Below are 338722 nucleotides of genomic sequence, written 5' to 3'. Positions count from 1 at the left end.
TTTTTCTTTTTGCTGATCATGCAAGTCAGATACTCAATCAGAAAAAATACTTTGTTATACTTAAACACTCGTTAATGAGTTTCTCTCTTTTCCACTTGTCAATTCTTTACTACAAAGAGTTTTACTCCACAGAGTGAAAGAACTTTACAATACTAGATTCCTAATCGAATCATCCAACATTGTCTCAAGACACATCAGTCGTAAGACACAAAGCATTGTCGCAAGACACAAAGCATTGTCGCAAGACACAAAGCATTGTTGGTGGTTATAGTGAAGGTGATCACCTCTTCCCATTCCGAACAGAGAAGTTAAGCCCTTTCACGCCCATGATACTGCCTTCACCGGTGGGAAAGTAGGTCGCCGCCACTTTACTATTATTAAGCCACTCTTAACGAGTGGCTTTTTTTGTTTAGCTACTTTTTGTTTATCTACCTCTCCAATATTTCTCTCTAATACCAACTCTTTTACACTCAGCTGCTAATTGATATAGGCTTGACTTTACTAAAAGGCAATAAAAAAGCGATCCTTTTTAAAGAATCGCTTACATCTATTATTTTCTTTTTTCTATAGTCGGGAGATAACTTTCTGAATAAGGTCATCTATTATTTTCTCTGGATTCTTGGCAAACTGATTATTAATCCGATTAGCCAAAATTGCATTTAAGGATAATACCTCGTGACCTAACATTCTTCCAAATGCATAGTATCCTGAGGTTTCCATCTCCATGTTGGTTAACCAGAAATTATTATGGTGGAAATAATTTAATTCCTGAAGAAACTTTGGGTTTGTACTGGGAATACGAAGTTGGCGGCCTTGAGGGGCATAAAATCCTGGTGCTGTCACTGTGTTACCTTCAATCATGTCGTGTGCAAATTGTTGTAGCAGTTCCTGCGAGCCACTGGCACAATAAGGCTCGAATCCTAATTGTAGCTTTTGTCGTAATAGCTTATTTATGGCTTGTTCTTCTGATGTCTGAGGAAACTGGTAAAAATACATCAACGAATCTAACCCTATTGCATTGACAGATGCTACCAAACTACCTACAGGTATATCTGCCTGTATACTGCCAGAGGTACCAATACGTATAATCTTTAATCTCCGTTGTTTATCTTTGATCTGACGGGTTTTCAGATCAATATTGACTAATGCATCCAACTCATTCATAACAATCTCTACATTGTCAGTTCCTATGCCTGTTGAGATCACTGTAACTCTTTTGTTATTACAGATCCCAGTCTGAGTAATAAACTCACGTTTATTCATCTCAAAATCTACCGAATCGAAGTATTGAGTAACCTTATGAACTCTACCCGGATCTCCCACTACGATAATAAGATCAGAGATATCTTCTGGAGAAAGGTTTAGGTGATAAACACTTCCATCAGGATTAAGAACCAATTCAGATTCGGCAAGAGATTTCATAAGGATGTATAGTATGGTTAAGTAAAACAAAAGATCAACCGAGGTTGTTTCGATTGATCTTTTAAAAAATGATAACTAGCTGGGACTACTTTATTTTAATACTTTGGCTCTTTGTAATCCTTTGTAAGGATTGTAGCCATTTGTTTGTTTCTGGTAATACCCGGTTCCATCATATGGACGTAGCTCAGGATGTGACTTACATTCTGCAGAGCATGCTCCTTCCATCTCCCATCCACATTTTTCACAGATAGGCACGTGATTATTACATTCAGGGTTCGCACAGTTTACCATACGGTCAGAATGGGTCCCACAAACGAAACAGTTTGAGATAACTACAGGATTGACTGTATTGACGTCTACGGCAATTCGGTTATCAAATACATAACATTTGCCTTCAAAGTCTTCTCCACCTGCTTCAAGGCCATATTTAATGATACCTCCATGCAGTTGATATACATTCTCAAATCCTTGTTCCAGCAAATACGCACTTGCTTTCTCACATTTAATACCACCCGTACAATATGTTACTATTTTCTTGTCCTTGTATTGTTCAATCTCATTAATCTTATCAGGGAAATCCCGAAAGTTTTCGATATCCAGTGTGACAGCATTTTTAAATTTACCCAATTTGTGCTCATAGTTTGAACGCACATCGAGAAGAACTACATCCGGATCATTTTTCAGCTTTCTAAATTCCTCAGGGTCTAAATGAATACCTGTCCGTTCACGAGGATTAATGTGATGCAGATCAGAATGGACGATTTCTGATTTGCTGCGTACATGAAGCTTGGTGAATCCTTGCGTGTCAGAATAATCGACTTTGAAGTCTATATCTGCAAAACGTGGATCTGACTTTACGATCTCCATGTATTTTTCACAATCTTCTACAAGACCTGAGACAGTGCCATTCAGTCCTTCATGGGCAATAATAATGCGTCCTAGCAGATTTAATTCAAGACAGAGTAAATGATGTTCCTCACGAAACTTTTCTACATCTTCAATGGAAGTGTAGCAATAATAAAGAAGAATACTGTATTTTTTCATGATGTATACGGCTTAGCTTCAGACTAAGTGTAAAAGGATAATAGGACAAAAATAATACAAATAAAAGGAATGTTTACCAATTGGATGTAAATAAATAAACAACCAGCTTTTTACACAATGACATAAATCATGTGTGGAAGATAACCAAAATCTAATAGAGGAAAGGACATAAGATATTGTGCAAATTGTATGCAAATAAAAAAGGGCTACGACTTTTTCAAATCGTAACCCTTTGATTCTTAAGTGGGCCAGCCTGGGCTCGAACCAGGGACCACCTGATTATGAGTCAGGTGCTCTAACCAACTGAGCTACAAGCCCGGACGAAACCGAAAAGATATTTTATTTTGGTTTCGGGGTGCAAATCTACATATTTGTATGACAAAGACAAATAACATTTAAAAAAAAGTAAAAAAAATGATTCAACATACTGCACCAAATCTGATCTTCGACATGGGAGGAGTGATTATTGATATTGATGTTCAACTGGCTATGGTAGCTTTTGCAAAACTGGTAGATTGTGATGCAGAGGAACTAAAGAGCCGTTTCTGGGGATCTGACTTCTTTCATGCTCACGAAACAGGACATTGTTCAGATGCTGAGTTCCGTAGTCATATATGTGCTTTGCTACAAAAAACATTTCCTGATACCGATCTTGACCAGGCATGGAATGCTTTGTTGCTGGAGATACCTGCAAAACGAATAGAGTTGTTGAAAGAACTACGCAAAACGCATAAATTATATTTGTTAAGCAATACCAATGCAATTCATGTAAAAGCCATAAACCAGTTGCTATTGGAACAATATGAATTAAATGGGATGGAAGATCTTTTTGATAAAGTATATTATTCTCATCAGATAGGAAAACGTAAGCCTGGCCAGGAAATTTATACACATGTATTAGCGGATGCCGGATTGAATGCACAGGATTGTATCTTTTTTGATGATTTACCTGCTAACTTGCAGGCCGCTGCTGAAACAGGAATACAAACGGTTCAGATTATTCCAGGCCACTTTACAATCAATGACTATTTTCAAGGTACTATTTGACATTTTTCTCTCTTTCCAATGATCAATCAACCTCCTAAGAATAACTATCTGCTTCATATATTTCTATTTGTAGTAACTTTATTCACAACCACACTGGCAGGTGCTGAGTGGATGACTGCCAAAACAATTTTTTATAATCTACCATGGAGTGAGATCTGGCAGGGATTACAGTATTCTATTCCTTTTCTGGGAATTTTGACTGTGCACGAATTTGGACATTATCTGACCTCCCGTTATTACAAAATCAGTGCATCTCTACCTTATTACATTCCTATGTACTTGCCTAGTTTGAGTATTGGTACAATGGGTGCATTTATTCGAATAAGGGAGATTCCACGAACTCGTCAACAGTTTTTCGATATAGGCATCGCCGGACCGTTGGCTGGATTTGTAGTGGCAGTAGGAGTACTCTGGTATGGATTTGCCAATCTGCCTGCCAAAGATGATATCTTTCGTATACATCCTGAATACAAACGTTATGGATTGACGTATGAAAAATATGTATACACAGAACAGTTTCTTCAGGAAGAGGATTCCTTAGCCTTTATAAAAAGCCAACAGGAGGGTGTTATTCCTAAAATGGATTCTGCCGGAAAGAAAATTACTTTTGTTGCAAGACCTGAGACTTATAAGGAGTGGCTGGCATCCAATATCTCACTGGGTGATAATCTCCTGATGCGTTTCTTTAAAAACTATGTTGCAGAAGATCCAAATCTCGTTCCCAATAAATACGAACTCTTTCATTACCCATTCCTCTTTGCCGGGTACCTGGCGTTATTCTTCACTGCACTCAATCTGATTCCTATAGGACAACTGGATGGTGGACATATCTTGTACGGGCTTATTGGGTATAAGAATCATCGGAAAGTGTCGCCAATTCTGTTTACCCTCTATATTTTTTATGGCGGGCTGGGAGTAATAGATCATACAGGAACGGTTAATTTTCTGGGAGAAGAGATGTCGCCCTGGTGGGGGATTCCTTTGTACTTGTTCTTCCTGTATCAGGTATTTGAACGGATGAACGAAGGCCGGTTTGAAGACACAGTATTGCTCAGCATTGGTGTACTTACAGCCCAATGGCTGGTAAACTACTATACAGGGCTTACAGGTTATCCGGGATGGTTTGTATTTGGATTTATATTAGGGCGAGTATTAGGTGTGTACCATCCACCTGCCTTGCAGGAAGAACCCTTGAGCATAGGGCGACAGGTGTTGGGATGGCTTACAATGGGTATTTTTGTAATCTGCTTTATTCCTGCTCCCTTCATATTCGGAGAGTAAAATATGAGTCATCCCGAATTTTGAAGGAAGAATGTCATTGAGAAAGTAATAAAAAATGCTACAAAGAGAGTAAAGACGACTTCAATCGTGTGTGGAAGTGTAGGTGCGTAGGGATAAAAATTCCGCGGGCCTAGCGTTAGTCCTGAGGGGCGAAGCTTTGGAATTTTTTGCCCTTTTTTGGTTACTTTTTTGGGCAAGCAAAAAAGTAACATGATAGGAAGAGTGATGATTAAGATAATAAATCAACATAGCAAGAGACAAGCAAAAAATGAAGAGGCCACAAGTAGAAGGATGATTGAGACAATAAACAAACTCAACTAAAGAGATATCTTAAAAATCAATCAGCGCGTATACTCTTTTCAAAAGCACAAGTGCTGATTTTGTAAAACAAACTCTTATCTAATATTCGGAATGACTCATGTTAAACAAAAGGACTGGCAGAGGCCAGTCCTTTTGTTTAATGTGCGATAATAACTTTCCGTTGTACCTGATAAGAATTAATCTGAAACGTTAGAATGTACATACCATTGGGAAGATCTGTAATGCTTAACTCATTGCTTGCACTTAGACTTCGGGTGGTTTGTTTTAATACCCTGCCCAACATATCCTGTACCTTTATCTGTTTTACCCCATTTTCATTCCAGTAGAGCTTATCGCTGGATGGATTAGGATACACCTTGAAGTTTCGTACATAGGGAGGAAGATTAGGTTCTGTACCTGTTACTGTACCTTTGCCTACAACAGGCCGAAGCATAATACTACCAGTCTCGGGCTCTGTATTATTTTGCCAGTTGGCTCCTCCTGCTATGTTGTAAAACTGCTCTGTATGTGAATCTGTATTTCTGTCATACCCTACAGCCAGAAGGTCATCAGTGGCCTGAATCCAGCCTATATAAATAGTATCTGATACACCGACAGGATACAGTACACTATCATCATCTGGATGGGTAAGCGTATAGGTATAAAACTTGTTGAGGGTATCCGGATACTGTATGGCAAAGGATTTCTGGTAGAGGATCGAACTGGTTTGTCCATCCAGTTTTTTCCAGATAGAAAGCCCAAAGGTTTGTCCGGTCAGATCGGTTTCTCCTACGCGTGCAAAATAGATTCTGACAGCTGTAATCGTATCAGGTTTATTCAAAATATAACGTACAGCTACACTGCCTTGTTGCTGTCGTACTCCTATACCATACTCAGCTGTTCCGTCATCGTAGGCATAGTAGTCTGATAAGATGGTGCTTCTGCCTATCGTATCATTGCGGAATACATCAATTCTTGGCGAAGGATTAGCATTTACCGCTTCAATCTGAAATTTGGATTGTAAAACTACTGGTGCACTGCCATTAATAGATATATTAGAAGGAAGAGTAACAGGCACAACAGCTCTGGTCCTTGAAGGGACCGATGGTAGATTAATTGATCCATCTACACGACTATTATAGTAATATAATTGAGTATTGGTTTGAGTATTAATAAGTGTATAGATAAACTCAAACAAACTAGCAGCCTCTCTTTGGTTATTAAATGTATAGGTGGTATCTACCAGTGCCATTTCTGTCTCTGGACTAGCCATAAACTGCTGTAATGGCATGGCTGAATATCGCTTTAAAAAGGATCTGGGCTGCTGAGTAACTGCCATATCTTTAATAGAACGAGGATCATAGGATGAATCGGCATCCAGAATAATATAATCCAGGTTCCAGACATCATACATACCTGTAGGACGACCATAGGCTATAAAGCGAAACTGAAAATCGCTATGAAGGAAACGAGTATTGGTAATGTTCAGTAAAGTATCCTTAAACCCTTGTTTAGTAGCTGATTTATCCGCCCATTGACTAATCCAGGCACCTGTGTTATCTTTAAACTGAAGTACCAGTGAATCTCCCGGATCTGGTGATTCTCCCAGACTTTGACCTGACCACCAGAAACTAAGTTTGACAGGATTAGGTGAGGTATTACTCAGATCAATAGGCTGAGAGGTAAGAATATCTGTGGTATCTGTAAGTGACTGGTTGGTAGAAGTAGGTGTAGTATAGGGTAAGCCATTGAACTGTAATCCATCAAATGTGGCTATACCTTTGGACGGTTGATCATCCGCATACGTATTGTTGATAACAACGCCATGATTCTCCCACTTAGCAGGGTCCGGCTGGCCAAAGTAGGTCGAAAAATCTTCAAAGAAAGGTAATCCCAATGCTTGGGTACGAGCCTGTGCTTTCTTTGTAATCGGATTGGGCGGGGTTTGTGTCAATGGGGCTACACGAAGCTGAGCCTGGCAGGTAATGACATAGAGAAAAGCAACCGCAACCAAAAAAATAGAGTGGAAATAATGTTTCATGCGAAAAATAGTTTCTTGACGTTTCTTAAAAAACGTCAAGAGGTTGTTTTTCAGTATCCTGATTGTTTTGATTCTATGATTATTGTACTGAATCTACAGGTGTTGGTATCGAGTCTACAGGTGCAGGCGCTACTTTTACAGGGCGTGGCTTAGGTGGGCTAAGCCATAAATTAATACGTTCACCTTTACGGATAGTACTTCCTCTCACATAGCCTGGTACCTGTTTGTTAATCGTTGCATTGGCCCCAAGTGTATCAGGTGTAATAGTTCCTTTTACCAGTCCAAGTCCCATAAGGATAGATTCTGCCTCACCCATAGTACGACCTATAAGGTTGGGTACTGCAAACGGTTTGTTGTCACCAAGGCTACCTAGTATAAGATCTACCTGAGTATGTTTTGCTATGCGGATTCCTGGTTCGACAGCCTTTCCGTTGATCTGCTGACCCAACACTGAATTAGGATGAAGGGAATCTGGCTGATAGATAACCTTACCCAGACTTAACTCAAAATTCTCCAGTGTTTCCTGCGCACTACGTAATGAAAAGTCTTTCAGATCTGGCATCTCTACCGTTGGAGGGTTCTGAGCTACAACAGTTATAAAGATTTTTCGGTCTTCTTTTACCTGAGAACCTGCTGCCGGATATTGGGTTATGACTGTAAGCGGAGGAAGCTTGGATACATAATCTGAATCCTGTACCTCGTAGCGAAGATCATGTTCTTCCAGAATATCAGCAATCTGATCCAGCTTCATTCCGGTAATTTTGGGAACTTCTACTATATCATTATGATTAGTACTGGAAGGCAGATAGATAAAGAAAAAAAACAATACCAATATAATTACCAATACTGCCATGATACCCAGATGTATTGCCAACTCTTTGGCAGATACAGAACGAGCTGGTTTTATGGCTGAGACAGCAGGTCTTGTTCCCGTTGGTTTGGGAGAAGAACTACCTTTGGAAAACCTGGAAATAATATCTTGAAGTAAGCTCAATGGTAATGAAGTATGTGTTACAAATTAGGTTCCTGTTGTTGATCCGGAGTAGTAGGAGGTGCATCTGAGGTAATCCAGATATCTATAATATCTCCTGTACGAATCGTTGTACCTGCAGCTGGATTTTGTTTTGTAATTGTACCAGGGGTACCTGGTGCCGGAAGCACACTTCCCAATATCAGACCTGACGCTGCAATTTCAAATTTAGCTTCCTCTTCTGTTTTACCAATTAAATCAGGTGCTGTAAACTCTTTGTTGTTAGCGCCATCTCCTGCTACTAAATTGATATGGGTTCCTTCAGGCACTTTCTGACCAGATGTTACGGATTGTTCCAGAACTACAGAGCCCAGATAAGGTTTTAGGGTAATAGAACCCATGATTAGTTTATAATTTTTTAATGTCATCTCTGCGCTTTTGAGTGACATATCTTTCAGATTGGGCATGGTTACCATTCGGGGATTCTTAGCCACTACTGTCAGATAGATTTTACGTCCTGCCTTTACTTTGGAATTTGCTTTGGGATATTGTTCTTTTACTGATAAAGGAGGCATATTGAGGTCAAAAGTAGAGTCCTGGACTTCGTACCGTAAATCCTTATCGTCCAGAAATTCTTCCAGTTCTTCCAGTTTCATTCCTCTCAGATCAGGAACTGTAATGCTTTCACCGTGATTGGTTGTCCAGGGGAGATATATGAAAAAGAAAATCAGTAAAATGATCAGTGACAACAACAGTACTATTCCTATCTGTATCCAAAGATCTCGTTTGTTGTTGGTTTTGATAATAAATTTTGTCTCTGCCATGAAAGGTGAATCTGATAATACGGATATTTTACGATTACAAAGATATTGTTTTTGACTAGGAATTATAATCTTCTTATCTGTATGGAATGGATTTAACGGAAAACAGGCGAAAAATAATACAAAATTATTTCACGCCTGTAAAACCGTATGCGTTCTATATTACTAAAAGTTTGTATCAGACAAAAGCTTTGGCTGTTTGTTTCGATGATCCCAATCCATCAATACCTAGTTCAACTACATCGCCAGGTTTCAGATAAATAGGAGGGTTAAAGCCCAATCCAACTCCGGCAGGAGTACCTGTAGAGATAACATCTCCCGGAAGAAGGGTCATAAACTGACTAATATAGCTTACTAAAAACGGAATTTTGAAAATAAGGTTGGAGGTATTTCCATCCTGAAATGTTTTTCCGTTGACTGTGAGCCATAAACGTAAGTTATGAACATCTGAGATTTCTTCTTTCGTAGCTAGGAATGGTCCCAGTGGAGCAAATGTATCACATCCTTTTCCTTTCATCCACTGACCACCTCGCTCAATCTGAAATTCTCTCTCACTGTAATCATTGTGAAGCACATACCCTGCTACGTAATCAAGTGCATTGGCTTCCTCTACATAGCTGGCCTTTTTCCCAATCACAACTCCCAATTCTACTTCCCAGTCAGTCTTTACACTATTTTTAGGAATTATCAGATCATCATTGGGACCGCACAGAGCTGTGGTCGATTTATAAAACAGAATAGGTTCTTCCGGAATTTTTGCTCCTGTCTCTTTTGCATGGTCAATGTAGTTTAACCCTACACATACAATTTTGCTTGGTCGGGCTATCGCTGAACCCAGGCGTACACCTGTTGGGATCTTTGGGGCTGTTGCCGCATTGGATGATGCCCAGGCTTTAAGTCTGGTTAATCCGTCTGTGGCAAAAAATTGTTCAGTATAATCTTCACCGAATCCAGATGCATCAATAGAAGTGCCGTCTGGTAGCAATAAGCCAGGTTTTTCCTGACCAATCTCTCCGAAACGAATAAGTTTCATAAATAGGAATTTAACAATTGAAACAATAGTGCTTGATGTCGCAACATGACTTGAAAGTGCAATGTTACATATTATTTTTGTTGAAATACCTGAAATTTTAGTAGAATCCAGCTACTCAACCCAATAAGCATACCATACCCAAACATAAGCCAGACTGTAGATGATGGTGCAAACTCAGGATACCATTCTACAAACTGTGTCCAGTATAAGCCTTGATCTGGAATAAACAAGTGCAGGTGCATGAGTGGTAATGAAAGTAGCAGGATGACAAATGAAAGTTTTGGGTTCGTATTCTTAAGCAAAACGAACAGATAGGTCATAATAAATGGATAGCCCAGGAACACAATACGTGTAAAGTCTCCACCTGCTAGTAAGCTAAGTCCCAGGTAGGTGACCGAAAAGAGGAATAGCAGATCTGTATGGAAATCTCTGAACAAGGGAAGTGAATACTTTCTTTGCCATACGGATTTCTGTATATAATGCCAGTTGCCATCTTTCCACCATTGCCATATCGCCAGCCATACTATACCTCCAAAAGCTACCCAAACACCTGTAAGCCAGCGAATAATTCTGAATGGATCAATCAGGCTTTGTTTGATGAAATAAAGTATTGTAATGACCGGATTTCCAGGTGTACTTGGTGGGAATGATTGTTCTATAACACACTTCAGGATCAGGCTGATAAAAAGGCTTCCTGCTATAATTGGTGTAGGGAAAGTTTTGGAATGAGTAGACTTGTTGTACAATATTCCATAAATTACCAAAACAATAAGCAAGGCAGGAAATGACTCTTTCTGAATGGTAGCCAGGGGAGCCAACCACCAGAGATGTATCCAGTTACGATTATAAAGTAATAACAAGAGTAAAGTCTGGAAAAAGTAGAGCGGTACATCCACTGTAATGGGGTCATACGCATTCAGACGAATCAAGCCTGTCCAGTGAAACAACAGCCAGAAAATACCCCATCTTATCAGATAAGGGCGGATAGTGATTTTTTGCCAATAGTATGTTAGTATACAAACAGATGACAGAGAAAAAATTAGATTAACAATCTGAAAAGCTATGACTGGTGTGGCTACAGGCAATAGGGATGCAAGCCAGGGAATTGCTATTCGTGAGTGAAAAGGGAAGGCAACTTCATAATTTTGGACCTTCCCTGTCAGATAGTAATAAATTTTTATATACTGATTACCATCCATCAAAGGTGCTTTAGTATAGGAAGCTATTGGCTGATGGAAATAATAGAATACAAATGTAGCAGATGTGATAAATAGAATAACCGGATAAATAAAACCTTTCTGTACTATCACTTCAATAGAAAATAGGTGAACGGCCAAATATAGTCAGAAATGATATTGTATCAGAGAAGGCTGTAAATTGCCTTATTTTGGAGTATGCTCTTTCTGGTAATGCTCCTTCAAAAAGTCTTCTCCAAAATCGTTCGTAAGGTCACGCACTGAGGTATGGATATGATTACCATTATTCTGTGTGTTGTCATACTCAATAAGAAGGGTAGGACCTTGAATACGATAATAATGTCCTGCTCCCCATTGCTGACTACCTGCCCAGGCAAAGCGAAGATTGTCTAATCCGGCAGTTTCAACTTTCTGCATTAGTTCATCTGCAAAGCCTATGTGGTATTTACGAACATAAATACCAATCAGTTGCATTAGCTGCTGTTGCTGAGGTTTCGTTAGTTCTTTGAATAAAATACCTTTGGTTTCATTGAGAATCGCTTTTCGACTGTTTCCTGTTACAATTTCAGGTAAAGCTGTTTCGGAGAATATGACTTGCTTCTTTTGTGACTCGGAGAGTGAGTGCAATAAGTCAAAGGCCAGTTGCACCTCTTCTTTTAGAATTTGTTTGCCTTTTTCAGCACCACTGGGCACAATACCTGGGTTAGAACCCATAAAAGTTGGAGTAGAGGAAATTAGTTTTCCATTGGCTGATAGAAAGTTCAGGGCTAGATGATGGCCTTCCAGTCGCCAGCCCCAGGTTTTTTGCAGATCAGGAGTTCCAAAAATGGAGATATAATATTTGCCAGGATCACGGTAATCATCCTGAGGACCCCGATTTTCCAGTTCTTTCAGAATAACTTCCAGCTGCATAATGGCAATCGCTTTTTGATAACCTTGTGCACTGAGAGTTGCTTTGAGAAGAGAGAGAGCTGCCTCTTTTTGTTTGGCAGACAATTCTTTCATAGGAAGGCCATTGCGTCTGGTAGGTACAAAATTCCAGTTGTATCGTTCCTCATCCTGAAAAGTAAAGGTGGTTTTCTCCACTTGTGCTGATTGTAAAGATTGCAGAAACGCCTGTGCTGAGGTGACAATCTCTTTGGATGAGGCTGTTTGTGCAATAGAAACGCTACACCCTGTCAGGATAAGAATTGAAAATAGTGCATATCTGAAGTAAAACATGAATGTAAAGGATAGGAAAGTGATAGAATAATCCAATCTAAAATACTTCATCACTTATTTGTATGGTAAGGTGCAAATAGCCTGCTTGTCAGCAGAAAGATACAGCATTTACAGATAATCCGGATAGAATGGGCTGTTTTTCTGTGATCAGGCGGTAAACCTCTGCGAAATTATGATAAGCGGTAAAAAAGGTAAGATGAAGTGATTACGAAAAGTAGAATACGTTCGTTTAAAAATCTATACTTACAAACTGATATAGCCTTTCTTCACTTTAAACCTTTCAAGCAAATCTACACATATACCTATGTACTCTTTCCGAAAAGTTAATAACCTGACAGGCTGGGTTGTTTTTGCAATAGCTGCGGTGACATATGTGCGCACAGTCGAACCAACAGTTTCTTTCTGGGACTGTGGAGAGTTTATCGCTGCTGCCCATAAACTGTTGATCGGACACCCACCCGGAGCACCTTTCTTTTTGTTGGTAGCCCATCTTTTTACAGATGCGCTGGCTTCTGATTCTTCACAGGTAGCTTACTGGATGAATGTGTTGTCTGCTTTAAGCAGTGCTTTTACGATTTTATTTTTATTCTGGACTATTACCTTGCTGGGCCGAAAACTTATCACAACCCCTGTGACAAACTATACTACTGGCCAAACCATTGGGTTGATGATGGCGGGAATGGTTGGCTCATTGGTCTACACTTTCTCCGATTCATTCTGGTTTTCTGCAGTAGAGTCAGAGGTATATGCTTTATCTTCCCTGTTTACAGCTTTTGTTGTATGGGCTATGCTGAAGTGGGAACTGATTGATGATTCTGCTGCCGCCAATCGTTGGTTGTTACTGATTGCGTATGTGATTGGTTTATCTATTGGTACACATTTGCTCAATTTAGTTACCTTACCTGCACTGGCATTAATTTTCTATTTCCGGAAATTTACACCCACTTGGAAAGGCGGAATACTCACCCTGATTATTTCGGGTATAGCCTTATTGTTTGTGATGAATGTAATGCGTACGGAATTGCCTGGAATAGCAGGGAAAATGGACATTTTCTTTGTAAATACTTTAGGGCTTCCATTTAATAGTGGAGCCATTGTGTTTACTATTTTGTGTGTCAGTGCTTTAGTATATGGTATCTGGTATTCTGTAAGAAAGCAGAAAGTAGTGCTGAATACTGTTTTGCTGGGTTTTACATTTATTCTTATTGGCTACTCTTCGTATGTAATGCTGGTAGTAAGAGCCAATTTTAATCCTACGTTTAATCTGAATAACCCCAAAGATCTTTCAGGCTTCATGTATTACATGAATATGGAACAGTATGGGGCTGCCCGTCCTTTGTTGTATGGACCTAACTTTACAGCGGGTGTGGTAGAGATAGAAAAAGGAAGTCCTATTTATATAAAGGGTGAGCACAAATATGAATCGTATAGTCAGCGTCTGGTCCCCAAATACGACCCTCGCAAGATGACACTTTTCCCTCGGTTGTATAGTGATGATGAAAGCCGTCGCCATCCTCAGTTATACCGGAATATAACAGGATTGCGTGAAGGTGAGAATCCGACACTGGCACATCAGTTTTCGTATTTCTTCAAGCAGCAGATTGGTTATTTCTATGTCCGGTATTTTCTCTGGAATTTTGTAGGACGTGATAGTGATGAGGTGGGAGCTGGCTGGCATACTACATTCCATGCCAAAGATACTTTACCTCCGGTTTTATCTGAAAATAAAGCGCATAACCGTTTTTATGGTCTACCGCTGTTTTTGGGACTAATTGGATTATTCTTTGTGATACAACGTAACCGTCAGGTTGGTGCATTTACAGGGCTGCTGTTTTTTATGACAGGCATTGCCCTGATTATTTACCTGAATCCACCTCCTGTAGAGCCACGTGAACGGGATTACATCTATGTAGGATCATTTTATGCATTTGCTATCTGGATCGGACTGGGGGTAATGGCCTTGTCTGAATGGATAAAGTCTATTGTAAAGCAGGAAGTTTTGAGACCTGTGTTGATCGGAAGTTTATGTCTGGCTGTACCTGTTCTGATGGTAAAAGAAAACTGGGATGATCATGATCGTACAGGCCGTTACATGGCACTTGATTCGGCTAAGAATATGTTGGAATCCTGCGCTCCCAATGCCATTCTCTTTACAACAGGTGACAATGATACCTATCCATTATTATATGCACAAGAGGTAGAAGGTATTCGTCCGGATGTACGGGTAGTGATTTCTCAGTTTATGGGAACTGACTGGTACATTGATTACCTAAAACAAAGCCTGGGGCGTACACCTGCTATGCCTATTTCTCTGGAAAAGAAGAACTATGTTTCGTATGTAAACAACCAGATCCTATTTTACGAAAATCCTACAGTGAAAGATGGGATTAATCTGAAAGAGTATATACGGCTGATTCGGGAAGACAACCCAGCACTGAAAGTGACATTGGATAGTGGTGAGACTATTAATACGCTTCCTACTCCTAAACTGTATTTGCCATTGGATAAAGAAGCTATTGCAAAATCTGGTCAGATACCAACTGCATTGACAAGTCTGCTATCTGATCAAATGTTGATAGAACTGCCTAAAAAACATATCTTTAAAGATGATCTGGTATTTCTGGATATCCTGGCACAAAATGACTGGAAGCGTCCGGTGTACTTTACTACTACACAACTACCTAACCAGTATAACTTGATGAAACATACTCAACTGGAAGGGGTAGTATGCCGATTGTTACCAGTAGAAGTGCCTCAGGCAGAAGATGGCTTTATGAATTCAGAGATAGCCTATAATAACCTGATGAATAAGTCTCAGTGGCGTGGACAAAATGATCCAAATGTATACCATGATGAAACATGTCGCGGAGAAAGACTGGTAGCAAGTCGATTAGCTTTCCTGACATTGGCACAACAACTAATGGCTGAAAACCAACCTAAAAAAGCTCGCGAGGTATTGATGCGTTCATTGGGAATAATGCCTAATGAGATTTTTCATGATGACCAGATCTGTTCGTTGTATGTGGCTCCTTTACTTCAGGTAGGAGAGAAGCAAAAAGCAGAACAACTGGCCAAACGCCTGACACATAACGCAGAACAGAATCTGGCTTATTATTGGGAGGAAAAGAGCAAAGATCAGCAGGCTATACGTACCAATCTGTATGTCCTTAATCAGGTGGCTGCTGCTTTCAAAGAAGCCAACCATCCTGATGCCACTCGTTATGAAGCTTTACTGGAAAAAGAGTTAAATGTCTGGCAGAACTAAATAAAGAGATATTTATAGTACTAATTGAATAGTGCTTTAATATAAATCATTCTAAAGTTTAAGGAAAAAAGCTACAAAGAGAGCGAATATACCTTTAAACGCGAATGGTTGTGTCTGTGCGCAGGCAATCTTTCTGCCGCGAGGAAAGCCCCGGCTTTGTGGGTTGGAGGTTCGGCAGAAAGTGCCCTTTTTTGCTCACGCACAAATCTGGCTCACCAAATTCTCATTTGGTGCCCTGTTTTTTGGGCAAGCAAAAAATGAAGGAGCCACAAGAAGAGTGAAGTAAGGAACAATAATAAAACTCTGGAAGAGAGCTTTCTGAAAAATAAACCCAAGCCTATTTTCAAAAACATAGGCTTGGGTTTTCCTTTCATCCAAATTTCGGGATGACTCATATATGTCTATTACTTACCACCACTTACACCAGCAGGATTCACTTGAGAGGAGACCGCATTAATAGCCTCTGTATAAGCCTGAATGGATTTAGCTGCAATTTCAATCTGTTCCTGTGCTTCTTCCCAGTTGCGTTGTTCAATCGCTTCTCGTACACCTGGAAGTGTCTTTACACCATATCCGGTATAGAAACCAGGAGCATAAATTGTATGTTTATACCAGGGACGGCGAGGTAAGCCTTTGTCTGATAATAATTTCTGTTCTGCGCGATACAACGAGGGATTTAGCTGAGTCCAGTTGGTACCTGCTTTGATACTAGCAGCTTGTACATCACTGTATTGGCTGGCTGCTTTTTCCAACCCAGCCACTGCATTCTGAAGACTGGCAAAATTCAGATAAGGTACTACCGACTTAGCTGTGGGAGGAATGTACTTTTCTGTTGGATCAGCAGCATATACATAGCGTTTCTCTGTGATCAACTGATTCTCAACATCTGTTGACTCCCGCAATGTTTCCAGCAATGTAGTCACCTCTCCCAGATAGGTATTTACTGTTTTATGGAAGGATTTAAAATCAAAAGGAAGAATGTCTGCATTGGCAAGTCGTAGTGTAGCCCTGCCACCCGCTTTAACAAGGGCGATGCCATAGTCAAACTTTGGATCTTTAAATCGTTTGTACATATCATACGAATCATAGATAGAATGATAGTCACCACTTTCGCTTTCCCCTCCAAAACCAAGGTTAAGTGACGGAATACCCAAATGTTGAATAAAAGGTGTATAGTCCGAACCTGATCCTAGTGCGCCTATGGTTAAGTTCTTTTTGGCTAACAGCTCTTTTTTGTTTTTTGTAGTAGCTGCGTGAGTAAGTTGAAGTGATTTGCTGCGTTCCAGAATACTGATTCCTGTTTGAGGATCTGTAACATCACGGGCAATTTCACTGACAAGCGTTTCCAGTGAATGTGATCCACCAGCAAACAGAAAGCCTCTGCCATTGCCATCTGAGTTGATATAGGCTACCGCTTTTTGCTGAAGCTCTGCTGCATGATGCTCTGCCCATTCAGTAGAACCAATTAGTGAGGGTTCTTCACCATCCCAGGCACAGTATACCAGTGTTCTTTTGGACTTCCAGCCAGCCTTTACCAGTTCGCCTACAGCCCGGGCTTCTTCAAGTACGGCTACCATGCCACTGATTGGGTCGTCTGCTCCATTCACCCACGCATCATGGTGATTACCTCTGATCACCCATTGATCAGGAAATTCGCTGCCTTTCAATTTCGCAATCACATTGTAGCAAGGAACAAGTTTCCAGTCGAACGAAAGTTTTAGATGTACTTTGGCAGGACCTGGACCTATATGATAGGTAATAGGCAATGCACCTCTCCATTTTTCAGGGGCTACAGGACCTGTTAAAGCTGCCAGCAACGGTTGGGCATCCCCATAGGAAATAGGGAGAACAGGGATCTTAAGCAGATTGGCTGCTTCGTTGCGATCAATTCGTTTGGCATCCGGAGTAGCGCCATACCCAGGAGTCAGAGGATCTCCCGGATAGATAGGCATATCTTCTACAGAACCCCGTTGTGCTCCTGCTGCACTACGGAATGGTCCTTTAGGATATACATCACCCTGAAAATAACCATCTTCTTTTGGATCAGAATAAATGATACATCCGATAGCTCCATGCTCCTGAGCAACTTTAGGTTTGATACCACGCCAGGAGCCTCCATATTTGGCAATAACAATTTTTCCTTTTACATCTATTCCCAGTCGTTCAAGTTGTTCATAGTCATCTGGTACACCATAGTTCACAAATACCAGTTCGGCCGTTACTTCACCATCCGGTGACCAGCAGTTGTATACAGGTAGCTGCTCGCTGGTTTGACTGGAAGTAGCATCCTCTTTCAAGGCAGGTTCAGATAGTTTGGCCTTGAATTTTTGCGGAGACGTCATTTCCAGTACCCGAATCTTGGGCGTTGGAAATAAGACCTGATAAGTTTCGATCTCAGCATCAAATCCCCAGCTTTTAAATAGGTCACGCATAAATTCTGCGTTTGCTTTTCCGTAAGCAGACCCCAGATGATGTGGACGGCCTGCCAGTCTTTTCATCCAGCTATCCAGATTAGATGCTTTAAGATAGCCGTCAAATTGTTCCTCCCATTTTAATTCTGCCGAGGCAGATTGTGGTGTGTAACCATAAATGCTTTTGCTTTGTGCAAATGACAGCATTGGGCCTAAAAGCAGGCAAAACAGATAAATCTTCTTCATATACATTGGATAAGGTTTGATTGTGGTAGGGAAGGAAGCAAAATAGAGAAAAATATACGGAAGCCCAACGTTTTGGAACAGGATTCTTTCTTCCTACTAACTAAAGTCTAGTTATTTAATAGAGTAAGCTAATTAACTGAAAACGAGTTTCTGATATGAGATAGTAAAATGTCTCTATACGGGCGTGTTTGAAAAAAATGGACGTTTCTTGTTAATATGGAAAATTAGTCCCTTTTTACCATTTAGTTTTTTGTATTCTGGCAACTACGGTTAAGAAAAATAGGTAATAGTAGCAAAATTCCTCTGATATCCTCAGAATGAATCCTGATATCGGGAAGATGAAGAAACTCTTTTTATACATAGTATGGCTTTTTGGTATTCTGCCTCTTATGGCACAGACTCGCCATGCTGCAAGTGCTCCTCAAAAGAAAATAGATAGTCTCAGAAGTGTCCTGGAAACTAGTAGAGCAGGTGATACAACCTATATCAAAGTGTTAAACAATATAGGTAAAGTCTATCTGAGTTTTGATGATGCAAAAGCCATGGAATATAGCCAGCAGGCATTGCTTATGTCTGAAGTGAATCAATACCCCAGAGGTAGTATGGTGAGCAATATGAATATTGGCCGTATACTGGAAAAACAACGTATGTTTGATAAGAGTATTGCTTGTTATCAGAAAGCAGCCAATCTCGCTCAGAAACTTAGTTATTTTAAAGAGTATGCCTATGCACTTCATAGTATGGGGGGCATTTACTTTAACAAAAAGGAATACCCTCAGGCTTTACATGCCTATCAGCAAGCTTTAGAAGTAAGTGAATCACTACATGATACAGAGGAGATAATACGGTTGCTTAACAACATAGGTTATTCTTATGTGTTGATCAATGAATCAGACAATGCACTTATCTATTTGGAAAAGGCGCTGGCAGAGAAAGAAAGGCTGAATAAAACAGAGTTGTTTCCTACAACACTCAATAATATCGCCATTTGTTATCAGAGAAAGAAAGAATACCACAAAGCAATAGCCCTTTCTTTACGAAGTTTGCAGATTGCCCAACAATACAAACAATGGATTCGAATCAAGGAAGCTTCTCTGACTCTTTCTGAATTATATGCGGCAATTGATGATTATAAGCAGGCTTTTTATTATCGTAGTTTGCAGGTAGAGGCCACTGATACTTTATTTTCAGATAACCAAACACAAACTATTGCCGACATTTCAACCCGATATGAGGTAGCACAAAAAGAAGAGCACATTGCACATTTAACTAAGGAACGTCATCTGCAACTTACCATTTTTGGGTTAATCAGCATCTTGCTTGCTTCGTTAGCTATTTTGTTTTATTATCAGAAACAACGACATCAGCGATTGATCCAATTGCTAGGCAAGAGAAATGAGGAGATTGAAGAGCAGAAGAAAGAGCTTAAACTGTTGAACGATACTCTTTATTCTGTAAATCAGAACCTGGAAGAACTGGTCATTCGCAGAACGCAGGATTTACAAAAACAGAATGAACAACTTCGGGAATATGCTTTTATCAATTCCCATAAATTGCGGTTGTATGTGAGTCGTCTTCAGGGCTTGCTGAATATTATGCCTTTCGAAGATGACTCAACCGGTTTTAATCAATTGATTGACCATCTGGTAACATCTACTGAAGAGTTGGATAAGCTGACTCGTGAAATATCCAGACTTTTAGAAGAAAAAGGCGGATTTGACCGCCATGATTTATCTGATGTAAAAGAGTAGTTACATGTTCTGTAGTTTCTCCCACATTTCTTCATTAACCAGTACCCCCTCCCGTTCACTTTGTATTCTTGTTTTCAGTGTATTTTCGCCCGGATAGGCAATTGGTTTTGTTGGGTCTGCGGGTGTACTACTTTTGACATATTTCAGGACTTCTTCTATAAGGCTCGCATGCAAATCCGGACGATGAATGGCAATAAAACATTGAGATACACCAAACTCTTTTCCATCTGCTGTAATTTTTGCGGTAGATCGTCCACCACTCAATGCTACCAGCAAAATGTCTAATATCATCGCCAGTCCACTTCCTTTCCAGAACCCAATCGGCAGACCCCGTTTGTTTTTGCGTATAACAGCCGGATCATAACTTAGTTTACCCTCATCATCATAGCCGCCCGGAAACGGAAGTTGCTTATTGTCCAGCTGATATTCTTGCATCTTGCCATACGAAAACTGAGACATCGCCATATCCAGTACAATATGACCTTCTTCACGAGGTACCGCAATAACCAATGGATTATTACCCAATGTCGGTTCAATGCCACCCCAGGCAGCCATACTAGCCAATGCATTGGTAAAGCAAATTCCAACACATCCGGCATCTGCTGCCTGCCATCCATACGTACCCCCACGCATCCAGTGGCTGGTATTTTGTAAAGCTACACAACCAATACCATATTCCTTAGCAAGTGCAATAGCCCTATCCATTGCCATTGAGGCATTGTACATACCTGGTGCCCGATGACCATTCCAGGTTTCCGTTACGCCAAATTGTTGAATCCTTTCTGGTTCTGCACTGGGGTTTACCAGACCTTCTTTCACAAATTCCACAAATGTGGGAAACCGGTTTAGTCCGTGAGAATACACGCCATCACGGCTGTTGGAAGCAAAGATATGTGCACAGAAAGCTGCTCGTTCTTCTGGAAAGTCTAGTTTGAGTAATACTCTTTTAAACTCTTTTTCCAGTTGGGTGAAAGGAATGCGCATGAATTGTGGGTTGAAGTGATAAGTCTGTAATCAGCAATACAAATAAACGATGATCTTTTAAAAACTCAAGTTTACTGTAAACTTATACATGACAATTATATGGGATGTCTAACGTTTTCGCTTCCAGAGTTGTCCTTTGTGTCTATTCGGAATGTCATCTCCCAGCAATTTACCCCAAGGCTTGAGATCTGGAATCCGGTCAAAAATGATTTTGAGAATCGCCACCAGAGGAATAGAAAGAAACATACCGGACACTCCCCATACTGCTCCACCTAACAAAACGACAATGATTGAAACTAGTGCATTAATTTCTACTTTGGAGGATACAATACGTGGAACCAGAATGTTATTGTCAATAAATTGAATCAATGCATAAGCTGCCAGTATACCCAGCTGGGTAGTATACCCATCTTTAGTTACAGTAGCCATCAGAACTGGCAACGCAATGGCAATAATACCACCGATGTATGGAATCAGATTGAGTATTGCACCTATTACACCTAGTAAAATAGCATAGTCGACACCTAACAGGAGCAGGGCAACGGAGTTCATGACAGCTACTATAACCATCTCCAGCATAAGGCCAACCATATAGCTTTGTATGGCTGTTTTGGTCTGATTCAGAATCTCTCCTACATGGTTGGAGTTTTCTTCTGCAAATACCTCATAAATAAAATTCAAGATCAGAGACTTGTAGTAGAGAAGCAGAAATACATACACAGGAATCAGAAAAAATATACCCAGCATACCGATTGCTGTTCCCAATGTATGTCCAACCATAGCAGTTCCACCCTCTACACCTTTGTTCAGGTATTCGGCCTGTTTTTTTGCAGAGATATTAAACCGTTCCTGTAGCCAGTGTTGAGATTCTGTAATGATCTGCATTAGTTTTTGTTTCAGCATAGGGAAGGTATCACTGAAGAGAGAGAGTTGAGTACCCAAAAAGAACAGAATACCTCCCAACACCAGTATGGCAAGGAGTAAAGTCAGGGTAATGGCTACAACAGGTGGTGTTTTCCATCGGCGAAACCGGATATATACCGGATTGAGCAAAATAGATATAACCACAGCAAATGCCAGTGGAATAAGTATATCCCGAATAGTAAACAGGATATAGGAAAAAAGGATGATTCCGAAAAGGATAACTGTCGTCTTCAGATAGAAGGGATATTCTTTAGTAGCTGGCATTTGAGTAGTGAGAATAGATTATGCTACCAGAATATGTAAAAAAAATATGCCTATAGGAAAAAAGTAAAATACATTTATTCCTATAGTTGTATGAATATAGGAGTGAGTATATAACAGTAAAGAAAATTGCTTTGATTAATTCTCCTGTGGGATCTCTGATTTTCGGAAGTATTGCAATAACAACAAACCAAACCCAATCATAATGGATACATCTGCCATGTTGAAGATACCTGTTTCAAACCAACCCAACTGAATATGCAGAAAGTCAGTGACAGAACCGTACTTGATACGATCAAATACATTGCCTATGCCACCACCAATGATAAAACAAAGACCGATTAAGGTACTGGTCTTAAGAGATTGATTAAAAAAAGCATAGCTTAAAGCTCCCGCCAGAACCAATGCCGGTACTAGTGATAGCAATACATTGCGGATGGGTTCGGGTAATGTACCACCTGCACTTAGAAATGCTCCTGTATTTTCAACTTTAGTAAGAATCAGATTATCATCGATCAGTTCAATATGTTCATACGCATCAATATTCTTTCTCACAATGGATTTGGAAACCTGATCACAGCCAACATTAATCACTACCAGCAATACAATGATGCAAATGCGCAAAAATTTGTTTGTTTTCATTCGAAGTTAATACTTTTCTCTCTGTACGGATTCTGAGCCTATAAATATATGTATTATAACGAGGTTTCCCTATCAATTTGTTTTATTGCGTCAACATAATTTATTCTACAGCTCTAAAAGAGTATGCCTTGCTGACAAGAAAGATTGATGATATAACGTTTTGCCATAACCAAAAGTAATAGTGGATAAGACATTGTGATTGGCCGGACGTCAGGTAATAAACTAGGTTTGTACAACAAATCAAGTCTATTACAATATGATTAGTCATCTTTTTGATCCTTATCGCAAGTTTCTGTTTTTTGTTCTTTTTGGATGTTGTCTATTACCTGTAGTCACCCCTCCGGTTGCTTTGTGTACAGGGTTTCTGTTAACTCATTTCTTTGGAAATCCTTTTGCTCGTTATACTCATTCCTGGTCACAGAGCTTGCTTAAACTCTCAGTTGTGGGACTGGGCTTAGGAGTAAATGTGTCTTCTGTTATTGAAAATACCCATGAAGGCTTGGGACTAACCCTATTCTCTATAATCTTGACACTTGTGCTGGGATTAGTACTTGGAACAGCTTTGCATCTGACCCGTAAGACATCCCATCTGGTTGCTTCAGGTACTGCTATCTGTGGTGGGAGTGCGATTGCAGCTATTGCACCTGTGGTCAATGCATCCGAGAGAGAAGTTTCAGTTGCTTTGGGTACTGTCTTTCTGCTTAATGCAGTAGCATTGGTGTTATTCCCGATAGTTGGTCATACGTTACATATGTCACAACACCAGTTTGGTTTATGGGCAGCTATTGCCATTCATGATACCAGTTCAGTGGTAGGTGCAGCCAGTAACTTCGGAACAGAAGCCTTACAGGTTGCCACAACTGTAAAACTAGCCAGAGCTTTGTGGATTGTACCTGTTGCCCTGATTAGTAGCTTGGTATTTCACAATAAAGAAAAGAAGATTACAATACCTTGGTTTATTGGAGGGTTTATAGGAATGATGTTACTAAATAGTTATTTGCCTCAAATACATTCATATAGTCATACTATAACCTCAACTGCCAAAGCTGGTTTAACTGCCGCCTTATTTCTGATTGGAGCAGGAATATCCTTACAGGATATGAAACAAATTGGTTGGAAGCCACTGACGCTAGGTATAATTCTATGGCTGGTAATCTCAGTTATATCTCTTTGGGTTATTCTAAGTGGAGGATAAAGTAGCTTATGCTTCTTTCAGGTGTTTTCCTCCCTTTGCTGTCCTTCTGAAAGAAACTTTTGACAAATAGAGCCATGCTTGTTTAGAAAAGAAAACACTCCAAAAGTAAAGGCCGCTAACCTTGCCACAAGATTCTTCCAGAAGGACAGAGGAGTGTTTCTTTCAATGAAGGTATTTCCGGGTATTTTCTTAAGTTGACAGCACCTAAAGTTCTTTGTGTTATTCTATTCCAAAGAGTATTAGGTGTCCTTTTATGCACTTTTTCTGACAAGCAAAACAATGCGAGGTCACAAGAAGAATAATGTTCTGGGCTATAAACTTATAACAGAAGATGGAAGAAGTAATCAAAAGCCATTAAAAGAAAAGGATAATAAACAAACACATTACAATCTGGATTATCGACTAAGCTACCTGCTTATCCTTCCCTGCTAATTGACCACAGGCCGCATCAATGTCTTTGCCACGACTCCGACGAATATTAACCACTACACCTTTATCTTCTAAGAACTTACCAAACTGAGCAATCTTATCACCTTCCGCATTCACATAGTTAGCTTCTGCAATAGGGTTATATTCAATGATATTTACCTTGCAAGGGGTGTGTTTGGTAAATTCGTATAATTCTCTGGCGTCCTGAAGTGAATCATTGAAGTTATGGAATACAATGTATTCATAGGTTACGCGGGTTCCCGTCTTTTTATAAAAGTACATCAGGGCTTCTTTTAGTGCCTCCAGTGTATTACTTTCATTGATAGGCATAATCTGGTCGCGCTTGACATCATTGGCTGCATGTAGTGACAATGCCAGACGGAATTTTACTTCGTCATCGCCCAGTTTCTTAATCATTTTCGCAATACCTGCTGTGGAAACAGTGATGCGCTTGGGTGACATGTTTAATCCATCCGGAGATGTGATTCTTTCAATAGATTCCATCACATTGGCATAATTGAGCAGCGGTTCACCCATACCCATATACACAATATTGGTCAGTGGAGTCTGGTAATGTTCTTCTGCCTGATTGCGTATGGCTACTACCTGATCATAAATTTCCGCTGCATCCAGATTTCGTTTGCGATCCATATAGCCAGTAGCGCAAAACTTGCAGGTCAGTGAACAACCCACCTGGCTGGACACACAGGCTGTCATACGATCATCTGCTGGGATCAGTACCCCTTCAACCAGATGACTATCATACAGGCGAAATGCTGATTTGATAGTCTGATCACTGCTAACCTGTTTTTTATCAACAGAAATAGAATTGATTACAAAATGCTCATTAAGCAAATTGCGCAAGGGTACAGACAAGTTTGTCATCTGATCAAAACGGGTAGCAGACTTCTTCCATAGCCATTCATAAATTTGTTTGGCACGAAATCCCTGCTCTCCCTGAGAAGTCAGAAAAGTTTTAATGTCTGACAAGGCCAGTTTCCGAATATCTTTTTTCACAACCTGTACCACAGGCTTTGCTGTTTCTATTTCCATACTTGCAAAATTACACCAAGATTTGCAGGAAGTAAATTCTTTTCTGTGTCTATACGCAGAATCTTTTACAAAGAATTTGTCCTTCCGTGAAGAGGATACTAATTTTAACTCCTTGTAAAGCAACAATAAACCCTATACATTAATTCATTCCCTTGTCATTTATCATAATTAAACAACTGATCCCTTTTCTGATCCATCTGCCATTGGTAGCCTATTTGCTCATTCAGTGGTATAAATATCAGGTAGATGCACCTTTGAAACAATGGTTCTGGCCTGCTGTATGTATAAAGTTACTAGCAGGATGTGGGTTAGGACTTCTTTATCTTTACTACTATCCTTATCAGGGAGATACGTGGGTGCTGTTTGAGGAATCAATTTTGCTAAATAAGCTTGCCTTTCAAAGCCCTTTGGACTATGTGCGTGTGTTGTTCCTCAAAAATACTGCATTTACACAACATTATGTGTTTCTGGATTTAGCCATAGAGCAGCCAAGAGCCTTTTTTATGTCGAAACTTATAAGTCTGATAATTCTTTTCACGTTTCGCAATTATTGGATTACCGGAATCTATTGTTCGCTGTTGAGCTTTTATGGATTATGGAAGCTGGCTAACCAATTGGTTCGTTATTTTCCGGATACCCGGCTGAGTGCCTGTATTGCTTTCTTTTTGTTTCCCTCTGTTGTATTCTGGAGTAGTGGGGTATTAAAAGAATTCCTTGCAGTAGTTTGTATCTGTTGTATCGTGGGAGTTGTCTTACATATTCTATACACATCAGATTCTGGAAATCTAAAATGGAAAGAACTACTAAAAAACCTTCGGATACAATATATATGTTGGTTTGGAATTTCATTCTTTGTTTTGTGGCAGATTAAGTTCTATTATGCAGCTATACTTCTGATTGCTCTTCTAGCCCTGGGTAGTACAGTGTGTATTTGTTCTGCTTTGAAAACAACCAGTTCCAGAATTCGAAAGAGCATTTACTTTCTGTGTTTTACAGGAATCTTTAATCTGGTGCCCTTAATCTATACTTTTTTGACAGGACAATCTCTATTGGAATCCATTGTGCAAAACCATGATGCCACAGTCCGAGCTTCCAGTCCAGGCACTTTTATTATTTTTTCAGGCTTGCAACCTGTTATTACAAGTTTTTTGCAGCATTTTCCGTTAGCTTTGTGGTCTGGTTTGTTTGCTCCTATGCCGTGGCAGGCACATACTGGTCTGGTTTTGAGTGTGAGTCTGGAAAATAGTGTATTATTGCTTGGCTGTATAGGGTACTTCTTAACCCTTTTCTGGACTTGGAAAAAAGAAAATAAAGAACCGGAATCGGTTCTCTATCAGTTAATCATACAAAGTATTTGGTGGTATAGTATAACGCTGGCTGTAATAATGGCTTTTGCTTCCCCCAACTTTGGAGCTTTGACCCGTTATAAAATAGGATTTCTACCTCTGCTGGTATATGTTGTGTTTAGTAAAATCGAAAAAATAAAACGTCAAAATAAAAGAAGTACGCATGCAAATACGTGATTGCTTTGAATTAGGATATGTTGCCAAAACCCATGGATTAAAAGGCGAACTGGTAATAATGTTGGATGTAGATGATCCGGATGAGTATGAAGAGATGGATTCGTTTTTTATTCAGATAAAAGGACAGTTGGTGCCGTATTTTATGGAGTCCTATAACCTGCAGGGAAACAGGGCTATTGTAAAACTGGAAGATGTAAATACGATAGATGCGGCAAAAGCTCTGATTGGAAATAAATTGTTTCTGCCTTTGGATAACCTGCCTGATCTGGAAGACGATCAGTTTTATTATCATCAGGTAATGGGATATACGATTGTAGATGAAACTAAAGGCGATTTAGGGCAAGTAGATGCTATCTATGATATGCCAGGCCATGATTTGCTGGCTATGAAGTATCAGGGAAAAGAGGTTCTGATTCCTGTGAACGATGAGATTGTGAAAAAGGCTGATCATGAACAGAAGATTGTCTATGTCTCTCTGCCGGAAGGACTACTGGAAGTCTTTTTGAGCGAAGGAGAAGAAAATCCAGATGATGAAGAGGAGTAAATAGAATGAGTGATACTAACTTCTGGTTTTGTTAATTAAGAATATATGCGTATTGATATTATTACCTGTTTGCCTCAATTGCTCGACAGCTTTTTTGCTGCTTCTATTCTGAAAAGGGCACAGGATAAAGAACTGGTTTCCGTAAACGTGCACGATCTGCGGGATTATACTACCTATAAACACAAACAGGTAGATGACTATGCCTTTGGTGGTGGAGCCGGAATGGTGTTAATGATTGAGCCTATCGCAAACTGTATCCGTTCGTTACAAAAAGATAGAACATATGACGAAATCATCTATGTAACTCCTGATGGAGAGCGTTTGAATCAGCGAATCGCCAATCGGTTGTCGCTGAAAGAGAACTTATTGATTTTGTGTGGACACTACAAAGGAGTAGACGAACGTGTACGGGAACATTTTGTAACTCAGGAAATCAGTATTGGGGACTATGTTTTATCGGGAGGAGAGCTGGCAGCAGCGGTGATCTCTGATTCTGTTATCCGGTTGATTCCTGGTGTGCTTTCTGATGAAACATCTGCACTGACAGATTCTTTTCAGGATGATATGTTGGCACCACCTATCTATACACGCCCGGCAGATTTTGAGGGATGGGTTGTTCCAGAAGTATTGCTTTCCGGTCATGAAGCCAAAATCAATGACTGGCGTTATGAACAAGCACTACAGCGCACTCGCACCCGGCGCCCTGATTTACTGAATGAATAGATTAAATGCAGACAACAAGAAAGACAGGCTCTCACCTGTCTTTCTTGTTAGAAACCATCATCACTAATAGACCGTTTCCCTTGGGCTGTGGTCTCGTCCATGGCATCGGTTTCGCGTTGAGCCACATTATCACCACTTTCCAAATCATCCTCTTTTCTATTAGGGTCTGATTCCGGTTTCTGCTTCTGATTCGTGATCTGTTGACTACTATGTTTCAAATGATCATCTCTTTCTGCTTCTGCAGGTTCTTGTTTTTTTTGATTTTCAGGATGTATCATATTAGTAAAGAGCTTACTCTCTGTTGGTTTTATAGTATTCTGTGACAATAGCATGCCTGTTGACAAAAACGCGTTAGATTAACAGATAGTGGCTATTTGAAGTATAGGCTCTGGGGAAAGTATTACTAGTCTTGTGGTGTTTTTTACGCGGTTAATTGAATATCTGAACTTCAGATAGATAAAAAAACACCAGGTAGTTTCATTACCTGGTGCAAAATATAACCTATATACTAGTAAACGCTTACAGCAGTTTCCGGATGATATCATCTACCGTTACGTTTTCAGCCTCAGCTTTGAAGTTACGTACCACACGGTGACGAAGAATTGGAATAGCAACTGCCTGAACGTCTTCGATATCCGGTGAATATTTACCCATAAATAGTGCATTACATTTGGCTCCCAGCACCAAAAACTGTGAAGCTCGAGGACCTGCGCCCCATTCCAGATACTGATTGGCTTCATTAGATGCCAGTTCTGTTTGTGGACGAGTTTTGTGCACCAGCTTTACGGCATATTCCACTACATTATCTGTTACAGGTACTTTACGTACCAATGTCTGAAAATACTTAATTTCCTCCCCACTGATTACATGAGAGATTGTTTGTGAACTGGATGAAGTAGTATTTTTTACAATCTCAACTTCTGACTGGTATTTAGGATAATCCAGCTTTACATTGAACATAAAGCGGTCCAACTGTGCTTCAGGTAGGGGATAGGTACCTTCCTGTTCAATCGGGTTCTGGGTTGCCAGTACAAAGAAAGGTTTTTCCAGCGGATATTTTTTTCCAGCTATGGTTACCGCATATTCCTGCATAGCTTCCAGTAAGGCTGATTGCGTTTTAGGAGGAGTCCGGTTAATCTCATCTGCCAGGATGATATTGGCAAAGATAGGTCCCTGAATAAATTTGAAGTGCCGTTCCTGATCCAGTGTTTCTGAACCCAGAATATCAGAAGGCATCAGGTCAGGGGTAAATTGAATACGATTAAAATTAAGGTCCAGAGCAGAGGATAAAGTTTGAATCAATAACGTTTTGGCCAGTCCCGGCACTCCTACCAGCAGACAGTGTCCCTGACAAAAAATGGCTGTGAGCAATAATCTCACTACTTCATCCTGACCAATAACTACTTTGGAAATTTCGGTTTTTAACCGGCTGTAGGCTTCTTGCAAAGCACGCGCCGCATCTACATCAGAAGTATATTGCACGATAGTTAAAAAGTTTGATTATAAAATCTATTATGTTTTACAAGAATGTCAGAAATATGATTACCTGTGTGAATAGTTTATTAAGTTCACAAAGTAGTAAAAATTGTTTCGGTCTAAAATAGATATTTTTCTTAAAAACAAAAAACTACAAAAGCTGAGAACACTTTTGTAGTTTTTTATTTTATACAAGGGTGCTAAATAGATATTCTGACTTTACTGTTTTCCTTTTAGCACATCACAGTCTTTCAAATCTTCATGGACATTAATAAATACCTCGTCCTTTGATTTCTTAAACCACTCATTCAGTGCTTTGGATTTCTTCTCATTCAGTGCTGCCGCAGCTATCTTATCCCAGTCATCTTCAATTGTTGCGGTATGTGGAGCTATCTTTTTCCGGAAATAAATGATACGCAGGGCATTTTTTCCATCATCTGTACGATACTGAAGTGGCTTGCTGATGTTGCCTACCTGCATAGTATCTATGGCAAAGTATAAACCTGGATCAAGAGCTTCCATGAAGATTTTAGAGCTACGGCTGTTCGGATCAGAAATTACACCTCCATTACCTTTTGTGCCTTTATCATCTGAATATTGTTTTGCTGCATATTCAAACTTCATACTGTCAGCCAATATCAGTGTGCGAAGGCTATCCAGATACTGAGCAGGTACATTCATATCTGCATCTGAATAGTTGGGACGTATCAGAATATGGCGTGCACGATACTCTTCTCCTTTTCTGTCAATCAACTGAATCAGGTGAAACCCAAATTCTGTTTCTACTACCTGAGATACTTCTCCTTTTTTGAGCTTCATAGCAGTTCCTTCAAATTCAGGTACCATCATACCCCGCTTAGCCCAACCCAGGTCTCCTCCATCAGCTGCTGAACCATCTACTGAGTTTGTGCGGGCCAGAGACGCAAAATCTTCACCACCATCTACAATTTTTTTACGGATCTGGTTCAGGCGTGTTTTGATTGTATTTTTCTCTTCCTTACTTACAGATGCCAGTTTAACAATCTGAGCTACTTCTACTTCAGTAGAAAAATAGGGGATACTATCCTGTGGCAGATTATTATAGAAACGCTTTACTTCACTAGGAGTTACTTTGATTTTTTCTGTGATTTTTTCCTGCATCTTCTGCACCATCAGTTGCTCCTTGATCTGTGGCCTTAATTCAGCCTTCAATGCTTCTGGCGTTTTTCCATAAGCCTCAATTAGCTTTTCTGCTGAACCAAACTGATTCCGGATCATATATTCCATTCTCCGGTCTAATGTAGATTCCACATCTTTATCTTCTACTTCTACAGAGTCAATTTCAGCTTTGGCTGCCAGTAACTTTTGCAGCAATAACTGCTGAAGGATCTGACATTCTTCCATATTTTTGCCAGCAGCAGAGGCTTCTGCCTTATATCCTTCGATTTCTGATTGTAATACAATGTAGTTATCAACCTTAGCTGCAATGCGGTCAACTGATTTACCCTGAGCATTGGCAGTTGTACTACAGATGCCTGCAAACAAAATTGCCAGCAAGCAACCAAGACAATATAAATACTTCATTTTTGAAAACATATACATATAAATAGGATCTTCGGAAATGGACCAGTCTACAAAAGAAAAGGAATTTCTGCTTTTATTGTATGATTTAACAATCTTTAACACCTATTGGATTTTTATTTCAAACTCCTTCTTATTCTTTGCTTCCTCATAAATCTTGTTTTCCAGTTCATGCAACATCTTTACCTTCCTGCGATTAATGAGTATTTCGTGGATTTGAGGGGTGATAAAAGCAAGAGGTGCAGGTTGGGATGAAAGCCGTACTTCTTTAATAGCCAACAAATATACATTTTGTTGATCGGAAGTTTCTGCAAAATGATTATTTTTTAACAAAGCCACATTGTTCTTGTCGTCTGCAAAAGGCGTGTTACGGATCAAATCGTTAAAAATAGTCCATTTGGTATCTTCCAGATGATAGAAATTAGCAAATCGATAGGCGAATGACTGTAGTTCTTTGCGGTCATTGGGTTTATTGGAACGTATCCAGCTCCTGGCACGATCCAGGCCAGGGGTAGTTTTTGGGGCTACTACCAGCCAGGCTTTGACAATACTTTGCTGCAAGGTAAAGTTCTCTGGATTATTTTTATAATAGTCCTGTATTTCGGCAGTACTAACAGTGGTGTCTATATGACGGTCAACATATTGCTTCTCAAAAGCCTGAAGTATCAGATAGTCTCTGTAATCGGCTACTTTCCTATCAATCTCTTCTGCATCTCCCTCTGTTTCGCGAGTGGCTTGATCCATTAGAAGGCGCTTCCTTACCCAACTTTCTGCATAGCGCTTTACAAATGCAGTACTATCTGGTTGTGAAAGCCCATCAGGAATGATGTCCGACAACTCCGATAAGTAGAGAATGTCGTTACCTGCTTTAGCAAGCACAGTTTCTGAGGTAGACTGACGATTGGATTTTTTGTCCGTATTACAGGCTGCAATCAGTAAAGTTCCGGTAACCAAAAGCAAAAAAAGAATGGAAAAGTTTCTCATAGAGTATAAAGCAAACGAGGCCCTTGCAGAAATAGTATTCAAAAAATAGTATTGTATTAAGAGTATGTTGGATAAAATAAAACCCCATTGGGAGGGGTTTACGGACAATAGCTCATAAAAGTTATTCTACCAAGGTGCTGTAATGGGTTTTACGGCACGTGTCATTTCCCTTTTTCCCATTGGTCCCGGCAATGATTCTACTTCCCAGCCAACTTCTTTCAGATCACGTTTGAATTGTCCCTTTGCACAGTAAGTAACCAACATACCACCCGGAACCGTAATATCATATATTTTTTGAAAGAGGGCTTTTTCCCACATTTCAGGTTGTTTGCTGGGGGCAAAGGCATCATAGTAAATCAGATCAAACAGCCAATAAGGTTTGAAATCTGCAAGTGTAACCGGAAATTTTCGTAAATGAAACTGATCTTTTAGTATTTTGGATTCTTTTTCCCAAGGCACTTCGTGCAACTGAGAGTACAAGGAATCCATTGAGGCAAAAGTGCTGGAAACATGTGTATAGTTTAACTGACTGATAATCTCAGCAGGAACGGGGTAGGGTTCCAGTGCAACATAACTCACCAGATGATCCGGAAAATAACGTTGTACATTGCAGATACTGAGCCATGCATTGAGTCCTGTGCCAAAGCCAATTTCCAGTAGATATATTCCCTTTTTCTCCTGTAAAACGGGTTTCAGCCCGGCTTCTATAAACACATGTATAGATTCATCCATAGCCCCATGAATAGAATGATAGTTTTCATTCAGCAGAGGACTATAGAGAGTATGAGACCCGTCGTGTGTAACTCGAATTTCCACTTTATATCAAATAGATAGTACTTTTACAAAATGCTTACAGCTGAATTGTTTTTACTGTAGAATTACGACAATATTTGTAAAATGTTATAAGCTATGCTACCTGAAGCAAATGATCAGGTAGATTCCCGGACTTATAGTAATGAACTAAGCAAAGCTTGCAAATTTATTATTTTTTTCATTTGTATGAATATTTATTTAATTGGTATGCCCGGTTCCGGGAAAACAACATTGGGTAAACGATTGGCAAAAACGCTGGGTTTCTCGTTTACAGATTTGGATATTGTATTAGCTGAGCAAGAGAAGATGCCTGTTACTGAAATATTTGCGCAGAAAGGTGAATTGTATTTTCGACAAGCTGAAAGTGAGTGCTTAAAGAAGACCATTCAATTACAAAGATCTGTGATAGCAACAGGAGGGGGAACTCCTTGTTTTTTTGATAACATGGAGTGGATGAATGCAAATGGCATCACAATTTTTCTGGATGTGTCTACTGAGGAATTAGTAAAACGCCTGACCATTAACGAAGATGCTACGCAAAAGCGTCCTTTGTTTGCAAATAAATCAGTACAAGAACTGCGGAGTAGTCTTGAAACGATGCAGACCAATCGTTTACCACATTATGAAAAGTCGCAATTTCGGTTTCTCCCACATGAGACAAAACCTTCTTTTGTTGCTTCACAGCTAAAAGAGAGATTACCAGAACTGTTTAAATAATTGGGTTGAAAAGAAAAATCCCTCTGGCAACAGAAGGATTTTTTGTTTTTTATTGAAGAAATACGGTTTTAGAAGCTAGAGCCTATTGTAATCACTGCAGATGTAAATTGGTTCTTTATTATGGCAGAGGGGGCATCTGTATAGGGAGTATATGCTTGTTTGGATGTTCGATAGGCCAATGCAAAGTCTGCAAAGAATTTGTTGACTTTAATTCCTAGCCCACCTGTATAAGCCATCTGTGTACGTTTCAGATCATCAGTTGATTGGGTAAAGGGATCATCCTGGAACATCAATCCTGCACGTACCCTGAATATAGATATTCGATATTCACCGCCAGCCCGGAAGTTGAATAGATTGCGGTATATACTACGAATCTCATTGTTGTATTCCACTGACTGGCTAATACCACTGGCCGCAGTACCAAAATCTCCATTCAGACGGGTAGCTCTATAAGGCTGATACTCAATGTCGCCAGATACGAATCCATGTTTACCAATAAAGATGGCTGCACCGATAGATGTCCGCAACGGTGTGGTAAGTCTGTAATCAAATTCATTATCAACGGACCGTTGAGAAGCACTAGATTGATCAAGATTATAGTCATTAGGTCTTTTGAAATTAGAAACCAGTGTAGTATAGGAAGTCTCATTCAGGTTGTAAATGGTTGGTGATGTAAACGACCAACCAATACGAATAATATCATTAGGGCGATAGATTAGTCCTAATGTTGCATTAAATCCTGTTCCTGATACCTTAAGATTATCACTCAAAGTATAGTTATCAATGAAATTATAAGTTGATTGTTCTACTACCTCTGTATAATCTATCCGGCTATTGTATTTTATGCTTGCTATACCAATATTGGCACCAATATATAGTTTATCATTGTAATTGCCACCATAGCTAAAACTCCACTGATTATTATTCCCGGAAGTAGAAATAGTACCATTGGGTCTCACCGAAGATGCATCTTCAGTCAATGTTCCATCGGAGTTTTCTGTCGCATTTGCACTTAGATTGCTACGCCAGCGCCAATACTGAAAATAATCTTGTTTGTCATCTCCATCACCATCATAGGGATCAATAAGATATCCACTATAGGCTAGTTGGGCCAACATTTCATTATAGCCAACGTTGAATCCAATCTGATCAGAATTAACTGCTAACTGATCACTGGATACATTCAGGTTATCTGTAAGCAAGCGTAAATAGCTGACAAGTGAGTTTGCTTCATTAGTATTACCCTGAAAAGAAATTTGATTATTATAGTTATTCAATTGATTGTAGCTAATACCCCAGCTTCCTCCACGCCAGGCTCCAGAGCTATTCTCAGGTTTGGCATTAGAGAATACTATACCAAAATTAGGAACACTGAAATACGTTTTGCCATCGGAAAGCCCTCTACCTAACATGGTAGCATCATTATTGGTAAACGTCAGAGAAGGGGTGATGCTCCATTCGGATTTGCGATAGAAACCCAAACCCGCAGGGTTATTAGATGCAGAAGTAATATCAGCTCCTAACGCTGTATTCACACCTCCCATGCTTTGAAAACGAGCCGAGCCGTTTAGAGTAGTCTGAGAAAAGCGAAGAGCATCGTTCACATATTGCGCTTTTACTGTTAGTATGGGAAAAAGTAAGCCCAGGCCAACAAAAATATGTCGGAATTTCACAGTTGTACTAGTTAAATGATTGAATGGTAAGGAGAAAAAAGAGACATTCATACTGAGTCTGGGATTAAATAGGCCTTAAAAATAGTATCTTTTGGAAGATAAAACCTATACTCACTATATGAATGTCTCTGAATGACTATATGTTATCTTGGTGATCTGCCGCCTGATGAGTGTCCGCCAGAAGAGCTTCCGCTACTACGGCTTCCACCTCCGCCACCCCAGCTACCTCCACCACCACCACTGTTGCCACCGCTACTGCTACGACCGCCACCCCAACTACCTCCGCCACTATTACCACCTCCCCAGCTACTGCCTGAGTTAGAAGAACGGTTGTTATTAGAATTATTCCAGCTTCCACTGTTGCTGCTTCCACTGCTGCTACGACCGCCCCAACTGCTTCCTGAATTAGAAGAGCGGTTACTATTAGAATTATTGGAGTATGAGCTGTTATTGGTACGACCTCCACCCCATTCACTACGATTAGAACGTGGAGTTACAGGTTGGCTACCAGAATTAGAATAACCATCATTTGAGTAATTGCTATTTGAATAACCACTGTTTCTGCCACCAACACTGCTGTAGTCACTACGGCGATAATTAAAATCGTTACCACTGTTGTTGCTGTAGTCAGTACCACGAGGTCTTATAGCACGAGTATCAGATGTAACACCATTACTTACAGTTCTTCCAGAAGAAAAACCATTGTTGGAATTTGAGCCCCAGTTGCCTCTAGGAGTTACAGCGGTATTATTATCTGCACTACCTCTGCTTATACGACCACCTGATGAAGAGCTTCCTGAGTTATCCGCAGAACCCATTCGACCACCTCTACCTCCTGAACCATTTACAAAGTTTTCGTTTACAGTCGCAGAGCTTCTGCTGCCTCTGGCTCCATAATTCTTATAGATAGTATTTTCTGAGCGACCTCCTGTATAACCAGTACCATTTGAACGACCCCATACTACATTAGTACGTGAACCATAGTAATTATAATAATTATTGTAATATCCACCATAGTAACCATATCCATAGTAGGCGTAAGGATTACCCCAGTAAGAATAATAAGGGCTATATCCATACCAGTAAGGGTCATATCCCCATCCACGAGAATAGTATCCACCCCATCCCCAGTAAGGTCTGCCCCATCCAATGCTTATACTCACACCAGGTCCCCACCAGGATGAAGCCCATGGACTATATCCCCACCCTGAGCTATAATAAGGATATCCCCAGTTAGAACCATAGTAAGGATCATACCAGGAATTACCATAATAGTTGTTAGCGTAATAGTTACTATAGCTAGGGTATACACTGTTATAACCATAACTGGTAGTGCGACGGCGACCTAATGTAGTATTATCTGCTGTGATCAGATCACTATCCTGGTAATTCGGATCGTAATAGGTATCTCCTGTTGTATCCTGAACTTGTCTTTGGTTATTGCCACTATATTGCTGTGACTGCTGGCTATATTGCGTCAGATAATCCGGATTAAGATTTTTTTGATTTTTTGAATTTCCGGATGTATTTGGGGCAACTTCAGTTGAAGAGGCGTATCGGGTAACAGGTTTATCCTTTGAAGAATAATATAGATCATCACTATCGCCTTTTTGGGCATATTGTGATTGTGTACACGACATGAACCCTCCCAAGCCTATCATAGCCGCAAAAACTACTGATTTAAATGGGTACGTCTTCATAAATTTATCTGTTGGATGTAAAACTAATTCATTTAGATCTCAAGCATTTCTCACAAAAACCTATCTTTGCCGTTTGCTTATCTATTTTGTAGAACATAGTATCCGGTAAAAAAAGTTTATGTCTTGAAATTTATAAGTTTTTCGGGATAAAAGTAAATTAAAATGTAATTAAATACGCATTTTCGTATTCTTATTACGAGTTATATAAGTATTAAAAATCGTGCCATAATTAACAATTTTTAACATTTTTTATAAAAAATACGATTTTAAAGAAAGACTATACAGAAACAAGCTATATGTATTCAAATAATCTAATTTAATAGATTTTGATTATCAGGGAATTATAAATGTGAGTGCTTTACAATATATATAACCTAACCTATATTATTCATTAACTTTTTTGTTGAATTCATGAGTAAAGGATTGCCAAAACGAAGCGAAGACTATTCAGCCTGGTACAATGAACTGGTTCAAAAGGCTGACCTTGCCGAAAACTCACCTGTGCGCGGATGTATGGTGATTAAGCCCTATGGATATACTATCTGGGAAAAAATGCAAAGGGCATTGGATGATATGTTTAAAGAAACAGGACATACCAATGCGTACTTTCCGTTATTTATACCCAAATCGTTCCTGAGTAAGGAAGCTAGCCACGTAGAAGGATTCGCAAAAGAATGTGCGGTGGTTACACACTATCGTTTAAAAAATGCACCAGACGGCAGTGGCGTAATTGTAGATCCGGAGGCAAAGTTGACAGAAGAACTGATTGTGCGTCCAACGTCAGAAACTGTAATCTGGAGTACCTACAAAAACTGGATACAAAGCTATCGTGACCTTCCTGTTCTGGTAAATCAGTGGGCTAACGTAGTTCGCTGGGAAATGCGTACCCGCTTGTTTTTGCGTACAACTGAATTTCTATGGCAGGAGGGACATACTGCACATGCTACTGCAGATGAGGCTGTTGCCGAAACCAAACAGATGCTGGAAGTATATGCTACATTTGCCGAAGAATGGATGGCTTTACCTGTGGTACGTGGTGTAAAAACAGCCAACGAACGTTTTGCAGGGGCAGAAGATACGTATTGTATTGAAGCACTGATGCAGGATGGAAAAGCCTTGCAGGCAGGTACTTCTCACTTCCTGGGACAAAACTTTGCCAAAGCATTTGATGTGCAGTATACGAGCAAAGAAGGAAAGCTGGATTATGTTTGGGGAACTTCCTGGGGTGTGAGTACACGTTTGATGGGTGCTTTGATTATGGCACACTCAGATGATGAAGGTCTGGTATTACCTCCAAAACTGGCTCCTATCCAGGTAGTGATTGTGCCTATATTTAAAGGGGCAGAACAACTAGCCACCATTACTGAAAAGATTCAGCCTCTATTAAAAGAGTTAAAATCCAAGGGAATCAGTGTGAAGTTTGATAACCGTGATGGAAATTCGCCTGGATGGAAATTTGCTGAGTATGAACTGAAAGGTGTACCTGTACGGGTTGCTATTGGTCCTCGTGATCTGGAAAATGGTACAGCTGAAGTGGCTCGTCGGGATACTAAGGAGAAGAAAGTCTATTCTATGGAAAATCTTGCCAGCCAGATTGAAGGATTGCTGACAGATATTCAGCAAAACATTTATCAGAAAGCACAATCTTTCCGGACTGCCAATACTACTAAGGTAGAAACATATGAAGAGTTTAAGCAAATATTGGACGAGAAACCAGGATTTGTTCTGGCTCACTGGGATGGCACTTCTGAAACGGAAGAACGTATCAAGGAAGAGACCAAAGCTACCATCCGTTGTATTCCATTGGATTCTCCCGCAGAAGAAGGCAAGTGTATCGTAACAGGAAAACCTTCTTCCAGACGTGTTTTGTTTGCACGGGCTTATTGATAGAAGTAAGTAGAAAGACATTTTTTACACTGTAAAAAATGCCTTTACTGTATATAGAGATAGTACAAATCGTCTTTTGTAAGTATGTTCAGGTATCTTAATGGGTTAGGAGCCACAATCCTTCTTACTTCCTATCAGGATATTGTTGAGTGGATAAGTCATCATTTGCTGACATGTCCTTTTAAGAAAGTATTTCTGATTGATTGTCCGGGTTGTGGATTACAGCGTTCTATTGTTGCTCTATTACGTGGTGATTTCAAAGAATCATGGCATATGTATCCAGCTACATTGCCTATGCTCTTATTGATCGGGTTTATTTTTGTAAACAGCCGGATTAATTTCCGGTATGGAATCTGGATTGTAAAGATTTTGTCTGGTATTGTTTTTCTGATTATTATTAGCAGTTACATCTTAAAAATAAAAAATCATCAATTATTTTAATTTATGCAACAAGACCCTACATTCAATCAAGGTGGTATGGGATTCCAACAACCCTTACCAAATGCTACTATCGTACTTGTATTAGGTATTCTCTCTATTGTTCTTTGTTGTTGTTATGGGATTTTTGGGCTAGGTTTGGGTATTACAACGCTTATATTAGCCAAGTCAGATATGGCTCGTTATAGAAGTAATCCTGACATGTATACTCTAAGTTCCTATAACAATCTAAATGCAGGGCGAATCTGCGCCATTATAGGTGTAGTTCTTTCTTCTTTATCGTTGTTGTATTTTATTTTTATTATCGTCATGGTTGGAATCGATGCATTAAGTGATCCAGGATTGATGCAGGAACGTATGAAAGATATATTTGGAAACTAAGTTCCTGATTTAGTTTTTGATAAAAGCCTGGATCTTCCAGGCTTTTGTTGTTTAATTACAATCTTTTATGTGGGTTTGGCTCAATTATCAAGGACAGAAAGACCTAACTCGTACTTTATATTATTTTTTACTTGTTGTATGAGAAGTTATCAGATTGTTGAAATACTTGCTTTTGACAAGATACTGGGCAAATGTATTGGAGTAGAACTGCAGATCCTTATTTTGAAGTGGGTAGCTTCTATTCTAAAGAAGGAAATAGTGCAGGAAGGTTTAGCTATAGAGGTAGATGTTATAAAAGTAACTTATGTCTCTACTTATGCTGCACTAGGCATATATTATCCCAATCCAGAAGATATACTTGTAGATTATGGAAAATATATAGAACAGAAAGGAGAAAGAATCTTGCGAAATTGTTCTTTTATCGAATTTATTGATGAAAGCTACTCTTTTCTTGCTCAAGATCTTATTTCATATGATGATAAAGGATATATAAGAACCTTTCCTGAAAACGAGAGTCAAATCTAAAAAGCTTTTAAATAAATAGTAGAATGACTATAGTTTTTAGAAAATTCCTTCTCTATGGCTCTGGAATTAATAAATCTTGACTTTGAATAAAACATAATTTGATTCCTATTTAAATAATCAAACAACATAACTCGTGGCGCTTTCTCAGGTATAAAGGGTTTGATACCCGCCACTGAAAGGGGTTTTTCGGAAGACTGATCTGATTGGGTGTTAGTTGTAGTCTGGGTAGCAGCTTGCTTTGATTGTTTTACAAAGTGTAAAGCCTTGAACAGTTCAAAATCCATAAACTCGTATTGTTCTTCCTGCTCAAGTTTTTTCCAAATATCATAAGCTGTTTTGATACGAATGCGTACTTCATCGCGCTTCAGTTCTTTGAGAACATATTTAGCTGCATTGTCCTTATCTTTTTTCTTGTCCAGCACAGCGAGGTGGTATTCATTGCGTTTGTATTTCGCATTGATCTCTTTATACTCTTTTTCCGCTTTTTTGAGTTGCTTGTCGCGGTCTTTGGAGGTAGGCTGAGCTTCCAGTTCTGCCTTTTGCTGTGTTGCGTGTGCCAGTAAGGTAGTTAGAAGGGTTTGATTAGCAAGAGAGTGTTCCTCATCTTCCTGAATGGCTAAGATGCGTTGCTCCATCCGGAATAGTTCATGATTCAGGCGGGCTTCATAGACCATCAGTCCATAATAGTCAGATTTGTATTTACGAATAGCGGTTGTATTGGTATGGTAATGAGGCATATAGATAATAAGTGTTTAAACGTTTGCTGATTGAATTATATACTTTAAAAATACAAAAAATAAGGCTATGTTTAACGATACCGAACAAGAATATTTTTCTGTTTTAAATGATTGATAATCAGTGATTTTTGTTATTTTTGTAAGGTCTGGTTATTTCTTGACTTTGTACTATTTATTGCCGAAAGGAGAGAAAGTCTTTCATGAGGAAAAGGGATCATTTCAGAAGGACAAAAAAGAAACAAGGGGAAACAAAACAAACTATCTTATATTGACAGCATTGAACAGATGTTTAAACTAGCTTTCTCTTCAAATCTGTACTCCTTTTTAAAACTATCAAAATTAAAAAATAAGATATAACACAGAGCAAGAAGAGACTTGAGATGCGACTACATATTGCAAAAATACCCTGTCGCCTACTGGTGACAGGGTATTTCTAAGACATAGAAAATATCGTATACAATCTTATTCAGCTAACTGGTTCCAGTCAGATAAACCTGCTGACCAGAGCAATTCTGCCCGTTCCTTTGCATATTTGGTTTTCAGCGAAAACAATTTGATCTGCTCATCGATATACTTGGTTTCCCGTGAATTGATGAGAAACAGAGAGCTTTCTCCATTTTCAAACTTCTGTACCTCTGCATCCCGTAACCGACGATAGTTGGCAATATTGATTTGTTGCAGCCGAATCAGAGAATCCAGGTTTCGCAGATCATTGTAGGTAGTTTGAATATTGTTCAGAATCTCCCTGGATGTTTGCTGGCGTTCCAGGTTATTTTGTTCAATCTTTACTTCATTGAGAGCCAGCTTTCCTCGTTCTTTTCGTAAAAACAAAGGATAACTAAACTCAAATCCCCACTTATAATTGTTTTGCAAATAAGCCATATCCACTGTTGAAGGTAAAATACGGCCGTCTGTATTATACGTAGGGCTACTCAATAAATTGTAATTAACCCGTAAGTTTGGTTTAAAACGGTCCCGTAAAAAGCGTCTTTCGATAGTAAGTTGTTCATTTTTAAAAGTCAATTTTTGCAATTCCGGATGGTTTGCTTGTGCCATATCCCGAAGACGTATCAGAGTAGCTTCCATTTCTACTCTATGGGTTACATCAAATTGCTCTGGTGCAATATCTGCAGGCATCTCTAATGGAGTATCATTTTCTCCCCACAGATAGTTAGACAACCGGATACGTGCATTCAATAAATCTACTTCTACCTGTGTCAGGCGAATCAGACGGTCTTGCAATATGGTTTGTGCTTCTACTGAGTCAATGCCTGCCAGATCACCTTCTACAACACGACCTTTTACTGCTTTATAACGTATATTGGCTAGTTCGTAATTTTCACGCAACATTGTGTATTCGTTGTGAGCCAGATACCATTCCCAGTATTCTTTAGTCGCGTTGAAAACCAGTTTGTTGATTTCCTTTACGCGATCTGCTTCGGCAATATTACGAAACACCTGTGCCTGCCGGAGAGTACTACGTCGCTGGTCTATCAGGAAATCCTGGCTGATGGGTAGCGGAATAGATACTCCAGCAAAGATTAAACCGCTGGTACTGGTATAATTCTCGTTGTTAATATAGTTGCCTACACCACGCTGAAATCCCCCTTTTATCTCTCCAATCCAGAAAGGAATCTTCAACTGGCTATCCCATCGATGATAGTAAGTAGATCCTTTCAATTCTTTATTCTCATAATTGGCTTCCAGTTTAGGATCGAAAGAACCTCGTGCATACCGAATCTCATTATGTGCCTGCTCACTCAACAAGGCTGCTTGCCGGGCTACAGGATGATACTTTAAAATTCGTTGAAGAAAATCCTGACTGCTCATGGTTTTAGACTCAACCGTTGCTGTTGGCTTTTTGTCTGATGCCAATTGAGCTGAAGCAGTAAAAGGCAATCCCTGAAACAGAACATACAAACAGAAAATAAGCATTCTTGTGATAGATAGAATGCGTGCTTTGACTGCAAAGCGCGATCGCCAGCCAAAGACCTTATGTGTCTGGCTATTTCTTCGCATCTTTCTCTCCCTCCTTCTTTTTATCAACTGAATCTTCTGCTCCCGCTGTTGGACTCTGCAAACTTGGTGGGAAGCCATTTAACTGCCGCCAGATTTCATACCATACAGGTACGTCATTCAACATCACAAAGCCACTTACGCCTGATCCCAAACGCAATTGTTCAGGCCACTCTTCTTCCTCGTTATCAGGAGTAACCAGAATCCTGTATTTGCCATCCTTACTATTGACATAGTCAATGACTGCCACACGGCCAGGAAATGTACCTACAGATACACTAGGCCATCCGGAAAACTGTAACGCAGGCCATCCATCAAACTCCAAACGTACCATACGGCCTTTCTCAAGCAGAGGCACATCCATTGCTTTTACATAGAGTTCTACCGCTTTGGCTGGTTTTGCTGGCTGAATTGTTGCAACAGGGTCTCCTTCTTTTAACGTTTCTCCAACCCCTGCCTTTAGTGCTTTTACTACATATCCATCCTGAGGAGCAATGACAGCCCGATTTTTGATCCGTACCTGTACACTGGAATATTTGTTTTGCTGTTTGGATAGTTCACCTTGTGCGTCTGCCAGATAGGAAACTGCCGAACTTTTATCAGATTGCGCTTTGGAGATCTCTTTTGCATAATCAGCACGAATAGAGCTCAGTTCAATCTGTGCATTGATAATCTCATTGCGGGCTACATCTACTTTATTCTGATAAGCAATCAGTTTGGCCTGGGTTTCTTGGAGTTTGGCTTTTCGTTTTTCAAAGTCTACCAGAGAGATTAACTGGCCATTGTACATATTTTCACCTGCCTGAAATTGGCGGCGGGCAATTTGCATATTTATTTTCTCTGCTTCATAATCGGCACTGTCCATCTGCAATTTAAAGCGAGCTTGTTGCAATTTGTTGGCCGCTTGTTGTAGTTTAAATTTCAAACCGTTTTGTAAGGCTTCAATATTATCTTCCAGTGCATTAATTTTAGTCTGAGTAGCTGCAATCCCTTCATTTTTGGCTTTAATCTGTTCCTGTAGACGCTCAGGTAGTTGTGGGTCAAAGTATTCATCTTTTACCTCTGAAATAACCAGGATGGTATCTCCGGCACTTACTTTCTGGCCTTCCTGTACATACCATTTTTCAATTCGTCCGGCAATAACAGAGGGAATTGTTTGTGGACGATCTTTTGGGGCAAACGCTGTAACATACCCATATCCCTGAACATTCTGTTGCCAGGGCAGGAAAAGGCATAAGAAAAAGAAAACGAATATTCCTATTAACCAATAGGCTATTACCCTGCCAGATCGGGGTGTCCCTAAGGTCTGCAGGGCATAGACCTTCTTTTCGATTTCATGAGAATCTATATTGTTATTTGATATATGTAACATACTGAGGCGGTTTATACTTGAATGTGTAAAATAAACTAAGGTTTAATCCTTCTAAACGAGAGTTGGTGAGCGGTTATAGTCCTCTCACCCGGATCCCTTAGAAAAGATCAGATTTTTGTTCATTATCTGTTTAACTTCATTTACGAGGTCAATGTTTTTACCTCGTCCTGGAAAGTGTTTTGCATCACCTATCAAAAATGATGCAAAACAGATTGCGTGAGAACAAAACTGGACTTAATCCTGCAAAATGGCTTCCCGCAATACAGGATGATCCTTCACTTGCTGATACGAACCCTGGGTAACCAGATGCCCGTCATCAAAAACAAGAACCTTATCACATTGTGACAGCAGCATAGCATCATTACTTACTACAACCAGCGTCCATGGCATTTCGCGACTGGTCATAAACTGAATCAGTTGAGTACGGTCTGTACGACACATTTCAGGTAGAGTATCCTTTACTACCAGTAGTTTGGGTTTGGAAACAATGGCTCTGGCAAAGAGTATTTTATGTGTAACCCCTTCTGAAGGATGTTGTCCATCTGCACCAATATGCGTATAGAGACCTTCCGGTAATTTGTTCATATAATGTTGCAGACCGACATTAGTCAGTGCCCAGCGGACATCTTCATAGCTGATACCTGGACGATTCATTGCTACATTCTCAAGAATAGAACCAGAAAAAACTGCATCTTCAAACAAATAGTTGGATACAATAGGTCGCAGGGAACTCGGATGAATATCCCGCAAGGAAATCTGATTGTAGGTAATGCTACCTGTGTAATCAGTCATAACACCTGCCAGTAACTTAGCTAATGTGTGTTTGCCTGCTGCATGCATCCCTGCAATCGCTACTTTTTCACCAGCTTTGATCGTGAAGCTAACACCTTCCAATGCTTTGTCGCCCATTGCATACTGATACCGGAGATCTTTGATGGCTACTTCCATGCCCTGGCTGTTTGTATTTAATTCAAGGGGTGCTCCTCTTTCATTTTCCAGTGGCATATCGGTTACTGTACCTATTTTCTCTACAGCTGTAAGCAAATCATAGACAGTGTCCATGTTGACAATAATCTTTTCTACCGCAGCCACTACCAGTACTATTACAATCTCAGAGGCTACAAACTGACCCAGTGTAATCTGGCGGTCTACCACCAGCAGGGTTCCCAGAATAAGTAAACCACCAATGATCAGTACCTTAAAAATAACAATATAGATTAATTGGGTACGTAACACACTGAAATGACTTTTCCGATAGTAAAGATAGTTACTTACATAGTCGTCCATCTTTTGCATATGCAGATTAGTATCGCCTGCCAGACGGAAACTGTTGACAGTGCGGGCAATCTCTTCAAGCCAGTATACAATCTTATATTTATATTTTGATTCAGTCAGGCTGGTTTTCAAACCATTTGGGCCTGTTATTTTAAAGATTAAGGCAATGATACCTACCAGTAATACGCTGAATGCAAGGAAGAAAGGATGGTAGAAAGACAACAGGATTAATCCAAACAAAATCTGAAGTACCGCTCCTGTCAGATCCACCAATAGCTTGGGTAAAGACTTCTGCACATTGATCACATCAAAGAAACGGTTCATTAATTCCGGAGGATAATATTTGGATAAAGCATCCAACCGGATTTTGGGAACACGGTATGTAAATTCGAATGCAGCTTTGGCAAAAATACGTTGCTGCAAGATCTCAACCAGGGAGATTTGCATGATCTGTAAGCCTCCAGATGCCAATAATCCAATGATAACAACAGTAATAATTACAACTACTGAACTAAAGATCATCCCACCGGATATAAGTCGGATCATTGCCTGAATCCCTAAAGGAAGCACCAGACTAATCAGACCTACTACAATAGCATAGACATATATATAGGAGATATCTTTTCGTTCGGAGCCTAATAAGTTGAGTAGCCTTTTGAGTGGAGTAGGAGGTGCAATAGTTTCTTTATTTTCATCTCCTGTTGGCTGGTCGGCGAGATAGTGAACCGGAAATGAAGTTACAAAGATGACGTGTCCATTTTGTCGGGGATCCGTTGCCTGTTGTTGAGTCAGGAATTGCCGGCTTAGATCACGTATCTGAGATTCTTTAAATACAGTTTCCGAATCGGGATATTCTCCAACCAGATCATCATTTTTATCTCTATAGATAAGCAATGGTTCTATTTTGTCAGGACTAACCTGTTGGAAAAAGATAACAGGAAAGGTTATATTTTCTAAAAAAGAGGCTACTTCTTCAGGGCGTAAATGATTTTGTAAGAATGTAAGGCCTGCTTTTTGTCCTTTATAGGTGAGCTCATCAATAAATTTATGAATGTCTTTAATTGTATATTCTCTATCAAGCTGATGATCGTTTCCGCTAAGTTGCATGGGCGTGACTTTTTGCCCCGACAGCTCTGCGATTTTTTGTAATAGTTTTGTGATTTTTCTTTTGTCCATTTTGATCTTTAAGTTAAATTTTACCTTGGCTAGAAGTTGTCATTAACAACCAAACTTACTTAAACGTTCTGTTGTTTTGTTTTTCTGTTTATCTTTACCGCCACAAAAGCAGATATCATTAATACAGAAAAACTACCCGAAAGGTAATCCGGCTTATGTCACAACGTATAAGGTTTTATCTTGTTGTGTAAATTTATGTAGAAGATATTGGACTTTCGGACATAACTATAAATTTTTATCAAACCGTCTGTTTGAAATCCGATACGATTTCCTCACATTTCTATTTTAACTTTTAACCTTGAACCTTATTTATGAACTTTCCAAGTGAATTGAAGTACACCAAAGAACACGAATGGATACGCATTGAAGGCGATGTTGCCTATGTAGGAATTACAGAATTTGCACAGCGTGAGCTTGGCGACATTGTCTATGTAGATATCAATACAGTAGGACAGGAAGTAGCTAAAGATGAGATATTTGGTACTGTAGAGGCTGTAAAAACTGTATCTGATCTGTATCTTCCGGTGTCTGGTACTGTACTGGAGTTTAACGCAGATCTGAACACTGCGCCTGAGTTGGTAAATTCTGATCCTTATGGAAAAGGATGGATGGTGAAGATCTCTATTTCTGAGGCATCCCAACTGGATGGACTTCTGTCTGCAGATGCATACAGTGCATTGGTAGGTTAATATCTGTTTCTTTGGTTGTTTATTTCAATGAACCATGCAGCTTTTTGCTCTAAAGAACCTATTGCTTCAGAAACGGCCCTCGATAACAGGGCTGTTTCTTTTTATTGCCCTCACAGCAGCAGGGCAGGATATGACCCGCGCCCGGGCTACTTTGAAAACGCTTACCTCTCCTGAATTTCACGGACGAGGATATGTGAATCAAGGGGATCGGATTGCTGCTGATTTTCTGAAAAGCCGGTTTTCAGATATGGGATTAAAGCCATTTGGAAACTCTTACTTTCAGCCCTTTACACTGGATGTGAATACCTATCCAGGAAAGGTGTCATTGAAGATCAATAAGACAGATCTTGCACCCGGAAAAGACTTTCTGGTAAATCCTATTTCCCAAAAAGGAAAGGGAAGTGCCCGGATCATGCAATTACCTCCTCGTTTATTTACGGATACTATAGTTCAGTCCGCCTTTCTCAAACAAAATCTGTCACGTAAGGCTATCGTTTACCTTTCTGCTGATTATGGAAAGTTTACAGATAATCCGGATCTATTGGAGAAGCTGCATACAGCTAAAGCTTTGATTGAACTGCAGAAAGAAAAGCTGACTGCCACTGTATCAACTGCCGCTTTGAGTCATCCCACTTTTGAGATAGTTCGTAAAGACTGGGATACGGCTGCTCAGAAAATCAAGTTTAGAGTAGACGCGAAGCTTATTAAGAATTATCAGACGCAGAATGTGGTTGGTTTTGTGGAAGGGAAAGCCCATCCGGAAGAATTTGTTGTGATCACGGCTCACTATGATCACTTAGGGCAGTTGGGCAAAGATGTCTACTTTCCGGGAGCCAACGATAATGCATCGGGTGTAACACTTTTGCTGGAACTGGCTCAGTATTATGCAAAGCCTGAAAATCAGCCTGAATACTCCATTGCTTTTATTGCCTTTGCAGCAGAAGAAGCGGGTCTGTTAGGTTCTAAGTATTATACAGACCATCCCTTATTTCCCCTGAATCAGATTCATTTTCTGATTAACCTGGATCTGATGGGAGCTGGAGATGAGGGGATTATGATGGTAAACGGATTACGTCTGGAACAAGAGTTCGGCTTGTTCAATAAGATCAATGAAGAGAAGCATTACTTTACCAAATTACAGAAGCGGGATAATGCTCCCAACTCTGATCATTTTTTCTTTGCACGCAAGGGTGTAAAGGCCTGTTTTTTCTATACACTGGGTAATCCCAAGTTTTACCATGATATTTATGATCGAGCAGAAACATTGCCTTTGGCTAAGTTTCCGGAAACGTTTGGGTTGCTTACAGATTTTATTAAACAATATCCGTAAGCTAGATGGAATGAAAGACTGATCTTTTGGATATGAATCTTACAGCCAACGTCTACATTTTGAAAGAGTGTAGGCGTTGGTTTTTAGTTTCGTTTTTGACGTTTTTGTTCCTCTTTTTTCTGCTTCTTCATTTTTTGTTTGCCGAAAATAGAACACATCCAACAATGCCTATTCATATGACCAAAGGCGAATTATTCTTTTGTTCTATGAATTCTCCGGAAATGTGGCCTGTGAATAAAGAAAACCACTTCTTATACCCTTCTGAAAGGATAGCTACCTGAAAGGAATATCTCCCCCTTCCTGTCCTCCTGTAAGGATCTTGTGGCAAGACCGGCGGCCTTTCCGAGTGGAGTGTGTTTTTTCTCTCAGAAAGTAAACACAACTCTATTTGTCAAAAGTTTCTTTCAGAAGGACAGGAAAGGGTGGTCAGGAGGACAAAAAAAGGTGTTATTTTCTGGAAATTTTTGGTAACTCAGTTATTGGATAAACTTTAGCTTAGGTATTGCAAAGGTGGGGAATAGTTTTTTATAGTTAATCTACAGTCCATCCCTCCTTATTATAAAGTAATGCTTGGCGAGATAACTTATACACTATTCATCTGTTATAGACACACCTTATGAAAACGTCTTTGGTAAGATTTTCATCCAGCCGAACCGGAAAAGTTCTGAAATGGGTAGGCGGCATTATTGCCGTTGTGATTGTGGGAATTTTTATATGGCTTAATGTGGGATTAGCACCTACTATCCGTAAGAAGCTGGAAGCACAAGTCTCTGAAGCAACCAAAGGTCGGTATAAGCTTAAGATCAACTGGATAAGTATTAACTTTATTACAAGCAACATTGTTTTTCATAATGTAAGTCTGCAACCTGGAAAACTCGCTGCCTATGCTAAGGGTGATAGTTCCAGGAAGAGTACACGTATAGGTATAGAGGCAAACGCTGTGCAGTTGCATAACGTGAAGTGGAGGACATATCTGGCCGATAAGAAGATTGAGCTTAAAGGCATCTATATTAATTCACCGGATATTACAATTACACAAACAAAACCAGATGATATAAAGCAGGTAGATTCTACAGAACAGAAAAAATCAGTGGAAGATTTGCTAAATGGACTGAAAAATGAGATCCAGATTGACGAGATTATCGTAAAGGATGGCAAACTGAAACATACAGTGGTAGCATCTAAAGGAAAATCAACACAATCAGCTGAACACATTCGCATTGCACTACACAATATACGTCTTGATTCCGCCACAAAGCAACAACGATCTTTTCCATTTCTTGATAAAATAGAAGCTTCGCTGGAAAATTACCAGTTTGTAGGTGCTGATAATCTGTATGCGTTGAAAGTAGAGAAGGTAGACTTAAAAGAAGACCACTCACTGGCTATTGAGAATATGAAGTTGCAACCTACAGTATCTGACAAAGAATTTGTTCGGCGTAAGAAAGTGCAGAATGACCGATTTATCATTACTGTACCTAAAATAGAATGCAAAGGCGTAGAGTTGAGACAGGCCCTGGATAAAAAGTTAATTGCACAAAGTGTTCGGATTAATAATCCGGTAGTGAATATATACCGAGATAAACGAATGCCTCCTAAACCAAATCATCATCCTTTAATGCCTAATGAAGCTATACGTAATATTAATTTTCAGGTACAGATTGATTCAACGTTTATTTCAGGTGCTTCCATCACCTACGCTGAACAAGTATTAAACGCACCCAAACCAGGAAAGGTAATGTTCGAAAAATCGAATATCCGGATTACCAATCTGAGCAATGATCCCAAACGGATGACAGACCGGAATCCAGTAAAGATTCATGCAACAACGATGCTGATGCAAGGGGGATTACTGACACTGAATGTTAGTATGAATCTGCTCTCCAAACAATTTAATTGTGCTTATCGTGGACATCTGGACCGAATGAGTGCTACTGCCTTTAATCTGATTAGTTTTCCAAATGAAAACATCCGGTTGACAGATGGATTGGTGAATGAGGTCACCTTTTCCTCTCATATTCGTCGTGGTATCGCAAGAGGTTCTGTCAAGGCATTGTACAGAGATCTGAAAATAGAAGTAATTGACCCGGAAAAGCACAAAACACATCAATTACTGACTCTGTTGGGAAATATTGCTATCAAGGCAGATAATACTTCGAAAGAAGAGAAGCCTGCCAGAGTAGGAACTATTTTTTACCAGCGAGAAAGAGATGACAGCTTTGTAACTTACCTGTGGCAATCTCTCAAGTCAGGTTTATTCTCATCCATTACAACAGTGAATATAAATAAGGTAAAAGAGATTAGGAAGAAGGCAAAGTCATTGCAGAAAAAGGGATCTCGTCCAACTGTGAAAGAGAAGAAAGATTCGGTAGACAAGGACTCTACAGATAAAGATTCTTCCAAGAAAGCAGCTCCTGAACCCAAAGATTCTGCAAATAAAGATCTAACGAAGAATTAATATATACGTTAAACTTTGGAAGGGGGTCTTATAACCAACAACTATACTTTTTAAAATAGTGTAGTGCTGGTTTCTTTTGACAAATCTCTTACCTGAATTTGTTTATAGTCCCTTACATTACTCTTCTTGTAGCTCCTTCATTTTTTGCTTGCCCAAAAAACAGGGCACCAAATGAGAATTTGGTGAGCCAGATTTGTGCGTGAGCAAAAAAGGGCACTTTTCTCCGATCCTCCTGCCCACAAGGCCAGAGGCCAACCTCGCGGGAAAAGATTCCCTACGTACCTACACGGCCACACACGATTGAAGTTATCACTATTCTCTTTGTGGCTTTTTTTTCTTACTTTCTCTAAAATTTGAGAGGTAGTGAGCTTTCGGGAGGGCCTAGGTAACTGGATTGTAACCCTCCTGTATCGACAACCAGCTTTTGCAATACTATGCCTGGGTCTACCATCCAGAATTTGATCACATGTTCGCCAGGTTTCGTGAGTTGATGGCTAGAAACCTGAATGTTAATATTGTTAGCTACCCATTGTTCCCATTTATGATTGGTTTCACCCATATGTATGTTTAGTATTTGTGGTGTTTCATCATCTATTGAGATGGCATAGCGAAGTCCCTGACCAGCAGTAAAGTTTAAGGTCGGAGACAGATAGGCGTGTATTTTTACTTCTCCAGCTGACTTTGTTTGTACCGTATACTCCAAATGAGGGCTATTTGCTTCTGGCGACTGACTGGAAGCTGTAACCGGAAATGGAGTGACTCCTGATAAGGTACGTCCAAGAGTTGGAATTTTTTTCCAGGTAATATCAGTGCCTACTGCTTTGCTGTAATGTTCTGCCTCTATAGAAATATACCCATTACTATCTGAAAAACCTTTGCCAACCTTAGGAGTATTATCAATTACAGCTTGCACAACAACTTTGCTATTAGCAGGACCTGTGACGGTGATAGGAATTCGTTGTAGCCCTGCTGGTACTTTGGACCAATTGACTTGTAGGTTTATTCGTTGTTGATCCGTTATTGTTCCTTTAGCAGATGAAAAGGATAACCAGGACACAGGCGAGCTTACGCTATACATAAAGGCTGACTGACCTCTGTTAAATACATCTATATAAGGTACCAAAGAACTATTTTGGGAATAGGTCGGTAAAACAGCTTCTTCCTTTGCCTGAGGCCACCATGAATCTGATCCATCTATGGCTATACCTATTTCAGATTTAACAGGTAGTTCTATTGTTTTCACAGCTGGCATAGAATCTCTGGGTGGCTGCTGCCAGTACGTATAACCAATATGTGTTTGGTCCATCATGTGGCTCCATTTGCCACCAGCCAGTGTTTTGTTGTAGTAGGCCGAGATTTCGGCATCTTTGGTAAACAACTCTTTGGCCTGATCTGCTAACTTATTAGTTATAGCTCTACCCTGAGATGCATACAGATGATTTTGAGCAACAGTTACATACAAATCATTCAGATTCGCACAGGCTTTTACAGGGTGCAGTACCAACTGATAATAGGCATCTTTGTATGGGGTAGGAAGAGAATTGTAAATTTTCTCAGCCTCAGCCGCAAGGGAATTATAGGCCGTTACTACATTTTCTGCTTCATGGTAATGTGTCAGACTATAGGTAGCAGGAGATAGAAGTTCCGGTTTGCGTCGACCATTGTATCTTGTATATCTGTCCAGTATTGATGCGATTTCTCGTGCGTATTTAGAACCGAACTGCTTCTCTGCCCATCTTTGTGTATACTGTTCCAACTGCTCTGCGGGCAACTGATCCGGATTCCATGCATAATCCAGGAAGAATGAAATCGGAAACTCCATTGGTTTGATATCTCCCACATTGACAATCCATATCTGGTTCGCTTTGTATTGATAGGCCAGATGCATTTGTTCCCATACGCGTGCAATAGGATTGGTATTGAGCCATTTGTAATTTCGTGGTCCACCAACATAATCAAAGTGGTAATAAATACCATAGCCGCCTGATCGTGGTTTGTCTGTTAGTTTAGGTAACTTACGGATATTGCCCCAGTTATCATCACAAAGCAGCAAGGTTACATCATCAGGTACTCGCATTCCTTTGTCATAGTAATCCTGTACTTCTTTGTATAAGGCCCAAAGCTGTGGGGTTGCAGCAGGTTGTTTACCCGTTACATCTTGTATAATTTGTCGCTGATCGGCTACAATTTTTTCCAGTAATGCAATGGCAGTTCCTTCTGTCATAGGTTCGTCTCCATCACCGCGCATTCCTATGGATACAATGCTTTCATTGGTTCCCATGCGTTGGATGCTACTCTTCCAGAAATCTTTTAGTTTGGCGTCATTGGTTTGATAGTTCCATTTGCCTGATCCGTATCTTCTCCATTCATCGTGTGCTCGCATCAATGGTTCGTGGTGAGAAGTTCCTATCACAACTCCATACTCATCTGCCAGCTTAGGATTGAGTGGATCATCATCATAAAAGGCATGTCCCCACATAGCAGGCCAGAGGTAATTGCCTTTTTGACGCAGGATAAGTTCGAATACTTTCTCATAGAAGGCATGATTGAAGTCTCCAAATTTTTCTTTTACCCAACCTGATAGTGCAGGTGCTTCGTCGTTGATAAAAATACCTCTATATTTTACTTTGGGCTCTCCTGCTGAGTGCACTCCCGGTAAGACATACAATTCTTTTTTTTGAGCAACAGGCACATCTGCCCACCAGTACCATGGAGAAACACCAATCTGTGCAGACAAATCATAGATGCCGTAGATGGTACCTCTTTTGTCGCTACCTACAATAACCAGAGCCTGCGTTACATTAGGAAATGGATTGTCGATAATCTGGGTCTGAAACATTTCCCACTTTCCTGTGAGTGCAGATACATCCAGTTTATGGGATTGTACTAACTGATCAACCAATGGGCTTTTGCCAAGTGTGCCTGCAATGACTATAGTTTTTTGGTTTGTAACTTTATCCGTAAAGAAAGAAGGCTCGGTTTGTGTGACGAGTTTTATATCAGCCTGTAGGTTTTTTGCTGCCCGTATTACACCCGGATAGTCTTGAGAACTCACCAGCAGAGAAGTGGATTTTCCTGATGCAGAAAGCAGGAAACGGTCTTTTCCTGCTTGAGTGGTCACATAGGGATTCTGAGAATAGGCAACAGATGCACTTCCTATAAACAAACTTGTTAATGCCAGCCAGAATCTGGTAGATAACAAAAGGACTTTCATTGGATAGCAATAAATAAGTAATAGTAAATCAGGTAACAAAGCGTATATAGCCAGAGAATCAGAATTTGATTACTTCCCAATACACTTTCTTGGGTTGCAGATTCTGATCAAAGAGTAATGGATAATTTTTGCGACCTCTGACTGGATAATTGTCCAGCCAGGTACTCTTGTCTGAAATATTCCAGAATGTGACACTTGTAATGGCTTTTTTATATTCTCGGAAGATGGAAAATACCTTCTTGTATTGTTCTAGTTGCTTCTGCTCTAATTCAGGCGTGAATGCATCTGATTCTCCTTCTTTTCGTTCGCGACGATTTTTTTCCCAGCGATAGACAGACATATCTACCTCTGTAAAATGGATCTGTAATCCCAGTGAAGAAAATTTTTCAATTGCATTGCGAAGTTCTTTCTCTGAAGGTTCGTAGATGGACCAGTGTGCCTGCAGACCAACCCCATGAACAGGTACCTTGGCTTCTTTCAGCTTTTTTAGTAACTGATATACCCGTTCGGTTTTTTCTGGTCTTTCGGTATTATAGTCATTGTAGAATAGCAAAGCATTTGGATCAGCCTGATGGGCGTATTCAAATGCTTTTACAATGAAATCTTCACCACATATCTGGTACCATAGGCTGTTGCGTAAAAACTTTGTACTGTCATCATCAATGGCCTCGTTTACCACATCCCATGCATAAATTTTTCCTTTGTAGCGGGAAACTACAGCATTAATATGGTCCTTGAGCCGTTTGAGCAGAACTTCTTTGGTTACATTTTTTCCCTGAGCATCTGTAAAAATCCATTTGGGTGTTTGTTCATGCCAGCATAAATTATGACCACGTATGCGTAGCTTATTGGTCTGGGCAAAGTTGACGATAGCATCTGCATCATCCCAGAAATAACGGTTTTCTTCCGGATGAATGGGACCCATCTTCATGGCATTTTCGGGAGTAATACTATTGAATTGCTGAAGAATTAATCCGGATTCCGGACCTTGCAGAGCACGTGGAGATACGGCAACCCCTATTGGAAAATAATTCTTATAATAATCCTTTAAACCTTTGGATGAGGTTTTTGGAGTACTGGACTGAGAGTAAAGGTTCTGTAAAGAACATGCTAATAATGCAGAGATTATCAGGATATTATAGGTTTTGTAGAGATACATATAGGTTGGGGGTTTTATTGATAACAATATAATTTCAAGTGTTTTCTACCATATGCACTAACTGAAAACGAAGATGCCGGCCCTGATGGCCTTGGCTCCATTAGGAGTATCTGTGGATTCTATGGAAAAAGAAGAAAATACCAGAGTAAAGTCAAATTTGCCTTCTTGTGGTTTCAGCAGCTCCCAATAGATTGGGATTACTATTGTATTGACATGCATGGCTGTTAGGTTAGGCCATATTGGCTGCATATAGTCAAGGTTTGAAGCACTGGAGTTGCCTGATTTTCCGCCAAGTATCAGGTAGGATTTGCCAGATACGATCAGTTGGGTGGTGTTTCCCTGTTGTTGTAAGTGCGGAATTTCCTGAAGGGACTTTTTCTGCCCAATAGCATACAGGAAGATAGAAAAAAATAGGAGATTGGTATAGATACAACGCATAAAATGCAGATAATAGATTGATAATCTGTTAATATACAAAAACTGAGGTTTTGTGGACCTCAGTTTTTGTTATTATGGCTAGTATCCGGGATTTTGAGGGAACTCATTTACAGTCAGGTTAATCTGACTTTGAGGAATAGGTCGTAATGTATGACGTTCCTGAATATTGGCAGCACCTTCCGGATTGTAAAGTTTTACCCTTTCAATCAGTTTACCAGTTCTGACCAGATCAAACCATCTGTGCTGTTCACCACACAGTTCACGGCTTCTTTCATCCAGGATAAAGTCTAGTGTGACTACGTTTGGATCTGTGATGGTCATAGCTGTGATGGCTGCACTGTTATCTTTACCAGGTCTGTACGCTGCACGTTGTCTCAACACGTTAAGGTATGTAACCGCATCCTCTTTATTTCCCATCATAAGTGCGGCTTCAGCTGCGATCAGGTATGTTTCAGAAAATTTATGAACCATAAATGCACGTGTGGAAGAGTAGTTAACTGCTGCACGTTTGGTATCGTCAAATTTTTTCATGTGAGGATACATTCCCTTTGTATAGTCGCTAGGCGCATAGATACGGTATTTTTTTGCTGCACGTTCTGCATCTGTTACCGCCCGGCCTGGCATGTAAAATGCTGTATCTCCCATACTCATGCCTGCTGGTAATCTGGATGCATCAGAGGTATTGGCAAACCATACAGTACGGAACGTGTTATCATAACGGGAATCATTGGTTTTATCTGCAAAGGCAGTATTTAGCAACCAACTGGTAGGGGCAAATCGTCTCCAGGGACGTTGGTAATTCATGTCTCTGATTACAGGCGATTTACCACCAACAGTTTGTATTTCGTAGTATGGTGTGAAAAGATACAAACTGCGATTTTCTTTCAGACCACTGGCAGGAGCATTGACATCACTCTCATTGAAAACCAGGTCACTGGTGTGTTCTACTGTAAAGATTGATTCAGAACTGTGTTCCTGACCTTGTTTGTTTACATCTCCAAAATCCTGCAGCAGATTAAGACCATATACAGATTTGTTGTCTATAAGTTCTTTAGCTGTTTCAAATGCTCTCTGATAATCATCAGATTGTTTGGCTACAGATCCTGCTCTTGTCAGGTATACTTTTGCCAACAGATGTTTGGCTGCAGCTTTGGATGCTCTACCCGTTTGAAAGGGTTTATCCGGCAAATTTGTAGCCGCAGCCGTCAGATCAGTGATAATAGCTGCATATACATCACCAACAGGACTCCGTTCAGACTGACTGATTGGATTGGTATTGAACTTCAGTACTCCGGAGCCCAGATCTAATGGAACCGCACCATACGTTTGTACCAGCAGAAAATAGTAGTGTGCACGCAGATATTGAGCTTCTGCAATCAGTCTGGTTCTGGTGGCTGCATCCAGATTCGCTTCCGGACCGAAGTCAATCACACCATTACAGGTATTGATATAGGTAAAGTTATTGTTCCAGGGAGTCAGAAACTGACCATTGTCTGCACTTAAACCCGCATTATATGCGTTGATACTTACCCCATCTGTATTGGCTCCATCACCCACTGAAAACTCATCTGTACCGGATACCGTAATGATCATAGAACCTTCCGGACCATATTGATACCGGAGACCTGAATACGCTGCGGTTACTCCTGCATCTATCCCTTGGGCTGTCTTGAAATAGGAGGGCACCAGAATAGATTTAGGTTCTTCGTCAAGTTTTCCATTGCATCCAGAAAGAATCAGGACTGTTGCAACATAGAATGCCGATAATGTTAGAAATGATTTCATAGAATATATAAATCTTATCTTTTTTAGTATTTGATATTTAAGCCAATCATAAACCAACGGGACGGAGGCGTATTCGCTCCTACAGTCAACTGACGGCTTGGAATATTGGAATTGGCTACAACTCCTTGAGCTCCTGTTCCCGTTGCTTCCGGATCAACACCACCTGCCTTGATATAAGGAGAGAATAAAGTAGCTACGTTATTAACAGTCGCATAAATGCGTATAGAGCTGGCTGATATTTTCTTTAGCCAGTTTTGTGGCAGGTTGTATCCTAAATTTATGCTGCGGATTTTTACAAAAGTTGCATCAAAATAACCAAGTGTAGAACCATACAATGGGTTATCTCCAATCGCAGCATCTGGTTTTGGATAGGCATTGGTAGGGTTTTGCTCTGTCCAGTAATCTACCTTAATACCATTGCGACGTCCCTGAAGCATGTTCAGATAACTCTGAGGCTGATGGATAGCACTGATTAATTTACCTCCAATGCTGGCAAACGTAACTACGGAAAGATCAAATCCTTTGTAACTGAAACGGTTAGTAAAGCCACCCTGAAACTTAGGCTGGAAGTTGCCTAGGATAACTTTGTCATCTTCCGGTGTGATCTTGCCATCATTGTTCTGATCCTTTACTTTGATCTGACCTGGTTTTTGACTGAACTTCGTTGCTGCATCTGCTTCATTGGTTTGCCAGATTCCTATTTTCTCATAATCAAAGATCACATTGATAGGCTGACCTACAAACCACAGGTTACCCAAGTCTTTGGTTACGCCAGAGTTTAATGCCAGGATTTTGTTTCTATTAAAGAATATATTCAGATCGGTAGACCAGTTAAAGCCGTTTTCTTTGATTATATTTTGAGTGGATACACTGAACTCTATCCCTTTATTTTCTGTCTTACCTACGTTTTTCAGATAAGCCCCTGGTACGCCACTGGTAGGAGGCAAGCTGGTATTCAACAGAATGTCTTCCGTTCTTTGGCGGTATACTTCAAATGATCCCGTGATACGGCCATTCAGGAAACCATAATCCAAGCCAATATTAACAGTTTTGGTATATTCCCAGCCTAAGTCAGGGTTAGGTAATGTAGACGTATAATATCCGTAAGCATTTGTACTACCAAAATTGTATTTATTCTGAGACAAACTTCCCAACGTTTGGAATGGATTAATTGCCTGATTGGATGTTTGTCCCAAACCTGCTCTCAGTTTTAACGTAGAGAGAAAACGAATATCTTTCATGAAAGACTCGTTAGTGATATTCCACCCTGCACTCACTGCCGGATAGGCATGCCATTTGTTACCTGCTGCCAACACAGAGGAGCCATCCAGACGTCCGGTAACTGTTAGTAAGTAGCGATCATCATAACTGTAATTGATACGACCCATGTAGGATAAAATTACCCTTTTGGAATATCCCTGGTTGTCTGAAGAAACAATAGCTGTTGAATTAGACAACCCCAGATTATAGTACTGAATGTAGTCAGCAACAAGATCCGTAGCACTGATACGTGTATTGTTTGATTCTGATTGCTGGATACTATAGAGTCCGGTTACTCCAAAGCGGTGTTTTTCTGCAATGGTTTTATCATACGTTAACAGGTTTTCTATCGTATAGTTATAGGCTGATCCATTATCTACTGTTGCTGTCGAGGTGGTTCCATTATTCATTGGAGTAAATTTGCCAGCATAAGAACCATACTGATCCTGTCTGTAATCCAAACCTATATTGAGACGGTATTTCAAGCCTTCCAGGATCTCTACTTCTCCATATAAGCTGTTAAACGTACGGATTCTTTTGCGTCTCTCTGCCCAACTATCTTTGTTGTTAAGCAAGAGTGGGCTATACTGATCTTCTCTTGGATATGATGGCTGATTGATAATTGCTCCATTTGCATCATATGCAGGAACCAATGGACTGGTAGAAAGGATAGAATACATGGCACCCACACTTTCACCGTCTGTAATACCAAAAGTGTTCATGGTATTAAATCCAATTTTTACTCGTTTTCCTATCTTTTGATCAATCGTCATCCGAAGAGAATAACGCTGAAAAGACTGGCCTGGTAAGACAGCTGTTTCTTTGTAATAACCTCCTCCAAAAGAATATTGAGTATTTTCAGTACCACCACCTACGGATAGTTCATGGTTCATGACCTTGCCGTTCTTGTACAATAAATCCTGCCAGTCAGTAGAGCGACCCATACTGATGGATTCTAACTCAACAGGCAAGTACGGAGCTCCTGCTGCTACACCATACCCAGATACATCCCGCATTTTCTGAAATTCTTCTGCATTGAATAGATGGTATTTACGGGCGACAGTGGTTACACCCTGATATCCATTATAGGATACTACAGGTTTCCCGGCTTGTCCACGTTGAGTGGTAATGATAATGACCCCATTAGCGCCCCGAGAACCGTAAATGGCAGTTGCTGAAGCATCCTTCAGGATTTCCAGCGATTTAATATCTGATGGGTTCAGGTCATTAATGCTACCGTCATACGGGATACCATCTACTACCAGCAGAGGATCATTTGAGCCACCTAGAGAGCGTTCTCCACGTACACGGATTTGTCCAACGCTGCCTGGTCGCGTTCCGGTTGGCTGGATTTGCAAACCAGCAGCTCTTCCCTGCAATGCCTGGCTCAGGTTAGCTGCAGGTACTTCACGTAATGTTTTCTCGTTTACCGAGACAATGGCACCTGTTACATCTGATTTTTTCTGGGTACCATACCCTACTACAACTACCTCTGTAAGAGAAGTAATATCTGGTAGCAACTGAACATCAATAGTTGATCTCCCATTTAATGAGGTTTCTTCGGAAATATATCCGATAAAGCTAAAGACTAGTACTGCATCGGGATTTGATACTGAAAGTGTGTAACGGCCTTCTGAATTGGTAACAGTACCATTGTTTGTACCCTTGATGAGCACACTAACCCCTGGTAGTTCGCCACCTTTGTCATCAGTGACTTTTCCAGTTATGGATTTTGCTTGTGCATTAGCCTGTGTTATACTAATAAGAAGCGTACAGGCTGCAATGAGTACATACTTCCATCCGAAGCCTATAGGTAAGATACGGATTTCGGGTAAAATTGATTGTTTCATAAATAAATGAGGATAGATGGGTGTCACTACATAAAATCGAATTTAAATTTCTCAATAATTTCGATAACTGCAATCGATTGCATAAAATCTTTTTTCACTTAAATATTACTTAATTGTATATTTTATAGTGGTATATTTCTATTTATTATAGAAAATTTATTTGTAATAGTATTTTTTATGGAAAAAATAAATTGTCATAAAGACGTATAATAATTGATTTTTATTGTTGTTTTGCAATCGGTTGCATTTAAATAACCCATTCTCTATCTTCGCTCACACTATTTTTGCTATAGCAATAGTATATTAGCTTCCTAATGCAATCAAGATGAGTGACTTATGGAAAAAGAAATAACAATATATGATATTGCCAAACAGTTAAATATCTCACCCGCCACAGTGAGTAGAGCCTTGAATGACCATCCGGCTATTAACAATGCTACTAAAAGCCTTATAGCAAGTACCGCCAGAGAAATGGGATACCGCATTAACCCATTTGCGAGTTCTCTTCGAAAAAAGCGTACAAATACATTGGGTGTGATTGTGCCCCGGTTAAACAGCTATTTTATGTCAACCGTATTGGCAGGAATGGAAAAAGAAGCCAATGAAGCATCCTACAATCTGATTATTAGCCAGTCAATGGAATCCTTTAAAAAAGAGATTACCAATGCCAGAACCATGTTTGACAGTAGAGTTGATGGTTTACTGGTATCTCTGGCATTTGATACCGAAGATCTGGAACATTTTGAACCCTTTCTAAAGCGAAATATACCCTTGTTGTTTTTTGATAGGGTTATGTCACATAATCAGTCTACCAGTATCATTATAGACAATGTAAGGGCAGGTTATGAGGTAACCAATCATCTGATTAGTCAAGGTAGTCAGCGGATTATGCATGTTACAGGAAGTCTGAAACGAAATGTATACGCCGACCGCCTCAAAGGTTATCAGTTGGCATTGACGGAGGCTGGAATAGCCTATGATGATTCTTTAGTAAAAGTGACTGACTTAGGTATGGATACTGGTCAATGGGTTGTGCAACAAATTCAGGAGATGCTTCTGCCACCTGATGGACTTTTTGTTGCCAATGATTTTTGTGCAGTCAGTTGCATGAGTGCTTTAAAGCGGGCAGGTTATTCTGTTCCTCAAGATGTAGCTGTAGCAGGATTCAATAATGATCCATTGTCACAGGTTGTAGAGCCTAACCTGACTACTATACACTATCCGGGATACGAAATGGGAGAAATAGCTGTCAAAAGCCTGATTAGTCATTTGAATGGTGTCTCTGCCAGTCATGCTACCAATACTATCATTTTACGATCCGAACTTATTGTTCGGGAATCTTCTCTACGGCTTTCATCAAAGTAAGTAATGCTTCTATCTCATTCATATACTATAAAATATCAGATTGTATGTTTTCGATGAATCAAAAAGTGATTGTTATTACAGGAGGAACAGGGATTTTGGGAGGTTCCTTTGTAAAGGGAGTCTGTGAAGCAGGTGGAACAGCAGTTATACTAGGCCGAAATCAGGCTGAGGGGGATGAACGAGTACGTCAGGTAAAGGAAGCAGGAGGTGAAGCCTTATTTATTCAGGCAGACGTGCTTAATGAGAGCGATCTGCAGAAAGCCTGTGATCAGGTTTTAAATACCTATGGTAAGGTCAATGGGTTGGTGAATGCCGCTGGCGGTAATATTCCCGAAGCCGTCATTGGACCAGATGCGGATATTTTTACAATAGATATACCCGCCCTACGAAAGGCATTTGATCTGAACCTGTTCGGTACCATCTTACCTACTACCATTTTTGGAAAAGCCATTGCTGCCGGAAATGAAAAAGGCAGCATTGTAAATATCTCCTCAATGGCTGCACAAACAGCTATTACCCGTGTATTGGGTTATTCTATGGCTAAAGCGGCTATCGACAATTTTACCCGCTGGATGGCTGTTGAGTTGGCCAACCGGTACGGTGACAAGATTCGTATGAATGCAATTGCACCAGGTTTCTTTATTACACACCAGAATCGTCGGTTACTGACTAACGAAGATGGTTCGTATACTAGTCGGGGAGAAGCAGTAATTCGGAGCACGCCTTATAAACGATTTGGAGAGCCAGACGAGTTAGTCGGAACATTATTATGGTTGCTTGGAGACGGAACCGGATTTGTAACGGGTGAGGTTATTTGTGTGGATGGTGGCTTCCATGTATTCTCAGGGGTGTAATACCTCACTATCTTTTCCAATCTATTCACACTAGTATATAACTGTTAAAATATGCGAATGAGACAAACATGGCGCTGGTTTGGGCCAAATGATCCTGTGAGTTTACAGGATGTATGCCAGACCGGAGCACAGGGAATCGTAACTGCATTGCACCATATTCCGCATGGAGAAGTGTGGACAGTGGATGAAATCAAAAAACGTCAGGAAGAAATACAGGCAGGGGGATTGAGCTGGGATGTGGTAGAAAGTGTAACTATACACGAATCCATTAAAACCCGGACAGGTAATTATCAGCAATACATTGATCTTTATAAACAGAGTCTGCGGAATCTGGGTGAATGTGGGTTAAAAATTGTGACCTACAATTTTATGCCTGTCAATGACTGGACCCGTACAGATCTGGACTACACAATGCCTGACAAATCAAAGGCATTGTATTTCAACTGGTTTGACTTGGCTGTCTTTGATATTCATTTATTAAAGCGTAAAAATGCTTCTGATTCATATCCTGAAGCTGTTGTACAGGAGGCTGAAAAACGTTTTAAACAATATACTTCTATGCAGCTTGAGCAACTGGCTGGTATTGTGATGTTTGGAATTCCGGGTGAAAAGAAACAAACCCTGGATCAGATGCGGGCTAAGCTGGATTGGTATAAGGATATAGATCATGCAGCGTTGCGGGAAAATCTGAAGTACTTTTTACAGGAAGTAGCTCCTGTGGCTGAAGAGGTAGGTATTAAGCTGGCCATTCACCCTGACGATCCTCCTTTTGATATTCTGGGATTACCTCGTATTGTAAGTAGAGCCGATGATCTGGAATACATTCTGTCTGCTGTTCCTGATAAAAGCAATGGAATCTGTTTCTGTACAGGATCACTGGGCGCGAATCCTGAGAATAACCTGCCAGAAATGGCCAAAAAAGTTGGGACGAGAATTCACTTTGTTCATTTACGCAATGTAACCAAAGATGAATATGGGAATTTTTATGAAGATGATCATTTAGGTGGAGATGTAGATATGTATGCTGTAATGAAAGAGATCTTGACTATTCAACAACAAGTGGCTGAACCTATTCCTTTCCGTCCGGATCATGGTCACCAGATGATGGATGATATGGCCAAAGTAACCAATCCGGGATATTCCTGTATTGGCCGTATGCGTGGACTAGCCGAATTACGTGGTTTGGAACTAGGCATTTGTCGTGCTGAAGGTTGGTAAGCCTGCGTCGTTTTATTATTTCTGAAACTGCTTTTTCAACATTGCCAGATATGAAATTATTCTCTATAAATACACTATTACTACTGTTTGTTCTTATATCCTTTTCTTCTTCGGGGTATGCAGAAGATGGTTATCGATTATGGCTACGATATGACAAGCTGGCTGATCCTGCAAAAGTAGCTGCTTATCGAAATGCTGTAAGTCAGATTGTACTGGATGGGCAGTCTGAAACCATACAGGTTGCCAGAGAAGAACTGACCCTTGGATTAAAAGGATTACTGGGAACAGATGTTTCATTTGTGAATCAGGCAACAAAGGAGGGAACATTAATTGTTGGTACTCCCTCTACTTCAAAACTGATTGCTTCTCTAAACCTGAAAAATCAGTTGGCAACAATAGGTAATGAAGGATTTATCATCCAACGTACAAAGGTAGGCACAACACAGAATATAGTCATTGCTGCCAACACAGATGTCGGAGTCTTGTATGGTGTTTTTCATTTTCTGCGACTGATACAAACCCATCAAGACATAAGTGCAGTGAATAGTGTCAATACTCCAAAAATCAATCACCGGATTCTGAATCACTGGGATAATCTGAACCGGACAGTTGAGAGAGGCTATGCAGGAGCTTCTTTATGGGACTGGCATAAACTGCCTGATTATACATCTCCGCGCTATAAGGATTATGCCAGAGCCAATGCATCTGTTGGAATCAATGGAACTGTATTGACGAATGTAAACGCCAATGCTTTAATTCTGACACCCCAATACCTGGAAAAAGTAGCTGCTTTAGCGAACATCTTTCGGCCATATGGCATTCGGGTTTATCTGACAGCCCGTTTCAGTGCACCGGTTGAAATGGGTGGTTTGAAAACAGCTGATCCATTAGATCCACAGGTAATTGCATGGTGGAAACAGAAGACAGAAGAAATCTATACTTATGTTCCTGACTTTGGAGGTTTTCTGGTAAAAGCGAATTCAGAAGGCCAGCCCGGACCACAGAATTATGGACGTACACATGCGGATGGTGCCAATATGCTGGCTGATGCTGTTGGTCCAAAAGGCGGAATTGTGATGTGGAGAGCTTTTGTATATGATAACAAAATTCCTGATGACAGAGCCAAGCAGGCTTATACAGAATTTAAACCATTGGATGGCACTTTCCGGAAAAATGTATTGGTACAGGTAAAAAATGGTGCGGTTGACTTTCAACCCCGTGAACCTTTTCATCCATTGTTTGGGGCCATGCCCAAAACTCCTATGATGATGGAGTTTCAGATCACTCAGGAATACTTGGGGTTTGCTACGCATATGGTGTTTCTGGCCTCGTTATTTAAAGAGACTTTGTATGCAGATACCTATGCAAAGGGCAAAGGGTCTGAAGTGGCAAAGGTGATTGATCGATCATTGGATAAGCATGAGTTAACAGGTATTGCCGGAGTGGCCAATATAGGTGATGAACGCAACTGGTGTGGACATCCCTTCGGACAAGCCAACTGGTATGCCTTTGGACGGTTAGCCTGGGACCATACATTGAGTGAAGACCAGATTGCAGACGAATGGTTACGAATGACATTTAGCAATGATAACCGCTTTCTCAAACCTGTAAAGGAAATGATGCTTGCCTCTCGGGAAACGTTGGTGAATTATATGACTCCTCTCGGTTTGCATCATATTATGGGGTACAATCATCATTATGGTCCTGGTCCCTGGGTAAATCAGGCTAGCCGTCCTGACTGGAACTCTGTATATTATCATAAAGCTGATTCTATTGGAGTAGGTTTTGATCGTACTACAAAAGGAAGTGATGCTGTAAGTCAGTATTTTCCTCCGGTTCGGGATATGTTTAACTCCACTCAAACCTGTCCGGAAAAGTTTCTGCTCTGGTTCCATCACGTGCCTTGGGATTACAAAACACAATCCGGACGAATACTTTGGGATGAACTCTGTTATCGGTATTACGGTGGCGCTAAATCGGTACAGCAAATGCAGCAAACCTGGAATACCATACAACCGATGATTGATGCCGAACGCTTTGTACATGTAAAAGACTTGCTTAAGGTACAGGAGAAAGAAGCCCGTTGGTGGAGAGATGCCTGTGTGTTGTATTTTCAAAGCTTTTCGAAACGACCTATTCCCTCAGATCTGGAGAAACCTCCTTATCCACTTGAACATTATGTAAAGATCAAACACCTATTTGTTCCTGGAATCTAATCTGAACTCAAAACAAAAGCGGTATCCATTTATCTTGGATACCGCTTTTGTTTTGAAATGTTTATATGTATCAGTAACTACTTATTTATTTGAGATCATTGGCATTGATCTCCTGTTTCCATTTCTCATTCCCTTTTACATCATGAATATGGATAATCATTTTACGATCAGTTTTGGGGCCTTTAAACTCAATGATAGCAAAGTTACGTTCTGCTACTAACGTATTAGGAACAGCTACTGTATTGGGTTCATTTTTTGGCTCGTGACTACTGGAAGTAAGAGGTGATACTGTAATATCATACAATGGATAACGACCTGGCCTATCCAGTTTAGACAATACCGTATGATGGCGGTCTCCATCCAGAAATACCACTCCCGGAATTTTTGCTTCACTGATCGCATTCAGTAGTTTCTCTCTTTCCGATCCGTAATCTGTATAGTTTTCTTCCAGTTCTGCTGTATTTAATACTTGTCCACCTATTACAATAACTTTAAAAGCAGCTTTACTATAAATTAAGGCATCTATCAACCATTGAAATTGCTCCTGACCTAACATGGTTCTGTCTCCTAGTCGATTGCGGTCTGGAGTACGGAAATATCGGTTGTCAAGCAGAAAAAACTGCACATCATTCCACTGAAATGTCCCTGTGATACCACCTTTGTTTCCCAGTACATAATTGGGATTAGCCCAGAAGTCCTTAAACGCCTCCAGTGTGATTTCTTTATTGGCAAAGCCACGGTCTGAGTTATCAGGTCCAAAATCATGATCATCCCAGATCGCATAGTTATGAGTTGATCCCAGCAGAGACTGAATCTCGGGTGTACTACGTGTATGTGTATAGCGATGATAAACACCTGTACGAGAGTTCCAGTCTACTTCCCGCAGATACACATTATCACCCAGCCATAACATGAAATCTGGCTTTTGTTTGGCTATGGATGTAAAGATTTCATATTCGCCACCATAGGGTTTTCCCGGACGATCTACTTCCGGTTCATTAATATACACACAGCTTCCTGTTGCGAATTTAAAATCCGGTGCATCTGTCCGCCATTGCCAGAGAAATTGTGATTGAAACTCTAGCGGATACGGACGATCTACCTTTTTGTTATTGATGTATAACTCATATTCATATCGTTTGCCTGGTTGAACTTTGTTGGCAATTAAATGTGTAGAAAAGGCTTTTTGAGATGTTGTGCGTACTTTATCTGTCTCAAACCGGGAACCGGGTTTCCCTTTTTCAAAGTAAACAATTTTGACTTCTGCCGTCTGTGTAGTTTGTACCCACAAGGCTACTTCCAGAAAGTCTGAATATCCTACCATAGGGCCTGACTGTAACAGGGAACTTTGGGCAAAAGCCTGGAGGCAGAAAAATGTAAATAAAGAAAGAATGTAGTATTTTTTCATGGTGTCTTGTAGTTTGTGGCGGGCAAATTACAGAAAAGACATGAAGGTGATTGGTTAAGTTTATATTAAATCTATAACCAACCCTTTATGGAATTAGCATCCAAAGATCAGCAGTTTCTTTATTTCTGCACTTTGGATGCTGCCCAGAATATTGCATTCCGTAACAAAGTTGTATACACCTGATTGGTAAACAAAGCAGGATCATGTCCCATAAATATATAGATATTTCTGGCCTTCACATGTTCATTTGTCCATACAACCGGATGATCACCCATTTTGATGGTTGAATTGGGATTGTAACTATTTTCATTTACACTTGCCAGTACCCGTACATTTTTTCGTGGACTTACAGTGTAGGTATACCACTCATCTTTGGCAATGTGAAAAGTTGTGGGAACATTTTTCATACAAGGGTGCCTGAGGTCTTCCACTTTAACATCTGCAGATGCAAAATCAGCGATATATCCTGTAAAACGGATGTCTCCCATAAACTGAGAAAACCATGGCCACATCGTATACCCATTAAAATCTCCCAGCAATGTAGCATGGTGTACTCCTACCCATCCGCCTCTTCCGGTAGTGATATATTTCTCAAAAGCAGCTTTGGCTCGGTCGCTCCACCCATAGGGAGGGAAATTCAATTGAATAAACAATTGGTATCTGGACAGAAATTGGTCTGTCACACTATCCGGATTTTCAATATAGTCAATAGCCAGATTGCTATCCGTAGACAGTTGATGCAGCCAGACTTTAGCTGCATCAACATAGGGCCGATGCTGTTCATGCAATTCTGCCAGAACAACAACCCGAAGTTTTGTTTCTTTCTGGCTCCAGGCTGTTATGTGACAGAGAAGGCAGATAGTCAATAGAGAACAATAGAACCTCATACTAGTTTAAGATAGAATAAAAAATGTTAAGGGATAGATACTGCCAGCAGATACCAGGCCGCATGAGGTAACCATTGTTCTGCCCAACGCCAGTCATAGTCCTTACCTGTTTTCGCATAAGAAAGGTTAAACTCAATATCATGTTCATCTTCCAGGCCAGAGGTAATTCCATTTACGATGCCACCAGGGGCATTGGTATACTCAAACGTACCGAAAAATCCGTAAGCAGGATTATTGTGACCTGTTCCTTGAAGCATACAGGCATCATAGGGATTCAGACCTAGTATCCAGTTCAACTGATCTACTGCAAACTGTTGCAACGTATTTTGAAATGGCTTGTCTTCTGTAAAAAGTGGAATCGCTAAGCGGGCTGCGGCTGCTATAGATCCCAATCGGGCGTTTTCGCCTTGCCACCACGGGGAGGCTTCACTACCATGTGGAAAGAAAAAAGTACTACGCCTGTTGCCCGCCGTATCCTGTACTAATTGACGACTGTAACCAAACGGATTCGTAACTTCTCGGGTAATGGCCAGTTCGAATGTGAGAGAACGTTTGATTGCTTGTTTGATCGTAGTTTGCACGGCTGGAGTTGCTATCTGAGAATAGTATATCAGACTAGCAATAGGTAACCCTGCATCAGAAGGATGAAAGAACGGACGATCTTTGGCATCGGCACGCCAGTAATCCTGGTAATTTTTCCAGCGACTGAGTCTGTTGATTAATTGTTGGGCTCTCTTTTCTGCCGCTTTTTTATAAACATCCTTTTTAGTAGTCTTGTAAAGTTCTGTAGCTGCACATAAGGCTGTATAGTCATCCACTATATTTTCTTTGCCATCATTAGTCATAAGCACATTATCTGTTTCCAGAAATGCAAATGCTTCTTCGGCTGCTTTCAGGTAATCTTTATTTGTGTAGTCGCCTGATGTATCGTATCGGGCTGCAATAGCTAACGCTGCAATGGAAAGTCCACTCCCTGACCGATAGCTGGTTTGGTAGGTGCGCCAGTCTCTTCCGGCTACACTGGTAGTAAATGATTGGTCTTTATTTTGTTTGATGCGATAGTTACTCTCTTCTGCACGAATCACTCTATCCTGAGGCAATTTACCTGGACCGGGAGCAGATACAGATCTGTAGAAAGATCCTTTCTGTGGATGCATACGGGTAAGATAGTCAGCGCCATACATAGCTTCATCCAGTAATCTCCTAGTGTATTGACGGAAATCTGTTCCTGTGCGCTGAACCAGCAGTTCATATGTTTTGAGTAGACTCCATACAGTGAGTGAAATCTGCTGAGGATTGAAATAGGAAGAGAATGACAGATGAGATAGATGCTTACCATAATCACCACTGGCATCATACCAGCCACCATGTGCATCAATGGTTCGTTCAGTGGCACCTGACAGTGCCAGATGATGATCAGCCTTATCCAACAGGCCTGAGGCTCGTTGTCCTTTAAAATAGTAGATCACATCTGATATAGTGGCTTGCTCAAGGATATTCTTACCAATCTTGAATGGATAGGAAATGACTGACTTACCAGGCAAAGATACCTGTAACAGATAGGTCCCATTGGTTGAATAGTCACTAAAGTCTATTGTCCAGAAAATCCAGTTTTTCCATTTGTCAACAGGTCCGCTGAATACTGGCTTACCAGAATACACTACACTGCCATTTGTCTGGTTTATTAATTGAAAGCTTTCTGGAGACAGCTGGGTATCAGCGAGTAATACGGCTCTTTTAGGTTTGTTTTCTTCGTATCCTACATGATTGGTTAATACTTTACTGGTTTGAGAATAAAGCAGACTTGGGATAAAAAGTACTAAGGTGCAAAGCAAAGCCTTGCTGATGTTCGGAATTTGCATACTGTGAAAGGTTGAATGGGGTTATAAAGTCAGCAAACTAAATAATAAAAAAAAATCGAAAGTTGGAGGAAATAAAAAAAAAATTGTGAAATGCCGTGAAGTCTAATCCAATTTTGCTAAACTTGTGATTAGATTATTGGAAGGATTTATAAGACTATAAGACGAAACAAGATGTAGATTAGGTTCACTTTCTGGTTATCTGACGAATAACATAACCCAATCCCAAAACGGAGATAAGTGTTAAACCTGCCAAACCTATACGCCAGGTAAGACCTTGATTGGGATGTTCAAGTAAGATACTGAGTTGATAAGCCTGAGTACCTGCCCAGATAGAAAGGATAGTACGGGGAAGCATTCCCCAGAGACTACCCCATAAGAAAGGACGAATAGGAATCTTTACCAGAGAAAAGACTGCATTCATTACAGCAAAAGGCAGAATAGGTGACAGGCGGGAAAAGATAATCACTTGAAGAGAACCTTGCTGGAGTTTGGATATAAAAGCGTTGACACCTGGCCGTTTGGCAAGAAATTGAAGCAGCGATCCATTATCAAGAAAGCCTATTGTCTGATAACCCATCCAGGAAGCTAACAGGTAGCTGAAACAGAGAGGAAGAAGAGCCGGCCAGCCAAGTAAATAACCACTCAGAAGCGCAATAAGAGTGGTTGGAGTCAACGCAAAGGCCATTGTAAAAGCTGTAACGAAGAAAAATAAAGCCCATTTTATATAATCAAACTGGCTGATACTAGTCAGATTCTTTATCACCAGATAAGTTGTTAAAGAGCTGCCAATCAGTGGTAATAAACCCAGTGTAACAGAATAACTAAGGGCCAGAATGCTTTGTTTGGATAAAAGAGGCATAAATTGATTTTACAGACAAAGCAAAGGTAGAATGGTTTACATATTATAAAATAGAATCTTTTAAAGATTTTATTCCATTAATTTCGGACTAAAATAGTATCTTTTCGGTGTAAAGATATTTTTATCCACTTAACACCTGTTACTGAATGCAAACCAAAGCAGCTACTGAAAGATCAAAGATCTGGAGTGTCATTACAGCCTCATCTGTAGGAACACTCATTGAGTGGTATGACTTCTATATTTTCGGAAGTCTTGCTACTATTCTTTCTGAGCAATTCTTTCCAAAAGACAATCCAACAGCAGCATTTCTTTCTACACTGGCAACTTTTGCAGCAGGTTTTGTTGTGAGACCTTTTGGTGCATTGGTTTTCGGACGGCTGGGTGACATTGTAGGACGAAAGTATACTTTTCTGCTTACACTGGTCCTTATGGGTGGTTCAACCTTTGCTATAGGATTAATACCAGGCTATGCCAGCATAGGTGTGTTTGCTCCTTTATTAGTTCTATTGCTTAGATTGATTCAGGGCTTAGCTTTGGGAGGTGAATATGGAGGAGCTGCTACCTATGTGGCAGAGCATTCTCCTGCTCATAGACGTGGCTATTTTACCAGCTTTATCCAGACGACAGCTACACTGGGACTCTTTGTTTCGTTAGGTGTGATTCTGGGTGTGAAAAACTCTATGGGGGCTGCTGATTTTGCCAGTTGGGGATGGCGTATTCCTTTTATTCTTTCCATTTTTCTGGTGGTTATTTCTATTTATATCCGAATGAAAATGGAAGAATCTCCTTTGTTTGCAAAAGCCAAAGCAGAAGGAAAAACTTCCTCCAATCCACTAAAGGAAAGCTTTACCAAAAAAGGGAATCTAAAAATGGTGTTACTGGCCTTGTTTGGCGCTACTGCCGGACAAGGTGTTATCTGGTACACAGGCCAGTTTTATGCCATGTCTTTCATTGAAAAAAATTGTGCAATTAGTTTTGATCAGACTCGGTACATTACAGCTATTGCGTTGATTATAGGAACTCCATTTTTTATTCTGTTTGGGGCTTGGTCTGATAAAATCGGGCGTAAGGCAATTATGATGGTAGGTATGTTCCTTGCTATTCTTGCTTATCAACCTATTTATCACAAAATGTATGAGTTGGCAGATATAAAAACAAAACAGGAAATACCATCACAGAAAGCCATAGAGACTCAAAATGATGTGAGTGCGGACATTGCTACTACAACTATTATTCATACCTATACAGATGGCACACTGTTAAAGGAGACAAAGAAAGAAAAGCTTAATCCTACCACAGCTGATAAACCTGAAATCAAGCAAGAGAAAGTGCTGGCAACAGGTGGTTTCTGGATGATGGTCTTTTTAGTGGCTGTGCAAGTGATTTTTGTAACCATGGTATATGGGCCTATTGCGGCCTTTCTGGTTGAGTTGTTTCCTACACGCATCCGATATACATCCATGTCACTGCCTTATCACATTGGGAACGGCATCTTTGGTGGATTAACTCCATTCATTGCTACGTTTTTATATGAAAGTTCAAAAACACAAACTAATCCTGCCGGAGACGCATTTGCCGGACTTTGGTATCCAATTGGTGTTGCTGCAGTATGTGTGGTGATTGGGACATTATATGTATCCGGAAAATTTCAGGACATGGAACATTAACTACTATAGATCTATAAAACTCTGATTATGAATATACTTAAAAAGTTATTGGGCTTTCTCTGGCTGGCAGGAGGTATTGCAGGCATTGGCTACCTGCCCTTTCATGCTGCACAGAAAATAGCAGAAGGAAAACAGGAAGACATTGTTTTCTGGAGTATTATGGTATTTATCTTTATCCCAATTCTTTTGGGACTCTCGTTGTTTGGCTGGTACGCCATCAAGGGTGAGTATGAAGAATTGTAACGGTTATGTAAAGTTCTCGGAAATATCAAATAAAATACATTAGATTGATTTGAAGATTTCTTGTGTATCAGTACCTGAATCAGAGATGAGACAGGCATTTAACTAAATGTATTGCTTACCTATTATTTTTAATCATGTTACCTAAAATTAACACTCTTAGTGGCTATCTGTATGAATATCAGAAAAGTGTAGCCAATCCTGAAGCGTTCTGGGAGAATATTGCAGAGAATTTTTACTGGCACAAGAAATGGGACAAAGTGCTGGAATGGGATCGGGACGGACATAATGTGCAATGGTTTGTCAATGGAAAACTGAATATTACTGAAAATATATTTGAGAAGAATCTGTTTATCCTGGGGGATAAACCTGCTATTATCTGGGAACCCAATAATCCGGATGAGCCAACCGTAACGTTGACATACAAACAATTACATGAGAAGGTTTGTCAGTTTGCCAATGTGTTATTGCAAAATGGTGTTAAAAAAGGAGATCGGGTATGTATCTATCTTCCAATGGTTCCGGAAGCCGCTATTGCTATGCTGGCATGTGCTCGTGTTGGAGCTATTCACTCTGTAGTGTTTGCAGGCTTTTCTGCCAGTTCACTAGCTGATCGGATCAATGACGCAGAGGTAAAGGTAGTATTGACTTCAGATGGAAACTTCAGAGGCGCAAAATCTATTCCAGTAAAAGCAGTAGTAGATGAAGCACTGGAATCTTGTCCATTGGTGGAAAAGGTGATCGTGTTGAAGCGGACCAGCATAGAAGTCACCATGAAGCCTGGACGTGATATCTGGTGGCATGATGCAATCCGTGGTGTGTCGATAGAGAATAAGGCACAGGAAATGGACTCAGAAGATATGCTGTTTATACTCTATACATCTGGTTCTACCGGAAAGCCTAAGGGTGTTGTACATACTACAGGCGGGTACATGGTGTATACAGCGTATAGTTTTGCTAACGTATTTCAATACAATATCAATGATATTTATTTCTGTACGGCTGATGTAGGCTGGATTACCGGACACTCTTATATTGTGTATGGGCCTTTGTTAAATGGAGCAACTGCTGTTATGTTTGAGGGCGTTCCTAATCACCCGGGTGTAGACCGTTTCTGGCAAATCATTGAAAAGCATAAAGTTACCCATTTCTATACTGCACCTACCGCGATTCGGTCATTGATGGGATATGGAACAGAGCCTATCGAACGCCATAACCTCAGTTCTCTGAAAGTACTGGGATCTGTGGGTGAGCCTATCAATGAAGAAGCATGGCACTGGTATCATACCCATGTTGGGAAAGGAAACTGTCCAATTGTAGATACCTGGTGGCAGACAGAAACTGGAGGTATCATGATATCGCCAATAGCAGGGGTCACACCTACCAAGCCTGCCTATGCCACATTACCGCTTCCGGGTGTGCAGGTGATAATTGTAGATAATGAAGGAAATGAATTGAAAGGAAACAATGTAGAAGGGAATCTATGTATTAAGTTTCCTTGGCCGTCAATGATCCGTACTACGTATGGAGATCATGAACGGTGCGTGAATACGTATTTTTCATCCTTTAAAGGCTTATATTTTACAGGAGACGGTGTAAAACGCGATGCAGACGGATATTACCGTATCCTGGGACGTGTAGATGATGTAATCAACGTATCCGGACACCGTTTGGGAACAGCTGAAGTAGAAAATGCCATTAACTCTCACCCGTTGGTAATTGAGTCAGCTGTTGTAGGGTTCCCACATGAAGTGAAAGGGCAAGGTATCTATGCCTATGTGGTGCTGGATGCTGCAAGTAAAAACCACGATCCTGAAAAGATCAAAGCAAGTTTACTGGCTGCCGCTACCAAAGTAATTGGGCCAATTGCCAAACCTGATAAAATTCAACTGGTAACAGGTCTTCCTAAAACACGTTCTGGTAAGATTATGCGTCGTATTCTTCGTAAGATTGCTGAAGGAGATGCTACCAGCCTGGGAGATACTTCTACACTGCTTGATCCGGGAGTTGTGAAAGAAATTATAGAAGGAGCATTGGTTCCTGTAAAAGTATAAGATTTTCTTACCTGATACTTCTATCGAGAGGCGCAACTCATGTTGCGCCTTTTTTGATTATTTATGTAGATTACTTATTGTTGAATACTCCCCTGTGTATCACTTTTTCATCTTTATAACTATATTTTCTATGGTTTCACTAGTAAGTATATTGGATCAGCAACTAAAGAATTCACGTACTGAATTTTACAGGAAATTAAATTTTCCACTTACCACAAAAGAAATTCATGAAATAGAGGAACAATATGGTATAGTCTTACCGGAAGATCTAAAAGCACTTTATCTCTGGAAGAATGGACAAGCAAATGATTGTTATGAATCGTTTGTTAATAATTCAGTATTTCTGTCTTTGCAGGATGCATTGGAGATTGCGACTGAAATGACATCACAGATTGGGACAGAGTTTGACATTGAGAACTGGTGGAATAAAGAGTGGATACCTGTTTTTCACAATGGAGGCGGAGATTATATCTGTTATGATCTAGGTGGGACCTTTACCGGCAGAAAAGGACAGTTGATAGAGTTCTGGCATGCTGATAATGACAGAAACGTAATTGCTCCTGATATGTTTAGTTTTATTGGCATGTTGAATCGGTATTATCAGACCCATGATCCCAATACACTGGATGAGTATATTGAGTTAGATAATGTGCCTGGCTATCCTGAAAACTTTATGGTATAGCTTTATTTTTTACTGCTATAATGGAACCTGTTTCTATTTTACGCTGTATCTTCCTGCATGAATGATTTCCTTTCCTTGCAAATTAAGGCTATCAGATTAGAAACTGCTGATACCAAAACTTTTATCTTTGAAACTCTGGATCAAACACCTGTTGTATATCAGGCTGGACAGTTTTTGACTTTTCTGATTCAACACAATGGTCATGAAGTGCGTCGATCCTATTCCCTAAGTTCATCGCCTGATGTAGATGAACCGTTGGCTGTGACTATTAAGCGTGTTGTAAATGGGGAGATCTCCCGGCATATACTGGATACCTGGAAAGTAGGAGATATTATACAGTCTTTGTACCCAGCAGGACGTTTTACTATAAAACCAGAAGAAAATCATTCCCGGGATATTATTCTGATAGGTGCTGGCAGTGGCATAACACCATTGTACTCTTTGATAAAGACTATACAAATACGCGAACCCCATAGTCGTATTACTTTGATCTATGCCAATCACAATGCAACATCTACTATTTTCAGAGATGAATTGGAACAGATGGCTTTATTTACTGCAAAACAATTCAGGTGCATTCATATTTGGGCATTACCTGAAGACGGCAAAATCTTGAGTACAGATTCAACTGCTATACAATATATCAAAGGGAGAAGACTTAACAATGCGTTGCTAGAAAAGCTGATTCAGGAAAACGTAACAGGTGATCCGTACAAAGCGTTGTTTTATCTTTGTGGACCTGTTCCTATTATGCGAATGGCACATATTACACTACGGTTTATGGGCTATGGTGTCCATCAGATCCGACAGGAACATTTTGTTATAACTCCCTTAACAACCAGAGAAGATAATGAGGTTACTGTTTCCGGTGCACCTGCATCTGTAAAGATAAAGTACCGCTCAAAGAATTTTGAACTTTTAGTACCTCTGGAAGAAAATATTTTGCATGCTGCTCTGAAACACGGCATCCAGTTACCTTACAGTTGTAGGGGAGGACGGTGCTCCACCTGTGTAGCTCGTTGCCTGAAAGGAAAAGTACATATGTCTATTAATGAAGTGCTTACTGATCACGATATGGAAGAGGGTTGGGTGCTAACTTGTACCGGTTATCCGGAAACAGACGAGGTCGAGCTATCATTTGAATAAATTCAGAGAAGGCCTGAAATAAAACCGCCCCGAAACTCAGGGCGGATTATAAAAAGACAGGAAAATCAAGCAATTTGTAATCGACTAAAACATTGGTCTAAGACTGCCGCATATACCTGGCCATATTTCTCATAGCACCAGGCCTTAAGTGTTTGTACTTCTTCTCTTAATAGGTTAGATACTGCTTTCCGAAGTTCTTTTTCGAATAAGCGCCGGTCAAAACTGACCTTGTCCAGAATCGTTTTTGCGTATTCCAACATAGCATTAAATAGTTAGTTTGAAACACCTGCAAACGACATACGCTCCACCAGAAACCAATCTCAGTCGTGCGGAAAGGATAGCTTTCTGTGCAATTATGGTACATATGGCAGAACGAACGTTCATGGGTGCATAGATGGATGAAGAAGTTAGAAAAAAATAATTAAATGAATGTAAGATGCGATTTAAATTTAAGAACTTTTATAATAGCTAAAGTACTAGTTCTTAAAAATTTAATCTTATTACACTATTAATAACTCTAAAGTTACATAACGTTTACTTCACCATATTATTGAGTGAACCGATTGCAAATATATATAACTTTTCAAGTTAAAAATATACATTAACTAATATTTTTTCTTTTTAAACCATACATTCCTGATAAATGCCTCAAACAGCGATTCTAATGGGGATTTACATTAGGCTTTATACATAACTATCGGATTATTAGTCTACTAACTTTTTGAAACTTCGGTTTTTCTCTACTATATAATGTAAGATTTCCGCACCATTCTGAACATTTCAGTATATATCCTTTTTTTCTTGCATAGACAGAAAATGACCTACTGTGTATCTTTAATTCATGAATAGATTTGCGAACTGTCTGCAAGAAATTCATACTCTCTATATCCAGTATTGCAAAAGACCTGTTACTTTTGCAGTATGCAAGATCGTTATATGCAGCGCGGTGTATCGGCATCCAAAGAAGATGTTCATGCCGCCATCAAAAACATTGATAAAGGACTTTTTCCGAAGGCTTTTTGTAAAATTATTCCCGATATGCTGGCTGGTGATTCCGACTGGTGTAACATTATGCATGCAGACGGTGCAGGAACCAAATCTTCACTAGCTTATCTTTACTGGAGAGAGACAGGTGATTTATCTGTATGGAAAGGTATCGCACAGGATGCTGTAGTTATGAATACGGATGATTTACTGTGTGTAGGAGTTACAGATAATATTTTATTATCATCTACTATTGGCCGGAACAAAAATCTGATTCCCGGAGAAGTCATTGCTGCTATTATTAATGGTACAGAAGAGATACTTCAGATGTTGCGTGATCAGGGAATGGGAATTTACAGCACTGGAGGAGAAACAGCCGATGTAGGTGATCTTGTACGAACAATTATTGTAGATAGTACCGTTACAGCTCGTATGCGCAGATCTGATGTAATCAGCAATGACCGGATTGTTGCAGGAGATGTAATAGTGGGACTTGCTTCTTCAGGCAAAGCTACTTATGAGACGGAATATAATGGAGGGATGGGTAGTAATGGACTAACCTCTGCACGTCATGACGTATTCTCCAAGTATGTTGCCAATAAGTATCCTGAGAGTTATGATATCAGTCTTAATGCAGATATTATATATTCAGGCAGCCAAATGTTAACAGATCCAATAGCTGTAAGCTATCATGAGACAACAGGGAAGATGGTAGAAACGAACATTGATGCTGGACGTCTGGTATTATCGCCAACACGTACGTATGCACCTGTTATCTATGCTATATTGAAACAAATGCGCCAACAGATACACGGTATGGTGCATTGTAGTGGTGGGGCACAAACCAAAATATTGCATTTTGTAGAAGGCCTGCATATTATCAAAGACAATTTGTTTGATACACCTCCATTGTTCCAGCTTATTCAACGGGAAAGTGGAACATCCTGGCAGGAGATGTATAAAGTATTTAATATGGGACACCGCATGGAATTATATCTGCCAGAAACCTATGCACAGGAGGTAATCGATATTTCACATAGTTTTAATATTAATGCACAAATTATTGGTAGGGTAGAGGCTGCACCACACAATAAACTTACCATTTCGGGTCCTTATGGTAATTTCTATTACAGCTGATAAGAGATCGTATCAACTTTCAATGGAGGTCAGTCTTTTTAGAGAATACACTCATCTGCTTTTTACTGTTATTTTTTCATATTGTTATGACTATTGAGGAGCTGAAGGAGCGCAAACTAATTTTATTTGAAACAATATCAGGCAGTCGTGCTTATGGCACTAACCTACCTACTTCAGATACAGATATCAAAGGGGTGTTTGTGTTATCTCAAGACGATTTCTACGGATTACATTATGTTGAACAGGTCAGTAATGAAACCAATGATATCGTCTATTATGAGCTGAAGCGGTTTGTTGAGTTGTTGCTGCGTAATAACCCAAATGTAATGGAGATGCTTAATTCTCCGGAAGATTGTGTTTTATACAAACACCCTTTATTTGAACAGATAGATCCTTCTCTATTTCTAAGTAAATTATGTAAACAGACATTTGCCGGATATGCGATGACTCAGGTTCAGAAAGCCAGAGGTTTGAATAAGAAGATTCTGAATCCTGTAGAAGAAGAACGTAAAGATGTAACCGACTTTTGTTATGTGACATATGAAGGTATTACTCTTCCGGTAAAAAAATGGCTTGAAGCAAAAGGCTTTTTGCAGGAACATTGTGGTCTGGTGAATTTGAATCATCTGCGTAATATGTATGCATTATATTATGATTCTACACAGGAACTTGGTTTTAAAGGTATTATCCGAAAAGATATTTCAAATGAGGTATCCTTAAGTAGTGTGCCAAAGGAAATGAAGCCTGAAGCCTATTTGTATTTTAACAAAGAAGGGTACTCCTCTTATTGTAGAGATTATCGTGAATACTGGGAATGGGTAGAAAAACGCAATGATGAACGCTATCAGAATACCTTACAGCATGGGAAGAATTACGATGCCAAAAATATGATGCACACAATCCGTTTATTAGAGATGGCGGAGGATATTGCGGTTCATAAAAAGATTATTGTGCGTAGACCGAACAGAGAATATTTGTTGCAAATACGAAGAGGTGAGTATAGTTATGAAGAACTGGTAGCTTTGGCTGAAGAAAAAATACAGTCTATTGAGATGTTATTTATGACATCAGATTTGCCAGAGCAACCAGACATGAGTCAGGTGAATGAATTACTTATTTTGTTGCGTAAACAACTATATCAATTGTAATTGCACTAAAAAAATTATTTTTTTTAGTATATGGTATGTTTCTACCAGGTTTTTTTCTAATTTTCAGTCGTGTATATTATTGGAAATGAAAGAGTTGTAGGCTAAATAATTAGCCTTTCCTATTTAATATTTACTTTTTCTATTTTGATTGACTAAGAGGTATGAATGCTGCTGATTTTGACCGTCAGGAAAAACAAGTGCGAAACCTGAGAGCTACTCTAGCTGTTGTTATTGCTAAACTCCGTTTGAATAAAACCTATGAAGAAGGAAACGAAAGTTACTTTGTCAGCAAAGAAGGTTTAATCCGATATATCCAGAGCCTTATTACACAGGCTATGGAAGGAAAAGATAACATCGAGATCCCTGAATTTTTTTATGATCGTGCATCATTAAATAACTATCCTCTCCTAAAACAGGTGTTATCTACTGCATTAACAGATTTGCAACGTCTTAACTATGATAAACATCTAACGCTTGATAGCATCTATCGGGATCTGATGAACAGTCTTAAAGATTTGGAACTCTGATTAAGTCTGTCTGATATAAGTAACTGGGTAAAATAGGATAGGACCTGTATAATAGCTCTATTTTATCTGAAGTTAAGTCCTAATAAAATAAAAAAGCCCTGTTGTGCAGGGCTTTTGAGTTGTCACTGTATACTATATTTATTTAGCTACTGTATCAACAATAGCTTTGAATGCTTCAGGGTGATTCATTGCCAGATCTGCAAGAACTTTACGGTTCAGTTCAATTCCTGACTGAGCCAGTTTACCCATAAATACAGAGTAAGAAAGACCATGCTCACGGGTAGCAGCATTAATACGCTGAATCCAAAGTGCACGATATTCTCTTTTCTTTTGTTTGCGGTCACGATATGCATAAGTAAGACCTTTTTCGATCTTGTTCTTAGCAACTGTCCATACATTTTTTCCGCGTCCCCAATAGCCCTTAGCGAGCTTCATCATCTTCTTGCGACGGGCGCGAGCCGCAACAACGTTGACTGATCTTGGCATAGTAAAATAAATTCGTTTTTTGATGGTAGGCGATCCCAGTTAAGAGATACTTATAGCCTGACATCGGGTGAAACATGAAACCGGTATTCCTTTAAACAGAAATACCAAATTAGATAACTAAAAGAGCTTTGATTCTAGGTAGATCGGCATCACTCACTAAAGCAGCATGACGTAGATTACGCTTGCGTTTAGTTTCCTTTTTAGTCAGGATGTGATTTTTGAAAGCGTGTTTACGCTTGATTTTGCCAGTACCTGTAACCTTAAATCTTTTTTTAGCTCCGGAAATGGGTTTAATCTTCGGCATTTTAGTAAAGAGTTAAGTTTTAATAAAGTGACAACTCAAATTAGCCTGCAAAATTAATAGATTTCTAAATATAAAAGCTTATTAATTTTGTTTTTTTTGATGAGCTACCAAAAAGAAAAACAGGATTTAGCTCTTACAGTCAATTAGTGTATAAAATACTGACTATAAGAAGTAAATCCTGTTCAGAGAATTATATGTCTTATGATTGCAACAAACTTGATGTTGTCACTATACCAATCCTATTTTTTAGGTTTGGGTGCCAGCACAACAATCATACGCTTTCCTTCTAATTTTAAAGGAGCTTCAGGTTTGCCTAGATCATCTAAGGCTGTAATAAAACGCTCCAATACATCCTGACCACGTTCTTTGAATACAATAGCACGGCCCACAAACTGTACATAAGCTTTTACTTTAGCACCTTCTTTCAAAAAAGTTTGGGCATGCTTTAATTTAAAATCAAAGTCATGATCATCTGTATTCGGGCCAAAACGAATTTCTTTGACTACTACTTTCTGAGCTTTTGACTTCAGTTCTTTCTGCTTCTTCTTTTGCTCATACTTGAATTTTGAGTAGTCTACTATACGACATACGGGTGGCTCGGCATTGGGAGAAATCTCAACCAGATCCAGACTAGCTGCCTTTGCCATTGCTAAGGCCTCCTGAATAGAATAAATGCCTTGCTCGACATTTTCGCCCACTACCCGTACTTTAGGGGCTTTGATATAGTTATTGATTTTGTAAGGTTCCTCGACTCTCCCCCGAGGAGCCATGGGTCTCTGCGGTCTATTGATGTGTACCTCCTGTTTTTAAAGTTAATAAAGAATAAAATTTATGCATCATAATGCCTTCAACAGATTTTCGTGTTTCTGGGTTTCATTTGCCGGGGTATTTCTTTTCTCCAGAATGAAACCTGAAAATACTCTCCTCTGTAAAATAGATGGAAACAAGATCTATTTATCTGGCACTCATTTTGTCTGCAAAAATGAATGGCGGAAAAATAAACAATTGTCTCTAAATAAGGAAATACCTCTTTCAATATTTTATGTAATATTTTACGGAATATCAATATTTGTTTTTAATGGTTTTTTCAAAACCTTGAATTATAATAATCTGTTACTCAGAAGTATATTTTTGTTGTTGTATGTCAGATGCCTCGTTGCTTAATTCATCTACCAGAAAATCAATGCATTGGCGGTTGATTGTATTACTATTAGTGTTGATTGTATCTGTGCAGGGAATTATTTACTTATTCATATTGGGTCCTGAACCGTTGTTTTCGAAGGAAACAGGCATAATAACAGATGTAGATACGATTCCTGTGGGAATACGAAAGTTGTTGAAAGCATATCCGGACTATTTGATTGGGGCTACATCCAATTCACTGATCTGGAAAGATAGTACTGTTATGCCATATGATGATGGAATACAAAATAAAGATTATGAGGCACTACTTTTGACTCCTGACCTCGAAGATCAGATGAGCAAGAAGTATGTTAAAGGCCGAGATTTCCCTGATCCTACCGAAAATGTAACAGATACGACAAAAATCCGTTACACTCCTTTCTTTGAAAAAATGTATGGTTCAACACATGCAGAGGTGCATGGAAAGCTGGCTCTGGTACGTTGGTTACCAAAGACTCAGAAGCTGAAGATGTATGTGACAACTGTCAATGATATCCATAAAAAGATACAGGCTATTTCAGATGAACTGGATAATCATCCGGAATGGTTAAAATATGTACGGAATCCGGGAGGAGCCTTTAACTGGCGGAGTATTCGGGGGACAGATCGTAAAAGTGCTCACAGCTTTGGTATTGCTGTAGATATTAATATTCGGTATGCGGATTATTGGCTATGGGATAAACAGATGGGCCGACCTCATAAATACAAAAATCGTTATCCTATTGAGATTATCGAATTATTTGAAAAATACGGCTTTATCTGGGGTGGAAAATGGTACTATTATGACACTATGCACTTTGAATATCGTCCGGAGATGCTTATTGATGAAGCGAGTCTATAAGTTTGTTTTAAAATAAAAAGAGCAGGACGGAATTGCCTGGCTCTTTTTATTGGGTAAAGGAAAGTTATTGTATAATAGTCTGGAGTGCCTGACCTGTAATAGCAACCAGACAGGATTTTGGAATGCTATCTCCTCCATCCGGAAAATGACTTGTCAACTCTTTCAGACTTTTTGAGTTTTCGCCTGGGTGTTGGACACATAAGAATAACGTTTCATAATCAGGGGAGAAACAAGGCCCTGTGAATTCTGCATCCATAGGGGCAGAGGCTACCTGATATACTTTTCCTGCATTTTCTCCAGACATAGGGACAAAGAAGAATCCATTATTTTTAAAAGGTATGTAATCTCCTTTGTTCATGTTATACATATCAGATGTAAACCAGAGATTGCCTTTGTTGTCAAAAACCATATTATCCGGACAGGCAAATCCAGTATCAGGTCCGCCAGCCATAAATACTTTCGACTCAAAACGGAGTCCGTCTTTTCCATCTTTCTCGGTAATTCGCATAATAGAGCCATAGACATCTCCTTTGCGAGCGTTATTGGTAAGGCAAACAAAAATATCCTTAGTGATAGGGTCTATCTCAATATCTTCAGGTCTGTTTAGGGGAGTTGCTCCAACAAGTTTGGCGGCTTCTCTGCAGCGTATCAGTACTTCTGTCTGACTGGCAAAATGCTGCTGTAAAATAGGCTGGTCCTGAATATCCAGTGAAATCCACTGCCCACGTTCTGTATTGGCCACGTAGAGTTTTCCTTTCTCGAGCGAGTTAGATTCAGAGGCGATGAATTTGTAAAGGTGCTCATCTTCTTTATCATCTCCTGTGTATACTACACAACGTTTATCAGGTAGTTGCCATACAGTTGCTGCTTCATGAGCAAATCTGCCAAGAGCTACCAGTTTTTTGGCTTGTCCGGTGAGTGGATTGATTTCTACTACCCATCCATAATGTTCAGGTGTATAATGAAACACGGTATCCCATCCATAGTCACCCATTCGTATTTTGGGCTTATCGGGTTTTGAAAGATCCAGTTCTCCCCAGAATGTATCGTAGTTTTCTTCACAAGATAATGCACTACCCCATGGAGTCTGACCGCCTGCACAATTGGCTAGTGTCCCAATGGCTGTTTTTGACCCTGCAATAGGCTCATGCCAGGCAAAAGGAATTTCAGTTAAGGCTGTAATGCGTTTGTTTACAGGATCCCCCTGCACTATTTTCCATTGAGAGTCTTTTGGATTTTTTCGGATCTTGACAATACTACCACCTACACTCTCCATCTCTGCCAGCACTTCTGCTTTTGTTCTGGTTTCTCCCTTTGTATAGGGTTTGCCGTTAATAAACAATGGATTTGTATACTCATGATTGACCCATAAGATTCCTTCATTTTTAGCTTGTTTAATAGATGAGATAAAGGTTACAAAGTCATTGTGAGTACCATACTTTTCTGTCTTGTTGAGTTTATCTCCCCATTTGGCAACCACATGGTATTGGAATCCTTCTGCCAGTATAAGCTTATCTGCATCTGAAGGTTCGATAGGAGTAAACGGTAAGGCATTCGATTGTAAAGAGGCTGCAAGAAGATTATCTGTTGGTAGAATAGATAATCCATAGGTAGTAATAGCTGCACGGCCCAAAAACTGAAGAAACTCTCTTCTGGATGAAGTACTCATGAAATTTGTTTGGTTGTGGATAAAAGAATTAAAATGACAAAGACTGACTAATCCAGGATATAAAATGCCTCTGTCGACATGACAAGAGGCATTTTGTATAAATGTATTTGTAATAGGATTAAAAATTGGTTGCAATGATTAAGGAACTGCGGCCAGAATCTGCAAAGTCCATTGGGATAATTCCGTATCTGCCACTTGTGTTAGTCGTAAAATAAGTGGTGATTTTTGGGTTAACAGAGTTGGATACAGTTGTAATACTAGGAATTCCAAAAATAAGAGCCTTGTAACCACTAGTATAATTCAGATACAAGGTATTGCTGCTTCCTGCTAAAGCTGCATTAAACTGATTGGTAATAGAAGTCCATTTTTGGTCAGCACTGCTCACATTATAATAATCTTGTACATTCAGTATACCTGATGTAAAGGTTGTATTGTCTGCCCAATTGGTAGCATCAATCCCTTTTGGAGTACTAGTAGCACTGAAACGTCTGAGAAGAACATTCTTTCCACGAACAGTTCCTAAGGCTGGAACAGATGATCCTAGGTACCACTGACTTGGATTTTTTTGTATATAGGAATCAAATGTTTGTTCAAAAGTGCGGCTAACATTCGAAGAGTTATACTCTTCTTTAATACTCATAATTATAGTCTCGGTAGGGTTACTCGCTAAGAAGCTCCAGCAGGCATTGAGAACATCATCAAAGTTCATGTTTTGATAGATCGAGCCATGGTGGATAGCAAATGCGTTATCAATGTGTCTGCAACGGACATCCAGGAAACGTATACCTGCTGTAAGCTGGTTGCTTATTGTAAGATTCTGACACTTGGCTGTTCCTGAAACAGGTTCATAAAGTGCACCAGAGTCGTGTGTACCTGGAATAGAAAGCTGTGAAAGTGTAAGACTGCTGCTTACTAAGCTCATCCAGTTGTTAAGTGAATAGGCAACCTTAGCCGATTTGCCAGAATGAGATGGCTTTGGTTGAACCGGACTTTCAGATTGACAGCCAACCAATAAAAATGCAACTGTAAAAATGCTTACTGACAGAGAAAAAAGGTGCTTTTTCATGCGAATAAGTGAAAAGATGAATAAAAGTGGATAAAAGAAAAGTATATAAACAAGAATCAGAATAGGTAAAGTAGCTCTTTACCTATTCTAAAAGAGGATTTAATAACCTTCATTCTGCCAAAGCGCACCTTTGCTTACTGCAATCTCATCCGGAGGAATTGGCCATACATGGTGTACAGTAGGTTTAAATGTGCGGCCTTCATAAATCACATGTCCATCTGCATGGTGAAGAGGTTTCGCATAGGTAGCTTCTGCATCTCCCCAACGTACAAGATCCCAGTGGCGATCTGTCCATTCTCCTGCAAATTCGCAACGTCTTTCACGTTTCAGATCTGTCATTGTTGCTCCGCTTAGGGGAGTAAGACCAGCACGTTCGCGAATCATGTTAATCTCTGTATCAGCATCTTTATTTTGCATAAGACGTGCCTCTGCTTTCATCAGAATGACATCCGCATATCTTAGCAGAGGTACATTTAATGTTGTAGAAGGTTTATCTCCATTGGGATTGACATAGGTTCCAACTGGATTAGCATATCCAAAAGGCTCCATATACTTTTTGAATTGGTAACCAGTACGGTTACTGGAACCTACAGTAAAGCTGCCTACATTATATGTGCGTTCTTCACCAAAGAACATAAATTTATCTCCTGTTTTCAGAATAGTAGCAGGCAGACGTTCATCACCTTCCTGATAGGTGTCAAATAACTCTTTGGTAGGATAGAAATTCCCCCAGCCATTGTAGAGTCCCCAGCCTTTATCTTCTAATAACACTCCTGGAAAAATGCATCCTTTGGATGTATTGCTTGCACTGGAAGATACAGACCAGATGTATTCCTTTGACCAGTTATTAGCAATCTTAAATACATCTTCAAATTCAGTGAGTAAGCCATGTTTACCACTATTGATAACCATGTCCGCATATTTCTCTGCATTAGCCCAATCTTTAGCATATAGGTAGGTACGTGCCATATAAGCCCATGCAGCTGTTTTATGTGCTCTGCCATAATCGGCTGGGACATACTCTGAAAAATAAGGAAGTAATTCTGCTGCTTTAGCCAGATCGGCTACTATATATGCATAGTTCTCTCCAACATTTTTAGTACGTGTCACATAGATATTTTCAGGGTTCTCTCTATCCTGAATTGGAATACCTGCCCGATCATCGCCATATCTGTAGGCCAGTTCAAGATGCATAACGGCATGGTTAAAATATGCTTCTCCAAGTATGCGATTCTTTAAAGCCTCATTTGTCATTGTAATATTGGGCACATTGCGGATTACATCATTGCTACGTTTCATTACCTGATAGTGCTTTGCCCAGATAGATTTAGTATCGGATTCGCTACCATCAACTAAAAAGTTTTTAATTTTTTCGGCATTGGCACGAGGTTTTGTGCCGATATCATCACTGGCGTTGTTCAGCCAGAAAAAACCACGACCATACATATCATCATCTGAATACAGATCATATACAGCATTAACACCTGCAATGGCATCTGCTTCGGTTTTCCAGAAAGAGCCTGAAGTTGGTGCTCCCTGGGGGTTAACATCCAACATGTTGCTACAAGAAGTAGCTATTAGTAAAGATGTCAGTAAGGTTATATTTTTTACTATATTATTCATAGGATATATCAATGGAAATACAAGTGCTTTATTAAGTAAGTACTGTCAGATTAGAAGTTTACATCAATGCCAAACATATACACACGCGATACAGGATATAACCCAAGGTCTATACCGTTATTATTCATCCCCACTTCCGGATCCATTCCTGAATAGTTTGTGATTGTAAACAGATTTTGTCCTGTGAAATAAATGCGAGGGCGTACGCCTTTCAGCCATGTAGAAGGAATTGTATAACCCAGTGTCAAACTTTTTAGACGCACGTATGAGGCATCTTCAACATAAAAATCAGATACTCTTCCAAAGTTATTGTTAGGATCAACCACACTTAACCGGGGAATATTGGTATTTGTATTTTCAGGAGTCCATGCATTTTTTATATCAGACAGAAAGTTATAGCTAAAGAAAGTAGCATTTAGTCCCGTATATTTTACTGCATTCAGTACCTTGTTACCACTAACACCCTGGAAGAAAAGATTTAAGTCAAAATTCTTATATCTGAAGTTACCATTCAAACTGTATGTCCATTTTGGGAAGATGCTACCCAGAATTACACGATCATTATCGTTAATAAGACCATCATTATTTGTATCAACAAATTTCAAATCTCCACCTTGGGCTTTAGGTAGTAATCTTTCACCTTTATTGTTTACATAATTAGCTGCTTCATCATCTGACTTAAATAATCCTTCTGTCCGATAACCATAGAATGCATTAAATGGATCTCCGATTCGTGCAATGTTTGACAGCGGCAACTGTCGTACTGTTGAACCCATTGGTTGGGATTTAACATCATCGTACAAGGCCTTCAAGGTATTTTTTACACGCGCTGCATTTGCAGTAATATCAAATTGAAAGTCTCCTTTGGATTTATGATAGGTAAGTCCAAACTCCACTCCTCGGTTTTCCATATTACCAGCATTGATAATCTGGCCTTTAGGTGCACCTGCTGTTCCTGGAAGTGTACGACGAAGAAGCATGTTCTTATTATTCTTAACAAAAAGATCTACAGTAGCTGTAAACTGACCATTTAATAGACCAACGTCTAAACCAATATTCTTCTGCTCAGAACTTTCCCATACCAAATTGGAGTTGGACAATTCATTTTCTGCAAAGCCTAACTGTAAGCTGGGACTTTGACCCATCATAGTCTGTGTTTTATCCAGAGGCAAGCTGAACGCATAAGGTCCTAATTGTCCCAGATTACCAATCATCCCCCAACTTGCCCGTAATTTTAGATTGCTGATCAAAGAGATGTTTTGCATAAAGGGCTCCTGTGAGATAACCCAGCCTGCTGAAACAGATGGATACCATTTCCAACGCTTATTACCTGCCAGTTTGGATGTACCATCACGACGTAAGATTCCTGTTAACAGATATTTATCAGCAAAGGAGTAATTAAGTCGACCTAAATAGGATTCCTGATTTACTTCATATATATCTGAGCTATAAGCAGAGATAGTTTTGGCATTGGTTAGATAACGTTGTGAAGGTGCTTCATTGTCAAATCCTGTTCCAGTTACTGAATAGGATTCGTTTTTCCAATGTTCATATGTATGTCCCAGCAATGCATTTAGTTTATGCTTTTCACCGAATGTATGATCCCACTGTATAGTTTGCTCATTCAGTAGACTTTGAAAAAGTCTATGATTCTGAATTAATTCGTTAAAATCAAAGATTTTACCAGTTTCCAGAACTTTACTATTGAATTGTTTGGAATCATCATTGATACGAGTGTATGCCCAGTTACTACGAAACTTTAAACCTGATATAATATCCCATTCCAGATAAGGGTTGATTAGGAGATTGGATATTGGATTCTTGCTGTCAAGACGCTTAAGGTAGGCTACAGGATTTATAACATCACCATAAGATGCCGGATATTGTTCAGGTACACCACCAAATAGTCCAGAACCATCTTCTCTGTATACCGTTGCATTAGTAGGATAGAAAATAGCACCTATTATTGGCCCTGTGTAAGAACTGAATGTATTGGCTCCTTGTCCGTTTGTAAGAGAGTAGGAAAGGTTCTCACCTATTTTTACCTTTTTATGAAGCTGATGGGAGGAATTTAAACGAGCTGTGAAACGATCGGAGAAAGTATTTAAGAGTATACCTTCATTTTTTCTATAACCACCTGACAGAAAAAATGTACTTTTTTCGTTTCCTCCACTGATAGATGCATTTACATTGTAAATCTTTCCTGTTTGGAAAATTTCATTCATCCAGTTGGTTTTAGTAATGCGGGCATCTGGAAAGGTAGTAAAGGCGGGATCTGCTGCCAGACCTTCATTGCTACGAATCTGATTTACAATGTCTGCACGTTCAGCTGAATTCAATGCACTTAGTGTTTTTCCAACCTGTTGAAATCCCTGCTGATAGTTTATACTTACATTGTATTTGTTAGAGAGTCCTTTTTTTGTTGTAATCAGTATTACACCTCCAGAAGCACGAGCCCCATAGATAGCGGCGGATGCATCTTTTAACACACTCAATGATTCTATATCATTAGGATTGATAGAATTGAAAGGACCCATAAATATTGACCCATCAACAATGATAAGTGGACTTTCACCATTAATAGACCCAATACCACGGATGTTGATAGAAGGTTGAGAGGTTGGGTCACCACCATTATTCATAATGGTTACACCAGGAACAGTTCCTTGTAATACTTCTGCTGCGGAGTTGTAATTGCGGCTGCTTATTTCTTTTGTTGAGATGGAAGATACTGCACCTGTAACCTCAGCTTTTTTCTGTGTACCATATCCAACTACAACTACTTCCATCAATGATTTTACATCATTCACTAGAGTTACGTCTACAGAGGTACGAGTACCAACAGCTACCTCTTCCGATACATAACCAATAAAACTAAAGACAAGAGTTGCATCCTGAGAGGGTACTGAAATAGTATACTTTCCATCTGCATCTGTGATAGAACCGATGTTAGTTCCTTTAACAATAACTGTTACTCCTGCTAATGGTTGATTCTGATCGTCTTTTACTGTTCCTGTTACGGTGATATCTTTTGTACTGGTTTCTGCGTAACTGGTATTTGGAAAAATAACAATGGTGTTATACTTTTCTTCAAATCGTAGTTGAGGAAATTTCTGAAGCATATTCGTTAGCACATCTCCTACTGTAGTTTCGTTGAAAGTTGCCTTTTGTACCTGATAAGAAAGAATAGCATTTTCATCATATGCCAGGTTAACTGCTGCCTTATCTTCAATAATATCCAGTGCATGGGCAAGAGTACCGTCTGGTATGACCATCTTTTTGATCTTCTTCTGTAACATCACCATTTTGGGTGTTGTTGCTGAAGAGATCTGTATGTAGCAGATAGTGAGAATAAAAGATAGACAAGCCAGGCATTGTCGGATTCGGAAAGGGTGTTTCATGATAGTTTGAAAAGGTAAGTAATTGATTTTAAATGAGTTATGTGTGTTTGATATTGGTTTTTGAAGGCAAAAAGATTCCCAGGACGCCTATTAGTGCCTTTTTTCTTAAATAGTATGTTTGTTAAGCTATTTGGTTTTGGTCCGGTATACGTGAATGGTTTTTTCTTTTATCTCAAACCGGATTTTTGGTTGATAACTGACTAGTTGGATAATATCTAATGCTTGATCAAGAGATAGTTTCTGATTTAGTTTTAATGTAAAGTTGCCTTCATTGGTATTAAAGTGGGTTTTAAAGTTTACGCCATAATATTGTTCCAATGTTTGAAGTACTTCTTTCAGAGAGGCATTCCGTAAGAATATTTCCCCGGATGTCCATCGCTTAATCGCTAACGGATCAATATGATCCAATTGGCTGGTATGATTACTTTTTTGTACGATGATACGGTCTGAGGGTGTGAGCAACGCGAATGCTTTGTGGGTATTACCCACTTTTACTTTTCCACTCACAACTGCTACCTGTACAGATGTATTTTGAGGATAAGCAGTGATGTTAAAAGAAGTTCCTAATACGGTGGTAATAATACCAAATGTATTCACTACAAATGGATGAAGTGTATCCCGTTTAACATCAAAAAATGCTTGTCCTTTTAATCTGACTACTCGCTCTTTTTGTACAAAGGGTTCATTATATTCTAGTGTTGTTCCTGCATATAACCAGATCTGTGAACCATCTGGCAACTGGATCTTTTTTATCTGCTGATTGCCTGTTGCTACTATTACCGTTTTTGCAGAGCCATATTGTTGAAAAAGGTATAGTGCAACGGAAGAAACAAGAATGAATGCAGCTGCTATCTTTCCAACAACAGGCCACAATTTGTGGGTTGGTATCTCCTGTCTGGTATGTGGCAGAATGTTTGCTAGTGATTGCTCCTTAAGCAACTCCAATTCTTCTGTATCTGGATCTGTCAGACGTGAATCTGCTTCCAGTATATCCAACCAGTGATGCAGAAGTTCAATCTCTTTCTCTGTACATTCACCTGCCTGAAATTTTTTTACTAACTCTTTAAATACTTTATCGTCCACGAATGAAAACTTATTTTACTTCAAAGACACAGCATTCCTGAGTTGTAACCATTACAAAAACGTGAATTAACAATTTGATAAAACAGGAAATACAGACATAATGTATACGTTGTGTAATGTGGAGACAATAACAAGTATAGGAGCTTTATCTGACAACCAGTTTTTCTCGAAGACGTTTTAATGCGATATTCAATTGATTTCGGATAGTTTGAGGAGCAGAACCTAGTTCGTCTGCGATATCAGTTACAGATAGTCCTTGCAGATAGTGCATTTGCAGTACTTGCTGCATACGGGGAGGGAGTATTTCCAGTAAGGGAAGGATTTTGTCTTTAAATGTGATATCATTAATGGGATCGTCTGGAATAGTATCTGTTTCATCCAGAACTTCATAAAATGCTGCAATCTGTTTTTCTTCAATCTGTTTATCCCGAATGGAATTCAGAATACGATTTTTCAGCCCTCTAAATAGGTAGTATCTTAAGTCTGTTACAAAAGGCAGAGTGGTTGATTTTTCCCAGAGGTCGCTAAAGAAAAGCTGAAGAATATCCTGAGCTTCTTGTTTGTTGTTGAGGGTACGGTAGGCATATAAGAAAAGCGGAGTCCAGTATTTGTCATACAGGATCTGGAATGCTTCCGGATCTGCTTTTCGTAGTTGAGACCAGATTATTGTTTCGTTTTCAACATTGCTCATACACCTCATCAAGAGGAGCAAAGATAAAACTTACAAATCTATCTGATGGGGCCAATAAGTTAACTTATTGTTAAATGAAAATGAATATAAGGCACTGAATAAGGTATGGGATTTAAAATTTGATTTTGAGTCCCATATTTTTCTTCATAGTTAGCAATGCTTCTGCGTTTCCTTTTGCATCATCTACCGGATGATGAGTGTGAGTAGTTTTACGGAGATGCTTAAAGTTCTTGAATGTGTCTTTCTCAAGGCCTTTGTATAAACTTCCCAAATTCTGAGAACTAAAACCAAAAGGGTTGTTGCCTAGAAAATGATGGAAATACCAGCAGATAAACATCCAGTCAAATCCATTGTTATCACTGATAAAGATGGCGCGGTCTGTTGTGTTTTCTTTAATCCAATGAGAAAAATCTGTCATCACTTGTTTGGCTTCCGGAAACGTCAGCGTTTCCTGACGGGTATGTCCGGATACAGTAAGAGCTTCTGGAATAAACTTATCTGAAATAGGACGTAATTGTCCATAAAAAGTTTTATTCAGTAATTCATCAACAACTACTGCTCCAAATGAAATCATAGAGTAATCACCCGGAATAGGGCCATCACTCTCTATGTCTACCATAATATAGGTCATCGCTTCTGCATTTAATGTTATATTCAAAGATAGTACTTTTATAAAAGAAAACGCCTGAGATTTTACCTCAGGCGTTTATCTGATATATTTATGTGTTAGAGTTTAACAAGTCTTAGCGTTTTGACTGTGGTTCCTGTCTGAACCTGTACTAGATATACCCCTTTGACCAGCTTCTGAATATCTACTTCGTTTTCAGATTGGGGATCAGTATATTTTTGCACTGAAAGAATTGCTCCCTTCATATCAATAATTGTAACAGTAAGTTTATCTGAATTGTCCGATAGGAGTAAAGTAACCTTATCTGAATTGACAGGATTCGGAGCCAGTACAAGTTGTTGGACAACTGATTGAATTGATACTGATACCACTTTACTATAGTAAGACTCAGTATTATCATAATCGACCTGTTTGATTCTATAATAATTCTGGCCATTTAAAGGATTCGAGTCTACTAATTCGTATGCTGATATCTGGTTAGTAGTACCGTTTCCTGCTACTTCTGCAATCGCTTCAAATGTTTTGCCATCTGATGAACGTTCAATGACAAAGGACTTATTATTTTCTTCTGAAACTGTTGACCATGTTAATACTACAGTACCATTGACTACTGTCCCTGAAAAACTAATGAAAGTTACAGGCAATGGATTGACAGAACATGTACATACAGTAGCATTAACGGTACCACTATTAGAGTTAAAGGAACTCGCTCCCCCACGGCAGATGTCAACAGTTGCACTGTTACTAGTCCCAAATGTACCTGTGTTTGTCGCATTGCCTGATGGTGCTACTTTAGAACAGGTGACAGGATTTGTATTTCTGACAGTGGCGGAATTGCTAAAATTACCACTTACTTTTACTAATGAGCCAGAGAGATTTAATGTTCCTTGATTAGTGTAGTTACCTGTTACATTAAGCTCTGCATTTGTAAGACTTATGGTATTATTATTTGTGAAGTTTCCGTTAATAGTTACTTTACTTCCTGTTGCTGTTAAGGGGCCATTTGCAGTGACATTGCCATTAAACGTAAGTGTACCTCCAGCTGTAGAGTTAATAGCCCCTGATATATCAATATTATTTGTTACAGTGGTAGTGCCTGCATTATTGTAAGTACCGCCATTGCTGTTGAGAGTTCCTGTGAAGGTACCTGAACTTGTATTATTAAATGTTCCACTATTTACTGTAACAGGAGTATTGGTGATTGAACTGTAATTATTGATTGTACTGGTTCCATCTATTTGGAGAGATGAAGGCCTGAATGTACTACCACTATTATTATTGAAGATAGCTGAACCTGATAGTATAAAGTTTTGATTGGGTTGAAATGTCGCTCCATTATTATTATTAAAGGTTCCTCCACTGAAGTTATCAATTCTGGCAGTAGAAGACCATGTCCCGTTATTGTTAACTACTACACCCGAACCATTTATTGATGTATTGTAAGCTCCGTTCCATGTTCCATTATTTGTAATAGAGGCGTTGCCCGATATATCTCCATTAGTAATGCCATTCCAGATATTATTGTTAGTGAGAGCACCTCCTGAACGTGGTTTACTCATTGTCCCTGTCCATGTACCATTATTGATTATAGCTCCACCTGTAATAGGATTAGTATCAAGATTACCACTCCATGTCGCTCCACTGCTATTCGTAATAGTACCTCCACTAATACCACCCGTAATAGTATTGGCCCAAGTACCATTATTTGTAATATTTCCTCCTGATATATCTCCACTAATACTACCAGTCCAGGTCTTTCCGCTATTGTTTGTAATAGTTCCTCCACTGATAGCACCAGTCATTGGGACATTCCAAGTACCATTATTCGTAATACTACCTCCTGATATAGCTCCACTAATTGTGTTCCAATTACTCCATGTACCATTATTGGTAATAGAGGCTGTACCTGATATCTGACCAGAAATAGCTCCATTCCAAGTACCATTGTTTGTAATAGCTCCTCCTGAATTATTGCCACTGATGGTACCATTCCAGGTTTTTCCGCTATTGTTGGTAATTGTTCCCCCACTAATATCGCCTATCGATCCTGACCAAGTACCATTATTCGTAATTGTTCCTCCTGTTACTCCACCAATAAGTCCACCACTCCACATATTATTATTTGTAATCGTACTCCCTGTGACAATTGGTGTATTGAAAGCTCCTGTCCACGTATTATTATTCGTGACAGCGATACCTCCACTTGGAATAGTTAAGTTTATTGGGCTGTTCCAAACACCTGTGTTGCTGATTCCGGAATTTGCTGGAAAAGTGCCTGTGGTTGGATTAGCTAGAGTAGCATTGATTGTACCTGTATTGTAATTAAAAAATACTAATAACCTTACTCCACTACCAAAATTTAATGTAGAACTATTGGCAAGTGTGCCATAGTTATTTATGATTGGGTTATTTATGTTATTGCCAAAATAGATAGTATTAGAACTGATCGTAACCCCAGAAGCTATACAAATGGTTGTATTATTACCTGTAATATATATATTACGAGAAGTGGAAGCAGTAATACATAAAGTTCCTGAATTTAGAATTATATCCCCATTTGAGGTAGCAGAATTACTTCCATTAATTGTGATTGTACAACCACTCGTACAGCTTTGTCCCTTGGCAACCCAACTGCTTGCTAATAATAGTATAATTAATACTGTATTGATTTTGAGGATACTAGTTGGAGAATAAGGCATAATGCTATACAATTACTGAATACGCAAAAAAAGAGATATAATCTAATGTGAGTGGTACAAGATAGCTGAAAACATAACGGATGTAAGAAATACAAAGAAAACTCTTTTTGATACTTTAATTTACATTTGGTTTTAATACGCTATCGACGTAACATTTTTATCTATATATACGAAGCACATGTAGAGTGTAACTCTATAATTTGAAGAAATACAAGGTCTAATCGACTATTGAAAGGGTTTTAGGTGATGAATGCAGGAAAACTGTCGATGATTTTTGAGTAAGGAAGAATGATTTTTGAAACTTGGAATTAAGTAATTTTTATTTCATTACTATGCATGAATAAAGCAGAAATAAAGAAAGTGTATTCAAAAAACATCTAAAAAATATCAAAGAAGTGAGAACAAAAAACTATCTATGTAACCCTGAAATTTGCACTTAAAGAAGACTGAATAGTATAAGAGCATAATGTCTAAGAAATGGAGCAAGTAGTGCGCCAAATGCGAGAACTCGCAGTGCTTATAGAGTTTAACCTATATTACTTACATAAAGACCTTATGGATGGCTATGTTTTATGGAATTGATAATCAAAGTAAATACTTTATCTATAACATAAAGCTAGGGTATGGTTATTTTAATAGGAATTCTGTTTTTGGGATGTTCAGTATTTTCTTCCAATGGTTCTGCTGCTATACTGTCTACCAGATTTAAGCCTTCTATTACTTCTCCAAAAACAGTATAGTGATAATCAAGATGGGGGACACCACCAATAGTTGTATAAGTCTTCAATTGTTTCAATAGCAATGGATAACCAGTATCTTTATTGATGCTGCGTACACTATCTTCCCGAAATACAGATCCTTGCACAATGTAAAAATCATATGGAGAAGATCCTTCTGATTCATCACGATGTGCCATTGCTAATGCTCCACGTTTGTGAAACCACCGAGGGTCTATTTCGTGAGGTATTTCATAGTTCTCAAGTCCCATACGTCTCTTATCCAGATGTCCTCCCTGAATAACCATAGCTGGAACTATACGATAAAAGTCCGCTGAGTCAAAATAGCCTTTGTTAATCAGACGTATGAAGCTTGCTCTGTGAAGTGGTGTTTTAGTATATAACGCTGCTTTAATAATGCCATAGGGAGTTTCAATACTAATGATGGAATCCTTATGTTCTTCACCATATTGCTTTAATACCTGCTTAACATTGTGTTTTGTAATACGAATTTTGGCAGGGTCTGTTTCTGTTTCCTGTACTTGCTTGGTTTCACAAGATAGCAGAACTCCAAAAAAGGATATCACCAATAATTGAATACAGAATGAAAGTTTCAAAGGACAATTCATATATCATTAGTAGTTAAGAGCAAAACAAATGTAAAAATGACAGATTATCAATCTTCAATAAAGAATATATTGAAAATCAGATTACATATTAACCTAATTACTGAATAGTTTTTCTGACTTCAACTGTAACTACTTCTCTTTGAGAGCTAGGGTAGTATTCGGTGGTGGCAAAAAATAATAAATACGATTTATATAAAAAGCCCATTTGATATAATTCAAATGGGCTTTTGTTTTGATGAATTTACTATACTCTCTTTATTCAAATACTTCGTCACCCAAGCCTTTGTTTAGTTCAATAGATGTTACTTTCAGATCTACAACCTGTGGGCCAAAGGATGTACTTAATAAATAAGGAAACTTCACACCAGAAACTTCTCTGTAATCACCAAAGTTTGTTGTCTGTGTAACTGTCTGACCATTGGATTCGCCAACAAGAATTTGTCTGACCTTTAAACCTGTGTTTATCTCAAAGTATTCCGTTGTTTTACTTCCTCCTGGTAAGGTAAGTTCGATAACGTAGGTATCTGATCCATTAACTTTTTCTATTCCTTTCAGTGTTCTTGTAACTCCAATCTGATCATAATATAACTCTGGGAAAAGAGTGTTCATGGCTTTGGTAGATTCCAGTTCTTTTCCTGTTAACTCCTGTGTATTGCCCATAGCAGAGAAGGTAGCTTTATTTCCATTGGAAACAATTTTTAGTACTTCCATTCCCATACTTGCTATTTTCATGCTCATCTTAAGTTTGTTGGGTGTTTTTTGTTGACGTATCCCTGTCACTTCCATTCCCTGGACTTTGGCACTCATACTAGTGCTAACATCACGTATTTTGATCAACTTTTCTTTACCTCCTATAGCATTTATATAATTTCCAATGACTTTATCTGCAGTTAGGTCTGCCGGAATACTGGAACTGGAGGATGATGCTTCTATCTTATTGCCTTCTGCATCATAATGTATAATCTCTCCAAACTGCTGTAGCTTTGCTTCGAACTCGCTTGTATTACCCACTACAATAATATAGGCATTATCTGGCAGAATATATTTCTTAGCCATTGTCTGTATGTCTGGGATTTTTACAGCTTCGATATTTTTTAGATAATTTGAATAATAGTCCGCTGGTAATTTGTAACGAGCTGTATTCAAAGCAAACCGGGCAATAGTTTGTGGATCCTCCAATGACTGCACAAAAATACCATTTCGGATATTCTTAGTTTGTTTCAGTTCTGCATCTGTTACTACAACATCTCTTATTTTGTGCATCTCACTCAATATCTCTGTGATTGCACTATCAATGACGTTGGTTTTTATGTTCCCACCTGCACTAAAGGAACCCACTAACCTATCATTCTGTAAGGAAGAATAAGCGCCATAGGTATACCCATGTTTTTCACGCAAGTTCTGAAAGAGCCGTCCTGAAAATCCACCATAACCTAAAATATCGTTAGTGATAGAAGCTCTGATTGCATCGGGTGGGCCTGGCTTAAAATCAATCGGATAGGCAATACTAAGAACGGTTTGTACAGCCTCAGGCTTATTAACTACTATTACTTTTGTTTTAGCAGGTACTTTGGGTTGTATATAAGTTGGAGTAGGTACAGTGCCTTGTTTCCAGGTTGAAAAGTATTTTTCAGTTAAGGCTTTAGCTTCTGCTAATGTAATATCTCCGACAAATGCCATATATCCAAGATTAGGTTTGAAATAGGTGGCGTAGTAAGTATTGATTTTGTCAAGTGTGATAGCATCAATACTTTTTTCTGTGGTGATTTCTCCATAAGGATGTTCTTTTCCATATAAGACTACACTTTGCACCTGTTGAAGAATAGACTCTGGCTCGTCTTTGGAAAGTGACAACTCATTTTTCTTTTCTGTTTTGATTTTATCCAACTCTTCTTGTTTAAAGGATGGATGAAGCAACAGGTCTGCCATAATCTCCATCAGTTTGTCCTGATGCTTTTTCAGGCTGCTGCCGTAAGCTCCTGATGAAGAAGTATATAAGGTGGCTCCTAGAAAATCGATCTGTTCATCAATCTGGTCTTTTGTACGGGATTGAGTGCCTGTACGTAACATCTGCCCTGTTATATCCCCCAATCCTGTTACTTCCTTTTCGAGAGGTGGGATATAATCAAGGATCAGATTGACTGCTATACGTGGTAGTTTCTTGTTGGTTACCACAAATATTTTTAAACCATTAGCTAACTGAAACGACTCATATTTACCCAAACGAATTACTGGCGCAGGGCCCGGTGCAGGCCGTTTACTGCGATCCAACTGGGCAAACGTAGTTAGACTGCTTAGGCATATATAGAAAAGAATGAATAACTTTTTCATATCTGAAGGTAGAGTGTAAACAATAATGATTGGTAGGTTGTGTAAGAGAACGAATGCACCCTTTAGTTTCCTTTTTTCTTTTTCTTCTTGGTTTCTTTGGCTGATTTTTCCGGTGTTTGTGCCTGAGAAGGGACAGGCGATTCTGTTTTTGGTTCTGGAGCTACCTGAGGAGCTGGCTTGGATGCGTTAGGTAGATAATACAAAGAAACCCGATTTTCTTTTGTCAGATATTTTTTGGCTACACGCTGGATATCCTCTTTTGTGACTTTGTTATATCGGTCTATTTCTGAGTTAATAAGATTGGCATCACCAAAATACATCTCATAGTTCGCCAGATTTTCAGCAATACCTGTTACAGATCCATTCCGGTTTACAAATTCAGACTCTATCTGATTTTTAAGTTTTTGAAATTCCAGATCACTAATAGGCTCATTTTGTACTTTTGTGATCTCTGTATTCATTGAGGTTTCCAGATCTTCTGGTTTAACTCCCATATTAGCAATACCAAATGCAATAAAGATCCCTGGATGTTCCAGTGCTAATGGAAATGAGCCTACATACAACGCTTTTTGCTGTTTGTCTTTAATTTCTTTGGTAAAACGCGAACTTTCACCACCTGATAATAGAGAAGTGAGTAAGTTAAGGGCATAATAATCTTCTGTTCCCTGAGCTGGAATGCGGTAAGCCTGAATAACAGCCGGTAGTGTCACATTATCGTAAAAGTTGTCACGAATCTCTGCTACCTGAGGTGGCTCATTAGCTTCCGGACGAAATATGGGTTGTGTACCTTTAGGGATTTCTGAAAAATACTTAGCAATAGACTGTTTGGTTTTTTCAATGTCAATATCTCCTGCAATGGACAAAATTGCGTTGTTAGGTACATAAAACTGTTTATAAAAAGCAATAAATTCATCCAGACTAGCTGCGTCCAGGTGTTCTGCTGTACCTATGACATCTGTCTTATAGGGATGTACCTTAAAGGCACGATTCATTGTTTCTGATAGTACTCTTCCATAAGGTCGGTTATCCCGTGTTTGCTTCATCTCTTCCTTGATCACATTTCGCTGTGTATTTACTCCTTCCTGATCAATGCGTGCATGGAGCATTCGTTCTGATTCCAGGTACAGACCCAAATCTAGTTGATTGGAAGGCAATACTTCATAGTAAAAAGTTCTGTCAAATGTTGTATTAGCGTTGAGTTCTCCACCTGCTCCTTCTACAATCTTGGCATATTCACCTCGTCCAATGTTTTGAGAGCCTTCAAATAGCAAATGCTCAAAGAAATGGGCAAAGCCAGTACGTTTGGTATCTTCATTCTTGCTACCCACATGATACATAACTGTTACCGCAATGATGGGTGTGGTATTGTCCTGATGAAGGATAACTTTTAATCCGTTAGGTAGTTCGTATTCTGTGAAATTGATTCGGGTTTGTTGTCCATGTACAAGGAAGGACAAACAGAAACTCACAAACAGCAGAAGTGTTTTTTGCATAGGAGTAAGTGATGTATGAATTTAAATTAGATCTGCAATTTTAACTAAAAAATAGAGTATTACTTTTTGGCAGATAAAATAAAAAGGCTATCCGGTTCATTGTTATCCGAATAGCCTTTATCTAAATTATAAAATGTTATACTTAGAATGCGTAACCGACAGTCAATCCTGTCCGGAACCAGACCGGAAAATTGATAGAAGCAGGAACATTATAATCATCTTCTGTCAGGTCTTGAGTCACAGATAAATGTCCTAAACTGAAGTAAGGTCCAATATAGGCATCAAGTGATATATGATCACTAAAAAGCCACTGTCCACCAATCACACAACCCAGACTAAAAGTTTGTTGTGTGAGTTTTCCATGAATAGTACGTTGTTCTCCATTGATCTCTTTCGTAATATCACCTTTAGCTGAGAAGTTTACATATCGTGCAAATGGGCCAACATAGAATCCGGTTGGAGCGGTTCCGCTAGGATAATAACGAAACTCAGGAGCTACGGCAAATCGATTTAGTTTACCGTTTTCGCCTAATATATCTGTTCCAAAAATGCTTGCTTTTCGGGGAAGAGTATATTGCAGGTTGAGGACCATACTGGTGTTTTCTGACAGTACATGTTCATAAAAAACAGAACCAGTTGTGGTGAACAAGCTAAGCGGATTTATTTTTATGAGATTTTGAGGGTTATCAGAACTTGCACTGCTGGAATATCCGCGACGTTGAGCAAATAGGTTCTGAGTGAAGGATAGCACAACAAGTGTGAATGCAAATACGAAAAGTTTTTTCATAGAGTTTAGAATGATGTAGTGTAATATTACTATAGACCAATGGGTTGACAAAGTTTGTGCCATATTTTCTTTTTTCAAAGTCAGCGGTTTTTAAATTTTTTTTGAAACTATTTTCCCATGATATAACTTTGCGCATGGAACAAATTCTTATTCTTGACTTCGGCTCGCAATATACCCAATTGATAGCCCGCCGGGTGCGCGAACTCAACGTTTACTGCGAAATCCACCCGTTTCATCACATACCTGCTCTTACTCCTGATATTAAAGGTGTTATCTTATCGGGGAGCCCCTGTTCTGTCCGCGATAGTGAAGCCCCTAATCCTGATCTGACATCTTTACTGGGACAGATTCCTGTATTAGGAGTGTGCTATGGTGCACAACTGATGGCCTGGCAGCAGGGTGGTAGTGTAGAACCTTCCCGTACACGTGAATATGGACGTGCCCATTTGGCAAGTCATACGGTATCTCCTCTCTTTAATGGAGTTTCTGAGCATTCTCAGGTATGGATGAGTCATGGTGATACAATTACACAAGTACCTTCCCATTTTAAACTAATTGCCAATACTGAAACCGTTACAGTAGCTGCGTTTCAGGTTGATGGACAACAAACTTATGGGATTCAGTTTCACCCGGAAGTAACTCACTCACTGGAAGGAAAAACTATTCTGAAAAACTTTGTTGTAGATATTTGTGGTTGTAAGCAAGACTGGACTTCTGCTGCTTTTGCCGAGAGTACAGTACAAAGTTTGAAAGAGAAGTTGGGAAATGATAAAGTTGTGATGGGACTTTCTGGTGGGGTAGATTCCAGTGTAGCAGCAACATTGATTCACAAGGCAATTGGTCAGAATCTATATTGTATTTTTGTGGATAATGGATTATTGAGAAAAAATGAGTTTGAAGAAGTATTACATTCCTATCAGGATCTGGGCCTGAATGTGATTGGTGTAGATGCTAAAAAAGAATTTTATGCAGCACTAAGCGGTTTGACAGATCCAGAAGCAAAACGCAAAGCAATTGGACGTACATTTATAGAGATATTTGATGCAGAAGCACATAAAATTCAGGATGTAAAATGGTTGGGACAGGGGACCATCTATCCAGATGTTATTGAGTCTGTATCGGTAAAAGGGCCATCTGTAACCATTAAGTCGCACCATAATGTAGGAGGCTTACCGGAAAAGATGAAGCTGAAGATTGTAGAGCCATTGAATGCCTTATTTAAAGATGAAGTGCGTGAAGTAGGGCGTCAAATAAATATTCCAACTAATATTTTGAACCGTCATCCATTCCCTGGTCCTGGGTTAGGTATCCGTATTCTGGGAGATATTACTGCCGAAAAAGTACAGGTATTACAGGATGTGGATTCTATATTTATCAATGGCCTGAAAAAACATAATCTGTACGATTCTGTATGGCAGGCTGGCGCTATCTTGTTGCCTGTGCAATCTGTGGGTGTGATGGGGGATGAACGTACCTATGAAAATGCAGTAGCATTACGTGCCGTAACGAGTGTGGATGGTATGACTGCAGACTGGGCGCATTTACCTTATGAGTTTCTGGCAGATGTTTCCAATGAAATCATTAATAAAGTAAAAGGTGTGAACCGGGTTGTATATGATATATCTTCCAAGCCACCTGCTACTATTGAATGGGAATAGGATTTACATAATATAATAAAAAATGCGCGTAGGGACCGCGCATTTTTTATTATGATATATGAATTTACTTATTGCTTCTGACAGAGGTAAATGATTTCGTCCTTTGGTAATGCATACCGGCCTACCTGATCTTTAGGCAAATCCATTACGAAACGATCTTCTTTTACAACAAAGCCTGCTTTTGTCAGCCGCTGTGCATAGTCAAGGCCATATAGGCGCTGATGATCATCCTGCCAGTAATATTTTTCACGATCTGCAGGTGTATTGATTGCTGGATCTTCCAGCGTAGTAGCACGTGTAGTATCCATAGGACTCTGAATAATAGCCCATCCGCCCGGTTTTAATACCCGATGCAATTCACTCATGGCCTGAATATCGTTATCAACATGTTCCATCACATGATTGCAAAAAGCTACATCAAATGTATTGGCATCAAAAGGAATCTGGTGTATATCCATTTTGACTTTTGCTAAAGGAGACTCAATATCGGCAGTAATGTAATCTAGATTTTTCATTGATTCAAACCGATTAATGAAGCAATGTTCTGGTGCTACATGCAATAATTTTTGGGGTGTCTTAAAGAAATTTGTTTGTCGTTGCAGATACAACCACATAAGTCTATGCCTTTCCAGAGCCAAACAACTGGGACATAAGGCATTCTCCCGTGGATTGGTCCGTCCATATGGTAAAAATTTTCGAAAATGACTCTCACACACAGGACATTCTACTTTATTGCCAATATAAAATATAGCTACAATTTTCATAGCAAAATGGCTAACCAACTGTAGATATTTACGGGGAATGTGACGAATTACGAAACTGATAATGTATTTCACTGAAGTGCTTTTTTGCGGAACGAAATAAAACTATTTGGCAAAGATAGTATTTTTTCAGATGTTTACCTTTTGTGAAGGTTCCGACTAATTTAGTGGAACATGTTTAATTATCCCATTTACTCAAACTTATGAAAAAAACATTTGTTTATTTGTCTACCTTTTTGGTGGTGTTGATTTGTAGTTTTTCCGCTCAGGCACAATACGCAAAAGGTGATTTGTTAATTAATCCAGGCATCTCTTTTGGAGGTTATTATTCCGGGTATGCGGGTACTTATACTGGTATTCCGGGACTTTCTGCAAATATTGAATATAACGTTACTGATAATATAGCGGTGGGTGGCTATCTAGGATTTGTTTCCCGCTCTTATAACTATACTGGTTATAAATATCGTTGGTCAAGTTTTGGTTTTGGAGGTAGAGGTGTATTCCATGCTACAGAAGTATTAAATGATGCTTTTAATGGAAGTATGAATTCCGAAAAACTGGATATTTATGGTGGACTGTCTTTAGGCTATGAAACGTACTCCTGGAGTGGTGATAACTCTGCTTATTACTCAGGATATTCAAGTGGTCAGGTAGTTTTGGGTGGTATTCTAGGTTGTCGGTATATGTTCAATCCTGCAATTGGTGTATTTGGAGAAGTTGGTAGAGGTGCATTTGGTGCTCTTACACTAGGGGTATCATTTAAATTGTAATTATTTTGTTTTATTGATAGTGAAAAGCCGGAAATTTTCCGGCTTTTATTTTTTTATAGCCTCCTCTGTATTGATTTTTAGGAAATGATCGTTGATCTATTTGTTCAATCTTTGCTACTTTGCTTTAGATTATCTACATCCTAATTTTCAAACAAACCATGAAGCAATCTTTTTCTTTACATGTAGTTCCAGCTGTAATTGCTTTAGTATTGGCTACAACCGCTTGCACCAGTTCCCACATCAGTCAGAAAACCTCTGCTAATCCAACTACTATCATCAAACAAGAACCTCAGGTAATGGGATCTGAGCAGATAGTTGTTGCAGGTGCTCAAACTTCACAGGAAGAAACAACTTTTAGTGCTTCTGAAATATATACGAAGGCTGCACAATCAAAGACTGAAAAGCAGGAAGAACTATTAGCTGATGTATCAATTGCAACTAAGCCAGTAGATGTACAGAGTTTGCGTGAACAGCTAAAGCATCAGAAAATGGGCTTTGCTAAAAAAGCAATGGTGAAGGCTGTCTTGAAAAAAGTTGAAAAGATGCAAGCCAAATCGCCTGAAAAACAGCTAAAAGGTAAGAAGATGGGTGGTGTACCGGAAGAGTATAAGCTTCCTTTTATTATAGGTGCTGTGGGATTGGGACTAATAATAATAGGTGCACTTGCCATCGCACCTGCTATATATACATTAGGCGCAATTGCATTAGTAGGTGCTATCGTTTGGGTTGTATTAATCCTGGCGGAAGTAATCTAACTCTGTTATTTAAGAAATTTTTTGAGCCGGATATAAAATGATCCGGCTTTTTATTTTTGCCTATGCAAGATCAGAGACAAGTTGCCGAGACAATTTTTAAGTATGCATTAAAGGCTGTTGAACCTGCTCAATTAATAAAGAGAGCTATCAGGATTGATAGACATAGATTACATTGCTTAGATGATATTGTTGAACTACAGGATTTCAACAATATATATGTAATAGGAGCAGGAAAGGCAAGTGCTCCAATGGCTGCTGCTATGGAAGAAATAATAGCTGCAAAAATCTCCAGAGGGGCCATAACTACTAAATATGGACATGCTACTCCCTTACAATATATAGTTACAACTGAAGCCGGGCATCCGGTTCCAGATGCAAATGGTTTGAAAGGAACTGAAACCATAAAATCCATTCTAGAAAGTGCAACAGAAAATGATTTGGTTATCATATTGTTGTCAGGCGGTGGGTCTGCTTTGCTCGCTGATATTCCTTTGGGTTGTACATTATCAGACATACAGCAATGCAATGAACTATTACTGCAGTCTGGAGCAGATATTGTAGAGATTAACACTGTGCGAAAGCACTTATCTACTGTGAAAGGCGGGCAGTTAACCCGAATAGCCTATCCTGCAAAGATGATTACACTGATTCTTTCAGATGTACTGGGTGATCCGCTGGATACCATTGCTTCCGGCCCCACTGTTCCTGATCCGACAACATTTGCCGATGCCTGGGAAGTATTGGAAAAATACAAGCTGCTAAACAAAGTTCCGGATTCTGTGTTAATATATCTGACAGAAGGGAAGGCTGGAACATATCAGGAAACTCCCAAAGCTGGCGACAGGATTTTTGAAAGGGTTTCAAACTATATTATTGGTAGTAATCATCTGGCTCTTGCTTTTGCCAGAGAGAAAGCAGAAGAGTTGGGTTATACTGTTGAAATCTATTCAGAGCAGTTGAAAGGAGAGGCTAAAGAGGTTGCAAAGACAATAGTTAGTTATGCGAAAGAAGCTTATAAAGATAAGAGTAAACCCAAACCCTATTGTATACTAGCGGGAGGTGAAACAACAGTGACTATTCTTGGCAATGGTTTAGGTGGCCGTAATCAGGAACTGGCACTAGCTGCTGCAATTGAACTAGAGCATCAGGCTGGAATTACATTGTTATCGGCAGGGACAGATGGGACAGATGGACCCACAGATGCAACAGGAGCAGTAGTGGATTCAACTACTTTATTTCAGGCCATCGAATTGGGAATTGATGGAAATGTTTATCTAAAGAATAATAATTCATATCATTTCTTTCGACAGGTTGGAGGGCATCTCATTACAGGACCTACCCAGACCAATGTAATGGATTTAATTATCGTGTTGATACATACCTGAATGAGAAAATAATGTCATAGGCATAACTATTTCTGTTTTGGATGGATAAAGAGATCTCAAAAAATATCAAATTTGCAGCGTAGATATTAGCTTACTTATGGAATCATCAGAAAAACCTGTCGATATAAATTCTATTCACATTGATAAAGATAAAATGGCTGAAAACCCTGGTTTGCTGCCATTCGCACATACAGTAGGTAGTGCAGTAATAAAACCTGAAGATACAGGTAAAATCAAAGGTCGTGCAGTGACTGCTATGCGTCAACAGACTGAGTTGCAGTTGGCACAAATTTATCAGCAGATGCAGCTGTTGGCAGAACAGGCAAACCGTATCAAACAGCGAGTAGATATATCCGAACGAATTTATACAGCAGCTGTAGGATTTGAGCCTCTGATAGGACAAACATATTATCTCTATCAGCGAAAAGATAACACAGATGTACTATCTTTAATAGCACCTGGAGAGTGGGGAAGAAGCAAGCCTTTTCAGAAATATATTGCTAGAGTGACTATGCTGGCTGATCATACATGGGATGTAGAGTATAATCCGGAAGAAGCAAGCTGATTTAATTTAATTAGCGATGTTCTTCATAAAAAATCGGTCTGACTGATTGTGCTAGCTGGTTATATTCTGACTCTGTCAGACTTGCTCCACTCTGAGCTTGTAAACAGGCTTTTAACTGGTCCATCGTCCGAATTCCTGTTACGGCGGTAGTAACAGCCGGATGATGTTTCGCAAATTGGAAGGCTACTGCTGTGGCTGTTCGGTTGTTCTGACTTAGTGAATGAATTGCTTCCGCTGCTTTTTTTACTTCATCTGCCTGATAACTTAAATAAGAAGTAGCAGGTTTGTTAATTAGTAACCCTTTAGCCAGGCTACCTCTGACCAATACACCAATTGAATGTTGGTGCAGTAAATCCAGGCAGGCCTCTTCTGGTCGTCGGTCAAGAAGACTATACTGCATCATGACACTAGTGATAGAAGACCGCTTTACATATTCCCGAATTACATTGGGACGTATAGAAGAGATGCCGTAGTGGCGTATTTTGCCTTGTTGTTTCAGTTGTTCGAATGCTTCAATAGTATCATCAATTGGATCTTCTATCATACCACCATGCAACTGATACAGATCTATATAGTCTGTTTGCAGACGTTTTAAACTTTCTTCTACTGCTTCCAGAATATAGTTTTTACTTGGATTCCAGTCCCAGGTACTGCCATCAGGTCTCCATTGATTGCCTACCTTTGTTGCAATGTATACCTGTGATCTTCTATCTTTTAACGATTTACCAACCAGGCGTTCATTTTCTCCCTTATCATACAAATCCGCAGTATCAAAGAAGTTGATCCCTTGTTCATGAGCATAATGCAGAATCTGATCTGCATCCGATTGACCAGGACTGAGTGACATACAGCCAAAGCTAAGTGTGCTTACTCGAAGATCCGATTTTCCAAGCTGTTGATAATGCATGGTATAAGGAAAAAAATGTTAGAGGATAGGTGAGCTAGCCATTTCGGTTTTAGCCAGATACTAAAAAACAGGGATCTTTAGAAAAAGATCCCTGTTACAATTATGGCTGACTTTGCGGTGCAGGTTGTATGGGTGTTAGGGTATGTTCTCTACGGTTTTTTACTATGTCACATGCTAAATAAATAGCTTCGCGCATAGACGTTTCGTCTGCTATATTCTTTCCCGCAATATTATAAGCTGTCCCATGATCCGGAGATGTGCGTACCATAGAGAGCCCGGCCGTGAAGTTTACTCCATTTTCAAATGCAATTGTTTTAAATGGAATCAGACCCTGATCATGATACATGGCTAAAATGCCATCATACTTGCGGTAATTGCCTGTACCAAAAAATCCATCAGCAGGCAGAGGACCATAGACCAAAGTTCCTTTGTGTTTTAATTCACTAATCACAGGTGCAATGATTTCCTTTTCTTCCATTCCCAGTAAGCCATCTTCTCCTGCATGCGGGTTCAAACCCAATACTGCAATTTTAGGCTTGGCAATACCAAAATCCTGGCGTAGGGAATGTTCAAGTAATTTTATTTTTTTTGTAATAAGATCTTTGGTAATAGCAGGTTTTACTTTTTCCAGAGGTATGTGTCCTGTTGCTACAGCTACACGCAGTTCCGGGCTAACCAGAAACATCAGGCTATCTGTACTTCCAAATTCATGAGCAAAATATTCTGTGTGTCCAGGAAATTTAAAAGCATCATTTTGAATCGTATGCTTATTAATAGGTGCTGTTACAATGGCATCCAGCATATTGTTCTTTAAATCTGCAACTGCTGTTTTCAATGCCAGATAAGCCGCGTTACCTGCTTCAGGAGTAGCCTTGCCTGGCTCAATTTCCAAATGTTCTTCCCAACAGTTGAATACATTAACCCGCTTGTGAATCAACTGATCCATAGTGCGAATGGAGTGAAGCTGAATTTCTTCCAGATTAAGTAATTTCCGGTAGCGTGACAAAACTTTGACAGACCCATACAATACGGGAGTACATACACGGCTGATTTGCCCTCCTGCCAGTGCCTTTAATGTAACTTCGGGTCCAACTCCATTAAAATCGCCCAGTGTGATTCCAATAACAGGTTTATGTTCAGACATGAATACAATAAGAAATGTGTAAATAATAACCTCTTTTAAGCGCCCGTGTTTGACCGTACAACTTAACACCTCAAAAATACGTGCCTTTTTGGTTTTTAGAAACGTATTTTATAGAAAGGAGGTTTCTCTGACAAAAAAGTATAGTATTTTTGGGATGATTTTATAGAACAGAACAAAATCCCCTATTGTATTTTGAACGTTAAACCTAAAAAACATCTTGGACAGCACTTTCTGCTGGATACCAACATTGCAAAAAACATCGTAGATGCCCTGACCGGACATAAAAACTATGAGGTAGTATTGGAGCTAGGACCTGGAACAGGCGTCTTGACTGATTTTCTGATAGAAAGGAAGGACATTGATTTTCACCTTTGTGAGATTGATAGAGAATCAGCAACTTTTTTGCGTAAAAAGTATCCTGCTCTTTCTTCAAAACTTATTGAAGGCGATTTTTTGCAACTTCGATTGGATAGCCTTTTTAATAAGCCTTTTGCCCTAATTGGTAACTTTCCCTATAATATCTCCTCACAGATATTTTTTAAGGTATTGGAATACAAAGATTCTGTACCTGAAATAGTCTGTATGCTGCAAAAAGAGGTAGCACAACGCATTGCTTCTCCTCCGGGAAACAAGGATTATGGAATACTTAGTGTGTTTTTGCAGGCGTATTATACTATTGAGTATCTCTTTACCGTTCCTCCTCATGTATTTGATCCCCCACCCAAAGTACAATCAGGTGTAATTCGTCTCAGACGAAACGAAGTAGCTGCTCTGGAATGCGATGAGGCACTGTTTTTTAAAGTGGTGAAACAAGGTTTTAATAATCGGCGCAAAACACTTCGAAACTCGCTGAAACCACTGGGGCTATCACCTGAATTACTGGAAAATCCTTTATTAGACAAACGTGCCGAACAACTTTCTGTAGCAGATTTTGTTTATCTGACACAGCAGTTTAGTGCTATGCAGTAAACCATCTTCAGATCAATACGAGTTATTTGCATTTTTTTAACACAAACTTAATTTTATAGACTTAAAAATTAGACAAAAAATAGTTTTTTTACCTGGAAAAAATTCTGTGTTACTATCATTTGTATGGATCTTCCTGTAATTTTGCAGCCGAAAAATAGTTGCTGAATGTGGCATGATTCATGAGGACCACTATGGTAAAACAGAATCAGAATACATTGGGTAATCTGTTGGTTTATTCATTTATCACCCTTATCTCTTTCTCTTTGCATGGCATTTGAACTGACGCAAGATTATCTGGACCTATTGATAGATGCAATAGAAACACATGATGATGATTTTTTGCGTCAGGCAATGGACGAGTTATATCCGGCAGATATGGCAGCTCTTCTGTATGAGTTTCCTACAGATGAATATGCACAATATATCATAGCCATTCTGGATGAAGAAACCGCTGCTCAGGTAATTAATAATCTGGCTCCAAACTGGCGGGAAGATTTTCTTAAAGCGTTTTCAACAGAAACCATTGCACAGTTCATCTCTTATCTGGATTCAGATGATGCAGCCGATATTCTGAATGAGCAGCCAACCCGTACCAAAGAAGAGGTACTGGCTTTGCTGGAAGATCGGGAAAAAGCAAGATATATTATTGACCTATTACATTATGAGGAGGACACAGCTGGTGGATTAATGGCAAAGGAGCTTGTAAAGGCCAATATCAAATGGACGGTAACACAGACGGTAGATGAAATCAGAAGGCAAGCAGAGAAAGTAGAGAAAGTGAACTCTGTTTATGTAGTAGACGATAACAATGTATTAAGAGGAAGGGTATCACTGAAAAAAATTGTATTGTCACGTGTATCGACAAAGGTGGCAGATATCTATGAGGATGATGTTGTATCCGTTGATTCTCACCAATCTGCTGAAGAAGTCGCTGATATTATGCAACGTTATGATCTGGAATCTGTACCGGTAGTGAATGTGAATGGTCGGTTATTAGGTCGGATTACCATCGATGATATTGTCGACGTAATTACCGAACAGGCAGAACAGGATCGGCAGGCAATGACGGGTTTGTCAGGTGGTATTGAGGAAGATGATACAGTATGGGCTTCTGTAAAGGCTCGCTTGCCCTGGCAGATTATAGGAATGGCAGGAGGATTGCTGGCCGCCTGGCTAACAGACATGATAGGTAAACCCGTGTTGGGGGCAGTAGGGGCATTGGCTTATTTTATGACACTAATTGCAGGCACAGGTGGAAATGTAGGTGTACAGTCTTCTTCTGTCATTTTGCAAAGTCTGGCAAGTCCATCTGTAGTTGAGCAGAGTGTGATTCGACGTTTGTTGAAGGTGTTTAGTATTGGGATGCTGAATGGCGCTTTGTTGTCTATGGTTTTATTTCTGGTCATTTATGGTGCTACCCGTGATCTGAAATTATCTATTGTAGTTTCAATTTCTATTTTAGCGGTTGTACTGCTGGCCTCATTTATGGGAACAGTAACTCCGTTGGTACTGGATAGATTTGGTGTGAATCCTGCTGTTGCTTCTGGGCCTTTTATTACAACAGCAAATGACTTGCTGGGGTTAACTGTATATTTCTTTACTGCAAAGTTGTTATATAGTTTGTAGAGAGTATTTCAATACAAGAGATGAAATCTTTATAACCCTCTACCTAGAGGGTTTTTTATTTTAAAAACCTATTATTTTTGCAGCTCACTAATTTATGACCATGCAAATACTTGTTATAGATAAGATGCATGCCTCTCTGCTTCCAATGTTGGGAGAAAAAGGATATGCTGTAAATTATCAACCAGATATCAGTCGTGCTGAAGTACTGGAGACTATAAGCAATTATGAAGGAATCATAGTCCGTAGTAAAATGCAACTGGATGAAGCATTTCTCGAACGGGCTACAAAGCTAAAATTTATTGCTAGAGCAGGAGCAGGGCTTGATCAGATTGATGTAGACGCTGTCTTAAAACGAGACATCCAACTATTCAATGCTCCGGAAGGCAATCGGGATGCTGTAGCTGAGCATGCAATGGGTATGTTACTTTCGCTGATGAATCACCTAAGCAGGGCTGACAGACAGGTCCGGAGTCTGGTATGGGATAGGGAAGGGAATCGGGGTACAGAACTAAAGGGAAAAACAGTCGGAATTATCGGATATGGGAATACAGGACATGAGTTTGCCAAACGTGTAAAAGCCTTTGGATGTAATGTGCTGGCTTATGATAAGTATCTGAAAGATTTTTCAGATGAATGGGCACAGGAGAGTACTCTGGAAGAAATCTGTGATCAGGCGCAGGTTGTTAGTTTGCATGTACCGTTGACTTCCGAAACTAATCGGTGGTTTAATGAGGTGATGTTTGATAACTTCCGTCATTCTGTTTTCTTCATCAATACATCTCGTGGTGAAGTAGCTCCTTTCGTTGCTTTGCAGGCTGCTATTGAGAAAGGCAAAATACTGGGGGCTTGTCTGGATGTATTGGAGAACGAAAAGTTGAAAACACTTACTTCTGAACAACAGTCTGCTTTTGCTTACCTGGCACAATCAGATAAAGTATTGTTTTCCCCCCATGTTGCTGGCTGGACGCATGAATCCTATGTAAAGATCAATGAGGTGCTGGTGCATAAGATTTCGGGTACATTTCCACTATCTGTCAGTTCAAACCTGAAAGAATAAGCCTGAACCGTTGTATCCCAAAAAAATATACTATTTTGCAGAGCAAAGGATATTGATACTCTTTGTTCTTATTATTTATTGTCCCCTATTTATGGATATTACATTTTCGCTTACTCTTGTTTTTATTATAATTACTGTACTGGCCTCTTTATATGCATGGCAGCGTCCTGATATAATGGAAAAGTGGATGATGAATCCGTATAGGGTAGCACATCGAAAAGAATATAGTCGTTTTATAACATCCGGATTTATCCACCAGGATGGTATGCACCTGTTGTTTAATATGATAGCATTGTTCTCATTTGGTGTACAGATGGAAGAAAAAGTCTTCTCTGTTTTATATCCAGGTGCGGGGCTTACATTGTTTGGAATACTATATATAGTTGGAATCATTGTTTCGGATATACCCACCTATCTGAAATATAAGAACTATTCCTATTATAACTCGCTGGGCGCGTCTGGAGGGGTATCTGCTGTAGTTTTTGCATTTATTTTATTTAACCCTCAAGCTAAGCTGGGATTCATGTTTATTCCAATTCCAATACCAGCATTTTTATTTGGTGCTTTATACATGCTTTATTCTGTATATATGTCAAAAAGAGGAGGCGACCATATTAACCATGATGCTCACTTATGGGGGGCTTTGTTTGGAATTGTGTTTAGTGTAATCGTTTATCCTCCTGTCGTAAATTTATTTATGAGTCAGATTTTAGGAGGAAGTATTTAGTGATTTTTAGGTAATATAATACAATCTTAACGTATTACATTACCTAAAATGTTGGCAATCTGCCTTTCGATTTCTTTGTATTGTTTCTGAACACGAAGCAATTGCAGTTGTTGATTTATATCTTTGGTAGCCTGAATGGCCTTGAAATTTTCTGCAATTTTATCCCGTACCACTTCCTGTTTCAGGCGCAATACCTGGTTATAGGTTTCTTCCAGCAGGTTATCACTTTCGTGTGCTACTCGAATATCAAATTTATTAAACCAGTTATCACTGATAGTATATTTTTCAGTTAGCATTGTAATCGTCATATCCTGTATCTGAGGATCTGGATGTCGTAGAAAATCTTCACTTTTCAAAATTCGACCATTCATCCACTCAGACCGAAATATATCCAGTACCTGTTGATAAAGAGGCGTTTGAAACGCAATATCCTCTAGCTCTCTCATTACAAAATCACATACAGTATCTTCAGTACCTTCCAATACCTGATCGCCATAATGAAGTATCAACCGAATCACCCCTTCTTCCCGATAACTCATAGATGAGCGACTATGATCCGTTACTTTACTTCCAGTTTCAACCGCATAGGTTTCTTCTGGTGCAAATGAAACACCTTCTGGTAACTGATCTTCAAATGAATGATACGATTCAGGAGGATAAGAGTCAGGGGGCGGTGTCTGCTGTTTTTCTGTACGCTTCTGATAATCTACTCTTTCCTTCTTGATCAGAAAGTTTTCTTCTGTGATCAGGGTTTGTTCGTCTACATCCAGCAAATGGGCAATTTGTCGGCGAAATACAGAACGTTGAATAGGATCTGGAATCTTAACATTGCTGGCTACCATCTCCTTAATAACCTCTGACTTCCGATATGGATCATTCTGAATTTCTTTGGAATAGAGTTTGACTTTAAACGTGATAAAGTCCTGACTGTTATTTTTGACAAACTCCTGAAACGCTACAGATCCCACTTTACGGACGTAGCTATCCGGATCATCATTATCCGGGAAGATAACAATCTTTACATTCAGCCCTTCTTCCAGTACCAGATCAGTTCCGCGTATAGAGGCTTTGATACCAGCTGCATCACCATCATACAGCATCGTAACATTTTTGGTGAATCGGCTGATTAACTGAATCTGTTCTTTTGTCAAGGATGTCCCTGATGATGCCACAACATTTTGGATACCTGCCTGGTGCAGGGAAATAACATCCATATATCCTTCAGCCAGATAGCAGTTATCAACCTGACGAATGGCATTTTTGGCCTGATAGATGCCATACAGGATGCGACTTTTGTGATAGACTTCTGTTTCGGGAGAGTTCAGGTATTTGGGCTGATTCTTATCATTGGTCATGATCCGGGCACCGAATGCGATTACTCGACCTGACAAATTATGAATTGGGAAAATTACCCGATCCCGGAATCTATCGTATTGTCTCCCTTTGTCATTGACAATAGTCAGACCTGCCTTTTGGAGGATATCCAGATTATAGTGTTTGCTTAACGCTTCTTTTGTAAAGGCATCCCAGGCAGATGAACTATAACCCAGATCAAATGCATCAATAGTTCCATCTCGCAGATCACGTTCTTTGAAATACGACAGACCAATAGCCTGCCCATCCGGTGTTTGTAGTTGCTGTTTAAAAAAGTCCTTGGCAAAATTTAATGCGATATACAAGCTATCTATTTCATTTTGTCGCTGGGTTTCTTCAGGAGTATACTCAACTTCAGGGATTTCGATGTTATATTTTCGAGCAAGATGTCGTAGGGCTTCTGCAAAACTTACCCCCTCAATGTCCATGACAAACTTGACAGGATCACCTGATTTGCCACAACCAAAACACTTATAGATACCTTTTGCAGGAGATACGGCAAATGAAGGGGTTTTCTCATTATGAAACGGGCAACAGGCAATCCAGTTGCTTCCTCTCTTTTTTAGCGAAACATAATCTCCTACTACATCCAGCACATCTGCTGCCTGCTGGATTTGCTGCACAAGTTCATTCGGTATCCGCATACAACTCCGAAATTCAGTAAATAAATGGATTATTCTCTTTTGTAAGTTGCAAGATACTGATTTTTTCAGTGTTTTGCGTTGAAAATTGATTTTTGGAATCGGGTCACAAAGTAGAAGGCAAAGACAAATCTGAGGTAATCTATTACTGCTTCTACTTACAAATTGCGATTTTATTGCAAGTTTCCTTACAATTTATTGCAAAAACATTCTTCCTGCACCTAACTTTGTCACGTGTTGAGGATTTTTTCTGGATAATTTTTGTTATCCTTCATGACAATGTCCGACATTCAATTGAGGCATACTAGCTTTTAAGATTTCCTATTAACCAAACATCATTACTATTTGTTGATTCTCCCATGGGAAGCATGACCATTACCAAAGAAATAATACTAGAGGCATTGAGTACAGTGCAGGAGCCTGACTTGAAACGCGACCTGGTGTCTCTAAACATGATTCAGGATGTTGAATTTGGAATCAATCAGGTTCGTTTTACAGTAGTATTGACAACACCTGCCTGTCCGCTAAAAGAAAAAATCCGGAAGGATTGTGAAGATGCTATCAAAAAGGCAGTAGGAGAGGATATTGATGTTCAAATCAAAATGATTGCAGATGTAACTTCTACACGATTGAATGGTCCTGTATTACCTGGGGTAAAAAACATTATTGCGATTGCATCTGGTAAAGGAGGTGTAGGTAAGTCTACAGTTACCTCTAATCTGGCTATTGCCTTGTATAAGCTTGGTGCCAAGGTAGGTCTAATTGATGCTGATATTTATGGCCCTTCTGTACCAACTATGTTTGATACAGAAGATATGAAACCGCAGGTTACTCAGAAAAATGGCAAAAACTATATTATGCCTGTTCATCAGTATGGTATAAAGCTGCTATCAATGGGTTTTTTAACTGGAAAAGCAGATGAAGCGGTTGTATGGCGTGGACCTATGGCAAGTTCTGCCCTGAAGCAGTTTATTACTGATGTAGAATGGGGTGAACTGGACTATCTGTTAATTGATCTTCCTCCCGGAACCAGTGATATACACCTGACACTAGTACAGACAGTACCAGTTACGGGAGCTATTATTGTAACTACTCCACAGAAAGTTGCTCTGGCTGATGCTCGTAGAGGATTGTCTATGTTCAAACAACCTGCTATCAATGTACCTGTATTAGGAGTTGTAGAGAATATGGCTTATTTTACGCCTGCTGAGCTACCTGATAATAAGTATTATATCTTTGGCAAGGATGGAGGCCGACAACTGGCTGAACAATATGATGTTCCATTACTGGGACAAATTCCGTTGGTGCAGAGCATCCGGGAATCCGGAGATGCTGGCAAACCAGTTGTTATGACAGACCAGGTGTCTGGACAGGCATTTCGGGATCTGGCAGAAACACTTGCACAGCAGGTATCTATCCGCAATGCAACGTTAGATAAAACAAAGCCTGTGGAAATCAGAGTGTAAGCCTGAGTAATGTGCTAAATTATTCCTTTTATGAAGTCGCAGGAATCATATATTGATACTCAGTGTCCTATATCTTTGGAAAATAGAGAAGTGTTAATAAATGGATACATTGCACAAAATAATTATATTATATATCTTTGCTAATATTACAAGACAACAATGATGCAAGATACATTAGACGCACGGGTAGAGCTGGCTTTAAACTCGATCCGACCTTATTTAGAAGCTGATGGTGGTAATGTTCGTATAATCGAAATTACTGACGAGAAAGTATTGCGGCTGGAAATGTTAGGTAATTGTGGGTCCTGTCCTATGTCAGCGATGACATTAAAAGCAGGAGTAGAAGAAGCAATTAAACGCGCTGTACCTGAAATTACAGGTGTAGAAGCAATAAATGTAACACTACTTGACTAATACTCATTTGACGACAAATAGAAAGACGTGTTGGGATACCTGACACGTTTTTTTGTTTGTTCTGTTTCCTACTGTAATTATATGGCGGACTTATTGCCTATTGTATGGCAGTCTCTGGCAGTTTATCTATTTATCATTCTGGCAATTCGTCTGTTTGGGAAAACAGAACTGGCACAATTATCTGTTGTCGATCTGGTATTTATTCTTCTGATCAGCAATGCAGTGCAAAATGCCATGGTTGGAAGCAATAATTCATTAAGTGGAGGGCTGGTTGCTGCGGGTACGCTGTTTATTGCTAATTTTGTTTTAAAGTTTGTTTTATTCCGGTTTCGGTCTGTAAGTAAATTTGTCGAAGGGGAGTCAATTATGCTGGTGTACAATGGTCAGGTTAAGAAGCAGAATTTACAAAAAGCGCATCTGACTTTAGACGAATTAGAGGCTGCTGCCCGAGAGCATGGAGTGTCAAGCCTGGCAGAAGTGAATCTGGCTGTTCTGGAAGTAGATGGCAACATCAGTATTTTGTCTGATAATTTCAAATATCAGTCCCGGCGTAAACGAAAACACAATACCTTTAACCAGATGTCGTAAGACTGTGTGATAAGGTTTGTTATTTGTATATTGTTCGTAATCAATAATTACTTATATAAATGCTTAAAGTAGGTATCATTTTTGGCGGACCATCTCGGGAAAGAGAGATCTCATTTGCTGGTGGACGTACTGTATATGACAATTTGAATAAAAGCTTGTTTGAGCCTGTTCCTATTTTTGTTGATAGCCTCGGCAACTTTATTCTGTTAAACTGGGAGTTTATCTATAAAGGTACAATCCGCGATTTTTATCCTCCTGTATCTGCATTACCTGCCTCTGCACATGGATTTCAGATCTACCTGGAGTCGTTTGGGAAGTTATCAGAAGAGGAACAGGATAGAATTATCTCACAGGTTGGAAAAAAGGTAGAGCCCAAAGATTTTGCGAACCTGTTTGAATTTGCCTTTCTGACACTACACGGACCTGCCGGCGAAGATGGAAGTATTCAGGGTTTGCTTGAATGGTACGGTATTCCGTATAGTGGGTCAGGTATTTTGTCTTCTGCTATTGGCGTAAGTAAGACTATACAGAAGGAATTGATGCGTGCCGCGGGATTTGCCACGCCTAAAACTACCACTATATCACGTGATCAATGGTTTGCAACAGATTACAAAGGTGATCTGATTAGTAAAGTAATTCATCAGATTGGTCTACCTTTTGTCGTGAAAGCTCCTAATCAAGGATCTTCCATTGGTGTCTCTGTCGTAACTGAAAATGATATGCAGCACATTGTGGGTGCAATCAACCGCAGTTTCTTTATTCAGGAGATAACAGGTGGAGAATGGCAGAAGTACACAGAAGAGCAAAAAGTTCGGTTTATTACATCACTGACAGATATCCGGGAAGGTATAGGATTGCCTTGTCTCCCTTTGTCTGAAGATGGACAAGCATCATTGAGTGATATCATCTATCATCCGGAAGAGTTATATATCTATCTGGAGAAGGTAGCTCAACAGGGAGGCAAAGCTATTCTGGCAAACCTGAATGGGGAGGAAGAAGTGTTGATTGAAGGATTCCTGCCTGGAAAAGAATTTTCCTGTATTGTGATTCAAGGTGAAGACGGACAACCTATTGCCTTACCACCGACACAAATCATCAAAGGCGGGAATGTATTTGATTACCGGAGTAAATACCTGCCTGGTATGAGCCGCAAAGTAACTCCGATTGATGTGCCAGATAACCATTTAGAAGTTATCCGTAAAGAATGTTGTCGGTTGTTTAAGGCATTACATTTCAATGTATATGCCCGTATTGATGGGTTTATCAATTCATTGGGTGAAGTATTCCTGAATGATCCGAATACAACATCCGGTATGTTGCCTTCCTCGTTTTTCTTTCACCAGGCTGCAGAGATTGGTATGAACCCTTCTCAGTTTCTGACATACATTATCCGTACTTCACTGGTTGAAAGAACCAAAGCCGGAAAAAACAGCACTTTCCTGAAAAGTAAACTGAAAAGTTTGGATAATGCTATTTCTGCTTTACATAGCAGTGAAATACAGAAAACCCGTGTAGGTGTAATTATGGGTGGTTTCTCTTCTGAACGTCATATTTCTGTGGAAAGTGGTCGTAATATTTATGAAAAGCTGGCTTCCTCCGGAAAATATGATCCACTTCCTGTTTTTCTTACAGGAACAGAGCAGCAGCATGAATTGTACGTAATGCCAATCAATATCATGTTGAAAGACAATGCGGATGATATTAAAGAGAAGATTTTGTCAGGTGGAAAGAAACATCCTATTATTCAGCAGATTGGACAGGAAGCAAAGTCTATTACTGAAAAATATGTAGGTAAAGCTATTGAGTATCCGTATTCGATCAGCTACCATGAGCTGGCAGATGCAGTGGATGAGGTCTTTATTGCATTACATGGTCGTCCGGGTGAAGATGGCGCTGTACAGGGTGAACTGGAAAAAGTAGGATTGCCTTACAATGGTTCGGGAGTTGAAAGCTCTCAGACAACCATTAATAAATATGAAACGAATAAGATTCTACGCTCTCATGGCATTTCGGTTGCCAATCATGATGTAGTATATCAAGCTGATTGGGAGAAAGATGCTGAGGGAGTGGTTAAACGTCTGGAGTCTCAGTTCAGTTATCCGATTATTGCAAAGCCCGCAGATGATGGTTGTAGTTCGGCAGTAAAGAAGATTGATTCTCGTGAAGAGTTGATTGCATTTGCTCAAATGATGTTTCGTCCGACACTGGCATTTCTACAAGGTCCATCTCAGATTCTGGAACTGAAAGCCAGTGAAGAATTCCCTCAGAAAAGCTGGTTCTTGGTTGAAGAGCTTATTTCAAGAAAAGGGGCGAAACACTTTCTGGAAATTACAGGCGGATTACTTACGAAATTGAATCAAGCAGGAGAGTTGGAATATGAAGTGTTTGAACCATCTGAGGCACTGGCATCAGGAGAGATTCTGAGTCTGGAAGAGAAATTTCTGGCTGGTGAAGGTCAGAATATCACCCCTGCCCGTTTTTCGAAAGATCAAGAAGCACAAAAGTATATTTCACAACAGGTTCGGGCTACTTTACAGAAAACAGCTGAGATTCTGCATGTCGAAGGATATGCACGTATCGATGCATTTGTACGTATCTTTGATGATAACCGGGCTGAGACTATCATTATTGAAGTCAACTCTCTGCCAGGCATGACTCCTGCTACCTGTATCTTCCACCAGACTGCTATCAATGGCTATAAGCCGTATCAGTTCATTGATGCTATTCTGGAATATGGCCGTCAGCGTAGTTCAGTGACACAATAAATTTACAAACATGATAATGACTAAAACAAAAGGCATCTTGGATAACAAGGTGCCTTTTGTTTTAGTCATTCATCAAGAGTAAGAAGACTCTTGTAATTCTTGCACATAACTTTTCATAATTGTTGATGTGACAATCATACAATAGAAGTTCTTATTAGAAACGATTTTAACCAAAATAATGATCATAGTCTGGAAATATCGAAATACTGATTGCTTTGGAAAAATATCAGAGTTTCGATATTTTCTGTAGATGACTAGAGCTCTGATATTATTCTCTGTAATACTGGATCTCTGATATTTCTGTACTGTATTCGTGACTTAGTGTGACTTTATGAAACAATAAAATCTTATCTTATACATAAGTTACCGATTGTAGAGAGTTGGTTATAATTCATAGTGAATTAAGCAGGTTATGTCTTCAATTTAGATGTGTTCAGCTAAAAGTTATTTACATTTGCTATCGGTTCGTTATTTATCTAAAAAAGCACCAGCCGATATGAAATCCTACGCCAAGACAATCCTTCTTAAAAATAATCCGGGTCTTATTGCCGAGTACATGATGTATCACGATGATATATGGCCAGAGGTAGTTAAATCGTTTCGTGCGGTGGGGGTGGTAGATATTCGGATATGGATCATTGGCAGACAGCTATTCATGGTAATGGATACTAAAGATAACTTTGACCCAAATCGTGATATGGAACGGTACCTTCAACTGAATCCTAAAAACAGAGAGTGGGAAGAGAAAATGAAAACCTATCAGGAGCCTATTACAGATTATGAACACTGGGCTGAACTCGAACTGATATTTAAACTCAGTGATCATGCACCCGACAGATATTAATCTGCCATTACATAGGCTGTTTGATTTGCAGGATGCAAGACATATTGCTTGTGTCCATTACCCGATTTGATTCTAAAAGGCAACATACCTTGCTTTTGTGCAGTGATAGCTTTATATACAGGCCACAATCTTGTGCGATTTGCCTCATAGTAGGCGAATCGCATTTTTGTAGGCAGGCAGTCCACATTGGCTTTGTTTTTTGACCGGACAATAAATGCCTGACAGCCATACATACATATTTTTTGAGCCGGACATTGGTCACAATCATACCAGCTTTCTGGAACCAGTGTATGAAACGAATCTACTTTTTCTTCAAGCTGCTGGAAAGTGGAGGCTGATCGCTTGGTATGAATGTCTCCCAGAAAATAGTCTGTATCATTCCACTGAAAACGGCCGCAGGGAAGTAGCTCACCTTTTGGAGTAACTCCCAAAACAGATTTACCTGCGCCACATTGCTTTTCATGACATAGTGTAGGTGGCAGAGTATGTTGATCTTCTGCTGATGTGAAGAACCGTTCAATCTCTGTGACAAGATTATGCTCAGTAAGTTTCTGACCTTTCGTTTCAATCATATATTCCAGAATGGCTCGCTGAGCTTCAAAAATCTGTTCTGCTTTTAAGCCTGCCAGATTATATCCTGCACCAACACTGGTCACTACATTGGCTTTAAAGTGATGAACCTGTGCCTGTTCTACCAGAAATTTGCATATTTGTTCAAACCGCTGGTAATTGGAATGGTTGATGGTGGTCAGTATACCACAGGATATACCTGCTTGCTTGAGCTTTAGGAAATTTTGAAATACCCGGCTTTCTCTACCTCGCATAGAATCTGGTGCATCTGCTGTCCCATCCAGACTCACACCTGGTTGAATGTTATAGGTTTTGAATAACTGGATCTTTTCATCAGGCAGATGAATCAAATTGGTTTGCATAGAGAAGCGAATCTCCTGTTGTTTTTGCTTTGCTTTTTTCAATACATAGTTGATCCCTTGCTCATACCAGCTATTGGCTATCAGGGTAGGTTCCCCTCCATGAAAAAGAAAAGTAATCACCTTCTGCTCTGAATTCTCCAATACCCGATCTGCTAGTTGCCTGAAGGTTTGCTCTGACATATCTTCTCCCTTCTGAGTGATAAACTCATAACAGTACTGACAATCCAGGTTGCAACGATGAGTAACCTTCACTACCAGTGTAGAAACTTGTTTGAAGCGATTATCTTTGGGAGCAGAAAAAAACATTGCTGAATAGTGAGCCAAAGTCTGTTAAGACTCTATTGGTAATTTCTTAATAAGAATAAAGGATAAATATACTAAAATGAAACAGTTAAATACACCCTATTTTTATATCCTATTTACCTATCCGAATAAGGAATCATTTACTAGTCTGCAACAAATCTTCGCGCAATTACAATATACCAAAAGTCTGACAGATAAAATTAATTTTCCGGAAGATGATGAAGATGAGAGTAAGGATAGAGAAATAATTATTCCATTTGTAGATTGGAATAACTATTTGGCTCCATCTGCCAAACAGTGGTTTACGAATACTTTTGATTTTCAGAGTGAAGAAGGAAAAGTATATTTGAGGTTAAGAGATTTGACATCTGTAGCTATTCGCAGCTATAATACATTCTTTATTCCTCCAGGAAACTGGAGCCTTGAGTCAGTTATTGAATCTATTCTGGCATGTGAGTATACATTGGTTGCCCTGGAACAGTTGGAAACTACCAAAGGTGTACTATACTATGATCCATGGGGCGCACCTTTTGGAGGTGTAGAAAGCTTATGGCAACTGATTTGGGCTTTTGATTGCCAGCTTGTTTATGATTTTTATTTAGGTGGAGTACCTTCTGCTAAAGAAAGTACTTGGAACTATGATCTTGCAAAACAATTGGTAGAACAAAATAGAGGTTTGTCTAATTGATGATTTTCGAATGGAAACGGAAGATATATTTTTTTATAGTGTTAGAGAAGCCTATGGAGAATTTTCCAACTTTGCCCTTTATCCCATTAAGCTAAAAGGAAAGCTATGGCCTACATCTGAACATTACTTTCAGGCGCAGAAGTTTGTGGATACTCCCTATGAAGAAACTATCCGTAAAGCCATAAGCCCTATGAAAGCGGCTGAATTAGGTAGAAGCCGGAAGGTGAAGCTTCGACGTGATTGGGATAGTGTGAAAGACAATATCATGTATGAGGCTATCAAAGCAAAGTTTACGCAACATACTGAACTTGCCGAACTTTTACTGAATACAGAAGATGCTAGGATCATAGAACATACAGAAAATGATTCCTATTGGGGAGATGGAGGTGATGGTAGTGGAAAAAATAAATTAGGGAAGCTATTGATGAAGTTACGGGAGGAGTTAAGGTGAAGCTTCAAAATAATACTCAATCCATTGCTCTCTTAATAACTCAGAGAGCAATGGATTGAGTATATCATTGCATGATAACTTTCTTATTTATCATTTTGCCTTTTGAGGTGATTCTAAGGATATACAATCCTGCTGGTACTGCTGTTTCGACCATATAGCCTGTAGTAGAAAACAAAATGTTAGCATTAATTTGTTTTCCCTGATAATTCAAAAGCGTTACATTACTTACTGGCAAATCCACTGGCATTTGAATGAAAAATTGATGATGGGCTGGATTGGGATATACTATAATTTGCTTTGAGAGTGGATCTTCAGAGGCTAGTACATTATGAACGGTAAAACTTCTTTCTACTGGTATTGCTTCTTTGTAATACTTATTTCCAGCCTGAGATGCCTTTATTATGACAATGCCTGCTTCTCCTGTTAATGTTAGCGTATCTTTGTTTATAGTTGCTGGACCCGAAACAACAGAAAAAGTGACTGGCAATTTTGAACTGGCAGTGGCTATTAGCCTAAAAGAGGAAGCAGACGTTTCTTTATCTGAAATTTCTGCAAATGTTATCGTTTGCTCCTGAGGTAAAGTATATCGTATAATTTTTCCTTGAAATGCAACTACTAATTTATTGTTAGATGTTGAGTAAAGATAACTGGCTCGTTCACTTTTATCTACATCCAGATTGAATTCTGTATCTATGCTCCCATCACTATGCAATTTTACATAACCTGGATGGGCTATTGCATCAATACCTGTGAATGCACCAAATACTAATATCTTATCATCTTTCTGGGTAAGAATCTTGTGGATATCGCCATTAAATTTCAGTGTACTACCAGCCTTGAAAGTGTTGTCAATACTTAAATCTGTTGTAAGACGAACAATAAGATCATAAGGAGAGCCTGCAAATTTCTGAAATGAGCCACCTACCAAAATTTTACCATCTCCTTGTAGTGCTAATGTATAATTGTAGTCAACCGTACTTACCGAAGTGACAAGTGAATCTTCTATCATTCCTGAATTATCAAGACGGTATATACCTGTAACAAGGGGACTCTTTCTTTCATCTATACCACATAGTATAATCTTTCCGTCTTCTTGTATAAGTATATCTCTAACAAACTTTGAAAAGTTTTCAAGTGTAAATGTATTGTCGATACTTCCATCTGTATGTAAGCGTATAATAGAACTGGTTGCAAAACCATACATGTTTGTTTTGCGTTGACAGACTAATATCTTCCCATCTTTCTGCGGAACTATATGTGTAATTGTCAGATTTGATTTTTGAGCTTTAAAAGTGCTATCAATGGTACCATCATTGAATAATCTTAGTACTTGCTGACTATTCTGAAGAACAATGATTTTACCATCTGACAGAGAAAATGCAGATAATTCTCCTGCCGGAGGGTTGAAGCTGGAATCAATACTTCCATTGGCGGTGATTTTTGCACAAGATTTAGCTGTAAATCCATTTAATTTCCATGAAGTAAAGTTACTTTCAATGAGAAATTGATCATTAGGTAGTGGAACTATCTTTTTAATAGCCAGATATTGAGTGGATTGAAATTTGAAGTTATCATCTGTTGATCCATTTATATTGAACCGAAATAGAGAAGATGTAATTTGGGTATAAGCTCCTGTAACTAATAATTGATTATCTGTAAAGGCAATTGTACGTGTTATGAAAGGTTTTACACCTGTAGAGGTATTAAAAATTTTATCAATAGTCCCATCTGTATTGATTCTTACTAGTTGTCCCTCATCATAGAGATTTTTAAAATAATCATAAAAGGCCCCCACTACAATCTTACCATCTGGTTGAATAGTTAAACCCTCCATAAAATCATAATGCCCTAATTCATTAACTGTAAAACTATAATCAATAGTGCCATCTATATTTAATCGCTCAATTGCTTGTTTTTGAGGATCACTTGTAAATGTTGACTGTAAATTCCCTACCACAATTACTTTTTGGTCGCTTTGTAAAGCTATGTAACGTGGTAGTAAGTTTGTGCGTGTTGCAGGGGTAAAGTTTTCGTCCAGACTACCATCTTTATCTAAGCGAGCTATATATTTTTTGGGAAGATTGTTAATCGATGTAAAGTCTCCTATAATTAGTATTTTGTTATCTGCTTGAACCATTGCTTTGCTGATTGATCCGGATATAGATGTAATAGGAGTAAAGGTATCATCAACACTGCCATCCATATTTAGCTTGGCAATCTTGCTAAAAGGTTTTCCGTTAAATGAGTTAAAAGATCCTGTTATAAGAATTTTGTCAGTTCCTTGTAATGTTACATATTGGATATAAAGACCATTTGCTCCAACTTTTTTGTTGAAAGTGTCATCTAAAGTACCATCCGTGTTAAAACGAGCGAGGCCTCTTGATGTGTTTTCAAATGGTAAGGTGAACCTGCCGACAACTAATATCTTTCCATCAGCTTGTATTGCTATGGATTCGAATGTTCCAAATGAAAGATGTGTAACTTTAAATGTTGTGTCAATACTTCCATCTGGAAGGAGACGAGCCAATTGCCTGGTCACTTTACTATTTACTTCATCAAATGTTCCAATAACAATAATCTTTTTATCTGACTGAACAGCAAATGTCTTGGCAAAACCACTTCCTGCTTCTGTTCTGATTGGAGTAAAAGTAGGGTCTTGTACATAAGTTTGCGAAAAAACTTTAGTTGCTACCGACAAGAGATTTAAAAAGAATAATAAAAATAGTAGTCTTTTTTGCATGGGGATAGGGGTTATATTTCTGGAATTAATAGATTTTTAATAATGTATGTAAACATTTTGCTTCGGGCGAATTTATAGTGTTTCAAGAAAAAGCTGGAATATTATTTGAGTATTATTTAGCTTTTCTTATAACTTGACTACGCCTTTCTTCTTTGGATATCTGCCTGGATTTGTTTTTAAGGGGGATATTGTATATAGTCTATTTTTGCTTAATCGATGTATAATTTATGAAGGAACTGAGACAAGTTATTGTTGATTATGAAAGTGATAGAGTCAGTTACAACTTTGCTAAAACAGCTATTTATAAGATAACAGGCAAATGGGTTGATAAATATGAACTGGATCACTACTGGCAATCTGAAAGCTTGGATTGCTTTATTGAAAGATTAATGATTGAACCTATTGCAGACTGGGCTCAAATTGATGATAATCGGGCAATTGGTCTACTTGATGAAATCTTCAGAAGTTTAGAAAGCAATGCCATTGTAGATAGAAATATAGAGGCTTTGGAAAAGCAATATGGAAAGTCTTCCGGAACAATTTTCGATCTTGTTTTTCATGAAAATCTACAACCTTATGAAATTCTGGAAAGGCTTAAAAAAGATACACACATTATATTGTAGGCTTTTTTGACCACATAAAGTTTACCAGTCACCGCTAGCTCCACCACCACCCGAACTGCCACCACTACTATCACTATAATCTGAATAATCACTGTAGCTACTCTTATCTGAGTAGTCTGAATAATCTGAATAGTCACTGTATTTTCGTTTGGTAGTATCTGTGCTATCTGAATAGGTACTGGTAGACCCCAGATTGTTCGAGTTCTTATTGACCCCTTTGCCTGTATAGGTCGTTCCTCCAGTTCTCTTGTTGATCGCCTTGACAATCCAGATGATGACTAAAATAACAAGTGTAAAAGGTAAGAGAATAAAGCAGACAATGACTATCAGATACCAATACCATTCCACAGGTTCCTCTGATTCTTTGGTGTAAGTCTCGCCACTGGCTAGTTTAATCATCTCATCAACAGCCTCGTCAACACCCTGATGGTAGTTGATTGCTTTGAAATTAGGCTTGATATGTTCTTCAATAATTCGCTTGGCGAGAGCATCCGGAATGACACCTTCCAAACCATAGCCTGTTTCAATATGAACTTTCCGATCATTGATAGCTGCCAGTAATAATACCCCATTGTTATTCTTGTTTTGGCCATATTGCCATTTTTTAAACCACTGGAAAGCATAACTTTCTACATCATATCCTTTTAAAGAAGACAGTAATACCACTCCAATCTGTGTGCCTGTGCTGTCCTCAAATCGCTTAATCTTTTGTGTCAGATCAGACTCCTGTTCGGGGGTGAGTACATTGACAGAGTCTACTACAGGGGTAAAATGTTCAGGACGAGGAGGAATAAACTGTTCCTGAGCAAAAGAAGTAATAGTTAGTAATAATACTCCAAAGAGTAGAAAAGTACTTTTCATGATGACTAGTGAGAGGGTAGTATAGTATTTAGATTGTCTGATAGATTAACTGGATGTTGAAATAGAATCATCTAATTCATTAGTATCATATCCCGAAGAAGGGAAATATTTTTTGAGATATTCTCCAGTTTGAGTAATGCCTTCCTCCAGGCCTTTCAGATATTGATGTTGTTTAAAACGGGTTCGCATAGTATCCTTTATTTCCTCCCAAAAGTTTTCAGGCACTACCCGATTGATTCCTGAATCTGCTACAATGGCAAATTTGTGAGTATCTGTGGCAATGTAAAACAACACGCCATTGCGTTGTTTGGTCTTATGCATTTCCAGTCTAGCAAATATTTCCAATGCTCGTTGAAACGGATCTGCATCTGGAGTCCCCGGTTCTATATGTACACGAATCTCTCCAGATGTTTGGCTTTCTGCCTTTTGAATGGTATTGATCAGCAGTCTTTCTTCTTTGGAACTTAGAAACGATAAAAGTGCCATGTATTTTACTTTTAGAGTAGAGAAGATTCCTGAAAGTAAAGAAAGATTTTGTGTTTGTATAGTTTTCTGAGAGAGATAAGAGTTTTACTAGGTAAAAGATGGTATTTTGGAACGGCCAAATACATCTTCTAACCATACAGCCTTATGCTTGAAAAATACTTCTCTCTACACACAAACCAAACCACTGTACGAACCGAAATTCTGGCTGGAATCTCAACGTTTCTAGCTACCATGTATATTATTGTAGTAAATCCAGCCATTCTGAGCCAGACAGGAATGTCCTTTTCGGGAGTGCTTACTGCTACTGTTCTATTATCATTCTTTTGCAGCCTCATGATGGGTTTGTATGCTAAAAACCCTATTGTAGTAGCACCAGGTATGGGCCTGAATGCCTTTTTCACGTTCACTGCTGTGAAGGGAATGGGTATTTCCTATCAGACTGCATTAGGGGCTGTATTCTGGGCTGGAATAATTTTTCTTTTACTCTCTATCTTTAATATCCGAACATATATTGTAGCTGCCATACCCAAGCAATTACGTTATGCTATCTCTGCAGGTATCGGATTGTTTATCACTTTTATTGGCTTTGTCAATGCAAAGTTTATTGTGGCTAATCCTGCTACGCTCGTAGGTATCGGGGATATCACTAAACCAGATCAGATTATTTTCATTGTTGGCCTTCTTATTACAGCCATTCTGGTGATTAAGCGGATGACTGGGGGCATTATTATAGGGATATTGTCAACTACTTTGCTAGCTATATCTATTGGTAGAATTTGGGGTAGCACACCTATTGTGAACTGGAATGGTGCTTTCTCTTCACCAGATTTTAGTTTGTTATTACAACTTGATATAGCAGGTTCAATGCAGTTAAGTTTACTACCTGTTATCTTTGCCTTTGTCTTTACAGACCTGTTTGATAGCCTATCTACCTTTGTGGGAGTTGCCGAGGCTGCCAACCTTCAGGATGAAGCAGGTGAACCCCGCAATGTAAAACAATCTCTATTAACGGATGCTGTGGCTACTACATTGGGTGGCTTATTGGGTACAAGTCCTGGAACTGCCTATATTGAGTCGGCGGTTGGAGTAGAGCAGGGAGGACGTACTGGTTTGACAGCTGTGACAGCTGGCCTTTTGTTTCTGCCTTTTATGTTCTTTTCGCCTTTACTCTCTGTTATTCCCGCTATTGCTACAGCACCCGCTTTGATTCTGGTTGGAGTGTTTATGATGAAGCCTGTTACTCAGATTCACTGGAGCGAGTTGGATGATGCTATTCCTGCTTTTCTGGCTATGGTGCTGGTGCCACTTACCTATTCCATTACACAGGGAATTATCTGGGGTTTTCTGAGCTGGACCATTATTAAGTTAGTTTTAGGTAAAACCAAAGAAGTATCCATTGCCTTGATTCTGATTGATATAGCTGCTATAGTGGCATTGGTGTTAGAACATTTGTAGCAGAAACAAAAGAAATTATGACAGGCGTCAATGACAGATTGAGGAAAGCCTGCTAAATTGGGCTTTTCTTTATCATACACTCATTTGTTCCTACAGATTTGTTATGCGTTACATCGGTTTGTTTTTTGGATTTATATTTTTACTATTTACCTACTGGCAATTTAATGATCCTGATCCTGTCTGGTGGGTGACTATCTATCTTATATCTGCCTATTGTTCTTTTCTTGTCTTTCGTGCACGGTATAACCTGGAGCTTTTTGCGGTTTTGGCAATACTGTATATTTCAGGAGCAGTTAATTCCTGGTTACAGATGACTGCCTGGGAAGGTTTTGTGACAGAAGGAGAAGGGCTATCCATGAAAAGTGTGAATCAAGAACTTGCCCGTGAAAGTGCAGGACTAGTAATCTGTGCGGTCGCTATGCTGATATTTTTACTAATAGGGTATATAAAAAGGTCTAATCGTACATAATTTTCTTTTCTGCTTCTTAATCCATACAACATTATGAAAAACATTTATCTGGTTTGTATTGCCTTTCTGCTTGTTGTACATAAACCTTTTGCACAAACTTCCCAAACCCAGAATATCACAGCTGTATTAGGAGCTTTTGATGAAGAAGTACGTATTCTTCAAGAGTCATTGAAAGACAAGAAAGAGCAGAAAGTAGAAGGAATCCGATTCGTAACTGGTATACTCAATGGCCGAAAAGTTGTAGTTGCAGAAACAGGTATTGGCAAGATCAATGCGGCTCTGACGACTTCTTTGCTAATACATACTTTTCATCCTAAAGAAATTGTATTCACAGGAATTGCAGGTGGCGTAAATCCCGATCTGATGCCAGGAGATATTGTTATTGCTCAGAGTATTGCTTATCATGACTTTAGTACAATCCTGCACAATCGGGAGCCTAGCCGTCAGACTCGTAATCCTATTACCAAAGAACTGAACCCAGAGTATTTTCCTGCTGATTCTGTATTGTTGCTAAAAGCGCAGAAAGCATCCCGGACAGCTCGTTTTGAAAAAATCGCGTTGACGAACAGAGCTCCACAGGTAGTAGTGGGTCGCATTGTGACAGGAGACATTTTTGTGTCTTCCTCGGAGAAAGTACAACAGCTACGTCGTGATTTTAATGCAGAAGCAACAGAGATGGAAGGGGCTGCTGTGGCACAGGTTTGCTGGCAGTTAAAAGTCCCTTGTCTGGTTATTCGCAGTCTGAGTGATAAAGCTGACGAAAATGCTCGCGGGGATATGATGACATTTTATAAAACCGCAGCTAAAAATTCAGCTGCTCTGGTAACAGAAATTGCCGGGTTGATAAAATAATAACTGTCTGGTACTGATTTTTAGATAGCTATATACTACACAGGAGTCTTACAAATTGTGGATTCTGTGTAGTATTTTTTTCTAAAATCATACAGCTATGACAGGAGAATCTAAGTTGCCTATTTACGGAGCTTTAGCTGCCAATGTAGGTATTGCCGGAGTAAAATTTGTGGCAGCCTACTTTAGTGGAAGTTCCGCCATGCTTTCTGAAGGAATTCACAGTTTGGTAGATTCCGGAAATGAGTTATTACTCTTATTAGGTATTAGTCGAAGTAAGAAACCTGCCGATCAGAACCATCCTTTTGGACATGGGAAAGAAATGTATTTCTGGACATTGATTGTATCCATATTGGTTTTTGCATTGGGTGGTGGAATGTCTTTCTATGAAGGAATTAGTCATCTGGAACATCCGGAACCACTTAGAGATCCTTTCTGGAATTATATAGTGTTGGGAGGAGCTATTGTGTTTGAAGGAGGTTCGCTCTGGATTGCTGTACATCGGTTTTTACAGATCAAAGGCAATGGACGATTCTGGCAAGAACTGCGTAAAAGTAAAGATCCATCATTATTTGCAGTGATTTATGAAGATACTGCTGCTATACTAGGCTTGCTTATTGCGTTTGCCGGAGTCTTTCTGGGACATTATTTTCAAAACCCAAAACTGGATGGTATGGCTTCTATTCTTATCGGTGTTGTACTGGCTATAGTAGCCATTGTAATGGTGATAGAAAGTCGTAAGTTATTGATTGGAGAAAGTGCTCAGACCTATATTGTAGAAGGAGTATACAAATTGGTTATAGAAGACAAAGATGTGGCTGCCTTGCGGTATCCGTTGACTATGCACATGGCTCCCAACGAAATCTTACTGGTATTAGATGCCGAATTCAGACATGATCTGAATGGAGAAGAACTACCCAAAGTTATTTCAAGGCTGGAACATACTATTCGGGAGAAGTTTCCTGACATCACAAAAATCTATGTTGAAGCGAAACTCTTTTCTGGAAAGGAAGCTCAAAAAGTTGCCAAAGATAAGGTTCTTAATGCCTGATGGTCTTACTTATGTATTTGTGGAAAGCGTACGTAAATCAAGAATCGCTCCATTCTCTATATCCGTATCCATTGCTACCTGATAAATCTGATTGGCAACATCAGCAGGTTCTGCCAGAGCATTAGTATTCTTTAATTCAATAAAACGATCTATATCTTTAAAGTCTTCTCTGGCTGATTCACGAATAGCGGATTGCATTCCTGTATCCACCACACCTGGACTGATCGATAGTATCTTTACTCCATTTTCTACTGTACTTTGTTCTATGGCTACAGTACGGGTTAACATATCAAGGGCAGCTTTGGTTGAGCAGTATATAGTCCATCCATAATAAGGCTTATGCGCTGCACCTGATGAAATGTTAATAATTTTCTTGTCACATTTCCAGCCTTGCGTGTGTTGAATAAACAGAGAAGTTAATAGTAAGGGGGCTGTTAAATTGACATGTGTTGCCTGCTGGATATGTTCTTGTGTCAGAGTATCAATTTTGCCAATAGGTAAGGCCGCTGCATTATTAATCAGGAGAATAGAAGCTGTTTGAGCCTCTTCAATCTCTCTAAATAAGTTTTTGAACAGTGTTCCAAACCCATGAGATGCACTCAGATCAAATGAGATCTGGTGTAACAGAGGATGTTTTTCGCTGGAATGACTTCTGGCAATTGAAAAAACTTTATATCCTTTCTGTAGGTAGGTTGTTACCAGTGCCTGCCCAATGCCACGACTGCCACCTGTGATAAGTAAGATATTGTCCATAATGAAGGTATTCAGATTGCCGCAAATATAAACATTTATTGCAGTATTGGTAGTCTTACCATAAAGGACGAGCCTTTGCCATATTCTGATCTGAGATGGATTGTTCCGCCGATTTTTTCTGTTGTTTCTTTCACAATATAAAGACCAAGACCTGATCCGGTAGTTTTGTCACTGGCTCTGTAAAACATCTCAAAGATCTTCTCCTGATGATCAGGGTGTATCCCTGGTCCATTATCTTCCACACAGATTTCCAGTTGATTTTGATGAATAGTACTGCTAACCCGTATAAATGGTTTAGACTGATCATATTTATGATACCGTATAGCATTAGACAAGAGATTGAGCAGAATAATTTTTAATCTTCTCCTATCTGAAATAATTTCTAGTGTCGGTGGTACCTCAATCTCTATACTGAGTTTTTGTGTTTTTTCATCCTGCAGGAAATTGGTGAGTATCTCTGTCAATAAGGCATGCAGATTAATGGCATCCTGCTGAATCCCTGTTTTCTGATTCCATGCATAATCCAGAATTTCACCAATCACATGATCTAATGCATGAACCCGATTCCTGATCAGATCTATATAATACCCCGCATTTTCTTTCTCTTTTTCCAGTTCCATCACTTGCAACAAGCCAAGAATAGTGCTTAGGGGTGATCGTAGGTCATGTGAAGTACTGTAGACAAATTGATCCAACTCCTGATTGATCTTTGTCAATTGCGTGTTTTTTTCAAGGAGTTGTTCTTCGTTTTGGATAAGCTCTTTGGTGTAATAGTAATTCTCCCTTATCAGAAAATTGATAAGCAGCATAGTCAAAAAACTAGCTGTAAAGAAGTTGACAATAAAACTCTCAAACATCTTTCGTGTCGAAAGAGTAACTTGAGGTACTAAATGAAGATCAATGAGATGGGCTAGTATGAAAAGAAATAATGTTAACAAAAAGAAAAAGATTGCTTTGATACGTTCTTCGTAGCCAAAAAGGACAAATGCAGCCAGAAAGATTGGAATAAAGTAGATAAAACTGCCAGTATAGTAAGATGCTGTTGATGAAAAAAGAAAAATTAAGAAATTAGTAGTGGTAAGAAAAAGGATTTTAGCTGCTAAATGATGTCCTTTTCTATTCAATACTACTACCAGTATCATAAGACTCAACAGAATGGCATGATAGTGATAAGAGACATTGAGTTGTAAGATAAGGTTTCGGATGATATAGAATAAACTGATAAACATTCCTACCATTGCCACCTGACCTGTAAGAAGTATTCTGGTATGTGCAATTCTGGACTCAACAACTGGATCTTTCCCAACAATAATCCTGCTAAGCAATTCTTTCATGAAGCCTGAAAGTGGATGTGTATTTAATACAAGTAACTAAATATGAATAATTTATAGAGAAGCAAAATACTAAAGTGTTTCTAAAGTCAAGGAGATTATAAAATTTTTATTTATATGGCTTCGTTCATGAATACACTTTCATTGATTATTGTAACATAGGATATTTTACTCCTGCATATTTACTTGAGGGCGTTTATAAAAACGGATCAACAACTTTGCTTACATACAAAGTCATTGATCCGTTAAGAGAATATAGGATAAACAGTTACAACTGTTCTACATAGTTTAGATCTTCATGGAATGTTTCCTTCAATCCACGTAACGCCAGGCCAGAAATCAGAATGATTACTCCTCCTACCAGGAGACCTGCATTGATACGGGCAGCATCCGGCCCCATATAAGACAGTTTATCTTTACAAAAGTTAAAGAAGATAATAATGAGGGGAAGTGCACCACGAACAAAGTTTGGAGTAGTTGTTGTCACCGTAGCCCGCAGATTGGTGCCAAACTGTTCGGCAGACATTGTTACAAAAATCACCCAGAAACCTGTTACAAATCCCAGTACGCCACACAATAAATAGAGTGTCGCAACAGAAACACCATAGGCATTCAGATAGAGAATGATAGTAATAGCACTGAGAGTAAGAAAGATATACATGACCCGTAGGCGACTTTTCAGTACCTGACTTAAAGCACCTGTAGCCAGATCTCCTAATACAATTCCTGTATAGGCATACATAATTGCATCACCACCTTTTACTTCACCTTCAATGCCAAGAGCTTTGGCAAATTCAGGAGAGAATGTCACCAACACACCAATAACAAACCAGGTAGGAAGACCTATCAAAATGCAACGGAGGTATTTGGAGAGTCGTTTTCTATTGCTGAAGAGAGCCAGGAAATTGCCTTTTGACACATTTTCCGTTTGTGCTGTTTTGAACATTCCGGATTCACTTACACCAATGCGAAGTAATAACAAGGCCAATCCTAATCCTCCTCCTATATAATAACACATTCTCCAGTCGCCAGAGAGTTTATAAATAAGATTAGCTACTACGGCACCTGTTAAACCTACTGAGGCCACAATCATCGTTCCGATACCCCGTTTTTCTTTGGGCATCACCTCTGCTACCAGTGTAATACCTGCTCCCAGTTCACCTGCCAGTCCGACACCTGCTATAAACCGCCAGGTTGCATAGGCTTCTACACTATTTACCATACCATTGGCAATATTAGCAATGGAATATAAAAAGATAGATCCAAACAATACAGATAATCTGCCTCGTTTATCACCTATTATTCCCCATAAAATACCGCCAATAAGCATTCCCAACATCTGCATATTGATCAGGAACTCTCCTTTTTCTGTGAGAAGGGGAGAACCTTTTTCATAACCGAGAGACAACAGGCTTGGTACTCTTACAATACCAAATAACAATAAATCATAAATATCTACGAAATAACCCAGTGCAGCAACCAGTACAACAGCATTGACGGAACGGGAGGAAAGAGCGGTTTCAGATGTTTTTATCATATTATTTTGTAATACATATTTAGAAGAGTACAAAGATTGCGCGACTAGTCAAAATGTCCAAATATTTATTGGAAAATTAAGGTTAGAGTGGATACCTATATAATCCCCCTTTATGGGTTGCCATTTTATACTATTCTATCTCGCTGGTTCAGATAATCTAAAACTAGTTGATAGGTTCCTAAATCACCTTTCTGGATATATTTTTCAATTCGTTCCAGTTCACCTGCAATTAATTGACTACGAGAACCTAGTACCTGTCCCTGAGAATGAGCTACATTTTGCTGCCAGTCTAATGGAGTGCCAGACATGCTATACAGCTTTACAGTTGGATACAGTTCAACTGCCAGTGTTACCGCTGTCATAAATGCCCGTAACTGATGAAACGGAGCTGCAAGAATATAGATGGTTTGAATATTCTGTTGTTTAGCATAACGTATGAGTGCTTCTGCTTCAATTCGTGTATGAATCATTGTCAGGTTATCAAAAGGAATTCCTGTGATCTGGGATTCAGATATACCTTTTGTGAGCAATATACCTTTCCAGCTTTCAAAACCCGGATATCCACTTAGTGCAGGCGATTGCAGGAAGCTTACTTGTTGGGTTTTGCGTTGTTTGAGTAATGATTCTGCTTGTTTGAGAACAGATTCCTGATTGTCTACTGTCTGGCCAAATAAAAAAGCAATTTCTGCTGGGTGTGTAGGCGTGGTGTCGCAAAGTGTTCGGGTTAATAATTCAATAGGTTGAAGCATAGTACTATAGTCTAATAAGAATTTCTGAAGGATAGTATGAATAGTTGTATGGATGACTGTATTTAGGGTAATTTATATATTTTACTTTTTCGTGTGCTATAGAAAAATATCTTTGCATTTCGTTTGAAAAATATAACACAGAAGCACGACTTCAAAGAAAAGGTTACATATTGGGTATAGTATACTCATACACAGATTTTTCTGGCTTACCTTTTGTTATTATACAGGTATTTATTGACGTATTTATCCATTACATTTTATATTCATGACTCCGGCACAATTAGGATATTATTTTCCTGCCGAATGGGCAAAACATGCTGCAACATGGCTTAGTTGGCCACACAAAGAGGCTTCCTGGCCTGGTAAGATCCAAAGTATTTACCCTATATATGCACAGTTTGTGAAAGCACTCACAGAAGGTGAGCAGGTGTGTATAAATGTCAGTACACCTTCTATGCAGGCTGAAGCAGAAGAATGGCTTTTACAGATAGGAACAGATTTATCAAAGGTGAGTTTCTTTTTACACCCTACCAATGATGCATGGTGTCGGGACCATGGTCCAGCATTTCTGCTTAGTCAGGATGCACAATGGAAAAAAGTGGTAGTGAAATGGAAATACAATGCCTGGGGAGAAAAATACCCTCCGCATGATCTGGATAACCTGATTCCCTATCGTATTGCTGAAGTCCGTAAATTACCTGTATTTCAGCCTGGCATTGTTATGGAAGGAGGTTCTGTAGAATTCAATGGAAAAGGGACTGTTCTGACAACAATAGCTTGTTTGTTGAACAAAAACAGGAATCCGCATCTGACACAGGCTGAGATTGAACAATATTTGCGTGATTATTATGGCGTCTCTAATATACTCTGGCTGGGAGACGGCATTGTTGGGGATGATACAGATGGACACATTGATGATATCACGCGATTTGTAAACGAAGATACTGTTGTGACAGTAGTAGAGCATGATAAAGCTGATGACAATTACGAACCGTTACAGGAAAATCTGAAAACACTTCAGACCATGCGGCTTGAAAATGGTAAGCCTTTGAATGTGATTGAGTTACCTATGCCATCAGCCGTTATTTATGAAGATCAACGGTTACCAGCTTCGTATGCCAATTTTTATATTGGGAACGCAGCTGTGGTTGTACCTACTTACCGTGATGCAAATGATGACAAGGCTTTGGATATTCTGACAAAATGTTTCCCTGACCGAAAAGTTATAGGTTTGGATTCTACAGATATTATTTGGGGGCTAGGAAGTTTTCATTGTTTAAGTCAGCAGGAGCCACTTTAGAAAACACTATTTGAGCAGTGATGATATTCTCGTGTTTGAACGATGATTTTGCAGACATTAATAGGAAGTCTGTATTGAATAAAATATATGTATACGCATGTGTCATAGGGGTTTTCGCTATGTATTCTTGTGTCAGTGCAAAAAAGTATGAGACACTAAATAACCGATATGAATACATAGTTCGTACCCGGGTAGCAGACACAACACGCTTATCGCTGGAAAGTGAACGTCATATACAGGAGCGTGATAGTATTGCTATTAAGTATAATAGACAGGTTAATTCCTATCTTCAGCTAAAGAATGATAGTGCGACACTTGCCCAGAATTATTATAAAAACAAAAGAATGCTGGATGATTTGTTTGAGAAATATGATCAGTTAGACAAATCATACAAACAGCTAAGTGCCAGTCTATCTTCTGAAGATGTTTCCATTGCTCAGAATGTATCCCAAAAAGAAAAAGATCTATTGATACAAGAGCAAAAAGTTTTGGCTCAACAGGCTAATAATGATAAACTGGCTGCTTCTTTACAGGAGAGAGAAATAAAAATGCTGGCTTTTGAAAGCAGTATGCGTAAAATGGAGAAAAGTGTTGGTGATCTGAAGAAGAAGCTGGAGAAATCAGTTTTGTCCTCAAAAGATACTGCTGTCACAATAGAGCAACGAATGACAAAACTTGCCATTGTATTTCCTGAATCCTATGGTTTTGCTTCAAATACTACAAATTTATCTCCACAGGGAGTTGATCTATTAAAGAAAATCGCTTCTATATTAAAAGTTCAACCTGAGTATACGATCACTCCAACATCATTACTGATACAGTCTGGAGGGAAAGATATGGTAGGAGAGGAGTTATCAAAGAGCCGTATCTGGTATGTGGCTGAGACTCTGAAAAAAGAGGGTGTTACTTTTAGTAGAATTTCTGTATCAATAAAGTACCAAACAGCTTTTGCTGAACAAACAAAGAAAACAGAAAAGCAGCCACGTACACCATTGATAGAAATTAGTATTCAACCCAAGCTGGATTCTGTTTTCCAAATGTTGCAAGCTGATTAGGATTGTGGATGTTGTAGCATTTTTGGAAGGTAACCGGGTAGTATCTTGCTTGGGATGTACTATTTGTGTAATATTTGGAATAATTTTATAATTATAGGTTCGAATTGACTGTCAAAAAAGTATCTTTTTTGAGTTGAATAAATGTGTGTAACTACATTGTTTGATCTTTAAATTGTTCACTGCGAGTTGTTTACATTTTTGGTTTCTTACCGACTAAAGATGTTTTTATACATTTTACAATTAAATATTTCTAAATGTATATTTTTGAAAAAAAAAAGTCAGTGGTTATTGATTTGCCAAATCGTTTCTCCTATTTTCGTAACGATAAATAATAAGATACATAATCAGTTATGTGCATGAATAAACAAATCATGCATGGGCCTATTAAAAAAATCTCAGCACATGAGCAAACTCAATACAGTATTGTTGATTGATGATGATGAAATTAACAATCTTATATGTACTAAGATTATTAAGAAAAATGACTTTGCTGAGAATATTATAACATGCCTGGGGGCAAAGCAAGCATTGAACTATTTACAGGAGGCATTGTTGGATGAAAATGACAAAGTGTTACCTGATCTGATTTTTCTGGATATCAATATGCCTGCTATGAATGGGTGGGATTTTTTGAATCAGTATGAACAGATTGAAGGATTAAAGAATAAAGACATCGTTTTGATCATGCTTTCTTCTTCTATGTATGTAGATGATATTAATAGAGCTAAAATGTATGATTCTGTTGCAGACTATATAACCAAGCCTCTAACAGCTGCTCATCTACAACAAATCAGAGAAAAATTTTTTGCTAATCATGAATAACAGTTACGAGATGCACTAACAATACTATTCTTCTCTATTATAATACAAATACTTTCCAGATTGTTTAGATTATACTGATGCACGCTGCCGATTATTGGATTCAGAAGCTTCATCTTCAGCCACACCCGGAAGGAGGCTATTTTTCGGAAACCTATCGTAGTGCCGAATCAATCAACCATAGTCATTTACCTGATAGATATAACGGTGCCCGTAGTTTCTCTACGGGTATTTATTTTCTGGTCGAAGGTGGGCAGTTTTCTTCTCTGCATCGAATTCAGTCAGATGAGATGTGGCATTTCTATGCAGGTACCACTTTGACTGTATATGCTATTGACCCTACAGGAAACCTGCATACAATTCGATTAGGGCCTGATCCTGAGAAAGGAGAAGTTTTTCAGGCTGTTGTACCTGCCGGATATTGGTTTGGTTCTGTTTCAGAAAATGCAGATGGCTTTGCTCTTGTTGGTTGTACTGTCGCACCAGGCTTTGATTTTGCAGACTTTGAACTGGCAAAGAGGCAGGACTTAATAGCTATGTTTCCTCAGCATCAGAAACTGATTGAAAGATTGACCCATGAATAGACCTATCATTAGGGGGCTACTCTGTAAAAACTTGTAATAAAGTTATTTTTATCACATGAAAGGTGTGATTCTTACTTAGGATCAGATAAAAAATATGAATTCATTGTATCTTTGTGTTGTTACATCAACAAACACAAAAGTAGCTCTTACTACATATATAATATGATTGATCCCAAACCGGTAGCTAGCACCCCGCAGCGTATTTCCTTTGATGATACAGAAATCGCTTTCTCCTCCAAGTCAAACTCCGAACTGCGAAAAATGTATGGATTGTTTGCTTCTATGAACAGCAACTTTCTCGTAAAAACAGGAACAGCCTTTCTGAAAGCTGCTTTTGCTATAAAATTTCCTTTTGTACGACAGATTATTAAAAATACCATATTTGAGCATTTCTGTGGTGGAGAAACAATAGAAGAATGCGAAAAGACAACCAGAGAGTTATGGAAGTTTCGTGTGGGAACTATTCTGGATTACTCTGTAGAAGGAGCTAAAACGGATGCTGGATTTGAAGCTACTACACAGGAGATTATACGTACTATTGAAAAGGCAGCTGGTAATCCTGCTATTCCTTTTTCTGTGTTTAAGATTACAGGATTGGCTTCTACTGAATTGTTGCAAAAAGTGCAAAACGGGAATGCACTTAACTCCGAAGAACAGAAAGATTTTGTCCATGTAAAAGAACGTGTGGAACGTATCTGCCACAAGGCATACGAGAAAAAGGTCCGAATCTTTATTGATGCAGAAGAAACCTGGATACAAGATACAATAGACAGGCTGGCCTATGAAATGATGGAAATGTTTAACCATGAAGAGCCAATTGTCTATAATACTTTTCAGATGTATCGTTGGGATATGCTGGATAATCTGAAAAAGGCGCATGAAGCAGCAGTAGAAGGTGGCTATTTTCTGGGAGTGAAGTTGGTACGTGGAGCCTATATGGAAAAAGAAGGAAGAGTTGCTAAAGCAGAAGGAAGACAAGATCCGATTCAGCCTAATAAACCTTCTACTGACAGAGATTTTAATGACGCTTTACGTTTCTGTATAGCAAACTACCCTAAAATAGCTATTTGTGCAGGAACCCATAATGAAGAAAGTACCTATTTTCTTATAGAGTTAATGAAGGAGGCTGGAATAGCTCCTGCTGATTCGCATATATTCTTTGCTCAGCTATATGGAATGAGTGACAACTTATCGTATAACCTCTCTCATGCAGGATATAATGTAGCCAAGTATGTGCCCTATGGCCCTGTGGCTGCGGTAATGCCTTATCTGTTTCGCAGAGCTTCGGAAAATACAGCAATAGCAGGACAGAGTAGCCGAGAGTTTCGATTAATCAAAAAAGAGATGCGTCGCCGGAAATTATAACTGTAAGAAATGAAAATACAAAAGGCATGAACCAATCGGTTCATGCCTTTTGTATTTTCAGACTATTGATTAATTGATAGATATCTTCCTGAGTATGTGAAGCATTGAGAATAATCCGTGTTATGTAGGGATGGTACGGAGATGGATATGGAAAACTGGAAATTAGTATCTGATGCTGATAGAGAGAGTCATATAGCGTATTGTGTTGGGTGTAAAACACCGGATAATTCGGAAATGACTGGAAGAGTTGTAAGGACAATGTTTCCTGTTGAAAAAGCTCAATATTTTCAAAAAGTTTTTTTCGTAGATCCTGATAAAGTCCCTTTGCCTGGAGAAAGGCATAGAGATAGGCAGGTGGGATAGGAGATCCTGCTGTAAAAAAAGGTGATTTTTTTAGCTGAGCGATTCGTTGCGTGTTACCTGCAACTACTCCTCCGGGTATACCCAATGCTTTCCCAATAGAACCTACAATAATGACTTCAACATGAGGAAGAGATGGTATTTGTTCTGCAATGCCATTACCATCATTACCTATTACTCCAATGCCATGCGAATCATCTACAACCAGTATAAAGCGTTTATGTGTAGATAAGTGCTGTAACCAGGAAAAGTCATAGCTTTCTCCATACAGGGGATCAAGGGAGTTTGTCAGAAAAACCAGCGGAGAAGATGTTGACTCTTCTGTTGTATTGCAAATGTGTTCTATCCATTCCTGATAAGAAGAGAGAAAAGAAGGATCTGAGTTGCTGGTCCATAATGCCGGATGCGTACGTGGTGCATAGAATAGCTCACCTTCTGTCTGTAGCATTCGCACGATGGCTTGTCCTGCCAGAAAGCCGGAAGAAAAAGTAAGTGCAGCCTCTGTCTTTACATAAGTAGCCAGATATTGTTCGGTTTCTTCAAAAATATCCAGTTGTATATTGGATATACGGGAACTTGAGTAATTAGTACCATACTGGGTAATACCTTCCTGTAAGTATCCTTGAAAATTAGGATTTCTGGAAATTCCGAGATACGATGTACCACTAAAATATAAGAATTCTTTTCCCTCCGTCTGAATGACTCTGTCAGGTAGATGTTGTATAATCTGTATCATGCTGAAATGGTCTATAGCAATGAATGCTATGGTCGTAGGTTGAATCGGTGCAACTAGGCATTTTCGATTAATTCGGCTCCTGTTCCATTCTGATTCGAAAAGGTTACTTTGCCATAGTCTATGGATACACCTGTTGCAATATCTTTACTGAGTAATAATGCCCCATCCATATCTACATAGTCCAATAGGGGGAGTAGTTGTCCAATTGCTGAAATTCCTATCGTAGATTCTGTCATGCAACCTACCATAACCTTCATACCCAGGGTACGGGCTTCGGCAATCATGCGTCGGGCAGGAGTGAGACCACCACATTTGACCAGCTTTATATTGATACCATGAAAATGTCCATGACATTTGGTAACATCATTTTCTGTTATGCAGCTCTCATCGGCAATCAGAGGGAGTGCTGAATGGGTATATACTTCTTTCATACCTGTCCAGTTATCAGCTTTCAGAGGTTGCTCTATAAATTCAACACCGAGCTTTTGCAGTTCATACGAGTTGCGAATAGTTTCTTCGGGAGTCCAGGCGCAATTGGCATCTACTCTGAATATAGCCTCTGTATGTTTGCGTAGCTCACGTACGATTGCTACATCATCAGCTGTGCCAAGTTTGATCTTATAAATAGGCCAGGGAAGTTCTTTGAGTTTGGCAACCATCTTTTCTACCGAATCAATGCCAATGGTATAATTAGTGAGGGGCAGGTTTTGTGTTGATAAGCCCCAATGTTTATAGAGTGGTTCTCCTATCGATTTACCATACCAGTCATGGGCAGCTATGTCCAGTGCACATTGCGCAAAGGAGTGATCTTTCAATACCGAATGCATCTCCAGCCAGAATGCTTCAGGTGAAAGAATAGGGGTATCCTGAATCTGATTTCGAAGACTTTCCAGTATGGCCGTCATACTTTCGATAGTTACCCCATAATATGGGTTGGATGTTGCTTCCCCATATCCGTGATGTATTCCATCGGTAAGTTCTACAATAAGAGTAGGTTGTACATCTCTGGAATCATAGGAGATGGTAAATGTGTGTTTTAATGGAAGGTCAAACGAACGGAGGATCAGATTCATATGTATGGCAGGCTAATGATAGGTTTGAATGTGCAAGTTAATTTTTTGACTAAACCTTTTTCAAGGAATGTTGATTTTTCCATTCATGTATCTGTCTCTGTTGTACATGCAGTTATGTATTTATTAGTTAACTGCTTCAAAAAAATGTAGTGAAGCTGTTGGGACCAGGAGGAAAAGCAAATACTTTAGCTATACAGCTTTTCTTATTACTTTAATGGAGGTGGCAATAACTTTTGAAAAGTAAAATTAACTACTCAATGCACATACCCGAAGCCAAATGCAAATGTTTTATCCCTCCATTTTATTTTAAAGACTATACTGAAACTTATCTTGGACAAGATAACACACATGGCAGGTATGCGGATGTTACTCTTTGTACCTGCATTCACTGTGGTACCAAGTGGCTGCATTACCTGGTAGAATATGAGGCCTTTTCCCAGTCAGGTAGGTGGTACAAAGGAATTATCACTGATAAAGAACTACCTCAGATAGACCCTGAAAATGCAGTTGTTTATCTGGAAAACCTGGAATGGTATATCTATGGTGGCTCCTGGTTTTCCTGTGCAGGACAGTATGGCAAGGGAAAAATGCAGGTTGATATGTAAACGGGTCGCTAACAATAATAACGAAGAGCTTTTACCTTTGACTAACAACTTTTTCCATAGATCAACCTTTTGGAAGCCGTTGGATAGTTAGTAAAAGAGTGTTTTTTTGACAATTATTATTACTCGTTATAGAAAAATTTTAACTTAGCATCATAAACCTTATTGTATTATTTATGAAAAAGCTTTTGTTTTCTGCTGTTTTATTTTTTGCTGTTTCATTTATTTTTGCTCAAACCAAATCACCCAAGAAAAACATGAACCATATAAAGAAAGGGTTTGTACACACTGTATATTTCTGGCTGAAAGAACCTAATAGCCAGGTTGCCAAAGATTCATTGTATCAGGGATTGCAGTTGCTGGCAACAGTGGGTGAAATTCAGGAAGGATATATTGGAGTACCTGCTGAGACTCGTCGTCCTGTAATTGATCATTCCTATGCTTACTCAATCACTTTTGTGTTTAAAAGCAAAGCGGATCAGGATATTTATCAGGAACACCCAATCCACAAAAAGTTTATTGAGTTATACTCTCATTTGTGGGAACGTGTACAGGTATATGATGCTACAAGTTTATAATAGCTATCTCAGAAAGAGTGTATAGATGATAAAAAAGAAGCTCCATTGAAAAATGGAGCTTCTTTTTTTATAGTGTTTGATTAAGACCACAGCTTTTCAGGATATTTGCCCTGAGCTACCAGTTCTTTGATTGCATTTACAACCATCTGACGGTCTTCACGATACGTTACTCCAAACCATTTGGCAGGTGTTGAAATAACTTTTGTATGTGCTTTTCCTTGCTTGGACATTTCTCCCATGAAGTTAGGAATAAAACATTCTGCCTTCAGGTCATTGCCATTTTTCTTTAGAAATTCTGTAAAATATTCTTTCATCAGTGGGAATGCAGATGGAGGGAAACCCATGAAGTTCATAGATACAGGCTCATCACCGGTTAGGTCTACCCAGCCATTTTCTGTTTCATAACGTGCTCCGGTAGCTGTTTTCTCTACTTTGGTACGTTCAACTAACTGAGTAAGGTTGCCATTGGCATCTGCCTCCAGAATACCGCGGGCTACAGAACCATGTTCAGAAAGTGTATTTTTAATTTTATAGCCAATATTGATATATTCAGTGCCATTTGGATCCAGTTTGGATAGTTCTTTGGCAATAAGATCAAATGATTCGAAGCCATAAAAATCATCCGCGTTGATCATACAAAAAGGCTCGTTAATAGCTTCTTCACCCATCAGAACTGCATGAACAGTTCCCCATGGCTTTGTTCTTCCTTCCGGAGGGGTGAAGCCTGCTGGTAGCTTTGTTAATTCCTGGAATACATATTCAACAGGAAAGCGGCTGCTGAAGCGTTCATGAAAAATCTCTTTAAAATCTGCTTCAATATCTTTACGAATTACGAAAACTACTTTGCCGAAACCGGCACGAATAGCATCATAAACAGAATAGTCTAGTAGAGTTTCGCCAGACGGGCCCATTCCGTCCATTTGTTTTAGTCCACCATATCGGCTTCCGACACCTGCGGCTAAAATGAGTAGTGTTGGTTTCAAAATGAAAAAGGTTAATGGTTAATATCTATAAAAATTACAAACAGGGATTTGCTGATGATCGTTGTTAAAAAAAATAATACCACACCCAATGCAAAAGCTTCAATATGACATTTCAGTGCTTTTACATTGGGTGAGTACTAAACGATTACTTTGTTTTGTCTACAATGGCAGTGACAGGAAGACGAGCTTTATTGCATATATCTATCACCTTTATAACTTCCCCATATACAATAGTTTCATCTGCACGCAGGGCAATGGTTGGATTGTCCAGTTTACTGGCTTCGGCTGTAAGTTCTGTCTGAAGATCTTCAAAGGCTACTGATCTATTTGATTTTTCAATATAATATTTCAATATCCCATTTTCTTCCCGAATATACAGATTGAGCTTTTGTTTGGGGATAGTTTGCCCCGTTGCTGCTCTGGGCAATGTAAGCTTGATAGCATTGGCACTGGCCAATGTACTCATAATCAAAAAGAACAGTAACAGGAAAAATAAAATATCTGACAGAGCAGAAGCTTCTACTGCGGATTCTTTTCTACGATGTCTGCGAAGATTCATAGGAGTTTAGTTTATCAGGATGCTGTGCCGGAAATATTATCTTCTTACAGTTTCTTTTACCTGAACAGGTTTATACAGAATATCCATAAAGTCTATGGCAGTTACCTCCATCTTGTTTACGTTCCGGTCGATCATATTGTTCAGATATGTATGTAACATATGAGCCAATACACCCACAATCAGACCTGATGCTGAGGTCACCATTTTGGTATAGATACCACTGGAAATAACCCCAATACTAATGTTATCAGAAATTGAAATATCAAAGAATGCCTTGATCATACCTACTACAGTTCCAAGAAAACCAAACATAGGAGCAATAGCTGCAATAGCTGCCAACAATCCCAGGTTCTTTTCCATTTGGTAGATCTCTACCCGAGCCGTGTTTTCGATAGCAGACTCCACATCGCGGATTGGAGAACCGATACGGGATAATCCTTTACCAATCATACGGGCAATAGGAGTTTTGGAATACTGACATACTTCCTGTGCTCCACGTATATCTTCATCACGCAGTCGATCACGTATTTTACTTAGAAAATCAGGATCCATTTTACTGGCAGACTTGATATACAGATAGCGCTCTATAAACATATAGATGGCGGCAAATAATAAAATACCGATAGGAAGCATGATCCAGCCCCCTTTCATTAACAAGTCCAGGAGAGAAAGTTCTTTGGTTGTAGCTGTAACTGAATCGGTGGCCACTGCTGTCGTATCGCCGGTCACTACTTGCAAAAGAATGGTTAGAAACATTGTTAGGATTTTGTGTTTAGATAAGATGATAAATTTTATCAGGAATTTAGGTGCAGAGGGCCAATGATATTACCCATATCCTATTTGTATTTGCGTATTCAACGAAAAATTGAGTCCAAAATTATTATAAACCGGATAATTTCCGCAAGTTTCCAACCTTTTCTTTTCAAACAATGTTGCTGTGAGTAATAGATTCTGAAAAAAGAAAGGCTTTGACTGAGATCAGATTTATTAACTCTTCTACTATTTCGGAGCTTCGGTTTGTGAATGATAATATGCTGAAATCTGAATTCAGAATCTGAAATTTAGCGTACTTCTCTATCTTTGCACAAAATTTCTGTATTGAAATGACTGACGAAAAAATAATTGTACCCTATAAAGGCCAGCAAGCTGGCAAAAAGGAGCAGGTCGCTTCCATGTTTAATACGATATCTCCTAAGTATGACCTGCTGAATCGCCTGCTTAGCTTTGGTATCGATATCTACTGGCGGAAACGTGCCATTAAACTATTGCAATCAGAAAAGCCAAAAACGATTCTGGATATAGCTACCGGAACAGCTGATTTTGCAATAGAGGCACTGAAACTCAATCCAGATAAAATAGTAGGGGTAGACATTTCAGAGGGAATGCTGGCTATTGGGAGAGAGAAGTTAAAGAAGAAAGGTCTGGACCAGAGAATAGAATTACGACTGGGGGATTCCGAAAAATTACCTTTTTCAGACAATTCTTTTGATGCTGTCATCGTTTCTTTTGGCGTAAGGAACTTTGAAAATCTGGAACGTGGTCTTGCCGATATGTTTCGGGTAATCAGACCAGGCGGTACATGTGTGATTCTGGAATTTTCCAAACCACGTAGTTTTCCTTTTAAACAATTCTATGATTTTTATTCATACCGGATTATGCCTCTGATTGGAAAAACTGTTTCCAAAGATGACAGCGCTTATCGGTATTTACCTGAATCTGTTCGTGCATTTCCTGATGGAAAAGATTTTACAGCTATTCTGGATAAGGTTGGCTTTCGCAAAACCCGGAGCCTCGCATTGACTTTTGGTATTTGTTCTATCTATACTGGAAAGAAAGAAAAATAGCTAAAGTCACAGATTGAAAATATGTATAATTTCACAAACACCTATCCACAACATACCAAATACATACCAGGCATCGTTACATTGTCTGAATAAATCATATAAGATAGTAATGTTGTTGGCTGCCAACTAGTAAGCCTGCATACGTACTTTTAATGTGCACCTCTGCACATAAGCACTGAGCACATTATCTTTAATCGCATGAAAAAAATACACTGGAATAAACTGATTATCCTTTTTATCTTATCTGGCAGCTGCCTTCTGACTTTTTCGACGCAAGCCCAAAATACGAAACGTCCAAGTATGTATAGCTTGCATCTGCCTGATTATGACGACAAGCCTGTACACTACGGTTTTTTTATCGCGGGTAATGTATCTACACTTACACGTCGGTATTCAAGCGGTTTTGTAAATGGTAATGATACCATTGCTGCTATCAATCCCAAGTGGTCACCTAGTTATGGGTTGGGATTTATTGTAGCCTATGGATTAGATCCGCAGTTTGATATATGTCTGGTGCCTGCCTTTTCCTATTATGAACGGAGAGTAGAATATACTTCTACTGCTGGGAATGTAAAGGAGTTGATTCTGGAATCAGGCTTTGTAGAGTTATCCATGCTGGCACGTTATAAATCTATCCGAAGAGGTAATATCCGGATGTATATGGTAGGTGGTATAAAACCAGCTATTGAGGTAGGTTCTAATGTAAAAAGCAGAGGTTCGAATACACTTCGTACACAAAATTTTGACCTCAATATCGAATATGGATTCGGTGCTGATCTATTTTACGAATTCTTTAAGTTTACTCCTGAGATCCGGTTTTCGCATGGCATAACCAATCTGCTGGTAAAGGATAAAAATATCTACAGCCGTGGACTTAGCCGGCTTGGTGGGCATAGTGTGACACTGTATCTGTATTTCTAATACAAAGGTTATCAGTTGGTTTGTCTTTGTAAGAACAATAATGAATATTGGATTTTTGCATTAGTTATATACTTTGGTTTGCATATATTGAAGCGAGATTAAAAGTCATTTTATTCAAAATGACTTTTATTTTTTATGGCATAGACTTTTGTCTGTTGCACTTTAACGTTCCTGACCGAATATATGGAAATTGCACTAGTACTATCTCTTTTAGTTGTAGCTATTATCCTTTTTGCTACTGAAAAACTTTCCGTTGATGTTGTTACAATTCTATTGCTAATTGTGCTAATTCTTTCCGGGATTCTTTCTCCTGAAGAAGCCTTTGTAGGATTTAGCAGTGACTTCATTATTATTCTGGCCTCTATTTTTGTTGTCAGTGGAGCCTTGCAGGAAACAGGTGTATTGGACAGGATTGGATCTTCGCTGGTGAAGATCTCATCAAAGGCTACTGCGGGTGTGGTGGCTACACTGGTGATGTTTATCGCAGGCAGTGTCTCAGCGTTTATGAACAATACTACAGTCACTGCCATTTTTGTGGGGCCAGTGATTGGAGTTGCCAAGAAACTGCGAATCAGTCCTTCAAAATTATTAATGCCCTTGGCTTTCTCTTCCATTCTGGGTGGCACCTGTACACTGATTGGTACTTCTACCAATGTGGCAGTCAGTGGCTATCTGGAGAAAAACAATCTGACTAGTATTGGAATGTTTGAAATTACCCCCATAGGTATTATACTCTTTCTGACAGGTATAGCATTTATGTTTCTGGTTGGCAATAAGATGTTACCTGATTACAAAGATTCTACCTATATGGAAGAATATTCTATGCGGGAATATTTAAGCGAAGTGGTTGTAACACCAGGATCTGCTTTGGCAGGACAGCGAATATTCAATACGGAGCTGAGCCGAATGGATATACGTATTTTAAAAATACTTAGAAATAATCAGGTATATTTTCCTCATCCGGATCTGGTTATTCAGGAAAATGACTTATTGCTGGTTGAAGCAAAACTAGACGATCTGATTCGTATCAAAGAAACCAATGGTATAGAAATCCGCGGTGATATGTTGAGTAATGCTTCGCTGGAATCACCAGAAATACAATTGGCAGAGGTATTAGTAACCCGTACAGACTCAGATCTGATAGGAAATAACATCAAGAATGCAAACTTTCGCCAGCGGTTCGGTTTGGTGGTCATTGCCATCCACCGATATGGGGAGACACTCAGAGAAAAGATTCACAACATTGATTTAAAACTAGGAGATCTGCTTCTGGTACAGGGAACTCCCGAACGATTGGCCTATCTGCGGGAGAATCATGATCTGACAGTAATGGGAGAGTTTAAACCTTTATTGTTTAAACAAAAACGAGGTATACTGGTTGTAGGACTTTTTGTATTGGCTGTATTAGTAGGTTCCTTAACGAATGTACCTCTTTCCGTTTGTTTTCTAACAGCGGCTGTAGGATCTGTCCTGACAAAGGCTATTTCATCACAGAAAGCCTATGAGATCATTGATTGGCGATTATTAATCCTGATAGGAGGTATGAGTGCTTTTGGTATGGCCATGCAGAAGACCGGAGCTTCGGAGTGGTTGGCTAATCTGATTGTGGATTTGTTTAAGCCGCTTGGTAATGTGGCTATCTTGGCTGGTTTTGTGATTCTTACTGTATTTCTAACACAACCTATGTCCAATGCCGCTGCGGCACTGGTTATTTTACCTATCGCCTTACAGACGGCTACTTCTCTTCAGGTAAACCCCAGAACGTTTGCTATTGGGGTAATGCTGGCTGCCTCCGTTTCTCTGGTTACTCCTTTCGAGCCTTCCTGCATTCTTGTATATGCACCAGGCAAATATAAGTTTGCTGATTTTTTTAAGATAGGCTCATTGCTTACGTTTATTCTGGTGTTAATTATTGTGGTATTAGTGCCTTATCTTTGGCCATTCTAGGCATGTGGTTTTATAGTATATTCTGAACATTTTGCCTATGCATATCGCGATTGCTGGAAATATTGGTGCCGGTAAAACAACACTGGCAGGATTATTAGCTTCTCATTATGGTTGGGAAGCGTTGAAAGAGATGCCTGACGAAAATCCGTATCTGGCCGATTTTTATGAGGACATGCCACGATGGGCTTTTCAGGTACAAGTCCATTTTTTAACCAGCCGGTTTGATCAGCTTATTCAGATTAGCCAGGCCAAACATCCTGTTATCCAGGATCGGACTATCTATGAGGATGCATTTGTATTTGCCAAAAATCTCCATGACTCTGAAATAATGAGTACACAGGATTATCAAACGTACCATCGGTTATTTGATATAATCATGCGGTTGGTGCGGCCACCTGATTTACTTATCTTTCTGGATGCTGGTTTACCTAAACTAACCTTGCAGGTAAAGAAACGAGGAAGGCTGTATGAACAAAGTGTAGATATTACCTATCTGGCAACGTTGCAGAAACACTACCAGAACTGGATCAGGTCTTATCAGGAAAGCCCAATGTTGTATATTGATGTAAACGAACTGGACTTCCTGAACAGACCTGAGGATTTTCAGATGATAGTAGAGAAGATTAATCACTACTTATCCCTCTGAAATGAGAAACACTATTTTTCAAACGTAATAGGTATCGTTACTTTGGTTTTATCCCAAAGCAAAGAAAGATCTGCTCCTGCCTTGGTTTCATCAAACTTGATGGTAAAGGCCTCATACGTTTCTTTGATGATGTCAGCTTTTGCATCTACTGTAAGGGTATTTTTGGATGGATCATAACTAAATGCACCCCATTGACCCAATTCTCCATTGAGAATAATTGTCCATTTTTCGGCATCAGGGATTGTAAACAAGGTATAGGTTCCTGCCCGTAAAGGTTTTCCACCAAACTTTACATCTTTTGTAAATGTAATCTCTGTTGCTTCGTTGGCGCCTGTACGCCATACTTGTCCAAAAGGTTGAAGTACTCCAAATACTTCTCTTCCTCTTTTTAAGGGCTGACCATACACTACCCGAATATACATATTGGTGGATTTGTATTGTGCCAGCGCCACCGGACTAGTTCTTGGGCGAGGAGTAATAATAGAATCCACACGAGATGACACTGGTAAAGAAGGTGTTTTTAATACTGGTTCTTTTGTTGGAGACTGAGCTGATACGAACTGATAGCTTAGAAGGAGAGAGGTTATAACTGGAATAAACGATTTCATTACAGAAACTATAGATTATGTAAAAGAGTGTGTTGCGAATTACTTGCAAATAAACGAAAGTAAAATAATTATTGTTGCCTGAATGTTCCAGTAAATAAAAGATAACAGGTTATACGACTTGTTGAATGTATAAAAAAAGAACCTCAATGTCATATAGTTTTTATCTGGATGACAGTGAGGTTCTGAACAGGCAGTCTTTAGTTGGCTTTCTGGATAGTTACATTGGTAATTTCTACACGGCGCTCTGCAGAGGCAGCAGGACTATATAGCGAACTTCGTACATCGTCCCGGTTATCACTAATGTTGCTACTGGCATTATCCTCACCTGAGGCTTGTTCTGTAATCAGAAGCAGCCCCTTATCCATATACTCTTTAAATTGACCGTCTTTATATGTTCGGAAATGATTTTCAATGCTGCTGACCCGGCGGCCTGTCAGCATTTTGTTATAGTCTCCTTCAGCAAGAGGGCTCGCAAATCCAGTGACTGTGATCTCAACTTTGTTTCCTTCTTTAAGTTTCGCTAATAATTTGTCGGAAAGTGCAGTAAGGTCATTGTAGCCTTTTTTTACTTTTGAGTCAAAGAATTGTTCTACCTCCTGTTTGAAGGCTTCTGCATTAGAACTGCCTTTACTATATTCCTTTGTAAATACTTCTTTCTGATTATAATAGCTGGCATATGTTTGGCCATAGGTCAGTTCCGTAGTACTGGTCTTTGTTTTAGGATTTGGGTAATCATTATTGAAATATAAGGCAATAGGTTGGAAATTTTCAATAGTGGTTGCTACTGTTGCCGAGGTTTGTTTCGGATCTTTTACTACAGGTTCTGCTTTATTTGCCTGTGCTGCAAAAAGAGTAGTGTCTGTAGTGTTGGATTGATAGCTCGTATACCATATAACACCACATATCAGTATGGCGGCTACTACACCCCCTATAACCCAACCGGAAGGGCCTGTAGATGTTATTTCCTGTGAGGCCATAGTGGCTACTGCGGGCTCTGTCAGTGGCGATGTAGATGCTACTGAAGTCAAAGGAAGCGCTTCCGTTTGAGGGTATACTTTAGGTTTGGGTGCCGGAATATCTCTGGGCATGATGGGGTCAACCAATACTGGCTCTGATTTGGTTATGCCATTGTAAGACAAATAGGTGCTATCCTGTATTGGGAGAGCCTCTACCTCTATACCAGATTCTGCAGTCTGGATTACTGCCAGATTAGCTAAAGCAAGTTCACGAGAGTTATAGAACGCACTACGTGCTATCTCCTGATTATTACCCGACCTGAGGCTATAAAAGTATTGTCCGTCTTCTTCCTGAACCCTCCAGCGTGATTCTATCGGTGCATTTCGTTTGACGGATTCGAGTCCGTTATCACGTGTTTGAGCTGTTGGGTAAGATTCGCTGAACAGGATGGGGGTACCCTGATCGTTATTATAGTGAAAATAATAGGCGTTATTTTTTATACTATAGAAAGGTTCAAATCCCTTGATGCCCACAGGTGACCGTTGGGTAAAGTCATACTGATCAATGGTGCGTTTGGACTTCTCTGATAGATTGGTCACAGGTTCAGGATGGTCAACATGCAGGCTGAGCCGTTGAGTCTCTACTGTATGAAGTTCTTCTGTGTATAAGTCTACCTGATATCTGGAAGCGTAGGTGACAGACTGATTTTTTAAAAAGAGGATAGCCGCCTCCATCGCCGCTGTTGTGTCAAACAATGGACTCCGGGCAATTTCCTGATTATTGCCTGCTTTCAGTATAAAATAATGTTTCCCTTCTTCTTCGTTTCTTACATATCGGGCATCCTGGTAGGCATTTTTGATAACGGAACGGATGCCGTTGTCGCGTCCTGCTATATTTCCATATCCCTGACTGTAAAGTATGGCCTGTCCATCGGTATCATTGAAATGAAAGTAATACTGTTTGGTGTCTGCCGATTGGAAACTTTCAAATCCCGCCTGTCCGGACTGAGATACCACTGTAAAGTTATATTTGTCTACAGGAGGATTTCCGTTGCGGGTACTTGTCTTTTCAGGCTTTCTATAATTATCAGCAAAGCTTTGAACCGTTTTTTGCAGCGACTGTATAGCTTCATCTCTTTCAGTTGTAGTAGTAAAGAAGTTACTTCTGGCTATTTCTCTGCCATTTATAGCTTTTAAAATAAAATAAGCTCCAGTATCGGTTTCTTTGCGTTCATATCGTTTTTCTTTATCTGCATTTTGTATCACAGACCATATACCGTTATTCCGGGTTGTTTCGCTGGCATAAGCCTGACTATAAAGGATAGGTTGCCCCTGTGAATTATTGAAATGAAAGTAGTACAGATTGTTCTTTGCACTTTGGAAAACCTCAAAACCTGCTTTTCCTGATCGGGATAACTGTGTAAAGTCATAGGCATCCAGATCTACCTGAAGGCCTGGCCTCTGGATTGATTGGGTCCGGGTTTCTATAACATTTACTTCATAGTCACTTGTTGTTGAGAGTTGCTCAATCAGCCTATTGATACTTACATTCACATTCTCCATACTATCATAGGGTATGCTTCTTGCAATCTCAGTATCCCCTGTCTGTATGGCAAACAGGTAGTTTCCGCTCTCTGTATGTGTTATATAATTAGCTGCTGTAGCGGCTAACTGTATAAAGTTACGAATGGCATCCATACAGGATGATGGATCTTGGTAAGTAGTGTTACCTGCCATTAGCAGATTGTTGTCCTCCAGTAACTGAAACACATACACATCGTTGGTGCGAATAATTTCAAAGTGCATAACAAATGAAGAGATTAGTGGCTAAAAAAGATATGAACAGGCGTTCAGTTATAGTCAATCTACAGGCTAAAAAATGTAGCCGTTATAGTTTGTGCAGTTTGAGTTGATACAGCAAATTATATTGAAAATCAGAGAAATAAAAAAGAATTAGCGATTTTTTTAACGAAAAAAAAGTTATTCGTTTCTTTTTGTTTGTACCTGTTACCGAGCTGTTGGGTATTCAGAATAGGTAATACCTATACTTTGAGACGAATGTAGAAAATGTAAATAATACAAAAGAATATTTTGGATATGGCCTTCTTTCGGAAGTAATACTTACCGTTTTTTCAGGAGTGTGGAAATGGTGCCTCAGTGAATATAAGTTGTAAACTATATGGGATGTAATTGTTTGTTTGTCAGTAGATTGTTTGTAATTGTGAATAGGTACGGGATTTTAATAGGAAGGAACTAAGAGACAAGGTATAATCGAAGATGTTGATTTCAGAAACCTCCTAGTCTGTCTGAAGGAACAAAAGAGATAGTGAGATGATGGAATTACATAGATAGGATAACTACTAATATGCCTTAGTAACTATTCTCCACAAATCTGATGAACTAATTTAATAAATAGATATGGTAAAGCATTCAAAGAAAGCAGAACAGCTGCTGTTAGATCCAACTGTTTCAGCTAAGCGGGCAGGCCTGATATATACTACAGATCAAACTCCGGGTATTACTCGTCGACTGAAAGGTGAGTCGTTTGAATATATATATCCCAACGGGAAACTTTGTAAAGACAAGGCTACACTGAAACGTATCCATAGTCTGGTGATCCCGCCTGCCTGGGAGAAAGTATGGATTTGCCCAGATGCAGATGGACACCTGCAGGCTACAGGCTTTGATCAGAAAGGACGGAAGCAATATCGTTATCATCCGGATTGGAATGCAGTCCGAAGCGAGACAAAGTTTCATCGCCTTCACTTGTTTGCAGAACATCTGCCTGCTATCCGGAAAAAGGTAAATGAAGATCTTGCCTCTCCCGGTATTACCTATCGTAAAGTCCTTGCTCTCATTGTACGGCTTTTGGAATATACCAATATTCGGATCGGAAACGATGAGTATCGGAAACTATATGGTTCTTTTGGACTTACTACCTTACGTGACAGGCATGTCAAGATTGAAGGAACAAAGACTACCTTCTCTTTTAAAGGCAAAAAAGGAGTAGAGCATCAAATTGCTTTGCAAAGCCGACGTCTTACTCAGTTAATAAAGCAGTGTCGTGACATACCTGGATACGAACTGTTTCAGTATTATGACGAAAAAGGACAAAGACAAAACATTGGCTCCAGTGATGTCAATAATTATCTGAAAGAGATTACACAGGATTCCTTCACTGCAAAAGATTTTCGTACCTGGGCAGGAACCTTGCAAGCCTTCAGGACCTGTTGTTCATTAGGTCAGTTTACCTCAGCTGCTGAAGCAAAAAAGAATGTAGTTCAGGTGATTGAGGAAGTAGCTCAAAAGCTGGGTAATACTCGTGCTGTATGTAAAAAGTATTATATACATCCTCATATTCTGGAAAGTTATGAGACAGGTGTACTTTGTGATTACTTTGGAAAAGTCTCAGAATCAGGTGAAATTACTGAAGAACTATCCGAAGTTGAGACACTGGTGAAGGACTTGTTGGTGAAGGGAATGAAAAAGAAATAAGAAACGCACTGTTTTGAATTATCTGAATACAGATGTAAAGAAACTACCCAGGTTTATGGACGAATACCCATTTTTACTCTGTGGCAATTAGTAATTCAGACCTCTGTAAGAATACTCCTGAAGTTTATTACACTGTGACAGACTGCTCTGGTTAGTAGTATGTGGCGAGGACAAACCTCCAATCTCAAATGAGTTACAGTTGGTTACACATGGTTACACTTGCGGTTACACTTTAACTAGTTGATAGTGAACGCAGTTACACTGGTTACACAGTTTTGCCATTTTTTGTAAAAGTTCCCAGAAAGAAAAGCAAGTATATACTCCCTTTATATATACTATATACTATATTAATATACGTATGTGAGAAATAAGTGTAACCAGTGTAACCGGCCTCATTTACAGGAGTTTAAAAGTGTAACCGCAAGTGTAACCATGTGTAACCTAATGTAACCGGCCTTATTATCAGGCATTTACTGTGTAAACTATAACTAGATTGAATTTATCCAATAATGTAGAAGCGATTGGCATATCACCATTATACGGATTCGAATTAATCCAGACATTCTTTGAAGATTAGGACTGAATTATTCATATGAAAACTTTTGCCGTGAATTCCGATCAACCATTCATCTTGCGGTTTATTCTATGCAAAAGCTATTTCTGCGGTTTATTCAACGCATCTGTATTTTTGCGGTGAATTCTAGGCAAAAATTATTTTTTTCCAACAAACCAAGTAAACTTCTCTGCTTGATGCTTGTGATGAAGTATACTCAACGATTAACCCTGTGTGTATTTCAGTTCAGTCGCCCTATATGAGCATAAATCAACACATGGAAACATCAATGGATTAGTGCTAAATAATCAAGGTGCTAAAAGAAATGTTCTGCTATTTTTTATGGGGTCAGATACGATCTTTTAGTGGTGGAGGGCCATGTAATACCAGTTCCCAGTCTTCAAATGGAGGCTCGACTTCAAAAGCAGAATCACAATAAGAGCGAATATATTGGGTAGCTCTCTTTTCTGCATACTTTGCATTTAAAACTGTTCCATTTTCATCTACCTCAATCACATTAGCATAAATCGCAAAGGCCTGTTCGATAGCACTGGGTTCTTCTCCATAGAGAGAAAGATACTCTATGCCTTCCAGCATATAATGTGTACCACTTGCCATAAAATAGGCGAAGGTCCGCAGGGCTCCACTAAAGGAATGGCTTAATTTCATTAATTTACTTATGTTATTTTAGTCTTTATATATTTTTTAAATTCTTCGCCATATTCCTGGATGCCAATAATTCGATTTTCGTTTACTTCTATTTCCCTAACCTTGTCGTTAAGATTACGTAAATCTGAATGGACAGAGTAGACAGGAATGTTTTTTTCTCTAAATAAATCCAACCATTTCAAATCATCCAAATGAATATAGTTAGGGCTTGCATCTGGATACTTTTGATATTTTACTAAATGATCTGCCTTCTGAAATCTTATATTACATTTGTATAAGAGGCTAATATAAAGCTCATATCTGAGATTGCCTGTAAGGGTTAACCGATCACTGTAAGATTCTGGCGCTCCGTCCCAACCATACAAAATGGGATTCTCTTCTTTGGAATTGATGAATGTAAAATAATAGTTTACATCAAAAAGATTGATAAAACAGATTTTATCAGTCTTTGTCAGATACTCTTTCCCGTCTAAAACATCTCTTATTTTGTCATTCATTTTTGCTTTAATAGTGTCCTCTTTTGCTGCTTTTTCTGCTTTCAAGATATCTTGCATGGTAAATAGCATTAAATCAAAATCCTTAATCCTAATTTTTCTGCCAAAGTGCTTGAGATATGTTTTCAAACTACTATCAAAATAGAAATCGATCTCATTTTCCAATGCAACTATTTCTTGCTCAGAAGCACCTTCAAAATCTTTAATAGACGCTGCATTGATCTGAATTGAGAGATCTTTTACTTCATTAAAGAATATATCGTATTTATTCATACTTAATTTGAACAGACACCTCTAATATCTTGGCTGAAGATATTCTTTGGTAAAAATTATATCATCTATTGTCTTTTTATTTTCTGAAATGTTGATGTAAACTTTTCTAATATGCTTGGATAATTATAGGAAGTGTGTCTTGATTAGTTATGTTTACTATTTGATCCGTTTAAACCCAGCTTTTAAAAATATTCTATGTCAGTTACTCTTTTTGAAGAAGAAAACATCTATCGATTATTTGCATCCGGACAGCCGGACAATATCCAGATTGGCTTACAAGTTGCTCAGGCGCTAACTATTACTATACAACCCTACCTTGACGAAATTGAAAAGATTTATCGGCTGGTCTATCCCCGGAAAAAAGCCCGGCCTGTTGCTCAGCTTCTATTTGTACAGGGTGCTACCCAATTGAAACTTTCTGATAAATCTCTGAGTAGTATACCAGAGGGAATCAGACACATGAAACTACTTACTGAGTTAAGTCTGGATACAAACAATCTTACCAGCCTCCCTGAAGCCATTGGTCAGTTAAATCAACTACGAGTAGTAAACCTGCAACGAAATCAGCTGAATTCTTTGCCTGATTCCTTTGGTAGATTAAACAATTTAATTGAGTTTGATCTTATTCAAAACCAATTTGAACAATGGCCTGAACCTATCAATTATCTTTCTGCACTTCAGGAACTCTACTTTTCAGATAATCTGCTGACAGCTATACCAACCGATATTGCTAAACTGACCCAACTGAAGAAATTGTTTTTAGTGAAAAATCAACTCAGAGAACTGCCCGAACAAGTGGGCTCTCTGACAGAGTTAGGGATGCTGGCGTTAGCAGACAATCAACTTATAAGCCTACCGGAAAGTATAGGTAATCTGAGCAAGCTTACCTATTTAAATCTGTCTTACAATCTCCTTTCAGAGCTTCCGAAATCTTTCAATCTGTTGAAACAGCTTGAAACACTATACTTGAAACACAATTACCTTACATCCTGGCCTAAGCATGCTGAACTAACTAACCTGAAGCGATTAGATCTGTCTGGAAACAAGCTCACTAAACTTCCTGAATCAATTACCCAACTTACTAATCTAAAGGAGTTAATACTTACCGATAATCCACTGAATGCAAAGGCTAAATCTTCTATAAAAAACTGGTTACCAAATTGCCGGATTACTTTCTGATCCAAGGCCTCGCAAGTAAATAGTTGAGCAGTGTAGAATAGATGCTGATAATCAATGCCTGACACGTTTAGTTAACGTATTTACATGATTACAAGCATCTGAAGGGCATACGTTTGTCTATCTTCGAGTCATCTATTCGGGAATTACTTTTACTATTTTTAAGTTATCAATAGGACATTCCTGTTATCCCGAAACAACTATAATTACTGAATCTGGCAATCTGTAAAGGGAAAACAAAAAACTGCAAAATGTGGGTTTTGACTAGTGGCTATTTTGCCTGGAAGCAGGTGCGTAGTGACTAAAACAGGAGTGTTGATAAAGGAAAAATTAATACAAAAATGCCTATTGTACTACATTACAGTGGAATCTTATGTAGATCACTGGTAATATTGTGTACATTATTTACATTTGCGGACTAGCACTAAAAAGAAAATTTATGAGCATTTATAGTGAATACCTAAAAGAAATTGAAGAAAGAAAAGTTCAGGATCTTCATCCAAAACCGATTGATGGTGCTGAATTGCTAAGTGAGATCATTGCACAAATAAAAGATCGCAATAATGCGCACAGAAAAGATTCTCTCCGCTTTTTTATCTATAATGTATTGCCGGGAACTACCAGTGCGGCAGGTGTGAAAGCTAAGTTCTTAAAAGAAATTATTCTGGGTACATCCATAGTTGAAGAGATTTCACCTGCTTTTGCTTTTGAATTATTAGGACACATGAAAGGTGGTCCTTCCATTGAAGTGTTGCTGGATCTGGCTTTGGGTGATGATACTACTATAGCGAAACAAGCTGCCGAAGTCCTTAAAACACAGGTATTCCTGTATGATGCCGACACGGATCGTTTGAAAGAAGCATTCAAAAACGACAATCCAATAGCTAGAGAGATACTTGAAAGTTACGCACAGGCTGAATTCTTTACAAAGTTACCTGAAGTACCTGAAGAAATTCATATAGTGACTTTTATTGCTGGTGAAGGTGACATCTCAACCGATCTGCTGTCTCCGGGTAACCAGGCGCATTCCCGCTCAGACCGTGAACTACACGGTAAATGCATGATCACCCCTCAGGCACAAGCCGAAATCAAAGCATTACAGGCACAACATCCTGACAAGAGTATAATGCTGATCGCTGAGAAAGGCACTATGGGTGTAGGTTCATCCAGAATGTCTGGTGTAAATAACGTGGCGCTATGGACAGGTAAACAAGCAAGTCCCTATGTCCCGTTTGTGAATATTGCCCCTATTGTAGGTGGCACAAATGGAATTTCTCCTATCTTCCTTACTACTGTTGATGTTACTGGCGGAATTGGTATTGACCTCAAAAACTGGGTAAAGAAGGTAGATGAGAATGGCAAAGTTATTCGCAATGAAAATGGGGAGCCTATTCTTGAGCAAGTATACTCTGTTGCTACAGGTACTGTTCTTACAATCAATACGAAGACAAAGAAATTATATAATGGTGAAAAGGAGCTGATTGACATCTCTAAGGCACTTACGCCTCAGAAAAAAGAGTTTATCAGAGCAGGTGGATCATATGCCATCGTATTTGGTAAAAAAATCCAGACAGTTGCTGCAAAAATTTTAGGTATAGAACCAACTCCTGTATTTGCTCCGTCAAAAGAGATTTCCAATGAGGGACAAGGTCTGACAGCAGTAGAGAAGATATTTAATAAAAACGCTGTTGGTATTACTCCAGGTAAAGTATTACACGCTGGTTCGGATGTTCGTGTAGAAGTGAATATTGTAGGTTCTCAGGATACAACCGGACTAATGACCGCTCAGGAACTCGAGTCTATGGCAGCTACCGTGATTTCTCCAATTGTAGATGGTGCTTATCAATCTGGTTGTCATACTGCCTCTGTATGGGATAAGAAGGCACAGGCAAACATTCCAAAGCTTATGAAGTTCATGAATGAGTTTGGATTGATTACTGCCCGTGATCCGAAAGGCGAATATCATTCCATGACGGATGTAATTCACAAGGTGCTTAACGATATCACAGTCGATGAGTGGGCCATCATCATTGGTGGTGACTCTCACACAAGAATGTCGAAAGGGGTTGCCTTTGGGGCTGACTCAGGTACCGTTGCGTTAGCACTAGCTACTGGTGAAGCATCCATGCCAATTCCGGAATCTGTAAAAGTAACCTTCAAAGGCGAAATGAAGGATCATATGGATTTTCGTGATGTAGTACATGCTACCCAAGCACAGATGCTTCAGAAATTTGGCGGGGAGAACGTTTTCCAAGGTAGAGTTATTGAAGTACACATTGGAACCCTTCCTGCTGACCAGGCTTTCACATTCACAGACTGGACAGCAGAGATGAAGGCAAAAGCTTCTATCTGTATTTCTGAAGATGACACGCTGATTCAATCACTGGAAATTGCAAAAGGCCGAATCCAGATCATGATCGACAAAGGTATGGATAACAGCAGACAGGTTCTTCAGGGATTGATCAACAGAGCAGATAAGAGAATTGCAGAGATTAAATCAGGCGAAAAACCTGCTTTAACTCCAGATGCGAATGCCAAATATTATGCGGAAGTAGTAATTGATCTGGACGCAATTGCTGAACCAATGATTGCCGACCCAGATGTGAATAATGACGACGTTTCCAAGCGATATACTCACGATACCATTCGTGCACTATCTTACTATAGCGGCGAGAAAAAAGTGGATCTAGGTTTTGTTGGATCTTGTATGGTGCATAAAGGAGATTTGAAAATTGTCTCTCAAATGCTCAAGAATCTGGAAGAACAACAAGGTAAAGTTGAGTTTCATGCACCGCTTGTAGTGGCAGCTCCAACATACAACATTATTGATGAACTTCAGGCTGAGGGAGATTGGGAGATATTGCAAAAGTATTCTGGTTTTGAATTCAATGATAATGCACCAAAAAACACAGCACGTACCGAATATGAAAATATGATGTATCTCGAACGTCCGGGCTGTAATCTTTGTATGGGTAACCAGGAAAAAGCAGCAAAAGGAGATACTGTAATGGCAACCTCGACTCGTCTTTTCCAGGGAAGAGTTGTAGAAGATTCAGATCGTAAAAAAGGAGAGTCTCTTCTTGCCTCTACACCAGTAGTTGTCCTTTCTTCAATCCTTGGACGAATCCCTACTATAGAGGAATACAAAGCGGCAGTTGTTGGTATCAATCTGACTAAGTTCGCACCTCCTCTGAAGAATTTAACTTCAACTGCAAAAGACACGCTGTCTTATTAATAAAGGTTTTTGACATAAAAAAGGCTTCACTAATTAGTGAAGCCTTTTTTATGTGGTATGAACAATTAAACTGTAGTCAGCTAATTGAATGTTAGCTATTTTTTGCCAGTTTGCGGTCTGGTGTTGTCCGAATTTGACAATAGTTTATTCGCTTTTACTTTGCACAAGTATTTATTTCTAGTGTGTATATCCGATTCTATTAATGAACAATACAGAGTTAGTCACCAAGCCACACTACCCCATATTAGACGGCCTTCGTGGTGTCGCAGCCATAATCGTTGTAACCTTTCACCTGGCTGAGCCTTTAGCCACTGGCCATTTGGATAATCTGGTCAATCATGGTTACCTGGCTGTCGATTTTTTCTTTTTATTATCAGGTTTTGTGATGGGCTATGCATATGGCGACCGCTGGAATAAGATGACCCTTGGCAGCTTTTTCAAACGCCGTATTGTCCGTCTTCAGCCTATGGTAGTTTTGGGGATGACCCTTGGCGCTATTGGATTCTATTTCACAGATTCCACCCTATGGCCTCTTATTCATACCGTTCCCATCTGGAAGATGCTGCTGGTGCTGGTGATCGGTTATACAATCCTGCCCGTGCCCTTATCACTTGATATACGTGGCTGGCAGGAGATGCACCCATTGAACAGCGTGGGATGGTCACTGTTCTTTGAATACATTGCCAACATTCTATATGCTATCGGGATTCGGAAATTTTCCAACACCGCATTGAGTATCTTAGTAGGCATCGCTGCTATCGCACTTGTCCATATGGCAATCACAAACGGCGACGTTAGTGGTGGCTGGACGCTGAATATGGAACAGGTACGAATTGGGTTAACCCGTACCATATATCCCTTCTTTGCTGGTCTGTTATTATCCCGGATAGCAAAGCCGATCCGAATTAAAAACGCCTTTTTATGGTGCAGTCTTTTAGTAGCTATAGTACTTTATATGCCCCGCATTGGCGGGGCTGAGCATCTCTGGATGAATGGAATTTATGACTCTATTTGTATTATCGTCATTTTCCCGCTTATCGTATACCTTGGTGCAAGTGGGGTAATTCAAAGTCAACGAGAAAACAGAATATGCAAATTCTTAGGTGATATATCTTATCCACTTTACCTGGTACATTACCCGCTAGTCTATTTTTATGTTGCCTGGATCAGCAATCATAAAGGCATAACAATTGTGCAGGTGTGGCCCTATGCTTTACTTATTTTAACAGGTAGTATCATTTTAGCCTATGCCGCTTTGAAATGGTACGATGAGCCGATTCGCAGGTGGTTACACAAAAAGCTTACGTAGGATTGGAATAGGGGGTATCAAGAGGTAACTATTGGTAAAATCAGGAGTACTAATTGTATATCAGATTTATCTTTATGGGTGGAGGAAAGTCTGGGAGTTAACTAATTCTTTTTTATAGTGTTGAATCGACTTCCTACTTGTCATCAAATTACTTTTGATACAGCATACTTATCTTAACGAAACAGTACCAACTTTGGCAGTTATTAAAGCAAAAACCCTCAAAACATACAAGATCTGAGGGTTTAGTGGAGCGTATCGGAGTCGAACCGATGACCTCTACAATGCCATTGTAGCGCTCTAGCCAGCTGAGCTAACACCCCAAACGGATTGCAAATATAGGCGCAGGAGTATAGCACGCAAGAAAAGTGTAGACAAAATATTTTATTCTTTGTATCACATACTTTTCCTAATATAAAATCCTATACCTTTGTGACCCCAAATAATCCCTTTGTCTGCAAGAACTCAAACACTAACGACTTCTACTGGTGATACTGTCACCAGCTCACTAGCTACAAATACAATGAATCCGTTTAGTAAAACATTTAAACTAGGCATTCTCGGAGGAGGACAGCTTGGTCGCATGCTTATACAAGCCTCTATCGACTTAAATACATATATCAAAATCATGGACCCGGATGCGGAAGCCCCCTGCAAATATCTGGCCCATGAGTTTGTGCAGGGTTCTCTGATGGATTTCGACGCCGTCTATGCTTTTGGAAAAAATGTAGATGTACTTACCATTGAAATTGAACACGTCAATGTAGACGCACTGGAAAAACTGGAAGCCGAAGGAGTGAAAGTATTTCCTCAGCCTAAGGTAATCCGAATCATTCAGGACAAACGTGTACAAAAACAATTCTACAAAGACCACGACATTCCAACACCTGATTTTGTGCTGACAGATACAGTTGAAGACGTAGCAAAACACGTTGACTTTCTTCCTGCATTTCAAAAATTGGGCAAAGCAGGATACGATGGGAGAGGAGTACAGCGCTTAAAATCGGCTGAGGATCTGGGGAAAGCCTTTACTGAACCTGGTCTGCTGGAAAAAGCTATCGATTTTGAGAAAGAAATTTCAGTTATTGTGGCACGTCGGAGTAATGGCGAAATGGAAACATTCCCAGTGGTGGAGTTAGTATTTCATCCGGTACACAATCTGGTAGAGTACCTGTTTGCTCCTGCACAGATTTCCGTAGAGGTAGAGGAACAGGCTCAGCAATTAGCCCGTAAAGTGGCTGATAAGTTGGAGATAGTAGGTTTACTTGCTGTTGAGATGTTCTTGACCAAAGAGGGAGAAGTCTTGGTAAATGAATCTGCTCCCCGTCCACACAACAGCGGACACCATACTATCAAAGCCAATTATACTTCCCAGTTTGAACAACATCTCAGAGCCGTTCTGGATTTGCCATTGGGAAGTACACACATAAAATCACTTGCCGCTATGGTAAATCTGCTTGGTGAGGCAGGATACACCGGAGATGCATATTATGAAGGGATGGAAACTGTTTTGCAAATAGCAGGTGTATATCCTCATTTATATGGCAAGCAGACTACCAAGCCATTCAGAAAGATGGGACATGTAACCATTCTGGACATCAACCTGAGTTCTCTACAGAATAAAGTTTCGGTAGTCCGTGACGGTCTGAAAGTAATAAGCAAGTAGAGTCAGTATTCATGATAGACTTATTTGGTTAATGTCAGATAGTAGGATAGTTGTTTTGTAACTATTTTATGTTTTTGAAATTTTATTTTGCTTTCTGTTTGTTAGTCAGATATTTATTTTGTCTTAGTTTCTTGTTTGATACGAAAAAAAAGCAGTACTTAGCAGGCGATTTTATCTTTGAAGCGAAACCTATACACACTCAAATTTCTTTATATTTTATTTTAATCTATAGCCAACTATGGTAGGTATTATTATGGGCAGTGAGTCTGATTATCGGGTAATGTCTGATGCTGCCAATATTCTTCAGGAATTATCCATCCCTTACGAAGTTTCTATTGTTTCAGCCCATCGTACACCTTTGCGTATGGTTGAATATGCTCAAGCGGCACGTGGCCGTGGAATAAAAGTAATCGTAGCAGGAGCCGGTGGTGCTGCTCATTTGCCAGGTATGGTTGCTTCTTTAACAACCCTTCCTGTAATCGGAGTGCCCGTAAAATCTTCTCATTCTACAGATGGATGGGATTCCATTTTATCCATTTTACAAATGCCAGGTGGAGTACCTGTTGCTACTGTTGCACTGGATGGTGCAAAAAACGCGGGTATACTTGCCGCTCAGATTCTGGGAGTTTCTGATGAGAAAATAGCCAATCGTTTAGCTGCGTATAAAGATGATTTAAAAAGAAAAGTTGAAAAGATGAATGAACGCTTAAATCAACCTCAGTTTTAAATATCTGTTTTAGTCTCTAATGCTCTGAAGGGTAGCACATGTGTGCTGCCTTTTTTATTTTATAGCTATCAGAGAAAATCCAAATCCCTTACAATGAGGTGAATGGCGTCTGCTCTGGCAAAAGTGCTTTATTATGAGAATAGAGTGTATGGTTGCTGTATATGAAAGCTTATTCTGTATAGTAGTCTGACGATAATCAAACCACAATTACAGGAGTATATAAGCAATTGTTTCTGTCTGAGACACAAAGGAAATAGACCCTTGAAAAAAATATAAAGAATTTTGCAATCTTGATTATTTACTTTACTTTTGCGTTCCCAAAATAAAAACGTATTAAGAAACGTAAAAAAATAATACATAAATGCCTACTATTCAACAGTTAGTACGTAAGGGAAGAACACAGTTGGAGTTTAAGTCAAAATCTCCTGCTTTGGATTCCTGTCCGCAGCGTCGCGGTGTGTGTACACGTGTGTATACAACGACGCCAAAAAAACCAAATTCTGCTTTGCGTAAAGTAGCTCGTGTGCGTTTGACAAATCAGAAAGAGGTTAACGCTTACATCCCTGGAGAAGGACATAACCTACAAGAGCACTCTATCGTTTTGATTCGTGGTGGTCGTGTGAAAGATCTTCCAGGTGTTCGTTATCACATCGTACGTGGTGCGTTGGATACTGCTGGTGTTCAGAACCGTAAACAAGGTCGTTCTAAGTACGGTGCTAAACGTCCGAAACCGGGTCAGCCAGCACAACCAGTAAAAGGAAAAGGTGGTAAAAAATAAGTAAAGTAGTGCTGTCTGTCTTTTAGATGGTAGTATAAGTATTTATTTGGCCTTGTCCGATTTAATAAAAAATCAATCTTTTATTTTAACTAAAAATCGTGAGTATTCGGCAATATGCCGGAGAAGCGTTGTGTAACACACACGAGAAATTATGAGAAAGTCTAAACCTCAAAAGCGCTACGTTTTACCTGATCCTAAATTTAAGGATGTATTGGTAACCAAATTTGTGAATTCATTGATGTATGAAGGAAAGAAGAGTATTGCTTACTCTATCTTCTATGATGCAGTTGATCTGGTTGCTAGTCGTACAAATGAAAATGGATTGGATGTATGGAGAAAGGCGTTGAATAATATTATGCCAACTGTAGAAGTTCGCAGTCGTCGGGTTGGTGGTGCTACATTCCAGGTTCCAACAGAAGTACGTCCTGAGCGTCGTCAGGCATTGGGTATCAAATGGATGATCGCCTATGCACGTAAACGTGGTGAGAAAACAATGACAGAAAGATTAGCAGGGGAGATTGTTGCTGCGTCTAAAGGCGAAGGTGCTGCTGTGAAAAAGAAAGATGATACTCATCGTATGGCGGATGCAAACAAAGCGTTCTCTCACTTTAAGTTTTAATTTCTTTCGATATATATGTCGTTTTACAGGGTTTTTCTTTAGGGAAGCTTCTGTAAAATGACATTCTTATTGATAGCGGGCAAGTGTCCGCTATTGACATAAATAATAACGTTTTTATATATCAAACCTGTAATTACCGCAAGGTAAAACTATGGCTGACTTAAAATATCTGCGCAATATTGGTATCATGGCGCACATTGATGCCGGAAAAACAACTACCAGTGAGCGTGTTCTGTACTACACAGGAAGAACTCACAAAATAGGTGAAGTACACGAAGGCGCTGCAACTATGGACTGGATGGTGCAGGAACAGGAACGTGGTATCACCATTACTTCTGCTGCTACTCACGCGCAATGGAATTATCCAACAGAGCAGGGCGAGGTTCTTGATGGTATAACAAAAACATATGAGATTAACCTGATTGATACTCCTGGTCACGTAGACTTTACTGTAGAAGTAGAGCGTTCTCTGCGTGTATTGGATGGTGCAGTTGCTTTGTTTGATGCCGTATCAGGTGTAGAACCTCAGTCTGAAACCGTATGGCGTCAGGCTAACAAGTACCATGTGCCACGTCTTTGTTTCGTAAACAAGATGGATCGTGCTGGTGCAGATTTCTTTAACTGTGTAAAAGAAATCAAAGAAAAACTGAATGCTAAACCTGTTCCGTTACAAGTTCCGATTGGTGCTGAAGATCAATTTAAAGGTGTTGTTGACCTGTTGATCATGAAAGGTATCATCTGGAATGAAGCAGATAAAGGTAAAACATATAAAATCATTGATATTCCTGAAGACCTGATTGAAACTGCTGATGAGTGGAGACAATATCTGGTTGAATCTGTAGCTGAATACGATGACCATCTGATGGAGAAGTTCTTTGATGATCCTAACTCTATCACACGTGAAGAAATGATGGTGGCTATTCGTAAAGCTACTATCGACATGACAATCACTCCTGTATTGTGTGGTTCTGCCTTCAAAAACAAAGGTGTACAAACTATGCTGGATGCGGTTATTGCCTATCTGCCTTCTCCATTAGATATGCCTGCAATTATGGGGGAAAATCCTGATTCAGGACAAGAAGAAGAAAGAAAGCCAGATGTAAATGGACCATTTGCCGCATTAGCATTCAAAATTGCAACAGATCCATATGTAGGTCGTCTTGCATTCTTCCGTGTATATTCAGGATATCTGGATGCTGGTTCTTATGTATTGAACATGCGTACTGGTAAAAAAGAGCGTATCTCTCGTCTGATGCAGATGCATGCTAACAAGCAGAATCCAATTGATAAGGTAGAAGCAGGTGATATCGCAGCAGGTGTTGGTTTCAAAGATATCAAAACTGGTGATACACTGGTTGATGAAAGCAAGCCTATCATTCTGGAGTCTATGAGCTTCCCAGAGCCTGTAATTGGATATGCTATTGAGCCTAAGAAACAAGCTGATGTTGATAAATTAAGTAACGCTATCACTAAACTGGTAGAAGAAGATCCAACACTTCGTGTAGAGACTGATCAGGAAACTGGACAGACTGTATTAAAGGGTATGGGTGAGTTGCACCTGGAAATCATCATTGACCGGATGAGACGTGAATTTAACGTTGAAATCAATCAGGGTGCTCCTCAGGTTGCTTACAAAGAAACTATCACCAAAACTATCGAACACCGTGAGGTATTTAAGAAACAAACGGGTGGTCGTGGTAAATTTGCGGATATTGTATTTGAAATCGGACCAATAGACGAAGATTTCAAAGCGGCTAACCCAACTGAAAGCTTCCAGTTTGTAAATGCAATCGTTGGTGGTGCTATTCCTCGCGAATTTATTCCTGCAGTTCAGAAAGGTTTTGCAGAAGCTATGAAAAACGGACCTATGGCAGGATATCCTGTTGATAGTATGAAAGTACGTTTGTTCCATGGTTCTTTCCACGCAGTTGACTCCGACTCACTGTCTTTCGAGATCGCTGCACGTGATGGTTTCCGCGAAGCTGCTAAACAAGCTGGTCCTAAATTACTTGAACCAATCATGAGTGTAGAAGTTACTACTCCTGACGAGTTTACAGGTCCTGTAACAGGTGACTTAAACCGTCGTCGTGGTTTGATGAAAGGTATGGACAGCAAAGGTGGTGCTCAAATTGTAAAAGCTGACGTTCCATTGTCTGAACTATTCGGATATGTAACTGATCTGCGTACTATTTCCTCTGGTCGCGCTTCTGCAACATTGACATTCTCTCATTATGAGATTTTGCCTCCTAACATGGCTGAAACAGTTATTGCAAAGCTTAAAGGAGCTAAAGTGTAAAGTAAAATTGGATAGACTACAGATTGTTTGAGAAAATAGTTTGTAGTCTATTTTATGTATATAAGTTTCTTTTCAAAGTCAAAACCTGCTGGTCAAACGTGTATCAGCGCCTGAACAAATAATAAAATGACTCAGAAAATTCGGATTAAATTAAAATCATTCGATCATAGCTTGGTAGACAAGTCATGTGAAAGAATCGTAAAAGCTGTAAAGTCTACAGGAGCAGTAGTGAGCGGTCCTATTCCGTTGCCTACTGAAAAAGAAAAATTTACAGTATTGCGTTCACCACATGTTAACAAAAAATCGCGTGAACAATTTCAACTTTGCACATACAAGCGTTTGATTGATATTCATTCTTCCAGTGCAAAGACAGTTGACGCATTAATGAAACTTGAATTACCTAGTGGTGTTGATGTAGAAATTAAAGTGTGACGAGCTTATTTGTCAGAAGCAGAACCTGCCTCTGTTGCTAACAGAAGCAGGTTTTTTATTTGATATATTAAAGTTTATCCTTCAATAGATAACCAAGAAAGAGGCAGGAAACGGCAAAAGTGAAAAAAAAGTGCCTAGCGCTTTATTTTTTTTGATCTATTGCTTGCTTTCTTAATATAAACCTCTACCTTTGCAGTCCGTTTTACAAAAGCTGACCGCTGGTTGTCAAAATCAAGTCATAAGCTTTAAAACATTCACGTAAGTTTTTAAGCAATCATGTCAGGTATCTTAGGAAAAAAAATTGGAATGACCAGCATCTTTACACCTGAGGGTGAAAGTGTTGCGTGTACAGTAATTGAGGCAGGACCTTGTGTGGTTACACAAGTAAAGTCGATTGAGGTTGATGGATATGAAGCAGTACAGTTGGCTTTCGGAGAAAAGAAAGAAAAAAACACTGCCAAGCCATTGTTAGGCCATTTTAAAAAGGCAAATACAACTCCTAAGCGCAAGCTTGTTGAGTTTAAAGACTTTGTAGTAAAAGTTTCTTTAGGCGATACTATCCAGGTTGGAGATGTATGTGAAGCAGGTGAGTTCGTTGATGTGGTTGGCACTTCTAAAGGTAAAGGTTTTCAAGGTGTTGTAAAGAGACATGGATTTAGTGGTGTGGGTGCGGGTACGCATGGTCAGCACAATCGCCAACGCCATCCAGGTTCTATCGGTGCGTGTTCTTTCCCTGCTCGGGTGTTTAAAGGATTGCGTATGGCTGGTCGGACAGGTGGTAATCGTGTAACTGTTCAAAATCTTCGTGTTTTGAGAGTTATTCCAGAGAAAAATCTGGTTTTGATCAGTGGTTCTGTTCCTGGAGCTAAAAATTCTATTGTCATCATTGATAATCACAGAGAAATCATCTAATACATACATCAAGTGTGTACTAAAAAGGTAAGTAACAATGGAAGTATCAATATATAATATTTCGGGTAAAGAGACAGGTAGAAAAATTGCCTTGGTTGATGAGATCTTCGGCATAACTCCAAATGATCATGCGATCTACCTGGATGTAAAGCAATATCTTGCTAATCAGCGTCAGGGAACCCATAAGGCAAAGCAAAGAAATGAGGTTCATGGTTCTACCCGTAAACTTCACAAGCAAAAAGGTACAGGTGGTTCTCGTAAAGGAAGTATTAAGAACCCTCTTTATCGTCATGGTGGTCGTGTTTTTGGACCTGTTCCTCGTGATTATAGCTTTAAGTTGAACAAGAAAGTTAAGGAGTTGGCTAGAAAGTCAGCATTAAGCTACAAAGCTGTTAATTCTGGAATTACAGTTGTTGAAGACTTTACGTTGAGTCAGCCAAAGACAAAAGAATATATTAAGATTCTGGAAAGTTTGTCTGCTCTAGATAAAAAAACATTGTTAGTTCTTCCTGAAGTAAATAAGAATGTTGTTTTATCAAGTCGCAATTTGCCAAAATCTAAAGTTATTCTGGCGAATCAACTTAATACATATGAACTGATGAATGCGGATCTTTTATTGATAAGCGAAGGTTCATTAGTGAAAATTGAAGAACTTCTTAAATAGCTCAAAAAATGAGTATCATTAAAAGACCTCTGATTACTGAAAAGGCGAATGCCTTGACTGAAAAAGGTATTTACACCTTTGTTGTTGATAAAAAGGCTAATAAGATAGAGATTAAAAAGGCGATTGAGCGTGCTTATGGCGTTAACGTTAATGGTGTAAGAACTATCCGTTATGCTGGTAAAGAAAAGACTCGCTTTACTCAATCTAAAGTTCTTGCTGGTCGTACAGTTTCTTATAAGAAAGCAATCGTAACGTTGGCTGCAGGAGAAGTGATTGACTTCTACGGAGATATTTAATAATTAACTTATGTGGCACGGCACGATAATCCGTGTTTAAAAGTAAATAAGTAAAATGGCTGTTAAGAAATTAAAACCAATTACTCCAGGACAACGGTTCAGAATGGCTCCTTCTTTTGAGGAGATTACTACTGACAAGCCTGAGAAGTCTTTGACTGAAACCCTGAAAAGGACAGGTGGTCGGAATGATAACGGACACCGTGCAATGCGATATATCGGTGGTGGACACAAGCGTAAATATCGGATTATCGATTTTAAACGTGATAAGTTTGATATTACTGCTACTGTTGAAACTGTAGAGTATGATCCAAATCGTTCCGCTCGTATTGCATTAGTAAACTATGCAGATGGTGAAAAAAGATATATACTGGCACCTGCTGGTATCGTTGTAGGACAAACCATCGTTTCAGGTAAAAGTGTTGCACCTGAAGTAGGTAATGCACTTCCTCTTTCTTCTATTCCTCTTGGTACTATTGTTCATAACATTGAGCTTCAGCCTGGTAAAGGTGGTTCTATGGCTAGAAGTGCCGGTACATATGCTCAGTTGGTTGCTCGCGAAGGAAAATATGCTACACTAAAATTGCCTTCCGGTGAGATGCGTCTGGTTTTAGCTACATGTATTGCTACTGTAGGTTCTGTATCCAATGCAGATCACATGAATGTAAGCTATGGAAAAGCTGGCCGTAAACGTTGGTTAGGACGTCGTCCTCGTGTACGTGGTGTTGCTATGAACCCTGTTGATCACCCAATGGGTGGTGGTGAAGGTCGGGCATCCGGTGGACACCCTCGCTCTCGTAAAGGTCTGTATACTAAAGGTAAAAAGACTCGTAGACCGAAAAAATATTCTAATGACTTGATTGTAAGTCGTCGGAAATAAAAGAAAAAAAGGTTAAAATCTGATACATATTATAATCCATTTTACATAGATGGGACGTTCGATAAAAAAAGGGCCATATATTGATTTCCGGGTGTTAGCCAAAATTGAAGGCATGACCAAGTCTGGCAAAAAAGCTGTTATTAAAACTTGGGCTCGCCGTTCAACAATCTCTCCGGATTTTGTAGGTCACACTTTTGCTGTACATAATGGGAATAAGTTTATTCCAGTATATGTGACTGAAAATATGGTTGGTCACAAGTTAGGTGAATTTGCACCTACTCGCAATTTCAGAGGTCACGCAGGTAATAAAGATAAAGGTAAAAAATAATAATGGAAGCGATAGCTAAACTTAAAAATGTACCTACCTCTCCTCGTAAGATGAGACTTGTGGCAGACATGGTAAGAGGAAGACGGGTTAATGATGCACTGAATATTCTTCGTTTTGATTCTAAATCAGGATCAAAGCGCATTGAGCAGTTACTTCTGTCTGCTATTGCTAACTGGGAGCAATCTCATGAAGGAGAAAGAATAGAAGATGCTGATTTGTATATCAAAACGATATTTGTAGATGGTGGACGTGTTCTTAAACGCTTACGTCCTGCTCCTCAAGGTCGGGGATATCGTGTTCGTAAACGGTCTAATCACATTACACTTGTGTTAGATTCTAAAACGAATCCAGCAGCTCTTAACGAAACTAAAATACAAGAAACTGAATAATAACACGCATGGGACAAAAAGTTAATCCAACAGGCTTTCGCCTAGGCATCGTTAAAGGATGGGATTCTAATTGGTACGGTGGAAAAAACTTTGCTGAGAAATTAGTAGAAGATGAGAAAATACGCAAATATGTATTGGCTCGTTTTCCTAAGGGAGGTATTGCAAGAGTAGTTATTGAACGTACACTCAAGCGTATTACATTAACTATCAATACTGCTCGTCCAGGTGTTGTTATTGGGAAGAATGGTATTGAGGTTGAAAGAGTAAAAGAAGAGCTGAAAAAACTGACTGGAAAAGACGTTCAGATCAATATTTTTGAAATAAAAAGACCTGAATTAGATGCAAAATTAGTGGGTGAATCAATCGCTCAACAATTGGAAGCTCGTATTTCTTATCGTCGTGCAATGAAACAAGCGATTGCATTGGCTATGAGAGTAGGCGCTCAAGGCATCAAAGTTCGTTTGTCTGGTCGTCTGGCAGGTGCAGAGATGGCTCGTACTGAAGAATACAAAGAAGGTCGTGTTCCTTTGCATACACTACGTGCTGATATTGATTATGCAATTTCTGAAGCTTTGACCGTATATGGAAAAATCGGTATCAAAGTATGGGTTTTCAAAGGTGAAGTTTTCGGAAAGCGTGATTTATCTCCTAATGCTACATATGGTAGTGCAGCTGCTGCATCTGGTAATACATCTGGCGGAGAGCGTGGAAATCGTCGTGGTGATTCTTCCGAACGCGGAGATCGCCGTGAAAGAGGTGGTGATAGAGATGCTAACAGACGTAAGAAGAAAAAGAAAAATAATAATTCTGGTAGATAAGCATTCGGTTAGTTTACTGAATCCTAATAAATAGAAAGAAAATGTTACAGCCGAAAAGAACCAAGTTTAGAAAAATGCAGAAGGGCCGGGTGCGTGGTCTTGCTACTCGTGGTCATGAGATTTCTTTTGGATCATTTGCCGTGAAGTCTCTTGAACCAGGTTGGATCACAGCTCGTCAGATTGAAGCAGCCCGTATCTCTATGTCCCGTACAATGAAACGGGAAGGTCAAGTTTGGATTCGCATATTCCCAGATAAACCTATTACCAAGAAGCCTGCTGAAGTTCGGATGGGTAAAGGTAAAGGAGCCCCAGAATATTGGGTAGCAGTAGTTAAGCCCGGTACTATCCTTTTTGAGATAACTGGTGTTAGCCGTGAAATAGGACAAGAGGCATTGAGATTAGCTGCACAAAAGTTGCCTATTAAAACTAAATTTATTGTACGTAGAGATTACGTTGAAGGACAATGAAAAATCAGGATATCAAATCATTAAGTATAGAAGAATTGCAAAGCCGTATCAGTTCTGAAGCTGCAACGCTGCAAAAATTAAAATTTGCACACGCAATTACTCCTATTGAAAATCCGGCGCGTATCCGCGCTTCACGCAGACTGATTGCTCAGCTGAATACAGAATTAAGAGCAAGACAAATTGCAAACTCTAAATAACCAAGAAAAGATGGAGCAACAGCAATTACAAAGAAATGCCAGAAAAGAAAGAATCGGGCGTGTCGTAAGTGATAAGATGGATAAGTCCATTACCGTAGCAATTGAGCGTAAGGTGAAACACCCTAAGTATGGTAAGTTCATGAAGAAAACTACCACACTGATGGCTCATGATGAAAAGAATGAGTGTGGCATTGGTGATACGGTTAAAATAATGGAGACTCGTCCATTAAGTAGAAATAAGCGTTGGAGACTTATAGAAATTATCGAAAAAGCAAAATAACATGGTACAACAAGAATCTCGGCTTACAGTAGCCGATAACAGTGGTGCTAAAGAAGTACTGGTAATCCGAGTTTTAGGCGGTACAGGTAAAAGATATGCTTCAGTTGGCGATAAAATTGTCGTGACTGTTAAAACAGCTTTATCTTCCAGTAACTTGAAGAAAGGCGCTATATCCAAAGCTGTTGTTGTTCGGACAAAAAAAGAAGTTCGTCGCAAAGATGGTTCTTATATTCGATTTGAAGATAATGCGGCTGTTTTGTTGAACAACAACGATGAACCACGCGGAACCCGTATCTTTGGACCTGTCGCTCGTGAATTAAGAGAGAAGCAATTTATGAAAATTGTTTCCTTAGCACCAGAAGTTTTATAGTTGACTCTGATACATTTATAATAAAATGAAAGCAAAAGCTAAAACAACAGTAAAACTGCATGTTCGCAAAGGAGATACTGTAATTGTAATTTCTGGAGATGAGAAGGGCAAGACTGGGAAGATTACTTCAGTAGACAGAGAAAAGCAAAAAGCAGTTATTGAAGGTTTAAATCTGGTTAAAAGAAGTGTTAAGCCTTCTGCAGAAAACCCTCAAGGTGGATTTATTGAGAAAGAAGCTCCTATCCATGTAAGTAACCTGATGGTTGTTGATCCTTCAACTGGCAAGCCTAGCCGTATTTCTCGTAAACTTGACGAGAAAGGTAAAAAGCAGAGATATGCCAAAAAGACAGGAACTCTTATTAAAGCGGAGTTTTAATATATCCTATTCTATAGATAAGCATTTATATTATTAAGTCTGCAAAAATGGCTAATATCAATTCTCAGAAAAATAATACTAACAACCCTAGGGTTAAAGATAAATACTTAAATGACGTAGTTTCTCTTTTAATGGAGAAGTTTAAGTATAAGTCTGTTATGCAGGTTCCTAAAATTACTAAGATCGTAATTAATAAAGGAATCGGCGCGGCTGTTGCGGATAAGAAACTGATTGACGTAGGTGTTGAAGAATTAACAATTATTTCAGGCCAAAAAGCAGTTGCAACATATTCCAAAAAAGCCATCTCTAACTTTAAGTTAAGAGAAAACATGCCGATTGGAGCTAAAGTTACACTGCGTGGAGAGCGTATGTTTGAATTTATGGATCGCCTGATCACTGTAGCTCTTCCTCGCGTTAGAGATTTTCGTGGCATCAGCGACAAAGGTTTCGATGGCCGTGGTAACTATACGTTAGGTGTGAAAGAACAAATTATCTTCCCGGAAATTAGTATCGATAAGATTAATAAGATCTCCGGTATGGATATTACATTTGTAACTACTGCTGAAACTGACGAAGAGTGCCTTGAGTTATTAAAAGCATTAGGAATGCCTTTTGCAAATCAGAAAAGATAACAATATAACGCTAAAAAGATGGCAAAAGAATCAATTAAAGCCCGCGAAGTAAAAAGAGGAAAATTAGTAGCTAAGTATGCCGCTAAGCGTGAAGCTTTAAAAGCCGCTGGTGATTACGAAGCATTAGATAAACTTCCAAGAAATGCATCCCCTGTACGTTTACGCAATCGTTGTAAATTAACGGGAAGACCAAGAGGTTATATGCGTAAATTCGGAATTTGCCGTAACGTGTTCCGTCAAATGGCATCCGATGGGAAAATTCCCGGTTTGACAAAAGCAAGTTGGTAAAATCTAATATTTCTTTTGTTTTTAAATTTTGTTTTTGTAGCTTTGCACTCCCGTTTTGAAGGCGGGATTTTTGCAAAAAAAACGTGTCAAAAATGACAGATCCTATATCAGATTATCTAACTCGATTGAGAAACGCTATCAAGGCACGGCACCGGATAGTTGAAATTCCTGCATCAAATATTAAGAAAGAAATTACTAAAGTATTATTTGAGAAGGGATATATTCAGAACTATAAATTTGAAGATAGTTCTGTGCAGGGTGTAATTAAGATTGCTTTGAAGTATGATCCGGTTAGCAAAGAGCCTGCAATAGTTAGTTTGCAGAGAGTTAGTAAGCCTGGCCTTCGGAAATATACTGGCGTGGAAGATATGCCTCGTGTTTTGAGTGGCTTAGGGATTGCTATTATTTCTACTCCAAAGGGAGTAATGACCGACAAAGAAGCTCGTTCGCTAAATGTTGGTGGTGAAATTTTGTGTTACGTATATTAATAGTGTGTCATGTCAAGAATAGGTAAGAAGCCCATCGACCTGCCAGGTAATGTTACAGTTTCTGTTGGATCTGGAAACGTAGTCCTTGTTAAAGGGCCTAAAGGCGAGCTTTCTCGCAAAATAGACGCTGATATTGCTGTGAAGCAAGAAGGTAGTCAGATCTTGGTTGAGAGACCTACTGATCAAAAACGTCATAAGGCATTGCATGGCTTATATAGAGCGCTGATAAACAACATGATTATTGGTGTTAGCGCCGGATTTAAACAGCAATTGGAGATCGTTGGTGTTGGTTATAAAGCTACTGTAAATAATAACGTTCTTGAATTAAGCTTGGGGTATTCTCACGGTCTTTATTTAGCTTTGCCAAAAGAAGTTGTAGCTTCTGCAGTTACTGAAAAAGGGAAAAATCCTGTAGTAACTTTAGAAGGGATTGATAAGGAGTTGGTTGGACAGATGGCTGCGAAAATTAAGTCTCTACGTAAAGTGGAACCTTACAAAGGCAAAGGTATTAGAAATTTAGGTCAAGCGATTAGAAGAAAAGCTGGTAAGACAGCAGCTAAGAAATAAATAATATGGCTACACAAAAAGAGCTTCGTAGATTACGTATTAGAAGAAATATACGTTCCAAAGTGGTGGGATCTCCTGAGAAACCTCGTCTTTCAGTGTTTCGTTCAAATACTACTATATATGCACAATTAATTGATGACGCTACTGGCAAAACTTTAGCAAGTGCTTCTTCGACAGAATTGGCAAAAGGAAAGAGCGCAAATATCACCACAGCAAAAGAAGTTGGAAAGAAAGTTGCTGAGATTGCACTGTCAAGTGGAATATCTGCAGTAGTATTTGATAGAGGTGGGTATTTGTATCATGGCAAAGTGAAAGCTTTAGCTGAAGGAGCTCGCGAAGGAGGACTTAAATTCTAAAATAAGACATTTATATGGCACAAATTAATAAACCTATTGTCAGAGCGGGCGAACAAGAATTGAAAGAGCGGGTCGTTGCTATTAAACGGGTTGCTAAAGTGGTGAAAGGTGGTCGTCGGTTTAGTTTTTCTGCTATTGTGGTTGTTGGCGATGGACATGGTATCGTTGGATATGGCTTAGGCAAAGCTAACGAAGTTACAGATGCTATCACGAAAGGAGTAGAGGATGCAAAGAAAAACCTAATTAAAATTCCCATCCTTAAATCTACCGTGCCTCATGAAATGCATGGTAAATATAGTGGAGGATATGTTTATCTTAAGCCAGCAGCAGCCGGAACAGGTGTAATTGCAGGTGGTGCGATGCGTGCGGTATTGGAAAGCGCAGGTATAAAAGACGTTTTGGCTAAATCAAAAGGTTCTTCTAATCCACATAATGTTGTGAAAGCAACTTTTGATGCCTTGTTGAGAATGCGTGCTCCTCATCAAGTTGCAGTACAACGTAGAGTATCTCTTTCTAAAGTATTTAATGGTTAATTGAAATATGGCAAAGGTTCAAGTTACCCAAATCAAGAGTGCTATCAAAAGACCACAGGATCAGCAACTAACAGTTAAAGCACTGGGTTTAGGGAAGATTAATCGTACTATTGAGGTAGAATATACTCCTCAAATTGCAGGTATGATCAAAAAAATTAGTCATTTGGTTACAATAAAAGAATTGTAGTTTATATGAAATTGCATACGCTTAAGCCTGCTGATAATTCAGTAAAAAGTAAGAAAAGAATAGGTCGTGGTACTGGCTCTGGTATGGGTGGGACCTCAACAAGAGGTCACAAAGGTGCTGGATCTCGTTCTGGTAATAGTACTAAGCGAGGCTTTGAAGGTGGTCAAATGCCTTTACAACGTCGCATTCCAAAGTTTGGATTCAAATCTATTAATAGAGTTGAATATAAACCAATAAATTTAGATACTATTCAGCAATTGCTGGAAACTCATAAAGTTTCTGTTATTGATATCGATTTTCTAAAACAACATGGTTTAGTTTCCGGTAAAGACTTGGTCAAAGTGCTAGGTAGAGGAGAAGTAAAAACTGCTGCTGAAATTAAAGTTCATGCATTTTCTTCTTCTGCTGTTGCTGCAATTGAAAAAGTTGGTGGTAAGGCTACTGTTCTATAGTATATGAAAAAAATTATCGAAACGATTAAGAATATCTTTTCAATTGAAGATCTAAGAACACGTATTTTAAATACGTTGTGGTTTTTGCTGATTTTTCGATTGGGGTCTTATATAGTATTGCCAGGAATTGATCCTACTCGTTTAGAGACTGGAACAGGTAAAGGTATTCTTGGATTGTTAGATACTTTTTTAGGGGGAGCCTTTAGTAATGCCTCTATTTTTGGTTTAGGAATTATGCCCTATATTACTGCTTCGATTATCGTGCAGTTATTAACAGTGGCAGTTCCTTACTTCCAGAAAATGCAAAAAGAAGGTGAATCCGGCAGACAAAGAATCAATAATATTACAAGAATACTTACAATCTTTGTTACATTACCTCAGTCTTATACTTATCTAATTGGAACAATTGCTGATGATGCAATTCTTCCAGGAGTTGGTAGAACCGGATTTACTATAACAGCGATGATAATTCTAACCACTGGTACAATGTTTTGTATGTGGTTAGGAGAGAGAATAACAGAGAAAGGTATTGGTAACGGAACTTCTATGCTGATTATGATCGGTATTATATCCCGCTTACCTAGTGCGTTGATTGGAGAATTTGCGAATAGAGGTACTTCTGGAATATTAATCTTTATCATTGAAATAATTGCTCTTTTCTTTATTGTTATGGGGGTAGTTCTTATACTACAGGCAACTCGAAGAATCCCTATACAATATGCGAAACAAGTTGTAGGGAATCGTGTTTATGGTGGACAAAGACAGTATTTGCCTTTGAAGTTAAATGCCGCAGGTGTAATGCCAATCATCTTTGCTCAATCATTGATGTTTTTACCTGGTCTTCTTGTTCCTTACTTAACAGATAAGAATGAAACAGCAGGGTCAGTAGCTCAAGCATTTGCTGATTTTACCCATCCTGCTTATAATATCTTATTTGCTCTTTTAATTATCTTATTTAGTTTCTTTTATACTGCAATTACTGTTAATCCTACACAAATTGCAGAAGAAATGAAACGTAATGGAGGCTTTATTCCAAGTGTAAAACCTGGTCTACAGACTTCTGAATATATTGATACTATTCTATCACGCATTACATTGCCAGGTGCAGTATTTTTAGCTCTACTAGCTATCCTGCCTGCAATTGCCAGTCTGTTTGGTATCACCTCCGAGTTATCCAGATTCTATGGAGGAACGTCTTTACTAATTATGGTAGGTGTAATTCTTGATACTCTTCAACAAATTGAAAGTTACTTGTTGATGAGACATTACGAAGGATTGATGAAATCTGGTAGAGTAAAAGGTCGTTCAGAAAGCGTTGCTACCGTTTAATGATGTAGAAGTTGAAAAAGAAAGCCTTTTTTCTGAAAACTAAAGAAGAAATTGAACTAATTCGGCAGAGTGGAGTTCTCTTAGGAAAAACACATGCTGAAGTAGCTAAATATATAAATCCTGGTGTCTCAACAGAGTTTTTAAACAAAATAGCTGAAGAATACATCCAGGACTATGGAGCTTGGCCTTCATTTAAGAATTATAATGGTTTTCCTGCTGGTTTGTGTGTGTCTGTAAATGAAAAAGTGGTACATGGAATCCCTAATAGTTATGAATTGAAGGATGGCGATATTGTTTCGGTTGACTGTGGAGTTTTTTTGAATGAGTTTCATAGTGATAGCGCTTACACTTATCCTGTTGGCGAAGTTGATCCGAAAGTTCTTGAACTATTACGAGTTACAAAAGAATCGCTTTACTTAGGTATTGAAGCTGTAGACATTGGATCAAGAGTTGGTGATATTGGATTTGCTATACAGCAACATGTTTCGAAAAGTGGTTATTCAATAGTAAGAGAGTTAGTGGGGCATGGAGTAGGTAAATATTTGCATGAAGAGCCTGAAGTCCCCAATTATGGGAAGAAGGGGCAAGGGGTAAAGCTACAAGAAGGAATGGTATTCGCAATTGAGCCAATGATTAATCTAGGTACACGCAATGTGGTGCAGGAAAGAGATAATTGGACAATTCGAACTGCAGATAGAAAGCCTTCTGCTCACTTTGAGCATACTGTAGCTGTGAATAATGGTAAAGCAGATATCTTGACAACGTTTGAGTTTATAGAAGAGGTTTTAAAACATAAGCATGGCAAAACAGTCATCAATTGAACAGGATGGAACTATAGTAGAAGCGCTTTCTAACGCAATGTTTAGAGTAGAGCTTCAGAATGGCCACCAACTGATTGCACATATATCCGGGAAAATGCGGATGAATTATATTAAGATTTTACCAGGAGATAAAGTTAAAATTGAAATGTCTCCTTATGATTTAACAAAAGGTAGAATCGTTTATCGTTATAAGTAATTTAGCAATCAATAAAAAATAGAATAAAATGAAAGTAAAAGCTTCCATTAAGAAACGTAGTGCTGATTGTAAAATTATCCGTCGCAAGGGTAAGCTTTATGTAATTAATAAGAAGAATCCTAAATTTAAACAAAGACAAGGTTAATTTACTATGGCACGTATTGCAGGAGTTGATATTCCAGATAAAAAACGCGGAGAAATTTCGCTGACGTACATTTTTGGTATTGGCCGTCGGTCTGCTCAGCAAATATTAACTAAAGCTGGAGTTAGCTTTGATAAGAAAGTTAGTCAGTGGTCTGATGACGAAGCGAATGCTATTCGTAACGTTATAGGAACTGAGTATAAGGTTGAAGGCGCATTGAAGTCTGAAGTCCAATTGAGCATTAAGCGTTTGATGGATATAGGTTGTTATCGTGGATTGCGTCATCGGAAAGGGCTACCTGTGCGTGGTCAAAGTACCAAAAATAACGCACGTACTCGCAAAGGTAAACGTAAGACTGTTGCGAATAAGAAGAAAGCAACTAAATAATTGATTCATATATTATCGTACAATCATTTTATTTGTACAGGTAACAAACAATCTATAAAAAGATGGCGCAAGCTACTAAAAGAAAAGACAAAGCCAAGAAACGAGTTGTTGTCGTAGATCCTGTTGGGCAAGTACATATAAAGGCTTCTTTTAACAATATCATCGTATCTATTACGAACGCGAGTGGCCAGGTTATTTCCTGGGCATCTGCAGGAAAGATGGGCTTTAAAGGATCTAAGAAAAATACACCTTATGCAGCGCAAATGGCAGCATCTAACTGTGCTCAAACTGCGTTTGAATTAGGAATGCGTAAAGCTGAGGTTTTTGTGAAAGGACCTGGAGCTGGTCGTGAGTCTGCAATCCGCACTATCCAAAATGCAGGTATTGAAGTTACATCTATCAAGGATGTAACCCCTCTTCCTCATAATGGTTGTCGTCCTCCTAAACGCAGAAGAGTTTAAGAATACTATAGTATCTAAATATCGGGCTGTGAAGTTCGGTATTTAGTGTTTTATAATCACTACTTCAGAATAGAATCTTTACTGAAAAATGGCAAGATACACTGGTCCTAAAGCTAAAATATCGCGTAAGTTCGGCGAACCTATTTTGGGCGGAAACAAAGCTTTAGCAAAAAAGAATTATGGTCCTGGTCAGCATGGCCGCGGACGCAAGCGTAAACAGTCTGAATACGCTGTTCAGTTACAGGAAAAGCAGAAAGCTAAATATACATATGGTGTATTAGAGAGACAATTTTCAAATACATTTCAAAAAGCAGCTCGTTTACATGGGATCACCGGTGAAAACTTGTTACGCTTATTGGAAGCAAGATTAGATAATACTGTTTATCGTCTAGGTATTGCTCCTACTCGTCGTGCTGCTCGCCAGTTAGTTGTTCACAAACACATCACTATCAATGGTGAGGTTGTTAATATTCCATCTTATTCGCTTCGTCCTGGTGATGTAATTGGTGTGCGTGAAAAATCTAAGTCGTTAGAAGCTATAACTGTCAGTTTGTCAGGAAGAAATGCTAAACGCTATAACTGGTTGGAATGGGATGGCGGTATTATGGCAGGGAAATTTGTTAGTTATCCTGAAAGAGATCAGATCCCTGAAAATATCCAGGAACAACTCATCGTCGAGCTCTATTCTAAATAATCTGCATGATTATTGCTGTAGAGTTGTTTTTCTAACAAAAAGTAAATTTCCAACATATGTCGATATTAGCTTTTCAAATGCCTGACAAGGTGGTGATGGAGAAAGCCGATGATTTTCACGGTCTTTTCGAATTCAAACCACTTGAAAAAGGATATGGCGTAACAATTGGTAATGCTCTACGCAGAATCTTATTATCTTCTTTAGAAGGGTATGCTGTTACAGCAGTTAAGATTCCCGGAGTGCTGCATGAGTTTTCGTCTATTGAAGGTGTTGTGGAGGATGTCAGTGAGATTATTCTGAACCTGAAAATGGTTCGCTTTAAAAAAGTTTCTGACGTTGTTGACAACAAAATTGTTGTAAATGTTAAAAATGCCAAACAACTGACAGCAGGGGATATTGGTAAGTTTACATCTGCTTTCCAAATTCTGAATCCTGAACTGGTCATCTGTAATATGGATGAATCAGTTAATATGGAAGTGGAATTGGTTATTGAGAAAGGAAGAGGATATGTTCCTGCTGAAGAGAATAAAGTGAACGAGCAAGCAATAGGATTTATATCTGTTGATGCTATCTTTACTCCTATCAAAAATGTTAAGTATAGCATTGAGAATACACGGGTAGAGCAGAAAACGGATTATGAGAGATTGTTGATAGATATTCAGACTGATGGCTCTATTCACCCTGAAGATGCATTAAAAGGCGCTGCAAAAATTCTGATTCAACACTTCATGTTATTCTCTGATCAGACTATGACGTTTGATACAATGAAGCCTGAGGAAGAGAATACTGTAGATGAAGAATATCTGCATATGCGTAAATTACTGAAAACTCCTTTGGCTGATCTGGATCTTTCCGTACGTGCTTATAACTGTTTGAAATCTGCTGATGTGCGTACCTTAGGTGATCTTGTAAAACTGGATATCTCAGAAATGATGAAATTCAGAAACTTTGGTAAGAAATCCTTGACTGAATTAGAGCAGTTGGTTTCTGACAAAGGACTGTCATTTGGGATGGATGTTTCAAAATATAAGTTAGACGAAGATTAATAATACGATTGATTGTCGGCAGTAGTTGACTAAATGTAATGTCAAAACCTGACCGCTTAAAGATTCAAATAAAATGAGACACGGAAAAACAGATAATCACTTAGGTAGAACAGTAGGCCACCGCCGGGCATTATTGTCTAACATGGCTTCTTCTTTAATTTTGCATAAGCGTATTAAAACAACAGTTGCAAAGGCTAAAGAACTACGTAAATACGTTGAGCCTCTTCTGACTAAGGCGAAAGATGATACAACTCACTCACGTCGTGTTGTTTTCTCATACTTACAAAACAAAGAATCTGTAAAAGTTCTGTTTGGCGACGTAGCTGAAAAAATCGCTAATCGTGAAGGTGGTTATACTCGTATTATCAAGTTAGGCAATCGCTTGGGTGATAATGCTGATATGTGTTTGATTGAATTAGTAGATTACAACGAAACATTGTTAAACGCTCGTACTGAAGCTAAAACAAAAACTCGTCGTAGCCGTCGTGGTTCTACTGGAAAAGCTAAAGTTGAAGAAGCTACCGTATTGGCTTCTGATGCATCAGCAGAAACTGAAAAGCCAGCAATCACAGAAGCAGATACTGAAGCAACTGAAACAAAAGAATGATAATACCATTCACAATATAAGAAAGGATTAGAACTTTATGTTCTAATCCTTTTTTTATGCATAAAGTGAATTATTTAGAATATAATCTGTTTATCAAATAGTATCTTTTCATATTAAAAAAACAATTCCAGACATGAAGTATCCGACCCGCACTGAAGCCTTACTTTTGTTACAAGATGGAACTTTGTACAGGGGCTATGCTCTTGGCAAGATTGGAACCAAGGGGGGCGAGCTGTGTTTTAATACGGGAATGACCGGTTATCAGGAGATCTATACCGACCCGTCTTACTATGGTCAAATCATTGTAAATACAAACTCGCATATTGGTAATTATGGTACACTGAGTGAAGAACAGGAATCTAGTTCTGTGAAAATCAGTGGTATGGTATGTAATGTGTTTTCATCAATACATTCCAGAAACATTGCTGATGCATCTCTGCAGGCGTATTTTGAAAAGGCAGGAATTGTTGGTATTTACGGTATCGATACCAGACAAATTGTGCGCCATATCCGGAATCAGGGAGCAATGAATGCGATTATATCTTCTGATATTCTGGATGAAGAAGTACTGCGTCAGAAGCTGGCTGAAATACCAGATATGAATGGGTTGGAACTATCCTCAGAAGTAAGTACAAAAGAAGCTTACTATGTTGGAAATCAAGATTCTCCTTTGAAAGTGGCTGTTCTGGATCTTGGAATAAAAAACAGCATAGTTCAGAATCTGGCTAATCGGGGAGTTTATTGTCAGGTATTTCCTGCGAAAACTTCTTTTGAAGAAATGCAAAGATGGAACCCTGATGGCTATTTTATCTCCAACGGCCCTGGTGATCCTTCAGCTATGCCATATGCTGTAGAAACGGTGAAGGATGTATTGAACGCAGAAAAACCTATGTTTGGTATTTGTCTGGGACATCAGATTCTGGCATTGGCAAGTGGAATTGAGACATACAAGATGCATCATGGACATCGTGGTTTGAATCATCCTGTAAAGAACCTGATTACTGGTAAGGGTGAAATTACCTCACAGAATCACGGTTTTGCTGTAAAAGGAGATACTGTAAGGGATATCGCTAATGTAGAGGTAACACACATCAATCTGAACGATAATACAATTGAAGGTATTCGCCGGAAAGATAAACCTGCTTTCTCTGTGCAATATCACCCTGAATCTTCTCCAGGACCACACGATTCACGTTATCTGTTCGATGATTTTGTGAAACTGATGCAAGACTAAAATCCAGATATATAGATTGAATACAAAAATACCTCCTTATAAAGGAGGTATTTTGCTTTTTAGGAAATTAGAAGCTAGATAAGATCTTATTTTTCAGATAAAGTAGAGGATGGTCGGCAACAACTCATGGTTTTTTCCTGTTTCCCTATTTTAGGACTTACATAGGCGATACCCAGGTTTAAGCCGCGTATTATAAATAAGATTCCAATACAAAGTGTAAAGACAGGAATTAACTTATTAATCTGAAAGCGGAACTGTGGTTTGATGATGGTTTTTGATAAGCTAACCAACAACATCATAGGTAGAGTGCCCAGACCAAAAAGAAACATATAAAGACTGCCTTCCATAACACCAGACATGGCAATAGCTCCCAGAATAGCCAGATATACCATACCGCAGGGAAGCAACCCATTCAGCACGCCAATCATAAACATACTGAAAGGGCTTTTTTGCTTAAAGAAGGGGATGAACCATTGTCTGACTTTACTTGTAAACTTATCTGTAAAAGAGAAATGTAGTTTTGGGAAGATAATGATAGCAATAATCGATATTCCCAATACTATAGAAAGGTTCTGTTGAATGCCTGCCAGATAGAGTCCTTTACCAAATATGCCAAAGATTGCTCCCAACACTGTATAAGTACTGATTCTACCAAAGTTATATAGAATTGCATTTTGAGGGCTTCTTACAGGCAAAGCCAGAGCTATGGGTCCACACATACCCATACAATGCAAACTACTAATCAGACCGGTTATAAACGCAATATACATAGCTTTGTTCATTTGATTTGTAGGAAGAGAGACTAAGTCTGCTTACCTATTTGATAAATTCCCAGGTTTGGCTCTGATAGGTCTTTCCGTCCATTGTCCAGTCAATATGGATACGCCATAAGCCAGAGGTAAGATGGGTTACTGGAATTACTTGCTGGTGATTGTCAGGATGCAAAGGGAGCTTACTATCCTGGCGAGCATCAGACGGGCGGCTAAAGACAATAGTGCCTTGCAAAGAAGGATTTTCTATAGGAAAGGCTATGACTACCTGTCCATTTGACTTCTGGTAAGAAAAGCTGACAGGCTTATTCAATTCAATCGCATTCTGGCGGGCTGTCATGATTTGTTGGTAGATAAGATCCTTTTCGTAATAGTTTTTCTCTTCTAGCTCAGGTGTCTGACTCATCATATAGATACTCAGGCCTAATATAAAAGCCATAAAGGATGCGACAGTGATGATAATTCCTTTTCCCCAGTTCATGATAGTTAAGATTTAACTCTGCTCAGAAATATAAAAGATGATTATGCTTATTCAACAGGTCCCAGAAAGGAAGTTTTCTGTTCACTAAGTAGCTTTCCGTTAGAATAAACTTCAATGGTAAGTTTGGTACTGTTGGTTTGAATCGTATTCTTGGGTATTTCGATAAAGAAAGCAGCTTTGGCAATTTCCTGTTTATGCAATACCTGAGATTGCTGATTACCTATCCAGCGGATTTTGCCCTGATTATTTTTTACCTTTAGTTCAAGTGACATATCCTGAAATGTCTTATTTACAAACTCCACATTGTAAAGATTACCAATGGTTTTGTCATCTATTTGCTGATAAAGCATACCTGGAGTACGAAGAATGGTCACATCCACATCTTTACGAATGCTGAACAGAATGGTCACAAGGGAGAGAAGGAATACCAAGACCAGTGAATAACCAATGATACGAGAGGTAATCTTGAATGGCAACTTATCCTGGATGCCTTTGATTGAGTCATAACGGATCAGACTTGTAGGACGGTTAATCTTTATCATTACCTCATCACAGGCATCAATACATGCTGTACAGTTTATACACTCCATTTGTGTACCATTGCGGATATCAATACCTGTAGGACATACATGTACACATAATCTGCAGTCAATACAGTCTCCATGACTTTGCACTTCATTCTTACGCATTTTACCCCGAGGTTCTCCCCGAATAAAATCATACGCCACTACAATGGAGTTGTTGTCAAGCATTACACCTTGCAAACGGCCATATGGACAGATAACAATGCAGACAATTTCACGAATAAATGCAAAGACAATATAAAAAACGCCTGTGAAGATAATCAGGGCTGTAAAAGTACCCAAATGTTTGGATGGAGTATCGATAATGAGTTTTTCGAGTTCTTCAATACCTATCAAATAGCCTAGGAAGGTATTGGCAATCAAAAAAGATACAGCAAAAAATAGAATGTGTTTAATTGTTTTCTTGGCAATTTTCAGAGTTGTCCAGGGGGCTGCATCTAGTTTGCGGCGTTGGTTGGCATCTCCTTCAATCCATTGCTCAATTTGCCGGAATACTATTTCCATAAATATGGTTTGTGGACATGCCCATCCGCAGAATACACGACCAAATACTACCGTAAACAGGGCAATGAATACAACGAAGGCAAGCATTCCCAGGGCAAATAGATAAAAATCCTGAGGGAAGAAAGCTACACCGAAGATAATAAATCGGCGTTCCAGTACATTGAGGAGGAGAACAGGCTGCCCGTTAATTTTTAGAAAAGGACCAGAGAACAGCAGAGCTAGCAACACTAATCCAACAATCAAACGGGCTTTGAAATAGTTGCCATTGACGGATTTAGGATATAACCATTCCCGATGTCCTTTTTTATCCAGTACTTCCAGTTTCTCACGAAAGGTGGGATTAAACTCTTTACCACTCTCTGCTATTGCACTCATAGTCTTACTGCATACAAGCAGTTATTAGTTTGTTGTTGAAATATTTTTCTCCACTCTCCTGTTACGTGAAATAACAGAGAGTGGAGAGGTAGGATTAATTCAGAGATAGTTGTTTGGTATCTACTTTGTCACCTTGAGGTTCTTTTGCATTGGGAGGATTGCTGCCCTGAAGACTTAATATGTAACTAGCAACCTGCTGCATCTGCAATGGATTAAGTTGCTTTTCCCATGCTATCATACCTTTGGCAGGTATACCATATTTGATGGTTTTAAAGACATCATTGATCTTTCCGCCATGTAACCAATATTCATCTGTCAGGTTAGGACCTACTATACCCTGTGCCTGTTGGCCATGACAGGCCGCACACTGAGCTATGAATACATCCTTACCTTTGGCAAGATCTTGTTCATTGGTAGATAGCTTTACACTGGTTTCGTCAATGTTGCTGGCTACTGTTTTCAGATAGGCTTCTTTCTTTACTTCTGCTATCTGCATTTCTTTGTCATATTCTCCATTTTGGAGGTCAGAAGTACGCCAAACGTGAAACACAAGCAGATACAGTATACCAAAGGATATAGTACCATAGAAGAAAGCGTTGAACCATCCTGGAACGGGATTGTCAAGTTCGGATATACCATCAAAATCTTCTTTCAATAGAAGGTCTTTTTCCTTTGAGATTGGTTTTAGACCTGCTATACGTTGCCATATAGTAGTTCTTTCTTCTGCTGGAACTTCTTCTTTGCCAGTTACTTTGTTGCTAACCACCAGGGTTAGTTGAAACAAAATCAGTACAACCAGGAAAAGCATGAAGATGATAAGTCCGAAAATAAGAACCAGAATGTATCGGAATAATTCCTCGTCACCAGCTTTAGGGACTTCTGCTGTCTGAGCCATGGATGGAAGCACTGCCAGACTGCTAAAGAATAATGTAATGAATATTTTTCGTAACATATAGGTATGTCTTTTATCGTTTGAGCGTTGGATTAGTCCTCAGTTTCTACTGGCAGATGCTTCATCTTCTGGATGTATTTCTTATCGGCAAAAACAAGCCAGATTGCCATTCCTATAAAGAAGAAAATGAATATGAGTAGAGAGATGGTTAAATACACATCTGCACCAGCTACTTTATCTAGAAATTGCTTAAACATAATCGTAGAAGATATTCTCCCTGAGCCCGAAGGGAGAATAGTTAATGTTCTACTCGGGTGTAGTTGCCTGTTTGCACAGGCGATAGAGGTTAGTTTACTTAGAAGGTGGTGTTATTATTTCATCGTCACCTCTTCTTTGTTTTTGATATCTGTACCCAAACGTTGCAGATAGGCAATCATGGCTACAATCTCTTTGTCCGGATCTATTTTTACGCCTTGTTTCTGAAGGTTGTCAACAATAACTTTTGCCTGTTCTTTCATACTTGTTTCAGCATTGGCAATTTCTTCCTCTGTATAAGGTACACCTAGTTTGCGTAATGTTGCCAGCTTATCTTTGGTAAGAGTAAAGCTCAGAGGGTTTTCCAGTAGCCATTCATACTTTGGCATAATAGAACCTGGTGACATGGATTCGGGATCACGCATGTGGTGATAATGCCAACTGTCAGGATATTTCTTACCTACACGTTGTAAATCAGGACCTGTGCGTTTAGAACCCCACAGGAATGGATGATCATATATATATTCTCCGGATTTTGAAAATTCTCCATAGCGTTCTGTTTCACTGCGGAACGGACGCACCAACTGAGTATGACAAGACACACAACCTTCACGAATATATAAATCGCGACCTTCCAGTTCCAGTGCTGTATAAGGTTTTACACTGGCGATAGTCGGGATATTTTCATCAACTGTAAGCATTGGGATAATCTGAATCATACCCCCTATGGCAACTACTACCAGTGATACTGCAGTCAACAACAATGGCTTACGTTCGAATATTTTATGCCAGTGATGATGACCTGCCACTGTAGTGTTAGTTTCTAGTGCAGGAGCAGATGCCGCTTCATTAGCTAGGAATGATCCCTGACGAGCAGTCATCCAAAGGTTATAGATCATAACCAAAGTTCCTAACAGATACATTGTTCCACCAATACCACGTAACGCATAGAAAGGAATCATTTTGGTTACGCTTTCCAGGAAGTTAGGATATTGCAGGGTACCATCCGGATTGAAGTCTTTCCACATCAAACCTGCTGTAAAACCAGCCCAGTACATAGGAATGGCATAGAACAGAATACCCAGTGTGCCGATCCAGAAGTGGAAGTTCATCAGCTTTTTAGAATATACTTCTGTCTGCCACATTTTTGGAACCAGGTAATATAACATTGCAAATACCATGAATCCATTCCAGCCTAGTCCACCTACGTGTACGTGTGCTACAATCCAGTCAGTAAAGTGTGCAATGGCATTGACGTTTTTCAGAGATAACAGAGGTCCTTCAAATGTTGCCATCAGATAGGCAGTAATGGCAACAACCATAAATTTCAAACGTGTATCTTCACGTACTTTGTCCCATGCTCCACGCAACGTCAGCAAACCATTAATGCCACCACCCCATGATGGTGCAATCAGCATGATTGAAAATACCACACCCAATGATTGTACCCAGTCAGGAAGAGAAGAATACAACAAATGGTGAGGCCCTGCCCAGATATAGATAAAGATCAGTGTCCAGAAGTGCAGGATCGATAACTTATAGGAATATACAGGACGATTAGACAACTTAGGCAAATAGTAATACATCAAACCCAGGAATGGAGTAGTCAGGAAGAATGCCACTGCATTATGTCCATACCACCACTGAACCAGTGCATCCTGTACACCTGCATACGCTGAATAACTTTTGAAGAAGTTGACAGGCATCTCAAAGGAATTGACAATATGCAGCATGGCAACTGTTACCCAGGTAGCAATATAAAACCAGATAGCTACATAGATGTGGCGTTCACGACGTTTCAGAATGGTACCCAGCATATTAATACCAAATACAACCCAAACCAGTGTAATCGCAATGTCAATTGGCCATTCCAGCTCGGCATATTCTTTAGAGGTTGTCATACCCAGAGGGAGAGTAATCGCAGCCGCAGCTATGATAGCTTGCCATCCCCAAAAGTGAATCTGGCTTAACAGATCGCTGAACATCCGTGCTTTACAGAGGCGTTGCAGAGAGTGATAAATTCCCATGAATATGGCATTGCCCACAAACGCAAAGATAATGGCATTGGTATGCAGTGGACGAAGACGTCCGAAGGAGGTATACGGAATGCCAAAGTTCAGCTGAGGAAACACTAACTGAAAAGCAACCGTTACACCAACGAGCATACCAACAACCCCGAAGATCATCGTGGCAATCCCGAAGTTTCGGACAATTTTGTTGTCATAATGAAAGTGTTCGATTTGCATGTATGTAATTGTTTGATTGGTAGATTTAACTGATTTTTAGTATGGAAATAGATCGGTGGTTAGCCTGATGTTTTTGTTTGTCGATCTTGTTTAGTGGATATATCTTCATCGTCAAACAACATCCGGACAGAAGGTGTATAGTCGTCGTCAAACTGTCCGTTGCGGAGATTCCAGAGAAAAATTCCCAGAAACACACTCGCCATAATCAGGCTGACTGTCAGAAGTATATATATGATACTCATATCGCTGAAAAGGTATATGTCTTAAGTTGGTGTCTGTTTTTCTCTAACCGCTTTCCAAAGTATCGTACAGAAAAGGTGGTGAAGAGAATCACATTAATGGAACTGACAGGCATTAGAATGGCTGCAATCAGTGGGGATAATGTTCCCTGTACAGCAAAGAAGATCCCGACCAGATTATAGATAGCGGCTAACACCAGTGCTGCCTTGATAACTTTTACACTTTGCTTGCAGAAATAAATGAAGCCTGGTAGAAACCATAAATTGGATGCATCCAGAATGACATCAGACGCTGGTGTGAAATAGGCTATATTGTCACTGACTGCTACACCTACATTGCTTTGCTGAAGAGCTCCTGCATCATTCAGTCCGTCACCAAGCATCATCACTTGTTTGTTTTCAGATTGAAGTGCTTTGATAAAGTTTAGCTTATCTGCCGGACTTTGATGAAAGTGCAGGTGTTGTTCATCTTTAAAGAAATACTTCAGATTAGGTGCTTCTCCTGCATTGTCACCTGAAAGCAGATGCAGATCATAGTTCATGGACAATTCCAGATTCATAGCATCCAATCCCTTACGGTAATGATTGTGGAACTGGAAATAACCGAGGTATTCACCTTCAATACCTGCCAGTACTCTTGTTGTCTGTGTATCAGGAAAATGAAAGGCTACAGATTCTGCTCCCAGTTTTTCATACATAAATTCGGCAGAACCTATCCATACCTGATGTCCATTCACTAGACCTGAAAGCCCCTTTCCGGATATTTCCTGAAACTGTTCAGTTGTATAGTCACTAGTTGTAGATTGTGAGAGGTGTTTGTATAAATGCTGAGATAAGGGATGTACAGAATTTTTTACCAGTGCCAGAATATATTTCTTCTGTGTATCTGTCAGAGGGTGTTCGTATCCTACGAATTCTACATCCGATGTATTGCTTTCAGTGATGGTTCCGGTTTTATCAAATACAATGGCATCCAGACGAGCAATGTTTTCTATAGCCTGCGTGTTTTTGGCAAAGAAGGAATATCTGCCCAGAATTCGGATGGCGTTACCCAATGCAAAGGAAGAACCTAATACCAGTGCACAAGGACATGCTACGATCAATACAGACGTGAATGCATTCAGTGCACGGCTATAGTCATGTTGTACGATCCAGAAACCACCAGAAACGGTAGCTATTAGAAGTAGCGCAACAGTAAAGTAACGGTTAAATAAATTTTGAATCGATTCTGAAATACTATTTACTGGAGTAGTTGCAGGATCTGACACACAGGTGCGACAAGAGGCAAACGCTTCGTCATTCCAGAGTTGAGTCAGATAGCTTTGAGATACTGGTTTTACCACTTCCATTTCAATCGCATTTCCAACTTGTCTTCCACCTGCATATAGGTTTTCGCCAGCTTGTTTGGGCATTGGCATAGATTCGCCTGTTACAAAGCTATAATCTATATGAGCTTTGGGGCTAATAAGTAGACTGTCTGCCGGAACCAGTTCCTGGTTGCGGATAATAATCCGGTTGCCGACCTGTAGCTCACTTACCGGAACTTGTCTTTCGGTTTCTCCTTCTTTTACAGTAACAGCTACTGGGAAATAAGATTTAAAATCACGGTCATACCGTAAAGTGTCATATGTTCTTTGCTGAAACCATTTGCCTATCAGTGAAAAGAACACAAACCCTGATAAGGTATCCAGATAGCCCGGACCATATCCCATGAAGATGTCTACCAGACTACGTGTAAACACTACAATCATTCCCAGAGCCAGAGGGGTATCTACGTTCAATATGCCACGACGCAGATTCTGGTAAGCAGATTTCAGATACCCCCAGCCGCTGAAGAAGAATACAGGGAGGGCAAGTAAAATATTCAGAAAGTTGAACAGGTAACGGAAGGAATGCTCTGAATGTGTATCAAAGCCAAAGTATTCCGGAAAGCTGATCAGCATGATATTACCGAATGCAAAACCTGCAACAGCCAGTTTGGCAACCAGTAATTTATGTGAGGTAAATGTTTTTGGGATTCCGGCATTATTGTTTCTTTCCGGATTCTCTACGTTGTCCAGAGAGAGTTGAGGTTCGTAACCCAGACTTGTCAGCAGTTCCACTATGGTCCTCAGGGAGGTCTCTTGTTCCAAAAACGTAATGGAGATACGCTTTTTCAGAAAGTCCGTTCTCGAAAAAGTGATAGCCGCATTGATGCGGTACAGGTTTTCTAATAGCCAGATACATGAGCTGCAATGGATAGTAGGTACAAAGAAACTAACCTTGGTGATATTGCCATCTGTAAAATCGATCAGACGGGATTTGATTTCAGGAACATCCAGATAGGCAAACTTTCCTTTATCAACGGCTTCTGTACGTATTCCTGCCTTTTTATCTATAGTATAAAATGCCTCCAGTTTATTTTCCTCCAGAATCTGATAGACAGTCTGGCAACCACTGCAGCAAAATACTTTATCATCAAGCTGATGACTATGGTCCTGACACTTGTCACCACAATGGTAGCAGGTCAGATTTTGTTGAGTAGAAGATAACTGGGAAGACATCCTTTAATTGTTTTGGTTAAGCTTTTCTCTGTGATCAGACTAGATTTTATATCACCTGAGAAACACTTCAAAACTACTAGGTAGCTACGGCAAGAATGATGAGCAACAGTGTATGTTTGAGTGATCTTTACTGGGCAAAACGATGATAAAAATCATGTTTTTTAAGATGGCGTAAGTAGAGACAATTAGAAAGGATTACTCAAAATAGTGTAGTATGGCTTAAAGGGAATAAACAAAAAAGCACAGGATCTAACCTGTGCTGAGGAAACTAGAATTAGGGATACAATTATCGGGCAAATTTATTGGCACTACGTAAATACTGATAGCGGCCAAAAATATGTGCATTGATCAGCATCGCCTGTTCCGGATGATACTGCTTTTTATTCTGCTCAAATGTTTCTTTTACCTGTAAAAAGGATTGTTCATCCTCTGCCTCGGAAACCTTTTGCAAAAACTCCTGTAGTGACAATGCATTCGTACTTTTACTTGTTCCACTGTATTCACCTTGTTCGGGATGAGAAGTTACACCTTCTCTCTGCATGCGACGAGCTGGCTTTTGTCTGGGAGGTAGATTTTTGATCTTGCTGGCTAGTGCTTCTATATGCTGAGGAGTGGTACCACAACAACCACCTACAATGTTAAGCCAGCCATTCTTCGCAAATTCGTAAACAAGCGACGCAAATTCCTCTGCGGATTGATCATAGCCACCAAACTGATTGGGAAGTCCGGCATTAGGATGGGTACTTACATAAAAAGGAGCTTCTTTGTCCAGTGTCTGTATATAAGGTCGTAATTCTTTAGCACCAAGAGCACAGTTTAAACCAACAGACAACAGAGGTGCATGCGAAATAGAAATAATAAATGCTTCAATAGTCTGACCTGACAAAATTCGTCCACTGGCATCGGCAATAGTGCCTGATACCATGATGGGATATTGCTTTCCGGTCTCATCAAAGAGTTGCATCAGCGCAAACAACGCCGCCTTGGCATTTAATGTATCTGTTATAGTTTCCAGCAAAAACAGATCTATACCACCATCGATAAGGGCTTTGGCCTGTTCCGTATACGCTGCAGCCAACTGATCGAAGGTTACAGAGCGAAAACCTGCATTGTTGACATCCGGCGACATAGATGCTAACTTGGTTGTTGGTCCCATTGCTCCTGCCACAAAAAGAGGCCGGGATCTATTCCTTTCCTGATAAACTTTGATAGTTTCTCGCGCAATTTTTGCTCCCTGATAATTGATGTCATACACCAGATCGGCAGTTTTATAGTCTTCCTGAGAAATCGCATTTGCTCCGAATGTGTTGGTCGATAGAATATCAGCACCTGCCTGCAGATATTGTAGGTGAATTTCTTTGATAACATCCGGACGGGTTACGTTAAGCAAATCGTTGTTCCCTTTGAGCTCTATAGCATGATGTTCCAGTGAAGCGTTTCTAAAGTCAGCTTCTGATAAACCATAGGGTTGTATCATAGTTCCCATCGCTCCATCCAGAATAAGTATTTGGTTGTCTAATTCCTGTTCGATTGGATGCATAGGTTGTTCTATTTAGAGGTGGATAGATTGTACAAGTTCAGGCGAGATGTTCTGTAAAATGTTAACCAATCCTGCATTCATTACGTTCCTAAATGCCAATGTATTGCTATACTGTTTTTATAACATTGTCCTGATGTCATTATCAGGTCTTTAGATTGGTATAATTTTTTCTAGGTGAGAAGGTGCAAATAATACCCCGGTTTAGTTTGTGGAATCCATTGTTTTATAGGTGGTTATAGGTTAGTATTATACTTTTTTGAGAAAAAAATATTTTATAAAATAGGAGTGGTGTGTCTGCTATTATTAAGAGTAAGAGTTATTTTTCCTCATACTACGGGAGTAGGCGCTATAAAGTATCCTATAACCTATTTTCGCTTGCCTCATATTTTTCTTTCTATGTCTTTTGATTGATTCAATCCCTGCATTTGGGGCATATTATTTATCATACATATTGTTTTTATATGTTTTGTTTATCCTGATACAAGAAACAATATGTCAATACTGTATTCGCCAACATCAATGCAGGGACACGAGGTAGAGGAGGGGAAGCTCCACACCATTTCCCTCACTATCAATGGAGTCCGGAAAGAAATCCAGGTACTGCCTTGGGTAAGTTTATTGGACGCATTGCGTGAGTATCTGCACCTGACAGGTACCAAGAAAGGATGTGATCACGGACAATGTGGTGCTTGTACTGTCCTTTGCGATGGCAAACGAATTAACAGTTGTCTGACCCTGGCTGTTATGAAAGAAGGTTCTGATATTACTACTATTGAAGGTATTGCTCCAGCGGACGGCGAACTTCATCCATTGCAGAAGGCATTTATTGAACACGATGCTTTTCAATGTGGATATTGTACTCCCGGACAGATCTGCAGCGCTATTGGTATGATGGAGGAAGGCAAAGCTCACACCCGCGATGATGTAAAAGAACTGATGAGTGGCAACTTATGTCGCTGTGGTGCCAACACAAACATTATTGATGCCATCATGGAAGTGAAGGAAGGAGGAAAAGATGAATAATTTCGCATATTCACGGGCACATACAGTAACAGATGCTATACAACAGATAAATTCTCATGGGCATTCACAATTTATCGCTGGTGGTACCAATGTGGTAGATTTGCTTAAGTACTTTATTACCTCTGCAGATGCGCTGGTTGATATCAATCCTATCGAAGAGCATCATTCTATCGAAGAAATGGAAGACGGAGGCGTACGCATAGGAGCACTGGTTACCAATGCGGATACTGCCTATCATCTACTCATTGAGCAACGATATCCTTTACTGACAAAAGCTATACTGGCAGGAGCTTCTCCTCAAATTCGTAATATGGCTACCAATGGAGGAAATCTGTTGCAACGGACACGTTGCTATTATTTTTATGATGCCAATGCTCCTTGCAATAAGCGAGAGCCGGGCTCCGGTTGTTCTGCTATTGATGGCTACAATCGTATTATGGCTATCCTAGGCACAAGTGAACAATGTATCGCTGTTTTTCCTTCTGATATGTGTGTGGCATTGGCTGCTCTGGATGCACAGATAAATATTTCAGGCCCCTATGCAGATCACACCATTCCTCTGGTTGACTTTCATCGCTTGCCAGGTGATACACCACATCTGGACAACAATCTGCAACCAGGTGAAATCATTACCAGCATAGATTTACCGGCTCAGGGATTTTCACGCAACTACTCCTATCTCAAACTGCGGGATCGTAATTCATATGCTTTTGCACTGGTATCTGTTGCCACAGGGCTGGAACTTGAGGGAGATGTCATTCGGGAGGCAAGAATTGCTTTGGGAGGAGTCGCCCATAAACCTTGGCGAGTACCAGAAGCAGAAGACTTTCTGCGGGGAAAAACTGCGTCACGAGAGAACTTTGGTGCAGCAGCAGATATAATCCTGCAGGGAGCTACCGGATTTATGCACAATAACTTTAAGATTGAGCTAGCCAAAAGAGCTATCATCCGTAACGGCATGATGGCACTCCATCCGGAAACACAACTACCCGGCGCCCAACCTTCTTTGTAAGAATGAAAAAAGCCATCCGCACAGAAGTAGGATGAACTAGTATGTGGACTGGCTTTGCTTAAGTATGTACCTGGTTTTATTTATGTGGCTGGTTTTATTAATGAGGAGGTATATCCTGTATTATACTCTTGAAAGAATCATTTTTTTCTCTTTGTCACCTGCTCTCCTTCTTGTCCTTCTGAAAGAATCTCGTGACAAGACCGGCGACCTTTCCGACTGGAGATACTATTTTCAGGAACCAAAGCTGACTCTATTTGTCAAAAGATTATTTCAGAAGGACAGAGGTAGGAGTGATCTTTTCGGGAGAATTAAGAAAAAGAGGAAATGGAAGAAGTTAATATGTTGATAAATAGAGTGAAAGATAGTCTTTTGATGCTATAAAGAGAGATGAGGTTCCTTTAAACGCGAAAGGTTGTGTAGGTGCGTAGGGAATCTTTTTCCCGCGAGGTTGGCCTTTGGCCTGCGGGTGGAAGGATCGGCAAAAAGTGCCCTTTTTGGGTTACTTTTTTGGGCAAGCAAAAATGAAGGACTAGTGGAAGAACAGTGATTGGGACAATAAGCAAACACAGGAAGAGACACATAAAAAAGTAACAGATCGTAGCCAGAAGGAAGTAAATGGTTTTAAGGCAATTTTGATTGAGAAACTCTCGTACTTCCTTTAAACAACTATTGAATTCTAAGCAGAAAAACTTTATTCACTTTTTTTAAAAAATATATGTCAACACAACCCTTAATTGGCCAGTCAGTAAGTCGTTTGGAAGGACATCTGAAGGTGACTGGCAAAGCAAAATATGCAGGTGATTACACCACATCCGGCTTGTTGTATGGCTATATCGTCAACAGCACTATTACCAAAGGAAAAATCACAGCTATTCATACAGAAGAAGCCAAAGCCCTGACAGGCGTAATTGAAGTCTTTTCACATGAGAACAAACCTTCACTCGCCTGGCTTGACCTCAAATATGCTGATATGGATGCGCCTCCCGGAACGGTATTTAAGCCTTTGCACGATGGTGATATTTTATGCAATGGGCAACCTATCGCATTGGTGGTGGCTGAGACGTTCGAACTGGCACGATATGCTGCCAGTCTGGTTCGCGTGGAATATGAAGAAGAACACTTTGAGACAAATCTTAAGAATAATCTGGATAAGGCACGTGCACCCAAAATTGGATTAGCAACTTTGCTGAAACCTCTCCCTCCAAAGCCTGTAGGAGATTTTGAGAAGGCATTCAATCAGTCCTATGCACAGGTTGAAGCTGAGTACTCTCATGGTACAGAGCACCATAATCCATTGGAGTTATTTGCTACTACAACTATTTATGAAAAAGACGGAAAACTTACCATCTATGACAAGACCCAGGGAACTGTAAACTGTCAGGTGTATGTAGCCAATGTGTTTGGCTTGTCTTTTAAAGATGTGCGGGTAATTTCTCCGTATGTCGGAGGGGCATTTGGTTCAGGATTACGTCCCCAATACCAGTTGTTTTTTTCCGTACTGGCTGCCTTACAACTGAAACGTTCGGTAAAAGTTATGCTGGATAGACACCAGATGTTTACATTTGGGCATCGTCCACCTACTATACAGCATACCCGTTTTGGTGCGGATAAAGATGGAAAAGTGAATGCACTGAACCATAGTGCGTTTGCAGAAACATCACAGTTTGAGGATTATACAGAGGTAGTGGTGAACTGGTCTCATATGTTGTATCCGGCAGAAAATACACTGATGGAATACAAACTAGTGCCATTGGATGTATATAGTCCGCTAGATATGCGGGCACCCGGAGGCAGTACTGGTATACATGCTATCGAAAGTTCGATGGATGAACTAGCCTATAAACTCAATATTGATCCATTGGAACTTCGGCTTATCAATTATGCAGATAGGGATGTCAGTGTAGATCGGCCGTATTCAAGTAAAGAGTTAAAGGAATGCTATTTGCAGGGAGCTGAGAAATTTGGCTGGGCTAACCGGAATCCTCAACCTCGTAGCATGAAACGGGGTAACAAGTTGGTAGGGTATGGTATGGCGACTGGGATATGGGAAGCAAACCGATTGCCTGCCCGTGCAGAAGTTGCTTTTACCAAACAGGGAAAGTTGCAGGTAAAGAGTGCTGTTACAGATATTGGCACAGGAACATTTACTGTCATAAGCCAGATTGCAGCCGACGAACTGGGATTGCTTTTAGGTGACGTGAACTTTTCGTATGGAGATAGTAAAATGCCATTTGCACCTATACAAGGTGGCTCATTCACAATAGCTTCTGTAGGTACTGCTGTCCGTGAAGCATGTAAGGCACTCCGCAAAAAACTTTTAAAGAAGGCTCAGAAAATGGAAGGCTCCGCTTTTGCAGATGCCAGCATTGATGATGTTGTTTTTAGAGAAGGGGCTATGTATCGTAAGGACGATCCATCCATTTTTGTAAAACTAACAACAGTCATTGATGCCAACAAAGGACGCCCTGTAAAAACAACCAACTTTGCTGTGCCCAACGTATTTAAACTGAAAAAGTATTCGCGGGCTACACATAGTGCTGCATTTGTAGAAGTAGAAGTAGATGAGGAGCTAGGGGTAGTAAATGTAACCAGAGCCTTAACTGTTGTAGCTGCCGGACGAATAATCAATCCGAAAACAGCCCGGAGCCAGGTTCTGGGCGGAATGGTCTGGAGTATCAGTAAGGCATTGCGTGAAGAGACTATCAGTGATTACAACCTGGGAAAATACATGAATCCCAATCTTGCAGAATACCATATCCCAGTACATGCGGATATACACGAGCTGGATGTGATGTTTGTAGAGGAGAAAGAAGAGATTCTGAATGACTTGGGTATTAAAGGAGTAGGAGAGATCGGTTTGGTAGCTATGCCTCCCGCCATTGCCAATGCGATCTATCATGCCACTGGCAAACGGATCAATCAATTCCCCATCCATCTGGAAGCCTTGTTGTAGAGTATATTTAGGTTAACATAGCCAAAATGAATGAATAATCCGGAGTTTTGATAAATTTGATTTGCAGGCAAGGGAATTAAAGAAAAAGAACTCAGAAACCCGCTTCCTGTTCTTCTGAAAAAATCTCCCTATTGTCCTTCTGAAAGAAACTCGTGACAACTAGAGTTGCGTCTACTTTCTGAGAGAAATAATATTCTCCAATCGGAAAAGTCGCCGGTCTTGCCACAAGATACTTCCAGAAGGACAAAAAGGAGAATGTTTCTTTTAGGAAAAGAGATTTTTTCTTAAACTCTCAAAAGGAGAAGGTTATAGAATAGGATAAAGGAAGCTCCTGACTTTGCGAGTGGGAGGTTTGGCAGAAAGTGCCTTTTTGCTCACGCAGAGATCTGGTTCATCAAACTCTCGTTTGGTGCCCTGTTTTTGGGCAAGCAAAAAATGAAGAAAGCCGCAAGTAGAATCATGTTTGGGATAATAAACCAACTTAGCTAGAGAGATTCCTTAAAAAATAACCAAGGCCTATACTCTTTTCAATAGAATATAGGCCCTGGTTATAAGACTCTCATCCCATATTAGGGATGGCTCAAGTTTGTTGTATAGATAGGTTACTTATTACCTACCGTACCTCCACCACTTAAAGTATTTAATACCTCTTTAGACACCTTAAGGTGTGTACGTACCAGTGGATGAGCTGCCGCAGCTACCTCTTTCAAATTACTATCCTTTGCTTTCGATTCTACAGAGCTCATTAGTTTATCCAGTTTTTCGTGCCCTTTTACCGCGCTTTCTGCTATATAGTAGCGGTCTACTTCGCCTCCTGAAATTTTATTGTACCGGGATAACATTTCTTCTGTTTGTGTAGAAACGCCGTTCGGTAACTGAATCCCTTTAGCTGTTGCAATTTCCTTGAGTTTCGTAGCCAGACCTGCCTGCTCTTCTACTTCGGCCTGGGCTAGCTCCTTTACCTGAGGATTTGTAGCTCGTTGAGCGGCAATCTGACTAATTAACATTTGCTGATTGCCTGCATTCGCTACTTCCAGAAACAACGCCTGGTCTTCTTCTGACAGCTTTTGTGATGTAGGCGAAATTGCCTTTACTTTTTCTGCTCCTTCTTTATTAATGCGCTCAAACTCAGCTTTACTGGTTTTACCTATCATAGAAGAGCTTTCTTTTGTGTTCCCAGACTGTTGGGCTACAAGTGCCAGTGGCGCCAATAAGGCTATGGCTAATGCCAGAATACTGGTTTTTATACTAGACTTTTTCATAACATATGAATTGATGATACAATAGTTGCACTAAAACTGTGCCTGTCTGTTTCAATACACATGGTATGTGGTTGGTAGGCAATGGCTTACACTATCGGATTTTGATCTTCATAGTTTCGCCGGCGAATTTGTGTCTGACGGAGTTCTTCCATTCTATTTTGCCAGGCTGCTTTTGTTTCTTCTCTGGTTAGTTGATTGAGTTCGGCTTGGGAATACTTGGGATCATAACAGTAATTGGACGTAATCTCCTCCATAAAATCTACTGCCTGCTTTAGAAAATCAGTCAGAATTTCGGGTGCCTGTTTAGGTAGGGTTTGATACATGGTTTTGATCTGATTATCAATTAATAACTCAAATCGTAACAGCAGGCGATTAAGATGATATAATGCGGTATCAATATCCTTGTGAACTAGCGCCATCCGTACCTGAATCATTCCCGGACCGCTATAATGACCATTACCTGCCTCTTCCACTTCTTCAGCCAGCGACAGGACTTCCTCTGCAGACGGTCTGTTAGGAAAATCATTTCGGTAATACAATTGTTCCATAAACTCCGCATAATGAAACAATGGAGAGAGGTTGATCTTCACAATCTCTTCATGCTCCCGATAGACAAGCCATGCTTTGGCAATATACTTCAGTCCTGACTCGCCTTGTTTGTCGAGGATGTCTGCATAGCTTTTCCAGACTTCTGCCAGATAGTATACCTCCATAGCATGGGCAGGTTCTTTCTGGATAAATTGTTCAAAACATTCAGCTGCCTTATCCAGGTAATCTACCTGTTGGTGTTTCTTACCCTGACCACTCAGAAGTAAACCTGCACTGCGTAATACAGAAGGTTTTGCCTGAGGGTTATACCAATCCAGAGACTGGTCGAGCCACATCGATACAGCCTCTTTCAGTTCTGGCATGTCTTTCCCTTCTAAAATGCGTATGCCTCCTTCCAATAACTGCCAGATCAGATCCGGATTCATCGTTAATTGATATTCAATCTTTACTTCAAACTGTTTCTGTGCAAGTTCTTGTGCCTTTAGTAAAGAGGGATTTGGTTTCTCCCAGGAATGATAAAGAATCCACAGTTTTAGTTCTATGGATTCTTCTAGCCTATTGATATCATCCAATGCGGACTTCCAGTATGTATACGCATTCTCTACATCCAACTGCGCCTGTTGATCGTATAACCGGGCTCTAAGGGATCTGGCTAATGAGTTATCTGGGTGAACTTGTAACTCATCTGTCAGTTCGGCAATAGCCTGCCGGAGGTATACCTGTGCGAGTGTTGTATCTGTAGATTTAAATTCCTCATAACGTTGGTATAACACTTGAGCCCGTTGAAATGTCAAAGGAGAGCCATAAAACTTCTCTGCCTCTTCAATAACTTCATCCATATAGTCGAGGCCTCCATCACTTAGCTTGCCACACATCTGATCGTACTCAAGATAGGAAAGCAGAACCAGAAAGCCTGATTCCAGTACATACAGCCTCCAGTCTTCAGGAGCATCTGCCGGAAGTTGCTGGGATATATGTACAATAGCAGACAAATCATAGGAATCGATAGCATCTGCAAGCTGACTTTCCAACGAATCAAAATCTTTTATCATGGGAATAGGTACTTAAACTGGCAAAAGATACTCCGTATCTTTCAGATTACCTATATGGAGTGCATACTCCACTAAAGAGTACTCCCTTATCCTACTCTAATAACTTTTCTGGAAAAGGCTACTGTAAATAAAGGAAAAATACCCTCTTAGAAGAGCAACTCCTTTTTTATCCTTCTGAAAGAATTGCTTTTCCTGTTCTTCTGAAAGAATTCTCCTTCCTCTGTCCTTCTGTAAGAATCTTCCCGCCGTTGTCGGGACACGTGTGACAAATAGAGTTGCGTTTACTTTCTGAGAGAAAAATACACTCTAAATCCAAATGCCGCTGGTTTTGTTATGAAATACTTACGAAGAAGAAAAGGAAAGTAAGAACGACGAGAAATAAGATTTTTTCTCTAAAACTTTATTTCTGAAAAGTTATAGGACAGCAGAGTGATTAGTCTTTTTGATAATGCTCTGGAAAGAGTTCAGGTTGAGCTGTTTTTAAATACTGATATTGCTCAGGTGTTAAAAAGATGAAATTTTTGTTGGAAGAATAGCCTATTGAATAAAAAGAGCCTTTTGCATCTTTTAATGCCTGATTGACTAACTGAATAAATTCTCCTTCCCAGAGGAAGGAATAGATATCACTCATTTTTTGAGTATAGGTTTTGCCATTTAGATTAACGTGAATTCTGGATTAGTTTAAGCAGCCATTGCGTATGGGTGTTGTGTGTTAGCGACAAAAATACAAGGTTTCTGTTCTAATGATTGATAGGCAATCAAAGAAGCCATCATATTGATGAAGGCATTTTCCACCTTCCGATGACGGGTATGTTCTACATTACAAATAGAGATTAACAACTCATTGACAGACTCGATTAAAGCTCTCTTTTTCAGATAGAGCTGATGAGCCAACAATGAGATAGCCTTTGGTATGGATTTCTTCTTTGGTTTGACCAGTAGTTGTAATCCTTGACTGTAAAAATAGTCAAATAAACGGGTGTGATAGCCTTTGTCCCCTACACAAAGACCTTCTAGGCCCTTTAACAATTTTTGCAGCAGTTGCCCATTGTTATCAGCCACATTGCCTGTAGTAAAGCTATAATTGACAATCTGTCCATAGGCATTAATGACTAAATGTAACTTAAATCCGTAAAACCAGCCTAACGAGGATTTCCCTTTTCGAGCTGTATGGGCAAAGACTTTATGAGAATGTTGACGTTTAATGTGACAAACAGGGATTCTCTTCGAATCAATAAAGTACAAACCACTTCGGCTAGCTTTCAGACAGGTATGTAATGACCACACATATACTAAAGGGTAGGCACGCTCAATCAAGGCTACAAAACGGGAATAGGAAGGTGCCTTAGGAAAATAAGAACGATACTGTGATAAAATCTGATGGCGATAAAAATACTCAAAACATTTATACCCGGATAGATAATAAGCGACCAGAATGGTACAAATTTCCGATCGAGTCAAAGCCGGAGTGCGAGTAGGTTTACGCATTTTACCTACCTGATGGTTATTTTGATAGGATTGGAAAGCAATAGCTAAATCATCCACCTCAATAAAGAGTTCGATTAGTTTATTTTCACTAATTTGGGCTTGCATAAAGGATTGAGTTAGTTAGGTTTTACATCTAGACAATGCAAAACTAGCTATTTTTCAATCCTTTAGCTTTTCCCTAATCCAGAACTCACGTTAGATTAAATCCGTATTCATAAGAGATTTTATTTCTTCCTTTTTTTGTCTGCTTTTCAACAATGTTTGTAGGGGTAAAGCTATTTTGAGAGATATGCTGTAAATGGTGTAGGAATTTTTGATATACATTTTTAGGTTCTTCTTCCATTCCATCATAAATGAATTCATGATAATCTGTATGTGCTACTATGTTGGGCAGATAGGTAAGTATATCTTCTTTGGTACTCACATTATCCCGAACCATTTTAGTTAATAAAATAGCTAACGAATCTTTAGTATATGTTGGAATAATACCAATCGATTCATATTCATGAATCATTTTGGTGAGACCTGTTCGGTTGTATGTATTATCAAAAATTGCAGATAACGCATGGTCTATTGGAAGCCCGATACTCATGGGAAATGCCTTGTCAAAAGCACGAACCTGAATACTATCCATAAGTATAAAACCAATGCGGGTACCAATCTTTAGTTGCAGTCGGTCTTTGTCATCAATGACAAATAATCTCAACGAGCTAATCTGGTCTTTCAAAAAGTCATTTACAATTTGAAAGCTACCACTTTGTAACCAATCCATTACAATATAGTCAACAGATCGATTCAAAGCCATCCTAGGTGTGAAAGATAGCCTTTGTTGATAAGATGTTTTATTGACAGTAAAGTCGAGGAATGTTTGGGTATAGTCTCCACCATATTCTTCATCCTTAAACGTTTCATCAAAGGTTTTCTGATAGGTAAAGCCAAACTCTGGTAACAGAGATTCTCGAATCATAGTATACACTTGTAGAAGTGCCCGTAAGTTATCCTTTGGTAGAGTCTTAAAGTCCAGTACAAATGCTCGCTTACAATGAGTTAAAATTTCAGAAGGTCCCAATAGTGTATAGGGCTTATAGGATTGCTTCAACGTTTGCAGACCTGATTCAGAAAGGATACCTGCCATCTGTAGTGTATCCATATAGGCAAGTTGTTCTTGTTTACTTTGTTCATAGTCTTCATAGAAACTGTTTTGCATGGCTGCTTTAACAAACAAAGAGTTAAAAATAGTGCTACGATCTATAAATTCGTTGGTTTCGATCCATGATTTGACATCCTGATAGACCTTTTGATCAAAGATATGGCATTTGTACAGGGTGTCATTTAATGCATGTGCGCTGAATCTTAGTTGTTTAATTGACAGATCTTTATCAATTGGAGCGGGAGTATTTTGAGGAAACAATGAATTATGCCAGACAGGGCCAACCAGATTTTTACACTTTCGTATAAATCGTTCAATTTCTGTTTTCTTCCCATTTACCAGATTGAAATCATCTTTTTGGGGATTTATTATCGTTGTAATAAAGCCAAAATGGAAGAGCAGGTCTGTAGAAGAAAGCTTAAATATAGTATCTTGTTTAATAGAATCACCTTCAAAACTAAAATACATTTTGGGTTTGTATACTTCCAGATACGCTTTTTGTAAATCATTCTCTCCAGAAAAAGACTTGTAAAAATAATCTATACCTTCCTTAGAGATCACTTCTGATTGGTGCAATTGATTTAATAACTGATAGGTCTCAGCTTTATTCCATTGCTGAGCAGATAGAGGTGTACTTAGAAAAATAAACAGGGTTAGGCAGGTAATAAATCGCATAGGTAGTTTCTTATTTTCCTGGCTAATATAAAATAAGATAACCACCCGATAAATAGGTATTTGCCGGGAACAAGAAAGTATTTCAGAACAGATTGATTATCTGAAGACCGCTATGTAAAGGAATTGTTAGGAATTAGTGTATTTCCTTTTTGTATAACCTCCCCTGAGTTTGGAGTCATTACAAAAGAATCACAGATTTGTTCCTGTTTATGGTGTTGATAGGCACAGGTTTGATAATGTTCAGCTACTAACCGCTGTGTTTTAGCTGGATAAACATATGCTATAAACCGGGCAGATGTCTGAACTTCAGATAGAGGAGTTTTCGGTAAATAAGGTACTTCCTGAGTCAAAGATTTCACCTCCATAGTCACTTGTGCTTGTTGCTGCAATACATACGCTTCAAAATCAGCATTTTCCTGTTGTTCGAGCTGCTCAAATTTTTGCCATGCCTCATAGGCTGCCTCAATACGGATTGTCACATCATCGCGTTTGGCTTCTTTGAGGATATATTTAGCTGCATTATCCTTGTCTTTCTTCTGGTCAATCACAGCCAGATGAAGATCAGTGCGTTTGTATTTGACACGAACATCCTTCAAGTCTTTTTCCGCTTTCTTGAGTTGCTTATCACGTTCTTTGGAGGCAGGTTGAGCTTCCAGTTCCGCCTTTTGTTGTTCGGCATGAGCTAACAACTTTGTGAGAAGAGTATGGTTGGCAATGGATTGCTTCTCATCTTCCGCTAAGTGCTTGATGCGGTTTTTCATACGAAACAGTTCATGATTCATACGGGCTTCCTGCTTTCTCAAACGATAATACTCAGATCTGTATTTGCGAATGGCTATTGTATTGCTGTGATAACGAGGCATATAGATAAGACGTGTAAAATGGTTTATTACATAGTTTTGTTACCTTAAATATACAAAAAATTACGTTGGCTAGCAATAGGTTTTTGGTATAATCAGAAGTGTGGTAGTGGCTGATTATCAGTGTTTTAGTGTTGTGTGTGACAAGCTGTTGAAAAGGCGTTTTACCATGCAATAATAGAATAACCGACATGTACTGGCTGCATTTTTGTTTTTCTCTGGGTTAAGTCGTTCCTTTGTACCCCTAAAGGATGTCTGACTTATTTTTTAAAAGAGACTCAATAACCATATTTTGTAGTCTTTATAAAATAGCTAAGACAACCTCTTAACTGTGAACTAAGAACTTTAAAACTGATTTTATTATGCCTGGAATAGAGTTTTTTGGCGAAGAAGAACGCCGCGAAGTAATGGATGTACTGGAAACTGGTGTAATGTTTCGCTACAACCATGATGCAGAGCGTAAAGGACACTGGAAAGCCCGTGATTTTGAAAAGTCAGTGGCTGATTTTGTGGGAGCAAAATATGCACATGCTGTAAGTAATGGAAGTGCTGCCGTTGTATGTGCACTGGCTGCATGCGGAGTGGGTTATAATGATGAAGTAATTGTGCCTCCTTTCACCTTTATTGCTACTGTTGAAGCTGTGTTGTGGTTAGGTGCTATCCCTGTATTTGCTGAGATTGACGAAACCTTAAACCTTTCACCAGAAGGTATTAAAGCCTGCATTACACCTAAGACCAAAGCTGTGCTATTGGTACAAATGTGTGGTGCTATGGCCAAAATGGATGAGATCGTGAAAGTGTGTCAGGATAACAATGTCATGCTGATTGAAGATACAGCGCAGGCATTGGGTGCAAGCTATAAAGGTAAATCAGCAGGATTGTGGGGACGTATGGGTTGTTACTCTTTTGACTTCTTCAAGATCACTACCTGTGGTGAAGGTGGTGTATTGGTTACCAACGACGAACAACTGTATAAAAACGCAGACGTATTCTCTGATCACGGACACGACCATATAGGAAACAACCGGGGTATGGAAAAACACCCTGCACTGGGTATCAACTTCCGTATTGGTGAGTTTAATGCCGCTGTAGGTCTAGCTCAGATGCGTAAGATCAAACAGTTCATCGAAATCCAGCGTAAAAACAAAGCAACCCTGGTTAATACACTGAGCAAATTTCCGTTCATCCAGTTCCGTGAGATGACAGACGAAGCAGGTGATTCTGCTACCTTCCTGTCCTTCTTTATGCCAGATGAAGCTGCTGCCCGTCTGGCTGTAGAGGAATTTAAAGCACAAAACCTGGATAGCTATGCTTACTGGTTTGACAATAACTATCACTACATCAAAAACTGGGATCACCTGATCAGTCTGACCAGTGTAAACCCTATGCCTATCCACCATCAGGAGAAGCCACAGGATTGGTCTAAAATCCGTAGCTATATCCCTAAAACTGACAATCTGATCAGCCGTTTGATCTCCTTGCAGGTAAAGGTGGGCTGGACTGACGAACAACTAACTGAACGTTGTCAGAAGCTTTCCAACGCATTTGAAGCTGTTGCTAAAAAATTGTCTGTAACAGCTTAAGTATAATCTGAATAATCGAAAGCCTCACAGATTCACAGAATCCGTGAGGCTTTGTTATTTTAGTATAAGTATATGTCTTTGTATCGAATGTTTTTCAACCACAAATCCTTCAATACCTAACATGGGAACCTGGTACTCTTTGTATCTTTTTGATGAAGAGAAATTTACTGAAACTGTAGTGCCTTCTTTGAAACGAGGTCTTGCAGATCGGCCAGATTTGTTTGATCTATATAAACAGACACGGCTTGATCATCATACTAATCTGACTACTGAAATTATTGCGTCCGTAGCCTCAAGTCTTGACACTGAGTTTAAATCGTATCCAGGGTATGATCCTTTTTCAAACGACCTGTCTGCTTTTGAAAAAGAAAATCCCTGGTATTATGAATGGTCTGCCTTATTTGAGCTTGTTGTCTTTCATGAATGTGCTTATTATAAGCCCGAACTGTATTGTGGCAAGTTTGGCATAAACTCACGCTTTACTGATACATCACAAGGTTCCGTAGCATACAGTATACTAGGGGATATCGCCAATGAAACCATTCATACGTACTATACTATAGGTATTGTTAACTGGATTACCAATGAAGATGTGAAGTTGCTACTGATAGATTTTGATAATCTAAAACGTAGAAACAACCCTGGAGACGACTCAGAGCATAAACTGTATGACGAAGACTTTTATAATCTGTTGCTATTGGCAGATAAACATTCTCTGGGATTGCTGTATGGGGCTGATCTGAAAGAATATACAATCTTTGAAAGGCAATTAAACTGATTAATATGATTGACTCAAACGGTTTCTAAGATATACGAATCAATAAAAATATAAATGGGACTTTTTTATACACTTCATCCGTTTGATAGTGATAAGTTTTATAGGGAGATTGTTCCTTCACTCAAAAAGGGACTGACTGATCGGCCAGATTTGTTCGAGGGATATAAACGAACTTGTATCAATGAGAAGACTGAGCTGACACTAGATTTGATTGCGTCTATTGCCAGTCAGTTTGATACTGAATTTAAATCGTATCCGGGCTACAATGCCTACTCTGCAGATGTATTTACTTTTCGTGATGAGCGTGGCTGGATAGAAGAATGGTCCAGTTTGTTTCAATTTATTATCTTCCAAGAGTGTGCTTTCTATGAGCCAGAATTTACTTTTGGGAAGAGTGGTATTGCGCTCATGTATGCTAATACGCCTGCCAACTCTGTTGCTAAGGATATTTTTACCACAATTGAAAGAGCAACGATCTTTTCTTGTTATTCAATGGGGATTGTTAACTGGGTTCCTAATGAAGATGTAAAATTGTTATTGCTGGATGCGAAAAGTATCCGGCTGGCAGATCGTTACAAAGAAGAGTTTCCGGATTTATATGATTATAAATTTGATAGATTTTTAACATTGGTAGATAGACATTCGCTGGGTTTGGTATATGGAGTAGATTTACTAGACTATCGGGTTCCCGGAAGAACTTTATCATAAAATATTCTCTGTACCTATACTGAATTTTTGTTGTGATTCCTTTTACTGTTATCTACGAAGACAATCACCTGATTGTCGTAAATAAAGCTTCTGGTGTGTTAGTGCAGCCTGATAAGAATGGAGATCCTGCATTGGAGCAACTGATCAAACAATACATCAAAGAAAAATATACTAAGTCAGGAGAAGTATTTCTAGGTGTGGTGCATCGACTAGACAGGCCGGTAAGTGGACTGGTGATATTTGCCAAAACGTCTAAAGCTCTGGTGCGTATGAATGAGTTGTTTAAACAGCGGGATATTGAGAAGGTATACTGGGCGGTAGTTGGTACTATGCCTGCTGAACCAGAAGGAAAGCTGGTGCACTGGATTACCCGGAGTGAAAAAAGCAATTTATCAAAAGCACATAAAACGGAAGTAAAGGGTAGTCTGCGTGCAGAATTACAGTATAAGTTGATTCAACGTTCGGACAGATACAGCTTGCTGGAAGTTCATTTGATGACAGGCCGGCACCATCAGATCAGAGCACAGCTATCAGCTATAGGATGCCCAATAGTAGGTGATCTTAAATATGGTTTTGCACGTAGCAGCCCGGACGGCAGTATTTTTCTGCATTCCCGTTATACCAAATTTATCCATCCAGTACAGAAAGAGGAGATTATACTGGAAGCTCCTATGCCTGAATTATGGCATAAGTATGGTATGAAGTAGCGATACTAATCTTTTACAGAGCTATTACGTATAAGTGTTGTATAGATTGCATTGAGGTACAATATTTTATATATATAAATGTATATTGTATGCTGTAAAATAACGCATGCATTTACAACACAGGTAACTAAAAACAATTATGGACAACAGCAAAGAAATTGCCGCTAAGTATCATGTTAGTGAAGAGACGGTTAAGGTTCTCTTATATGGCTTACGGCTTTCAGGTGGAACACAGGTACAGTTTAATATTCCGGAACTGGGAGGTATGGGGCAATGGCAATCCGGAATGGTGATGATTGGAGATATGTTTAACTCTAGTCTCAAAGATAAGGTAAATCAGATTTGTACAGAACTAGCTGTGTGGATAAGAAATTCAGATGCTCATGCTGAAACTCAGATCCTACCGGATCATCACAGAGCTACTGCTGATAAATCTACAACAAAAGCTACCCCAACCAGGAGTGCTTCGTTTCAAGGGAGTCAGAATGGCCTTCACTATGCCTACTATGCTTCTGAAAATGTACTTGAAATTGATGACAATGGAAAAAAAGCAAAATATGATACAACAGGATATCAGCTAACCGGTGTACAGCAATCGCAAGATAATAGTAGCCAAAGTGTTAGCTTTACCCATCCGGGCGGTACATTGCGGCTTAAGGATCTGAAAAAGATAAAGGATGTAAAAAAGAGCTAAGTCAATATATATAGCTTGGAAGTGCCCTGAAATATAGTCATGATGCAAACCCAACCAGGCGAGCGTGACTATGTATCAGGGCACTTTTGTATTTACATTCCTGCATGTACGATGATTTTCGTGTGTTGGTTTTTAAGATTTTATGAGTAGTAATGGTAGGAATTGCTTGTTTGAATATATGTCATATTATATAACATGTAAAAAATGAGAAATATTTTTGAAACTTACATTAACTGTTTTAATGGATTAGTCGTTTTGTATTAAATAAGAGGTGGTTTATTAAGAAATAGTATTACTGATTAGAAACCGAAAGAAGAGTTTTTATGTATTAAATGTTGGTTATTAGCTTATTTGCTGGTTTTTTAATTTTGTAATGGTAAAAATAAAGAAAGGGTCTCTGTAGAAGAAAAAAAGTTTGACAATTGTATTGGTTTAATAATATATAATGTGTGTTAATAGAAATTTTATTATTTATATATTTGTTTTATTGTGTATTAATGCTGCTTTTTTGTGAATTTAGTTAGTGTGTATTGATATATAGAAGTGTGTTTTATGTAGATTTTTTTTAGATTTTTACGAGCTTTAATGTAGTTGGTTTTAGTAGTGTTTGCCTCAAATAGAGATAAGGTAGCTTTTTTAGTTATTTGTTTTTACTATAATATAAATAAATTGCTGTTACCCGTCTACTGAATTTTTTGTATTTAACCTTTTTGTATAAATAAAGAGTAACAACATCACACGGTAATATTTTAGCTTTTTTCAATCGATAGAAGAATTGACTCTTCTTTATTTTTGAATGTTGTTTTATTCATCTTAAAAACAGTATTCAATAATGAAAGAAATCGCTGCACTAAAAAAAGAAGGTTTTGATATACCTTTTGTTAAATTTCTTTTGCGGAAAGATAACGTACTTATTATGGAGTGGAAGGGATTTGTTAAGGCTGATCTGATTAAAGAAGCTCATGAAAAAGCATTGTCTGTAATAAAGGAAAATAATGTGACTGGACTGGTAGAAGACGTAGTAAACTTTACAGGACCTTTTACAGAAGTTAATCAATGGTTTATTTCGTATTGGGTTCCTGCAGCATTAAAAGTAGGTCTTAAAAAAGCAGGTGTATTGATGAGTAGCAGTTATTTTACTCAGCTTTCTGTAGAGCAACTGAAAGAGAATCCGGAGTTCAAGAGACTTGGTTTAGGTTACCGGATTTTTGGAGAGATGAATAAGGCTACAGACTGGCTTCTTGAAGGAGTAACTGTAAGATAATACCAATACGAACATAGCAAAGAAAATAGTCTTAGTGCTTTTCAATGTGTCTTCTATAGTAGTATACATTGAAAAGCACCACTTAAATCCATACATAGGAATTTTACTCTATACATAGTCATCTGAAACTGTAATACTCTGAACCGGAGTTTATAGCAATATTCTACAAACAAACATCCTCTGTGAATGTATGAAGGGGTGATGCCAGTTTCCTGACTTGGAAGGAGCTGGAATTGGTTACTGCTCTGTCTCTTTTGGGTTGTTATCTGATAAGGATCTTCCTGTTTAAATCACATTTACTTTCTCGTAAAAGGTCTATCTGATTGTTTCTACTCAGAATGGTATGCTATTGTAACTTTTGTGCAGAAGCCGATGAATTATGGACAATCAGTAGTGTTAAATTGATGTTACTTGTTTTTGTAATTATATGTTTGAAAGTCTCTTTTATAGTTATTAGGTATTGTTTCATGTGATAGAAATATTTTTTATTGCATGATTGGATGATTCTGTATTTGATTTTCAAGTAATTGGCAATTGTAAAATAGTATTCTATATATAAGTTACATTTTGGGTATTGATTTGATTATATGTATTTTATAGATTTACATAAATGCTGATTGTTGGTGGTATTTGTGGAAATATAATAAGATAAACAGGTTGATTTTTTGATAAAAAAGCTTACAGCGCTAAACCATTCCTAATGGCCATCTAATAGTAGTTTATCTTCTGTTTTACAGTTTATCCAATAATCTGAGTATGAACCGAATTCGGGTAAATGCCATGGAAATTGAGCAACTGCTTGATTTAATGGAGCGGAATAACTTTTTGTATCCTGCCAAAAAGGAGAAACTTATTCCAGTACTGGGATCTATCAAACAAAATCTACAGCGTGCGTTTGGTCTCCCTGATTCAATGTATCGTACACTTACTTTCTATGATGGAACCGAGCAAATGTTTGCTTCTATTGCAGCCTGGAAGTATTCGCCTTCTTCCATGATCATTCTGCATCTGGTATCCAATCAACCCGTAAAAACCCGTGAGATCTTTTTCTACCACATTTTAAAGCTGGCTGCAATTGAGCAGGAGCCAGTACAGGCGATATTAACATATTATCAGCCAAAGACGCGTTTTGCACATCGCATGTTTACACATTTGTATGAAAGACGCGTAGATGAAGGAGTATTGATTGAGCCTTTTCACTTTTATGCCTTTCAACGTAACAGCACAGATACAACAAAAGGGCAGAGTTCACATACTACCTATAATCTAATAAAAGAGCTTGACAGTCAATTAGTATATGTCAACGGTTCTACCATACCTGGGTATGAATCTTCTGCTGCTGGTGCTAAGAAGATTATAAAACCTTTGGTAGAGAAATGGCTTAACAAGGGTATACATGATAAAGATACAAATACGACTTCTCCTGTTGACACTAAAAGTATAGGACGTTGGCAAATCCAATCTCTTCAGCAAGCGGATCATGCTGCTTTCTCTGATCTTTTGCAGGCTGAAAGAGGACAGTTGTATACTCAGGCATTGGATCTGGAAGGCCAGGATATGACTCTTGAAAAACTAGACAGTCATTACCAAAAGCAAGGGCTTACTCGTCGCCGGGCAATTTTGTTATGTTATGCCAAAGACTCTGGTCTTTTAGCTGGTGCGTTGGTTATTAACCGAGGGTCTGTAGGTCTGCACTTTTCGCAAATTGAAAATGCTGCTGAATTTATTGGCAATAGCCTGTTGTCTCCTACAGAATTATCCGAAGCTCTGAGTATCCTTATTCAGGCCAGCAAAGAAGCCTATGCAGATTGTGAACTGGATGTAGTACCTCTTTTGATTAAATCTTCACAGGCGGAACAAATGTCAGTGCCTGGACTGGTATTTCAGAGACAATATAATCTGATGATTTGTAACCGGGCCAATTTTATAAACTGGATTACGTATCTGATGCAGGAGTACGAGAAATCTCTGAATTATTCTGTCAATCAGTCTGATACGATGAGTGTTGAAGCTGCATAAGCTTTTCAGCTGATACATCTGTTGATAAATCTAAAGTTACTTAGCCTTTAGTAAGAAGCACACATATTTTCTATATTTTACTATTAGTTATTCATGTCTGAACTTATTCAATCTCTTTCTACGAATTCTGCTACGAAACAGAATTCCACTGTAAACTCCTCTGAGGCTTATAGTCGTTCCCGTTATCTGATGGATGATCCTCGCGAAGCAAAACGCCTGGATGCTAAAGTAAATCCGGATGAGTTTATTTCTACTTTTCTGTCACCTGTATTGATAGAAGGTGCACAAACTATTGCAGATTTGGGTTGTGGGGCTGGTGCTATTATTTCTGCATTGGCAGCGAAATTTCCTGAAAAGCAGTTTCTAGGCGTAGATGTCAGTGCTGCCCGTTTGGAACAGGCACAGCTGAAATGCTTTACAGAAGAAGGAAATGCACTTACCAATATTTCTTTCCGTGAAGGATCTATTTATGAAATTCCACTGGAATCAGACTCGGTAGATGTGGTATATACCCGCTTTCTGCTTGAATACCTGAAAGAACCAGTTGCCGCTATTCGTGAACTGAAGCGGATCATTCGTCCAGGAGGTAAAGTAGTATTACAGGATCTGGATGGTCAGCTATTGTTCCAATATCCATTCAGTGTGCCTGAAATGGAACAGGTGTTTGATTACCTGAATAAGAAGACTGGCTTTGATCCGTACATTGGACGTAAACTGTTTGCTTATTCCCGTCAGGCTGGATTAGTGTTAGACAAAATGGATGTGCGGGCATATCACTTATTCCCTGGCAAGATTGATGATTATAATCGCTGGTTATGGGAAATGAAGTTTGATATTTTTATGCCACAGGCTGCTGAAGCTTTGGGTAGTGAAGAAGCTGCACAACAGCTAAAAGCCAAATACATGGCTTTCCTGGATGACCCGGATACCTTGTTGTATTCAAGTTTATTTACATTATATCTGACTAAATAAACATTTTCTTTCCCCCTTCTGGAGGCAATGCCAATAGAAGGGGAAATCTTCCCTTTTAATGTTTCTCTTGTATTTTCTGTAAGAGGCAATTGTGGCTCTAATGCCAAGATGCTGGTTTGAACACTCTTTCAATAATGCCAACGTAAGAGATGTCCGCTTTTTTCTCCCTTTTATCTTTTTGATATTCCTACAGAACACTCTTGTCGCCTGTCTTCCTGAAAGAATCAACCTTCTTTTGTATCCGTTCCCTTTTTGTCCTCCTGAAAGGACCTCGTGACAAGACCGGCGGCATTTCTGACTGGAGAATATATTTTCTCTCAAAAACCAAGCGCCATTCTATTTGTCACAAGTTTCTTTCAGAAGGACAGGGAGAGGAGCATGATTATTACAGTAGGACAGGAAGAGAGAGTCTTTCAACAGAACAAAAAATGAAAGATATTTCTGTGCCTGCTTCATTGCTAATCTGCCAATAATGAATTATTTATTCAAATGGACTAAATTCTAATAACTAGTTACTACAAAGCGTTTAACTACTCTATTAATTGTGGGAAATATAGAAATATATTTATATTGATTTGATTTTTATCATAACACAGTCACAACCTGAATGTTATTTATGAACTTAACACCTGATAAAAACAATGCTAAGTGGAGATGGTCACTCACAGCCACTTGTGTACTACTGTTGCTTACCTCTTTTCGGAATTTGGACAACCAATTGGTTGCCATCCTGAATGCAAATCTGGTTAGTGTACCAACACTTCTTGGCAACGAGCCTCAGGATGATCTAAAGAAAATGCAAGCTGTTTTTACCAGCCTGGATAGTAAGGTCATTGCAATTGGTGAACAGTCGCATGGGACAAGCGAATTTTTTGAAGTCCGGAAAAAGCTAATCAAACTATTCTCCTTAGACCCACAATTCGCAAAGATTGGCCTGGAGGCACCTATGGCAGAAGTCGAAGATTTGAATAGTTATTTGTTAGAGGATCGGGGAGATCTGAAAAGTATTCTGAAAAGTTTTAGACTTTATAACTATGAATGTGCTGAGTTTGTTGATCTGGTTAGTCAAGTCAAAGAAATAAATAAGAATAGAAAAAACAAGATTTCTTTCTTTGGATTCGATATCCAAAGTCCATTTAAATCTTTGGAGAAAATCAGAGAGTTTGCCAAAGAGGATGAATCTATTCCTGTCGAGTCGATCAGCAAATTATTATCCGATTATACTTTATTGAATAATCAGGTATATTCTCATAATTTTTCCAGAGAGGATTTTGACTCCTTAAAATATATCAGTCAACCTGTTCTTTCAGATGTATTTACCTCAACAAAAAATGGTTTATCTATTCGTGATTATCAAACTAATTATCGGCAATTTCTATTGTTGAATGATCCTTCTGTAACCAACTATGAAATGAGTATAATGTCAGAGCTAAGAGATTCTTTAATGGCCGTAAATGTGCTCAACCAGGTCACCAATAATTCGAAGATGATTATTCTGGCACACAATGCACATGTTCAGAAAACGACAAGTGTCTACTCAAAATCAATGGGATATTTTTTGAAACGGAACCTCAAAAATGACTACAAAGTCATCGGGCAAACCACTTCATCAGGTACTGTTACAGCTTTTAAGCCATCGATTGGAAAGATTTCAGCTGATAATCTTCTCACATCTCCAGATCAGACTTCATTTGAGTACTACTTTTCGCTTACCCGAAAGCCTGTTTTTCTAATACAAACTGCACGTATCGCTGGTTTGATAAAGCCGGGCGCAAGACCAAAGAAATACAGATTGCTGCCATTTGGTATACCCAATGACCAGTATGTTACAGGTGATGCTATTGAGGATTTTGATTATATCATTCATATTGAGAAAACATCTGGTAATAAAAGCTTTTACTTGAATTGACATAAACTGTTTTTAGTTATTTCCTTTCTGTAAACTGTGAATAGGATTGAATAAAGGGAAGAACAAACAGAACTGGGGTTATTATACCTGCCTGAGGTAGTATTATTCCCTATTTTTATGTATGAATAATCTATAAATCAGTCTACCTTTGCGTCCCTATACAATTCCTTTTATTGATTTTCTTTTTTATTTAAGGATATGAATTACAAAAACTTTAAGAGTGTCGAAAAATGCGTATTCGGCAATGGAAGCTTTAACCAGTTGCGTGAAATTATAGATGCAAAGAAACAGAGTGCAGATGACTATTTTGTGTTTGTAGTAGATGATGTATTTGAGAACAAAGCATTTGCACAACGCATTCCTGTACTCGAAGATCAGGACAAACTGATTTGGGTAAACGTAGACAAAGAACCTACCACAGAACAGGTAGATGCATTGACTGCTAAAATTCATGGATTTGGCAAATTACCTGCTGGTTTGATTGGTATTGGTGGTGGAAGTACAATGGATATTGTAAAAGCCGTATCTATGTTGTTGACCAATCCCGGACCTGCTACACAGTATCAGGGACTGAATCTGATTAAAAACAGAGGAATTTACAAAGTAGGTGTACCTACACTGGCAGGTACAGGTGCTGAGGTATCGATGACAGCTGTATTGACAGGTCCTGTAAAGAAGTTGGGTATCAAGTGTGATTATACCATTTTTGACCAGATCATCCTGGACCCGGAAGTAGTAGCAGATGCTCCTATTGATCAACGTTTTTATACAGGTATGGATTCCTATATCCACTGTGTAGAGTCACTGACAGGTACAAAAAACAATGCATTTAGTACTGCGTTTGGCGAGAAGGCGTTGACTTTGTGTCAGGAAGTATTTTTACGGGAAGATATTTCTCGTCTGGAAGCAGATGAAAAACTAATGATTGCTTCGTACATGGGGGGATTGAGCCTTACCTATTCTGAAGTAGGTGCTTGCCATGCTTTGTCTTACGGTCTATCGTTTGTATTTGGCTATCGTCATGGTATTGCGAATTGTATTGCTTTTGATGTACTGGACGAAGTATACGGTGATTACGTAAATGAATTCCGTCAGATGCTGGCTTTACACAAAGTAACGCTGCCTAAAAATCTGGCTGCTACCTGGACTGAGGAAGAGATTTCTAAAATGGCAGATGTAGCTATCGCATTAGAACACATGTGGATACATGCCTATGGTCCAGACTGGCGCAATGTATTAACTAAGGAGAAAATTATGAACTGGTATCGCATGATGTAAGCGATTCTTGTTGTTTTTTCAATAATATCATGGAGGAGCAAGAAAATGATTGTAGTTTCGCTACTATCGTTCTTGCTCCTTTTTTATTGACAACTAGCATTATGAAAGTAACCGTAGAGATTAGTCTATATCCATTACATGAGCAATATGAAAGCTCTGTGCTTGCTTTTATTGAGAAATTAAGAAGGCATCCTGAAGTGGTTGTTGAGACCAATGGTCTGAGTACACAAATCTTTGGGGAGTATGACTTTGTGATGAAAGAGCTTTTACCTTTACATATTCAGGAAGTCTTTAGAAAGGAAAAGGCCGTTGTTGTTCTAAAGATAGTACAGGGGCATCTTCGGTATGAAGAATAAGCTGCTGGTTTAGCTATGTTTCTGGATGAACTGTATAGAAAGCTGATTGAAAATATCAGGCTGGTCTACATTGACTACATGACCTGAGTTGGAAACTACTTTCAGTATGGCAGATCGGTGTTGTTTGACAATAGCCCGTACCGGAGCCAGAAACATATAGTCTTCTTCCCCCATCAGATAAAGCGTTGGAATGAAAATCTCTTTTTCATGAAAGTATCTGAGCAATGGATTGATTTCTCCTGTAAGGCGTGTCCAGCGGAGAAATTCTTTTCGTGCCAGGCGTTTAGCTTCCTCAATAAATAATAGCCGGGATTGCTTGTGTCGTTTTTTAGGCATAATAATCCAAGCCAGTAACTTATATAGCCACATATAAGGCATAATCCGCTTCAGCACATTGCCTGCATGCATGAGTACTTTTGATCGTATGGTAAGCCGTGTAATGGCTCCACCCAGAATCATTGACTTGATACGTTCAGGCTGTAACTCTCCGAGTGTTCGGATAATGACGCAGCCCAGAGATATTCCTATAAAGTGAGCTGCTTTGATGTGCCTATAGTCCAATACTTCCAATACATCCTTTGTAACATCTGTAAAGGTGTACGTTTTCCGAAGGTGTTCCTGCAGCAGGTTTTTGGATTTTCCATGTCCTCTCAGATCAATCAGTAATACATTAAAATGCTGACGGAATTCCCGTAGTTGTTTGAACCAGATAGAGGAACTTCCTCCCGCACCATGAATAAATACGACCCATTCAGCAGCGGCGTTTTTAATGAACTGTTTAGAGTAAAGCATAGAGGCTGGAATCAGATAGGAAAGATAGTGAATTAATATAAAAGAATAAAACAGAGAACTTGTTCTACCTATGATAGCTTCATTTACCTAAACTCTAAAAAAGAAAAGGCTCTGAATCTTCAGAGCCTTTTCTTTTGAAAGTATATATTTTTACAGGCTAGTTGAAGATATATCTTACACCAAATTGCATTTGCCAGCGGGAAGCTACTCCAAATGAATCCTGGAAAGTTTTGGTTAACCTAGTTTGGCTAGCAGCATTCAGATATGGATATGTAAACTCAGGTAGCCCTGTAGTTGTATTATATCTTGAATAGCTAAGCAGAGACGCCCGGTTTGCAGATTGGTATACACCCCAATTAGAATTGATCATATTTCCAAAGTTGAATATATCTAAGCTAAATTGTAGTGTGTTACGTTTTGTCCCTGTTTTGATAAAGAAGTCTTGTAACAAGCGAATATCCAATTGGCCTCTCCAAGGCAACATAGCACCATTACGTTCTGCGTATTGACCACGACGGCTGCTTAAGTATTTATCTTGTTTAATATAAGCATCTAAATCAGCCCATTGTTGTGCCGCAGTATAATCAGGTGCTGTAGCGCCAGAGGGTTTTGTTGTACTTGTACCTGTGATAACACCATTGCTGTTTCTAGTAAGATATAGATCACGTAATACAATTTCACTTTGATCACGAGGAATATATATCAAATCATTAGTTTGACTATCTCCATTCATATCCCCAGTATAGATGTATGAGAAATATCCACTAGGTCCTGCTTCATAAAATAGCGAAAGAGTTGTTTTCATAAACCCTGCATATTCTTTAGCATAAGAAGCCGATAACACAATTCTATGTTTTTGCAGATATTGTGTATTTGCTAATACGTTTGCATTAGGATCACCTGAGACATAACGATCACGCCATATAGACTGAGCAATAGAACCACCATCATTAACAGATTTTGCATCAGAGTAAGTATAAGCTGCACTAGCATAGAAATTCTTTGTGAAGCTTTTCTGTAATTGAGCAGTGATAAAGTAGCTATAGCCCTTGTTTGTGTTCTTCATCAAAATAGCATCTGTGATATTGCTGTTGATGCGATTAGTAGCGGGATAACTTACTGCTCCAGTTGTGGAATTAACAGTTCTGTTATAAAAGACAGGTCGCTTATCAGCACCTGTTCCATCTACACCAGCAGCTGTTGAGGTGGCATTAGGCAGGTTAATGTTCTGATGATAAACGGCATTCAGATCTTTCGTATAGGCTGCTTCCAATGTTCCTACAATGCCCCATGGCAGTTGTTGATCTATTGCCAAATTGCTACGCCAAACTTGCGGAAACTTAAAGCTTTTATCTGTAACAGCTAAGTTATAGGTAGAGCTGGCTGTTGCGTTTGTAGGTCTATTGGCATCAACATTAGGACTGAATTTATATTCAGGACGAAGAGATACATTGCCTTCTGAATCTTTAGTAGTAAAACCGCCACTAGAAGCTAATAAGTCTATACTGCCAAACAGAACGCCATTGTTACTAGCTTGATTAGAAATCCATACATAAGGCACACGTCCTGTAAAGATTCCTGTTCCCCCACGAACTTGTGTAGTACGATCACCTTTTACATCCCAGTTGAATCCAAAGCGAGGAGACCAAAGTAATTGTGTTTTTTGTACTTGATCTGTGAAGATCTTTTGCCCATCGCGGAAATTATAACCAGCCGCTTGTTCGTTACGTGCAATTGGTGAACTAATTGTTGGTATATCTGCACGCAACCCAAGAGTCATATTCAACCGTGAATTAATTTCATACTTGTCCTGTACATAGAAACCTAGCTGATGCGCTTTTATTTCTGCCAGTGGAAAAGCACCATTAGGCAACGTTGAATAACGGAATTGATAGCGAGCTGGCAGAACAGCGCCTGTAGGGTTATTCTCACTTACCAGATCTTCACGAGTTACTCCGTTTATGTTATCATAAAAATCCTGTAAAGAAGCAAACTGATATGTTCCGTAGTAATTTGGTGCAAAACCGTTTTCAAATTTATAGAATTCGTTATATGTTCCTACTGTCAATGTATTTTTACCTAGATAAATGTCAAAATTATCTGATATCTGAAACACATTTGTGTTTAGAACGTTGAATGCCGAAAAAGGCTCATATCCAAATGCTGTTAATTGGCTACCCGCTCCATTTCCAATATCTACACCTGGGAATATAATACTTGATGTTGGAGTTTCTCTAAAATCGCGAAATGCTGTATACCCAACCTGAAACTTGTTAGAAAACTTAGTACCAAAAGAACTATTCAATTCAGCAATCACAGAATTTAAGTTGTTGTTGATTCTGTAAAATGCTCCTAAGAATGGCAGACCTGTGTTTGAAGGGCTACGACTGGTGATAGCACCACTATTGCTAGGGTTTACATCACGATAAGATTTAAGATAATTATACTTAATACTAAACTTGTGCTGGTTAGTAATATTCCAATCAATTTTTGCAGTAGCTTTATCGCTGTTGGAAGCTAGCTGATAATTTTCATATGGACCTGCATTGTAACCAAATTTACTTTGTAAGAATGTACTTAGTTCATCTAGTTCTGCTGCTGTAACTGATGATACGTTGCTACCAGTTACACCTGGTCTAGTGGCTATAAAGTTCGGGGTAGGAGGGTCATCACGTCTCTCGCTTTCCATATTAACAAAAAAGAATAATTTGTTTTTGATGATTGGCCCACCCAAGCGGAAACCATAATTGTGTAGTTTGAAGTTTGCCAGCTTGTTTTCAGTACCTGAAACTTTCTTTCCAATGAATCCTTGGTTTCTTGTGAAATAGTAAACAGAACCAGAGAAATCATTTGTACCACTACGAGTAACAACATTCACACCTGCACCGGTGAAGCTACCTTCCCGCACATCATAAGGAGCTATACTTACGGCAATCTGATCTACTGCATCCAAACTGATAGGTTGTGCATTGGTTTGACCACCTACAGTACCTGACAAACCAAACGCATTGTTAAATAATGCACCATCAATAGTGATATTATTGTAACCACCATTTCTTCCTGCAAAGCTGCTATTTGCACCTGCTTGAGGTGTTAAACGCACATAATCGTTGAAGCTACGGTTTAAGGTAGGTAATGCCTGAATTGTTTCACGAGAGATATTAGTAGCAGCTCCTGTGCGGTCTGAATTCAATACAGGGTTGCGAGTGGATGAAACGACAATTTCAGACAGTTCTACTCCCTGATCAGACATTTTAGGACTAAAATTGAAATTCTGTCCAATAGATAGGTTAATACCTTCTACTTTCTGCTCTTTGTAACCTACAAAAGTTATTGTGATTGTGTAAGGACCGCCAATACGAACATTTGGAAAGTTATAACGACCATCAGGACGAGTAAGTGATGAATACTGTGTACCTGAAGGAGTATGCACAGCAATTACAGTAGCTCCAGGTAAGGCTTCTCCTTTAGCATCTGTAATGATACCGCTGATAGCTGCTGTAGTAACTCCCTGTGCTACAACTTCCTTTCCAGCTAATAAAGCTAAGAACAGGATGGAAAGCGTGAGTAATCTTTTAAGCATAATTAAGGTTTAAGATAAATGAAGAAATTGGATTTAGATGATGAGAAAAGGTGTGAAACAATTTGTCTTTGATAGTTGGATTTTACAGGTAAGAGTAGTGAAACCTTACACCCCTTTTACCTTGCAAAACTACTTCCTGCAATTATCTTTCGATAATGATTAATATTAATTAATTGTTAATTGAATTGTCTGGAATTTGTATTATTTTTATTAATACTTAGATAAAATGAATTTGAGAAATCCGTTGTCTTTAACCCTTGCCTAGTAAATTGAAGGGTATTTTTTATAAATTTGAGCTGGTTTTATATAAAAGAAGACTTTTTTAGAGGCAGAAAGACGTATAAGTATAATGTTTGTTCAAAAATATGCTTATTTTCTGAAACCAAAAAATTTAATTTTTTATATGTCAGCCTCAGTTTATACAAAAAATAATGAGGCAGTAAAGAGTAAAAACAGGATAGAAAAAATAGATATATGTTGTTGTATAACTAACATCCTGAATTTTACCTTCTATATCAAAAATAAGAAAAGAAATTTAACTATTTTTTGCTTACATAATCTCTATATTTATTTTTCATGCAATTAAACTACAAAGTATTGGGAGAAGGAAAACCTCTCATCATCATGCATGGCATTTTTGGGCTAATGGATAACTGGATGGGACTATCAAAGGTTCTTTCTCAAAACTATAAAGTCTACCTGCTGGATTTGCGCAACCATGGACGTTCACCTCATTCAGATGAATTTGATTATGAGGCCATGAGTCAGGATTTGCGTAAGTTTATGGAAGAACATTCTATCGAAAATCCTCATATCATCGGACATTCGATGGGAGGGAAAGTAGCTATGTATTTTGCTGGTCGTTTTCAGCCCGAATTATTTGATAAAATGGTGATAGTGGATATTGCTCCAAAATATTATCCTGTACACCATCGTTCTATACTCGACGCTTTGCAAAGTATTGATTTACAGAGTTTACAAAGTCGTACTCAGGCAGATGAGGTATTGGCGCGTTCTATACCAGAGATGGATGTACGACAATTTTTGCTGAAAAACCTATATAGAAAAGATGAAGGAGGTTTTGGCTGGCGTTTTAATCTGAATATATTGAATCAGGAGATAGAAAATGTAGGGGAAGGACTACCTGAACATTTTTATTCAGAACGACCGTTTTTATTTATTCGTGGTGGGCTTTCTCATTATATTAAGGACGGTGATATGGATTTGATCTTAAAACATTTTCCCAATGCGCGTTTGGAAACAGTAGCAGGGGCAGGACATTGGGTTCATGCAGAGAAACCTGAAGAATTGCTTACCCTGGTACAGGATTTTATACGTTAAGTTTCTATCTAACTAACGACACCTATGCGCAAAATACTGCCTGTTTTTTTTGCTATATGGCTTGCATGTAGCTTTTCTATTGCTCAAACTAAAGTAGTATTTCCACTGAAAATCAGTCCTAACAAAAGGCATCTGGTAGATCAGAATAACAATCCGTTTCTCTATGTTTCAGATTCCGGATGGCGGCTTTTTATGGGGTTGACTGAGACTGAAGCCAGAGAATATTTGCTAAAGCGAAAAGAGCAGGGTTTCAATACAATACATGTGATGCTGACCTCTATTCCAGGCGATAAAAACAAGCAGGGACAGGAACCCTTTGTGGATTACGATTTTGTAAAGCCCAATGAAGCCTATTTCAAACATGTAGATCGGATTGTCAGCATGGCAGACTCTCTGAATATGATGCTGGCAATTGCACCACTCTGGTATAGTTGCTGTAATGATGGATGGGCTACAAGTCCACAAAAGTATATGCAGAAGAATGGGAAAGAGAAGTCATATCTGTTGGGGCAGTTTGTAGGTAATCGCTATAAAAAGTTTAACAATATACTCTGGATCATTGGTGGAGATAATGATCCGTATGATAATCTGGAGGAAGTGCGACAAATGGCACGTGGCCTGAAACAGGCCGACCCTCAACATTTGATTACATACCATGCGGCAGCCTCCCATTCCAGCACTGATGTATGGCCTGCCAACGAAAGCTGGCTGGACATATGTATGACATATACCTATTTCAGAGGATTTACCAAGGCATGGAACAAAGTACAGCCTGATGTATATGAGGTAGGGTACAACGAGTACAGAAAGAGTCCGGTACGGCCTTTTGTACTGGGTGAGTCTACCTATGAAGGAGAACATGGCGCAATGGGATCGGATCTGCAAGTTCGTAAACAGGCATACTGGGCTATGTTATCAGGTGCTGGTGGGCATTCCTACGGTTCTCCATTCTGGAAGGTAGATGCCAGCTGGAAATCGTATCTGGATTTGCCGGGAGCTAAGTCATTAAAACATCTGACAGAGTTATTTCAGACATTTGACTGGACAGCTCTGGAACCTGATATTGCTGGAGCACTGATTGCCAAAGGCAATGAAAAATACGCCACCAATGATTTTGCTACTGCGGCTATTACCAGAGACCATAAAGTAGCTGTTATTTATGTGCCTTCTGCACGGGGAATCACAGTAAATACGGGTATGCTGGATGGCCGCTTACTGATTCCAAGCTGGTATAACCCACGTACAGGAGAAAAACGAGGTTCTGACCCATATCCTATTGGCTACAAAATGTTGTTCGAATCTCCTGATAAAAATGACTGGGTGTTGGTGCTGAGGGTAGATGAGAATGTTAAAAAGAAATAAATTCCAGACTACAAAGGCCAGAGAAATCTGGCCTTTGGGTTTGTTTATTGTCCAAACTTACGAATCAGATATAACACCAGTGAAAATAGTATGCTTAACAGAATGCTGGTTGCTAGCGGAAAGTAGAATGTAAAGTTTTCTTTCTTTACCAAAATGTCTCCTGGCAGCTTCCCCAGAAAAGGCAAACGAGGGCCATAGGTAATTCCTATACCTACTATGACCAGAATAATGCCGAGAATAATAAGTGTCCTGCCCATATTTTTACAACAATAATCTACTTGAGAAATGCCTATCTAAAAGGCTGTTGAACGATGTATTTCGAATTTTAAGTCTTTGTGCTATCGTACTATCCAAATAAATCCGAACTTCGCCCTCCAGAATAAATCTTCATTGTTTTGAACAAAGGTAAACTATATTTGATTCCGACGGTACTGGCTCCAGATACGTCTACTCGTGTGTTATCTCCGCAAATTAAAGAGGTTATCACACAACTGGATTATTTCTTTGCAGAAGAATTGCGGACAGCCCGTCGATTTATAAGCGAACTGCAAACTGGACGTCGTATTGAGTCTATGATATTTTATGAACTCAATAAGAATACGCCTGAACCGGAGACTACCCAACAGTTAAAAATTGTACTGGAAGGAAAGGATGCTGGTATCTTATCGGAGGCGGGGTGCCCTGGAGTAGCTGACCCTGGTAATGTGGCAGTTCGATGGGCGCATCAGCAGGGTGTTCAGGTTGTACCGCTGATTGGTCCGTCATCTATACTGTTAGCATTAATGGCATCCGGTATGAATGGGCAGTCGTTTGTGTTTCATGGCTATTTGCCCATAGATCAGGTACAACGTGTTAAGTCATTAAAAAACATTGAGAAAGAGGCTATCCAGAAAAGACAGACGCAGATTTTTATGGAAACTCCCTATCGCAACAATTCTTTGCTGAAAGATATTTTGCAAAACTGTCAACCACAGACATTGCTTTGCATTGCTACTCAGGTAACTGCTCCTGACGAGATGATTGTCACCAAAACTATCAAACAGTGGAACGCCGGTAAACCCGATCTGCATAAAAAGCCAACAATTTTTTTGTTGTATGCATAAACACTCTTTTAACTCTATTTCTAAATACTTATTCCAAACCTACCAGAATCTACTAGTATGCTTCATATTCAAACTTTTACTTTCAATCCTCTTGCCGAAAATACCTATGTTCTTTATGATGATACGCTGGAGTGTGTAATTATTGATCCAGGTTGTTATGAACGGGATGAGCAGGAAACATTGGCAGCATTTATTGAAGAGAAAGGATTGAAAGTAATAAAGTTATTGAATACACATGGCCATTTTGATCACGTGTTTGGCAATGCCTATGTGAAGCGAACATTTGGTGTTTCTTTATTTATTCATCCATTGGACGAAGCTACTTTACGATCCGTCATAACCTATGCTTCTATCTATGGATTTGTGCGGTATGAGCCTGCTGAGCCGGATGGTTTTCTGGAAGAAGGAGACGTTGTATCTTTTGGAAGTACACAACTCAAAGTGCTTTTTCTACCCGGACATGCTCCTGGTCATATTGGTTTTTATTCTGAGAAAGACGGTGTTCTAATTGGAGGAGATGTATTGTTCAAGCATAGTATTGGACGTACTGATTTACCAGGAGGAGACCATCAGACATTGCTGAGAAGCATTCGGGAAAAAGTATTTCCATTGGGAGATACAGTAAAGGTTTATCCTGGTCACGGCCCAATGACTACAGTAGGAGAGGAGAAGCGGGCAAATCCATATCTTCACTAAAATACATTCTTGTATGAAAGTATTTAACTATCTGAAATCTCTTTTATCTAAACCCATAAGTTTTACCAGCAATCCAGTTGTTTCTAAAGGGCATTTTAAAGAATATTTTGATGAAAACTGGGTACAAATAAAAGAAATGGAAATGGCTATCTATTATCAGGAAGGTTTTCGTGATAATAGCGGAAAGATAACAGGCGATTTAAAGACATATTATCGTGATGGTACTTTAAAAGAACTGAAGCCCCATGTAAATGGAAAGCCGGAAGGGGTTACTGTTTCTTATTATGAAAATGGTATTCTTGAGAGTCAGGTAGAGTGGTTGAGTGGTTATCCAGTAGGAAAAGGGTGCTACTGGTATAGCAATGGTCAACTACAGAAAGAAACAGAATGGGCTGCACCAAGGGTAAAAGGAGTATTGATAAATTATTGGGATGTGTATGGTAGCCAAACCGTAACAGATGGAAATGGAGAAGTAATTGTGTATAAAGACAAAGAAGAAACTCAGTTACTTTATAAAGAACTATATAAGAATGGTCTACTTATAAAGGGCGTGCGATATGAAGAAGATGGACAAAAGAATGTATATGAAAGTACATTTGACTCTGGAGAAATCATGCCTGAGTTTCCCGGTGGTATAGCAGAGTTTGGAAAATTTATCAGTACAAATATTATTTATCCGGATCAGGCTCGCGCAAACCACATTTCAGGAAAAGTCTTTGTTGGGTTTGTAGTAGGAGCAGATGGGTTTGTCTCTGATATAACTATTACAAAAGGACTGGGCTATGGTTGTGACGAAGAAGTGATTCGTATGCTAAAACTGATGCCTCGCTGGCTTCCTGGTATTCAGAGTGGACGTGCTGTACCTGTCAAATACTCTTTGCCAATAACTTTTTCATTAAAATAAAGCATCACTAACAAATTAGTGATGCTTGGGAGATTTTCTAGCTACAACTTGTAAGCCTGGTGAGAGTTTGACACCTACATCCCGAATCACGATTTGGTTGTTATTGAGATTCCAGGTTAATAATTTCTTTTCTTTAATAACAGGTTCTCCAAAACGAACGGTAAAATAATTCGCTAGTTCTTTCATCAGAGAATCGGATTCCTCATATGTATCTATTGTCAGACTATCCGTCACACGTGTCTTTGGATTGAAGAAATAACGGATATCCAGTGCATTGGTGTCTGTATTGACTGTATTTCCCAACAGGTATCCTTTATAATCTGTACTGTCTTCTTCCAGTACTGCAGTTTCCTGATGCATTACAGAGTCCAGTGGTTGACCTGGTGTAAATCCACGTATAAGGCCGGATTCTGTATTAACTACCTGTTGAAGTCGGGGACTAAAGCGGCTGAGCAATGTTGGCTCAACAGGTGCAGAAACTGTGTCGGAAGATGAAGTTGTTTCGGTTGTGCTGCTATCACAAGCCATGCAAAGCCATAGGAATGCCAATGCAATTACTAAATACTTCATTGTCTTTTGTTTGCTTTAGAGTAGTAAAATTTAACAATAAGGTGGCTGGTTTGTTTGGGTATGATGCCAATTTAAAGAATCATGCCTGAATTATTTGATTATAAGTTCAAATCTAACAGATATTCGTTGATTTGCTCTGAAGATTTTGTTTTATTCTTGATAAATAGCAAAGGGATTCCTGTTCTCACTAACCTGAGCAGGAATCCCTTTGCTGTACTCTGGTATGTTAGGCCATTTGATGCATCTCTTCCCGTAATGCTTTAATTTCAGGGCTGAGAATATACTCATCAAAGGTCATTGATTTGTCAATAACGCCAGATGGGGTCAGTTCAATGATACGATTGGCAACCGTTTGTAAAAACTCATGGTCATGTGAAGCCACCAGAACGCCACCTTTGTAATCTTTAAGTCCATTGTTGAAGGCTGTGATAGATTCCAGATCCAGGTGGTTCGTTGGTTCATCCAATAATAGGAAGTTCGGATTTTGTAACATCATACGAGATATCATACAACGCACTTTCTCCCCTCCGGATAATACCGTACATTTTTTCAGCGTTTCTTCGCCTGTAAAAAGCATCCGACCCAGAAAACCCCGAATAAAGGTTTCGTCTTTTTCTACTGAGTACTGACGCAACCAGTCAATCAGATTCAGGTCTACATTAAAGTAATCAGAGTTGTCGTTAGGCAGATAAGATCTGTTTATGGTAACTCCCCACTTAAACTCCCCACTATCTGGTTTAATCTCCTCATTCAGTATACGGAAAAACGCACTGATTGTTAAACCATCTTTGGCAAGAATAGCTACTTTATCACCTTTATTTAACCGGAATGTTATATTTCCAAATAAAGGTGTTCCATCCAAAGAATAAGACAGGTTCTCTACATTCAGAATCTGATCGCCTACTTCCCGTTCCTGTTTAAACAAAATAGCAGGATACTTACGGGTAGAAGGTTGAATTTCGTCAATGGTCAGTTTTTCAAGCAATTTTTTACGGCTGGTAGCCTGACGTGATTTAGCCACGTTTGCAGAGAACCGACGGATGAATTCCTGTAACTCCTGGCGTTTTTCTTCCATCTTCTTGTTTTGGTCGGATCGTTGGCGGGCTGCTAACTGGCTGGACTCATACCAGAAAGTATAGTTACCTGTAAACAACTGAATTTTACCAAAATCAATATCTACCACATGTGTACAGACTGTATCCAGAAAGTGGCGGTCATGAGATACTACCAGAACGGTGTTTTTAAAATCTGCCAGGAAGTCTTCCAGCCACATGATGGTTTCCACATCCAGGTCGTTGGTAGGTTCGTCAAGCAGTAATATATCCGGATTACCAAATAAAGCCTGAGCCAGCAACACACGTACTTTCTCTGTGTTGGATAGTTCATTCATCAGTTTAACATGCAGGTCTTCTGAAATTCCAAGGTTACTGAGTAGCGTTGCTGCATCACTTTCCGCTTCCCATCCATTCATTTCCGCAAACTTTCCTTCCAGTTCAGCTGCTTTTTCTCCATCTGCATCTGAGAAATCTGGTTTCATATAGATCGCATCCTTTTCAAGCATGATATCATACAACTTCCGGTTTCCCATAATTACTGTCTGTAAAACAGGATATTCATCAAACTCAAAGTGGTTCTGCTTTAACACAGACATCCGTTCTCCTGGTGTGATACTTACAGAACCTGTCGTAGGATCTACTTCACCTGAGATTATTTTTAAAAAAGTAGATTTTCCGGCTCCATTTGCTCCGATTACACCATAACAATTGCCGGGTGTAAATTTTAGATTGACATCTTCGTATAAAACCCGCTTTCCGAATCGCAGCGAAAGATTAGAGACTGTTAACATGGATTTTTTGTAGGTATGATGTGTAAGGGTGCAAAGTTACCAAAAAAGCCCGTAGGAACTTACAGGAAGTAACAGAATTCCACTCTAAAAATAAAAATAAGAGCAGACAAAGCTTTCCTGTGGTACTTTGATAGGAAAAGGTTGCCTGCTCAACCTTTAATTAGATAACTAGTAAGTAATCCTTGTATGATCGAAATTTATTTTCTCCATCGAAACGAATGAGCATCTATTGCAAGTTGGGTTGCCAAAATTCCGTTCAGATGATCATATTCATGCTGGAGTAGTTCAGACAGGCTATCTGTTAAGGATAGGCTTTGCAGTTGCCAATGTTCATCCCGATATTCTATCGTACAACTTTTATGTCTTTGTAGCTTTACCAGCAGATTAGGGAAACACATACAATCATCCCATAGTTCTATCATTTCAGCACTTAAATTTGTTAGAACCGGATTGATGAAAACAACAGGCTTGTCAATATACATGTATATAAGGCGTTTCATAACTCCAATCTGTGGAGCTGCAATGGCTCTGAAGGCGCCATAATGAGCAAAACGGGCTTTAAATTCAAACAAGATGTCGTGCAAATCCTGAATGACAGGTGTTAAGCCCGCTAATTCTTCCTGAGCTACCAGAGTAGAAACTTCATGTAAACGGGGATCTCCCAATAACAAAACCTGATCTGATTTCATCGTATACTTTTACTTTTTATAACCAAAATTAACAGGTGCTTTCATTTCGCCTGTATCATACATGTTTAGATAAAGTATTACAGATTTGTTTAACCCTTCATACCGAACCTCATATTTATCTAAAAGACCTGTATTATTGATAATGCCATTGGGGGTTTTAAATGCACAACAACTTCCCAAACGTACATAGGTCACAGTTTCACCATTGGGACCTGTAAGTGCATTCAGGTATCGTCTTTCTCCTGCAGCTCCACCACCTGTTTGTATTGGATTCTTTTCTGTATACCCATACGAAGAATCTTCTGATACAGCTGTTAAACTGATTGTTGAGCTGTCAAGCAATACAGGGGGAGTATGAGTAGAAGAAACAGAACTTGTTCTACAACCAAAGAAAATGAATGAGCTAAAGACTAATGGTATTAGTAAACGCATCGTGGAAGTAATTAAGGTTTAAGATATTTCTTCCATAGATGCACCAAAGAGACAGAATCCATAAAAAAGCCATCTCTAAAAGATGGCTTGTCAATATATCAGGCTGTTTCCAGTAACTCTTTGGCATTTTTGATCGCACTTTCTGATGGGTTTTCACCTCCAATCATTTTGGCAATTTCATTGATTCGTTCCTGTTCGCTCAATTTCTTAATCTTACTAACAGTCTTTTCTGCAGAGTTATCTTTATATACAAAGTAGTGTACATTTCCTTTGGCTGCAATTTGATGAAGGTGGCTGATGGCCAGTACCTGGTGTTTTGCCTGAGCCATACGTTTAATCATACGTCCCACTTTGATAGCTACCTCTCCTGATATACCTGTATCAATCTCATCAAAGATGATGGTTGGAAGAGATGTTTTATCTGCCAGAAGATATTTAACACACAACATCAACCGGGAAAACTCACCACCTGAGGCAACACTTTTCAATTCCTGGGGCTTCATGCCTTTGTTTGCTGAAAAACGAAGGTTTACACTATCAATGCCATTGGCTATTGGTTTTACAACATCATGCTGAATAGATACAGTTGCATTAGGCATACCTACATCTTTTAACAGTTCCATCAGTTCTTTTTCGATGCTGGAAATTACCTTGGTACGAGTAGCAGATAACTTCTGAGCAATCTTCATGAGCGCTTCAAAGCTTTTATCCATCTGCTTTTTGGCCTCAGCTATTGCATCATCAAAATTGAGTACTTTCCCAACTTTGGCTTCGAGTACTTCCTGTATGCTAAGCAGTTCCTGTATACTCTCAACATTGTGCTTCTTCTGCAGGCGATAAATCATGGAGAGCCTTTCCTGAATCTGATTGATTCGTTCGGGATCAAACTCAATATTTACTTCTTCTGTTTCCAGTTCTGAAGCTACATCGCGCAATTCAATCAGACAACTCTCTACACGTTCTTTCAATCCCGTATATTTACTGGAGAGGTTACTGAGTTGGCCTAAAATGGCTCCTATCTGACGTAGATTGGTATTTACTGCATATTCAGAATTAGTAATTATCTCAATAGCAGTATTCAACTTAGTTTTTATTTCTTCCGCGTTCTCCAGCATTTTCAACTGATCTTCCAACATTTCCTGTTCCTCATTTGCTGTCAGATCTGCTTCTGCCAGTTCATCCAGAAGGAACTTATTGTAATCCAGTTCTTTTCTGAGTGTATCTGCATTGGCTACCAGATCTTCATAGCTATGCTCGTGTTTTTTGTAGAGTCGGTAGGCTTGTCGGTAATCATTCTGAATGGTCTGGTTTTGTGCATACGTATCAATGATATACAACTGATATTCATTGGAGCCTAATTGAAGCGTATCGTGCTGGGAGTGAACATCTACCAACAGATTGCCGATTTTTCGCAGAGTTTCAAGAGTAACAGGCGTGTCGTTGACAAATGCTCGGGATTTGCCGCTGGGACTGATTTCTCTGCGTATAATATTGGTAGCATCATAATCCAGTTCCTCTTCTTCAAAGATATGTATCAGACTGTCGTGATCAGGAACGTCAAAGGTGCCTTCTATTACACATTTTTCTCCCTCGTCATAGAGTACACGTGTGTCAGCACGATTGCCTAATAGCAAGCCAATAGCCCCTAGCATAATGGATTTTCCGGCACCTGTCTCACCTGTAATGATGCTTAGTTCAGGGTCGGGTTGCATTTCGAATTCCCGAATTAATGCATAGTTTTTTATAAAGAGATTTGTCAGCATTTCTGAAATAGAATATCTAAATAAAAGCCAATAGCTGTTTGTTTTTAACCTACTAAAATACACATTTTATCACAATGCTGCAATGTAATGGCTTTTTGTATCTTTGTAAACATCCGGACTATTACTTTTGGTTTAAGTTTATGATCTACCTACCCAATTTTCGCAAAGGTGCTCTGTATTAGGTTTTCACCTAATCAGATGCTTTATGAAAATAAACAAAAAGTTTAAAGATGCCTTTGGCTGTGATGAAACAGGATTTATTGCCTTACCCATTAAATTTTCTAATGTTCGTATTTCCAGAATAGAAAATTGTGATAATATGGGTGGTTGTTCATTCTGCTTTCCGCATGGATTCGAAGCAACTAATGCCAAAGTATCAAAGTATCAGCGCAACTGGAAGAAATTTCGGCGAACGCAATGGAAGCGAGAGTAAAGTATCCACCGATTGGCTCTGCCAATCGGTATTTTATCAAAGTTCATATAGTTCCAGTGGCAAATCATCCGGATCTGAAAAAAAGGTAAAACGTTTTCCTGTTAATTCATCTGTACGAATAGGCTCTGTGATCACTCCATACTGAGTGAGTCTTCCGATGCTTCCTTCCAGATCTGTTACAGCAAAAGCCAGGTGGCGTAATCCTCTTGCTTCGGGACGGGAAACCCGTACAGGCGGATTGGGAAAAGAGAATAGTTCGATCTGATAATGGTTCCCAACAGCCAGATCAAGTTTCCAGGAATCGCGTTCCATACGATAAGTTTCCTGTACAATTGTTAGACCCAGAACCTCTGTGTAAAATTTTTTAGATTTCTGATAATCAGAACAGATAATAGCAACGTGATGGAGAGAGTGGAGCATATGAGCTATATAAATAAAATCAGATTGTACACTACCATTGAGTAGTTGCATCAACGATTACTTCTGCTATATCCTTTATATATAAAAGGTGTTTTTTCAGACGCATATCCTGAAATTTCAGATTCTCGGGAGTTATTTCCAGTATATGGCCATGAAAAGTACTTTGATTGTGAAGAGTTACATTGGCTTCTTTACCTGTCAGTAAAGCAGACTGATGTATAAGATCCTGTTGAAATATACGTTTTTGTCGTTTTCCCATGCTCGTCTGAAGATTATCTGGTTAGCTTTCGGTATCTGTCAGCCTTGGTCGGATCCAGTTCTACCAGAAGGTTATATGCTTTTACTTTATCTTGAGGATTCCCTTCTGAGAATATATTGATCAACTCATTGGATTTTGTATCAAAGAATGTATTTGTCCAGATGGAGTTGGGACGAATCTGATTGATTTGTTTTACATTGTTTAGAAATGTTAGTATCTGACTTCGGGCCTGATCTCCATTCGCTGCATAGTTATCAATGGCTACACGATAATAAGTATATAATCCTTCCCGAAACGACTGCATTTGTGGGCTGTTCAGATTTTCTCCCAGCCAGTAGCGGCTTCGGGTATCACTGTTTGGTTTCCATGAATCATCATTACTTTCCTGACTGGCAAGTGTAGAAATTGCAGCTGCTTTTTGCAAGTAAGCGGTTCCGCCTACCTTGCTAAAGGTATCATAATCCAGACCAATGATAATATTGGCATAAAAAGACAACATGGATACCAGATTGGAGGTGAAGGCCGCCTCATTGTAATTCATTTGTTCGCCCGGATTGTAGGTGAATCGGAATGCTCTGTCCACAAAACTCATTACAACAGATTCATAATCTGTTCCATAAACAGGGCGAGAAGACTGAATAATTGCTTGGGCTTCGTATTGGCCCACACCTGGTATTGCTGTAATGGTAATAACAATATTACAGTTTATCTTTTCTGAATCTTTGAAATTGTCATTGGTCCAGCGGGTATTATTCATAAACTGAGTCATTGCCCGCTGCATTTCTGTAAAGATCTGCGTATCATTAATGGTACCAACATTAGATGCTATCTGGTTACTGCTTGCATTTATCTTTACATTGCAGCGTAATTCCTGGGCTACTACCTGAAGGTGATTTACTATTATGAACCCTAATACCAGGAAGTATGTATAAATAAATTTTCTCATTTTAATCATGCGATAAGAAGTTATGAAGTCTGAGCAGCTTTTTCAACAAGCAGATCTATAATCAGGTTGGTAATATCTTCTGCTGCTGCTGTTTTGGACTTCAGATCAAAGCGTTGAAGATTTCCATCTTTCTGAATAACGCTGATTTTGTTTGTATCGTGTCCAAACCCCGCACCTTTATCATTCAGACTATTTAGTACAATCATATCCAGGTTTTTCTTTCTTAGTTTTTCCTGTGCATTACTTTCTTCGTTTTCCGTTTCCAGAGCAAAGCCTACCATAATCTGTCCAGGCTGTTTTTGTTGCCCCAGAGTAGCCGCAATATCTACATTCTTAACTAAATTGAGTGTAAAGCTATCTTCCTTCTTCTTTATTTTCTGATCTGCAATTTCTGCCGGACGATAGTCTGCTACAGCTGCCGCTAACACAGTGATATCTGACTGAGGGAATATCCTGGCTGATGCCTCAAACATTTGTTGTGCACTAAGTACTCTGGTAATATGAATGTTGGAATTTGTCAATTGTAGGTGAGTTGGACCTGTTACCAGCTCAACCTGTGCACCATGTGCTGCCATCCGTTCCGCTATGGCAAAACCCATTTTTCCCGTCGAGTGATTTCCAATAAATCGCACCGGATCAAGTGGCTCATAGGTTGGACCTGCTGTAATAAGCACTTTCTTTCCTGCAAGAGATTTCTTATTAGAAATCTCAGACTGTGAAAAATATTTTTCCAGAAAAGAAACAATATGTTCAGGTTCTGCCAAACGACCTTCTCCTACCAATCCGCTAGCGAGCTCTCCATTTTCTGCTGGAATGATTTGATTACCAAATGAGGTTAGTTTCTGTAAGTTAGCTTGGGTTGCAGGATGTTTATACATATCCAGATCCATAGCTGGGGCAAAAAATACAGGACATCTAGCTGAGAAATATGTAGCAGTAAGCAGGTTGTCACAAAATCCATTAGCGCATTTGGCTATGCTATTGGCTGAGGCTGGAGCTATTATCATGGAATCTGCCCAGAGACCCAGTTCTACATGATTGTTCCATTCACCACTTTCATTCCTGACAAATTTATTCAGAACCGGATTTTTGGAGAGAGTGCTTAGTGTAAGTGGCGTAATAAACTCGGTTGCAGCATCTGTCATAATGATTCTGACTTCTGCATGGGATTTCACAAGCAATCGGGTCAGGAGAGCCGCTTTATAGGCTGAAATGCTTCCTGTAATACCTAAAATTATTTTTTTACCTGCAAGCATAGCATTTGTATTAGGCTCTCAAGCTAAAACAAAAGGTTGAGAAATTGAAAAGTATGCTTATAACTTTTCAGTCTCTCAACCTTTTAGCAATGTAATCTTATATCGTATTACTCTTGAGTCTTATCTCCTTCTTCATCACGAAAACGACGGAATAGCTTTCCTGCAAGAAACTCATCTATCGCTACAGAAGCAGGCTTTGGCAGACGCTCATAATAACGGGAAATTTCGATCTGCTCACGGTTTTCGAAAACTTCTTCCAGATTGTCAACTGTTGAAGCAAATTCTGCCAGCTTGTTATTTAACTCTTCTTTGTTGCGCATCGCAAGTTCACGAGCACGTCGTGCTATTACAGACACTGATTCGTATACATTTCCGGTTGGTTCTGCCAACTTATCGTTATCACGAGTTAAGATAGATGCTGAAACATTGGGCTTTATCATATCTAAATAGAATTAAATGACGAAAATACTTATTGTTCTTGAGCCTTTTGAGTCTGGAGATTTTTATTGGCTTCTCCTACTGTATTCAGGCTTTTTTCATAGTAAGTTTCTGCACGACGCAAAAACTTGCTTTGAGGATATCTGTCCAGAAAACTTTCATAAGATGAAATCGCTTCCTGATAACGTTCTACTTGTTTACTTTGAATACTTTGTTCTGCCAGAAGGTAAGCACTTTCTACTTTGCGAAAAGCTACTTCTTCATTATAGTCAGAATCGGGATAACCACGCTGAAAGTTATTAAATGCAACCAAGGCTGCTTTATGATTACCTGTTCTGGAGTACAACAATGCAGCTTCAAATGCTTTCTTTTCAAGTTTAACACGAAGTTCATTAATCAGGTTCGTGCTTTCCTCTACATATTTGCTATTGGGATATGTATTAATAAAATTCTGAAGTGCTCCAATAGCTTCAATTGTATTGGTTTGGTCTAAAGTATAGATAGGTGAGTCTGCATAAAGAGAAACTGCACTCATATACATCGCTTCTTCAGCAAACTGGCTACGTGCATAAGTTTCATAAAATTTCTGAAACTGATACTTGCTCAGAACATAGTCTCCCAGATAATATTTGCAGTAAGCATGATAAAATGTGCCTTTTTCTGCTTCTGGCGCTCCCTGAATCAGTGGCAATACTTCTTCAAATAAAATATCGGCGCGGTAATATCTTTTCTGATCGTAATATTCAAATGCTGCTTTTACTTTTTTTGGCAGGTCATTGCTTTTACGTAATCTTTCGAACTCACTGCATCCGGTAGTAAATAGAGAAAGCAGGATAATTGCTAAGATAATCCAATTTTTTTGCATAAGAGCGCAAATATAACGGTTGTGGGGCTAATTTACAATGTTTTGATGCTTAATCTTCTCATTGTAAAGCGTTTCATTTGTTTAAGGTTCTGAATATTCTTGTTCTCAGGATATAGTAACGCACAAACTGTAAGAAAACGTATTTTTCTGCACATAGCGAAATACCAAGAAGAGAGAGCTGGTAGAAATAATATATAGGATATAGATAGTTGAAGATGAGAGTAAAATAACAAATGTGTAGGCTATAGTTATCTAAGATGAATGTCGGATAATAAGCTTTCGGGTAAAAATACTTTTACCATCAACTGATAATGTATAGAAGTAGATACCAGGCGCAAATTCAGAAGTATCTAACTGCATTTTATGGCCATCCCGTGTTAGTTTATATTCTCCGATGCTACTGCCCAAAACATTGCTGATTAATATTTTTGCTTCCTTTAATTCTCCAGTGATATCATATTCCAATGCTGCTGTCGTGGTTGCTGGATTGGGATATATACCAGAAATGGTGATTTTATCATTAGAGAATGCTGGTATGCCTCCCTGAAATGTTGTATGCGTATATTTTACAGAAGGTGAATCAATCCGAATTTCTGTTGGCGTCACTGCCCAAACCCCCACTGAACAGGTTAAAAAATATGAGGATAAAAAAATAAGTAAAAGTTGTCTCATGTTATAGTAGCAGGTTGAATGTTTCTATCTAATGAAATAAAAGTATAGGTATTAATATCAGAAATTAATTTTAGGTAAATATAATAATAAAAAAGGCTATCCGTTACTACTTTTGGACAAACTGTTTTATTGTTTGTCTTAGTGGTTGTTTTTCCGCGACAAACTGTTGGTGGTCTTAACTTACTTTGCTTGTTGTTTTATTTGTGCTTTTGTCCTTCTCTATTGTCTTCTTAGGCTTTACAGGTTCCTTCTTGTTGTTTTTTTTAGATACAGGCAACGGCAACTCTTCCCGCACCAATACATCTTTTCTGGCAGGTTTCTCTTTTTCCCTCCATTTAAATCCTCTTAATCGTGTGTCTGGTTCAACTATCTCATGCGGAGGGATAAATACTGCATCTGGTTTATTTAAGAATGCAACCCGTTTCACTTTTCCATCTGTAAGATTGATAATCATGTTGCTGCATTCTACCTTATTTACACCTCGTATATTGGTATTTTGATCGTTGAGCACCCAGGTTACATTTTCTCCATTGCCATTGACTGTAACTCTGTATAGCTGACTGGTCGTATCAAAATAAGCAACCATCTGGCGTCCTTTCACCTGATTATAGTTTTTCAATGTATCCAGCGAAATAACAAACGAATTTGTCTTGAGATACATCTTATCAATGGCATTGTTTACAAGCTGAATCCGCATCGTATCTGCCATCAATTGACTTTTATCGTTCCATAACACAGGATCATGATAAAACTGAATAGTTGAGTCTGTTTGATTATATACCAGAGAATCGCACTTACCCTGCAGATCTTTTTTGAAGATGCGTACATTAAAATAGGCAAATATCTTTTTGGAATTAGAAGCTTTGTCTTCTATAGATACCAGTGTATCTCCGGTAATATATAGAGTATCTTTCTTCATTAGCTTCTTCATTAATGCCTTTCCATATACTTTGGAGATTCCTGCTTGTCCAAAATAACGGGCTGTATCTCCCTCTACTATGACACTGTCTTTTTTTGCAAACAAAATAACATTTCCTGTCGCTACACCCAATTGATTCAGCTTGTCATAATTGAGTCGATCTCCTGTTAGGATATAGGTATCATAGTCAATAGAACTGCGGGAACGAAAAACAGATTGGCCGGATACCGTATTATATTCTCCATCTGTAGAAACCAGTGTTCCATCTTTGCCTTCAATATGAGTTAAAGTAGTAAAGTAGGCTACTTTGGTATGGCTGTCGTAGATAACTCTGTCAGAGGTTAGCTTATATTTTGGGTTAGTCATTACAACATCTTTCTCAAAAGTAAACACTTTAGTTTGTGTATTGTAATAACCTTGCTTGCTAACTATGGTATTATCGTCCTCGACAATTGTACCGTTGTCCGGATAATATGCCTGATTGCTTCGCATATCATAGTCTAGTTGTTCGGTAGTCAGTGTTTTTTTACCATCATTCATGACTACATTCTCCCGCATTTTAGCAAACTTGGTCTGACCATCATAGGTACCATTATTACCTGTGATGACGATGGAATCATTTTGTACTATACGAACATGTCCGTATGCTTCTACAAAATTTTTGTAATTGTATAAGTAAGCCGAATCACAATTGATTGTAGTAGTGCCTTGACGTAACCGTACATTACCAATCAAACGGCGTGTTTCCTGTCCATTTTTTACTGCTCCAATCAGACTATCTGCAAATTCAAGTGTGATTTTTTCTTTCTGCTGTGCCAGAACAGGAACAGTCAAAAAGAATAAGAGTAAATAGCTTAAATATCCAAATAATTTTTGCATGAAAGTATACGATGAAGATTTGACTGCTGTGAATTAATTACCCTGTACGTAAAAATGTGACACACACTTTATTTACTTTTCTTTCTGACAGCTTTATGTAAGGATCAGGAAAGGTTAAAGACATTGGTAATTAATCTTATCTGCTATCAAAAATCTAACCAAAATTTTTCACAGTTTTGTATCCGATTTATGCGGACGTAAATTTCACATTTGTTCTCATGCTAAAAAAATTTTTAACATACATTAACGAAAAAACATTATTCCAGCCTGATGAAAAAGTGCTTCTGGCAGTTAGTGGAGGGATGGATTCTGTTGTAATGCTTCATTTATTCTACAAAGCCAAATTAAACTTTGCTGTAGCACATTGTAATTTTGGTTTGAGAGGTGAAGAATCTGATGCAGATGAACTGTTTGTGAAAAAGCTGGCGAAGAAATACAAGGTGCCTTTTTACTCGGAACAGTTTGATACAGAAGCTTTTGCTCTGCAAGAGAAAGTATCTGTTCAAATGGCTGCCAGAGTACTGAGATATGAGTGGTTTGAAGGAATTTGTAAGAATAATGGCTTTTCTGTGATTGCTACTGCCCATCATCTGAATGATACACTGGAAACCGTATTATTTAACCTGACAAAAGGAACAGGCATTGCTGGATTACATGGCATTCAATCTAAGAACGGACGTATTGCCAGACCTTTGTTATTTGCCAATAGAGAGGAAATATATGAATATGTGGTGGAGAACCAGTTGGCATGGCGTGAAGATTCTTCCAATCAATCGTCTCATTACCATCGTAATCTAATTCGGAATGAGGTGATTCCCTTATTAAAAAATATCAACCCCAATCTGGAACATACCATTGAGCATACAGTAGACAGAGTATTGGCAGTGGAAAAGATATTTCTGGCTGAGGTCGAAAAAACGCGTGCTGTTGTAATGCGTCAGGAGGGTGGAGTAACCTATATTAATTTTGAAAAACTACAGACAGAGATAGAACCTGTCATCAAGTTGCATGAGTTGTTGAAGCCATTTCACTTTACCTATACACAGGTGAATGATATCTGGCAAACATTAGGTGCCGAATCGGGCAGGCAATTTGATTCACCTTCTTATCGATTGATAAAAGATCGCACAGAGTTGGTGATTACTGCGAAGGGATTACAGTCCTATATTCCGGCTACTATTGATGCAGATACTACTCAGTTTCAGAATGAAGTGGTTTCACTTTCTATTCAGAAAGTATCTGCGTCAGGATTTAAAATTCCTTCTTCTCCTAAGATTGCAGCTTTAGACCTGGCAACCCTGAAATTTCCGTTAAAGATACGTTTATGGAAGCAGGGTGATAAATTTTGCCCATTGGGAATGAAGCAAAAGAAAAAAGTAAGTGATTTCCTGATAGATGAAAAAGTACCAGTAAATATAAAGGAGAGAACCTATGTTCTTTTATCAGGGGATGATATTGTATGGATTGCGGGTATGCGCATTGATGACCGATTTAAACTTACCAAAGAAACTACTGAAGTATATCAGATTTCACTGGAAAGATAAAGATGTTATAAAAGAAGAAGGTCTTAAATCCGGATTTAAGACCTTCTTCTTTTATCTGCCTATCGCAACTTTTTTCAAAATCGTATCTACAATCTTGGAAGGTGTTACTCCATCTACCTCTGCTTCATAATTGAGAATAAGTCGATGGTTCAGCACATCTGGAGCTACTTCTTTGATATCTTCAGGTAGTACATAATCACGTTCATTCAGATACGCCATTGCTTTGGCTGCCCGGTTCAGATTGATACTTGCCCGAGGGGATGCTCCAAACTGAACATAATGTGCCTCATCCTTTAATCCATAATCCTGTGGCTGACGGGTAGCAAAGATGAGTTCAATAATATACTTCTCCAAGGATTCAGAAATTGTCACTTTATTAATCTCATTTCTGATATTCGATATGTCGTCTTTTTCCAGAATAGGATTGACATGGCCTGAGAAGTTCATATTGGACATTCTACGCATTACTTCCAGTTCCTGATTTTTGTCCAGATAGCTTACAAATACCTTCATCATAAAACGGTCTACCTGAGCTTCTGGTAGGGGATAAGTACCTTCCTGTTCTACAGGGTTCTGAGTTGCCAGTACCAGAAAAGGCTTATCCAAAGGAAATGTGGTATCTCCAATAGTGACCTGGCGTTCCTGCATAGCTTCCAATAGGGCTGATTGCACCTTTGCCGGAGATCGGTTAATCTCATCTGCCAAAATGAGATTAGCAAAGATAGGTCCTTTCTTAACTTCAAAGTTTCCTGTTCGCTGATTGTAAATCATTGTTCCGATCAAATCGGCTGGTAGCAGATCCGGAGTGAATTGAATGCGCTGAAAGTTAAGGTATAAAACTTTGGATAATGTATTGACAATAAGTGTTTTGGCCAGACCTGGTACACCTTCCAGCAGAATATGACCACCTGTAAATAATCCAATTAGCAACCGATTGAGCAGATATTCGCGACCTACCACAACCTTGCTCATTTCGGCCATTACCTGCTTTATTTTTAGTTGGTGTAACTTAACGCGGTCTGTTTCTGTAATCTCCATAGAATATAAGTCGGTATCCAGTTTGTTCGTTTAATCAATAAATCTATTCAGGACTTAAAATTTACCATTTCTTGAATATGAAGAAAACAGCAAGGATGATAAGTGCAAAGCCTACCAGGTGATTCCATGCCGGTTTTTCTGTCCGAAAGACAAAAACAATCATAAGTGTAAAAACAATCAGTGAAACAGCTTCCTGAATAGTCTTTAATTCAAACATTGAGAAGGGACCCCCATTCTCCTTATAGCCGATTTTGTTGGCAGGCACCTGAAATATATACTCAAAGAAGGCCAGTCCCCAACTGATCAGAATCACACTAAAGATCCCTAACTTTTGCAGTTTTGTGAAATTTTTGAAATACAGATGCCCATACCAGGCCAAGGTCATAAAAATGTTGGAACAAACCAACAAGAGAATGGAGTAGATGCCTTTCATTATAGTTTTTCAGATTTGAGCTACAAAAGTAACCTTTTTTGTCAATATCATTTTTCAGTTCGGATTTCACATAAAAAAGATATTTTTGCTGATGCACAGATTTCCAGCTATAGAAGCGAAGTTGTATAGTATCAGAGACAAACACTAAACCAATTGTATCCTTAAAATGAGAAAACCGTTATTCCTACCCCTTGTTTTACTTATTTTACTTCTGTTTGCTACAGAAAAGTTGCTGGCTCAAAAGGCTCAGCTTACTATTGAAGACATTTTTGCTCGTCCGACCTTTAATCCGAAAGGTGTACAGGGAGTAAACTGGATGAAAAATGGAGGCTTTTATACTTCTCTTGTTCAGGGAGAAGATGGCAAAGCTACTGTTGTAAAATATGATGTAACAACAGGAACTCCTGTGGAAACTTTATTCCAGGCTAATGTATTGGGAAGTCAGGCTAACTCAGTAGATGGGTATGAGTTAAGCCCCAATGAAGACAAGTTACTGATTGCGACAGAAAGAGAATCTATTTATCGTCGCTCCAGCAAAGCTGTTTATTATATATATGATCTGAAAACCAAACAGGTGACAAAACTATCATCTGGTGGCAAACAGTCAAATGCGGCTTTTTCTCCGGATGGCAGCAAGGTGGCATTTACACGGGATAACAACTTGTTCATTGCAGATCTGAAAGCTGGTACAGAAAGCGCTGTGACAACAGATGGAAAGTTTAATCATATCATTAATGGAAGTACAGATTGGGTATATGAAGAAGAATTTGGATTTACTCAGGCGTTTGAGTGGAATGCAGATGGCACAAAGGTCGCTTACTATACATTCAATGAAACTGAAGTGCCTGAATATAACATGCAGGTGTGGGGGAAATTATATCCTGTAGACTATCGATACAAATACCCTAAAGCAGGAGAAAAAAACTCAGTTATTACAATCTCTGTTTTTGATCTGGCAAAAAAATCTGCTGCCAAAATAGATATAGGGACAGAAACTGATATCTATATTCCACGCATCAACTGGACACATAATCCCAATGTTCTTTCAGTGAGACGTATGAATCGTCTGCAGAACAAACTGGATATTCTGCATGCAGACGCTTCTACCGGAAAAACCACCACTATATTAACAGAAACCAGCAATGCTTATGTAGATCTGGAGTTTACAGATCACCTGACTTATCTGGCTGATGGGAAACACTTTATCCACGCCAGTGAACAAAGCGGATTTAAGCATCTGTACCTATATGATATAAATGGAAAACTAATTCGCCAGATCACCAACGGAAACTGGGAAGTATCTAATTTTCTGGGCCTGGATGAGAAGAAAAAGTTAGTATACTTTACTTCTACTGAAGTATCTCCTATGGAACGCCATCTGTATTCTATTTCATTAGATGGAAAAACTAAAAAGAAATTAAGTGTAGCTAAAGGAACACACCGTCCTAACTTTAGTGTAGACTTCTCTTATTATCTGGATTCTTTTTCAGATGCTAACACACCTGCTTCTGTCGGTTTGTATACAGCTCCTACAGGAAAGTTGGTAAAGATGCTGGAAACAAATGAAGTGTTGAAATCCAAATTGCAACAACAGGATTTAACAAAGAAAGAATTTTTTCAGTTTACTACGCCTGATAATGTAACCCTGAATGGTTGGATGATGAAACCTGTCTCATTTGATCCCAATAAGAAGTATCCTGTTTTTATGTTTGTATATGGTGGGCCTGGAAGCCAGCAGGTAACAGATGAGTGGTCATTACAATCTATGTGGTTTCAGTTACTTACGCAAAAAGGATATATTGTAGCGTGTGTAGATAACCGGGGAACTGGTGCCAGAGGAACTGCATTTCGGCAGGTGACATATGCCAATCTGGGAAAATATGAAGTTCAGGATCAGATTGAAGGTGCTAAATATCTGGGAAAACAATCTTATGTAGATGCTGGACGTATTGGTATTCATGGTTGGAGCTATGGGGGATATATGGCAGCTTTATGTATGACAGTAGGAGCAGATTATTTCAAGATGGGGATTAGTGGAGCACCAGTAACTACATGGCGGTTTTATGACAGTATCTATACTGAAAGATATCTGAAACGTCCTCAGGATAATGCTGCTGGTTATGATGATAATTCACCCGTAACACATGCTGGCAAACTAAAAGGAAAGTTTTTGCTGGTACATGGTACAGGTGATGATAATGTGCATTTTCAAAATTCTATCGCTTTGCAACAAGAGTTGATTAATAATGGCAAACAATTTGAAACGTTTGTCTATCCTAATCAGGCACATGGAGTGAGAGGAAAATCTCGTATTCATTTGTATAATTTAATGACAAACTTTATTCTGGAGAATTTGTGATGCTTTTAAAAAGCCATCTGTATCTTTGATTAGTTTGTTATAGAATCTTTTCAGGTATAGGTGGCTTTTATTATGTGTTATCTGAAGTGAATTTTTCCTGTCATATATTTTTAGGTTAGTTGCAACTTTGCTAACTGCAGGAATGTTACCTTTAAATATATGGTAATAATGTAATTCTCTGCTTTTATTTTCTGAAGCTTTCTCAGATATTCCTCTTTATAAGAATAGTTTTGACAAATTATCCGGTAAGGATTAGAAGTAGAAAAATTAATATCATGCTAGGAGTACTATTTCCGAACGTAGAAATCTCCTACCTTTGCCATCTCTACATTGATTGAATGAATCTACAACAATTTCTGAATCAACGCTTGTTTGATAATCGCGTTGAGAATATTCTCTGGTGTGCTGGTATTCTGATTTCATGGCTTTTGCTAAAGAGTATCTTTTCTTTATTATTGAGCCGTGTAATTTATCGTATTATAAAGAAACGTACAGAAAACCTGAGTGTTACAGAGTTTATTGATCTTTTGCGTGCTCCTTTTGAAGCGTTTCTGACACTGGTAGTATTGTATACTGCATTCTCTTTTTTACGTTTTCCATGGTGGTGGAATCTAGCTCCAATTACAAAGTTTGGATTGCGGTTTCTTATTTTAAAAGGATATCAGGTTGGAATTATCATTGTTGTGACCTGGATGGTCATGCGATTTGTGGATTTTTTTACATTGGTAACTTTACATCGTGCAGAACGTACTAAATCACCTATTAAATCACAACTTGCACCTTTTGCTAAGGAGGTTATAAAAGTATTTCTGTTTATTCTGGGGATATTTGTTATTTTGGGTGCCGTATTTAGCCTTGATGTTTCCAGCATTATTGCAGGTTTGGGAATTGGTGGTTTGGCGGTAGCACTAGCAGGAAAAGAAAGTCTGGAAAATTTATTTGCTTCCTTTACTATATTTTTGGACAAACCTTTTGTTGTAGGAGATACAGTGCAGGTAGGTGATATTCAAGGAACTGTTGAAAAAGTAGGTTTTCGTAGCACACGAATTCGAACGCTGGACAAAAGTTTTTTGACTTTGCCTAATAAAATGCTGACTGATCAACCTTTAGACAATTTGACTCAGCGGCGATTTCGTAGGGCACGGTATTTTATAGGATTACCTTATAATACTCCCCCTGAAAAAGTAAAGGCAATTTGCGAGGAGATTCTTCTGGCTATTCTGGAACATCCACTGACACGTACCGAACAAGGACAAGTACGATTTATAGATTTTGGAGAAAGTTCCTTGAATATTCTGATTCTGTATTTTGTAGAGGCTGTGGTTTGGGAGGATTTTAATGCGGTTAAAGAAGAAATTAATTACCGCATTGTAGAAATCGTAAACAAGCATGGGGTTTCTTTTGCTCATCCTACTCGTACCATATTTCTTGAAGTAGATGATAAAAGTAAAGATAGTGTATTTAGAATTATGGAGAAATAATTGGCTTGTTAAAAGTTTGGCATTTTACTTGTGTAGAATTGAATGGACTTCTTTGATTTTGACAACCAGAATGGATTTCCTGATAATAATTTCTCGAAACCTAGTTTAAAAATTAAGAGAATCTTCCTTTACTGGTAGGTTTTAACAAACAGGTCGATTTATACTCTATTATTTAAATAAAAAACTGTAATTTTTTTTTGATGAGTATAGAGTAGTAATAAACAAAATATTATATTTGCACCATCCAATCAAGAAAAAATCATCCCAGGTCTTGTTGTTTTCGTTGCGTTCTGTTCTCAACAAACAGGTAGCGCTGATTGATACGGATCATGTTGATATCTATAATGTAGGCTTCCGTGCCTCTTTTTACATCCATAGTCGCATTTCTTTTGCTATTATTCTAACTTAAATTTCATTTCAACTATCAGAGTCATCCACTTTTTATCCACATTCACAGGAACTACACTCCCCTGTAACTTATTCTTTTATGTACACCATTGATGATTTGAATCTTCGGCTCTTGTCTGAACTGCGTGATATTGCCGAACAATTAGGCGTTGCCAATTACAAAAAATTAGCGAAACAAGATCTTGTTTATAAGATTCTTGATCGTCAGGCTGTTATGCCTGAGATAGAATTTGTTGGTGCTAATCCGGTTATTGAGCCTAAAACAGAAGTAACGCCAGAACCTAAAGCTGCAGAACCTACTCCTGAAAAAGATAACACTCCTCATGAGAGGAAACGTTTGCGGATGAAACGTGAAAACGTAAAGCCTGCTGAAAAAGAACAACCTGTACAAACCAATGGTGTTGCTCATAAAGAGGAGACTTCTGAAGTGTTGATTGCTGAACCTGTAACAGCTACAGAGCTGCTTGAAAAAACTCCGGCCGTTATTGAGAAAAAAGAGCCAAAGCAAGAACCAAAAGAGATAAATGGCAATCGGGAGAACCGTAATCATGAACCTCGCCAGAACCAGAATCCCAATCAGAATCAAAATCAAAACCAGAATCAGAACAATAATAAGAAAAACAGCTTATACAATGTACGAGAGTTTGATGGGTTGATTGAAAATGAGGGGGTACTGGAAATTATGTCTGATGGATATGGATTTTTAAGATCTGCCGATTATAATTATCTGGCTAGTCCTGATGATATTTATGTATCTCCTTCCCAAATCAAACTATTTGGTTTAAAAACCGGTGATAGTATTCGTGGAGCAATTCGTCCTCCGAAAGATGGTGAAAAATATTTTGCCCTTTTACGGGTAGAAACCGTAAATGGAAAAACAACAGAAGAAATTCGTGATCGGATTCCGTTTGAGTATCTGACACCTCTGTTCCCTAATGAACGCCTCAAATTAAGTACTACTCCTACTGAATATTCAACCCGTATCCTTGATCTTTTTTCTCCAATTGGTAAAGGACAACGTGGAATGATTGTGGCACAGCCTAAAACTGGTAAAACTGTATTATTGAAGCAGATCGCCAATGCTATTGCGCAAAACCATCCGGAAGTATATCTGATTGTCTTGTTGATTGACGAACGTCCGGAAGAGGTTACCGATATGGCACGTAGTGTAAAAGGGGAAGTAATATCTTCTACTTTTGATGAACAGGCTGAACGCCACGTGAAAGTATCCAGTATCGTTTTGGAAAAAGCGAAACGTATGGTAGAGTGTGGACATGATGTAGTAATCCTGCTTGACTCTATTACTCGTCTGGCACGTGCATACAACACAGTAGTTCCTTCTTCTGGTAAAATCCTATCTGGTGGTGTGGATGCAAATGCTCTACATAAGCCTAAACGTTTCTTTGGTGCTGCCCGTAACGTTGAAAATGGTGGTTCACTGACTATTATTGCAACTGCCTTGATCGAAACAGGCTCTCGTATGGATGAGGTAATCTTCGAAGAATTCAAGGGTACGGGTAACATGGAGTTGCAACTGGACCGTAAATTGTCTAACAAACGTGTATTCCCTGCTATTGATGTTCCAGCTTCAGGTACTCGTCGTGAAGATCTATTAATGACAGAAGAAGAGTTGGGCAAAATTTGGATACTGCGGAAGCATATGTCAGATATGAACTCTAGTGAAGCAATGGAATTCCTGCTGGATCGAATGAAAGGTACCCGTAACAACGAAGAGTTCCTAATTTCAATGAATCGATAAGAATAAATATATTGATACCTTACAAAAACAAAGGCCTCGGAAACTTCCGAGGCCTTTGTTTTTGTAAGGTTGTAGATTCCTTCTTTTCTTAGTTCCTTTAATGCTGAGGCTTTTGGACCATCGACCAGATTATATTTCCTAAGAATAGGGCTTGTCCTACAAAAAATAACAAATAGCTTTCTTTATTAATCAGGAAAAGAAAATTGATAAGGGCATTTTCTTGAATAGAAGCTAGAGGTCCAACAACTAATAGCAAATAGACAGGGATAAAAGTGAAAATAGCATGACAAATAGTTAATAATCTGTTAACCTTTCTATTGGCTCTAAAAAACAACCAGTAAATCAATGCTATTAATACAAGAATACCCACGATGTTCAATGGAAACGTAGAAAATGCGGGTACAATCATAGTTCGCCAGCCAATAGATATAAGCCAGGTGAAGTTTGGAATGAACATCGAAATAATCAAGGGTATGATGCCCAGACCAAATAATAAATGACCTTTCATGTGTAAAGATTTTTCTATAGATATAATTATTGCAAGATAGTATATATCTGTATGCTGCAACTACTTTGTGTAGTTATCACCATGAGGATTTTTTACTTTCCATTGAATGCCTTCTTTCTTTCTCTTTACTACAGAATCAGGATAGACTTAGCATCCACAATTTGTTTTTAGATCTGTAGTAATAAGCTCCAACCTGATTAATGGAATATAGCTTTTTTATGAAAATGTATATATGTCTGATTTAAAGAAACTTGTATCTATATAGTGTGGCCTTAGTCTAAATTTATTCAGATGTGATATTGTATTGATAAAAAATATTTTTAAATATTGTGATATCAGAATAATATTTTACGCAAAATGATGTATTTAGAATAATATTTCTAAATTTACTTTTTAGAATGAGAGTAGATTCGGCGAAAGAGTAATATTGGATTTATACTAGATGCCACATGACATCTAGCAAGTAAATGGGAGATGAATTGGGAAGATAAAAACCGGATTAGTCTTCGTTTTTTAAAGAATATGTGATGTGTCTTTTATGCTTTTAATATTTCATTCATACTAGTCTGATAAAGTCATGCATCTTTTAAGCAACCATGATCTTAAACAGGAAGAGAGTTCGATTTCTGCAAGCTACTTACAGAATGGAAATACATCTGTGGAGTACAAATTGTGGAATGATTTTAGAGATGGTGATATGGAAGCCTATGCAATACTATATAGGCAAAACTTCTTCAGTATGTATCAGTATGGTAAAAAAATATGTGACAATTCGGAGTTGGTAAAGGATACCATACAGGATGTTTTTATCAAGATATGGAATAACCGGGAAAATTTATCTCAAACCACATCTATACGTTACTACTTACTTACAGCATTAAAGCGTAAATTGCTTGATACACTTAAATCAGCTCAGATGCGGACGGAAGTGAAAGGTGAGTGGTCTGAAAGTGAGTTACAGCTAGCAACAGATAGTGAAGATGAAAATGCTACTGAACAAAGAGAGAAGGTACTAAATGCTATAAATAGACTTTCGGATCATCAGCAACGATTACTCCAGCTAAAATTTTATAAAAATCTGTCTAATCAGGAGATTGCTGATGAGCTTGGAATAACTATTCAATCTGTCTATAATTCTGTTTTTAAAACATTAAAAAATCTTCGTCAGCAACTTTCTTTATCTGATATCATCTGGGTTATAGTAGTATCAATCCTTACTATAAAGTAATCGATTGTTTTGTGACTGAAAAAGTTCAAACGTAGCCTCCTCAAATATCCTTCTTTAAAAAAATATTTCTTTTTTTGCACAGTATAAAATCATCTTAGTAAAAAATGAGAAAATCAGGTTAGATAATTCATGATGACTCGTTTAGTAGAAAAGCCAGATAAGTGAAATATCTATACTATACCTCAGAAGATTTTGCCCTTGACGAACAATTCCAGCAATGGGTTCTGAATCCAGATGCTGATACAAATCAGTTCTGGGAAGAGTGGCTTGCTACAAATCCTCAGAAGCAAAAAGAAGTCAACGATGCGATAGAATTGATAAAATTGGCCGGGTTATCGGAAGATCATACGGCAAATACTTATTATCTGGAAGTCTGGCATCAGTTAAAGCGAAATAACGAACAAAATTCAAGACTAAGTCTGCCTGTATGGAAATATGCGGCTGCCTGTATAGGAATCGGTATGTTGATAGTAGCTGGTTTGTGGTGGAAATATTCAATATCACCTGAAAAAGATGAGCTAATAACATATAAAACAGGGTATGGACAAACAAAGAGTATTCAGTTGCCTGATGGTTCCAGAATTACTTTAAATACCAATTCGAAAGTGTATTTGTATGGTCATCATTGGAAGAGGCAATCAGAACGCATTGTGTATATTGATGGGGAGGCTTTTTTTGAAGTTGTGCATACTCCTGATCACAAACGTTTTATAGTAAATACTCCTCATAAATTAAATATAGAAGTACTAGGTACTAAATTCAATGTGAATGCCAGACGAAACCAGGCTGAAGTCTATTTACAATCTGGAAAAGTAAAACTCACTTCAAACACTGAAAATCTTTTGCTAGCACCAGGGCAGATGGCCGAATACAATTTGTCTGATAAGCAAATAACAGTACATTCTGTGGATGGCAAAGCGTGTACTGCCTGGCAAAACCACTTTTTTGTCTTTGATGATGAACCATTGAGTAAAGTTGCAGAAACCATAGAAGATTATTTTGGTGTGAAAGTAAGAATTGCAGACCAATCACTGGCTCAGCAAAAAATTACAGCAAGAATTCCTCAGGGAAACATTGAGGTTTTATTGGATGTACTTAGTGCAATGCTTAAAATAACAGTAACCAGGAAAAATACAGAGATCATATTGCATCAGAAACAGGTTTAAATCTCATCCTCAGAATTGAGAGGTATATAAGCAGAAACTCTTATAGAAAAGTTTATTGAGATTATTTTAATTAGTGTATTAAATGCGTATCTGTTGGATATCAGTGTGTACAATAAGTTTTCTAATGAAAGCTACTGTGGGTTCTAAGTAAATATAAAATCCAAACCATTCCGATCCTTATGAATAAAACTCCACCAAATAGGGTAAGAGTTTTTGTATTTCTATGGCTCTGTTTGTCATTACTTTCTAAAGTGACAGCCCGGGATCTAGCATTTTCAGATACGTTTGGCAAACAACAAAGTATACACAGGACTGTTCAACCACAATCTCTGATACGTATTCTACAGGATTTGGAAGAAATATATCATGTTAACTTTGCCTATCAGAAAAAGAATCTTGAAGGAAAATTTGCTGAAATAAATCTGGCTTCCTGTACAAATCTGGATCGTTGTCTCGATCAGCTTCTTCATCCTTTAAAACTGACATACAAAAAGGTCAACAATGTGTATGTAATCCAGGAGATGGAAAAGGCAACAGCATCATCACATAGCAGGGTTCAGAAAAAAGAAAATACAGCTATTGCTACAACGATTCAAGGTATAGTGAGAGATAATCAGAATGAATTACTTCCAGGAGTTAGTGTGATAGTTAAAGGTACTGATTTAGGTACCATAACAAGTATAGATGGTAAATATTCCATAGCTGTACCTGCTGAAGATAGTGTACTGGTATTTTCATTTGTTGGGTACACGACAGAAGAGATTATTGTAGGTTCCCGTACTACAGTTGATGTCAATCTTTTTGAAGATGTAAAGTCATTGGGAGAGGTGGTTGTGACCGCATTGGGTATTCCGCGTCAAAAACGTTCGTTAACATATGCTACACAGGAAGTAACGTTAGAGGAAATAAATGAAGTACGTGATCCTAACTTTGCCAATACATTACAGGGAAAGGTAGCAGGTTTGATGGTAACGTCTTCTGGTTCAGGTGTGGGTGGCGCGACACGCATTATATTGCGTGGAAATCGTTCTATCCAAGGTTCAAATGATGCGTTATATGTGATTGATGGAATACCTATTGATAATTCTACTCCCGGAGGAGCTGTTACCAGTGACTTTGGTGGAACAAATGGAATAAATGGAGCATCAACTATTAACCTGGATGATATTGAAACCATAACAGTTCTGAGGGGAGCTTCTGCGGCTGCATTGTATGGAAGCCGTGCTGCAAATGGTGTTATCCTGATTACAACTAAAAAAGGGAAGGATGGCAAGGTTGCTGTAGATCTTAATTCAGTAACTACTGTTGAGTCTGTTTTTACACTGCCTAAATTGCAGAATACATATGGACAAGGTACTGCTGGTACTTTTGTGGGAAACGGAGCTTCCAGCTGGGGGCCCACAATGAAAGGACAAATAGTAACCGACTGGACTGGAAATGAGGCTAGGTTAACACCACAAACAGATAATGTAAAAGACTTTTTTCGCAATGCCGTCTCATTAAGTAACTCAGTAGGTGTAACAGCAGGTTCAGAGAAGATAAATACCTATATTTCTTATTCTAATAACGCCGCTAGGGGAATTATTCCCAACAATAATCTGCAACGTCATATACTTAATTTACGATTGGGCTCACAGATTACAAAGAAATTATCTACAGATGCTAAGATCACTTACACTAACCAGAAAATAGATCATGTGGTAATAACCGGAGAACAGAATGCTCCGGTTATTGACATTTATAAAATACCCCGAAGCATTCTTCTGAATGATATAAAGAACTATTCTGTACTAAATGATAAAGGCATTGCAAAACCCCATTACTGGACAACTTCTTCTATTTATAGCAATCCTTACTGGATGACAAATGACTACAACCACAATGAGACACGAAATCGTATTAATGGATTTATTCTGGTAAAATATCAATTAACAGATTGGTTAACTATTCAGGGACGTGCTGGTCGGGATAATTATACAGATCGTATTGAAACCATTGGACCTGCCAATACAACAATATGGGCTACTTCTGATGGAGGTGCATATAGCCTTAACTATACATCCGTCTATGAAAACTGGTATGATCTGATGGTGACTGGGAATAATCGATTGAACGAAAATCTTAGATTAAATTATACACTAGGTGGTATTGTCAATACACAAGGGTATGAGATAAATAGCAACACCGCCAATGGCCTTAATATTCCAAACCGGTTTAATTTAGCTTTTGCAACAGCCATTGTAACAGATCAAGATTATTCTAAGCGACAAACACAATCTTTATTTGCTACAGGACAATTAGCATTTAAAGATTATTTATTCCTCGATTTCAGTGGACGTAACGATTGGCAATCCACTTTACCAGCTCCCTATTCCTTTTTTTATCCATCTGTTGGGTTAACAGGTGTAATTTCAGACATAGTAAAGTTACCAGACGTATTTTCGTTTCTGAAAGGACGTATTTCCTATGCTCAGGTTGGGAATGGGGCTAACCCATATATGTTAAAGAATATCTATGAATATAGTCAGGGTGGCGCTATTGGACAGGGATTCATCAGCCGTAGTACAACCAAAGCAATTCCTGATCTGAAACCTGAAATTACGGAAAATATTGAAATGGGCATTGAAGCTCAGTTTTGGAATAACAGAGTAGGAGTTAATGCAACCTATTACAAAACAAACTCAATCAATCAGTTGCTGACATTAAGTCTTCCAGTTCCCTCCGGTTATGAAAGTCAGTATATAAATGCAGGTAATATTCAAAATAAAGGGTTGGAAATAGTTCTAAATGCTACACCTGTTAAAAAATCAAATGGCTTTACCTGGGATATCGCATTGAATTATGCCCGAAATATAAACACTATTTTGTCACTATCTCAGAAAGTGAAAAAGTCATATCTGGGCGGAACTGTCATACGATCTGCTATTGCTGTTGCTGCTGAGGGTGGCCATTATGGTGATTTGGAGGGATATACCTGGCAAAGAACTACAGATGGACGGTTTGTAGTAGATGCATCCGGAAAACCTGTTGGAAATACCTCTGCTGGTCAGGTATTGGGTAATTATAATCCAAAGTTCATGGCTGGTTTAACAAATACCCTTACCTATAAAAATGTTTCTCTTCGGGTTCTTATTGATGGAAGATATGGCGGCATTATGGTTTCCGGCTCAGACCAAAACCTGGCCTATGATGGAAATAGTGACTATACCACCAAATATAGAGAGGGTGGCTTGGTATTGAATGCTGTTGTAGCAAATGCAGATGGTACCTACTCTGAAAATACAAAGGATATTAATGCTGAAATTTTCTGGACTACAGTTTCTACTGGTCGCTATGCCTGGGGAGAATTCTTTACCTATGATGCTACAAACTTTCGTGTAAGAGAGTTGGCTTTGGGATATGAGTTTAAAGTAGGTAAAGGTTTTCTGAAAGCTGCTAAACTTTCCTTCATAACCCGTAACTTGTTCTTTATCTATCGAGGTAGTTCTATTTTGGATATTCCTGGCATTGGCAAACGTAAAATGTGGTTTGATCCGGAGATGAATCTGGGGAACGGCAATTTGCAGGGGATAGAATATGGCAACCTGCCATCTACACGTAGCTTTGGTTTAAATCTGAAGTTGTCAATTTAAATTGAGAGAACTCTTCCAATTTGTCTTGTCTGAATTAGTATGAGAGATGTAATAACTAAGAGAATTCGCAAATGTGGAATATCACTTCTATCTAGACTTATCTTGTTCCTTGGGATGTTAAGCTGTACAGGTAATTTTGATAAAATGAATACAAGCAAGACAGGGTTGTCTGAAGTAGGAATACGTGAAATAGGCTTCTTGTTATCAAAAGCACAGTCTGCTGCATCATACACAGGTATAAATTATCAAACCGCACAAAATCTGTTTGCAGATTTATATGCTCAATATTTTGCTACTACCGCAACCTATTTTAATTCAGATAGATATGTTATACGCCAGGATTGGATTACTACACAATGGTCACAGGTATATGTGGGTACGGTTCCTCAATTGTTGTCTATTATGGCGAATACAGACTCTACTTCTGCCGAACATGCCATTGCAAAGATTTGGTGGGTGTGGACTTTTCATCGTACCACGGATTATTATGGACCAATCCCATATTTTAGCGCTGGACACGGTACAGAGTCTGTCCCTTATGACGCACAGGATAAGATATATAATGATTTCTTTAAGAAACTGGATGAGGCACTGGCCGTTTTAATAACCGTTACCAGTGAGGCTTCTACCTATGGGCCCTATGATCTGATTTATCATGGGGATATTAGCAAATGGATCAAGTTTGGTAATACGCTTAAGCTACGATTGGCTATGCGGGTTTCAAAGGTTGAACCAAAACTTGCCAGGCAAAAAGCAGAAGAAGCCGTAGCTGCAGGAGTAATGGAAACTGCAGGAACATACAGTGTTCCACAGGATGATGCCTATATGGATAAGCCCAACCTGAACGGAGATGCCAATGGATTAGCGTATATATCCAGTTGGGGAGAGTTTCGAATGAGTGCAGCTATGGAATCTGTGTTGAAAGGATATGATGATCCGCGTATAGGGAAGTATTATTCTCCATCTGTAAAAACAGGTACTTATGAAGGATTACGTAATGGGTATAGCAGCACGGAATTGTCTACTTTATCTGGTAACAGTGCTGATGACAATTCCAACTCCGGGCCTTTGTTGAACGGTGATAATTTTACCAATACTGCAGCTTTAACTCGTCCGCAGAATATCATGCATAGCGCTGAGGCATACTTCATTCGTGCAGAAGGTGCTTTACTTGGCTGGAATATGGGTGGAACTGCACAGGAGTTATATGGGAAAGGAATTCGTGCTTCATTAATTCAATGGGGTATCACAGATGAAAATTCCATAGCTTCATATATCAACAGTTCTAATACCCCTATCGCACCAGATGATGCTGTTCATTCTGCTGCACTATCCAATACACCTATTAAGTGGGCAAGTGACAAAACAACACAATTGATACAGATTGCCATCCAGAAATGGGTGGCTCTATATCCAGATGGGGTGGAGGCATGGGCTGATTTGCGTCGCTCAGATCAATTGAAGCTCTATGACCGTATAAATTCAGATAATGCCGATTTACCAGCAAATGTTTTGATTAAACGTCTGCCTTTCCTGACAAGTGATGCACAAAGTAATGGCGCCGCTGTAGAAGCAGCCAAAAGTTTACTGGATGGAAGTGACTCGCCTGGTACACCTCTTTGGTGGGATAAATAAATTAAGTGTACATACTTAATAAGACAGAGAGAATAATGTGTATATGCTCATTCTGTTCCTTATTTACTATCTATAAAGTCGAGATCTGTATATGTTTAAGGAAGATGAATAGTAGCCTAGAGTAGTCTTATGAAATACAGGTAAAAGATCTGGCATCTAAGCTTGTTAGGTGAAAATCATAAATAAGTAAGAAAAAATTTAAAGCAAAAGGTTAGATTCTGGCAGGAGTGTCGTTTTGTGAAGTGAAAGCCTTTTTGGAGTAAGTATTTATTTGAGCAATTATCATAACCACATATCAATTTAACATCTTTCACTTTATCTGCTTTTCCACCATGACAACACAAAGACGATCTATCCTGAAAAGAATCATTGGCTCAGTGGCCGGCATTGCAGGAGTTGGTCTAACGGCTAAGGCATCTGTAAAAGAAGTCTCACCAGAAAAAGAAGTAAACAATGTAACCATGTATGATGATGTGCCATTGTTCTCTGGTTCAACTAAATTTGGCAATCTGGTATTTATAGCAGGGAAAGGTGCTCACTTTGAAGGTGATATTAAAGCACATACTGATCACGTACTGAAAGAACTTGAGGCAGAATTGAAGAAAGCTGGCTCTTCTATGGAAAAAGTGTTGAAAGTAAGTGTGTTTCTGCATGATCTGAATGATTATAAAGCCATGAACGAAGTTTTCAAAGGCCGTTTTGGCAATAAGCCTCCAGTCCGTACTACTGTTGCAGTATATGGTGGCGTTCCGGGTGATTCATTGGTAGAAATGGATTGCATTGCCTATATCTAAACTGATAATACCCTCATTGAAAAATAAACTGTCTGCTTTACATCTAGCAAATGTAATTGCGGTGTCTATTGTGTAAGTAAACCGCATCCTATGGATGCGGCTTTTCTTCTCTTGTAGCCTTAACATCTCTCATTTTGTATATCTTTCTTATATCTGCCTGACAGCCATCTCCTGGCAAAAGGTACAAATCCGTCGTTTATGTTATCAAGAAGAAAACTTCTTCAGCGTTTGTCCAGCTTTCCATTATTAGGTGGAATGTTTGGGAGCACTATTCCATTTGTCTCTACACAAGCTGCTACAGCAGTCGTAAAGCGGGATCTATTTAAAGAGTTGGGTGTGCGTACCTTTATTAATGCAGCCGGAACACTGACATATATGACAGGCTCACTGATGCAGGAAGAGGTTTTACAAACTATTCAATATGCCGCTCAGGAGTTTTGTCTGTTGGATGAGTTACAGGATAAAGTAGGAGAACGCATTGCGAAACTGGTACATTCGGAAGCCGCTGTGGTTACATCTGGAGCTTTTTCAGCCCTCACATTAGGACTGGCAGGAGTGTTGACAGGAACAGATCAGAAAAAAGTAGAACAACTGCCTCATCTGGAGTATACAGGAATGAAGTCAGAGGTGATTGTTCAAAAAGGCCATGATATTGTGTATCTGCACTCGCTGATGAATACAGGTTGTAAGATTGTATTTGTGGAAACTGTTGAAGATGTAGAAAAAGCGATTAATGAACGTACGGCACTGATGTGGTTCCTGCATATTCAGTCTGATAAAGGGAAAATACAACACGAAGAATGGGTAGCACTTGGCAAAAAGCACAATATTCCTACTGCGATAGATATTGCTGCTGATGTACCTCCTGTTGAGAACTTATGGAAGTTCAATGATATGGGCTTCAGCTTTGTAGCTGTATCGGGTGGTAAGGCCATGCGTGGTCCTCAAAGTGCTGGTATTTTGATGGGCAAGAAAGAAATCATCGCTGCTGCCCGAATGCATATGCCTCCGCGTGGGTTTAATATAGGCCGGGGAATGAAGGTCAATAAAGAAGAGATTCTGGGAATGTATGTAGCACTGGAAAACTTTATTAAACAGGATTTTAGTAAGTTATGGAAAACCTGGGAGGATGGGGTTGCACATATCCAGAATACAGTAAAGCCTATTGCTGGAATTACTACTGAAGTAACTGTAAATCCTCTGGGTAACCATACGCCAAGTTTAAAAATAGAATGGGATACCAACAAGATAAAAATGGCTGGCAAAGATCTTCAGGAGAAACTACGTTTTGGCAATCCCTCTATCGAAATAGGAGGAAGTGGTCCTAGTCACATTAACCTGACCGTTTGGATGATGAAACCTGGACAGGAGAAAGTTGTCGCGACCCGGATTAAAGAAGAACTGACAAAAGCTTCTGCATAATACATATTCTGAAACTTAGTCACACAGAATAGATTCCATTAAAATTTACCTCACAATTCTGTTACATCAGCTACCTTTCTATAAAGTCTGATGTAACAGCCTTTGCCCTATTTCTGTCCATGCGGATACAATTACAGTTTTTGATTCTTCTGGCTTGCTTATGGGCTGGAAATGTTCATGCACAGACGTATAGTCTGCTGATCAAAGGAGGTCATGTTATAGATCCCAAAAATGGTATCAATGGGGTAATGGATGTTGCTATTAACGCTGATACTATCGCTAAGGTTGCTAAGAGCATACCAGAAAAGCAAGCCCGTCAAGTAGTACAAGCCAAAGGTATGTATGTGACGCCTGGGCTTATTGATATTCATACACACAATTTTTTTGGTACTGAGAAAGGACGGTATCTGAGCAATAGTTTTGATGCATTACCACCAGATGGATTTACGTTTCGGGTAGGTGTAACAACTATTGTCGATGCAGGATGTGCAGGTTGGAAGACATTTCCAACATTTAAAGATCAAACGATTGATCATTCACAGACGCGGGTACTTGCATTGCTGAATATAGTAGGAGAAGGCATGAGAGGCGGAGCTTATGAACAGAACACACAGGATATGGATGCCAAGATGACAGCAAGTGTGGCACGTCAGTATCGGCAATATGTAGTAGGTATAAAAGTAGCACATTATATAGGTGCAGAATGGACGCCGGTAGATCGTGCGGTAGAGGCAGGAAAAATAGCCAACATTCCTGTTATGGTTGATTTTGGTAGTAGCACACCTCCTTTGCCGATTGAAGAATTATTTATGAAACACTTACGTCCTGGTGATATCTTTACTCATTGCTTTGCACGTTTAGGGAGTCGTGAACCTATTGTGGATTTGACTACTAATCAGGTGAAGCCATTTGTATGGGAAGCACAGAAAAAAGGAATCATCTTCGATGTAGGGTATGGGGGGATCAGTTTTTCGTATGCACAGTCTATACCTGCTTTGAAAAGTGGTTTTTTCCCAAATACAATTAGCACAGATATTCACACAGCAAGTATGAATCATTCGATGAAAGATATGCTTAATGTGATGTCGAAGTTTTTGAATATGGGTATGGACCTGCCATCTGTGATCAAAGCTAGTACATGGGCGTCGGCTCAAGCGATCAAACGTGAAGAACTCGGACATCTTTCGCAGGGTGCTGTGGCTGATGTAGCTGTTTTTTCTATGAGAGAAGGTGATTTTGGTTTCTTTGATTATACAGGTTACAAAATAAATGGAAAATATAAAATGGAATGCGAGCTGACGGTTCGGGCAGGTAAAGTAGTCTATGACCTGAATGGGATTGCCGTTCAGGCAGAATCTGGTTCCGGACAATCTACAACTAAACACTAAAATTCAACTGAGAGATGCGCTTCTTTTTTCTCGCTTCGTTTTTTGGATTGTTACATGTGTTTTCCTCTGACGTTTTTGCTTTTGTAGATGATTCTACAAAGACTGTTATCCGAAAAACCAGTGATTTTACTATTACTGGAGATGGAAAATCTAAAAGCTGGGAAAAAACGGAATGGATAAAGATTCCTGTGCTGGAATCTGCAGGTGATTCTTCTTCCACATTGGTAAAACTCTTGTATTCAGATACAGGATTGTATTTTCTCTTTCAATGCCAGGATCAAAAGCTAACCGCAACCATAGAAAAGGATTTTGGAGCCTTGTTTAATGAGGATGTCGTTGAAGTTTTTCTGTGGCCAGATCCTTCTGTTCCTATCTATTTTGAATATGAACTTTCACCTCTTAATTATGAACTACCACTTCTTATACCCAATATAAACGGAAGACTGAATGGTTGGCTACCTGCGTTTTATGAGAGGAAACAAAGGACACAACATGCAACTACTATCCAAGGTGGTACACGAAAATCGCTGGCAAGTGTTACCGGATGGACTGCCGAATTCTTTATTCCTTATCGTTTATTGAGTCCTCTTGTTTCTGCTTCTCCAAAATCAGGAGATCACTGGAGGGGAAATCTTTATCGGATTGATTATGATAAGGTATATACAACATGGACCTGGTCAAAAGTGAGTGTTTACCCAAATAGAAAGGCTAGCTTTCATGAGTACCAGAAATTTGGTACATGGATCTTTGAATAAAACGAATTGCAATGCTTTAGCGCCCAATGTCCTTCAACCACTATCAGCGTACATTTCTGTAATGTAGACATTCTAAATATTTTCTTAATCAAACTCTCATCGATAGGTGTCATCCTATTGATCGTGAGAGGTATTGCTGTATATTTTATGAACTATAATAGAATATATAGGAGTCTAAGTGAATAAAATACAAAAAAAGATTAGAAATACAGAGTAGATCCTTCCTGGCAGGTCGTTTAGATAGTAAAGTCTGCCAGATTATCTTCTCCGAGATAAAGCAATCTGATGCATTCCTCTTATTGGAGAAATAACATAGTTGAATGGATTGTTGGAGTTGGCTTAGACTCATTGCATTGCCTCTACATCTGACTAAAATATAGAAATTCAATGAACCACTGTTCCATCTTACAACAGTTAATGGTATTCCTATGTTAAATCGAAGAAAACTACTGAAACAATTATCCTCCCTACCATTTGTAGGATACCTAATGGGGTGTTCCAACTTTATACTGGGTAAAGACACAATCCTGCTAATGCAGAAACTCTCCTCTATAGAGATTATTTTACAGAATCTGGTGTACATATACAACCAGAGGTATAGAAGTATCTTATTTTTTGATTCTTATCCTGTCATTTGTTAATCATGAGGAAAGTTCTATCTCTTTTTTTGTGTCTGTGTATAGGCATTGTTACACTTCATGCACAGACATATAGTCTGCTGATCAAAGGAGGTCATGTTATAGATCCCAAAAATGGTATCAATGGGGTAATGGATGTTGCTATTAACGCTGATACTATCGCTAAGGTTGCTAAGAGCATACCAGAAAAGCAAGCCCGTCAAGTAGTACAAGCCAAAGGTATGTATGTGACGCCCGGACTTATTGATATTCATGGACATGTGTTCTTTGGTACTGAGCCTGACCATTATCTGAGCAACGGATTTGTAGCTGTGCCGCCAGACGGATTTACGTTTCGGGTAGGTGTAACAACCATTGTCGATGCTGGCGGTGCAGGCTGGAAATCTTTTCCAACCTTTAAAAATAATGTTATCGATCATTCACAAACCCGGGTTTTGTCTCTATTAAACATAGTAGGGGAAGGTATGCGTGGTGGTCCCTATGAGCAGAATACACAGGATATGGATGCCAAGATGACGGCTTTGGTCGCACGAGGCAATAAAAATTATGTGGTAGGTATAAAAGTAGCCCATTTTAGTGGTCCGGAATGGACGCCGGTAGATCGTGCGGTAGAGGCAGGAAAAATAGCCAATATTCCTGTTATGATTGACTTTGGCGGGAGTGTACCTCCTTTGCCGATTGAGGAACTGTTTATGAAACACCTACGTCCTGGAGATATTTACACTCATACCTATGCTTTACTAAATGGTCGCGAATCGGTAGTAGACGAAACAACAAAAAAGGTAAAGCCATTTGTATGGGAAGCACAAAAGAGAGGGATTATTTTTGATGTAGGGTATGGTGGCACAAGTTTTAATTATTCTCAGGCTATACCTGCTTTGAAAAGCGGATTTTTCCCAAATACCATCAGCACCGATCTGCATACCGGAAGCATGAATGGCTCGATGAAAGACCAGCTTAGTGTAATGTCGAAGTTTTTGAATATGGGTATGGACCTGCCATCTGTGATCAAAGCTAGTACATGGGCATCAGCTCAAGCGATCAAACGTGAAGAACTCGGACATCTTTCGCAGGGTGCTGTGGCTGATGTAGCTGTTTTTTCTATGAGAGAAGGTGATTTTGGTTTCTTTGACAAAACAGGCTATAAAGTGACAGGTAAACAAAAGCTAGAGTGTGAACTGACCATCCGGGCAGGCAAAGTAGTCTATGACCTGAATGGGATTACAGATCCAATAGTTTTACCCTCGGCTCCTCCTGCTAAGCATTAGTGTCTCTTTACAAAATTCATATCTACTATACACAATCACCCTAACCTTTTAATTACCCTCTCATCCTGATATGAAATTCTTTACTATGAATAACTATTTATTCTGTTCCTGGCCATCTGTTTTTTTTCATAGATGGAGTGTGTGTGCACTTATTATTATGCTAAGCATAATCACGGCATGTACTGACAAACAATCCTTACCTGAAGGCGACCCTGATAATGGCGGGCTTTTTCTTCCACAAAACTTTGAAGCTGTGGTGGTGGTAGATAGTCTGGATGGTAAAGCCCGGCAACTGGCAGTAAGTGACAATGGCGATGTGTATGTAAAAGCCCGATATGGCGGAAAAGATAGTTCGGTTATCGCTTTACGGGATACCAATCAGGATGGAAAAGCAGATGTGATAAAACTCTTTGGTGGATCAGGGCGTGAGAGAGGATATGGAACAGCTATGCGTGTATACAATGGCTATTTATATTTTACCTCTGAACTGACTGTTTTCCGTTATAAGCTGACTCCCGGCAAACTCGTTCCGGAAGGTGCTCAGGAAGTCATTCTGGAAGATGATCATCCACATGGAATGCATGAGCACATTGCCAAACCAATAACGTTTGATAATAATGGACATATGTATGTGCCTTTTGGGGCGCCATCCAATTCCTGTCAGGAGAGTAATCGTACTCCAGGATCACCTGGTATTTATCCTTGTCCGTTGTTGGAAGATCATGGTGGTGTGTGGCAGTTTGATGCTAATAAGGTAGGACAAACCCAGAAAGATGGAGTGAAGTATGCAACAGGTTTACGCAGTGTTGTTGCCATGGATTGGAATACAGATGATAATAATTTGTATCTGGTACAACATGGACGAGATGATCTGTTGCGTTTGTGGTCTGAAAAATACTCACCTTGGGAAAGTGCTGTACTTCCGGCAGAAGAATTTTTCCGTGTCCAAAAGGGAATGGATGGTGGATGGCCTTATTTCTACTATGATCAGATAAAAAAGAAGAAAGTGATCAACCCTGAGTATGCAGGTCATCAGGATTTAGTAGCCAAAGGTGATAGTCTGGAACAACCACTTATAGGCTTTCCTGGACACTGGGCACCCAATGATTTGTTTTTCTATACCGGCAATCAATTTCCGGAACATTATAAGAAAGGCGCTTTCATTGCTTTTCATGGTTCTACTAACCGGGCTCCTTATCCTCAATCTGGTTATTTTATAGCTTTTGTTCCATTTGAAAATGGAAAGCCTAGTGGGGAGTGGGAAGTCTTTGCAGATGGCTTTGCCAAAGTTGATCCTATCGTTAATGTAAGTGATGCTATTTACCGGCCTATGGGTATAGCTATGGGACCAGATGGTTCCTTATATATATCAGAAACGGAAAAGGGTAAGGTATGGCGTATTATGTACAAAGGCGATAAACAAAATTTTGGCAAGGAACAGTTGGCCTCTATGGAAAAACGAAAACTTGTATCTTCTATCCGTACGCCTGATCAACAGAAAGATATTATAAAAGCAAGTGGGCTGATAGTGGCTGGTCAAAAAGTATTTGACACCTATTGTATTGCATGTCATCAGCAAAATGGACGTGGAGATTCACAACGTTTTCCTCCATTGGGTGGATCAGAATGGGTAGTTGGAGATAAGGAAAGATTGATCAAAGTATTGCTTAATGGACTGGAAGGCCCTATTGAAGTAAAGGGTAAACCCTATAATAATCTGATGCCTCAGCATAGTTTTCTAAGTAATGAGGATGCTGCCAATGTATTGACTTTTATCAGAAAGAATTTTGGAAATAAGGCTAGTGCCATTACCCCAGAAGAGGTAAATAAGGTGCGTAAGACAGCTGGCAAAGGAGCTGTTGCCACCAGTGAAAACTGATAAAATAATCTATACCTGCTGGATCTCTGTATATGTACTATACAGAGATCCATTTATTCACATAAAGAGACTAACACCAGACAGTTTCCATAAACGAATCAGAGGGAAATTGTTTTTTCCGGCTATTTTTGATTTTCTGATTCAAATTTTACTAGTTTTTATGAAAAGAATAGTATTTGTAACTCTTTGCCTGCTGGCAAACCTATGTAGCATTGCTCAATCTGCATCTTCTAAGGAGATTCTCTATATAGGCACTTTTGCCGATCGGGGGAGTAAGGGTATTTATGTCTTAAACTTTGACCGGGCGAATGGTAAAATATCCGAACTACAAACAGTGGGTGATGGAGCAGGTCCGTCTTTTCTGGCTATTCATCCTAACAAAAAGTTCTTGTATGCTATTTATGGGAAAGGTGTAGAGACTAAAAGCAAGAATGGAAGTGTAATTGCCTATCAGATCAATTCTGCTACTGGGAAACTGACAAAGTTAGGTAATGAACAACCATCAGAAGGCAGCGATCCCTGTCATGTTAGTATAGATCCTAAAGGTCGATTTATTTATGTTTCCAATTATGGCACAGGGAGCTTGTCTGTTTATCCTATCCAGAAAGATGGAAGTGTTGGTAAAGTTGCAGATGTTATACAACATCAGGGAAAAAGTGTGAATCCTGCCAGACAACAAGGGCCACATATGCATTCTATTATACCATCTCCCGATGGCAAATGGATTTATGCTACTGATCTGGGATTAGATAAGATTATGATTTATGCAGTGAATCCTACCACAGGTAAGTTATCCCCAGCATCAAAACCTTTTGCTGCAAGTGTACCTGGTGCAGGACCTCGTCACCTGGCTATTCATCCCAATGGTAATTTTGCCTATTCCGCTGAAGAATTGTCTTCAAAAGTCGCTGTATATAAGGTGGATAAAGCAACAGGTGGCCTTACTCCTGTAGAGCAGGTAACCATGTTACCTGAAAACTTTACAGAGAAAAGTTATGCAGCGGATATCCATTTCTCACCTGATGGCAAATTTTTATATGCTTCCAATCGTGGTCATAATAGTCTGGCAATTTACAAAGTAGATCCTCAAACCGGAAAGCTGACTGTAGTAGGTCATGAGGCTACACATGGAGGACATCCAAGAAATTTCTGTGTAGATGCAAAAGGCGAATTGGTATTTGTTACCAATCGTGATAATGATAATGTAGTTGTTTTCAAACGAGATAAAGCTACTGGCAAGCTTACCTATACAGGATGGGAAACCAAGGTTCCTATGGCTGTATGTGTACAACAACTGTTTTTGAAATAAAAAAACATTTTCAGAGTGATCTATAAAAATATCATTCTGCTTCTCAATATCTATACTTACCTGACTCTACCAATTAATCAGAACACATGTTACAAAAAGTCCTCGCCACAATACTTTTATTATACTGTGTATATGGCGCTTCTGCTCAGACAATCACACGTGATGAATTAATCTATCTGACTTCCGAATGGAAGGGTGAACGCTTTTCGGATGGTCGCCCCAAAATACCCGATGATCTGATAGAAAGGGCCAAAAAGGTTGGAATTGAAGAAGCCTGGCAGGTATTGAATAATGAAGGATACACATGTCAGTTTGAAAGAAACTGGAAGATGGTGCATGATGATGTCCCTGTAGTTGGGCGTGCATTAACAGCTATGTTTATGCCTAGTCGCCCAGATGTGGAGAAAAAAATCAAGGAGAGAGGACAGAAGCAGGGACGTGTTGGCAATACCAATGCCTGGCCTATTGACATGCTGACTCCAGGTGATGTGTATGTAGCAGATTGTTTTGGGAAAATCGCTGAAGGAACATTGATCGGAGACAACCTGGGAAACTCAATTTATGCCAAATCTCACAATGGTGTCATCTTTGATGGGGCTGCACGGGATTTACAAGGGTTAGCTCAGATTAAAGGATTCAATGCCTTTGTACGGGACTTTGATCCTTCCTATTTAAAAGATGTAGTATTGATGGGGCTTAATACTCCTATCCGAATTGGAGGCGCCATTGTACTACCTGGCGATCTGGTTATTTCAGAGCGGGAAGGGGTATTATTTATTCCTGCACATATGGCTGAGAAAGTAATCTCTACTGCTGAGTTCATTGGTCTGCGGGATAAATTTGGTCATGAGATGTTGAAGACAGGAAAATACAGTACAGGTCAGATTGATAATGAATGGACTGATAAAATTAAAGAGGATTTCCTAAAGTGGCTGGACCAACATCCTGGAGAACTGAAAATGACTCGAGCTCAACTCGATGAGTTTATGAAAAAACGTACTTGGTAACTTCACCTGAGAAAAACACACACCTGTTTATTTAAGAATTTTTAATCTATGGTTTCTACTGCTGGACAAAAGTATCGGAATATAATTGCTTGGAGTATAGCTGGAATCAGCTTTCTGACCACCTTGGTTATGATAGTAATGGGGAGGTTAGCAGAGGCTGGTCCTGTTGTTATTATACTCTTTGCTGCCTTGGGTATTGCCTTTCGGGGATATGATGTGTTGAAAGGGTTTGCCTATACCCTGATGATTTTTGCTGCTGTTACAACAGCTTTGTATTATCCGCAATACTTTATTAAAGTAAATAATTTTACGCTTACAGCTTTAATCACTCCATTGATTCAGATTATCATGTTTGGAATGGGAACGGAGATGGGAGTAAAGGATTTTGCCAGTGTTGCTAAGATGCCCAAAGCTGTAATCAGTGGTTTGTTGGGACACTTTACATTAATGCCTCTGCTGGGATTTACATTAGCAAAGGTTTTTGGCTTTCCGCCTGAAATTGCCGCGGGTGTGGTATTGATTGGAAGTATGCCTTGCGGTATGGCTTCCAATGTGATGTCGTATCTGGCAAAAGCAAACTTAGCCTTGTCCATTACATTAACAGCTATTGCAACGTTATTGGCTCCCTTTCTGACACCTATGTGGATGAAAATACTGGGTGGTGAATTCATTGAGGTTGATGCACTGGCTATGATGTGGGATATCATCAAGATGGTAATACTACCTATTGGTGCCGGATTGTTATTTAATAAACTGCTCAAAGGAAAGCTGGAGTGGCTGGATAAACTAATGCCACTGGTATCTATGCTGGGTATTGCCTTTATCATTGTGATCATCACCGCTTCTGGTAGAAACAACTTATTGCAGATTGGACCTGCACTGATCGCCTGTACATTGATTCACAATACGAGCGGATATTTTCTGGGATACTGGCTGGGACGCGCCTTCAAATTGAGTGAACGTGATTGCCGTACAATTGCCATTGAAGTAGGTATGCAAAATGGAGGGCTGGCTTCTGGGTTGGCGAAAGAAATGGGAAAGACTGCAACCTTGGGCTTAGCACCAGCTGTTTTTGGTCCGGTTATGAATATTACAGGTTCAATTCTGGCATCTTATTGGCATAGAAGGCCTCCGCAGGAGAAAGATACAGATGAGAAGGAGATTGTAACGGCTTGATTAACTATTCCATAACGACTACATGTTACTTGATAATGACTTGTAGTTGTTATGGAATGATTGAGTTTCATATAATCCATTTTGTTTCTTCTTGCAGAGTAAGTAGCTGTTTTCGAAGTTCAGAGGAATCTGTAAATACTAGTTGCTTACAGAATTCGTTTAATGAAGCTGCCTGATAGGTTAGTCCGTAATCCCAATCATAAATATAGATTTTTCCTCTATTATAAACATTCCAACCAATTCCTATTATACCAGGTCCTAAAAGACTAGCAAATGGGATAATTTTGCTTTCGCAAAAAGTTGAATCATCACTTAAATTGTTGAAGGTTGTTTCGATTTCTTCCACACTCATGATTGACTTAATACTACTGGTTTGAAAAGTGGTATTTCCTATAAGTCTGTAAAAGGAGTTAACTTCCAGGTCTCCTCCATTATGGAAAAGTAGAAGATTCTGTAATTCAATAGGTATTTCTGACCTAATAACAACTGCTAAACGTTGTAGGTCTGTTTGTGTAATACTTTTTCCTTTAGTGATTAATTCTAAGCCAAAATTCATTGCTATTTGTCGTGCTTTACATTGAGTGATTTAGTTTTTTGATTTTCATTTATAAACGAGAAGTAGTTATTATACAATTTATTACATTATTGAGCTATTATTATTGATGTGAAGAAACACGATTTGTTACTTCTGACAATATACTAACAGTTGCTAATGAGTGTAATAGGTAATAATACTCCTGGGAAGATATTAACGACTTGATTGATAGTATATTATTTGTTTTATGAGCTGTTATAGACCTGTTACTATTTTTATTTATGATACTTTATGGCTTCATATTAAGGTGGTAACTGTATATAGGCGAATTGGGTATTTGATAGCTAAAATTACATGTTATATTTTTAGTATTGATACAAGTGTTTTTTGTATATATGTTTACAAAGTGTTTGTTATAGAAAATTTTTAACTAATTAACTCATTTTGTAGATGTTTACTATGAAAAAAACAGTTATGTTTTTTGCTATGTTGTTTGTTGGCAGCATTAGCGTATTTGCTCAAGATAAAGGGGATGAGCCAGATAACTCAGTATTTCAGTTCCTTCCGGTTTATGACCGTTATGCTTCTAAGGAATGTATCGTTAAATTGAAAGATGGTACTACAGTTAAAGGAATTAACGATGATCTGGATAGAAAAAAAGGACAGATCACAGCTATAGAAATTAAAGATCCTGCTACAAAGAAAACAACAGAATACAAAGCTGAACAGATTGATGAGATGTATTTGTATCCTTCAGGATTTGACAAACTGTCAAAGAGATCGGCTGCAGTAACTGATCTGAAAGCATATACAAATAACAGCCTTGACAAAATCATGAGTCAGGGATATTGCTATTTTAAGAACCAATCAGTTTCATTAAAAAATAAAAAGAAAGAGAAGGAATTCCTGATGCAGTTGGTAAATCCTGATTTTTGTTCTGCAATCATGGTATTTGGTGATAATATGGCTAAAGAATCTGCATCTATCGGTGTAGGTCCTATGAAAGTAGCTGGTGGTATTGACAAATCTTTCTATGTTAGAAAAGGAGATGAAGTCTTTTGGCTGAAAAAAGCTGAATTTGAAGATAACTACGATAGACTCTTTGGTGATAGTCCTGAGTTTGTGGCTAAATTCCCTAAAAAGGACGTTGTATGGAGAAAGTTGAATCTCTATATCTATGAGTATACTAAGACAGTGACCAAATAATAAGGTTGATATTATAATCGATCTGAAGTTAAACACAGAACCCTATTCATCGCTATGGATAGGGTTCTGTGTTTTCTGATATAGGTTGAACTAAATCTACAATAAACCGTATTTCCTAAATTCATTGTACATATTCCATAATTCATCTATATGAATATAGGTAATGAAGTTTTCAAGATGGTACAATGTCGCCTTATGTAGGTATTTTGTTTTCTGTTATATCATGTGTCTGTAACTTTTCTCTAAAATATGTAGGGGTTTAATAGATAGTGGGTTGTAGCTTTAATTAGGGTAGAAAAACATAGACTAACTGGATAAGAGGGGTTTGAGATAATCTTAATAGTCTGAAATCCTACTGATTAAGTCCTGGGTTTGTACAAATTGTTGTGGTTCAGGATTTTATTTTTTTACTGAGATAATGCCTTTTTCAGACTAGTTATACAAGTGAATACGTAAGATTTTTGACTATAAGCATACCTCAACCGTAATCTTATACATTTTTTTTCATGCTACTACAAGTAACATGTTTATACCTGGGTATTAAAGTGCACTAATTAACCTGCTATGAAAAATGAAATACAAATCTTTACTCAAACTTTTAATACTGTTTGTCATACACAGTATACTATCAGGGCGACTATGCGCTCAAGTGCTTGTTTATGAAGGCTTTGATTATTTTAATACGACTAACGAAAGTCTTCATCAGATCCATAATGGTAAATTCACAGGTGGTACTACCACTAATCTTGCTACCAGTTTGGGATGGGGAGGTGACTGGCAAGAGTCTGGAGGAACAGGAACTTATTTGGTAAATCCTTCATCTTCTGTTGATTACACGGCAGGTGGATATGATCTGATTACTGCGGGACATTTTGGACAAACAGGGACTGCTTCTTCCATAGGGCGAAAACTTCAAAATAGTCCTGCCGGGCCATTTGGGAGAAATGGTACTAACTCCAATACGGGAAATACGAGTAATGGTACTAATTATCTGGTGATACCTGGCAACTTTACTTCTAACACTTATTCCTCTACCACTACTTCTGTTGGGGCAGATGGAACTACATTATGGCTTAGCTTTTTAGTGAATAAAACTGAGAATAACGATAATCCAACCTATATTTCTTTACATAGAAACTCAGATGATTGGGATGGTGATAGTGGAAATCATCTGGCTGTTGGTTATTTTGGTGCTTCATCTAATTCCGGAGGTAGTCGCTATTGGTCTATCCGGATTAATAATGTTGTGACTGTCAGCAATGATATCATTACACCCAATCAATGGACATTACTGGTTGCCAGAATTAATTTTAATTCAGCTACAGGTAATCAGGTAACATTATATGTGAATCCTACCAATATTGGGCAGTCTGGTGCTCCTGCCACTAGCAATGCTCCTGTTTCTGCTTCATCGGCAGCTGGAGTTGTTAATACATTTACAAGTCTTGCTTATTATGGTGGGGGAGTGGCATCAACTATACCTCAAAGTTATATAGACGAACTAAGAATTGCATCTGATTATAGTTTTGCCACAACAGCATCTAATCTGATTCGCATTGAAGGCTCTCTCTGTACAGGTACATTGGGAAATAATATCTTTACCAATGGTGACTTTGATAGCTATGCTTCTACGCCTACCTATAATATAGCTCAGACATCACCATGGACAGATCCTCCATCCAGAAGTTCCATAGATGATTCCGGGCCTTGGGTCGATGTGACAGGTGGTGGTTCTTATTGTTATGTAGATGTATTGAACTTTGGTGGTAACGGAGGGCCTAATGATGGATATTATACTCTTGTAAATGGTATAAGAAGTGCCTGGGATGTATGGACTACTAATACAGATTATAGTGGTACTGGGTACCTGATGTTAGCCAACGCTGCTTATCAACCCAATATTTTCTTTAAGCAGGTGCCAAGCAATAATTTTTGTGAGTTGACCAGATATGAGTTCAGTGTGCAGGTAATGAACGTCGATAAACAAACTTATCGGACTGCCTATGGAAGTTCAGGAACTGCAGATGGCGGATTTAAAAATTGTGATCCTACCCGAGAGCCTGGATGTCAGCAGTTATCGCAGCTTGACGGTGGGGTGAGTGCAACAGGTAATCGAAATCTGACTACGCATAGTAATTCAGGTGGTAGTGGATGTAACTTGTATGACTGGTACACTTCGGGTACTGTTAATGCAACTACATCTGATTCAAGAAGCTACCGGGTACTTCCTGATATTGAATTTATCATTGGTGATGGTAGTGGAAATGAGGTGGTTGCCTATAGTCCTCCCGCACCGATACCTAATGATGAACAATGGCACAAAGTAGGTTTTACCTTTACCACCAAAGCAGGGGTGACATCACTGGAACTAAAAGTACGGAATAAGGCTCCTGGTGGTGGAGGTAACGATATTGCGTTAGATGATTTCTCGTTTCGTGCCTGTGGGCCTTCTGTTTTATTGGGAAATAATTTTCCGGGTTGTACACCTACTCCATTGGTTTGGGTTGATTCTATTACAGATGAATATTCCAGTCCTAAATACCAGTGGGAAGTTAGTTCAAATAACGGTACTTCCTGGACAGATATTGTAGGGGCTACTGATAGTGTATATATACCTACTTTCCCAACAGTTAATCAAAATGATCTGGTGCGGTTGCGTATTGCCAGCAGTGTACCTAACCTGAGCTCCGCTAACTGTTACATCGTTTCTTCCAGTCTAAATGTGGTTTGTCTGGTACCTCTTCCTGCTACATTGCTTTCTTTTAATGCACAAAAGATCAGTACAGGTGTGCAGATAAACTGGCAGACTACCTATGAGTCTGAGACAGATTATTTTATAGTAGAACGTTCTTTAGATGGAAGTACTTTCACTCAACTATGTCAGGTAAGTGCCAAAGGAAACAGCAATCAACTGGAGAGTTATTATTGTTATGATTCAGCACCTGCAAATGGACGCAACTATTATCGTCTAAAGCAAGTAGATCAGGATGGTCAGTATTCATACTCCAAAGTAGTTTCTGTTACTTATGATCAGGCAACCAGTTCCCGTCAGATACAATTGGTGCCAAACCCGGCAAATGAAAGTGTAAAGGTTGTTTTTGTAGAGGATGTAACGAAAGCTCAGTCAGCACATGTAACTGTATCTACAATAATGGGACAAGTGATACAGGAACAAACTGTAAAACTAAACAGCAATGAACTAGTTCTTAATACTTCTTCCTTGTCGGATGGAATATATATCGTGGAAGTAATGGTGGGAGAACAAAAATTTGTACAAAAACTGGTAATTACAAAATAAGCAGAAATACCAATGGGGAAATTTGATACTGTTATAGAGAAGCATACTAATCTGGGTGTACATGCCAATAATATAGAATATGCAATTAGCGCTATAAAAGATGGAGTGAGGAGAGAATATATATTGGAAACATTAACTGCTGATTATCGAGGAATGACTTCACAACAGGCAACAGAATTACTTGAAGATTTATATGCTAAGGCTGGTGGGGAATTTAAACAAGAAAGTCGCGCAGGATATCTGTATGGAATCTTCCTTCTGTTAATAGGATTCGGTGCATCCTTCTATATTTTCTATGTGATGAGATATGGAGGTAAGTTATCTTTGGTAGTGATTGGCTGTGCTATAGGTGGAATTATTGGTGGAATAGGCTATATATTAAGTGCGATTCTAGGTACACATCGGGAAGAGGATTCTCCTTTTTAGCGCAATAGAAAATAATTAGTTGAAATTTGATACCCAGGCAATCAAGCCTGGGTATTTTTTTATCCTTAATCGACTGGATTTTCGTACAGCCTTCTGCTTCTGGAAGAATTTTACTCTGTACAGTGATCCTTCCTGCCCGCTTTTTAGGAAAAGCGATTCTTTCTTTCTCTTTTTTATAAAAAAGTTCAAATTTAACTACGTGTAATACTATGATTTTGTGTCTATATGGTATAATGCTGAGAAAAAGTTGATCTATGCAAATTTAACCACTGGCAAATGCAACTATCTTCTACCCCAGATGAGTCGTTCCAGCAAGGAACTAACATGACAGATTTATCTGAGCAGGTTTCCTCTGCAGAGAATCAGGTAGATACAGAGCTCTTTATTCGGAAAGCATTTGATACAGATGCCTGGGAAGGCTGTTCCTTGCTATTTCGAAGATACTATCCTGTACTTTGTAGTCATGCTATTCGCTATGTGTATTCGCGGGAAATCGCAGAAGATCTGGTTGCAGAGATTTTTCATGACTTCTGGAAAAACCGAATTTTTGAACAGGTGCATAGTTCGTACCGATCTTACTTGTTTAAAACAGTTCGGAACCGATCCTTTAATTATTTGCGACAAAAATTAACATCCTCAATTTCTGTGGAGGATTTCCCTGTTATATGTGAGGTTCAGTCTTCTGATCAGCAAATGTTCTATGATGAGCTCTATCAAATGATCCAAAGAACCGTAGATGAAATGTCGCCCAAGTGTCAAAAGGTATTTCTGATGAGCCGTTTTGATGGCAAGAAAAACCATGAGATCGCAGAAGAGATGCAGATTTCACAGCGTACGGTAGAAGTTCATATTAGTAATGCCTTAGCCTTGTTACGGAAAGTTCTGAAGGAAGGAGGAGTACTTTGCTTGTTTCTTCTGTCTTCTATCTTATAATTTTTAGTATATACTACGTGTCTGTGTCTGTAAATGTGTCTGAAGGAAAAATTGTAGTATCGTACTAACATTGTACTATTCTCTTTGTAGAAATATGAAAAAGCCTGTTACACAAGAAATCCTGTTTGAATACTTTGCTGGTCGTGCTACTCTTCTGCAAAAGAATATGATAGAAAAATGGTTACAGGACCCGGAGAATGAAGAAGCATTTTATGAATGTCTGGATAAATGGGAGATGACTTATCCTCAATATGTACCGGATCTGGAGCAAGCTCACACTAAGTATAGAAGTTTTGTGTTGGAGAACCAGGCTACTCATTCATTATCGAAATCTGTTTCTGGTCAGGATACTACTAAAACAAAGAACTTCTTTTGGGGATGGATCAGTGTTGCTGCATCTATACTACTGATAGTAAGTGTAATGTTCTGGACAATGAAAGATGTCTTTTTTTACCAGACATACCAGACTGCTTATGGAGAAACCCGAACCCTGATCCTGCCTGATCATAGTCAGATTGTGCTCAATGCGCATTCAACTTTACGAATACCAAGAGATTTTTTGAACAATACACAACGGGAAGCCTGGTTAGAAGGAGAAGCTTTTTTTAGCATTCGAAAAAATTCTAAATCCAAAAAGTTTATCGTACACACTGGTAACCTGAATGTAGAAGTACTGGGGACCAAATTCAATGTGTCAGATCGACGTGGAAGTACACGAGTAGTGCTGAAAGAAGGAAAGGTAAAGGTAAGTGCTTCTGCTAGTACTAGTAAGCAGGTATCGTCTGTATACATGAAGCCAGGCGATCTGGTGGCATTTTCGCCAAAAGATACTGTGTTAAAACGAATGAATGTAAAGCCGGAATTGTATACAGCCTGGCAGGAAAATAAACTTGTTTTTGATTCTATACCACTATCTGAAGTGCTTCAGACTGTAGAGGACTATTATGGTATCAAAATTATACTTCAGGACACTTCTTTCAACCAGCAATACTATACAGGTACGCTTCCCAATAATGATCTGGAAGTAATTCTAAACTCGCTTTCCAGTATCTATGGATTACATGTGACTCGTACCGAAAATCAAATCATTTTGCAATAGCCCCACTTTATCCTCCTAATTAGGTATGAAACGAATTCGTTACATCTGTCTTTTGTGTATCTTATTTCAAATAGTATTTTTTAGTCAAAAAAATGCATTTGCTCAAGAGCTTGCGTCAGGTATACGTGTAAGGCAAGACCGGAATAGCAACCAGAAATCACGTGCACTAAGAGTGGTATTGTCAGACATGGAGAAAAAATTTAAGGTTTACTTTAATTTTGACAATGCTGCTATTCAGGAAAAGTTTGTAGCACCAGATATTACGATAACAAATAATCTGGAAGAGTCTCTGGATCAGATCTTGGGTCCTCTTCAACTTAAATATGAAAAGATTGGGGAGAGATATTACGCTATTTTTAGTGCAAAGCAGGGTCGTAATCGTCGTAAAGATCATCAGAAAGCTGAGCAAAACTTTCTTAAAGAGGGTCGAAATGATTCCTATGATTCACTTTCATCGGCTTCCCTGGAAGTTCGAAAGGTAGAGAATCGTAGCATTTCTATAAGCGGAGTTGTGAGGGATGAAAATGGAAGTCCTATGGTAGGTGTGAGTGTTTCTGAAAAAGGAACTACCAATGGTACAACAACCAATGCACAGGGGCAGTATAAGTTAACTGTTGCTGATGAAAAGGCTGTACTGGTATTTAGTTTCATCGGGTATACCTTAGAAGAGTTACCTGTTGGTACCCAGTCACAGATTGATATAAAGTTGGTGCCAGACATTAAAGCATTGGGAGAGGTAGTAGTCATTGCCTATGGACAGGTACGCAAAACAGATCTGACAGGTTCTGTTTCAACTGTATCTGTCGATGAAATCAAGAAAGTGGCGGTAACCTCTCTGGATCAATCCCTGCAGGGTCGAGCAGCAGGTGTACAGATTACTCAAAATTCAGCAGCTCCTGGAGGAAGTACTACTATTCGTATACGGGGTGGTAACTCTATTCAGGGAGATAACGAACCGCTGTATGTAATTGATGGCATTCCATTCAAAAATGATGGTGCCAGCAGTGGTTCAAGTTTTAATGTATTGAGTACTCTTAATCCTTCAGATATTGAATCCCTCACTGTTTTAAAAGATGCTTCTTCAACAGCTATCTATGGTTCGCGGGGTGCCAATGGAGTGGTGATTATTACTACAAAACGTGGTAAAGCTGGAAAAGCGAATGTTTCATTTGAGGCGTATTACGGCATTCAGCAGGTACGACGTAAGTATCCTGTTCTTAATGCCAGTGAATATGCAGAGATGGTCAATGAAGCAAATACAAATGAAGGGCGTTCTCCTATCTATACACAGGAACAAATTAATGCGTTTGGTAAAGGAACTGACTGGCAGGACGAGATATTTCGTACCGCCCCAATCAGTAACTACCAGTTCTCCATGTCAGGAGGAGATGAGAAGACCCAGTATGCAGTTACTGCCGGATATTTTAATCAGCATGGAATTGTAATTAACTCCAACTTTGACCGATATTCCTTTCGGACCAATCTGGATCGAAAACTGAATAACAAAATTAAAATTGGAAACAGCTTAACGATAAACCGGACGCTAACCAATCAATCACGTACAGATGGTGATTTAGGCAGTGCCGGATTAGTGACAATAGCGGCTTTGCAATATCCACCCATTTTACCGGTACGTAATGAAGATGGTTCGTATGTAATTACAAATCCTGCCTTGAATTTTACTGCAGATAATCCAGTTGCCCTAGCCAGAGATGGGAAGAATCGTAATACAGCCTATCGTATTTTTGGAAACATCTTTGGCGAATATCAGATTCTGGAAGGATTAAATCTGAAAATTTCATTTGGATTGGATGGCATTCTGCAAAAGCAGGACCGTTATGATCCCAGAACAGTACAGAGCGGGCTGGCTCAGGGTGGATCAGCGGCTATCTTTAATGCTCAATCCATTACCTGGCTCAATGAAAACCTGCTTACCTATACCAAAACATTTAATTCTGTCCATAATCTGAATGTCCTACTTGGATATACACAACAGGCAAACCGTACAGAGAGCAGTCGGGCTGCTTCTCGTAACTTTGTCAACGACATTCTGGGAACCGGAGATCTGGGAACTGGTTCTGTCGCTTTGACACCTTCTTCCGGAATCGGAACATGGGGGCTGGTTTCTTATCTGGCTCGTGTCAACTATGGCCTGAAAGATAAATACTTGTTTACTACCTCCTTTCGCGCCGACGGCTCTTCGCGGTTTGGAGAAAATAATAGATTTGGTTATTTCCCCTCTGCTGCCTTTGCATGGCGAGTTTCTGAAGAATCTTTTCTAAAAAATAATAGAATCCTAAGTGATCTAAAACTACGTACTTCCTATGGACTAACAGGTAACCAGGATGGGATTGGAAACTACCCTGCCTATTCGTTGTTGAGTACACAAAATTATATCATTGGTAATGTTGTTTCTACTGGTATTGGCCCCAATCAGGCTGCCAATCCGGATTTATCCTGGGAAACGACAGCTCAGGCTGATGCAGGTATAGACATTGGATTTCTACAGGATCGGATCACACTTACTGCTGATGTATATCTCAAACGCACACGAGATCTATTATTAAGTGTAACCATACCAAGTACTTCCGGATATTCCAGTGCTATTAAGAATCTGGGGAAAGTAGAAAACAAAGGTATTGAGCTTAGTGTCTCATCTCGCAATCTGGTTGGTGATTTTAAATGGACTACTGACATTAACTTTGCCTCCAATCGGAATACGGTGTTGGATATTGGGGGAGCACCTCAGATTTTTGCTGGTAATGTAGCCAATATCGCACAAAATACGAATTCTGGTATTATTCGGGTAGGGGAGCCGTTAGGATCTTTTTATGGCTATGTGACGAATGGAGTGTATCAGACAGCAGATGAACTGACACAACTCGTAGATGCCAGTGCTAAGAAACCTGGAGACCGGAAGTATCTTGACCTGAATAACGATAAAAAGATCAATGATCAGGATCGTACTATTATCGGCAGAGCACAGCCTAAGTTTATTGCTGGTATGACTAATACATTTTCTTATAAAGGAATAGAACTGACTGTTTTTCTTCAGGGTGTATATGGAAACCATATCCTGAATGCCAATCGGTTTGAACTGGAGTATCTGAATGGAACAACCAATCAGGATCGGGATATGCTTAATCGCTGGACTCCAACGAATACCGATACAGATATCCCAAGAGCATCTACAACCCGCCCTGCCAACAGAATATCTTCCCGGCAGATTGAAGATGGGTCCTATCTCAGATTACGCAATGTTCAAATTGCCTATACTTTCTCAAATAGCTTATTAAAGGCAATTCGGCTACAATCGGTTAGGATCTATGCAACAGCCCAGAACCTGATGACTTGGACTAACTATTCTGGATTTGATCCGGAGGTAAATCGTTTTGGACAGGATAGCCGTAGTCAGGGATTCGATTATGGTGGATATCCTGCAGCTAAAACAATTCTATTTGGGTTAAATATTGGCTTCTGATTGTTGTGGAAGCATTCTTGACAACCTGTTCATTTTTATGCCACTGAAGATAAATCATTCAGATATGAAAATCCGAAACACTATTTATACACTAGTATTCATACTAGTATCAGGCTGTGGAGTATTGGATCAATCTCCTGAATCCAGTTTTACACCTGATAACTTTTATAAAAATGCGGATGATGCCAGATCTGCTGTAAGTGCTGTCTATGATCAGATGAATTATAATAACCTGTATAATCAATTGATGTGGATTTTACAGGATCAAGCTACTGATGATGCAGAGTGGGGTGGAGGCCGATCAACTGCCAATCAGGCAAAAAATGATCTGGACAAATATACCTTCACGCCTGCTACCAGTACCTTTCAGAGTGTATGGTCAGCTTGCTATAGAGGGATTAATCAGGCTAATACAGTTATTGGACGTGTGCCTGACATCAGCATGGATGAAGCCCTGAAAAAGCGATATGTGGCAGAAGCTACATTACTGCGTGGATTTTATTACTTTACGCTAGTAAGACTTTTTGGAGGAGTACCTATTGTATTAACCGAGACTACATCTCTCAATAATCTCACCATTGCCAGATCTTCTGTAGAAGAAGTATACACACAAATTATCAAAGATTTTACAGAAGCAGAATCTGTTTTGCCTGTCAACTATTCCGCTGCTGAAATAGGGCGAGTTACTCAGGGAGCAGCCAAGGCATTACTGGCAAAAGTGTATCTAACACGTCAGGAATGGGAGAAAGCCGCTACCAAAGCCAAAGAAGTAATAGATCTTGGAATCTATGATTTGTGGACTAACTATGCAGAAGCATTTCTAATTGCTAACAAGAATGGAAAAGAAGCTATTTTTGAGATTCAGGCTATGGGCGGGGGATTTAATGAAGGAAGTTTTATGCAGGGATATATGCGCCCTCCGTTTGACAAGGTGAATAACATCGCTGGCTTTGGGGATGATCCTGCTACACAGAATCTATATGAAGCTTACTCCGAAAATGATAAGAGACGCGACGTTACTCTGCGATTATATTCCGCAACTAGTACACCTGCTGCTCCTGCTAGTATTACCTTTCCTTGTTATGTAAATAAATACCTGGACCCTACAGCTACTGCCAATGGAGAAGGGAGTAACAATTTTCCGATTATCCGCTATGCAGATGTGCTGTTGATGTATGCTGAAGCATTAAACGAGTTAGGAGCTAATAATTCAGATGCCTATAAAGCTATAAATCGCATACGAAATCGGGCCGGACTGGATGATCTGGCTGAAGGATTGACACAGGATGAGTTTCGGAATAGTGTCTTATTGGAAAGGCGACTTGAACTGGCATTTGAGGGACATCGCTGGTATGACCTGGCCCGAACACGGCGGCTCATTTCAGCCTTAAAAGCACAGAATCCTGACATCGTTGTGGAAGAAAGACACTATCTGTTTCCTATTCCACAAACCGAAAGAGATGTTAATCCTCTGTTAGAGCAAAATCCTGATTATTGATAGCCTGTTAAACCTGTGAAACGAAGAGACTTTATAGAACGATCATTGGCCACAATTCCTTTTGTGGCCTCTTTGCCTGATATAGAACCAGAAATGCTTTCTATGGATCAGCCTTCTATGGTAATTAATGCCGGAATAGGAGGAAATAATACGCGTGACCTTCTGGCGCGAATAGAAAAGGATTGTCTACAGCATAATCCTGATTTAACCATTCTGATGGCAGGTACTAACGATATGAATAGTATGAAACATGTGCCGTTGGAAGAGTATAGTAGTAATTATCAGACTTTGGTTGAAAAGTTACTAAAGATCAGGAGTAAAGTACTTGTTATGAGTATTTTGCCTGTATATGAGCCATACTTATTTACCCGGCATCCTGTCCAGTTTTATGCTCCTGATGGACCAGCTTTGCGTAGGTCTAAGGTAAATGAGGTGATTCGTAAAATATCTGAGCAGAAAAAGCTTTCATTTCTGGATATGCATCATATTTTTGAAAAGACAGGAGAAATTGGACTTTCTGCAATGAGTCTGCTTAAAAATGAGGTCAATAGCGGAAAGACAGATGGTGTACATCCGACAGCAGAAGGATATCGAGTTATGGCAGTAGCTGTGTATCAGTATATAGTCTTGCAGGGCTTGCCTCATAGTAAAGTAGTTTGTTTTGGGGATAGTATTACTATGGGAGATACTGATGGGCAAAACTATCCTACTTATTTGCAGAAGTTACTCAATAGCTAATCATTTACACCTTGTTTTATACTTATGAGAAAATTGGTTCTTCTATTTCTTCTTTTGCCTGTGTTTTCACACTCTCTTTGGGCACAGCAGGCAACTACTTCAGTAGATATCTGTGTATATGGTGGATCATCGGCAGGTGTAATGGCAGCTTATACTGCTAAGAAAGCTGGGAAATCTGTGATTTTGATTGAGCCAGGCAAACACTTGGGTGGACTTACCACGGGAGGACTAGGCTATACAGACATTGGTAATAAGTATGCAATTACAGGGCTGGCACGTGACTATTATCGTCGTATTGGAAAGCATTATGGCAAATTTGAACAATGGATATTTGAACCTCATGTAGCTGAGAATCTCTTCAAAGAATATATCTCTAAGGGCAATGTGCAGGTGTTATATAGTTATCGTTTGTCTTCTGTTAAAAAGCAAGGGACCACTATCCAGGAAATTGTGATTGAAAACTCTGATAAACCATCGAGTACAACCAATCGAATCGTTAAAGCTAAAATGTTTCTGGATTGTACCTATGAGGGAGATTTGATGGCTAAAGCAGGCGTAAGTTATTTTGTAGGAAGAGAAGACAATAAACTATATAATGAAACTTATAATGGAGTTCAACTGCTCAACAAACATCAGTTTGTAGATGGGATTGACCCTTATAAAATACCCGGAAAGCCGGAAAGCGGATTACTTTGGGGGATTAGTTCTGCTGCTCTACCTCCAACCGGTTCAGGCGATAAAAAAGTACAGACTTATAATTTTCGGATTTGTCTGACCAGCGATCCTGCGAATCAAATCCCAATTACTAAACCAGAAGGATATGATCCTGAAAAGTATGAGCTATTGTTGCGGGTGATGGAGAAAGAGCCGACTCGGCCATTCAATCTGATTATGAAACCCGATCTTATGCCCAATTACAAAACAGATATCAACAACAATGGACCTTTCTCGACAGATATGATTGGGATGAATTATGACTATCCTGAGGCTGACTATGCTCGGAGAGCTCAGATTCAGAAAGAACATGAGTTGTACACAAAAGGGTTTCTGTACTTTGTAGGGAATGATCCTCGTGTACCTGAGCATCTACGCACAGAAATGAAACGATGGGGATACCCAAAAGATGAATACACAGATAATGGAAATTGGTCTCCTCAAATGTATGTACGAGAAGCCCGCCGGATGATTGGAGCTTATGTAATGACTCAGGCTAACTGCCAAGGTAAAGAAACTGTACAGGATGGAGTGGGTATGGCTGCCTATACTATGGACTCGCATAATTGTCAGCGTATCGTTATCGAAAAGGATGGCGTTAAAATGGTTAAGAATGAAGGGGATGTACAGATTGGTGGTTTTCCTCCCTATCCGATAGCCTATCGGTCATTGATTCCAAAAGAAAGTGAATGTGGCAATCTGTTAGTACCTGTCTGTTTATCTGCAAGCCATATTGCCTATGGATCTATCCGAATGGAGCCTGTATTTATGGTATTGGCTCAGTCATCTGCATTAGCTGCCAGTTTAGCAATAGATAGTAAGCGGACTGTACAAAATATTGATGTGCAGAAACTTCAGCAATGGTTGAAGGCAAATCCCCTGATGGATAATAGCCCTGCAGATATTTTAGTAGATGATCAGGATAAAGTACATATTGTATTGACTGGTGACTGGAAAAGCGAGCACAATCCTGGTGGAAGTTATGGCCCTTCATGGTTAGCAGATGATAGCCAGGGAAAAGAGAAAAAAGCTGTGCGATTTGTACCGGAAGTTGTTACTGCAGGGAAGTATGCTGTGTATATGTATTTTCCTAAAGTAAAAAATGCGGCTAGTGAAACTGCTATTACCATTACTAATGGCAAAGACGTGAAGGCATTGACAATAAAGGAGGCTGATATTCGTGTAGAAGGTCAGACTGCCGGAGAATGGGTCTTGCTTGGAGAGTATTCTTTTCCCAAAGGCAAAAGTAGTTATGTAGAAATCTCTAACACCAATGCCAATGGCTCTATTATTGCGGATGCAGTCCTTTTTGTCCCTAAGCAAGGATAAGCTGAAAGTTTTCAAACTCCTCCATCTATTTTGAGTAGTAAAAATAGATGGAGGAAATAATCAATGTATCACAATTCTTTTTTGTTCTATAGATCCAGAAGTTTCTATTCGTAAAATATATATTCCTGGTTCCCACTCTGGATGTATTGTAAACTGGCCCACATTGCCATTTAGAGGGATGATTTGTTCGCTTAAAGATCTGCCTTGCAGATCAGAGAAATAAACGGTTACATTCTCATACTGACTTTTGGTATCAGGTAACTGTAGCCTAATTGTAGATTGTTTTGAGGCTGGATTTGGAGATAATGAAATAGTGCTTTTCTGTTCAGAAGTCACTGTTACAGAGATCATCTTTGAAAAACTATACTTTTCATTATAATCTACTTGTTTGAGTTTGTAGTAATTCTTACCATTTAAGGGATTTTCATCTGTATATTCATAGTATAATGGGCTTTGTGAGTTACCACCACCATTCACAGTTCCAATTATTTGCCAACTGTTATCATCCGAACTTCGCATAATGTCAAAGTATTGATTGTTCTTTTCACTGGCAGTTGACCATGTTAGCTGAACCCTGTGATTATATGCAATTCCTGTAAATTGCATAAAGTTAACCGGTAGTGGAATATATCCACTGGCAGAAGCCACAGAATATACTCGCAATGTCTTATCAACAGATAATATACCAAAAAGGCTAATTCGAAGGGTATTAAAGGCTGAGGAAGCTGTTGTATAAAGCACTTTTTTGGTAGAAGATCCGTTATAGGGCATCATCCCCCATCCTGAATTACTAACAGTACTACCTCCATTTCGAAGGGTATAAGTAACACCACTCAAGAGATCTAATGTTGCAGTCGGATCTTCTACAATAAGAGCAATGGTAGTCCCTCCGGGTTGCGAAGGTGAAAATATCAGATCCAGATTGATAACCGAAATAACACTAATACCAACATGAACAGTTGCATAATCTGTCGGATTATTATTCAAGGCTTGGTTGGCAGAGGTAACAGAACATGCAATGCAGGTAATGGATTCTGTTACATTAGAAGAGGTTGGGTAGGATGTTTGCCCAAACGATATGTTAATACCCAGAAGTACCAGAAGATAAGCTAGTATATTTTTCATCATTTGGTATATACTTAAATGCTAATGTACATTTAATAGATCTTGACTGTTGAATGATGCTGTAAAAATAGTTTGTTGCGTATTGAATAAATAAGATCTAATGGCAGGCTTTATTGTAAGTGTAATATTTGTTTCTGGAACATTTAAATAATGTGAATATATGAATATCATCGAGTGTTTGGATTGGTAGTGAGTTTATTAATGAATGAATTAAGTAACAAAAATGCAGATTTTTGTTACTTAATTGGGGAGAGTCATGAAAAGTTGGAATGGTGTAAAGTGAAGAAGATTTTGTTTTACAAAAGAGTAAATAATAAATCGATGAATGTGAGTATGAAACTACCTCTGAAAGAAGGCAGGAAGGATAATCAGTAGAATATTTCTATGACAAAATGGATGTATAAGTGATGAATGATTTTTGCTCCAATACAACTTTTATCTTTTAAAAACAGGTTATTTTTTCAATCTTCCTCAAATCTGTACATGATATCGCTTCGTAGTACATATTTTATACCTTTGGTAACCTCACTACCTTCATGATATAAGCTATGTAGAAATATCAGTGCCATACCTTCTTTAGGTTGTATTTTCAGATTGGTAAATAGTGTATCTCCACCTGAGAAGTTGTCATTCAGGTAAATCATAAATGTAAAGTAGCTGGCTTCTGTTGCATTACGTATATAACTTTGATCCTGATGTCCTTTAAACCGATGACCAGGCTGATATTTATAAAAACGAAATAACTCATTCAGGCCAATTGCGTGACTATTTCCAATCTTGGCAGGAGCAAATGATTGTACTTTATGCCATAGAATCTCCGCCAGATCTTCACTTTTATAAAATGTACGATTATTGTTTCGGACCTCTTCCAAAACTCTTTCCCCTTTCTCTGTAATTACTTTGGCAGGTTCATAACCAAGATTTTCACTTAGTGTTATATACTTATGACATTCTTGTGGCAACAAAAAATCTTCAATTGTAAAGATTTTATCTGTTAGGTTAGTATATTTCATAGTGTGAGAGCCTTATTGTTTATGCACCATTCCATTGAGTAAATTATCCAGGCGATTTACTTCTTCTCTGAAATATACCAATGCTGCACGAGCACTTCGAAAATCACGGGTGATTCGGGCTTTAACCAACCAAACCTCAATGATGTCATTGGGTTCAAGAATCTGATCTTCATATTCTGTGTTATCTGACCGAAGTACCAAATGTCCTAACCTGTCTAGTCGATTAACAACACGTTTGCAGACAATATTGCCAGATGTTACAATTATATAGATTGCTCCATCACGCAACTGAGATGCCATCTCCAGCCTTTCTCCAATTACCCAATCCTGTGAATAGATTGTATGTTCCATAGAATCTCCCCAGATCTCAAAAGCCCGATAATTGCCACTACGAAAATCCGGTAAGCTGAATACACTTAGCTCTTCGAGATAGTCGCTTCGATGGCAGTACATAATATAACCTGCTGCCGCTTTAATAGGGACCATTGCAATAACACTATCGCCCTGCTTATCCACAGTGACTAGTTGCAATGTACTTTTACCTAATAATGGTGCTGATAAGGAGGTACTTGACATAGTAGATATGCCCTCCTGCTTAGAATTGTATTTTTGTAATGTGTCTTTTAAAAACATTTCTCCTTTGCCTGTATATATCCAGTTTAGATCTATCCCTTCTGAGGATAAATAGAGAAAATACTCTTCTGGTATATACTTTCGCTTGCCTGCTTCTATCAGACTTACATCTTTCTGATTTATATTTACCCTCTGAGAGAGTGATTGTTGATTTAGTCCAAGTTTAATCCTGCAATGCTTTAAGCGATTGTGTAAATTTTCCATAGTTATAGTAAATATAGTAACTGTTTTAATTGTTCATAAACATATAAATATTATATGCTGTATTATTGACTTTTAGGTTTTTAAAGTATATTTTTGTATTTATATGACTATTTTCCTTAAAAGGTATAAGAATCAAAAATAGCAAATTATGGAGAGACCAGCAAATAACCCAAAGAAAACAAAAATGATAACTATAGAACTGGATCTGGAGGATTATTGGCCAGTTCAGGATATTCAAAGAGACATTGAAAGTACTAGGGGCTTTAAGCGTTCAATTGCTGCTATATGTGTTCAATTGATTAAAGAAGCGACTGTTGCAAGACAAAAAGAGGCACCAGATGATAGGCAAATTGATAAATAAAAATATTTACAATTTTAGATAAACTGATTTTTATGAATAGGGTGCTCAGCAGAGCATAAAGAAATTATTTGTTCAACCTTATTATTACTACCACTATGTTAAACTGGCAATTAATAAAATCCGCTAATTCATTTGCCTATGAACAGTTTCAGGAATGGCTTATTGATTCCTATGAACATCATTCTGTTTCTCCTAAAAAGACAGAAGATCATCAATTAGCTTCTTTGTTATACAGCTTTTTCGAAAAACAAGGTGTTATTGTAAATGTCATGGGATGTATGTGGGGCAGTGTGGCCGAGTACGTGTATGAAATCCAACAGGATGGAAACCTGAATGGGATCATGGGATATGGATATGTGGCACGTTCTGATGCAGAGAGTGCTGCTTTTGCTCATGCATTTTCTTTACTTGCTACTCCCTATGCCGCCTGAAATCTATCCATTGTATTGGATGAGTAGTTTTATTTAAAAAAAGTACATTATGATTTTTTCTACTACAGCTATGAAACTGAAAACTATTGGCGGGCGTATCCGAATGGTACGGATCCGGATTGCAAAACAGTCACAGGAGAGTTTTGCTGCTTCTGTGTGTATGACACAGAGCAACTTATCAATGATTGAACAATGTCATTATCTGCCTAGTATTATGCTTTTGTATTGGATACATACTGTTTGGCATATCAATATCAATTGGTTGTTAACTGGTGAAGGAGAAATGGTAATGTAATTTAAAGCTTGTTGGTTTGTTTAACTTCGCCAACTATTAACAGATTAAAGACTAAAGTTCTGATAATGTTGGGATAAAGTAGAGAGCATTATTTGCTTATCTATTTTATCCATAACTTATTTTGTACAACTTGTTTTAGTACTTGTTCCCGATAAATGCGACTTATTGGAATACTATGTGATTGCAAACTGATTTCGTTACCTTCTATTGCATCTATTTTATCAATGGCAACAATATAAGATTTATGCACCCGAATAAATGAACGACTATCCAGGTTCTGTTCCAGATTCTTCAGATAGAGAAGAGTCATATATTTTCCTTTCAAGGTGTAAATGATAACATAGTTCTGCATTCCCTGGATATATAAAATATCATTGAAATAGATCTTCTCATACTTGTTTCCACATTTAATAAAGAAGTAATCTGTCTCTTTCTCTATTTTAGGAGAATTTTGACTAGCAGATTTGAGCAGTAGCTGATGATAATCTCGGGCTTTACTGGCTGCTTTTACAAAACGTTCAAATGTAATTGGTTTCAACAAATAGTCCATCACATTGAGCTGGAAGCTTTCTAAAGCATAGCTAGGGAACGCTGTGGTAACAATAACCATTGGTGGTTTCTGTACAATCTTCAAAAAGTCAATACCATTCATTTTAGGCATTTGTATATCAAGAAATATCAGATCTATTGGATGTTCATCCAATAGCTGAATGAGTGCCATGGGATTCTCACATGTATCGATCAGATTCAGAAAATCAATTTCCTGTACATAACTGGCGATACCTTCTCTTGCCAGTGGCTCATCATCTATAATAACACAGTTCATCATCATCTGTTAGTTTTATTAATGTATACTTTTTGCTCAAAATCCTGTAAGTACAGGTATATGAGTGGTTTGTTGAGTAAGTTCTGATAGATACAACTGCAGTTTTACTTTAAAACAATCCGTTTCATCCTGTATATCAAGTGTATATTGATCTGAATAGAGTAAATCCAGTCTTCTTTTTACATTTTCCAGACCAATACCTCCATAATGAACTACCTGTACAGATGTATCAGAAGATTTGCTATTGGCAATTGTAACATCTAACTCTTTCTGATGTAAATACAAGCCAATTTGTATCCAATTGGCTTTGTCTGTGTGTTTAGATACATGCTTAAATGCATTCTCTACAAATGTCATTAATACAAATGGTGCTATACCTAAATGCTGGGTATCAGAATTATCTGCCTGAATGGTAAGTTCTACCTGTGTACTTTGTCTAAGTTTTTCGAGTTCAATAAAGTTTTTGAGATATGAGATCTCTTTATCCAATGAAATTAGTTTGTCATTACTTTCATATAATTGATGTCTGAGCAATTCAGAAAACTTAGCCAGAGAATCTGATGCCATATGAGGATTTTTATGGATCAGAAAGAATATAGAATTAATCGTATTGAATAGAAAATGAGGATTGATCTGATATTTGAGAAATTTTAACTCTGTTTCCAGTTTTTCCTTTTCCAGTAAACGTTGTCTTCTTTCTGTTTGAATCCACTTTTTAGTGAGTTTGATACTCATACCTAACGTCATACTGGCTAGGGTGGATGGGAATGTATTGGTAATAAAGAAATAAAAGCAGTTTTTATCATTTCCAAATAGATCTGCAACTGTCTTATGAGACAAAAAGGCTGTTAAATAGTAACCAGGAACAATTAATAAAGAGGCACATATAATTGTGAGTGCCAGATAGATAATATATTCTGTAAGCTTGTTTTTTTCAAGATATCTGGGAATAAGAAAATAGAGATTGAAACAAACTGCCAGTGTTTGTACAATGACATAGAAGATATACTTTGGAAAAAAAGATGTCAGAAATATACTTTCGGCTGCTTTAATTGGATTGCCTATGGCAATTACCCACCAGACATATTGATAACCACACCAAAATAAGATATGGTGAACCTTGTATTTGAAAAACCAATGCTGGTTTGGTTTAGTATAGGCCAACTGTTTCATCCGAAAAGGGATATCCTGAGAGTAGTTCCAGGTAGTGGAGTTTGCTTGTATTTAAAAATACAGTGATTCGGCAAAATAGACAATTCTCCAGGGTTTTATTTCTGTCCTATATGAAGTGTGTCAAATACTTGACAAGTGGATGGTAGTATGAGATGAAGGGATGAACAAGGTAATCTATCAAAATTGTTATTGTTTGGAAAAGCGAAGGTGAAATTTATTACACAGACAAATGATAACTTGCAAATAAGTACTAAGCTATAGAATCACTTATAATTCCCTGCACCATGAACAATCTACATTCTTTACTTCAATCATCTGCTGTAAGTAGACGATCCTTTCTGTCTAATACGCTAAAATCTGCGGGTAGTCTGGCTTTGCTAGGAGTAAACCCCTCTTTTGCAGCAGGTAGTGCAAAGCAGCTTACAGTACAGGAAATCATGGATCTCATTTTGAAAGAAGGTGGATTGACACCTCTGTCAGATACGGTGGATACATTAAAAGCTGGCCGTGCTGATCAGGTAGTTACAGGAATTGTAACTACTATGTTTCCTACCATTACAATTATCGAAGAGGCGGCAAAGCGTAAGGCTAACTTTATCATTGCTCATGAACCCTCTTTTTATAATCATAAAGATGACCCAGCCTGGGTACCTAACAATATGGTGGTTAAACAAAAGCAACAGTTATTGGAAAAGCATAAGATTGCTATCTGGCGGTTTCATGATTATTGTCACTCTATGAAGCCTGATGCTGTGAGTTATGGAGTAGCTAAAAAAGCAAACTGGTTATCTTATTATAAGACAGGAGAAAGGATGTTAACTATTCCTGCACTTTCCTTAAAACAATTGGTGCAACATTTGAAAACTTCTCTTGGCATCGGACATGTACGTGTAATCGGAAACCTGGATCAGTCCTGCTCCCGTATTGCCTTGCTACCTGGTGCATGGGGTGGTCCAAGACAGGTGTCGACTGTTGAGTCAGAGAAACCGGATGTATTGATTGTAGGAGAGCTATCTGAGTGGGAAACTGCCGAATATATACGGGATAGTCGATTAATGGGATCTAAAATAGCTTTGATTGTGTTGGGCCATGCTGTAAGTGAGGAACCTGGGATGGAGTGGTTTGCTGAGTGGTTACAACCCAAATTGACAGGGATTAAAGTTACTCATCTGGCATCCGGAGATCCGTTTATCTGGATGTAAAATATAACATGAGTCATCCCGAATATTGGATGAGAGCAAAACCCGAGCCTATTACTTTTATAAGTGTGGGCTTGGGGTAATTTTTGAGAAACGTTTCTTTCTGAATTGGTTTCTTGTTCCTTACATCGTTCTTCTTGTAGCTTCTTCATTTTTTTCTTGTCCAAAAAATGAAGCAAAAAAGGACACTTTTCTCCGATCCTTCTGCCCGCAGGCCAAAAGCCAACCTCGCGGAGAAAAGAAGCCCTACGCACCTACACTGCCATTCGCTATTTAAGTCGTCTTTTCTCTCTTTGTGACATTTGTTATTACTTTCTCAATGACATCTTTTACTTAAAATTTGGGATGACTCATGTTGTGTCCCATGTCATTTCAGGTTTTTCAATGTTTCTTGTATCTCTTTTGTAGAACTCTTCTTTAGATTAATCTCATACGTTCCATTTTCTGATATAGTGATAGGTTTCATTCCCATATAGGGTTGTTTGTTTTGATAAGCTAATGCAATGATAGTTGCTTTCTCTCCTATTGGAAGTTTGGTATAGGGGGCAGATGATCCTGTAAAACGATAAAGAGAATCTTTGGTATTACTTCCAGAGAGGGCAATGTGTCGATCGTCAAGAATTAATACGGCAGACACCGATGAACCCAATGAATTCGGAGCATGTATGGATGCCAGAATATTGGCTTCTTTGGCTTTAGGGTCATTATAAAACTGATCACAATTAATCCAGCCAAGTTTAGCTACTACAAAAGAATTCTGTGTTATTTTTTGAGCCTCCTGTTTGTTTTTATGGTTTGTTATCAGTTGCTGTTGACGTGTATATGCATTCATAATTTCGTCAATCTCTTTTGGCGTTTTACCCTTTTTCTTTAGACGTTGCCGTGCATCTTTTTTGCTAGGGTCAACACCTGCAAAATCTATAACTTTTGTGAGGCGTTGTTTGTAAAAGTCTTCAAATTTTTTCTCTAAATCAGCAGACTGTATGTTCCAGTACCAGTACTTATGAGAATTAGTTTTTTTTGCCCAAGACTTTATTATAATATATGCTAATGAATCACAATACCAGAGATCTTTATCAAGATTATTTAGATAAGCATTTGCAATAGTTGGATCCCAAACTATTTTTTCTTCATGTTCATCTAGAGTGTTATGAATAGTACTTCTGTTGCCAATTGCTGTTATATACCAGAATCGTTCTTCAAATTCTCTTGTTGCAATGAATGTGTTTTGCAACTTAGAATTTAAAAATGTCGTAGAATCGGGTCCAGAATTATAATCGTATATAGAGTACCAACTGCTATCACGATTAGAACTTACAACAGTATAAGATGTCCAGTATGTATAGTCAAATACTTCAAGTGGCAGAGGAATGAGTTTATTATCTAGTTTGCCGGTTTCTTCCCAGTTCATATTCCCTCTTGTGTCATAAGTTCCTGAGAATATTTTTGTCTGTGAAGTACCAGATGCTTTGGCCAGAATGGGTAGTTCAATACGTAGTTGTTTATCTGGAGCTAATGTGACGGATTGGCCGTTGGCTTTTGCATCTATATAAAGCATCCCTTCAGATTGAAGAAGTTTACCATTGGAGATAGTTTGCAGGCGGGAACTAACAAAATCCCCCGCAGAAAAAACTTCTACCAGTTCAATGTCTACTTGTCCTATTACAGGGTGTCCGCTGGCATCTACAAAGCTGTTTTCAGGTATAAATACAAACGTACCGTACTTGCCTGTTATAGCCTGATCTGTATCTGCTTTAACCTGGAATGTTTGTTTGGCTGGACGTAGTTGAGTTAAAAGTGAATCAGCTGGTGACGGAGAAAAATCTACTCGTTTTTCAATAGCTACTGGTGGTTTTGAAATAGATTGTTCTTTCTTTTCATCAGATGAACACGCCCAAATCGCAAGTATTGTGATACAAAGTACAATCTGAATAACTTTCATAGAGGGTAAATATAGTTAAATAGGTGTCATTCAAATATATTCCTTTTACTCAAATGCAGGTTTTCTAGCAAGCTTTATATAAAAGGCTATAATGGCAATACAGGGTAACAAATCAATTAGCATTTGTATTTTTGTTCTATCGAATGTGGGACCTTGGATTGTATAGAAAGGTATTAAGAGAATAGATATTATATGGGATAAAAAGATGCTTAAACCAATGAATCGTATATTAATTTTTATCGATTTTTTCTGAATTCGAAAGGACTGTATAAGAAGATAGATAATAATACACATCATACTAATCCCGACAATTATCATAAAATATAGTCCCGTATTCTCTTCAAGTTCGGATATGATGGAATGTGTGAATGGAGTAAAAGACTGAATCAGAATATAGGCAAGAAAGCTGTTCCGAAGTTTATACTCCTTATAATTGTTCATTACAACTGCTAGGGAAAAAAGAAGGGCAATGAATAAAAACTCACTGCTGAATAATAATAGGTCTACGATAGTTTTGCTTAAGTCTATAACTCCTGTTTTGAAAAAAAATAATGAGAGTATATTAGTACAATATGCAATTGAGAGAAGGAGAAGAAAAATAAAATAGTCTTTGCGAAGTCTAGGAGGAGTGAACATGAATAGTGAAGATTTTGTCTTCAAGTATAAATAAAGAATACTGTATTTTGGAGACTGACTGCATTTTTGTCTATACTATTATCAGACATTCAGATTATCAGTTATTGAAATTGACTGAACCTTCCAAAATGCCGAAATTTGTTCTATTGAGTGCAATTGGTCTGAAAGAGTCAGCCAGGTCCGGAACTGTTTGATATTCTTTTTGACTGATGCTTTTTTCTCACACTAATGTACTACAGCTATGACCATTAACCGAAGAATAATGCGCAATTGGAAGTCGTTGCTTTTAGGGGTTTTTACCTTTAGCGGGTATTTACTTTGGATGCTTAATCGGATTGATACCCAGTCTTTTATAGCTTTGCTTGGATTTATGACTACCGCTGGTTTCTTTACTCTGCAAAAAAGCCGGAAGGTGGTAAAAGAACAAGAATCGGTGAATAGTTGATTTTTGATGTTGCAATAAAATTATTGATAATAGTATTAATATATACTAATCAAAGGATCTTATTCTTTAGATATAGAACAAAACAGCCCTGTTATTGCAGGGCTGTTGTATTTTAGTGTATTACTATTCTGATCGCAAAGACTTCACAGGATTAGCTATGGCCGCTTTGATAGATTGGAAACTGATTGTTAGTAAAGCGATGCATACAGCCAGGATGCCTGCCAGTGCAAAAATCCACCAATGCATATCTGTACGATACACAAAGTTTTGTAGCCACTGATTTAATGACCACCATGCCAGAGGAGTAGCAATTACAAATGCAAGTAGTACCAGCTTTAAAAAGTCCTGTGATAACATCGATACAATGTTGGCTACAGAAGCTCCCAATACTTTTCGGATACCAATCTCTTTGGTACGTTGCTCAGCTGTAAACATTACCAATCCAAATAAGCCCAGGCAAGAAATAAATACACCCAGAAAAGCAAAGCAATTAGCAAGCTTTCCAATTACCATTTCACTTTTATATTGTTTCTGAAAAGTAGCATCCGCAAACTCATAAGAGAATGGATATTCCGGATTATAGACCTTAGAGGCTTTTTCAATTTCTACCAATGCCTGTTGAGTTTTACCAGGTTGAGTACGAACAACAATCTGTCCCCAGGCAGGATGAGCGTCCAATCGGAAAATAAGTGGTTCAATGGCTACGTGCAGCGATTGTAAATGAAAGTTTTCCATTAGACCAACGATCTTTCCTTTGCGATCCCACATAGTTAGGTCTTGTCCTACAGGATTTTTCATTCCCATTCGTTTCGCAGCTTCTTCGTTGATAAGATAATTGGCAGTGTCGGTTCCAAATTCTTTAGAGAAATCTCTACCATCCTTTAGTTTAATTTTCATCGTTTTGATGAAGTCGTATGAGATATCTGTATTTGCAAATGGAATATTGTCTTTTGGATTTTTTCCTGCCCATTCTACTCCAGATGTAGAACTCCTCATCTCAGTTGGAATCTGGGTAGATGTTGATACAGACTGAATAGCGGAAGATTGAAGAAGAGTTGTCTTGAATGTTTCAAAGTTTTTGGCAATAGAACCTTCAATAGGCACATAAATTACATTTTCACGATCCAATCCCAGGTTCTTATTTTGAATGTATTGTATTTGCCTGTATACGATAATTGTTCCTGCAATAAGAATGATAGATAAGGTAAACTGAAAGACAACCAGTGCTTTACGGAAAAGCAATGCTTCTGGTTTAAACTTAAGAGATCCTTTCAGGATAGTTATCGGATTGAGAGATGACAGAAACAAAGCTGGATAGCTTCCTGAAATCAATCCTGTCACTAGTGCCAGGGTCAGTATAGTGAACCAGAATGAAGAACTTGCAATTTGTAGGGAGATGTGTTTTTCTGTAAGTGAATTAAAAGTAGGAAGAAAAAGTACAACCATCAGCAAAGCTACAGCCAGAGAGATAAAAGTAGTCATAATCGCCTCTCCCATAAATTGTCCAATCAGGAAGCGTTTGTCAGCTCCTACTACTTTACGAATACCTACTTCCTTGGAACGTTTGACTGAACGGGCAGTAGCCAGATTCATAAAGTTGACACAGGCAATTAGCAAGATAAAAATAGTAACAATGGAGAATAGGCGAATATATTCAATACGACCGCCTGTTGGCTTACCATTTTCAAAGTGGGAGTGAAGATACCGTTCAGAATAAGGTTGTAAAAAGAGTTCAATTTTGCTAGCTTCCTTTTCACGTTTGCTGATCAGGTAATTTCTAAGTTTTTGGTCTACTTTTTCCCATGACGCATCCGGATGAAGTAGAATCAGTGTATGAGGACCATTACTAGTCCATTCCTTAGTCCAAGCATTTTGCTGTTCAAAATCCTGATAGGGGAGCAGGTAATCGAATTTTAAGGAAGAATTATCTTGTATATTCTCAAATACACCACTGACTTTGAAATCTTTTTGGTTATCTATATGGATAATTTTATTAATGGGATTCTGCTGACCAAAATACTTTTCAGCCAACTTGCGTGAAATCACTACCTGATCCGGAGATGACAACACTGTCTTAGAATTACCCTGAATCAATGGAAAGCTTAGCATTTCAAATATATCCGAACTGGCATAACGACCCTTTTCTTTTCCGGATTTATCTCCTGTACGAAATAACAAATCGTGTTCCCAGGTAATAGCAAGCGAATGGGTAACTTCCGGAACCTCTTTTCTGATATATTCAGCCAGAATGCCAGGAGTAGAATAGGTATCCAATGTTTTATCATTATCGTAATACTGCACTTCACGTAACTGATACAGGCGTTCTCCATTTTTATGAAAAGCATCTGTACCTACTTCATCCTGTATCCAAAGAAAGATAAACAGACTGCAGGCCATCCCCAGCGAAAGACCCAGAATGTTAATAAATGAGAAACCCTTATTCTTTGACAGGTTTCTCCAGGCAATAGTAAGGTAGTTGGATAGCATAGTTTCAGGTATTAAAAAAAGTGTAGTAATGGTATGATGTTGAGATCGGCTTGCCTTTCGAAAAACATTCTAAAAAATATAATACTCTTATCAGTTGCTGGGGAGATTATAACTACATAGGTATAGATGCATTATATTGGAAGTTGTTGCATATATACGCTAAAATTTATTTGTGATAGAAGTAAAAGCCTGTGTATTTGTAAATGTTGGATAGCAGATCGAAAATGCTTTACCAAATAGTTTCTTGGTCGCTATATGAAATAAACGAGAGATCTAAGCAGGAGTTAAATGAAAGTCTGCTGTTGAGGAATTACCTCTTGTATATAAAAAAATAAAAAAGAAGAAACCTGTAAAGATGATAATAGTAGAGTAATTGGAGAATACTGTACTCTGGTGTTGGGTTGACTGAATGGATAACTCAACACCAGAGTATAAAGAGTGTAATTACTTTTCCTTATTCATTCCTAAGTGACTTAACTGGATTTAGTAAAGCAGCTTTGATGGATTGAAAACTTACTGTCAACAAGGTAATTAGTAAAGCACCTACCCCTGTGATTAGAAAAATCCACCACGATATTTCTGTGCGGTAGGTATAGCTTTGTAGCCAACTATTAAGAAAATACCAGGCTATTGGAGTAGCAATGACAAAGGCAGTAAGCACCAAATACACAAAGTCCTTGGAGAGTAGTGCCCATAAATTGAATATAGACGCCCCCAGTACTTTCCGAATACCAATTTCCTTGGTACGTTGTTCGGCTATGTATGAAGCCAGACCTGATAATCCCAGACAAGAAATAAAAATAGCGAGTACTGAAAAGAAAGTAATCAACTTACCCATTCGTTCTTCTTCTCCAAACTTCTGAGCATATTCGTTGCTTACAAATTTGTATGCGAAGGGAGTATCTGGATCATACTTTTTTAAGACTGTCTCTATTGTTTGTAGCGCATCCCGAGTACTTTGAGCTGGATTTATCCTTGCGTTAATAAAATTACCCTTTCCGTTGTTAATCTTATAAATTGTTTTTTTAACAGGCTCATAAGGAGACTCCATGATCATATCATTGATTACTCCAACAATATGGTATATAGATGTTTGACCAAAAGCAGTTTGTCGAATTGTTTTCCCGATAGGATCTTTTAAGCCTATAAAGTCAGCTGCTGTTTTGTTCAAAACAATACCCGTTGAATCTGTTGCGAATTTCCTTGAAAAATTCCGACCTGCCTTAAATTGCCAACCTACTGTCTGACCAAATTCATGATCTACATAAACAGTAGCAAAGCTTGCCTGTTGTTCTGTTTCTTTTCCTGTCCATTCATAGCCATTTGAAGTGAAACTAATTCCCGTCATAGGATTGAGTGATTCAGATAACTCCACTATGGTAGCCGTCTTCTTTAGCTCATACCGAATGGCGTCCAGATGCTTATGAATATCAGGAGTAGGGGTTTCAATCATAATCAACCCATCCCGACTATATCCTACAGGTCGGTCTTTTGAGAATTGAACCTGCTGGAAAATGATAATGGTGCTTATAATCAGTGCGATAGAGACGGTAAACTGACCTACTACGAGAACTTTACGTGGTATAGCTGAAAAACGTCCAGCTACGAAGGTGCCTTTGAGCACATTCACTGGCTGAAAGGAGGATAGATAAAGAGCCGGATAACTTCCTGCCAGTAAGCCGGTGAATAAACAAAAAGTAATGCTTACTAACCAAAATAAGGAGTTGTTCCAGGCTATGGATACATTCTTATCTGCAATATCATTAAAGAAAGGGAGTACAAGTTGAACTAGTAGTATACATAATGCAAATGAAAATGCCACTACCAGTAAGGACTCACTAAAGAACTGGCTAATTAACTGATGTTGCAATGATCCAATAGCTTTTCGAACACCTACTTCCTTTGCTCTTTTTTCAGAACGAGCTGTTGATAGGTTCATAAAGTTGATACAGGCCAGCACTAAGACAAAAATACCAATCATGGCATATATCCATACAAACTGAATGCGCCCACCTGTGCTCACACCATTTTTAAATTCAGAATACAACCGCCATTGGGACATTGGGAAAAGGAATAGTTCTGGTTTTGCCAATGCTTCTTCTTTATCACAATGCTTCAATTTAATATCTCTGATTTTCTTTGATACATCGGTCATATTTACATGATCTGCTACTTGTACATAGGCTTGAAAGCCATTCTGCCACCACGCATCTTTCTGTATCCATTTTCTACTGCTTACATATAAACTCCAGGGTGCTATAAACGCCATATCATTAAAATCTGAATTACGTGGTAAATCTTTGTATACTCCAGTTACTTTTACATCCAGTGTATTTTCGATCTTCATCAGTTTGCCTACTGGATTAATATCACCAAAAAAGGCTTTAGCCATTGATTCTGATAGCAAAACAGAATGCGGTTCGTTCAATCCCTCACGTGTACCATAGAGCATAGTAAGACTCAGCATCTCTGCAACTCCTGGTTCAAAATAGTATCCATTTTGTATTAACTTAGTTGATTCTGTTGATAGAATAACACGTGTTGGATTGGACGCCATTAAGATATGTTTGAAATTAGAACTGTACTGACTCCTCAATGCATCTCCCAATGGCGGTGATGCTGACCAAAGCGTGCCTATTTCCCCATCATAGTTTCTGTTTTCCATTACTCTGGCAATACGGTCATAGTTTTTATAATTTTGGTTAAAGGATAATTCATCATAGATCCATAAGCCAATGAGCATAGCCACAGCCATTCCTGCAGCCAATCCCGCAATGTTGATAAAGGAATATCCTTTATTACGGGTCAGATTCCGAAACGCGATGGTTAGATAATTTCGTAACATAGTGGAACTGAATGTAGATTGTGAGTATTCATTTTTCGTCTTTTTAAGAACAACTGGACGTATCAGACTTAGTACATCCATTATATATCGAATGCGTGCTTTTTTCTCTCCTAAAAGTTTGACTCGTTGTAGAAATAGTTCTTCTAAATCCCCTTCCATCTCTTCTATTAGATGATTCGTACAGAATAAATGCAACAGGCGGGTCGCCAAGCGAGGTGGTTGTGGAGTCTCCATACTTATTCGTTGCGTAGCGTATTAACCGGATTGGTTAAAGCTGCTCTGATAGATTGAAAACTTACTGTTAGTATAGCTATCAGCCATATAAGCAGTGCAGATCCTGCAAATACTTTCCAGTCAATGGCAATGTGATAGGCAAAGTTTTGAAGCCATTGGGTGGCTACCCACCATGCAAAAGGCCAGGCAATTAAAGTAGCTATCAATACAGGTTGTAAAAAGTTCTTTAAAAGAAGCATAATTACTTCCAGAACAGATGATCCAAGTATCTTACGAATGCCAATTTCCTTGGTACGTAACTCTACTGTATAGATAACCAGGCTAAACAATCCCAAACAGGATATTAGAATAGTAAGCCCGGAAAATAACTGGAAGACCTGACTCATTCGGTTTTCGGATGCATATAACATATTCAGCTTCTCATTAAGAAATGTATAACTGAATAAGGTTTCTGGTGAAAGTGAATGAAAGGTAGATTTCAGTAATTCCAATGTTTCAGGTAGGTGATTGCCTGCAACATTGATCAGCATATAATTTGTCTGAAATGGTTTATGTACAATAACCAGTGGTTCGATGGTAGAGTGTAGAGAAGCAAAATGAAAATCTTTTACAATCCCCATTATTTTTCCGGTATCACCACGAGAAACAAACTGCATTCCAAGAGGTGAATCCAGATTCATAGCTTTTATGGCTGCCTCATTAAGAATGTAAGCTGTTTGATGGAGTTGTAAATGATCAAAACCATTGCCTTCTTTTAATTCTATACCCAACGTAGATAGAAAGTTGGAATTAACCCAGATATGGCGTAATTGAAATTCTTTTTGAGGATCATTTACAGGAATAAACATATCTGTACTAAACCGGTCTCCAGGTAGTGTTGAGGTCATGGAAAAATCTGAAACAGCAGGATTTGTGCGTAAAGTCTGCATGATTGTTTCAATTTTATTATACATTTTGCCATACACTTTTACCGCAATTACCTGTTGTTTATCAAATCCAATGTCTTTACTGTGAAAGAAGCGAAGTTGTTGATAAATAATCAGTGTACTGAAGATCATAAATACAGATACTGCAAACTGAAACACAATCATTCCTTGCCGAACCCACCTGATAGATGATCGGGGTGTTTTCTTTCCTTTCAACGATTCAATAGAATTGAACCCGGCAATAAACCATGCAGGATAGCTACCTGCCAGCCAGCCTACTAGTACTACCAGTACTAATACAAAACCTATATTCTGAAGTGTAAATAGTTGATCTACCTCTATTGGTCGGATTGAGAGGGTATTGTAAAGAGGGATAATCAGTCTGAATAGAAACAACGCCAGACTTGTTGCTATAAAAGCCAAAAGGAAGGCTTCGCCTACAAATTGTCGGATCAACTGGCTTTTACTGGCCCCCATAGCTTTGCGTACACCTACTTCTTTCATTCGTTTGAAAGCTTGAGCTGTAGATATATTGATAAAATTCACTGCCGCAAGCAGTAGAATAAGAGCCGCAGCGACTGAGAATATATAAACATACATACTGTCACTATTAGGTGCTATCTCTTTCTCAAGCTTTGAATGCAGATGAATATCCTGAATAGGTTGCAAGTGTAATTTGCGTGTGGAAAAAATTTGTTGTGGGGTTTCACCTGTAGGAGCATAGAACTTCTTCATAAACTCTGGAAACTTTGCTTCTATGGTTGTTTTGGATTGAGATGGATCTAACAATACATAATTGTAAAAACTACTCCATCCTGGGTTATGCAGATCTTCTTTGCTTAATGTCTGATAACGGGTACTCATCGATATCAGATAGTCGAATTGCAGATGCGTGGGGAATGGAAATTCTTTTACAACTCCTGTAACTTTCATAGGAATATTGTCCATATCATCCTGAATTACCTTACCTATAGGGTCCTGATCTCCAAAATATTTCTTGGCCATTGCTGTGGTAAGTATAATCGTGTTCACTTCTTTCAGTGCGGTTGTGAGATCTCCTTTCACCAATTCCATATTGAACATATGTACTACAGCAGGATCTGCATAAAATCCACTCTTCTCTTCAAAGCGTTCGGAAGTGCCGTTTGTAGACGTATAACTGAATATTCGATCAGGATAAGGTCGGTGAAAACGTGCAACTTCTGTTATACCTGGTATTTCCTGAGCCATAGATTCACCTATCAAAGGTGCTGTTGCTGCCCAGTGACGTGTTTTTTCGCCTATATTTTCCAGTGTAATACGGTAAATACGGTCAGAGCCGATAAACTGTTTATCATAGTGAAGTTCATCTCTGACATATAAAAGAATAAAGAGGCTACAGGTAATGCCTGCTGCCAGTCCAATGATGTTTAAGGAACTGTTTAGCTTTTGTCGTAGCAGATTCCGCAAAGCAATAGTGAGATAATTGCGTATCATAGAAGAGTCAGGTAAAGGTTGTATATAATCACTGGATTTATTTTTGAAAACAAATGAACGCATTAGACTCATTACATCCAGTACATATCGGATACGAGCCTTTTTCTCTCCCAACAGTTGAATCCGCTGGAAGAATAATTCCTCTAAATCACCTTCTATTTCCTCCACCAGATGATCTGCACAGAATAAATGCAACAGGTAAGTTGCCCATCGGGGTGGTTCCGGATGCTTTTTTGATTTATTCATTCCGCAAGGACTTAACCGGATTCATCAATGCTACTTTGATCGATTGAAAACTCACGGTCAACAAGGTAATTACTAAAGCTCCCGCACCTGTCACAGCAAAGATCCACCAGTATATATGGGTTCGATATTCATATGTTTGTAACCAGTTGTTGAGAAAATACCAGGCTAGAGGGGTGGAGATGACAAAAGATAAGGTTATCAGCAGAACAAAGTCTTTGGATAATAACTGCCAGATGCTCATTATGGTTGCCCCTAACACTTTCCGAATGCCAATTTCTTTGGTGCGTTGTTCGGCAACAAATGACGCCAAACCAAATAAGCCTAAGCATGAAATGAATATGGCAAGTAGTGCAAACACAGAGGCTAACTTCCCGATTCGTTCTTCTTCTGCAAACTTTTTGGCATAATCCTGATCTACAAACTGATAATCAAAAGGTGCAGTAGGAATAAGCTTCTTAAATACTGCCTCGATCTTAGACAATGCTTGAGATGTACTTACTCTAGGATTAAGTCTGATATTGATCCAGCTTACAGATCCATTAAAACCCTGAATGTAAAATAGGGTGGGTTTTATAGGTTCATAGGGTGAGTCCATAACCATATCTTTGATTACACCGAGAATCCTGTACTGTTTGATTTTCTGACTTTGTGACCACGTCCAGGATACCGGTTCACCTACAGGATTTTTTAATCCCATATATCGGGCTGCTGCTTCGTTAATAACCATCCCCGATGAATCACTAGCTAGCTCTCTTGAAAAATCTCTTCCTGCTACAAACTGCCAGCCTACTGTTTTACCATGTTCAGGTGTTACAGTCAGGGTTCCAAAATCTTTATCCTGGTTTTGTGTCTGACCTTTCCAATTGAATCCACCATTGCCAGAGGTAACTTCTGTAACCTTACCCATTGATTCTGACATTTCTGTCACTACTCCTGTTTTCTGTAAAGCAGTTCGTAACAAATCGTATTTACCATAGAAATCGGCAGATTTCATTTCCATCGTTATCAACCCTTTTCTGTCATATCCTACTGGTCGGTTTTTGGCGAACTGAATTTGTTGATACACAACAATAGTGCAGATGATCAAAGTGACGGATACTGTAAACTGAAGTACTACCAATAGTTTGCGTGGAGTTGAGGCAGATCTTCCAATATGTAATGTGCCCTTTAGTACTTTAACAGGATGAAAGGAGGATAAATACAAAGCCGGATAGCTTCCTGCCAGTAAACCCGTAATTCCAATGAATCCAATACTTGTTAGCCAGAACCAGGAATTGCCCCAAAGCATATGCATATCTTTATTCGCTATCCCATTAAACCAGGGTAGTGAAAGTTGAGTAAACAAAAGCGAGAGGCAAAAGGCAAAAATGACAACCAGATAAGATTCTCCCAAAAACTGACTTATCAGTTGCTCTCGGAGAGAACCAAGGGTTTTACGAATACCCACTTCTCTGGCACGTTTTTCACTTCTTGCAGTTGAAAGATTCATAAAGTTGATACAAGCCAGTAAGAGTACAAAGCCACCAATAATACCTACAAGCCAAACCATTTGTACAGGGCCTTTTTCGGGTATACCTTTCTCAAAAGATCCGTAGAGGTGCCATTGACTCATAGGATGTAAGAAGATCTGTGGATGATGAGCTACTTGTTCTTGTAAACCTTCCAGATTTTTTATCTTATCAAGTTCTGTGTCTTTGATTGTATTGGAAATTGTTTCAAAGCTGGTGTTGGGTTTTATTTGGGCATAAATGCGCAGGAAATGATTATTCCAGTCATTTACAGCCCGTTTTTCAATCCATTCATTCATCGAAACCCACAGATCAAAAGGTGCAAAGAACTGTATTTCGTGAAACTCAGTATTTTGAGGCAAATCTTCATAGACACCTGTTACCTTAACATCTATGGATGCATTTATTTTTATGAATTGATTAAGCGGTTCTTTATCTCCAAATAGTGCTTTAGCAGTGGACTCAGATAATAGAATAGAGTGAGGATCTCTTAATCCAGCCCAAGTACCTCTGAGCATTTTTAATGTCAGCATTTCCGGAGCTCCATCTTCAATGTATATTCCTATTTTAGAAACCTTTGCATCTCCATGAGAAAGAATATAGGATTGTGTCCATGAAGCTTTTAACAAATGAGTAAACTGGTCTCCATAGGCGTTCTTCAGTTCTACAGCAAGTGGATATTGTAGACTATTACCAATGTGAAGTTCTTGTTCATCTGTAACCTGATTCATAACTCTTGCAATGTGATTGTAATTCTGATGGTACTGATTGAATGACAATTCATCATATACCCACAGGCCAATCAGCATAGCGACTGTCATACCTACAGCAAGCCCTGCAATGTTAATAAAAGCATAGCCCTTCTGGCGGACCAGGTTGCGAAAGGCGATCATTGCGTAGTTTCGGAGCATAATTGAGTTTGGTAAAAGTGAATACTCAGTAACTTTTTGCTTTAAAACAAAGAGGCGTATCAGACTTAAAACATCTAGTACATATCGAATACGGGCTTGCTTCTCACCCATAATCTGAACTCGTTGGTGAAACAATTCTTCTAGATCGCCCTCCATTTCTTCAACTAAATGATCTGCACAGAATCCATGCAACAACCTTGTTGCCCAATGGGGTGGCCTTGGTAGGTGAGGTGTCGCCATAATTTTAACTTTAAGACCAGGCTGTTTTAGGAATAGATTCCCACATCTGATTCCGTAGCTGGTGAATTTCTTCCAGTGCTCTTTTTCCTGCAATGGTTACAGAATAAAGTCGTTTGCGACGGCCACCACGTTCGGCAGTGGCTCCACCCATCTGAGAATTTACCAGACCCTTTTCTTCTAATCGATGCAGTGCTGAATGGACAGCCCCCAGATTCACAGACCGCCCCATCTGCTGTTCAATCTCACTGGTGACTGCTGCACCGTAAGCATCCCCTGACCGTATGGCAACTGCCAGTAAAACCACTTCCTCAAACTCTCCTAAATAGGTTCCTTTCATGGATAGTTAATGTAAAGAATGATTAGTTGTGTAAATGTATAACAAATGGTTTGCCAGAAGTGAAAAACGCTTCTGGTAAGCTTTAATGCAAGTTTTTGCTAATGAGAGTTGTATATAGTTTGTCCGTTAACGGACAAGAGGTGTCCGCTTTGATACAAGTGTTGGGATATGCTCAAACAATAAGAGCCTTGATATTCAAGGCTCTTATTGTTTGATGCAAATAGGGGTCTATATTGGGTAACACTAATTTTTGTATTCTTATTCGTTACGTAATGCTTTGACAGGATTTTTCAGAGCAGCTTTAATAGACTCATAGCTAACTGTGATGGCTGCAATACCTAATGCAGTGAAACAGGAAATTAGAAAGATAGTCCAGTCAACATTGATTCGATAGGCGAATCCTTCCAGCCAATTGTTTGCTGCATACCAAGCTAATGGAGTAGCAATAACCATAGCTAATAACAGTAGACGAGTAAAGTTTTGAGATAACAGATAAACGATGTTGCCAACAGAAGCACCTAATACTCTTCGCACCCCAATTTCTTTGGTACGCTGCTCGGCTATGAATGCGGATAGTCCATACAGACCTAAACAGGAAATGAAGATAGCCAATACGGCAAAAGCATTGAACAAATCTCCCATTCTGTTTTCTGTCTTGTAAAGGTTAGCCAGATCCTGATCTATAAAATGGTAAGTAAATGGATAGGCAGGATTAAGTTTCTTGTGAATAGACTCCAATGCCTGAATGGTTGCCTCTGTTTTATTGGGTTGAGTACGAATAATCACTTTGCCTCCCCAGGTATTGAGATGCATAAGCATTGGCTCTATAGATTGTTGAATGGGCTTAAAGTTAAAGTCCTGCACCACACCAATGATTGTTCCTTTTATGCCTCCAAAGGTGAGTGATTTCCCTACCGCATTCGAGATATTCATTCCCATAATCTGAAGTGCTTTTTCGTTGACAATATAACTTGCTGAATCAGCTTTTGAATCAGGATAAAAGCTTCGACCACTAAGTATTTTCATCTTGAAGATATCAATAAAGCCTGCATCAACAGCCATGGTTGGAAAGAGGGGTTGACTTTGAGGATTTTTCCCTTCCCAGAATACATCAACAACACCAGTTGCCAGATTGGTGGGTAGGTCCAGAGAGATGGCAAAGTTTTGTGTGAGCGGATTTTGCTTTAGTTCATTTTTAAAGGCTTGTTGCTTGCTCCATAACTCACCTGTCATCTGTACATACAGCAAATTCTCTTTATCAAATCCCAGATTTCGTTGCTTAATGAATTGTAGTTGATTATAAACCACTGTTGTCCCGACCAGCATAATAATAGATACTACAAATTGACAGACTACTAACCCATTACGAAGCCAACTGCCTCCGCCAGCTATGGTCAAATTTCCCTTGAGTACTTTTATAGGCTGGAATTTGGAAAGAAACAAAGCAGGGTAACTTCCTGACAGCAATCCAGTAGTGATGGCGATTGCTCCAATTATTAGAAGAAGGTTAGTATCCAGGAAATTGAGTGTAAGTTGTTTGTCTGAAAGTATGTTAAAGAATGGGATCAGCAGCCACACCAGAACAACTGCTACTAACAATGATATAAAGGATATCAGTGAGGACTCCGCTAGAAACTGTCCAATGAGTTGAATCCGGTCTGCTCCCACTACTTTACGTAATCCCACTTCTTTGGCCCGTTTAGCAGATCTGGCAGTAGCCAGGTTCATAAAGTTGATACAGGCAACAATCAAAATGAACACCGCCACGACTGAAAATATCCGCACATATTGGATATTACCATTGCCTGCTACATCTCTGAGTAAATGTGAATTCAAATGAATACTGAGTACAGGTTGTAATTTAAAATCTACACGAAGTGGTATATTTTTCTCGATAAGTTTACCAATGCGTTTCTCAAGGTTGGCTAAGGAAGTAGGGGATGTATTAGTCTTGTCTTCAAGCTGGATATAGGTATAGAAATCAAAGTTGTTCCAGTTATTGTTTTTCAAATCGTAATTAGTTCTTGCTAAGAAGGACATGGGTAGAATAAAGTCAAACTGTAAGTGAGAAGTACTAGGAATATCAGCCAGTACACCTATTACAACTAATTCATCCTGATTATCTTTTCGGATTGTCTTACCCAGTGCATCTTCCTGACCAAAATATTTTTGAGCCATTCTTTCTGTAATTATAATTCCATCCGGACGGTTTAAGGCTGTTCTTACATCCCCTTTAACCAATGGAAAAGAAAATACATCAAAGAAAGTTGAATCTGCATAATAAATCCCTTCCTCTTCAAATTTACGATCTCCTACCCCTAATATATGGGTATCACTATGCAAGCGTACTGTATTTTTGATCTCCGGTAATTTGTCTGCCAATAAAGCTGCTGTTGGTACAGGTGTTATGGCTGCATCAACACCAGAGGCATTGATTGTAAGGCGATACAACTGATCGGCGTGTGTATGAAAACGATCATAGCTGAGTTCATCCTGCACCCAAAGCAAAATCAGAATACTACAGGCCATACCAACAGATAAACCGAGAATGTTAATTACTGAAAATGCTTTCTGACGAGTCAGATTGCGAAAGGCGATAAGAAAGTAATTTCGTAACATATCGGTAAGGACAGGTTTGGGTGAATGTCGGCGTTTAAAAATGGATGGTCTCAGATAACTGAATATATCTCTGAAATAAAGCCAATCTGCTTTTGTCTTGCTTGTTCGTTTGATTCGTAATTGATAGCGTTCATGCAAGTCTCCCTGCACTTCTTCCCACAGGTTAGGTGTACAAAAACGTTCTAATAGTCGATCTAGCCAGCGAGGAGGTTGATCTTTTCTACTCATTATACGATATGACTTTGTTAGTTACTCATTACGTAATGCTTTAACAGGATTTTTCAGGGCAGCTTTGATAGATTCATAACTCACTGTAAGAGCGGCAATACCTAATGCAGTGAAACAGGAAATTAGAAAGATAGTCCAGTCAACATTGATTCGATAGGCGAATCCTTCCAGCCAATTGTTTGCTGCATACCAAGCTAATGGAGTAGCAATAACCATAGCTAATAACAGTAGACGAGTAAAGTTTTGAGATAACAGATAAACGATGTTGCCAACAGAAGCACCTAATACTCTTCGCACCCCAATTTCTTTGGTACGCTGCTCGGCTATGAATGCGGATAGTCCATACAGACCTAAACAGGAAATGAAGATAGCCAATACGGCAAAAGCATTGAACAAATCTCCCATTCTGTTTTCTGTCTTGTAAAGGTTAGCCAGATCCTGATCTATAAAATGGTAAGTAAATGGATAGGCAGGATTAAGTTTCTTGTGAATAGACTCCAATGCCTGAATGGTTGCCTCTGTTTTATTGGGTTGAGTACGAATAATCACTTTGCCTCCCCAGGTATTGAGATGCATAAGCATTGGCTCTATAGATTGTTGAATGGGCTTAAAGTTAAAGTCCTGCACCACACCAATGATTGTTCCTTTTATGCCTCCAAAGGTGAGTGATTTCCCTACCGCATTCGAGATATTCATTCCCATAATCTGAAGTGCTTTTTCGTTGACAATATAACTTGCTGAATCAGCTTTTGAATCCACGTAAAAGCTTCGACCAATGAGTAGCTTCATTTTGAATACATCAATAAAGCCTGCATCTACAGCCATGGTTGGAAAAATAGGTTGGCTTTGAGGATCTTTCCCTTCCCAGGATACATCAGCTGCTCCTGTACCCAAATTGGTTGGGAGGTCTTGTGCAATAGCAAAACTTTGTGTGAGTGGATTTTGCTTTAGTTCATTTTTGAGGGCTTGTTGCTTGCTCCATAACTCACCTGTCATCTGTACATATAGTAAATTTTCTTTGTCAAATCCCAGATTCCGTTGCTTAATGAATTGTAGTTGATTGTAAACTACTGCTGTTCCAACTAACATAATAATGGAAACTACAAATTGACAGACTACTAACCCATTGCGGAACCACACATTACCATTTTCGACTGCCAGATTTCCTTTTAATACTTTGATAGGTTGAAATCTGGAGAGAAACAGAGCCGGATAACTTCCTGAAAGCAATCCGGTAGTTAATGCTATGGCTCCAATGATTAAGAGTAGCCTTGTGTCTAAAAAATTGAGTGTAAGTTGCTTATCTGAAAGCATGTTAAAGAATGGGATTAGCAACCAGACCAGAACAATTGCTACTAACAATGAAAAAAAGGATATCAATGAAGATTCAGCCAGAAACTGCCCAATGAGTTGAAAACGATCAGCTCCCACTACTTTACGTAATCCTACTTCTTTGGCACGTTTAGCAGATCTGGCTGTAGCCAGGTTCATAAAGTTGATACAGGCGACAATCAAAATGAACACAGCTACTACTGAGAATATGCGTACATACTGAATATTTCCATTCCCTGCTACATCTCTGAGTAAATGTGAGTTCAAATGGATACTGAGTACAGGTTGTAACTGAAAATCTACACGAAGCTTTATGTTTTTTTGGACAATGTTATTGATCTGTTTATTCAGACGAGCTAAAGATGATGCATCTGCATTTTTATCAAGCAAAACATATGTATAAAAGTTGAAACTACCCCATCGGTTTTCCTTGAGATCTCTATCTGTTCTTGCTAAAAAGGACATTGGTAGAATAAAGTCAAACTGTAAGTGAGAGGTAGCAGGAATATCAGCCAGTACACCTGTCACTACAAAATCATCCTGATTATCTTTTCGGATGGTTTTGCCTAATGCGTCTTCTTGTCCGAAATATTTCTGGGCCATTCTTTCTGTGATCAGAATTCCATCCGGGCGATTTAATGCTGTTTTTATATCTCCTTTGACCAATGGAAAAGAAAATACATCAAAGAAAGTTGAATCTGCATAATAAATCCCTTCCTCTTCAAATTTACGTTCACCTACTTCTAATACGTGGGTATTATCAGATAGCCTTACTGCACTCTTTACTTCAGGTATTTTATCTACCATTGCTGCTGCAGTTGGAGCTGAGGTAACAGCTGCATGAATATCTGGTGTATGGGATGTAAGTCGATACAACTTGTCGGCGTGTGTATGAAAACGATCATAACTGAGTTCATCCTGCACCCAAAGCAAAATCAGAATGCTACAAGCCATCCCTACAGATAAGCCAAGAATGTTAATTACTGAAAATGCTTTCTGACGAGTCAGATTGCGAAAGGCGATAAGGAAGTAATTTCGTAACATATCTGTAAGGACAGGTCTAGGTGAATGTCTGCGTTTAAAAATTGATGGTCTCAGATAACTGAATATATCTCTGAAATAAAGCCAATCTGCTTTTGTCTTGCTTATTCGGTTGAATCGTAATTGATAACGTTCATGCAAGTCTCCCTGTACCTCTTCCCATAAGTGAGGCGCACAAAAACGTTCTAACAATCGATCTAACCACCGAGGGGGATGATTATTTGTATTCATCATAACATATCAACTGGCTATCTACTCGGTTCTTAGGCTTTTGACTGGATTTTGTAATGCTGCTTTGATGGATTGAAAACTAATAGTCAGAATGGTAATGACAAGTGTAACAATACCTGCCAGCACAAATATCCACCAACTGATTTCAGTCCGGTAAGCAAATCCCTGAAGCCACTCGTTAACGGCATACCATGCTACAGGTACTGCGATCAGCATGGCTACTACAATCAGTTTAAGAAAGTCAGCAGAGAAGAGTAGTACAATCTGACCAACAGATGCACCCACTATTTTTCGAATACCAATTTCTTTGGCCCGTTGTTCTGCAGAAAAAGAAGCTAATCCAAACAAACCCAGGCAGGCAATAAAAATAGCCAGTCCGGCAAAGTAATTAGACAAACGACTAATCACCTGCTCACTCTGATATTGCCGTGCATACTCCTGATCTGTGAAATAGTAGGTAAATGGATATTCAGGATTTAGCTTTTTACATACTGTTTCTATTTCAGAAAGAGTTCGTTGGGTATTACCTGTTTCTATTCGAACCATAATACTACCTTCCCGATGCTGATTACGTAGATAGGCAATCAGAGGACGTATAGGTGTATGTAGCGATTGAAAGTGAAAGTCTTTGATTACGCCGATAATCTTGCCTTGATGATTCCCCCAGTTCAGAAATTTGCCAACAGGATTTTTATATCCTATGGCTTTTAGTGCTGATTCATTAATCAGAAAACCTGTTGAATCTGTGGCAAATTTCTTTGAAAAGTCCCGGCCTTCTTTCATTTTCAGATTCATAGTCTCCACAAAGTCATAACCTACACCAACAGGAGTAAAGCGAACTCTATTCGTAGGATCACTGCCTGGCCAGGAAATTCCATCTGTTCCCCAATTAAGGCTGGCTGGAGATTCGGTAATATGTGATACTTGTTTCACACCTGAAATCTGAGAGAGTTGTTCTTTCAGAATCCCATAATCTTTATCCAGATTTCCCTCTAGTGGAAAATAAATCAGGTTTTCGCGAGAGTAGCCCAGGTTTTTGGTTTGTACATATTCTATCTGACGATAGATAATAATCATACCAATAATTAGAATAGTTGATAGGGCAAACTGAAATACTACCAGACCCTTGCGAAACCAGAGTGAACCAGAAGTAAACTTAAGTGTGCCTTTGAGTACATTTACGGGATTAAGAGAGGATAAGAAGAATGCTGGATAACTACCTGCCAGTAAACCTGTTATGAACGTCATGCCTGCAACTATCCCCCAAAAGGAGATGTTGGTTATAGGTATAGTCATATGTTTGTTTGTGAGGCTATTGAAAAATGGCAATAAGACAAATACCAATAAAAGTGATAATCCAACTGCAAGGATTGTAAGAAGCATTGCCTCACTGAGAAACTGTCTGGTTAGAGCTGAGCGTATAGCTCCAATAGCTTTTCGTACCCCTACTTCTTTAGCTCGCTTGGCAGATCTGGCAGTAGCCAGGTTCATAAAGTTAATACAGGCAATCAGCAGAATAAAGACAGCTACAATGGTGAACAGATGTATATATTTAATGCGTCCACCTGCAACTTGAGCATTTTCAAAATTGCTGTTCAGATAATATTCATGAAAAGGCTGTATACCCAGTTCGGTACGAAAGGTCTTATTCGGATCTGGAATGTATTTGTCTGTGAAATGTTTGAGTTTTGCTTCTACTTTGGCTGGATCTGCATCAGCGCGAAGCATAAAGAATGTTAGCGGATCGTTGGAATCCCATCCTTTCGCCCATTCATTATCTTGTACATACGATTCCCAGGATCTGAGACAATCAAATTGCAAGGTGCTGTTTTGGGGAATATTTTCAAATACCGCAGTTATTATCAGATTTTTTCGGTTGTCATATCTGATAGTTTTGCCGATAGCAGCTTCTGGTGAACCAAAAAAAGCTTCTGCCATTTTTCGGGATATTGCCAGATTGTTTACGTCCTTTAATGCTGTTTCTACATTTCCTTGTAGCAGAGGAAAGCTGAACATTTTAAAGAAATCCGGACCTGCTGTATTGATACCTTGCTTATTGGTCTTATTTCCAACGGTAAATGCCTGATAGTTTGTCCATGAAAAAGCTGTTGCCATCTCAATTTCCGGTATTTCTTTTTTTAGTTCTTCTGCCAGCGGTCCTTGGGTCCATATAACCCCTTGCGCTTTTCCACTGAAAAACTGACGTTCATAAATCCTATACAGCTGATTTTTATGTATATGAAAGGCATCAACACTGTATTCATCCTGTATCCAGAACATAATAAGCAGGGTACATGTCATGCCAAGTGCCAGACCAGCTATGTTGATAGAAGAGAATGCTTTATTTTTGAGAAGGTTCCTCCAGGCTATTGTGAGATAATTACGTATCATATCTGCAAATGAAGGTTGAGGTGAATAGTGATGTTTGAAAACCGAAGGACGCAGATAACTGAGTGAATCCCTGAAGTAAAGCCAGTTAGCTTTTGTCTTACTTGTCCGTTTGATTCGTAAATAGAATCGTTCATGCAGATCTCCCTGCACTTCTTCCCACAGATGTGGTGCACAAAATCGCTCCAGTAACCAATCTAACCACCGTGGTGGTGGATGAAAATGATCCTTCTCTTTGTTGTTCATAGTGTAGCACTCATTTTAAACAATGTTTATCTTCTACAAATAACCTATTCTGTCCGTAAGCTTTTGATTGGATTGCGTGAGGCTGCTTTTAGTGTCTGAAAGCTGATCGTGAGTAAGGTAATCAGTAAGGCTCCCGCGCCAGAAGCAATGAAAACCCACCAGGCGATGCTAGTCCGATATTCGTATTGTTGTAACCAACTGTTTGAGAAGTACCAACTAACAGGAACTGCAATGAGAAAGGCTACAGAAACCAGAAGGACAAAATCTTTGGAAAGTAATTGCCACAGACTGAAAACAGAGGCTCCAAGTACTTTGCGAATGCCTATTTCTTTGATCCGTTGTTCGGCCATGAAGGAAGCTAACCCAAATAATCCCAGACATGACAGAAAGATGGATAATGTTGTAAATATGGTTGCCAGGTTAGCTATGCGTTCTTCATCTGAAAATTTGTGCGCATACTCTTCATCTACAAATGTGTAATCAAATTCGCTTCCGGGATTTATCTTTTTGAAAACAGGCTCAATTCTTTCCAAGGCTTCGTGTGCCGATAAGGAAGGAGATAAGCGTACCATGATGAAATTTGACCATTTGTATTCCAGCATGTATAACATGGGCATTGTTGCCTGATAAGGGGATGTTACAATCATATCTTTTACAACTCCTGTAATGATACGATCAGGTTGACCAGGAGAAGAAAGATGCTCTCCTACAGGATGTTTCAATCCCATAAGCTTTGCTGCTGCTTCATTGATAATAACGGAGCCTGTATCTGTTGGAAACTCTCTGGAAAAATCACGTCCTTCTTTAATCTGCCAGCCTAGTGTATTTCCATAATCATGTGTAACTGCAAAAGAACCTAGCAGAGGGACCAGACTGGGGTCTTTGCCTTTCCAGCTAATATTTTTCTCAATGTAAGAGACGTCTGTAGTGGGATCAGATGAACGTGCCATGTCTTTTACCGCTCCTGTCAAAAGAAGCTGACTCCGTAAAAAATTATAGGGAGTATCATAAAGCTCAGGCGTGTTCATGTGAATGAGAATAAGTCCTTCCCTATTGTATCCTACTGATCTGTCTTTAGCAAACTGAATCTGTTGGTAGACAATGATAGTCCCGATAATCAAGGTCACAGAAACCGTAAACTGAGTTACTACCAGGGCTTTGCGTGGTAATGTGGCCAGTCGACCGATCTGCAAGGCTCCTTTCAATACTTTGATAGTCTCAAAAGAAGATAGATAGAATGCCGGATAACTTCCTGCTAATAGGCCCGTCAGTACTGTAAATCCTAGGATGATGGTCCAGAAGGATATACTAGCCCATGTTATGTGAATTTCTTTATATGCAATCTGGTTAAAGAAAGGAAGCGAAATCCATAAAAAGGCCAATGCCAGAACCAGCGCAAGGAAGGAGATAAGTACAGACTCGCTGAGAAACTGCCCTATCAATTGCGTTCGAACTGATCCAATGGCTTTTCGGATACCCACTTCTTTGGCTCGTTTTTCACTACGGGCAGTTGACAGATTCATAAAGTTGATGCAAGCCAGCAACAACACAAATACCCCAATGATACCAAACATCCAAACAAACTGAATTCTGCCACCTGCTACTTGCCCATTTTCAAACTGATTGTATAAATGCCATTGACTCATGGGATATAAAAGAATTTCTTCTTTCCCTTCTTTTATATGTGGTTGGGCAATGTGTTTGACAATGTTATTTACCGTATGAATATCTGTCCCTTCTTTTAACTGAACAAATATCCGCCAGTTACGGTAGTCCCAATCTGCCTGAGCTTCTTTTACTCCTCCACCGAATGTGCTGACAGCTTTGTCCCAAGCCAGAAAAAGTTTGGTTTCATAGAATGTGGAATTCTTGGGCAGATCTTCAAATACGCCAGCTACCTTCACTTCTGCCATATTATCTATTCGGATAATCTGGCCTAATGGATCTTTTTCGCCAAATAAGGCTTTTGACAGAGAGTTAGTGATCAGTACAGAAGAGGGATCTTTTAATGCACCCCGGCTTCCTTTGATCATATGTAAACCCAACATTTCAGGGAATTCTGGTTGGGTCCATACACCTGACTGCGCTACTTTTTTATCTCCAACTGCCAGGACATGTGTATAGTTTTTCCAGACAAGAGAGACATGTTCAAAATGATTGGCATATTTGGTTCGTAATTCATTCGCTAAAGGAATCGCACCTAAATCACTGGTAGTAGATTCTCCATTGAATGTACGGGTATCCATTACCTGAGCAATGTGCTCATAATTCGGGTGGTAGGTATCATACGAAAGTTCATCATATATCCACAGTCCAATCAACATAGCGACTACCATTCCCACGGCCAGACCTCCTATATTGATAACCGAATACGTTTTGTTGCGAGTCAGATTACGCAATGCAATAGTGAGATGATTTCGTAACATATCTGTAAGGATAGGTTTGGGTGAATCTGTACGTTTAAAAATGGAGAGCCTTAAATAGCTTATTGTATCTCTGAAGTAAAGCCAATCTGCTTTTTGCTTACTTGTTCGTTTGCTTCGTAGTTGATGTCGTTCATGCAGGTCTCCCTGCACTTCCTCCCATAAGTGAGGTGCACAAAACCGCTCCAGTAACCAGTCTAACCAGCATGGAGGATGATTCTTTTTACCGATGCTCATACTTATTTTGTGAACATTGTGGTACTTTTTTTAGGCCAGATCTATTTTAGGCAGCGCATTAGGAAGTATTCGTTGCCAGAGCCTGTCCCGAACGGCTTGAACTTCATGCAGTACACGACTGCCTGCAACTGTTACTGTAAAGAGGCGTTTGCGACGGCCACCTCGTTCAGCTGTGGCTTCACCCATTTGAGAATTGACAAGTCCTTTGTCTTCCAGACGTTGCAACGCTGCATGAACTGCACCTGTGGTTACAGTATGTCCGGTCTGTGCTTCCAGTTCTTCTGCAATCACTACACTGTAAGCGTTAGGTGTCAGAACCGCTACTGTTAATAACACAATTTCTTCAAATTCCCCAAGATCACTTCGACGCATAAGAAAAGAGATAATGATTGTTTTGTATTACTTCTATTTCGGTATAACAAATGGTCTGCCAAAAATAAAAGCCTCAAAAACTGATTGTTTTGAGGCTTTTATAAAAGAGTAGCGTTTAGCAACTGTCCGTAAGCGGACAGCAATTGTCCGATTTTAGACAATCTGGGTTATCGTATCCTGTGTGGGTTGAACTAGTAGTAAATACTTTTTGTCTCGGGATCGCCACAAATATTTACAAGCAAGCGTGCGATTAGGCTTCCATCTTTCCGCTATCTCATGAAGACGTTTGTGTAACTCTTTCCCGGTTTCATTCACTTTATATAATTCAACCATCGATTGTCTGATTATCAGATCATCTATGGGAAATATATCCGGACGATTCATTGGAAACATCAGAAGCATCTGTACAGTCCAGCGGCCTACACCCTTAATCTGAGTAAGATGTGTAATGATCTCTTCATCTGTCAAAGACGTAAGCCGATCCATTGTGATAGGATATTTCTGGTGAAAGGTGGCTATATTACGGATGTAATTTACTTTCTGACCAGATAAACCTATTGAACGAAGCTTTTCTATATCTGTCAGAAGAACTTGTTCTGCAAGAGGGTTATTGTTCTCAAATAATCCGCAGAAACGGGCATAAATAATATCGGCTACTTTTACAGAAAGTTGTTGAGAAATAACAGATTCCAGTAATCCAACATATAAGTCTGTCTGAGAAGAAACTACAGGGGCTATGATGGTTTCGACCAGACGGGTCATAATCAAATCTTCAGCATGCCAGGACATAATAATCAGAGATAAGTTTCTTCAAATTTACTGATTTTTGCCTGAAACTTATCTCTGATATAGAAGCATATACTCTAAGTTAGTGTCTTAGTTTTTGACGGGTTGTTTAACGGATGGCTTAAGCTTGGTGTATAGTAAATTTTCAATAAAGATACCTTTCGCTGATTTGATGTAAAGTTGAGACATAGGCTGTTCCGGAAAAAAGATCCCAGTCATTACGGTTAGTCCATTATCTGCAAACAGTTCTACTGAAGCAACATCTACAATTACTGTAAGCGAGATGATCTGATCTGCTGAGAGGCGGGGAGCAGTATACCGTTTTCCAAATCCTTCTCTAAAGTTTGTTTGGCCGGAATGGGTACGATCTATATAGTATACATTACTGGCTTTATCATATCCGATGATTACTTCATTTCCCCGATCATTAGCCAGTACAATAGAGAAGTCATTTGTATTTTGTGCTGACACATCCAGTTTAAATAATCCGGTTTCATTTTTTAGCTTACTCGTGAGTGGACGTCCTCCTTTGATATTTTCTTTTTTGAGTGAGAAGCTTTCCCCTTTCAAAACATTTAACTCTTTTACAGGAACAGATGTTAGAAACCAGTCTTTCTTTATTTGAGTAAGTCCTAATTCCCGCGGTACAGTCATTGCACTGCGCCAAGGGCTGGTGGGCACTTTTTCTCCATATAACCAGTTACTCATCCAACCCAGAAACAGGGTTCGTTCGTTGGTATTAGCAATGGTTACACCTGCATAGTTATCTGTTCCGTAATCAATCCATTTGGTTTCTTTAGAATAGGGCTTAAACGTTTTTCCATCAAAGTCTCCTATAAAGTATTGAGTAGCGGATCCTTCATTTGGCCCGCCAGGATTGATGCTAACCAACAATACCCAAGCCGTTTTTCCATTAGCTGTTAGTGGAAATAAATCAGGACATTCCCATACTCCGCCATGTGATCCTGCATCCTGTCCAAACTCACTTTCTTTTGTCCAGTTCTTTAAATTAGGTGAAGAGTAAAAGGTGATACGATCTTTAGTGGCAAGGGACATGATCCATTTTTGCTGAGGTTCATACCAGCGTACTTTGGGATCACGAAAATCAGTAATACCGGGATTAGGTAGTACTGGGTTATTTTCATATTTCTTCCATGTTTTGCCTTCATCTAAACTATATGCCAGACTTTGGTATTGGTATTTGTCGCTTTTTTGTTTTTCCAGATCTGGATTATGGTGTGTGAAAATGGCAACCAGTGGTGATACACCATTTTTACCCAAACCGCTGGTATTATCCTTGTCTACTACCACACTTCCTGAGAAAATATATCCCAGACTATCCGGATACAATGCGATGGGCTGCTCTGTCCAGTGAACCAGATCTGCACTAGTCGCATGTCCCCAGTGCATAGGTCCCCAGGTAGTTCCATCCGGATAGTGTTGAAAAAACAGATGATAAGTCCCCTTATAATACACCATTCCATTTGGATCATTCATCCAATGCTTGTTAGGGGAGAAATGAAACTGTGGACGATGAGGTTCGTTCTGGGCCACAGAATAATAGACCACATGGATCAATAAGAAAAGACAAGCCAGCCGTTTATACATATAAATAGGAGTAGGGTAGAACAAATTATAGATGTGTTCTTTAATCACGAAGAAAGTATCTGAGCCTTTGCTAAAAATGAGTATATATCTTCTTCAGAAAATTGTGGAGTGGCCCCTTGTTTCGTTGCCAGAAAGGCTCCTGTTGCACACGCAAATTCAAGTGTTTTCTGAGGCACCTCATTTTGTAAGGTTTTGTAAAGAAAGGCAGCCAGAAATGCATCACCACTACCAATGGTATCTTTTACTTCGACAATGAAGCCTGATTGCTGAAAGAATCCATCTTTGTTTAGCAACGCTGCTCCCTGAGCACCTAATGTTACACAAATCGTGTCTAGAGAGTAGCGATCTTGTAATGCCTGCATGGTAGTATGTAATTCTGTTGAGTCTCCATACCAGGCTGCCAATTCTGCCAGTTCATGCTCATTCAATTTTGCTATGTGAGCCTGGTGTAACAGATCTTCTACTAATTCTCGTGTATAATGTGGTGCTCTTAAGTTTACATCAAAAACTTTATGTGGGGCTATCTTTAGCAGTGATAGAAGAGTCTCCTGTGATTGCTGACTACGGGCTACAAGACTGCCATATACAAAGAAGTTACTTTGTTTTACAGTTTGTTCCATGCTTTGAGTTAACTGTATATAATCCCATGCTACAGGCTGAACAATTTTATACGTCACTTCATTCGCATCCGAAACATTGGCTTTGGCTACACCTGTAAGATGTGATTGCCCTGTTTGGACTAGTTCGGTCGAGATACCTTTCTGTTTTAGAAAATCCAGTAATTCACTGCCTAGTTCGTCATTTCCTACCCGACTTATAAGCTGAGCATTGACACCAAAATTCCGAAGGTCCGCTGCTACATTCATTGGCGCACCTCCGGGTTGTTTACTGGTGGGCAATACATCCCAGAGAATCTCTCCAAAACAAACGATTAGTGGATTCATAGCCAGAGTGATTAATGAGATATAAACGTTCTTTCAATTTGTTCCAGGCTGGTGCCTTTGGTTTCTGGCATAAGTCGAAGAACAAACAATAATTGCAACACCATCATGATTGTAAAAAACAGGAATGTGTTCCCGCCTCCAAAACGTTCTGCCAGGTAAGGAAATGTGAATGTGATAATAGCAGCCATAATCCAGTGCGTAAAGCTTCCTAACGCTTGTCCACTAGCCCGTACTTCATTCGGGAAAATCTCGGATATAAACACCCATATAACGGCTCCCTGTGAGAATGCAAAAAAGGCTATATACACAAACAACAGTAAAGGAACAGTTAATCCACTAAAGTCCTGAGCATAAAAAGCTCGGGCTACTAAAGCCAATGTGATGATTAAACCAACAGAACCTATTTTCATTAATGTTTTGCGTCCATACCGATCAATCAAATTCAAAGAGATCATGGTAAATACCAGATTGACTACACCCACACCTGTAGAAGATAATAAAGCAGAGTTTTTACCCAGACCTGTCATTTCAAAAATACGTGGTGCATAGTAGATGATTGCATTAATGCCTGATACCTGATTAAATACGGCAAACAACACCGCCAGCATAATAGGTGTGCTATAAGAACCAGAAAAGAGTTTTGTTGTCTGAGGTTGATCTACATGTTTTTGTATGGCTATAAAAGTCTCTTCTGCCGTTTCCGGATCAATTAGTTGTAGTACTTCCCGAGCCTGAGCAGTTTGTCCTTTCGCTAAAAGTAGCCAGCGTGGACTTTCTGGAATATTTAAGACAGCTACCAGAAAGATTATTGAAGGAAAAGCCTGAACTCCCAACATCCATCTCCAGGATTCATTGGTCATAAATTCGGCCAGAAGATAGTTAGACAGATAGGCAACCAGAATTCCTAACACAATATTGAATTGAAAAAGAGCAACCAATCTTCCTCTGGATTTAGCTGGAGAGATTTCAGTGATATACATAGGTGCAGCTACTGAAGATGCACCTACTCCTAAGCCGCCCAGGAAGCGAAAGATCAAAAACATTTCCCAGTTAACAGCAAGAGCTGTTCCAATAGAAGAGATCAGATAAAGAACTGCAATCCAGAAAAGCGTTTTTTTTCGGCCTAATCGTTGAGCTGGAATACCACCTAGCATGGAGCCAATTACAGTCCCAATTAAGGCGATGGATACCGTTAGCCCATGTTCCCATACATCAAGTTGCCATAGAGATTCGAGGGATTGCTCTACGCCGGAGATAACAGCAGTATCAAAACCAAAAAGGAAGCCTCCCAAGGCTGCAGTAATAGACCAAAAGAAAATACGTTGTTTCTGATTCATGATTGGCTTAGAAAGTCAGTTAGTAGAGTTAGATGAATGACCCAACAACAGATACAGTGGTATGGATAATGAGAAGAACTTTATATATAAAATTGTCTTCTCTGTATTTATTATTGTATCATGCAAAGATAAGATATGTGAATTCTAATACAAGTCTTCTATAGACACAATAAATTTATTCATCTACCTTCCAGAATCTCATTCTTTGTCTATTTTGGCATTGTTTCTAGTATACTGATTTCATTAATGATTCAACGCTACTTTACTGCCTATATATGGTTAGGGATTGTTTCAATAACTGTAGCAATCTTTATCAATTTGTTCTTAAATATGAATAACTCATTAGTACAATTCATATTGGATGAAACTGATTTCTTAACTACAACCTCTTTGTTTTTGATGCCTTATCTAATGGGTATACTTTGGTTATGGTATGTAGAGCCCATATGGAATATAGAAAAGACTCTATTTACGCGAAGAATATGGTGGATTGCTTATTTATTACTTCTGTTGTTCTGGGTTTGCAGGGGAATGCTGTTATACTTTCCTGTAGAAGTATCTGGTGGAGGGTGGACGATATATCCTCCTTTGAATGCAGTAAAAACTGAATCAAATTTGATAAATACTACTATAGTCAACAGAGTTATATGTGAGGGCATGGCAATATTGGTGTTGCTACTAGCAATGTTTTTACAACTGATTAATTTGTTGTTTATATTATATATCCGTTGGAAGATGGGAGGTTTTGGAAAACTACGTTGGTTTACTTGGTTTTTGGTTGTGATTGTTTTTCCAACTTGGGTTATTGTAGGAATAGGATTAATATGGGCTGTATTTCTTCTAGCAGATGCTTTGACTGGAATAAACTTTTTATTGGGAGAAATTTATATTGCAGAGGTACCTCCTGTTACTTCTATTAATCAAGTTAGTTTTTGGGAAAGAACATCTGTTGTTGAATATATTGGATATTGTACTATACTGGTTCTGATATGTTTGGTTCTTTATTCTAATGTTCCCAGAAGTAGAGTTGGGCTTATATATTTGTTTATAGCAATAGTAGGTGTTGGCATGAACTATTTTGCTTCTATTACAAATTTGAATATCCTGTTAGGAAATTATTATATAGTTGCTCATCCACATATGTATGATTTGAAATATATGATCATTTTGGGAGGGTTATCAGTTTTATATCAGCTTATATTGTCTAATGAGCAAACTATGAGGCCTTGGCTTTCTTATCTCCATCTCGTTATTTTTGTGTTGGGTTTTCTATGGATTATAAATAATAAAATACCTGTATCTACTGATGAGCTTTTCTGGAAATTCCGCAAAAAAGAATTATTTGTTATCTATATACTTCTTCTGATTGGTCAATTTTCTTTTATGATCAATTATGGAATTACACTACTAAACAACAAAAAAGCCCCAGCATAAATAACTGAGGCTTTTGAATATGACGAGTTGTTATAGACAAAATTAAAACGGAGGTTCGTCTCCCAATGATTCAGGTGGCATTTGTGGTGGCAGATTGTTTGCCTTACTACCCAGACGAATGGTACCGTTTGGCAGGTCTTCATCAAATTCATTCGGAATTATTCCAGAACTAGGCAATGACGCCAGATTAGTAAATGATTCAGCACCATCCCAGTCAGAAAACTTGGTGTATTTACCTATAAATTTCAATGGTACGTTTTCCAGCGATCCATTCCTGTGTTTGGCAATAATTACTTCCCCCATATTGGTAGTTGGATTTCCATTTTCATCCTGAGTAATGCCATAATATTCAGGACGATACAGAAAGGCCACCATATCGGCATCCTGTTCGATAGAACCCGATTCCCGTAAGTCAGAAAGTTGTGGTCGTTTATCCCCACCCCGCGTTTCTACTGCACGACTCAACTGAGAAAGAGCGATAACAGGTACGTTAAGCTCTTTGGCCAGACCTTTTAGAGCCCGGGAAATCTGAGCAACCTCCTGTTCACGGTTTCCTCCCCCTTTTCCTCCGGAATCACCACTCATTAGCTGCAAGTAGTCAATGATAATACATTGAATATCATGTTGTGCTTTCAGACGGCGACATTTGGCACGTAACTCAAGAATAGAGAGTGCCGGCGTATCATCAATATAAATAGGAGCAGCTTCAAGATTGCGAATCTTGGCATGTAGTTGTTCCCATTCATACGCAGCAAGATTTCCTTTCTTTATTTTCTCACTTTCCAGTTCTGCTTCCCCTGAAATCAGACGATTCACTAATTGAACCGCGGACATCTCCAGGGAGAAAATAGCAACTGGCATATTAAACATAACCGCTGCATTTCGTAATGCAGAAAGTACAAAGGCCGTCTTTCCCATTGCCGGACGAGCTGCCAGAATAATCAAGTCAGAACGCTGCCAGCCTGAGGTTACCCGATCCAGTGCGCTAAAGCCAGAAGGGATACCTGTCAGACCATCTTTACGGTCTTTTTTGGCTTCCAGTTCTTTAATCGCAATTTGCATCAGGTCTCGCATACCTGCTACTTTTTTACGGATATTAGATTCTGAGATTTGAAAGAGTCCCTGTTCGGCAAAGTCCATCAGATTAAAGACATCTGTAGTGTCTTCGTAGGCATGTTTCAATATTTCAGATGCCTGAGAAATCAATTCACGCTTGATCGCTTTTTCACCAATAATACGGGCATGCGCTTCAATGTTTGCAGCAGAGTTGACTCTATTGGTTAACTGGGCAATATAAGCCACCCCACCAACCATTTCAATTTTGCCCATTTCCCGAAGTTTCTCTGTCACTGTCAACAAGTCAACAGGCTCTGATTGTGCAAACAGATCCAGAATAGCTCTATAGATTTCCTGGTGGGAATCCTTATAAAAGCTATCTGGTTTCAGCATGTCAATAACTGTTGTCAGTGCATCTTTTTCCAGCATTAGGGCACCTAGTACAGCTTCTTCCAGTTCAGGAGCCTGTGGAGGTAATTTACCAAGATCAGCATCCAAAAAGCGTGGTGCTCCAAGGCGAGTATTGCGAGGACTCTCAGAAAAGGCTTTTTTCACAGGTTTTCCAGGACGTTCTAACATAGATGTAGATGAATGAGAAGATAGTATAGTGGTTTGTTATAAAATACCATCTTGGCGATATAAAACCTCCCACGAATAAGGGTGGGAGGTTTTAAACAAATTTACAATAAATTAATATAGGATGACAGAAAAAACAATTTATAAGTTAATCGGTTGATTATTAGATATTTATATATTTGTGTGATCTTGTACAACAGCTTTTCTGTCAGAATATTGTAAAATAGATTTAGTCTTCGTTGATTACGATTTTTGTAATACGATCTCCCTGACGTATCTCGTCAATGATATCCAGACCTTCAATAACCTTACCAAAAACAGTATGGTGACGATCCAGACCTTTGGTGTTCATACGGTTATGACAAATAAAGAATTGAGATCCACCAGTATCACGGCCACGATGAGCCATAGAGATCACACCACGATCATGGTATTGATTGTTTCCTGTTAGTTCGCAAGGAATACTGTAACCAGGTCCACCTGCTCCGGTACCTGTTGGGTCTCCGGTTTGTATTACAAAGTTTGGCACTACACGATGAAACAATACGCCATCATAATAACCTTGTTTTGCCAGTTTAACAAAGTTAGCAACAGTACCAGGAGCATCTTCTTCGAAGAACATGGCCTTCATTACTCCTTTGTCAGTGTGAATTTCTGCAGTCATGGGAATTACATTGGTTATAATTAAATAAATTAATTCTATGATTTATATAGATTCTACCTTCACGAAAAAGGGTCACAAACTTACGAATTCCGAGTGAGGGAATGGAAATAATTTTACAAAATGTTTTTATGAGTTGACTTCATCCTGAACAAATCCTATACTTGACTAAAACATTACCATTTACTTATGAACACTGGGGAAAACAGCGAAAATAGTTTGAAACAGGTATTGCTGCAGGCTGCTGAAGACCTGTATTACCCAAGCGAATCCGATGAGCCGTTTGCTTACTTTGAATGGGATTTTAATGGAACCAAACCTTTGAATGAGATAGATGTGAAACGATTTGCTCAGCAGACACGTCAAACTCCTGTTGAGATACAATCTGTAGACGATTTCTTTAAACGTGTAACAGAAGTAAAGGAATGGTATCACGAAGAAGAAATAAAACTGGTTGATAAGTTTAAGATCCTTAAAGAAAAGATTATTTCAAATCTTAGCAATGTGCAGGTATATAAGTTAGGTCGTAAGGAGATCGAAGCCTATATTGTAGGCAAAACTCCAACCGGTAAATGGGCTGGTTTGTCTACAAAGCTTACAGAGACTTAAGAATGAAATAGTTACATGCTGATGATTCAACATGGTGATTATCAAATAACAGAACATCCTATCTTAACACTAAAACAACACATGGATTTAGAAAAGCTAAAGTATCCTATTGGAAAATTTGATCATTTTAAGTCAGTATCCTTTACAGATGTACCAGAAGGAATTCAGATCATTGAATCATTTCCTGTTAAGTTGTCTGAATTAGTAAACAAACTTACTCCTGAGCAATTACAAACGCCTTATAGACCAGATGGTTGGACTGCCTTACAGGTAGTACACCATCTGGCGGATAGTCATAGTAATGCATTAATACGCTTTAAGCTTGCATTAACAGAAGAAAACCCTGTCATAAAACCTTACCATGAAAATCTTTGGGCAGAGCTTGAGGATGGTAAAACAACACCTGTAGAGGTGTCCTTGCAATGGATATCTGCCCTGCATAAACGATGGGCTATTTTGCTGCGTTCTATGACAGAGTCCGATTTTGAACGGACATATTTTCATCCTGAAAGCAAAAGGACGTATCCATTAAAACAGGTAGTGTCACTATATGTCTGGCATTGTAACCATCATTATGGACATATTGAATCTGTATTAAAATAAACCTGTTCGAAGTGTATAATCTCCTGGTAGGTTGGCTGGATTTTTGCGACATACTAGGAAATAACATTTGTTCTATTTTTATCGGGTAAGCCTTTGATTCTGATACACGTTCCTTTTCTGTGGGTGCATGGAATGGCCCTGTTTCCATTTGTGTTGATAAAATACAAACATTATGCTTCAAATGAACGCCTGCTGAATCACGAACAGATTCACCTGCGTCAGCAGTTGGAGTTGGGAATTATTCCATTTTACATCTGGTATCTGCTTGAGTATGCTTGGCTTCGTATTAAGGGGATGAAACACAAAGAGGCTTACTACAATATAAGCTTTGAGAAAGAGGCTTATGACAGACAGTATGATCTGGATTATCTGCTTTATCGGCCTTTGTGGAATTTTAGAAAGTATCTATAAAAAGAAAGAACTGCTCATTTCTGGGCAGTTCTGGATTTTAACGGCTTGAATACAAACACGTTTTTTTATTTTTTATACACCTTCACATTAAAAACGAGTCCCTGCAATTTCTTAATCTGATCAGGACGACGCAGATAATGCATATAATTTTTTCTAGGTAAAGTCAGAGGCTCCAGTAATGAATCTGCAGGTATCTCCTGAACCAACGTGAACAAATGTTTAGACTTGATTGCAAAAGCTGCACCATCTTCATTCGGATTTTTACCTGTAACAATACCTACTAGATTCCCTTTCGCATCCAATAAAGGTGCTCCACTATTTCCAGGGTTTACTGGAACCGATATTTGATATTTTGAAGTGTCTCCATCATTTCCTGTATGGGCACTGATCGCTCCATCTCCGTATACAATATCTTCTCGTGGATAGGCTAGTGTATAAACCGATTCTCCCAGATCTGTCTCACGAGTATTTAACGCATACGGCATATAGGCCAACGGTTTAAAAGTAGAATCTGATATCTTGAGTAGTGCCAGATCTAGCTTTTGATCTTTATGAATTACTTTTGCTTTATAACGTTGGCGAATGTTCTCATAATTTGTAGACTCTACATATACCTCATCTGCTCCACTTACTACATGTCGGTTAGTGACAATGTAGCCATTGGGAGAGATCATGAAACCTGTTGCACTAGCTGCATAATCAGCTGCTGTAGTCACATCCTGTTGTAGAGAAGCCGAAATATCGCTTAGTCTTTTCTTAATATGATTGTTTTCTTTCTTTAACTCCGCGTAATTACTTACCTGCTGATGTTCCAGTGAACGCAGATAGTTGGTCATAAAGATAGTACTAAATACAGTAATAACTGCTACAGAGGCAGCTACTGCTACTGTAGTCATATGATTTCGCCAGAATGCCCTTACACCATAGGTATAGATAAAAGGTTGCTCTTTGCTTTCCTCTTTCCATTCTTTATGGAAGGAATCAAACTGCTTTTTGAGTTTAGTCCGGCGGCTAAATGTTGCAAAGCTATTTACCATCACCTGATGTTGACGGACTGCCTCTGCGAGATGTTTGTCTTGTTGCATCATTTTTTCGAATGATGCTTTCTCTGCTGCAGGCATCTTTTCGGCTACATAGCTTTCAATTTGTTCTTGTATTTCCTGGGTAATCATAGTTTTAACAACATGACTTGGATCAGATCTGATATTTTGAGAAAAATATCTTTTTCAATCGCATTAAGCATTTATACTTCTGATTCTTTGCGTTATCCGTATTAGTATAACCCATTTTGTCAGTAATCTGTTGCATGGAAAAGTCATTAATAAAGAAATCTTCCAGAATAGTACGACAAGGTTCTCCTAACTGTGATAACGCCTCGTTCATAGCTTTAAACTGAGCATCCTGTTCTTCAGGATCTACTTCATCTTTGACAAATGGAATAAAGCTCTCGAAGTCATCAATCTTACCTACGTATTTGTTTCGCTGTGTCAGCTTTTTGAGCCACAAACGTCTGCTAACAGAGTATACATAGGTCTTTACTTTACAGGAGAGTTCAAAATCAGGATCATGCATATTTTCATAGAAAATCATCATAGCTTCCTGATATATATCTTTGGCCTCTTGTTCTGTACCTGTATTGTGAGTGATAAAGTGCAAAATCATAGGAAAATAGGTCTTATACACTATCCCTAATGCACGTTCATCACCCTGGCGAATCGCCATTACTAATTCTTCTTCCGATTGAAAGTGGACTTTATTCATGCAAGGCGTATTTAATACCTGAAAAAACAAAACGTAACCCACATTATCTTTTATTTTTTCATTTGGGTTACCTTTTATTATTTGAGGAATAAAAGGCAGATTTTGTTCTTTAACCTTAAACCAAAAGACAAAGAAATGAAAAATTTATTTGTTGCTACTGCTATTGTTCTGGGAACGATCGCTTTCTCTGCATGTGATTCGAAGCCTGCTGCTGAAACAGAGGCTACTGAGGCTGTTGATTCTGTTCAAGATGCTGCTACAGAAACCATCGATTCAACTGCTGAGGTTGCAAAAGATAGTATTGAATCAAAAGCAGATTCAACTCACTAAGGTTGAATTAAATATATTAGGGAAAAGAGACAGGTAGTTGTATCTGTCTCTTTTCATTTAATAGGTTGTCATATCAGAGATTAATTTTTGTAAGATATTTTGTGCTGCTATTGCAATGACAGTACCTGGTCCAAATATATCCTGTACACCTGCTTTATACAGAAAATTATAATCCTGAGGAGGAATAACTCCTCCTGCAACAACTTTAATATCCTCCCTTCCTAGTTTTTTCAATTCATTAATTAATTGAGGTATTAACGTTTTGTGTCCGGCGGCCAGTGAGGAGACTCCTACTATATGCACATCATTTTCTGCTGCCTGACGAGCTGTTTCTTCTGGCGTCTGGAATAATGGACCAATGTCAACATCAAATCCCAGGTCAGCAAACGAAGTAGCAATAACTTTTGCTCCACGATCATGTCCATCCTGTCCCATTTTGGCTATCAGGATACGGGGACGTCTGCCTTCCAGGTTAGCAAACTGATCGGATAACTTACGGGCTTTCTGAAAATTCTCATCCTGAGATGCTTCACGCATATACACTCCTGTAATAGATTTAGTAACGGCTTTGTATCTGCCAGCTATTCTTTCCATTGCCATAGATATTTCACCCAAGGTTGCTCTCTGACGAGCTGCTTCAATAGCTGCCGCTAACAGATTCCCTTGTCCAGTTTCTGCTATACGAGTAAGGGTAGCTAATGCTTGATCAACAGCCTCCTGATTTCTGCTAGCTTTAATTTGGGTCAAACGTGTTATCTGGGCATTTCGAACTGCTGTGTTATCGACTTCCAATAATTCAATGGATGTCTCCGTATCGGGTTTTAAATAATTGACCCCAATAATTTTATCTTTGCCGGAATCAATGCGTGCTTGTTTTCTGGCTGCGGCTTCCTCAATACGTAATTTAGGTAGTCCTTCTGAAATGGCTTTTGTCATGCCTCCCATTGCTTCCACCTCCTGAATCAGCTTCCAGGCTTTTTCTGTCAGTTCATTTGTCAGGTACTCTATATAATAACTACCTCCCCATGGGTCAATAGTTTTGGTTACTCCTGTTTGATCACGGATAAATAGTTGGGTATTTCGAGCTATACGTGCTGAGAAATCAGATGGCAGAGCCAGTGCTTCATCCAAGGCATTAGTATGCAGTGACTGAGTACCTCCCAATACGGCTGCCATGGCTTCAATACAGGTACGAGCTACATTATTAAAGGGATCTTGTTCTGTAAGACTCCATCCTGAGGTTTGGCAATGTGTTCGTAATGCCAGTGATTTTTCATTTTTGGGATTAAACTGCTTTACTATCTTGGCCCAAAGCATCCGCGCTGCACGCATTTTGGCTATTTCCATAAAATGATTCATACCAATAGCCCAGAAAAATGACAATCGGGGAGCAAAATCGTCAATAGCTATGCCTGCTGACAGCCCTGTACGAATGTATTCCAAGCCATCTGCCAGGGTATATGCTAACTCCAGATCTGCTGTTGCCCCGGCCTCCTGCATATGATAACCAGAAATAGAGATGGAATTGAACTTTGCCATGTGCTTTGAAGTGTAGGCAAATATATCTGCCACAATACGCATGCTAAATTCTGGCGGATAGATATACGTATTACGGACCATGAACTCTTTCAAAATGTCATTTTGAATGGTCCCACTTAATTGTTCAGGTTTTACACCTTGTTCTTCTGCTGCTATTATATAAAATGCCAGAATAGGAATTACTGCCCCATTCATCGTCATCGATACAGACATCTTGTCCAATGGAATCTGATCAAACAGAATCTTCATGTCTTCCACAGAGTCTATCGCAACTCCAGCTTTGCCTACATCGCCTACTACACGAGGATGATCCGAATCATAGCCACGATGAGTTGCCAGATCAAAAGCTACAGAAAGGCCGGTTTGTCCTGCGGCAAGGTTACGTCGGTAAAATGCATTGGATTCTTCCGCTGTACTGAACCCTGCATATTGTCGTACTGTCCAGGGTTGGGTTGTATACATAGGGGCATAGGGGCCTCGTAAAAAAGGGGCTTTACCTGCTCCAAATACCAGATGAGGAAATTCATTTTTCTGTGCCTGAAAAGCATTTGGAATAGAAATACCTTCGGCAGATTCACTTAAAGATATCTTCTTTTGAGGTAGACTATCCGCAATTTTAGACAAAGCTTTCTGAATATCAGAGTATGTCGTCTTTGAGAAATCTGGTTGCATATAAAGTGGCAAAAGATGAGTAAAAATACATTACACTGATAACCTGTCCCATACAGCTTTGGCTATCTGGTGAGTCAGATTCTCAATCAAGTAAGAACCTGCACCTATATCTGCCACTTTATCAAAATACGATTCTTCCTGCAAAATGGCAGATACATTTCTGGCAATGTGCTTCCCTAAAATAATATCCTGGGGATTAGTAAATGCAGCTGGCTGGACAGCTAATGCATCACAGCCACCGATGATAGCAGACATTGCCTGAGTGGTATTTGTCAACAGGCTATGGTATGGCTCATCAACAGGAGGAACGAGCATAGTTGTTTGTGCATAAATAAAAACATCAATCAGATTTGCTTCAGGATGAAAAGTTCTGCCTATTTGCCACCATATTAAACGTAAAGCTCGCAGTTTAGCTATTTCCATAAAATAATAGTCACCTATATCTACTATAAAACCTACTTTAGAGAGAATATCTATAAGTGGAAGAATAGTCTCCAAATCGTCTATCAGCTTAACTATCGTTTGCAATTGATATTCAAGCGAGGTAACCATCGGCAATGCAAAGGTTTCCATTTCTGTATTATCATCGAGAGGTTCACCAACAGGTTCTATAATTAGGGGCTTAAAATAAGGAGTATGTGTGGTGAATAAGGAATTGGCTTGTAAAGATTGTATTAAGGCTTCATTTGTAAATTCATCTGGTAAAATTGCTGACAGAGCAATTTCTTCAAATATGATACCTCCCATTAGTGTGGAAACATCGTTCTCTGCTTCCTGTAAGTAGTTACTGAGATTTTCTAATTGGGTATGTCTCAGATGAAAATAAACAGGTGTCCGAGAAAGAAAAATGCCTTCAAGTAGGACAGAGAGGTCGAAAAAATGTTCTGTGGTTATGCCTCCATTCAACATAGGTTTACCTCCCGGACGATTTAATAAGTTAAACCTG

288 protein-coding genes, 2 tRNA genes and 1 rRNA gene (1 of these 291 cut by a window edge) are annotated in these 338722 nt (G+C 39.0%); 158 read left to right on the top strand and 133 right to left on the bottom strand.

Annotated elements, in window-relative coordinates; genetic code table 11:
• Positions 1-257 precede the first annotated feature (257 nt).
• Positions 258-369 (top strand): 5S ribosomal RNA (rrf, locus tag QNI22_RS10435).
• Positions 370-564: 195 nt separating this feature from the next.
• On the opposite strand, the gene QNI22_RS10430 is transcribed toward rrf, so the two are convergent.
• The 3 genes from QNI22_RS10430 to QNI22_RS10420 all read right to left on the bottom strand — a co-directional run bounded on the left by QNI22_RS10430 (position 565) and on the right by QNI22_RS10420 (position 2784).
• Positions 565-1422 (bottom strand): nucleoside phosphorylase, encoded by an 858-nt coding sequence (locus tag QNI22_RS10430; RefSeq protein ID WP_314510572.1) that lies wholly within the window; start codon positions 1420-1422, stop codon positions 565-567.
• Between the two features lie 90 nt (positions 1423-1512).
• Entirely contained in the window at positions 1513-2466 is a 954-nt protein-coding gene (trhO, locus tag QNI22_RS10425) for an oxygen-dependent tRNA uridine(34) hydroxylase TrhO (protein WP_314510571.1), read from the bottom strand.
• 244 nt (positions 2467-2710) lie between these two features.
• A tRNA-Ile gene (locus QNI22_RS10420) sits at positions 2711-2784 on the bottom strand.
• Positions 2785-2880: 96 nt separating this feature from the next.
• Between QNI22_RS10420 and QNI22_RS10415 the strand changes: the two genes are divergently transcribed.
• Complete coding sequence (locus QNI22_RS10415) at positions 2881-3513, top strand: HAD family hydrolase (protein ID WP_314510570.1); 633 nt, start codon at positions 2881-2883, stop codon at positions 3511-3513.
• A gap of 18 nt (positions 3514-3531) precedes the next feature.
• The gene (locus tag QNI22_RS10410) at positions 3532-4794 is read left to right on the top strand and encodes a site-2 protease family protein (protein ID WP_314510569.1); all 1263 of its coding nucleotides are present in this window, start codon (positions 3532-3534) and stop codon (positions 4792-4794) included.
• 457 nt (positions 4795-5251) lie between these two features.
• Here the strand turns inward: QNI22_RS10410 and QNI22_RS10405 are convergent, their stop codons facing one another.
• The 6 genes from QNI22_RS10405 to QNI22_RS10380 form a co-directional block, all read right to left on the bottom strand.
• Positions 5252-7135, bottom strand: a complete 1884-nt coding sequence (locus tag QNI22_RS10405) for a T9SS type A sorting domain-containing protein (protein ID WP_314510568.1) — start codon at positions 7133-7135, stop codon at positions 5252-5254.
• 79 nt (positions 7136-7214) lie between these two features.
• The gene (locus QNI22_RS10400; protein ID WP_314510567.1) at positions 7215-8129 is read right to left on the bottom strand and encodes a PASTA domain-containing protein; all 915 of its coding nucleotides are present in this window, start codon (positions 8127-8129) and stop codon (positions 7215-7217) included.
• Positions 8130-8146: 17 nt separating this feature from the next.
• The gene (locus tag QNI22_RS10395; protein ID WP_314510566.1) at positions 8147-8929 is read right to left on the bottom strand and encodes a PASTA domain-containing protein; all 783 of its coding nucleotides are present in this window, start codon (positions 8927-8929) and stop codon (positions 8147-8149) included.
• Between the two features lie 175 nt (positions 8930-9104).
• Positions 9105-9959, bottom strand: a complete 855-nt coding sequence (locus tag QNI22_RS10390) for a fumarylacetoacetate hydrolase family protein (RefSeq protein ID WP_314510565.1) — start codon at positions 9957-9959, stop codon at positions 9105-9107.
• Positions 9960-10030: 71 nt separating this feature from the next.
• On the bottom strand, positions 10031-11269 hold the full coding sequence (locus QNI22_RS10385; RefSeq protein WP_314510563.1) for a hypothetical protein: 1239 nt from the start codon (positions 11267-11269) through the stop codon (positions 10031-10033).
• Between the two features lie 72 nt (positions 11270-11341).
• A complete protein-coding gene (locus tag QNI22_RS10380) occupies positions 11342-12427 on the bottom strand; it encodes a DUF3500 domain-containing protein (protein WP_314510561.1) in 1086 nt (361 codons plus the stop codon).
• A gap of 253 nt (positions 12428-12680) precedes the next feature.
• Between QNI22_RS10380 and QNI22_RS10375 the strand changes: the two genes are divergently transcribed.
• Positions 12681-15641 (top strand): glycosyltransferase family 117 protein, encoded by a 2961-nt coding sequence (locus QNI22_RS10375; RefSeq protein WP_314510560.1) that lies wholly within the window; start codon positions 12681-12683, stop codon positions 15639-15641.
• 404 nt (positions 15642-16045) lie between these two features.
• On the opposite strand, the gene QNI22_RS10370 is transcribed toward QNI22_RS10375, so the two are convergent.
• A complete protein-coding gene (locus QNI22_RS10370) occupies positions 16046-18298 on the bottom strand; it encodes a transferrin receptor-like dimerization domain-containing protein (protein WP_314510559.1) in 2253 nt (750 codons plus the stop codon).
• Between the two features lie 338 nt (positions 18299-18636).
• On the opposite strand from QNI22_RS10370, the gene QNI22_RS10365 reads away from it, so the two are divergent.
• Positions 18637-20049: a tetratricopeptide repeat protein gene (locus tag QNI22_RS10365; protein ID WP_314510558.1), complete on the top strand. Its 1413-nt coding sequence runs from the start codon at positions 18637-18639 to the stop codon at positions 20047-20049.
• Here the strand turns inward: QNI22_RS10365 and yiaK are convergent, their stop codons facing one another.
• The 3 genes from yiaK to lspA form a co-directional block, all read right to left on the bottom strand.
• Positions 20050-21033: a 3-dehydro-L-gulonate 2-dehydrogenase gene (gene yiaK / locus QNI22_RS10360; RefSeq protein WP_314510557.1), complete on the bottom strand. Its 984-nt coding sequence runs from the start codon at positions 21031-21033 to the stop codon at positions 20050-20052.
• A gap of 108 nt (positions 21034-21141) precedes the next feature.
• Positions 21142-22221: an AI-2E family transporter gene (locus tag QNI22_RS10355; RefSeq protein ID WP_314510556.1), complete on the bottom strand. Its 1080-nt coding sequence runs from the start codon at positions 22219-22221 to the stop codon at positions 21142-21144.
• A 135-nt stretch (positions 22222-22356) separates the two neighbouring features.
• Positions 22357-22860, bottom strand: a complete 504-nt coding sequence (gene lspA / locus QNI22_RS10350; RefSeq protein ID WP_314510555.1) for a signal peptidase II — start codon at positions 22858-22860, stop codon at positions 22357-22359.
• 256 nt (positions 22861-23116) lie between these two features.
• On the opposite strand from lspA, the gene QNI22_RS10345 reads away from it, so the two are divergent.
• Positions 23117-24055: a YeiH family protein gene (locus QNI22_RS10345; RefSeq protein ID WP_314510554.1), complete on the top strand. Its 939-nt coding sequence runs from the start codon at positions 23117-23119 to the stop codon at positions 24053-24055.
• A 402-nt stretch (positions 24056-24457) separates the two neighbouring features.
• Here the strand turns inward: QNI22_RS10345 and rlmN are convergent, their stop codons facing one another.
• Positions 24458-25537: a dual-specificity RNA methyltransferase RlmN gene (gene rlmN / locus QNI22_RS10340; RefSeq protein WP_314510553.1), complete on the bottom strand. Its 1080-nt coding sequence runs from the start codon at positions 25535-25537 to the stop codon at positions 24458-24460.
• Between the two features lie 152 nt (positions 25538-25689).
• Here rlmN and QNI22_RS10335 point away from each other — a divergent pair, with 152 nt between their 5' ends.
• Genes QNI22_RS10335 through trmD form a run of 3 tightly spaced genes read left to right on the top strand, consistent with a single transcriptional unit; the run spans position 25690 to position 28327 of the window.
• Positions 25690-27060, top strand: a complete 1371-nt coding sequence (locus QNI22_RS10335) for a hypothetical protein (RefSeq protein ID WP_314510552.1) — start codon at positions 25690-25692, stop codon at positions 27058-27060.
• On the top strand, positions 27047-27604 hold the full coding sequence (gene rimM, locus QNI22_RS10330) for a ribosome maturation factor RimM (protein WP_314510551.1): 558 nt from the start codon (positions 27047-27049) through the stop codon (positions 27602-27604). Before QNI22_RS10335 ends, rimM begins: the two co-directional genes overlap by 14 nt.
• Before the next feature lie 45 nt (positions 27605-27649).
• Positions 27650-28327 (top strand): tRNA (guanosine(37)-N1)-methyltransferase TrmD, encoded by a 678-nt coding sequence (trmD, locus tag QNI22_RS10325; RefSeq protein WP_314510550.1) that lies wholly within the window; start codon positions 27650-27652, stop codon positions 28325-28327.
• Positions 28328-28374: 47 nt separating this feature from the next.
• Here trmD and QNI22_RS10320 read toward each other — a convergent pair whose 3' ends face one another.
• From QNI22_RS10320 to mnmC2, 5 genes are all read right to left on the bottom strand, one after another.
• Positions 28375-28605 carry a hypothetical protein gene (locus QNI22_RS10320; RefSeq protein WP_314510549.1) on the bottom strand — a complete coding sequence of 77 codons (231 nt, stop codon included), beginning with the start codon at positions 28603-28605 and terminating at the stop codon, positions 28375-28377.
• 241 nt (positions 28606-28846) lie between these two features.
• On the bottom strand, positions 28847-29809 hold the full coding sequence (locus QNI22_RS10315; RefSeq protein WP_313975723.1) for an AAA family ATPase: 963 nt from the start codon (positions 29807-29809) through the stop codon (positions 28847-28849).
• Positions 29810-30022: 213 nt separating this feature from the next.
• Positions 30023-31366 (bottom strand): peptidylprolyl isomerase, encoded by a 1344-nt coding sequence (locus QNI22_RS10310; protein WP_314510548.1) that lies wholly within the window; start codon positions 31364-31366, stop codon positions 30023-30025.
• Between the two features lie 102 nt (positions 31367-31468).
• Positions 31469-32347, bottom strand: a complete 879-nt coding sequence (locus QNI22_RS10305; protein ID WP_314510547.1) for a hypothetical protein — start codon at positions 32345-32347, stop codon at positions 31469-31471.
• A 126-nt stretch (positions 32348-32473) separates the two neighbouring features.
• Entirely contained in the window at positions 32474-33163 is a 690-nt protein-coding gene (gene mnmC2, locus QNI22_RS10300; RefSeq protein WP_314510546.1) for a tRNA (5-methylaminomethyl-2-thiouridine)(34)-methyltransferase MnmC2, read from the bottom strand.
• 93 nt (positions 33164-33256) lie between these two features.
• Between mnmC2 and QNI22_RS10295 the strand changes: the two genes are divergently transcribed.
• Entirely contained in the window at positions 33257-33877 is a 621-nt protein-coding gene (locus QNI22_RS10295; RefSeq protein ID WP_314510545.1) for a shikimate kinase, read from the top strand.
• A 68-nt stretch (positions 33878-33945) separates the two neighbouring features.
• On the opposite strand, the gene QNI22_RS10290 is transcribed toward QNI22_RS10295, so the two are convergent.
• Together QNI22_RS10290 and QNI22_RS10285 are read right to left on the bottom strand one after the other, a co-directional pair.
• Positions 33946-35550, bottom strand: coding sequence for an OmpP1/FadL family transporter (locus tag QNI22_RS10290; protein WP_314510544.1), 1605 nt, complete (start codon positions 35548-35550; stop codon positions 33946-33948).
• 143 nt (positions 35551-35693) lie between these two features.
• A complete protein-coding gene (locus QNI22_RS10285) occupies positions 35694-37250 on the bottom strand; it encodes a hypothetical protein (RefSeq protein ID WP_314510543.1) in 1557 nt (518 codons plus the stop codon).
• Between the two features lie 411 nt (positions 37251-37661).
• Between QNI22_RS10285 and proS the strand changes: the two genes are divergently transcribed.
• The 4 genes from proS to QNI22_RS10265 all read left to right on the top strand — a co-directional run bounded on the left by proS (position 37662) and on the right by QNI22_RS10265 (position 40481).
• Positions 37662-39137, top strand: a complete 1476-nt coding sequence (gene proS / locus QNI22_RS10280) for a proline--tRNA ligase (protein WP_314510542.1) — start codon at positions 37662-37664, stop codon at positions 39135-39137.
• Positions 39138-39221: 84 nt separating this feature from the next.
• Positions 39222-39578 (top strand): DUF2752 domain-containing protein, encoded by a 357-nt coding sequence (locus QNI22_RS10275; protein ID WP_314510541.1) that lies wholly within the window; start codon positions 39222-39224, stop codon positions 39576-39578.
• A gap of 3 nt (positions 39579-39581) precedes the next feature.
• Positions 39582-39956, top strand: coding sequence for a CCC motif membrane protein (locus QNI22_RS10270; RefSeq protein WP_314510540.1), 375 nt, complete (start codon positions 39582-39584; stop codon positions 39954-39956).
• Between the two features lie 138 nt (positions 39957-40094).
• Entirely contained in the window at positions 40095-40481 is a 387-nt protein-coding gene (locus QNI22_RS10265) for a hypothetical protein (protein ID WP_314510539.1), read from the top strand.
• Here QNI22_RS10265 and QNI22_RS10260 read toward each other — a convergent pair.
• The 4 genes from QNI22_RS10260 to QNI22_RS10245 form a co-directional block, all read right to left on the bottom strand.
• A complete protein-coding gene (locus tag QNI22_RS10260; RefSeq protein ID WP_314510538.1) occupies positions 40478-41218 on the bottom strand; it encodes a hypothetical protein in 741 nt (246 codons plus the stop codon). The two genes, QNI22_RS10265 and QNI22_RS10260, sit on opposite strands and share 4 nt — an antisense overlap.
• A 462-nt stretch (positions 41219-41680) precedes the next feature.
• Positions 41681-43237 carry a TolC family protein gene (locus tag QNI22_RS10255; RefSeq protein ID WP_314510537.1) on the bottom strand — a complete coding sequence of 519 codons (1557 nt, stop codon included), beginning with the start codon at positions 43235-43237 and terminating at the stop codon, positions 41681-41683.
• The gene (locus tag QNI22_RS10250; protein ID WP_314510536.1) at positions 43224-44606 is read right to left on the bottom strand and encodes an HlyD family secretion protein; all 1383 of its coding nucleotides are present in this window, start codon (positions 44604-44606) and stop codon (positions 43224-43226) included. The genes QNI22_RS10255 and QNI22_RS10250 overlap by 14 nt, the downstream gene beginning before the upstream one ends.
• Positions 44607-44840: 234 nt before the next feature.
• On the bottom strand, positions 44841-47057 hold the full coding sequence (locus QNI22_RS10245; RefSeq protein WP_314510535.1) for a peptidase domain-containing ABC transporter: 2217 nt from the start codon (positions 47055-47057) through the stop codon (positions 44841-44843).
• A 311-nt stretch (positions 47058-47368) separates the two neighbouring features.
• Between QNI22_RS10245 and gcvH the strand changes: the two genes are divergently transcribed.
• From gcvH to QNI22_RS10230, 3 genes are all read left to right on the top strand, one after another.
• Positions 47369-47746 carry a glycine cleavage system protein GcvH gene (gcvH, locus tag QNI22_RS10240; protein ID WP_313975693.1) on the top strand — a complete coding sequence of 126 codons (378 nt, stop codon included), beginning with the start codon at positions 47369-47371 and terminating at the stop codon, positions 47744-47746.
• A gap of 34 nt (positions 47747-47780) precedes the next feature.
• Positions 47781-49076 carry a M28 family metallopeptidase gene (locus tag QNI22_RS10235; RefSeq protein ID WP_314510533.1) on the top strand — a complete coding sequence of 432 codons (1296 nt, stop codon included), beginning with the start codon at positions 47781-47783 and terminating at the stop codon, positions 49074-49076.
• Between the two features lie 616 nt (positions 49077-49692).
• Positions 49693-51534: a hypothetical protein gene (locus QNI22_RS10230; RefSeq protein ID WP_314510532.1), complete on the top strand. Its 1842-nt coding sequence runs from the start codon at positions 49693-49695 to the stop codon at positions 51532-51534.
• A 346-nt stretch (positions 51535-51880) separates the two neighbouring features.
• On the opposite strand, the gene QNI22_RS10225 is transcribed toward QNI22_RS10230, so the two are convergent.
• The 5 genes from QNI22_RS10225 to QNI22_RS10205 form a co-directional block, all read right to left on the bottom strand.
• On the bottom strand, positions 51881-54748 hold the full coding sequence (locus QNI22_RS10225; RefSeq protein WP_314510531.1) for a glycosyl hydrolase 115 family protein: 2868 nt from the start codon (positions 54746-54748) through the stop codon (positions 51881-51883).
• A 58-nt stretch (positions 54749-54806) separates the two neighbouring features.
• Positions 54807-55907, bottom strand: a complete 1101-nt coding sequence (locus tag QNI22_RS10220) for an endo-1,4-beta-xylanase (RefSeq protein ID WP_314510530.1) — start codon at positions 55905-55907, stop codon at positions 54807-54809.
• 57 nt (positions 55908-55964) lie between these two features.
• Positions 55965-56345, bottom strand: a complete 381-nt coding sequence (locus QNI22_RS10215) for a hypothetical protein (protein ID WP_314510529.1) — start codon at positions 56343-56345, stop codon at positions 55965-55967.
• A gap of 78 nt (positions 56346-56423) precedes the next feature.
• The gene (locus QNI22_RS10210) at positions 56424-58130 is read right to left on the bottom strand and encodes a RagB/SusD family nutrient uptake outer membrane protein (RefSeq protein ID WP_314510528.1); all 1707 of its coding nucleotides are present in this window, start codon (positions 58128-58130) and stop codon (positions 56424-56426) included.
• 23 nt (positions 58131-58153) lie between these two features.
• Positions 58154-61240: a SusC/RagA family TonB-linked outer membrane protein gene (locus QNI22_RS10205; protein ID WP_314510527.1), complete on the bottom strand. Its 3087-nt coding sequence runs from the start codon at positions 61238-61240 to the stop codon at positions 58154-58156.
• A gap of 336 nt (positions 61241-61576) precedes the next feature.
• Between QNI22_RS10205 and QNI22_RS10200 the strand changes: the two genes are divergently transcribed.
• Genes QNI22_RS10200 through QNI22_RS10185 form a run of 4 tightly spaced genes read left to right on the top strand, consistent with a single transcriptional unit; the run spans position 61577 to position 66893 of the window.
• On the top strand, positions 61577-62605 hold the full coding sequence (locus QNI22_RS10200; RefSeq protein ID WP_314510526.1) for a LacI family DNA-binding transcriptional regulator: 1029 nt from the start codon (positions 61577-61579) through the stop codon (positions 62603-62605).
• 44 nt (positions 62606-62649) lie between these two features.
• A complete protein-coding gene (locus tag QNI22_RS10195; RefSeq protein WP_314510524.1) occupies positions 62650-63459 on the top strand; it encodes an SDR family oxidoreductase in 810 nt (269 codons plus the stop codon).
• A 57-nt stretch (positions 63460-63516) separates the two neighbouring features.
• Positions 63517-64677, top strand: a complete 1161-nt coding sequence (uxuA, locus tag QNI22_RS10190; RefSeq protein ID WP_314510523.1) for a mannonate dehydratase — start codon at positions 63517-63519, stop codon at positions 64675-64677.
• A 50-nt stretch (positions 64678-64727) separates the two neighbouring features.
• Positions 64728-66893 (top strand): alpha-glucuronidase family glycosyl hydrolase, encoded by a 2166-nt coding sequence (locus QNI22_RS10185; RefSeq protein WP_314510522.1) that lies wholly within the window; start codon positions 64728-64730, stop codon positions 66891-66893.
• Positions 66894-66978: 85 nt separating this feature from the next.
• On the opposite strand, the gene QNI22_RS10180 is transcribed toward QNI22_RS10185, so the two are convergent.
• From QNI22_RS10180 to QNI22_RS10165, 4 genes are all read right to left on the bottom strand, one after another.
• Positions 66979-68301 (bottom strand): alkaline phosphatase D family protein, encoded by a 1323-nt coding sequence (locus tag QNI22_RS10180; protein WP_314510521.1) that lies wholly within the window; start codon positions 68299-68301, stop codon positions 66979-66981.
• A 119-nt stretch (positions 68302-68420) separates the two neighbouring features.
• A complete protein-coding gene (locus QNI22_RS10175; RefSeq protein WP_314510520.1) occupies positions 68421-69188 on the bottom strand; it encodes a ThuA domain-containing protein in 768 nt (255 codons plus the stop codon).
• A 26-nt stretch (positions 69189-69214) separates the two neighbouring features.
• Positions 69215-71050 carry a glycoside hydrolase family 9 protein gene (locus QNI22_RS10170; RefSeq protein ID WP_314510519.1) on the bottom strand — a complete coding sequence of 612 codons (1836 nt, stop codon included), beginning with the start codon at positions 71048-71050 and terminating at the stop codon, positions 69215-69217.
• 184 nt (positions 71051-71234) lie between these two features.
• A complete protein-coding gene (locus QNI22_RS10165) occupies positions 71235-71909 on the bottom strand; it encodes a TVP38/TMEM64 family protein (protein ID WP_314510517.1) in 675 nt (224 codons plus the stop codon).
• Positions 71910-72055: 146 nt separating this feature from the next.
• On the opposite strand from QNI22_RS10165, the gene QNI22_RS10160 reads away from it, so the two are divergent.
• From QNI22_RS10160 to QNI22_RS10140, 5 genes are all read left to right on the top strand, one after another.
• On the top strand, positions 72056-73576 hold the full coding sequence (locus QNI22_RS10160) for an MFS transporter (RefSeq protein ID WP_314510516.1): 1521 nt from the start codon (positions 72056-72058) through the stop codon (positions 73574-73576).
• A 27-nt stretch (positions 73577-73603) separates the two neighbouring features.
• The gene (locus tag QNI22_RS10155) at positions 73604-73819 is read left to right on the top strand and encodes a DUF6814 family protein (RefSeq protein WP_314510515.1); all 216 of its coding nucleotides are present in this window, start codon (positions 73604-73606) and stop codon (positions 73817-73819) included.
• A 134-nt stretch (positions 73820-73953) separates the two neighbouring features.
• Complete coding sequence (gene acs, locus QNI22_RS10150) at positions 73954-75870, top strand: acetate--CoA ligase (RefSeq protein WP_314510514.1); 1917 nt, start codon at positions 73954-73956, stop codon at positions 75868-75870.
• A gap of 130 nt (positions 75871-76000) precedes the next feature.
• Positions 76001-76552 (top strand): SMI1/KNR4 family protein, encoded by a 552-nt coding sequence (locus QNI22_RS10145; RefSeq protein ID WP_314510513.1) that lies wholly within the window; start codon positions 76001-76003, stop codon positions 76550-76552.
• Between the two features lie 57 nt (positions 76553-76609).
• Positions 76610-77698 carry a 2Fe-2S iron-sulfur cluster-binding protein gene (locus QNI22_RS10140; RefSeq protein WP_314510512.1) on the top strand — a complete coding sequence of 363 codons (1089 nt, stop codon included), beginning with the start codon at positions 76610-76612 and terminating at the stop codon, positions 77696-77698.
• Positions 77699-77763: 65 nt separating this feature from the next.
• Here QNI22_RS10140 and QNI22_RS10135 read toward each other — a convergent pair whose 3' ends face one another.
• Positions 77764-77958 carry a hypothetical protein gene (locus QNI22_RS10135; protein WP_314510510.1) on the bottom strand — a complete coding sequence of 65 codons (195 nt, stop codon included), beginning with the start codon at positions 77956-77958 and terminating at the stop codon, positions 77764-77766.
• A gap of 661 nt (positions 77959-78619) precedes the next feature.
• Between QNI22_RS10135 and QNI22_RS10130 the strand changes: the two genes are divergently transcribed.
• From QNI22_RS10130 to QNI22_RS10120, 3 genes are all read left to right on the top strand, one after another.
• On the top strand, positions 78620-79819 hold the full coding sequence (locus tag QNI22_RS10130; protein ID WP_314510508.1) for an AIR synthase related protein: 1200 nt from the start codon (positions 78620-78622) through the stop codon (positions 79817-79819).
• 86 nt (positions 79820-79905) lie between these two features.
• Positions 79906-80967, top strand: coding sequence for a nucleotidyltransferase domain-containing protein (locus tag QNI22_RS10125; protein WP_314510507.1), 1062 nt, complete (start codon positions 79906-79908; stop codon positions 80965-80967).
• Between the two features lie 161 nt (positions 80968-81128).
• Positions 81129-81494, top strand: a complete 366-nt coding sequence (locus QNI22_RS10120; protein ID WP_314510506.1) for a hypothetical protein — start codon at positions 81129-81131, stop codon at positions 81492-81494.
• Positions 81495-81632: 138 nt separating this feature from the next.
• Here the strand turns inward: QNI22_RS10120 and rplT are convergent, their stop codons facing one another.
• The 3 genes from rplT to infC form a co-directional block, all read right to left on the bottom strand.
• On the bottom strand, positions 81633-81980 hold the full coding sequence (gene rplT / locus QNI22_RS10115; RefSeq protein WP_314510505.1) for a 50S ribosomal protein L20: 348 nt from the start codon (positions 81978-81980) through the stop codon (positions 81633-81635).
• A 109-nt stretch (positions 81981-82089) separates the two neighbouring features.
• Positions 82090-82284: a 50S ribosomal protein L35 gene (gene rpmI, locus QNI22_RS10110; protein WP_313975644.1), complete on the bottom strand. Its 195-nt coding sequence runs from the start codon at positions 82282-82284 to the stop codon at positions 82090-82092.
• A gap of 239 nt (positions 82285-82523) precedes the next feature.
• A complete protein-coding gene (infC, locus tag QNI22_RS10105; protein WP_314510582.1) occupies positions 82524-83075 on the bottom strand; it encodes a translation initiation factor IF-3 in 552 nt (183 codons plus the stop codon).
• A gap of 350 nt (positions 83076-83425) precedes the next feature.
• Here infC and QNI22_RS10100 point away from each other — a divergent pair, with 350 nt between their 5' ends.
• On the top strand, positions 83426-84307 hold the full coding sequence (locus QNI22_RS10100; RefSeq protein ID WP_314510504.1) for a M15 family metallopeptidase: 882 nt from the start codon (positions 83426-83428) through the stop codon (positions 84305-84307).
• 64 nt (positions 84308-84371) lie between these two features.
• Here QNI22_RS10100 and QNI22_RS10095 read toward each other — a convergent pair whose 3' ends face one another.
• The 12 genes from QNI22_RS10095 to QNI22_RS10040 form a co-directional block, all read right to left on the bottom strand.
• Complete coding sequence (locus QNI22_RS10095) at positions 84372-85976, bottom strand: PhoX family protein (protein WP_314510503.1); 1605 nt, start codon at positions 85974-85976, stop codon at positions 84372-84374.
• 118 nt (positions 85977-86094) lie between these two features.
• On the bottom strand, positions 86095-87042 hold the full coding sequence (locus QNI22_RS10090; protein WP_314510502.1) for a phosphatidylinositol-specific phospholipase C: 948 nt from the start codon (positions 87040-87042) through the stop codon (positions 86095-86097).
• 99 nt (positions 87043-87141) lie between these two features.
• Positions 87142-88665 (bottom strand): RagB/SusD family nutrient uptake outer membrane protein, encoded by a 1524-nt coding sequence (locus tag QNI22_RS10085; RefSeq protein ID WP_314510501.1) that lies wholly within the window; start codon positions 88663-88665, stop codon positions 87142-87144.
• A gap of 50 nt (positions 88666-88715) precedes the next feature.
• Entirely contained in the window at positions 88716-92066 is a 3351-nt protein-coding gene (locus QNI22_RS10080; RefSeq protein WP_314510500.1) for a SusC/RagA family TonB-linked outer membrane protein, read from the bottom strand.
• Between the two features lie 126 nt (positions 92067-92192).
• Positions 92193-93149 (bottom strand): FecR family protein, encoded by a 957-nt coding sequence (locus QNI22_RS10075; protein WP_314510499.1) that lies wholly within the window; start codon positions 93147-93149, stop codon positions 92193-92195.
• Between the two features lie 145 nt (positions 93150-93294).
• Positions 93295-93840 carry an RNA polymerase sigma factor gene (locus QNI22_RS10070; RefSeq protein ID WP_314510498.1) on the bottom strand — a complete coding sequence of 182 codons (546 nt, stop codon included), beginning with the start codon at positions 93838-93840 and terminating at the stop codon, positions 93295-93297.
• Between the two features lie 112 nt (positions 93841-93952).
• Positions 93953-94498, bottom strand: coding sequence for a 3'-5' exoribonuclease domain-containing protein (locus QNI22_RS10065; RefSeq protein ID WP_314510497.1), 546 nt, complete (start codon positions 94496-94498; stop codon positions 93953-93955).
• A gap of 68 nt (positions 94499-94566) precedes the next feature.
• Positions 94567-97167 (bottom strand): T9SS type A sorting domain-containing protein, encoded by a 2601-nt coding sequence (locus QNI22_RS10060; RefSeq protein ID WP_314510496.1) that lies wholly within the window; start codon positions 97165-97167, stop codon positions 94567-94569.
• A 616-nt stretch (positions 97168-97783) separates the two neighbouring features.
• A complete protein-coding gene (locus QNI22_RS10055) occupies positions 97784-98512 on the bottom strand; it encodes a peptidylprolyl isomerase (RefSeq protein ID WP_314510495.1) in 729 nt (242 codons plus the stop codon).
• A 255-nt stretch (positions 98513-98767) separates the two neighbouring features.
• On the bottom strand, positions 98768-100843 hold the full coding sequence (locus QNI22_RS10050; RefSeq protein ID WP_314510494.1) for a M16 family metallopeptidase: 2076 nt from the start codon (positions 100841-100843) through the stop codon (positions 98768-98770).
• Between the two features lie 62 nt (positions 100844-100905).
• Positions 100906-102336 (bottom strand): M16 family metallopeptidase, encoded by a 1431-nt coding sequence (locus QNI22_RS10045; RefSeq protein ID WP_314510493.1) that lies wholly within the window; start codon positions 102334-102336, stop codon positions 100906-100908.
• A gap of 142 nt (positions 102337-102478) precedes the next feature.
• Positions 102479-103123, bottom strand: coding sequence for a DUF3575 domain-containing protein (locus QNI22_RS10040; protein WP_314510492.1), 645 nt, complete (start codon positions 103121-103123; stop codon positions 102479-102481).
• Between the two features lie 134 nt (positions 103124-103257).
• On the opposite strand from QNI22_RS10040, the gene guaA reads away from it, so the two are divergent.
• Entirely contained in the window at positions 103258-104781 is a 1524-nt protein-coding gene (guaA, locus tag QNI22_RS10035) for a glutamine-hydrolyzing GMP synthase (RefSeq protein WP_314510491.1), read from the top strand.
• Between the two features lie 68 nt (positions 104782-104849).
• Here guaA and QNI22_RS10030 read toward each other — a convergent pair whose 3' ends face one another.
• Positions 104850-105617: a class I SAM-dependent methyltransferase gene (locus tag QNI22_RS10030; protein WP_314510490.1), complete on the bottom strand. Its 768-nt coding sequence runs from the start codon at positions 105615-105617 to the stop codon at positions 104850-104852.
• Between the two features lie 128 nt (positions 105618-105745).
• Here QNI22_RS10030 and QNI22_RS10025 point away from each other — a divergent pair, with 128 nt between their 5' ends.
• The 4 genes from QNI22_RS10025 (at position 105746) to QNI22_RS10010 (ending at position 109017) form a co-directional block, all read left to right on the top strand.
• Complete coding sequence (locus tag QNI22_RS10025; RefSeq protein WP_314510489.1) at positions 105746-106312, top strand: outer membrane beta-barrel protein; 567 nt, start codon at positions 105746-105748, stop codon at positions 106310-106312.
• Between the two features lie 158 nt (positions 106313-106470).
• Complete coding sequence (locus QNI22_RS10020) at positions 106471-107067, top strand: hypothetical protein (protein WP_314510488.1); 597 nt, start codon at positions 106471-106473, stop codon at positions 107065-107067.
• Between the two features lie 62 nt (positions 107068-107129).
• Positions 107130-108452, top strand: coding sequence for a glycerate kinase type-2 family protein (locus tag QNI22_RS10015; protein ID WP_314510487.1), 1323 nt, complete (start codon positions 107130-107132; stop codon positions 108450-108452).
• A 97-nt stretch (positions 108453-108549) separates the two neighbouring features.
• Positions 108550-109017, top strand: coding sequence for a DUF2452 domain-containing protein (locus QNI22_RS10010; RefSeq protein ID WP_313975607.1), 468 nt, complete (start codon positions 108550-108552; stop codon positions 109015-109017).
• A 10-nt stretch (positions 109018-109027) separates the two neighbouring features.
• On the opposite strand, the gene QNI22_RS10005 is transcribed toward QNI22_RS10010, so the two are convergent.
• Both QNI22_RS10005 and pdxA read right to left on the bottom strand, forming a co-directional pair.
• Positions 109028-109924, bottom strand: a complete 897-nt coding sequence (locus tag QNI22_RS10005) for an aldo/keto reductase (RefSeq protein WP_314510486.1) — start codon at positions 109922-109924, stop codon at positions 109028-109030.
• A 100-nt stretch (positions 109925-110024) separates the two neighbouring features.
• Positions 110025-111068: a 4-hydroxythreonine-4-phosphate dehydrogenase PdxA gene (gene pdxA / locus QNI22_RS10000; RefSeq protein WP_314510485.1), complete on the bottom strand. Its 1044-nt coding sequence runs from the start codon at positions 111066-111068 to the stop codon at positions 110025-110027.
• Between the two features lie 189 nt (positions 111069-111257).
• On the opposite strand from pdxA, the gene rsmA reads away from it, so the two are divergent.
• From rsmA to QNI22_RS09980, 4 genes are all read left to right on the top strand, one after another.
• Entirely contained in the window at positions 111258-112037 is a 780-nt protein-coding gene (rsmA, locus tag QNI22_RS09995; protein WP_314510581.1) for a 16S rRNA (adenine(1518)-N(6)/adenine(1519)-N(6))-dimethyltransferase RsmA, read from the top strand.
• A 267-nt stretch (positions 112038-112304) separates the two neighbouring features.
• The gene (gene mgtE, locus QNI22_RS09990) at positions 112305-113663 is read left to right on the top strand and encodes a magnesium transporter (RefSeq protein WP_314510483.1); all 1359 of its coding nucleotides are present in this window, start codon (positions 112305-112307) and stop codon (positions 113661-113663) included.
• Between the two features lie 100 nt (positions 113664-113763).
• A complete protein-coding gene (locus QNI22_RS09985) occupies positions 113764-114720 on the top strand; it encodes a 2-hydroxyacid dehydrogenase (protein ID WP_314510482.1) in 957 nt (318 codons plus the stop codon).
• 91 nt (positions 114721-114811) lie between these two features.
• Positions 114812-115447, top strand: a complete 636-nt coding sequence (locus QNI22_RS09980; RefSeq protein WP_314510481.1) for a rhomboid family intramembrane serine protease — start codon at positions 114812-114814, stop codon at positions 115445-115447.
• A 26-nt stretch (positions 115448-115473) separates the two neighbouring features.
• On the opposite strand, the gene dnaG is transcribed toward QNI22_RS09980, so the two are convergent.
• Entirely contained in the window at positions 115474-117465 is a 1992-nt protein-coding gene (gene dnaG, locus QNI22_RS09975) for a DNA primase (RefSeq protein WP_314510480.1), read from the bottom strand.
• A gap of 356 nt (positions 117466-117821) precedes the next feature.
• On the opposite strand from dnaG, the gene QNI22_RS09970 reads away from it, so the two are divergent.
• The 5 genes from QNI22_RS09970 (at position 117822) to QNI22_RS09950 (ending at position 123539) form a co-directional block, all read left to right on the top strand.
• Complete coding sequence (locus QNI22_RS09970) at positions 117822-118928, top strand: Mrp/NBP35 family ATP-binding protein (protein WP_314510479.1); 1107 nt, start codon at positions 117822-117824, stop codon at positions 118926-118928.
• Positions 118929-119087: 159 nt separating this feature from the next.
• On the top strand, positions 119088-119342 hold the full coding sequence (locus QNI22_RS09965; protein WP_313975591.1) for a NifU family protein: 255 nt from the start codon (positions 119088-119090) through the stop codon (positions 119340-119342).
• A gap of 81 nt (positions 119343-119423) precedes the next feature.
• The gene (locus tag QNI22_RS09960) at positions 119424-119930 is read left to right on the top strand and encodes a DUF421 domain-containing protein (protein ID WP_314510478.1); all 507 of its coding nucleotides are present in this window, start codon (positions 119424-119426) and stop codon (positions 119928-119930) included.
• Positions 119931-119989: 59 nt separating this feature from the next.
• Positions 119990-122695, top strand: coding sequence for a D-alanine--D-alanine ligase family protein (locus QNI22_RS09955; RefSeq protein ID WP_314510477.1), 2706 nt, complete (start codon positions 119990-119992; stop codon positions 122693-122695).
• A 496-nt stretch (positions 122696-123191) separates the two neighbouring features.
• Positions 123192-123539, top strand: coding sequence for an L-rhamnose mutarotase (locus QNI22_RS09950; protein ID WP_314510476.1), 348 nt, complete (start codon positions 123192-123194; stop codon positions 123537-123539).
• On the opposite strand, the gene QNI22_RS09945 is transcribed toward QNI22_RS09950, so the two are convergent.
• Entirely contained in the window at positions 123536-124777 is a 1242-nt protein-coding gene (locus QNI22_RS09945; RefSeq protein WP_314510475.1) for a radical SAM/SPASM domain-containing protein, read from the bottom strand. The two genes, QNI22_RS09950 and QNI22_RS09945, sit on opposite strands and share 4 nt — an antisense overlap.
• 76 nt (positions 124778-124853) lie before the next feature.
• Here QNI22_RS09945 and QNI22_RS09940 point away from each other — a divergent pair, with 76 nt between their 5' ends.
• Together QNI22_RS09940 and QNI22_RS09935 are read left to right on the top strand one after the other, a co-directional pair.
• The gene (locus QNI22_RS09940; protein ID WP_314510474.1) at positions 124854-125462 is read left to right on the top strand and encodes a hypothetical protein; all 609 of its coding nucleotides are present in this window, start codon (positions 124854-124856) and stop codon (positions 125460-125462) included.
• A gap of 10 nt (positions 125463-125472) precedes the next feature.
• The gene (locus QNI22_RS09935) at positions 125473-125913 is read left to right on the top strand and encodes an NADAR family protein (RefSeq protein ID WP_314510473.1); all 441 of its coding nucleotides are present in this window, start codon (positions 125473-125475) and stop codon (positions 125911-125913) included.
• A 64-nt stretch (positions 125914-125977) separates the two neighbouring features.
• Here the strand turns inward: QNI22_RS09935 and QNI22_RS09930 are convergent, their stop codons facing one another.
• On the bottom strand, positions 125978-128653 hold the full coding sequence (locus QNI22_RS09930; protein WP_314510472.1) for a T9SS type A sorting domain-containing protein: 2676 nt from the start codon (positions 128651-128653) through the stop codon (positions 125978-125980).
• A gap of 227 nt (positions 128654-128880) precedes the next feature.
• Here QNI22_RS09930 and QNI22_RS09925 point away from each other — a divergent pair, with 227 nt between their 5' ends.
• Positions 128881-129276, top strand: a complete 396-nt coding sequence (locus QNI22_RS09925) for a hypothetical protein (protein ID WP_314510471.1) — start codon at positions 128881-128883, stop codon at positions 129274-129276.
• Positions 129277-129297: 21 nt separating this feature from the next.
• Here QNI22_RS09925 and QNI22_RS09920 read toward each other — a convergent pair whose 3' ends face one another.
• Together QNI22_RS09920 and QNI22_RS09915 are read right to left on the bottom strand one after the other, a co-directional pair.
• Positions 129298-130137: a TPM domain-containing protein gene (locus tag QNI22_RS09920; RefSeq protein WP_314510470.1), complete on the bottom strand. Its 840-nt coding sequence runs from the start codon at positions 130135-130137 to the stop codon at positions 129298-129300.
• 45 nt (positions 130138-130182) lie between these two features.
• Entirely contained in the window at positions 130183-130623 is a 441-nt protein-coding gene (locus QNI22_RS09915; RefSeq protein ID WP_314510469.1) for a TPM domain-containing protein, read from the bottom strand.
• Between the two features lie 144 nt (positions 130624-130767).
• Here QNI22_RS09915 and QNI22_RS09910 point away from each other — a divergent pair, with 144 nt between their 5' ends.
• From QNI22_RS09910 to QNI22_RS09895, 4 genes are all read left to right on the top strand, one after another.
• A complete protein-coding gene (locus tag QNI22_RS09910; protein ID WP_314510468.1) occupies positions 130768-132078 on the top strand; it encodes an NCS2 family permease in 1311 nt (436 codons plus the stop codon).
• A 103-nt stretch (positions 132079-132181) separates the two neighbouring features.
• Positions 132182-132547 (top strand): transmembrane 220 family protein, encoded by a 366-nt coding sequence (locus QNI22_RS09905; protein ID WP_314510467.1) that lies wholly within the window; start codon positions 132182-132184, stop codon positions 132545-132547.
• 33 nt (positions 132548-132580) lie between these two features.
• A complete protein-coding gene (locus tag QNI22_RS09900) occupies positions 132581-133399 on the top strand; it encodes a 5'-methylthioadenosine/adenosylhomocysteine nucleosidase (RefSeq protein WP_314510466.1) in 819 nt (272 codons plus the stop codon).
• A gap of 97 nt (positions 133400-133496) precedes the next feature.
• On the top strand, positions 133497-134447 hold the full coding sequence (locus tag QNI22_RS09895) for a cation diffusion facilitator family transporter (RefSeq protein WP_314510465.1): 951 nt from the start codon (positions 133497-133499) through the stop codon (positions 134445-134447).
• A gap of 9 nt (positions 134448-134456) precedes the next feature.
• Here the strand turns inward: QNI22_RS09895 and QNI22_RS09890 are convergent, their stop codons facing one another.
• The 4 genes from QNI22_RS09890 to QNI22_RS09875 form a co-directional block, all read right to left on the bottom strand.
• A complete protein-coding gene (locus QNI22_RS09890) occupies positions 134457-135200 on the bottom strand; it encodes a (S)-benzoin forming benzil reductase (protein ID WP_314510464.1) in 744 nt (247 codons plus the stop codon).
• A gap of 35 nt (positions 135201-135235) precedes the next feature.
• A complete protein-coding gene (locus QNI22_RS09885) occupies positions 135236-136534 on the bottom strand; it encodes a sensor histidine kinase (protein WP_314510463.1) in 1299 nt (432 codons plus the stop codon).
• Between the two features lie 265 nt (positions 136535-136799).
• Positions 136800-138068, bottom strand: a complete 1269-nt coding sequence (locus tag QNI22_RS09880) for an MFS transporter (RefSeq protein WP_314510462.1) — start codon at positions 138066-138068, stop codon at positions 136800-136802.
• A 125-nt stretch (positions 138069-138193) separates the two neighbouring features.
• A complete protein-coding gene (locus QNI22_RS09875; RefSeq protein ID WP_314510461.1) occupies positions 138194-138817 on the bottom strand; it encodes a YdcF family protein in 624 nt (207 codons plus the stop codon).
• Between the two features lie 265 nt (positions 138818-139082).
• Between QNI22_RS09875 and QNI22_RS09870 the strand changes: the two genes are divergently transcribed.
• The 5 genes from QNI22_RS09870 to QNI22_RS09850 all read left to right on the top strand — a co-directional run bounded on the left by QNI22_RS09870 (position 139083) and on the right by QNI22_RS09850 (position 143940).
• Positions 139083-140117, top strand: coding sequence for an agmatine deiminase family protein (locus QNI22_RS09870; protein WP_314510459.1), 1035 nt, complete (start codon positions 139083-139085; stop codon positions 140115-140117).
• 119 nt (positions 140118-140236) lie between these two features.
• The gene (locus QNI22_RS09865; protein ID WP_313993966.1) at positions 140237-141172 is read left to right on the top strand and encodes a hypothetical protein; all 936 of its coding nucleotides are present in this window, start codon (positions 140237-140239) and stop codon (positions 141170-141172) included.
• Positions 141173-141574: 402 nt separating this feature from the next.
• A complete protein-coding gene (locus QNI22_RS09860) occupies positions 141575-141994 on the top strand; it encodes a response regulator (protein ID WP_313975550.1) in 420 nt (139 codons plus the stop codon).
• Positions 141995-142071: 77 nt separating this feature from the next.
• On the top strand, positions 142072-142575 hold the full coding sequence (locus QNI22_RS09855; protein WP_314510458.1) for a cupin domain-containing protein: 504 nt from the start codon (positions 142072-142074) through the stop codon (positions 142573-142575).
• Positions 142576-142737: 162 nt separating this feature from the next.
• Complete coding sequence (locus QNI22_RS09850; RefSeq protein WP_314510457.1) at positions 142738-143940, top strand: proline dehydrogenase family protein; 1203 nt, start codon at positions 142738-142740, stop codon at positions 143938-143940.
• 40 nt (positions 143941-143980) lie between these two features.
• Here QNI22_RS09850 and QNI22_RS09845 read toward each other — a convergent pair whose 3' ends face one another.
• Positions 143981-145036, bottom strand: a complete 1056-nt coding sequence (locus QNI22_RS09845) for an aminotransferase class I/II-fold pyridoxal phosphate-dependent enzyme (RefSeq protein WP_314510456.1) — start codon at positions 145034-145036, stop codon at positions 143981-143983.
• Between the two features lie 53 nt (positions 145037-145089).
• Positions 145090-146109, bottom strand: a complete 1020-nt coding sequence (locus tag QNI22_RS09840; protein ID WP_314510455.1) for a dipeptide epimerase — start codon at positions 146107-146109, stop codon at positions 145090-145092.
• 257 nt (positions 146110-146366) lie between these two features.
• On the opposite strand from QNI22_RS09840, the gene QNI22_RS09835 reads away from it, so the two are divergent.
• Together QNI22_RS09835 and QNI22_RS09830 are read left to right on the top strand one after the other, a co-directional pair.
• Positions 146367-146714, top strand: coding sequence for a hypothetical protein (locus tag QNI22_RS09835; protein ID WP_313993951.1), 348 nt, complete (start codon positions 146367-146369; stop codon positions 146712-146714).
• Positions 146715-146887: 173 nt separating this feature from the next.
• Positions 146888-147289 (top strand): Dabb family protein, encoded by a 402-nt coding sequence (locus tag QNI22_RS09830; protein ID WP_313975541.1) that lies wholly within the window; start codon positions 146888-146890, stop codon positions 147287-147289.
• Positions 147290-147369: 80 nt separating this feature from the next.
• On the opposite strand, the gene QNI22_RS09825 is transcribed toward QNI22_RS09830, so the two are convergent.
• From QNI22_RS09825 to QNI22_RS09815, 3 genes are all read right to left on the bottom strand, one after another.
• Positions 147370-148272 carry a nucleotidyltransferase family protein gene (locus tag QNI22_RS09825; protein ID WP_313993948.1) on the bottom strand — a complete coding sequence of 301 codons (903 nt, stop codon included), beginning with the start codon at positions 148270-148272 and terminating at the stop codon, positions 147370-147372.
• Between the two features lie 145 nt (positions 148273-148417).
• Complete coding sequence (locus tag QNI22_RS09820; RefSeq protein ID WP_313993946.1) at positions 148418-148831, bottom strand: ExbD/TolR family protein; 414 nt, start codon at positions 148829-148831, stop codon at positions 148418-148420.
• 36 nt (positions 148832-148867) lie between these two features.
• On the bottom strand, positions 148868-149587 hold the full coding sequence (locus QNI22_RS09815; RefSeq protein ID WP_313975536.1) for a MotA/TolQ/ExbB proton channel family protein: 720 nt from the start codon (positions 149585-149587) through the stop codon (positions 148868-148870).
• 347 nt (positions 149588-149934) lie between these two features.
• On the opposite strand from QNI22_RS09815, the gene ubiE reads away from it, so the two are divergent.
• The 4 genes from ubiE to QNI22_RS09795 all read left to right on the top strand — a co-directional run bounded on the left by ubiE (position 149935) and on the right by QNI22_RS09795 (position 154189).
• Positions 149935-150675 carry a bifunctional demethylmenaquinone methyltransferase/2-methoxy-6-polyprenyl-1,4-benzoquinol methylase UbiE gene (gene ubiE, locus QNI22_RS09810; protein ID WP_313993943.1) on the top strand — a complete coding sequence of 247 codons (741 nt, stop codon included), beginning with the start codon at positions 149935-149937 and terminating at the stop codon, positions 150673-150675.
• A 198-nt stretch (positions 150676-150873) separates the two neighbouring features.
• Positions 150874-151596, top strand: coding sequence for a type IX secretion/gliding motility protein PorT/SprT (porT, locus tag QNI22_RS09805; RefSeq protein ID WP_314510454.1), 723 nt, complete (start codon positions 150874-150876; stop codon positions 151594-151596).
• Between the two features lie 183 nt (positions 151597-151779).
• On the top strand, positions 151780-153543 hold the full coding sequence (locus QNI22_RS09800; protein ID WP_314510453.1) for an SLC13 family permease: 1764 nt from the start codon (positions 151780-151782) through the stop codon (positions 153541-153543).
• Between the two features lie 37 nt (positions 153544-153580).
• A complete protein-coding gene (locus tag QNI22_RS09795; protein WP_314510452.1) occupies positions 153581-154189 on the top strand; it encodes a deoxynucleoside kinase in 609 nt (202 codons plus the stop codon).
• A gap of 11 nt (positions 154190-154200) precedes the next feature.
• On the opposite strand, the gene QNI22_RS09790 is transcribed toward QNI22_RS09795, so the two are convergent.
• A complete protein-coding gene (locus QNI22_RS09790) occupies positions 154201-154797 on the bottom strand; it encodes a DUF2911 domain-containing protein (protein ID WP_314510451.1) in 597 nt (198 codons plus the stop codon).
• A 197-nt stretch (positions 154798-154994) separates the two neighbouring features.
• Positions 154995-157559 (bottom strand): DUF1508 domain-containing protein, encoded by a 2565-nt coding sequence (locus QNI22_RS09785; protein ID WP_314510450.1) that lies wholly within the window; start codon positions 157557-157559, stop codon positions 154995-154997.
• Between the two features lie 612 nt (positions 157560-158171).
• Between QNI22_RS09785 and QNI22_RS09780 the strand changes: the two genes are divergently transcribed.
• Positions 158172-159248, top strand: a complete 1077-nt coding sequence (locus QNI22_RS09780) for a DNA topoisomerase IB (protein ID WP_314510449.1) — start codon at positions 158172-158174, stop codon at positions 159246-159248.
• Positions 159249-160149: 901 nt separating this feature from the next.
• On the opposite strand, the gene QNI22_RS09775 is transcribed toward QNI22_RS09780, so the two are convergent.
• Positions 160150-160470: a DUF7677 family protein gene (locus QNI22_RS09775; protein ID WP_314510448.1), complete on the bottom strand. Its 321-nt coding sequence runs from the start codon at positions 160468-160470 to the stop codon at positions 160150-160152.
• A gap of 8 nt (positions 160471-160478) precedes the next feature.
• Positions 160479-161237 carry a hypothetical protein gene (locus tag QNI22_RS09770; RefSeq protein WP_314510447.1) on the bottom strand — a complete coding sequence of 253 codons (759 nt, stop codon included), beginning with the start codon at positions 161235-161237 and terminating at the stop codon, positions 160479-160481.
• Positions 161238-161432: 195 nt separating this feature from the next.
• Here QNI22_RS09770 and QNI22_RS09765 point away from each other — a divergent pair, with 195 nt between their 5' ends.
• The 3 genes from QNI22_RS09765 (at position 161433) to QNI22_RS09755 (ending at position 166957) form a co-directional block, all read left to right on the top strand.
• Complete coding sequence (locus QNI22_RS09765) at positions 161433-162416, top strand: leucine-rich repeat domain-containing protein (RefSeq protein ID WP_314510446.1); 984 nt, start codon at positions 161433-161435, stop codon at positions 162414-162416.
• A gap of 436 nt (positions 162417-162852) precedes the next feature.
• Entirely contained in the window at positions 162853-165648 is a 2796-nt protein-coding gene (locus QNI22_RS09760) for a bifunctional aconitate hydratase 2/2-methylisocitrate dehydratase (protein ID WP_314510445.1), read from the top strand.
• A gap of 202 nt (positions 165649-165850) precedes the next feature.
• Positions 165851-166957 (top strand): acyltransferase family protein, encoded by a 1107-nt coding sequence (locus QNI22_RS09755; protein ID WP_314510444.1) that lies wholly within the window; start codon positions 165851-165853, stop codon positions 166955-166957.
• 246 nt (positions 166958-167203) lie between these two features.
• On the opposite strand, the gene QNI22_RS09750 is transcribed toward QNI22_RS09755, so the two are convergent.
• A tRNA-Ala gene (locus tag QNI22_RS09750) sits at positions 167204-167277 on the bottom strand.
• 200 nt (positions 167278-167477) lie between these two features.
• Between QNI22_RS09750 and QNI22_RS09745 the strand changes: the two genes are divergently transcribed.
• The 36 genes from QNI22_RS09745 to carA all read left to right on the top strand — a co-directional run bounded on the left by QNI22_RS09745 (position 167478) and on the right by carA (position 189866).
• Entirely contained in the window at positions 167478-168620 is a 1143-nt protein-coding gene (locus QNI22_RS09745) for a 5-(carboxyamino)imidazole ribonucleotide synthase (protein ID WP_314510580.1), read from the top strand.
• Positions 168621-168858: 238 nt separating this feature from the next.
• Positions 168859-169347, top strand: coding sequence for a 5-(carboxyamino)imidazole ribonucleotide mutase (purE, locus tag QNI22_RS09740; protein WP_313975498.1), 489 nt, complete (start codon positions 168859-168861; stop codon positions 169345-169347).
• Between the two features lie 361 nt (positions 169348-169708).
• Positions 169709-170125: a 30S ribosomal protein S12 gene (gene rpsL, locus QNI22_RS09735; protein WP_313975496.1), complete on the top strand. Its 417-nt coding sequence runs from the start codon at positions 169709-169711 to the stop codon at positions 170123-170125.
• Positions 170126-170276: 151 nt separating this feature from the next.
• The gene (gene rpsG, locus QNI22_RS09730) at positions 170277-170744 is read left to right on the top strand and encodes a 30S ribosomal protein S7 (RefSeq protein ID WP_313975494.1); all 468 of its coding nucleotides are present in this window, start codon (positions 170277-170279) and stop codon (positions 170742-170744) included.
• Between the two features lie 151 nt (positions 170745-170895).
• Entirely contained in the window at positions 170896-173040 is a 2145-nt protein-coding gene (fusA, locus tag QNI22_RS09725) for an elongation factor G (protein ID WP_314510443.1), read from the top strand.
• A gap of 126 nt (positions 173041-173166) precedes the next feature.
• Positions 173167-173472, top strand: a complete 306-nt coding sequence (gene rpsJ, locus QNI22_RS09720) for a 30S ribosomal protein S10 (RefSeq protein WP_313975490.1) — start codon at positions 173167-173169, stop codon at positions 173470-173472.
• 276 nt (positions 173473-173748) lie between these two features.
• Entirely contained in the window at positions 173749-174384 is a 636-nt protein-coding gene (gene rplC / locus QNI22_RS09715; RefSeq protein WP_313975488.1) for a 50S ribosomal protein L3, read from the top strand.
• A 37-nt stretch (positions 174385-174421) separates the two neighbouring features.
• The gene (gene rplD / locus QNI22_RS09710) at positions 174422-175048 is read left to right on the top strand and encodes a 50S ribosomal protein L4 (RefSeq protein WP_314510442.1); all 627 of its coding nucleotides are present in this window, start codon (positions 174422-174424) and stop codon (positions 175046-175048) included.
• 8 nt (positions 175049-175056) lie between these two features.
• Positions 175057-175344, top strand: a complete 288-nt coding sequence (gene rplW / locus QNI22_RS09705) for a 50S ribosomal protein L23 (protein WP_313975484.1) — start codon at positions 175057-175059, stop codon at positions 175342-175344.
• Positions 175345-175399: 55 nt separating this feature from the next.
• On the top strand, positions 175400-176221 hold the full coding sequence (gene rplB, locus QNI22_RS09700) for a 50S ribosomal protein L2 (protein WP_313975482.1): 822 nt from the start codon (positions 175400-175402) through the stop codon (positions 176219-176221).
• A 49-nt stretch (positions 176222-176270) separates the two neighbouring features.
• On the top strand, positions 176271-176549 hold the full coding sequence (rpsS, locus tag QNI22_RS09695) for a 30S ribosomal protein S19 (protein WP_313975481.1): 279 nt from the start codon (positions 176271-176273) through the stop codon (positions 176547-176549).
• Between the two features lie 2 nt (positions 176550-176551).
• Entirely contained in the window at positions 176552-176938 is a 387-nt protein-coding gene (gene rplV, locus QNI22_RS09690) for a 50S ribosomal protein L22 (protein ID WP_313975479.1), read from the top strand.
• 8 nt (positions 176939-176946) lie between these two features.
• Positions 176947-177756 carry a 30S ribosomal protein S3 gene (gene rpsC / locus QNI22_RS09685; protein WP_314510441.1) on the top strand — a complete coding sequence of 270 codons (810 nt, stop codon included), beginning with the start codon at positions 176947-176949 and terminating at the stop codon, positions 177754-177756.
• A 41-nt stretch (positions 177757-177797) separates the two neighbouring features.
• The gene (rplP, locus tag QNI22_RS09680) at positions 177798-178223 is read left to right on the top strand and encodes a 50S ribosomal protein L16 (RefSeq protein WP_313975475.1); all 426 of its coding nucleotides are present in this window, start codon (positions 177798-177800) and stop codon (positions 178221-178223) included.
• Positions 178220-178420: a 50S ribosomal protein L29 gene (rpmC, locus tag QNI22_RS09675; protein ID WP_314510440.1), complete on the top strand. Its 201-nt coding sequence runs from the start codon at positions 178220-178222 to the stop codon at positions 178418-178420. The genes rplP and rpmC overlap by 4 nt, the downstream gene beginning before the upstream one ends.
• A 10-nt stretch (positions 178421-178430) precedes the next feature.
• The gene (gene rpsQ, locus QNI22_RS09670) at positions 178431-178700 is read left to right on the top strand and encodes a 30S ribosomal protein S17 (RefSeq protein ID WP_313975471.1); all 270 of its coding nucleotides are present in this window, start codon (positions 178431-178433) and stop codon (positions 178698-178700) included.
• A 1-nt stretch (position 178701) separates the two neighbouring features.
• Complete coding sequence (rplN, locus tag QNI22_RS09665; protein ID WP_313975469.1) at positions 178702-179070, top strand: 50S ribosomal protein L14; 369 nt, start codon at positions 178702-178704, stop codon at positions 179068-179070.
• 25 nt (positions 179071-179095) lie between these two features.
• Positions 179096-179446: a 50S ribosomal protein L24 gene (gene rplX / locus QNI22_RS09660; protein ID WP_314510439.1), complete on the top strand. Its 351-nt coding sequence runs from the start codon at positions 179096-179098 to the stop codon at positions 179444-179446.
• Between the two features lie 47 nt (positions 179447-179493).
• On the top strand, positions 179494-180078 hold the full coding sequence (gene rplE, locus QNI22_RS09655) for a 50S ribosomal protein L5 (RefSeq protein ID WP_314510438.1): 585 nt from the start codon (positions 179494-179496) through the stop codon (positions 180076-180078).
• An 18-nt stretch (positions 180079-180096) separates the two neighbouring features.
• Positions 180097-180366: a 30S ribosomal protein S14 gene (rpsN, locus tag QNI22_RS09650; RefSeq protein WP_314510437.1), complete on the top strand. Its 270-nt coding sequence runs from the start codon at positions 180097-180099 to the stop codon at positions 180364-180366.
• A gap of 92 nt (positions 180367-180458) precedes the next feature.
• Entirely contained in the window at positions 180459-180854 is a 396-nt protein-coding gene (rpsH, locus tag QNI22_RS09645; RefSeq protein WP_314510436.1) for a 30S ribosomal protein S8, read from the top strand.
• Between the two features lie 9 nt (positions 180855-180863).
• Entirely contained in the window at positions 180864-181421 is a 558-nt protein-coding gene (rplF, locus tag QNI22_RS09640; RefSeq protein ID WP_313975459.1) for a 50S ribosomal protein L6, read from the top strand.
• A 5-nt stretch (positions 181422-181426) separates the two neighbouring features.
• Positions 181427-181777, top strand: coding sequence for a 50S ribosomal protein L18 (gene rplR / locus QNI22_RS09635; protein ID WP_313993873.1), 351 nt, complete (start codon positions 181427-181429; stop codon positions 181775-181777).
• 14 nt (positions 181778-181791) lie between these two features.
• Complete coding sequence (gene rpsE, locus QNI22_RS09630) at positions 181792-182310, top strand: 30S ribosomal protein S5 (RefSeq protein WP_314510435.1); 519 nt, start codon at positions 181792-181794, stop codon at positions 182308-182310.
• A gap of 7 nt (positions 182311-182317) precedes the next feature.
• Complete coding sequence (rpmD, locus tag QNI22_RS09625) at positions 182318-182497, top strand: 50S ribosomal protein L30 (RefSeq protein ID WP_313975453.1); 180 nt, start codon at positions 182318-182320, stop codon at positions 182495-182497.
• A 5-nt stretch (positions 182498-182502) separates the two neighbouring features.
• The gene (gene rplO / locus QNI22_RS09620; protein WP_314510434.1) at positions 182503-182949 is read left to right on the top strand and encodes a 50S ribosomal protein L15; all 447 of its coding nucleotides are present in this window, start codon (positions 182503-182505) and stop codon (positions 182947-182949) included.
• 3 nt (positions 182950-182952) lie between these two features.
• The gene (secY, locus tag QNI22_RS09615) at positions 182953-184278 is read left to right on the top strand and encodes a preprotein translocase subunit SecY (protein WP_314510433.1); all 1326 of its coding nucleotides are present in this window, start codon (positions 182953-182955) and stop codon (positions 184276-184278) included.
• Between the two features lie 11 nt (positions 184279-184289).
• Positions 184290-185099: a type I methionyl aminopeptidase gene (gene map, locus QNI22_RS09610; RefSeq protein ID WP_314510432.1), complete on the top strand. Its 810-nt coding sequence runs from the start codon at positions 184290-184292 to the stop codon at positions 185097-185099.
• Positions 185077-185295 carry a translation initiation factor IF-1 gene (gene infA / locus QNI22_RS09605; protein ID WP_313975445.1) on the top strand — a complete coding sequence of 73 codons (219 nt, stop codon included), beginning with the start codon at positions 185077-185079 and terminating at the stop codon, positions 185293-185295. Before map ends, infA begins: the two co-directional genes overlap by 23 nt.
• A 28-nt stretch (positions 185296-185323) precedes the next feature.
• Entirely contained in the window at positions 185324-185440 is a 117-nt protein-coding gene (ykgO, locus tag QNI22_RS09600; protein WP_226390914.1) for a type B 50S ribosomal protein L36, read from the top strand.
• Between the two features lie 6 nt (positions 185441-185446).
• Complete coding sequence (rpsM, locus tag QNI22_RS09595) at positions 185447-185824, top strand: 30S ribosomal protein S13 (protein WP_314510431.1); 378 nt, start codon at positions 185447-185449, stop codon at positions 185822-185824.
• Positions 185825-185886: 62 nt separating this feature from the next.
• On the top strand, positions 185887-186285 hold the full coding sequence (gene rpsK, locus QNI22_RS09590; protein WP_313975441.1) for a 30S ribosomal protein S11: 399 nt from the start codon (positions 185887-185889) through the stop codon (positions 186283-186285).
• Positions 186286-186373: 88 nt separating this feature from the next.
• The gene (rpsD, locus tag QNI22_RS09585) at positions 186374-186979 is read left to right on the top strand and encodes a 30S ribosomal protein S4 (protein ID WP_314510430.1); all 606 of its coding nucleotides are present in this window, start codon (positions 186374-186376) and stop codon (positions 186977-186979) included.
• Positions 186980-187035: 56 nt separating this feature from the next.
• Complete coding sequence (locus tag QNI22_RS09580) at positions 187036-188025, top strand: DNA-directed RNA polymerase subunit alpha (RefSeq protein WP_313975439.1); 990 nt, start codon at positions 187036-187038, stop codon at positions 188023-188025.
• 73 nt (positions 188026-188098) lie between these two features.
• Positions 188099-188632, top strand: coding sequence for a 50S ribosomal protein L17 (gene rplQ, locus QNI22_RS09575; RefSeq protein WP_314510429.1), 534 nt, complete (start codon positions 188099-188101; stop codon positions 188630-188632).
• A gap of 133 nt (positions 188633-188765) precedes the next feature.
• The gene (gene carA, locus QNI22_RS09570) at positions 188766-189866 is read left to right on the top strand and encodes a glutamine-hydrolyzing carbamoyl-phosphate synthase small subunit (RefSeq protein WP_313975435.1); all 1101 of its coding nucleotides are present in this window, start codon (positions 188766-188768) and stop codon (positions 189864-189866) included.
• A gap of 86 nt (positions 189867-189952) precedes the next feature.
• Here carA and QNI22_RS09565 read toward each other — a convergent pair whose 3' ends face one another.
• The 9 genes from QNI22_RS09565 to QNI22_RS09525 all read right to left on the bottom strand — a co-directional run bounded on the left by QNI22_RS09565 (position 189953) and on the right by QNI22_RS09525 (position 200295).
• Positions 189953-190636, bottom strand: coding sequence for a sulfite exporter TauE/SafE family protein (locus QNI22_RS09565; RefSeq protein ID WP_314510428.1), 684 nt, complete (start codon positions 190634-190636; stop codon positions 189953-189955).
• Positions 190637-190682: 46 nt separating this feature from the next.
• The gene (locus QNI22_RS09560; RefSeq protein WP_314510427.1) at positions 190683-191117 is read right to left on the bottom strand and encodes a FixH family protein; all 435 of its coding nucleotides are present in this window, start codon (positions 191115-191117) and stop codon (positions 190683-190685) included.
• A 47-nt stretch (positions 191118-191164) separates the two neighbouring features.
• Complete coding sequence (gene ccoG, locus QNI22_RS09555) at positions 191165-192580, bottom strand: cytochrome c oxidase accessory protein CcoG (protein WP_314510426.1); 1416 nt, start codon at positions 192578-192580, stop codon at positions 191165-191167.
• Between the two features lie 94 nt (positions 192581-192674).
• A complete protein-coding gene (locus QNI22_RS09550; RefSeq protein ID WP_314510425.1) occupies positions 192675-193532 on the bottom strand; it encodes a cbb3-type cytochrome c oxidase N-terminal domain-containing protein in 858 nt (285 codons plus the stop codon).
• A 32-nt stretch (positions 193533-193564) separates the two neighbouring features.
• Positions 193565-193729 carry a hypothetical protein gene (locus tag QNI22_RS09545; RefSeq protein ID WP_314510424.1) on the bottom strand — a complete coding sequence of 55 codons (165 nt, stop codon included), beginning with the start codon at positions 193727-193729 and terminating at the stop codon, positions 193565-193567.
• A 114-nt stretch (positions 193730-193843) separates the two neighbouring features.
• On the bottom strand, positions 193844-195973 hold the full coding sequence (gene ccoN / locus QNI22_RS09540) for a cytochrome-c oxidase, cbb3-type subunit I (RefSeq protein ID WP_314510423.1): 2130 nt from the start codon (positions 195971-195973) through the stop codon (positions 193844-193846).
• Positions 195974-196032: 59 nt separating this feature from the next.
• Positions 196033-196215: a cbb3-type cytochrome oxidase assembly protein CcoS gene (gene ccoS / locus QNI22_RS09535; protein WP_313975422.1), complete on the bottom strand. Its 183-nt coding sequence runs from the start codon at positions 196213-196215 to the stop codon at positions 196033-196035.
• Positions 196212-198755, bottom strand: a complete 2544-nt coding sequence (locus QNI22_RS09530) for a heavy metal translocating P-type ATPase (protein WP_314510422.1) — start codon at positions 198753-198755, stop codon at positions 196212-196214. The genes ccoS and QNI22_RS09530 overlap by 4 nt, the downstream gene beginning before the upstream one ends.
• 286 nt (positions 198756-199041) lie before the next feature.
• Entirely contained in the window at positions 199042-200295 is a 1254-nt protein-coding gene (locus tag QNI22_RS09525; protein WP_314510421.1) for a homocysteine S-methyltransferase family protein, read from the bottom strand.
• A gap of 492 nt (positions 200296-200787) precedes the next feature.
• Between QNI22_RS09525 and QNI22_RS09520 the strand changes: the two genes are divergently transcribed.
• The 3 genes from QNI22_RS09520 (at position 200788) to QNI22_RS09510 (ending at position 205283) form a co-directional block, all read left to right on the top strand.
• Complete coding sequence (locus tag QNI22_RS09520; RefSeq protein WP_409932537.1) at positions 200788-201318, top strand: (2Fe-2S)-binding protein; 531 nt, start codon at positions 200788-200790, stop codon at positions 201316-201318.
• Positions 201311-202330 carry an FAD binding domain-containing protein gene (locus QNI22_RS09515; protein ID WP_314510419.1) on the top strand — a complete coding sequence of 340 codons (1020 nt, stop codon included), beginning with the start codon at positions 201311-201313 and terminating at the stop codon, positions 202328-202330. Before QNI22_RS09520 ends, QNI22_RS09515 begins: the two co-directional genes overlap by 8 nt.
• A 715-nt stretch (positions 202331-203045) precedes the next feature.
• Positions 203046-205283, top strand: coding sequence for a xanthine dehydrogenase family protein molybdopterin-binding subunit (locus QNI22_RS09510; RefSeq protein WP_314510418.1), 2238 nt, complete (start codon positions 203046-203048; stop codon positions 205281-205283).
• 602 nt (positions 205284-205885) lie between these two features.
• On the opposite strand, the gene QNI22_RS09505 is transcribed toward QNI22_RS09510, so the two are convergent.
• The 6 genes from QNI22_RS09505 to QNI22_RS09480 all read right to left on the bottom strand — a co-directional run bounded on the left by QNI22_RS09505 (position 205886) and on the right by QNI22_RS09480 (position 212322).
• Complete coding sequence (locus QNI22_RS09505; RefSeq protein ID WP_314510417.1) at positions 205886-206545, bottom strand: DUF4142 domain-containing protein; 660 nt, start codon at positions 206543-206545, stop codon at positions 205886-205888.
• 86 nt (positions 206546-206631) lie between these two features.
• Positions 206632-208146, bottom strand: coding sequence for a hypothetical protein (locus tag QNI22_RS09500; protein WP_314510416.1), 1515 nt, complete (start codon positions 208144-208146; stop codon positions 206632-206634).
• Between the two features lie 433 nt (positions 208147-208579).
• Positions 208580-208777 carry a hypothetical protein gene (locus QNI22_RS09495; RefSeq protein ID WP_314510415.1) on the bottom strand — a complete coding sequence of 66 codons (198 nt, stop codon included), beginning with the start codon at positions 208775-208777 and terminating at the stop codon, positions 208580-208582.
• A gap of 50 nt (positions 208778-208827) precedes the next feature.
• Positions 208828-209739, bottom strand: a complete 912-nt coding sequence (locus QNI22_RS09490; RefSeq protein WP_314510414.1) for an IS982 family transposase — start codon at positions 209737-209739, stop codon at positions 208828-208830.
• Positions 209740-209824: 85 nt separating this feature from the next.
• Entirely contained in the window at positions 209825-211459 is a 1635-nt protein-coding gene (locus QNI22_RS09485; RefSeq protein WP_314510413.1) for a hypothetical protein, read from the bottom strand.
• Positions 211460-211569: 110 nt separating this feature from the next.
• Positions 211570-212322 carry a hypothetical protein gene (locus QNI22_RS09480; protein WP_314510412.1) on the bottom strand — a complete coding sequence of 251 codons (753 nt, stop codon included), beginning with the start codon at positions 212320-212322 and terminating at the stop codon, positions 211570-211572.
• Between the two features lie 359 nt (positions 212323-212681).
• On the opposite strand from QNI22_RS09480, the gene QNI22_RS09475 reads away from it, so the two are divergent.
• From QNI22_RS09475 to QNI22_RS09425, 11 genes are all read left to right on the top strand, one after another.
• On the top strand, positions 212682-213902 hold the full coding sequence (locus tag QNI22_RS09475) for a DegT/DnrJ/EryC1/StrS family aminotransferase (RefSeq protein ID WP_313975405.1): 1221 nt from the start codon (positions 212682-212684) through the stop codon (positions 213900-213902).
• Positions 213903-214023: 121 nt separating this feature from the next.
• Positions 214024-214680, top strand: coding sequence for a hypothetical protein (locus QNI22_RS09470; protein ID WP_314510411.1), 657 nt, complete (start codon positions 214024-214026; stop codon positions 214678-214680).
• 54 nt (positions 214681-214734) lie between these two features.
• The gene (locus QNI22_RS09465; protein WP_314510410.1) at positions 214735-215388 is read left to right on the top strand and encodes a hypothetical protein; all 654 of its coding nucleotides are present in this window, start codon (positions 214735-214737) and stop codon (positions 215386-215388) included.
• Between the two features lie 32 nt (positions 215389-215420).
• Entirely contained in the window at positions 215421-216095 is a 675-nt protein-coding gene (locus QNI22_RS09460) for an RluA family pseudouridine synthase (protein ID WP_314510409.1), read from the top strand.
• Positions 216096-216234: 139 nt separating this feature from the next.
• Positions 216235-216789, top strand: a complete 555-nt coding sequence (locus tag QNI22_RS09455; RefSeq protein WP_314510408.1) for a hypothetical protein — start codon at positions 216235-216237, stop codon at positions 216787-216789.
• A gap of 832 nt (positions 216790-217621) precedes the next feature.
• Complete coding sequence (locus tag QNI22_RS09450) at positions 217622-218053, top strand: hypothetical protein (RefSeq protein ID WP_313975395.1); 432 nt, start codon at positions 217622-217624, stop codon at positions 218051-218053.
• 756 nt (positions 218054-218809) lie between these two features.
• Positions 218810-220072 (top strand): hypothetical protein, encoded by a 1263-nt coding sequence (locus QNI22_RS09445; RefSeq protein WP_314510407.1) that lies wholly within the window; start codon positions 218810-218812, stop codon positions 220070-220072.
• Positions 220073-220165: 93 nt separating this feature from the next.
• Positions 220166-221044: a class I SAM-dependent methyltransferase gene (locus QNI22_RS09440; RefSeq protein ID WP_314510406.1), complete on the top strand. Its 879-nt coding sequence runs from the start codon at positions 220166-220168 to the stop codon at positions 221042-221044.
• 616 nt (positions 221045-221660) lie between these two features.
• Positions 221661-222953: an erythromycin esterase family protein gene (locus tag QNI22_RS09435; protein WP_314510405.1), complete on the top strand. Its 1293-nt coding sequence runs from the start codon at positions 221661-221663 to the stop codon at positions 222951-222953.
• Positions 222954-223151: 198 nt separating this feature from the next.
• Positions 223152-224231, top strand: coding sequence for an iron-containing alcohol dehydrogenase family protein (locus QNI22_RS09430; protein ID WP_313975389.1), 1080 nt, complete (start codon positions 223152-223154; stop codon positions 224229-224231).
• Positions 224232-224332: 101 nt separating this feature from the next.
• Positions 224333-224587, top strand: coding sequence for a hypothetical protein (locus QNI22_RS09425; protein ID WP_314510403.1), 255 nt, complete (start codon positions 224333-224335; stop codon positions 224585-224587).
• 9 nt (positions 224588-224596) lie between these two features.
• On the opposite strand, the gene QNI22_RS09420 is transcribed toward QNI22_RS09425, so the two are convergent.
• Together QNI22_RS09420 and QNI22_RS09415 are read right to left on the bottom strand one after the other, a co-directional pair.
• The gene (locus QNI22_RS09420; RefSeq protein ID WP_314510402.1) at positions 224597-225379 is read right to left on the bottom strand and encodes an alpha/beta fold hydrolase; all 783 of its coding nucleotides are present in this window, start codon (positions 225377-225379) and stop codon (positions 224597-224599) included.
• A gap of 157 nt (positions 225380-225536) precedes the next feature.
• Complete coding sequence (locus QNI22_RS09415) at positions 225537-228962, bottom strand: TonB-dependent receptor (RefSeq protein WP_314510401.1); 3426 nt, start codon at positions 228960-228962, stop codon at positions 225537-225539.
• Between the two features lie 576 nt (positions 228963-229538).
• On the opposite strand from QNI22_RS09415, the gene QNI22_RS09410 reads away from it, so the two are divergent.
• Positions 229539-230303: an alpha/beta fold hydrolase gene (locus tag QNI22_RS09410; RefSeq protein ID WP_314510400.1), complete on the top strand. Its 765-nt coding sequence runs from the start codon at positions 229539-229541 to the stop codon at positions 230301-230303.
• Positions 230304-230327: 24 nt separating this feature from the next.
• Positions 230328-231665, top strand: coding sequence for a glycoside hydrolase family 140 protein (locus QNI22_RS09405; protein ID WP_314510399.1), 1338 nt, complete (start codon positions 230328-230330; stop codon positions 231663-231665).
• Positions 231666-231709: 44 nt separating this feature from the next.
• On the opposite strand, the gene QNI22_RS09400 is transcribed toward QNI22_RS09405, so the two are convergent.
• Complete coding sequence (locus QNI22_RS09400; RefSeq protein ID WP_314510398.1) at positions 231710-231922, bottom strand: DUF2905 domain-containing protein; 213 nt, start codon at positions 231920-231922, stop codon at positions 231710-231712.
• 138 nt (positions 231923-232060) lie between these two features.
• Between QNI22_RS09400 and QNI22_RS09395 the strand changes: the two genes are divergently transcribed.
• The 3 genes from QNI22_RS09395 to QNI22_RS09385 are packed head-to-tail and all read left to right on the top strand — an operon-like array spanning position 232061 to position 234368.
• Positions 232061-232768: an SAM-dependent methyltransferase gene (locus tag QNI22_RS09395; RefSeq protein WP_314510397.1), complete on the top strand. Its 708-nt coding sequence runs from the start codon at positions 232061-232063 to the stop codon at positions 232766-232768.
• A gap of 57 nt (positions 232769-232825) precedes the next feature.
• Positions 232826-233464 (top strand): MBL fold metallo-hydrolase, encoded by a 639-nt coding sequence (locus QNI22_RS09390; RefSeq protein ID WP_314510396.1) that lies wholly within the window; start codon positions 232826-232828, stop codon positions 233462-233464.
• A gap of 13 nt (positions 233465-233477) precedes the next feature.
• The gene (locus QNI22_RS09385) at positions 233478-234368 is read left to right on the top strand and encodes a TonB family protein (protein ID WP_314510395.1); all 891 of its coding nucleotides are present in this window, start codon (positions 233478-233480) and stop codon (positions 234366-234368) included.
• 15 nt (positions 234369-234383) lie between these two features.
• Here the strand turns inward: QNI22_RS09385 and QNI22_RS09380 are convergent, their stop codons facing one another.
• From QNI22_RS09380 to recN, 5 genes are all read right to left on the bottom strand, one after another.
• Positions 234384-234938, bottom strand: coding sequence for a hypothetical protein (locus QNI22_RS09380; protein ID WP_313993766.1), 555 nt, complete (start codon positions 234936-234938; stop codon positions 234384-234386).
• A gap of 226 nt (positions 234939-235164) precedes the next feature.
• A complete protein-coding gene (locus QNI22_RS09375) occupies positions 235165-236784 on the bottom strand; it encodes an ABC-F family ATP-binding cassette domain-containing protein (RefSeq protein WP_314510394.1) in 1620 nt (539 codons plus the stop codon).
• Between the two features lie 197 nt (positions 236785-236981).
• On the bottom strand, positions 236982-237473 hold the full coding sequence (locus QNI22_RS09370; RefSeq protein WP_314510393.1) for a peptide deformylase: 492 nt from the start codon (positions 237471-237473) through the stop codon (positions 236982-236984).
• A 9-nt stretch (positions 237474-237482) separates the two neighbouring features.
• On the bottom strand, positions 237483-237905 hold the full coding sequence (locus QNI22_RS09365; protein WP_314510392.1) for a hypothetical protein: 423 nt from the start codon (positions 237903-237905) through the stop codon (positions 237483-237485).
• Between the two features lie 98 nt (positions 237906-238003).
• Entirely contained in the window at positions 238004-239668 is a 1665-nt protein-coding gene (gene recN, locus QNI22_RS09360; RefSeq protein ID WP_314510391.1) for a DNA repair protein RecN, read from the bottom strand.
• A 205-nt stretch (positions 239669-239873) separates the two neighbouring features.
• On the opposite strand from recN, the gene QNI22_RS09355 reads away from it, so the two are divergent.
• On the top strand, positions 239874-240101 hold the full coding sequence (locus tag QNI22_RS09355) for a hypothetical protein (protein ID WP_314510390.1): 228 nt from the start codon (positions 239874-239876) through the stop codon (positions 240099-240101).
• A gap of 36 nt (positions 240102-240137) precedes the next feature.
• On the opposite strand, the gene gloA2 is transcribed toward QNI22_RS09355, so the two are convergent.
• From gloA2 to QNI22_RS09315, 8 genes are all read right to left on the bottom strand, one after another.
• Complete coding sequence (gloA2, locus tag QNI22_RS09350) at positions 240138-240572, bottom strand: SMU1112c/YaeR family gloxylase I-like metalloprotein (RefSeq protein ID WP_419836224.1); 435 nt, start codon at positions 240570-240572, stop codon at positions 240138-240140.
• The gene (locus QNI22_RS09345; RefSeq protein ID WP_314510389.1) at positions 240553-240780 is read right to left on the bottom strand and encodes a hypothetical protein; all 228 of its coding nucleotides are present in this window, start codon (positions 240778-240780) and stop codon (positions 240553-240555) included. The genes gloA2 and QNI22_RS09345 overlap by 20 nt, the downstream gene beginning before the upstream one ends.
• A gap of 13 nt (positions 240781-240793) precedes the next feature.
• A complete protein-coding gene (gene porD / locus QNI22_RS09340) occupies positions 240794-241726 on the bottom strand; it encodes a type IX secretion system protein PorD (protein WP_314510388.1) in 933 nt (310 codons plus the stop codon).
• A 20-nt stretch (positions 241727-241746) separates the two neighbouring features.
• On the bottom strand, positions 241747-242982 hold the full coding sequence (gene coaBC / locus QNI22_RS09335) for a bifunctional phosphopantothenoylcysteine decarboxylase/phosphopantothenate--cysteine ligase CoaBC (protein WP_314510387.1): 1236 nt from the start codon (positions 242980-242982) through the stop codon (positions 241747-241749).
• 107 nt (positions 242983-243089) lie between these two features.
• Positions 243090-243422 (bottom strand): DNA-directed RNA polymerase subunit omega, encoded by a 333-nt coding sequence (locus QNI22_RS09330; protein ID WP_314510386.1) that lies wholly within the window; start codon positions 243420-243422, stop codon positions 243090-243092.
• A gap of 29 nt (positions 243423-243451) precedes the next feature.
• Positions 243452-244285: an outer membrane protein assembly factor BamD gene (locus QNI22_RS09325; RefSeq protein WP_314510385.1), complete on the bottom strand. Its 834-nt coding sequence runs from the start codon at positions 244283-244285 to the stop codon at positions 243452-243454.
• A gap of 252 nt (positions 244286-244537) precedes the next feature.
• Positions 244538-244957, bottom strand: coding sequence for a T9SS type A sorting domain-containing protein (locus QNI22_RS09320; protein WP_314510384.1), 420 nt, complete (start codon positions 244955-244957; stop codon positions 244538-244540).
• Between the two features lie 175 nt (positions 244958-245132).
• The gene (locus QNI22_RS09315; protein WP_314510383.1) at positions 245133-246755 is read right to left on the bottom strand and encodes an OstA-like protein; all 1623 of its coding nucleotides are present in this window, start codon (positions 246753-246755) and stop codon (positions 245133-245135) included.
• A 218-nt stretch (positions 246756-246973) separates the two neighbouring features.
• Here QNI22_RS09315 and tilS point away from each other — a divergent pair, with 218 nt between their 5' ends.
• Positions 246974-248299 carry a tRNA lysidine(34) synthetase TilS gene (tilS, locus tag QNI22_RS09310; RefSeq protein ID WP_314510382.1) on the top strand — a complete coding sequence of 442 codons (1326 nt, stop codon included), beginning with the start codon at positions 246974-246976 and terminating at the stop codon, positions 248297-248299.
• A gap of 51 nt (positions 248300-248350) precedes the next feature.
• Here the strand turns inward: tilS and QNI22_RS09305 are convergent, their stop codons facing one another.
• Positions 248351-249337 carry an AAA family ATPase gene (locus QNI22_RS09305; protein WP_314510381.1) on the bottom strand — a complete coding sequence of 329 codons (987 nt, stop codon included), beginning with the start codon at positions 249335-249337 and terminating at the stop codon, positions 248351-248353.
• Between the two features lie 61 nt (positions 249338-249398).
• Positions 249399-249770: a DMT family protein gene (locus QNI22_RS09300; protein ID WP_313993736.1), complete on the bottom strand. Its 372-nt coding sequence runs from the start codon at positions 249768-249770 to the stop codon at positions 249399-249401.
• Between the two features lie 166 nt (positions 249771-249936).
• Between QNI22_RS09300 and QNI22_RS09295 the strand changes: the two genes are divergently transcribed.
• From QNI22_RS09295 to rho, 3 genes are all read left to right on the top strand, one after another.
• Positions 249937-252129, top strand: a complete 2193-nt coding sequence (locus tag QNI22_RS09295) for a S9 family peptidase (protein ID WP_314510380.1) — start codon at positions 249937-249939, stop codon at positions 252127-252129.
• Positions 252130-252467: 338 nt separating this feature from the next.
• Positions 252468-253610, top strand: a complete 1143-nt coding sequence (locus QNI22_RS09290; protein WP_314510379.1) for a mechanosensitive ion channel family protein — start codon at positions 252468-252470, stop codon at positions 253608-253610.
• 487 nt (positions 253611-254097) lie between these two features.
• Entirely contained in the window at positions 254098-255777 is a 1680-nt protein-coding gene (gene rho, locus QNI22_RS09285; protein WP_314510378.1) for a transcription termination factor Rho, read from the top strand.
• Between the two features lie 97 nt (positions 255778-255874).
• Here rho and QNI22_RS09280 read toward each other — a convergent pair whose 3' ends face one another.
• Complete coding sequence (locus QNI22_RS09280; RefSeq protein ID WP_314510377.1) at positions 255875-256285, bottom strand: hypothetical protein; 411 nt, start codon at positions 256283-256285, stop codon at positions 255875-255877.
• Between the two features lie 577 nt (positions 256286-256862).
• Between QNI22_RS09280 and QNI22_RS09275 the strand changes: the two genes are divergently transcribed.
• The 13 genes from QNI22_RS09275 (at position 256863) to QNI22_RS09215 (ending at position 275582) form a co-directional block, all read left to right on the top strand.
• Positions 256863-257513 (top strand): RNA polymerase sigma factor, encoded by a 651-nt coding sequence (locus QNI22_RS09275; protein WP_314510376.1) that lies wholly within the window; start codon positions 256863-256865, stop codon positions 257511-257513.
• A 161-nt stretch (positions 257514-257674) separates the two neighbouring features.
• Complete coding sequence (locus QNI22_RS09270) at positions 257675-258679, top strand: FecR family protein (protein WP_314510375.1); 1005 nt, start codon at positions 257675-257677, stop codon at positions 258677-258679.
• A gap of 179 nt (positions 258680-258858) precedes the next feature.
• The gene (locus QNI22_RS09265; protein ID WP_314510374.1) at positions 258859-262311 is read left to right on the top strand and encodes a SusC/RagA family TonB-linked outer membrane protein; all 3453 of its coding nucleotides are present in this window, start codon (positions 258859-258861) and stop codon (positions 262309-262311) included.
• Between the two features lie 144 nt (positions 262312-262455).
• Positions 262456-263946: a SusD/RagB family nutrient-binding outer membrane lipoprotein gene (locus tag QNI22_RS09260; RefSeq protein ID WP_314510373.1), complete on the top strand. Its 1491-nt coding sequence runs from the start codon at positions 262456-262458 to the stop codon at positions 263944-263946.
• Between the two features lie 332 nt (positions 263947-264278).
• Positions 264279-264740, top strand: a complete 462-nt coding sequence (locus QNI22_RS09255; protein ID WP_314510372.1) for a RidA family protein — start codon at positions 264279-264281, stop codon at positions 264738-264740.
• 198 nt (positions 264741-264938) lie between these two features.
• A complete protein-coding gene (locus tag QNI22_RS09250) occupies positions 264939-266162 on the top strand; it encodes an aminotransferase class V-fold PLP-dependent enzyme (RefSeq protein ID WP_314510371.1) in 1224 nt (407 codons plus the stop codon).
• Positions 266163-266281: 119 nt separating this feature from the next.
• Positions 266282-267550, top strand: coding sequence for an amidohydrolase/deacetylase family metallohydrolase (locus QNI22_RS09245; protein WP_314510370.1), 1269 nt, complete (start codon positions 266282-266284; stop codon positions 267548-267550).
• A gap of 14 nt (positions 267551-267564) precedes the next feature.
• Positions 267565-268305: a carbohydrate-binding family 9-like protein gene (locus QNI22_RS09240; RefSeq protein WP_314510369.1), complete on the top strand. Its 741-nt coding sequence runs from the start codon at positions 267565-267567 to the stop codon at positions 268303-268305.
• A gap of 643 nt (positions 268306-268948) precedes the next feature.
• A complete protein-coding gene (locus tag QNI22_RS09235) occupies positions 268949-270211 on the top strand; it encodes an amidohydrolase/deacetylase family metallohydrolase (protein ID WP_314510368.1) in 1263 nt (420 codons plus the stop codon).
• 157 nt (positions 270212-270368) lie between these two features.
• Complete coding sequence (locus QNI22_RS09230) at positions 270369-272090, top strand: PQQ-dependent sugar dehydrogenase (protein WP_314510367.1); 1722 nt, start codon at positions 270369-270371, stop codon at positions 272088-272090.
• Positions 272091-272250: 160 nt separating this feature from the next.
• Positions 272251-273399, top strand: a complete 1149-nt coding sequence (locus QNI22_RS09225; RefSeq protein ID WP_314510366.1) for a lactonase family protein — start codon at positions 272251-272253, stop codon at positions 273397-273399.
• An 86-nt stretch (positions 273400-273485) separates the two neighbouring features.
• Positions 273486-274406: an RraA family protein gene (locus QNI22_RS09220; RefSeq protein ID WP_314510365.1), complete on the top strand. Its 921-nt coding sequence runs from the start codon at positions 273486-273488 to the stop codon at positions 274404-274406.
• A 48-nt stretch (positions 274407-274454) separates the two neighbouring features.
• The gene (locus tag QNI22_RS09215; protein WP_419836223.1) at positions 274455-275582 is read left to right on the top strand and encodes a bile acid:sodium symporter family protein; all 1128 of its coding nucleotides are present in this window, start codon (positions 274455-274457) and stop codon (positions 275580-275582) included.
• Between the two features lie 67 nt (positions 275583-275649).
• Here QNI22_RS09215 and QNI22_RS09210 read toward each other — a convergent pair whose 3' ends face one another.
• Positions 275650-276138, bottom strand: coding sequence for an SMI1/KNR4 family protein (locus QNI22_RS09210; protein WP_314510364.1), 489 nt, complete (start codon positions 276136-276138; stop codon positions 275650-275652).
• A 438-nt stretch (positions 276139-276576) separates the two neighbouring features.
• Between QNI22_RS09210 and QNI22_RS09205 the strand changes: the two genes are divergently transcribed.
• From QNI22_RS09205 to QNI22_RS09165, 9 genes are all read left to right on the top strand, one after another.
• Positions 276577-277323 (top strand): hypothetical protein, encoded by a 747-nt coding sequence (locus QNI22_RS09205; RefSeq protein ID WP_314510363.1) that lies wholly within the window; start codon positions 276577-276579, stop codon positions 277321-277323.
• A 571-nt stretch (positions 277324-277894) separates the two neighbouring features.
• A complete protein-coding gene (locus QNI22_RS09200; protein ID WP_314510362.1) occupies positions 277895-280621 on the top strand; it encodes a T9SS type A sorting domain-containing protein in 2727 nt (908 codons plus the stop codon).
• 12 nt (positions 280622-280633) lie between these two features.
• Complete coding sequence (locus tag QNI22_RS09195; RefSeq protein WP_314510361.1) at positions 280634-281047, top strand: hypothetical protein; 414 nt, start codon at positions 280634-280636, stop codon at positions 281045-281047.
• 276 nt (positions 281048-281323) lie between these two features.
• Entirely contained in the window at positions 281324-281980 is a 657-nt protein-coding gene (locus QNI22_RS09190) for an RNA polymerase sigma-70 factor (protein WP_314510360.1), read from the top strand.
• 94 nt (positions 281981-282074) lie between these two features.
• Positions 282075-283079, top strand: a complete 1005-nt coding sequence (locus QNI22_RS09185; protein ID WP_314510359.1) for a FecR family protein — start codon at positions 282075-282077, stop codon at positions 283077-283079.
• A 25-nt stretch (positions 283080-283104) separates the two neighbouring features.
• Complete coding sequence (locus QNI22_RS09180; RefSeq protein ID WP_314510358.1) at positions 283105-286560, top strand: SusC/RagA family TonB-linked outer membrane protein; 3456 nt, start codon at positions 283105-283107, stop codon at positions 286558-286560.
• A gap of 64 nt (positions 286561-286624) precedes the next feature.
• The gene (locus QNI22_RS09175) at positions 286625-288058 is read left to right on the top strand and encodes a RagB/SusD family nutrient uptake outer membrane protein (protein ID WP_314510357.1); all 1434 of its coding nucleotides are present in this window, start codon (positions 286625-286627) and stop codon (positions 288056-288058) included.
• 15 nt (positions 288059-288073) lie between these two features.
• Positions 288074-288796, top strand: coding sequence for an SGNH/GDSL hydrolase family protein (locus QNI22_RS09170; RefSeq protein ID WP_314510356.1), 723 nt, complete (start codon positions 288074-288076; stop codon positions 288794-288796).
• A 24-nt stretch (positions 288797-288820) separates the two neighbouring features.
• Positions 288821-290839 (top strand): FAD-dependent oxidoreductase, encoded by a 2019-nt coding sequence (locus tag QNI22_RS09165; RefSeq protein WP_314510355.1) that lies wholly within the window; start codon positions 288821-288823, stop codon positions 290837-290839.
• A gap of 60 nt (positions 290840-290899) precedes the next feature.
• On the opposite strand, the gene QNI22_RS09160 is transcribed toward QNI22_RS09165, so the two are convergent.
• The 3 genes from QNI22_RS09160 to QNI22_RS09150 all read right to left on the bottom strand — a co-directional run bounded on the left by QNI22_RS09160 (position 290900) and on the right by QNI22_RS09150 (position 293814).
• Positions 290900-291967 carry a T9SS type A sorting domain-containing protein gene (locus tag QNI22_RS09160; protein WP_314510354.1) on the bottom strand — a complete coding sequence of 356 codons (1068 nt, stop codon included), beginning with the start codon at positions 291965-291967 and terminating at the stop codon, positions 290900-290902.
• Positions 291968-292425: 458 nt separating this feature from the next.
• Positions 292426-292977, bottom strand: a complete 552-nt coding sequence (locus QNI22_RS09155; protein ID WP_314510353.1) for a prolyl hydroxylase family protein — start codon at positions 292975-292977, stop codon at positions 292426-292428.
• Between the two features lie 12 nt (positions 292978-292989).
• Entirely contained in the window at positions 292990-293814 is an 825-nt protein-coding gene (locus QNI22_RS09150) for a S24 family peptidase (RefSeq protein ID WP_314510352.1), read from the bottom strand.
• Positions 293815-293962: 148 nt separating this feature from the next.
• Between QNI22_RS09150 and QNI22_RS09145 the strand changes: the two genes are divergently transcribed.
• From QNI22_RS09145 to QNI22_RS09135, 3 genes are all read left to right on the top strand, one after another.
• Positions 293963-294175 (top strand): hypothetical protein, encoded by a 213-nt coding sequence (locus QNI22_RS09145; protein ID WP_314510351.1) that lies wholly within the window; start codon positions 293963-293965, stop codon positions 294173-294175.
• Between the two features lie 95 nt (positions 294176-294270).
• Positions 294271-294606, top strand: a complete 336-nt coding sequence (locus QNI22_RS09140) for a hypothetical protein (protein ID WP_314510350.1) — start codon at positions 294271-294273, stop codon at positions 294604-294606.
• Positions 294607-294676: 70 nt separating this feature from the next.
• Positions 294677-294901 carry a helix-turn-helix domain-containing protein gene (locus QNI22_RS09135; protein ID WP_314510349.1) on the top strand — a complete coding sequence of 75 codons (225 nt, stop codon included), beginning with the start codon at positions 294677-294679 and terminating at the stop codon, positions 294899-294901.
• Positions 294902-295001: 100 nt separating this feature from the next.
• Here QNI22_RS09135 and QNI22_RS09130 read toward each other — a convergent pair whose 3' ends face one another.
• Together QNI22_RS09130 and QNI22_RS09125 are read right to left on the bottom strand one after the other, a co-directional pair.
• Complete coding sequence (locus QNI22_RS09130; RefSeq protein WP_314510348.1) at positions 295002-295730, bottom strand: LytR/AlgR family response regulator transcription factor; 729 nt, start codon at positions 295728-295730, stop codon at positions 295002-295004.
• A gap of 33 nt (positions 295731-295763) precedes the next feature.
• Entirely contained in the window at positions 295764-296900 is a 1137-nt protein-coding gene (locus QNI22_RS09125) for a sensor histidine kinase (protein ID WP_314510347.1), read from the bottom strand.
• 284 nt (positions 296901-297184) lie between these two features.
• Here QNI22_RS09125 and QNI22_RS09120 point away from each other — a divergent pair, with 284 nt between their 5' ends.
• Positions 297185-298102 (top strand): Nif3-like dinuclear metal center hexameric protein, encoded by a 918-nt coding sequence (locus QNI22_RS09120; RefSeq protein WP_314510346.1) that lies wholly within the window; start codon positions 297185-297187, stop codon positions 298100-298102.
• 364 nt (positions 298103-298466) lie between these two features.
• Here QNI22_RS09120 and QNI22_RS09115 read toward each other — a convergent pair whose 3' ends face one another.
• Positions 298467-300041, bottom strand: a complete 1575-nt coding sequence (locus QNI22_RS09115; protein WP_314510345.1) for a hypothetical protein — start codon at positions 300039-300041, stop codon at positions 298467-298469.
• An 877-nt stretch (positions 300042-300918) separates the two neighbouring features.
• Between QNI22_RS09115 and QNI22_RS09110 the strand changes: the two genes are divergently transcribed.
• Complete coding sequence (locus QNI22_RS09110) at positions 300919-301122, top strand: hypothetical protein (protein WP_314510344.1); 204 nt, start codon at positions 300919-300921, stop codon at positions 301120-301122.
• A gap of 123 nt (positions 301123-301245) precedes the next feature.
• On the opposite strand, the gene QNI22_RS09105 is transcribed toward QNI22_RS09110, so the two are convergent.
• From QNI22_RS09105 to QNI22_RS09040, 14 genes are all read right to left on the bottom strand, one after another.
• The gene (locus tag QNI22_RS09105; protein WP_314510342.1) at positions 301246-303609 is read right to left on the bottom strand and encodes an ABC transporter permease; all 2364 of its coding nucleotides are present in this window, start codon (positions 303607-303609) and stop codon (positions 301246-301248) included.
• Between the two features lie 454 nt (positions 303610-304063).
• Positions 304064-306688 carry an ABC transporter permease gene (locus tag QNI22_RS09100; RefSeq protein ID WP_314510340.1) on the bottom strand — a complete coding sequence of 875 codons (2625 nt, stop codon included), beginning with the start codon at positions 306686-306688 and terminating at the stop codon, positions 304064-304066.
• A 2-nt stretch (positions 306689-306690) separates the two neighbouring features.
• Complete coding sequence (locus tag QNI22_RS09095; RefSeq protein WP_314510339.1) at positions 306691-309336, bottom strand: FtsX-like permease family protein; 2646 nt, start codon at positions 309334-309336, stop codon at positions 306691-306693.
• A complete protein-coding gene (locus QNI22_RS09090) occupies positions 309329-311995 on the bottom strand; it encodes an ABC transporter permease (RefSeq protein ID WP_314510338.1) in 2667 nt (888 codons plus the stop codon). The genes QNI22_RS09095 and QNI22_RS09090 overlap by 8 nt, the downstream gene beginning before the upstream one ends.
• Before the next feature lie 10 nt (positions 311996-312005).
• Positions 312006-312332 carry a PadR family transcriptional regulator gene (locus tag QNI22_RS09085; RefSeq protein WP_313975260.1) on the bottom strand — a complete coding sequence of 109 codons (327 nt, stop codon included), beginning with the start codon at positions 312330-312332 and terminating at the stop codon, positions 312006-312008.
• Positions 312333-312590: 258 nt separating this feature from the next.
• On the bottom strand, positions 312591-315179 hold the full coding sequence (locus QNI22_RS09080; RefSeq protein ID WP_314510337.1) for an ABC transporter permease: 2589 nt from the start codon (positions 315177-315179) through the stop codon (positions 312591-312593).
• A 21-nt stretch (positions 315180-315200) separates the two neighbouring features.
• Positions 315201-317786: an ABC transporter permease gene (locus tag QNI22_RS09075; protein ID WP_314510336.1), complete on the bottom strand. Its 2586-nt coding sequence runs from the start codon at positions 317784-317786 to the stop codon at positions 315201-315203.
• Between the two features lie 18 nt (positions 317787-317804).
• Complete coding sequence (locus tag QNI22_RS09070; RefSeq protein ID WP_314510333.1) at positions 317805-320417, bottom strand: ABC transporter permease; 2613 nt, start codon at positions 320415-320417, stop codon at positions 317805-317807.
• 44 nt (positions 320418-320461) lie between these two features.
• Positions 320462-323077, bottom strand: a complete 2616-nt coding sequence (locus QNI22_RS09065; RefSeq protein ID WP_313993625.1) for an ABC transporter permease — start codon at positions 323075-323077, stop codon at positions 320462-320464.
• A gap of 30 nt (positions 323078-323107) precedes the next feature.
• Positions 323108-323449 carry a PadR family transcriptional regulator gene (locus tag QNI22_RS09060; RefSeq protein WP_313975250.1) on the bottom strand — a complete coding sequence of 114 codons (342 nt, stop codon included), beginning with the start codon at positions 323447-323449 and terminating at the stop codon, positions 323108-323110.
• A 153-nt stretch (positions 323450-323602) separates the two neighbouring features.
• Positions 323603-324238, bottom strand: coding sequence for a DNA-3-methyladenine glycosylase family protein (locus QNI22_RS09055; RefSeq protein ID WP_313993622.1), 636 nt, complete (start codon positions 324236-324238; stop codon positions 323603-323605).
• Between the two features lie 87 nt (positions 324239-324325).
• Entirely contained in the window at positions 324326-325843 is a 1518-nt protein-coding gene (locus tag QNI22_RS09050; protein ID WP_314510330.1) for a glycoside hydrolase family 32 protein, read from the bottom strand.
• A gap of 44 nt (positions 325844-325887) precedes the next feature.
• On the bottom strand, positions 325888-326787 hold the full coding sequence (locus tag QNI22_RS09045; RefSeq protein ID WP_314510328.1) for a carbohydrate kinase family protein: 900 nt from the start codon (positions 326785-326787) through the stop codon (positions 325888-325890).
• 11 nt (positions 326788-326798) lie between these two features.
• Positions 326799-328124, bottom strand: a complete 1326-nt coding sequence (locus QNI22_RS09040; protein ID WP_314510327.1) for a sugar porter family MFS transporter — start codon at positions 328122-328124, stop codon at positions 326799-326801.
• Between the two features lie 588 nt (positions 328125-328712).
• Between QNI22_RS09040 and QNI22_RS09035 the strand changes: the two genes are divergently transcribed.
• Positions 328713-329558 (top strand): hypothetical protein, encoded by an 846-nt coding sequence (locus tag QNI22_RS09035; RefSeq protein WP_314510325.1) that lies wholly within the window; start codon positions 328713-328715, stop codon positions 329556-329558.
• Positions 329559-329600: 42 nt separating this feature from the next.
• On the opposite strand, the gene dnaB is transcribed toward QNI22_RS09035, so the two are convergent.
• Positions 329601-331193, bottom strand: coding sequence for a replicative DNA helicase (gene dnaB, locus QNI22_RS09030; protein ID WP_314510323.1), 1593 nt, complete (start codon positions 331191-331193; stop codon positions 329601-329603).
• A gap of 226 nt (positions 331194-331419) precedes the next feature.
• The gene (locus QNI22_RS09025) at positions 331420-331854 is read right to left on the bottom strand and encodes a peptidylprolyl isomerase (protein ID WP_313975238.1); all 435 of its coding nucleotides are present in this window, start codon (positions 331852-331854) and stop codon (positions 331420-331422) included.
• A gap of 186 nt (positions 331855-332040) precedes the next feature.
• Here QNI22_RS09025 and QNI22_RS09020 point away from each other — a divergent pair, with 186 nt between their 5' ends.
• The 3 genes from QNI22_RS09020 to QNI22_RS09010 all read left to right on the top strand — a co-directional run bounded on the left by QNI22_RS09020 (position 332041) and on the right by QNI22_RS09010 (position 333474).
• A complete protein-coding gene (locus tag QNI22_RS09020; protein WP_313975237.1) occupies positions 332041-332460 on the top strand; it encodes a nuclease A inhibitor family protein in 420 nt (139 codons plus the stop codon).
• An 81-nt stretch (positions 332461-332541) separates the two neighbouring features.
• The gene (locus tag QNI22_RS09015) at positions 332542-333063 is read left to right on the top strand and encodes a YfiT family bacillithiol transferase (RefSeq protein ID WP_314510322.1); all 522 of its coding nucleotides are present in this window, start codon (positions 332542-332544) and stop codon (positions 333061-333063) included.
• Between the two features lie 93 nt (positions 333064-333156).
• Positions 333157-333474 carry a hypothetical protein gene (locus QNI22_RS09010; protein WP_314510320.1) on the top strand — a complete coding sequence of 106 codons (318 nt, stop codon included), beginning with the start codon at positions 333157-333159 and terminating at the stop codon, positions 333472-333474.
• Between the two features lie 65 nt (positions 333475-333539).
• On the opposite strand, the gene QNI22_RS09005 is transcribed toward QNI22_RS09010, so the two are convergent.
• Positions 333540-334646 carry a S1C family serine protease gene (locus QNI22_RS09005; RefSeq protein WP_314510319.1) on the bottom strand — a complete coding sequence of 369 codons (1107 nt, stop codon included), beginning with the start codon at positions 334644-334646 and terminating at the stop codon, positions 333540-333542.
• A 22-nt stretch (positions 334647-334668) separates the two neighbouring features.
• On the bottom strand, positions 334669-335235 hold the full coding sequence (locus QNI22_RS09000; protein WP_314510318.1) for an RNA polymerase sigma factor: 567 nt from the start codon (positions 335233-335235) through the stop codon (positions 334669-334671).
• Positions 335236-335370: 135 nt separating this feature from the next.
• On the opposite strand from QNI22_RS09000, the gene QNI22_RS08995 reads away from it, so the two are divergent.
• Positions 335371-335565, top strand: coding sequence for a hypothetical protein (locus QNI22_RS08995; RefSeq protein WP_314510317.1), 195 nt, complete (start codon positions 335371-335373; stop codon positions 335563-335565).
• Between the two features lie 57 nt (positions 335566-335622).
• Here QNI22_RS08995 and scpA read toward each other — a convergent pair whose 3' ends face one another.
• Together scpA and QNI22_RS08985 are read right to left on the bottom strand one after the other, a co-directional pair.
• Positions 335623-337776, bottom strand: coding sequence for a methylmalonyl-CoA mutase (gene scpA, locus QNI22_RS08990; protein WP_314510316.1), 2154 nt, complete (start codon positions 337774-337776; stop codon positions 335623-335625).
• A 30-nt stretch (positions 337777-337806) separates the two neighbouring features.
• Positions 337807-338722 carry the 3' portion of a methylmalonyl-CoA mutase family protein gene (locus QNI22_RS08985; RefSeq protein ID WP_314510315.1) on the bottom strand. Its footprint extends 323 nt past the window's final position, so 916 of the gene's 1239 nt are visible here — the last part of the coding sequence; the start codon falls outside the window, past its right edge — the gene reads right to left on this strand; the stop codon is at positions 337807-337809.

This window comes from Xanthocytophaga agilis (assembly GCF_030068605.1).
Classification (GTDB): Bacteria; Bacteroidota; Bacteroidia; order Cytophagales; family 172606-1; genus Xanthocytophaga; species Xanthocytophaga agilis.
The sequence above is the reverse complement of the archived record's forward strand: the minus strand, read 5'-3'. Positions and strand labels throughout refer to the sequence as shown.

Excerpts from the sequence above, each read along its gene's own strand:
- rplE (WP_314510438.1), top strand. The coding sequence starts at position 179,494 with ATGGCTAATATCAATTCTCAGAAAAATAATACTAACAACCCTAGGGTT.
- QNI22_RS09850 (WP_314510457.1), top strand. The coding sequence starts at position 142,738 with ATGATTGATCCCAAACCGGTAGCTAGCACCCCGCAGCGTATTTCCTTT.
- rplD (WP_314510442.1), top strand. The coding sequence starts at position 174,422 with ATGGAAGTATCAATATATAATATTTCGGGTAAAGAGACAGGTAGAAAA.
- QNI22_RS10355 (WP_314510556.1), bottom strand. The coding sequence starts at position 22,221 with ATGCCAGCTACTAAAGAATATCCCTTCTATCTGAAGACGACAGTTATC.
- QNI22_RS09470 (WP_314510411.1), top strand. The coding sequence starts at position 214,024 with ATGGGAACCTGGTACTCTTTGTATCTTTTTGATGAAGAGAAATTTACT.
- QNI22_RS09105 (WP_314510342.1), bottom strand. The coding sequence starts at position 303,609 with ATGCTATCCAACTACCTTACTATTGCCTGGAGAAACCTGTCAAAGAAT.
- QNI22_RS10415 (WP_314510570.1), top strand. The coding sequence starts at position 2,881 with ATGATTCAACATACTGCACCAAATCTGATCTTCGACATGGGAGGAGTG.
- rpsJ (WP_313975490.1), top strand. The coding sequence starts at position 173,167 with ATGACTCAGAAAATTCGGATTAAATTAAAATCATTCGATCATAGCTTG.
- QNI22_RS09195 (WP_314510361.1), top strand. The coding sequence starts at position 280,634 with ATGGGGAAATTTGATACTGTTATAGAGAAGCATACTAATCTGGGTGTA.
- rplC (WP_313975488.1), top strand. The coding sequence starts at position 173,749 with ATGTCAGGTATCTTAGGAAAAAAAATTGGAATGACCAGCATCTTTACA.
- QNI22_RS09550 (WP_314510425.1), bottom strand. The coding sequence starts at position 193,532 with ATGTTACGAAAAATATTCATTACATTATTCTTTAGCAGTCTGGCAGTG.
- QNI22_RS09415 (WP_314510401.1), bottom strand. The coding sequence starts at position 228,962 with ATGCTTAAAAGATTACTCACGCTTTCCATCCTGTTCTTAGCTTTATTA.
- secY (WP_314510433.1), top strand. The coding sequence starts at position 182,953 with ATGAAAAAAATTATCGAAACGATTAAGAATATCTTTTCAATTGAAGAT.
- QNI22_RS09240 (WP_314510369.1), top strand. The coding sequence starts at position 267,565 with ATGCGCTTCTTTTTTCTCGCTTCGTTTTTTGGATTGTTACATGTGTTT.
- QNI22_RS10225 (WP_314510531.1), bottom strand. The coding sequence starts at position 54,748 with ATGAAAGTCCTTTTGTTATCTACCAGATTCTGGCTGGCATTAACAAGT.
- QNI22_RS09930 (WP_314510472.1), bottom strand. The coding sequence starts at position 128,653 with ATGCAAAAAAGACTACTATTTTTATTATTCTTTTTAAATCTCTTGTCG.
- QNI22_RS10005 (WP_314510486.1), bottom strand. The coding sequence starts at position 109,924 with ATGCATTATCAACAGCTTGGAAAATCGGATCTTCGAGTAAGCACACTT.
- QNI22_RS10345 (WP_314510554.1), top strand. The coding sequence starts at position 23,117 with ATGATTAGTCATCTTTTTGATCCTTATCGCAAGTTTCTGTTTTTTGTT.
- QNI22_RS09250 (WP_314510371.1), top strand. The coding sequence starts at position 264,939 with ATGTTATCAAGAAGAAAACTTCTTCAGCGTTTGTCCAGCTTTCCATTA.
- QNI22_RS09280 (WP_314510377.1), bottom strand. The coding sequence starts at position 256,285 with ATGAAAGGTCATTTATTATTTGGTCTGGGCATCATACCCTTGATTATT.
- rplB (WP_313975482.1), top strand. The coding sequence starts at position 175,400 with ATGGCTGTTAAGAAATTAAAACCAATTACTCCAGGACAACGGTTCAGA.
- ubiE (WP_313993943.1), top strand. The coding sequence starts at position 149,935 with ATGACTGACGAAAAAATAATTGTACCCTATAAAGGCCAGCAAGCTGGC.
- ykgO (WP_226390914.1), top strand. The coding sequence starts at position 185,324 with ATGAAAGTAAAAGCTTCCATTAAGAAACGTAGTGCTGATTGTAAAATT.
- rplW (WP_313975484.1), top strand. The coding sequence starts at position 175,057 with ATGAGTATCATTAAAAGACCTCTGATTACTGAAAAGGCGAATGCCTTG.
- QNI22_RS09860 (WP_313975550.1), top strand. The coding sequence starts at position 141,575 with ATGAGCAAACTCAATACAGTATTGTTGATTGATGATGATGAAATTAAC.
- QNI22_RS09400 (WP_314510398.1), bottom strand. The coding sequence starts at position 231,922 with ATGGGCAGGACACTTATTATTCTCGGCATTATTCTGGTCATAGTAGGT.
- QNI22_RS09210 (WP_314510364.1), bottom strand. The coding sequence starts at position 276,138 with ATGAATTTTGGCTTAGAATTAATCACTAAAGGAAAAAGTATTACACAA.
- QNI22_RS09075 (WP_314510336.1), bottom strand. The coding sequence starts at position 317,786 with ATGATGAATACAAATAATCATCCCCCTCGGTGGTTAGATCGATTGTTA.
- QNI22_RS09970 (WP_314510479.1), top strand. The coding sequence starts at position 117,822 with ATGGGAAGCATGACCATTACCAAAGAAATAATACTAGAGGCATTGAGT.
- rpsE (WP_314510435.1), top strand. The coding sequence starts at position 181,792 with ATGGCACAAATTAATAAACCTATTGTCAGAGCGGGCGAACAAGAATTG.
- QNI22_RS09425 (WP_314510403.1), top strand. The coding sequence starts at position 224,333 with ATGAAAGTAACCGTAGAGATTAGTCTATATCCATTACATGAGCAATAT.
- QNI22_RS09800 (WP_314510453.1), top strand. The coding sequence starts at position 151,780 with ATGGAAATTGCACTAGTACTATCTCTTTTAGTTGTAGCTATTATCCTT.
- QNI22_RS10260 (WP_314510538.1), bottom strand. The coding sequence starts at position 41,218 with ATGCCTCATTACCATACCAATACAACCGCTATTCGTAAATACAAATCT.
- QNI22_RS09530 (WP_314510422.1), bottom strand. The coding sequence starts at position 198,755 with ATGTCTTCCCAGTTATCTTCTACTCAACAAAATCTGACCTGCTACCAT.
- rpsH (WP_314510436.1), top strand. The coding sequence starts at position 180,459 with ATGACAGATCCTATATCAGATTATCTAACTCGATTGAGAAACGCTATC.
- infA (WP_313975445.1), top strand. The coding sequence starts at position 185,077 with ATGGCAAAACAGTCATCAATTGAACAGGATGGAACTATAGTAGAAGCG.
- QNI22_RS09175 (WP_314510357.1), top strand. The coding sequence starts at position 286,625 with ATGAAAATCCGAAACACTATTTATACACTAGTATTCATACTAGTATCA.
- QNI22_RS10020 (WP_314510488.1), top strand. The coding sequence starts at position 106,471 with ATGAAGCAATCTTTTTCTTTACATGTAGTTCCAGCTGTAATTGCTTTA.
- rlmN (WP_314510553.1), bottom strand. The coding sequence starts at position 25,537 with ATGGAAATAGAAACAGCAAAGCCTGTGGTACAGGTTGTGAAAAAAGAT.
- QNI22_RS09760 (WP_314510445.1), top strand. The coding sequence starts at position 162,853 with ATGAGCATTTATAGTGAATACCTAAAAGAAATTGAAGAAAGAAAAGTT.
- QNI22_RS09830 (WP_313975541.1), top strand. The coding sequence starts at position 146,888 with ATGAAAAAGCTTTTGTTTTCTGCTGTTTTATTTTTTGCTGTTTCATTT.
- QNI22_RS09525 (WP_314510421.1), bottom strand. The coding sequence starts at position 200,295 with ATGCATCCAATCGAACAGGAATTAGACAACCAAATACTTATTCTGGAT.
- QNI22_RS10050 (WP_314510494.1), bottom strand. The coding sequence starts at position 100,843 with ATGAAAAAGTTATTCATTCTTTTCTATATATGCCTAAGCAGTCTAACT.
- QNI22_RS09245 (WP_314510370.1), top strand. The coding sequence starts at position 266,282 with ATGCGGATACAATTACAGTTTTTGATTCTTCTGGCTTGCTTATGGGCT.
- rimM (WP_314510551.1), top strand. The coding sequence starts at position 27,047 with ATGCAAATACGTGATTGCTTTGAATTAGGATATGTTGCCAAAACCCAT.
- QNI22_RS09020 (WP_313975237.1), top strand. The coding sequence starts at position 332,041 with ATGAACACTGGGGAAAACAGCGAAAATAGTTTGAAACAGGTATTGCTG.
- rpsL (WP_313975496.1), top strand. The coding sequence starts at position 169,709 with ATGCCTACTATTCAACAGTTAGTACGTAAGGGAAGAACACAGTTGGAG.
- gcvH (WP_313975693.1), top strand. The coding sequence starts at position 47,369 with ATGAACTTTCCAAGTGAATTGAAGTACACCAAAGAACACGAATGGATA.
- QNI22_RS10405 (WP_314510568.1), bottom strand. The coding sequence starts at position 7,135 with ATGAAACATTATTTCCACTCTATTTTTTTGGTTGCGGTTGCTTTTCTC.
- QNI22_RS09450 (WP_313975395.1), top strand. The coding sequence starts at position 217,622 with ATGAAAGAAATCGCTGCACTAAAAAAAGAAGGTTTTGATATACCTTTT.
- QNI22_RS09945 (WP_314510475.1), bottom strand. The coding sequence starts at position 124,777 with ATGTTTTTTTCTGCTCCCAAAGATAATCGCTTCAAACAAGTTTCTACA.
- QNI22_RS09745 (WP_314510580.1), top strand. The coding sequence starts at position 167,478 with ATGAATCCGTTTAGTAAAACATTTAAACTAGGCATTCTCGGAGGAGGA.
- rplT (WP_314510505.1), bottom strand. The coding sequence starts at position 81,980 with ATGCCAAGATCAGTCAACGTTGTTGCGGCTCGCGCCCGTCGCAAGAAG.
- QNI22_RS09435 (WP_314510405.1), top strand. The coding sequence starts at position 221,661 with ATGAACTTAACACCTGATAAAAACAATGCTAAGTGGAGATGGTCACTC.
- QNI22_RS10305 (WP_314510547.1), bottom strand. The coding sequence starts at position 32,347 with ATGAGAAACTTTTCCATTCTTTTTTTGCTTTTGGTTACCGGAACTTTA.
- QNI22_RS09150 (WP_314510352.1), bottom strand. The coding sequence starts at position 293,814 with ATGGAAAATTTACACAATCGCTTAAAGCATTGCAGGATTAAACTTGGA.
- QNI22_RS09835 (WP_313993951.1), top strand. The coding sequence starts at position 146,367 with ATGCACATACCCGAAGCCAAATGCAAATGTTTTATCCCTCCATTTTAT.
- QNI22_RS09205 (WP_314510363.1), top strand. The coding sequence starts at position 276,577 with ATGAAAAAAACAGTTATGTTTTTTGCTATGTTGTTTGTTGGCAGCATT.
- QNI22_RS09135 (WP_314510349.1), top strand. The coding sequence starts at position 294,677 with ATGAAACTGAAAACTATTGGCGGGCGTATCCGAATGGTACGGATCCGG.
- QNI22_RS10125 (WP_314510507.1), top strand. The coding sequence starts at position 79,906 with ATGACTATTGAGGAGCTGAAGGAGCGCAAACTAATTTTATTTGAAACA.
- QNI22_RS09770 (WP_314510447.1), bottom strand. The coding sequence starts at position 161,237 with ATGAATAAATACGATATATTCTTTAATGAAGTAAAAGATCTCTCAATT.
- rpsD (WP_314510430.1), top strand. The coding sequence starts at position 186,374 with ATGGCAAGATACACTGGTCCTAAAGCTAAAATATCGCGTAAGTTCGGC.
- QNI22_RS09900 (WP_314510466.1), top strand. The coding sequence starts at position 132,581 with ATGAAAAACATTTATCTGGTTTGTATTGCCTTTCTGCTTGTTGTACAT.
- rpsN (WP_314510437.1), top strand. The coding sequence starts at position 180,097 with ATGGCAAAAGAATCAATTAAAGCCCGCGAAGTAAAAAGAGGAAAATTA.
- ccoG (WP_314510426.1), bottom strand. The coding sequence starts at position 192,580 with ATGAGTGCAATAGCAGAGAGTGGTAAAGAGTTTAATCCCACCTTTCGT.
- QNI22_RS09320 (WP_314510384.1), bottom strand. The coding sequence starts at position 244,957 with ATGAGACAACTTTTACTTATTTTTTTATCCTCATATTTTTTAACCTGT.
- QNI22_RS09405 (WP_314510399.1), top strand. The coding sequence starts at position 230,328 with ATGCGCAAAATACTGCCTGTTTTTTTTGCTATATGGCTTGCATGTAGC.
- rpmI (WP_313975644.1), bottom strand. The coding sequence starts at position 82,284 with ATGCCGAAGATTAAACCCATTTCCGGAGCTAAAAAAAGATTTAAGGTT.
- QNI22_RS09485 (WP_314510413.1), bottom strand. The coding sequence starts at position 211,459 with ATGCGATTTATTACCTGCCTAACCCTGTTTATTTTTCTAAGTACACCT.
- QNI22_RS09255 (WP_314510372.1), top strand. The coding sequence starts at position 264,279 with ATGACAACACAAAGACGATCTATCCTGAAAAGAATCATTGGCTCAGTG.
- QNI22_RS10390 (WP_314510565.1), bottom strand. The coding sequence starts at position 9,959 with ATGAAACTTATTCGTTTCGGAGAGATTGGTCAGGAAAAACCTGGCTTA.
- QNI22_RS09095 (WP_314510339.1), bottom strand. The coding sequence starts at position 309,336 with ATGAATAAATCAAAAAAGCATCCGGAACCACCCCGATGGGCAACTTAC.
- QNI22_RS09865 (WP_313993966.1), top strand. The coding sequence starts at position 140,237 with ATGTATTCTTGTGTCAGTGCAAAAAAGTATGAGACACTAAATAACCGA.
- QNI22_RS09940 (WP_314510474.1), top strand. The coding sequence starts at position 124,854 with ATGAAACAGTTAAATACACCCTATTTTTATATCCTATTTACCTATCCG.
- porT (WP_314510454.1), top strand. The coding sequence starts at position 150,874 with ATGAAAAAAATACACTGGAATAAACTGATTATCCTTTTTATCTTATCT.
- QNI22_RS10120 (WP_314510506.1), top strand. The coding sequence starts at position 81,129 with ATGAATGCTGCTGATTTTGACCGTCAGGAAAAACAAGTGCGAAACCTG.
- purE (WP_313975498.1), top strand. The coding sequence starts at position 168,859 with ATGGTAGGTATTATTATGGGCAGTGAGTCTGATTATCGGGTAATGTCT.
- QNI22_RS09005 (WP_314510319.1), bottom strand. The coding sequence starts at position 334,646 with ATGATTACCCAGGAAATACAAGAACAAATTGAAAGCTATGTAGCCGAA.
- QNI22_RS10080 (WP_314510500.1), bottom strand. The coding sequence starts at position 92,066 with ATGAAACACCCTTTCCGAATCCGACAATGCCTGGCTTGTCTATCTTTT.
- QNI22_RS09960 (WP_314510478.1), top strand. The coding sequence starts at position 119,424 with ATGGCGGACTTATTGCCTATTGTATGGCAGTCTCTGGCAGTTTATCTA.
- QNI22_RS09295 (WP_314510380.1), top strand. The coding sequence starts at position 249,937 with ATGAGAAAACCGTTATTCCTACCCCTTGTTTTACTTATTTTACTTCTG.
- QNI22_RS09345 (WP_314510389.1), bottom strand. The coding sequence starts at position 240,780 with ATGGGAAAACGACAAAAACGTATATTTCAACAGGATCTTATACATCAG.
- QNI22_RS09560 (WP_314510427.1), bottom strand. The coding sequence starts at position 191,117 with ATGAACTGGGGAAAAGGAATTATCATCACTGTCGCATCCTTTATGGCT.
- QNI22_RS10040 (WP_314510492.1), bottom strand. The coding sequence starts at position 103,123 with ATGAAAAAACTTTTCGTATTTGCATTCACACTTGTTGTGCTATCCTTC.
- yiaK (WP_314510557.1), bottom strand. The coding sequence starts at position 21,033 with ATGCGCATTCCTTTCACCCAACTGGAAAAAGAGTTTAAAAGAGTATTA.
- rpsC (WP_314510441.1), top strand. The coding sequence starts at position 176,947 with ATGGGACAAAAAGTTAATCCAACAGGCTTTCGCCTAGGCATCGTTAAA.
- coaBC (WP_314510387.1), bottom strand. The coding sequence starts at position 242,982 with ATGCTTGCAGGTAAAAAAATAATTTTAGGTATTACAGGAAGCATTTCA.
- QNI22_RS09545 (WP_314510424.1), bottom strand. The coding sequence starts at position 193,729 with ATGTTTAAGCAATTTCTAGATAAAGTAGCTGGTGCAGATGTGTATTTA.
- QNI22_RS10395 (WP_314510566.1), bottom strand. The coding sequence starts at position 8,929 with ATGGCAGAGACAAAATTTATTATCAAAACCAACAACAAACGAGATCTT.
- rpsK (WP_313975441.1), top strand. The coding sequence starts at position 185,887 with ATGGCGCAAGCTACTAAAAGAAAAGACAAAGCCAAGAAACGAGTTGTT.
- QNI22_RS09910 (WP_314510468.1), top strand. The coding sequence starts at position 130,768 with ATGCTTGAAAAATACTTCTCTCTACACACAAACCAAACCACTGTACGA.
- QNI22_RS10430 (WP_314510572.1), bottom strand. The coding sequence starts at position 1,422 with ATGAAATCTCTTGCCGAATCTGAATTGGTTCTTAATCCTGATGGAAGT.
- QNI22_RS10265 (WP_314510539.1), top strand. The coding sequence starts at position 40,095 with ATGAGAAGTTATCAGATTGTTGAAATACTTGCTTTTGACAAGATACTG.
- QNI22_RS09215 (WP_419836223.1), top strand. The coding sequence starts at position 274,455 with ATGGTTTCTACTGCTGGACAAAAGTATCGGAATATAATTGCTTGGAGT.
- QNI22_RS09140 (WP_314510350.1), top strand. The coding sequence starts at position 294,271 with ATGTTAAACTGGCAATTAATAAAATCCGCTAATTCATTTGCCTATGAA.
- QNI22_RS09925 (WP_314510471.1), top strand. The coding sequence starts at position 128,881 with ATGAAGGAACTGAGACAAGTTATTGTTGATTATGAAAGTGATAGAGTC.
- QNI22_RS09355 (WP_314510390.1), top strand. The coding sequence starts at position 239,874 with ATGAAAATAAACAAAAAGTTTAAAGATGCCTTTGGCTGTGATGAAACA.
- QNI22_RS09385 (WP_314510395.1), top strand. The coding sequence starts at position 233,478 with ATGAAAGTATTTAACTATCTGAAATCTCTTTTATCTAAACCCATAAGT.
- QNI22_RS10180 (WP_314510521.1), bottom strand. The coding sequence starts at position 68,301 with ATGAAAAAATACTACATTCTTTCTTTATTTACATTTTTCTGCCTCCAG.
- rpsG (WP_313975494.1), top strand. The coding sequence starts at position 170,277 with ATGAGAAAGTCTAAACCTCAAAAGCGCTACGTTTTACCTGATCCTAAA.
- fusA (WP_314510443.1), top strand. The coding sequence starts at position 170,896 with ATGGCTGACTTAAAATATCTGCGCAATATTGGTATCATGGCGCACATT.
- QNI22_RS09480 (WP_314510412.1), bottom strand. The coding sequence starts at position 212,322 with ATGCCTCGTTATCACAGCAATACAATAGCCATTCGCAAATACAGATCT.
- QNI22_RS10170 (WP_314510519.1), bottom strand. The coding sequence starts at position 71,050 with ATGCAAATTCCGAACATCAGCAAGGCTTTGCTTTGCACCTTAGTACTT.
- QNI22_RS10155 (WP_314510515.1), top strand. The coding sequence starts at position 73,604 with ATGAATATACTTAAAAAGTTATTGGGCTTTCTCTGGCTGGCAGGAGGT.
- QNI22_RS09080 (WP_314510337.1), bottom strand. The coding sequence starts at position 315,179 with ATGAGTAGAAAAGATCAACCTCCTCGCTGGCTAGATCGACTATTAGAA.
- QNI22_RS10410 (WP_314510569.1), top strand. The coding sequence starts at position 3,532 with ATGATCAATCAACCTCCTAAGAATAACTATCTGCTTCATATATTTCTA.
- rpsM (WP_314510431.1), top strand. The coding sequence starts at position 185,447 with ATGGCACGTATTGCAGGAGTTGATATTCCAGATAAAAAACGCGGAGAA.
- QNI22_RS09065 (WP_313993625.1), bottom strand. The coding sequence starts at position 323,077 with ATGAGCATCGGTAAAAAGAATCATCCTCCATGCTGGTTAGACTGGTTA.
- QNI22_RS09935 (WP_314510473.1), top strand. The coding sequence starts at position 125,473 with ATGGAAACGGAAGATATATTTTTTTATAGTGTTAGAGAAGCCTATGGA.
- QNI22_RS09785 (WP_314510450.1), bottom strand. The coding sequence starts at position 157,559 with ATGCACTTTGAAATTATTCGCACCAACGATGTGTATGTGTTTCAGTTA.
- ccoN (WP_314510423.1), bottom strand. The coding sequence starts at position 195,973 with ATGCAAATCGAACACTTTCATTATGACAACAAAATTGTCCGAAACTTC.
- QNI22_RS10015 (WP_314510487.1), top strand. The coding sequence starts at position 107,130 with ATGCAAGATCAGAGACAAGTTGCCGAGACAATTTTTAAGTATGCATTA.
- QNI22_RS10090 (WP_314510502.1), bottom strand. The coding sequence starts at position 87,042 with ATGAAAAAGCACCTTTTTTCTCTGTCAGTAAGCATTTTTACAGTTGCA.
- QNI22_RS10250 (WP_314510536.1), bottom strand. The coding sequence starts at position 44,606 with ATGTTACATATATCAAATAACAATATAGATTCTCATGAAATCGAAAAG.
- QNI22_RS09755 (WP_314510444.1), top strand. The coding sequence starts at position 165,851 with ATGAACAATACAGAGTTAGTCACCAAGCCACACTACCCCATATTAGAC.
- rplV (WP_313975479.1), top strand. The coding sequence starts at position 176,552 with ATGGAAGCGATAGCTAAACTTAAAAATGTACCTACCTCTCCTCGTAAG.
- QNI22_RS09870 (WP_314510459.1), top strand. The coding sequence starts at position 139,083 with ATGACTCCGGCACAATTAGGATATTATTTTCCTGCCGAATGGGCAAAA.
- QNI22_RS10320 (WP_314510549.1), bottom strand. The coding sequence starts at position 28,605 with ATGATACATCCTGAAAATCAAAAAAAACAAGAACCTGCAGAAGCAGAA.
- QNI22_RS09110 (WP_314510344.1), top strand. The coding sequence starts at position 300,919 with ATGACCATTAACCGAAGAATAATGCGCAATTGGAAGTCGTTGCTTTTA.
- QNI22_RS09895 (WP_314510465.1), top strand. The coding sequence starts at position 133,497 with ATGACAGGAGAATCTAAGTTGCCTATTTACGGAGCTTTAGCTGCCAAT.
- QNI22_RS09475 (WP_313975405.1), top strand. The coding sequence starts at position 212,682 with ATGCCTGGAATAGAGTTTTTTGGCGAAGAAGAACGCCGCGAAGTAATG.
- QNI22_RS09855 (WP_314510458.1), top strand. The coding sequence starts at position 142,072 with ATGCACGCTGCCGATTATTGGATTCAGAAGCTTCATCTTCAGCCACAC.
- QNI22_RS10085 (WP_314510501.1), bottom strand. The coding sequence starts at position 88,665 with ATGAATAATATAGTAAAAAATATAACCTTACTGACATCTTTACTAATA.
- QNI22_RS10275 (WP_314510541.1), top strand. The coding sequence starts at position 39,222 with ATGTTCAGGTATCTTAATGGGTTAGGAGCCACAATCCTTCTTACTTCC.
- QNI22_RS10370 (WP_314510559.1), bottom strand. The coding sequence starts at position 18,298 with ATGAAGAAGATTTATCTGTTTTGCCTGCTTTTAGGCCCAATGCTGTCA.
- mgtE (WP_314510483.1), top strand. The coding sequence starts at position 112,305 with ATGGCATTTGAACTGACGCAAGATTATCTGGACCTATTGATAGATGCA.
- gloA2 (WP_419836224.1), bottom strand. The coding sequence starts at position 240,572 with ATGCAACTACTCAATGGTAGTGTACAATCTGATTTTATTTATATAGCT.
- rplF (WP_313975459.1), top strand. The coding sequence starts at position 180,864 with ATGTCAAGAATAGGTAAGAAGCCCATCGACCTGCCAGGTAATGTTACA.
- dnaB (WP_314510323.1), bottom strand. The coding sequence starts at position 331,193 with ATGTTAGAACGTCCTGGAAAACCTGTGAAAAAAGCCTTTTCTGAGAGT.
- QNI22_RS10210 (WP_314510528.1), bottom strand. The coding sequence starts at position 58,130 with ATGAAATCATTTCTAACATTATCGGCATTCTATGTTGCAACAGTCCTG.
- rpmD (WP_313975453.1), top strand. The coding sequence starts at position 182,318 with ATGGCAAAGGTTCAAGTTACCCAAATCAAGAGTGCTATCAAAAGACCA.
- QNI22_RS09565 (WP_314510428.1), bottom strand. The coding sequence starts at position 190,636 with ATGTATATTGCGTTTATAACCGGTCTGATTAGTAGTTTGCATTGTATG.
- QNI22_RS09115 (WP_314510345.1), bottom strand. The coding sequence starts at position 300,041 with ATGAAAGTTATTCAGATTGTACTTTGTATCACAATACTTGCGATTTGG.
- QNI22_RS09045 (WP_314510328.1), bottom strand. The coding sequence starts at position 326,787 with ATGAATCCACTAATCGTTTGTTTTGGAGAGATTCTCTGGGATGTATTG.
- QNI22_RS09410 (WP_314510400.1), top strand. The coding sequence starts at position 229,539 with ATGCAATTAAACTACAAAGTATTGGGAGAAGGAAAACCTCTCATCATC.
- QNI22_RS10205 (WP_314510527.1), bottom strand. The coding sequence starts at position 61,240 with ATGAAACAATCAATTTTACCCGAAATCCGTATCTTACCTATAGGCTTC.
- QNI22_RS09840 (WP_314510455.1), bottom strand. The coding sequence starts at position 146,109 with ATGAATCTGATCCTCCGTTCGTTTGACCTTCCATTAAAACACACATTT.
- lspA (WP_314510555.1), bottom strand. The coding sequence starts at position 22,860 with ATGAAAACAAACAAATTTTTGCGCATTTGCATCATTGTATTGCTGGTA.
- QNI22_RS09445 (WP_314510407.1), top strand. The coding sequence starts at position 218,810 with ATGAACCGAATTCGGGTAAATGCCATGGAAATTGAGCAACTGCTTGAT.
- QNI22_RS09090 (WP_314510338.1), bottom strand. The coding sequence starts at position 311,995 with ATGGCGACACCTCACCTACCAAGGCCACCCCATTGGGCAACAAGGTTG.
- QNI22_RS09820 (WP_313993946.1), bottom strand. The coding sequence starts at position 148,831 with ATGAATCTTCGCAGACATCGTAGAAAAGAATCCGCAGTAGAAGCTTCT.
- QNI22_RS10100 (WP_314510504.1), top strand. The coding sequence starts at position 83,426 with ATGTCAGATGCCTCGTTGCTTAATTCATCTACCAGAAAATCAATGCAT.
- QNI22_RS09365 (WP_314510392.1), bottom strand. The coding sequence starts at position 237,905 with ATGCGTTTACTAATACCATTAGTCTTTAGCTCATTCATTTTCTTTGGT.
- QNI22_RS09300 (WP_313993736.1), bottom strand. The coding sequence starts at position 249,770 with ATGAAAGGCATCTACTCCATTCTCTTGTTGGTTTGTTCCAACATTTTT.
- scpA (WP_314510316.1), bottom strand. The coding sequence starts at position 337,776 with ATGCAACCAGATTTCTCAAAGACGACATACTCTGATATTCAGAAAGCT.
- QNI22_RS09130 (WP_314510348.1), bottom strand. The coding sequence starts at position 295,730 with ATGATGAACTGTGTTATTATAGATGATGAGCCACTGGCAAGAGAAGGT.
- uxuA (WP_314510523.1), top strand. The coding sequence starts at position 63,517 with ATGAGACAAACATGGCGCTGGTTTGGGCCAAATGATCCTGTGAGTTTA.
- QNI22_RS09885 (WP_314510463.1), bottom strand. The coding sequence starts at position 136,534 with ATGAAAGAATTGCTTAGCAGGATTATTGTTGGGAAAGATCCAGTTGTT.
- tilS (WP_314510382.1), top strand. The coding sequence starts at position 246,974 with ATGCTAAAAAAATTTTTAACATACATTAACGAAAAAACATTATTCCAG.
- QNI22_RS09890 (WP_314510464.1), bottom strand. The coding sequence starts at position 135,200 with ATGGACAATATCTTACTTATCACAGGTGGCAGTCGTGGCATTGGGCAG.
- QNI22_RS09440 (WP_314510406.1), top strand. The coding sequence starts at position 220,166 with ATGTCTGAACTTATTCAATCTCTTTCTACGAATTCTGCTACGAAACAG.
- QNI22_RS10055 (WP_314510495.1), bottom strand. The coding sequence starts at position 98,512 with ATGAATTGTCCTTTGAAACTTTCATTCTGTATTCAATTATTGGTGATA.
- rplX (WP_314510439.1), top strand. The coding sequence starts at position 179,096 with ATGAAAGCAAAAGCTAAAACAACAGTAAAACTGCATGTTCGCAAAGGA.
- QNI22_RS09040 (WP_314510327.1), bottom strand. The coding sequence starts at position 328,124 with ATGAATCAGAAACAACGTATTTTCTTTTGGTCTATTACTGCAGCCTTG.
- recN (WP_314510391.1), bottom strand. The coding sequence starts at position 239,668 with ATGCTGACAAATCTCTTTATAAAAAACTATGCATTAATTCGGGAATTC.
- QNI22_RS09085 (WP_313975260.1), bottom strand. The coding sequence starts at position 312,332 with ATGAAAGGAACCTATTTAGGAGAGTTTGAGGAAGTGGTTTTACTGGCA.
- QNI22_RS09000 (WP_314510318.1), bottom strand. The coding sequence starts at position 335,235 with ATGAATAAAGTCCACTTTCAATCGGAAGAAGAATTAGTAATGGCGATT.
- trmD (WP_314510550.1), top strand. The coding sequence starts at position 27,650 with ATGCGTATTGATATTATTACCTGTTTGCCTCAATTGCTCGACAGCTTT.
- QNI22_RS10185 (WP_314510522.1), top strand. The coding sequence starts at position 64,728 with ATGAAATTATTCTCTATAAATACACTATTACTACTGTTTGTTCTTATA.
- QNI22_RS09070 (WP_314510333.1), bottom strand. The coding sequence starts at position 320,417 with ATGAACAACAAAGAGAAGGATCATTTTCATCCACCACCACGGTGGTTA.
- QNI22_RS10230 (WP_314510532.1), top strand. The coding sequence starts at position 49,693 with ATGAAAACGTCTTTGGTAAGATTTTCATCCAGCCGAACCGGAAAAGTT.
- QNI22_RS10165 (WP_314510517.1), bottom strand. The coding sequence starts at position 71,909 with ATGCCTCTTTTATCCAAACAAAGCATTCTGGCCCTTAGTTATTCTGTT.
- QNI22_RS09390 (WP_314510396.1), top strand. The coding sequence starts at position 232,826 with ATGCTTCATATTCAAACTTTTACTTTCAATCCTCTTGCCGAAAATACC.
- QNI22_RS09915 (WP_314510469.1), bottom strand. The coding sequence starts at position 130,623 with ATGGCACTTTTATCGTTTCTAAGTTCCAAAGAAGAAAGACTGCTGATC.
- QNI22_RS09165 (WP_314510355.1), top strand. The coding sequence starts at position 288,821 with ATGAGAAAATTGGTTCTTCTATTTCTTCTTTTGCCTGTGTTTTCACAC.
- QNI22_RS10235 (WP_314510533.1), top strand. The coding sequence starts at position 47,781 with ATGCAGCTTTTTGCTCTAAAGAACCTATTGCTTCAGAAACGGCCCTCG.
- QNI22_RS09515 (WP_314510419.1), top strand. The coding sequence starts at position 201,311 with ATGAATAATTTCGCATATTCACGGGCACATACAGTAACAGATGCTATA.
- rho (WP_314510378.1), top strand. The coding sequence starts at position 254,098 with ATGTACACCATTGATGATTTGAATCTTCGGCTCTTGTCTGAACTGCGT.
- QNI22_RS09100 (WP_314510340.1), bottom strand. The coding sequence starts at position 306,688 with ATGGAGACTCCACAACCACCTCGCTTGGCGACCCGCCTGTTGCATTTA.
- QNI22_RS10060 (WP_314510496.1), bottom strand. The coding sequence starts at position 97,167 with ATGCCTTATTCTCCAACTAGTATCCTCAAAATCAATACAGTATTAATT.
- QNI22_RS09880 (WP_314510462.1), bottom strand. The coding sequence starts at position 138,068 with ATGATAAAAACATCTGAAACCGCTCTTTCCTCCCGTTCCGTCAATGCT.
- QNI22_RS09905 (WP_314510467.1), top strand. The coding sequence starts at position 132,182 with ATGCGTTACATCGGTTTGTTTTTTGGATTTATATTTTTACTATTTACC.
- QNI22_RS09225 (WP_314510366.1), top strand. The coding sequence starts at position 272,251 with ATGAAAAGAATAGTATTTGTAACTCTTTGCCTGCTGGCAAACCTATGT.
- trhO (WP_314510571.1), bottom strand. The coding sequence starts at position 2,466 with ATGAAAAAATACAGTATTCTTCTTTATTATTGCTACACTTCCATTGAA.
- QNI22_RS09955 (WP_314510477.1), top strand. The coding sequence starts at position 119,990 with ATGCTTAAAGTAGGTATCATTTTTGGCGGACCATCTCGGGAAAGAGAG.
- QNI22_RS09500 (WP_314510416.1), bottom strand. The coding sequence starts at position 208,146 with ATGATAAAAGATTTTGATTCGTTGGAAAGTCAGCTTGCAGATGCTATC.
- QNI22_RS09050 (WP_314510330.1), bottom strand. The coding sequence starts at position 325,843 with ATGTATAAACGGCTGGCTTGTCTTTTCTTATTGATCCATGTGGTCTAT.
- QNI22_RS09430 (WP_313975389.1), top strand. The coding sequence starts at position 223,152 with ATGAATTACAAAAACTTTAAGAGTGTCGAAAAATGCGTATTCGGCAAT.
- QNI22_RS10010 (WP_313975607.1), top strand. The coding sequence starts at position 108,550 with ATGGAATCATCAGAAAAACCTGTCGATATAAATTCTATTCACATTGAT.
- QNI22_RS09055 (WP_313993622.1), bottom strand. The coding sequence starts at position 324,238 with ATGTCCTGGCATGCTGAAGATTTGATTATGACCCGTCTGGTCGAAACC.
- QNI22_RS09780 (WP_314510449.1), top strand. The coding sequence starts at position 158,172 with ATGGTAAAGCATTCAAAGAAAGCAGAACAGCTGCTGTTAGATCCAACT.
- QNI22_RS09380 (WP_313993766.1), bottom strand. The coding sequence starts at position 234,938 with ATGAAGTATTTAGTAATTGCATTGGCATTCCTATGGCTTTGCATGGCT.
- QNI22_RS09060 (WP_313975250.1), bottom strand. The coding sequence starts at position 323,449 with ATGCGTCGAAGTGATCTTGGGGAATTTGAAGAAATTGTGTTATTAACA.
- QNI22_RS09490 (WP_314510414.1), bottom strand. The coding sequence starts at position 209,739 with ATGCAAGCCCAAATTAGTGAAAATAAACTAATCGAACTCTTTATTGAG.
- QNI22_RS09465 (WP_314510410.1), top strand. The coding sequence starts at position 214,735 with ATGGGACTTTTTTATACACTTCATCCGTTTGATAGTGATAAGTTTTAT.
- QNI22_RS09965 (WP_313975591.1), top strand. The coding sequence starts at position 119,088 with ATGATGCAAGATACATTAGACGCACGGGTAGAGCTGGCTTTAAACTCG.
- QNI22_RS09920 (WP_314510470.1), bottom strand. The coding sequence starts at position 130,137 with ATGAAAAGTACTTTTCTACTCTTTGGAGTATTATTACTAACTATTACT.
- QNI22_RS09325 (WP_314510385.1), bottom strand. The coding sequence starts at position 244,285 with ATGCAAAAAAATTGGATTATCTTAGCAATTATCCTGCTTTCTCTATTT.
- QNI22_RS09220 (WP_314510365.1), top strand. The coding sequence starts at position 273,486 with ATGTTACAAAAAGTCCTCGCCACAATACTTTTATTATACTGTGTATAT.
- QNI22_RS10270 (WP_314510540.1), top strand. The coding sequence starts at position 39,582 with ATGCAACAAGACCCTACATTCAATCAAGGTGGTATGGGATTCCAACAA.
- QNI22_RS09375 (WP_314510394.1), bottom strand. The coding sequence starts at position 236,784 with ATGTTAACAGTCTCTAATCTTTCGCTGCGATTCGGAAAGCGGGTTTTA.
- QNI22_RS10175 (WP_314510520.1), bottom strand. The coding sequence starts at position 69,188 with ATGAGGTTCTATTGTTCTCTATTGACTATCTGCCTTCTCTGTCACATA.
- QNI22_RS09455 (WP_314510408.1), top strand. The coding sequence starts at position 216,235 with ATGGACAACAGCAAAGAAATTGCCGCTAAGTATCATGTTAGTGAAGAG.
- QNI22_RS09200 (WP_314510362.1), top strand. The coding sequence starts at position 277,895 with ATGAAATACAAATCTTTACTCAAACTTTTAATACTGTTTGTCATACAC.
- rplO (WP_314510434.1), top strand. The coding sequence starts at position 182,503 with ATGAAATTGCATACGCTTAAGCCTGCTGATAATTCAGTAAAAAGTAAG.
- QNI22_RS10140 (WP_314510512.1), top strand. The coding sequence starts at position 76,610 with ATGAATGATTTCCTTTCCTTGCAAATTAAGGCTATCAGATTAGAAACT.
- QNI22_RS10195 (WP_314510524.1), top strand. The coding sequence starts at position 62,650 with ATGTTTTCGATGAATCAAAAAGTGATTGTTATTACAGGAGGAACAGGG.
- QNI22_RS10025 (WP_314510489.1), top strand. The coding sequence starts at position 105,746 with ATGAAAAAAACATTTGTTTATTTGTCTACCTTTTTGGTGGTGTTGATT.
- acs (WP_314510514.1), top strand. The coding sequence starts at position 73,954 with ATGTTACCTAAAATTAACACTCTTAGTGGCTATCTGTATGAATATCAG.
- QNI22_RS09120 (WP_314510346.1), top strand. The coding sequence starts at position 297,185 with ATGAACAATCTACATTCTTTACTTCAATCATCTGCTGTAAGTAGACGA.
- QNI22_RS09950 (WP_314510476.1), top strand. The coding sequence starts at position 123,192 with ATGAAATCCTACGCCAAGACAATCCTTCTTAAAAATAATCCGGGTCTT.
- QNI22_RS09495 (WP_314510415.1), bottom strand. The coding sequence starts at position 208,777 with ATGAGTGATATCTATTCCTTCCTCTGGGAAGGAGAATTTATTCAGTTA.
- QNI22_RS09235 (WP_314510368.1), top strand. The coding sequence starts at position 268,949 with ATGAGGAAAGTTCTATCTCTTTTTTTGTGTCTGTGTATAGGCATTGTT.
- QNI22_RS10160 (WP_314510516.1), top strand. The coding sequence starts at position 72,056 with ATGCAAACCAAAGCAGCTACTGAAAGATCAAAGATCTGGAGTGTCATT.
- rplR (WP_313993873.1), top strand. The coding sequence starts at position 181,427 with ATGGCTACACAAAAAGAGCTTCGTAGATTACGTATTAGAAGAAATATA.
- QNI22_RS10145 (WP_314510513.1), top strand. The coding sequence starts at position 76,001 with ATGGTTTCACTAGTAAGTATATTGGATCAGCAACTAAAGAATTCACGT.
- QNI22_RS09125 (WP_314510347.1), bottom strand. The coding sequence starts at position 296,900 with ATGAAACAGTTGGCCTATACTAAACCAAACCAGCATTGGTTTTTCAAA.
- QNI22_RS09330 (WP_314510386.1), bottom strand. The coding sequence starts at position 243,422 with ATGATAAAGCCCAATGTTTCAGCATCTATCTTAACTCGTGATAACGAT.
- porD (WP_314510388.1), bottom strand. The coding sequence starts at position 241,726 with ATGAGAAAATTTATTTATACATACTTCCTGGTATTAGGGTTCATAATA.
- QNI22_RS09015 (WP_314510322.1), top strand. The coding sequence starts at position 332,542 with ATGGATTTAGAAAAGCTAAAGTATCCTATTGGAAAATTTGATCATTTT.
- QNI22_RS09260 (WP_314510373.1), top strand. The coding sequence starts at position 262,456 with ATGAATACAAGCAAGACAGGGTTGTCTGAAGTAGGAATACGTGAAATA.
- QNI22_RS09230 (WP_314510367.1), top strand. The coding sequence starts at position 270,369 with ATGCTAAGCATAATCACGGCATGTACTGACAAACAATCCTTACCTGAA.
- QNI22_RS09795 (WP_314510452.1), top strand. The coding sequence starts at position 153,581 with ATGCATATCGCGATTGCTGGAAATATTGGTGCCGGTAAAACAACACTG.
- proS (WP_314510542.1), top strand. The coding sequence starts at position 37,662 with ATGAGTAAAGGATTGCCAAAACGAAGCGAAGACTATTCAGCCTGGTAC.
- QNI22_RS09180 (WP_314510358.1), top strand. The coding sequence starts at position 283,105 with ATGAAACGAATTCGTTACATCTGTCTTTTGTGTATCTTATTTCAAATA.
- QNI22_RS09290 (WP_314510379.1), top strand. The coding sequence starts at position 252,468 with ATGAATCTACAACAATTTCTGAATCAACGCTTGTTTGATAATCGCGTT.
- QNI22_RS10045 (WP_314510493.1), bottom strand. The coding sequence starts at position 102,336 with ATGCAAAAAACACTTCTGCTGTTTGTGAGTTTCTGTTTGTCCTTCCTT.
- pdxA (WP_314510485.1), bottom strand. The coding sequence starts at position 111,068 with ATGTCTGAACATAAACCTGTTATTGGAATCACACTGGGCGATTTTAAT.
- QNI22_RS09985 (WP_314510482.1), top strand. The coding sequence starts at position 113,764 with ATGCAAATACTTGTTATAGATAAGATGCATGCCTCTCTGCTTCCAATG.
- QNI22_RS09275 (WP_314510376.1), top strand. The coding sequence starts at position 256,863 with ATGCATCTTTTAAGCAACCATGATCTTAAACAGGAAGAGAGTTCGATT.
- dnaG (WP_314510480.1), bottom strand. The coding sequence starts at position 117,465 with ATGCGGATACCGAATGAACTTGTGCAGCAAATCCAGCAGGCAGCAGAT.
- QNI22_RS09160 (WP_314510354.1), bottom strand. The coding sequence starts at position 291,967 with ATGATGAAAAATATACTAGCTTATCTTCTGGTACTTCTGGGTATTAAC.
- QNI22_RS09315 (WP_314510383.1), bottom strand. The coding sequence starts at position 246,755 with ATGCAAAAATTATTTGGATATTTAAGCTATTTACTCTTATTCTTTTTG.
- QNI22_RS10220 (WP_314510530.1), bottom strand. The coding sequence starts at position 55,907 with ATGTATCTCTACAAAACCTATAATATCCTGATAATCTCTGCATTATTA.
- rpsS (WP_313975481.1), top strand. The coding sequence starts at position 176,271 with ATGGGACGTTCGATAAAAAAAGGGCCATATATTGATTTCCGGGTGTTA.
- QNI22_RS09775 (WP_314510448.1), bottom strand. The coding sequence starts at position 160,470 with ATGAAATTAAGCCATTCCTTTAGTGGAGCCCTGCGGACCTTCGCCTAT.
- QNI22_RS09305 (WP_314510381.1), bottom strand. The coding sequence starts at position 249,337 with ATGGAGATTACAGAAACAGACCGCGTTAAGTTACACCAACTAAAAATA.
- QNI22_RS09510 (WP_314510418.1), top strand. The coding sequence starts at position 203,046 with ATGTCAACACAACCCTTAATTGGCCAGTCAGTAAGTCGTTTGGAAGGA.
- QNI22_RS10215 (WP_314510529.1), bottom strand. The coding sequence starts at position 56,345 with ATGCGTTGTATCTATACCAATCTCCTATTTTTTTCTATCTTCCTGTAT.
- QNI22_RS09025 (WP_313975238.1), bottom strand. The coding sequence starts at position 331,854 with ATGACTGCAGAAATTCACACTGACAAAGGAGTAATGAAGGCCATGTTC.
- QNI22_RS09420 (WP_314510402.1), bottom strand. The coding sequence starts at position 225,379 with ATGCTTTACTCTAAACAGTTCATTAAAAACGCCGCTGCTGAATGGGTC.
- QNI22_RS09845 (WP_314510456.1), bottom strand. The coding sequence starts at position 145,036 with ATGATACAGATTATACAACATCTACCTGACAGAGTCATTCAGACGGAG.
- QNI22_RS09765 (WP_314510446.1), top strand. The coding sequence starts at position 161,433 with ATGTCAGTTACTCTTTTTGAAGAAGAAAACATCTATCGATTATTTGCA.
- QNI22_RS09185 (WP_314510359.1), top strand. The coding sequence starts at position 282,075 with ATGAAAAAGCCTGTTACACAAGAAATCCTGTTTGAATACTTTGCTGGT.
- QNI22_RS10070 (WP_314510498.1), bottom strand. The coding sequence starts at position 93,840 with ATGAGCAATGTTGAAAACGAAACAATAATCTGGTCTCAACTACGAAAA.
- QNI22_RS10255 (WP_314510537.1), bottom strand. The coding sequence starts at position 43,237 with ATGCGAAGAAATAGCCAGACACATAAGGTCTTTGGCTGGCGATCGCGC.
- QNI22_RS10295 (WP_314510545.1), top strand. The coding sequence starts at position 33,257 with ATGCTACCTGAAGCAAATGATCAGGTAGATTCCCGGACTTATAGTAAT.
- QNI22_RS10365 (WP_314510558.1), top strand. The coding sequence starts at position 18,637 with ATGAAGAAACTCTTTTTATACATAGTATGGCTTTTTGGTATTCTGCCT.
- QNI22_RS10375 (WP_314510560.1), top strand. The coding sequence starts at position 12,681 with ATGTACTCTTTCCGAAAAGTTAATAACCTGACAGGCTGGGTTGTTTTT.
- carA (WP_313975435.1), top strand. The coding sequence starts at position 188,766 with ATGAAGTATCCGACCCGCACTGAAGCCTTACTTTTGTTACAAGATGGA.
- ccoS (WP_313975422.1), bottom strand. The coding sequence starts at position 196,215 with ATGAGTATCATATATATACTTCTGACAGTCAGCCTGATTATGGCGAGT.
- QNI22_RS09265 (WP_314510374.1), top strand. The coding sequence starts at position 258,859 with ATGAATAAAACTCCACCAAATAGGGTAAGAGTTTTTGTATTTCTATGG.
- QNI22_RS09815 (WP_313975536.1), bottom strand. The coding sequence starts at position 149,587 with ATGTTTCTAACCATTCTTTTGCAAGTAGTGACCGGCGATACGACAGCA.
- QNI22_RS10135 (WP_314510510.1), bottom strand. The coding sequence starts at position 77,958 with ATGTTGGAATACGCAAAAACGATTCTGGACAAGGTCAGTTTTGACCGG.
- QNI22_RS09190 (WP_314510360.1), top strand. The coding sequence starts at position 281,324 with ATGCAACTATCTTCTACCCCAGATGAGTCGTTCCAGCAAGGAACTAAC.
- QNI22_RS09370 (WP_314510393.1), bottom strand. The coding sequence starts at position 237,473 with ATGAAATCAGATCAGGTTTTGTTATTGGGAGATCCCCGTTTACATGAA.
- QNI22_RS10380 (WP_314510561.1), bottom strand. The coding sequence starts at position 12,427 with ATGAAGTATTTTAGATTGGATTATTCTATCACTTTCCTATCCTTTACA.
- QNI22_RS10310 (WP_314510548.1), bottom strand. The coding sequence starts at position 31,366 with ATGAAGTATTTATATTGTCTTGGTTGCTTGCTGGCAATTTTGTTTGCA.
- rpmC (WP_314510440.1), top strand. The coding sequence starts at position 178,220 with ATGAAAAATCAGGATATCAAATCATTAAGTATAGAAGAATTGCAAAGC.
- QNI22_RS09580 (WP_313975439.1), top strand. The coding sequence starts at position 187,036 with ATGTCGATATTAGCTTTTCAAATGCCTGACAAGGTGGTGATGGAGAAA.
- QNI22_RS10285 (WP_314510543.1), bottom strand. The coding sequence starts at position 37,250 with ATGAAGACGTACCCATTTAAATCAGTAGTTTTTGCGGCTATGATAGGC.
- QNI22_RS09520 (WP_409932537.1), top strand. The coding sequence starts at position 200,788 with ATGTCAATACTGTATTCGCCAACATCAATGCAGGGACACGAGGTAGAG.
- QNI22_RS09145 (WP_314510351.1), top strand. The coding sequence starts at position 293,963 with ATGGAGAGACCAGCAAATAACCCAAAGAAAACAAAAATGATAACTATA.
- QNI22_RS10095 (WP_314510503.1), bottom strand. The coding sequence starts at position 85,976 with ATGAGTACTTCATCCAGAAGAGAGTTTCTTCAGTTTTTGGGCCGTGCA.
- QNI22_RS09790 (WP_314510451.1), bottom strand. The coding sequence starts at position 154,797 with ATGAAATCGTTTATTCCAGTTATAACCTCTCTCCTTCTAAGCTATCAG.
- QNI22_RS10245 (WP_314510535.1), bottom strand. The coding sequence starts at position 47,057 with ATGGACAAAAGAAAAATCACAAAACTATTACAAAAAATCGCAGAGCTG.
- rplP (WP_313975475.1), top strand. The coding sequence starts at position 177,798 with ATGTTACAGCCGAAAAGAACCAAGTTTAGAAAAATGCAGAAGGGCCGG.
- rpsQ (WP_313975471.1), top strand. The coding sequence starts at position 178,431 with ATGGAGCAACAGCAATTACAAAGAAATGCCAGAAAAGAAAGAATCGGG.
- rplN (WP_313975469.1), top strand. The coding sequence starts at position 178,702 with ATGGTACAACAAGAATCTCGGCTTACAGTAGCCGATAACAGTGGTGCT.
- QNI22_RS09505 (WP_314510417.1), bottom strand. The coding sequence starts at position 206,545 with ATGAAAAAGTCTAGTATAAAAACCAGTATTCTGGCATTAGCCATAGCC.
- rplQ (WP_314510429.1), top strand. The coding sequence starts at position 188,099 with ATGAGACACGGAAAAACAGATAATCACTTAGGTAGAACAGTAGGCCAC.
- QNI22_RS10200 (WP_314510526.1), top strand. The coding sequence starts at position 61,577 with ATGGAAAAAGAAATAACAATATATGATATTGCCAAACAGTTAAATATC.
- QNI22_RS09980 (WP_314510481.1), top strand. The coding sequence starts at position 114,812 with ATGGATATTACATTTTCGCTTACTCTTGTTTTTATTATAATTACTGTA.
- QNI22_RS08995 (WP_314510317.1), top strand. The coding sequence starts at position 335,371 with ATGAAAAATTTATTTGTTGCTACTGCTATTGTTCTGGGAACGATCGCT.
- guaA (WP_314510491.1), top strand. The coding sequence starts at position 103,258 with ATGGAACAAATTCTTATTCTTGACTTCGGCTCGCAATATACCCAATTG.
- QNI22_RS09875 (WP_314510461.1), bottom strand. The coding sequence starts at position 138,817 with ATGCTTCAACCTATTGAATTATTAACCCGAACACTTTGCGACACCACG.
- QNI22_RS10130 (WP_314510508.1), top strand. The coding sequence starts at position 78,620 with ATGCAAGATCGTTATATGCAGCGCGGTGTATCGGCATCCAAAGAAGAT.
- QNI22_RS09155 (WP_314510353.1), bottom strand. The coding sequence starts at position 292,977 with ATGAAATATACTAACCTAACAGATAAAATCTTTACAATTGAAGATTTT.